The following is a 450,909-nucleotide window of genomic DNA, read 5'->3' as shown; positions in this document are numbered from 1 at the left end:
TTTGGTCGAGGCCCTTGAGCAGGCCGACGCGTTCGGTGAGCGCGCCTTCGAAATCGAGTTCGCCGTTCATGGCGCGGGCGGTGATGTCCTTGACGTGCTCACCCACGCCGGCCTCTTCGGCCAACTCGTCGATGCACTCCTGCTGGATCATGGTGCTGTCCATGTCGGCAAGCAGCATTTTCTTGCGGCGGTCCTTGGCGGGCAGAATGATCAGGTCGACACCCATGTTCTGGAGGTCGGCCCAGACCTCCCATTGATTGGAGGGCAGGGTTTCCAGCGGGAACTCGGCTGCCTCGTCCACGGCCAGCCAATCAGCATCCCCGCCACCCCATGCATTGCGAAGCGAGTCGACCAGAGCCGGATCAAGCGAAGGAGCGGTCGGGGAAGTGAGCAGAGTGGCGAAATACATGGGTCTCTCCTATGAGTCGCGAAGGCTCCTAGCAAAGCCGGAACGCCGTGGGAAGGGTTTCGCGGGAGGTTTCCCAAGTTTCCGATAGGCGTCATTTTGCGTCGGTTTTGTTTTTCGAAGGGTCGCAGTTGTTGCATTTTGCATGTTGTGCAGCCGCAGCAATGGCCCTATGTCCGTCCGTGGGACACCTCTCCCCAACGAGAGGCAGATATCTGGAAGGATAGCATTTATGGCTACTCAGCAACCGGCAGCGCGGCCGGCCAACCCGCGTTTTTCTTCTGGCCCCTGTGCCAAACCCCCCACATTCTCCCTGGACAAGCTGGCTGATGCCGCTCTTGGTCGTTCGCACCGTGCCGCCGTTGGCAAGGACAAGCTGAAGGCCGCGATTGAAGGCACCCGCGAAATCCTGGGCATCCCTGCTGACTACAAGATCGGCATCGTTCCCGCGTCGGACACCGGTGCGGTTGAAATGGCACTTTGGTCGCTCTTGGGCGAGCGCAAGGTCGAGATGCTGGCTTGGGAATCCTTCGGTTCGGGTTGGGTCACCGACGTGGTGAAACAGCTGAAGATCGATGCAGACGTGAAAACCGCCGACTATGGTCAGATTGTTGATCTCGCCTCGGTCGATTGCAACAATGACGTTGTCTTTACCTGGAACGGCACCACCGCTGGTGTCCGGGTTCCGAACGCTGATTGGATTGCAGACGACCGTGAAGGTCTGACCATCTGCGACGCCACCTCGGCCGCCTTTGCGATGGATCTGCCCTGGGACAAGCTGGATGTGACCACCTTCTCCTGGCAGAAGGTTCTGGGTGGTGAAGCCGCCCACGGCATGCTGATCCTGAGCCCGCGGGCCGTTGAACGTCTGGAGAGCTATACGCCTGCGTGGCCGCTGCCGAAAATCTTCCGCCTGACCAAAGGTGGCAAGCTGATCGACGGTATCTTTACCGGTGCGACGATCAACACGCCGTCGATGCTGGCGGTTGAAGACTACCTCTTCGCGCTGGACTGGGCGCGGTCGGTGGGTGGCCTCAAGGGTCTGATCGCCCGGGCCGATGCCAATGCGCAGGCGGTTTTCAACTTCTGTGCGGCCAATGACTGGATCGACAACCTCGCCGAGGACAAGGCGCTGCGGTCGAACACCAGTGTCTGCCTGAAGTTCACCGATGATCGCATTCAGGACGGTGCCGCCTTTGCCAAGGCTGTCGCCAAGCGTCTGGAAGCCGAGAACATCGCGCTGGACATCGGGGCCTATCGTGATGCGCCTGCCGGTCTGCGGATTTGGTGTGGTGGCACGGTCGAGACGTCGGATGTCGAAGCCATGCTGCCTTGGCTGGCATGGGCCTTCGAGGCCGAGATCGCAGCACAGACCGTCGCGGCATAAGCTATTTTCCGGGCCGGAGAGTGCAGAGTTTTCTAGAAAACTCTGCGTCCGTGAAATTCTTCCAGAAGAATTTCGTTCTTGGCCCGGCCCTTCAAATCTCTGAATTCAAGGACCAGACCCATGGCTCCCAAAGTACTCGTTTCTGACAAGCTCAGCGAAACCGCCGTTCAGATCTTCCGTGATCGCGGCATCGACGTCGATTTCCAGCCGGACCTCGGCAAGGACAAGGACAAGCTCGCCGAAGTGATCGGCCAGTATGACGGCCTCGCGATCCGTTCCGCCACCAAAGTGACCGAGAAGATTCTCGAGAATGCGACCAACCTGAAGGTGATCGCGCGCGCCGGGATCGGCACCGACAACATCGACAAGGAAGCCGCGTCGAAAAAGGGTGTGATCGTGATGAACACACCGTTCGGCAACATGATCACCACCGCCGAGCATGCCATCGCAATGATGTTCGCCGTGGCCCGCCAGATCCCGGAAGCCAGCGAATCGACCCACGCCGGCAAATGGGAAAAGTCGAAGTTCATGGGTGTTGAACTGACCAACAAGACCCTTGGTGTGATTGGTGCCGGCAACATCGGTGGCATCGTCTGTGACCGTGCCCGTGGCCTGAAGATGAAAGTCATCGCCTATGATCCCTTCCTGAGCGAAGAGAAGGCCGACACGATGGGTGTCGAGAAGGTCGAGCTGGACGACCTGCTGGCCCGTGCCGACTTTATCACGCTGCACGTGCCGTTCACCGAGGCCACTGCCAATATCCTGAGCCGTGAAAACCTCGCCAAGACCAAGAAAGGCGTGCGCATCATCAACTGTGCCCGCGGTGGTCTTGTTGACGAAGAGGCCCTGGCCGAAATGCTGCAATCGGGCCATGTGGCCGGTGCTGCCTTCGACGTGTTCAAGGTTGAGCCCGCCAAGGAAAACGCCCTGTTCAACCTGCCCAACGTTGTCTGCACCCCGCACCTGGGCGCGGCAACCACCGAAGCGCAGGAAAACGTGGCGCTGCAAGTGGCCGAGCAGATGTCGAATTACCTGCTGACCGGCGCGGTTGAAAATGCGCTGAACATGCCGAGCGTGACTGCGGAAGAAGCCAAGGTCATGGGGCCGTGGATCAAGCTGGCGGATCACCTGGGTGCATTCTCGGGTCAGATGACCGACGAGCCGGTCAAGGCCATCAACATCCTTTACGATGGTGTTGCTGCCGAGATGAACCTGAACGCGCTGAACTGTGCCGTTGTGGCCGGTATCATGAAGCGCGTGAACCCGGACGTGAACATGGTGTCCGCGCCGGTGATCGCCAAGGAACGCGGTATCCAGATCTCGACCACCAACCAGGACAAGTCGGGTGCCTTTGCCGGTTACATCAAGGTGACGATCGTGACCGATAAGCGTGAGCGTTCGATTGCGGGCACCGTATTCTCGGATGGCAAGCCGCGTTTCATCCAGATCAAGGGCATCAATATCGACGCCGAGATCGGTGCGCATATGCTCTATACCACCAACGAAGACGTGCCTGGCATCATCGGTGCGCTGGGTCAGACCATGGGCGAGAACGGCGTGAACATCGCGAACTTTACCCTTGGTCGGGCCGATGTGGGTGGTGAAGCGATCGCCCTTCTGTACGTGGACGAGCCGGTGCCCGCCGAAGCGCGTGCCAAGCTGGCCGAGACGGGTCTGTTTACCCAGATCAAGCCGCTGCAATTCGACGTGGCCTAATCCCGCCGAATTGACAAGAAAACCAACGCCGCCCCTGTTCCGGGCGGCGTTTTTGTTTTAGTTGTCTTGTTATGTAATTCCTGTGGGAGCAACCGATGACACGTCCGATCTATGCCGTTGGTGACATCCATGGCCAGAAGTCCATGCTCGAAGGCGCGTTGGAGCGGATCGAGAAGGATGGCGGCACGGATGCAGAGATCGTCTTTCTGGGGGATCTGGTGGACCGTGGGCCGGACAGTGCAGGCGTGATCGAACTGTTGCGTTCGGGAATCGAAGCGGGGCGCAACTGGACCGTGCTGCGGGGCAATCACGACCGGTTGTATTCCTATTTCCTCGAAGACCTGCCGCGCCCTGATCCGCAGATCCTTTTGGGCATGGACTGGTTCAGTGACCGGATTGGTGGGAGGGGAACGCTCGAATCTTACGGGATCGAGGTGGCGGACAACGCGCGATACTATCAAATCCATCCTGTCGCGCGTGAGGTCATTCCCCAGACGCATGTCGATTTCATGGCCAATCTGCCCGCTTACCATCTGCATGATAACCTCCTGTTCGTGCACGCAGGCATCCGGCCGGGTGTGCCCTTGGCGCAGCAGACCGAGGATGACATGTGCTGGATCCGGCATGATTTCCTGAATTTCGAAGAGCCGCATCCCTGGCTTGTGGTGCATGGTCACACGCCTGAGAAGCAGGCGGTGCACAAGGGAAACCGGGTCAACCTCGACAGCGGTGCGGGATACGGGCGGCCGATCACCGCTGCGGTGTTCGAGGGGCGTGACGTTGCAGTGCTCGGCGAAAACGGGCGGGTGGCGCTGCGGCCCGACGGCTGAGACTTTAACTTAGCATTAACCAAACTTCCCGGTTTTGCCGCAATTCCGGCACCTCCGAGCGCTGCTTTCCGGGCAGCGTGGATCGGGTGGGGGCGTGTTGAGTATAGGTGAAGCCATGCAAGTAGCACGTCAATCGCAGACTGCGGAACATACCTCGGGAGCCTTCTCGAAGTTTGTATCAGCTCAGAAAGAGCAGACCCCCAGCGTTGTCCGCCTCATGCGCGGGCTGGAGGATTCGGCGCTGTTCAAATCGTTCCAGTACTGAACGTACCAAGAAAGACGGCGGTTTTGGCCCGCCGTCTTTTTGATTCTACGACCAGAGATCGGTCGACAGGTACTTGAGGCCGCTGTCGCAGATGACCACGCCGATGGTGCCGCCCTTTTCCGGCCCAGCCAGCAGATCGAGGGCTGCCGCCACGTTGGCACCAGAGGAAAAACCGGCAAAGATCCCCTCTTCGCGGGCCAGCGCCTGTGCGGTTCTGCGGGCCATGTCTCCGTCCACCTGCAAGTGGCTGTCTGGCTTTATGCCGCGCAGGAACTCCAGATCCTCCATCACATAACCGCCGCCCTGGATCGGGTGATCGGGATTGGTGACGGTCTGTCCGGCAATGGCCGCGGCTCCGGCGGGCTCAACGACATAGCCGCGGATATCGGGGTTCAGGGCACGAAGACCGCGCAGTGTGCCACCGAAGGTGCCTCCCGATCCCGCGAAATCGGCAAAGGCGGTCAGGGTCTGGCCGCTGTCGGCCCAAAGCTCGGGGGCCGTGGTATCCGCGTGGGATTGCGCGTTTCCCGCGTGGTGAAACTGGTCGGCGCGAAAGGCCCCGCGCTCGGCAACGATCTGTTGTGCGACGCGGTCCACTTCGGCAAGATCGCCCCCCGACACCTGCCCGGGACGTGAGCCGGGAAGCTGGTCGACCAGAACCACTTCCGCCCCCAGCGCCTGCATCATGCGGGCGCGTTCAACCGAGTTGCCACGGCTCATCACCGCCACAAACGGGTAGCCCTTGAGGCCGCAGACGATAGCAAGGCCGGTGCCCATATTGCCGCTGGTCAACTCGACAACCGTCTGGCCGGGACACAGGCTTCCGTCGGCTTCGGCGGCCTCGATAATGCCCTTGGCGGCGCGGTCCTTCTTGGAAAACCCGGGGTTCATGTAGTCGAGTTTGGCAAGGATACGGCCCTCGAGACCGCGTGCTCTGACCATGCGGTCAAGCCATACCGCGGGCGTGTTGCCGATCACGTCGAGAAGCGAAGGTGCCGCCATGTCATCCTCTTCAATGCACACCAAAATACTCCGGGGTGAATGGCGCCGGAGGCGGCCAGAGGGGCTGGCCCCTTTTGCTACCGCCAGTTCAGCACCACCTTGCCCGATAGTCCGGATTTCATGGCGGCAAAGCCATCCTTGAAATCGTCGACGGGGAATTCGTGCGTTATAACGCGCGATACGTCCAGCCCGTTTTGTAGCATGGCGATCATTTTGTACCAGGTCTCGAACATCTCGCGGCCGTAGACGCCCTTGATGGTGATGGCCTTGAACACGATGCGGGACCAGTCGACCGGGGATTTGCCGGGGGGGATGCCCAGAAGCGCGATCTTGCCGCCCATGACCATGGCTTCGACCATCTGGTCGAGGGCGATCTGTGAGCCGGACATCTCGAGGCCAACGTCAAACCCCTGGGTCATGCCCAACTCATGGATGACATCGTTCAGGTCTTCCTTGGTGACATCCACGGCGCGGACGCTTGGGACAACGTGTTGAGCCAGCGTCAGGCGGTCGGGGTTGATATCTGTGATGACAACGTTCCGCGCACTGGCGTGACGGGCGACGGCCGCGGCCATGATACCGATCGGGCCGGCGCCGGTGATCAGCACGTCTTCGCCCAGAAGGTCGAAGCTGAGCGCGGTGTGCACGGCGTTGCCGAGTGGATCGAGGATGGCACCGATCTCGTCGGGGATGTCCGCGGGCAGTGGCACCACGTTGAAGGCAGGCAGGCGCAGGTATTCGGCAAAGGCCCCCTGTTCGTTGACGCCGATGCCACGCGTGCCGGGATCAAGGTGGAACTGGCCTGCGCGGCTTTGGCGGCTGTCCATTTCGACAAGGTGGCCTTCCCCCGAACACCTCTGGCCGATTTCCAGACCGGTCACGTTGCGGCCCAGTTCCACGATTTCGCCCGCGAACTCGTGGCCGGTGATCATCGGCACGGGCACGGTGTGGGCGGCCCATTCATCCCAGTTCCAGATGTGAATGTCGGTGCCGCAGATGCCGGTCTTGTTGATGCGGATCAGAACCTCGTCTGGCCCGATTTCCGGCACTGGCGCCTGCGTCATCCAGAGCCCTTCCTTGGGAAAGGACTTTTCGAGGGCTTTCATCGTGTTGGGACGGGACATCAGATCACTCCCAGCTCTTTGCCAACCTTGCCGAAGGCGGCAAGCGCGCGGTCAAGGTCGTCGCGGGTCAGGGCGGCGTTCATCTGGGTGCGGATGCGGGCCTGGCCACGCGGCACGACCGGAAAGAAAAAGCCCGAGACATAAACGCCCTCGTCGAACAGGCGGGCGGCCATGTCTTGCGCAAGCTGTGCCTCACCCAGCATCACGGGGATGATCGGATGTTCGCCGGGCAGGATGTCGAAGCCCAGGGCTTCGAGGCCGTCGCGCCAGTAGCGGGCGTTTTCGAACAGCTGTGCGCGCAGGTCTGCGCCTTCCTCGACAAGGCGGATGGCCTCGAGGCCCGCGGCCACGATCGAGGGCGGCAGCGAATTCGAGAACAAGTAGGGCCGCGCCCGCTGCCGCAGGAGGTCGATCACTGGCTGCGGCCCGGCGATATAACCGCCGATGGCCCCCCCAAGTGCTTTGCCCAGAGTTCCGGTGAGAATGTCGACGTCGACGCCGAAGTGATCGGGCGTGCCCGCGCCGTGTGGCCCCATGAAACCGGTGGCGTGGCAATCGTCGACCATGACAATGGCGTCGTATTGCTTGGCCAGTCGGGTGATCTCGGGCAGGTTGGCCAGGTATCCGTCCATCGAGAAAACGCCGTCGGTTGCGATCATGACGTGGCGCGCGCCTTCGTTGCGGGCGTGTTTCAGCATCTCTTCGAGATCACTCATGTCGTTGTTGGCATAACGATAGCGCTTGGCCTTGCACAGGCGCACGCCGTCGATGATCGACGCGTGGTTCAGGCTGTCGGAGATGATCGCGTCTTCCGGCCCGAGGAGCGGTTCGAACAGGCCGCCATTGGCATCGAAACAGGCCGCAAAGAGGATGGCATCATCCTTGTTCAGAAACTTCGCGAGTTTCTGTTCCAGATCGCGGTGGATGTCCTGTGTGCCGCAGATGAAGCGGACCGAGGCCATGCCAAACCCCTTGGGTTCCATCGCGTCGGTGGCGGCGCGGATCAGGTCGGGGTGGTCGGCCAACCCGAGGTAGTTGTTGGCGCAGAGGTTGATGACCTCCTTTTCGCCCACCGTGATCTCGCCCCCCTGAGGGGAGGTGATCATTCGCTCGCGCTTCATCAGGCCCTCGGCCTCGATCTGCTGAAGGGTTTGCGAAATGTGGGTCAGAAAGGATTCGGACATTGGTGCCTCCATGATTCTGGAGGCATATCTATCATAGCGGATTATTTTCCGGAATAGGGGAAATTCAGGATAGCGGAAAAATTTCCGTCATTCGGGAATTTGAAATTGGCTGCAAAAGGCTTGGTTTCTTTAGGAGGTAAATTGAATGGCTATTTTACAACGTGCTTGGCATATGCGGCCTCGAACCTCTTGCTCAAATCGAAACGCTTCGCTTTGCGTAAAACGATACCCACACGTGTTGCAAAATAGGGAGGCGGCCACGTTCCATATTGCCGCTGGTCTTCAAGAGCGCTTTCGACCACCTTCAACAAAACTCTAAGATCGTCCCTAATTCCATGAGGGAACGAGTCTCCCAATTCCTTCCTGAATTTACTGAAAGTGGTACCTTTGTAAGCCAATTCGATCTGGCGATGCGCCGCTTCTAATTGTTCAGGTGCATTTCTTGACCAGTCAGGTTTCCTCGTCCGCTTCTCAATCGTTTCCTTGCGATCCGGAGCACTTGTGCTTTCAAGTCTATCTAGGAGTTTTGACAGAAGCCGCAAATCATCCTCAGAGATGCTCGGCAAGTTTTTCACTTAGGCATCCTTCACGATCAGAAACACCCGCGCGGGTTCGACAGCTTCGATGCAATGGGCCACGTCGGCGGCGTAGCGCGCGGTGTCGCCGTCGCCCAGTTCCTGCGTTGCCGAGCCGCTCGTGATGCGCACCTTGCCCTCAAGCACCGTAAGCTGCTCGGTCGCGCCGCGTTTGTGCGGCTGGCTGTTGAGGCTGCCTGCCTCCTTGAAGCGGATGTCGTAGACCTCGTGGCCGCCCACATCTTCGGGCGGCGACAGGATACGGATGCGACAGCCTTCCCCGCGATTGTCGATGGTGGGCACCTGGGTGTCGCGCAAAACGTCGATCCGGTCAGCGGTTTCGCCATCTTCCAGAAGCCCCGCGAAATCCACCTGAAGGGCGCGGGTCAGGTTCCAGAGCGTGGCGATGGTGGGTGAGGATTCGCCGCGTTCGATCTGGCTGACCATTGAGCGAGACACGCCGGAAAGTTTGGCGACCGCGTCAAGCGACAGCCCCTGGGCACGGCGGGCTTCACGAAGTCGGGCGGGCAGGCGGTCGAGGATCTGGGTATCTGTGTTCATATGCTCATTCCTGCTGTTCCGCCGCGTCGGTGTCAATGCACGCAGCGTCATGCGTAGTTTTGCGGTCTTGAGACGTGTAGCGCTGCGGGTAGGCTATGAGCACTTGAGATACCCCCCGAGGAGGACACAATGACCGATATCGTAATTCTGGACGGCGCACGGACCGCCATTGGCACTTTTGGCGGATCGCTTGCGGGCACCGCCCCTATCGACCTTGGTGCAACGGCGGCGAAAGCGGCGATGGAACGCTCTGGCGTGGAAGGTGGCCAGATCGGTCACGTGGTCTTTGGCCATGTCATCAATACCGAACCGCGCGATATGTACCTGAGCCGCGTGGCGGCAATGGATGCCGGCATCCCGAACACCACCCCGGCGATGAACGTGAACCGCCTGTGTGGTTCCGGTGCGCAGGCAATTGTTTCGGCGACCCAGTCGCTGATGCTGGGGGATGCGGACTTTGCGCTGGCTGGCGGGGCCGAAAGCATGAGCCGGTCGCCCTATATCATGCAGGCGCAGCGCTGGGGCCAGAAAATGGGCGACGTGAAGACGCTGGACATGATGCTGGGCGCGCTGAACTGCCCGTTTGGCACCGGTCACATGGGGATCACCGCCGAGAACGTGGCGGACGAGCACGACATCACCCGTGAACAGATGGATGCCTTTGCGCTGGAAAGCCAGCAGCGCGCGGCGGCTGCGATCGAAGCAGGCCACTTCCAGAGCCAGATCGTGCCGGTCGAGGTCAAGAAGCGCCGCGAGATGGTTGCCTTTGACACCGACGAACACCCGACCCCGTCGACCGAAGAGTCGCTCGCCAAGCTGCGCGCCGTGTTCAAGAAAGACGGGCGTGTGACCGCGGGTAACGCCTCGGGCATCAACGATGGTGCGGCAGCGATTGTGCTGGCGCGGGCAGAGGCCGCCGAGAAAGCCGGTTTGAAACCGCGCGCGCGGGTTCTGGGCTATGCCCATGCCGGTGTACGCCCCGAAGTGATGGGCATTGGCCCGGTTCCGGCGGTCGAAAACCTGCTGGCCAAAACCGGATTGTCGATCACCGATTTCGACGTGATTGAATCGAACGAGGCCTTTGCCGCACAGGCGCTGGCCGTGAACAAGGGTTTGGGACTGGATGCGGCCAAGGTGAACCCGAATGGCGGTGCGATTGCGCTGGGCCACCCGGTGGGCGCGACTGGCTGCATCATCACCGTTAAGGCGCTCTATGAACTGGAGCGCATTGGCGGTTCAAAGGCGCTGATCACAATGTGTATCGGTGGTGGCCAGGGCATCGCGATTGCCATCGAGCGCATGTAAGCGTTTTTTAAAAAGTGTTTTGCAAAGGGGCTGGCCGTCGGGCTGGCCCTTTTCTGTTGGAGGCCTCCGGCGGGAGTATTTTCGGTGCATTGAAGCCGGGATCAGTCGATCCAGATCGCGCTGCGGGCGGAGCGGCCCTTGGCATCGATGACGGTGACGGTCGAGGCGCCCTTTTCGGTGAGAGGCAGCAGGATTTCGCGGCGATAGAGGCGCGTTGCGAGGGGGGCGCCATTGGCGAGGAGGGTGAAGGGGGCCGTGCCATCGCGCAGTTTCACGGTGACGCCGTCATCCATCGCCTGAAGGCGGGCACCGTCGGGCGGGAAGGCGAGTTTGGGGGCATCCGGTGCGGCGGTGAAGTGGGCATTGCGCCCCCGGAAGCGGCGCAGCGGTTCCGGCAGGTCGGCCGATCCGACGAGCAGCGTGTCCGGTGGCGGCGGGCCAAGCGGGGTAAGGTTGGGCTTCAGGCGCTGGAAGGCTTCGAACAGGATCGGGGCGGCGAGGTCTCCGCCGAACGCGCCGGGTACGGGGGTGCCATCGGGGCGGCCGATCCAGACGGCGGCCACATGGGTGCCGTCATAACCCACGGCCCAAGCGTCGCGGTGGCCATAACTCGTGCCGGTCTTGTAAGCGAGGCCCGCATTGGGCGCGCCGGGTGGCGGGGCAAGGGATGAGAGGATATGGCCCACCTGCCAGGCAGCACTGGGTGAGAGGACGCGGGGGCCGTTTTGCGCGTGCGCGGTGTCCTGTTGCCGCCAGAAGAGCGGGCGTGTCTGGCCGCGGTTGGCGAGCATGGCGTAGAGGTGGGTCAGGTCCTGGAGCGTGACGCCGACGCCCCCCAGTGAGATCGCAAGGCCGGGTTGGCCGGAGGGAATGACTGGGGAGGCGCCGGACTTGCGCAGGGCCGACATCACCCGCGCCGGGCCGATCTGGTCGGTGAGGCGGACGACGGGGATGTTGAGCGACAGGCGCAGGGCTTCGGCCACGCGCAGTTCGCCACGAAACTGGCCATCGAAGTTCTGTGGTGCGTAGGTGTCGAAGGCGACGGGGCTGTCGTCAATCAGGGTTTCGGGGTGAATCAGACCCTGATCGAAGCCCATTGCATAGACCAGGGGTTTGAGCGTGGAGCCGGGAGAGCGCAGGGCGCGGGTCATGTCGACAAAGCCCTGCCGGTGGGTTTGCCCGAGGCCCGCAGAGCCGACAGAGGCGAGGATTTCGCCGGTCTGGTGGTCGGCCACGAGGATGGCGATCGAGAGCCTTTCTCCTTTGCCACGTAGGGAGGTACGAGCCAGGGTTTCGAGGCTGGTTTGCAGGGCGCGGTCCAGTGTCAGATCGTGGCGCGGGCTGTCCGGGGCGGCGGCAAGCGCACGGTCGGCCATATGCGGCGCGAGCGATGGGAAGGGGCGGCGCGTGCGCGGCACGGGATCCCGTTTTGCAGACTGGCTGGTGTCTTCTCCAAGTGTCGCGGACAGGCGATCCAGAACGCGGTCGCGGGCTGCGCGGGCGGTTGGATAGTCGCGGTCGGGCCGACGGGTTTCGGGCGCTTGGGGCAGGGCGATCAGGAAGGCCGATTGGGCTGGCGTCAGCCGTGTCGGTTCCTTGCCAAACCATGCCAGAGTTGCGGCGCGGATGCCTTCGAGGTTGCCACCATAGGGGGCATGGGTGAGGTAGAGCGTGAGGATTTCGTCTTTGCCGAGATGGCGTTCGAGAGCGAGGGCGAGGCGGAGCTGGCGCAGTTTTCCCTGCCATCTGCCGGTGCCGCTGTTTTCCAGCAAGCGGGCGGTTTGCATGGTGAGGGTGGAGCCGCCGGACACCACCTTGCCGTTCCAGAGCGCTTGCCACGTGGCGCGGACAAGGGCGCGGGGATCAACGCCGGAATGGGAGCGAAACCGCTTGTCCTCGTAGGCGATGAGCATGTCGAGAAAGGCTGGATCGACCTGATCGGGCCGCGCGCCGAGACGCCAGAGGCCGTCTTCGACCGTGTAGGCGCGCAGGAGATCACCGTGGCGGTCGCGTACTTCGACCGAGGTTTCATGCAGCAGGTTGGGCAGCGGTGTGGCATCGACCCAATCGTCAAAGGCATCCCTGCCGGCGGCGCCTGCGAGGAGCGCCGCAACAAGCAGGAAGGGGGCCGCACGCCGCATGGGATCAGTCGGTGATCACGATACGGCCCGCAGCGGTATTGGCGCGGTATTGCGGGCGGTACATGTCTTCGACAGAGGCGGCGGGGTGGTGGAAGCTGCCGGGCGAGATGGCACGGACAACATAGGCCAGTTCGAAGGCGTTGCGCGAGGTCCAGTCGACTGCAGCAAGGAAGCGATCCGAGCGGAACTCGGCGTTCTGTGCGTTGGCCGGTTTGAGCCAGTCGAGCGATTTGATGTCGCCGCTGCTAAGGAGGTTGGGGTTGTCGATTTCGAACCCGGCGGGCAGGGGATCGTTGATCATCAGCCGTGCGCCGGTGTCGGAGATCGGGGAAATGCGCAGCACGGTGACAAGGCGGTCGCCGGTCTTGATGGTGGCCGGATCAACCTGAAGCCCATCGGTCGAGTAGTAGCTGCGGTCGATGCTGTAGCCGTAGCCGCCTTTTTCCACCGGGTAGTCCGGCACGCCAATCGAGGTGAGCGTGAGGCGGGTGGCGTCCTTGCCATCGTTGCGGATGGCGAGTGGTGCATCGGCGGTGTCATCGGCAAGCGCGCGGATCAGCGGGCCGGTTTGCGGGGTGCCGTTGACCGAGAGGGTGTTGCTGGTCTCGTCCGTCAGCAGCGCATGGGCCGCGAGGAGCGACCAGACCGACTCTTGTGTCGAGAGGGAGCGGTCGACGCTGCCAAGACGTGCCGAGAGGCGGTTGCGGTCAACCCGATTGGAACCGGCTTCGACGGCGAGCGTCAGAAGGCCGGCGGTATCGCGCAGGTGGGTGCCATAGTCGGCGCGCCAGTAGCTGCGGGGGGCATCCTGCCACTTGTCTTCCATCTGTGCGTAGGCCTTGGCGAACATGCGGTCGGCGCGGGTCTGATCGCCGTAGAAGGCCAGAGCGGCACCAAGTTGTGCGGCCGCCAGCGGCGTGGTGAAGGCGTCGGCCTTGACGTCGGCATAGTAGCGCAGATCGCCCATGTTGGCGGCGCCTTCGCGTGCCAGAACCATCAGCGCATAGGCGACATCGCCGCCGCCCTTTTCGAAGTCGGGGGCATAGTTGATGCGGTTGCGCAGGTTGTCGAGGGCGGTGCGGAATGCGGTTTGCGGCACCGCGTAGCCCTTGGCGCGGGCGCGCGAGAGGAAATCACTGACGTAGGCATCAAGCCACATATCGCCGGTGTCTGGATACCAGAGGCCAAAGGCCCCGTTCGAGGATTGCCGGGTCAGCACCTTGGCAATCGACTGGTCGATACGTTCCTGGATGCGATCCCGTTCACCAAGGCCCAGGGCCGAGGTGATGGTGTCGAAATAGAGCAGCGGCAGGGCCTTGGAGGTGATCTGCTCGGTGCAGCCATAGGGGTAGCGGTCGAGCGATTGCAGGAGACCGGGGGCATCGAAATGCGCGAGGGCGCCCGCCGAGAGAACCGCTGCGCCGGTGCCGGGGCGGAAGTTGGCGAAGAGGTTTTCATCCAGCGTGAAGGTTGCGCCCGCCGCCAGCGAGAGACGCTGTGTGACGCTGACTTCGGGGTCGTTGGCGCGGACGGGTAGTGTGAGGGATTTGACCAGTTGCTTGCCATCGGGCGTGGTGAGGGCAATGCGCAGGCTGTGATCGCCGATGGAGCTTGCGGTCAGCGGGATGGTGAGGCGGGTGGTTTCGCCGTCGCCCAGCGTCAGGCCGGAGGGAATTTGGCCGGCGAGGGTGATGCCGCCGCTGCTGACGTCGAGGCCCATGCGGCCAGAGGGGCCTTCGAGGTGGGCGACTTCGAGGAGCAGGCGGGTTTCATCGCCGGGGGCAATGAAACGTGGCAGGGTGGCAGTGACCACCACGGGGTCGCGGACCAGCACGTCAGCCTCGGCCTGTCCGACGCCGGTATCGCTCCAGGCGACGGCCATCAGGCGGACGGTGCCGTTGAATTCGGGAATGTCGAAGGTCACGCTGGCCTTGCCATCGGGGCCGATGGTGACCGGGCCCTGGAAGTAGGCGACCAGTTCCTCGGTCGGGGGTGGGGATTCGAAGGAACTGCTGCTGCCGGCATCGCCGCCAGAGCGCAGGGCGCCCATGTTGCCGTTCATACCGTCGATCAGGCGACCGTAGAGATCGCGGATGTCCATGCCGAGGCGGCGCTGGCCGAAATAGTGTTCGGAAGGATCGGGCGACTGGAAGCCGGTGATATTGAGGATGCCGACGTCGACCGCTGCGAGGGTGACGTGGGCGGTGTCGCCCTGGGTGACGCCGTCAACGGTGATCCCAACGGTCAGCGGGCCGCGCGGGGCGATCTGGTCTGGCGTGTCGAGCGAGACAGAAAGCTGTTTTGCGCCGGGATCAATCTTGGCGTAGCTGAGGCCAAGGGCGCGGGCCGGGTTCATGCCGGCGGGCGCGTCTGCGGGCCGGATGACCGAAGCGGTGACATAGGCGCCGGCCCCCCATTCATCGGTGACGTCCAGCGGGATCAGGTTTTCACCCTCGCTGACCTCAACCGCTTTCATGGCGATCAGGCGGTTGGACATCACCGAGATCAGCGCCGTTCCGGCATAACGCGGGACAAGGCGCAGGGTGGCGGTGTCGCCGCTGTGGTAGCCGGGTTTGTCGAGAGACACTTCGAGGGTGTCCGGGGTCTGGGTTGCATCGGCAGGGGCGTACCAGCCAGCATAGAAATCGGCGGCGCTGGCGACATAGTCGCCGTCGAGGCGCTCGACGACCAGTTCATAGCGTCCCCAGTCAACATTGGCACTGATCTCGGTGGGGGTGCCGTCAATCATGGTGTCGCCACTGGCCACGGTGGTGCGGCGGGTGATCGGCTCCCAGGCCCAGTTGCCGTACTGGTTGTACCATTGATAGTGGGTGCGGATGCGGTTGAGGCTCCAGCGCACTTTCATGGGCGCGCCATCAAGGGTGGGGGACAGGCCAACCAGATGGAAGGCGGCTTGGGTGCCTTCGCGGACCACGTCTTCGCCGAACAACGGGCGGATGCCGATCATCGGGCCAAGCGCCGTCGCGGGGTGCGAGACGCGGCGTTCAACCGGGCGGCCGGACCCTTCGTAGACGCGAGTGGTGATATCCGCCTGGAAGGGGCGGCCGCGCTGATCGGTGTCGGGCACGGGAAGGAAGATATCGGTCAGGCCATTCGCATCCGTATTGGTGGCCGAGAAATACTCGGTGCGCGGGCTGAAGCGTTCGTCGTAACGACCGAAGCGGTAGGCCTCGTATCCCTTGACGGTTTCACGCGCCCGCAGGGTGACCTGACCCTCGACGCGGAAGCCTGCGCCGGGGGCACCAAAGAGATAGCGGGCCTCCAGCGGCAGGACAGGTTCGCCCGATTGCAGATCAAACGGGGCGTCGGGCAGGGTGAGATCAAAGTCGATCCGTTCCGGCAGGAAATCTTCGACAAGGAGTTTCTGAGTGGCCAGCGGGGCGGCTTCGGTATCGGCCTTGATCGCCAGTTTCCAAGTGCCGCGTGGAACCGTACTGCCGAGAGGCAGGGCAAAGACGTGGCCGCCAGTGGCAGAGGCATTGGACAAGAGGCGTTTGTATTCCACGCCGTCGGGGCGGGTCAGGATTGCGGTGACCGGCAGGTCCGGCAAGGCCTGGGCAACGTCGCCGCGCACAAGCGCCGTGGCGTGGATGGTTTCACCCGCGCGATAGGCACCGCGATCGGTGGTCAGGAAGACATCGACGGGTGGTGCGGGCGGGCGACCTTCGACGCCGCGATCCGAGAGATCGAAGGCGGGATCGGTGAGGGACAGGAACGAGAAGTCATCCCCCTTTTGCAACAGAACCATTGCCGGGGCGGCGGCGTTGGAGCCGCGGGTCAGACCGGCATCGAAGCGCGCATATCCGCGTGTGTCGGTGGTGGAGGTGCCGAGCACACGGTTGGCACGCGACAGGAGGGTGATTTTGGTATCCGGTAGGGCAGAAGTGTCTGCGAGGCTGCGGACAAAGACGTGCAGGCCATCGGCCCCCGAAAAGGTGGTGGCGCCAAGATCGGACAGGACGAACCACTGTGTTGCGCCGGTTTCGTCGTATTTGTCGGCCCCCGGCAGATCGGCCGTGAGCGCATAGACCCCTGCGGGCAGGCCGGAGATGATGTCGCCCATCGGCAGGCGGGTGGTCATGTCGGCGTTGAGGGTGTTCTGAACCTCGCCTTCGCCGCGCCAGACGGATTCGGCCACTTCATTGGAGAAGCTTTCAAGCTGCCAGTAGGAGAGCGGCTGGCCGAAGTAGTTGTCCTGGATCGCGCGCAGGAGATTACGGTCACTGACCCGTTGCAGGTGCAGTTCGACAGTGTCGAGGTTGACGGTTTCAATGGGCAGGCCGGCATCGGCGGTGCGGGGCAGGACATAGGCGCGACCGGGGAAATTCACCGAGGCGGCGCGGTCGCGGACATAGAAGGTGAGGTCGGTGTCGCGGGCAAGGGTTTCGCCACTCGCGGCGGGCAGGCCTTTGCGGAAGGTCAGGGTATAGCGGTTGCCGTGTTCGACACCATCGATACAGATGCGGCGCTCTTCGGCTTCAACAGCCAGACGCTGATCGGGTAGGCGCAGGTAGGTTGTGTAATCCACGCCAGCCTTGACTAGCGGTTCGTTGAAGTCGGCGCAGATGCGGGGCTGGGCGAGATTGTTCTCGACCGTGTGTTCATTGATGCGGAAGCCGTATTTTGCCACGACATCATCAAGCGCGGCGATCACGTCATCACGGGGCTGAATGGACTCGGCCAGACGCAGCGCAGACAGGGCGCGGCGGCCTTGCCCGTCTTCGACGAACAGGTCGGACATCAGCATCAGGGCGGACACGCGGGCCGGATCGGTGGGCGCGCGCAGATAGGCATTGATGCTGGCTTGGAAGGCGCGGCGGGTGTGAAGGGATTTGTTTTCGCCGGTTGTCTTGAGCTCTTGGTTCAGGCGCGCGTATTCAAGCCAGAGGTCGCTGACATCGGATTTTCCGACGGCGGCACCGGTCCAGCGCATGGCGTTCAGCACATCACCGCCGGCACGGCGGTCCTGTGCGGTTTGCACCATGTCGAGAACGCTCCAAGGGCCACCGCCGTGCGTGCGCCCGATCGTCTGTGCCTGTTTCAGGGCGTTGGCAAAGTCATTCGGGCGGAGAAACGTCAGGTCGGCAGCACGGGATTGCGCGAGGGTCATCGTGGCGGCAGGGGTTTCGAAAACCTCGGCGGAATAGGCGCCCTCATAGGGTTGGCGATCGCTGATCTCGGTCTTGGGGAAACAGGCGTTGGCGCGGGAGTTGAAGGTGAAGGCCTTGCACTGGGTGTTGTCGGTACAGGCCTTGATGCAGGCGTCCAGTGTAGTGTCGAAAATCTGGGTCAGATCGGCGCCGTAGAAATCCACGTCAAAGCTCAGCACGGCACGTCGTTCGGGGACAACCTGTTCCTGTGCAATCGAAGAATGGGCAATGAAAAGGCCCGCCACGGCCATGAACAACCAACGCATTTGTCTCTCCCTGAAAATATACCCCCATGGTGCCATGTGGCAGGTCGCGCTGGCAACGGATTCGAAAAATTGTTGATTTAAGCGGATGTTCACGCGCCTTGCGGATGATCAGCGCAACACCAAGAGAATATGGCTCCTGTTCATGACCCTGACCCGCCAACTTGCCGAGGAACGGCGTGCCCGGCTTGCTGCTGAGCGTCTGCTTGAATTGAAGCAGGCCGAGTTGTTCAAGGCAAACCGCAAGCTGGGGCGGCACGCGCGGCAATTGTCAGATGAGATCGTGGAGACGCGGGCCGAAGTTGAGACGGTGCGCGGCGAAAACCAGCGTGTGAAGACCGACCTGGAGGTCGCTAATCAAAAGGTCGAAGTTGCAGAGCGGCGGTTGTGGCAATCCATCGAGACGATACGCGACGGATTTGCGTTCTTTGATGGAGAGGGGCGCATGATCGGGGCCAATCGCGCCTATCTCGCGGCCTTTGATGGGCTGGACGAAGTTGCCGTGGGTATTCGCTATGCGCGGATTCTGGAGCTTGTGACCGACGAGGGAATATTCGATCTGGATGGCGAGACCCCCAAGGGCTGGCGCAAAAAGATGATGGCGCGCTGGGGACATCCCAAACCCGACCCCATCGTCGTGAGGATGTGGAACGGCCAGTATCTCAAGCTGATCGATCAACGGGGATATGGTGGCGACATGGTTAGCCTTGCGCTCAACATCACCGAGACCGTGCGCCATGAAGAAGAGTTGCGCCTGGAGCGGGAAAAGGCGGAAGCTGCCACCCGCGCCAAATCAGCGTTTCTGGCAAACATGAGCCATGAAATTCGCACGCCCATTAATGGTGTGGTCGGGATGGCCGATCTTCTGCTGGGAACCGATCTTGAGGACGAACAGCGGTTGTTCGTCTCAACCATCAAGAACTCGGGCGAGGCGCTTCTGGCGATCATCAATGACGTGCTGGATTATTCCAAGATCGAAGCGGACAAGCTTGTTCTGCATCCGGATGTTTTTGATCTCGAGCGCTGTATTCACGAGGTGCTGACGCTGCTGCAACCCACAGCGCGCGAGAAGGGGATCGCTTTGATCGTCGATTATGATCTGTTCTTGCCGACGATGTTCATCGGAGATGTCGGGCGCATGCGACAGGTGCTTACCAACCTTGTCGGCAACGCCGTGAAATTCACCGAGGAAGGCCATGTTCTCGTGCGGGTCGTGGGGCGCAGCGTTGAGGAAACCGGGGCGTGCGATCTTCATGTGACGGTCGAGGACACGGGGATCGGTATCGCGCCCGACAAGACGCAGCACATTTTTGGCGAGTTCAACCAGGTTGAGGACGCGCGGAACCGGGCCTTCGAAGGGACGGGGCTGGGGCTTGCGATCACGCGCCAGCTCATCGGGTTGATGAACGGCGACATTTGGGTGGATTCCGCACCGGGTGAAGGGGCCAGTTTCGGGTTCAGGGTTTGTCTGGACGTCGATGAGGATATGAGCCTTGCACCGCCGTGTTTGCCAGAGAGCGTGCAGCACGTGTTGATTGTGGATGACCATGCTGTGAACCGGGCGCTGTTACAAAAGCAGATGGAACAGATGGGCGCGCAGGTCACTCTTTGCATGTCGGCTGAGGAGGCATTGGGCACGTTGCAGGGTGTCGATCTGGTGTTGTGCGACCATCATCTGGCGGCGCCGGAGGGCGGCACGTTTGAACAGCAGGCGCAAGCGGCGGGGTATGCGGTGCCTGTCGTGATGTTGAGTTCGGTGCAGGCTGGAGGGCGTGCCAAAGATGCCCAGAAGGTCGTGCGCAAACCGATTTCGCGGCGCGACCTGTTTCACAAGATCGCCGAGGCCGTGAACGGAGAAGGACAGGCTGGGCCAAGGCAAATGCGAGTTCTGGCGGCCGAGGACAACAAGACCAACCAGCTGATCCTTTCGAAGATGCTCAAGGATGCCGATCTGGAGCTGCGCTTTGCGGGCAATGGCCACGAGGCGGTGCAGGCGTTCGAAGTGTTCAGGCCCGATCTCGTGCTGATGGATATCTCGATGCCGCACATGGACGGCAAGGAGGCAACGGCGGTGATCCGGGGCTTGTCCGGCGGTGCCGAGGTGCCGATTGTGGCCCTGACCGCGCATGCGGTGGGCGGAGACCGGGAGAACATTCTGGCGGCCGGGCTGGATGACTACCTGTCAAAACCCTTGCGCAAAGCGGGTCTTGTCGACGTGCTTAATGCACATCTACCTGAAGGCGTGCTAGACCCGTTTGACCGGGATTAGGCCGTCTCTGCCGCGGTATCGCGCAGAAAAACCCAGCGGTCGCCTTCGGACATATCGGGCTGATAGGCATAGCCTCCAAGGTCGAACTCCTTGATGCCCTCTGCATCCGTCAGGCGGCGCTGGATGATGTAGCGGGCCATGGAACCGCGCGCCTTCTTGGCGAAGAAGCTGACGATCTTCGGGGTGTCGCCCTTCATTTCCATGAAGACAGGCGTGATCACCCGCAGCTTGAGCGCCTTGGGATCAACCGCGCCGAAGTATTCCTGGCTGGCGCAATTCACCAGCGTATCGGTGCCCATGGCTTCGGCCTGCGCGTTCAGGGATTTCGAGAGGCTGTCGCGCCAGAAATCATAGAGGTTCTTGCCGCGCCGTGTTTTCAGGCGGCTGCCCATTTCGAGGCGATAAGGCTGGATCGCATCCATCGGGCGCAGGACGCCATAGAGGCCCGAGAGAATGCGCAGGTGATCCTGTGCCCAGTCCATTTCGTCGTCGTCCAGCGAGGCGGCCTCGAGACCGATGTAGGTGTCACCGGCAAAGGCGTGCACTGCGGGGCGGGTGGCGAAGGTGTCGGGTTCGACCTCGTAGGCCTTGAAACGGTCGCGGTTCAGCTTGGCCAAATCGGGGCTTAGGGACATGAGTCTTTGCAGGTCACCCAGTGTCAGGTTGCGCGCGGTTTTCACCAGTTTCAGGGCCTCGTCCGAGAAATCCGGCGTGGTGGTCTGGCCCTTCACTGGATCCCAGTTCAGACGTTTGGCAGGGGAAACGACGATCAGCATGTCAAAGGCTCCTAGGTTCGCGCGTGACGAGAGATTTAGCTTGCCTCACGCAGCACGTCCAGAAAGGCGGCCCCGAAACGCTCGGCGCGCTTGTCGCCGAGCATCCGGTTGAGGGTGTTTTCATCGGTTGGTCGGGTGCTGGCGACCTTGGCCAGCAGGGAGGCAGAACAGCTAAGCGGTTTGTCGATGCCGTCGGACCCGCGTGCGAGATCGGCCTGCACTTCGAGCAACCGGTCATAGAGCGTGCCCGCTTCGCGACCGGCGAGCTTGCGGCGGCTGGGATGCAGCGCCTCGGCCTCGCCATTGATCACTTCGAGAAAGGCATCCCCGTAAGAGGCCAGTTTCTTGGCACCGACGCCGCCGATCCGCGAGAGATCATCGAGGGAATTGGGGCGTTTCTCGGCCATCTCGATCAGGGTGCGGTCGTTGAAGATGATGTAGGCGGGCACCTTGGCCGCTTCGGCGAGGGCACGGCGTTTGGCTTTGAGTGCAGAGAGGAGGGGCGCGTCTTCCTCGTTGACCAGCGCCTTGGCGGCGGGGCGTGAGGTGGCCTTGCGGATCGTATCCTTGCGCAACTCGATGCTGGCCTCGCCCTTGAGGATCGGCAGGGCGGCATCGGTCATGCGCAGGCCGCCATGTCGTTCGGGATCGGGGCGCATGAGGTCGTGGCCCATCATCTGGCGGAACACCGCCTGCCACTGGCGTTTGTCGTATTCCGTGCCCACGCCAAAGGTGGGCAGACCATCATGACCACGTTCGCGCACCCTGTCGGTTTCATTGCCCAGCAGGATGTCGATCAGATAGCCGGTGCCATAGCGTTCGCCGGTCCGCAGCGCCGCCGAGAGCGCCTTGCGCACGGCGGTGGTGGCGTCGAAAGTTTCGGCGGGTGTGTCGCAGAGATCGCAGTTGTCGCAGGTGACCTCGGTCTCGCCAAAGTACCCGAGAAGCGTGGAGCGGCGGCATTTCAGGGCCTCGGCCAGACCCAGAAGGGCATTGAGGCGGGCATGGTCGGCAAAGCGGCGTTCGGGAGGGGCGAGGCCCTCGTCAATCTGGCTGCGGCGCAGGCGGATATCATCGGGGCCGAAAAGTGTGAGGGTTTCGGCCGGCGCGCCATCGCGTCCCGCGCGGCCGATTTCCTGATAATAGGCTTCGATCGACTTGGGCAGGTCGGCATGGGCGACCCAGCGGATATCTGGTTTGTCGATCCCCATACCGAAAGCAACGGTAGCAACCACGATCAACCCGTCTTCGCGCTGAAAACGCATTTCGGTGTCGCGGCGTTCCTCAGGGTCCATGCCGCCGTGGTAATGCAGGGCAAGGTGCCCGGCCTCGCGCAGTGCCTTGGCAAGGGTTTCGGTCTTGGCGCGGGTGCCGCAGTAGACAATGCCGGACTGGCCCATGCGGGCGGCGGCAAAGTTCATGATCTGGGCGCGGGGATTGTCCTTGGCGGCAAAGGCAAGATGGATGTTCGGACGGTCAAAGCCATGCAGGAAGGTATTGGGCGCGGTGCCGTCAAAGAGACGGGTGATGATTTCTTCGCGGGTTTCGGCGTCGGCGGTGGCGGTGAAGGCCGCCAGGGGCACATCAAGCGCGCGGCGCAATTCGCCTATGCGAAGATAGTCGGGGCGGAAGTCGTGGCCCCATTGGCTGACGCAGTGAGCCTCGTCGACGGCAATCAGCGATACGCCGATGCGGCGCAGCATGTTCATCGCGCCCCCCGAGGCAAGGCGTTCGGGGGCGATGTACAGCAGCTTGAGGCGGCCTGTTTCGATCGCTTCCCAGACGGCGGCGGTTTCTTCCTCGGTATTGCCTGAGGTCAGCGCGCCGGCCTCGACCCCGGCTTCGCGCAGGGCGCGGACCTGATCGCGCATCAGGGCAATGAGGGGGGAAATGACCACTGTGATGCCGTCGCGCACAAGGGCGGGGAGCTGATAGCAAAGGGATTTACCGCCCCCGGTTGGCATGATGGCAAGCACGTTTTCGCCGCGCACAACGGCATCGACGATGTCCTCCTGCCCCGGACGGAAGGCGTCGAATCCGAAAACATCCCGCAAGAACGTGGCGGCGGCCATGAGAACCCTGTTGATTTGCTGTTACTGCTCGCGTGCCAGTGTTTCACAAGCAGACTCGCACCTCAAGCTAGGGCTGAGGAGATAATGGGCGGTAAACGCGGTTTTGAAGAGCCGGTCTCTAGAACAAGAGCGCGGGCAGGATGTAGTCGCGCAGCGAGATAATGATGATGAAGGCCACCAGCGGCGCAAGATCGAGCGGACGGGTGTCCGGCAGGAAATTGCGGATCGGCGTGTAGATCGGCTCGAGAAGACGGTTCAGGCCATACCAGATCTGGGCCACGAACTGCTGACCGAGGTTCAGGACCTGGAAGCTGATCAGCCAGCTCATGATGATGTGGATCAGCATGATGAAGAATGCCACATCGAGAATGAGCCGCAGCGGTCCGTAGATTGCCATCATGATCAGGGGTCTCCGTCTTTTCCTGCTTCACAGTTAAGCGCGGGCGGCGCAAAGGGCAAGAGTGGCGCGTGGTCATGGTTGACCTTTGCGGAAGCGGGGCACAGAAGGCAGGCAAAGGAGACGCCGATGTACCCCGTCATTCGCATGGTCAAGGAACTGGTCAAACATCGAAACGCCGCGCCGTTGCCGATCACGGGCACACATGTGTCACAGCATGTGTGCTGGCCGCATGACATTGATCTGTGGATGGAGTTGAACAACGGCCGCACGCTGACGCTGTATGACATGGGGCGTATACCGCTGGCGCATCGGATCGGGCTGATCTCGGTTCTGCGGCGCAAGAAGTGGAGCCTGACGATGGCGGGCGTGTCGGTGCGCTATCGCCGCCGTATTCGTACGTTTGAACGGTTCGAGATGCGCAGCAGGGCGGTGTTCTGGGATGACAAGTTTGTCTACCTTGAGCAATCCATGTGGAAGCAGGACGGCGAATGCGCCAACCATGCGCTGTATCGTTCGGCGGTTACGGATGCGAAGGGGATCGTCGCTCCGGCGCGTGTGCTGGATGCGATGGGTTTCGATGCGGCGCCACCAGAGGCACCGGAGTGGGTGCAGAAGTGGATTGACGCTGACGCCGTGCGGCCGTGGCCTCCAATGCAGGATTAACTTGCGTCATACCGCTTGCCCTGTTTTTAGTGAAACAAAGGCATGGGGGCAGGCATGGCAGATATTTCAGCACGCAAACGGATTTGGGGATGGTGGTTCTTTGATTGGGCCAGCCAGCCATACAACACGCTTCTTCTGACGTTCATCTTTGGCCCCTACTTTGCGAAAGTGGTGACAGAACTCCTGACCGAAAGCGGCATGAGTGCGGGCGAGGCCAAGGCGCAGGCTCAGGCATTCTGGGGCTATGGGCTGACTGTGTCGGGGATCTGCATTGCCCTCTTGGCACCGATCCTTGGCGCGGTGGCGGATAGCACTGGCAAACGGATGCCGTGGATCTGGGTGTTCTCGGTCATGTACGTGGTGGGCTCGTTTGCCCTTTGGTACACCGCGCCGGCGCAGTTCGACGTGACCCGTACGCTGATCTTCTTTGGGATTGGCCTGATCGGCATGGAGTTTGCCACGATCTTTACCAACGCGTTGTTGCCGTCGCTTGGCAGCAAGGAAGAGCTTGGGAAAATCTCCGGTTCGGGCTGGGCCTTTGGCTATATCGGCGGGGTGCTGGCGCTGGCGATCATGCTGCTTTTGTTTCAGGCGGGTGGCAGTGGCAAGACGATGGCCGGTATTGCTCCGTTGTTTGGCTTGGACCCGGCGACGGGGGCAGATACCCGGATCGTGGGGCCGTTGACGGCGGTTTGGTATGTTTTGGCGATGATCCCGTTTTTCCTGTGGGTTCGTGAAATGCCTGATCCGAACCACGAGCCCTACAAGGTGGGCAAGGCGCTGCGGGATCTTGGAAAGACGATCAAGGGGCTGCCCAAGCATGTCAGCCTTCTTAGCTATCTGACGTCGTCGATGTTCTACCGCGACGCCCTGAACGGGATGTACACCTTTGGTGGCATCTATGCGTTCGGGGTGCTCGAGTGGAACATCATGATGGTGGGCATCTTCGGCATCGTTGCGGCGCTGACCGGGGCGCTGTTTGCATGGATTGGCGGCAAGGCGGATACGGCGTTCGGGCCGAAACCGGTGATCGTGGTCTGTATTCTCGTGTTGCTGGGGACAGCGGTCTTTGTCGTGGGCCTGTCGCGCGATGCGGTGTTTGGTGTGCCGGTGGCCGAAGGGTCGGCGCTGCCGGATATCCTGTTCTTCGTGGCCGGTGGTCTGATCGGGGCCGCGGGTGGGGCGCTGCAGTCGGCCAGCCGCACGATGGTGGTGCGCCAGTCGAACCCGTCGCGGATGACCGAGGCTTTTGGGCTTTATGCGCTGTCGGGCAAGGCGACGACGTTTCTTGCACCGATGCTGATCGCCGTTGTGTCAGATCTGAGCGGAAACCAGCGCCTTGGCATCACGCCAATCGCCGGTCTCTTCCTTATCGGGTTGATCCTGCTAATCTGGGTGAAACCGCAAGGAGATCACAGCAAATGGTCCGAGCAGTCCTCGTAATTCCCCTTGTTCTGTTGGGGCTGGCGTCCTGTCGGGCCGAGCCACCGCAGGCCACGGTCTCGACGCAGACAGAGGTTCCGGTGTCGATGCAGGGCGTGGAGGCGCGGCAGTTGTTCGGGGCCCATGCCAACGGATCGCGGCAGGACCCGGTGCCGTTCGGGGGCTATGGAAAGGGCTGTCTTGCGGGCGGTGTCGAGCTTGAAGAAAGCGGGCCGACCTGGCAGGCGATGCGCCTGTCGCGCAACCGTAACTGGGGCCACCCCGATGTGATTTCCTTTATCAAGGACCTGTCCGTGAAGGCCGCGGCGCAGCCCGGCTGGGAAGGGCTTTATGTCGGTGACATCAGCCAGCCGCGCGGCGGGCCGATGCTGTCGGGGCATCGCAGTCACCAGATCGGGCTCGACGTGGATGTCTGGATGTTGCCGCCCAAGCGGCTGAACCTGAGTGTGCAGGAGCGCGAGAACCTGTCGTCGATCTCGACCCGTCGGGCCAGTGGGGCCTATGTGAACGAGAACTGGACCCGTGGGCACTATGAGGTGCTGAAGGCGGCCGCGAAAGACCCGCGGGTGGCGCGGATTTTCGTTTTTCCCGGTGCCAAGGTCGAGATGTGCAATGCCACCAAGGGCGAACGCAGCTGGCTTAGGAAAATCCGTCCCTGGTGGGGGCATCATTATCATTTCCACGTGCGCCTGAACTGTCCCAAGGGGGCGCGGGCCTGTGTGGATCAGGATGCGCCGCCGCCCGGAGATGGGTGCAAGGATGCCGAGGACTGGGTGCAGGACATCCTGTATCCGCCGCCGCCTGATCCGAACGCGCCCAAGCCCAAACCCTATCGTCAACCCGTCATGGCCGATCTGCCCCGTCAATGCATAAACGTCTTGCAGTCGCAGTAACCGCGGCCTGTCTCATTGCTTTTGCCGGCTGGAAAGCCGGGAGTGCGGACGCCGTGGGGCGGGCGCAGTTGAAGACGGTATTGCCGTGGCAGGTGGCCGAAGGGTGGTTTGGCGGGTTCTCGGCGATCGAGGTGGCTGCGGACGGGCGGGCGTTTACGGCGCTGTCGGATCGGGGGCATTTCGTTCAGGGCCTGCTGGTGCGGGAGGGCGGTGATATCGTCGGCGTCCTGCAGGGGCAGGATGAGGCGCTTCTGGATGCCAAGGGCAAGGTTCCACGCAGTTACCGGCGGGATTCAGAGGGGCTTGCGCAGTTGGGTGATGGGCCGATTTACGTGTCTTTTGAAGGGGTTCACCGGATTGACGCCTACCGCGAGCTGAACCAGGCCGCCCTGCCCATCGCGCGGTTTCCCAAGCACGAGGGCCTGCATGGCAACGGATCGCTTGAGGCCCTGGCGGTGGATCGTCGGGGGCGGCTGTTCGCGATCACCGAGGATGCGTTGGGGGCCGAGGGGGATGCGACGGTTTTTGTCTTTTCCAACGGCAGCTGGAGCACGCCTTACCGGATTTCACGTTCGGACGGGTTTCATCCGGTGGGGGCGGACTTTGGGCCGGATGGCCGATTCTATCTGCTGGAGCGGGGGTTCAATGGCTTCGGGTTCCGGTCGCGGGTGCGGCGGTTTGATTTAACGGCGGCCGGACTGGTGAACGAGGCCGAACTGTTTCGCACGCGCACGGGCACGCACGACAACCTCGAAGGGTTGTCGGTCTGGCAGGACAGTGCGGGCAACATGCGGCTCACGATGATCTCGGATGACAACTTCCGGTTCTTCCAGCGCACCGAGATCGTGGAATACGTGGTGCCACAAACCCCTTGATTTGTTGAACGCGGGCCGTTAGAGACCGCCCGTTCCGCAATGGTGCGGAACCGAGTTGCCGTCACCTTGCAAAAACGGAAAGTTACATGAAAACGATCCACCTTCCTGGCATTCTTGCCATGGCCACCATCGTGGTGGCGTCTAACATCCTTGTTCAGTTTCTCTATGGCCAGTGGCTGACCTGGGGTGCATTCACCTATCCTCTCGCCTTTCTCGTGACCGATGTCATGAACCGCGTCTATGGCGTGGCCGCTGCGCGCCGCGTGGTTGTTGCCGGTTTCGTCGTCGGCGTGATCTGTTCCGTCATCGGCACCCAGATCATGCTCCAGGGCGACGGGTTTACTTATCCCGCCGTGACCCTGCGCATTGCATTGGGCTCCGGACTGGCGTTTTTGACCGCCCAGCTTACCGACGTGGCGATCTTCAACCGCCTGCGGGAAGGCTCGTGGTGGCGTGCGCCGCTTGCGTCGACCCTGGTCGGTTCTTCGCTTGATACCGCGATCTTCTTTACGATTGCCTTTTCGGGCGCGCTGACCTTCCTGGAGCCTGCAAACGACGTGAGCTGGGCTGGCGACATGCTGCCGCTTCTGGGTGCTGGTCCGGTGGTTCCGTTGTGGGTGAGCCTTGGCTTTGCCGACTGGCTGGTCAAATTGAGCCTTGCGCTGCTCGCTCTTGTGCCCTTCCGCATCATCGTGGGGTATTTAATGCCTCGCACCACATGATTTTGTTTGACTTATCCACAGGCTGTGGCAACCTGATCATGCGAAACAGCTTGAAAGGAGGTGCCCATTGTCTAGAGAAGTCATGGAGATTGGTGTTGGAACAGTGTGGAGGAAATGCGGCTGAGGCAGCCCTTGGCTGACATGAAATCCAGATTGGTGCGAACCTAACCTACGCACCTCCTTACATCTCGAAGGGCTGTTTTCCGCTGCGGAGACAGCCCTTTTCGTTTGCCGTCTGACATGGACTTGGCAAACATGGTTAATGCCTAGAAAAGCGGCAATTTTGTACGTCGGTGCCACGTCGGTATCATGTCGGTATTGCGACGGTGCGATTTTGATGAAATTCCGGCGTTAACGCACCGTGCGACGGTTAAGTCGCCGCGCTTTGGAACAGGGAAACGGCAAGGGCCGGAACAGGGTATGCTGAGGATCGACGACACCATAAGCCTTGAGGACTGGGAGATCACGGAACAGTTCGTGCGCGCCTCTGGGCCGGGTGGCCAGAACGTCAACAAGGTGGCAACCGCGGTCGAGTTGCGCTTTGAGGCGGCGCGGTCGCCTTCGCTGCCCGGACCGGTGAAGGCGCGGCTCAAGCGGCTGGCTGGGCGGCGGTGGACCAAGGAAGGTGCTATCGTGATCCAGTGCGACGAGACCCGCAGCCAATCGCGCAACCGGGACATTGCGCGGGAACGTCTTGCCGAACTAGTGCGCAAGGCAACCGTGGTGCCCAAGCGCCGGATCAAGACCAAGCCGACCTATGGATCGCAACAGCGACGGCTGAAGGCCAAGAAGGAACGCGGCGAGGTCAAATCCCTGCGGGGACGTGTGCGTGGTGACGAGTAAACGTCTTGCCCCTACGGCAAGAAACGGGAAACATATCAGACAAACGATAATGGTTGGCTTATGGACGACTTAGCTTCCGCACATCGCGGTGCCACGAAACGCTTCATCTTTCTGCTTCTGCCGAATTATTCGGCCATGACATTCGCCATGGCGATGGAGACGTTGAAGACAGCCAACCGGATGGCGATGGGAACGCCGTTTTCCAGCGTCGTGTGTTCCGAGGGCGGTGTGCCTGTCACGGATTCACTTGGGGCGGAATATCCCATCGATCACGGGCTTGAGGATGTAAGCCGCGACGATATCGTCGTGATCTGCTCGGGTGCGGATGTGCGCAAGAACTGTACGCCGGCGGTGCTCCAGTGGTTGCGCAAATGCGCACGGCAGGGCTGTGAGATCGCGGGGCTTTATACCGGGGCTTGGGTGATGGCCGAAGCGGGGTTGATCGGCGAAGAGGCGATCACCATCCACTGGGAAAACCGCAACAGCTTTGCCGAGAAATTCCCCGACGTGGAGCTTTCGGACTATACCTATACGGTGCGCAACAAGCGATATTCGACGGCGGGTGGCACGGCGGTGATCGACTTGTTACTGACCCTGATCTCGGAAGCGGAAAGCCCCGAGCTGGCAAACCTCGTGGCGGACCAGCTGATGTACACCAACATCCGAGTGTTGCAGCATTCGGCGCGGGTGCAGGTGGCGGAACGGATCGGGATGCGGCATCCCAAGCTGTCAGAGATTCTTGCCCTGATGGAAACCAACCTGGAAGAGCCGCTTCGGCCGGGTGATCTTGCCAAGACGGTGAATATCTCGACCCGACAGTTGGAGCGGTTGTTTCGTCGGTATCTGAGTGCGACGCCGAAGAAGTATTACATGGACATGCGGTTGCAGCGGGCGCAGCATCTGTTGCTGCAGACCTCGATGTCGGTGACCGAAGTTTCCGTGGCCTGTGGCTTCAACTCGTCCTCGCATTTCTCGCGGCTGTTCCGGGCGCGTTACGGCATGTCGCCGCATCGTCTGCGGGGGGAGCCTGAGAAAGGCTAACTTGGGGTTGTATCCCAAATCCAATTTGGCAACAAAGGCGGCATGGACGTGAGGGAGTGACCATGACCACCGCATTGGATCGCCGTGCCCGGCTGTTGGGGCCGCAGATGACCACCTTTTACCGCGAACCCGTGCATGTGGCGCGCGGCGAGGGGGCCTATCTCTGGGACAAGGACGGGCGTCAGTATCTTGATTGCTATAACAACGTGCCGCATGTCGGGCATTGTCACCCGCGCGTGGTTGAGGCCATTGCCAGGCAGGCGGCCGAGTTGAACACTCACACGCGCTATGTGCATGACATGATCCTCGACTATGGCGAGGCGCTGACCGCGAAGTTTGGTCACGATCTGGAAAGCATGGTGATGGTCTGTTCCGGATCAGAGGCCAATGACGTGGCCCTGCGTATGGCGCAGGCGATAACGGGCAAGACGGGGATCATCGGCACGGACAACACCTATCACGGCAATACCACGGCTGTTTCGCAGCTGAATTCCTCGAAAGTGCCGGTTGGCGGTTATCAGGATCACGTGCGGCAGGTGCCCGCGCCGGACAACATGGAGCCGGTGGGCGGCAGCCGCGAGGCGCAGGCCGAGGCCTTTGCCAAGGGTGTTGCACAGGCGGTGGCCGAGCTTGAGGCGAACGGGCACGGGGTGTCGGCGCTGATTGTCTGCCCCTATTTCGCCAACGAAGGCTTTCCGACGCTCGAGGCGGGCTTCATGGACCGTGCCATCGAGGTCGTGCGCAAGGCGGGTGGCCTGATCATCGCGGACGAGGTGCAGCCGGGGTTTGGCCGGATCGGCAGCCACTGGTGGGGGCATGACAAGCTGGGCTTCCGTCCGGATATCGTGACGTTGGGCAAGCCGATGGCGAACGGGCATCCGGTGGCGGCCGTGGTGACACGGCATGAAATCCTCGCCTGCTTTCAGGATGCGTTCAAATATTTCAACACCTTTGGCGGCAACCCGGTGAGCGCGGCCGCGGCGATGGCGGTGCTGAACGTGATCGAGGACGAAAAGCTGGTCGAGAACGCGGCGGATGTCGGAGGCTATGCGCTTGGGCTGTTGCAGGAGGTGGCCACGCGCCATGACGTGATCGCGGATGTGCGCGGATCGGGGTTGTTCTTCGGGGCCGAGTTGTGGCGGGACGGCAAACCGGCGACCGAACTGTGCGCGAAGATGGTGGATGAGATGCGCGACCGTGGGGTGCTGCTGCATTCGGTGGGGCGCTATAGCAATACGCTCAAGGTGCGCCCGCCCTGTGTGTTCAGCCGCGCCAATGCCGATTACCTTGCCGAGGTGATGGATGCGGCGTTGGGGGCTGTGGCGTGAAGGACGTCGAGGCCCGGGACTTCGCGCGCGCGGCGATGCGGCACTGGGGTGTCGAGGATGAACCGCGCCTGATTAAGAACCGCGAGAATGCGGTGTTCGAAACCCGCACGTCAGAGGGCGCGCGGGCGGCCCTGCGGCTGCATCGTCCGGGCTATCAGAGCGATGACTCGATCCGTTCGGAACTATGGTGGTCCGAGGCGCTGGTGGCGGCAGGGATGGATGTGCCGGTGCCGGTGCGAACGCTGGCCAACGACGTGCTGGCCGAGGTGCCCGAGGCCGGGCGGATGGCCTCGTTGGTGACATGGGTTGACGGCGCGCCGATGGGCGAAGGGGATGTGCCGCTTGAGGGGACACCCGAGACGCAGGCGGCACTGCATTTCGCGCTGGGCGCAGAGCTGGCGCGGCTGCATCTGGCAAGTGACGCGGCGGATCTGCCCGAGGGGTTCACACGCCCCGTTCTGGACAAGGATGCGCTTGTCGGGGACGATCCGGCGTGGGGGCGGTTCTGGGAGAATGCGTCTCTAACACAGCCCGAAATCGAAATTCTTCAGGCGGCGCGGGCGCGGTTGGCGGAGATTCTGGACGGGCAGGCCGGGGCGGATTTCGGCCTGATCCATGCCGATGCGCTGCGCGAAAACGTGATGGTGAAAGACGGCGCTGTGCAGCTGATCGACTTTGACGACGGCGTGTTCGGCTTCCGCATGTACGAGCTGGGCGTGGCGATGTCGCAGAACTGGGACCAGCCCAACAAGGATGCGCTGGGCAAGGCACTGTTGGCGGGATACGCCAGCCTGCGCGATCTGCCCGACGGGGCCGAGGCGCTGCTGGAAGCCTTTACCGTGATGCGGGGGCTGGCAAGCTGTGGCTGGGTGATCGGGCGCTATGCAGACGACCACCCGTCGACCCGAACCTATGCAGTGCGGGCGGTGGAACTGTGCCGGGGGTGGCTGGGTTAATCCTTGTCGCCGGTGAACTCGGCCCAGACCGTGGAATAGGCGACTTCCTGACCGGTGTTTTCATCGATCACCTTTGGGGCAAGTGGCGTTCGGCACTCGCGCGAGACCATCGTGTAGGGCGGGGGCTTGTCGCTTGGAATATACGCGTTTGCCCATGAGATCAGAACCTGCATGACGGGCACGAAATCCTTGGCCGCGGCAGTTGGCCGGTATTCGTAGCGGGTGGGGCGTTCCTGATAGGGGCGGCGTTCAACGAGGTCGGCGGCTTCGAGTTTCTTGAGCCTGTCGGCCAGAACGTGCCGCGTAATCCCGAGATCCGCCTGAATCATGTCAAAGCGGCGCATCCCGAGAAGGATGTTGCGCAGGACCAGCAGCGTCCAGCGGTCGCCGATGACGGACAGCGCCCGGGCAACTGGGCAGGCTTCTTCTGAGAGATCGTTCCATTTCATGGGTGTCATATAGCACGCATTGACAAGTTCTAAAAGGGAACTCATATTAAGTTCTGTTTTAGAACTGACTTGAGTTTTGTCAGATTGGAAGGATCGGGATGATGACGGATACAAGCCAAGCCTCCCTTGCAGGGCGTGTTAAGCCACGTCGCACCAAGCCTGCGGTTGGGGTGTTGGCCCTGCGATTGGGCATGGCGGCCGTGTCACGGATTGCGCCGGATCGGGCGGCGGCGTGGTTGATGACGATTTTCACCACGCCGCATCGCCACAGGGTGCCTGACCGCGAGGTTTCATGGATGGCCGGAGCGACCCGCAAGTGGATGGCTTTTGACAGCAAGCGGCGCATACCGGTCTACGAATGGGGCGAAGGGCCAACCGTTCTGTTGGCGCACGGGTTTTCAGGGCGGGCGAGCCAGATGGGAGCCTTTGTTGCCCCCTTGGTGGACGCCGGTTTCAGAGTTGTCGCGTTTGACGCCCCCGCGCATGGGCAGGCCGAGGGCAAGCAGACGGCGTTGCCGGAGATGATTGACGCGATTGTCGACGTGGCCGGGGTAGAGGGGCCTTTGGAGGCCATTGTCGGGCATTCGCTTGGTGCGGCGTCAGCGGTGTTTGCCTTGCAAGCCGGCGTGGCGGCGAAAAAGACGGTGTTGATTGCGCCGCCGGATTATCCCGGAACCTATCTCAAGATGGTGGCGCGGTTTGTCGGGGCGTCGGACCGTGTCGAGGGGCGGGCGCAGGCGCGGATCGAACGGACCTATGGCCGTACTTTCGAGGACTTGCAGGTGGTGCCCGTGGCGCGCGGGATGGCGCAGGCCGCGCTGGTTCTGCACGATGCAGACGACAGCCAGGTGCCTTATGCGAGTGGCCGGGGCGTGGCCGAGGCCTGGCCGGATGCGGAACTGGTGACAACCGAAGGATTGGGCCACAACCGCATCCTGCGCGACCCGGAAGTCGCGGCGCGGATCGTGGCCTTTCTGACCCGTGATTAGACGATCACGTCCATTTCCTGTTGTTCGCCCACGCCGAAGACGCGCTTGTAGCGGTCGATCTGGTCGGTGGGGCCCATTGCCTTGTTGGGGTTGTCCGACAGTTTGACCGTTGGGGAGCCATTCGCCGCAACCGCCTTGCAGACCAGCGAGAAAGGCGCGAGCGCGTCGCCAGGGGTGAGGCCGCGGAAATCGTTGGTCAGCAGAGTGCCCCAGCCGAAGGAGATCTTGGCACGGCCCACGAATTGCTCGTGCAGCTCGATGATCTTGGTTTCATCGAGACCGTCGGAGAAGATGATCAGCTTGTCGCGCGGGTCTTCGCCGCGTTCTTTCCACCAGCGGATCGCGGTTTCGGCGCCGGCGGCAGGGTCGCCCGAGTCGATGCGGATACCCGTCCAGCCGGCAAGCCAGTCGGGCGCACGTTTCAGGAAGCCTTCGGTGCCATAGGTGTCTGGCAGGATGATGCGCAGGTTGCCCTCGTGTTCCTCGTGCCAGTCGGCCAGCACCTGATAGGGGGCCTGGGCCAGCGTGGCATCGTCCTGCGCGAGTGCGGAATAGACCATGGGCAGTTCGTGGGCGTTGGTGCCGATGGCCTCGAGATCGCGTTTCATGGCGATCAGGCAGTTCGAGGTGCCGACGAACTTGTGGCCCAGCCCTTCGGTCATGGCCTGAACGCACCAGTCCTGCCAGAGATAGGAGTGGCGGCGGCGGGTGCCGAAGTCGGCAATGCGCAGCCCGTCGACGCGGCGCAGCTGTTCGATCTTTTCCCAGAGCTTGGTCATGGCGCGGGCGTAAAGCACCTGAAGTTCGAATTTGCGCATGTCGTGCAGGACGGCGCGGCCGCGCAATTCCATCAGCACCGCCAGGGCCGGAATTTCCCAGAGCATGACCTCGTGCCACTTGCCTTCGAAGGTAAGCTCGTACTGGCCGTCGCGTTTCTCGAGGTGGTAATCGGGCAGGCGCAGGTTTTCGAACCAGTGCATGAAGTCGGGGCGGAACATCTGGCGTTTGCCATAGAAGGTGTTGCCGCGCAGGAAGGTGCTTTCACCGCGGGTGAGCGAGAGGGAGCGGATGTGATCGAGTTGTTCGCGTAGTTCGCCTTCGTCGATCAGTTCCGCCAGTCGCACGCTGTCGGAGCGGTTGATGAGCGAGAAGGTGACAGTGGCATTCGGCTTGTTGCGGAAGACCGACTGGCACATCAGGAGCTTGTAGAAGTCGTTGTCGATCAGCGAGCGCACGATCGGGTCGATCTTCCATTTGTGGTTCCAGACGCGGGTGGCGATATCGACCATGATCTGCGGCCCCAAGTTTTGTTTCGGAGATTTTGATACCCAATTCCCCGGAGAGGGCCAAGGCCCTTAAACCGCAGCGTCAGTTTCCGGTAAGAGGCGGGTCAGGAGGTCGGCCTTGCGCACGGGTTTTGACAGGAAGTCGTCCATGCCCGCCGAGAGACAGGCCTCGCGGTCGGTGTCGAAGGCGTTGGCCGTGAGGGCGATGATACGGGGCTGGGGCAGGGCGAGTGCGCGGATTTCCTTGGTGGCCTGAAGCCCGTCGATTTCGGGCATGGACATGTCCATGAGTACCACGTCGGGGCGGTAGGATTTGGTCTTGTCGACAGCCTGACGCCCGTCATGGGCGGTGATCAGGCTGATGGGGTAGTCCTGCAGCAGCTTGCGGATGACAAGGCGGTTGGTCTGGTTGTCCTCGGCCAGAAGGACGGTGAGGCCGGTGAACTGTTCCGGTGCGGGCAGGCGGGCGCTTTGCGGGATGCGGGTGGCCTTGTCGGCGGTGCCCATGCGCAGGGTGATGGTAAAGCACGAGCCCTTGCCCTGGGTGCTGGTGACCCGGATGCTGCCCTGCATCTTTTCGATCAGCAGTTTCGAGATGGCGAGGCCGAGGCCGGTGCCGCCGTATTTGCGGGTCGCGGCGGATTCGGACTGGGCGAACTGTTCGAAGATGTGATCGAGCTGGTCCTGCGCGATGCCAAGGCCGGTGTCGGTGACGCGGATGTTGAGGTGTTGCTGGCCCGCGATTTCGGTGGCGGCGATCACGACCGAAACGCCGCCTGTTTCGGTGAACTTGACGGCGTTGCCAATGATGTTGACGAGGATCTGGCGGAAGCGCCCCTCGTCGCCGATCACGAACTCGGGCAGGGTGCCATCGGGGGTGTACTCAAGGCTGAGGCCCTTCTGGCGGGCCTGCGGTTCCAGCAGGCGGACGATGCCGATCATGCAGTCGTGCAGGCGGAAGGGGACGGGGTGCATTGTCAGCTTGCCCGCGTTCAGCTTGGAGAAGTCGAGCACGTCGTTGATGATGGTCAGAAGCGCGTCGGCGGATTGCTTGATGGTATCGACGTAGAGTTGGTTTTCCTGTGACAGGCCCGCTTCGGAGAGCAGGTCGGCCATCCCGACGATGCCGTTCATCGGGGTGCGGATTTCGTGGCTCATGTTGGCAAGGAAGTCGCTCTTGGCCTGCTCGGCCTGTTCCGCGGCCCGCTTCGCGGCGTCCAGTTCGTCCTCGTATGCCTTGGCCTCGGTGATGTCGCGTTCAATGGCGATGACCATGTCCACCTCGCCCGCGTCGTTGAAGACGGGGGTGAGGTTGGTTTCGATCCAGATACGGCGGCCATCCTTGGTATAGTTGATGATCTCGGCGCGGAAGGGGCGCTGTTCGGCGATGGCGCGGGCGATGTCGTCGCTGACGTCGAGATCGGTGTCCGGTCCGTTCAGGAGATCGGCAGGCTGGCGTCCGATCGCCTCTTCTGCGGGGTAGCCGGTGATGCGGGTGAAGGAGTCGTTGACCCAGAGGATTGTCCCGTCAATGTCGGAGACTAGAACGCTGTCGGTGGCGCGTTCGGCGACTAGGGCAAGTTGCCGGAGCCTGTCCTGCTGTTCGTTGAGGGAGGCGTGGGCCTTGGCGATCTGGAGGCTTTGGGCAAGCAGGCTGCGGCTGTTCCTGAAGTGCCGCCGACGACCTGCGACCGCGTAGGAAATGAAGGCACCGACCATGTAGGTCATCATCATCGCGGCGAGCAGGTTGAAGAAGAAATCCTTGTTCACGCCGTGATCGTCGAAGAGGTGGATGGCGAAAAGCACCGGGCAGGTCAGACCGTAGACCAGCAGTTTGCCGATGGCGGCATGGCGGTGGAACGGCAGGATGATACCGCCGTTGATGGCCGCGCCGGTCAGGTAGGCCATGCAAAAGAAGGTGCTGGCGTGATCTTCGCTTGAGACCCATGCAAGACCAACACAGGCGGCGATGGTCAGGGCCTGAAACATCCCGGATACCGCGGTCAGCCGTTGGACCCGGGCAAAGCTGGCCCCCTTGGCGAACATGGCAGGGACGCGCCGCAGCAAGAGCACATCCAGCACTTCGCCGACCAGGGCAATGCACAGCGCGATCAGGCCGATCTCGAAAGAGACAAGCACGCCCAGCGTCAGCGCGCCGGAAAGCGTGACGATCTGGCGACCGGGAAAATGGCGAACACGACCAGCGGCATAGCGCTTTAGCAGCCCTTCCGGGCTATGCTCGGCATCGAACTCCGCCTGTCGGCGTTCAATGTCGCGAATCTCGTCGCTCATGCAGGTCTCGCTTTGAATTCAAGGTTCCTCACCCTAGCGTAAGAGCACGAAATATGGGTGAAAATTTCACCCCTGATCAGAGAATTCTGACGCCCGCGTCTTTCATGCCGGTGAGGGATGCGGTGAGCGAGCCGTCGAGGTCAATGGCGCGGCAGAGGTCGCTGCGGACGGTGACGTCAAAGCCAAGGCGGGCAGCATCCAGCGCGGAGAAGGCCACGCAGAAATCGGTGGCGAGGCCCACAAGCGTGAGGGCGGTGATGCCACGGGTGTTCAAATAGCCTTCGAGGCCGGTGGGGGTGGTCTGGTCGTTCTCAAAGAAGGCCGAGTAGCTGTCGATGGCGGGGTTGTAGCCCTTGCGGATGATCAGATCGGCGCGGGTGGTGTCGAGATCGGCGTGAAAGGCGGCACCTTCGCTGCCCTGAACGCAGTGGTTGGGCCAGAGCACCTGTGGGCCGTAGGGCATCTCGGTCATGTCGAAGGGGGCCTTGCCCGCGTGGGAGGTGGCAAAGGAGGAGTGGCCTTTGGGGTGCCAGTCCTGGGTCAGGATCACGGCGTCGAAATCCTGCATCAGGGCGTTGATGCCGGGCACAATCAAGTCGCCTTCGGGCACGGCCAGCGCACCGCCGGGGCAGAAATCGTTTTGCACGTCGATCACGATCAGGGCGTTGGACATCGGAAGCTCCTTGAAATGCTGCTCAGGGATAGCGCGTGGGGCATACATTTTTCTAGAAAAATGTGCGCGTGGGAAAACCTTCGAGAAGGTTTCCCGGGGGAGGTGCGGTGTGTTCAGGCAAAGAAAAACCCGCCGGGGAGAGACCGGCGGGTTTTCCTGTTTCGGGTGAAGTGCGGCTTAGCCGGTGAACTTCTTGCCTTTGACCGGCGCCCAGAGCTTCTTGTTCGTCAGGAACAGGAGCGAAGCCAGGACAACCATCATCAGAACGCCAACAAAGCCAGCCTGTTTGCGTGCCATCATCTTGGGCTCGGCGGCCCACATCAGGAAGGCAGACACGTCTTCGGCTTCGTGGTGCAGCTCGTTCGAGTGACCATCGGCAAATTCCACGTCCTCACCGTAGAGCGGCGGGGCCATGGCGATCCAGCCACCCGGGAAGGCGGTGTTTTCGTAGAAGGTGGTGCCCGCTTCTTCTTTTTCCTCGCCGGTGTAACCGGTCAGGATCGAGACGATGTACTCGGGGCCACCCATGCCTTTGAACAGCTGGTTCATGCCGGTGCCGGCCGGACCATGGAAGCCCGCGCGTGCCTTGGCCATCAGGCTGAGGTCGGGCGCGTTCGGATCACCACCTTCCGGGAAGTGATCGGTCGGGCGTGCGGGACGGAAATCATCCAGCTCGGCGTCGAACACTTCGAAGTTCTGTTCGGCGTAGGCACGAACCTGATCTTCCGGCAGGTGCGGACCACCTTCGTCGGCCAGGGTGCGCAGCGGCACATAGCGCATGCCGTGACATGCGGCGCAGACTTCGGTGTACACCTGAAGACCGCGTTGCAGCTGGTTCTGGTCGAACTTGCCAAAGGGGCCTTCGAAGGAGAAGTCGACGTCATGGACGTGACCTGCGCCACCGGCGGCCGATGCGGCGCCTGCCGAGAGGGACAGGGCAGCGATTGCAGCGATGCTAAGTTTCTTAAGCATTATCCTGTTTCCTCTTATTCAGCAGGTTTGCCGTAGTGGTTGTTGAAGTCTTCCTCGATGGTGGCCGGCGGAGTCGTCGGCTTTTCGATCACACCGAGGATCGGCAGGATCACGAGGAAGTAGCCAAACCAGTAAGTTGCACCGATCAGCGAGAGAGTCGCATAGGGCTCTTCCGCGGGCATGGCACCGAGCCACATCAGGAAGATGAAGTCGATGACGAGGATCAGGAACCACCATTTGAACTGGGGACGGAAACGACCCGAGCGCACGCGGCTGGTGTCGAGCCACGGCACGATCGCCATGACTGCGATGGCGCCGAACATGGCCAGAACGCCCACGAATTTCGCGTCAACGATGCCACCGGTGATCCAGCTCAGGAACTGAACCAGCCAGACTTCGGAGGTGAAGGCACGCAGGATCGCGTAGAACGGCAGGAAGTACCATTCGGGAACGATGTGTGCAGGCGTTACCAGCGGGTTGGCTTCGATGTAGTTGTCGGGGTGACCGAAGTAGTTCGGCATGAAGCCAACAACGGCGAAGAAGAACACCAGAACGATGGCCAGGCCAACAAGATCCTTGACCACGAAGTAGGGCCAGAAGGGCAGGGTGTCTTTCGCGGCTTCTTCTTTCGAACCACGGCGGACTTCAACACCGGTCGGGTTGTTGTTGCCGGTGGTGTGGAAGGCCCAGATGTGAACGATCACAAGCGCGGCGATCACGAAGGGCAGCAGGTAGTGCAGCGAGAAGAAACGGTTCAGGGTGTAATTGTCCACTGCCGGGCCGCCGAGCAGCCAGGTCTGGATCGGTTCACCGATGAACGGGATCGCGCCGAACAGGCCGGTGATCACGGTTGCGCCCCAGAAGGACATCTGACCCCAGGGCAGAACGTAGCCCATGAAGCCGGTGCCCATCATCAGCAGGAAGATCAGCATGCCGATGATCCAGGTGATTTCGCGGGGCGCCTTGTAGGAACCGTAGTACAGGCCGCGGAACATGTGGATGTAGACCGCGAAGAAGAACAGCGACGCGCCGTTCATGTGGATATAGCGGATCATGTGACCGCCGTTCACGTCACGCATGATGTGTTCGACCGACGCGAATGCGTGATCAACATGCGGGGTGTAGTGCATCACCATGACGACGCCGGTGGCGATCATAAGCGCCAGGCAGAAGGCAAGGACGATGCCCCAGATCCACCACCAGTTCAGGTTCTTGGGGGTAGGGATCATGATGGTGTCGTAGATCAGGCCAACGACGGGAAGACGCTTGTGCAGCCACTTCTCGGCGCCGGACTTCGGCTCGTAGTGATCGTGGGGGATGCCGGACATCTGGGTACTCCCTTAACCGAGTTTGATGGTGCTGTTGTCGACCCATTCCGCCGGCGGAACAGGAAGGTTTTCAGGCGCGGGGCCTTTGCGGATACGGCCGGACAGGTCGTAGTGCGAGCCGTGGCAGGGGCAGAACCAGCCGCCGAATTCACCCGCGTCACCGAGCGGAACGCAACCGAGGTGCGTACAGACGCCCATCTGGACGATCCAGGCCTGCGGTGCTTCGCCTTCCGGCGAGGGCATGGTGCGGTTGGCGTCGGAGGCCGGTGCCGCTTCGTCACCCAGGTTCACGTTGCGCGCAAACGGGTCGATGACCGAAACGCCAGCTTCGAACTCGGCGTCCTGTGCTGCGGCTTCCTGGATTTCCGCGCCGGTGCGGTGGCGGATGAAGACCGGTTTGCCGAGCCATTTGACGGTCAGCTGCGTGCCGGGCTCAACACCCGAAACGTCAACACGGATCGAGGCCAGTGCTCGAACATCTGCCGAGGGGTTCATTTGATCGACCAGAGGCCAGACGGCTGCACCTGCGGTCACTGCACCTGCGCCAGCGGTGGCGTAGTAGAGGAAGTCTCTGCGGGTGCCTTCGTGATCTTCTGCGTGGGACACGAGGTTCTCTCCATTTTTCAGCCGAATATCCGGCCAATATCGTTGGGGCCGCGCGTGGCGCAGCCTCTCCACGCCGCTATTTAGCCGAGGTGTTGCAACCCGTCCAGCGATGTTTCGCTTATATGAAGGCCTCGCGTCCCTCTGTCGCGCCAAATCCCCACATGCGTGATTTTCGATGTATTTCCGCTGGTTTTGGGCGATTCCGGAGGTGGACAAACAGTCCTTTGCAGGGGTGGGAAGGGCAAAGCTGTCCTTCCCGGGGCGCATGACGTGGCACGCGCTTTGAAAAGCGGGGCGACTCAGTCGTGCGGAACGGTGGCCTTCATGCTGTCGCGCTTGGAGAATTCGGTGTGCCAGGCGGCCAGCGAGTCGTTGTCGGCGGGCCAGTTTCGGTCTGCCTGGCGGAAATCGAGATAGTCGAGCGCACAGCCCACGGCGATCTGGCCCATGTCGAGCGGGCCGGCAAGGTGGCTCATCCAGCGGGCGTTGAGAACGGCAAGGGCGCGGGCGATCTTGTCCCATTGCGCTTCGAGCCACTCGGCCGAGCGTTTTTCCTCGGGGCGCAGCGCCTCTTCGTAGCGCATCAGAACCGCGGCCTCCATGATGCCGTCGGCGGTGGCCTCGATGGTCAGCACGTCCCAGAGCGAGGACTGCGGGTAGAGCGGGTTGCCAGCGCGGGCATCGAGGAAGCGGCAGATCACGCGGCTGTCGTAGATCGCGGGGCCGTCGGGGCGGATCAGGGCCGGGATCTTGCCGATGGGATTGGCGGTGAACACCTCGTCCGGGGTGGTGAGCGGGGTGGTTTTCACCGTGATCAGCTCGACATCGTCCTGTTGTCCGGTTTCCAGCAGCAGAACGCGGACCTTGCGCACGAAAGGCGAGGCGCTGGCATAGGTGAGTTTCATGGGGTGTCTCCTGTTGCGGCGTGCATGAGATCGGCCAGAAGATCGGTCTGGGTGCCGATTCCGTCACTGGCCACGTGGTTGGCGGCGCCCTGGCGGGCGGCATCGGGTTTGTTCTGGTTCAGTTTCCAGGTGCCCTGGATGTCGGTGATGGTCAGCCGGAAGGGGCGGATCATGCGCAACATGCGGGTCAGGGCCTCGTCCTGCATCTTGTCCATGGTCCAGACCGGTTTCGGGGCCAGCCGGGTTTCGAAGAAGGTGGAGAGCCGTTCAAGCAGCGGCGGCAGGTCCGTATCGGGCAGGGGCGCGAGGGTGCCGGTCAGGTGGACAGCGACATAGTTCCAGGTCGGGACCTGATCGTCGAGGGCGTACCAGTCGGGCGAGATATAGCTGTCGGGGCCTGTCACCGCGAGGGTGGCGGGCTGCGGGTCTTTCAGGCTGCGTGAGATCGGGTTCGACCGCACGAGGTGCAGGTCGGCGTGGCTGCCGTCTTCGGCAAGCAGGAACGGCACATGCGAGAGCATCGGGGTCTCTGCGCCGTTCAGCGCCAGGGTGCCGAAGGCGCGGTCGCGGGCGAAGGCGATGTTGGTGTCGGCGGGCGTGCCGCGAAAAGCGGGATTCGGGTGCATTTGGCCTCCTGATGGTCGCGAATGGATGTTGCAGGGGGGCGATGATCTTGGCAAGGTCGCCGTGTTCTCAGGGCGGGGTGAAATTCCCCACCGGCGGTGAGCGGGTGAACGCCTGCAAGCCCGCGAGCGGCTTTGGCCTGTGCCGAAGTGTCAGCAGATCTGGTGCGATTCCAGAGCCGACGGTGATAGTCCGGATGGAAGAGAACGTGCGAATGGGACGCCCCTTGGGGTGGGCCCCGTTCGTTCGTGATCGCCTTGGGTGACGTGTCTGTACCAAAAGGAGATCCGATATGACACACACCCGTTTCGCATTCATCAAGGCCCAGTGGCACGCCGATATCGTGGATCGTGCGCTGGAAGGGTTCTGCGAGATCATCCCCGACGCGCAGGTGGATGTGTTCGACGTGCCCGGCGCCTTCGAGATGCCGCTGTTGGCGCGCGACCTCGCAGAGAGTGGGCGTTTTGGCGCGGTGGCCTGTGCCGCCTTCGTGGTGGATGGGGGCATCTACCGGCATGACTTTGTCGCGCAGGCCGTGGTGGACGGGCTGATGAGGGCCGGACTGGATACCGGCGTGCCGGTGCTCTCGGTCAGCCTGACGCCGCACCAGTACCAGGAGACGGAGCATCACAACGCGATCTACCGCGCCCATTTTGTCGAGAAGGGCCGCGAGGCTGCGCGGGCGGCACTTGGGGTGCTGGCGGCACGGGCCAAGGTGGCAAAGGCCGCGTGAGGGTATCAGGGGCGGGTGATCCCGCCCCTGTTCCGCCTCCGGCGGGAGTATTTGGGGTGCATTGAAGCCCTAGGGAAACTGGGTCGGGGCGTCGCCCGCTTCCCATTTGGGATATTTGGCCATGATCGACATAAAGCGGGGCGAAGCGATGAAACCTTCGAGCCAGGCGTGCAGGTGGGGCCAGTCCTGGGCGTCGAACCAGGGTTTGTCGGTGAAGGCGAACTGGCGCACGAAGGGCAGGATGGCGAGATCAGCAAGGCGTGGGCCTGTGCCGAACAGCCAGGGGTGGCCGTTCAACTGGGCGTTCAGCGCCATCAGGTGCTCTGAGGCCATGGCGCGTTCGGCCTCGCGATCGGAGTCATAGCGGGTGTGGTACTTGTAGCGGTCGAGCGCGGTTTTGAACGGGCCGTCGGTGGTGGCGATCAGGTCGTGGCCGGATGCGGGCATGTCCGAGAGGCCCTCGGGATCGTTTTGCGCCAGCGCCCAGAGCATGATGTCGAGGCTTTCGTCGATCACCGTGGTGTCGGTTTGCAGACAGGGGACGGTGGCGCTGGGTGATGTTGCCAGAAACGCGGGGGCCTTGTCGCGCAGCAGGATTTCCCGCAGCTCTACGGTGATTCCGGCGCTGGCAAGGCCAAGACGCGCACGCATGGCATAGGGGCATCGGCGGAAGCTGTAGAGGATGGGGGTGGTCATGCCAGAAGCTGGCCGTTGCGGATGCCGGAAATCGGCGCGGTGACGATGGCGCCTTCGGTTTGCGGCGTGTCGAAATGCACTTCGGTGAACTGTTCGGTGCGTCCCATGTGCGGGTTTTCCATCAGGATGTGATGGGTTTTGCCCATCTGCGCGGCGAGGTGCTTGGCGACCTGCGCGTCACCGGCGGCCCGCAGGCGGGCGGCGCGATCCTTGATCACGTTGCCATTGACCTGATTGGGGATCTTGGCGGCGGGGGTGCCTTCGCGTTTGGAATAGGGGAAGACGTGCAGCCATGTCAGATCGCAGTCGGTGACCAGCTTGAGCGAGTTTTCGAAATGCGCATCGGTTTCCGTGGGGAAACCGGCGATGATGTCGGCGCCGAAGGTCATGTCGGGGCGCAGGCGGCGGGCCTCTTCGCAGAACGCGATGGCGTCGTCACGCAGGTGGCGACGGGCCATGCGCTTGAGGATCAGGTCGTCGCCGTGTTGCAGCGACAGGTGCAGGTGCGGCATCAGGCGGTGTTCGGTTGCGATGGCCTGCATCAGCGCGTCGTCGGCCTCGATAGAATCGATCGAGGAGATGCGCAGGCGGCGCAGGTCGGGCACGAGGCGCAGGATGCGCATGACCAGATCACCCAGACGCGGGGTCATCGGCAGGTCTGCCCCCCAGGAGGTGAGATCGACACCGGTGAGCACGACCTCGTTGAAGCCCTTGTCGACGAGGCGCTTGATCTGGTCGACCACCACGCCTGCGGGCACGGAGCGCGAGTTGCCGCGGCCGTAGGGGATGATGCAGAAGGTGCAGCGGTGATCGCAGCCGTTCTGGACCTGCACATAGGCGCGGCTGCGGGTGCCGAAACCGTCGATCAGGTGGCCTGCGGTTTCGGTGACGGACATGATGTCATCAACCTGCACCTTTTCGGTGTCGCCGATGAAATCGGGGCCGCGGGCGATGTCGTGCCATGTTTCGGGCTGCATCTTTTCGGTGTTGCCGATCACGCGGGTGACCTCGTCCATCTGGGCGAAGGTCTCGGGTTCGGTCTGGGCCGCGCAGCCGGTGACGATGATATTGGCGTCCGGGTGTTCGCGGCGCAGGCGGCGGATTTCCTGGCGGGCCTTGCGCACGGCCTCGGCGGTGACGGCGCAGGTGTTGACGATGACGGCGTTGTCCAGCCCCGCCTCTTGCGACATGGCTTTCATCGCCTCGGTTTCATAGGCGTTGAGGCGGCAGCCAAGCGTGGTGAACTTGGGCGGGGTTTTCAACGTGTCAGCCATCAGACGGAGTCCAGGAAGTCCTTGGTGAATTCACCGGAAAAGACGTGGGTGGTGCCGCCGGTCATCCAGACGCCATCCTCGGCCCAGTTGATCCAGAGGCTGCCACCGTCGAGATCGATCTGGACCTTGCGCCCGGTGAGGCCACGGCGGGCGGCGGCCACGGCGGTGGCGCAGGAGGACGAGCCGGAGGCCAGCGTGATGCCGACGCCGCGTTCCCAGACGCGCATGCGGATGTGGTCGGGGCCGATGATCTGGGCAACCTGCACGTTGGTGCGCTCGGGGTAAAGCGGGTGATGTTCGTGCGCGGCGCCAAAGGCGGCGAGGTCGACCGATTCGGCGTCTTCGACAAAGAAGGTGCAATGCGGGTTGCCCATGCCGGTGGCCGTGGGCGCGCCATCGATGGGCAACTCGAGCGTGTCCATCTCTTCGGCCAGCGGCACCTCGTGCCAGTCCAGCTGCGGGTGGCCCATGTTCACCGAGGTCAGCCCGCCCCCGGCATCGCGCGCCATCAGCAGGCCGCGGTCGGTTGTCAGGCGCAGGGTGGTCAGGCCCGATTCGTCCATCAATTTCCGTGCGATACAGCGTGTGGCGTTGCCACAGGCGGCGGAAAGCGAGCCGTCGCTGTTGTAGAAGGTGAGGTGCGCGTCATGGGCGCCCTTGGAAATCACCGCAAGCTGATCAAAACCGACGCCGCGATGGCGGTCTGCAATGGCTTCGACGAGCGCAGGCGGGAGGGGGATGTCACGCGTGCGTGCATCCACAACAACGAAATCGTTGCCAAGCCCATGCATCTTTTCGAAGGGCAGACCTTTGTTTTTATGAGCGATCATGGGCGCCATATACGCCTCTTGGGAAAAGGTTTCCAGCCATGTGCATTTTTTATGAAGAATCGACTTGACCCCCCCCGCGCACAACACTAGAACCCGCCCTCACAGAGTGGGCCGTTAGCTCAGTTGGTAGAGCAACTGACTTTTAATCAGTGGGTCGTAGGTTCGAATCCTACACGGCTCACCACTTCTTCCAAAACGGAAATGTTGGTGAAATTCAGGGCGGATGCCTTGCCTCTCTGTCGCGCGCAAGCGCGTCGACGCACCGGGGAGGTGCGCCGCGCTGATGTTCTCAGAAAATGAAATCCGAGCCTGAAAAGTTCCCGATCAGGGTATTTTCGATGATCACGCTGCCGGAACCACCGAGGGCGTCGAGGTCGAGCACCACGTCTCCTCCGGCTGATTGGAGGGCGAGGGCGGTCGAGATGTCCGAGAAGCCGCTGAGGCCGTAGGCGGAGAGGTTGATCTTGTCCGATCCGTCGACGAAGTCGGTGATCACGTCATTGCCCGCGTCGCGTTTGAAGACAAAGCGGTCTGCACCGCCGCCGCCGGTCAGGGTGTCGTCGCCACGGCCGCCGTTCAGCGTATCGTTGCCGCCACCGCCAAGCAGCGTATCATCGCCGAGGTTGCCAAGCAGGGTGTCCTTGCCGCTGCCGCCGTTCAAGTAGTCGTCGTCGCTGCCGCCCCAGATCTTGTCATTGCCATTGTCACCGCGCAGATCGTCGTCGCCGCCTGCACCGCGCAGGGTGTCATTGCCTGCCCCGCCAAGCATCGTGTCGGCCTGGCTGGCGCCGATCAGCTTGTCATTGCCGGCTTCGCCCTCGATGTCTCCGTCGACAAAACCGTCGCGACGACCGCGATAGGTATCGTTATCGTTGCCCATCTCGACATCGCCGACGATGATGCCGCTGTTGACGACGAGGTCGTTGCCCTGCTTGAGCAGGATGCGGCCGTGGATGTCACCGTGGTTGAAAACCGAGACATCGGTGGCCCAGGTCGTGGTGCCCGCACCGTCGATTGTATAGGTCGAGGATCTGTCTTCGATGGCGACGGCGGAGAGTTCCCCATAGTAGGAGTAGCTGACACCGCTCATGGAGCCGAAGTTGGTGACGGATGCCTTGTGGTTTTCGGTAGGGGCCGATGTGACCTCTGAGTCGATGTAGAAGACCAGGGCGGCGTTATAGTAGTAGTAGCCCTGACCGTGTCCTGTCATCGTGCCGTGATTGATGACCTGGGATTGCGTGCCACCGATCCATGCCCCGATTGTGCCCGATATCTCACCGGAGTTGGTCACCAAAGAGTGGTAGCCTGAGAGCACGAGAGCGGCATAATCGCCATAGTTGGAGTTCGTCAGTTTGCCGGTTTGTCCGACAAGAACGGAGCTGTAGTTGCCTTGCAGGCTCACGGCATTGCTCGTGCTCCAGACCGTGCCATGAACATTGACGTTCTGGTAGCCCGCATCGCCGATCACCGTGATGCCGCTGTCGTTGGCGATGGTGACATCCGTGTCAACAAACGTACGGGCGCTACCGTCCGTGCTCATGTCAAAGCTGGCCGAGCCGATGCTGTCGGCAAAGAAATGGAAATGGGGCATGGGTTCCTCCGATCAAATTGGGTCTTTAAAGGGCCGGCGCGGGGAACGTGGTAAAAGTTGCTCGGTATTCTTTTGGTTGGAAAATCGAAAAAGTCGCGCGGGGTTAATGAAACCTTAACAAAAAATGTGATTCTTTGCGACTTTCTGAGATCCGGCCCCGTGGAGCAAAGAGAAACGCCGTGGCGCGGGCCACGGCGTTTTCGGATTTGCAGGCTTTTGCAGGGATCAGAGGAAATCGAAATCGTCTGCGGTCAGCTTGTTCAGGGTTGCCCCTGTGATGGTGATCGTGTTCAGGCCATCGTTGTTGAAGTCGTAGACCACGTTGCCGCCGACCTCGGTCGAATTGGCGATGAAGTCTGCGAAGGTTTTCACCTCGACGGTGTCCGCGGCAAAGCGGATCACGTCATGCGCGGCGTTGAACTTGGCGTGGGTAAAGCCGGTGATGACATCGTTGCCGTGGGTCGCGCCCGAGAAGACAAAGACATCGGCGCCACCGTTGCCGGACAGCTGGTCATCGCCGTCGCCACCGTCGAGAACATCGTCGCCGGTGTTGCCGATCAGGGTGTCGTTGCCAAGATCGCCGAAGATGGTGTCGTTCGCGGCACCGCCGTCGATGCTGTCGTTGCCGAAGCCACCCTCGATGGTGTCGAGACCGCCGTTGCCCAGAAGGGTATCGCTGCCGGAGCCGCCTTTCATGATGTCGTTGCCGATGCCACCGTCAAGGAAGTCGTTGCCGTCGCCGCCGCTCATGTCGTCGTTTTCGGAGCCACCTTTCATGCTGTCGTTGCCAGTGCCGCCAAGCATGGTGTCGTTACCGGCACCGCCTTCGAGCGTGTCGTCCTCGGAGCCGCCGTGCAGGCTGTCGGCCCCGTTGTCGCCGAACAGCTGGTCGTTTTCCGAACCGCCCGTCAGGGTGTCGTTGCCGCCGCCGCCACGCAGGCTGTCAGCGCCGGCGTTGCCGATCAGGGTGTCAACTCCGTCGTGGCCAAAGAGGGTGTCGGCCCCGCCGCCGCCGTCCATGCTGTCGGCACCAAGGTTGCCTTGCATGGAGTCGTTGCCATTGCCGCCAAGCAGGGTGTCGTTGCCGTTGCCACCCAGCATGGTGTCGTTGCCACCGCTGCCAAACAGTTTGTCGTTGTCGGCCTCGCCTTTCATATTGTCGTTGCCGGCCTTGCCCTTGAGCACGTCGTTGCCGGCGCCACCGATAAGAATGTCAGCACCGCCCTGACCGTCAAGAACGTCGACCCCATCTCCACCAAGCAGGCTGTCGTTGTTCTGGCCGCCGAGGAGGGTGTCGTTGCCCGCACCGCCCGTCAGGGTGTCGTTGCCGCCACCACCGTTCAGCTTGTCCTTGCCGCCATCACCCTTGATCGAGTCGGCGCCGCCGCCGCCGATCAGCGTGTCGTTGTCATCGCCGCCGGACATGGAGTCGGCACCGGTGTCACCCTTGATCGAGTCGGCTCCCGCACCGCCGTTCAAGGTGTCGTTGCCCTTGCCGCCGAGGAGGGTGTCATTGCCATTGCCACCAAAGGCCTGGTCGTTGCCATCGCCACCCAGAAGGCTGTCGGTGCCGTCGTCGCCAAACAGGCGGTCGTTGCCAACGCCGCCGTTGACGGTGTCGTTGCCCGCGTCGCCGTTGATGGTGTCATGGCCGCCATCACCGGTGATCTGGTCGTCGTGGTCACCGCCAAACATGCTGTCCTGACCGGCGCCACCGTGCATGGTGTCATTCTCGGTGCCACCGTCCATATAGTCGCTGCCGTCGCCGCCGAACATGCTGTCCTTGCCGGCGTCACCGGACATGCGGTCGTCGCCGGCATCCCCTTTCATGGTGTCGTCACCCGACCAGCCGATCACGGTGTCATTGCCGTCGTTGCCTTCGAGGCTGTCGTGGCCCTGACCGCCCTTGACGTCGTCGTTGCCGCCGTTGCCAAGGATGGTGTCATTGCCGTAGCTGCCGAAGAGAACATCGTCGCCGTCCGGTAGGCCTAGGCTGGAGGGCAGCACGATATCATACCAAGAGCCAACGACGTTGGGGTCGTAGAAGGCGGGTTTGATGATCATGTTCTCGAGGTCGAAATAGCCGGACGAATGCACAAGCGGATCATAATCGTCGACCGAGGGCAGGTTGTAGTAGACGGTGATAACCCACTCGCGGAATTCCTCGAGCGAGAAGCTCTCGTCGCCGCGGATGTAGTCATCGCCGTGCGAGCCGTCGATCGCGTCGTTGCCCGAGCCGCCAACGATCTTGTCGTTGCCGAAGTCGCCGGTGATTGCGTCGTCGTCGGCACCGCCGTCGAGCCAGTCGTCGCCGTAAACGCCGCTGAACACGTCCATGCCCGCGCCGCCCCAGATCATGTCGTCGCCGCGGTTGCCGCCGCCTTCGTCGTTGCCGTCGCCGCCGTCGATGAAGTCGGGTTTGTCGTCGCCGAAGAAGGCATCGTCACCTTCGAACATCAGCATGATGTCGCGACCTGCACCCCCGGCGATCTCGTTGCCCTGAATGTTGTCGAAATAGATGTCGTCGCCGAAGGTCAGCGCCAGCGCGGTGCCGTTGAGGCCGAGCTGATCATCCATGTCATTGGCTGAGACGTACCAGATGTGGTCGTGTCCACGGGACTGGCCGATGTCTTCGAGGAAGGTTTCGTCAGCCAGAACAACGTTCACGTCCGGGCTTGGCGGGGTGTCGTCGATTTCGTGGGGCACGTCCGACTGGATGAAGAGATCCATGAAGGGCGTGATGCCGTCAGCGGCCATGCCGTCGAGGTTGAAGATTTCGACCGTCAGGTCGGTAAGCTGAACGTTCTTGAGGATCAGGGTGCCGCGTGCCGTGGTCAGGTTCACGTCGGTGCCGTCCTGAACCATCAGCGAGAAGAGGTAGTCGGCAGAGAAGCCGATGGCGCTCATGTCCAGCTTGTCGAGGAAGGGATCGAAATCCCAGATCACATCGGTGCCGTCCAGCGGGGCCGTCGAGATCGACGGGCCGGTCACTTCGTCGCCACCGTTGAACACGTGGTTCCGGCCTATCTGATAGATGTCGGCATAGGCGGTGACCGGGATGCTCATGTCGATCTCTCCGGTGACCAGCGAGCGATCGGTGTTGAACAGCCAGTCGACGTTGGCCAGCCATTCGGCGGTGAGATCATCTGCGCCAACAAGGCCTTCGAGGGCGAAGAGGTTGGCGTGCAGGCTGGCTTCGCGGTCACCGTAGAAGGTGTCGTCGTGGGCCGAGGACTTGAGAATGTCGTTGCCCGCACCACCCAGAAGGCGAGCGCCGCCGTCGAGGTAGAAGGAGCCGCCAAGGCTGTCCTGGATCGAAATCCGGGTGGTTGCGCCGTCGACAAAGTCGTTGCCGTCGCCACCGTTGACGAAGCCGACCATGCCGGTGCCGCGCACCACGTCATCGCCGCTGCCGCCGTGGGCGCCGTTGAAGCCCCAGACCGGGCCGCCATCGGTGACGGTGATCAGGTCGATGGTGAAGTCTGCCTTGGGCTGGTAGGCGAAGATGACAACGTCGTCGCCGGAGCCGCCGTCGGCATAGAAGTCCATGCCGTTGTTGGTTTCGATATAGTCGTCGCCGTCACCGCCAAAGACGGCGTCGTTGTCCACGTCGCCGAAGACGAAGTCGTCGCCCGCACCGCCGTGGGTGAAGTCGTGGCCGTGGTTGCCGCCGATGTGGTCATCATCGTCGCCGCCGAGGATCATATCGTTGCCGATATTGCCCGACAGGATGTCTTTACCGGCGTTGCCGAACAGCGTGTCGTTTTCTTCGTTGCCTTCGATCGAGTCAACGCCGTCGCCACCGACCAGAAGGTCGTTGCCGACGCCACCGATCATGGTGTCTTCGCCGTCGCCGCCATAAAGTTTGTCGTTGCCGTCGCCACCGTTCAGCGTGTCGTTGCCCGCTCCGCCAAAGATGGTGTCGTTGCCTTCGTTACCTTCGAGATAGTCGGCAAGATCGACGCCACCGGGCAGGGTGTCGCTACCGCCGAGGATGCGGTCGCCGCCGGTGCCACCGATGACAAAGTCGCTGCCGTCGCCGCCGATGATGGTGTCATACCCTTCGTTGCCAAGCAGAGTGTCGTTGCCGGCACCCCCGTCGACGAGGTCTTTGCCAAGACCGCCGGAAAGGTCATCGTCACCGCCATTGCCTTGAAGCGTGTCGGTGCCGTCTTCGCCAATCAGCGTGTCTTTTTGTGCGCCACCAACCAGCAAGTCATTGCCGGCGTTGCCGTTCATGATGTCGTTGCCGCCCTGACCCAGCAGGGTGTCGTTGCCGTCGCCACCAAACAGGCTGTCGTTGTCGTCGCCGCCTTCGATCGAGTCGTCGCCGGCACCGCCAAGCAGGGTGTCGTCGCCGGCTCCGCCAAGAAGTGTGTCGTTGGCGATGAACTCGTTGTCTTCGATATAGTCGTTGCCCGCGCCACCGATCAGCAGGTCGATGCCGTCACCGCCCTGGATCGAGTCGTCGCCGATACCGCCGTCAACGGTGTCGTTGCCGGTCCCTGCGAGAACAGTATCATTGCCGTCGCCGCCAAGCACGCTGTCGTTGCCGTCGCTGGTGTCGATGCTGTCATGACCGACGCCCGCATCGACGGTGTCGTCTTCGCTGCCTGCGAAAATCGAGTCGTTGCCTTCGCCCGCGTCGATGCTGTCTGCGCCGGCGTTGCCGTGCAATTCGTCGTCGCCTGCGTCACCAATGAGGCTGTCTGCGCCTTCGCCGCCCGAGAGGCTGTCGTTCAGCAGGCCGCCGATCAGGGTGTCGTCACCGTCTTCGCCGATCAGCGTGTCATTGCCGCCTTCGCCAAGGATGCTGTCGTTGCCGGCGTTGCCGTTCAGGGTGTCGCTGCCCGCGCCGCCCTTGAGGGTGTCGTCGCCATCACCGCCGAACAGGCTGTCGTCATCATCGCCCCCGTCGACCGAGTCGTCGCCCGCGCCGCCAAGCAGGGTGTCGTTGCCCGCGCCGCCCAAGAGGGTGTCGTTGGCGATGAAGTTGTTGTCCTCGATATAATCGTTGCCCGCGCCGCCGATCAGAAGGTCGATGCCGTCACCGCCCTGGATCGAGTCGTGGCCGACGCCGCCGTCAACTGTGTCGTCACCAGTGCCTGCGATGATGGTATCGTCGCCGTCATTGCCAAGGACGCTGTCGTTGCCGTCGCTGGCGTCGATGTTGTCGTTGCCAAGGCCGCCATCAACGGTGTCGTTTTCGCTGCCTGCGAAGACCGAGTCGTTGCCTTCGCCTGCGTCGATGTTGTCGGCACCGGCGTTGCCGTGGATTTCATCGTGGCCTGCATCGCCAACAAGGCTGTCAGCGCCTTCACCGCCCGAGAGGCTGTCGTCGTTGATGCCGCCGATCAGGGTGTCGTTGCCATTCTCGCCGATCAGGGTGTCGTTGCCGCCTTCGCCGAGGATGAGGTCATGGCCCGCGTTGCCGTTGAGGGTATCGTTGCCCGCGCCGCCCTTGAGGGTATCGCGGCCGTCACCGCCGAACATGCTGTCGGCTTCGGTGCCGCCTTCGATGGAGTCATCACCTGCGCCACCCAGCAGGGTGTCGCTGCCGGCGCCGCCAAGGAGGGTGTCATTGGCAAGCGAGTTGTTGTCCTGGATAAAGTCGTTGCCCGCGCCACCGATCAGAAGGTCGATGCCGTTGCCGCCCTGGATCGAGTCGTCGCCGATGCCGCCGTCAACGGTGTCATCGCCGGTGCCCGCGATGATCGTGTCATTGCCATCGTTGCCGAGAACGGAGTCATCGCCATCGCCCGCGTCGATGTTGTCGTGTCCGAGGCCGCCATCGACGGTGTCATTTGCGCCACCCGCGAAGACCGAGTCGTTGCCATCGCCCGCATCGACGATGTCGGCGCCCGCGTTGCCGTGGATTTCATCGTTGCCCGCGTCGCCGATCAGGCTGTCGGCACCTTCGCCGCCCGAGAGGCTGTCATCGTTGATGCCACCGATCAGGGTATCGTTGCCGTCTTCGCCGATCAGTGTGTCGTTGCCGCCTTCGCCAAGGATGCTGTCATTGCCCGCGTTGCCGTTCAGGGTGTCGTTGCCGCCACCGCCTTTGAGGGTGTCGCCACCGCCGCCGCCAAACAGGCTGTCGCCATCGTCGCCGCCGTCCAGCGAGTCGTTGCCGTTGCCGCCCTTGAGGGTGTCGCTGCCTGCACCGCCAAGGAGGGTGTCGGAGACAACATCGGTGGATTCCTCGATATAGTCATTGCCCGCGCCGCCATCGACATAGTCTGCGCCGGTGCCGCCGAACAGGGTATCGTTGCCGCCGTCGCCAAACAGACGGTCAAGGCCGGTGCCGCCGAGGATGCTGTCGTCGTTGTCGCCACCGCTGAGGCTGTCATTGCCCGCGTCGCCGCTGATGATGTCGTTGCCGGTGCCGCCGTCTGCGGTGTCGTTGCCTGCGCCGCCGATGATGCTGTCGAGGTCGGCATCGCCAAAGAGCGAGTCGGCCCCGCCACCGCCGGTCAGGGTGTCATTGCCCGCGCCGCCGCGCATGGTGTCGTTGTTGACCACTGCGGTTTCGAACAGGATGTCATTGCCTGCGCCGCCATCATAGCTGTCGGCGCCGTCGCCGCCGAGCATCGAGTCATTGCCGGTGCCGCCATCGAGGGTATCGTCGCCGGTGCCCGCCACGAGGGTGTCAGCATCGCCATCCCCCGCGACATAGTCATCGCCGCCACCAGCGGTGATGCTGTCGTTGCCCGCGCCGCCCATGAGCGAGTCGGCCTCGTTATCTGTCGTGTCGGTGATGGTGTCGTTGCCGGTGCCGCCTTCGACGGTGTCGAGGCCGGTGCCGCCAATGATGCTGTCGTCGCCTTCGTCGCCGCGGATGAGATCGTTGCCCGCGCCGCCAAGCAGCGTGTCATTGCGGTTGCCGTCTTCGGAGAGGGGGAGATCGGTGTCGAGTTGGGACTGGTCGCCAAAGATGATGTCGTTGCCGGCATCACCAGTGATGTAGTCGCCGCCGATGCCGCCGAAAATCTGGTCGTTGCCCGCGTTGCCGCTCAGGCTGTCGTCGTCCGCGCCGCCTTCGATGTGATCGTGGCCGCCGCCGCCGCCGATGGTGTCGTTGCCAAGGCCGCCCAGCAGGGTGTCGTTCTCAACATCAGTGGTTTCGATGATGCTGTCGTTGCCCGCGCCACCAAGCACGCTGTCGGTTCCGGTGCCGCCAAGCAGGGTGTCGTTGCCCGCGTCGCCTTCGAGCGTGTCGCTGCCGGTGCCGCCGAGCAGGCTGTCGCCGCCGTCACCACCAAGGAGGCTATCATCACCAACGGCGCCGACAAGCGTATCCGCGCCACCGAGGCCGGAGAGGGTATCGTTGCCACCGAACCCGGAAATCGAGTCATCCAGAGCCGTACCCGGCAGGTTATCGTTGTTTCCGTTGCCGTTGATAATATTCGCCATTTTACAATCCCGATCTCAATTACCGCACAGGGCATCCATTTACAGCGTTCCGCATCAGCGAGTAGCAATCGAAAACGGCGAAAATAGGACCGGGAATTGCCCGTGTGCCCCGATTTTCGCCACAAATAACACCGAGAATATGACCTTGCTGCGAAAGCTGCCTCATTTTAGACAAAAACCTAGAGCTTTTACACCCTGTTTCCAGATCGGAAACAGTTGGCGGCCGTTCGTGCAGAGGATTGCGAAGGTGCCGCGACAATAGCGCCTGCCGTGCGTGAATGGCCTTTTTTCGGGGATCGGTCTAAGACAGGTCAATTCGGGCGATGCCCGAAGCGGGATGAAGGAGACAGCCATGACCGGATCGCATCGTCACGGGTTTGACCGCGCGCGCCTGGACCGTTTGAAGGGCTGGATGGAGCGTTATGTCGATGAACGGAAGTATGCCGGATCGAGCCTCCTGATCCGTCAGGGCGGGCAGGAGGTGATGTTCCATGCCGCCGGGATGCGTGCGCTGGAAACCGGCCTGCCCTTTGAACGCGATTCCGTGGCGCGCATATATTCGATGACGAAACCCGTGACCAGCGTGGCGCTGATGATGCTTGTCGAGCGCGGGATGCTGCATCTGGACGCCCCGGTCAGCGCCTTCATTCCGGCGTTTGAAGAGATGACGGCGCTGGTGCCGGGTGCGGAGCGGATCGACCAGGTCGAAGCTGCGCCATCCCCGACTCTGCACCAGTTGCTGACGCACACTTCGGGGTTGAGTTATCCGTTCAACCCCGGCGTTCTGGCGCAGGCGATGGATGCGGAGGACCTGATCTTTCGCGCCAACCAGGGCGCGCTTGCCGATATGGTCGACAAGGTCGCCGCCCTACCGCTGGCGTTCCAACCGGGCAAGGCCTGGGAATACTCGGTAGGGATCGACGTGATTGGGCGGGTTGTCGAAGTGGTGTCCGGCAAAACACTGGACCGCTTTTTCGCCGATGAGATCTTTGCGCCACTCGGGATGGTTGAAACCGGGTTCTCGGTGCCCAAGGGAACCGAGGCGCGGTTTGCCTCGCTCTATACGCCGCTTGCAGGCAGTGCGATGGATTTGAACTCTGCCGAGACCGGGGGGGATAGCCTGCGGTTCGTGGATGGTGTCGAAGGCTCGCCCTTCCTGGCGGCGGACATGTTCTCGGGCGGTGGCGGGCTGGTGGGCACCATCGACGACTATATGGCTTTTGCAGAGATGCTGCGCTGCGGCGGCGCGCTGGGCGAGGCCCGGTTGCTGTCGCCCGCGACCGTGGATTTCATGATGTCGAACCACCTGCCCGGCGACATTGCCTCGATGGGGCCGCGGAGCTTTGCCGAGCAGCCGATGGAAGGCATGGGCTTTGGTATCGGGGGTGCCGTGGTGCTTGATCCGGCGCGGGCCCGCACACCGGGATCGGTGGGGGATTTCAGCTGGGGTGGTATGGCGTCGACCTTTTTCTGGATCGATCGGGCGCAGGAGATGAGCGTGGTGTTCTTCACCCAGCTTTCGCCATCGAGCAGCTATCCGTCGCGCGCTGAACTGAAGGCACTGGTGCACGGCGCCCTGGTCTGAACGGGGGCGCTGCCCCCGGACCCCCGGGGTATTTTCACCAAGAAGAAGATTAGCGCGGCGCGAAACGGGCGACGAGATTCGAGGCCGCGAAGATCGTTGCGGCGGTGCAGACAATGGTCGGGCCGCTGGGGGTATCGTAGAGGAACGAGATGCGCAGGCCCCCGAGCGCCGAGACCGCCCCGATCAGCGCGGCAATCACGGCCATGCCTTCGGGGGTGCGCGACAGGGGGCGAGCGCTGGCGGCGGGGATGATCAGCAGGGCCACGATCAGGAGCGCCCCGATGACCTTGATGGCAACGGCAACGACGATGGCGAGGCCGAGGGTCAGGACCAGCTGTTCGCGCTTCGGATTGATGCCGGAGGCATAGGCGAGATCGGGGTTCAGGGTCGAGGTCAGCAGGGCGGACCAGCGCCATGTTGTCAGGGCCAGCGTCAGGGCCGCACCGCCCCAGATGATGGCGAGGTCGCCGCGGGAGACGGCTAGGATATCGCCGAAGAGATAGGCCTGAAGATCAATGCGCACGCCCTGGACGAAGGAGACGGCGACAAGGCCGAAGGCGAGGGCGGAGTGGGCCAGCACGCCGAGGAGCGTATCCATCGCGTAGCCGCGTCCGGAAAGAGCGGTGACGGTGAGCGCCATAGCCAGTGCCACGGCAAGCGCTCCGGTGAAGACCGATGCGGAAAGCGCCAGCGACAGGGCGACGCCGAGGATGGCGGCATGGGCGGTGGCATCGCCGAAATAGGCCATGCGCCGCCAGACCACGAAACAACCCAGGGGCGCGGCAGCGATGGCCACGCCGACCCCGGCGATGATGGCGCGGATCAGGAAGTCATCAAGCATGGTCGCAGTTTCCATGTTCGTGGGAATCGGGCGCGTGGGCGTGGTGGTGATGGTCGTGGTCGTGCCGGTAGAGCGCGAGGGCGCCCTGGGTTCCGGAGCCGAAGAGGGCGCGATACTCGGGGGCGGTGGCGACAATGTCGGGGGTGCCGTGACAGCAGACGTGGCCGTTCAGGCAGATCACGCGATCCGAGGCGCTCATGACGACGTGGAGTTCGTGGCTGACCATGAGCACGGCGCTGCCGAGTTCGCGGCGCACCTGTTCGATCTGGCGGTAGAAGGCGGCCGAGCCGGGCTGGTCAAGGCCGGTGGTCGGTTCGTCGAGGATCAGGAGATCGGGTTTCCTGAGCAGGGCGCGGGCGAGCAGGACGCGCTGGAACTGGCCGCCGGAGAGGGCCGACATCTGGCGATCCAGAAGGCCGTCTGCGCCTGCGTCTGCAAGGGCTTCGAGCATCGTGGATTTCGAGTGACGGATCGGCAGGCAGAGGAAGCGGCGCACGGTCAAGGGCAGGGTGGCGTCGATCGAGAGCGACTGCGGCACGTAGCCGATGCGCAGGCCGGGTGTGCGGGAGATGGTGCCGGCAGTGGGTTTCACCGCGCCGATGATCGAGCGCATCAGGGTGGTCTTGCCGGAGCCGTTGGGACCGACAACCGTGACGATCTCGCCCTTGTCGATGGTGAAGTCGACATTCGACAGGGCGGAATGCCCGCCGAGGTGGACGGACAGGTTGTTGAGGGTGACGAGGCTCATCAGGCGGCTTCCGGCTGGCAGCCCGGGCAGAGGCCTTCGACCTCGATCACGGTGTTTTCGATGCGGAAGCCGTGTTTGCTGGCGGCGTCCTTGAGGCTGGCGGTGGGCATTGTGGCTTCGGCGATGGCGCCGCAGTCGCGGCAGATCATGAACAGGGGCGAATGGGAGCCACCGGGGTGGTTGCAGGCGAGATAGGCATTCAGGCGTTCGATCTTGTGTACGAATCCGTGGGTCGTGAGGAAATCGAGGGCGCGGTAGACCACGGGCGGTTGCGAGCCCATACCTTCGGAGGCGAGGACGGCGAGGATGTCATAGGCCCCCATGGCGCGGTGCTCTTCCAGCAGGATTTCGAGGACGCGTTTGCGGGCGGGGGTGAACTGCAACTTGTTGCTGGCGCAGAAGGTTTCGGCGTTTTCCATGGCGGAAGAAACGCAGATGTCATGGTCGTGCTGCCCGAAGCCGATGTCATGCATTTTCGTATCCTCGTGATGAGAGGGGTTGATATAGTATAACATATCAGGATATGCCAGCGTCCTGTGATATGACCACTTTCCAGGAGTGAAGCAAGTGAAACAGGGTGTAATCGGGGGCGTCTTGGCGCTTGGCCTCGGGCAGATGGCCTTGGCAGAGGCCCCAAAAGTTGTGGCGGACATTGCGCCGGTGCATTCGCTGGTGGCGCAGGTGATGAAAGGTGTCGGCGAGCCGTCGCTTTTGATCCAGCCGGAGGTGTCGCCGCATGATTATGCGATGCGTCCGAGTGAGGCGCGCAGCCTTCAGAACGCGGATGTTGTTTTCTGGATCGGTCACGAGCTGACTCCGCAGCTGGAAGACCCGATCGAAACCATTGCGTCGAAGGCGCGTTCCGAGGAGCTGGTGGATGCCAAGGGGCTGATCCAGATGGATTTCCGTGAGACCGCGGTGTTTGGAGACGATGATCACGATGACCATGGTCACGGTGAGCATGATGAGCACGACGATCACGAGGATCATGCCGATCATGACGACCACGATGACCATCATGATGAACATGATGATCACGCCAAGCATGACGAACACGACCATGATGAGCATGACCACGAGGGTCATGACGACCACGACGAGCATGCAGAAGAAGGCCATGATCATGATGCGCATGAAGAGCATGCGGATGAGGACGGTCACGATCATGAGGAACACGAAGAAGCAGGTCACGATGGACATGATCACCACGACCATGACCACGATGGTCTCGACCCGCATGTCTGGCTGGACCCGGAAAACGGCCGTGCCATGCTGGCGCACATTGCTGCGGTTCTAGCGGAGGTCGACCCTGACAATGCTGACACCTACCGTGCCAACGCCGCAGAGGCGCGTGTTCAGCTTGCCGTGCTGATCGAAGAGACGCAGGCGCGTCTGCTACCGCTTCAGGATCGCGGGTTTGTGGTGTTCCACGATGCCTATCACTACTTCGAAGAGCGTTTCGGCCTCGAGTCTGTTGGTGCGATCATGCTGGGTGATGCCTCGGCGGCAAGCGCGGCGCGGCTGGCGGAAATCCGTGAGGCGATGAAAGAGCGTGGTGTTGTTTGCGTCTTCACCGAGCCGCAGTTCAACCCGAAGATCGTGCGTGCCGTGACCGAAGGGGCGGATCTGGCTTCGGCGGAAATGGATCCGGTCGGTGTGTCGCTGGAACAGGGGCCGGGGCTTTACCCGGAACTGATCCGGGCCTTGGCCGCCAGCGCGGAAACCTGCCTTAAAGGCTAAGAAAGATCAGGTTGCCCAGACCCCACAGCGTGAGCTGAAAGTGGGTGTTCTGGGCACCCTCGTGGCAGAACCAGTATGAAAAATGGTTCCCCACCACGGTGAACATCGCCCAGATCGACGTGAACATGATTGCGCCAAGCATGGCGACTGTACGGGCGTTCTCCACCACCATCGATCCGAAAATCGACAGCAAGAGACAGGCGACACCTGCCCAGAGGACGAGGGTTGTCAGAAGCTCTGCCGCGACGACAAGGCCGAAGGCGGCCTTGTGCAGCTTACGGCTCTTGATGCTGCGGTGGGCGACGCGGGCGTATTCGTCGGGGTAGTCGGCTTCCATACGCTCCATCGTGAAGACTTGTGCGGTGTAGGTTTCATTCACGGAAGGGTAGAGGATGTTGTCACGGACGCCGAGGGTCAGCCATGCGGCGGGCAGCGTGAGGGATACGGTTTGTGCGAGCAACGTCATGTCCATGGGAACACCTATTGAAAAGTAGTTTGCATGAAAAAGGGCCGCCCGAGAGCGGCCCTTTTCGTGTCTGCGTAAGACTTAGGTCCAGTGCATTGCTGCCGGACGCAGTTCGAACGAGATGTGGTGATCGGCACCAGCCAGACCCTCGCGGGTGTGGTTGTAGAGCGAACGCCAGTAGGGCTGGATGGTGACGGCGTCTTCCTGAAGGATTGCCTCACCTTTGGCCATCAGGGCGCGGCGTGCTTCCACGTCGGCGGTTGCCAGGGCCTGTTCGAGAACGGCGTCAAACTCGGGGTTTGCATAGCCGAATTCGTTCCAGGCTTCACCCGACTTGTAGGCCAGTGCCCAGATTTGGACGCCCAGCGGACGGTGGTTCCAGTTGGTCGACGAGAACGGATACTTGGTCCAGTCGTTCCAGAAGGTCGAACCGGGCAGGATGGTGCGCTTGACGTTGAAGCCGGCGTCACGCAGCTGGGCTGCGACGGCGTCGGTGGTGTTCTTGCGCCATGCGTCGTCGATCGAGTGGATTTCCATCTCGAAGTCGGCCATGCCTGCTTCTTTCAGCAGTGCGAGAGCACCGGCCGGATCGTGCTTGGGCATACCGATGTCGGCATATTCCGGGTGTGCCGGGCCAACGTGGTGGTTTGCCGCCGCAACACCGCGGCTGTCGTAGCCCAGTTCCAGAAGCACGTTGTTGTCGACGGCCATCGCGATGGCCTGACGGACGCGCTTGTCGGCATAGGGCTTCTTGCCGTCAACTTCTGCCAGCTGGTTCGGGCGGATCACGATGGTTGCCATGGTGACAACTTCGTTTTGCTTCCAGCCGTCGAGCGAGCCGATGATGTCGATGAACTCACCGTCTACCGAGTAGAGCGCGTCAACTTCGTCGGATTCTGCCGCGGCCACCCAAGCTGCCGGGTCGGTGCCGTAGTCGACATACTCGATACGGTCGAGCCATGCGCCGTTGCCCGCGTTCCACCAGGTGTGGTTTTCGTTGCGGACCAGTGCCGATTGAACGCCCACTTCGAGCGATTCCGGCAGGTACGGGCCGGTGCCGATCGGGTTGGTCAGCATGTCGTCGGGGTTATGCGACGAGTGCACGATGGCAGCCGGGTAGTCAGCCATGCCCGGAACAAGCGAGATGTCCGGCTTGGGCAGGTTCAGGCGAACGGTGTGGCTGTCGACCACTTCGATTGCGCCGTCGATCGCCTTGTTGGTGTTCGGGTCGATCAGGGTGGCGAAACGACCGGCCATCGAGTTGCCCTCGACGTCCTTGTCACACCAGCCGGCGATGTTGCGTGCCACGTCTTCCGCGGTCAGATCGTCGCCGTTGTTCCACTTGACGCCTTTGCGGACGTTCAGAGTGTAGGTTTTAGCGTCTTCCGAGATGTCCCAGCTTTCCAGCAGCTGCGGCTGGAAGGTACCGTCGTTCTCGTAGGTGATCAGATATTCCAGCCAACCGCGCGAGAAGTTCGCGATCTGCGACCAGTCGTAGGTGCGCGGATCCTTGAGGGCGCGTACTTCCATCTGGATGCGGGCGGTGCCGCCCTGTTTCGCGTGGCCTGCGGCCTGGGCCGGAGCGGCCATGCCGAGCATCGAATATGCAGTTGCCGCGGTTGCACCGAACGCGCTGGCCATTGCCAGGAATTCGCGGCGGTTCACGGCGTCGTCACCTACCTTTGCCGCCTGATCGACGATCACTTTCGGCATCGGCTGTCCGTTACGCTTGAAAAATTCCATTGGTTTCCTCTCTGTTGGTTTTTTAGGGCTTTGGCCCCGTTTTCGCAGCGGTGCTGCATGGGTTAGACGGACCGAGTGGCCGGGCCGCCAATCTCTTATGGTTTTGCTCGCATCTCCTCGAAGCCGTCTTCGGGGCGCTGGTCTGCGCGGATGCTTGACGGATTGCAGGCCTTCCCGAAGGGCCGGGAGTTATTCCCGTGCGTTGCGGCCTGTCGATCCAAGATCAGGACGTTTTCCTCCTGCCAGTCGTGACTGTGCACATTCCGATCCAAAGTGCGAACCTTTCCTGTCTCCTCCAAAAGGTTCGTGCTTTCCAATTCCTTACAACCATCCACGGCATGGGCGCGGTATGCAACACATAAAGACTCTTTTTTATTAACTGGCGCGATCTGTGTCGGGTTCCAGTAACGGGTCCACTTTGTCATGCCCTGCTGGCGCTTGGCGCAGGCAGAGGCGAGTGTCGCAATGGTGTCGTTCAACACCTGCCAGATGATCTGGTTGAGGTGAAGAAACGGATGAGCGGAGGGGAGGGGCATTGCAGCAACATTTGCACGGGTCCTGCCGGTTCGGGAATGTCCCGGAACGGCCCAGGTGGACCGCTGCGCCGGAAGTGGCGAAATGAAATTGTTCGAATGCCCTCGCATAAGCAATTTTAGGTACAGCCGCCCTTGTTTGCTCTGGTCCGTTAACGACCCGTATGTGCGCAGATTCGACACGCAGCTACGAAATACCGTCGTTTTTGGACTTTTGAGAGCCGAAAGTGCCCTTTGTGAATCGCGCTTAAGTTGTGTTGTGTTCCGACCAATGGGAAGCCCCTGCGGATGATTCTGTTCCGCCGGGGGCAACCCTTTGTTCCGACAAGAAACTCTTTCGCTCATCGGCATCCTGTTCAGCCCGGGATCATTGCTTCGATGGCTTCGGGGTCCATGTCCTTTACGTTGACCCATTCGCGCGACTTTGCGGCGTTCAAAAGCCCCTTGGGATCCATGCGCTTTTTCCATGCCAGATGGCGGTAGTCGGCGTTCTTGAGACCACCGCCCTCGACCATGCAGATGTGGGCGTCGAAGATCGGGAAACCGTTGGCTTCATAGGTGGCTTCGATCTCGTGCAGCCGCTCTTCGGTCGAGTACCAGACGATGGGCAGATCAAAGGTCACGATCTCGCCGTCGAGAAGGGCGAATTCGTGGTGCTGCCAGACGTCATCGCCCAGTTTCGGGCGCAGGTCGGCAATGGCCTGCGGATCGGGAGGCGTGGGGCATCCGACTTGCAGGTAGGTTGCCGAGCGGTCGGCCTTGAGGACCTGAAGCGTGGTGTGGTTGTAGGCGAACTCATAGACCAGCGGGATCTTGGCCTCTTTCAGCTCGGCCTCGGACATGGCGAGATCGACCTGCCCACCCTGTTCCGCGATCAGGGCGCGGAAGGCGTCCATGTCCTCCTGCGGCACCAACGAGACCAGCAGGTGCTTGTTCTTGCGAATGCGGCTTTCCAGCCGCGGATAGAAGTCGCAGATGCGGGCGTCCTGCGTGCTGACCAGCTTGCGGGCGATGTTTTCGGCGCAGGACAGGGCATAGCCGGCGGCATAGGTGTCGCGGTAGCTGTCGAAGGTCGCCATGCAATGCACCCAGTTGCGATGCGGGACGGTGCGCAGGGTTACTTCGGTGATGACACCGTTGAGGCCCCATGCGTGGTGGATCTGGTTCACGGCGTCGCCTTCGAAGAGGCGCTCTTGGGGGGTGTCGGTCACCGACATGGCCTTGAGCGAGACGATGTTGCCGGGGTCGCGCAGCATGCCCTGGGCAACCGACCCGATGCCGGAGGAGCCGCCGGCGACAAAGCCACCGATGGTGGCGATGTCCTGCGTCGAGGGGAAGATGGCCAGTTCCCATCCCTGTTCGTGCAGGGCGGTGTTGATGTCTTCGATGATCGCCCCGGCCTCGGCGCGGACAAAGCCTTCGCCGATTTCAAGAATGCGGTTCATGCGGGTGGTTTCGATGATCAGACCACCATCGAGCGGAACGGCCTGTCCATAGTTGCCGGTGCCGCCGCCGCGCAGGGTGATCGGGGCATCATGGGCGTGCGCCGTGCGCAGGCAGTGGGCCAGTTCCTCGGTTGTGGAGGGCAGGGCCACAAGGTCACCGAAACTCTTGCGCAGCTGTGCGTTCAGGATCGGGGAGTACCAGAAGAAATCACGGCTGCGTTTCTTGACGAGCACGGGTTCGGAGATGGTTTCAACAGGGGCGAGTTCAGCTTCGAATGCGGCCCAGTCGAGGGCGGTTTTGCCGGAGATGGAGTGTGTCATATCAGTCTCTATTCTTGCGGAATTGGCGCCAATGGGGCGCCGGAAATCAGGGTTGAAAGATCGCCGGCCTTTGCGTGTAGAAGGCGGGAGATCGGGGTGTTGTCGACGTACATCGGCGCGTGGCCGAGGGCGCGGGCAGCGTCGGTGGTGATGGCGGGCAGCCATTGGTGGAATGGTGGATCGAGATGCCCGGCGAGCACGGCCAGTTCGAGGGTGCGCAGGGGATCGTGGCGTCCCACCGGGCAGAAGGCATCGCGCACGTTGTCGGCCCCGATCACGATGCGCACGCCTGCGCGGCGCAACTCGTGCAGCATGGTCAGGCCGCGTTGCCGGGGGGTGCCGTTCCTGCGGCCCTGAAGGTAAAGGTTGGTTGTGGGCAGGGTGGCAACCGTAATGTTGGCGCGGGCGAGTTTGTCGGCAATCCGCCTGACGTCGTCTGACGATTGGCTGGCGAGGCTGACCGCGTGCCCACAGAGGATTGGCCCTTGGTGGTGGGTGGCGATGGCCGTGTCGGCAATTTTCTCCAGCCCTCTGAGATCGGGGTCGAGGCCCTCGTCGACGTGGAAGTCGAGGGGCAGATTCAGTCTCTGTGCCTGCTGAAACGCCTGTTCGATGCCGATTTCATGATCGGGTTGGTTGAAGACGAAAACACCAAGGGCATGGCCGTCGGGGATGGCGTCTGACGCCGTTTTGGCGAAGGCCGGATCGGCCATCTGGATGGCGCTGGTCAGCGAGCACAGCTGCAGGCCAGGGGTATCGGCGGCGAGTTCGGTGAGAACCTGCCAGGAGAGGGGCGGTTCGGCCTCGTCCCCCCAATCCACATGGCTGCGGATCAGGCCGGTGCCGGCGCGGGTGTATTCTTCGATGCCACGCAGCGCGCGGTTGCGGATGTCGGCCTCGGTCCAGTTTGTCTTGTCGGCGCGCTGGGCTTCGATGGCGGCGGTCAGATCGCCGCCGATATCATCCATGCGGTCGATGGTGTGGCATTTGTCGAGGTGGCAATGCGGCTCGACAAGTGGCGGCAGCAGGGTGGTATCGCAGGGGCCTGAGGCGAGGCTTAGGGCGCTGAGACGCCCGTTTTCGAAGCGAGCGTCGCCGCAGAGAAATGCACCTTCGACCGTGCCGCCGAGGCGATCCGCATCACGCAGCAGGATGCGCGGAATTTTGATATTTGGCAGTGTTAGGGACATTTTTGCGGGTCGAAAGCAGCGAATTCGGGAAGGTAAGCCGCGAAAGAGCGGGCGGCTGTATCAAGGAGATGCGCGCCCTTTTCGGCGGTTGCGGCCGTGGCATCGCCACAGACGCCGGTGTCTGACACATCGTCGATGATCCAGCCGGGACGGGCGGGTTGCCCGGTCAGGCCAGCGGCGGTCCATTCGCGGCTATTGGGGGGCGTGTTGGGCGCGTGGGCCATATCGACAAGATCAGGAGCGGCGGCGAGCATGGCGGAGGTTTCGAGGTCTCCGGCATGGATGTCATGGATCTCGTCTTCGGGGGCCAAGAGGCCCTTGGTGTCGGTGAAGGCGAACCACGAGGCATGGGCGGTGATGAGGCCATGCGCGATGCGGATTTCGCGACAGGCCACCTCAAGAACTGCCGTGTTGCCACCGTGGCCGTTGATCATCAGCAGGCGGCGCACGGGGGTACGGGCCACGGAGGCCGCGATGTCGTCGAGCGTCGCCAGCAGGGTACGCGCCGAATAGGTCAGAGTGCCGGGGTGGTTGAGGTGTTCGTTCGACTTGGTCACCGTCAGCGTCGGCAGGATCAGCGCCGAGACACCAGCCGGCCAGAGCGGCAGGCTGCGGGCGAGAACGGTATCGGTCAGGGTGGTGTCGACCGAAAGCGGCAGGTGGGGCCCGTGCTGTTCCGTGGCCCCAAGCGGCAGGATCGCGACGGTGTCGGGATCAAGAGTCATGAAATCGGGGGCCTTGAGGTCGGCCCAATACCCCTGCTGGCGCATGGTTGTCTCCGGTCAGTGACGGGCGGACATGCGCAATCACCATGCGATGCCCATCCCGAGGGAATGAGTGCATGGCCCTTTGATCCGTCTGTGCCAGAGATAGGAAGAACCTAGGGCGGCTTGGGCGATCTGGCAAGGGGTGTGCCATTGCGGACCCAGTTTTGCGCCATTGGTGAATGGTCTTTGCGCGGGGTGGTGTGGGCGTGGTATCAAGGGGCAAGCCCATGAAAAGGGATCAAGAGCAGGTGCGTATTCTTTCGGTGACATCGGTCCGCAACGAGGGCCCCTATCTGCTTGAGTGGATTGCCCACCACAAGGCGGCGGGTGTGACCGATTTTCTTGTGTTCTCAAACGATTGCGAGGACGGCACCGAAGAGATGCTGGCGGCGTTGGACGCGACGGGGATCGTGACGCACGTGCCGCATGAGCGGGTCAGGGGCAAGTCGATCCAGTGGCAGGCGTTGAATGCGGCGTGGAAGCATCCCTTGCGCAAGGCGGCGGATTGGGTGCTGGTGTCGGACGTTGATGAATTTTTGAACATCCATACCGGGGACAGGACGCTTGGCGCGTTGTTGAAGACGGTGCCGGATGATGCCGACGGGGTGGTGATTCCCTGGCGGCTGTTCGGGAGCAATGACGTGCTGGGGGTCGAGGATCAGCCCGTCACGCAGCAGTTCACCCGCGCCATTCCCGGGGACGCGCAGTATCCTGTGGCGGCGAGTTTCTTCAAAACCCTGTTCCGCGCCAAGGGGCCTTTCAACCAGTTGGGGGTGCATCGTCCCAAGCAGAAGACGGCCGAAAAAGCCGGGCTGCCGGTGTTCGTGGACGGGTCTGGAAAGGTTCTGCCCGAGGGCATGGTGGCGAACCAGAACCGCCTATCGCTGTTCGGGATTTCGAGCGGGCGCAAGCTGGTGGAGATGAACCACTATTCCGTGCGTTCGGCGGCGGCCTTCCTGATCAAGAAGGTGCGTGGCTTGCCGAACCGGGCGAGCAAGCCGGTGGACCTTACGTATTGGGTGGAGCGCAATTTCAACACGGTCGAGGACCGGTCGATTGATGCGATGCGGGCGGCAACGGAAGCAGAGTTGACGCGGCTTTGGGCGGTGCCCGGTCTGGAGCGGTTGCACAAGCAGGCCGTGGCCTGGCATCAGGCGCGGTTCTCGGAACTGGTGCTGGACCTGGAGAACCACAGTCTTCTGGTGCAGATCCTGACGGCGGGAGGGTCGCAGGTGGTGCCGGAGTATTTGCAGCAACAATTGGTTCGGTGGTATCAGGTTGCCCATAAGAACAACACATAAGTGCCGGTTTAAAGGCCGGCCGAGCAGGTCTTGAGTGAGATGGCGACGCCAGAGTTTTTGACGCGTGAATTGAAGCACCAGCCGATCGGACGTGGTGTGGTGCTGGATGCGGTGCATCTGCCGGAAGGTGGGGCGCAGACGTTTTTCAAGGTGGGAACCCGTGGTGAAGAGATCACCGCCGGTGCAGGCACGACGATCACCATGATCCGCAGTGTTGGCGACGGTATGATCGTCACGACCGGGGAAAGCGCGCCGCGGCTTGTGGTGGATGGTGCCGAGGCCGAGGTTGCTGTTCACGCGCCCGAATTGGAATTGTTTGCCGGGTTGAACGTGGGCCTGTCGATCCGCAACGGCGAGAGTACCGAGGCGGCGGCAGAGTGGCTTCGTTATCATGTGGAAACGCAGGGCATGCAGGCGGCGCTGATCCTTGATCGTGCCATGCCGGGTGAGGGATTTGCCAAGGCGCTTGCGAAGGCTGCGAAGAAGATCAAGGGCTTGCAGCGGGTGGTCGTTGTGCAGTGGGATGTTGCGCTGGGCAATCCGGCTTTGCCCCCCGAGGCGCATCCTTTCAATGCGCCGGATGCGCCCGGCAAGGACCGGATGGAGATTCCGGAGGCCTCTCCGTGGGACAGCCCATTGGGCGAATTACAGCTGTTTGAATGGGCGCGGCAACGGTTTCTGGATCGGGCGCGGGCGGTGGCCTTTCTTGAGGTTTGCGAACTGGTGGAGGCGGGCGAAGACACGGTTTTCGACGCGGCCGTTAATTCAAGCAGCGGGGCCATCCAGCTTTTGGGGCGGCATTGCTATCCCTGGCGGACGCGCAAAGGCGATGCTGCGCGTTTTGCCGACCATATCTGTGTGCAATTTGATGCCACCAAGCTGCGGCGAAAGTGGTGCGTTGCGCCGGAACGTGTTGGGCCGCAGTCGGTGTGGCGGCTGGTGCGGATTGTCGGGGCCAACCCGACGCCGGAAGAGTGGAAGCCGTTCAACCGCTTCATGGCGCTGCGCCATCCGACCGAGACGGTTTCGCAGATTGTGCCGAAGACATCGCTTGTTGAAGATGACGGGCTGTTGCAGCTTTCGAAGGAACGGTTCGGCTACAAGCCTGTGCGGATGCCGGAGATTGCCGCGCCGGAGGTTGATCCCAAGGCCAACCGCGTCTGCATCATCACCTGTATGAAAAACGAAGGGCCGTTCATCCTTGAGTGGGTGGCCTATCACAGGGCAATCGGGGTGGAGGACTTTATCGTCTACACCAACGACTGCACCGACGGGACCGATGATTTCCTTGAACTGCTACAGTCGAAGGGCATCCTTCAACACCGCGACAACCCGTTCAAGGGCACCGGTCTCAAACCCCAGCACGCGGCGCTACATGCGGGGGAGAAGGAAGAGATCGTCAAGAATGCCAACTGGGTGATTTCGATGGACGTGGACGAGTTCATCAACGTGAAGGTGGGCAAGGGGACGTTGCCCGAGTTGTTCGAGGCCGTGGGCGACGCCAACATGATTTCCTGCACGTGGCGCTTGTTCGGGAATTCGGACATTCACGCGTTTGTCGATGAGCCGCTGATTGCGCAGTACACGCGCTGTGCCGAGGAGATGACGCGCAAGCCGCATCAGGCGTGGGGTTTCAAAACGCTGTTCCGCAATATCGGGTTGTTCAAGAAGCTGGGGGTGCATCGCCCCAAGGGTCTCAATCCGCAGCTTTGGGATCATATTCGCTGGGTGAACGGATCGGGCAAGCCGCTGCCCAAGGACATGTTCCGCAATGCCTGGCGGTCGACCACCGAGACGGTGGGCTATGACATGGTGCAGCTGAACCACTATGCGGTGCGGTCGGCGGAGAGCTTCCTTGTGAAGCGGGATCGGGGGCGCGTGAACCACGTGGATCGGGATCAGGGGCTGGCCTACTGGTTCCGGATGAACAACAACGCGACCGAGGACACCTCGATCCAGCGGATGATCCCGGCGCTTGAGGCGGAAATGGCGCGGCTTTTGGCGGACCCAGAGATTGCCGAGGCGCATGCCTATTGCGTCGACAAGCACCGGGCCAAGATCGATGCCCTCAAGGCGACCGAGAACTATGCCAAGTTCTATGGCGATCTGACCGGCGCGCGTATGGAAAAGCTGGCGCGGATTCACCGTATCTTTGGGGCCAACGTGTTCCTTGCCGGGCCGGATGTCATTCCGGACGAAGTTGTCGCGCAGGACCATCCTGAAGGGTTCTATTTTACCGTGGAAAAACAGGAAACAGCCCACTAGCTGCCGCAGCTTCGCCCCATTTTTCAAGGAAACTGGGGCAGATTGTGGTAGAGTTTAACGAATAACGAAGAGAGCAGTGTAACAATGGCGAAACTCCCGGAAATTGCGAGCCTTTGGATTGGTGGGCAACTGACCTGGCTGGAACAGCTGTGTCTGAAGTCCTTTGCGGACGCAGGGCATCACATCACGCTCTATAGCTATGAGAAAATCCCGAACATTCCCGAGGGGGTGCATGCGGGTGATGCGAACGAGATTTTCCCGGGCAACCCGATGTATCGCCACGCCCGCACCGGTAGCCCGGCGATCCATGCGGATCTGTGGCGTCTGAACCTCTTGAAGAAGACCGACAAGATCTGGGTGGATGCGGATATTTACTGTTATCGCCCCTTCAACTTTACCCGCCAGTCGGTGTTCGGCTGGGAGAAGGACGATCTCGTGTGCAACGCAGTTCTGGGGCTGCCTAAGAATTCCAAGGCGTTGAACATGATGCTTGAGTTCTTTGAAGATGAATACGCGATTGGCCCCTGGCTGAAGCCCTGGCAACAGGCCGAGTTGCAGGCCGAAAAGGATGCGGGCCGCCCGGTTCACATGACCGAGCAGAACTGGGGGTTTACCGGCCCTGCGGCGGTGACCTACTTCCTCAAGCAGAGCGGCGAAATCAAATACGCCGAGCCGGTCGAGGCCTTCTATCCGATCTCGTTCAAGCATCGGAACCACATGATCATGGGCAAGTTCAACATCGAGGATGAACTGACCGAGGACACCAAGGGTGTTCATTTCTGGGCGCGCCGGATGAAGCCGCGCCTGGAAGAAAAGGAAAACAACCGCCCGCGCCGTGGCTCGTTCATGCGCCAGCTGATCAAGAAGCACGGTATTGATGTGGATGCGGCGCTGATCCCGCCGAAGATCAACAAGCCCAAGGCACCGGTGGATGATCCGGAGTTCAAGGCAAAGCTGGCGATCGAAGCCCTGCGTGGCGAGGCGTCGATTGAAAAGCTGTCGCGCGATCACCTTGTCGAGCCGAGCTTTATCAAGGAGTGCCGGGCCAAGCTCGTCGAGGCGGCCCCGTCTTTGTTCGGGGCAAGCTGATCATGAGTTTGCGAGACGACATCCTTGCGAACTACCAGCACAAGCGGCACTTTCTTCAGACGGTGAACATCCCGGTTCTGGGCAAGCCGTTCCTCTACATGAAGAACCACAAGTCGGCCTGCACCACGGTGCTGGCGACGCTGATGGCGCAGCTTCTGGAGTTGCAGGGCGAAGGCACCGAAAGCATCGACATGGACAGCGTGCACACGCCGCCAAAGTCACTGTTGCTGACGGGACCGCGGGGTCTCAAGGTCTGGCAGGTGATGGAGGCGTTGCGTGATCCGGAGGTTTTCAGGTTCACCATCGTGCGCGAGCCTACCGCGCGGACGGTCTCGTCCTTTGCAGACAAGATCGTGAAGGGGGACAAGCAGAAAGCCAAGCTGATGCGCTATCTTGGTCGCCCCGACGACAGCGACATCACCCTGTCCGAGTTCCTCGATATCCTCGCGCAGGATGAAGGCGCGCAGGATGTGGATCGCCACTGGCGGCCGCAGCGCAAAGAAATCAGCTGGGACTATATCGATTATGACTTTGTCGGCGATATGGCCGATCTGAACGGGGCGCTGGCGCATATCGTGCGCACCCTGTTTGATGCGGAACGCCCCGAAGTACAGGACACGCGCAAGACGCTTGGACACAAGTCGCACAGTCGTGAATTGCTGGACGGCATGACCGCCGAGGACAAGCGCAATATCGAACGTGCTTTCGGGCCGGACCTTGAGATGTATGAAACCATACGCAAGCGTCTGGACGAGGCGGCCTGAGAGGATTTGCCATGAACGAGACCGTAGCAATCGACGCAAGCCAGGCGGAAACCCAGGCGGACTGGAAAGACAACCTGCGTGAGATCGGGGCCAAGGAAGGCTTCTACGAAGAGCTTGGCGCGCAGCACACCGCCCTGTTCGTAGAGCGCGGCAAGACGTTGATCGTGACGTTTGAAAACCTGGACCATGTTTACGGACGTGCGGCGGACCGGATGCCCTGGGGCTTTGGCTTTGTCGAGCAGCAGGGCTGGTCGATGCTGGGCATGATGGCCAGCGACTGGACCTGGTATCGCGATGATGCGGTGCATGACTTCTTTGACCGGCTGCGCGACGAAGGGTTCTTTGAGAAGTTCGACAAGGTTGTGTTCTATGGCGCGTCGATGGGGGCCTATGCGGCCTCGGTCTTTTCGGCGGCGGCCCCGGGATGCCAGGTGGTGGCGATTTCCCCGCAGGCGACACTCAACCGCGAGATCGCCCCTTGGGAACAACGCTATCGCAAGGCGTGGCGGCGTGACTATACGGGGCGGTATGGGTATGGGCCCGAAATGTCGGGTTCGGCCGAGAAGGTGCACCTGTTTTATGATCCGCGCAATACGATGGATTCGATGCACGCGGCGCTTTTCCAGGGCGACAACGTTGTCAAATACCGGTGCCGTTTCATGGGCCACCGGATCGCATCGCTCTGGATTCAGCTTGGGCTGTTGAAGCCGATCGTCACGGAATGCGTCAGCGGCGAGATGACCACAACCAAGTTCTATCAATGGATGCGGGCGCGGCGCGAGAATTCGCGGTTCCAGAAAGAGATGTTGCAGACCTTGCAGGAGATGCAGCGCCCGAGGCTGTTGATCCGCTACTGCGAGGCGGTTCTGGCACGCCGGCGGGCACCGCATTTCCGCAACGCCATGAAGGCGGCACGGGCCTCTCTCAAGGGAAAAAAGTAAGGCGCCCCATTGGGACGCCTGTTGCCTGATCAGCGGCGCTTGAGGGTGTCGCCGAAGGATATTTTCGGCGTCAGTTCGGTGATCATGTCGGTGTCTTCTCCGTTCACGCGGGCGGCGATGATCTCGGCGGCCTTGGTGCCGATCTCGCGACGGCAGGCATCCATCGTGGCAAGCTGACGGGGCAGACCCTGTAGCAGCTCGACGCCGTTAAAGCCCGCAAGACCGATCTCGCCGGGCACGTCATAGCCTTTTTCCAGCAGGTAAAGCAGGCCGCCGGCGCCGATCATGTCGTTGGAGTAGTAGAGGAAATCGAGTTCCGGATTGCGTTCCAGCATGGCCGCCGTCATCTCGCGACCCTTGGCCAGCGCAGAGCCGCCGGAATAGAACTCTTTCTCCTGGATTTCGACACCGTTCTTGGCAAGGGCCTCGGTGAAACCTTCAAACCGTTTGCGGGCGCGGTGGTCGAGCGGCATCTTGGTGCCGAGGAAACCGATGTTGCGATACCCCGCCTTGAGGATCGCCTGTGCCATTTCACGGCCCGCGCGCCGGTGCGAGATACCGACCATCGTGTCGACCGGCTTGCCATCAACATCCATGATCTCGACCACGGGGATGCCCGAGGCGTTGAGCATGGCGCGGGCGGCTTCGGTATGTTCGAGACCGGCGATGATGACGCCAGAGGGACGCCATGACAGCATCTCGTAGAGGACTTTCTCTTCCTTCTCAGGCAGGTAATCGGAGACGCCGACAACCGGTTGCAACTCGGTGTCTTCCAGAACCTGGCTGATGCCGCCAAGCACCTCGGGGAAGACCATGTTGGAGAGTGACGGGATGATCACCGCAACGAGGTTCACACGCTGGCTCGCCAATGCGCCGGCGATCTTGTTGGGCACGTAGCCCAATTCCTTTGCCGCCCGCAGCACCCGTTCACGGGTGGCGTTCGAAACGTCACCGCGGTTCCGCAGGACGCGGCTGACTGTCATTTCGGAAACTCCGGACGCCTCGGATACGTCGCGTAGGGTCAAAGAGCGTTTTTCGTCGTTGGTCAAAGGGAACATCCTGTTTGCAATGCAAAAATGTTATCGCGAACAGTTGGTGGTGTTCAAGAGTCACGATGGGTCTTGGACCGTTTAACGAGAGGCGCTTTCTGCCAGAGTTCCGCAATATCCGGGGCCGGAAGTTTGGGGATACTGCGCCAAAATCCTTAAAAACTTGATGTGTGGGCCATTCCACGGCATGCTTTCGGGACGAATATTTGAATGACCGCCTTTGCTAACGCGCTGAAAAAGCGAGGGCGTCCGGCCATGAGTGGCCTGATTTTGCGAACAGATACTGTGAGGAATAGAGAATGGCGATTTCGACAAGCCTGGCCCTTGGTTTCAACGATATCGGGCTGGGGAGCGGCCGCGTTTACCGTGTGGGTGACAACGGCGTTATCGTTTCCGGCAATCAGATTGCGGCCTTTGATGATGACGGGCTGGTGTTTTCCGCGGTCGAGTTCGAGCCCGCGCCCGGTGGATTTGGGCGGATCACGCCCTTTCACGTGCATGACAACCAAGATGGCACGATGAATGTCTATTTCCGCCTGACAGGGTCGAGCCTGCCTCTCACGCACAGGGACGTGTATGTCACGCTGAATGCCGAGACAGGCGCCGTCACGGGGCCGCTCACGGACTTGCCCTATGCCGGGGTCGACGGATTGGGGGGCATGGGGCACACGAACAGTTCCGGACAGGCCGACGGGCAGATGTTGCAGCAGGCTGTATCGCTTTCTGATGGCACGATTGCCCTGATTGATACGGCGACGACGTTGAACCAGTTCCTGTTCAAGATCGTGAACCCTGACGGCACGGTGGTGTCGCAAAGTGCCTCGCTTGGCACGATGGTCAGCAGTTATGCGCAGCAACTGTTGTTTGACATGACCGAGGTGGGTGACAAGATCGCTGTTGCCTGGACGAATACGTTCGGAACGGGGGCGCCTGCGCATCTGCGTCTGTTGAACAAGGACGGCAGCTTTGCCTCTGCCCAGATCGACCTTGGCAATGCTACGTCCACCGTGTTTGGCGCGACGCCTGCGGTGCAGGTCGAGACGCTTGAGAACGGGAAATTCGTGATTGTCTGGGTGGAGAGCGACACCACGTCGGGGCCGGATCAGGACCAGTCGTCGGTTTGGTTCTCGATCAGGAATGCGGATGGCAGCGAGGCCGTTGCGGCGACGCTCGTCAATACCGAGATCACCCTGAAGCGGCAGGACACGCCCTTGCTTGTGGCCACCGAGAGCGGCTTTGTTGTGGGGTATTCGGTGCTGGATCTTGCCGGCACGCAGGAAGGGCGGCTCAAGGAATATGACCTGACGGGCGCTTTGCTGGATACCGAGACAGGGGCTTATGCCTGGGGCTCGGATGATATTGTCAGGACGGACAATAACTCGGCCTTCGTTGTCGGCGGCAACGTGACAGAGATTGTCCTGCCAGGCACGGATACGCCGCTTGATCCGCCTGTGGTCAATGATGACGAGTTGCTGACCGGAACTGCTGGTGCGGACACGCTGAATGGCGGGGTGGGTGACGACACGCTTGTCGGGCTGTCGGGCAATGACCGGCTGAATGGTGGCACCGGTGCGGATGACCTGAAAGGCGGTCTTGGCGCTGACAAGCTGTTTGGTGGTGACGGGAGTGACACGATCGACGGCGGCAAGGGGCGCGATACGGTGCAGATGGGCCGTGGCAACGATCTCTATAATGGTCACCCGCAGGGCACCAATGCAGGGCGCGATACGGTCTATGGTGGTGGTGGCAAAGACACCATCGACGGTGGTGGCGGCAACGACGTGTTCTATGGCAACGATGGCCGGGACCACATCTTTGGCGGCACCGGCAACGACAGGCTGTTCGGCGGTGCCCAGGGGGATGTGCTGAACGGCGAGAAGGGCGCGGATACCCTCAACGGTGGCGCTGGCAATGACAAGCTGACGGGGGGCAACGGCAACGACGTCTTTGTTTTCGCGGATGGCTTTGGCCAGGATACGATCTTTGGGTTCAATGCTGCCGACGGAGAGGTGATCGACCTGCGCAATGTCACCCAGATCACCGATTTCACGGATCTCGTGAACAACCATCTGGTTGATGCAGGCGGGTTTGCCCGGATCGTGGACGGCACCGATACCATTCTTCTAAGGGGGGTGTCTTTTGCCGATGTGGGAACTGGGCTGGCCTATTCCGAGGCGGATTTCCTGTTTGTCTGAGACATGAAATGATCCTTGCCCCGAAACGAGGTTTTCGGGTTGCAAGGATCGCGATTGTTGGGCAAGCATGGCCCGACATGACGCACGCCCAGGATGCTTGGGCTGGGTGCATGCAGGCTGGTCCCGTGGCTCAACTGGATAGAGCAGCCCCCTCCTAAGGGGCAGGTTGCAGGTTCGAATCCTGCCGGGATCGCCAAGTTCAATTTTGCAGTGTGGGGAATGGGGGCTGGCCCTGATCGCGTGTCTGGCGATGTCCGGATAGTGCCGTGTCGGCAGGGGCCAGTGATGTCCGGGGGAGGGGGCGCCGGCAAATCCGGTTGGTGGATTTGCCGGGCCGGGTCTTGTTTAGCCGCCGAAGTCGTCGAGCATGATGTCTTCGCGGTCAACGCCGAGATCAAGCAGCATGTTGATCACCGACGAGTTCATGATCGGCGGACCACACATGTAGTATTCGCAGTCTTCCGGCGCGGCGTGGTTCTTGAGGTATTCTTCGTAAAGAACGTTGTGGATGAAGCCGGTATAGCCGCCCCAGTCGTCTTCGGGCAGGGCATCGGACAGCGCCACGTGCCAGGTGAAGTTCGGGAACTCCTTGGCGAGTTCGTCGAAGTCCTCGACAAAGAACATCTCTTTCTTGGAGCGGGCACCGTACCAGAAAGTGATCTTGCGATCGCGGTTCTCGAGGCGCTTGAGTTGGTCGAAGATGTGGCTGCGCATGGGGGCCATGCCGGCACCACCGCCGATGAAGACCATTTCCTTGTCGGTTTCGCGGGCGAAGAATTCGCCGAACGGACCCGAGATGGTTACCTTGTCACCCGGTTTCAGGTTGAAGATGTAGGACGACATCTGACCCGGAGGGATGCCTTGCGAGCCCGGAGGCGGCGAAGCCACACGGACGTTGAGCATGATCAGGCCCTTTTCATCCGGGTAGTTGGCCATCGAGTAGGCACGTTCGATCGGCTCGGACACGGTGGATTGGTACTGCCACAGGTTAAACTTGTCCCAGTCCTCGTGGTATTCCTCGCCGATGTCGAAGTCCTTGTAGCTCAGCGCGTGGGCCGGGGCTTCGATCTGGATGTAACCACCGGCGCGGAAGTTCACGTCTTCGCCTTCGGGCAGTTCCAGAACCAGGTTCTTGATGAAGGTTGCGACGTTGTCGTTGGAGCGCACGGTGCACTGCCATTTCTTGACGCCGAAGACCTCTTCGGGAACTTCGACTTCCATGTCCTGCTTGACGGCCACCTGACAGGACAGGCGGTCGCCACAGGCGGCCTCACGCTTGGTGATGTGGCTTTCCTCGGTCGGCAGGATCGAGCCGCCGCCAGAGTGGATTTTCACACGACACTGCGCACAGGTGCCACCGCCGCCACAGGCGGAGGGCACGAACAGTTTCTGCTCGGCCAGCGTTTGCAACAGCTTGCCACCGGCGGGAACGGAGATCGTCTTTTCACCGTTGATTGTGATGTTGACGTTGCCCGTAGACACCAACTTGGAGCGCGCGGCCAGAATGACCGCGACAAGCGCGAGAACGATCAGGGTAAAGAGGATGATGCCAAGACCAAAAGTTTCCATCGTTGCAGCCCCCTTACAGTTTCACGCCGGAGAAGGACATGAAGGCCATCGCCATCAGACCTGCGGTGATGAAGGTGATCCCTAGGCCCTGAAGGCCGTCGGGAATGTCGGAATACTTCAGCTTTTCACGCACACCTGCCATGGCGGTAATCGCCAGCGCCCAGCCGAAGCCGGAAGAGACGCCGTAGGTGACCGACTCGGCAAAGTCATAGCCACGTTCCACCATGAAGAGCGAACCACCGAGGATCGCGCAGTTCACGGTGATCAGCGGCAGGAACACGCCCAGTGCGTTGTAGAGCGGCGGGAAGTACTTATCGAGTACCATCTCGAGGATCTGAACCAGCGCGGCGATCACGCCGATATAGGAGATCAGGCCAAGGAAGGTGAGGTCGACTTCGGGGAACCCGGCCCAGGCCAGCGCACCGGGCGCCAGCAGGTAGGTCAGGATCAGGTTGTTGGCGGGAACGGTGATCGACTGAACGATCATCACCGAGATGCCAAGGCCAATCGCGGTCGAGATCTTCTTGGAGACGGCGATGAAGGTACACATGCCGAGGAAGAACGAGAGTGCGAGGTTTTCAACGAAGATCGCCTTAACGGCGAGGGAGATGAGCGCTTCCATCAGTGTGCCTCAACCGTCTGGATTTTGTATTCGCGTTCTTCCACCTGGTCCTTCTTCCAGGTGCGGAAGCCCCAGATGATCAGACCGATGATGAAGAAGGCCGAAGGCGGCAGCAGCAGCAGGCCGTTGGGCACGTACCAGCCACCGTTGTTGACCGTTTCAAGGATCGTGACGCCAAACAGGCTGCCGGAGCCGAAGAGTTCGCGGATCACACCGACCAGCATCAGGATCAGGCCATAGCCCAGGCCGTTGCCGATCCCGTCGATGAAGCTGTCGATCGGCGGGTTCTTCATGGCGAAGGCTTCGGCGCGGCCCATCACGATACAGTTGGTGATGATCAGGCCGACGAAGACCGAGAGGGTCTTGGAGATTTCGAAGGCGAAAGCCTTGAGCATCTGGTCGACGAGGATCACGAGCGAGGCGATGATCACCATCTGCACGATGATCCGGATCGATCCGGGGATCTGGTTGCGGATCATCGAGATGAACATCGACGAGAAGGCCGTCACCAAGGTCACGGCGATGGCCATCACGAAGGCAACCTGCAGCGAGGATGTCACCGCAAGGGCCGAACAGATGCCCAGCACCTGAAGGGTAATCGGGTTGTTGTCGACCAGCGGGTCGATCAGCATTTCTCTGCGTTTATGGGCCATTATACGTCCCCCGCTTTGAGTTTTTCGAGGAAGGGCTTGTAGCCGGCTTCACCCATCCAGAAGTTCACCAGGTTATGCACGCCAGCCGTGGTCAGCGTCGCGCCAGCCAGTGCGTCTACGTGGTATTCGGCGCCTGCGGCAGGCACAGCTTTGGTGACGCTGATTTGCAGCTCACCGCTTTCGTCTGCCAGTTTCTTGCCGTTCCAGAGGGCTTTCCAGCGCGGGTTGTCGACTTCGGCACCAAGACCGGGGGTCTCGGCGTGTTCGTAGAACTGAAGGCCGAAGATGTCGTTGCCGTTTTCTTCCAGCGCGATGAAGCCATAGAGCGTGGACCACAGACCATAGCCATGCAGCGGCAGGATCACCTTGTCGATTGCGCCTGCGTCGTCGCGCAGGAGGTAGACGGTGACGAACTTTCCCTGGCGACCGATGCCTGCCGGATCGTCGGTCAGGGCGACCGAGGTTTCCGGATCATCTGCTGCGGCGCGGTCATTGAAGCTGGCCGGGTCGAAACGGTCACTGAACGAACCGGTGGCCAGTTCGAGGACCTTCGGTTCGAAGGCGGCAAAGGCTTCGACGACGTTCTGATCGGGGTCGTAGATGCCTGCGACCTGCAGAATGTTGATCTGCTTGTCTTTCAGCGCGTTGATGGCCTGTGTCGGGCGCAGCGCCACGGCGGCGGCGGACACGATCATCGACGCGACGAGGCAGACTGCCACCGCGATGAAGATTGTCTTGGAGACCGAATCCGGCGGCTGTGCGAGGAAACGGCGGATGAAGCCCTGTGGCGGGTTTTGGGTTTTGTTTTCGTCAGCCATTGCGTTTTGCCCTGCGTTTGATGTTGGCTTGAACGACGAAGTAGTCGATCAGTGGCGCAAAGACGTTACCGAAGAGAATTGCGAGCATCATGCCTTCGGGGAAGGCCGGGTTGATCACGCGGATCATGACCACCATGAAGCCGATCAGCGCGCCATAGATGTAGCGGCCCATATTGGTGTGCGCGCCGGAAACCGGCTCGGTCACCATGAAGACCAGGCCAAAGGCGTAGCCACCAATGACAAGGTGCCAGTACCAGGGCATTGCGAACATCGGGTTGGTGTCGGAACCGATCCAGTTCAGGAGCAGCGAGAAACCGATCATGCCCGCCAGACAGCCGACAACCATGCGGTAGTTGGCGATCTTGGTGGCCAGAAGGAAGATCAGGCCGAGGATACAGGCAAGGGTCGAGGTTTCGCCCATCGACCCCGGAATGAAGCCATAGAAGCTGTCCCACCAGGTCATGCCGCGTGCGGCGAGTTCCTGGAAGCCGTCCGAGGCGGATACGGCCAGTGCGGTTGCACCGGTAAAGCCGTCAACGGGGACCCAGACGCTATCGCCCGAAAGCTGTGCAGGATATGCGAAGTAGAGGAACGCACGTCCGGTCAGCGCCGGGTTGAGGAAGTTCTTGCCGGTGCCGCCAAAGACTTCTTTGCCGATCACCACACCGAAGATGATGCCAAGTGCCACCTGCCAGAGCGGTGTCGTGGCGGGCACGATCAGCGCATAAAGCATGGAGGACACAAGGAAGCCTTCGTTGACTTCGTGTTTGCGCACGGTGGCGAAGATCACCTCGAAGATACCGCCAGCCACCAGCGTCACGATGTAGATCGGCAGGAAGTAGAGCAAGCCGTGCATCATGTTGGCAAAGGGGTTGGCCGGATTGAAGCCGATGCCCAGCATGTCAACGATGGCAGCCCGCCAGCCCGACGCGCCGAATTCGGCAATCGCGAGGTTGGTCTGGTATCCGGTGTTGTAAAGCGCCATCAGGATACAGGGGATCGTCGCGATCACCACGTAGGTCATGATGCGCTTCATATCCACGTAGGAGCGCGCGTGCGGCGCAACCGTGGTCACCGTTTTCGGGGTATAAAGGAAGCTTTCCACCATCTCGTAGATGGGGAAGTATTTTTCGTACTTGCCGCCTTTTTCAAAGTGCGGCTCGATCCGATCGAAGAAACTACGCAGGCCCACGGTTTACCCCTCTTTCTCGATCTTGGTCAGGCAGTCGCGGAGGGCGAGCCCGTATTCATACTTGGCCGGGCAAGCAAACCCGATAAGCCCGAGGTCTTCCTCGTCCAGTTCCAGCGCGCCCAGAAGCTGGGCCTGATCGGTGTCCATGACCAGAAGGGCACGCACCAGCTGGGTTGGCAGGAAATCCTGCGGCATCAGGGCTTCGAAGGTGCCAAGCGGCACCATCGCGCGGCGACCACCGTTCAGGTTGCTGGTCAGCGGGAATTTGCGGTTCGACAGGGCCGAGCCCAGAACCGGCTGAACCGCGTATTTCGCGAACATCGGACGAATCCAGCCCATCGGGATCTGTTTGCGGTCTTCCTCGATCAGCGTGATCTGGCGGGCATAGCGGCCGAGATAGCCGCTTTCGCCTTCGCCTGCGCGGCCGCTGAGGACCGAACCCGAGATCACGCGCACCGGCAGATCCTGCGGCAGGTCGTTCTGTGCCACATCCGCCATCGACGCACCTGCGATCGTGCGCACGAGGCGCGGGTCGGCGCAAACCGGGCCACCAATCGAAATGATGCGCGAGGCATCATAGGTGCCGGTCAGCAGAAGGCGGCCGATCATGACCACGTCCTGATAACCGATGGTCCAGACCGGCGTGTCTGCCGCGAGCGGTTCAAGGAAGTGGATGTGCGTGCCTGCAAGGCCAGCGGGGTGCGGGCCGGAGAAGGCGGCTGCCTCGATTTCGGGCAGATCGGCGCCGGGAATGGTCGCACCGTCAGCCTGACAGAGGTAGGTCTTGCCATCCGACAGGAGAGACACGGCCGCGAGACCCTTGGCAAAGGCCTCGGCATCTTCGGCAAGGATCACTGCCGGATCACCTGCCAATGGCTCGGTGTCCATCGCGGTGACGAAGATCGCCTTGGCGCGTGTGGCCGGGTCGGGCACCTTTGAATAGGGCCGGGTGCGGAACGAGGTCCACAGACCCGCAGCACACAGGCGCTCGGCCAGGCCATCCGCGGTGGTGGCATCGCCGATCGACGAAAAGTCCACGGGCTGGGCCGCGGTCTCGTCGACTTCGATCTCGATGCTCACCAGCTTGCGGCGTGCGCCACGGTTGATGGCCTTGACCCGTCCGGAAACGGGCGAGACGATCTGCACCTGGGGCAAGCTCTTGTCGATAAGCACGGCGGTGCCGGCTCCGACAACATCGCCCTCAGCAACAAGAACACGGGGTTTCAAACCGATATAGTCGTCGCCTAGGATGCCACAGGTTTGCACCTTTGGGCCGACTTCGATTTCGGATCTGGGGGCACCCTGAATGGGAACATCCAAACCTTTTCTTAGCGGGAAACGCTTCAACGTACTTCACCTCTGCCGAAAATTTATTGGCTTATGCGACAAGCAGGCGTTGGGTGAAAGTGGAAATTCCGCAATAGGTACATTTTACCGCGTTCAGCCTTTTAGCTGTTGAACTGCTGGGCAAACTCGGTGAAAAGCTGTCCCGATAATCCGCATTGGCCGCGTCGACCCACAAAGGGAGTGCTTTCTTGTCCGATCTCACCACGTTGTCCCGCCGTTCTTTCATCCTGATGTCCGTGGCGCTTGCCGCGTGTAAACCCGGTGAAAACATTCTGAAAATCACGGGTTTGACGATGGGAACCACATATAATGTGGTGGCTGTCGACAAATCGGGTTCCGTGACCGAAGCGGAAGCAAAAAAGCGAATCGATGCTGCCTTGGCGCTTGTGAACCAGCAGATGTCGAATTGGGACCCGACCTCCGAGATTTCGCGGTTTAACGCAAAAACCGGAACCGAATCGGTTTCGGTCTCTTCTGATCTGGCCACGGTGATGCAGGCCGCAGAATCGGTGAACGTTGCCAGCGAAGGCCGTTTCGACACCACCATGGGCGCTCTGATCGACCTGTGGGGCTTTGGCGCCAACGGCGAAACCCGGATGCCGGAAGCCGCAGAGATCGCGGAAGCCAAGGCACGCTCCGGCCATGCTGCGACGCTGAAGGTGGGCGCATCCAGCCTTCAGAAGAAACAGGGCGACGCACAGGTTTACCTGTCGGCCATTGGTAAAGGCTTTGGTGCCGACCAGGTTGGCCGCGCACTCGAGACGCTTGGCGTGACCGACTACATGGTCGAGATCGGTGGCGACCTCTATGCATCCGGCAAGAATGCAGATGGCCTGCCGTGGCAGATCGGTATCGAAAAGCCGGCGGCCCTTTCGGGTGGCGTCATGGGCGTCATCGGTGTTTCGGGTCTTGGCCTTGCCTCGTCCGGTGACTACCGCAACTACTTTGAAAAAGATGGTCAGCGTTATTCGCACCTGATTGATCCGGCGACCGGTCGTCCGATCACTCACAAGACCGCCTCGGCCACCGTTCTGGCGGAAAACGCCATGCTGGCGGACGCCTGGGCTACTGCGATGCTGATCCTGGGCCGTGAGCGTGGTCTGGAGATCGCCGAAGAGCAGAACCTCGCGGTATTGTTCGTTGAACGTGATGAAGATGCAGCTGATCTTCAGTTCAAATCGGTTGCCAGCGGCCGTTTCAACGCGCTGACAAGCTAAGGGCTACATCAAGGGACAGGGCGATATGACCACGTTTCTCTTTGCATTCGGATTGTTGCTTCTCATCATGCTGGGCATGGCCCTTGGCGTGATCCTGATGAACAAATCGATCAAGGGAAGCTGTGGTGGCCTGAATGCAATCAGCGGCGCAGACAAATGCGTTGTGTGCAGCAAGGATATCGACCCTGACAGCCCCCTGCGCGAGCGTCTGCAATGCCCGCGCGCGAAGAAGATGATGGACCAGATGCAGAGCGAGGCGTAACGCGCCTAGCTCACCGTGGACAGCGGAACAAATCCAAGCACCAGAAGGGCGATGGCCGTAAACAGGCCATAGAGCCAAAGCTGCCAGCGCGGCCCTTCGGTTTTCCACACCCGGCGATACTGGTAGCCGGACAGGCAGGCCAACACGAACAGCACCGTTGCGACAAGGGGGGGCAGGGTTATCCCGGTCACGCCAATCTCCACTTTACCTGAGTGGGGGTTATGCGGCAGGCTGAAAGAAATGACAATCGTGAAGGAATAGCCGTATGCCAGCATCTTACCAGGCACCGAAGCGCCAAGACCAAGCCAAGCAAAGCAGCCAGAGCCAGAGCGCCTCGTCCAACACCCAGTCCGGGATGGCGACTGTGGCGGCCATTCTGGCGGGAAAGGGCAACGCGGTGTTCACGATCAATCCTGACGAAACGCTGCATCAGGCGGTTGAACTGCTGCGCGACAAGGGGATTGGTGCCGTGCTGGCCACGGATGCGAGTGGGGCCTTGTGTGGCCTGCTGTCGGAACGTGACATCGTGCGCAAGCTGGCGGATACGCCTGGCCAGACCTTGCCGCAGCTTGTCAAGGACGTGATGACCCGGGAAGTCGAGACCTGTAGCCCTGACGAGGCGCTGATCTCGGTCTTGCAACGAATGACTGCCGGCCGTTTCCGCCACATGCCGGTGACGGATGACGGCAAACTGGTTGGCATGGTCACGATTGGCGACGTCGTCAATTTCCGGCTGACCGAACTGGAGCACGAAGCCCTTCAGTTGAAACAGTTGATCGTCGGCTGATTTCGCGGTTCTTGCGATGACGCAAACCGGCTATTGTTCTTGAACGGGAAGCCGCGACCAAATGGGCGCGGCTTCTGTGGTTTCGGGCGCAGAGGTGTGCAAGATGCAAACGATAGACGCGTTGAATGGTTGGCTGATCTCGGACGGGCGGCTGCTTGGCGATGAAATCCAGATTGTTTCGACCTATTGCGAGAGCCTCCAGCGCATGGGCATTCCCCTGTCGCGGGTGCGGATCGGGCAACGCTATTCCAACCCGCTGATCAGTGCGTGGGGGATCATCTGGGCACCCGAGGGCACGCAGACCTATACGGTTGACGCCGGAATTCTGGATACGCAGGCTTGGAGGGGAAGCCCGTTCGAGCATGTCGTCGCAACGCGTTCCAGCCTGCGAAAGCGATTGATGGATATGGATTTGTCCGATGCCCACAGCGTTTACGTCGAGTTGGCGGAAAATGGGGTGACGGATTTCCTTGCCATGCCGCTGGAGTACGGCGATGGCGCGGTGCAGGGTACCAGTTTTTCTACAACAGGCCCTGACGGTTTCACGGACGCGCAGGTGGCGATGATCGAAGACACGCGGCACGCGCTGGCCTCTGCGCTTGAGCCGATTGCCATGCGCAAGTCGCAGGTCAGCCTGTTGCAGACCTACCTTGGGGACGGTCCGGCGCGGGAGATCGGGCAGGGACATATCCGGCGTGGCGAGCACAAGACGGTGTCCGCGGCGATACTGTTTGCGGATTTGCGGGGCTTTACGGCCAAGTCGGAAACCTGGACGGAAGCGCGACTGCTTGAAGTGATGGGCGACTATTTCGAGATGGTTGTTGGCCCTGTGCAGGATGCAGGCGGCGATGTCCTGAAGTTCATGGGCGATGGTGTGCTGGCTGTTTTCGAGGAAAAAACAGGGGCTGCACAGGCCTGCGAAGCGGCGGTTTCGGCCGCGTCGCGGTCAATGGGCAACTTGCAGGAGTATAACGCGGCCCGCCGCCGTGACGGGGGCGAAGAGATCGCCTTTGTGATTGGCGTGGACTTTGGCGAGGTGACATTTGGCAACATCGGAAGCTCGGGCCGGCTGGATTTCACGGTTGTCGGCCCGGCGGTGAATGTCGCGGCGCGGGTTCAGGGGCTTTGCAAGGAGAAAGACGAGACCTGCCTGTTGACGGCGGATGTTGCCCGCCATGTCTCGGCGCAGGTCGAGGCGCTTGGGGACCATGCGATCCGCGGTCTCGACCACGAGATCGGAATTTTCCGATTGCCTTTTCCCGACGGCTAGGTCTCCTCTTTCCGTCGGGGCCGGATGTCAGAGACATCGGTCTGCTTTGGGCAACGGAATATCGGAAGAGGTTGGGATGGTCGCGCTTTCCAAAGATCAGATGTCGGCGTTGATCGCGCTGCGCCATGAGTTGCATCGACATCCGGAGGTTTCGGGAGAGGAGGCCTGGACCGCCGAGCGTATCGCACAGGAGCTTGAGGCGCTGGGGGCGGATCGTATCTGGCGGGGTCTGGGGGGCCATGGCGTCGCGGCCGAGTTTGCCGGGCGGGAGGATGGCCCGACGGTTTTGCTACGGTGCGAACTTGACGGGTTGCCGATCCGTGAGATCAGTGACCTGCCCTATGTGTCCGAGATCGAGGGCAAGGGGCATCTGTGTGGGCATGACGGGCACATGGTGTCGATCCTTGGCGTGGCGATGCATCTTGCCAAGCGGCCAGCGAAAGGGCGCGTTGTCCTGTTGTTCCAGCCGGCCGAAGAAACCGGGGCCGGGGCCAAGGCGGTGATCGAAGATCCGCGCTGGCCGGAAATCCGGCCGGATTATGCCTTTGCCTATCACAACGTGCCCGGGCGTCCGCTGGGCGAGGTCGGGCTACGAACCGGGGCAGGGAATTGTGCCTCTCGGGGAATGCAGATCCTGTTCGAAGGCCGCAGCTCTCATGCGGCCGCGCCCGAGGATGGGCTGTCTCCGGCTCCGGCGATGGCGTCGCTGATGGCACGTCTGCCTGCCCTGAGCCAAGGCGTGATCGGGGAGGAGGATTTTGCGCTTGCGACGCTGACCCATGCCGCTTTGGGAGAGCCGACGTTTGGCATTGCGCCCGCGGATGGAGAGCTGCGGGTCACGCTGCGCACCATGTCGAACGCGCGGATGGATACGGTTATTGCCGATGCGCTGGCCGAGGTCGAACGGGTGCGTGGCGACCTGCGGGTCGCGGTTCACTGGCATGATGTGTTCCGCTCCGTGGTCAACGACACCCGAGCCACCGAGATTGCCCGCACCGCGGCCAGGTCTTTTGGGCTTGCGACGCTTGAGATGGACGTACCGATGCGTTGGTCAGAGGACTTTGGTCGGTTCGGCGATGACGGAGCCCTTGCGGCAATGGTCTATGTCGGGTCGGGAGAAGGGCAGCCGCAGTTGCACAATCCGGACTATGATTTTCCTGATGACCTGTTGCCGGAGGTGATCGGTTTGTTCCGGAGAATCGTTGATGACCTTCTGGGAACGTCGGCTGAATAAACTCCCTTCATCCGCTGAAAGAATGGCTGCGAATCCCCGTGGATCCGGGCGTGGGCATCACGTTGTTGGTGGACCGTTTTTTCTGTAGCGTCAGAAACTCACGTCTCGCAGGATGCGATCCATCATGTCGTCGCAGGCCTGTAGCTGTGACAGGGCCAGGTATTCGTCGGGCTTGTGCCCCTGACCCGCCATCGAGCCCGGGCCGCAGACAACGGTGGGAATGCCTAGTTCGCTAAAGAAGCCGGCCTCTGTGCCGAAGGCCACCTTGGTGGTTTCATTGGTTTGGGCCAGTTTCTGCGCGAGGCCGATCACGCAGTCTGTGTCGGGCACATCAAGACCGGGGTAGGCGTTGTATTGTTCGATCTCGATCCGCGCACCGTCCCATTGGCTGCGGTAGGCGGCCGCTGCGCGCTCGCCTGCCTCTTCGATGGCACGCAGAATGGCCGGGGCGGGATCGGCGGCGAGAAACCGGTATTCGAAGGTGATCGTGGCCTGATCCGGTACGATGTTGAGGGCGGTGCCGCCGTTCAAAACGCCAGCGTGGATGGTGGTGTAGGGCAAGGAATAGGCCGGATCTCGGTGCCCGTTGGTGGCGTAGTGCCGTTGCAGATCGCGCAGTTCGACAATGAAGTCAGCGGCAAGGTGCAGGGCGTTGACGAAGGTCGGGGCAAGCGCCGAATGACCGCTTTGGCCAAAGCAGGTGGCGCGCAGGGCGGCCTTGCCCTTGTGGCCCACCGCGACCTGCATCTCGGTGGGTTCGCCAACGAAACAGGCGCGCGGCTGGCCGACCAGAGGGGCAACACGGTCCAGCATTTCCTGAATGCCGACACAGCCGATTTCCTCGTCGTAGGACAGGACAAGTTTCAGGGGCTCGCGCAGGTTGGCCTTGGCGGCGCGTTCTGCGACCGACAGCATGGAGGCGACATAGCCTTTCATGTCGGTGGTGCCACGACCATAAAGACGATCCTGTTCGCGGGTGAGGCAGTAGGGATCGCGGGTCCAGTCCTGACCGTCGACGGGCACCACATCGGTATGGGCGGAGAGCATGACACCGTCCCCGGCGGGGCCGAGCTCCGCATAGAGGCCGGTTTTCTCGCCATTGGGGCTTGGGATGCGGGTGACGGCAAACCCGCAGTTTTTCAGGAGATCTTCGGCATAGGCGGCCAGTTCGAGATTGGAAATGCGGCTGACGGTGTCGAAGCTGATGAGGCGGTCGAGAATTTCGAGAGTGCGTGACATGGGGGATCAGTTGAAAGTGAAAAGGGGGGATGTCCTCTAACCGGTCAGGCCGGGAATGATCTCGCTGGCAAGGAGATCGGGGCCGATCATCTCGCGGCAGTGATCGGCGAAGGCTTGCAGGGTGTTGGTCGGGGTTTCATTCCGTGGGCGCAGCAAGCCGATCAGCATCGGGCGCGCGTCAGCGGGCAGCGGAATGAAGCGCAGAACCTTGCCGTCCGGCGACAGGTTGTTGAGCGGCAGTACGTTGGCAATGGAAAAGCCAAAGCCATTGGCCACGAGACTGCGCATGATCGACATGTCCTTGGTCCGTTCGGTCACGTTTGGCTTGAAACCGGACTCGTGGAAGAATGACATGAAGTATTCACTGCTGTGCGGCAGATCGAGCAGGACCATGGGTTCGCCGCGCAGCGCATCAATGGTGATTTCCTTGAACTTGGCTAGCGGGTGATCTTCGGCCACCGCGATATAGGGCGGCAACGAGACCAGCGGGCTGAAATCGAGATCAGGGGGAATGTCGAGGTCATAGGTCAGGGCAACATCGAGTTCCCCTTTGCGCAGCTGGCTGAAGATGTCGGCCTGATTGAGTTCGCGCTGTTCGATGCGTGCGGTAGGGTGGGCATCTTCGAACTTACGCCGCAGGGATGGCAGGACGATCTGGGCAAAGGTCACAAGGCACCCGACCGAGAGGGTGCCCTGGATGTTTCCGGTGATCTCTCCGGCAAGATCGGAAAGGTTCTCGGCGTCTTTCAGGATCACTTCGGTGCGTTGCAGAAAGCGTTCGCCGCCCTTTGTCAGCGTCAGCCCCTTGGCATGTTCGCGCACGAACAGGGGCAGGGCGAACTCGGCTTCCAGCTGGGCAATCGACGCCGAGATTGTCGGCGACGATACGTTCAGTTTTTCGCTTGCCGCCGCGATGCTGCCCGTCTTTCCCACGGCCACGAAGTATTCGAGTTGGCGAAGTGTGAATCTGAAGGGCATTGCGCTGTCTCCCGGTGAAGTGGTCCGCTCAGGACTTGTACTTTATCCAAGTTGTCTTGAGAGCGGTGTATTTTTCGAGAGAATGCAAGGAGAGATCGCGACCAAAGCCCGATATCTCTTTGCCACCAAAGAGGGCGGAAAGCGCGTTGGTATGGGGAATCCGGTCGCTGAAATAAGGTTTCTCCCGTTTCGTTTCTTTGCGCCTTACTCGTCGCCGGGCACGCCGTAGGAAGGGGCTTCGCGGGGGTCGAGCGCGCGTTGCACGTAGGCCTCCAGTTGCGGTTTGTAGACGTCCCACGCCGTTGCGATGGCTTCGATCGGACAGTCTTCGGTCCAGTCACAGCGCAGGTCGGCGACGGGCCAGCTTACCTTGTCGACGATTTTCATTCCGGCCGAGTGTACGGGGCCAGCTTCGCCGCCCGCCGCGAGACCGGCGCGCATTGCGGCGATCAGGCGGTCGCCGATGTGACCGGATGCGCCGACAAAGCCGTCGACGATGGCCTGACAGATGCCGTCATTGGCAAGAAGGTTGCCGCCCGACGCGACATTGTCGCCCTGGGCCTGCGTCCAGATCCCCAGCGAGTTGGGGCCGGAATGGATGGCCGTTGCGCCGTTCCGGTCAACCGCGAGGACCTGACGGTATTCGATGAACTTGCCGCGTGCCTGAACTTCGGCGATGGCGTCGGCGGCGCTCAATCCGCTTTCCATGAGGTCGAGTGCCATCGGGCCGAGGCTTGGGTCGGTGACGTTCTGCGAGGCCACCGCGCCGACACCGGCACGGGCAAAGGCACAGCGGGCGGCCACTGCGGGGGAGGAAGATGAAATCGCCATACCGAACATGCCGGTTTCGGCGCAGCGGGCCACCAGGGAGAATGTCACGTCGAGGTCCTCTTTGGGTTGCTTTGGGGAGGCTTTCAACGGGGCGCGTGGCCCCTTTGCGGATCAGTCGGGGATGACGGCGGTTCCGTCGATTTCCACCAGCCATTCGGGGCGTGCCAGCGCCTGGACAACAAGGCCCGTCGACACCGGGTGAACCCCTTTGATGTATTCGCCCATGGTGCGGTAGACGGCCTCGCGGTGGCGCACGTCGGTGATGTAGACGACCACCTTGACGAGGTGTTCCATCGAGCCGCCGCATTCTTCGATCAGCTGCTTGATGTTCTGCATCACCTTGTGGGTCTGTTCGACCGGGTCGTGGCTTTCGATATTGACCGCGTCATCAAGGTTTTGCGGACACTGGCCGCGCAGGTAGACGGTTTTGCCGCCCTGCGTCACCACCGCCTGACAGAGATCGTTGTCGAGGTTCTGTTCAGGATAGGTTTCCTTGGTGTTGAACTTGCGAATGCGTGTGTGGGCCATGTTTGAGCCTTTGTTGAAGAAGTGTGTCTGGTGAGGGGGCCATCAGCGCTGTGACGGCGCCTTGTAGGCCATGTAGGCATGTTTGATAGCGATCTGGTCGGCAACGTGTTTGGCATCGTGCCAGACGCCCCAGATGAATGTCGAGCCACGACGCGATTGCCAGGGTAGGCCGAGGAAATAGATGCCCGGCTCTTTCGAGACGCCGCGCTGGTGGATCGGCGCGCCACGGTCGTTGAAGGCGTCAACCTTGAGCCAGCTGAAATCCTGACGGAAACCGGTGGCCCAGATGATCGAGGTGATGCCTTCCTTGGCGAGGTCGAGTTCGCGGATCGGGTTGGTCAGGCAGTCGGGATCGGGAAAGGCCTTGCGGGCCTCGGGTTCCTCGGGAAGGTCAATCCCGGTGCGTGCGACATAGGCATCGGCCAGATCGAGCATTTCCTTGTAGTTGGCGTCGCCACCGGCGACGTTGGCCTGAAGGTCGTCCTTGAAGGTCAGTTTTCCGTTCTCATAGCTGTCGGTCAGACCGACCAGCGTGACGCCTTCACCGGCAAGGCGGCGGAAATCCATCGTCTGCCCGCCATAGGCACCGCTGACCGAGATGGTTACGTGTTCGGTGCCGGGCTTCATGGCCGGAGCATCCCAGAGGCCGAGGACACCCAGCCACCAGACGAAATCGCGTTCGCGATAGGCGCGCGGCGGGCGGTCGTGCGGACCAACCGAGAGGAAGACCTTGCGGCCTGCACGGTTCAACTCGTCGGCGATCTGGGCACCGGACGAGCCCGCACCCACTACCATGACCGCGCCTTCGGGCAGTTGCTCGGGGTTGCGGTAGTGGAAGGAGTGCACCTGTTCGAGCGCGGCTTCTGCCGGAACGATGGGCGGGATCACCGGGGTCTGGAAGGCGCCGGTTGCTGCGACGATGTGCTTGGCCTCGATCTGTCCTTCCGAGGTGTCGACCAGAAAGGCGCTTCCATCTGCGGTTCGGGCCGCGTTCGTGACCTCTACGCCGGTGCGGATGGGGGCGTTCACCTTGCCCGCATATTCGACCAGATAGTCTGCAACACGCTCTTTGCCGGGGAATTCGTCGGGTCCGCAATCGCTGAATTCGAGATTGGGGAAACGGTCGTGCCAGGCCGGGCCATTGGCCACGAGGGAATCCCAGCGGCCCGAGCGCCACGCTTCGGCAATGCGGTTTTTTTCAAGGACGAGGTGTTCGATACCGTTCTTGCCGAGATGTTCGCTCATGGCGATTCCGGCCTGACCGCCTCCGACCACAAGGGTGTCTACTTTTTCAATCGCCATATGCTGCATCCCTTTTCACAGGTTCATAGTGGTAGAGCGGGCTTTGAAACGGAAAAGCATCTCGGCATTTGGCACATGGACCAAGCGGCCGGGTGGCGCGCCAAAGCGGCCTGTCTTTCCAATTCTGAGCCTGAAGATGCCTTCCGGCGTCCCTTGCGCGTCTTTCCGAAAACGTCCCACACGATCTTGTTTTGTTAAATTACCGTCTTTCTCATCCTTGCTTTACATTTCTCAAAGCCATTCGAAATTCCGGCAAATACGGGGCCGGTGAGATGAGCAAGCAAAGCGGCCTAAAACTGGGTCACAACCGTTGCGCCGACGGATTGGAAACTGTCCATATCGGTCAAGGCGTCGATGGATTGCTCAAGGGTGATCTGATTGCCGACCATCGCAGCGGGGTTCAGCTTGCCGGACAGGATCATGGCCATCATCGCATCATAGCGATGGGCCTGCATGCCGTGGCTGCCAAGGATTTCCAGTTCATGGGCAATGACGCGGGCCATCGGGATCGGGGGGGCGGTGTGATCGCCCAACAGCAGGCCGACCTGTACGTGTTTGCCACGCCTGCGCAGGTTCAGGACCGAGTTGAAACAGGTTGTCGGGCTGCCAAGCGCGTCGATCGAGACATGTGTGCCGCCCTTGCTGATGTCCCGCACCGCTTCGGGCACATCGGCGGTTTCCGAGGCGTTGATGGTTGCGACGGCGCCCAAGTCGCGGGCGAGTGCCAGCTTGTCATCAGCAATGTCGATTGCGACGACATTCGCGCCAAGGGCATTGGCGATCATGATCGCCGACAGGCCGACACCGCCACAGCCGTGCACTGCAACCCATTGGCCACCTGATACGCGACCCTGATCGACAACCGCGCGAAAGGACGTGGCAAAGCGGCAGCCAAGGCTGGCGGCCGTGGCGAAATCAAGCTGTTCGGGAAGGGCGACAAGGTTCAGATCGGCGTGGTGCAGAGACACATATTCCGCGAAAGACCCCCAATGGGTGAACCCCGGCTGGAACTGGTTGTGGCAGACCTGTTGATGGCCTGCATGGCATTCCGGACAGGCCCCGCATCCACCGACGAAGGGGACTGTGACGCGGTCACCGACGTTCCAGTTCTGCACGTCCTTGCCGACGGCTTCGACGATGCCTGCCAGTTCGTGACCGGGGACATGCGGCAGGGTGATGTCGCTGTCGTGGCCCATCCAGCCATGCCAGTCGCTGCGGCAGACGCCTGTTGCCTCTACCTTTAGAACGACACCATGATCTTCGGGTGTCGGGTCGGGCAGATTGGCGATCTTGGGGCGATCTTTGAAACTCTCGATCAATACCGCTTTCATGGCATGTCCTTGGTGATCCTGTTGTCGGTGCAGATTAGACAACAGGGGCTAAAAGGCTACCGAAGAAATTGCAGGCTCACTCAGAACAGCAAAGGTCGGCCGAGACGGCGATGCAGGTCACAGGCGCAGGCACGTTGTGCAGGATCACATCCCCCAGCGCCTTGGTGGCGTTTTCCGGGGCGTCGAAATCGGCGGTTGCTACGATACGGTGGCCACAGGTTTTGCCGTGATCTCCAAGACGGGCGGCGACGTTTGCGGCGTGGCCGATCACGGTGAAATCCAGACGCTCCTGCGAGCCGACATTGCCATAGGTCACGCGGCCATAGGCCAGACCGATGGCGCATTCGACCGGAAAGGCGACATCCTCAAGCTTGGACAGGCGGGAGACGATCTCGCGGGCGGCGGCAAGGGATTCATCGCGCGCGCGATCGGGATCGCCGTCTGCCGGAAACACGGCCAGAACCGCGTCACCGATGAACTTCAGGACCTCGCCACCATGTTCGTGCACGGCATCCGTGGCGGTTTCGAAGAAGCGGTTGAGGGTGTCGATATAGCTGCCCTGACCGATTTCCGTGACCAGCCGGCTGGAGCCGCGCAGATCGCAGAACATGATGGCGGCATCGATTTCGTCCCCATCGCCGCGACGGATTTCGCCACCCAGAACGCGGGCGCCGGTGCGTTTACCGATATAGGTTTCAAGCAGGCTTTGCGAATTTTCGCGCAGGGTGAACACCTCGAACAAGCGGCTGATGATGGAGCTGCACTCGAAGATCAGGCCGAGATTGGCCGTGGTGAAACCGTCCGGGTGATCGCAGGTCAGTGTCAGGACATTGGTTTGCCCGTCCGAGAACTGCAACGGCATGGCAACATAGTCGGTTGCCCCCTGTTCACGCAGGTCGGCGATGATTCCATAGTGATCGTCCTTGGCGTCGGGACCGATGCGCTGTCGCACGCCACCAAGACCCCGCGAGACGTGATCAAGCGGGCTGTCGACAAACGCGGGGTGATCATGGATTTCGTAGGACGGTGCAAACGTCGAAAGCTCTTCCACGCCCTTGTTCCAGATGTAGTGACGGCCCGCGATCATCGGGTGCAGGGACCAGATCATGATCGAAAGGCGGGAAATGGCGACGCCGTGTTCAAGAAGCTTTTCCGCCAGTGCGCGGGTCAGGTCTTCGGGGGTCTTGTGGCTTGAGGCCCCGCGCATCAGCCAGTCAACGATCGGGCCGCTGATGTTGCCCTCTTTCGGCGGGTTCAGCGCGTTGCTGCCCAGATCGATGCGCAATTCGGTGTCTGACATAAAGCCGACATGGCCTGCGATCTGGAAGCTCTCAGGCATCGGGGAGTCGTAGCTCCAGACGCCGTTTGGCTTGGCCTTCTCTGCAAACAGGATATCGCGGTAGGTCGCCGTTCCCTTGAAGGGACAGAAGGTTTGCAGGCGGCTGGGGTCGGAGAGGTCGATGCAAACATCTTCGCGCGGGAAATAGATCGTCGGGCTGAGCCGCGTTTCATACATCACCTTGGCGTTCACGCTTTCGGCAAGGAGCGTTTCCCCATGCCATGCCCGAACAACCCCGTTTAGGGGCTCAATGCGAATGGCATAGTCCTGATTGGTATCCCGGAGTGGAGCGTTCATGACCTGTCTCACTTTCGCAAGGGTGCCTGGGAACTTCAAAGATGAGGATCGCAAGCCTGTTTGCCAAGGGAGAGGATGTCAAAAGATCGTGCGGCGGCGTGATCCTAGAGGACGCGGATCACCTCTTTGTCGATCGAGAGCATGTACCCCTTGCGGGCGATGTTTTTCACGAGAAGTTCGCTTACGAGCTGATTGCCGAGCCCGTCCCGCAGGCGTTTGATGCGGGTGGCACCGGCGGCTTCTTCGCAATCGGCGGCCGATTTCCCCGAAATGATCGCCTCGATCTCGGCCCCGCTCAGAACGTCGTCATCCATCCGCGCCTCGGCCAGGATCGACAGGGTCTCCATCGCGGCTTCGGTCAGCTTGAAACCCATGTTGTTGAGGTAGACGGTTTTCTCTTCGCGGCTGATCAGGAGAGAACTGACCTGAATACCGGACCGTTCGATGGTGGCCATGCGACGATTCATGACGATCAGCATCACGAGAAAGACCAGCGCGGCAATCAGCATGGCGGTGGAGAAGACCAGAAGGACGAAGATCACCACGCGGTAGGACATCAACACGTCAGAGAAGGCGGTGCCGGAGCGCGCAAGTATTTCCAGAAGCTTGATCTCGGCCTCCGAGGTCAGGTTGTCATTCTCGACAAAAATCTGTTCGACACGCGTATTGAAGGCGTTGGCGTCGGGCAGGTTGAAGAACAGCAGGATCGCCGCGATGCCGAGGATCGCAACGATGGCCGCAAGCCCGCCAATCACGAGACGGTTGCCGGAGCGGCGGGAATCGGCGGCTAGGATTGTCTGGTCGGCCAAGGCCTTCTCCCTTGTCTTGGTCAGCGTTCGGTGACGGACAGCACCTTGAGCAGGGTCAGGCCCTGCGAGGCAAGCTGGGCCTGCAATTTGGCCTTGGCGGCCTTCTTGGTGCAGGGGCCGTTCACCTGGGCCACATCATAGACCAGGGTAAAGGGCGTGTCGCGCTTGGCCTTGTATTCGACGTAGCAGGCGGCCGATGCGACTGCGGGAAGAAGGGCCGAGAGGGCGACGGCAAGGGTTATGAGGCGGATCTGTTTCATGTCTGCAAACCTGCGCGGAAACGGCGGGTTATTCAATAACAATAGGGGCTTCAGGGGCGTGTTATCGGATAACAGGGCGCTGTTATTGCCTGTCTGGAGGGGGTGAGCGCAGGTTGGATGCACAAGCTGCTGGCACGACACGCCAGCCCCACCTGATCCGTACCTGAAAGGACATAACAATGTTTCGCTCGATCTCTGGAAAGTTCATCGCCGCCGTTCTCGCAACCTCAATCGCCGTCACCGGCTTTAGCCCCGCCCCGGCCCGCGCGGATTCGGATGATGCCGCCAAGATCGCGGTTGGTCTGGCCACTCTGTTTATCATCGGCAAGGCGCTGAGTGACAACGACAAGAACACCGTGCATCGCCATCACCACTACAAACCGCACCCGAAACCGCACAAGACGCGCAACCGCCATCACCTGCCGGCCAAGTGCCATTTCGTACACAAGACATGGTCCGGCAAGGTCGAGATGGTGAACCGCAAATGTCTGAACCGGTACTACAGCTATAACGCAAGCCTGCCGCAGGTGTGCCGCACCCAGGCCAACACGCCGAAAGGCTTCCGCAGCGGCTACGATCCGCGCTGCCTGCGCAACAAGGGCTACCGCATCGTACGTTTCTAAGGTCGAGCAGAAGGGACAATCCCTCGTCCCTGGAACCCGGATGGCAGGCGCCGTCCGGGTTTTTTGTTGCGGTCGGCGCGGTGATCCTGTTTGTCGGACCGCATGACATCTCCTGATTTTTCCCTTGAACAGCTCGCCCTGACGAATGGGGCAACCCGTGTTGCGGGCGTCGACGAAGTGGGGCGCGGCCCCTTGGCCGGACCGGTGACCGCGGCGGCGGTGGTTCTCGATCCGCAGAACATCCCAGAGGGGCTGAATGATTCCAAGGCGCTGAGCGCGAAGAAGCGGGAAGCCCTCTATGACGTGATCTTCGAGGCGGCAGATGTTTCGATCGCCCATGCCAGCGTGGCAGAGATTGATGAATTGAACATCCTACGCGCCAGCCACCTTGCGATGGAGCGGGCCGTGGCAGGGTTGACGGTTGCGCCGGATCACCTGTTGATCGACGGCAATATGATTCCCAGAGGCCTGACGGGATCATGCGAGGCAGTGGTGAAAGGGGATGCGAAATCGCTTTCGATTTCGGCCGCGTCCATTGTTGCAAAAATCTGCCGTGATCGGATCATGTGGGATTTGGCGCAACAGTTTCCCGGCTATGGATGGGAAACAAATGCCGGATATCCCTCGAAAAAACACAAGGATGCGCTGGTAGAACTGGGTGTGACACCACACCATAGGCGTTCTTTCAAGCCGGTACACAATATCTTGTATCAAGAGTAAATTGTAAGGTGCTGATTCAAAAAACAATTTGACGGCGAATCCGCTTTGACTCATCCTAGAGGCAACCAAAGAGCGCAAAAAATTGCGCCGGTTAATGAGGCAGAGCATGAATACCAAACCCAAAGCGAAGGGCGCATCCGCGCTCCCGTTGAATAAGATATTATCGGGTGACTGCATCGATGTGATGAACAGTCTTCCGGAAAATTCGGTCGATCTGATCTTTGCGGATCCGCCGTATAACCTCCAGCTCAAGGGCGATTTGCACCGCCCCGACAATTCCAAGGTCGACGCCGTCGATGACGAATGGGATCAGTTCGCGAGCTTTGCGGCCTATGACAAGTTCAGCCGTGAATGGCTCAAGGCGGCGCGCCGCCTGCTCAAGCCGAACGGCGCGATCTGGGTGATCGGCAGCTACCACAACATCTTCCGTCTTGGGGCGGAACTTCAGAACCAGGGCTTCTGGATCCTGAACGATGTGGTGTGGCGCAAGTCGAACCCGATGCCGAACTTCCGTGGCAAGCGGTTCACCAACGCGCATGAAACCATGATCTGGGCGTCGAAGGACGAGGGATCGAAATACACCTTCAACTATGAGGCGCTGAAGGCGCTGAATGAAGGTATTCAAATGCGTTCCGACTGGGTTCTGCCGATCTGCACCGGGCATGAGCGCCTGAAGGATGAAAACGGCGACAAGGCACACCCGACCCAGAAGCCCGAGAGCCTTCTGCATCGTGTGCTGGTTGGGGCCACCAATCCGGGTGATGTCGTTCTGGACCCGTTCTTTGGCACCGGCACCACGGGTGCGGTTGCCAAGATGCTGGGCCGTGATTTCATCGGTATCGAGCGCGAAGAGGCCTACCGCAAGGTTGCCGAGAAACGCATCAAGAACATCCGCAAGTTTGACCGTGAAGCCCTTGAGGTTTCAACGAGCAAGCGGGCGGCGCCGCGTGTTCCCTTTGGCCAACTGGTCGAGCGGGGCATGCTGCGACCCGGCGAAAATCTCTATTCGATCAATGGCCGCCACAAGGCCAAGGTGCGGGCCGATGGCACGCTGATTGGAGATGACGTCAAAGGGTCGATCCACCAGGTCGGAGCCCACCTTGAGGGGGCGCCGAGCTGCAATGGCTGGACCTACTGGTCCTACCAGCAGGATGGCAAAAAAGTTTCTATCGATGTTCTGCGTCAGCAGATTCGAGAGGAAATGGCCGAAAGGCCGAACTGATCTACAGATAACATATACCGCCGGTGCCAGTGGACTGACTTACACGTGGCACCATGACTTGCCCCGCCGGTTCACGGCGGGGTTTTTTGACTCTTCAAAAGCGGTAGTTGCGTCCTATATTCGCAAGAACAACCGGCGAGGCCTACGCGATGGCGCGATCCCCACTTATGAGATTTTTCCAGGACCAGTCTTACGAACTGCCGGAAGAAGGAACGCCGGAATACGAATACACCGAAAACGTGATCGCCCATCACAAACGCGAAGGGCTTGTGATGGCCGTGCGGGCGCGCTGGTTCGCGATGTTCGTTGTCGGCATTCTGATGTTGTTCATGGTGCCCTGGCCAGAGGTTCTGTTCTACGAGTTCATCCTGCTGCTGATCGCCTTGAACGGTTTCCTGATGCTGCGTTACGCGAAGGTGGGCCTGTCACGTGTCGAACTGCTTTTGATCTTCTTCGATCTTGCGATCATGACGATTGGTATGGTTGTGCCGAACCCGTTGAGTGTGCACGACTGGCCACAGGCGATGCAGTTCCAGTTCGACAACTTCAAGTACTTCTTCATTATCCTGGCGCTGGGCACCATGGCCTATTCCTGGCGCACGGTGATTGCGATCGGCACCTGGACGTCCGGTATGTGGGCCTTTGCGACCTTCGTGTCGTGGTGGTTCGCTGCCCCGCAGGAAGAGCTGAGCGCGGCCGTGCGCGCGGCATATGGCGAACGCGAGGCCATGGCCTTTATCATGGATCCGACCAGCTTTCAGTTTGACCGCCGTATTCAGGAAATCGTGCTGTTCCTCCTTGTTGCCCTGACGCTTGCCGTTTCGGTGCGCCGGTCCAATCGTCTATTGCGTTCGAACGCGGCGCTTGAACGCGAGCGCACCAACCTGTCCCGCTACTTCTCGCCCAACGTGGTTGAGGAGCTTTCGACCAACGATGAACCGCTCAAGCAAATTCGCAGCCACGATATTGCGGTGCTGTTTGTCGACATCGTGCATTTCACCGAATACGCGGCAGCTCGAGATCCGGAAGAGGTGATCAAGACGCTGCGGGAATTCCACGGCTTGATGGAAAAGTCCGTGTTTGCCCACAACGGCACCTTGGACAAGTACCTTGGCGATGGGCTTATGGTGACCTTCGGCACGCCCAAGCCGACCGACAATGATGCCATCAATGCGCTGCGCTGCGTGCACGACATGATGGATGCGCTGGACGAGTGGAACAACAACCGCATTGCCCGTGGCCAGACGCCGCTGCGTGTCGGGTTCGGGGTGCACTATGGTCCGGCGGTTCTTGCGGATATTGGCGCGCACCGCCTTGAGTTCGCGGTCGTCGGCAATACCGTCAATATTGCGAGCCGTCTTGAGGCCCTGACCCGCGGGCTGAATGCACGGGTGGTGATTTCGGATGGAATGCGGGCCGAGGTGATCCGCGAAGGCGGCCACGAATGCCTGGCGGGCCTGCGCAGGTTCGAAGAACAGGACATTCGCGGGGTCGAGCAGAAGCTGACGGTTTGGGCGCTGGGCCGGCCCAGCGACCACGAGGTTTAACGCGGCATCGGCGTCTTTGCCTTGTTGTAGGCGTGCCAGTCCGTGATTTCCGGATAGTACATGCCCCGCCATTTGCGCACGCGCGGGTTCATCACACGTTTCCAGATCGGCGGCACCATCGCCGCCATGGTCATGATCGGATAGCCATAGGGCAACTGTGGTGCGTCGGCCTCGGTATAGTTCTGCAACAGCGGGAAGCGACGGTCTGGCTTGTAGTGGTGATCCGAGTGGCGCTGAAGGTTGATCAACAGCCAGTTCGAGGCCTTGTGCGCGGCATTCCACGAATGGTGCGGCAGGACGTGTTCGTATTTTCCCTCGCCCAGGTGTTTGCGGGTCAGGCCGTAGTGTTCGACGTAGTTGACCAGCTCGAGCTGCCAGATCGCGATGTAGGCCTGCCAGAGGAACAGCAGAAGCCCGACCCAACCGCCAACGACAAGGGCAAGCACCAGCATCACGCCCTGTAGGGCCCAATAGCGGAAGAAGGGGTTGGACAGGTCGGTCCAGGGCAGGCCCTTGCGGGCGAGTTTCTGTTTTTCAAGTGCGAAGGCCGATGCCGGCACCTGCCAGAGAACCCTTGGGAAATAGCGGTGAAAGCCTTCGTTGTAACGGGCCGTGACCGGATCGCGCGGGGTGCCGACATAAACGTGGTGCCCGTGCAGGTGTTCGGTGCGGAAATGGGAATAAAGCACCATCGACAACAGGATGTCAGCCAGCCAGCGTTCACGCTTGTCTTTCTGGTGCATCAACTCGTGTGAGTAGTTGATGCCGATGGTCCCGGTCACGACACCGACGCCAAAGAACAGGCCTATCTTGGCGGCAACCGACAGGTGATCGGTGTGCGTGGCATACCAGATCAGGCCGAACAGCGTGAAGAACTGGAGAAACGGCCAGATCATCGTGACAGCGCGATACCAGAACAGATCTTCCTCCGAGGTATCGAGGTCGGCATTTTCAAGGTTCAGGCCGGTGACCTGATCCAGCGCCGAGAAGAGATACCAGGTGGCGGCGGGCACAAGCAGCACCCACCATGTCCCAAGCGAGGCGGCAATCCAGATCAGCGGGATCAGGAGCAGCGACATCCAGAAGGGCAGGGCATTCTGGAACTTGGCGACTTGGGCAGACGGGATCATAACTCTCTCCAACTTGGCACGCGCGGGCACATAATGATTTGGCCCAAGGGCCTGTGCAATGCGTTTCCTCAAACTTTGGTCAGATCAAAGGCTTTGCGCATCACCGTGGGCAGGTCGGATGGGCGAAAATCCGCAAGGTCCACGAATTCCCCGATATTCGGGGTGCGGTCCATCGGGACAAGCGCGGTCTTGACGGTCAGGCGTAGGTGGAAGTGGGTAAAGGTGTGGCGGGCCTCGGTAGGAAGTGTTTTCCACTCGGCCCGGATCGGTTGCCTGTGGTCCGGCGTGGCCCCTTCGATCCATTCCGACCCCGGCCAGCCAAGCATACCGCCCAATAGCCCCTTTTCGGGTCGACGTTCCAAAAGAAAGGCGCCATCTACGCGGCGCGCGATGTAGGCTGTTCCGAACCGGATGGGTTTGGGCTTTTTCGGGGTTTTCTTGGGCAGATCTGCCGCGGTGCCGTTCACGCGGGCAGTACAGTTGTCGCGCCACGGGCAGATGCCGCAGGCCGGATTGCGCGGGGTGCAGATCGTTGCGCCAAGGTCCATCACGGCCTGAGCGTGGTCTCCGGCACGCAGGTGCGGCGTAAGGGCGGTCGCGTGTTCGGTAAGTTCGGGCTTGGCAGCAGGCAGGGGCGTGTGCACATCGAACAGGCGCGCCATGACACGCTCGACGTTGCCGTCCACCACGACCGCGGGGCGATCAAAGGCGATGGCGGCAATGGCACCGGCGGTATAGGGACCAACCCCCGGCAGGGTCAGCAATTCCTCGACAGTATCAGGAAAAACGCCCCCGCGTTCGTTCGCAACAACGCGCGCGCATTTCAACAGGTTGCGCGCGCGGGCATAGTATCCAAGGCCCGCCCATTCCCCCATGACCTGCGCATCTTCGGCGGCGGCAAGGTCGCCGACGGTGGGCCAAAGCGCGGTGAAACGTTCGAAATAGTCCTTAACGGCGGCAACGGTTGTCTGTTGCAACATGATCTCGGACAGCCAGATGCGATAGGGATCGGGGGTGATGCCGGCACGGCGATCCGCGGGGCCAACACGCCACGGCATTTTGCGGGCGTGGCGGTCATACCAGTTCAGCAGATCCGAAGATTGCGGATGTTCACGCAAGATTTATCTCTCCACTTGGTCGGTTTCGCTGGCACCGCGCCGCGTGGACACTAAAATAGCGCCAAACCAAGGGATGCAAGATCATATGCGCCGCCCCACGACCAAAGGCTTTGCCCGAACGTCTTCACTGCTTCGCGAAACCATTCGCAAGGCAGGCGAAAGCCGTGGTTTCGCGGTGACGCGGGTTCTGACCCATTGGGCGGAAATCGTGGGGGATGACACTGCCGCGATCTGCAAGCCGGTGGATGTGAAATACAATCGTCAGGGCCTTGGGGCGACGTTGACGGTGCTGACCACCGGTGCCCAGGCCCCGATGCTGGAGATGCAGAAGGAAAAGCTGCGCGACAAGGTGAACGCCGTCTATGGCTATAACGCGATTGCACGGTTGCGCATCACGCAGACGGCCGCGACAGGCTTTGCAGAGGGGCAGGCCCAGTTTGCCCATAGGCCGAAAGCGGCGAAGAAAGAGATCAAGCCAGAAATCCAGAAAGAAGCCAGCGACATGGCGGCTTCGGTGCAGGACGAGGGGCTGCGCCAGGCGCTTGAGCGGCTGGCTGGAAATTACCTAACGAAAACGAACCGCTAGAAAGGTTTTGCGATGACCCGCATCATTCCCGTAGTTGTTGTTGCGCTGGCCGTTGTGGCCGGTGGCGCCTGGTGGCTGACACAGGGCAAAGAGACTGCCGACACCGTGGGGCAGACCCAGATCGCGCAGTCGAGCCAAACTGCAAGTGACGCAACCGATGCAACCGACACCTCGGGCGTGACCGAGATGGTGATGGGGGCCGAAGATGCGCCGATCACACTTGTTGAATACGCGTCGTTCACCTGTCCGCACTGCGCGACTTTCCACGAGCGTGTGCTCAAGTCGCTGAAAGCTGACTATGTGGACACCGGCAAGGTCAAGTTCATCTTCCGCGACGTGTATTTCGATCGCATTGGCCTCTGGGCCTCGATGGTAGCCCGTTGTGGTGGCCAAGAGCGTTTCTTTGGCATGACCGATCTGATGATGTCCAGCCAGAGCGATTGGGTGCGTTCGGGCGACCCTGTGACCATCGCGGGTGAACTGCGCAAGATTGGCCGTTTGGCTGGCCTGAGCGATGATGCCCTGACTGCCTGCATGCAGGACGAAGCCAAGGCCAAGGCGCTGGTGGCATGGTCGGAGAAGAACACCAATGCCGACAATATCTCGGGCACCCCGTCGTTGATCATCGACGGCGAGAAGCACTCGAACATGAGCTATGCGGATCTCAAGAAGATCCTCGACGCCAAGCTGGGCGGCTAAGCGAAAAGGGCGGGGCGTTCAGCCCCGCACCTCCAGAATGCGGTTGAGACAGTCATCAATCGCGGACCAATCCGAAATCTGAAGACGGACCGGTAGGGTCAGCACCTTGCGGCGAAAGTCCTCGGGAAGGCGCACGGCGTCTTTTTCGGTGGTCACCATTTGCGCACCGTGGCGGCGTGCATCCGCTTCGAGACGCGCCAGCAGGGCCGGGGTAAAGGGCTGGTGGTCGGTTAGGGCTTCGCCGTGGATCAACGTCGCGCCAAGGCCGCGCAGCGTGTTGAAGAATTTCTCCGGATGCCCGATGCCGGCAAAGGCGAGATAGGGCATGTCGGTCCAGTCCATCCCCATTTGCAATGGCTCAAGCGCGCCGGTGGTATGCGGCAGCTGAATGGCGTCTGCCCAGATGTCAGCGAATTTCGTCTGCGCTTCGGGGGCACCGATGGACAGCAGCACGTCGGCACGGGCGAGCCCAACCTCAACCGGTTCGCGCAGCGGCCCGGCGGGCAGGCAGCGGCCATTGCCGAACCCCTTGTGCGCGTCCACCACGATGATCGACATATCCTTGTGCAGGGCGGGGTTCTGAAAGCCGTCGTCCATCAGGATCACGTCGGCACCGGCAGCCTCGGCCTGTTTTGCGCCTTCCGCGCGGTCCTTGGCGACCCATGTCGGTGTGAATGCCGCCAGAAGCAGCGGCTCGTCCCCGACCTCGGCCGCGCTGTGGGTGCGTTCAACAACCTGAACCGGCCCTTCCAGGCTACCGCCATACCCTCGTGAAACGACATGGGGCGTCAGGCCGCACGCTTGCAGGTGCTGCGCGATCGCGATGGTGGTCGGCGTCTTGCCGGTGCCGCCAGCGTTCAGGTTGCCGATGCAGATAACCGGCACCTTGGCCCGATAGGCGGTGCCTGTGCCACGTGCGAGTCGTTTGGCCGTCTGGCTGGCATAGAGCTGGCCCAGCGGGGTGAGCAGCCTTGCGGGCAGGGCGGGCTTGTCTGGCGTGGTGTCCCAGAAGGAAGGCGCGCGCATCACGACAGCCCCTTTTCGTCCAGCGTGTCCTGCACAAGCGTGATGATCTGGTCAGACACTTCGGCCCCCTCTGAAACGGTTTCCCAACCCGCATGGGCCATTGTCGCAGCCTGATCGGGCGCTGTCAGGTGGCTTAGGGCGGTGGCAAGGCTGTCGGTGTCGCGCACAATACGGGCCGCCCCGGCTTTGGCCAAGCGGGTATAGCTGCCAAGATGGCGGCGCACCCCCGGTCCATAGAGCACGGCCGAGCCAAGCGCGGCAGGTTCAAACGGGTTTCGGCCTCCGTGGCCCGGGGCCAGCGAACTGCCCAGGAATGTGACGGGGGCAACGCGATACCAAAGCCCGCGTTCACGGGGATCACCGCTCAGGACAACCTGTGTATTGGTGTCGGGGAACTCACCATCATCCCAGCAGGCCACGCGCCAGCCATCTTCGCGGATGGCCTCAAGGAACCTTGGCGCGTCGGCGGCGTTGTCGGGGATGACGACGAGCAACATCCGGTGCGTCAGGCGTCCGACCGCCCGGTGTGCCGAAAGGATGCTGCGCAGCTCGGTCAGCTGAAGCCGCGATGCCAGCCAGAGTGGACGACCCGACAGTGTTTCCGAGAGGTCTTCAAGATCGGTTTCAGAATGGGGCAACGCCGGGCAGTCTTCGAGCAACGGCCCGCTTTCTTGAACCTTGTCGCCGGTCGGAAACAGGCGGCGCAGCCTGCCATAGGCCTCGGAAGAGCCTGCGAGGATCGTCTTGAAATGCGCCAGCGTTGCCTTGACCGGATCGGGAATGACCCGCCAGCGGCTGTTTTCGATCATCACCTGATAGGTATCGGCGAGAATGATGGGAATGTCGCGCCGATGGGCTGCATCAATCAGCGCCGGCCGCAGGTAGGGACCAAGCCAGAGGCTTGCATCCGGTTTCCAGTGATCCAGAAACAGACGGATGTCGGCGGGGTTCTCGGACGGTCCTTCCTGCCAGATTACCTTATCCGGCAGATTGGCAGGGCGTTTTGTGCCGGGCGAGGTGCTGAGCATCAGGGAAAGCCCGCCGCGCAGGCCGATCAACCGCAACCCAAGTTGGGCCAGCGCGGTGATACGTTCCGGCTCGGAGCAGTGCAGCCACAACAAGCCGCCATCCGGGCGTTGTTCTGATATCGCCTCGAGCGTGCTTGCCTGACGGCGCGCAAAGGCCAGGTAGGCGGAGAGACCAAGAGACCGCGTCATGCCGCGCCCACCATACATCTGCCCCTGCAGCAAAATGAGGTGTCGGAAAAGCGAATGTGCATTGATGTCTCCGGTCGGGCCTTGAGGCAAACTAGGGGTTTCGCCTGTGGGCTACAAGAGAGGGGGATGCGGCAATTTTCGGCAAGCTGCAGGCGGTGTGCACGGTTGACGCACGCCATGCGATACGGCACTTCGACGGGAAGCGAATTGCCACGAGGCCACGACGATGAAACCATTCCTGATCCTGCAACTGCGCCCGGAAACCGAAGCTTCGGATGACGAGTTTCAGGCCTTTCTGCGCAAGGGGGATCTGAAGGAAGAAAACGTGGTGCGCATCCGTCTGGATCAGGAGGCATTACCCGATGACCTGTCGCTGGATGACTATTCGGGCGTGATCGTCGGTGGCGGGCCGGGTTGTGTGAGTGATCCGCTCGACAAGAAATCCCCTGTCGAGAAGCAGATCGAAGACGCGGTGCTAAGCCTGATGCCAGAGATCACCGAACGGGATTTCCCTTTCATGGGATGTTGTTACGGGATCGGTATCCTTGGCCATCACCTGTCGAAGGTGGTGAACAAGGACAACTATGGCGAGGAAGTCGGAACTGCGGATTGCAGCCTGACAGACGATGGGCGCAACGATCCCCTGATGCAGGGCATTCCAGAGAATTTTCAGGCCTTTGTTGGCCACAAGGAAGCGGTGCAGCGTCTGCCGGAAGGCTGTGTGCACCTTGTCAGTTCACCGACCTGCCCCTACCAGATGATCCGCTTTGGCGAGAACGTCTATGCCACCCAGTTTCACCCAGAGGCAGACAGCGACGGCTTCGAGGTGCGGATCGGGATCTACAAGCATCGCGGTTACTTCCCGCCCGAGGACGCCGACAAGCTGGTGGCGATGTGCCGTGCCGCCGATGTTCATGCGCCAGAGGTGATTCTGCGCAACTTCGTGCAGCGGTATGCCACGGCCTAAATGCGCGGAACCGCGTCTTCCGGCACGAGGGCTTCGGTGATCTTGGGATGAATGCCCTGACCTGCCGCGACCATGCCTTTCTGGCGCGGGTCGCGGTTGTTGAAAACCAGAGGCGCCCCGAAACGATCCGAGGTTCTGGCCCCTGCTTCGCGCAGGATTAGGTCGCCTGCGGCAATGTCCCATTCCCATGTCGGGCGCAGCGTGAACATCGCGTCATAGCGCCCCTGCGCCACAAGGGCGGTGCGATAGGCAAGCGACGGGCGATGACTGCGGTCCATCGCTGGGGGCGCGTTGCGCCAATGCTGGCGGTCCATCGTCGGGCGGGCGGCAAGCACGCTGGCCCCCGTGATGTCGGCTCGTGTGGTGGGATGGATGCGTTCATAGTTGAGGAACGCCCCCATGCCGCGCGCAGCCGTATAAAGCTTGTCGCGCATCGGCAGGAAAATCGCTGCCGCGATCACCTCGCCCTTTTCGGCGATGGCGAGAGAGTGCGCCCAGGTGTTCGACCCTTCGATAAACGAGCGGGTGCCGTCGATCGGATCGATGATGAAAACGCGCTCTGCCGAGAGCCGGTCCTGGTTATCGACGGATTCTTCGCTGAGCCAGCCATAGTCGGGGCGTGCGGCCCGCAACTCGTGTTCGAGCATTTCGTTGACGGCAAGATCGGCCTCGGTCACCGGACCCGCGCCATCGGGTTTGTCCCAGCTTTGCGCGACAGGCCCCGAGAAGCGGCGGGCGATACGCCCCGCTTCCTCGGCGGCCTCGATCAGGAGTTTGAGGTCAGTTTCCGGCAAGGGTCAGACCTTCTACCAGAAGCGAGGGCACAACGCGCGACAGGTAACTTCTCGCGTCGTTGGCCGGGGTGATGCCGCGCAGCATCTCAAGCAGGTTGCCGGCAATGGTGCATTCGTTCACCGCGTGGGCAATCTCGCCGTTTTCGACCCAGAACCCGGCCGCCCCGCGCGAATAATCGCCCGTGTTGGGGTTGATCGTGGAGCCGATCAGGGAGGTCACCAGAAGACCGGTGCCCATGTCGCGCAGAAGCTCTTCGCGGGATTTGTCGCCCTGCGTCAAGGCAATGTTCCAGGTTGAGGGTGACGGGGGCGAAGAGACACCCCGCGCCGCGTTGCCAGTCGGGTCCAGTCCGAGCTTGCGGGCGTTTGCCAGATCGAGGGTCCAGCCCTGCAACACGCCATCCTCGACAATGGCGCGCTTGCGGGTCGCAAGACCTTCAGCATCGAACGGGCGCGAGCCGCTGATGCGTGGGCGGTGCGGATCTTCCAGAATGCTCAGGCCCTTGGGAAGGACTTGTTCCCCCAGCGAGTCGCGCAGCCATGACGCGCCACGCGCAATGCTGGCCCCGTTGGCAGCCCCCAGAAGGTGGCCGACCAGAGAGGCCGAGATGCGCTCGTCAAACAGAACCGGATAGGCACCGGTGGGCGGTTGCACGGCGTCAAGACGGGCCACTGCCCGTTCACCTGCGGCGCGGCCAATCTCGGTGGCATCGCGCATGTCGGACTGAAAGGTGCGCCCATCGCCATCATGATCGCGTTCCATGCGGTCCCCTTCGCCGGCGATGGCGACACAGGAAAGACCGCGGCTTGTTCTGGCATAGCCGCCCGCGAACCCGTTGGTGGCCGCAAGGAAGACTTCGCTGCTGCTATAGCCCGCATTGGCGGCCTGCACCTGCGTGACGCCTTCGACGGCCTGCGCGGCGGCCTCGGCCTCTACGGCGTCTTGCTGAAGCGCTTCGGCTGCGGGTTCCGGGGTGGGGTCATAAAGTTCGAGAGCCTCCAGATCCCAACCCGTGGCAAGCTGGTCCGGATCGGCAAGTCCGATGTGGGGATCTTCCGGCGCGAACTTTGCCATTGCCACGGCGCGTTCCGCCATTGTGGCGATGGTCTCTGCGCTTGTGTCCGAGACGGAAACATTGGCCTGACGTTGCCCGAGGAAAACCCGCAAACCAAGATCGGTCCCTTCTGAGCGTTCGGCCTGTTCAAGAGCCCCGCCGCGCACATCGATCGAAACAGAGGTGCCGCGAATGGCGATGGCGTCGGCCGCGTCTGCACCGGCCTTTTTCGCCGCCTCAAGCATCGCCTGCGCCAGGTTTTCCAAGTGTCCGCTCATGAGTGCCCCATCTTTTGTTGCTTAATCAGGTAGACCGTGCATGCCAGTGGCGCAAGTGCGCGGGTATGAAAAGGGCGGCTCCGCGATGGTGCCGCCCCGATCGGTCCAAGTCGTGTGGCGCTTACTGGATGCGCTGGCCGTTGGCGAGAATGTGGCCCTCGGCGTTGATCTCCAGCGTCGATTCAAGCTGGTCGTCGCCAGTCGGGATCGCGAAGAGGCCCATCATCATGCGTGCGCCCATTGCCTGATCTTCGGGGACAAGACCCATACCGACCAGCGTGTCGAGCAGCTTGTTGCCGCCAACCAGTTTGAGCGAGAGGCTGCCTTCGGGACGGGGCATGCCGTCAAAGGTGGTCAGGTCCGTGTTGTCGAGCGTCGCCGCACCCGCGCCTGTCAGTTCCGCACCGGCGATGCGCAGCAGCAGGTTTTCGACGGTGACGGTGTTGACCTCGCCCGGAATGTCATCGCTTTCCATCACGTCCTCGGAGAGCAGATCGCCGAACAACGTGGCCGTGCCACCGATGTTGATCGACACGGTAGCCGGATCATGCGGCAACTGGCCGGTCGGATCGACCATGCCCCAGAGCATTTCGGGAACGGAAAGGTCTGCAAAGGTCACGCCAAGCGCGAAGGGGGCGGGGGTTTCGGTCCGCGACAGCGGCATTTCGAAATTGGTGCTGGTGCTTGCCATCTCGAATGAGAGTGGGAAGGGGATGCCGCCGCCGAACATGGTCATGGCGATACCTTCGGCACCGGTGTCATAGCGAATGTGATCGCTGTCCATATCGAATTCCAGCGCGTTTGACGCGGCGCTGACGTCCATCTGGAAGGGTCCGTCGTTGTCCTGCCCCGACAGCGATACGGTCGAGACGCCCGAGGTGAACTTGGTGGTGCCCTGCATGCCACCATAGAACATGGCAAGGGGATCCGAGCTTGGCTCTTCGGTGATCGGAAGGCTGGCACTCGTGGACAGCATCGTATCGGCAAAGTTGCCGCTGACGTTCATGCTGCCTTCGCCCGGCTCGGAAAAGGCACCGGTAAAGGTGATGGCGCCGGACGTCATAGCCTGCATGGTTTCGATCATGTCACCTGCAATGGCGAGGCTGCTTGTGCCCTTGGAGCCAGCGAAATCCATGCTGAAGCTTGCGTTTTCAACGGCTTCGCCATCCACGACCACTTCGGTCAGGGCGAGTTTCATGTTGTCGGCGGTAAAGTCGTATTTCTGGTTGGTCGGTTCGCCCGAAGCCACCATGTCGAGACCGATGTAGGACACCACCATCGCGAGATCGAGCGGCTCTTCCCCGTCGGTCATGCTCATGGTGAGGGGCATGTTGTCGGCAAAGCCGATCTGCACGGTGCCGTCCTTGTTGTCGCTGAAGGTCATGGTGCCCATCTGGGCACTGAAGCCCCCCATGTCCTCGCCGTGATCCATCGACAGGGTCAGGTTGTCGACAATCAGAACGTTGCCGGAGGTCGAGGTGTCGGCCGACACCTCGTAACCGGAGGAGGTGAGGTAATCCTGCCAGAGGGCCCAGACATCCTCGGGCGTGACATCTGCAAAAGCGGTGGTGCTGGAAATGGCGAGCGTGGCCGGAACCGTCCAGCCCATGTTTTTCAAGAAATTCATGAGTCTCTTCCCTGATGAAAGTTTCCCTAAGCTTCGGACTCCAGAAGGACGGGGTCAAGGGGCAACCTCTGGACGACCGGGGGATCGCGGTTTACCAGAGGGAGAGAATTTTGGGAGGGAGGTTACGATATGGTGGATTTGACTGGAAAAACGGTTTTGATCACGGGCGCCAGCCGCGGGATCGGTGAAAGTGCTGCGCATGTTTTCGCCGATGCGGGGGCCAATGTCGTGCTGCTGGCGCGTGGCGCCGAGGCAATCGAGCGGATCGCAGCAGAAATTGGTGACAAGGCGATGGCCGTCACCTGTGATGTCGCGGACTATGGGCAGGTCGAGGCAGCCGTACAAGCGGCCGTCGCCCGCTTTGGCGGTGCAGATATCCTGATCAACAACGCAGGCGTGATCGAGCCGATTTCGCACCTTGATGCGTCTGATCCCGAAGGCTGGGGGCAGGTGATCGACATCAACCTCAAGGGTGTCTACCACGGGATGCGTGCCGTGATGCCGGTCATGGAGAAGGCCGGCGGGGGCAGTATCCTCACCATCAGTTCAGGCGCTGCGCACGGACCGGTTGAAGCCTGGAGCCACTATTGTGCCTCGAAGGCGGCGGTGAACATGCTGACCCGCTGTGTCGACAAGGAAGCCCGCGACAAGGGCATTCGCGCCATTGGCCTGAGCCCGGGAACCGTGGCCACCGAGATGCAGCGCGAGATCAAGGCCAGCGGGATCAACCCGGTCAGCCAGCTGGACTGGTCCGACCACATCCCGCCGGAATGGCCCGCCAAGTGCCTGTTGTGGATGTGCGGACCCGAGGCCGATGCCTGGCTTGGTGACGAGATCTCGCTGCGGGATGAGGATATTCGCAAACAAGTTGGACTGACATGATCGAACTGACCAAGGAAGAAAACGGGCTGTGGATTGCCACAATCAACCGCCCGGACAAGGCAAATTCACTGACCCATGCGATGCTTTCGGAACTGGCCGACATCGCCGAGGCCGCGCAGGAGGCACGCGGTTTGATCCTGACGGGGCAAGGTAAGGTGTTCTCGGCAGGGGCCGACCTTGACGAGGCGCGTGCCGGTCTGGCGACGTCGGATGTTTGGGAACGGCTCTCGGGCAATATCGCGGCGCTTCCGGGGCTGACGATTGCCGCGCTGAACGGCACGCTGGCAGGCGGCGCGATGGGCATGGCGCTGGCCTGTGACCTGCGTCTGTCGGTGCCGACGGCCAAGTTCTTCTACCCGGTGATGAAGCTGGGTTTCCTGCCCCAGCCGTCGGACCCGAAACGCATGGCGGCGCTGATTGGGCCAAGCCGTGCCAAGCTGATCCTGATGGGCGGGCAGAAGATCCTTGCCGAGGAAGCGCTGCAATTCGGTCTTGTGGACCGGCTGGTTGCGCCCGAGGCGCTTTTGGAGACCGCACGTGACATCGCCGCTGATACGCTAGCGGCCAAACCCGAGATCGCGCGCGGCATCAAGGCATTGTGCTGCTGATGCAACGGCATGAGGGGCGCTGCCCCTCTTGCCCCGTTCGGGGCAATTCACCCCGGGGATATTTGGACCAAGAAGAAGCCATCATCGTCTGCGCCGCGGCCCGGGCGTTTTGGAATGAAAGCCCGGCGGACGTTTGGCGACCCAGCGGATGAACTTGGCCAGCCGCGGATGGGCGCGCAGGGCATCGATTGTGTGATAGGCGCGCGCAAGGTCTGCTTCGCTCAAGGTCGCGTGGATTTCATTGTGACAGATCTGGTGCAAGAGCACCGTTGGCCCGCCTTTGCCGCCTTTGAGACGCGGCACCAGGTGGTGCATGCTTTGGCGTGCATCCGGGGGGATCGGACGCCCGCATAGGGGGCAAATCGGGTCTGACACGGGGTTTTTCTTGTGTCCTTCGGAGTGGTCGGGCATGAGAATGACCCAAGTATTGGTCAGTTCAAAGGGTTAGTTAGCGTGGATCAGACAAAAATCCTTGAGAAGGCGCAGGGTTACGCGGTGCAGGGATGGGACGTGGCCAAGGAATGGTTGCTGAGCCCCCAGGCCTGGACGCAGTTCGGCCTGTTGGTGGCGGCTTACCTACTGGCGCTGTTCCTGACGCGCAGGTTGCAGCCGGTGCTGGACCGCCTGCTGACCCCGCCGGATGAAAAAACCAATGTCATCGCCAAGACGCGCCGGTTCATCCTGACCTTTCTGCCGCTGATGCTGCCCCTATTGGCCTATGGCCTCACCGGGATCGGCGAGACCGTGACCCGCTCGATCTTTGATGCCGGGGCGGTGATTGCCTTTGGCAAGCGGGTTTTCATGTTCCTCGCGGCGCGCATCCTGGTGAACGAGGTCATCAAGGACCCGCTTCTGAAGGTACTGGGCAAGTATTTCTTGTTGCCGGTCGCTGCGCTCTACGCGGTGGGCTTTCTGGACGAGGTGATGACGCGCCTTGACCAGACGGTTGTGCCTTTGGGTAACCTGTCCTTCTCGCTCTTGTTCCTGATCCGCTTTGTTCTGGTTGGCGGCGCGATCTTCTGGCTGGGCCGGTGGTCGAATGACCAGACCGCGGCGGCGATCAAGCGACAGGAAGAGATGCGACCAGCGATGCGCGAACTGACGGCCAAGGCTGCAGAGATCGCGATCTTCGGCCTGGCCTTCCTCTTGGTCATGAACATCATGGGCATCTCGCTGACATCGCTTGCGGTTCTGGGGGGCGCGATTGGTGTGGGTCTTGGTTTTGGCCTGCAAAAGATTGCCTCGAACTTTATCTCCGGCGTGATCCTTCTTCTGGAGGGGCAGGCGACGGTTGGCGATTATGTCGAACTGGACGGCGGCGAGGCGGGGACCATCGTCAAGATGACCGCGCGGGCGGCGATCCTCGAGACATATGACGGCAAGTGGATTGTTGTTCCGAACGAGGATTTCATCACGACGCGGGTGGTGAACTATTCCGACAGCGGATCGGCCAATCGCTACGAGGCGCCGTTCTCGGTGAGCTATGACACGGATATCAACCTGGTGCCCGATATCGTAGAAAGCGCGGTGGCGGCGATGCCGGACGTTTTGAGCGAGCCCTTTCCGCCGGATTGCGAGCTGCGGGCCTTTGGCGACAGCGGCATCGAGTTCGCGGTCGAGTTCTGGGTGAACGGGATCGACGACGGGCGGCACAAGTATACTTCGGACGTCCTGTTCTGCATCTGGAATGCCCTCAAGGCGCATAATATCGAGATCCCGTTCCCGCAGCGTGTGGTGCAGGTGAAGGGCGAAATCCGAACCCGTGTGAAATGAAAACAGCGCTTGTGATCGGGGCCGGACCTGCGGGTCTGATGGCGGCGGACGAGATGTCTGCGGCAGGATTGCGCGTTGTTGTGGCCGAGGCGAAACCTTCGGTTGCGCGCAAGTTCCTCATGGCGGGTAAGTCGGGTCTGAATCTCACGAAAGACGAGCCTTTTGAACGGTTTATGTCCGCTTTCGAGGAGGCGGGGCCGGTGCTGCGGCCAATGCTGGAAGCCTTTGGGCCCAAGGAGACCGTTGCCTGGGCCGAAGGGCTTGGGCAGGAGATGTTCACTGGTTCCACCGGACGGGTGTTTCCGAAGATGATGAAAGCCTCGCCCCTTTTGCGGGCCTGGCTGGCGCGACTGGCGGGGCAGGGTGTGGAAATCCGCACCCGTTGGCGCTGGGTTGGGGGCGCGTATCGCTTCGAGACACCCGAGGGCGTGCAAGAGATAGCGCCGGATGTGACCGTGCTGGCCTGTGGCGGGGCGAGTTGGGCGCGGTTGGGGTCGGATGGGGCCTGGGCGGGGTTTCTGGACGTTCCAAAAGCGCCGTTTCAGCCCGCGAACATGGGCTTTGTTGTCGACTGGTCTCCGCATATGGCGAAACACTTTGGTGCGCCGGTCAAGGGCGTTGCCCTGATGGCTGGTGATCAGAGGGTTCGTGGTGAATTTGTCGTTTCCGAACAGGGGCTTGAAGGGGGCGGTATCTATGCGGTGTCGCGCCGGATGCGGGAGGGGGAAACGCTTTATCTCGATTTGCTCCCGGATCTTGACGAAGAGGCTCTGCGCCAGAGGCTGAACCGGCCGAGGGGCAAGGCAAGCATGGCGAACTTCCTGCGCAAGACGTTGAAGCTGGATCCGGTCAAACAGGCGCTCTTGATGGAGTTTGCACGGCCCTTGCCAAAGGATTTGGCCCCCGTTCTCAAGGCGTTACCGATCAAGCATGCCGGTCCGCGACCGATGGATCAGGCGATTTCGACAGCCGGTGGCATCCGGCTTGAGGCGCTGGACAAGGGATTGATGCTCTCTGCGAAACCGGGGGTTTTTGCCGCCGGAGAGATGCTGGACTGGGAGGCCCCGACCGGTGGCTATCTGCTGACGGCCTGCCTTGCGACGGGCAGATGGGCGGGGCAGAACGCGGCGCATTTTAGCGGCGTTTGAGGCTATCTGTATTACGTCGGTATTGCGTCGGTATTGCGGAGGTGCCCCAAACGGGGCGCCCCCGGCTGTTTCAGGCGACTACTTGTAGCCCTTTTTCTTATATTCATCGACCAGCTTGAGATAATTCTCGCGGCCGCCGTCGTGTTTTTCCTTCTTCCACTTGCCGCCCTTTTCCTTGGTCTGAACAAGACAGCCGCTGTTCTTGCAATTGATGCGAAGCTTGTTGCCGTTGCCATCCTTCATGCTGGTGTTGCCAGCCAGAGCGGGAGTAGTAGCAAGAGCGAGGGAGACAAGAGACAGTGCAATGACGCGTTTCATTCGGAACTCCTTTGGGAAATCATACATTCAATACCCACACTCTGGTGAGTGATCCGAGGCGCGTCAATGGCGGGTTCGCCTACTTGCCTGTCAGCTTTCGAAAGACCGGGCGGCTTCGGCAGTTGCGCATGTAGGTTGCAAATGCTTCGTTGTCGGTTGGAAAGCCCGCAACCTTGGCCCAGCTTCCGCAATGGGTGAGAATTATGTCGGCAATCGTGAAGGTGTCGCCCATCAGGTAGGGGCCTTCGAGGCGGTTCATCAAACGTTCGATGTTGTGGGCGTATTCCCACATCAGCGATGGCTTCACATCAGCAACGCGATGCTCTTTGGGCAGGATGAAACTGTGGCGCGCCGCGGTCCACAAGACAGCGTCAATCTCATCGAGAATGCAATGCGTCAGCGCATCCTGACGCGCGCGGTCAGGCGTGCCGGCGGTGTGGGTCAGGCCGCCGTGTTTATCCGCGAGATAGGTCATGATGGCGGTGGAATCGGTCAGGACAAGATCACCATCCTTGAACACCGGAACCTTGCCCGACGGGTTCAGCGTCAGCACCGCTTCAGAATGGGGGCCTTCTTTGACGAGGGTGTAGGGTTGGCCGAGCTCTTCCAGAGCCCACAAGACGCGAAAGGCGCGTGTGGTGGGGCTGCCAATGACTTCATACATGATGTGATCTCCCAAAGTTTGCGCGCAGGTTTGCAGGCTTTCCCCAGGGGAACAAGAGAAGGGTCGTGTGACCTGCCGTCACTTATGGTTCAGCGGCGCGAGAGCATCGCGAGGCGCAGAAGCATCCGTTCGACAAGTGCCATTGCGGGGGCGCTTTGCCCTGCCGAGCGCAGTTGCAGGTCAGTATCGGTGAGAATGGTCAGTGCCTGTTCGAGCTTGGCCGCTCCCCAGCCCTGCGCCTGTCGCAACATGCGATCCCGGCGCGGGCCGAAGATCGGCGGGCGCATCCGGGCAATGCCGGCTGCTGCGCCGCCGGGATCGGATGCGGCAGTATAGAGCGCACGGAAATGACGAGTGGCGCTGATACAGAGGGTGACAGGGTTCATGCCCTGCGCTTCGAGCTTGCGCAGCACCGGGCCAAGTTCGGGAGCGCGGCCTTCGGCGGTGATATTCAGGACGTCATCCAGGGCGGCCTCGGTCGAGGTCGGGGCGCAGGCGACAATGTCATCGCTGCTGACGGGGGTGCTGTCGTTCAGCTTGTAGAGCGACAGTTTCTCGAGGGTCTGGCGGAAATCTCCGGGATCAAGTTCCTTGGCGAGATTAGAGAGATCGGTCATCGCGTCACGATCGACTTCGCGCAGGCCGGAGCGGGCCAGTTCGGCCTCGATCTCTTCGCGTGAAGGCGGATCGTTGTAGATGCCGACGGCATAGGCGTTGGGATGGTTTTCAAACGCCTTGCGGATTTTCGAAGAGGCCTTGAGCTGGCCAGCGGTGACAATGATCTGCGCGTCGCCCGGCGCCCAGTCTTCGAGCGCGGCCAGAACGGCGGGAGCGGCGGTGTCATTGGCATCTTCGACAAAGGCCACGCGGGGGCCGGGAAAGAAGCTAACCGCCTTGATGGCATCGACAAGGCGGGCGGGATCCTTGCGCAGATCACCACCGGGCATCCGCGACAGGCGCATTTCCTCTTCGCCTTGTGGGCCGATCAGCGATGCGACCAGTTCCTGGCGGCGCAGGGCAACGCGCATGGCGTCGGCCCCGTAGATCAGAACCCCGGTACGATCTGTTTCAGGCTTGGTCACATAGCGCGCGATGTCCCGCGCGTTCAGCTTCATGACGGGTTTTGGGCCGCATAGGCCATCAGGTTGGCCACGATCTGATCGGTCAGGATCACCATCAGCCGTTCATAGGCATCGGTTTCGGCGGCCAGCGTGGCCACCGTGGTGCCCGAGGCCGAATAGCTGACAAAGTTCTGTGTCTTGCCGCTGGTGAGCACTTCGCCCGAAGCGATGTCGCGCAGGGCAAAGGTGGCCTCGCCGGTGATGTCAAAACGGGTGATCACGCCGCGGATGTTCTTGGCGGCGGTTTCTTCCGTGGTTTTCACGGCGACGCTCAGGCCGTATGCCCCCTGCGATACGCGGCCAAGGCGGTCTTCGAGTTCGCGCACCAGAACATAGGTGTTCTGATCCGTTGGCGCGTCGACGGCGATGTTGTTCAGGAACCGTGTTGCGGTGCCCTTTTGCCCATAGGTGGGTGTGAAACCACAGCCCGCGAGGGTGACCCCGGAGGCTGCGGCAAACAACAGGAAGCTGCGGCGGTTAAATGACGACATTCACGATCCGGCCGGGGACAACGATGAGTTTCTTGGGCTGGGCCCCATCCAGCGCACGAGTGACAGCTTCGTGTGCGAGGACAAGTTTTTCAACCTCTTCCTTCGCCATATCCTTGGGAACGCTGATTTCCGCGCGACGTTTGCCGTTGATCTGGATCGGCAGGGTCACGTTGGCCTCGACCAGCATGGCCTCATCGGCGACGGGCCAGGCGGCATCGATGACCAGACCTTCGCCACCCAGCATGGTCCAGACTTCCTCGGAGAGGTGCGGGGTCATCGGCGACATCAGCTGGGCAAGGGTCTTGGCGGCTTCGCGCTTGGCGTCGCCACCGGCCTTGGATTTGGCCAGCGTGTTGGTAAAGCCGTAAAGCTTGGCGATGGAGGCGTTGAAGCCGAAGCTTTCGACACCCAGGGTCACGTCGCGGATGGCCTTGTGCATTTCGCGAAGCAGGTCTTCATCCCCATTGCCGGTGCCGGCAGGCATTTCGGCGATCTCGGATGCGATGCGGTGGACGCGGGCAAGGTGCTTGGCGGCGGCTTCGGCCCCCGATGCGGTCCATTCCACGTCGCGTTCAGGCGGCGAATCGGAGAGGACGAACCAGCGGGCAGTGTCTGCGCCATAGCTGCTGATGATGTTCAGCGGGTCGACCACGTTGTTTTTCGACTTCGACATCTTGGCCGAGGGGATGACCTCGATCTTTTCGCCGGTTTCCTTGACGAAGGTGCCGCCATCACGTTCCTCGACCTCGGCCGGGTAGTGATAGACCGCGCGGCCGTTTTCATCGGTGCGCTCGGCGTTCTTGTAGATCGCGTGGGTCACCATGCCCTGCGTGAACAGCGCGTCGAAGGGTTCTTTGGACTTTTCGGGCAGGTGGCCGGTGATGTTCATCGCGCGGGCAAAGAAGCGCGAATACAAGAGGTGCAGGATCGCGTGCTCGATGCCGCCGATGTACTGGTCGACGTTCATCCAGTATTCGGCTTCGGCCAGATCGGTCGGGGTGTCGGCGCGCGGTGCGGTGAAGCGGGCGAAATACCACGACGAATCGACGAAAGTGTCCATCGTGTCGGTTTCGCGCTGCGCAGGGGCACCACATTTCGGGCAGGTGCAATCCCGCCAGTTCGGGTGACGGTCCAGCGGGTTGCCGGGGATCGAGAAATCAATCGCCTTGCCGTCCTCGTCATAGGGGAGTTCGACCGGCAGGTTCTCTTTCTTTTCGGGCACCACGCCGCAGCTGTCGCAGTGGACAACGGGGATCGGGCAGCCCCAATACCGCTGTCGGGACAGGCCCCAGTCGCGCAGACGGTATTTGGTGACGCCTTCGCCCCAACCTGCCTTCTCGGCAAAATCGACGGTAGCGTTGATGGCCTCTTCGCCGGTGGCTTCATCCAGACCGGCGAAGTGGTCGACCCATTTCACCTTTTCGGTTTTCGGCGGCACAAAGGCTTCGTTCTCCACCGGCGTGGCATCGTCCAGCGCAAAGAAGGTGTCGATCACCGGCAGGTCGTACTTGCGGCAGAAATCAAGGTCGCGCTGGTCATGCGCCGGGCAGGCAAAGATCGCGCCGGTGCCGTAATCCATCAGGATGAAGTTGGCGATCCAGACCGGCAGTTCCCAATCGGGGTTCAGCGGGTGCTTGACCTTGATACCCGTGTCATAGCCCAGCTTTTCAGCGGTCTCGATGGCTTCCTCGGTGGTGCCCCCCTTGCGGCATTCGGCAACAAAGGCCGCGACATCGGGGTTTTCGGCTTCCATCGCCTTGGCGATCGGGTGATCGGGCGAGATGCCGACAAAGGACGCGCCGTTCAGCGTGTCCGGACGGGTGGTGTAGACGGTGATCGGCTCTTCACCATCGGTGCGTTCGAACGAGAATTGCAGGCCGCGCGATTTGCCGATCCAGTTTTCCTGCATCAGGCGCACCTTGGCGGGCCAGTTTTCAAGCGTATCCAGCGCCGACAGCAGTTCTTCGGACATCGAGGAGATGTTGAAGAACCACTGGGTCAGTTCGCGGCGTTCCACATCCGCGCCCGAACGCCAGCCCTTGCCGTCGATGACCTGTTCGTTGGCAAGAACGGTCATGTCGACCGGATCCCAGTTCACCACCGCGTTCTTGCGGTAAACAAGGCCCTTTTCCAGCATGTCGAGGAAAAGCGCCTGCTGCTGGCCATAATATTCCACGTCACAGGTGGCGAACATGCGCGACCAGTCGAGCGAGAGACCAAGCGGCTTCATCTGGTCGACCATCGTGTCGATGTTGGCGTAAGTCCAGTCCTTGGGGTGCCCGCCAGAGGCCATCGCGGCGTTTTCCGCGGGCATGCCGAAGGCGTCAAAGCCCATCGGGTGCAGCACGTTATGGCCGGTCGACATCTTGTAGCGCGCGATCACGTCGCCCATCGTGTAGTTGCGCACGTGCCCCATGTGCAGCTTGCCCGAAGGGTAGGGGAACATCTCGAGGACGTAATACTTGGGCTTGGATTCGTCCCGGACGGCCTTGAAGGTATCGGACTTGGCCCAGGCTTCTTGCCATTTGGCTTCGATTTCGGCGGCAGAATAGCGCGACATAAACAGTCACCTTTCCTTAGAATTCAGGCAGTGCAGCGTTTTCAGCGGTGATATGCGCCCAAAAGCGCGTGGTCTAGGGCTTGGGGGCCTCAATTTGAAAAAATGACACGCTAGGCACGGGAATTTTTCGGTTATACAAGGGCTCACCGGGTTTTCAGAAAGTATTCCCAATGAACATTCTCTTCATTCACCAAAATTTTCCGGGCCAGTACAAGCATCTGGCTCCGGCGCTGGCTGCGCGTGGGCATCGGTGTGTTGCTCTCACTCTGCGCGTGAAACAGCCTGGCGCCTGGCAGGGCGTTCAGCTTCTGCCCTACGAGATTCGCCGCAATCCCAGCCAGAACCTGCACCCCTGGCTGGTGGACTTCGAAACCAAGCTGTTGCGCGGTGAGTCCTGCTATCTCGCGGCCAAACAGCTCAAGCAGCAGGGATTCGAGCCGGACCTGATCGTTGCCCACCCCGGATGGGGGGAATCGATGTTCCTTCGGGATCTCTGGCCCAAGGCGCGAATCGGGCTCTACTACGAGCTCTATTACACCACCCGCGATGGTGACATGGGCTTTGATCCCGAGTTCCCGCAGAAGATGCCCGAAGTCGAGGCGATGCGCCTGCGGCTGAAGAACCTCAACAACCTCATGCATCTGGAGGTCGGCGACATGGGCGTCAGCCCGACCGAGTTCCAGGCGGGTACCTTCCCCCAACAGTTCCGCGACAAGATCACGGTCATTCATGACGGGATCGACACCAACCACGTGATGCCAAGCCCCGATGTGGCGATGAAGGTGAACGACGATCTGGTGGTGACGCGCAAGGACGAGGTGATCACCTTTGTGAACCGCAACCTCGAACCCTATCGCGGGTATCACGTCTTTATGCGGGCGCTGCCGCGGCTGTTGAAGGAACGCCCGAATGCGCGGGTTCTGATGGTCGGGGGCGACGAGGTCAGCTATGGTGCCAAGCCGCCGGACGGCCGGACCTGGAAGCAGATCTATATCGACGAGGTACGCGGCAAGATTTCAACGCCCGATTGGGAGCGCGTGCATTTCCTTGGCCGGATTCCCTATGACCAGTTCCTGCGCCTGCTTCAGGTCTCGAGCGCGCATGTCTATCTGACCTACCCGTTTGTCCTGAGCTGGTCGCTGATCGAGTCGATGAGCGCGGGGGCTCCGATTGTCGCCAGTGATACCGCGCCCCTGAAAGAGGCGATCAAACACGGTGAAACCGGACGCCTGTTCCCGTTCTTCGATCAGGACAAAATGGTCGAGGAAATCTGCACGGTTCTCGAGAATCGCGAGATGGCGGACGAGCTTGGCCGCGCTGCGCGAAAATTCGCCCAGGAGAAATACGATCTGCAATCCGTTTGCCTACCGCGGCAGATGGAATGGATCGATCAACTGGCCGCCATGGAGCCAGGCAAGTTCACACTTTGAGTAATGTGAAAGACGGCAGGCTTAAAGCTTGCCGTCTGCAACGCGCAGCTGACGGGCGCGGGTGAGAATCGCATCTTCAACTGCACGAACCGTGCCTGCGGAAACCGCACGGCCGCCACGGGTTTGCATGGCCACGTGCAGCGAGCGCGCATCAAGCGAGGGGTCGCGTACATAAACGGTGGCACGGTAGGAACGGCCACCACCCGGAGGGGTGCCATAACCTGTCACGATGACGCCCGAGAAGGGGTCAACCGATTGAACCGGAAGGAAATCAAGGACTTCCAGAGATGCATTCCAGATATATTTGTTCACGCGAACGGTTACGTCCGAGTTGTCCGACCTAAAGATATCCCAGATTGTCTGCCCATCTTCTGACCGCGAACGCTCGTCCGGGCGCCCTGTTGTCGCGCCAATCTCGGCGCCGGTGGGGTGCAGACGCTCAACCTCTTCACCCGAATTGCGATTGCCGCAGGATGCAAGGCTCGCCACGGCGGCAACGAGCGCGATAATCTTAAGACTACCAGTCAGTTTCATACTTCATGCCCAAATCTCAGCTACGCTACTCTCCTATCTACCAAGAGCAGTTTGAGCAAGGATATAGTCGTAAACCTTAACGTGGCTGCGAGGTGGGGTGTCTGCGAGGTGTGGCATCCGTGCACCACACCAGAGTGCAAAGTGCAGTGTTCCGACTCGTTCACTTGCAACGAAGCCCCGAAAGGAGTGAAAGACGGTGGCATACCCACTTCGGATTCCCCGGATTGGGCGCATGAATTGGAAAACCGAGGGAAAAACTATGAAAAAAGTTCTCTTCGCTACGACTGCTCTGGTTGCAACCGCTGGTGTTGCTGCTGCAGACGTAACCTTCGGCGGTTTCGGCCGCTTTGGTATCGACTATCAAGAAAGCCGCGGCACCGAGGAAACTCGTCTGGAAAGCCGTTTCCGCCTGATCATCACCGGCACCGCAGAATCGGACAACGGTCTGTCGTTCGGCGCACAAGTTCGCTTCCAGTCGAACGAAGCCGCTGACACCCCGCGCTCGGGCGCAGGTATGAACACCCCGCGTTTCTGGGTTTCGACCGGCGGTCTGACCGTTTCGGTTGGTAACATCCTCGGCGCAATCGACAGCCTGCCGGGTGTTTACACCGGTGGTGTTGGCCTCACCGGCCTGGGCTTCAACGAATTTGCGGCTGACTCGGCAGCAAACGGCGTAAGCGCTGACCAATACTCGTCGGGCGGCTCGGCTCGCTTTGGTGTTGACGTGATCTACACCATGGGTGGTCTGAACCTGCACCTGTCGCACACCCCGGGTGACGCGTACCTCGCGGGTGTTAACGGCGGTACCGAGCGCACCGCTCTGGGCGCAGCATACTCGTTCGGCAACTACACCGTTGCAGCAGCTGTTCAAGATTCGGACAACGCGGCTGACACCGAGTGGGTTGTTTCGGCAAGCGGCACCGTTGGTGCTCTGACCGCAGCTCTGACCTATGCTGACAACGGCACCGCAGGCGACAAAGTTGTTCTGGGTCTGGACTACGCTGTTAGCGACTCGACCAACATCGCTGGCTTCATCGCCGACGATGAGAGCGCAGTTGACAGCACCGCAGCTGGCATCGGCGTTCGTCACAGCCTGGGCGGCGGCGTTTCGCTGCGCGCTGGTATCGTTGACGACCACGGCGACACCCGCGCCGACATGGGTGTAATCTTCAACTTCTAATTCTTAGAAGCTGAAAGCTACGCTTTCGAGGGCAGGTCTTTGGACCTGCCCTTTTCTTTTGCCCTCTGGTTTTCCCGAGGGCTTTTCTTTTTGCAGGTGATGGTGTTCTAGTGCGGCCAATTGGACCGCAACGGGGAACCGCCATGTCGCTTGCCGAAATCACCGCACGAATCCACAAGGCCGAGGAGCTGGCCGGGCGCCCTGTCGGGGCGACCGAACTGATCGCGGTGAGCAAGGTGCAGCCCAATGAGCGCGTCGAAGCCGTTCTTGAAGAGGGGCATCGGGTGTTCGGTGAAAACAAGGTTCAGGAAGCAGCCGGGAAATGGCCCGCCTTTCGCGAGCGTTTTGACGGCGTGAAGGTGCATCTTCTTGGGCCGTTGCAGACCAACAAGGCGCGTCAGGCCATGGAGCTGTTCGAGGTGATCCATTCCGTCGATCGCCCCAAGTTGGCAAAGACGCTGGCGCGGCTGGCGCAGGAGCTGGGTCACTGCCCCGATCTTTTCATCCAGGTGAACACGGGCGAGGAAGAGCAGAAGGCCGGGGTCATGCCGGCGGATGCGGATGCCTTCATTGCCGAGTGTCGCGCGCTTGATCTGCCCGTGGTCGGGCTGATGTGTATCCCGCCGGTGGACGAAGAACCGGCGTTGCACTTTGCCCTTCTGGCAAAAATCGCCGCGCGAAACGGTCTTGAGGGGCTGTCGATGGGCATGAGCGGCGACTTCGAGAGAGCCGTGGCGCTTGGGGCGACTCATGTGCGCGTTGGCTCGGCGATTTTCGGGGCACGCGACTACGGCTGAACGCCGATCTAGGGCACGATCACTCGTGTGCCGGGTACTGCATGGCAGGCAATCCAGTACATGTGGTCACGGCGAAAGGCGATGCAGCCTTCCGTGGGAAAGCCTTTGCGCCGGTACTGGTGCAGGAAAATGGCCGATCCCCTGCCTGCAATCGCATTGGGCCAGTTCCAGTCGGTCAGCAGAACCAGATCATAGAGCGGATCGGAACGGCGCAGCTTCTCGTGGCTTGGGCCATAGGGGGCCTGAACAAGTGTGTTGTAGGCCGGATCATCGCTGGCATCTGACCAGAGATCGCCGTTGTAAATCGGTTCCGCCCAAGGCGTTGGCTGCGCCATCCGGTCAGGCCGATACAGCAGGCCGGTGATGGTGTGGATGCCGCGCGGCGTGGCGCCGTCGCCCTCGCGTTTGTCGGTGCGGATACCGCCTTTGCCGATGGTGCAGGGAAACCGACGCCCCATGAACCGCAGGCCCGTCGGGGTGAGCACCATGTCAGAGGGTGTCACAGCAGGTGCCCCGACTTGGCCGCCTTGGTTGCAAGATAGGCGGTGTTATGGGCGTTCTCGCCAACTTTCAGGGCGACACGTTCGGCCACCGTGATGCCGGTGCTTTCCATCATGGAAATCTTGCGGGGGTTGTTGGTGAGAAGCCTCACCGACGAGAACCCCATTTCGCGCAGAATCTTGGCGCCGATGCGGAAATCACGCTCGTCATCCTCGAACCCAAGGCGGTGATTGGCCTCGACCGTGTCAAAACCCTGATCCTGCAGCGAGTAGGCACGCATCTTGTTGGCAAGGCCGATACCGCGGCCTTCCTGGTTGAGGTAGAGCAGAACGCCTGCGCCCTCGTTGCCCATCTGGGCAAGGGTACCATTCAGCTGCGGGCCGCAATCACATTTCAGGCTGCCAAGGACATCGCCGGTGAAACAGGCCGAGTGCAGCCGTGCCAGAACCGGTTCGTCCCGCGAGGGGCGGCCGATCTCGATGGCATAGTGTTCCTCGCCGCCGTCCTCGGGTCGGAAGATATGCAAACGGCCAGCCTCGGCTGCTTCCATCGGCAGGCGTGCATGTACGACCGAGTTCAGGGGGCTGGTGGTTTCAAGATGCGGCGCGGCAAGGTCGGCGGGAATGACCGTCAGGCCGTTTGCCATGGCAAAGGCGGCGGCATTGTCGAGCTCGACCACCAGCGCCGAGGGCAGAAGGCGCGCGGACTTTACCAGCTTGATCGCCGTGCGGTGCAGATCGGCCGATCCGTCGCGCAGGGATTTCAGCGGCCCCTTCATCGGCTTGTTGAGATCATCCTGCGGGTCGGCGACGCCCTTGATCCAGTCGATACCGGCATCCGCCGGCAGAGCGAGGCGCGCCAGATCGCCATCATAGGCACGGGCCTTGAGGGTTTCGGCACGGCGGGACGTGATCGTCAGAACCAGTTCATGCCCGAGACCGCGCACATCTTCCAGACGGTCCGCCTTGAGGGTTTCCGCCGACAGGACAAGGACGGCCTGTCCTTCCTTGATCAGAAGAATCGGAACACCCATGCGCAGATCAGAGCGGGCGCGGGCGAGGCGTTCAAGGATGTCGGGAGCGAAACTCATCGAGGGACCGGGGTGCAGTGTTACAGATGCAGGCCAAACATGTAGCCGCTTTTGCAACGAGATGAAACATATCGCACGAGATTTACACGAGGCCGTGAGAGAATTGCAGCAAATCTTGCCGTTGACGTCGATGCGCCTCACATGTTCGTACAGATGAACACGAAAACGGGAGGCCCGCATGGCTCAGCTCAAGAAAATCCTGCTGGTGGACGACGATGACGATCTGCGCGAGGCGCTGTCGGAACAGCTTATCATGACCGAGGATTTTGATGTCTTCGAAGCCGGCAACGGTGCCGAGGCGATGGTGAAAGCCAAGGAAGGCCTTTACGACCTGATGATCCTTGATGTGGGTCTGCCGGATACCGATGGCCGCGAGCTGTGCCGTCTGCTGCGCAAGCAGGGTGTGAAATGCCCGGTGATCATGCTGACCGGCCATGACAGCGATGCCGATACGATCCTTGGTCTGGATGCGGGTGCCAATGACTATGTCACCAAGCCCTTCAAGTTCCCGGTGCTTCTGGCGCGTATCCGTGCCCAGCTGCGCCAGCATGAACAGTCGGAAGACGCGGTGTTCCAGCTTGGGCCATATACCTTCAAGCCGGCGATGAAGATGCTGATCACCGAGGACGAACGCAAGATCCGCCTGACCGAGAAAGAGACCAATATCCTGAAGTTCCTGTACCGTTCGAACGATGGTGTGGTGGCGCGGGATGTGCTGTTGCATGAGGTCTGGGGCTACAATGCGGGGGTGACCACCCACACGCTTGAGACCCACATCTATCGCCTGCGTCAGAAGATCGAGCCCGATCCGTCGAACGCCCGCCTGTTGATCACCGAGTCCGGAGGCTATCGACTGGTCGCCTGATACGTGCAAGGATGGGAAATATTCTGGAAACAGTTGTGGCCCATATTCGTTGACATGGATCAAAGAAACATGCTGGCCGTACCTTTAAACATGTTGTCAGCCGCATGATTTCCATGTTGCACAGTCACCCGCGCATATCCGGGTATTGATATGCACCTCCCTGTTGGACTGGCCCGGACTTGTTCCGGGCCTTTTTTTGTCTGGGTCACAGGCTGGCGCTTGGGCGGGCCTTGATCGCCTCGTACCAGCGCAGCAGGTGAGGATGGGTATCGCTCACCTTGATCTTCACGACGCGGGCAAAATCGATCAGCACGAAGGCGGTGATATCGGCAAGGGTGAAGCGATCGGTTGCCACGAAGTCACGCCCTTCCAGATGCGCGTTCATCTTGTCGAAGAACAGGCCGATGCGAGTCATGCCCCGTTCGGCAAGTTCGGGAATCTGGTCAAAGTTCGCGGGGCCGGGAATGGCGCGGCCTTTCATGTGCGGGTTGGAATTGCGCAGGGCCTCGGCCACTGGCAGGCCGCCCTGCATCTCGGCAATCGCCGTCCACATCAGGATTTCGCCCTTTTCCTGTGGCGTCGTGCCCATCAGCGGCGGTTCGGGAAAGGCCGCTTCGAGATAGGCGGCGATCCCGAGGTTCTCCGTCAGCGTGGTTCCGTCATCCGTGACCAGCACCGGCACCGTGGCCGATGGGTTGATGGCAAGGAACTCGGGAGAGAGCTGTTCGCCCTTCAGAAGGGAGACCTCGCGGGTGTCGATCTCCAGCCCTTTCTCGGCAATGAACATACGGGCGCGCCGGGGGCTGGGGGCGGTGGAACAATCGTAGAAAATCATATCTCTCTCCGGTGTGGTTTCGGCAAGTCTTGGAGGGATCGCCGCAAAAGTCGAGGGTGCCGTTGCGGCGCGGAGGCGGGTGCCTCCGGCGGGAGTATTTCGGCGTGCATTGAAGCAGACGGTTTTCGCAATGGTAACCGGAGACAGGCGCGGTTAGGGTGGCGCGAGAGACGAGACACGGGAGCGCGCGCATGTCCTTTACCCTGGCCACCTGGAACATTAATTCGGTTCGCCTTCGTGAACCCATCGTTCTGAAGCTGATGGAGGAAGAGGCGCCTGACGTGTTGTGCCTTCAGGAATGCAAGAGCCCGGTCGACAAGATCCCGCTCGAGGGGTTCAAGGCGCTTGGTTACACCCACATGGTGGCACGCGGACAGAAGGGCTATAACGGCGTGGCGATCCTGTCGAAAATCCCGATGGAGGAAGCCGGCAGCGAGGACTTCGCCTCGCTTGGTCACGCGCGTCATATTGCGGGGCGGCTCGAGAATGGTGTTACGGTGCACAACTTCTATGTGCCGGCAGGCGGCGACAAGCCGGATCGCGAGATCAACGAGAAGTTTGGCCAGAAGCTCGATTACCTGACCGAAATGCGGGACTGGTTTCATGCCAACACACCCGAGAAGGCGATCCTTGTCGGGGATCTGAACATTGCCCCGCGCGAGGATGATGTCTGGGATCACAAGAAGCTGTTGAAGATTGTCAGCCACACGCCGATCGAGGTTGAACATCTTGCCCAGACGCAGGAGGCGGGAAGCTGGGTGGATATCACCCGGCAGGATATTCCCGAGGGGCTTTTGTATAGCTGGTGGTCGTACCGTGCGCGGGATTGGGACGCCGCCGACAAGGGCCGCCGTCTCGATCACGTCTGGGCGACGCCGGACATTTCCAACGCGGGCCACGGCAGCCGCATCCTGCGCGATGCGCGGGGATGGGAAAAGCCGAGCGACCACGCGCCGGTGTTTGCAACCTTCGATCTATAAGGCCCGGCCCCTTGCGCCGATGCCTTCCATACGCCATCTAGGCGGCAAGCTGATATACAAACGGGAAACGAACCATGCTGGAACTTGGACAAGGCACTGCGGCCCCAGCGGGCGATCTGATCAAGGACGTCTCGGAAGCGGATTTCATGGTGGAGGTTGTCGAAGCCTCGCAGACCGTTCCCGTGATCGTCGATTTCTGGGCACCCTGGTGCGGCCCCTGCAAGACGCTTGGCCCGGCGCTGGAAGCGGCAGTGACGGCGGCAGGTGGGGCCGTGAAGATGGCCAAGGTCAATGTTGACGAGAACCAGATGATTGCCGGCCAGATGCGGGTGCAGTCGATCCCGACGGTCTATGCCTTCTGGCAGGGACAACCGGTAGACGGGTTCCAGGGAGCGGTGCCGCCGAGCGAGATCGAAGCCTTCGTCAAGCGCGTGATCGAGGCAGGCGGTGGCGAGGCCGACGGTGGCCTTGGTGATGCGCTGGCCGCGGCGGAAGAAATGCTTGAGGCCGGTGATGCACAGGGCGCAGGCGAGACCTTTGTGGCAATCATCCAGCAGGACCCGACGATGGCAGCGGCCTTTGGTGGTCTTGTGCGGGCCAATATCGCGCTGAACGCGCTGGACCAGGCGGATGCGGTTCTGGACGGGGTGCCCGCCGACATGGCCGATGCCCCCGAGATCGAGGCGGCACGGGCGCAGCTTGAACTGGCGCGTCAGGCCGAGAACGCAGGCCCTGTGGCAGAATTGCGGGCGGCGGTTGAAGCCAACCCGACCGACCATCAGGCCCGTTTCGACCTTGCGCAGGCATTGCATGCCGCTGGCGATGCCGAAGGTGCAGTGGGGGAGTTGCTCGAGCTGTTCCGCCGGGATCGCGAATGGAACGACGGGGCCGCCAAGGCGCAGCTGTTCACCATCTTCGACGCGCTTCAGCCGAATGATCCTGTTGTGCTGAACGGGCGTCGCAAGCTGAGTTCGCTGATATTTGCCTGATCGGAAAAGCGCGCTAAGCTCTTAGCCATGTTCAAGGCCTCCGATCTGCCCGAAACCATTGCGGTTTTTCCCCTGCCGGGGGCGTTGCTTTTGCCGCGCTCGCGACTGCCCCTGCATATCTTTGAGCCGCGCTATCTTACTATGCTGGACGACGCCCTGAAGACGCCGGGGCGGCTGATCGGGATGGTGCAGCCGAACGAGGTGCCGGGCCGCGAAGGGACCGGTTTACAGACCATTGGCTGTGCCGGGCGGATCACGCAGTTTTCCGAGACCGAAGACCACCGCTATCTCATCACCCTCACGGGGATTTCCCGATTTCGGGTGCAGAAAGAGGTGGAGGGTTTTCAGCCCTACCGGCGCTGCGAGGTGAGCTGGGACGGGTTTGCCCGCGATCTTGGTCCGAAGGAACACGACGCTTGCTTTGATCGGCCCGGTTTTATGGGGTTGTTGAAGCGCTATTTCACCGCCTTGGATCTTTCGACGGATTGGGAAACGCTTCAGGACGCGGATGACGAGTTGCTGATCAACTCGTTGTCGATGCTTCTCGAGTTCGAGCCGGAAGACAAACAGGCGCTTTTGGAAGCGCCCTCATTGGCAACCCGGCGCGAAACGCTTATCACGCTGATCGAGTTCGCGCTGCGCGGCGGCGCCGGAGAGGATTTGATGCAATGAGTGAAACAACCCCGGAATTCGATCGTCGCATGCTTGAGGCGCTGATCTGCCCGCAGACACGTTCGACCCTGCGCTATGACGCGGAGAAGCAGGAGCTGGTCTCGGATGCGGCGAAACTGGCGTTTCCCATTCGCGCGGGCATTCCGGTCATGCTGATCGACGAAGCGCGCGTGATCGACTAGCGCATCAACTCTGGCAATTCACCGGTCAGGCCTGCGGCTTCGCGCATGAAGGTGCGGCGCAGGCGCGGTGAGGCGTTGACCAATCCCATGCCGATGTCGCGCCCGATCCGCAGCAGCGGGTTGTCGTTGGAGAACAGCTTGTTGGTGAGGTCGGTGGCCGCCACAAGCGCGTGGGTGTCGAAGCGCCGCCATTCCTGATAACGCCCCAGCACGAGGATCGAGGCAAAGTCTTCGCCGCGACGCTGCGCTTCGCTGAGGATCTGAACAAGCGCGCCGACATCGCGCAGACCGGCATTCAGGCCCTGTCCGGCGATCGGGTGCATCCCGTGAGCGGCGTCGCCCACCAGGGCGATGCGCTCGGCGACGAATTCGTTGGCGACGGTCAGGTTCAGGGGATAGGTAAAGCGGGCTCCGGCCAGTTCGATCTTGCCAAGGAAATCACCAAAGCGCGGGCGCAGGACGGCCATATAGTCTTCGTCGGACAAGGCATTGATGCGCTTGGCATTTTCGTCGGTCTCGCTCCAGACGATGGACGACATGTTGCCGGGAAGGGGCAGAATGGCCAGCGGGCCGGGCGGCATGAAGAATTGGTGCGCGATGCCGTCGTGGGGCTTTTCATGCGCGATGGCACAGACCAGCGCGGTCTGGCCATATCCCCAGCCACTGCGCTTGATGCCAGCACGTTGGGCCACGCCACTTTGGCGGCCATCGCAGCCCACCAAGAGCCGCGCACGGATGGTTTTGCCAGAGGCAAGCGTCGCGGTGACGCCGGTGGCATCCACCGCCTGATCGACAACGCTATCTTCGGTGATCTTGGTGATCGCCTCTTCCTCGCGCATGGCGTCAAGGAAGGCACGGTAGAGGAAACGGTCTTCGAGCATATAGCCCATCGGACCTTCTTCCAGTTCGGCCTTATCGAAGTGCAGGAAAAAAGGTGATGGGCCTTCACCGGCGCGCCCGTCCGAAACCTTGATTTCGTTCATGGACTGCGCGTTGTCACCGACGCGTTTCCAGACACCGATTGCATCCAGCAGCCGCTTGGAGGCCAATGCCAGCGCATAGCCGCGCCCGTCGAAATTGTCATCGGCGCGGGCCGTTTCCGGGCGGGCGTCGACGACGGTGACGGCAAAGCCCGCCTGTGCGAGACCAAGGGCCAGGGCAGGGCCATTCAGGCCACCGCCAGCGATCAGGATATCGGTGTCATAGCTCATGCGCTCAATATGCGCGTGGAAACGGGATTGTCCATGCTGCGCGGGGTCGCTACCGTCGGTTGCGAGGAATTTTTCCGGGGGTGGAGCATGTTCGACTGGCTTGAGATGAGCGCGGCAGATTTGGGGCGCGGTATTGGCAATGGATCGATTGATCCGGTGGCGCTGACGCAGGCCTTTCTTGGGGCGATTGACAGCCACGATGCCCGCGACCGCATTTTCAGTGCAGTGACACACGACAGGGCATTGGCCGAAGCCGAAGCCGCCGCTGAACGGGCGCGGGCGGGGCATCGCCTGTCGTTGCTGGACGGTGTGCCGATCAGTTGGAAAGACCTGTTTGACAGTGCCGGTGTGGCGACCGAGGCGGGATCAAAGCTTTTGGAAGGGCGGGTGCCTACGCGGGATGCCGAGGTTCTTGCCAATGCCACGGCGCTGGGGCTGGTGTGCCTTGGCAAGACGCATATGTCGGAACTGGCTTTCTCTGGTCTTGGCCTTAACCCGATGACGGCGACGCCGCCCTGTGTGAATGATCCAAAGGCGGTGCCGGGGGGATCATCCTCGGGCGCGGCGGCATCGGTGGCCTTTGGATTGTCTGCGGTTGGCGTGGGATCGGATACCGGTGGGTCGGTGCGTATCCCGTCGGCCTGGAATGACCTCGTGGGCTTGAAAACCACCGAGGGACGGGTGTCGGCAAAGGGGGTTGTGCCGCTCTGCGAGAAGTTTGACACCGTCGGGCCGTTGTGCCGGACAGTGGAAGATGCCGCGCTGATGCTGGCCGTTCTCGAAGGCGGGCAGGCGGCAGACCTGCGGGGCGCAACCCTGAAAGGCATGCGGTTTGCGGTTCTCGAAACCGGCGCAATGGACGATGTGCGCGAGGCCCCGCTGGCGGGCTTTACGCAGGCGGTGGATCGTCTCGAGGCCATGGGGACCAAGGTGGAACGGATCGCGGCCCCAGAAGTGGCCCGCGCTCTGGCGCTGTCGGGGCCGCTGTTCACGGCCGAGGCCTATGGAACGTGGCGCGATGTCATCGAATCGCAGCCCGATCTGATGTTCGATCAGGTCCTTGAACGGTTCCGGTCTGGTGCCGGGTTTGACGGGCCAACCTATGTTTCCGCCTGGCAGGAGCTCGAATCTCTGCGCGCCACCTGGCACGCGCGCGTAGCCGGGTTCGATGCGGTTCTTTTGCCGACTTCGCCGATTCTGCCGCCGGATGCAGAGCGTCTCATGCAGGATCAGGACTACTATGTCACCGAGAACCTGCTGGCGCTGCGCAACACGCGGATTGGCAACCTGATGGGCGTCTGCGGCATGTCGCTGCCCACTGGCGTGCCAAGTTGTGGCTTGATGATGCTTGGGGCGCCAATGGCCGAGGAACGCCTGTTGCGCGTGGCCGCGGCTGCCGAAACAGCGCTCAGGGCCTGACGTCCCTAGCGGGCTGGCGCAAAAGCAACAACCGCCGTTCAAAAGGGCATTTTTCTGGACGAAGCGGCCTGCCTTGGGTAGTTTAGGGGCAAACGGGGCGCCAATGATCCCGAACCTTGAGGCAGTTGAATATGTTTCCCGAGCGGTTTTCGAACCTTCCGGCTTATGCGTTTCCGCGCTTGCGCGCGCTATTGGACCATCACGCGCCGGGTGGTGATATTGTGCACATGACGATCGGTGAGCCGAAACACGCGTTTCCGGCCTGGGTGACCGACGTGATCGCGGACAATGCGGCGGGCTTCAACAAATACCCCCCGAATGACGGCTGCCCCGAGTTGCTGACGGCGATTTCCGGCTGGATCAACCGCCGCTATGGCGTGGCGGTGCCCGAGACGCAGATCATGGCGCTGAACGGCACGCGCGAGGGGCTTTACAATGCCGCGATGGCACTGATCCCCGAGGAAAAGAACGGTCGGCAGCCCGTGGTGCTGATGCCGAACCCCTTCTATCAGGTCTATGCCGTGGCGACGGTCTCGGTGAACGCCGAGCCGGTTTTCGTGAACGCCGTGGCCGAGAATGGCTTTATGCCCGATTACACCACGCTGGCGCCCGAGGTGCTTGAGCGCGTGGCGGTGGCCTATATCTGTTCGCCTGCCAATCCGCAGGGCGCGGTGGCGACGCGGCAATACTGGCGCGACCTGATCGCGCTGGCCGAACAGTATGATTTCCGCATCTTCGCAGACGAGTGTTACTCGGAAATCTATCGCAATGAGGCCCCTTCGGGGGCATTGGAAGTGGCGCGTGAAGTGGGGGCTGATCCCGAGCGCGTGGTGATTTTTCATTCGCTGTCGAAACGGTCGAACCTGCCGGGGCTGCGTTCGGGGTTCGTTGCAGGCGGGCCAGAGTGCATCCGTCGCATCCGTCAGTTGCGTGCCTATTCCGGTGCGCCGCTGCCCCTGCCGCTGCAACTGGCGGCAGCAAAGGTCTGGGATGACGAGGCGCATGTGGAAGAGAACCGCCGCCTTTACCAGGAAAAATTCGCCATCGCCGACGAGGTGTTTGCCGATGTGCCCGGATACCAGAGCCCCGAGGCGGGGTTCTTCCTGTGGCTGCCGGTGGACGATGGTGAAGCGGCGGCCATGAAGGCCTGGACCGAGACCGGCATTCGGGTGCTGCCCGGTGCCTATCTCAGCCGTGATACAGAGGCCGGCAACCCCGGCAAAGGATATATTCGGGTCGCCTTGGTGGCCCCAAAAACCGAGGTGCGGGACGCGCTGATCACGTTGCGCGACTGCATCTACGGATAAGAAGAACGAGGGAACGAGTATGGCATATCAGGCGCGTGGACGAGACCCGCTCTTTGACAGCACAACACAGGCCGCGATTGAAAAACGCGGAAAGGAACTGATCGGCATCGCGCTCATCATCCTCGGGTTGATGGCTGCGGCGATGGTGTTCTCCTATTCGCCAAACGACCCAAGCTGGCTTTCGGCCACCGATGCGCCGGTTGAAAACTGGATGGGGGCGCTGGGCGCGTCGATTGCGGCTCCGCTCTACATGATTGTCGGTGGCGGCAGCTGGGGGATCGCGCTGGTCCTGATCGCCTGGGGGCTGCGCTTCTCGCTTCATATCGGTGAAGAACGCGCGATGAACCGCGCGATCTTTGCCCCGATCGTTCTGGCCCTTGGCTCGGTCTATGCCTCGACTCTTGTTCCCGGAGACGGCTGGACCCACAGCTTTGGCCTTGGCGGTCTGTTCGGCGATACCGTGCTTGGTGCGATCCTGACTATCCTGCCGATTGGCGTGGGCTTTGGCGTCAAGATGATGTCGTTGGTGATGGGGCTTGGCTTTGTGGCATTGGCCCTGTTCGTGCTGGGCTTTACCCGAGAGGAATTGCGCAAGGTGGCGCGGTTCATGGTTGTGGGCGTGATCCTGTCCTATGCCTCGCTGATGACGCTTCTTGGCAAGGGCATGGGCGGAGCGGCACAGGCGGCGCAACGTGCGCAGGCCCGCCGCCAGGAGCGCAAGGCCGAGGCAGAGGCGCAGGCACAGACCGTTGCCGCGTCCGCTGCGCCCGAGGTCGTGGCAGCCGAACCCACTGGTGAAGAGGTGATCGAAAAGCCGGGTATCCTCAAGCGGATGCCTGCCCTGATCAAGCGCGCGCCGGAACCGATGCCCGAGCCGGAACTGGTGGAAAACATCTTTGTCGAGGATATCGCAGACGCGCCGGGGGATGATCGTATCCGCGCCAAGATTGCCGATGTCATTCGCCACCGCAAAGCGCAGGAACAGGCCGCGCAGGATGTCGAGATCGAAATCGAGGATGCCACGCCGCTGACCCGTGGCCGTGGTCGCGGCCCCGATCCGTTGATCCTTGACCCGATGCCGCACGGAGAACTGCCGCCCGAGCCGCCGCTGACCGCCGCCTTCGCTGCGCCGATGGCCGAGGATGTGCCGCTGGTTGAGGATTTCATCGACAGCGAACCGGAACAGGCCCTGCCGCTCGAGCCGGTGGTGACATCGCCCGTGACAAGCGCCGCGATCCCGATGCAGGAACCCAAGAAGGTTGTGCAACCGCGCAGCCAGAAGCCCGTGCAGCCGTCGACCCGCGCCAAGGCCGAGGCGCAACCGTCGCTGAACTTTGACGAGAACAGCGTTGAATACGAACTGCCGCCACTGAACCTGCTGGCGAACCCGATGGACATTCAGCGCCATCACCTGAGTGACGAGGCGCTCGAAGAAAACGCCCGTATGCTTGAGACCGTTCTCGATGACTATGGCGTCAAGGGCGAGATCGTCAGCGTGCGTCCCGGCCCTGTTGTCACCATGTACGAACTCGAACCCGCGCCGGGCCTCAAGGCAAGCCGCGTGATTGGTCTGGCTGACGATATTGCCCGCTCGATGAGCGCCCTGTCGGCGCGTGTTTCCACCGTGCCGGGCCGCAGCGTGATCGGGATCGAACTGCCGAACGAGAACCGCGAGAAGGTCGTGCTGCGCGAGATCCTCTCGGCGCGTGACTTTGGCGACACCAACATGAAACTGCCGCTGGCGCTGGGCAAGGACATTGGCGGTGACCCGGTTGTGGCCAACCTTGCCAAGATGCCTCACCTGCTGATTGCCGGGACCACCGGCTCGGGCAAGTCGGTTGCGATCAACACCATGATCCTGTCGCTGCTTTATCGCCTGACACCGGAAGAATGCCGGATGATCATGATCGACCCGAAGATGCTCGAACTGAGTGTCTATGATGGCATTCCGCACCTGCTTTCGCCGGTTGTGACCGACCCCAAGAAGGCGGTTGTCGCCCTCAAATGGGTCGTCGGCGAGATGGAAGAACGCTATCGCAAGATGTCCAAGATGGGCGTGCGGAACATCGACGGCTATAACAGCCGAGTGAAAGACGCGCTCGACAAGGGCGACATGTTCTCGCGGACGGTGCAGACCGGCTTTGATGACGAGACCGGTGAACCGGTGTTCGAGACCGAGGAATTCGCCCCCGAGAAGATGCCCTATATCGTCGTGATCGTGGACGAGATGGCCGACCTGATGATGGTCGCGGGCAAGGAAATCGAGGCCTGCATTCAGCGTCTGGCCCAGATGGCCCGTGCCTCGGGTATCCACATCATCATGGCCACTCAGCGCCCCTCGGTCGACGTGATCACCGGCACGATCAAGGCCAACTTCCCGACCCGGATTTCCTTCCAGGTGACGTCGAAAGTGGACAGCCGCACGATCCTTGGCGAAATGGGCGCCGAACAGCTTCTGGGCATGGGTGACATGCTCTACATGGCGGGCGGTGCCAAGATCACCCGCTGCCACGGCCCCTTTGTCAGCGACGAAGAAGTCGAAGAGATCGTCAACCATCTCAAGAGCTTTGGCGCGCCGGACTACGTTGGTGGCGTGGTCGAAGGGCCGGATGATGACAAGGCCAGCAACATTGATGCGGTTCTGGGGCTGTCGACCGGTGGCAACACCGATGCCGAGGATGCGCTTTATGACACGGCGGTTGCCATCGTCATCAAGGATCGCAAATGTTCGACCTCCTACATCCAGCGCAAGCTGTCGATCGGCTATAACAAGGCGGCGCGTCTTGTGGAGCAGATGGAAGAAGAGGGGCTGGTCAGCCCAGCCAACCACGTTGGCAAACGCGAAATCCTGGTGCCCGAGCAATAAGGTGCCGACACACGAGACAGTGAGCGCCGCCGGGGTGTATTTCCGGCGGCGATTGCATATCTAGGGGGTATGAAAATGTTGCGATTTCTGAGCGTACCCGTGCTGAGCCTTGCATTGGCGATGCCTGCCTTTGCAGACAAGCTGCCCTTGTCCGAGGTCTCTGACTATCTGAACGACCTGAAGACGGCCGAGGCCAAGTTCACCCAGATCAACGACGATGGGTCGGTCTCGACAGGGCGGGTGTTTATCAAGCGTCCCGGCCGTGTCCGTTTCGAATACGACCCGCCGGAAAAGGCGATGGTTCTGGCCAGCGCCAATACGGTTGCGATCTTTGATGGCCGGTCCAACCAACCGCCCGAAACCTATCCTTTGGGGCGCACGCCGCTGTCTGTGATCCTTGCCCGGAACGTTGATCTGGCGCGCGCCAATATGGTTGTCGGGCACGCCTATGATGGCACCGCCACGGTGGTGACCGCGCAAGACCCCGAGCATCCGGAATATGGCAGCATCGAAATGGTCTTTACCGGTGATCCGGTCGAGTTGCGCCAGTGGGTGATCAACGACAATTCCGGCGGTCGGACGACGGTGATCCTTGGCGAGATGCACACCGGCATGTCTTTGAAAAATTCGCTGTTCAACATCGATTTGCACCTGCCTCACAACAACTAGGCCCTGTCATGACCGCCACGTTGCATATCCTTGTCGGCAAGATTGCATCAGGGAAGTCGACACTTGCGGCCGAACTGGCGCAGGCACCGGCGACGGTTGTCCTGAGCGAAGATGAATGGCTTGCAGCGCTCTATGGGCCAGAGATGCGCAGCATCGAAGATTTCGTGCGCAACTCGCGTCGTCTGCGGAGCGTGATGGGGCCACATATCCTGCGGCTCTTGCACTCTGGTGTCTCGGTTGTGCTGGATTTTCAGGCCAATACCCTGCCCGCAAGGGCATGGATGAAGGGCCTTGTCGACGATGCCGGGGTGGCGCATTTGCTGCACTATCTGGATGTGCCGGACGACATCTGCCGGGCGCGTATGCATGCCCGCAACGCGAGCGGGGACCATCCATTTGCGCCGAACGATGCGCAGTTCGATGCGATCACCCGCCACTTTGTTGCGCCAAAGCCCGAAGAGGGCTTTGACATCAAGACGTATAAAGGCAACTGGGATTAGAGCTTGCGGCAGTTGCGAAGCTGCGCGCGGTACATCTGCGAGCGGTTTTCCACCTCTTGCGAGACACGCACCAGCCAGGATTTGCGACGCCAGGTCCCACGGCTATAGCCGGTATGGCCTTCGTGATAGGCAAGGTACTGGTGACGCGCATTGGTCAGCGAGATGCCGTTGCGATTGCGGGTTTCCGTCATGTACCAGCCGATGAAATCCGACGCGTCGCGAATGTTGTTGCGCTTGGCACTGCGGCTACGGGTTTCCTTCTGGTACTGCTTCCAAGTGGCATCCAGTGCCTGGGCGTACCCGTAGGCGCTTGACTGGCGTCCCATCGGCAGCACGCCCAGAACGTATTTGTAGGGCGTCCGGGCGTCGGACTTGAATTTGCTTTCCTGGTAAATGAACGCCATCTGCACGTTGATCGGCACACCCCACTTGCGCTGGGTCGCCTTGAAGGCACGCTCGTAGGTGGGACGCTGCCGCAGGATCGAACAAGCATCATTCAGATTGCGCGGCGCGCTGTCGTATCCGCCGCCGCAAGCTGCAAGCAACAGAAGAAGTGTCAGGGCGCGAAAGTGTCTGCTCATGGCCTCTCGCCTTATAGGTGTATTCTTTGTTTGCCTGCATTCTACCGGATCAGACCGAGAGGGCAAATCACATTCCTGCGGTTCAGAGCAGGAGGCCCAGCAAAAGCGGCAGACCTGCCACGGATACCAGCGTTGAAACGACGACGAAGCCCGCGACTGATTGAGAGTCGGCGCCATATTTCTCGGCCAGAAGGTAAGCGGTGACGGCAACGGGTGTTGCGATTTGCAGGACAAGCACACCAAAAGAGATGTCGTCGAGATTGAAGGCAAGGCCAATGCCCCAGGCAATCGCCGCACAGACAACCAGCTTGATGATCGACAGCACGATCGCCGTCGACACCCGCCCCGGGCTGAGGCGGCCAACAGCCACACCAAGGGTAATCAGCATCATCGGAATCGCCATCTGCCCCGCCAGGTCCAGCGTGTTGGTCAGGAAACGCGGGGTTTCCCAGCCCTGCCAAAGGAAAAGCGCCCCCAGAAGCGTCGCGCCGATCATCGGTTCCTTGAGGATTTTTAGAAACGATCCGCGCCCCGCGACCAGCCAGATGCCAAAGGTGAAGGACAGAACCGCGCTGACCGCGAGAAGCACCACCGCGCGTTCGAGGCCCGGCTGCCCAAAGGCAAAAAGCGCAAGGGGAATGCCAAGGTTTCCGGTGTTGCCGAAGATGAAGGGCGCAAGGTAGGTGCGCAGGTTCATGCCAAGCGCCTTGAACAGGACCCAGCCCGCCACGCCCACCGCAGCATAGGCACAGATCGAGGCCAGCGTCAGGTTGAACAGGGCCCCCAGATCGGCCTCGGTTTTCATCAGTGCGGTGAAGATCAGACAGGGGACAGCCAGCGTCATGGCAAGGCGTGTCACGAACTCGATCCGGTATTCGAATCCGGCCCGAACCCAGACGAAACCCACCCCCGCGAGCAGGAAAACCGGCGACACGATTTCCAAGACTGTCAAAGCAAGGTTCACAGACTGTTTCCTCGAAAATTGTGCCTAGAGTTGGACAAGTCCCCCTTGAAAGGGATACCGTTGAGGGGTAGGGGCTGCAAGCTATGTTGAAGACACGCGCAAAATATCACCTTGGCCAGATCGTTCGCCACCGGAAGCATCCGTTCCGCGGCGTGGTGTTCGATGTCGATCCGGAATTCTCGAATACCGACGAGTGGTATGACGCGATTCCCGAGGACAGCCGGCCGCGCAAGGAACAGCCGTTCTATCATCTGCTGGCCGAGAATGATCACACCTATTATGTGGCCTATGTGTCCGAGCAGAACCTGATCGCCGACTATTCGGGCGAACCGGTGGATCACCCCGACATCGGGGATCTGTTTGGTCCGTTCGAAGACGGGCAATATCCGCTGCACTTCCAGCTGAATTGACGAAAGGCGGCCCGGAGCCGCCTTTTTTGTTGGTCTACTCGACAGAGCGCCCCTGTTTCTTCCACGATCCAAAGCCGCCTTCCATCTCGGCGATGTTCTCAACACCGATGTCCTGAAGCGCCTTCACGGCGAGTGCCGACCGCCATGCGCCGGCGCAGAACAGGATCAGAGTCTTGTCGGTATCAAAGACCGGCTTGTGATAGGGGCTTTCCGGGTCGATCCAGAATTCCAGCATGCCCCGAGGGCCGTGAACGGCGCCGGGCATCCGGCCTTCCCGCTCAAGTTCGCGAATGTCGCGAATGTCGACAAACATCGCTTCTCCGGCGTCGACCATCGCCTGCGCCTTGTCCTGATCCAAGGTCGTGATTTCTTTCTTTGCCTCTTCGACGAGGGTCTTCACGGGGGTAATTGCCATGTCTCAATATCCTATTGCGCAGCCATCTTTGCGGGGGTCCGACGCGCCGACAAGCACGCCGTTGTCATCAATGCGGATCGCCTGTGCGCCGCCAATCGGGCCGTCGGGAATGCTCACCTTGTGGCCCATGTCGGCCAGTTCCTGACGCACTGAATTGGAATAGCCTTTCTCGACTTTCATGTCGCCCGAGTCCGAAAAGGCGCGTGGGGCGTCGATGGCGGCCTGCGGGTCCATGTCGAAATCAACAAGGTTCGAAACAAACCGGGCATGACCGTTGGGCTGATAGGCGCCGCCCATCACCCCAAAGGGCATGGTCACGCGGCCATTTTGGCGCAGCATTCCGGGAATAATGGTGTGCATCGGGCGCTTGCCGCCTGCCATCTCGTTCGGGTGTCCCTCTTCAAGGGTAAAGCCCGCGCCGCGGTTTTGCAGCAGGATGCCGAACTTTTCCGAGGCGATGCCGGAGCCGAAGCCATGAAAGATCGAGTAGATCAGCGAAACGGCCATGCGGTCGCGATCGACCACGGTAATATAGATCGTATCCTTGTGCACCGCTTCCGTGAGCTTTGCCGGGTTGGGCATGGCCTGTTTGAGGTCAATCAACGTGGCGAGCTTTGCAGCGGTTTCCGGCGCAAGCATATACTCCAGCCGTGCGGTCGCATCCGGATCGGCAAGGAACCTGTTGCGCGCATCATAGGCAAGTTTTGCCGCTTCGGCCTCGACATGGGCACGCATCGTGCCGAATGGCGCCATGCCAGCGATGTCGAAATGGCGAAGGATGTTGAGCATCAGGATCGCCGTTGCCCCCTGTCCGTTCGGAGGATGCTCAACCAGTTCGGTATCCCCGTAGACGCCAGAGACGGGGGTGGTTTCCATGCCCTTGGTTGCCGCGAAATCCCCGGCGGTGTGGACGCCACCAAGGGCGTTCAGGGCCGCGATCATGTCTTCAGCGATCTCACCCTCGTAAAAGGCATCGCGCCCCTTGGCGGCGATCCGGCGCAGCACTTCGGCCTGTCCGGGGCTGCGGAACATCTGGCCAATTTGTGGAACCTTGCCGTCGACCAGATAATGCTGTCGCGCGGCCCCCTGAAGGGTCGCTTCGGCAGCGTTCCAGTCAAAGGCAACGCGCGGCGCAACCGGAACGCCCTCCTCGGCATAGTGGATCGCAGGGGCGAGGATGGCCTCAAGCCCCAGTTTGCCGTGCGCCTCGGACAGTTGGCAAAAAGCGTCAATTGCACCGGGGATCGTCACCGCTTCGGGGCCCGTCAGCGGCACAGTGGTTTCGCCGCGCGCACGCAGGTCAGCGGCGCTTGCCTTGGCAGGGGCGCGCCCTGATCCGTTGAACGCCTTGATGTCGTTGCTTCCGGGCGGCGCGAACAGGACAAAACAGTCGCCCCCGATGCCGGTCATCTGTGGTTCGCAAATGCCAAGCAGCACCGCGCCGGCAATGGCCGCGTCCATCGCGTTGCCACCGCGTTTCAGAATGTCGATGGCGGTCTGGGCCGCCAATGGGTGCGATGTTGCGCACATCCCGTTGGCGGCGAATACGGCCGACCGTCCGGGCAAATGGAAATCCCTCATGAAGTCTCCCCTTCTCTCCACGAAGGGACATTAGGGCGCGGTCCCGGGTTTGCCAATCACGTCGGTTGTGACGTCGCGACCGAGAAGTAGAGGATGTTGTTGGTCGCGATCCTTTCATAGTGCAGATCACGGGCCAGCATATGCACCAACGCCCAGCCGAAGCCACCTTCGGGGAGATCGTGGAACGCGGTGTTGAGGCATGGCAAGCGCGGGCCGGGCACCCTGCCATCGGGCATCGCATCACCGTTGTCGCACACTGCAAAGCGCAGCATGTCCTCCCGCGGTTCACAGTTGAGCTGTATCATTCCTTCACCGGCTTCCTGTAGGGCGTGCTCGACAACATTGTTGAGGATTTCCGCCAGAACGATTTCGATCTGGCCCGCCGTATCCCCGGTGATGCCGATGTGACCAAGGTAGCCACGCATCTTCAGCAGCGCCCCGCGCACATCCTTGGCGGAACTTGGAAACTGAAGCGAGAATTCAGGGGCAAAACTTTCCATCGTGTCCTGTTGGATCGCGCTAGTCTGCGAGGGCGTCTCCTAATGTGTCGTGAATGCGAAACACCGTGTCCATCCGCGTCAGGCGGAACACCTTGTCGACGTTCGGGTTGAGGCAGGACAGATCAAGGCGGCGCTGCTGCCCGAGTTGTTTCATCGCGGCAACGATCGCACCAAGGCCGCTGGAATCGATGAAATCCACCTTGGCAAGGTTGAGAACCACCCGCGCCTTGCCCTGTTCCGTGGCACTGCGCATCCTGTCCTTGAACTGGATCGCGATGGCGGCATCGATGCGCGGCTCATCCACCGTCACCACCAGAGTGCCGTTTTGCATGTCACTTGAAAGCTGCATGAAGCCCGTCCTTGTTGCCCATATCCGCAACGTTACGGCCAATCCCTTACCAATCCGTTGCCCCGTATTTTCGCGGGATGGACCTTGCTGCCGCTGGTAGGGATGATGTCGCCTGAAACATCCATGCAAGGATTGTCCTTCATCTGGAAGGCAGTCAGATGAATCGCCAGAGGAGGGCGACGATGAAAAACGTAGTGATCGCAGGCGCAGCACGGACCCCGATGGGAGGGTTCCAGGGCATGTTCGACGGTGTCGAGGCCGCGAAACTGGGTGGTGTCGCCATCAAGGCCGCGCTGGAAAACGCCAAGACGGACACCGTGGACGAGGTGGTTATGGGCTGTGTTCTGCCCGCTGGTCAGGGCCAGGCGCCCGCACGTCAGGCCGGGTTTGCCGGTGGTCTTGGCGAAGAGGTTCCCGCGACCACGCTCAACAAGATGTGCGGCTCGGGCATGAAGGCGGCGATGGTCGGCTTTGACCAGATCGCGCTGGGCAATACCGACGTGATGATCGCCGGTGGCATGGAGAGCATGACCAATGCCCCGTATGTGCTTCCCAAGATGCGGGGTGGGGCGCGGATCGGCCACCAGCAGGTGCAGGACCACATGTTCCTCGACGGTCTGGAAGACGCCTATGACAAGGGCCGCCTGATGGGCACCTTTGCCGAAGACTGCGCCGAAAGCTTTCAGTTCACCCGCGAAGCCCAGGACGAATATGCGCTGAAGTCGCTTTCAAACGCGCTTGAAGCGCAGCAGTCGGGCGCTTTCGAAGGCGAGATTGCACCGGTCGTGATCCAGACGCGCAAGGGCGACGTGACCTTTGCTGAGGACGAACAGCCTGGCAATGCCCGCCCCGAGAAGATCCCGCAGCTGAAGCCCGCCTTCCGCAAGGACGGCACGGTGACACCGGCCAACTCCTCTTCGATTTCCGATGGCGCGGCGGCTTTGGTTCTGGCCTCGGAAGAGGCCGCGAAAGAGCGTGGCATGAACATCCGCGCCCGCGTCGTTGGGCACGCAAGCCATGCGCAGGCACCGGGCCTGTTCACGACCGCGCCCGTTCCGGCCGCGCAAAAGCTTCTGGAAAACATCGGCTGGTCCAAGGACGACGTGGATCTTTGGGAAGTGAACGAAGCCTTCGCCGTGGTGCCGATGGCCTTCATGCACGAAATGGGCCTGCCGCGCGACAAGGTGAACGTGAACGGCGGTGCCTGTGCGCTGGGCCACCCAATCGGTGCCTCGGGTGCTCGCATCATGGTCACTCTGCTGAATGCGCTTGAAAAGCGTGGGCTCAAGCGCGGAGTTGCCGCAATCTGCATCGGTGGTGGCGAAGGCACGGCCATCGCGATTGAGCGCGTCTAAAGTCGCCCGCAAATCTGACGAGGCCCGCCCCCAAGTTTCATTTGTGGGGGCGGGTCTTGTTTCATTCGCTTTCCGATTTGCCTGACGGGGCGCGTTTGCGCAGCGTCTCCTGCGCTACGATCCGCGCGGCATCGCCCTCAAGATATGAGTAGACCCAATCGACCAGACGGTGGGCAAGCTCTTTGCGTTTGAGCAGCTGAGAGCTGTCTGCCGTAGGAATTTGGGGCTGGTCCTGGAAAAACGTCTCGTTGGCCCAGCGGATCTCGTCATCCATCTGGGCGCGGATGTGCGATTTGATGGCTTCATCCGTCAGCTCAAAGCGCGGCAACTCCATGATGCTGGGCAATTCGCGAAGACGGCGGATCAGGTTACGGCGCCGTGCGACAAGCGGACGATCCGAGGCATCCTTATTGTGTGTCCAGTATTCGTTCATCATCAGCAGTGCGGCAACAGCCGCCCCCGGCAAGCTTTCGTTCGCCGTGGCTTCGCTTTCAACGAGCGTGATGTCTTCGCCCATCAGAGATGAAATGATCCCAGCAAAATCCTTTTCGAGCGACCCGTCAGGAAAGTTTGCCCGATCGAAATGCCGCACGATCATGGCCTCTTGGCCAAAGGCCTCGACGTACTGCATCAGGTTTGGTTTGAACTCAGGGACAAGCTTGCGCCGCTGGAGAATACCCGACAACGACTTTCCCCCGCGGATTTTCTGGTTAAATCCGGATGGAAAGCGGGCAACCGGATCACGCAGGTAGGCAACCACCGAGATAGAATCGAACATGGTTTCCAAGCGCGCGCGCAGGGCGTTCTTGTCCGGAACTGAAAAGAGGAACTCTTCCGAGATGATCGTCAGTTTCGGCTGCTTTTCCTTGATCTCTTTCTCAAGATTTTTCCAGTTCTCGGCACTCCATTCCCGCGCCTCTTTCGCAGAACCGAACTTCAGGATGACCGCTGCCTTCGTCATCTGTTCCTGTTCCATGAGATCCAGAGAAAGCGCCTGATTCATGAGGGATTTTTCGCAAACAGCAAAAATACCTTTTTGTGCAAGTTCGTCTTTCGATTGCTGCAAGCAGCTTTGGATCGCGGAGGTGCCGGACTTCGGGGGGCCAACATGGAGGAGAAGTTTCATAATTGTCTCAATTGATTTCAGAGTGAGAGGGATGAAATAGAAAACCGTTACGGTGGCATATTTAACATGCGGCTTTCGCATGCAGCAAGTTTCCGTACTGGGTGTTTTTTGTCTCGGCATCGCTTTTGCCGCAAGACCGAGTCCTTGGTTGCCTTTTTCAGGCAATTGCAAATTTGGATTGCAATCGGCGAACGAGTGTGTCCCTTTCGACCGGATTTTGCAGGAGGGATGAATGCGGGTGAACTACGAAGAACTGGGGCGTGTCATCTCCGCGCTTACCGAGAACGAAACCGACACCGTGTCGCTGATGGCAACGGTCGCCTGCGAGGTGCATCATAGCGATGACCGGTTCGACTGGACCGGGTTTTACCGCGTGGTTGGCCCCGAGCTTCTCAAGATCGGTCCCTATCAGGGCGGGCACGGGTGTCTGGTGATTCCCTTCTCCCGCGGGGTCTGCGGCGCGGCGGCGCGTACCGGGGACGTGCAGTTGGTGGCCGATGTCGAGGCCTTTCCCGGCCATATTGCCTGTTCTTCGAGCACACGGTCGGAATTGGTTCTGCCTGTGCGCGATAGCGCGGGCAAGCTGCTTGGCGTCTTCGATATCGACAGTGATCAACCGGATGCCTTTACGCAGGAAGATGCTGAAAAAATTACAGAAATTATCGACAGAACCTTCGCGCAAGCGGTGTGATCAAAGGAGGCTTCGGCCTCCTTTTTCTTTGCAACGAAACCTCTCAATTGGCGCCGTCACTTCCGTGGCGTCATTTTTGCTGCGCTGCGTCGTGAAAAAACTCTTGGAAATTTCACGAACTTGAGGCACCGTGAAATTCATCGAGAAAATTTCACGAGATATCGCTTCACATGCTACACAAGACGCCCACCGATCTGGAAACCCTTGGCGCGGATATTCGCGCGCTGCGCAAGTCGCGCGGGTTGACCCTCGTCGAGATGGCCGAGCGTCTTGGCCGATCAGTTGGCTGGCTCAGCCAGGTGGAGCGCGACAAATCCGAACCGACGATTTCCGACCTGCGCCAGATCGGCGAGGTTCTGGGTGTGCCGATGTCGATGTTGTTCGGCCATTCCAGCGTACCTGCGGGTGAGCAGGGATATGTTGTACGTGCCGGCGCACGACGCCCGATGGGGGGCAGCACCGAGGGGCTCGTGGAAGAACTGCTTTCACCCGATCTCACGGACGATTTCGAAATGGTGCATTCCACCTTCCAGCCGCTCTCGAAGATGCAATTGCCAGCCTGCCGTCCGACACAGGAGGTCGGCTACATCATCTCTGGCCGCCTTGATCTGCGTATTGGTGGCCGTGATTTCACCGTCGGTCCCGGCGACAGTTTTCGTATCCGCAATGAAGAGTACCAGTGGTCGAACCCCTATGAAGACCCCTGCGTTGCGATCTGGGTGATCGCACCACCGGTGTATTAATCATGCCGGTCTGGGTCAAAATTGCCACTGTCTTGGCGTTCATGTCTTTCTGGTTGTTTGGGATGACCACTGCCTTAGCGTCCGGTGGATGCCGCAAAGGCTTGAGTACTGCGGAGCGAACGAACAAAGCTTGCTTAGTCAGTATGACTGGACTTTTTGGGTTTAAGAAAATTGGCCAGCCTGACAAAGCGTCGGACGCGCCGTTGTATGCCGGATATGCAATCGCAACATTGGCCAGTGGTGACGCAAGTTCAGCTCGTGATTTGTTTAGGCAGTCCTTTCATTTCGGGTATGCGAGTTCCGAAAGCGTCGAACTCAAAAATGGCCTGAAGGTATCTGCTCCTCTGTTTACTACGGTTCTGCGAGTGCATCACGATCAAACGCCCCCTGAAGCGCGGGCTTTGTGGTGGGAGGTCTTTCAGGAGGCTGATGCTGATCTCTTTAAGGAACTGCTGACTGCAATCGAAGCAAAGCAGGATGATACAGGCGCACAGATTTACGCAGAAGGGGTGCAGTATGTTTAGAGGCTCCTGCCTGTGTGGCGACATCACCTATGAAACGGCGGCCCAGCCGCAGGGCGCGTCGATGTGCCATTGCAGCCAGTGTCGCAAACAATCCGGTGGCGTATGGTCTTCGGCCTATGTCGCCGAAACCGACCTGAAGATTTCCGGCCCCGTGCAATGGTTCGAGGCCAGCAAGACCGCCAAGCGCGGCCTGTGCCCGCGGTGCGGGTCATTCCTGTTCTGGAAGGCCCACGTCGAAGACACGATCAGCTTTTCTCTTGGATCGGTGGACGGCCCGACCGGCCTGACACTCACCAAGCACATCTTTGTCGCCGACAAGGGCGACTACTACGAGATTGCGGACGGCGTTCCGCAAACAGACTAACTAGGGAGTTCTCATGTCTGATTTTCCATCCAAGGCCCGTGTGGTCATCATCGGCGGCGGCGTTATCGGTGCCTCGACGTTGTATCACCTTGGCAAGAAAGGCTGGACCGATTGCGTGCTGCTCGAAAAGAACGAGCTGACCGCCGGTTCGACCTGGCACGCGGCAGGCAACGTGCCGACGTTTTCGACCTCCTGGGCGATCATGAACATGCAGCGCTACTCGACCGAGCTCTATGCACGTCTCGGCGAAGAGGTCGACTATCCGATGAACTATCACCAGTCGGGCTCTATCCGTCTGGCGCATACCAAAGAGCGGATGCAGGAATTCGAACGCGCCAAGTCGATGGGGCGCTACCAGGGCATCGAGATGGAGATCTGGACCCCGGAAGAGACCAAGGAGCATTACCCGTTCCTTGAAACCCATGACCTTGAAGGCGTGCTGTGGGATCCGACCGATGGTGACATCGACCCGGCACAGGTGACCCAGGCGCTTGCCAAGGGTGCGCGCGACATGGGCCAGAAAATCATCCGTTTCTGCCCCGCCACCGGCGTGACCCAGAAGGAAGACAAAACCTGGATCGTGCACACCGACAAGGGTGACATCGAATGTGACTATGTCGTGAACGCGGCTGGCTACTATGCCCAGCGCGTTGGCGAATGGTTCCTGCCCTATGGCGGCCGCACCGTGCCGATGATGGTCATGGAGCACCAGTACCTGCTGACCGAGCAGATCCCCGAAGTCGAAGCCTGGTCCAAAGAACACGGCAAGAAGCTTCCGCTGATCCGTGACGTGGATGTGTCCTACTATCTGCGACAGGAAAAGAACGGCTACAACCTTGGCCCCTACGAGCCGAACTGCAAAGGCCACTGGCTGTCGTCGACCGATGACAAGATGCCCGAGGACTTCTCGTTCCAGCTTTGGCAGGAAGACCTTGACCGGATCGAAGACATCGTCACCGATGCAATGGAACGTGTACCGCTGATGGCAACCTCGGGCGTCTCGAGCGTCATCAACGGCCCGATCCCCTATGCCCCTGACGGCCTGCCGCTGATCGGCCCGATGCCGGGCGTCGAGAACGCGTTTGAGGCTTGCGTCTTTACCTTCGGCATCGCGCAGGGCGGTGGCGCCGGTAAGGTCATGGCCGAATGGATCGTCGATGGTGCCACCGAGTGGGACATGTGGGCGGTCGATCCGCGCCGCTATACCGACTACACCGATCAGGACTACTGCGATCAGAAAGGCATGGAAGTCTACGGCAACGAATACGCCATGCACTATCCGCACCACGAATGGCCCGCGGCCCGCGACAAGAAACTGTCGCCGGTGCACGACAAGGTCAAGGCGCTGGGCGGCCAGATGGGGGCCTACAACGGTTGGGAACGCGCCAACTGGTTCGCCAAGGACGGTGACGACACTTCGGAAGAAGCAACGCACACCTGGGGCCGTTCTGGTCCTTGGGAGCAGCGCATCAAGGAAGAGGTCGAGAACGTCCGCGACAACTGTGGTGTGCTGGATCTTCCGGGTTTCTCGCGCTTTATGGTCAAGGGCGAAGGTGCCGCCGAGGCGCTGCGCGGGTTGGTTGCCGGCGGCCTTCCGAAAGTGGGCCGTATCAACCTTGTCTACATCTCCGATCCGCGTGGCCGTATCCTGACGGAAATGTCCTGTCTGCGTCTGGGCGAGGACGAGTTCGTGATGATCACTGCCGCCACCGCGCAGTGGCACGACCGTGACATTCTGGTTCAGGCAATGCCCGCTGGTGTGACTGTCGAAGACGTCACCACCACCCGCGACACGCTGATCGTGACCGGTCCAAAATCGCGCGAGATCATTGGTGGCCTCAGCGACGATGCCGACCTTTCGCTGGGTTGGCTGACCCATCAGGCCGCCACCGTGGCAGGCAAGCCCGCCTATCTGGTGCGTGTGTCCTTTGCCGGTGAACTGGGCTGGGAAGTCCACGCGCTGAACGAAGACATGCCCGCCATCTATGACGCGATCCTCGATGCCGGGGCCAAGCCGTTTGGCATGTATGCGCTCAACTCGATGCGCCTCGAAAAAGGCTATCGTGCGTGGAAGGGCGATCTGTCGACCGACTACTCGCTGCTGGAAGGTGGTCTTGGCCGCTTTGTCAAACTCGACAAGCCGCAGGACTTCCCGGGCAAGGCCGCGATCCTTTCGGAAAAGCAACAGGGCGTGAAGAAGACTTTCGTGACCTTGATCGTGGACGCAGGAGATGCGGATGCACCTTACATGTCCTGTGTCTGGAAGGACGGCGAGATCATCGGCGAGACCACCTCGGGTGGCTACGGTCACCGCATCGGCGCATCCATCGCGCTGGGCATGATCAAGCCCGAACACGCCGAGCCGGGCACGGAACTTGAGGTCGAGATCTATGGCGAGAAGTATCGCGCCGTGGTTCAGAAAGACGAACCTCTCTGGGATCCGGCCAACGAAAGGCTGCGTGCGTAACCTTGGGTTAGCCTTGTCGGCAGGCGGAAAACTCCGTCTGCTGGCAGGGGCATCCAGGGCACAAGAAAGGACCTCTCCATGATACCAGAGCTGATGAAAGGCGTTTACCTGACCGGGCATGGCGGCCCGGAGGTGCTGGAATGGAGAGAGGACATCCCTGTCCCGCGACCCGTGTCGGGGCAGGTTCTGGTGCGGGTGTTGGCCGCCGGTGTGAACAACACCGACATCAACACCCGTATCGGCTGGTATTCCTCTGACGTGACCGGAGCGACCGATGATGTCGACCAGGAGGTCGAGGCCGGTGGCCATGCCGGAGCGCTTCAGTTTCCACGTATTCAGGGCGGCGATCTCTGTGGCATCGTTGTGGCCATCGGCGAAGGTGTCGATCTTCAGATCGGGGCACGTGTGACAGGGCCGATCAACCTGCCACGCCCCACGTCTGAAAACCCGACCGCCTATATCGCGCTGGGCTCCGAGGTTGATGGCGCATTCGCGCAATACTGTCTTGTCGAGGCGGCGGACATCTACGATGTATCCGCGTCCCCTCTGTCAGACATCGAAATCGCCGCGATCCCCTGTGCCTTTGGCACGGCTGAAAACCTGCTGACCCGCGCCGGGGTGCGCGACGGGCAATCGGTGCTGATCACCGGTGCATCTGGTGGTGTCGGTCTTGCGGCGGTTCAACTCGCGGCCTTGCGTGGCGCGCGTGTGACCGGTCAGACCTCGGCCGCGAAGGCCGATGTCGTGCGCAATGCCGGGGCGGCTGACATTCTGGAACGCGGGCAAACGCCTGCGCTTTCCACCTACGATGTGGTCATCGACGTTGTTGGCGGGCCTGTCTTCCCCGACCTGATCCGCAGTCTCAAACAGGGCGGGCACTATGCCGTGTCCGGTGCCATTGCCGGCCCGATCGTCGAAGCCGATCTGCGGGAAATCTATCTGCCGGACATCACGATCCACGGCTGTACTTACCAACCGCCCGAAGTGTTCGAACGTCTTGTCATGCTCATGAACGCAGGCCGAATTCGCCCATTGGTGTCGCAAACCTACGATTTGCGCATGATCGGGCAGGCTCAGGAGGATTTCATGGCAAAAACTCTTCCGGGCAAACTTGTCCTTATTCCGCCACAGGAGGCCACATGACCCAGATTACTCTGCTTGACGGCTCTATTGGTCAGGAACTCGTGAAACGGGCGGGTGACCGTCCCACTCCTCTCTGGTCGACCTCGGTTATGCTTGAATATCCGCACCTGGTGCGCGAGGTGCATGGCGAATATTTCGATGTGGGCGCAACCATCGCCACGACAAACACATATGCGGTGCATCGCGACCGCCTGCCGATGGGTGGCATTGAAGACAAATTCGACGAGCTGGTCGAAATGGCGCTGCAAGAGGCCGAGGCGGCAGTTGCCAAACACGGTTCGGGACGCATTGCCGCGTCGCTCGGGCCTTTGGGCGCGTCCTATCGCCCGGACATCTGCCCTCCGCCTGACGAAGCCGAAGTGCCTTATGCCGAGTTGGTCGGGATGATGGATGCCCGTGTTGACCTGTTCCTGATCGAGACGGCCTCGTCCGTTGCCCAGGCGGAAGGCGCCTTGCGCGGTTGTCGCGCCGCAAGCAAACCGGTCTGGCTTTCCGTCACGGTCAATGATGACGACGGGTCCTTGCTGCGGTCTGGCGAGGGCGTAGGCGATCTGGCTGGTATCGTAGAAACCTATGCGCCGGATGCGGTTCTCGTGAACTGTTCGCGCCCGGAGGCGATTGCTGCGGCGCTCGATATCATCAAGGGGTTTGGGAAACCTTTCGGGGCCTATGGCAACGGGTTCACCCGCATCTCCGACGGCTTTCTTCAGGACAGCCCGACGGTGGATGCCCTTCAGGCCCGGGTCGATCTGACGCCCAAGGCCTACACGGCTTTTGCAATGCAGTGGGTGGAACAGGGCGCGACCATTGTCGGGGGCTGCTGCGAAGTGGGGCCCGATCACATCGCCGAACTGGCGCGTACATTGCGTGCCGCAGGACATGAGGTGGTTTGAGATATGACGGCATCGGCACGTAAACGCGATTTCGAATCCGCGACACGCACCTTCCATTTTGACATCCTCTTGGCCGAGGAGTTCGTGCTGATCGAACTCGCGGGCATCGTGGATGTTCTCATGATCGCCAACCGGGTCAGTGTACAGCCGGTGTTCAGCTGGACCTTCCGGTCTCTGCACGGGGGGCTGGTGCGCAGCCGCACTGGCGTTCTGGTTGAAACCAAACCGGTCGAGCCACGCCCGACGGCAGACTATCTCTTCGTGCTTGGCAACTCTGACCCCAGCAACCCGGCGCTCTCGGTTGGGCAACAGGTGGATCGCTATACATTCCGCAATGCCCAGGTCTACCTGCTGGCCGAAGCCGCAGCGCGTTACATCAGCGAACGCGGCGGCAAACATGCGGCGCTGACCACCCATTGGGAAAACTCCGCCTTCATGCGAGAGAAGCAGGGCACCTTTGATGCCTACTCGCTCTTGGCCATTGAAGACGGACAGGTTGTCACCTGTGCCGGAATGGAAGCCACAATCGATGTGGCCCTTGCCGTGGCAGGTCGCCATATCTCGGCCGCCGCAAAGATGACGGTCGCCGACATCCTGCTGCACGAACGCATCCGCGACTTCTCGACCCCGCAGCCCTACAGCGGCGTGAAGGGCACCAACACAGGCGACAAAGAGCTGGATGACTGTATCGAACTCATGACGGCCAATATCGAGGAACCGCTGCCGATCCACGAGTTGGTGCGTCTACTGGGAATTTCCAACCGCTCGCTCGAGCGCAAGTTCCGCACCTTCCTGGATACCACGCCCAACACCTATTACCGCGAACTTCGCCTGAGCAAGGCCAACAACCTGCTCTTGAACACCACCCTCAGCGTGCGCGAGATCGGCCTTGCCTGCGGCTTTGGCAGCGGCTTTTCCGGCCTCTACAAAAGCTTTTTCGGCGTGACCCCCCTGGCGATGCGCAAACAGCGCAGAATGAACGGGAAATAGCGACAAGGTGTAGAATGCGTCACATTTCGTGGCGTTTTTGGTGGATTTCCCGCCGCAACTCCGTGTCAGATTTTATCAGATTCTGAATTTCGGAGAGCATGATGGCTGATCTTCCTACCAAGGCCCGCGTGGTCATTATCGGCGGTGGCGTCGTAGGCTGTTCGGTGGCCTATCACCTGACCAAACTCGGCTGGGAGGATGTTGTGCTGCTTGAACGCAAGCAGTTGACGTCCGGCACCACCTGGCACGCGGCTGGCCTGATCGCGCAGCTGCGCGCAACGGCCAACATGACCAAGCTGGCAAAGTACAGCCAGGAACTCTATGGCTCGCTGGAAGAGGAAACCGGTGTGGCGACCGGCTTCAAGCGTGTTGGCTCGATCACCGTGGCGCTGACCGAGGAGCGCAAGGAAGAGATTTACCGCCAGGCCGCGATGGCCCGTGCCTTCGGCGTCGAAGTCGAGGAAATCTCGAACGAACGCGTGCAGGAAATGTACCCGCACCTGAACCTCGACGGCGTTGTCGGGGCTGTCTACCTGCCGCTTGACGGGCAGGGCGACCCGGCGAACATCGCCCTGGCGCTGGCCAAGGGGGCCCGCCAGCGAGGCGGCATCGTGAAGGAACGCATCAAGGTCACCGATATCGTCAAGGAGGGCCGCAAGGTCACCGGTGTCGACTGGGTTGCCGACGATGGTTCGGCGTCCGGCCATATCGAGTGCGACATGATCGTGAACTGTGCTGGCATGTGGGGGCATGAAGTGGGCCGCATGGCCGGTGTCAACGTACCGCTGCACGCCTGTGAACACTTCTACATCGTCTCCGAGCCGATCGAAGGCCTGACCCAGCTTCCGGTTCTGCGCGTTCCCGATGAATGCGCCTACTACAAGGAAGATGCTGGCAAGATGATGCTTGGCGCCTTCGAGCCGAATGCAAAACCCTGGGCGATGAACGGCATTCCCGACAGCTTTGAATTCGACCAGCTGCCGGAAGACTTCGACCATTTCGAACCGATCCTCGAAGACGCGATCAACCGGATGCCGATGCTGGCCGAGGCGGGCATTCACACCTTCTTCAACGGTCCTGAATCCTTTACCCCCGATGACGCCTACCACCTTGGCCTTGCACCCGAGATGGACAACGTCTGGGTTGCTGCGGGTTTCAACTCGATCGGCATCCAGTCGGCGGGTGGCGCAGGCATGGCGCTGGCGGAATGGATGGATACGGGCGAAAAGCCGTTTGACCTTGGCGATGTTGACATCAGCCGGATGCAGCCGTTCCAGGGCAACAAGCAGTACCTCTTCGAACGCTCCAAGGAAACGCTTGGCCTGCTTTATGCCGATCACTTCCCCTATCGCCAGAAGGCCACGGCGCGCGGTGTCCGCCGCACGCCGTTCCATCACCACCTGAAAGAACAGGGCGCCGTGATGGGCGAACTGGCCGGGTGGGAACGGGCAAACTGGTTCGCCAGCGAGGGTCAGGAACGCGAATACCAGTACAGCTGGAAGCGCCAGAACTGGTTCGAGAACTCGGCCGCCGAGCACCGTGCCGTGCGCGAGAACGTCGGCATGTATGACATGTCGTCCTTCGGCAAAATTCGTGTCGAAGGCCCGGATGCCGAAGCTTTCATGAACTATGTCGGGGGCGGCGACTACTCGGTGCCCAATTGCAAGATCGTCTATACCCAGTTCCTGAACAACCGCGGCGGCATCGAAGCGGATGTGACCGTGACCCGACTGACCGAGACGTCCTACCTCGTGGTGACGCCGGCGGCGACCCGTCTGGCCGACCAGACCTGGATGATGCGCAACAAGGGCACCTTCAACGTGGTGATCACTGATGTGACCGCGGGCGAGGGTGTTCTGGCCGTGATGGGGCCGAATTCGCGCAAACTGCTGGAAGCCGTGTCCCCGGCTGATTTCTCGAACGCCGCGAACCCCTTCGGCACCGCGCAGGAGATCGAGCTGGGCATGGGCCTCGCCCGAGCGCACCGCGTGACCTATGTCGGCGAGCTGGGCTGGGAAATCTATGTCTCTTCGGACATGGCGGGGCATGCCTTCGAAACCCTGTTCGAGGCCGGTCAGGACATGGGCCTGAAACTCTGCGGTATGCACATGATGGACAGCTGCCGGATCGAGAAGGGCTTCCGCCACTTCGGTCACGACATCACCTGCGAAGACCACGTCGTGGATGCCGGTCTGGGCTTTGCCGTGAAGGCGACCAAAGACTGCGACTTCATCGGCAAGCAGGCGGTGATCGAGCGCAAGGAAAGCGGACCCAAGAACCGTCTGGTCCAGTTCAAACTGACTGACAGCGAACCCTTGCTGTTCCACAATGAACCAATCATCCGTGACGGTGAATACGTGGGCTACCTGTCGTCGGGTAACTACGGCCACACGCTGGGTGCCGCAGTTGGCCTGGGCTACGTGCCGTGCGAAGGCGAGAAGGCCGCGGATGTGCTGGCGTCGACCTACGAGATCGACGTCTGTGGCGTGAAGGTCAAAGCCGAGGCCTCGCTCAAGCCGATGTACGATCCCAAGTCGGAACGCGTGAAGGTCTGAGGCCGTTCCAAACACAGGGGCAAGGCTTTTGCAAAAGCCTTGCCGAGGCCATTTCGAAATGGCCTGGTCAAGCGCCTTTCAAGGCGCTTTTCCCGTCTCAGGCCCAGCGCACTAGGCCCAGGACAGCGGAACCGATGTAAAACCCCTGCAAGAGCAGGAAGGCCCAGCGGCGGTCGATCACAGCCCAGGCGGCAAATAAGCTGGCCGAGATCAGGAGCAGGGTGAAGCCGAGGATTTCCATGCCGGTGTTCGAGGCGATGGCGACTGCGTAGATGATGGCCAGCGCCGATCCGGTAACTTCAAACAGTTTGGTGAGGCCGTGACGATCCAGCTGCAGGGTCATGGTATAGATCCTTTTTTATCTTGGGTTCGCAATGGATGTGCCATTCCGCTTGCTGTGACGCAAATGGCATGATTGAGTGTCTTCATGACAATCTGTCATGGAGTGACCTATGACCCAAAGACTGGACATCGATGCGCTGCGCATGTTGTGCGCCGTTCAGGACAATGGCGGCATCACCCGCGCGTCTGAACATCTTGCGCTGACCCAATCTGCCGTCAGCCACCGCATTCGACGGCTGGAGCAAAGCATCGGCTGCGCGCTGTTGACCCGACGACCGGGTGGTCCGATCATGACTGCCGAGGGGCAGCGTCTCTTGGACTATGCCCGCCGCATCGTGGCGCTGCATGACGAGGCCCTTGGCAGTATCAGCAAACAGCCACTATCCGGCCGCATTCGCCTTGGCATGACAGAAGACGTCACCAGCAGTGATCTGTCCCGCATCCTCGGGCGGTTCACGCGGCTGCATCCCGAGGTGACGGTCCGCACCCAGGTGCGCCAGAGCCTGACGCTTCAGGACGCATTGAAAGCTGGCGAGATCGACCTTGGAATCATGCAGGTCTTCTCGCATCAGGTGATGCCGGGCGATGAGGTGGTCTATACCGATACCCTGCACTGGGTGAAGGCACAGGATCTCGTGATCGAGGAGGGAGGGACGCTGCCCTTCCTTGCCTATGACGATGCCTGTTTCTTCTATCAATGGGCAATGCAGCTGCCGGACCTGCCGCTTGAAACGGTTCTGCAATGTGCAAGCTCGGCTGGGATTGCCTCGGCCGTGCAGGCGGGGCTTGGGGTGTCACTCTTGCCGGGGCGCTACGTGACGGGCGAGATGGCGATCCTCGACGACATGTTCCCGAAAGTGCCCGGCCTCAGCTATGTCGTGCGAACAGGTCCACGCTCGCGCACCCGCCACGTCAGGGCGCTGGCCCGCGAGGTGGTGGCAGGCGTGTCGCAGTTCGCCTCGCTTCGGGTGGCCTGATCCCACCCATCACGAAACGCGATCACCCGCATCACAGAATTCCGGTTCTGGGTTTCGGTAAGGTGTCGTAGGGTCCGCAGGTTGATTTGGAGCACCAACATGGCCAACACCCCACAGACCCGGAACGAAGATACGCCGCAGGGCCTTGCCTTTGCCGTGACGGCCTATGTGCTTTGGGGCTTCCTGCCGCTTTACATGAAAGCCGTGGCCCATGTGCCAGCGGTCGAGATCGTGGCGCATCGGGTGATCTGGTCGGTGCCTCTGGCCGGGCTGGTTCTGATCATCCTGCGCCGCACCAAGGATCTGCGGGCCGCGTTGCTCAATCCGCGCATGCTCATGATGGCCTGCGTGACGGCTGCGCTGATCTCCCTGAACTGGGCCACCTATGTCTGGGCGGTCACCAGCGGGAACGCGCTGGATGCCGCGCTGGGCTATTACATCAACCCGCTGTTCAGCATTGCGCTGGGGGCCATCCTGCTGCGCGAGCCGCTGACGCGGATGCAACTGGTCGCGGTCGGCCTTGCGGCGCTTGGGGTTGCGGTGCTGATCTACGAGGCCGGATCACTGCCCTGGGCGGCGCTTGGAATGATGGTCACCTGGGGCTTCTATGCTTTTTTCAAGCGCTCGCTGCCGATTGGCCCGAACCAGGGCTTCCTTCTCGAGGTGCTGATCCTGCTGATCCCTGCGCTGGGATACGTGCTGTGGCTGGGTGCGACGGGAACCGGGCATTTCGGTGTGACCGCCTATGACACGGCCTTCCTGGCCGGGGCTGGCATTGTCACGGCGGTGCCGCTGTTGATCTACGCAAACGGGGCCAAGCTGGTGCGCCTGTCGACCATGGGCATTCTGCAATATATCGCGCCGACGATGATCTTCCTGATTGCCATCTTCCTGTTCGGCGAAGAAATCGATCGCGGTCGGATGATCGCCTTTCCGCTGATCTGGGCCGGGCTTGTGGTCTATTCCGTGCCGATGGTGCGTCAGCTGCGGCGCCCGGCCTGATCCAGCACAACATCGGCCAGCATCTCTGCCCAGACCGCATAGGCGGCCTCAGAGGGGTGGAACCCGTCGATGGCCGTGAAACGCGGCTCGTAGGGCAGGGTCAGCGGCAGGTGCGTGACGCCGTCGTCAGCGCGAGCGATGTCTGCAAGCACGGCATCAAGACGGTCGGCGTGTTTCCCAAGCACCCAACGCAGGGGCTGTGGCACCAGCGGGAAATGCCGCAGCGGGGGCACGCCTGACAGCACAAAATTCCGGACACCGTGACGCTCGTGCAGGGCGCGGATCAGCGCGGACTGGCGGGCGTGGAACTTTTTTTGCGGCGTAAAGCGGGTGGTGTCGTTCACGCCATGGATCAGGATGGCGATGTCAAAGCGCTGATCGGGCAATCGGCTCAGCTTGGCCAAAGAGGTCTTGGTGGTGGCGCTGGTTTCGCCCTCAAGGTGCCAGTCAAGGTGGACATGTTCCGCCAGCAAGCGGGTCAACTGTCCGCTAAGCGCGGTATCCTGCGACATTGCCCCAACCCCGGCCGCCGAGGAATCCCCGAGGATCAGCAGACGCAGGGCAGGGCCCTTGCCAACCATGCCCGCACGCGGGCCGGGGGGCTCGGGCAGTTTCATCGCCCGGGCCCCGAGCCAGACGCCTTGTGCCACCAACACAGGCAGCAGCAGGACACGGGCGACTTGGTCCAGGGCAATGGCCATGTCAGCTCAGGGCATCTTTGAACTTGAGAAAGCGCGGGTCTTTCATCACCCGGGCCATGATCGCATCACGCAGCGCGCCAACCGTCTTGTAGGGGCGCATGACCACTTCGAACTTTGCGATCTTGCCCTCGTCGTTCAGCGTGATCAGGTCCACGCCAACCGCATCCAGATCGCCCACCTTGCATTGGAACTCGAGCGCCCAGTCGTTGCCCTCGCCCATGATGCGACGATAGGTGAAGTCCTCGAAAATCTGCCCGACGTGGCCAAGGATCGCGGCGGCGGGTTCCGCGCCGGTCCATGTCTTGTAGTAGGTCGGTGGCAGGAACTGCACGTCATCGGCAAGGATTTCAATTATCTTCGTATCGTCCCCCGAGGCAACAATCTCTTTCATGCGGTCAATCGTTGGGTGCATCGTCTTTTCCTCCAATTTCCCCCAAGCCTGCCAGATGTGCGCCCTTGGGCAAGCATGACGTCGGGTTGCCCATATCCGCAACTGGCACTAAAGCGGGCGCATGGATACGTCAGCCGCATACAACCCGCCCCATGACCCGCTTGAGGTGCTGCACGAGGATCACGAGATCGTTGTGGTGAACAAGCCCTCGGGCCTGTTGTCGGTTCCGGGTAAGGGGGAGCATCTGGCCGATTGCCTTCTGACCCGCGTTCAGGTGGCATTTCCGACGGCGCTTCTGGTGCATCGGCTCGATCGCGATACGTCGGGCGTGATGATCTTCGGACTAACCCCCCATGCGCAGCGCCATCTGTCGATGCAGTTCGAAAAGCGGACCACCAAGAAAACCTATGTTGCGCGGGTTGCAGGGAGGCTTGAGCCAAAGTCCGGCACGGTCGATCTGCCCCTGATCGTCGACTGGCCGAACCGTCCCAAGCAGATGGTCGACCACGAGAATGGCAAGCCTGCCGTCACCGACTGGCGGGTGATGAAATACGGTGAAGACGAAACCCGCGTGCGCATGTTCCCCAAGACCGGGCGCAGCCACCAACTGCGCGTGCACATGCAGGCGCTTGGGCATCCGGTCCTGGGTGATCCCTTCTATGCCGAAGGCGAAGCGCGGGACAGTCATGACCGGCTGATGCTGCACTCCGAGGAACTGCGCGTGCGCCACCCTGACGGAGGGCGGGGCATGAGTTTCCGCGCCAAGGTGCCTTTCTAGGAAACACTGCGGCAAATCGCGATCCCGTGCCATCTTGCGCTCACCGCGTGAAACGCGTCTTCTTGGGCGGAACCAAGGAGAACGACATGCAAGAGGGCGGGGTTTTTCAAAATCTGTGGCGTTGGGTGACGGACGCGGGCTATCGCGCCTACCGCTCTGATCTGCGCGCCTATCGCGCCGCCCATGGTCAGGACACCCCCGAGGGGTTCACCGGTCTTTTGCCCGGCGACATGGTTTGGGACATCGGCGCCGAAACCGGCGACTGGGCCGACGCCATGACCGCGCGCTATGCGGTGACGGTGCATGTCTTTCCCAACACCCGGGACAACGCGTCTCGCCTGTCGCAAAAGTTCGAGGGGCGCTCGGACGTGGTGGTGCACGACTTTGGCCTTGGTAGCGCGTCGGACCAGTTCCTGAAAGATGTGGGCGAGGTATTTGAAACGCTGGGTACGCCGCGCGTGGCGCTGGCCAAGGTGCATACGCATGGCGGCGAATACGATCTGCTACCCGCGATGGTGGATCGCGGACTGATCGCGCAGGTGGATCGGATCACCGTCAAATTCCACAAGCTGAGCGAGGGTGACAGGGCGCGTCGTGATGCCATACGTTCACGTATGGCGCAGACTCATGACTGCGTCTGGAGCTATCCCTTCATCTGGGAGGAATGGCATCGACAGGGTTTGGGGGTCTGAAAAGGAAAACGCCGGGGACATGCCCCGGCATTTCCTGATCTGTCAGTTTGGCTGGATCACTCCATCGGGCAGCCCGAGATCGCCTTGACCTCGCAGAATTCCCCGATGCCCCAGACACCGCCTTCGCGCCCGTTGCCCGACTGCTTGTAGCCGCCAAAAGGCGAGCCATTCTGGCGGCCGATACCATTGGTTTCCACCATGCCGGAGCGCACCCGACGCGCCACGCGCAGGCGTTTGTCGTCGTCCTGCGTCTGGATATAGTTGGTCAGGCCATAGACCGTGTCATTGGCCATTTCCACGGCGTGCTCTTCGCTGTCGAACGGCATGATCGACAGGACCGGACCAAAGATTTCCTCGCGGTAGATCGTCATCTCCGGGGTCACGTCGGCAAAGACGGTGGGGCGCACGAAGTAGCCCTTGTTCATGCCCTCTGGCCGGCCCAGACCACCTGCCAGAAGCGTCGCGCCTTCCTTGATGCCGGTTTCGATCAGGCCCTGGATCTTGTTGTACTGCAGTTCCGACACCACCGGCCCGATGTGGCGGCCGGATTCCGTGGTTGGGCCAACCGAGGTGGCCTCTGCCGCCGCCTTGGCAATTTCGAGAGCCTGCGGATAAAGCGAACGTTCGACCATCATGCGGGTCGGTGCGTTGCACGACTGGCCCGAGTTCTGCATGCAGTGGATCACGCCGCGTTTGACGGCGTTCTCGTCGGCGTCTGCAAAGATGATGTTCGCACCTTTGCCACCCAGCTCGAGGCTCACGCGCTTGAGCGTATCGGCGGCGGCCTTCGAGATCGCGATGCCGGCGCGGGTCGACCCGGTGAAGGAGATCATATCGACGTCTGGATGCGACGAAAGCTGCGAACCAACGCCCATGCCATCGCCGTTGACGAGGTTGAACACACCCGCCGGGAAACCCGCCTGATCGACCATCTCGGCAAACAGGAGCGACGACAGCGGCGAAATCTCGGAGGGTTTCAGGACCATGGTGCAGCCCACGGCCATCGCCGGGATCGCCTTGAGCACAACCTGGTTCATCGGCCAGTTCCATGGCGTGATCAGGCCGCACACACCGATGGGTTCCATGCGCATCCGGTCTGCGCCCTTATAGGGTTTTTCGAACTCGAAGTTCTCGAGCGCGTCAAGGAACCCGTCAAGGTGCCAGCTGCCCGCGCCCCACTGGTTGTTGCGCGCAAGATCAATCGGCGCGCCCATTTCCATGCGGATCGCCTCGCCCATCTCGTCGCGGCGTTCCTTGTAAATCTCACCCAGTCGGCGGATCAGGGCAACGCGCTCTTCCAGTGGGGTTTCAGCCCACGACGGGAAGGCGGCCTTGGCAGCGGCAACGGCTGCGTCGGTATCGGCCTGATCACCCAGCGAGATCACGGCGCAAACCTCTTCGGTGGCCGGATCGATCACGTCGAAATCGCGGGCGGCGGCCGGTGAGACCCATTGCCCGTTGATATAGAATTGGCGTTTCTCAATCATGGTATTCCTCCCAGAATTTGCTGCACTGTGTCAGGCGGTCGTGGCTCTCGCAACCCCCCGTGCCGCACCGTCACAAGAAATTTGATCAAATTTTCCCGGAAGTCCAGAGCGCCAAGTTTCCCTGAGTTGCGAAGAAAGTTCTACTGCCCCCTATGCAGGCTCTTTCCATCACTTATGTTCATCTCAGTATGAAACGCATTTTCAAGGAGAGACACATGGGTTTGCGCATCAACGATACCGTCCCCGATTTCACGGCTGAAACCGATCAGGGGAGCATTTCGTTCCACGACTGGATCGGCGACAGCTGGGCCATCCTGTTTTCGCACCCCAAGGATTTCACCCCGGTCTGCACCACCGAATTCGGGGCAGTGGCACAGCTTGCCGACGAATGGGACAAGCGCGGTTGCAAGGTGATCGGCGTGTCTGTCGATGGGGTTGAAGACCACAAGGGTTGGAAAACGGACATCGAAGGTTTTGCCGGTACCAAAGCCGGTTTCCCGATCATCGCCGACGAGGGTCTCGCCGTGTCCAAGGCCTTCGACATGCTGCCGGCAGAAGCCTACCTGCCCGATGGCCGCACCCCCGCCGACAGCGCCACCGTGCGCTCGGTCTTTATCATCGGCCCGGACAAACAGCTCAAACTGTCGATGACCTACCCGATGAACGTCGGCCGCAACTTTGCCGAGGTTCTGCGCGCCCTTGACGGTCTTCAGACCGCCGCCAAAGAGAACGTCGCGACCCCGGCCAACTGGACCCCGGGTGGAGACGTAGTAATCCCGGTCGCCGTCAGTGACGAGGACGCCAAGGCCAAGTACGGCGAGTTCACCACCCACTTCCCGTACCTGCGGATGACGAAGCTGCCGGATTGATACATTTGGCAATCAGGGCAGTGATTCACCATGTCGCTGCCCACAAGCACATCCCTTTTTCAAAGACTCTTTAGAGTAGTTGACCTTGGTTCGAATACCCTAGGGTTCGGCAACGATTTCTAGCAAGCTCGGAAAAGCATACATTCCCGGCGCTCGACCCGAAGGTGGAATTAACACGCGCAACAGTCCCGCTTCGACGAGTTTGTTGGTAAAGGCGTTTGCCGTTTGCGCCGGAATTCCAGCGTTCCGTTTGAAGCGGTTGTTCCTGAAAATTGGATTCGCAAAAATGTAGTCAAGCGCATCGGTAGACCACCGCGAACGCAGCAGATCGCGGAAAACTTCTCGCATGTGTTCGTAGTGCACCCTGACCTGGCCAACGGTCTCGATGTTGGCTTTGGCTTGGCTCTCGATGGCCTTGCAAAAGAATACACACCATTCTGTCCACTCTGCATTTTCCGACACCCTTCGAAGCCGCTCGATGTATTCATCCTTGTTCTTTTCAAAGTAGTCGCTGACGAAGAAATGGGGCGCACTCAATAAGCCTTGTCTCCACAAAAGTAGCGGAATCAGCATCCTGCCTAGCCTTCCGTTGCCATCTTCGAAAGGATGCAGGGCTTCAAATTCAGCGTGCACGAGAGCGACACGCAGTAAAGGTAGAAGGCCGTCTTCATCGCGTGTTGTGTTGCCGAATTTGAAAAGCGCTTCTAAACCGCCCAAAAGTTGCTCCGGGGCAATTGGGATATAATCTATACGGCGTGCTCTTCGGTTGCCGATGTAGTTTTGTTCGATTTTATATTCGCCTGGGCGACTTCGTGCGCCACGCCCAGTGTAAAGTAACGTTCTATGGGCGTTTTGGATGATGTGTCCGGAAAACGGGTATCCATCACGCAGTGCGTGTTCTGCCTGTCGCAGAGCCCGTGCATAGAGGGCCACTTCCAAATCAGCCTCACGCGCGTTGGACGGAAGACTATCTTCGTCGGAATCCGCCTCAAGACGAAGAACTTCCTCCAAAGTAGAGATGGTACCTTCCATTCTGGAAGATACTACGGCGTCCCGTGCTCTAAGGGGGGCCAAGAGTAATTCGCTACGTGGGAGCTGTCGAAGTTCGGTGTCGTATTGTACCAAAGCCATGACAGCGTCTGTTTGCGGCCCTATCAGAGCAGATGGATCAAGGGGGCCAGGCGGAAACCCCTTTATGTGGTAGGATACAGCGTCTGTTGCGTCATATTGTGTGTTGTTAATGCTAATGAGGTGTTTTTCAGCCATAAAAGGATTTGTGGATATTCTGTCATCCATTGTCAAGTTTGAGGATTGGTTTTTTCTAAATACTAATCACAAAATGAGTAGATTATAGTGTGGTATCCGCTTGAACATTTGTTGATGCTATACTCCTGTTTGTTATTCAAAAAAGCCCCGGTGTTTCCACCGGGGCTTTCGTATTCAATCAAAGAAGTGAGGATCAGTCCTCTTTCTTTTCTTTCTTCTCGAGAACAACCTCTTCGCCGGTCTCCTGGTCGACAACTTTCATCGACAGGCGCACCTTGCCGCGGTCGTCGAAGCCAAGCAGTTTGACTTTGACTTCCTGACCTTCCTTCAGAACGTCCGAAGGGTGGTTCAGGCGGCGGTTTTCGATCTGGCTGACGTGTACGAGACCGTCGCGCTTGCCGAAGAAGTTCACAAAGGCACCGAAGTCGACGATCTTCACAACCTTGCCGTTGTAGATCTCGCCCACTTCCGGCTCTGCCACGATCGCATAGATCATGTCATAGGCCTTCTGGATCGAGTCACCGTTCGGCGAAGCGATCTTGATCACGCCGTCGTCGTTGATGTCGACCTTGGCGCCCGAAACTTCCACGATCTCGCGGATGACCTTGCCGCCCGAACCGATCACTTCACGGATCTTGTCGGTGGGAACGGTCATGGTTTCGATGCGCGGTGCGTGGACCGAGAAGTCAGCCGCGCCCGAAAGCGCCTTGTTCATCTCGCCCAGGATGTGCATCCGGCCGTCCTTGGCTTGCGCCAGGGCTTTCTCCATGATTTCCGGGGTGATGCCGGCAACCTTGATGTCCATCTGCAGCGAGGTGATGCCGTTTTCGGTACCTGCCACTTTGAAGTCCATGTCGCCAAGGTGATCTTCGTCACCCAGGATGTCGGTCAGGATCGCGTAGGAACCGTCGTCTTCCAGGATCAGGCCCATGGCCACACCGGCAACCGCCGATTTCAGCGGAACACCTGCGTCCATCATCGACAGCGAGCCACCGCAGACCGACGCCATCGACGACGAGCCGTTCGATTCGGTGATCTCGGAAACAACGCGGATGGTGTAGGGGAAGTCGGTGGCTGCGGGCAGAACGGCCTGAAGGGCGCGCCATGCCAGCTTGCCGTGGCCGATTTCGCGACGACCGGGCGAACCAACGCGGCCCACTTCACCAACCGAGTAGGGCGGGAAGTTGTAGTGCAGCAGGAAGTTCGAACGGAAGTTGCCGTGCAGCGCGTCGATGATCTGTTCGTCGTCGCCGGTGCCGAGGGTGGTCACAACCAGGCCCTGGGTCTCGCCACGGGTGAACAGCGCCGAACCGTGGGTCCGCGGCAGCATGCCGGTTTCCGCAACGATCTGGCGAACGGTCGCGGTGTCACGGCCGTCGATACGCTTGCCGCCTTTGACGACGTCGCCGCGCAGGATGCCCGCTTCCAGCTTTTTCATGGCTGCGCCAAGGTTGGAATCTTCCAACTGCTCTTCGCTCAGCGCTTCCTTGATCGCGTCACGTGCTGCGGCAACAGCGGCGGTGCGCTCTTGCTTGTCGGTCAGGGCAAACGCGGCGCGCATTTGCTCTTCGCCGGCGGCTTTCACGGCTTCAAACAGCTCGGTGTATTCCGGCGGGGTAAAGTCGAACGGCTCTTTCGCCGCCTCTTCCGCGAGGTCGATGATCAGGTCGATGACCGGCTGGATAGCGTCGTGGGCAAAGGTCACGGCGCCCAGCATTTCGGCTTCGGTCAGCTCGTAAGCTTCCGATTCCACCATCATCACGGCGTCTTTGGTGCCCGCGACAACCAGGTCCAGACGCTGGTCGGGGTTGTTGCGCAGGTCCTGCATGTCATCAACGGTCGGGTTCAGAACGTATTCACCGTCTTCGAAACCAACGCGCGCACCGGCGATCGGGCCCATGAACGGCGCACCCGAAATGGTCAGCGCGGCCGAGGCGGCGATCATCGCAACGATGTCGGGGTCGTTTACGAGGTCGTGGCTCAGAACGGTGCACATCACCAGAACTTCGTTCTTGAAGCCTTCAACGAACAGCGGGCGGATCGGACGGTCGATCAGACGCGCGGTGAGGGTTTCTTTCTCGGTCGGACGAGCTTCACGCTTGAAGAAACCGCCGGGTACTTTACCCGCGGCATAGTATTTCTCTTGGTAGTGAACGGTCAGCGGGAAAAAGTCCTGACCGGGTTTCGGTGCCTTCGCAAAGGTCACGTTGGCCATGACCGAGGTCTCGCCCAGAGTGGCGATCACGGTGCCGTCGGCCTGACGGGCAACCTTGCCCGTTTCCAGTGTGAGCGTCTCTTCGCCCCACTGCATGGATTTCTTGGTTACATCAAACATCATGTTATCCTAGTTGGGAGCACTCCCGGCCCTCCGGGTCTCCCGTTTCATATAGCGGCCCCATTGCCGCCGACCCCTTCCTTCTTCTGTCCGAGTGCCAGGGTCCAAGCACAACGTGTCGGATGCAAGGCCCTTACATGAGATTGAAGCGTTTTGAAAGCAGGGAGTTTGCATCGGCACAGAGTCGCCCTTGCTTTCCCTGCGCCGAACTCCCCATATGTTGGTTCGTGCTTGATGACCCATGAATAGAGCCCCTGAATTGATGCGCCTGCCCTTTTTGATCCTGACCCTGACAGCTTTGGTTTTGTCCGCCTGCGCGACGACGGCCCCCGCTCCGGATGGGGCCGAGGTGTCCCGCTCGGAAGGCCCGCGTATCCTAGCCATGGGCGACAGTCTCATGGCGTGGCACGGGATCAGCGGGCGATCGATTGCCCATTCCGTTGCGAGCGAACTCCAGGAACCCGTGGTCAACCGGTCGGTCGGTGGGGCACGTATCCTCTACAAGCTCCCGATTTCCGGCGCGGCCGGGTTTCGTATCGAAAGCCAGTTCTCCGGCGATGGCTGGGATTGGGTTGTCCTGAACGGTGGCGGCAACGATCTTTGGCTGGGCTGTGGCTGCAAGGCCTGTGAACGCAAGCTGGACAAGCTGATTTCCCAGAATGGCCGCGGCGGGGCAATTGCCAAGCTGGTCACCGACATCCGCAAGACCGGCGCCCGCGTGGTCTGGGTCGGCTATCTGCGCAGCCCCGGCGTTGGCTCGATGATCGATGAATGCCGTTCGGAGGGGGATGTTCTCGAAGCTCGCATCGCGCGCCTGGCCGATCAGGTCGAGGGCGTCTATTTCCTGTCGAATGCCGAACTGGTGCCGCACGGGGACAGGTCGTTCCACGGCGTCGACATGATCCACCCTTCGGTCAAGGCCAGCACGATCATCGGTCAGCGGGTGGCGGAACTGATCAAAGCCGAAGACAAAGACAGGTAGAGCGTTTCAAGCCGCGAACGACACGCGCGAGGGGCATCAATCTTGGTGCACCCCAACCGCCCCATAGTCCTCCAACCGGTCCTTCAAGAACGTATAATCGCGCCGTGCCGCCTCTAGCTTGGCGCGGTCCAGCGTGATCAGACGGAAGGTCTCGGAGGTGTTGTCAAAACGGACTGGGGCGATGGTTTCATCCATCCACGGCCAGCAAAACAGCGAATTGCCATAAGTCTGCCCCGCCCGGTTCAGCGAGAGAAAGAACACCTGGTTCTCAAGCGCCCGCGTGGTCGCGAAAGGGTGCCATGTAGCGAAGGATTCGTCGCGATAGTAGGCACCGCAATGCAGGATCACCTCGACACCATGATCCACGGCCAGCGTGCGCGACAATTCCGGAATTCGGATGTCGTAGCAGATGATCGGGGCCAGCCGGAAACCGTTGACCTCAAAGACCAGCAGGTGATCGCCCCGATTGAAATACTCTTTCTCCATCGACGCGCCATATTGCGCGAGGTGCAGTTTGTCGTAGCTGCCGATCAGGTCACCGTCGGGGCCGACCACACCAACACTGATGAACGGCCCGCCGTCCCCCTTGCGGGCAAACCCAAAGGACACGTGGCATCCGAACTCCTGCGCCACCGCCCGCCATGTTTGAAACGAAGCGCCATCGACAGGCTCTGCCATTTCATCCAGTCTGGAAAACGTGCCGCGCGCATAATCGATGCTGGAAAGTTCCGGCAGCACCACCAGATCGACCTGTCTGTCGGCGGCGGCAAGTTCGGCCCGCACCTTCGCCGCGGATCGGGCAAGGTGTGCGTCCCTCTCGGCGGCCGTGGTCATCGGGGGGATGTCAATCTGGCAGGCCAGAAAGGTCAGGGTGTCGGCGCTGGTCATTGGCGGGGGTCCTGTCGTCGCAATCTCCGCCCAATTCACCCCGACGCCCGCCATTGCGCAAGGCTTTCCGGTGGCCACAAACGAAAACACCCGCTCCAAAGAGGAGCGGGTGCTTCTGGATCGGATGATCCGGAATGCTTAGCGACGGATGCCGAGACGCTTGATCAGGTCTTGGTAACGTGCTTCTTCCTTGCCCTTCAGGTAGTCCAGCAGCTTACGGCGCTGAGCAACCATTTTCAGAAGGCCACGACGACCGTGGTTGTCCTTCTTGTGGGTTTTGAAGTGCTCGGTCAGGGTGTTGATGCGCGAGGTCAGGATAGCAACCTGTACTTCCGGCGAACCGGTGTCGCCTTCTTTGGTTGCGAATTCGGCCAGAACGCGGGCTTTTTCTTCAACAGTAATCGACATCGGGGTCTCCCATGATTAAGGGTTGCGGGCACAAGCCGGGATGTCGTCCAGCAAGGTCCAGGAAAGTGTCCGACACACGGATTCGTCCACCGGATGCGCGCGTATAAGAGATATTTCTCCAAAAGGGAAGGGCGAAACCCCTCAAACGCGCAGCAACTCGGTTGCACCCGGTCCGCCCTGTGGCAAAAGCGTGATGTCTGCCGCAGACAGGCCCCCCCCTCCCATCACGACGGCGACGGGAATGCCATCCACCAGAACCTCGGTTCGGTTCGGGACATTGGCGTCCTGGCGAATATCAACCTCTGGATCGCCACTCCCGCTATCTTCATACATCAGGACGAGGCTGTCTTCCGAGTCGTTGAAATCGACAATCGTGACCGGACCGCCCACCTGATCCCATTCACTGAGCAGGAAGGTGTCGAGCCCGTCACCGCCATGCGCCATGTCGCCGGCGCCCGCAGCGATTGTATCATCACCCTGACCACCATTGAGAAAGTCCATTGCACCATCGGCGTCGCGCCCGTCGACAAGATCATTGCCGTCCCCGCCGAACAGGGTGTCGCTGCCATCACCCCCTGTCAGGGTGTCGTCGCCTTCGTTGCCATGCAGCGCGTCATCATCGTTGCCGCCCAGCAAAAGATCATCGCCCCCGCCGCCAAGGAGCGAGTCCGCACCATCGCCGCCGGAAAGATGGTCATCACCAAGGTATCCGGCCAGAGTGTCATCCCCTGCCTCGCCAAACAGGGTGTCAGAACCGTCCTGTCCATGAAGGCGGTCGTTGTCGTCTCCGCCGAAAAGCGCGTCTTCGCCTTCGGCACCGAACAGGTGATCCTGACCGGTGTCGCCATACAGGGTATCGTCACCCTCATATCCGTTGATCTGATCGTCGCCGGCAAGGCCATCAAGGTGGTCGTCCGTGTTCAGGCCAATCAAGGTATCTGCGCCCTCAGTGGCCTGAGACGTGTCTTGTGGCGTGTCGACATCGACAGGCTGTGCCGGCGTGCCTGCAATTTCCAGAAGGTCGGTTGTGTCTTGCGCTGCGGCCTCTGCGTTTTCTTCCTCGGGCAGGTCGTTGTTTTCGCTCTCCGCCTCGTCTTTGTCCGTGTCAAAACTGAAAACCGCCGCGGATCCGGCCGCCATCACACCAATTATTCCCGCAAGTAACCACATCGCACCAACCCCGTTTGCCCGGAACACAGGCCCCCGCCAAAGTAGGCCACAGGGCATCGAGCCGGTAAACGTCAAACAGGGAAACTGGTTAACGGGTCGTCTCTGGCTGGGTCCAGATTTCCGGCTGCTGGGCGTAGGCGATGTAAAGCGGGTGGCGAGGGTGGCCGGCTTTGGTCAGGCCAAGACAATGGATCGTCCGCCCCGTGCCGCGCAGCACCTCGCGCATGGCGTCGCCTTGTCCAAGGTGCTCTCCATGTGCGCCCCATCCGGCGAGGATCACATCTGCCCAAAGGCACGCTTGGGCCACGGCGTCGTCATTTTCTGGCCCCTGCGGCTCGGGGTGGGTGCGCAGCAGTTTCGGATCGGTTTCGCGCAGGGCAAAGATGTTCACCGCGCGAAATCCGCCGAACCCCAGCGCCCGCGCCCTGCGTTCGCAGCGTTCGATCGTCGGGTCGTTCTGCGCTTCCGTCGCCTTGGACGGGTTGAGCATGATGAAAGCCACCTTGCGGCCCGCATCATCCCAAACGCGCGTCAGGGAATAGCGATAGGTTTCGCAATCCGAATAGGTCGCGCTTGAGGCGGCATCGCCCTTTTGAAACTCGCGTGTGATCATCCCGCGTTTGTGCCGTGCCTAGGAACAAGAGGCAAGCGTCCGGAAAGAGAGGGCAACCTCGGATCAGTCGACAAAAACCCGGCTGGGATGCAACTCGCCCGCCTTGAAAACACCCACGGCCACGGCCTTGCCCTCGAACGAGGCCCAGCACTCTTCGCCATAGTCGACGTCACTGGCCAGCACCATGCCGGGATTGCCGTGTTTCAGGCGCGTGGCACCCTCGGCGGTGCATTTCACTTCCGGCAGGACAGCCAGCACCTCTTCCAGCGGCCGCAGGTAGGCGTCCAGCTCGGTGGTCTTGGCCTTGGCGTCGATCTCTTCGATGCTGATCCCCTCCGCGGCGGTGAACGGCCCCGACCAGATGCGGCGCAACTCGCGTACGTGGCCGAAACAGCCCAGTGCCGCACCAAGGTCCCGCGCGATCGAACGCACATAACCACCCTTGCCACAGGTCAGCTCAAGCAACACGTGGTCTTCGTCTTCGCGATCCAGCATCACCAGCGACTCGACCCACAGCGGCCTTGCGGCGATCTCGACATCTTCGCCGTCGCGGGCAAGCTTATAGGCGCGCTCTCCGTCGATCTTGACCGCGCTGAACTTGGGCGGCACCTGCATGATGTCGCCGATGAACTGGCCAAGCGCGCCCTTGATCTCGTCATCGCTCGGACGCGAGTCAGACTGGGCAATCACCTCGCCCTCAGCATCGTCGGTATTGGTGGCCTGCCCAAGGCGCACGGTGAACTCGTAGCACTTCAAGTCATCGGTCAGATAGGGCACCGTTTTGGTCGCCTCACCCAGCGCCACAGCGAGAACGCCCGTGGCCTCAGGATCGAGGGTGCCCGCATGGCCGGCCTTCTTGGCCTCCATCGCCCAACGCACCTTGTTGACAACCGAAGTCGAGGTCATGCCCGCCGGTTTATCAACCACCAGCCAGCCGGAAATGTCACGTCCCTTGCGTTTGCGTCCCATGATGCGATCCATTCTTGAGATGAGGCGGCGGCGTAGCGGATGCCATTCGGCTTGTCAATTTCAGTTGCCACGAACGTGGGTCTGACTCTAGCCTGAGAGACAATTGCAGCAGGAGCATTTCATGAAACTCATTCCCATTTTGGTCGCCGGTATTCTGGCCGTCTCATGCGCGGGCGACGCCATCGCCAAGGAAAAACCAATCCGCAACTCGGTCCTCAAGAAGGTCAAGATCGAGGCACTGTCGCACAAGAGCAAATACCGCTTTGCCATGGTCAGGGATTTCGCCCGCCGGGGGAGCAAGTCACAGCGTTTCGAAATCCGGCACGGTGATTGCGGAAAGTCGTCCGGTTGGAATGATTGCGACACCGATCGCGGTCGGGTCGAAATGAAGGAAAAGCCCAAGAACGCCATGTCCAAACCCGGGCAGGGCGTCTGGTACGGCTATTCGATGTTCATCCCGAAAAGCTTTCAAAGTCTCGGACGCGCAAACACCCTGCTGGGGCAGGTGAAAGCCGAAGGTTGGCTTACACCGATGTGGTGGCTTACCTTCAATGACCGCCCCTACCTGAAGTTCGCCGACGGTCAGGAGTGCAAGCTCGGTTCGCTCTCGTCTTGGAAGGGGCGCTGGATCGACATCACGATCTATGCCCATTACGGCCACTCCGGTCAGAAAACCTATTTCCAGCTCTACAAGGACGGTCGGGTGATCTGCGAGAAACGCTCTCCCTTTATGCCGGCCGAGTACCGAAAGAAGAAACCGAAGCTGGGTTTGAAATACGGCATCTATAACAGTTTCGTTAGCCGCTATCTTGCGGCGCGCGGCAAGACACCGGCCGAAGCAAAGGCCTATAAGCAGAGCCACGAATCCGGAAAATCGAAAAGCCCGTCCCCGACGCCGTTCAAGTTTGATTGGGGTGTCGAATTGCCCACGCACGTCGTGTTCTACGATGAGATGCGCTATGGCTCGCGGCGCGAAGACGTGGATGTGAAGATGCTGGAAGCGCGTGGTGTGCCGCCGGTGGATTGAGCGTCAGCGCGGGGTTCGAAGAAGACAGCTGACTTGCGACTTAGCGGGTGGGAACTGCCCGGCGGCACCGCCGGGCTGCGCCTGCCTGCCTGGGCAGGCGCATTTGCGCCCGCCCAGGCAGGCACAGCCCTTGAAAGGGCGTGCGATCAATCTGGATAAAATCTAAACTCTGAGGCCCTAAAGGATCGTCGTTTCGGAGCAGCCGAAAACCGGTGTCCTATTCCACAACCCCAACGATCGGCCCCATTGGAAACCCAGCATCAGAGCGGTCCAACGTCGGAGCGTGCAGGCGTGAGATGCGACCATCGAAATAGAGCGCGTTGGATGTCTGCAAGACGTCCCGGAACAGGCGGGCGAATGCGTGAAATGTCACTTCGTTGTTCGAGATGACAAAGACGGCGCGTTGCCCGTCAAACCGCGTGCCAACGCCATTGCGAATGCGTTTCGAGGTACTGTCGGGGAGGAAACGCGGATGCAGCGCCCCGTCGATGACGAGCATCGGTCCGGATTGGCTGGCGTGGCGGCAATCCGGCTGGGTCGCCGCGAAATCCAGTGTTTCGAAGACGTCTGCGCGATCCTCGCCCACGCAGAAAACCCCGTTCGGCAACAGCCCGAAGTTCCCGTCGCTTGCGCCGGTCAAAAGGCGCATCTCTTCCTGCCCGTCCTCGACATAGTGACCGACAGGGCGGCGGTCGGGATGGTACATGCCGGCGTTCATGGCAAAGCTCAGGGTCTTGCCATCGCTCAGGCTGTTTTCGATATTCTTGAAGGTGCCATAAGGCTGCCCCGCCCCGTCACGCAGGAACAGGCGTAGGTCTTCCTCTGCGGGCGCAACCTCGCAGAGGGAATAGCGATTTCCTTCGTGGGAAAGATCCCGACATTCGACCGCTGCCGCTTCCGTGGCCATCAGGGCAACGAAAAGGGCGGCCCAACGGATCATTCGTCGGGCTCGATGTCCTGACGCACGTGATCCTGGTTCAGCATCCGGCGGGTCTCGTCCATCTGATCAAAGGTCTGATCCAGCTGGAAGCGCAGGTCGGGTGTGAACTTGAGGCCGGTCTTCTTGCCGATTGCGCGGCGCAGCTCGCTTTTGTTGCGGGCCAGCAGCTTGAGCACGTCATCCTGCCCCTTGCCGCCCAGCGGCAGGACATAGGCCGTCGCGATCTTGAGGTCAGGCGAGGTGCGGACCTCGCCAACGGTGATGGACATGCGGTTCAGGTCGGGGTCATGCACGTCGCCACGCGCCAGCACGTCAGAGAGCGTGCGGCGGATCAATTCACCTACGCGCAGCTGTCGCTGCGATGGGCCGGGGCCGTCATGGAACTTGTTCTTTGCCATGGACCCCACTTATGCCTTTCACGAGGCTTTGCCAAGCGCCTGCGCTTTGGTTAAACGGGGCCTCGAACAATCGGAAATGCGCACCTCCGCAATACCGACGTAATACCGACGCGTTACAGACACGCCAAAACAAGGGAATTTCACCATGGAAGATCTTCCGGGAATCGTCATCACCGGGGCCTCGGGCCGGATGGGTCAGATGCTTATCAAGACCGTGGTGGACAGCGACAAGGCGCGCCTTGTCGGGGCGGTTGAGCGCGAAGGTCATCCCTGGGTCGGCATGGATATTGGCGAGGCGATGGGCGGTCAGGCGCTGGGCGTTGCCGTCACCGATCAGCCGCTGGAAGCCTTTGCCAAGGCGCAGGCCGTGATCGACTTTACCGCTCCGGCGGCCACGTTGCAGTTTGCCAAGCTGGCGGCGCAGGCCCGTGCGGTGCATGTGATCGGCACAACCGGCATGACGGACGAAGACATTGCCAAGCTCGAACCCTGCGGCCGCCATGCCGTGATCGTGCGTGCCGGCAATATGTCTTTGGGCGTCAACCTGTTGGTTCAATTGACGAAAAAGGTGGCTGCGGCGCTTGACGAAGACTTTGATATCGAAGTGATCGAAAGCCACCACAACCAGAAAGTCGACGCGCCGTCCGGCACGGCCCTGATGTTGGGCGAGGCCGCAGCCGAGGGCCGTGGCGTGTCTTTGGCCGATGTTGAGGACCGCGGCCGTGACGGCATTACCGGTGCGCGCAAGAAAGGTGATATCGGGTTCGTGGCCATTCGTGGCGGTGACATCGTGGGTGAACACGACGTGATGTTTGCCGCCCCCGGCGAACGCATCGTCCTGCGCCACCTCGCCAGCGACCGCGCCATCTTTGCCCGTGGCGCCCTCAAGGCGGCCCTTTGGGGGCAGGACAAGAAGCCCGGTGAATACGACATGATCGACGTCCTGGGCCTCTGACCTCGACACCCTCACCACGATCAAATCCCCGCTTCCAAAACGTAGAGGCGGGGATATTCGATTCTCCCCCACCGCCTTCCCCCATGTCGAATGCCCTCGGTGCCGACGTTTTGATGTGCTTTTTTGCCGGGTTCGGCCAAAAAAGTTCAACCACAGGCGAAATCGTGCAATTACCCCATAAGGTCGCGATTACACTGGTTTTTTGATGCTGGCCCTGTCGCGGATGAAAAATGCCGCTACAGTGAGAGCAGAAATAAACCTTGGTCGTTCAGGCAACACGTGCCTTAATGCTGGGTATAAAAAACTAAATGGCCGTTCAAAATTTCGGCTGCAACAAGGGAGTTCAACATGAAAACGAAAGTTCTTTCGAGCCTTTCGGTCTTGGCGCTGTGCGCTGCCGGTGCCGCGCATGCTGCAGACATGGGGGCCGTGGATGAACCGATCAAGCTCGCCATCAACGAATGGACCGGCCAGCACATTTCGACCCATATCGCGGGTGAAATGCTGAAGGCGGCCGGCTACAAAGTCGAATACGTCACTGCAGGTTACATGAACATGTATCAAGCCATGGCGGACGGTGAACTGCATGGCGCCATGGAAATCTGGTCGTCGAACGTGTCAGACCAGTACGGCGCGCTGAAGGGTGAAGGCAAGCTTGAAGAGCTGTCGGACCTTGGGCTGGCCGCGAAGGAAGGCATTGCCTATCCTGCGCATGTCGCCGAGATGTGCCCGGGCCTGCCGGCATGGGAAGCCCTGCAAGAATGCGCTATGAACTTTGCCACCGCCGAAACCCTGCCGATGGGGCGTCTTGTGGACTACCCTGCCGACTGGGGCACGCCGGGCGCAGACCGGATGGTTGGTCTTGAATTGCCGTTCAAGGCGGTTCCTGCCGGATCCGAAGGTGCCCTGATCGCAGAACTGCGTGCTTCGACCGAGAAGAAGTCTCCTCTGCTGATCACTTTCTGGCAACCGCACTGGGCGATGTCAGCCTATGACGTGCAGTTTGTCGAACTGCCGCCGGGCGAAGATGCCTGCTTCAATGATCCGGCATGGGGCCCGAACCCGAATGCCATCAACGACTGTGACTTCTCCGCGTCGCGTATCTTCAAAGCTGGCTGGGCTGGCATGAAAGACAAGTGGCCGGCAGCGCACGAAATCCTCGTGAACTACAAGCTCGACGTGGCCGACCAGCAGCCAATGATGGGTATGGTAGATGTTGACGGCAAACCGGTCGAAGAGGTTGTCGCTGCTTGGATGTCGTCGAACGAAGCCAAGTGGAAGCCGGTCGTGGACGCGGCAACCCAATAAGCCGATGAACGTTTCAAACGGCGCCGCTCCGGCGATTGAGGTCGAAGGCCTGTGGCAGGTCTTCGGCGCTCATGCTCAGGAGGCCCTGCGGGAACACCGCGGGGCCGGAGATCATCATGCGATTGCAGATCAGCTCAAGGCCAAGGGACTTATCCCGGCTGTCCGCGAGGCCAATTTCAAGGTCAACGCGGGCGGGCTGTTTGTAATCATGGGGTTGTCCGGGTCCGGAAAATCGACCCTGATCCGCTGTATTTCGCGTCTGATCGAGCCAACTGCCGGTGCGGTGCGCATTGACGGAGAGGATATTCTTCAGGCCAATGAGAAGCGCCTGATAGAATTGCGCCGTCACAAGCTGGGCATGGTGTTCCAGCACTTTGGCCTTTTCCCGCACATGACGGTTACGGACAACGTGGCCTTTCCTCTCAAGATGCAGGGGGCGGGGCGAAGCGAACGCAGGAACCGCGCGCTTGAGGTTCTCAAGATGGTCGGCCTTGAGGGGCGGGAAGACAGCTATCCGCGCCAGCTTTCGGGCGGGCAACGCCAACGTGTCGGGATAGCGCGATCTTTGGCCGTGAACCCTGATATCTGGTTTCTGGACGAGCCGTTCTCGGCACTTGATCCATTGATCCGGCGCCAGTTGCAGGACGAATTCCTGAACATTCAGGCGACGCTGCGCAAATCCATTGTCTTTATCACGCATGACATTGCCGAAGCCCTGAAACTGGCCGACCGCATTGCAATCATGCGCGATGGCGAGATCGTTCAGATCGGCACGCCAACTCAGATCGTTTTGAACCCAGTGGATGACTATGTGCGCGAATTCGCGCGCGACATTCCAAAGGGACGCCACATGACGCTGGGCGAAGTGATGGAGCCCCTGGATGGCAGCCCGCTCGCGGGAGATTGGCCCGAGCTGCGCACAGGAATGTCGCTTGAGGCGGCATTGACGCAATGTGCGTCGACTTTTGAATCGGTGCCCGTCAAGGATGGCGATGGCAAGGTGGTGGGCATGGTACGCCCTGACAGCTTTGTCAAAGCACTCGGGGCGGAAAGCGGATGACCCTGACACGAGGCGCGCAGGCCGCTTTGGCGGTGTTGGTGGTCGGTCTGATCTGTCGGTTGTTCGGCGGGTCGGTCGAATGGCTTCAAAGCTGGCCCTCTGTTTTTGTTCTGCCGGTAACAGACTGGATCAACAGCGGCGTCGGGTGGCTTCTGGACGTGTTCAAGCCGATCGCGCGGGGCATGTCCTGGCTGCTTGGTTTCCCGATGTCTTGGGTGGGGACGATTTTGGGGCAGACACCCTGGCCGCTTGTCATTGGACTAACAACCGCGCTTGGATGGCACCTGGGTGGCCTGCGCATGGCGGCGCTCGGAGGCATTGGCCTCGGGTTTGTTCTGTTGTCGGGGTACTGGGCCGAGGGAATGAACACGCTCGCCCTCGTCGCTGTTTCTGTGCCGCTGGCCCTTTTGACGGGATTGGCGATTGGTATCTTCGCTTTCGAGTATCCACGCGTCAAAGGCGCGGTAAACGCGGTTTTGGACGTCATGCAGACGGTCCCCACCTTCGCTTATCTGACACCACTGCTTGTGCTCTTCGGCTTTGGGCCCGTTGTGGGGCTTATCGCATCGGCAATCTATGCCGCCCCGCCGATGGCCCGCAATGTACTGCTTGGTTTGGAACGCGTGGAAAGCGAAATTCGGGAAGCGGCCGTCATGTCGGGTGGCACCCGTCTCCAGCGCCTGTTTCTCGTGGAACTGCCCGCAGGAGCCTCGCAGATCATGGTGGGGGTGAATCAAAGCCTTATGGCTGCACTGTCGATGGTCATCATCGCGGCGGTGATCGGCGGGTTTCAGGATATCGGCTGGGAAGTGCTTTTGACGATGCGCAAGGCGCAGTTCGGGCAGTCTTTCATGGCCGGGCTTGTGATCGTGATCTTCGCCATCGTGATCGACCGCTATTCGGCCACTCTGGCTGGCCCGCGCCAGAAGCGGGATCGTCGCGTGACTTGGGGCATCGTCGGTGTGGGGGTGGTCTTGGCCGTCATGGCGACACTGGTTGGCTCGAACGCCGCGGAAATTTCGGCCTTCGACAAGGTGGCCGAGGTGGTGGACACATCGGTTGGGGCGTTTACGGCCGCCAACGGTGCGGCGCTGGATAGCCTCAAGAACGGCACGATGTTCTTTGGCCTCCTACCTCTGCGGATCGGTCTGAGCGATGCTGTTTTGCCCTTTACCTGGGGCTTTAAATGGACGGTGACCCATAGCCTTGTGCTGTATGGCATTGCTATTGCGCTCGCCTGTGTCATGGCCATGCGCGGGCGCCTTGCTGCGGGGGTGGTTTTGGTGATCCTCGTCGGCATGGTCGAAGTCGGTATTGCGCAGCTACCCTGGCCGTTTGTTCTGGCGGGTGCTGCCGCCCTGGGTTGGGTCTCAAGCGGCTGGAAACTTGCGCGGCTGGTTGTGGTTCTGCTGCTCCTGATCCTGCTTTCCGGGCTTTGGGATCGGGCGTTGCTGTCCCTTTACCTTTCGGGGGCATCCGTTTTTGCATGCGCGCTGGTGGGCGGACTTCTGGGGCTTTGGTCAGCGGTCAGCCGCACGGCCTGGATGATCATTCAGCCGATTTGCGACCTTTTGCAGACCATTCCCTTGTTCGTTTTCCTGATCCCGGTGTTGATGTTCTTCCAGATCGGCGAGTTTTCGGCCTTTCTGGCGATCTGCATGTACGCGATCGTGCCGATGATCCGCTATACGCGTCACGGCCTGACCTCGACGCCGGAAGAGATGATTGAAGCGGCACGCTCGTCGGGGGCGGGAAAATGGCAGGAGATGTTTGAGGTGCGCGCGCCTTACGCTGCACCGACGATCCTGCTGGGGCTGAACCAGACGATTCTATATGCCTTTGCAATGCTGGTGATTGCCGCCCTGATCGGCACGACCGGGCTGGGACAATCCATCTACCTGGCGCTTGGCAAGGCGGATGTGGGACTGGGCCTGACGGCAGGGGCCGCGATGGCCATTCTGGCGCTGGTTGCAGACCGGCTGGTGCAGGGCTTTGCCGAAGAACGGCGCAAGGCGCTTGGCCTCTAAGTCAAACTGAAGAGGGGCGTGCGATCAGAAATCGATTGCGATGCCCTTCTTCTCCCAGTCGCCGTAACGGACCGGTTCGGGGCCGTCGCGGCCGCCAAGCTCGGTGGGCATCTCTGGGTTCTTGGCGTTCTTGCGGCGTTCTTCCGCTTCGGCAAGGGCGCGCAGTGCTGCGGGCGGCAGATCGCGCTTTTCAGGGGGATTCTGGGTTTCGTCGCTCATGGCGGGTTCCTTTCCGGATTGCCTCTTGATATACGCGCCCGTCCCTGTTGGACAAGAGAGCGAAGGAGCGTCCACATGTCCCAGACCGGAGTTCAGGCCCGCCGCAGTGCCGTTTACCTTTTGGACAAGGTCATCGGTGAAGGGCGGTTGCTTTCCGAATTGATTGGGGCCGGGGCCTTGGAACGGCTTGAGCCGGAGGATCGCGCACGGGCGCAGCGCCTTGCGCTCGAGACACTGCGCGGCATGGAGCGCGCGGATCGTATTCTTCAGAAACACCTTGCAAAGTACCCGCCGCTGACGGTGCGCAACACGCTGCGCCTCGCGACGATTGAGCTTTGTGCAGGTGGTGCGGCGCACGGTGTGGTGAATGCCGCGGTCGAGATCGTGGCGCGCAACAAGCGGACCGCTTCGATGAAGGGGCTGGTCAATGCCGTGTTGCGCAAGGTGGCGGCGAATGGCGAAGAGGTGTGGCCGACTTTGCGTGTGCCGCGCCTGCCAAAATGGCTGCGTGGCCCCCTGGTCGAGGCCTATGGCAGTGATGTTGTCGGGGCGATGGAGGCCGCCCATTTTGCGGGTGCGTCTCTTGATCTGACGGCCAAGGGCGATCAGGGCGCTTTGCAACGTTCCTTGGGCGGCGAGCTTCTGGAAACCGGCACCGTTCGGCTGACGGATGCGGGACAGGTTTCGGTTTTGCCGGGGTACAAAAAAGGTAGCTGGTGGGTGCAGGACGCTGCGGCGGCGCTGCCGGTGAAAGTGCTCGCGCCGAAAGCGGGCGAGACAGTTCTTGACCTCTGTGCAGCACCGGGCGGCAAGACGATGCAGATCGCCGCGTCGGGCGCAACGGTGACGGCTGTGGATGATTCTGAAAGCCGCATGGGGCGTCTCAAGGAAAACCTCAAACGTACGCGGCTTGAGGCAGAGCTGATCGTTGGCGACGTGATGGATCAGGAAGGTCAGTGGGACGCTGTCATCCTTGATGCCCCGTGTTCCGCGACCGGTACGATCCGTCGTCACCCGGACCTGCCCTTTGCAAAAGACGGCAGCGAAATTGGTGGGCTGATCGAGTTGCAGGCAAAAATGCTGAACCACGCACTCTCTTTGGTGAAGCCTGGCGGGCGGATTGTTTTCTGTACCTGCTCGCTGCTGCCCGATGAGGGGGAATGCCAGGTCGAAGACCTTATTGAGGCGCGCGATGATGTCACCGTGGACCGAGAGGCATTGAATGTGCCGGGAATCGATCCCGAGTGGATCACCGAGGAAGGCGGCCTTCGCCTGCGCCCTGACTATTGGGCGGACAAGGGCGGCATGGACGGCTTCTACGTGGCGTGTCTGCGCAAGGCGTGATGCGTTTGCAGGTCTTTGCCGGTCTTGCCTATCGCGCCGATTCAATCGGTGACTCCTTAGCGGGTTGAGGCTATCATGCGCTGCAAAACGCCAACATGGCGTAGAGGCAGTACGACATGAGCAATCCCGACGGTGTTTCGGCGCGCTGGACGCGCTTCATGCATCGCGTGCATGCACGCAGGAGCACCCGTGCCCGTGCGGCCACTGCCTTTACCTCGACGCCTGAGCCACGCACGATCGGCAGCTTTGCCAAGGGGCGGCAGTTGGTGGCCGGCAACTACCTGTTCGCGGGTCATCTGGTCGCTGCGCCAGAGGCGGATCTTTGGTCGTTGAACGAAACCGATCCGGTGTTCTGGCAGGACGTGCATGGCTTTGCTTGGCTGGATGATCTGGCCGCGGTCGGCGACATGGCTGCAAGAGAAAAGGCGCAGACGTGGTTGTGGCAGTGGATTGCCACCTATGGACGCGGCCGTGGCCCCGGATGGACACCGGAACTGACGGGTCGTCGCCTGATCCGCTGGATCAACCACGCGATTTTCCTTTTGCGGGGGCGAGAGCCCGAGCAGTCGGAGGCGTTCTACCGTTCTTTGGGGCAACAGACGATTTTCCTGTCGAAGCGTTGGCATACAACCCCAGCCGGCCTGCCGCGGTTCGAGGCGCTCACGGGTTTGATCTATGCCGGTTTGGCGCTGGAAGGCATGGAAATGCACGTTTCGCCGGCGTGCAAGGCGCTCGACAAAGAGTGCAGGGCGCAGGTGACGGAACAGGGCGGCATCCCGACCCGAAACCCCGAAGAACTTTTGGAAGTCTTCACCTTGCTGACCTGGGCCGCAGCAGCACTGGGGGACAAGGGCCACGATTTATCGCCAGCACACCTTGAGGCGATTGAACGGATTGCGCCAACGCTTCGCACGTTGCGGCACGCAGACGGTGGTCTGGCGCGGTTTCATGGGGGTGGTCGGGGTCTCGAAGGACGGTTGGATCATGCGCTTGCAGAAAGCCAGGTGAAGACGCGGCAGGCTGATGGTCTGGCAATGGGATTTGCTCGCCTTTCGGCCGGGCGCACCAGTGTGATCGTGGATGCCAGCCCACCGCCGACAGGTCCGGCGTCGATCAATGCACATGCCTCAACTCTGGCGTTTGAACTGACCAGCGGCCGACGTCCCGTGATCGTGAATTGCGGTTCCGGATCGAGCTTTGGCGGAGACTGGCGAAGGGCAGGGCGCGCGACCCCGAGCCATTCCACGCTTTCGCTGGACGGGTTTTCAAGTGCACGGCTGGGGGAAGCCGGTCGCGGCAAAGGGTGGCGCAACGAAGAGTTGGAAGACGCACCCGTAAACGTGCCGATCCAAATGGGGCAGGCCCCCGACGGGGTGCGATTTCAAGGCGGGCATGACGGGTATTCTCAGACCCACGGGCTGACCCATGCGCGTACTCTGGAGCTTACATTTGATGGTCGGGGTATGGTTGGCGAAGACCTTCTGGTTGCCCTCGACGATGCGTCCAAGAGACGATTTGATGCGGCTTTTGACGCGACAAGCCTTCAGGGTGTCCCCTACCAGATCCGATTCCATTTGCATCCAGAGGCCGATGCGGCGCTGGATATGGGGGCCACGGCCGTGTCGATTGCTCTTAAAAGTGGGGAAATCTGGGTGTTCCGGCATGACGGAACCGCCAATTTGACGCTTGAAGCCAGTGTTTACTTAGAAAAAACGCGTTTGAAGCCCCGCGCGACAAAACAGGTCGTTCTATCCGGCGTCGCAATGGAGTATGCGACGCGCATCCGGTGGTCCATGGCCAAGGCGCAGGAATCTGCAGTTGCCATCCGAGACCTCAACCGGGATGAGCTGGATATGACAACCTGACCCTACGGGACCCCTATACGATATGACCGATCTGACACCCATCCGCCGCGCACTGATTTCCGTTTCCGACAAGACCGGACTGATCGAGCTGGGCACCGCGCTTTCCGAGCGTGGCGTCGAACTGCTCTCGACCGGTGGCAGCGCCAAGGCAATGCGCGATGCAGGTCTGGACGTAAAAGACGTTTCGGAAGTGACCGGGTTCCCCGAGATGATGGATGGACGCGTGAAAACGCTGCACCCCAAAGTGCACGGTGGTCTCTTGGCGCTGCGCGACAACGACGAACACGTTGCGGCGATGGATGAGCATGGCATCGGCGGCATCGACCTTCTGGTGGTGAACCTCTACCCCTTTGAGGCGACCGTTGCCGCGGGTGCGGATTATGACACCTGCATCGAGAACATCGACATTGGTGGTCCTGCAATGATCCGAGCCGCCGCCAAGAACGCGGCCTTCGTCAACGTGATCGTGGACGTGGAAGACTACGAGAAGCTGTTGGGCGACATGGACCAGCACGGCGGTGCGACCTGTCCGAAGTTCCGCAAGAAGCTGGCGCAGAAGGCCTATGCCCGCACCGCCGCATATGACTCGGCTGTATCGAACTGGATGGCGGGTCAGCTCGAGCTGGAAGCACCCAAGCGCCGTGCCTTTGCCGGTGAGTTGAAACAGACCCTTCGTTACGGCGAAAACAGCCACCAAAAGGCCGCCTTCTATACCGATGGTTCGAACCGTCCGGGTGTAGCGACCGCAGTTCAGCTTCAGGGCAAAGAGCTGAGCTATAACAACATCAACGACACCGACGCGGCCTATGAGCTGGTGGCAGAGTTCGATCCGGCCAACGGCCCGGCCTGTGCGATCATCAAACACGCGAACCCCTGTGGCGTTGCGGTGGGTGAAAGCCTTGTCGACGCGTATCAGAAGGCATTCGACTGCGACCGCACCTCGGCCTTTGGCGGTATTGTTGCCCTGAACCAGCCACTGGACGCCGAGACAGCCACCAAGATCGTCGAGATCTTTACCGAGGTCGTGATTGCACCCGGTGCATCTGAAGAAGCCAAGGAAATCTTTGCCGCCAAGAAGAACCTTCGCCTGCTGCTGACCGAGGGCCTGCCGAATACCTGCGAGCCGATCGTTGCCTACAAACAGGTGGCCGGCGGCATGCTGGTTCAGGACAAGGACGTGGGCTATGTCGGCCTGGAAGATCTGAAAGTCGTGACCAAGAAAGCGCCGACTGAGCAAGAAATGGCCGATCTCTTGTTTGCCTGGAAAGTGGCGAAACACGTGAAGTCGAATGCGATTGTCTACGTCAAGGACGGTGCGACTGTCGGCGTTGGTGCCGGTCAGATGTCGCGCCTCGACAGTGCCAATGTCGCGGCGGCCAAAGCCGAGCGTATGGCCGCCGAAATTGGTCTGGACGAAGTGCCGACAAAGGGCTGCGCCGTTGCGTCGGATGCGTTCTTCCCGTTCCCTGATGGACTGCTCGAAGCCGCCGCGGCGGGTGGCAAGTGCGTCATTCAACCCGGTGGCTCCATGCGTGACGAAGAAGTCATCAAGGCTGCAGATGAGGCTGGTATCGCGATGGTCTTCACGGGCATGCGCCACTTCCGTCACTAAGACATGGTTTCTCCGCTCCGGTGCGATCTGCGCGCGCTGGGGCGGAGACTTCAGGCAAGGCCCTGAAACATAAAACAAACGCAGAAAGGCAGAAGGGGCGATCCATGCGTCTGGTGTTCTGGGCCGGTTTTTGGGCATTTCTGACCGATCAGGCCAGCAAGTACTTCGTAGTTCACTACTTGAACTTGATCGAAGTGGGCAGGATGGATGTCTTCCCGCCGTTCCTGCGCTTTGCGATGGCGTGGAACGAAGGTGTGAACTTTGGCCTGTTTTCCAACGGATCTGACGCCGCCCGCTGGGCTCTGATCGCAATTGCGGTGGTGATTGTTGGTTTTGTGCTGTTCTGGGTGCGACGTGACCCACCGGGACAAATCGGGCTGTTTGCTGCTGGATTGTTGATCGGTGGGGCCATCGGAAACGTGATTGATCGCCTGATCTATGGCGCGGTCGCCGATTTCCTGAACATGTCCTGTTGCGGCATTCAAAACCCCTTTGCCTTTAATCTCGCCGATGTCTGGATCTTTGCTGGCGCTATTGGCTTGGCATTTTTTGGTGGCTCGAAAAAAGCCTAGGTGACGCCGCCGAAGCAATCGGATAAAAGCGGGCAAGGTTAGAGGAGTAGACTCATGCGATTGTCGCAGGTTGTGATTTTCGGTTTGGCCCTTGCGGTTGCCGGGTGTACCGGGAGTGACAAAGGTATCCGCATCCTGAGCTCGAACGGCGAAGGGCCGGACGAGTTTCGCATCGTGCCCGCCAAACCGCTTTCTGCTCCTGCCAATTATGCGGAACTCCCGGAGCCTACACCTGGCGGTGAAAATCTGACAGATGTTGATCCCGCAGGGGATGCGGTTGCGGCGTTGGGAGGCAAACGTTCGGCTGTCCGTGGTACAAATGTTGCAAGCTCAGACGCGGCGATGGTAACCTATGCCGCTCGTAAGGGACGCCAAGCTGATATCCGAACAGTTACTGCTGCCGAAGATGAAGAGTTTCGCAAGCGACGCGGTCGTTTTTCTAATATCCGCATCATTGCTTCAGATCGCTACAATCAGATCTACGACGAACAACACTTGGATCAATATCGCGAACAACGGCGTTGGCGTTCTGGAGGCGCTCAGACACCTGCTGCTCCTCCCAAGAACTAAACGTTTTCGTTACACTGCTGGCTTGACCCTTGAAGCGCCCGGTTACGGGCGTAACTATTATTTGTGACGTGTGAAATTTTCGGGGAGAACTCTGATGAAGCGTTTGTTCGCTTTGGCCGGTGCGATTGTATTGGCGGCCGCGCCTCTGAAAGCTGAAGACACCGTAACTGACTTTGTCCTCGACAACGGTATGCAGGTGGTTGTCATCGAAGACCACCGCGCACCCGTGGTGACGCACATGGTCTGGTATCGTGCAGGATCAGCGGACGAGCCTGCCGGATCATCCGGAATTGCTCACTTTCTCGAACACCTGCTTTTCAAGGGTACAAAGACCCTTGAGCCGGGAGAGTTCTCGGCCACGGTGGCAGCAAACGGCGGTCGCGACAACGCCTTCACGAGTTATGATTACACGGCCTACTTTCAACGCGTGGCGGCTGACCGGCTCGAGTTGATGATGCAGATGGAAAGCGATCGCATGGTCAATCTTCAGCTTGGTGAGGCTGAAATCCTGACCGAGCGGGATGTCATCATCGAAGAGCGGAACCAGCGTACCGAGAACAGCCCGGGGGCACTGATGCGCGAGCAGCTCAATGCCGCGCAGTACCTGAACCATCGGTATGGCGTGCCGATCATCGGCTGGCGGCACGAAATGGTAAACCTGTCGCTTGAGGATGCGCTGTCGTTCTACGAGACGTACTATGCGCCGAACAATGCCGTGCTTGTTGTCGCGGGCGATGTCCAGCCTAGCGAGGTTCTGGAATTGGCAAACACCTACTATGGAAAAATCCCGCCCAATCCCGAGCTTGAGCCGCGCGCGCGTTCGCAAGAGCCGCCGCAAACCTCTGCTCGTCGGATGGTGTTCGAAGACCCGCGCGTGGCCCAGCCTTATGTGACACGGTCCTACCTTGCGCCTGAACGGGACCCCGGAAACCAAGAAACCGCTGCGGCCCTGACGATCCTCGCCGAAGTTCTTGGCGGGGGAACCACATCAGTCCTGACGGAAAAGTTGCAGTTTGAACAACAGGTCGCGGTCTATACCGGCGCTTGGTATCGCGGGACATCCCTGGATGATACGACCTTCGATCTGACCATCGTTCCCTCCCAGGGCGTCAGCCTTCAGGACGCAGAAGATGCCATGGACGCGGCAATTGCAGAGTTCCTCGAAGAGGGTGTGGATCGGGACCACCTTGAGCGGATCAAGATGCAGCTGCGGGCCTCGCAGATCTATGCGCGCGACAGCGTCGATAGCTTGGCCAATCGCTATGGTGCGGCGTTGACGTCCGGTCTAACGATCTCGGATGTGCAGGCATGGCCAGACATTCTGCAAGCCGTGACGGAAGACGACATAATTTCCGCTGCCAAGCAGGTGTTCAATCGCAAAACTTCGGTCACTGGTTGGCTGAAAGCGCCTGAAAACGTGGAGGTGAGCCAATGATCCGTTTCCTATCTGCAATCCTTGTGATCGTCTTCGCGCTGCCGGTTCAGGCGGGCGTGGAAATCAAAGAAGTTACCTCGCCAGGCGGAATCAAGGCATGGTTGGTGGAAGAGCCGTCGATCCCGTTTGTTGCTCTGGAAGTGCGCTTCAAGGGCGGGGCCTCTCTCGATGCTCCGGGCAAGCGAGGGGCGACGAACCTGATGGTCGGCCTTCTGGAAGAAGGGGCGGGCGATCTTGACAGTCAGGGCTTTGCCGAGGCCGCCGAAGCGCTTGCTGCGCAGTTCAGCTATGATGTCGGCGACGATACCCTGTCGGTATCCGCGCGTTTCCTGACAGAGAACCGCGACGCCGCTGTTCAACTGCTGCGGTCGTCCATTATTGAGCCGCGCTTTGATCCTCAGGCGGTTGAACGGGTGCGTGCTCAGGTTCTGGCGTCCATCCGATCAAGCGAAAAAGACCCCGACGAAATCGCAAGTCGGTCGTTTGACGCTCTGGCCTTTGGTGAACATCCCTATGGATCGCAATACGCAGGCACCCAGGAAAGCGTTGCCGCGTTAACGCGGGAAGATATCATTGCTGCACATGATGGGGCCATGGCGCGTGATCGTTTGTTTGTTTCGGCGGTCGGCGATATCACCGCCGAGGAACTTGGGTTTCTGCTTGACGATCTTCTGGGCGAACTGCCCGCAGAGGGTGCCAAAATGCCGGTTCAGGCAGAGTTGATGCTGGAAGGTGGGACAACTGTCGTTGAGTTCGACACCCCCCAATCGGTGGCGCTGTTCGGTCATGAAGGCATTGACCGTCACGATGATGATTTCTTCGCCGCCTATGTCCTGAATGTCATTCTGGGAGGCGGAGGGTTTGAAAGTCGCCTGATGGAAGAAGTTCGTGTGAAACGCGGCCTGACCTATGGGGTCTATTCCTATCTCGCTCCCAAAGACCATGCGGCGCTCTACATCGGTTCGGTGTCTTCAGCCAATGACCGCATCGCCGAAGCGGTAGACGTAATCCGGTCAGAATGGGCCCATATCGCCAAGGACGGCGTGACCGAGGAAGAGCTTGCCAAGGCCAAAGCGTTGCTGACCGGCGCGTATCCGCTGCGTTTTGACGGCAATGAGTCGATTGCGCGGATCATGGTGGGAATGCAGATGGACGATCTGCCGATCGACTACATCGCAACCCGCAATGACAAGGTGAACGCCGTGACCCTGGAAGATGTCAATCGCGTGGCGTCAGAGTTGCTGAGGCCGGAAGACCTGCATTTCGTGATCGTGGGTAAGCCGGAAGGCGTCTGAGGTTACAGGTATCTGGAAAGAAAAGGCGCTCCAGTTGGAGCGCCTTTTTGTTTATTCGCCGTAGGGCACCCAGATGTTCTTGATCTCGGTGCTGGCCTCCAGAAGGGCCCGGGAGTTGTCTTCGAACCAGTCCAGTGTCTGTCCGTTATTGACCCATGTTCGTTTGAGGTTACCTGCGCTGCCGCGCTCGATCTCGGCGGACAGGTTGGTGGACGAGAAGGACCAGACCGCATCGACGTCCAGATGGCTTGCAAACGTCGAAGCGAGTTCCGAATGGGGGCCGGTTAGGATGTTGACGACGCCCGCAGGCACATCAGAGGTATCAAGCACTTGGTAGAAATCCGTGGCGGCCAGCGGGAAGGGCTCTGATGCTGCAAGGATCACGCGGTTACCCATCGCGATTGCCGGCGCCATCACCGAAACCAGCCCCAGCAATGGTGCATCGTCCGGGCATAGGGCACCGATCACGCCGGTGGGTTCGCGCATCGCGAGGGCCACACCGCGGATCGGAACATTGTGAACCTGACCGTCGTATTTGTCGGCCCAGGCCGCAGCCGAAAACAGGCGCTGGATTGACGCCTCGACTTCCCGCGCGCCATTGCGTGCGTTGGTCAGGGCATTGACACGCGACGCGAATTCTTCGGCGCGGGCCGAGAGGTTTTCCGCGATGTAGTAGAGGATCTGTGCCCGCAGGTGGCCCGTCGTACCGGCCCAGCCCTTGGCCGCCTGTGCGGCTTCCACCGCGTTGCGAATGTCTTTGCGATTGGCGATGGGCGCCTGGCCAAGCAGGTTTCCGGACTTGCCGTAGATTGGTCGTGAATAGCCGCCGTCAGGACGTGCCTGTTTGCCGCCGATATAGAGTTTCGGAGTACGATCCAGCGGGTCGGATGGCCCCTTGTCGCCCTTGAAGCCCGCGATGGGGGCAAGCGCTTTGGTGGCCTTTCGGGGTTTGGTATAGGCCGCCAGCCCTTCCCAGCCGCCTTCGCGCCCGAACCCACTCTCGCGTTTGCCGCCAAACCCTGCGGCAGCGTCGAACAGGTTGGTCGCGTTCACCCAGACGACGCCGGCCACGAGTTTGGGCGCGATGTCGAGTGCAAGGTTCACGTTCTCCGTCCAGAGGGACGCGGCCAGCCCGTAACGCGTGTTATTGGCCAGGGCGACGGCTTCGTCCGGGGTCCGGAAGGTTGTCGACACCAGTACGGGGCCAAAGATTTCCTCTTGCATCAGAGTCGACGAAGGCGCGAGCCCGGTGATCAGGGTCGGGGGATAGAAACAGCCTTCGACTGGCATCTCGACGGCCGCATGGTAGGTTTCGCCTTCGCTATTGGTGTTGACCATGTCCGTGATGGTTTGCAGCTGGACCGGATCGACCACCGCGCCCACGTCGATGCACTTGTCCAGCGGGTTTCCAAGGCGCAACCCGTCCATGCGCGCCTTGAGCTTGCTGTGGAACTTTTCAGCGATGCCTTCCTGCACCAAGAGGCGCGAACCGGCGCAGCATACCTGACCCTGATTGAACCAGATTGCATCGACAAGACCTTCGATTGCGCTGTCGATATCCGCATCGTCGAACACGACGTAGGGGGATTTTCCGCCCAGTTCGAGCGTCAGGGACTTGCCGCTTCCGGCGGTCGCTTCGCGGATCTTGCGGCCCACGTCGGTCGAGCCGGTAAAGGCGATCTTGTTGATGTCTTCGTGGGCGGTGATCATCTCGCCCACGGCACCATCGCCCGTCACGATGTTGACAACACCATCCGGCAGGCCGGCCTGGCGGCAGATGTCGGCAAATAGCAGGGCCGTCAGCGAGGTGTATTCGGCGGGTTTCAGTACCACTGTGTTGCCCATCGCAAGCGCTGGCGCGATTTTCCATGCCAGCATCAGAAGCGGGAAGTTCCAGGGAATGATCTGGCCGCAGACACCAAGGGCGACGCGGTCTGGCAGTTCGCTGTCCATCAGCTGTGCCATGCCTGCGTGATAATAGAAATGCCGCTGCGCCAGCGGAATGTCGATGTCACGGCTTTCGCGGATCGGCTTTCCGTTGTCGAGGGTTTCGAGCACCGCGAAAAGGCGGGCGTGTTTTTGCAGGAGGCGGGAAATGGCATAGAGGTACTTTGCCCGGCCATGCCCGCCGAGTTTCTCCCATTTTGCCTGCGCCTTGCGTGCGGCCGTAACGGCGGCGTTCACGTCCTCCTGCGAGGCTTGGGAAAGCGTTGCCAAGGTTTCGCCATTCGCCGGGTTGCGGCTTTGGAAATCGTCCGTGGCTTTGGTGAAGCTGCCGTTGATGAAGTGGCCGAACTTGGCCCCCTGATCGACAATCCACGCGAGTGCATCTCCGGCGCTTTCGGGGGCAGGGCCATAGTCCATGCTGTCAAAGATCTCTTTTACGGTCATTGTCTGTGTCCTGTCAGGCCATTGCGTGGCGATATCCGGCGGAATAGGCACCGGTGACGTGGTGTTCCAGCTGGCGTTCGATGTCGCCGAGCAGCGACGAGGCCCCAAAGCGGAACAGGTCGGGTTGGAGCCAGCGGTCGCCGAGTTCGTCTTTCATCAGAGACAGATAGGTGATCGCGTCCTTGGCCTTGGAAATACCGCCAGCAGGTTTGTAGCCGACACGGAAGCCGGTCCGGTCATAGTAGTCGCGGATCGCGCGGATCATCACCAGCGACACGGGCAGGGTGGCGTTCACGCTTTCCTTGCCGGTGGATGTCTTGATGAAATCGGCACCGGCCATCATACAGACAAGGGAGGCCCGCGCGACGTTGCGCAGGGTGCCAAGTTCTCCGGTGGCAAGGATCGCCTTGACGTGTGCATCTCCACAGGCTTCGCGGAAGGCTTTCATCTCGTCATAGAGTGCCTGCCAGTTTCCTTGCAGAACATGGCGGCGGGTAATGACGATGTCGATTTCCTCGGCGCCTGCCTTTACGCTTTCTCCGATCTCGGCCACCCGAAGGTGGAATGGCGACAGGCCCGCAGGAAAGCCCGTGGACACAGCGGCGACGGGAATGCCGGAGTCTTGCAGAGCGGTCACCGCGGTCGGGATCATGTCGTGGTAGACACAGATCGCTCCGGTGGTCAGACCCCGCATGCCAAGCGCATCAAGGATGTCTTCGCGGACGGGCTGTTTAGCCTTGGCGCAGAGGCGCTGAACGCGGCCTTCGGTGTCATCGCCAGACAAGGTCGTCAGATCGATGCAGCTAATGGCGCGGCATAGCCATGCGGCCTGGTAGTCTTTCTTGACAGAGCGGCGACCGGGCAGCGTTTTGGCCCGGCGTTCGATCGCCGAGGTGTTGGCCTGCGCGCGGCGGACCCAGTCAAGATCGAGTTCCATGCCCGGATTGCGGGGTTCAACCGCTTGAGGCAACTGGTGTTCCATGGAGGTGGCTGTCGGGGTGTGCATGTCTCATCCCTGTTCAGATCAGACCCCACCGTGTCATGCTGCCGCAGCCTTGGCAAGATTGCCGCGACGCCCGTTGCATAAATTTTGCCCATTTGGTCAAAAGTTATTTGAGAATAATTCTCAATTGCGTTGACTTTGTTGCGAATGGCTCTCATATTCATTGTCAGAACAAGGAAGGACCGACGATGCGATTCTCTCGCCGTGGATTTCTGGCAGCCAGCGCAGCAGGGGCAGTGACCCTTGCCAGCCCTGCGTTTGCGCTCGAAAAGCTGACGGTTGTTGCGACGACTGGCATGATTGCCGACGCCGCGCGGCAGGTGGGTGGCGATCTGGTCGAGGTGCAGAGCTTGATGGGCCCCGGCGTGGATCCCCATTCCTATCGTCAGACCCGTTCAGATATCGTTGCCATGACGCGCGCGGATGTCGTGCTGTGGCACGGTCTGTATCTCGAAGCGCAGATGGAAGAGTTTCTTCACAAGCTCGAAAAGCGTGGCACTGTCTATGCCGTCACGGATGGCCTTGATCGCGCCAAACTCCGCAGCCACCCGGACTATGATGGCAAGTTCGATCCTCACGTTTGGATGGTGCCCGATCTCTGGACGGGAGTCGTTGATCAGGTCCGTGATGTGCTGAGCGACGTACGTCCGGATATGAAGGACGCCTTCCATGCGAATGCCGCTGCATTCCAGAAGGAACTGGGTGACTTGCAGGCCTATGCCGAGCGTGTGATCGCGACCGTTCCGCAGGAATCCCGCGTGCTGGTAACGGCGCATGACGCCTTTAGCTATTTCGGTCGCGATTTCGGGTTCGAGGTCATGGGTATTCAAGGCATCTCGACCCAATCCGAAGCCGGGCTCAACCGGATCGGCGCGTTGGTCGATATCCTTGTCGAGCGCAACATCGGTGCGGTTTTTGTCGAAAGCTCGGTTTCGGATCGCAGTATTCGCGCGCTGACCGAGGGCGCTGCTGCACGTGGCCATGAAGTGATCATCGGTGGCGAGTTGTTTTCGGATGCGATGGGCCGGGAGGGCACATATGAAGGCACCTACCTTGGCATGATCGATCACAACGCTACCGTTATTGCGCAGGCGTTGGGCGGCGAAGCCCCGGCGCGTGGCATGGCCGGCAAGTTGTCGGCAGGGTTTTGAAGCGGGTTAGGTAGACGATGACACTCGAACTTGCAGCCAATCAGGGCGTTGCCCCCAATCTCGACCAGGTCGAAGCAAGCCCGTTTGCCGTACGTGGCATGACGGTGTCTTATGGTCAAAAGCCGGTGGTTTTCTCAGTGGACATGACCGTTTCGGAAGGCTCCATGACAGCGATCATCGGTCCGAACGGCGCGGGTAAATCCACCTTGCTCAAGGCCGCTCTGGGCATCGTGAAACCGCTTTCCGGACGGGTGATGGTTTTTGGAAAGCCTCTGAAAGGCCAGCGCAATCGCATTGCCTATGTGCCCCAGCGGGCGAGCGTTGACTGGGATTTTCCGACCCGTGTTATCGACGTCGTATTGATGGGTTTGCACCGCGAACTTGGTTTGCTGCGTCGCGTGCGCCAGCATCACGTGGACAAGGCGCGGGCCTGTCTGGATCGCGTCGGTATGGCGGATTTTGCCAACCGCCAGATCGGTCAGCTGTCTGGTGGACAGCAACAGCGCGTGTTCCTTGCGCGTGCGCTTGCACAGGGGGCCGATCTCTACCTCCTGGACGAGCCCTTTGCCGGGGTGGATGCCGCGACTGAAAAGGCGATCATTGATGTTCTGAAAGGGCTCAAGGCCGAGGGAAAAACCGTTGTGGCCGTGCATCATGACCTTTCAACCGTGAGCGAGTATTTCGATCGCGTGTTCATGATCAACACCCGCAGAATTGCCGAAGGCTCGGTGGCAGAGGCCTTTACCGCAGAGAACCTCGACAAGACGTATGGCGGCCGTCTGGCCACCGCGCATGTAGATCAACTCGACCTCGCCGCAGGCTGATCATGCTCTGGGACGCGCTGTTTCTACAGATGGGCTACAACGCCACTCTGGTGGCAATTGGTGCCTGTTTTCTGGGTGTCGCTGCCGGAGTGACTGGCACATTTCTGTTCCTGCGCAAGCGGGCCCTTGTGAGCGACGCCATCAGCCACGCAACCCTGCCGGGGGTCGGCCTTGCCTTTATTGTCATGGTTTTGCTGGGCGGCGATGGCCGTAGCCTGCCGGGGTTGCTGTTCGGCTCGGCCGTGTCCGCATGGATCGGCCTGTTGGGGGTAAGCTGGCTCACCCGGCGCACCCGCCTTGCCGAAGACGCCGCGATTGGCGCCGTTCTGTCGGTGTTCTTTGGGTTTGGCATCGTCATCCTGACCGTGATCCAGACCATGTCTGTTGGGCGGCAAGCCGGATTGGAAGGGTTCCTCCTCGGGTCTACCGCCGGCATGTTGTGGAACGACGCCGTGGTGATCGCGGCCGGTGGGGCGTTGACGCTGGCCGTTGTCCTGTTGCTGCGTCGCTCGATGGCGCTGGTGTCCTTTGATCCCGAGTTTGCGGCAGCGAGCGGCATCAACGTGTCACGCATCGACCTTGCGATCATGGCGCTGGCCATGGCGGTGACGGTTGTTGGTCTCAAGATCGTGGGGCTGATCCTGATCGTGGCAATGCTGATCATCCCGCCTGTGACTGCGCGTTTCTGGACCGATCGCACCGACAGGGTGACATTGATCTCCGGCATCGTTGGGGGCGTTTCCGGCTATGTCGGGGCCGCGCTTTCGGCGGCCATCCCGCATCTGCCAACCGGTCCGATTATTGTTCTCACGAGCTTTGGGATGTTCGTTCTCTCCCTGCTTCTGGCCCCGAACCGCGGCGTGTTGGCTGCCTTGCTGCGGCACCTGAGTTTTCAGAGGCGGGTTCATATGCGGCAGGGTTTGCTGGCGCTGGCACAGGGGCAGCCGATCTATGAAAAGCTGACACTTCGTCTGTTGGAGCGCGCGGGTCTTGCGCGGGCGGATGGTGTGGCGACCGAAGAGGGGCGGGCCCGCGCGGCCAAGGCGCTGCGCGACGAAAAACGCTGGGAATTGGTTCGGGCGGATCAGGCCTTTGAGAGCGCGGCCGCCTTGTACGACGGGTTGCGCGAGATCGAAACGGTGCTCACCACGGATCAGATCGAGGAAATTGACCGCCGGATCGGTGGACCAATGGGAGTTCCAGCATGAGTGGAGCCGAGTTTGTCCCCCTGTCTCTGACGCCCTTGTTGATCGGGATGTTTGCCGCGGTGGCCTGCGCATTGCCCGGCAACTTCCTTGTGTTGCGGCGTCAGGCGTTGATCGGTGATGCGATTTCACATGTAGTTTTGCCGGGTATTGTCGTGGCGTTCCTGATTACGGGAACGGTGGCCGCGTGGCCCATGATGTTCGGCGCTGCGGGGGCCTCGGTTGTGGCCGTGGCCTTGATTGAGGCAATCCGGCGTCTGGGCAAGATCGAACCCGGGGCGGCAATGGGTGTGACCTTCACCTCCATGTTCGCCGGTGGCGTGTTGTTGCTTGAACAATCGGACACGTCGTCTGTGCACCTTGATGTGGAACACGCGCTTTATGGCAATCTCGAAAGCCTGATCTGGCTGGATGCCGTGGGGTGGGAAAGCCTCTGGGATCCTGTTGCACTGGCGGGGTTGCCGGACGAACTGATCAGGATCGCATTGACCCTTATCGGGGTGGTGGCTTTCACCTGGATCATGTGGCGACCGCTCAAGCTCTCGACCTTTGACGAAGGGTTCGCCCGCACGCTTGGTGTGCGCACAGGGGTGATCGGATTTGCCCTTGTGATCGTGGCCGCGATTGCAGCGGTGGCGGCGTTTGATGCGGTCGGCTCGATCATCGTGATCGCGATGTTCATCTGCCCGCCAGCGGCCGCGCGTTTGATGACCAATCGCCTTGAAGTGCAGATTGTGTGGAGTGTTGTCTTTGCCCTGGTTTCGGCCGTTCTGGGGTACGTTTTGGCGGGCTTCGGGCCGATGTGGTTTGGTGCGAACAACGCGGTCAGCGCGGCGGGTATGATTGCCACGGTTTCCGGTGTGATCCTTGTCGTGACTGCGCTTTTCGGGCCCTGCCGTTCCCGCACCGGCGCCCCTGTAGAATAGACGACTATGCGGCGCTGGCCGGGGATGTCTTTGGGGTCAGGGCCTTCATCGCATCGTATTGTGAAAGGTACACACGACCGGTGAGGTCTTCCAGAAAGTGGCTGCGTTGCAGGCGGTCCATGACCGGGCCTTTTACCTCGGAGAGATGCAGGGAAATCCCCATCTCATCGAGACGTCGGTTTATCTCCTCCAAACTCTCCAAAGCGCTCATGTCGATTTCGTTCACGGCCGAGCACATCAGCACGACATTTTTGATCGGTTCATCACATACCACGCGATCGTAAAGATAATCCTCAAGGAACCGTGCGTTGGCAAAGTAGAGGCTCTCGTCGATCCGCAGCGTCACGATGCTCGGGTGCGTTTCGACCTTGTGGCGCAGGATGTTTCGGAAGTGTTGGGTGCCGGGAACAAGGCCGACTTCGGCCACGTGGGGGCGGGATGTCTTGTAGAGGAAGAGGCCCAGCGACAAGAGAACCCCTGCGGAGACCCCGACTTCGACACCAAAGCCGAGGGTAAGGAAGATGGTGGCGGCCACCGCCATGAAATCGACCTTCGAGTAGTTCCAGGTTTTGGGAAGGATCGAAAAATCGACGAGGCTCAGCACCGCCACGATGATGGTCGCGGCCAGAGTGGCCTTGGGCAGGAAGAACAGCAGGGGGGTAAGGAGCAGGGCCGCCAGGGCAATACCGATGGCGGTGAATGCTCCTGCGGCTGGCGTCTCGGCGCCGGCATCGAAATTCACAACGGATCGCGCAAACCCGCCTGTTACCGGGTAACCCCCTGAAATCGCAGCGGCAATGTTCGAGGTGCCAAGGCCGATCAATTCCTGATTTGGAACGATGCGTTGGCGTTTCTTGGCGGCAAGTGTCTGTGCGACCGAAACGGATTCAACGAAGCCGATGATCGAGATCAGCAGTGCCGAAACAAAGAGGGAGGACCAGATGTCGGCGGAAAAGCTGGGCAGGGCGAAAGGGGGAAGGCCCTTGGGGACGTCGCCCACGATGCGCACCCCTGCGTCGGAAAGGTTGAACCCCCAGGCGACAAGCGTGGTTGCGGCCACTGCGGCGACGGGGCCTGCCTTGGCTAGGATGTCGGCCAGTCGCGCCTTAAGGCCAAGAGACATAAGAGCGGGTTTCAGGCCCTTGCGGACCCAGAACAAAAAGGCGGTGGCCGTTGTGCCGATGGCCAGCGTCGCAAGATTGGTTTCCGGTAGGTGGGCGATCAGAGAACCGATCAAGTCGATCAGATTGTGCCCGCGCGCATCGACGCCCAAGATGTGTTTCAGCTGTGACGTGGCGATCAAAACACCCGACGCCGTAATGAAGCCGGCGATCACCGGATGAGACAGGAAGTTCGCCAGAAAACCCAATCGAAACAATCCCATAACGGTAAGCATCAGGCCCGAGATGAACGCCAGTGCAATGGCTGCCGCGGCATATTCAGCCGTGCCCTGCAAGGCGAGGTTGCCGACGGCGGCGGCGGTCATGAGGGAAATGACGGCGACGGGGCCGACGGCGAGGGCGCGGGAGGTGCCGAAGATCGCATAGGCGACGAGGGGCAGGATCGAGGCATAGAGGCCCATTTCTGCCGGCAGGCCAGCGAGCAGCGCGTAGGCCAGAGACTGCGGAATCAGCATGATGGTCACAATTACAGCCGCGACGAGATCGGATGTAAGTGCTTCTTTATTATACTCTTTTGACCACTGGAGGATCGGGAAGTAGCGGGCAATAGGGGACATCGGGTCCGGGCTCCATCAGCTGTGTAGTGTCTTATATATTCAAAACTGAGAATTTGTGAAGAGGGTAGGCCGCGAGATGAAAATCAGCGGATTAAGGCTTTGCAGGCATGTTGGTACGCGGGTCTGTATTGCGTCGGTATTACGTCGGTATTGCGGAGGTGGTGAAATCCGGATTTGCCTAGTTAACGGACAGTGCGTGGTTAACCCAACGTAAGCGAGGGGGCGAAATCGGGATTTGACGCCAATTAGGGTCATTGGGTGCTTGATTTGCTGAGGCAAGTGATTCATGTAGGGCCCGCGAATTTAGCGAGGATTTCAGGTGTGAGTTTGATTGACGAATTTCTGGGGCAGAGCATTGCCTCGCTGCGGGCAAAGCGCGGCCTGTCGAGAATGGGTCTGGCGATGCAGCTGGGCGTGGCGGAAAAGCACGTGGCCGATCTGGAAGCAGGCAGGATTCGCGCCTCGGTAACGCAGCTGTTCAAAATTGCCGACATCCTCGGCGTGGCGATCGAAACCTTCTTTGCGAGTAAACAGGAAAGCCGCGGTGTGGCGGGCACATGCCCCGAATTTCTGAACAGAGAGGCGCGTGAAATCGTAGATCACTATAATGCGCTTTCAAAACCCCACAGAAGTGCGTTATTTGACTTCTTGGTAGAGTCCAAGCTTGACGGCAGGGGGACGCCTACCCAACTGCACTAGGAAGACCCGAAGACGGGCGAGCGAAGAGGCGTTACTTGTCCGTTGTCGATCTGAGCAAACTTCCGTTTCAGGGAAACAACCTGCGTTCCTTTCTGGACGAGGTGTGCGAAACGCATGAGCTGGACTATGCGGCATATGCGGGCATGAATCCCATTGCCGGATCGGTGCATGGCTTCGTGAACTATCCTGACGAATGGCAGAAGGTGTACGTGGACGAGGGGTTTCAAAACCGCGACCCCGCATTGATTGCCGCAAGCAAGAGCATCGCGCCTGTGGATTGGCAGCGCCTGCGGGGCGAGGATACCTTCAATACGATTTTTCGCGCGGCCCATGATTTCGGCATTGCCGATCAGGGGCTGACGATCCCGGTGCGCGGACCGTTCGGCGATGTCGGGCTGTTCAGTGTGACGCGCAAGTGTTCGGATGCGGAATGGGCGCTTTTGAAAAAGCAGATCATTGGCGATTTGCAGAATGCAGCGGTGCATTTGCATGACACGGTCGTTCAGTCGCATGCGCTTACTCAGAAGTTGACGCACCCGGCGCTTTCTGAGAGAGAAGTCGAAATCCTGCAATGGACGGCCGCGGGCAAGACCCAGCAGGATGTGGCGGATATCCTGTCGATTTCGAGCCGGACCGTGGAAGTTCACCTGCGGTCGAGTCGTAGTAAACTTGGTGCTTTGACAACATCTCAGGCCGTCGGGCGCGCAATCGGGCTCGGGCTGATCTACCCACTGTGATACCCACTACGGGATTTCCCCAATAGAGGTTCTGAACTGAAAAGTTCACATTCCCCGCAGCGTGTAAGTGCAGCGGAGAAGAATCATGATCATCGTAGTCGACGGTATGAACCGGGACCGCTATCGCGGCCTCCTGGACCAGATGTTTGAACTCCGAGCGCGTGTTTTTGGCGGGCGTCTCGGTTGGGAAGTAGAAGTCGTAGATGGTAAAGAGGTTGATCAGTTTGATGCTTTGAACCCCGCGTATGTTATTGGCGTGAACGAAGAGGGGCGTGTTGTGTCCTGTGTTCGTGCGCTTCAGACCACGGGGCCGCATATGCTGTCCGATGTGTTTTCCTCAATTCTCGACGGCCAGCCGCCGTTGCGCAGTCCGACGATCTGGGAATCGACCCGGTTCTGCGTGGACACAGAGCTTTTGGGGCGTGGTAAGTGTCGTAACTCGGTAAGTTATGCCACCTGCGAGTTGATGGCAGGATCGCTGGAGTACGCCCAGAATTCGGGTATCAGCGATATCGTGACCGTGATCGATCCGGTGATGAACCGGGTGCTGAAACGGTCGGATTGTGCGCCCTATGACTATCTGGGCAAGACGGTTCCGATGGGCAAGGTGCCTGCGATGGCGGCGTTGCTGGATTGCAGTGACGAGCGCATCGAGAAGATCCGGGCGTTTGCCGGTATCGAAGGCGATGTTTTTGTCGATGAGGAGACGGCAGCCTCGTTAGCGGACAAGATGCCTGCGCCGAAAGCACCGGAAGTCCTGTTTGATGGCATGGTGCCTGCGGCTTCGGAAATTCGTGTGACGCAATCGATGTTGGAAGAGTACTGCCTGGACCAGTTTCATGCGGCCTCTGACATGGGTGAACTGGAAGCGGCCAAGAAGCTTACCGGTATTCTGCGCAAGGCGGGCATGATCCGCGACAGCGAAGTCGATCTGATCGCCGGCTGAGGAGGGCCGCGTGTCAGCGATTGCGGGCGTCCCGGTTGGGGCGCCCGTTTTTCTTGAGGGTTCAGAACCCGTGCATCCGCTTGGCCCATTGGTAGGCAACCACGAGGCCCTTCATGCGTGGCAGCATGAACAGGGACGCAGATACCGTAATCACCGACAGGGTGAGCGCGAGTGTCCAGGGATCAGGGCGGAAGTGCACATAGAGGATGTGCAGGGCAAAGCCCAGGATGTGACCGACGATCAGGATGGTCAGGTAAGCGGGGCCGTCATCGGCGCGCTGGTGGCTGAGATCCTGTCCGCATTCGCTGCATTCCGTGTTCACCTTGAGGTAGGAGTGCAGGAGTTTGCCTTCGCCGCAGTTCGGGCAGCGCAGGCGCAGACCTTTCACGATGGCGGGTTTCAGGGGGCGATCCTGTGTTTCGGCGAGGGTGTCCTGGGTCATGTGTCATGCTCCGAAGTTTGGTTCGGCTTAGGGCGATTCTAAATTGATTGCAATCAATATCGATCAATTTACCTTGAATGTTTCATATTGTATCGCTATGCACGGGGCGCGCGACAGATGTGATGGCTGAATAACGTCAAGGAGACGGGTCGTGAAGGATTGGAATCCTGTCCTGGGGGACACGGACAAGCCCCGCTATATCGAGATTGCCGAAGCAATCCATGCGGATGTGATGCGTGGACTGTTGGCGCCGGGGGACCGGTTGCCGCCGCAAAGGGCGGTTGCCCAGAGGCTTGGGGTGGATTTCTCGACCGTGTCGCGCGGCTATGCCGAGGCGGTGCGGCGCGGCTATATCGAGAGTTTTGTCGGGCGTGGGTCGTTCGTGAAGGCGCTTGAGGAACCGACCGAGGGGCCGGATCCGAAACGGGCTGCGGAAGAAGATCCGATGATGAACATGCCGCCGGAGCCGGATGATCCGGAGCTTGTGGCGCGGATGCAGGGCGGGTTGGCGCATGTGGCGGCCAATCTGTTGCCGGTGCTGCGGTACCAATCGGTGACCGGAAGCGTGGCGGATCGGGAGGTTGCGGCCGGATGGCTGGCGGCCAACGGGATTGCGGCGGAGGCGGCGGATCTGGCGATTACCCCGGGTGCTCATGCGGCGATCCATGCGATCCTTTCGGTGCTGGGCGAGCCGGGGATGGCGGTCTTGTGCGAGGACGTGACCTATCCGGGATTGCGCGCGATTGCGGCGCGGCTGGGGCTGCGGTTGATCGGGGTGGCCTGTGACGAGGACGGCATGGTGCCCGAGGCGCTTGAGGAAGCCATCACCAGCCAGTGGCCGGTGGCGGTCTACCTGAACCCGACCTTGCAGAACCCGACGACGCGGACGGTGCCGGAGGGGCGGCGCGAGGCGATTGCGGCGGTGCTGCGGGAGCATGACATGCCGCTGATCGAGGATGATGCCTATGTCTTTGTGGCGTCCGATGCGCCGCGGCCGATCTCGGACCGGGTGCCGGGGCTGGGCTGGCATGTGGCGGGGGTGTCCAAGTGTTTCGGGGCGGGATTGCGGCTGGCCTATGTGCGGGTGCCGAAGCCCGAGATGATGGGGGCGTTTTCACAGAGTTTGCGGGCGATGCACGTGATGGCCTCGCCGATGTCGCTGGCGCTGATGGGGCGCTGGATCGAGGATGGCACGGCAGAGGCGGTGCAGGCTTTCGTCCGTGGCGCGGCGCGGGAGCGGCAGGCGCTGGCGGCCAAGGTGCTGGCGGGCTGTGATGTGCTGGGTGCGCCGGAAGCGTTCAACCTGTGGCTGGCGCTGCCCGAAGGCACAAGCCGGGCCGAGATCATGGTGCGGATGGCGGGGCGTCAGATCGGTATCATGCCGAGCGATGCCTTTACCGTTGCGGGCGCGCCGCAAGAGGCGGTGCGGGTCTGTCTGGGTGGTCCGATCGGGATGGAGCAGCTTGCCAGTGACCTGCGTGCTCTGCGGGATGCGGTGACGCGGAAGGACTGGCTGGGCTAGAGCGAAAAAAGCCCCGGAGCCTTTGACGGGTCCGAGGCTTGAGAGGTTATTTGGCCGAGACTTTCTCGGGCTTGGCAAGCCATTCCTTGCCGCGCAGCATGGCCTTCCAGTAGACCGGCGGCAGGATCTGTTCCTTGAGAATCCAGGCCAGTGCCGAGGGGCGTTCGCCATTGATCAGCCACTTTGGCAGGGTCGGCAGCAGGGTGCCGCCATAGCCGAATTCCGCCAGAACGATCTTGCCGCGTTCAACGGTGAGCGGGCAGGAGCCGTAGCCGTTGTAAATCGCGGTTGGGGATTTTCCGGCGATGTCGTCGACCACGTTTTCCGCCACGATGGGGGCCTGCACGCGGGCCGCAGCGGCGGTTTTGGCATTCGGGGCGTTCATCACGTCGCCCAGCGACCAGATGTTATCGAATTCCTTGTGGCGCAGGGTGGATTGATCCACGTCGACCCAGCCTGCCGCGTCGGCCAGCGGCGAGACGCGGATAAAGTCGGGTGCGATCTGCGGCGGGCAGACGTGCATCATGTCGAATTCGCGGGTGATCGTCGTGGTTTCGGTGTCCGGTGCGGTGACTTCGAAGGTGGCGGTTTTGGCCGCGCCATCCACGGCGATCAGGTTGTGATGAAAGTTCAGCTTTGCATTGTAGCGCTGGATGTAGTCCATCAGCGCCGGGACATAATCCTTGATGCCGAACAGGGTGGGGTTGGCATTCATGAATTCGATGTCGATCTGCGGCAGGGTGCCCATGCGTTCCCAGTTGTTGGCCGAGAGATAGAGCGCCTTTTGCGGGGCGCCGGCGCATTTGATCGGCATCGGCGGCTGGGTAAAGAGGGCGCGGCCCTCTTTCAGGCCCTTGACCAGCTCCCAAGTGTAGGGCGCGAGGTCATAGCGATAGTTCGAGGTGACGCCGTTCTTGCCGAGGGTTTCGACAAGGCCCTCGACGCCATGCCAGTTCAGCTTGAGGCCGGGGCAGACAATCAGGCGATTGTATTTCACCACGCGACAGCCATCGAGGACGACGGCGTCGTCTTTCGGCTCGAACGCGGCAACGGCGGACTTGATCCAATGCACGCCTTTGGGGATCAGGCTGCCCATGGTCTTGGCGGTGGTTTCGGCATCGAAAATGCCGCCGCCGACCATTGTCCAGCCGGGCTGGTAGTAGTGGGTGCCGGCCGGATCAATGACCGCGATGTCGAGGCCCGGCTTGCGCGATGTCAGCGAGGCGGCCACGGCGATACCGGCCGCACCGCCACCGACGATCACCACGTCAAAGGCGGCGTCTGCGGTGTCGGTCGGGGTTTTGCCGCCGTTCACGATGCGGCGCACCACGCCGGCCATATCGTAGCCGGCGGCCTGCGTTGCCTCGAGGATTTCGGCGGGCTTCATAGTGGCGGCCTGCGCCAGTGACCAGAGCGTTGCCGAGCGTGTACCGGTGCGGCAATAGGCGAAAACCGGGCCGGGAAGCTCCATCAGGGCGGTACCAAATTCAGCCGCGCTTTCATCAGTGACCTTGCCAGAGATGACCGGCATGTGACGGCAGGTGAGACCGGCCTTTACGGCTTCGGCTTCGATCTCGTCAAAGGAGGGCTGGTCGGGGCCTTCACCGTCGGGGCGGTTGCAGATGATCGAACGGAACCCTTGCGCGGCGATGGTCTTTACATCGGCGGCGGTGATCTGCGGGGACACGGAAATCTGTTCGGAAATCTTCTTGGCGTCCATCGGTCATTCCTTTTGGTTTGGCCGGAAAGAGGCCGGTGATAGCGCGCGTTCTGGTCTCTTTAAGATGATGCCCGAATTTTGGGAAGGGTCCAAGGGTCGCAGGGGGCGTTGACATTGGCCGTCGAGGGGGTGAAGCCTTGGCCGGTAATTTGGGAGGCACGCTATGAGCGGACGTTGGGAATTCTGGATCGACCGGGGTGGCACATTTACCGATATCGTGGCGCGTCAGCCGGATGGCGGGGTTGTGACGCACAAGCTGTTGTCGGAGAACCCCGAACGCTATCGTGATGCGGCGGTGCAGGGCATTCGCGAGCTGATGGGCGCAGGCGCGACCTTTCCCGATGGCGGCATTCGCGCGGTCAAGATGGGCACCACGGTGGCCACGAATGCCCTCTTGGAGCGCAAGGGCGAGCGGGTGCTTCTGGTGATCACCAAGGGGTTCAAAGACCTGCTCAAGATCGGGTACCAGACCCGCCCGCGCCTGTTTGATCTCGAGATCAAGCGTCCGGACCTGTTGTATGAAGATGTGATCGAAATGGACGAGCGTCTTGATGCCGATGGCGGTGTTGTGAAGGCGTTGGACGAAGCGGGGTTGCGGGCTGCGATGCAGGCCGGATTTGACGGCGGTATCCGCGCGATCGCGATTGCCGGGCTGCACGGGTATCTGAACCCCGCCCATGAGGAGCGCGCCGCCGAGATGGCGCGGGAGATCGGCTTTACGCAGGTCTCGGTGAGTTCGGAAGTGAGCCGTCTGGCCAAGCTGGTGGGGCGGGGGGATACCACGGTTGTGGATGCCTATCTCTCGCCGATCCTGCGCCGTTATGTCGAACAGGTGGCGGGGGCGCTGGATATGGGGCGGGCCTGCGAGCGGCTGTTGTTCATGCAGTCCAATGGCGGCCTGACCGATGCCAGCCTGTTCCACGGGCGCGACGCGATCCTTTCGGGGCCGGCGGGTGGTATCGTGGGCATGGTCAAGACCGGCGAGGCGGCCGGTTTCGACAAGCTGATCGGGTTTGATATGGGCGGCACTTCGACCGACGTCAGCCACTATGCCGGAGACTACGAACGGTCGTTCGAGACCGAGGTGGCCGGGGTGCGGATGCGCGCGCCGATGATGGATATTCACACGGTTGCGGCGGGGGGCGGATCGATCTGTTCGTTCCGTGATGGCCGGTACCAGGTGGGGCCGGAAAGCGCAGGTGCCGATCCGGGGCCGGCCTGTTACCGTCGTGGCGGGCCGCTGACGGTGACCGATTGCAACGTGATGCTGGGCAAGTTGAACCCGGATCATTTCCCGCATGTCTTTGGCCTCAATGGCGATTTGCCGCTGGATGCGGAGGTCGTGCGCGAGAAGTTCACGGCGCTGGCGGCCGAGATTGCCGGGGCGACGGGCCAGCCGGAGCAGGCGCCGGAGGTGGTGGCCGAAGGGTTCCTGCGGATCGCGGTCGACAACATGGCCAATGCGATCAAGAAGATCTCCGTGCAGCGTGGCCATGACGTGACGCAGTATACGTTGCAGTGTTTTGGCGGCGCGGGCGGGCAGCATGCCTGTCTGGTGGCGGATGCGCTGGGCATGAAGCGGGTGTTCATCCATCCGCACGCGGGCGTGCTGTCGGCCTATGGCATGGGTTTGGCAGAGATCCGGGCGATGCGCGAGGTGCAGCTGGACGCGCCGGTGGCGGATGCCGCGGCGGCGGCTGCGGCGCTGGCGGGGATCGAGGCAGAGGCCCGCGACGAGGTGGTTGCGCAGGGGGTGGAGCAGGTCCGGATCGAGGCGCGGGCGCATCTGCGCTATGACGGGTCCCACCAGGCGCTTGAGGTGCCGTTTGGTCCGGAGGCAGAGATGCGGGTGGCCTTTGAAGAGGCGCACAAGCAGCGGTTCGGTTTTGTCTCGCCAGAGCGGGGTCTGTTGTTCGAGATGATCTCGGTCGAGGCAATCGGCGAAACCGGCGAGGCGCCTTCGGCGGTCGTGTCCGAGGGCGATGGTGCGGCCAAAGCGATGATCGGTGTCCATGTCGGCGACGCGTGGCAGGAGGTGCCGCTGTTTGATCGCGACACCCTTGGCGGGGCGGCCGTGGTCAAGGGGCCGGCGGTGATCACCGAGGCGACGGGCACCAACGTGATCGAACCCGGCTGGGAAGCGCGGGTGGATGGCCTTGGCAACCTCGTGGTGGAGCGCGTCGAAGACATGGCGCGCGCCAAGGCGGCGGGGACCGAGGCGGACCCTGTGTTGCTGGAGGTGTTCAACAACCTGTTCATGAGCGTGGCCGACCAGATGGGGGCAACGCTGGCCAATACGTCGTGGTCGGTGAACATCAAGGAACGGCTGGATTTCTCTTGTGCGATCTTTGACACCAATGGCGATCTCGTGGCGAACGCGCCGCACGTGCCGGTGCACCTTGGGTCGATGGCCGAGTCGATCCGGACCGTGATGCGGCAGAACCCGGATGTGGCCGAGGGCGATGCCTTTATGCTGAATTCACCCTACAACGGCGGCACGCACCTTCCGGATGTGACGGTGGTGACGCCCGTGTTCCACGGTGGCGAGGTGGTGTTCTGGCTGGGCTCGCGCGGGCACCATGCCGATATTGGCGGCCGGACCCCGGGATCGGGGCCGCCGGATAGTACGCATATCGACCACGAGGGCGTGTTGATCGACAACGTGCGCCTTGTTGAACGGGGCGAATTGCAAGAGGCGCGGGCGCGGGATGTGCTGGCGTCAGGCACCTATCCGGCGCGTAATCCCGATCAGAACATGGCCGACCTCAAGGCGCAGGTTGCCGCGAACGAGACCGGGCGACGCGAGTTGTTGAAGGTGGTGGCGCAATACGGTCTGGACGTGGTGCAGGCCTATATGGGCCACGTTCAGGACAATGCCGAGGAAAGCGTGCGCCGCGTGATCGACCGTCTGAGCGACGGGGCGTTCAGCTATCCGATGGATAGCGGCGCACAGATCGAGGTGAAGGTCTCGGTTGATCGCGAGGCGCGTGAAGCGGTGATTGATTTCACCGGAACCAGCGCGCAACACGCGGGCAACTATAATGCGCCGCTGTCGATTTGCCGTGCGGTGGTTCTTTATGTTTTCCGGACAATGGTCGGGGCGGAAATTCCGCTGAACGAAGGCTGTCTGAAACCCCTCAGGATCGTTGTGCCGGATGGGTCCATGTTGAATCCGGTCTATCCGGCGGCCGTGATCGCGGGGAATACCGAGGTCAGCCAGGCCACCTGTAACGCGCTTTATGGCGCGCTGGGCGTGATTGCCTGTTCGCAGGCGACGATGAACAACTTTATCTGGGGCAACGCGGACTTCCAGAACTACGAGACCATCGCCGGAGGCACGGGAGCCGGGCCGGGCTTTAACGGGTGTGACGCGGTGCAGAGCCACATGACCAACACCCGCATGACCGATCCGGAAATCCTTGAGAAACGGTTCCCTGTGCGGCTTGAGGAGTTCGGGATTCGCGCTGATTCCGGAGGCGCCGGAGAGTGGCGTGGCGGCGAAGGATCGTGGCGCCGGATGCGGTTCCTTGTGCCTGTGACGGTGACGACGCTGACCTCGCACCGCATCGTTCCGCCCTATGGTGTGGACGGTGGTGCAGCCGGGGGCGTCGGTGTGAACTGGGCCGAAATGCCGGATGGGCAACGTGTTGATCTCAAAGGAAACGACGAGATCGAACTGCCCGCAGGTGGCGTGTTCGGAATGGCCACGCCGGGCGGTGGCGGATGGGGCAAGGCAGGGTGACATCCCTGCCTGTTCCGGGTCTGATTTCGGGTCTGAATTCGGGCCGAATTTGACAGAAATGCAAAAAAGGCGCAGCCTTGAGGTGGGTGTTTCGTATCGGGAGACGCGCCATGTGGCTGCGCAAACTGATCATCTATCTGATCGCCATCGGCCTCTGTGGGGCCGGTCTTGGGTTCTTTGCCGGACAGGCGTCGTTGGGGTATCGCACCGGCGATGCAGAGGCGATTTTCGCAGGGCTTTTCGTGGGCGGATTGCTGGGGTTTGCGGGCATTGCCCTGATCGTTCTGGCGCGCCGCAAACCATTGCAATCGGTTGACCCCGACGCGGTTGTCGCGACCTCGCTTGCGATGGTGATCGGCAGTGAGAGCGGTACCGACGGCGGCGACTGAGCGGGTCCGAAACAGCGTTTGACAACCCCCTTTCCGACGTGGGATGAGCGGCGCAGCGGTTACAATTTCCGCCGCCATTGCCTGTGGCAGAATCAAGCGTGACTATGCTAGGTTTTGCGGTATGTCCCAGCCTGACCCCAAAATAAGCCAAAATCGGCCGGTTATCCGGCAGCTTGACGATGCCGCGATCAACCGGATTGCCGCCGGTGAAGTGGTGGAACGTCCAGCCTCGGCGGTGAAGGAACTTGTCGAAAACGCGCTGGATGCCGGTGCGCGGCGGATCGAGGTGGCCTATGCCGATGGTGGCAAGACCCTGATCCGGGTGACGGATGATGGGTGCGGGATTGCCGAAGAGGATTTGCCGCTGGCCCTGTCACGTCATGCGACTTCGAAGATCGACGGGTCGGATCTGCTGGATATTCACACCTTCGGGTTTCGGGGAGAGGCGCTGCCGTCACTGGGGGCGGTGGGCCGGCTGTCGATTACGTCGCGGGTGCCGGGGGCGGATGCGGCGGTGATCACGGTGGATGGCGGCAAGATGGCGGCGGTGAAACCGGCGGCCCTGTCGAATGGCACCATCGTCGAGTTGCGCGACCTGTTCTTTGCCACGCCGGCGCGGTTGAAATTCATGCGCTCGGATCGAGCCGAGGCACAGGCGATCACCGATGTGGTGAAGCGGCTGGCGATGGCCGAACCTTTCGTGGGGTTCGTGCTGCGCGATGTGTCGGGCGGGGGCGAAGGGCGGATCACCTTTCGGGCCGAAGCCGAAAGCGGCGACCTGTTCGATGCGCTGCACGGGCGGCTGGCGCGGATCATCGGGGCCGAGTTCGCCGAGAACGCATTGCGCATTGATGCCAGCCGCGAGGGGCTGCACCTGACGGGGTATGCGGCGTTGCCGACCTATTCGCGTGGGTCGAACGTGGCGCAGTACCTGTTCGTGAACGGGCGGCCGGTTAAGGACAAGTTGCTGGTGGGGGCGCTGCGGGCGGCCTATTTCGACTTCCTGAGCCGCGACCGGCATCCGGCGGCGGCGCTGTTCATCGAATGCGACCCGCATCTTGTGGACGTAAACGTGCATCCGGCGAAATCCGAAGTGCGGTTCCGAGATCCGGGGACGGCGCGGGGCTTGATCGTGAGTGGTTTGCGCCATGCGCTGGCCGAGGCGGGGCATCGGGCCTCGACGACGGTGGCGGGCGCGACGCTTGGCGCGATGCGGCCAGAGCCGATGGGCGGTCCGGCGCGGGTGTACCAGATGGATCGGCCTTCTCTGACTACCCGTACGGTAGCGTATGGAATGCAGGCACCTGCTCCGGTGGTTGAGCCGGGGTTTGCCGATCTGTCGGAAAGCTATAGCGCGCGGGTGGAGCCGGTGGTTGATGTGGCCGCGCCCGAGGCGCAGGAAGCCCCGACCGAGGCCCTGCCGCTTGGGGCGGCGCGGGCGCAGGTGCATGAGAACTATATCATCGCCCAGACCGAGACGGGCATGGTGATTGTCGATCAGCACGCGGCGCACGAGCGGCTTGTCTATGAGCGGCTCAAGACCCAGATGGCCGAAAACGGTGTCGCCGCGCAGGCGTTGCTGATTCCCGAGATCGTAGAGCTTTCGGATGGCGATTGTGCGCGCTTGCTGGCGGTGGCGGATGAGCTGTCCAAGCTGGGTCTGACCATCGAGGCCTTTGGTGGCGGGGCCGTTGCGGTGCGCGAGACGCCTGCGATCCTTGGCGAGGTGAATGCGCGGGCGATGGTGCTGGATATCCTCGACGAGCTGGATGACCAGGGCGAGAGCTTTCTTGTGCAGGCACGGATCGAGGCGATCCTGAGCCGTGTGGCCTGTCACGGGTCGATACGGTCGGGTCGGCGGATGCGGGCGGACGAGATGAATGCCCTGCTGCGCGAGATGGAAGCGACGCCGCATTCCGGGCAATGCAACCACGGGCGGCCGACCTACGTGGAATTGAAACTGAGCGATATTGAAAGGCTGTTCGGGCGGACATGATTGATTTTGCGGATCCCCAGACGCAGGAATACCTGTTGATCGGTGCCGGTGTGGGCGTGGCGCTTATCCTGCTGATGCTGTGGGCGATGTTGCGCCGGGCGCGGCAGTCGGCGGCGGCGACCCAAGGGGTGCTGAACCAGCTGTCGGGCATGGGGCAGCGGGTGGATCAGCTTGCGCTTGGGCAAGAGCAGCTGGGCGGCAGCCTGAGCACGGTGGCGCAATCACAGGCGCAGGCGCAATCGCAGATCACCAACCTGATGGAACAGCGACTGGGCGAGGTGCAGTTGAACCTGCACGAGAACCTTGCCAAGGCACAGCGCAGCACGGGCGAGAACCTCGCGCATATGCAGCAGAGCATGGCGGACACGCTGGCGGCGCAGCAGCTCAAGCTGTCGGAGACGCTTGGCCAGAGCCAGATGCGGTTGCAGGAGAACATGGCTGATCTTCAGTTGAAGACGAACCGCGCGCTGAACGATATGCAGGCCAAGATGAACGAAAGCCTGATGGGCAACGCCAAGCGCACCGCGACCTCGCTGACGGCGTTGCAGGAGCGGCTGTCGACCATCGACAAGGCGCAGGAAAATATTACCAAGCTGTCGGGCGATGTGCTGTCGTTGCAGGATATCCTGTCGAACAAACAGACGCGCGGGGCCTTTGGGGAAATCCAGTTGAACGACATCGTGTCCAAGGCGTTGCCGAAAGACAGTTATTCGCTGCAACATACGCTGCCGAATGGTAAGCGGGCCGACTGTCTGATCCACCTGCCGAACCCGCCGGGGCCCATCGTGATCGACTCGAAGTTTCCGCTGGAAGCCTACGAGGTGATGGTAGGGGCCGAGACCGAGGCGGAGCTCAAGGCCGGTATCCAGATGTTCCGCACATCGGTGCGCAAGCACGTGAAGGACATTTCGGAAAAGTACATCCTTGAAGGGGCCACGGCGGATGGTGCGTTGATGTTCCTGCCGTCGGAGGCGATCTATGCCGAGTTGCACGCCAAGTTTCCGGAGCTGGTGCAGGAAGGGTTTGCAGCGCGGGTCTGGATCGTGTCGCCGACCACCTGCATGGCGACGTTGAACACCATGCGGGCCATTCTGAAAGACGCGCGGATGCGGGAACAGGCCGGTGCGATCCGTCGCGAGCTTGGGTTGCTTTATTCGGATGTGGAACGGCTTGGGACGCGGGTCGAGAACCTTGACCGGCATTTCGGGCAGGCGGCTAAGGATATTTCCGAGATCAAGATCAGTGCCGACAAGGCGGGCCGCCGGGCGCGTCGTCTGGACAATTTCGACTTTGAGGAACTGGCCCCCGAGGAGACCAAGGTGGTGCCGCTGGCCAAGCCGGACGCGTGATGATCGCACGCGAGAGCGGCCCCAAAGTGCAGCTGTTGGCCCCCTCGCGGCATGGCAAGATTAAAGATGCGAACCACGAATTGATTTGCGAAAGATCAAGGACGGGGGGCATATTTATCTGTGCAATAGGGGCACAGAACTAATGGAGGCCTAAGACTATGCTTGAAATTTCGCCGTGGAAGGTTGCGCAGGTGGTGCTGATGTCCCGCGAGCTTAACCGCGCCGAGGGCGAGCTCAGGGGCTTCATCGAACGCTTGAATGAAGACGAGCAGGCGAGCCTTGTCGCCGTGATGTGGATCGGCCGTGACAGCTTTATGGCTGACGAGCTGGCGGAGGCGATCGAAACCGCGAAGGCGGAAGCGACGGCCCCGACTGCCGACTATCTTCTGGGATCGCCGCATCTGTCGGACCACCTTGAAAACGGGATGGATGCCCTTGGCATCAACCTTGCCGACGAAGAGGATGAACTTGTCCGTCGCGGATGAGGGACCTTCGGCGTGATGCGCCGGAAAATATGAATGATTTCAAGCCCGTGTCAGGAAATGACGCGGGCCTTTTACGTTGCCTTTCCCGCTGCAGATGGCAGCAGCCAGGCCTTGAGGTAAGTCTCCAGCCGGTCGCGTACCGTGACCGCGTTGTGCAGGGAACAGAACATCAGGGAAATCGCCTGAATGGCAAAGGCCTGCACGCCTTCGGCCTGAAGTTCGGGCGAGATGTCCTGCCGGAAGGGTGTGTTGGAGAGCCACTTGGTCACGACCTCGGCATGGCGGCCGAAGGTCATGGCAATCGGGCCGATTTCTTCGTTGGCGGCGGCGCCGGAGTAGCGGATGATCACGTCGAAGACATAGCGTTCGCAGCTCATGAAATCCGCAAGCGGCATCAGCGCGTCGACCATCTCGGAAATGGATTCCGGCGCGGAAAGGGATTCGATTTGGTCGAGGTGACGGTCGATCTCGGCCCCGATCAGTTGATCCATCAGGGCATCCTTGTCCTTGAAATGCGCAAAGAAGGTGCCCTTGGCGACACCGGCGCGCAGGACAACTTCTTCCACGCGTAAAGCTTCGTAACCGCTTTCGGAAACGACGGCGGTGGCCGCGTCCAGAAGTTTGGCGCGGGTCTTGAGGGTGCGTTGTTGGATTGCTCTGGCCATGGGGTGTCATCGCATGATTTGTGACCGTGGTCAAATTTTATATTGACCACGGTCAATTTTGAAGGAAATAAAAATGACCATGGTCAATTTAATAGAATCATGGAGAGCCTCATGACTGTGAAACGGATTTTTGTTCTGGACGGACACCCTGCGGAAACCTCGCTGACGGGAAGTCTTGCCGAGAGCTATGCCAAGGCGGCGCAGGATGCCGGCCACGAGGTGCGGATGACGCGTCTGCACGACCTCGACTTTGACCCGGACTATGGGTTCGGCGGCTATGTGAACCAGAAGCCGCTGGAGCCGGGGTTGGAGAAGGTGTTGCAGGATATCGAATGGTCAGAGCACGTGGTGCTGGCGACGCCAGTCTGGTGGGGCGGTTTGCCGGCCAAGTTGAAGGGGCTGGTAGATCGGGCGTTCCTGCCGGGGCGGACGTTTGATACGCGCAACCCGACCAAGCTGGGATTGCCGGGGCCGATGCTGAGCGGGCGCACGGGGCGGGTTCTGATGCTGTCGGATACGCCGAACTGGGTGTTCCGCCTGTTGTATCGCAATGCTCTGATGGTGCAGCTGCGAGGTCAGATCCTTGGCTTTGTGGGCATTCGTCCGCTGAAGATCACGCAGTTCAGTGGCACAAGCCATCCCGAGCGGCGGGTGATCGGCAAGTGGTTGCAAAAAGCCGCTGCCATGGGGGCGGCAGCGGCTTGAGGTTTTTGCGAGGGGAGTGCCCCTTTGGCGGGGCACTCTTTGGCGATCAGGCGGTGTGATCGACGATTTGCAGGTGCTGTGCGAGGGTGTCGATTTCCTCGAGCCAGCGGGTAAACAGCTTGGGATCGCTGGGAGCGGCATGTACGCCGGCAGTGATTTCGCGGTTCAGGACGGATTCGACGGCCAGTGATACCGGGATCGATACGAGGCGGGCCATCGCGGTGCCGCGTTCGTCGCCCCAGGCGTCCATGACGTAGGTTTTGTTCCAGACCTCTTTGCCGTCGTTTTCGGCCTTGAGGCCAACGCAGAGCACGACGCGATCCGGTTCGCCCTCGTCATAGGCGTTCTCGTTCCAGAACTGATCGGACATTTCCTTGAGACGGGCGTCGCCTTCGGGGCCGGAGAGGGTTTCGATTTCCTTGAAGACCTCATCCCAGGCTTCGGCCCAGCCGTTGAGGCGCAGGGTGCCACGGACGAATTCCTTGACGCTCCAATCCGCGTCGAAGTTGTAGTCTTCCATGAAGGGGATGGAATCGCGGTTCGGGTAGACTTCGAAGCTTTCCGGTGCGGGCAGCGGGGCGATGTAGGAGGAGATCGCATCCCACGGGCGGGCCACGTCGAGCGGGGCGAAATCGCGGATCGAGCGGGAGGGCGAGCGCAGGGCCTTGAGCACACCGAGCGGCGACCAGCTGAATTTATAGCGGAACGGGTTGGGGTGTTTCGGGATGCCGCCGCAGTAGGAAATGAACGAAATCGCGTTGCTGACGTCATAGGCGGAAGAGGCCTTGTAGTCGGCGACAAGGGCGTGGGCCATCAGGTGGTCGATGCCCGGATCAAGGCCGACCTCGTTCACGCAGGCAACACCGGCGGCGCGGGCTTTCTCGTCCAGCGCCTTCATCTCGGGGGCGATGTAGGAGGAGGAGACGAAATTCGCGCCCTTGGCGATGCAGAGTTCGGCCAGCGGCACGTGCCAATCGCCCGGCAGCATGGAGACAACCACGTCGTCTGCGGCCAGTTCGCCGCCAAGCACGTCGATGTCGAAGGCCTTGATCTTGTCGGTCAGATCGCCGACCGCCTCTTGGGCCTTGTCGACGGTCCGGTTCCAGACGGTCACGTCCTGGCCTGCCTCGATCAGGCGGCGCAGGCCGGGGATGGCCGACAGGCCGGTGCCACACCAGTGAATGGTCATGAGTTTCGCTCCCTAAAGCGTTTCGATCTTTGAACTGGAACGCAGCTTGAGCGTGAAACGCGGACGACTTCAATAGGTTCCATGAAAAACGGCACGACGGTCACAGGGGTGTCGCGCCGATTTGTGGGATTATTTGTACTTCAGCTTGGCCGCAACGATGGTGAAAACGGCGGTCACGGCAAAGATGTTGGCCACGATGATGGGCCAGTCGACGACCATCAGCCCGTAGACCAGCCACAAGGACACGGTGATCAGGAACATCAGGTTCGACGGCAGCGACAGCCCCGAGGTGTCACGAGTGGACCAGGCCTTCCACGCTTGGGGGATCCAGCAGATCGTGCCAAGGGTTGCGGCGAGGTAGCCGATGATCTCGGGGCGCATGTCTCAGAGATCCTTGCTGTGGGTTTCGAAGTCTGCTTCGGCGCGGGTCCAGACGCCGTCGGACAGATCGTCAACCTTGAGCAGAGTGGCGAGCAGCTGTTCGGCGTAGTCTTCCGAGGATTCGACCGGCAGCATCGAGGGCAGGTTGTCGATGGCCATGACATCGAGCACCGGTGCCTCGTGGACGCGCAGGGCCGGGGCCTCCCAGGTGGTCGCCTTGTCGTAGACAGGCACCGGGTTGTAATCGCTGTCGGGATCGCAGGCGACATCGCCGATCGCGGTGAGCTGGCGGTCTGCTGATTTGGCATCCTGCGGGACGAACACCGGAGTGCCGGGACGTGCGAAAATGCAGTTCATGAAGATGTCGTGCTGCAGGATCTCGGGGAACGGGCCGCCGCTGGCGGTTTCGGCCATGTCCCATTTGGTCACGGCGACACCCATGGTTTCGAGAAGATCGGCGGCACCGGTGCCAACGCGGCCCAGGGCCCCGATCACGATGGCAGTGGGCAGGTCCGTATCCAGCGCGTCGAGTTCGCTGCCGAGATCGTCGAGCAGCGTGTCCTTGTTGGCATAGACGCCCACCGGCCCGCAGAGCGTGCCGCGTTGCTGCGCGGCCCAGGACTTGAGGGTGACAGCAGCGCCGGCATAGCCCGCCCAGTAGCCAAAGGCCGCGACGCGGCGGCCGGTGTCATCAACGAGATATTCGAGATCGTAGAGCGTGCCGCCCCCGGCCTTGAAACGCTTGAGCAGGGCAACACCGGAATGCTGGCCCTTGTAGGCGTGGCCGAACATGATGTGCTTGTGGGGCAAGGGCGTGCCGTCTTCGGGCAGTTCCTTGAGGCCGAAGATGATTGCGTCGCGCGGGGCTTCGGGCCAGGTGTTTTCCGGCGCGATGTCGCAGCCCGCATCGCGGTAGCCGTCAATCGGGATGGCGCGTACCGAGCTTTCCTCGACGGTGACGCGGATGCCCTTGGCAATCAGCTGTTTGGCACCTTCGGGGGTGAGCCCGACACGTTCTTCGTTCGGCCGTTGTTCGGCGCGTACCCATAGATGAGTCATCTGCGATCCCTCTCAATTGCGGGCATGGTAAATCAGCCCTTCGAGAGCTTGGCAAGGGGGGCGCTGCCCCCCTTGGACCCCCTGGAGTATTTTGGGTGCATTGAAGCGGGCAGGAGGTGGCAATGCGCAAGATTGCGGCTGGCACCTTGGGGGAGAGCATGGCAGAACGGGACAGGAACAGGTTACAGGAGGCGCGACATGGAAACCGGTTTTGGCAAAGGGTGCCATCTGCATCTGATTGATGGCTCGGCGTTCATCTTTCGCGCCTATCACGCCCTGCCGCCGCTGACGCGCAAGTCGGATGGCCTGCCGATTGGCGCGGTTGCGGGGTTTTGCAACATGCTGCACCGCTATGTCGAGGGCAACACCGGGCCTGATGCCCCCACCCACGTGGCGGTGATCTTCGACTATTCCGGCAAGTCGTTCCGCAACGAGATTTATGATCTCTACAAGGCCAATCGCCCGCCCGCGCCGGAAGATCTTGTTCCGCAGTTCCCGCTGACCCGCGAGGCGACCAAGGCCTTCAATATCGCCTGCAAGGAGATCGAAGGTTTCGAGGCAGATGACATCATTGCCACGCTGGCCTGTCAGGCGCGTGAGGCCGGGGGGCGGTGTACGATCATCAGTTCGGACAAGGACCTGATGCAGCTTGTGGGCGGTGGCGTCGAGATGCTGGACGCGATGAAGAACAAGCGGATCGACAGCGACGGCGTGCACGAGAAGTTTGGCGTCGGGCCGGAGCGCGTGGTGGATGTGCAGGCGCTTGCCGGCGACAGTGTCGATAACGTGCCCGGTGCGCCGGGGATCGGGATCAAGACTGCGGCGCTGTTGATCAATGAATACGGGTCTCTGGAAGAGCTGCTGGATCGGGCGGAAGAGATCAAGCAGCCGAAGCGCCGTCAGACGTTGATCGAGAAGCGCGACCAGATCGAGATGTCGAAACGGCTGGTGCAGCTGGATTGTGATATGGAGCTGGATTTCACGCTGGAAGACCTTGAGGTCAGAGAACCCGAGCCGGAAGTCCTCATGCATTTCCTGGCGGATATGGAATTCCGCACCCTGAGCAAGCGGATTGCCGAACAGATCGGGGTTGAAGCGCCGGTGATCGCGGAAGCTACTGCGGGGGCTACGCCTGCGGGCGGGGCGGATGCGCCGGAGGACAAGCCGTTTGACGCCGAGGCCTATGAGTGGGTCAAGGACCGGGCCGCGCTTGAGACCTGGGTCGCGAAGGCGCGGGCGCGGGGGTATGTGGCGGTGGATACCGAGACCACCGGCCTTGACGAGATGGTGGCCGAGCTGGTGGGGGTCTGCCTGTCGGTGGAGCCGGGTGAAGCCTGTTATATCCCTGTTGGCCACGTAAAGGGCTCGAGTGACGATCTGTTTGGCAGTGATGAGTTGGCCGAGGGGCAGATGCCGCTGGACGAGGTGCTGGAGGTTCTGAAGCCTGTGTTGGAGGATGAAAGCATCCTCAAGATTTTCCAGAACGCCAAGTATGACTGCAAGATCCTGAAACGCTATGGGGTGCAGGTCGCGCCGATTGATGACACGATGCTCTTGAGCTACGCGCTGCACGCGGGGATGCACGGGCACGGTATGGACCAGTTGGCGGAACGCTATCTCGGGCATCAGCCGATCTCGATCAAGACGCTGTTGGGGACGGGGAAATCCGCGATCACCTTTGACAAGGTGCCGATTGAGGATGCGGTGAAATATGCCGCCGAAGATGCCGACGTGACCCTGCGCCTGTGGCAGATGTTCAAGTCGAAGCTGCATCAGGAACAGGTGACCACGGTGTATGAGACGCTGGAGCGACCACTGTCGCCGGTGCTGGCGCAGATGGAGATGCATGGCATCAAGGTGGATCGCGATACGCTGAGCCGGATGTCGAATGCCTTTGCCCAGAAGATGGCCGGGTATGAGGCCGAGCTCTACGAGTTGGCAGGCCATGAGTTCAACGTGCAGTCGCCGGCGCAGGTGGGGGCGATCCTGTTCGAGGAAATGGGGCTTGAAGGCGGCAAGAAGACCAAGACCGGGCAATGGTCGACCCCGGCGGATGTGCTTGAGGAACTGGCCGCGACCCATGACTTCGCGGCGCGGGTTCTGGACTATCGCCAGTTGCAGAAGCTGAAGTCGACCTACACGGATGCGCTTCAGGATCACATCAACCCGGAGACGGGTCGTGTGCATACATCCTATGTGCAGACCGGCGCCAACACCGGGCGGTTGGCCTCGTCCGATCCGAACCTGCAGAACATACCGATCCGTACGGAAGAAGGGCGGCGCATTCGCGAGGCGTTTGTGGCGGATGAGGGCAAGGTTCTTATCGCGCTGGACTATAGCCAGATCGAATTGCGTATCCTTGCCCATATGGCGGGGATTGATGCGCTGAAACAGGCGTTCCGGGACGGGCACGACATTCACGCGATGACCGCGAGCGAGATGTTCAACGTGCCGCTGGACGAGATGACGCCTGATATCCGGCGGCAGGCGAAGGCGATCAACTTTGGTGTGATCTATGGCATTTCTGCCTTTGGTCTGGCGCGCAACCTGCGGATTCCGCGCGGCGAGGCGCAGGACTTTATCAGCCGTTATTTCGAACGCTTTCCCGGCATTCGGACCTACATGGACGAGACCAAGGCCTTTGCGAAAGAAAACCTGCATGTGCAGACGCTGTTCGGTCGCAAGATCCACATGCCGGAGATCAATGCCAAGGGGCCGCGGGCCGGGTTTGCGCAGCGGGCGGCGATCAACGCGCCCATTCAGGGGACGGCGGCGGATATCATTCGCCGGGCGATGATCCGGATGCCTGAGGCGATTGCGGATCTGCCTGCGAAGATGCTGTTGCAGGTGCACGATGAACTTGTCTTCGAGGTGGACGAAGGCGCGGTTGAAGAGACCATCGCAACCGCCAAGGCGGTGATGGAAGCGGCGGCGGAACCGGCGGTCAAGCTGGACGTGCCGTTGATCGTGGATGCCGGAACCGGCGCGAACTGGGCGGAGGCGCACTGATGCCACATGCAGACCTGAAATACTCGTCGGACCTCGACTTTGATGCGCAGGAGGTATTGCGCGCAATCGAGGCCACCATCAATGCCCATGACTCGGGCGCTGGCGTGTGCAAGGGGCGGGCCTATCCTGCTGCCGTCTTCCATCACACGCATCTGTTGGTCGAAGTCTCGCTGTTGACCAAGCCGCATCGCGATGCCGCCTTTACGCGGGCACTGCGGGATGATCTTGAGGCGGCGGTGAAGGCGCATCTGCGGCAGCGGTGCTATTTCTCGATGGCCATCCACTATAGCGACGACTTCTACCTGACCAACGTGTTCGAACCCTCAGCGGGCTGAGTTCAGCCAGGCGAGGCCCTTGGTTGTCTCGGCGGCGGGAAAGTATTCGGCGCTGACAAAACCGGAGTAGCCGGTTTCATCCAAGTGGGTGAAGAAGGCCGGATAGTCGATGTCTCCCCCAGCGGGTTCATGACGTCCGGGGACGCCCGCGATCTGGATGTGCGTGGCGCGGTGGCCGTGTCGCGCCCATGTGGCGGGCATGTCCCCGGTGATGCGGTGGGCGTGGTAGGCATCGAATTGCAGGGCGAGATTGGGGGCGGCCACGGCGTCGAGAATGTCGCCGGCCAGATCGAAATCGTCGAGGAAATAGCCCGGAATGTCGTGGGTGTTGATCGGTTCGATTGTCAGCGGTTGTTCGGGCACGCGGCCTGTTGCCCATTTCAGGTTGTCGATCAGGGTTTGCTTTGCCTCGGAGCCGGAGGCGAGGCCGGACATGATGTGGATGATAGGCGTGCCAAGGCCCTCTGCATAAGTGAGGGCTTGTTCGAACCCCTCGCGAAACCGGGTTTCGGCACCGGGAATGGCCGCGCAGCCGCGACCGCCGGTGTCCCAGTCGGGGACGGGTGTGTTGATCAGGATCAGGGGCAGGTTGGCGGTTTCGAGGGCTGATTTCAGATCGCCTATCGCGGCGGCGTAGGGGAACAGCATTTCAACACCGTCAAAGCCGGCATCGCGCGCCGCGGCAATCCGGTCAAGCAGCGGCACCTCGGTAAAGAGGAGGGTCAGGTTGGCGGCAAATCGGGGCATGAGGCTGTCCTTTTCGGCGGTATTTGGGCCGGAGCGGCGGATCGGTGCAAGGTCTGAAACCGACATGCTGTCGAAAATGAGACAGAAGTGACAGGGGATTAAAGGCATTTTTTGACTTAACGGTCGCATTTTCGACCGCCTTCTGATTCGACAGTTCGAGGTGCGGGTATGTCCATGACAAACCCTGGCTCTGCGCGGGTGCAAACCGCCGGCGCAAGCAGCGTGTTTTCCGGCAATGCGCTTGGCGTGGCGTCCATGTTTACATGGGCCTGCGGGTTTCCTGCTGCCGAGATTTTGTTGGAGAACTGGCCACCTTTGGCGTTGATCGCAGCGCGTTTCGCCCTTGCTGTAACACTTCTTTTGCCGGTCTGGATCCTGATGGACGGCCCGAGGGCGGTGCTGTCGGCGCGCTGGGGCAAGGGGGCGATCATCGGAGGGCTGACCTTTGGCGCCGGGGCCTATCTATTGCTGCTGGCACAGGCTTTGACCGATCCGGTGACGGTGGCGATCATCGCCTCGACCTCGCCAATCTCGGCGGCTCTGATCGAGGTGATATCCCGGACCCGCAAGATCAACAGGGCGTTTCTCGTCGGGCTTGCGGCCTCGGTTGTGGGCGGCATCGTGGCGACGGCGAATGGTGATCTTGGCGATATCGGGATCGGTGCCGCGGCGGTGGTCGTGTCCTGCACGTTGTTCGCCATCGGCAGCCACGCAACCGTCACCGCCTTTCCGACCCTCTCGCAGATCGGGCGCACGACAATCACCCTTGCGGGCGGCCTGATGTTCAACGCTGTGGCCCTGTTGGCCACCCACGCGGCCGGGTTTGATGTGCTGCCCAAAGCGGCGGTGGATGGCACGCAGATGGGGTTGATGGCCATTTACGCGATTGCGGGCATGGCGTTAAGTCAGTTGATGTGGATTGCCACTGTGGGCCGCCTTGGTGTGGCTGTGGCCTCGTTCCACATCAATGTTGCGCCGTTCTACGTCATGCTTCTGATGCTGGGTCTGGGCGCGACCTGGGACTGGCAACAGGCCGCCGGAGCGGCCATCGTGATTGCCGGCGTGGTGGTCGCGCAGAAGCGGCCACGGCGCTAGGCCTTACCACGCGATTTCACGGCGATCCCGGAAGAAGCCGCCGCTTGGCCCGGTTTCAGGCAGGGTGGCAAGCCAGATGGCGGTGTCTGCGCCCTCTTCGGGGGTGCGGGGCGCTGCGCTGCCGCCCATGCGGGTGTGAACCCAGCCCGGACACATGGCGTTGACCTTCACCCCTCGTGGCAGGTGATGATTGGCGGCAACGGTGAGGGCGTTCAGGGCCGCCTTGGCGACACCGTAGGCACCGGGACCGGCCACCCCGTCCGAGAACGCGCCCCAGCCCGAAGACAGGTTCACGATACGGCCATAGCCCGCCGCACCCATCTGGGGCACGACATGGCGCATGAGGTGGTAGGGGCCGTTCACCATGACGGCCATGCAATCGGCAAAATCCTGTGGGTCGTCCAGAACGCCGCCGCTGTTGAGGATACCAGCGTTGTTGACCAGAACGTCGATCGGGCCGATCTGGGCGAGGGCGGCCGTGATGCTCTGGGGATCGGACACGTCGAGAACAACATGGTTCGCGCCGATCTCCTGCGCCGCTGCCTTGCCATCAGACGCCTGGCGCGCGCCGATGATAACGTCGAGCCCCTGATCCTTGAGACCCTTGGCGATGGCAAGGCCAATGCCCCTGTTGCCGCCGGTGACAAGTGCTTTGCGTGGCATCTTCGCGCCCCCTTATTGGTTCCTGTTGCGGTTCCAATGTCGGGAGGGCGGGGGCGCGATACAAGGCCCTAGCGCGCGTCGCGCCGCCAAAGACCGGTCAGAACGACGAGATAGGCGCCGATCAGGATGGTTTGAAGCCAGTAGGGCAGGGTGCTTTGCCCCTCGGTAAGAACGCTGGCCAGGGCATCGGACATGTTGACCGAGGCAAGACCAAGGACGGTCAGGGCCATGACGATCAGGGCGGCGGGCACGGCCTCGCGGCTTTTGGACGCCAGCCAGAACAGCGCGATATAGGCGGTCACGGCAAAGGAGATGATCTTGTCCTGATAGGCGTGAAAGGGCGTGTCGTAGTAGACGAACAACAGCGGCTGTTTGATGCCGAAGAAATGGGCCAGCGCCATGCAGCAGAAATAGGCCACTCCGGCAAGGAAGGCATAGCGGGTGAGGGGAGAGTTCATGGGCGCGTTTCCTGTGTGAGGGGGCAGGCCCCTTGGTGTCAGGGCTGGGGAACGATGAGGACGAGGCCGTCAAGGGCGTCGCTTGCCTCGATCTGGCAGGACAGGCGCGAGGCGTCGGTGCGCTCGGCCTCGGCCACGTCGAGCATGGCGTCTTCGAAATCGTCGGCGCTGCCGGTTTTGTCGAGCCAGGCCCCGTCGACATAGACGTGGCAGGTGGCGCAGGAGAGGCAGCCGCCGCATTCGCCGATCACGCCGGGAATGTTGTTGTCGAGGGCGGCCTGCATCATGTTGGTGCCATTGGCGATCTCTGCGGAGATTTCAGTGCCGTCGGCGAGTTTCCAGGTGGCTTTCATTGGGTGGCTCCTTGGGGATGAGGGGGGCGGGCAAAACCTTGGGAAAGGTTTTGCGAGGGGCAGGATTTTCGAGAAAATCCTGCCTGCCGAAGTGTTGGGATCAGACGAAGTAGACGTAGAAGTCGCGCAGGGCGTCGCCCTCGAGATCGCGGGTTTTCTTGACCTCTTTCTCTTTCATGTAGACGTGGTTATCGACCAGCGTCCGGCCCAATGCGTCGGCCAGAACCGTGTCGGCCTTGAGGTCTGCCGTGGCGCCCTTGAGGTCCATCGCGCAGCTTTCCTTGGCGTCGTTCTTTTCGAACCCGTCCCCGGTTTCGATCGGCTGTAGGTCATAGCCGTTTTCCACGCCCAGACGTGCGGCGGTCAGGACTGCGGCAGTGGCCGTGTAGGGGTTCGATGTGGCATCGGCCATGCGGTGTTCAAGGCGTGATTTTGGGCCGCCTTCCGAGCTGATGCGGGTGGTGACATTACGGTGGTCGCCGCCCCAGTTTTTCCAGAACCCCGAGAGCGAGCCCGGTTGCAGGCGCTGGTAGCTGTTTGCGGTGGGGGCGATGAGACCGGCGAGGCCCTTGTGGTGATGCAGAAGGCCCGCGAGGCATCCGCGCGACAGATCGTTCAGGGTTTCCGGCAGGTTGCGCGGCCCTGACGACAGAGCATTGCCGCCCGACACATCGGAGAAGGAGAAGTTGATGTGCATGCCCGAGCCGCCCGCTTCGGCGATGGGTTTGGGCATGAACGACAGGATGATGCCGTGTTCCAGCGCGATCTCGCGCGCCATCAGGCGGAACAGGACGATATCGTCCACGGCCTGAACCGCGTTGTCAAAGGTGAGGGTGTATTCGAACTGCGGCGCGTCGAATTCCGAGGTGATCATGTCGAGGCGGAAGCCCAGTTGATCGGCCTTTTCCCAGATCGCATCGTTGAAGCGCATCGGATCAGACAGGGGGCCGGTGCCATAGACCACGCCGCCGGGCGTGTCGTAGGGGCGCAGGTTGCCATCTTCGTCGGCTTGCAGGGCGTAGGCCTCGAGTTCGATGCCGACCTTGGGGGTGAGCCCCTTGTCTTCCCAGGCGGCCACGGCGCGCTTCAGGGTGCCGCGCGGACAAAGCGGAAGCGGCGCACCTTCGTGGTCATAGAGGTCGCCCAGCACGATCTTGGTGTGCGGGTCCCAGCTGTCGCGGATGTCGTCATGTTTCCACCGCAGCTCCATGTCGGGAAGGCCCTGCATCATCATCGCACCCGGTGCGTCAAGCAGATCCTTGTCATAGTGGACACCAAAGGTGGAGCGGCAGAAACGTGTTTCGGAGTCGGCCAGCTTGGAATGCGGCAGGTACTTGCCGCGCATGATGGACAGGTGGTCACAGAAAACGGCGCGCAGACGGTCTTTCATCCTTGGCCTCCCTTATTGCAGTTGGATGCGGACGGGGAGTTCCTTGATCCCGCCGACAAAGTTGGAGCGCAGGAATTTGTGCTCTCCGTTAGGTTCTATTGTTTTGAGACGCTTGCATAGTTCCTGGAACAGAACACGGACCTCGAGGCGGGCCAGCCACATGCCAAGACAGACATGCGGACCGGACTGGCCGAAGGACATGTGTTTGTTCGGGCTGCGCAGGAGGTTAACGCGGAAAGGGTCGTCGAAGACGGTGTCATCACGGTTGGCGGATGACCACCAGAACAGCACCTTGTCGCCTTCTTTCATCTGCTTGCCGTGCGCCTCGAAATCCTGCGTGAGCGTGCGGCGGAAGTAGAGTGCGGGTGTGGCCCAGCGGATGATTTCGTCAGGCGCGAGGTCCCAGAGATCATCGCCGCCCTGCTGCATCTGTGCGAGCAGTTCAGGTTGGTGGGCGAGGGCCTGGATTCCGGCGGCGATGGAGTAGCGGGTGGTGTCGTTGCCGGCGGCGACCAGCAGGCAGAAGAAGTTGCGGAACTCTTCTTCCGAGATCACGTTGCCATCCTTGTCGGGTTGCAGGATCAGGTGCAGGATGCCGTTGGTGTCGCCGGTGGCGTTCTTATGGGCCATCAACTCCTTGGCGTATTGGAACAACTCGGCGCCGGCGGGCGAGTTGAAGGGCATCATGCGGAAATCATCCGTGGTCATCTTGTCGAGGACGTGGTCGGTGAAATCCGGGTCGGTGTTGGCAATGAGGGCGTCCCCTTTTTCGACCAGCCACGGCAGGTCTTTCTCTGGCGTGCCGAGAATGCGGCCGAGCATGAGCATGGGCAGTTGGCGGGCGATGGCCTTGGTGGCGTCGAATTCGGTTTCCGAAAGTGCGACGTCGAGGATCTGGTTCGAGAGGTCACGCAGGTCCTGTTCGAAACCTGCCACAACCGGTTTTGAAAACGCCTTGGCCACCTTGATGCGGGTCAGCATGTGTTCGGGCGGGTCGATCTCCTGAAAGGTGCGCCGTGCGAGGTATTCCTCATACGACTGGTCTTCCATGCGGATGCCGCGGGCCGAGGAGAAAACCGCGAAATTGCGGTTCATCTCGGTGATGTCCTGATGGCGGGTGATCGACCAGAAGCCCTGACCGTCGGCATAGTCGGTCCAGCTGACCGGATCTTCGTCGCGCAGGCGCTTGAAGGTATTGTGCGGTGTGCCACTGGCAAACGTGTCGTGGCTGGTCAGATCGGCGTGGCCGTCATCGGTGGGTGTCCAGACAGTCATACAAGCTGCCTCCCTTGCTGGCTTGTTTACTTGCTTTGTTATGTATATATATGGAGTTCATAAATATGCAAAATGAAAAATTCGGAGTGCCCGGAAATGCGACTTGCGATCCTCATGACCAATACCGACGAAAGCGATTTTGCGCAGGCGCGACCCAAGGATGGTGAAAAATTCGCCACCCTCGTGAAAGAGCAGCGCCCGGCGTGGGACTGCGAGGTGTTCGCGGTCAAGGATGGGGAATTTCCCGAGGATATTCAGGCCTTTGACGGGGCGATGATCACCGGTAGCCCGGCCTCGGTGCATGACGATGCGGTCTGGGTGTCACGGCTTTTCGATCTGATCCGCGAGATGGATGCGGCACAGCTGCCCGTTTTCGGGGCATGTTTCGGCCACCAGGCGATCGCGCTGGCATTGGGCGGAGCCGTGGGGCGCAATCCGGAGGGTTGGGTGCATGGATTTGCCCTGACCGATTCGGTGGGCGCGCTGCCGTTCGGGGATAGGCCCGCGCAGGTGGGGCTTTATGCCAGCCATATCGAGCAGGTGACCGAGCTACCCGAAGGCGCGGAGGTCGTGGCCTCGGGGCCGGGGTGTCGCGTGGGGGGCTACCTCAAGGGGCGGCACATCTTTACCACGCAGTATCACCCGGAGATGAAGGACGATTTCATTGCCGATCTCGTGGAGTTCACGGCGGATTATGTCGGGGAAGAGGTCACGGCGGCAGCGCGCGAGTCGCTTAAGAACACCGCAGACCGGGATGTGTTCGGGCGGCAGATCGTGCAGTTTTTCGAATGGGCGCGGGATGGCAAATCCTTCTAGAAGGATTTTCGGGGGCGAGAATTTTCGAGAAAATTCTCTTAGCTGAGCACCGCGAGCAAATCCATCGCGGTGACCTGATCGAACTGGACGTGGCGAGCCATACGGTATTCGGCGGCCTCGGCGTCGCGGGCGGTGATCAGGGTGGCGATTTCGCGGTGTTCGCGGGCGGAATCGGCGATGGCACCGACGTATTGATAGCGGGCGCGGTAGTAGGCCATTAGCTTGCGGGCGTTGGTCTTGATCATCTCGAGCAGGAAGGGATTGCCCGCTGCGACGGCGACGATTTCGTGGAACCGCATGTTCAGCTGGTAATAGGCGTCCGGATCGGCATCGCCCTTTTCGGCGGCGTGTTTTTCGCAGGAACGCACGATGTCTTCGAGCTGTTCTGCATGATCACGTGACAGGCGGCGGGCCGCGAGGCCGGCGGCTTGCCCTTCCAGCTTGGCGTGCACTTCGAGGATGGCGAGGAATTCTTCCAGCGTCGGTTTGAAGACCACCGCCCCCTTGCGGGGCAGGCGGGCAATCAGGCCTGCGGTTTCAAGCTGGATCATGGCTTCCCGCATGGGCGTGCGGGACACGCCCAGACGATTGGCCAGCGCGGTTTCGTCAATCCCGTCGCCGGGATTGAGGGTGCCGGATTCGATGTCGCCAAGGATGGCGTTGATGATGGTGTCTGTCTGGCCTGCCATGTGGTCTTTATCGACGTTCGGCCGCGCCTTTGTCCAGCCTCAGAGCAAGTCTTTGGCGTCGCTCGACAATTTGCGAAGGCCCTTGGCAAGGAAAACCGTGTCGATGCCGACGGCGACGAAGGTTGCGCCGAGGTCGAGATAGGTTTTGGCCGAAGCAAGATCCTGAGTCAGGATGCCAGCGGCCTTGTCGCTGGCAGCGATCTTCTGGATGGCGGCGGCGATGGCCTCCTGCACTTCGGGGGCGTTGGCGTTGCCGGGATAGCCCATGTCCGCCGACAGATCGGCCGGACCAATGAAGACACCATGCACCCCCTCTACGGCGAGGATCTCATCGAGATTGTCCAGCGCGGCGCGGCTTTCGGCCTGCACGATCAGGCAGACCTCGTCATTTGCGGTGGCGACATAGTCGGCGATGGCGGCAAATCGCGAGACCCGCGCGCCCGACGCGCCCATGCCCCGGATGCCCTTGGGCGGGTAGTACATGGCGGCGGCCATCTTGCGGGCCTGTTCGGCGGTATCGACCATCGGCACCAGAACCGTCTGCGCGCCGGCATCGAGAACCTGTTTCACCATCCATGCCTCACCAAAGGGGATGCGCACGACCGGGTGGCTGTCGGACCCGTTCAGCGCCATCAAGGAGTCGCGCAGGCTGCGGATGTCGTTGGGGGCGTGTTCGCTGTCGACAACCAGCCAGTCAAAGCCGGTGGTGCCGATCAGTTCGGTGATCCCCGCGTCGGCGGCGGTGACCCAGAGGCCGATCTGCGGCTGTTTGGCGGCGATGGCGTCTTTGAAGAGGTTCTTGGGCGCGGGCATGGCTGGCTCCTTGAGGGCACGGGTTTGGCCACATCTGACTGTGGGTTTGGCGGATTGTCCAGAGGGTCAGGGGGCGATGATCGGCTGGGCCTTGAGGGCGCTTTCGGTTGTTTCCGCGCCTTCGAAGGTGGAGCCGTGTTCGAACCACGAGCGCGGGGCTGCGGCGCCCCAGAGGGTCTGGCGTTGCGGGTCTTTCAGATCCCATCTGATCGGTTCAAGGTCCGGGTCGACGGTCTGGTAGTCGGAGCAGTAGATCTCGATCCGGTGGCCGTCCGGGTCCAGCACGTAGAGGAAGAAAGCGTTCGAGATGCCGTGCCGCCCCGGCCCGCGTTCGATGTTGTCCACCCAGCCCGTGGTCGACATCAGGTCGAGGAGGTCGATTATGTTGAGCGGGGTCGGTACCCAGAAGGCCGTGTGATGCAGGCGCGGGCCGGTGCCGTTGGTAAAGGCCACGTCATGCACGCCGCCCTTGCGGTGCATCCATGCCGCCCAGACGCGGCCGCTTTCGGCATGTTCGGTGTATTCCGTCGTGCGGAAGCCGATCTCGTTGTAGAAGGCAACCGAGGCATCAACGTCTGCCGAGAACATGTTGAAATGGTCGATGCGCAGGGGTTTTACGCCGTTGTAGAGCCTGTATTTCTGATGGATCGGGGCAAGACGATCCATCTTGACGTAGAATTCCAGCGGGATGCCCCAGGGATCGCGGGTGCGCAGGGTGCGGCCCATGTGGGGGCGTTCCACCCACTCCACGGGCAGGCCCTTGTTGGCAAAGAATGCGGCGGCCTTGTCGAGATCAGGCTCATCATAAAGCTTGAAACCCAGCACCCCGACATCGGCTTTGTCCGCCTTAACGAGAATGATGCAGTGATGCCCGCGTTCTTCCATCGCCCGCAGGTAGATGTGGCTGTCGTCTTCATAGGTCACCTGAAGGCCGAGAGTGTCGACATAGAAGGCACGCGACTTGGCCAGATCGGTGACGCGGTATTCGACATGTGACAGGCGCACGATGTTGAACGGCGGATAAAGATTGGGGGCGGGTACGGGCATCGGTCACTCTCCTCCTGAATAACAATTCACATGTTAAGTAAACTGACTGGCGGCTGTCAACCCGCCCCATACGCAAAAGGCGGCCCCTAAGGACCGCCTTCCGCTAGCGAAACATTTGCCCCAGTGGAGGCCCCTAGCCCAGAAGTTTGGCTTCGTGCCGCTTCAGAGTCAGGCGAGCCGCGGAGAAGTTCTCGAGCGTCTCGCGATCTTGCAGTTCCGGGAACAGTTCGTAAATTTCCGCGCGCTGTTCCTGGCCGATGCCACCCATCGAGAATTCGCCGGGCTGGAAGCTTTCGCTCCACGCGCCGTTGGCAAGAACAACCTCGTGGTGGTCACACAGGAAGTGGATGTACTCCACGCCGGCGGTGTCGACCTGGTGAACCCCGTCCATGTGGACCAGGTGCTTGGCAGCCACGAGCACTTCGCTCTCTTCAAAGAGCAGCTGTGCCTGCTGGCTGACGAGCAGCATACGGTGGTTCGGCGAAACCATCATGTCGCGGTCGGGCAGGTTCGGACCGAGCGAGCCCTTGCGGATCATGATCGGACGCAGCTTCGGACGCGACAGCAGATCGCGGCCCGTGAGCGGCTTGCGGCCAATCCAGCGGATGGTTTGCAGACCGTTGTCGCGGGTGACCACGCGGTCGCCGACCTTCAGCTCTTCCACGGCAATCTCGCCCGACGGGGTGAGGATCGCGGTGCCCGGGGTAAAGCAGATTACGTTCTCGATGTTGTAGAACTCTGCCGTGCCGGTCAGGGTGCCGCCTGCGTCGAAGAACTTGACGATACCGTCTTCGGGGTTCAGTGCGCTGTATTCAACCGAGTAGGAACCACCCGGGTTGTTGGCTTCGCCTGCGCCGGTCAGATCGAGCGTATCGTAGTCAACGCCGCCTTCGTTACCGTCGATGGTGTCGCCAGCGCCGATATTGGTGAAGGTATCCTGATCGTCGCCACCAGCCGCATAGTCGCCAGCGCCGTCGCCGCCACCGAGGGTGAAGCTGTCGTCGCCTTCGCCACCGGTCAGCGAGTCCGCGCCAATGCCACCGTGGATGGTATCGTCGCCTTCGTTGCCGTGGATGGTGTCGTCACCGTGGCCACCAGTCAGAGCGTCGTTGCCTTCGCCGCCGGTGATGGAGTCTTCGTCCACACCGCCGTCAATCACGTCGTTACCGGTGCCACCCGAGATGGTGTCGTCGTCGTCCTGGCCGAAGATGGTGTCGTTGCCGGCACCGCCGTCGATCAGGTCGCGGCCGTTGTCGGTTTCGGGATCGGGAATGACACCGCCATGTCCGTCATCCGGGATGTTGAGATAATCCGGGAAGGACGGGTCAAGGCCGCCATAGATGACGTCGTCATCGTCGCCGCCGTCGATGGTGTCGTTGCCTTCGCCACCGATGATGGTGTCTTCGCCGCTGCCGCCTTCGATAGAGTCGGTGTCGACGCCCGCGTCGATCGAGTCATCGCCCGAACCGCCGAGAATAGTGTCGGCATCGTCGCCAGTGACAACGGTGTCGTTGCCCGAGCCAGCGTCAACGAAGTCGCGGTCGTTTTCCGGATCCGGGTCGGCCGGGACTGCGGGGTAGGGACCGTAGGCCGGGAAGCCGAGGTCAGGCAGATCAATCGCGTCGTCAGAAGACGCGTCGATGCTGTCGTTGCCGGTGCCGCCGTCGATGTTGTCCTGGCCGTCGCCACCGGTGATGGTGTCGTCGCCGCCCTGACCGAAGATGTGGTCATCCCCGTCGCCGCCGATCAGCGAGTCGCCCGCGTTATCGTCGTCGACGATGGTCGAGGGAACGTCGAAGGTAATGTCGGTTACATTGATACCCGAGTTGTACGAGCCATCCTGTTCGTGAAGGATTTCCCAGCGGCTGACCGGGCCTTCGATATTGACCAGAACCGAGTGCTCGGGGTTGCTGTCCGACGTGTAGTTGTTGTCGATGCTGGTTGCGGTGTCATTGCCCGGCACGCTGTCGCTGTTTGACAGGGCAAGACCCGAACCTGCGTCGGACAGGGTGACTTCGATCGGATCGCCGTTTTCGTCCCAGGCGCGGACCACAATGCGGCCGTCACCGTCGATGTCGTTCACGCGGAACTCGACGTTTTCAAGCGGCGTGTCCGATTCCCACTGGTACTTGGCCGAGTTCGGATCGCCGTTCAGGATCGAGGACAGCGAAGAGTTCGAGCCCACTTCGGCATCGAGCTCACTGACATCCTGGGTCGAGGTTTCATACTCGGTTTCCACACCGCTGCTTTGCGAAACGGTGGTGAAGGTGATGTTGGCGTTACCCGTATCCTGAGTGAAGTTCGGGGTGTTCGCGTTGTTGGCAAAACCCGGGCCTTCGGACCACTTGAAAATCTCGTGGGTCGAGGTGGTTTCCGGGCCACCGCCATAAATGGTGTCGTCGCCGGCTTCACCGTCGATGGTGTCGCTGCCGCCCTGACCGAAGATCAGGTCGTTGCCTTCGCCACCAAGGATCGAGTCGCCTTCGTCGAGACCGTTCAGATCGGTCGCGGACGGGGTGTCGAAGAAGACATCGGTGATATTGACGTTGCTGTTGTCGCCACCGTCGTTCGAGTGGGTCACTTCGATACGCGCCACCGGACCGGCGACTTCGACGAGGATCGAGTTGTCGTCGGCGGTGTTCGAACCGGAATTGCCGGTTGCGCTGGCGGTGTCGATGCCAGCAACCGAGTCAGTGTCGCTCAGGCTCAGGTCGGTGCCTGCGCTGGCGGTCAGCGTGACCGGAATCTGGTTTCCGCTGGCGTCGTAGGCCACGACATTCACAACCGAGTCATGGTCGATGTCGTTGACGCGGAAGTCGACGTTGCTTACCGGCGACGAGAAATCGAGGCGATAGGTGGCGAACTCGTTGTCGTGGTCGGTTTTGGATTCCAGCGAGCTTTCGTCATTGACGGTTTCGCTGCCACCGTCGATGCCGCCGATATTCTGATCGTCGGTTTCGAACTTGGTGTAGGTGCCGTCCTTGTCGACAATGGTGAAGGTCACGTCGACGCTGCCGGTGTTCTGAACCTGGCCCGAGTCGATGTGCTTACCGTCGGTGATCGGATCGCCGTTATACTCGAGTTCGCTCCAGTTGAAGCTCTCGCGGGCACCGGTGGCGCTGTCGGGGCCGTAGCCACCGTAGATGGTGTCATCGCCATCTTCGCCGTCGATGGTGTCGCTGCCGGCTTCACCGAAGATCAGGTCGTTGCCTTCGCCGCCGAGGATCGAGTCATCGCCGGTTGCGGCGAAGGGGTTCACGTAGTTGAACTCCTGACCGCTGAGCGATGCGAAGTTGGTGCCGGAGTTCACATCACGCGAAGTGAGTGTGAATTCGATCGAACTGGTTTCGCCGAAGACGGTCGCGACCTGCGAGTCAAGATCGTTGGGATCAATGTTGTCCTCGGTGCCGGAGGCCGTGAGCACACCGCCTGCATAGCTGACATCCAGCGAGCTGTCGGTCGGGACGCCGACGTTCAGCAGGTTGCTGTCGTTGATGGTGAGGATTTCATCGCCCTTGTTTTCGTCGATGTCCGCGAAAACGAGCCCGGGGTTCAATTCGACGGGGTCGCCGGTGGCGGTGTCGAAGAACTCCATGCGGAAGGTCGCGGTTTCGCCACCCACGCTGCTGTCGTTGTTGGCGTTCAGCAGGATTTCGTAGTCCGCGCTGCTTGCCATATCAATTTGCAAGCTGTTGTCGGAGGTGCTGACAAGTACCAGACGCGCAGACACCTGAGTGCCGTCGGACAGGGTTGCCACATTGTCATAGATAACGCTGTCGCCTACCGAGGCATTGTTCGGAGACGCGGTTTCGGAACCCGCACGCACGGAGGCGAAGTCGATGCTGACGGCATCGATGTCCGATTCCTCAAGGCCGACTACACCGCTTGTGTTGTCGCCGTGGATCGTGTCGTTCCCATCAAGACCATCAATGGTGTCATCGCCACCATTGCCAAAAACAAGGTCGCCGCTGTTGGAAACGGAATCGCCGTCTCCATCGCTGTAGCCACCGTTAATCAGGTCGTCGTTGTCGGTGCCTTCTACCACACCGGGGCCAGTCGGATCAGCCATAGTAACCTCATTCATTCGCACGCGAGCGTCCAGCAGCGCGCAGCAGCAAACACAGGTCGGACGACAGTCCGACGAATGCCCGATACGTGCTTCGCCGTACGCATCACGAAGATGCCTCAAATTGTCGGTTGGCCGCCCCTAGCCACTTTGCGCCCCCCAGTCGGACGTGCCTTATTTATGCTGCAATCGGGCGGGTGAAGAAACAAAAATCCTTGGAAAACGTAGATTTCCGGGGGGTTCGCCCTAAAAATGCCCAGATTCAATTGTGCCGCGAGCGGGACTTGCTGCGCACATTGTTTCCGGGATTTGGGGTGAAATTCGCCGAAAATTCCGATCAATTTCTAAGAATGCGGGATCAATAGGGCTCGGGATTCGTCAATGGCGAGAATTCGGAAACGGTATTGTGGTTGAGTGTTTCCAGTTGGGAACCAATCGGGGTGTGCTTCCCCAGGGGAAGGCGTGTCGCCGTGACAACAGTTGATCGTTTCCGTTGCCTGAAAAAAGGGGCGGAAACCGGACTATTGTCCACAGTTTCCGCCGAAATGATTCGACAAAGATGGCAAGTCTGTGCCGAATCAGGGGGATTTGACTGCTTTAGTACGTGAGCAGAAGACGGTCTCTCACGATCTCCTTTTCCATCGTCTGACCGTCCATCTGAAAACGCCGGAGCATGCTTCTACCAATATTCACAAAATGCTCGTTCTCAAACAGATCATCGGGATAGGCGATGTCACAATAGGTATTACCCGACTTCTTCGTTCCGTCTATCGACAGCGCCACATGGACACCGCGCCCCTTCGCATCGGCTATGGCTTCCATCAGGTCTTCCAGCCGAAAGGCCTGTGCGCCGTAGAGGATGCTTTGCGAATGCGCATAGGGCGGATCACAGTAAACCAGATCACCGGGGGCGGCGCGGGCCATCGCCTCGAGATAGTCCAGCCGTTCGAAACGGGCCCCGGCGGTTCGGGGCACCCACATGTCGACGCGTTTATTGAATTTCTCGGGCTTGATCACCGGATGCGCGCCCAGCGGGGTGGACATCAGGCCGTCTTTCTTGCGGAACCGCACGACGCCGCCATAGCAGGCACGACAGAGGAACAGGAGGTCGGGGCCGTTGGGTGCGGCGTTATAGCGGGCGCGGATCATGTCGTAGCGATCCTTGGGGTCGCCTGCGTGAAACTCGTGATAGCGTTTGGCGTACCAGTGCTTGAGGCGGTCCGGATCGTCGGACAGGCATTGCCAGATTTCGATCAGCGGGCCGAAGATATCCGACCCAAGAGCGCGGTCGGGCACAAGATTGGCCATGACGCCGCCCGAGCCGATGAAAGGTTCGAAATAGGTGCCGTAGGTCTTGGGGAAATGCGCGATGATCTGTTCCGCGTATCGCTGTTTGTTGCCGATCCATTTGATCAGCTGGGTGCGGAACGGGGGCACGTCATCTGCCGTGTCACGCAGGTCCTGAAGATCGGCGAACAGCGAGGGTTGCATGTGCAGGCGTGCTCCGGCGTTTGAAGGTTTGCCTAACATCGCGTGCGCGGGCAGGGGCGGCAAGCAGGTTTTGATCCTGCGCCGAGCTGTCGTCGTGACCTTTGGTCTGGCTGTGTTATGACGTGGGTAAGGGGTCTAACAGGGCAAAGAAGATGCAAGACGGGCTGAGCTTCAAGGACATTCTGCGCGATCTGCGCGGGCCACATGTGATCGACGAATTCCGGACCTCCTGGGCGATTGCGCTTTTGTACCGGATGACGAGCCCGCCGTTTGTCTGGATCTGTGCGCGGCTTGGCCTGACGCCGATGGCGGTGACGGCGCTGGGGTTCCTGCTGGCCCTGTCGATGCCGTTGCAGGCGATGTTCCTGCCTGTGCCCGTGGCGGTTTGGGCGCTGTTCATCAGTGGCGCCCTGTTCCAGATCCTGGATTGTGTGGACGGGACGCTGGCGCGGCTGACGGGGCGGACCTCGTTGATCGGGGCCGATCTGGATTACCTGTCGGATATGCACCAGCACGCGATGTTCTATGGCTCACTCGGTCTGTTGGCGGATCGGCTTTTGGGGACGGGGTTTTTCTGGACAACCTTGGGGTTGGTGGCGGTGGTGGCGCGTCTGCTTGCGCGGCTGGTGCGTGAACAGGTCAGCAGTCGGCAGGAAGCGGGCGAACCAAGCCCCTGGTCGTGGAAGGAACTGCCGGTGGCCTTTGTGGCCGGACTTTCGGGCCTGATCCCCTTTGGTGCGCTGGCGGGGCCTTGGATGGGGCATGTCATCGTGGCGCTGATTATTTACGGCCTGCTGGACATCGTTGATGCGATGGCGCCGATGCGACGCCCTCCCTATCGCGACTAGATCTCTGGACCACGACCCGCGCGATTCTGGTGCTTGCCAGAACCTTTCCCGTGTCTAAGGTGGCACAATCGTCCCTTGGTTCAGGAGAGAATGATGAGCGATCCCTTCTTTCAGCCGGTCTCCGGCTTTGACTTGCCGCGGTTTGCCGGTGTGCCAACCTTCATGCGCCTGCCGCATGTCGGGCTGGAGGATGCACGGCTTGGCGACGTGCAGGTTGGGCTGATCGGGACACCCTGGGACAGTGGCACCACCAACCGCCCCGGCCCGCGCCATGGTCCGCGCCAGTTGCGGGACATGTCGACGATGATCCGCGCGCAGAACGGGGCCACCAACGTGCGGCCATTTGAATTGGTGAACTGCGCCGATTTGGGGGACGTCTCGCCCAATCCGGCGGATGTGATCGACAGCATGGAGCGGATCACGGCCTTTTATGACAAGGTGATCGAGGCGGGGATCATGCCGCTGACCGGCGGTGGGGACCACCTGTGTTCGCTGCCGATCCTGCGGGCCGTTGCCAAGAAGGGGCCGGTGGGGATGATCCACTTCGATAGCCACACCGACCTGTTCCACAGCTATTTCGGCGGCACGATGTATACCCACGGCACCCCGTTCCGGAGGGCGATTGAGGAGGGCCTGCTTGATCCCAAGCGGGTTGTGCAGATCGGTATTCGCGGCACCGCCTATGACATGGAAGACCGCGAGTTCGCGGCCGAGGTCGGGGTGCGGATCATTCCGATCGAAGAGTATTTTGCGCGTGGCCTTGCCGATGTGATGGCCGAGGCGCGTGAGATCGTGGGCGATCAGGAGACCTATGTTTCCTATGACATCGACTTTGTGGACCCTGCCTTTGCGCCGGGCACCGGAACGCCGGAAGTGGGCGGGCCGAATTCGTTCGAGGCCCTTCAGGTGGTGCGCGAGCTGGATGGGGTGAACATTGTCGGTGCCGACCTTGTCGAGGTGTCGCCGCCCTTTGACCAAAGTGCCGGGACCGCGTTCCTTGGTGTGTCGATCATGTTCGAACTGCTCTGCGTGATGGCAAAGCGGATCGCTGGCTGAAGGAATAAGGCCCGCCCCACGAGAGGGCGGGCCTTTTGATTTGCTTAGATCAGCAGGATGTCTGTTCCGCCGAGCGAGAAGTCGGAGGTTGCGAAGGTGCCGTCGAGTTGTACGGCAAAATCGTATCCTGCGGTGGCGTCCAGCCCGACATAGAGGGTGGTCACCCCGCCTGCCGTTGCCAGCTGGACATCGCCCTGTCCCACGTTTGCGCCGCTGCCAGCCGTGACCCCGCCAGTCAGCGAGCTGCCCGCGATACGAAGCATGTCGCCGGCGGCCCCGTCGGTGATCCGGTCGATGCCGTCCGACGTGGGGGTCTTGAACAGGAACATGTCGGCTCCGTTTCCACCGGTCAGGACGTCGTTGCCGCCCTTGCCTTCGAGGATGTCGCGGCCATTGCCACCAACAAGCGTGTCGGTGTCGCCAAAACCATAGAGCCGGTCATTGCGGTTGCCGCCAGTCAGGTTGACGTGTTCGAAGTTCACGAAATCCAGGACATAACTGCCGTTTCTGGCTTCGACCTTTTCCCATCCATAACCAGCATAGGACATGCGCAGGCCCGAGGTGGCATCGGACATGTCGGCGATAAGCGTGTCGGTGCCAAGGCCGCCATTGGCTTCGTCGTCGGTGCCACGCCCGAGGTTGACCACATCGTCTCCGTCGCCGGTGTTGACAATGTCATTGCCCGACATGCGCGAGAGGTCGATGCTGTCGTTGGCCTGACCGGTGGTGATCTGGACGTTCTCGACGCCGAAGACCTTGGTTCCGATATGTGTCAGGGTGCCGTTGCCCAGGGTGCTGAGCGTGAAGGCCATGCCCGTTGTCTCGGTTCCGTAGTTGGCGATCCAAGTGTCGTTGCCGGTGCCGCCGCTGATGTAGTCCTGACCTGCCCCGCCATTCAGAACGTCATTGCCGCCCTTGCCGATCAAACGGTCGATGTCGTCGCCGCCAACAAGTGCGTCATTGCCCTTGCCGCCAGTGATGTTGAAACGCTCGAAGTTGATATAGTCGGCGTGCGTTGTGCCGTCTGCATCTCCGTATCGGTTCCAGTTGTACCCGAGGTAGGTGGTCGAAATGTCAGACGTCAGCCCGTCGTAGTTCAGGATCAGCGTGTCGACACCATCCTGTCCATTGAGCGTGTCAAACCCGAGGCCCGAGTTGATCTTGTCGCGGCCTGCACCGGATTCGATCACGTCGGACAGGGAGAAACCAGCGGTGTTGATGGTATCCGCCCCGGCCCCTGTCTTGAGGTTCACGGCTTCGATCTTGGTGACGTTCATGCCGCGATTGGCAAGCTGGGCCGTGGTTTGGCTTTTCGCCGCCGAGAAGAACATGTTGGCCGATTTCGCGGTTGTGTCAGCGATCCAGAGATCGTTGCCCGCGCCACCGTTTACGGTGTCGTTGCCGGTGCCCCCGTTCAGGGTGTCGTTGCCGCCATTGCCTTTCAGCTTGTCGCCAAGGGCGCCCCCGATGAGGTTGTCATGTCCTGCACCGCCGGTCAGGTCAAAGCGTTCGAAGCCGTAGTAATCGAGCATGTCGCCCGAGGCGGCCTTGAAGCGGTTCCAGCCATAGCCTTCGTAGCTTTGGAAGATGTCATGGGCCGGATCGGTGATGCCGCTCCAGTTCATGACCAGCAAGTCCTTGTCGCCGTTGCCGCCGTTGGCGCTGTCGACACCAAGGCCGGTGACCACCGTGTCGTTGCCTTCGCCGGTTGAGAACCAATCGTTGAAGCGGCCTGACTTGGCCTTGGCATAGTCTTCGGCCGCGCCGCCGGTAAGGTGCAGGGCTTCCACACCTTTCAGCGTCGCGCCGACATTGGTGGACTGGTTCTGAAGGTTGACGTTGGTTTTGACCGTACGGTCGCTGAGGTCTACCTGCCAGGTGTCGATCCCCGTACCGCCTTCGATGTTGTCGCCGCCTTTGCCGCCATTCAGCCAGTCGTTGCCACCACGGCCAACGAGGGTGTCGTTCAACTCGCCCCCAAGCAGCGTGTCGTTGCGGGTGCCGCCCGTGAGGTTAAACCGCTCGACACTGTAGTAGTCGACCGAGTTGACGCCGGCCTTGTCTGCAAGGCGGTTCCAGCCGTAGCCGGTGTAAGTCGTGCTGACCGCAGTGGTGGCAGCGGAAAAGTCCACGACCAGAAGGTCGGTTCCGTTGCCAGCGTTGAACGAGTCATGGCCAGAGCGGGACATGAAGGTGTCGTTGCCGTCACCGGTTTCAAGGATGTCATTGCCCTGTCCGAGGCGGCTGTCGATGAGGTCGTTGCCGATGTCCGTCCAGATCTGGAGGTTTTCGATCCCGGCAAGGGTGGTGCCGTTTCCGCCAACAGTGACGGTCGACGTGGGATCGAGGGTGAGGGAATGGGATACGCCCGATCCCCGAAAATCGAGAATCGCACGGTCGATCCCCGTGCCGCCGCGCAGAACGTCGACGCCGCCCCCGGCTTCGAGAATGTCATCGCCAGCCCCTGCCGTGAGGGTGTCATTGCCGGTCCAGCCGCGAATATAGTCGTCGCCGCTGCCGGATGTGACGTCGAGCGCCTCGAAGTTGATGAAATCGACAGCCGAGCTGAACTCATCGGTCACGCGCCACCAGCCGTAGCCGGTGTAATACATGTCAACGTCACCTGTGAGCGCGCCATATTGCACCCGCAAGGTGTCTGACCCGTCCTTGCCGTCGACTGTGTGCCAGCCGGTCGGGCTGACGGTTACGAGATCGTTCCCAGTACCTGTGGGTGTACCTGAAATAGCCATGTCGTGCCTCCCTAAGATGTGAGGTCCGCGCGCCACTATTATACTTCCTGCGCAGGAAGGTTTCCGTGATATGTATCAAAATCGGAATGTGTGGCGCGGCGGCAAGTCGATATGGCGATTGGCTTCAGGTTTCCGACGGTGATTTGCCCTCCATTTCCCGGACAAGTGCGCGGGCCTCGTCTCGTTAGGGAATGGTGTGCTGTCTTTGCGCTATGCCGATATTGGTCTGGTCCTGATCGATTCGAAGAGTCTTGAATCCGGGCATTTTGGTCTCCTCCTTGCAGCAAGAAGCGCATGTCGGGGAGTGTTGCGTCAAACCAAAGGGAGCGTGACGTGACGTATCGGCGGATGCAGTTGCACCATGCCCGATCCAAGCAAATTCAAGATGTTGGGGAGATGGTGCTGCTGGGGAGGATTGAACTCCCGACCTCACCCTTACCAAGGGTGCGCTCTACCACTGAGCTACAGCAGCGTTACCGTGGCGCGGGATTTAGACTTAAAGTTCAGAGGGCGCAACCCCATCTGGACGGTTTTTTTTACCTAATGTATGGAAAGGGCATGGAACGTGACGCATCCCCCAATAAACAAAAGCCCAAGCAGCTTTCGCGCGAAGATCGCCTCAAGGCGGCCTTGAAGGCCAATATGGGCCGTAGAAAGGCCCAGGCGCGTGCCCGGGCGGTACAAGCCGACGAAAACAGCACCGGCGAGAACGAAGAAGGTTAGAGCAGATGGATTCGATTATTGTACGCGGCAACGGGCCGCTGAGCGGGCAAATTCCGATTGCCGGGGCCAAGAATGCCTGTCTGACCCTGATGCCGGCGACGCTTCTGAGCGAAGATCCGCTGACGCTGACCAATGCGCCGCGCCTGAGCGATATCAAGACGATGACCGAGCTTCTAGGCTCGCTCGGGGCCGAAGTTTCGAGCCTGCAGGACGGCAAGGTGCTGGCCATGTCGAGCCATGACCTCGACAACCACGTGGCCGACTATGACATCGTGCGCAAGATGCGGGCCTCGAACCTTGTTCTTGGACCGATGCTGGCGCGGCTGGGGCAGGCGGTTGTTTCGCTGCCGGGCGGCTGTGCGATCGGGGCGCGGCCGATGGATTTGCACATTCACGGGCTTGAGGCCCTGGGTGCGGAGATTGAACTCAAAGATGGTTACCTTCACGCCAAGGCACCGTCCGGTGGTCTGAAGGGCGCCGAGATCACCCTTGCTTTTGCTTCGGTGGGGGCGACCGAAAACATCCTCATGGCGGCGACGTTGGCCAAGGGCACCACGGTGCTGCACAACGCGGCGCGTGAGCCGGAGATCGTGGACCTTGCCAAATGCCTGCGGGCGATGGGGGCGCAGATCGAGGGCGACGGCACCAGCCGGATCGAAATTCAGGGCGTTGACCGTCTGCATGGTGCGACTCATGAGGTGGTGACGGACCGTATCGAACTGGGCACCTACATGCTGGCCCCAGCGATCTGTGGCGGCGAGGTGGAATGCCTTGGTGGACGGATCGAGCTGGTGGGATCGTTCTGCGAGAAACTCGATGAGGCGGGCATCTCGGTGGAGGAAACCGCACGAGGGTTGAAGGTGAGCCGCAAGAACGGGCGGGTCAAGGCGGTCGACGTCACGACCGAGCCGTTCCCGGGCTTCCCGACCGACCTTCAGGCGCAGATGATGGCGTTGATGTGCACCGCCGAGGGAACCTCGGTCCTTGAGGAAAAAATCTTTGAAAACAGGTTCATGCACGCCCCCGAGCTGACGCGGATGGGAGCCAATATCGAGGTGCATGGCGGTACGGCGACGGTGCATGGTGTCGAACGTCTGAAGGGCGCGCCGGTGATGGCGACGGACCTGCGGGCCAGTGTTTCGCTGATCCTTGCGGCGATGGCGGCGGAGGGCGAGACCATCGTCAACCGTGTCTATCACCTCGACCGTGGCTATGAGCGCGTGGAAGAGAAACTGGGTGCGCTGGGCGCCCATATCGAACGGGTAAAGGCCTGATGAGCCAGGATGCAAAATTCGAAGATGGTGGTGAAGCGCCCTTGAACCTTGGGGCGCTGGACGGGGACGACCTGCAGGTGATTTCGTCGCTGGTGCAGGATGCGGTTTTCCCCGTGACCGAGATGCGCTGGATCGCGGCAGAGCGGAAATTCGCCTTGCTTCTCAATCGGTTCCGCTGGGAGGACAAGCCGGTTGCCGAGCAGCGCGGACGTCCGGTCGAGCGCGTGCAATCGGTGCTGGTGGTCGACAACGTGATGCGCGTGGCAAGCCAGGGCGTGGACCGCAGCGAGAAGGACATGATCCTGTCGTTGCTGTCGATGGCGTTTGAGGCCGGTGAGGATGCCGACGGTGAGGTCATCCTTACGTTGGCCGGAGACGGTGCGATCCGCTTGTCGGTCGAGGCGCTGGAGGTTACGCTGAAGGATGTGACGCGTCCGTATCTTGCCCCGTCGGGCAAGGCACCGACGCACGAATAGGCAATTTCGAATCAATAGGTTAATAGCGGGTATCGGCGGTTTTTCAACGTCGGTGCCACGTCGGTATTATGTCGGTATTGCGGAGGTGCGGGGTCCGGATTTCGGGGGGTAAAAGTATCGCGCGATAGGGGGGCGATGTGTTTACGCTGTCCTCTGTCCCGCGGCGGTCGAAGGTGCCACTGACACGCAATCAGCCAGCCTGCGGGCGCGGGCCGGTAGGGCCTTGCGACGCGGCCTTGCCGGAAAGACTTGAGAGCGGGGCTGTGCGCGGGTAAGGAGCGCAGTCAAAGGAGACCCCGTCATGCCCGTATTCCTCGATGCGACCGCAGCCGATTTCGAAGCCAGCTTCCAGACCCTTCTGGGGGCCAAGCGGGAAGACAGCCCGGACGTGGACGCGGTGGTGGCCGAGATCATCGCCGATGTGCGTGACCGTGGCGATGCGGCGGTGATCGAGCTGACCTCGAAGTTTGACCGGCTTGATCTGACGCCCGAAACGCTGCGGTTTTCCGAGGCCGAGATCGACGCCTATTGTGCGGATGTTTCTGAGGCGGATCGCGCGGCGCTGGAATTGGCGGCAGAGCGTATCCGGGCCTATCACGAGCGCCAGATGCCGGAAGATGCGAGCTGGACCGACGAGAGCGGGGCGACGCTTGGCTGGCGCTGGACGCCGGTGTCGGCGGCGGGGCTTTATGTGCCGGGTGGTCTTGCGTCTTATCCGTCTTCGGTTCTGATGAATGCGATCCCGGCCAAGGTGGCGGGTGTTGCGCGTCTGGCCATCGTGGTGCCGACGCCGGATGGTGTGGCAAATCCGCTGGTGTTGCTGGCGGCGCGGCTCGCGGGTGTTGACGAGGTCTATCGCATTGGCGGGGCGCAGGCAGTGGCGGCACTGGCCTATGGCACCGAGACCATTCAGCCGGTCGACAAGATCACCGGACCGGGCAACGCCTTTGTGGCGGCGGCCAAGCGGCGGGTGTTCGGCAAGGTCGGGATCGACATGATCGCCGGGCCGTCGGAGATCCTGGTGATTGCTGACAAGGACAACAACCCCGACTGGATTGCGCTGGACCTGCTAAGCCAGGCGGAACACGACGAAAGCGCGCAGTCGATCCTGATCACCGATGATGCGGGCTTTGGCCGTGCCGTGGCCGATGCGGTGGACAAACGCCTCGAGACGCTGGAACGGCGGGCCATTGCCGGGGCAAGCTGGCGCGATTTCGGCGCGGTGATCACCGTGCCGGACCTGTCGACGGCGGCAGAGCTTTCGAACCGGGTGGCGCCCGAGCACCTTGAACTCTGCGTGGCCGATCCGGACGGGCTGGCGGAAGAGATCACCCATGCAGGTGCGATCTTCCTTGGCCAGTACACGCCGGAAGCGATTGGTGACTATGTCGGCGGGCCGAACCACGTCTTGCCGACCGCCCGCTCTGCGCGGTTCTCATCGGGTTTGAGCGTGATGGATTTCATCAAGCGCACCACGCTGTCGAAGATGACACTGGAAAGCCTGCGCGCGATTGGCCCGTCGGCCGAGACCCTGGCGATCAGCGAGAGCCTCGAAGCGCACGGCCTGTCGGTGCGCGCACGTTTGGATGCGTTGAACGAGTAAGCCCAGTTACAGGACAAAAGAGTGCCCCGCTGTCGCAGGCAGCGGGGTTTCGTGACTCCTGCGTTGCCCAGATGCGTTGCATCCGTTAGTCATGCAGGTCAACGGAGCGAGTAGAAACCTTAGAAAACCATGTCCCGCATCAGCCAAATCGAAATTGACGACCGTAACCTGCCCCCGCCGACGCCCGAGATCGAGCAGGAGCGCAAGGTGGCTGTCTTCGATCTTCTGGAAGAAAATACCTTTGACCTGCCCAAGCGCGATGATCGCCTGGTGCCCGATGGCCCCTACAAGGTCGAGCTGTCGATCCGCGAGAAACGCCTTGTGTTCGACGTGCACACCGAAAGCGGCGAGAAGGCCGTGGAGTTCCATCTCTCGCTCTCGCCGTTCCGTCAGGTGGTCAAGGATTACTGGGCGATCTGCGAAAGCTATTACGATGCGGTGAAGAACATGCCGCCGAGCCAGATCGAGACCATCGACATGGCCCGCCGCGGTATCCACAACGAGGGAGCGCGTATCCTGACCGAACGGCTGGAAGGCAAGGCAGAGGTGGATCATGACACCTCGCGGCGCCTGTTCACGCTGATCTGCGTGTTGCATTTCGGGGGCTGACGCGCGTGCCTGTGGAGCTGCCCCAATCGGTATTGTTCTGCTGCGATCATAACGCGGTGCGCTCTCCGATGGCGGAAGGCATCATGAAAAAGTTCTACGGCACGGACACCTATGTGCAGTCGGCCGGGATCAAGAACGACCTCGAGATCGACGGCTTTGCCATTTCGGTGTGCCAGGAAATCGGGGTCGAACTGTCGCGCCACCGGTCGCGCAGCTTTGAAGAGATGGAGAAATGGGGCGATCCGATTTCTTCCTTCGATCTGGTGGTGGCGCTGACGCCGGCAAGCCGGCGCGAGGTAAAAGACCTGACGCGCTACAGCCATTGCGAGCTGGAATACTGGCCGATCATGGACCCCTGCGGCATGGGCGAGACCCGCGATGCTCGGCTTGAGGCCTACCGGCAGGCGCGCGACGAGATCATCGCCCGTCTGACCGAACGCTGGGGCGATCCGATCGCCTGACAGCAAGGCGGTTTTTGTTCTGAAACCTGTCGCAAACCGGCGGCAGAATCGCGACGATCCTCCCTAGGGTTCCGGAAAGTTTGAACAGACGGGGACGCGAGATGAGCATCGACACCATTCGCAACTATTACGAGGCTTTCAACGCGGGTGATATCGCGGGCATGGTGGCCTGCCTTTCGGATGATTTCGTGCATGACGTGAACGAGGGCAGCCGCCGGGATGGCAAGGAAGCCTTTGGCGAATTCTGTGCCCATATGTCCGAGTGCTACAAGGAAGAGCTGACCGACATGGTGTTCTTCGTCAGTGAGGATGGCACCCGCGGGGCGGCCGAGTTCATCGTGAACGGCACCTATCTCAAGACCGATGGCGACCTGCCGGACGCACATGGCCAGACCTATCGCCTGCCCGGTGGCGGGTTCCTGAGCCTGAAGGATGGCAAGATCACCCGTGTCACCACCTATTACAACCTCAACGACTGGATTGCGCAGGTCTCATGATCGAGACGCGGGTTCTGACGGGAGAGGCCCTCGAGGCGGCGCTGGATGATGTGGCGCGGCTGCGAATCGCGGTGTTCCGCGCCTTTCCCTATCTCTACGATGGCGATTTCGACTATGAGCGCGGCTATCTGAACACCTATCGCGAAAGCGATCTTGCGGTTCTTGTGGGGGCGTTCGATGGCAGTAGGCTGGTGGGGGCCTCGACAGGCACGCCGCTGGCCGATCACGCGGATGACTTTGCCGCCGCCTTTGCCCATACCGGTCTGGACCTTGGCGAAATCTTCTACTGTGCCGAGTCGGTGCTGTTGCCGGAGTACCGTGGACATGGGATCGGCCACGCGTTTTTTGATGCGCGCGAGGCCCATGCCCGCAAGCACGGGTTCCAAAAGACCGCCTTCTGCGGTGTCGTGCGCCCCAAGGATCACCCGGCGCGTCCCGCCGACTATGCGCCGCTGGATCCGTTCTGGCTGAAGCGTGGCTATGCCCCGCTTAAGGGCGCGATTGCCGAGTTCGCGTGGAAGGATCTGGGCGATGCGGAGGAAAGCCGCAAGCCGTTGCAGTTCTGGATTCGCGATCTCTGAAAAAGGGGCGCTGCCCCTCGACCGGCGCTGGCGCGCCGACCTCACCCCGGAGTATTTCCGGTGCATTGAAGGCGGGCTTTCAATGCACGCAAAATACTCCCGCCGGAGGCATCCGGCAGCGCGGTCGGGGCGGTCGGTGGATGACAGGATATTCGTGGCAGGTATAGGATTGTCGGCGAACAGGTGGAGATGGACATGAAGATTGCAACAGCTGCCTACCCGCTGGATTTCTTTGACAGCTGGGCCGGCTACGAAGACAAGGTTTTCCGCTGGGTGGACGAGGCCGCGAGCCACGGGGCCGAGCTTCTCGTGTTTCCCGAGTATGCCGCGATGGAACTGGCGACGCTGGATGGGGCCGAGGTGGCGGCGGATCTTGAAAAATCGCTGCATGCGGTCTCGGATCGCATGGCGGATGCCAACGCGCTGCATGCCCACCTGGCAAGGGAATTCGGGGTGCATATCCTGGGCGGGTCGGCGCCCGTCTTCGACGGTGGCGCGCGCCCGGTGAACCGTGCGCATTTCTTTGCCCCGAACGGCAAGGCGGATCATCAGGACAAGCAGATCATGACCCGTTTCGAGCGCGAGACATGGGGCGTGGTGGGTGGCGGGCCGCTCAAGGTGTTTGACACCGCGCTGGGCAAGATAGGCGTGTTGATCTGCTATGACAGCGAATACCCGCTCTTGGGACGTGCCATATCGGAATGCGACCTGATTCTCGTGCCCAGCTGCACCGAGGCGCTGTCCGGCTATTGGCGGGTGCGGATCGGGGCCATGGCGCGGGCGCTTGAACAGCAGTGTGTCACGGTGATGGCCTCGCTTGTCGGTACGGCGGACTGGTCGGAGGCGGTGGACGTCAATACCGGCATGGGCGGACTGTTCGGGCCACCGGATACCGGCTTTCCGGCGACCGGCGTGATTGCCGAAGGGGCGCTCAACGAGGCGGGCTGGACCTATGGCGAGGTGGACGTCGAAGCGATTGCCCATGTGCGGGCGGATGGGGTGGTGCTGAACCGCACCCATTGGCAGGAACAGAGCCCGCGTGACGGTGACGTGACATATATGTCGATGCAGTGAGAATCGGCCTTGAAAATCAGGCCGTTTGCCCCCATTTAGGGGCAGCCCGCGAAAAGCCGGGTGTTTTGTGAAGGAGATAACATGGCCAAGGAAGAACTGCTCGAATTTCCCGGTGTCGTGAAGGAACTCCTGCCCAATGCGACGTTTCGGGTCGAGCTTGAGAACGGCCATGAGATCATCGCACATACGGCAGGCAAGATGCGCAAGAACCGCATCCGTGTTCTGGCTGGCGACCGGGTTCAGGTGGAAATGACCCCCTACGATCTGACCAAGGGTCGGATCAACTACCGCTTCAAGTAAGCGCAGACTGCCCTCGTGGCGCGGCATCAAGACAGGACCGCTGGCATGAAACTGATCCTCGGCTCCGGCAGCCCGCGCCGCAAGGACCTCTTGTTGCAGATCGGTGTGGTGGCGGATGATATCCGCCCGCCCGATATCGACGAAGACCCCCGAAAAAGTGAGTTGCCCCGCCCGTACTGCGCGCGGATCGCGCGCGAGAAGGCGATGGCCGTTCAGGCCGACGCCGGCGACATTGTGCTTTGCGCCGACACCACGGTTGCGCTGGGCCGTCGCATCATGGGCAAGCCCGCGGATGCCGGACAGGCCGCAGAGTTCCTGTTGTCGCTGGCCGGCCGGCGCCATCAGGTGATCACCAGCGTGGCCCTGCGCCGGGGTGATCGCCTTTGGGAAAGGACCGTGGTGAGCGCGGTCAAGATGAAACGCCTGAGCGATGACGAACTGAACGCTTATCTTGCCACCGGTGACTGGCAGGGCAAGGCGGGGGGGTATGCGATCCAGGGCCCGGCCGGGGCCTTCATTCCGTGGATCAGCGGATCGTTCACAGGTATCATGGGCCTGCCGGTGGCCGAGACGGCCACGCTTTTGCAGGCGGCCGGATACCCGCTTTACAAGGAAACATCATGAAGGGCAGCCAGATCATTCTCGACCACATCGGAGAGCGCGAGGCCGCGGCCCTGATGGTGGATGGCAAGCTGAGCGATTTCCTGATCGACGGGGATGCGCCGCGTCCCGGCACGATCTATCGCGCCATTGCCGATCGTCCGGTGAAAGGGCAGGGCGGCATGTTCCTGCGCACCCCCGATGGCAACGTGTTCCTGCGCCAGGTCAAGGGGCTCTCGCCTGGTCAGCCGTTGTTGGTGCAGGTGACGGGCTATGCCGAGGAAGGCAAGGCGATCCCGGTGACGCAGAAGCTCTTGTTCAAGAGCCGCTATGCCATCGTCACCCCAGAGGCGCCTGGGTTGAACATCAGTCGCTCGATCCGCGACGACGATCTGCGCGACACGCTTCTGGGGATTGCCCACGAGGTGATGGACGGCGAGGAGATGGGGCTGATCATGCGCTCGTCCTGTGCCGAGGCCGACCCCGAGGAGATCGCCGAGGACATTGTCGCCATGGTCGATATGGCGCGTGCGGTGATGGCGGATGCCGAGGGCGGCATGGAAAAGCTCACCGAAGGCGACGGCCCGCATGTCGAAGCCTGGCGCGAGTGGGTGGAGCCGGCCGAGATCGTGTCGGAGCCAGGGGGATTCGAGACCCACGGCGTGCTGGATGCCCTGGAAGACGTGAAGGGCGCGCGCGTGCCGCTCGAGGGCGGTGCCTATGCCTTTGTCGAGCCGACCCGCGCTCTGGTGGCGGTTGATGTGAACACCGGCGGCGATACCTCGCCCGCGGCGGGTGCCAAGGCGAACTTTGCCCTGGCGCGTGCCCTGCCCGCGGCCCTGCGTGTGCGCGGCCTTGGCGGTCAGATTACGCTCGACCTCGCCCCGATGGCCAAGAAAGACCGGCGCGGTTTCGAAGGCGCTCTGAGGGCGGCCTTCAAGGCGGATTCGGTGGATACGGTGCTGGCCGGCTGGACGCCGCTTGGCCACTATGAACTGCAGCGTAAACGCGCCCGTGTGGCGGTGCGGGGGCTGATCTGATGGCCTGTCCGATCTGTCGGAAAGACACGGTTCAGGCCTACCGTCCGTTCTGTTCGAAACGCTGCGCGGATGTCGATCTGGGGCGCTGGTTCGGCGAGGAATACGCGGTCGCCTCGCAGGATCCGGAAGAGCAGATCGAGGCGCTGGAAGAGATCGCCAAACAAAACGACCGGCTGCACTGATTTTTTTGCAAAACCCTCTGGACAGCCCCCCAAAGCTGACATAGAACGCCGCAACCCGAACAGAGATGTTCACCCGTGCCCGGGTAGCTCAGGGGTAGAGCAGTGGATTGAAAATCCTCGTGTCGGTGGTTCGATTCCGCCCCCGGGCACCATTTTTCTTCAGAAAAATCAATGCGTTGGCGGTGCAGGTGTTATTGCACCTCGTTGGTTGAATGCCCGGGACTGAACCGGGACTGCGTTTGCCGTTACACTTTGCAAGCACTCAAAAGGGCTGGCAACCGTTTCCTTCAACCAGCCCTTTCGAAGATTGTCAGGGATATTGAGACACCTGTCTACGCGGCGGCGTTTACCTGGGCGCTGTATTCCTGAGTGATGCTCGAAGTCGGGTTCTCATCAAGCCATTCTCCGAATGCCTCCAAAAGGAACTTGTGAAGATACTCGTTGGCCAAAGGTTTCTGCCCTGCCTCAGCTATCAGGTGTTGAAGTATCTTGCGTGCCGCAAAGAGCAGCGGCTTTCCGTAGACATCACGCGCCACATCCCAGTTAGTCGGGCGCTGTGTCAGCCTAAAGCCTCCCACCGCTGACTTTTTCTCGCTCAAATGTCCACGCAAGCGCGGCAGGTCAATCTGAGGAAGCGCTGTGCCTCTTCTGACATTCACAAAGAAAGCACCCTCTTGCTTCCGGCAAAAGAAGGACTGGTTTGCCGCGACAAGAACAACGTCCGCAAAATAGAAGGGACGAAGTTGTTTGATAGGCCTTGGACTTGGTGCTCTGTTACCCAACCTTGGACTGCCCTTCGCGGGGCTTTTCCAAGGCGCCCTTCTGGGCCTTCGTAGCGACTTTGCCGTCACGCACCAAAGCCGCGCTGTCGTTCACTCAGCGGCTTGAGATGTGATGCTTGCCTGATCGCGAACCCAATCGCAGAAAGTGGCCGCGTCTTTCCGGTTTTCCGTGGCATCAATGAGGTAGAAGAAATCCCGTTCGATTTCCGGGAACCCTTCCAGTTTTCTGAGTGATCCATCTGAAAGGTAAGGGTCCACCAGTGGGTTGCCGGCCAGGGCGATGCCCTGTCCTGCGATCGCAGCCTGAAGCATGTTGATATAGGTGTTCAAAACCACGCCGCTGGACTCTGGCGGAGGCGGGATTTCGCAATTGCGGAACCAGTTCGGCCATCGTGCGCCCGGGCGGTAAATCCCTGAGAGGTGCAGCAGGTTCTCATTGAGCAGGTCTTCCGGAGTTTCCATACCTGTACGGGCCCTGTAGATCGGGCTGTAAACGGGAAAGACGCGTTCCTGCAATAGAGGCGTTACGTTTTCCCAGTTTGGTGGCGTCTTGGAATATCGAATGGCAACATCGATCCCTTCGGCTTCGAGATCGAGCTTTCGATCGGACACCACGAGGTTCAATTCGATGTCGGGGTGCTGGTTGCTGAAATCGACCAGGCGCGGCATCAACCAGTAGGTGGCGAAGGCCGAGGTCGTGGTGACAGTCAAACGCGTATCACTTGCGCGCGCCGCCGCGTTCAGAAGGGCTTCGGCAATTTGGTGCAGTGCTGGAGACACCTCGGTTTCCAAAGCACGCCCGGCCTGGGTCAGGGTTACCTTGCGATGATCCCGATAGAACAGTTTTGTTCCAAGTGCCTCTTCCAACTCGGCAATTTGGCGACTGACGGATACACGCGTAACCCCGAGATATTCGGCGGCTCTTGTAAAGTTATTGTGTCGGCATGCCGCCTCAAAAGTGATCAAATGAGGCAGCTTGGTAAGGGTTTTTCGTAAGTTTGCCATAACGCTATGGTTAACATTTTGCTTCGGATTTTGGAACTTCACAATGCGCATTTTCTGACAAACCATGACATCAAAGATTAGCTGCGGCACCGATCAGGGCCCGCATTCATGGGAGGACATCATGAAACACTTCAAGAAAATCGCGCTGGCGACAGCCCTGTCGGCAACACTTTACATTCCAGCTGCGGCGGCCGATATGCCCGGAAAGGGCGTGTCAGTGTCCCCCATCAAGGGCTCGCCCGCGAACGCCTGGTTTCAGCACATGGTCGTGCAACTGGGGCTGGAGGCGCTGGGCTATGAAATGGAAGAAACGCTTGAAGCGGATTTTCCGGCTGTACACCTCGCCGTTGCCTCGGGCGATGCGGACTACACGTTCAATCACTGGAAACCACTGCACAATGGTTTCTTTGACAAATCCGGGGGCGAAAGCGTCATGACTCGCGTGAACCCGGCGATCAAGGGCGCGGGGCAGGGGTTCTTCATGGACAAGAAAACCGCCGAGGCCAATGGCATTACCAGCATTCAACAACTGGGTGATCCGGCGGTGGCTGCATTGTTTGACGCAGATGGTGACGGTCGCGCCAACCTTTCCGGCTGCAACCCCGGATGGGGGTGCGAGATCGCGATCGAGGATCATCTCGACAACCTAAAACTGCGTGACACGGTGCAGCATGATCAGGGGAGCTATTTTGCGATCATGGCGGACACGATTACCCGCTACAACGAGGGCGGCTCGATCCTCTACTACACCTGGACCCCGAACTGGATCAGCGACGTGTTGGTGCCCGGAACAGATGTGGTGCAGATCGGTGTTCAGGCTGAAGGAGACATCGATACCGGGTTTGCAGTGAACGATGTCTACATTGTCGCAAACAACGACTTCCTGAAGGACAACCCTGCTGCCGCGAAGTTCTTTGAACTCGTCGACATCCCGATCGGTGCCGTGAATGCCGCACAGGTCAAACTGCGCGATGGCGAGAATACTTTGGACGATTTCCGCCGGCACGCCGAGGATTGGGTTTCCGCGAACCAAGCAACCTTTGACGGTTGGGTCGCCGAGGCGGCCAAAGCCAACTGATCCCTCCCTGCAACTCCCGGGCGTGGAAAATTCCGCGCCCGTTTTTTCCGAAGGGAACAGCGCCATGAGTGAAGCGCAAATCGAATGCCGTGATCTGTGGAAGATTTATGGACGCCGCGCCGACGAGGCCATGAAAGCCGTTTTGGCCGAGGGCCTTAGCAAGGAAGAGGTGCGCGATCGGTACGACTGTGTTCTGGGTGTCCGGGATGCCAGCTTCAGCGTCCGGAAGGGGGAGATTTTCTGCATCATGGGTCTTTCGGGATCAGGAAAGTCCACGCTGGTGCGCCATGTGAACAGGCTGATTGAACCGACGTCAGGCGAAATCCATGTCGCGGGTCAGCGCGTCGACACGATGAACGAAGGGGAACTTCGTCAACTGCGCGCCGAAACCATCGGAATGGTGTTTCAGCACATGGCGCTCTGGCCGCACCGTACACTGGGCGACAACGTTGGCTTTGGTCTGGAGGTGCGAGGTGTCGCGCCTGAGAAACGCCGGGAGGCTTCGGTAAAGGCGCTTGAGGCGATGGATTTGGGCGGGTGGATTGATCACTACCCCGACCAACTGTCTGGCGGGATGCAGCAGCGGGTGGGTCTGGCACGCGCCTTGGCGGCTGATCCGGAGATCCTTTTGATGGACGAGCCCTTTTCCGCACTCGATCCCCTGATCCGGCGACAGTTGCAAGACCAGTTCCTCGACCTGTCTGCCCACATGGACAAGACCACGCTCTTCATCACCCATGACCTCGACGAAGCGATCCGCATGGGGGATCACATTGCCATCATGAACGATGGTGAAATCGTCCAGATCGGCACACCCGAGGAAATCGTCACCAACCCGAAAGACGACTACGTCGCAGAATTCGTCAAGGGCATCAGCCGCGTCGGTCTCGTGCGCGCGGAAACCATCATGGACAAGCTCGACGGGCGTGATCCGACTGCCAAACAGGTTGGGCTCAACGCTGAACTTGGCGAGATCATCGAGCACTTCATGGAAGATCAGTCCCCCGTCACCGTGATGAGCCCGGATGGGCCCGCAGTGGGACAGATCACCATCAAATCCGCCCTTCAGGCCTTGCGCGGATAAGGAGACGACTATGGAACTCTGGAACATTTTCGATACCGAATGGGTCCCGGTCGGCGCATGGGTGGAAAGCGCCCTGCAATGGGTCGTGGCCAACTTCCGTTTCATTTTTCAGGCGATCAAAGTTCCCTTTGATATCGTTCTAACCGGACTTGAAGACGGGCTGACCCAAGCGCCGGATCTCTTGATCCTGACGCTCATTGTTCTGGTTGCCTGGCAGGCAGGTGGCCGTAGGCTGGGGTTGATTTCACTTGCGTGCATGACGGCCATCGGTCTCATGGGCGCTTGGGAAGAGAGTATGACCACGCTCTCCATTGTCATGACCTGCGTGGTGTTCTGCTCGCTGATCGGCATACCGCTGGGGGTGATTGCAGCGAAGAACAACCGGTTCTGGATGATCCTGCAACCGCTTCTCGACTTGATGCAGACCATCCCGTCGTTTGTTTACCTCGTGCCGATCGTGATGTTGTTCTCCATCGGAAATGTGTCGGGCGTGATCGTGACCTTCATCTATGCGCTTCCACCTGTCGTGCGCCTGACCAATCTTGGTATTCGACAGGTGCGTGCCGACATGGTTGAGGCCGCGCGCGCTTTTGGGGCCTCGAACCAGCAGACCCTTTTCAAGGTGGAACTGCCGCTTGCTATGCCCACGATCATGGCAGGGGTCAACCAGACCATCATGATGGCACTTTCGATGGTTGTGGTCTCGTCCATGATCTCGGTGACGGGCTTGGGTCAGATGGTTCTGCGCGGCATCGGCCGCCTCGACATGGGGCTGGCGACCGTGGGCGGGCTTGGCATCGTTTTCCTTGCCATTGTGATCGACAGAACCTCGCAGAGCTTTGGCATCTCGGCGCGCGATCGCGGGCATAAGAAGTGGTACGAGACCGGGCCCGTCGGGGCAATTCGCAGCCTTGTGAAGAAGGGATAGGTCATGACGGATCGTCCAAACATCCTGTTCATTCAGGTCGACCAGCTCACCGCCGGAGCCCTGCGGTCCTATGGTGACAAGATTTGCCATGCGCCGACGCTGGATGCCCTGGCTGAGAATGGCGTCGTGTTCGAAAACGCCTATTGCAACTTTCCGCTCTGCGCGCCGTCGCGGTTTTCAATGGCCACGGGACAGTTGGCAAGCAAAGTCGGCGCCTATGACAACGCCGCGGAGTTCTCTGCTGAAATCCCGACCTATGCCCACTACCTGCGTGCAGCCGGATACCAGACAGCGCTGTCCGGCAAGATGCACTTTATTGGGCCGGATCAATTTCACGGATTTGAAAAGCGCCTGACGGCTGATCTCTATCCGGCGGACTTTGCCTGGGTTCCAAACTGGGGGAACGAAGGCAAACGCGATACCAACGATCCAAGGGCTGTGCGTATTGCCGGCATCTGCGAGCGTTCGGTTCAAATCGACTATGACGAAGAAGTCACGTTCAAAGCGGTGCAACACATTTTTGACATGGCGCGCTCAGGCGATGAGCGCCCCTTCTTCCTTCAGGTATCCTATACGCATCCACACGAGCCTTATCTGTGCCGCAAGGAATTCTGGGACCTCTACGATGGCAAGGACATTCCCATGCCACATGTCGGGGCATTGCCAGAACAGGAGCACGATCCGCATTCAGCGCGCCTGTTGAAGGACTTTGGCATGCTTGGCATCCAGTTCAGCGACGAGGACATTCAACGGGCCATTCGGGCCTACTATGGCTCCATCAGCTTCATCGACTCCTTGGTGGCTCGGGTTCTGGATGCTCTGCGGGCGACTGGTGCAGACAAGAATACGGTCATTCTCTTCACGTCGGACCACGGCGAGATGTTGGGCGAACGCGGCATGTGGTTCAAGAAGCACTTCTTCGAGAAATCCCTGCGTATCCCCCTGATCATGTCTGGCCACGGTATCACCCCTCAGAGGGTGCAGGAACTGACGTCACTCGTCGATCTTGTGCCGACCTTCAACGCAATTGCTGGAGTGGAAGAGGAAGGCGAACCCCTTGAAGGAGTCGATCTTGCGACATTGACCGATCGTGGCGATCCGGAACCGGCGCGGGCTGTCTATGCAGAGTATCTCGCCGAAGCCACGCCCGTGCCAATTTTCATGATCCGTCGTGGGCCGTACAAGTTTATCAGCTCCTCGCATGATGGAGAGCTTCTGTTTGATCTCGGGAACGATCCGAACGAGCGCGTCAACCTTGTCGCGGATGCCGACCATCAAGAGATGGTCTCACGTTTCCGGCAGGAGGTCGCGGAGAAATGGAACGAAGAAGACCTGACGCGTGACATTTTGTTGAGCCAGAAACGTCGCGCCATCGTCCGTGACGCCATGAGCAAAGGGGAAAAGCAACGCTGGAACCACGGGGAAAGCAGCAAGGATCAGGTTATCTGGTACCGAGGTGAACAGGGCTATAACGAGTGGGCGTTTGACTATATCTGAGCGGGGAAATTCGGAAAGAAGACGGGGGCAAAATCGCTTATCACAATGCCTTTTCGCACCAAGCAGAAACAGATCGTCGGATATTGTGAAGAGCAAGTTGTGCAGGCGACAGCTGCGTAAGATTTGTGAGTCCGCCGTCTGCTGCGCCTATCAGTGTTTCCCCCCAAAGTGGTAAGCCCTCTATGCTTCACCGCGTTTGATCAGTGCCAGACCAAGGCCCAAAGCGACCAACAATCCACCGCACACGCGGTCGATCCAAAATGCGCCTCGGCCATTCAGGAACTTCACGGCCTTGACGCCCAGTGCTGCGTATAAAGTCATCGTGGCCACGTCGATAAGTATGAAAACGACTGCAAGCATGACGTATTGCAAAAGCATCGGATCGGTAGGGGTCACGAATTGAGGTAAGAACGCCGAAAAGAAGAGATACCCTTTGGGATTTGTGACGGCCGCCAGGAAGCTCTTGCGGAAGATTGCGCCTTTTTGGCTTCGCGTTTCATGTTGTTGGTCGTGTCGCAGGCCAATTTCGACGCCAGGTTCGGCTGACGAGCGTAGCATTTGAAAGCCCAGCCAGATGAGATAGGCAACGCCAGCCCACTTCACGACGTTAAACAAGGTTGCCGAGGTTGCGAGTATTGCGCCCAACCCCAAGCCGGCTGCCGTGATGAGAAAAGCATCAGAGATTGCGGCGCCCGCGATTCCGTATCCTGCGAGGACGATTCCGAAGCGCGAACCGTTGGACAAAGCGAGCAATACGGTGGGGCCGGGCGTCATGACAACGACCAATGCCAGAAACGCGAATGTCAAAAGTGAAAGCTCCACTAGGCCACGTCCTTCTCGATCAGATAGATGGCTAGGCCAGTCAACAGGAGCGAAGCCCCGCTGACCAAGGTTCTCAGGGTGTTCCAGAACTGCCAAGAGCGTGAATAGTCTTGCCAGATGGCTCGTGCGACATCGATGTCGGTCGGAACGGCGACCTCTGCGAGGGCTTGGTTCATCGGCACATTGACGGTGGCGGTGACTAGGAGTGCTCCCACAAAATATGCGCTGGCAGCCATCCCAAACAGAACGGTTGAACGTCTTCGCTGTTGCGTAAAGGCGATGTATGACGTCGCTGCCAGAATTATTGGTGTCAGAAAGAACGCGGGGAAGAAAACAGGGTTTCGGACGGAAGCATTCATCGCCTGCATTGCTGTGATCGCGATACGCGGGTCAGTGGCATCCAGTCCCCACATGGTCGAGCAGATCCAAGCATAGAAGAAGCCAAAGATGGCGCCGATGCTCAAAAGCGAGAGCATCGACATTGGCAATAGAAGGCGAGACATCAGACCCGCACCTGTTTGCCCGAGATCTGCGAAGTGGCGTCTTCGCCGTTTCGGGTCGCACTGAAAACCCTCAGAAGGATCAAGAACGCGGCAATCTGGCCGAGGATAACCGCAGGGTAGATCAGCCCGAATTGCGCATCAAAGTACTTCTGCGGGCCAAACGAAACGAGTGCCAAAAGGGCTGCGAGAACGCTCAGTATACGCCCGCCCCGGTCGCCAAGTGGCCCGATGATGATGGCGGCAAGGGCCACAGATACGGACGCGCCAAGAAATGGGGCGATGCCGAAGAGAGGTGTCGCGACCGGAGGATGTGGCGGAATCCCGGCGTAGAGCGCCGACAGCATAATCAATTGCAGCAGGATGAGCGTGGCCAAGGCGGCCGTTGTTTGGCGGGTGTGCAGGGTCATTTGTTTATCTCCAAAAGTGTAATTGTTATTACGGTTGTGTTTATCCGTAATGTTGGTTACGGTTTCTGTCAACAGGCTCTGGAGAAAGATTTTGCGAGAAGAAAAGCGATCCCTACGTCAGCAACAGATCGAAGCAGCGGCTTACGAAGTGCTTGAGGCGAAAGGGTATGGAGGGACGTCCATGCAGGGCATTGCCAAACAAGCGCGGGCCTCAAATGAGACTTTATACAAATGGTATGGGGATAAGCAGGGACTGTTCCGTGCCCTCGTTACCCGCAACGCGGAAGAAGTTAAGTCCCACCTGGAAGTCGAATTGAAAACCGACCACGATGCGCTTTCGATCCTGAGCACGCTCGGTCCAAAACTTCTGGATCTGCTGACGGGTGATCGCGCAGTTGCGCTCAATCGGGCAGCGGCGGCCGATACCAGCGGTGAACTTGGCGCGACCCTTTCAAAGGCCGGACGAGACTCCGTATTCCCTTTGCTCGAACAGGTTCTTCTTCGAGCAAAGGAAGAAGGCCAGCTTCGCTTTGAACACTCTGGAGAGGCCGTCGGCCTCTATCTTGATCTATTGATTGGTGATCAACAAATCCGGCGCGTGATCGGCCGCCTTCCTGCCCCTACCGCAGAGTTCCGCGAAGCCCGCGCACAAAGGGCTGTAGAGCTCCTTCGACACATTCTTGTCGTCCCTACTCATTCGAGAGTGACCTAGGGCCGCCTGAGACATACGGAACCATGATTAAGCTTCGGGCGCAGATCGGCGCGATTGGAGGGTCTGCTCAGACGCTGATTATTTTGGCGTCTTTCTCAAGGCGTTGATCAGGGCCTTGACGGTTGATGTCTCCGCGTGTGTGGCACGCCGCAAAAGTCCGATGCTACGCATAAGGCGTGTGTCATTCAGGGGGACGTAGCTGACGTCATTGCCCCCGGTCGCCGACTCCGGCACCAAGGCGGCGCCCAGGCCGTCTTTCACCATCTCCAAAGCGGTTGACGTGCGTCCGACTTCATAGGTCCAGAAAAACTGTTGTCGTGCACGAGCCATCGCTTCGTCGATTAACAAACGATTGCCAGTGCCGCGTGAAGGCAGGATCAGGGGAAGAGATTTTAGGTTGGCCCATTCAACAGCTCTTTGCCCAGCCATTGGGTGATTGATTGGAAGGGCCAGTACAATCCGTTCTTCCAGCAGAGGTTCAAATCGTGTCGTTGCTTCGAGCGCAGGTATCGATGAAACCCCGAAGTCTGCCTCGCCCTCGGCAACGGCTTCAGCGACCTCATTCGTTGCGAGATCCAGAATGCGTACTCGGGCGGAGTGACCTTCTTCACGAAACCGACGCAGGGCAGGCAGAACCAACGTCCCAATACTTGTAGGCAATACAGCAATTGTAATGAGCGCGTTGCGCTGATGGGCGAAGGCGACACTTTCATCGCGCATGGCCTGGGACGTCTCGCGTGCATCTTGCAGCATGACTTCGGCGCGGCTCTGCAAGCGTTTGGCCGCCAGAGTAGGCTTCACCGCGCGTGTTGTGCGCAAAAACAATTGGCTGTCGAGAGCCTCTTCTAGTTTCCGAATACGGCGTGTGATGGCGGACTGGGACAGGTTCAGTTTGGCGGCGGCCTTGTGAAAGGATCCCGTTTCTTTCACGGCCAAGAAGGCTTCCAGGTCGCCAAAATCATAATTGATGCTCATATCGCATTAATCCGGACAATTTTGAGATTTGTCAAATCAACGAGTGCGCGGTAGCCCGGGAGGCATCAAGGGATAGGGACCATGACACAGTACGACATCGCAGTGATTGGTGGAGGAAATGCCGCGCTTTGTGCTGCCATGACTGCGGCTGAGGCCGGCGCCAAGGTGCTTGTTCTCGAGATTGCACCCAAAGCCTATCGCGGTGGCAACTCACGTCATACACGCAATTTCCGCTGTATGCACAGAGGACCGCTTGGTCCGCTTGTTGAGGACTACAGCGAGGATGAGTATTTCGACGACCTCATGAAGGTAACCAAGGGCAAAACAGATGAAAAGTTGGCCCGGCTAGCTATCCGCACTTCGGAGGAATGTTTGCCTTGGATGGAGGAGCGCGGCGTGCGGTTTCAGCCTTCGCTTTCTGGCACCTTGTCCTTGGCGCGGACCAACGCGTTTTTTATGGGTGGCGGCAAGGGGCTGGTAAATGCCTATTACCGTACGGCGGCAAAGCTTGGCGTGGATGTGCTTTATGAAGCGGCCGTCACGCACCTTGAGCTGAATGGCGATCTCGTTGATTGGGTTGACTACACACATGAAGGTCAATCCCATCGTATCACTCCGAAGGCGGTTGTCGTTGCTTCTGGTGGATTTCAGGCGGACACGGATTGGCTTACGCGCGCATGGGGGCCAGCCGCGAAGAACTTTCTGATCCGCGGCACACCGTATAATCGCGGCGTGGTTCTGGCGGATCTGTTGGACCAAGGTGTCAATCAGGTGGGCGATGCCGATCAATGTCACGCTGTGGCCATCGATGGGCGCGCGCCCAAGTTTGACGGTGGGATTGTGACCCGTCTTGATTGTGTGCCGTTTTCCATTGTTGTGAACAGGAACGCTGAACGGTTCTATAACGAAGGGGAAGATGTCTGGCCAAAGCGATATGCAATTTGGGGGCGCCTTGTCGCTGCACAGCCAGATCAGGTTGGGCATGTCGTGATCGACAGTAAATCCATTAACCTCTTCATGCCTTCGGTCTTTCCGCCGCTCAAAGCGGAGACCTTGGAAGAACTGGCGGGAATGATGGGCATCAACGGTGCAAAACTCACGGCCACGGTTGAAGCGTTCAACGCGGCTTGCGGAGACACATCGGACTTCCATCCAACTGAGCTTGATGGCGTTGCGACCACAGGATTGACACCGGCCAAAACCAATTGGGCGCGACCGATCAACGAGCCGCCGTATTATGGCTATTCGCTGCGTACCGGTGTGACTTTCACCTACCTTGGCCTGAAGGTTGACAAGAACGCGCAGTGCAGCACCGCAGATGGCCCCATCAAGAACCTCTGGGCCGCGGGGGAAACGATGGCCGGGTCGATTTTGGGGCAAGGCTATCTCGCCGGCTACGGCATGACCATCGGAACTGTCTTTGGACGCATCGCGGGACGGGAGGCCGCTGCATATGCAAGCTGATCTGATTCAAGAAGCGCGCCGGCAGGTGGAAATCTGCAATGCCTGCCGCTATTGCGAAGGCTATTGTTCGGTTTTTCCGTCGCTGCACGCCAATCGCGCGTTCACAGATGGCAGCATCATTCAACTTGCCAATCTTTGCCACAATTGCCGGGGATGTTTCTATGCGTGCCAGTATACGGCGCCACATGAGTTTGACCTGAACCTGCCTGCTGTGTTGGCTGAGGTGCGTCGCGAGAGTTGGGAGAGTTTTGCCTGGCCACAGGCGGTTGCACGAAGGTTCAACACCCACGGTGGTGCCATTGTTTTGGCGTTGGTGGTAGGCTTTGCAGTGCTTTTTGCCGCGATAAAGGCGGTTGGCTCTGCTGGTGGTGAAGGTTTTCATGCGGTGCTGTCGCACAATGCGATGGTCGCGATTTTTGCACCGGCGTTTCTGCTGCCTCTGCTAATCCTTGGCATCGGGATCAAACGCTATTGGCACGAGGTCGAGGGTCAAAGCGTGACATTTTCCGACATCGTCGGCGCTTTGGGGCGCGCTGCCAATATGCAAGATTTGGCGGCGGGACATGGCGAAGGTTGTAACTTTGAGGATGAAGATCGCTTTAGCCAAGGTCGCCGCCATATCCATCAGGCGATCATGTACGGATTTTTACTGTGCTTTGCCTCGACGTCCTCTGCAACTGTCCTGCACTATATCTTCGATCATCACGCCCCCTATGCTTTCTGGTCGCTTCCCAAGCTGCTTGGTATGACTGGCGGCCTCATTATGACCCTAGGGTGTATTGGCATGGTGGCCTTGAAGCTTAGGTCCGATCGACATGTCGGAGATGCGCAAGCCTGGAGCGGAGACATAGCCTTTGTCGGGCTGCTTGGTTTCGTCGGGTTTTCTGGCCTGCTGCTCTATGGCTTCGGCGCGACTGCACTCATGCCTGCATTGCTGGCAATCCACCTGGGGGCGGTTCTGACGTTCTTTCTTCTGACGCCGTTCACCAAGATGGCTCATGGGTTCTATCGTTTGGCTGCGTTGATCCGAGATGCACAACGCAAAAGGTTGGCCCGGCGATAGAGTTGACAATTGCTCCCTGGCGCCTGGCCATACTCCGCAGGGCTCGATCTGCTCTGCGTTGGATCAGCCGTGGTTCAATCCCTGACCGGTAGCTGGCGAATGGTGCGTGGCATTTCGGAGAGGAACTCGACGCCATCGGGATGCAGAAATGCGACGTCTTCCAAGCGGATGCCAAACTCGTTCTGCAGGTAAATACCCGGTTCGATCGAAAAAACGTTTCCAGCTCGCAGTGGTTCAGGGTAGTTGGCGGCGATATAGGGCGGTTCGTGGACGTCAACACCGAGGCCGTGGCCGGTGCGGTGCAGGAACTCCGGCCCATAGCCTGCGTCCTCGATCATCGTGCGAGCGGCTTTGTCCACGTCGCTGCACGGAGTGCCGGGCACGGCGGCTGATTTGGCAGATTTTACGGCATGTTCAACGATTTCAGCCACTTCGCTGAAGCGGGCATTCGGTGTATCGCCGTACCATGCGCAGCGGGTCATGTCGGAGGGATAGCCTTGCAAGCGGCATCCGGCGTCAATCAGAACGGCCATGTCGGGTTGCAGGGTGTCCTGGCTGGTGTGGTGGTGCGGATAGGCGCTGTTTTTGCCAAAGGCAACGATGCAGAATTCGGGCGTCGCGCCGTTCGACAGGTAGTGATCGACGATGATGTCGCGCACCTCGCGTTCGGTCATGCCGGTGCGCAAGGCGTCGAACGCCCGTTCGAAGGCCGCATCGTTCAAGAGGGCGCTTTCCTTGAGGAGGCGGCGTTCCTCGGGGTCTTTCTCGGCGCGCAGAAGGCCGATGGTGTCCTGTGTGAAGCGGTGGGTCGGAGTGTCGATCTGGTCAAGCAGCAGAAAGGCAAAATCGGCGCGCATCGCTTCGTCTAGCACGACGCTCAGGCCTGGGCGTTTTGCGTTTGCGGCGGTCAGGAGATGGGTAAGGGCGTCCAGTGGCCCATCTGCGTCGCTCCATTCGAAAAAGGGCACATGGGCGCATTGGGCGCGTGACGCATCGGCATTCAGAAGGGGCATCAGGACGCCAGCGTGGTCGGCCGTGACAATCGCCATGACCGGGCGCTCATCGCCGTGCGGGTTCAGCCCCAGAAGCCATTGCATGTGGCTGCCCGGTCCAAGCGCGACCAGATCCGTGTTAGTCTCAGCCATGCGGTGGCGCAGTCGGGCCAATCTGTTTTCCACGATGTCAGACATGAAACTCTCCTGAAGGGCACAGCAAGGGAAGGGTTATCCGCGATGTCCGGGAAGCCGGTTTTTCTGATCTCCCTGCAAGACGACAAGGGTGCCTGTCCACAACATGCGGGCGGGGGTCTCGCCCAGCGTTTTCCACGCGTGCGGGGTCATGCCGTTGTAGTGCAGGCTGTCGCCCTCATGCAGGGTGAAGGTTTCGCCATCGAGGCTCTTTTCGATCGACCCGCTCAGGACGTAGATGAATTCTTCGCCCTCGTGCTGAAAGGTTTCTGATTGAAACCCCGGCGGGCAGTTCATGATGAAGGCCGACAGTTCGTGGCCGGGAAACTCGGTGCTGAGCGCCTCGTAGGTAACACCTGACTCGGTGATCGAGAACTTGCGCCGCTGATCTGCGTACGACACCGCATCGCCCGGTTTGGGCCGGGTGACGAAGTAGTCCAGACCAAGATCAAGCGCTCGGGCGATCTGGGCCAGAGTGCCAAGCGACGGTGTCGCATTGCCCCGTTCAACCTGCGACAGATAGCCGACGGATACGCCGGCCTTGTCGCAGAGCTCCTTGAGCGTCAGCTTGCGCTTCTGGCGACATTTGCGGATCAAATTGCCGAGTTTGGCCGGTTCGAGCTGATCGGATGCCATAAAGTTATCTTTCCTCCAGATTGGCCAAACTAAAGCCTGTGTCCGTGGCCGGGAGTATGAAAAAACGACGCATTCTGTCAGCCCGACAACTGTGCCAGTCGGGGCATGAGTTCAAGCAACTGGGCGGTGTACTCCTGCTTGGGGTTGGCAAAGAGCGTTTCGGTATCCTGTACCTCGACCAGTTGTCCTTGTTTCATCACGCCCACGCGGTCACACATCTGGCGCACGACGGGTAGGTCGTGGCTGATGAAGAGCATGGTCAGCCCGAGGTGTTCCTGCAGGTCCTTGAGAATGTTGAGGATCTGCGCCTGAATCGACACGTCCAGCGCGCTGGTGGGTTCGTCGCAGATCAGGAACCGTGGTTGTGTCGCGAGGGCGCGGGCGATCGAAATCCTCTGGCGCTGACCGCCCGAGAATTCGTGGGGATACTTGCTTGCCGCTGCTCGAGTCAGGCCGACGCGGTCCAGCAGTTCGTGCACGCGGGCGCTGATTTGGTCGTGCGGCAGGAGTTTGTGGTGGATCAGCGGTTCGGCAACAATGCTTTCCACCTTCATGCGCGGGTTCAGGCTCGAGAACGGATCCTGGAAGATCATCTGGATCTGTTTGCGGTAGTTCGCGATGCCCTCGGCCGACATCGTGGTGACATCATCGCCGTCGAATTCGATATGGCCGCCGTCGACGGGCAGGAGGGTGCCGATCATGCGGGCGACGGTGGATTTGCCCGATCCGCTTTCGCCGACAAGGCCGAAGACTTCACCGTCCTTGATGTCGAACGAGACATCGTCAACGGCGGTGAAATAGGTGCGTCGCGAGGGCAGGAGGGCGGATTTTTCCAGGAACTTCTTGGTGATGCCTTTGACTTCGACCAGCTTGCCGGATTTGGAGGGTTCCGGTTTGTGCCAGTTGCGGGCCAGATCTTCGATCTTGAAGGTGGTTTCACGGCCGCCATAGCTGACTTGCGGGAAGCGGTGCAGCTTGACCTGCGGGCGGGGCACGGCCGAGATCAGCGACTTGGTATATTCATGCTCGGGCGTGCTCAGGACCTTGTCGGTTGGTCCGTTCTCGACCACCTCGCCGGAATACATCACCGTGACCTGTTCCGTGGTGTCGGCGATCACGCCCATGTCGTGGGTCACGAGGATCACCCCGACCTGCGTTTCCGAGGCGAGTTCCTTGATCAGGTCAAGCACCTGCGCCTGAATGGAGACGTCCAGAGCGGTGGTCGGTTCGTCCGCGACGATGACCGAGGGTTCCGAGCACAGGGCCAGCGCGATCACAACCCGCTGGCGCATACCGCCGGAAAACTGGTGCGGATACTGGTTGAAGCGGGTCTTGGGGTCGGGGATCGACACGCGATCAAGCAGGGCCAGTGCGCGTTCCTTTGCCTCGGCGGCAGAGACCTTGAGGTGCAGCTGGATGGTTTCGACCAGTTGCTCGCCGATGGTGAACAGCGGGTTGAGCGAGGTCAGGGGATCCTGAAAGATCATGCCGATCTCGCGGCCGCGAATGGCGCGTTGCTCTTCGGGGCTGAGGTTGTCGATACGACGCCCCTTGAGCCAGATTTCACCCGACGCAATGCGCGCGGGATCGTCGAGCAGGCCGATCACGGCGTTGCCGGTCATCGACTTGCCCGCGCCACTTTCGCCGACAACACCACGGATTTCGCCGGGGTAGATGTCATAGCTGACATTCTGGACGGGTTTGAACAGGCCGTGACGTGTCGGGATTTCGACGGTCAGGTTGCGGATGGAGAGTACGGGTTCGGTCATTTCAGCCTCGGGTTCAAGACATCACGCAGCCAGTCGCCCAGCATGTTTACACTCAGCGCCAGCGCCAGAAGGGTGCAGGCGGGGAAGAAGAGAATCCACCATTCGCCCGAGAACAGGTAGCCCTGGCCGATCCGGATCAGCGTTCCCAAGGAGGGTTGCGTCGGCGGTGCACCAACGCCGAGGAAGCTCAGCGTGGCTTCGGCGATGATTGCCAGTGCCAGCGAGATGGTGGCGATCACCAGAACCGGCGAGAGGATGTTGGGCAGGATGTGCCGCAGCATGATGGTAAAGGGGCGGCGTCCGATCAGGCGGGCGGCCGAGACGTAATCCTTGTTCTTTTCCACCAGCGTTGCACCCCGCACGACGCGGGCAAACTGGACCCAGTCACTCAGGCCGATGGCGAGGATCAGCACCCAGATGGCCATCTGGTCGCGGTGTTCCACGGGGGTGATCCCCTTGGCGATGCCGAAGATCAGCATGGCGACAAGGATCGAGGGGAAGGTCAGCTGCACATCTGCGGCGCGCATGATGAAGCTGTCGGTCCAGCCCCCGAAGTATCCGGCCAGGAGGCCTAGGAAGATGCCCAGAACCACGGCGAAAAGGACGGCGGCAAATCCGACGAACAGCGAGATTCGCATCCCGTAGAGGATGGTCGAGAACACATCGCGCCCCTGGTCATCGGTGCCCATCAGGAAGGTTTCGCCAGTAAAGGCATTGGGCGACATCGGCGGTGTGAAGCCGTTCATCAGGTTCAGCGAGGTTGGGTCGAACGGATTGGTCGTCGCAACGAGAGGGGCGAAGACGGCCGACAGGATCAGCAGGATCGAGACGGCGGCGGACACCATCGCAACCGGCGAGCGGCGGAAAGCGTAGAAGAAATCGCTGTCCAGCGCGCGGCGCAGTCGGGTGGGTGCGGCGGAATTGGTTTGGTCGGTCACTTTGCACTCACCCTTAGACGTGGATCAATGAAGGCATAGAGGATATCAACCAGCAGGTTGATTACGACGAACATCACCGAAATCATCATCAGATATGCGGCCATGACGGGAATATCGACGAACTGGATTGCGTTGATGAACAGGAGCCCGAGACCGGGCCATTGAAAGACAGTTTCGGTGATGATCGCGAAGGCGATGATCGCGCCCAGTTGCAGGCCGATCACGGTGATCACTGGAACCATGGTGTTCTTGAGCGCGTGGCGGAAGTTGATCACGCGTTCGCTCAGGCCGCGGGCGCGGGCAAAGCGGATGTAATCCTGACGCAGGACTTCGAGCATCTCGGAGCGCACGAGGCGCATGATCAGGGTCATCTGGTAGAGGCCCAGCGTGATCGCCGGCAGGATGAGAGCCTTGAGGCCGGATTCGGTCAGGAAGCCTGTGGTCCAGCCGCCGATCTGCACGACATCGCCGCGACCGAAGCTGGGTAGCCAGCCCAGCTCGACGGAAAACAGGTAGATCAGCAGGATACCGATCAGGAAGGTCGGCAGGGACACCCCGATTAGGGACGCCGACATGATGAAGTTGGCGGCAAACCCGTCGCGGCGGATGGCGGTGAACACCCCCAGCGCAATGCCCATCAGAACGGCGAAGACTGCAGACAAGGCGGCCAGCTCCAGTGTGGCGGGCGCGCGTTCCATGATGATCTCGGAGACTTCGCGGCCCTGACGGTAGCTGACGCCAAAGTTGCCCTTGGCGGCTTCGTTGAGGAATTTGAAGTATTGCACGGGAACCGGTTGATCCAGACCCAGCTGCGCACGCAGACGTTCGACGTCTTCCATGGTGCGCTCTTGGCCGAGCATGTTGTCAATCGGGTCACCGACGAAGGTGAACATGGAAAACGCAATGGCGCCGGTAATGACAAGAACCAGAAGCGACTGGAACACGCGTTTGAGGATGAAAGGCAACATCGCAGGGGCTTTCTTGGGCCGATGGGCGCGGAGGCCAGGTGTTGGTTTGACGGGTCACGGATAAGGGCCGGGGCAGGCGGCGTGCGACCACCCGGCAGGAGCGGGCCGCCCGTATCAGACAGGCGGCCCGGATTGGTTTACTTCATGGTGAAGAACTTGACGCGGGGCTGATCTTCGGGATCAACCTCGATGCCGACGTTGTCAGCCATGCCCCAGTTCAGCACCTGGTGGTGGATCGGGATGTACAGCTGTTCGTCCTGAACCATGCGCCAGATCGCGGCGATATCCGCGTTACGGGCGTCCAGATCGGTGTTGGATGCCAGCGACTTGATCTTGGCGTTCAGGTCCGCGTTGTTGAAGCCGGTACCGTTCCAAGTGCCGATGTCGCTTTCGCGGCCGTGGACCAGGAAGTTGAAGATGTACTCGGAGTCATAGGTCGGAACACCCCAGCCCAGCATGTAGAAGTCGGTCTTGCCGTCGGTGATCTTGGGGAAGTGCTGTGCCTTCGGAATGGCGTCGAGGTTCACCTTGATGCCGATCTGGCCCAGCATGCCGACCGCGGCCTGACAGATGGGTTCGTCGTTGATGTAGCGGTCGTTCGGGCAGTCCAGACGGATCGAGAAACCATCGGCGTAACCGGCTTCGGCCATCAGCGCCTTGGCGCCTTCCACATCGGTCGAGCTTTCGCCGTCCATTGCGGCGGTCCAGCCGTTCACGAAGGGCGGAGCGATCATGCCTGCGGGCTGGGACTGGCCACGCATCACAACCTGACGGATTGCGTCGCGGTTGATCGCCATGGACATCGCCTTGCGCACGCGCACGTCTGCCAGCGGGTTTTTGCCTTCGATGTTGTCGGCTTCGATGTCATCCGCGCCCTGGTTCATACCAAAGAAGATCACGCGGTTCTGCGGGGCCTGCTTGACCATCAGGCCGTTCGCGCTGTCGACGCGCGCCAGATCCTGTACCGGCATGTCCTGAAGGAAGTTCACTTCACCCGACAGGAGGGCTGCGACGCGGGTCGCGGCGTTCTGGATCGGGGTGTAGATGATTTCGCTGACTTCCATCGGGAAATCGTTGCGGCCCCAGTATTCTTCGTTGCGCACCATGACGGTTTTCACGTCGGGCTCGCGGCTGACCAGCTTGTAGGCGCCGGTGCCGTTCACGTTGGTGGTGGCAAAGGTGATCTCGCCACCTTCAAAGTCCTGCACGTTGACGGTGTTGTTCGCCTCGGTCCAGCCCTTGTCCATCATGAACAGGTTGGTCAGGTTCGACGGCAGGATCGGGTTCGGGCCATCGGTTTCGATTTCGACGGTGTGGTCGTCAACAGCGCGGACGGCGACGATCGAACCGATCAGTTCTTTCATGTCCGAGTTCGGCTGTTTCGCGCGCTCGAAGCTGAAAACCACGTCCTCGGCGGTGAAATCGGCGCCGTCGTGGAATTTCACGCCCTTGCGCAGGTTGAACACCCATACGTTGGGGTTGTCGGCGCTGGGGGCCCAGTCGGTCGCCAGTGTCGGCACGAAGGCGCCGCTGGTGTCGCGGATGATCAGCGGCTCATACATCTGGTGACGCATGGTGTGGCTGGGGCCTTCGTTCTGCGAATGCGGGTCCAGAGTCAGGGCATCGCCTGCACGCGCCCATCGCAGGGTTTCGGCGTTGACCATGGCCGCTGACGACATCAGTGCCGCAACCGCCAGGATTGTTGATGTTCTTTTCATGATTTCCTCGCTGTCAGTAAAGGTTATCCGCAAGCATGTGTGTGTTTGTCAGATCGTGAATTTCGGCAAATGTTCTTTCTTTGATTCCCGGGCAATTTGCTCGGGTGAGCAATCTGGGCCCCTTTCCGTTTTTGCCGCCGGTGTCGCAGACTTGCGGGTACCGCTCCGCCGTTTTGAGGCCGAGCATGGACTGGACGCTAAAAAAATTTTTTACTTTCTACAATAAAAATTTTTCTAACCAGCCGGCGCTGGGCTTGACTGGCATTGGCATCAAGCATCGTACCGAGGCACTGGATACTTCAGGGAGCGCCCTTCGAAAGGCAAATACGCTGTGGGGTAAGCTTTAGATAATATTTGTTTTTTATCTGGAGTGTTGGCACCTGCGGTCCTCGTTTCTGTTCATCCCTCAGATCGAAAGCGGGCATATGGCGCTGGCGAAATAGCTGCTAGGGCAAAGCAAAACGCCTGCTCAGAGGTACAGAAAGGTCTTCTAAAAACGTGTTCCCGAGCTAGTTGGAGCCGCCGAACTCTGAAAGAACATTGCGGGTGATGCGTTCGACCTGTGGGTCCTTGCGGATCAAACCCATGACCCATTCACAGGTGGCCGCGTTGAAGACGGCTCCCTTTCCGCGTTGCCAGAACAGGACGACCCCGTTTCCGCGCGAACTGCGATCCAGAGTATCGTCATTTACAGAGCCAAACATTGCCTGCGCCTTAAAGCGGGCGTCACCGTCGCCGATGTACGCCGTCTCTCCCCAAATTCCCGTTTCGGGTTCGGTATTGGTCGCCAATCCCATAGCCACGATTTCGATGGCAGGATCGGCGCCGTCCGCGCCTGTGGCAAAAGGCAAACCATCTTCCATCTGGTAGTCGACGCCATCAACCTCGTAGCCAAAGATACGTGCCCTTGCGCCCAGTTGGTCGCCGTAGCCAAGTTCCGTGCCTTCAAGGGACCAGTGGTCCGGACGGTAGACTGTGTAACCCCCGCTGGCCTGACCAGCACAGCGGCCCAACCCGGCATAAATTCCCTTGAGCCCGTTTGCACCGAATGTCGCGGCACCGGGCCAGTTCACGGGTGCCACTTCCCAGGCCGCCGTAACGAGATGGTCCTTGTCGCTGCCCGACAGCGGGTCCTGTTCGGCTGTGTACTTGTAGCAAACCTGGGTCCGACCTTCGTTTTCGATCCGGGTTTGCCAGAGGAAGTTTCCGGCAAACCGCGCGACCTTGCCCCCGTTGGTGGTAAACCGATCAACGGAATGGCGCATGTTGGCCGTCCAATACTCGTCGTGTCCCACGAAGATCGCGCATTTGTAGCGCTCCAGCACATCTGGGTCGGCTTCGAGGTCATGTTGCGTCACAATGTCGAGGTCGAACCCCTCTGCTTCGGCCCAGCGGGTAAAATGGCGTTCGTAACTGGCCCATCCGGCGGAGGCGTATTTCTTGGAATAGCCATAGGCATAAGCCCATTCCATATAGGGGTAGCGCACCATTTTTCCGGGACTGTGGGGGACGTCCGGGACGGCGCGTGGCGCACCAGCGGGCAGTTTGCAGAAACCGCGACTCCACGGTCTCTGGGTCGAGACGACTGGTGAGAAAGCATTGCCATCCGGGCCGGTGATGCCTTCGTAGTGGTTTGATCCTCCCCAGCAGTTATAGGCCAGCCAAGTACCCGTGGCGCAAACCAGCACAAAGGGGGGTGGTGGGACGTTGGTCGAGCGGCGGACAAGGATCAAATGGTGTTCTTCCACTCGGTCACCATCCCGCTCAGCACTAAATGTGATGAGATAACCGCCCGGGCGCCAGCTGGAGGGGATTGTGAACCTGTGGCTCACCTCCCAGGAGCACCCCTGAACCGAGCAGTCAGCAGGGGTTGCCTGATGCGTGCCGACCAAGCCGGTTTCCCGCAAAACGGGCTCATAGGTGACGCCGTCACGGCCAATTTCCAGATCCCAGGACGCTGCAGTTGTTGAAACGTGCAATGTCACCGTATCGCCGGGGACATAGGTCATGCGCGGGGTGTAGCCCCAGATTTCCAGCACGTCGTCGTTTCGCGAGGGACCGATATAATAGTGGTCAATGATGTGGCGGGCTTTCGCACGGGTGCGTGGTGTGGCTGTTGGGTCAGGGCCTTCTGAAGTCGTCATGGCGCTCCTACTCCGGCAAGTAGTTCTTGGACCAACGTTCGGCAGCTGCACCGGTGTCGATCATGGCGTCGATCCGGCTTTCGGAAAAGCCCAAGCCTGAAAGTACGCGCCGGGTGTCGGCACCATATTTGGGCATCGGTCCGGGGATGGTTATCGCGGCCCGGGCTGGGCGTACGGCATTTGGGGCAACGAGATCGCACCAACGACCCATCGGATGAGAGTCATGGCGGATAACCCTGAAAGTGGCCTCGGTAAGGTCAATGTCGCCCTGACTTTCCGGCTGCAAGGCCGCATCGCGTGTTTCGTGCAACGATCCAAGCGGAATGACGGTGGAGGATGACCCGGCCAAGGCCGCGGCCCAGGTGGCTGCGGGTTGCGTCTGGAAGCGGGCGCTCAGGGCGTTGGCCAACTCGGATTCGGGCGTGTCTGCCAGATCGCTCAGAGCCGGAGTGCGACGTAGCGCTTGGCGTTGATCTGTTGGGGCCGCAAAGAACATCCAGCCGTCCTGTGCCCGGTAGCAATGATAATATGGTCCCCAGCCGATGGCGTCGCGCCCTGCGGGCTCGTCAAAACCTGGTCGGCCGTCAAAATCATACATCAACTGGGCCTGGATAAGGTTCCCCGCGGCGGCCAGAGCCGCGCGGGCAATGCCCCCCTTGCCCGTTCTTTCCCGTCGCAGCAGGGCCGCGCCCAATGCGACACAGGCGCAGTATCCAGTGAGCACGTCGATGGTGCCAAAATGCGCGTGTTCCTCGGGGGTTGCCATCCCTCCGCCAAACCGCACCATGACGCCTGTCGCTGCCTGTGCGAGGTCGTCATAGCCAAGATGGTTCGACTTGGGGCCTTGGGCGGGGCCGCCGAAGGCGTCGAGTTGTACGAGGATCAGGCGCGGATTGATCGCGTTAAGGTTGGTGGCATCCAATCCCAATGAGTTGCGCTGCTCGTCGGTGCCATTCATTGTGATGACGTCTGTTTCGCGGATCAGACGTTGCAGGGCCTCTTGTCCTGTTTCGGTGGAGAGATCGAGCAGTATGCTTTTCTTGCCGCGATGGGCGTGCAGCCCGAAGACGATCGTATTCCAGGGGTCGACCGAAGGATTGACGGGTTGAACCGATGTGATGTCGGCTCCGAAGCGCGCAAGTGTCGAGCCAATCGTTGGCCCGGCGATTACATTCGTCAGGTCCAGCACTTTCAGGCCATCAAGCCAGCCCTTGCTTTTTGTCCCGACCGCCCCCGCACGAGGTGGTTCCGCGAGAATTCGGGCAATGTCGGCGTTGTTCGAACTGGGGCCGGGGTGTTTGACAAGTGCTGCTTTGTCGTCAGCCAGCCAGGCCACATTGCCCATTTGGCGCATCTTGCCATGGCGTGGGTCGTCGACCTCAAGTACCAAGCCGGAAGCCAGCGCGTGCGGATCGGATAGCCATTCGCGACTAAAGCGCTGAGCAGTGGCTGGGGCCTTGGCTGTGCCGAAAAGCGTTTCCCATTCATCCGAGGGTTTGGTCAGGAAGGCCGCTTTCATGGCAGAGGACACGCGTTCTCGGTCGCCTGCGCCTACAGGGTAGTTGCGCAACGACCAGTCTGCGGGCCAGTCCTTGGTATCCAGGTAGGCATCGAAATCTGGCAGTTCGTCAGCCAGAGCTTTCAGGCCGAGAGTTTCCAGCACACGTCTCGGATGTGTCTTTACGCTGCCAGCTACCACGTAGAAGCCACGCCCGTCGGCACAGGTATAGGTGCGATAAAACGGGTCGAGAAACTCTTCCAGTTCATCAAAGCTCAGGTCCATTGGCAGTCGTTCTGCGGCACGTCTGTCCAGTTCAACTTCACGCGGGGACTTGTATCTCTCCGGGTAGTCCTCGATCTGTTCGCAATTGTAGACGAGTCCTTCGAGCAAGGCCGAAGCAAGTGGCACCTCAATATGTTCGGCACCATTCTGATCGCGTGCCAGCAAGGCAAATTGCACGGCCATGGCGCCGAAGGATGCGCCGTAGGCCGACGCAAGGGTCAGAGGTGTGAAGGACGGATTGATCCCCATCAGGCGGCGGTTCAATCCCATATCCGTGAACTGTCCGGTGCGCGCGGCGATCACCGCTTCCCAAGCGGGCAGGTCTGCCAGAACCGCGTCGGTCGAGGCAAAGCCGGGCAAGGACAGCGAGATGATGCGAGGGTTGATCTTGCGCAACGCATCGGGGCCCAACCCCAACCTTTCCATTACTCCGGGGCGAAAGTTCTCGACCACCACGTCGGAGCGGGCCACCAGATCACGCGCGGTGGCAAGCCCCTCCGGAGACTTCAGATCCAGTGTGACAGCTGTCTTTCCGCGAGACAGCATGTCTGTCGCGGGTTCCTTCAAACGAGGACCGCCGGGGGGATCGACGCGGATAACCTCAGCCCCCATGTCTGCCAGCATCATGCCGACAAGCGGGCCGGCAAGGTATTGGCCGAAGTCGAGAACCCGGATGTGCTCCAAGGGGCGCGTGGTCATGTCTGTCTCTCCTGTGGCAGGGGGCTTCAGCCGCCATTTTCTAGGTAGCTTAGGATTGCTTTTGGCATCCAAACCGCGCCAATCTGGCTAAAAATCGTGCGGATACTGCCAAAATGCCTGACCTGACTGTTTCCATCCTGTTGTCCGAGGCTTTTTCGAACATGGTGCTGGCTTGCCTTTTGGAGCCTTTGCGCGTGGTGCGCGACAGTGGCCAGGCAGACGTTCATTGGGCGATTTTGACTGGAGACAACGGCCCGGTGACAAGCTCTAGCGGCATACGTGTCGAACCCGACAGGGCGATACGGGACATCGAAAAGAGTGATCTGGTCCTGGTCGTTGGGGGAGACAATTTCCGGGCTGAAGCCCAACGGCGCGACATGCTGCGCCGCGTGACGCCGCTGTTTCGATCAGGCGTTGTAATCGGGGCCGCAAGTGCGCCTTGGCTGCTTGCCTCGCTTGGATTGTTGGATGGTCGGCGGGCCACTGTGCATTGGCAAATGACCGAGGAGTTCGCCGAAACCTTCCTTGGTGTCGAGGTCAGCAATGCGCGATTCGAGCGGGACGATCGGTTCTGGACCTGTGGCAGTGCAGCAACTGCGCTGGATCTTGTCCTGCTGTTCATCGAGGAACGCTTTGGCCCGGCAGTGGCCTATGACGCATCGGCCATGTTTCTGCACGCGGATACAAAGGCAGTATCAGGCGCACCGTTGCCCCATCTGAACAGCAGAAAATCGGAAGCTGTAGAGCGCCTGGTCTCGCATATGGCCGAGACGCTGGAGACACCGCTGAAACTGGCCGATCTTGCCCATGTGGCGAATATGTCAGAGCGCAGCCTGTCTCGGGTTTTCCGGCGCGAACTGGGGGTTTCTCCTGGCAGATACTACCAGATACTGCGCCTGGCGCGCGCCCGAGACCTCGCGGCGAATACCCGTTTGAGCATCGAAGAGATCGCGCTGCGTTGCGGGTTCGGTTCGTCTTCTGGGCTGCGAAAAGCCTTTTTTCGTTTCTATGGTGTTTCGGTTCGAAGTTTCAGGCGGTTGAACTAGGGTGCAGTGCCGTCCCCGGGAAACGGAAGCCGGATTGCGTGCCATGGACAGGTTGCCAATCTCGTCGTGCTAGACGGTGAATTCCTGCAGATCCTCGACAACCGATGCTTCGCCGCGAAAGAGTTCGGCAAGTTCCCGTTTGGTCAGGGCATGTCCTTCTTCGCTATCCATGTGTATCCGGAAATGTGACAGCAAAAGCTTTTTTACATTAGACGCCTGAGCGGACTTGGCAATGTCGGCGGGGGTCGGAGAAAACTGGGCGATGGCGGGATGCACGTCGTCCGATGACAGTCGGTAGCACCAGTGCAGCAGCAGGTCTGCATCGCCTTGGAGTTCGCTTAGTGCGGGGCAGATGCCTGCGTCACCGGAATAGACGAATTTCTTACCTTCGGCCTCGACCGAGAAGGCCATGCAATCGAAGGCGGGCTGCGCATGGGGGACCTCGCAGCTGGTAAGTTGCCAGGTGCCGCCGTCGTAGGAGAACCCTGGTGCAATCTCGGTCACTTCGGGAGCGGGCCAGGGGCGGGGGAGTTCGCCGCCGCGTGCCACCCAGACTTGTTGTGAAGGGGCTAGTTCCGTTCGGGCAATCAGGTCAGGCGAGAGAACCCCGTCTTTGCCAAACAGCAATTCGGTCTGGCGTGCGATTGGCTTGGGGCCCCAAACCTTCAAAGGGGGAGCGCCTTCGTCCCAGGCAGCGTGCACCAGGCGGGCATAGTCCATCATGTGATCGGTATGCAGGTGCGTGAAGAACAGGTGCGTGATGTCGCTGGGCAGGCGACCCGAGCGCACGAGATTGTCGAACACCCCGCCGCCGCAATCGAAAAGGATCTTGTCTTCGCCGATTTCCAGCAGGTAGCCGGAGGATGCACGGCGCACATAGGCCTCGGGCGAACCCGATCCAAGAATAGTCAGTTTCATGAGCTAGGACTCCAATTTGGGTGGAGGTGTGGCCCCGGGCGCACCGAGTGTGAGGGCGCGGTCGCGGCCACCGTGGGATTCAATCAAGGCCGCCTGATCCGCGAAGGCCATGCGATCCGTTTCATCGGGATCGCAGATCTTGAGGAGTTCGGTGTGCATCGCCTGAAGGGTACCCGTATGGGCCGGGTTTTCGGCAAGGTTCGTGCATTCCTCCGGGTCTGTCTGCAGGTCAAACAGTTCGGGTGGGAAGCCCACGTAGTAGTGGTATTTCCATCGCCCCTTGCGCAGCATGAAGGCACCGGACACCGCGCCCGCGGCGTGATATTCCGAGAATACGATGCGCTCGGGATCATCAGGCGCGGCCATGAGGTCTGTAAGGGACTTCGTGCCGTCGGCGGCTTCGATATCCTGTCCGAAGTGGGTGGCAATCGTGCGTGACAGATCGAGGAGCGTTACCGGTGTTTCGCAGATACCTTTCGGGACGTCCGGCCCTGTCACGATCATCGGTATCGCGGTGCTTTCCTCGTAGAGGTTCGATTTGCCCCAAAGACCGCGTGCACCGACGTTGTCGCCGTGGTCGGATGTGTAGACGACGGTGGTGTTGTCAGCGAAGCCGCTGTCTTCGAGCGCATTCAGGATTTGACCGACATTGTCGTCCAGCCACGAGCACAATCCCAGGTAGCTCGCTATGGCGGCCTTGCGTTCGGTTTCGTCTTTGAACTTGGCTTCGCTGTCCATGAAGGCGTTCTGCTTTTCTGCCCAAGGGTGGCGGACATAGCCATCGCGCGGGTTTAGCTTGGGGTTGGGGAGTACGTCCTCGGGATACAGGTCGTAGAACTCTTGCGGAACCACCAGCGGGAAGTGCGGCGCGACAAGCCCCACGTAGAGACACCACGGGCGCTTATCGCCCGAGGCCGCACGTTCCGAGAACCATTGCTTGGTCCTTTGTGTGACGGCGGCATCGTACTCAGTGTACTTGGATTGACCGGGGCCGATGTAGTCGCCGAGCATCCGGCCCTTGGCGTCTATCCGTTCGTCTTCTTTGCGGATCGACGCCCAGACCATGCCAACGCCGTCGACCACCATCATGGGCAGGTGTTCCACGTCAAAACCTGCGGGGTCTTCTTCTGCGCGGTAGTGCAGTTTGCCGATGCTTTCGACCGGAGTGCCTGCAGTTTGCAGCGCATGGCCCCACCCCGGAATGGCACCAGTGTAGGGCATGGCATTGTCCCATAGCCGGGTTTGGTGGGGGTATTTTCCGGTGGCAAAGCTGGCGCGGGCGGGCACGCAGATCGGGCTTGGCGTGTAGGCATTTTCAAAGCGTGTTCCGCGTGCGGCCATTGCGTCCAGATTGGGCGTCTTGACCACGGGGTGCCCGGCACAGCCCATAGCGCGGGCCTGGTGTTCGTCGGACATGATCACAAGAAGATTGGACGTCATAGTTCTGCCTCCAAGTCATCAGCGACGGCATCGAGCTTTTGGAACGCGGCAAACAGAGCCTCCCTTTCTTGCGCGCTTAGTGCGTTCAAGAGGCGGGCTTGCCTGTCGCGCATATAGGGGCGCGCCTGTTCAAAGACCTCGAGGCCCTTGGATGTGAAAGCAAGGCTATGAGCGCGCTGGTCTGATTCGCGGGTTTCACTGGTGATCAGACCGCGTTCGACCATTGATTTCACCGCCCGGCTCAACTGGCTTTTGTCGAGGTCGGTCTGGCGTACGATTTCGGCGGGTGTGATGGTTCCACGGCTTTCAATCATTACGAAAACACGCCACTGCATCAGTGAAATTCCCGCCGATTCTTTAAGGATTTTAGTGGCTTGCGCAGTCAGGCGGGCGTGCAGGCGAGACAAGCGAAAGGTCACCATATGTTGCAGGTCGGGCTGTGTGTCCGGGGTCTCTTCTTGGTCCTTGGCCATGGCATCCACTCTCTTATTCACCATAAGATTGTCGGCATTAAGTTGATCTGTCAACTTTTTTGTTGACGGATCAACCTTTGATGCGCCAAGCTTTTGAAAACGGCATGAACAGGGAGGAACTCATGAAACGTTTTCTCAAAGCAGGGGCCGTCGCGTTGAGCGCGGCATTGGTGGCCACATCCGCGGTGGCGGCAGACTGGACACCGCCGGGCCCCATCAAGCTGATGATCGGTTTCCGGGCCGGCGGTGGTGCTGATACGCAGGCGCGTCTTATTGCGGAAGAGCTGGAAGCGCGCATGGGTTGGAAGTTCATTCCCGAGCAAGTTACCGGAAAGGGCGGTCTGAACCTGGCAAATGCACTCAAGGATCAACCCGCTGACGGCACGGCCATTGGCATGGTGGTGACGGAAACTCTTGGATACAACATGGCTGCTGCCAATGCTGGCATGAGCCCAGAGAATTTTACGGGTCTGAGCACCACGGCTGGCTTCCAAATGGGGGTTGTGGCCCGCACCGACAAAGGCTGGGCCAGCTTTGATGAGATGATCGCGGCGGCAAAGGGCGGGCAGGACATCCGCTTTGGTGCGATGAGCCCGAGACTTGCTGATCTCGCCTATCTTCTTGGAAAGGCGCAGGGGGTTGAGTTCAACATCGTGAACGTCAAGGGTGGCAAGGGTGTCATGAACGGCGTGAATGCAGGTGACCTTGACGTTGGCTTCATGGCTGGCATCCAGTCGAAGGGCGTCGCTGCCGGTGATCTGATCAACCTGGCGTCGGCCCTCTCGCAACCTCTTGTGCAGACACCGGACGCACCGACCTTTGCCGACCTTGGGGTCGACTTCAATTCGGATGGCTATTTCGTCTTCGTTGGACCGGCAGGCATGCCCGAAGAGGCGCGAGAGGCCTTGGCCAACGCGATTGCGAGTGTCGCTTCGGATGAAGGCACAAAGGCAGGTGGGCTGATCAAGAAAGCCTTCGGCGGTGCTGTGACAATCACCGGTGACGACCTGACCGAACTTCTGGCAAACGATTATGCCAACGCAGGCGCCCTGATGGACGCTGCGTCCGAGTAATCACTCCTCTGGCCGGGCTATTGTGCCTTTGGCACAGGCCCGGTTTTTTTGTACCAGATCGGAGGCCAGCATGGGGCGTACTTCCAGAAACAACCTGTATCTCGGGATAGCGATCCTGGTGTTTGCAGCAGTCCTGCTTGTGATCTGGATTCCCCTGGATGTTCAGACGGGCCTTATTGAGAAAATACGGCGACAGGTGGTGATAGGGGACGCGCTTGCCCCAACTGTCGCGGCCTTTTTCCTGGTCATCGGCGGTGGGCTTCTTGTTCTGACCGAGCGAAATTCTCCGGACCAGGCCAACCCCTCGTTATCTGCCATTGCCTTCACCGCGCTGCTCGTGGCCGTGATCTGTGTGAGTCTGGTTGTCATGCGGTACGCGGGCCCTGCAGCGGTCTACCTCGTGAACACAGTGCAGGGTGGTGAACTGGAATACCGACTGCTGCGTGACACGGCACCCTGGAAATACATCGGCTTTTTCCTCGGAGGCACGATGATGATCTCGGGCATAATCATGTTGGTTGAGGGGCGCGTGAGCACAAAGGCGCTGGCGGCCGCAATTCTGGCCGTCATAGTCATGATTATTATCTACGACGTGCCTTTTGACGATCTTCTCTTGCCGCCAAACGGGGATGTGTAATGGGAACGATTGAGTATATCTGGCTGGGAATTCTTGCGGTTTTTCAAGGGCCGGAATTGTTCTCGATTTTCGGGCTGCCAATCTCGGTCACGATCGTGATGATCCTTGCCGGATTCTTGACTGGTATTGCGGTTGGGGCAACCCCCGGGCTTGCGGGGCCCGTTGCCATGGCGATTGCCCTGCCGATCCTGATCTCGGTGTTTGGCTACACTCCAGACGCCCTGTTGCCGGTTATGGGGTTCCTTATCGGCGTGATGAAAGGGGCCACGATTGGTGGGGCTGTTCCAGCGATCCTGTTCAATACTCCGGGGACGCCAGACGCATATATGACAACGCTTGATGGCCACCCGATGACCAAGCGGGGCAAGGCCAAGAAGGCGCTGCGCGTGGCGCATTTTTCTTCTGCATCCGGCGACACGTTTTCCGACGTGGTCTTGATCATTTGTGCACCGTTCCTTGCGATTGTCGTTGAGGCCTATCTTGATCTGCCGGAAAAAACCGCGCTGCTGATCCTTTCCCTCAGTTTCATCGCAGCGGTCATCGGAGGATCGCCTGCCAAGGGCCTGATTTCGACGGGGTTGGGTCTGCTCGCGGCGTATGTTGGCACAGGCGAAGACTTTTATCCGAGGCTTTCGTTGGGATCGCCTTCGCTCAGCCAGGGCTTTCCGATTGCCACCGCTGTGCTTGGTGTGCTGATCATCGGGGCCGTGCTGAAAGAGCTTGAGGACCTCTGGCGCCACAAGCGTAATAAGGGGACTGTTCCCGTTTACAGGGACGAGGGTGATCAACGGTTACATGCCGCCGACATTCGTCGGCTTCTACCCTACATTGGGCGTTCGGCCGTGATCGGTACATCTATCGGTGCCTTGCCTGGTATCGGGTCCACTTTGGCGGCCACGCTTGGCTATACTGTTGGTCGCAACCGGTACAAGAAAGTTAAGCGCCCGAACGCGCCGGAGTTCGGTCAGGGTGCCGCCGAAGGCATTGCGTCGACCGAGGCGGCGAACTCCTCGGTATCTGGTGCCAACCTGATTCCCGTTCTCAGCCTGGGCATTCCCGGTAATGCCGCAGCCGTGTTTCTGATACTCGCTGCCGAAAGCATCGGTGGTTTCAATCCTGGTCCTTCCGTTTTCCGGTTTACCACTGACAGCGTAAACCCTGAACTCGTGATCGCTTTTGGACTGTTCACTGCCATGATGATTGCGAACTTGCTGAACTGGACCATCGGCGGCGTTTTCATGCGGTCCATGGGTATCATGATACGCATCCCCAAACATATCCTGCTACCCAGTGTGCTACTGCTTACCCTTGCCGCGATCTACGTTCAGGAAACCCGCATGGAGGCGATCTGGTTCGCCCTGGCGTTTGGGGGTCTCGGCTATGCTATGCGGGTGCTTGAAATTTCGCCGCTTCCCTTCGTGATTGCCTTCATCCTCGGGGGCAAGCTTGAAGAAAGCGCACGTCAGGCTTTTGCGGCAACTGGGGGTGATCCCTGGTTCCTGTTCACCAATCCGGGTGCGGCTCTGCTGATGGTGGCCGCGGTTGGTGTGATCCTGTTCACAGCACGAAAAAAGAAAGAAAACGCATGACCCGGCCCAACATTCTCTTGATTTCAGCTGACCAGCAACGGGCCGATTGTTTCGGATTCATGGGGCGCAAGGTAAAGACCCCGCATCTTGACCAACTGGCCGCCGACGGCACCCATTTCACGGCCTGTATGACACCATCAGCCGTCTGTCAGCCGGCGCGCGCTTCGATCCTGACGGGCCAACTGTGCCGCACGCATGGTGTGCATGACAACGGGATCGACCTTGATCCTGAAATCGGGGAAAAGGGATGGGCCGGAGCAATGGCTGCTGCGGGTTACCAGACTTCCTATTTCGGCAAAGCTCACTTCTCGACCTATCATACCTATGAAGCCACGGGCACGCCAGAGTGCCTGCGTTCTGCGCATCTTTATGATGAGGACTGGCACGGTCCGTACATGGGGTTCGAACACCTCGAGCTGATGCTTGTCGGGCACAACTGGTGGGCACCGGAGAAGCCGCCCGGTGGCCAGCACTATGAACGGTTTTACCATTCCGACGGGCGTGGGGATGAGCGCACGAAGCTGATGTGGGAGAACGCGGGCGACACGAAAGGCGCTGCCCAGACGTGGCATTCGAAGCTGCCGACCGCCTATCACAACACCTCATGGACGTCAGATCGGTTCATAGAGTGGGTCAAGCATGGTCGTGACACCGAAAAGCCTTTTGCGACCTGGGTGAGTTTCCCCGACCCCCATCACCCTTTCGATTGTCCAGAGCCCTGGTCGCGCCTGCATGATCCGGCCGACGTTGATCTACCCGAACACCGGACAAGGGATTTCGAAGGCAAGCCGTGGTGGCACAAGGCGGCGATTGAAGGGGAGCCAGCGGACCCGAAGTTCGCTGACATCCGCAAAGCCTATAGCCGGATTCCGCCTCAAACCGACGCACAGTTGCGCGAGATCATCGCCAATACCTATGGGCAAATCGCGTATATCGACCATGAGGTCGGGCGTATGCTGATTGCGCTGGAACAGGCAGGTTTGCATGAAAACACCATCGTCATCTACATCTCTGATCACGGTGACTGGCTGGGGGATCACGGCCTGATCCTCAAGGGGCCGATGCACTATGAGGGTCTGATCCGCGTGCCATTGATCGTAAGGGGGCCCGGTGTCCCTGCGGGCAAAGCGATCGACCAACCTGTCTCGACACTGGATCTTGGCCCTACTTTCTTTGATTACGGTGAGGCGGACGCCCTTCAGACCCAACACGGCGAAAGCCTGCGCCCCCTGCTGGAACACGATGGCACACGCGCCTTTTCGCGAAGCGAGTGGGGGCTTCTGCCGGGGCGCGTTGGCGTGGCGCTGGAATTGCGCACCGTTCGCACGCGTACTCACAAGATGACGGTAGATCTCAATTCCGGTGATGGAGAGTTGTATGACCTGGAGGCTGATCCGCATGAACTTGTCAACCTGTTCAATGATCCTGCTGCCGCGGATAGGCGTGCGGAACTGATGGGTTACATCGAGAGCAGGCCAGATGACACGGTCCCGGACAGAGCGCCGGTCGGCACAGCCTAGCCAGTTGCGGGCTGTTGCCCGGCATCTGCAAGAGGGCAAGTCGGTCAAAGGACGGCGTGAGAACGGGGGCCTTTGATTGTGATCCATTGATGACGTTCGTGCGTAGTGAAGGAAAGGCCCTTCATTCGTTTCCTGAACAACATCAAGTGACCGACAACATGCAGACCCCAGAGCCGATTTCCACATCCGCCCCCAACGCCGACGACGTGTTCTTTCCCGATGTTTTCGAACAGCCAATGCCGCAGACAAGTGCGGTTCTGGTGACCGGGGCGGCAAAGCGGTTGGGGCGGGCGTTTGCCCGGGATCTGGCGGCCTCGGGGTGGCCCGTGGTCATTCACTACAACGGATCGCAAGCCGAAGCGTTGGACCTGAGGGATGAGATCGTCAACGGTGGGGGGCGTGCGGAAATCGTTCAGGCCGATCTTTCCCAGTCGCAGGAAGCCGAAAAGCTGATCGAGCGTGCGGAGAACCTGCTTGGGCCGATTGGCGTGTTGGTCAACAATGCGTCGGTCTTTGAGTGGGATGATCTGTCGACGGCGACGGCGCGGTCGTTCGGGCATCATATGGATGTTCACCTCAAGTCACCGCTGATCTTGTGCCAGCATTTTGCAGACCGGCTGCCCAAGGGGGCGGGGGGCGCGATTGTGAATGTGATTGATTCACGGGTCCTGCACCCAACGCCGCGCCACCTGACCTATACCCTGTCGAAGACGGGTCTGTGGACGCTGACACAGGTTCTGGCCGAAGAGTTCGCGCCGAAGATCAGGGTCAACGCGATTGGGCCGGGGCCGATCCTGCCGGAAGCTGGCCAGACCGAAGAGGAATTCCGCGCCCGTTGTGCGCGTCTGCCGCTTCAGCGACCGGCATCGTTGCGTGAGGCCTGCGATACGGTGAAGTTCCTGATCACGCAAAGAGCGATCACCGGTCAGATGATCGCTCTGGATGGGGGGTATCATATCAGCGCGCATTAAGCGCGCTGCGAAGGGGGGCGGTGTGCCCTAGCCGACGTGATAGAGCGAGGCGAACATCCGGTGGTCATAGCTGACCTGCTGGAAGGTTTCGCCCTTGGCCAGAATGGAAACCGCGTCGTGGCTGTGCAGGGATTCCTGGTGGCTGGCAATCACGCGGAAGTCGCCGATGCGCCCTTCGTTTTCAAGGGCTTGGTACATCAGGCGCACCGCGTCTTCGACAAAGATCGGGTTGGCCCCGTTCAACTCGGCAAAGGCCTGTTCGTCTTCGCGTTTCACCATGACCTGGGTTTCTGTCGGGATCGCAGCAAGGCACAGGTCGACAAGGTCTTCGATCCACAGTGTCTGTCCCTGATGGACCACAACAGAAAGCCGCGCGACCGAGCGTTGCGAGTGTGGCGTTGCAATCTGTCCGCGCGTGTTGCGGGCGTGTTCGGAGAGTTCGAGCGAGCACGGGCACGTGGACGAGTAGACATAGTCGAAGTGCATCAGCCGCGTGACCTGCTGGCCGTTGCGGATGACCTCGTAGGCGACGTCGTAATATTGATAGCCTTCGAGATTGCTGCGCAGTGACCGTTTGAGGACGGGGTAGCGGAAAGAGAGTTGCAGGCGGGCATCAAGGCTTTCGAGATCGTCGAGGTAGGTCCGCAGGATGCGGTCTGTGGTGTCGAGATCGAATGGCGCGTCCGCGTGTTTGTAGAACGAGCGCATGATGCGACTCATGTTGATGCCTTTTTTCGAAGCCTCGAGCGAGACCGAGCCCGTTACCGAGGTTTCAAGCACCAGGGGGTCACCGTCACGGGTCTGCCATTTCAGGGGCAGGCGGAAATTCGAGATGCCGACGTGCTGGATGTCTGTCTTGGCGCCCTTGATCAGACTGGAGGGGCCGTTCTGGAGATCCGGCATGGTTGCCTTGTAGGCGGCGTCGGCCACGAAATCCGCGGGGTAGACGCGATTCAGCTCTGGCATGTCGAAAGGAAACGCGCCTTCGAAATCGTGATCCGACCGCAGCGCCCTATGGCGTTTGATAATTTCAAGCGCGCCTTCGACTTCGGCAAGCGTGGGCGCTGTGAAACTTTCCACCTCGGTCAGCTGTTTCGGTGTCACGATCTCGTTCATGGTGCCTAACTCCTCAAAGAACAAAGGAATTACGCACGGGCGAGGCGAGCGGATCAGTTTTTCGCGAAGAGTTTTGTGCCGGACAGGTTGTGAAGGTCTGGATGGGCGTATTGGCCGCGCGGACCGTGCCGGACCGACAAGGGTGACACGGGTGCAGGGCGCAAAGGTTTTGCCCGGTATCAGTGTCATTTCCTGAGGAAGTTTGGTGGAGCCTAGGAGGATCGAACTCCTGACCTCTACAATGCCATTGTAGCGCTCTCCCAGCTGAGCTAAGGCCCCAAACCATCAGGCCTCTCAGCCTGTGCGCGCCTAATTAGGCGTATGTCGGAGCGGGTTCAAGCGAAAAAAGCCCGCTCCGTAAAATTAATTTTCTTCGTCGTCCGAAGCAACGTCTGCGATCTCGTCGAGCGAGACGTTTTCGTCATCATCGTCATCCAGAATATCGTCCTCGAGCTCGATGTCGACGGAATCGTCGTCGTCCAGCACGTCATCGGAATCATCCAGATTGGCCGCTTTTGCTTTGAGCGTTGCCGCGTCTTCGGCATCCGCTTCGATCATCCGGCTTTTGCCGGCATCGATTTCTACCACTTCACCGGTGTAGGGCGAAACGATCGGGTTCTTGTTCAGGTCGTAGAAGCGTTTACCAGTGGTCGGGCAAACGCGCTTGACGCCCCATTCTTCCTTGGGCATGGGTTATCCCCTTCAGATTCTATGAGTCATGTCGACGGTTGGGGCGGACTGCCATATCATCGGCGGCGTGTCAAAGGGTATAATGCGCATTGGTGAACAGGAGCGCGCATGGAGCAACATTTCCTTCCCGGTGAGCCGAGAATCGGCGTTGTTCTGCGGCGATCGTCGAGGGCGCGACGGATCAGCCTGCGGGTGTCCCGTCTGGATGGCCGCGTGACGCTGACCCTGCCCAATGGTGTGCGCGAGGGTGAGGCGCTGGCCTTTGCCGATGAAAAGGCGGACTGGATCCGCAAACAGCTTGAGCGGCAGCCGGATCAGGTTGCGGTTGGGCTGGGGGTGGATCTGCCTTTTGAAGGGCGTCCCTTGCGGCTTGTGGCGGGTGGCGGACGATCGGTGCAGGTATCGGGGGGCGAGATTCGCGTGCCGGGACAGCCGGAGCAGGCGGCGACGCGCGTGCAGGCCTTTCTCAATACTATGGCGCGCGACCGGCTGGTAGCGGCCTCGGATCGCTATGCGGCGCGGCTGGGGCGGACCTATAGCCGGATTACCATCCGCGACACGCGCTCGCGCTGGGGGTCTTGTTCGTCGAAGGGCGCGCTGATGTATAGCTGGCGGCTGGTGATGGCGCCGTCGGCGGTGCTGGAATATGTGGCCGCGCATGAGGTGGCGCATCTGGCCGAGATGAACCATTCGGCAGCCTTCTGGAAGGTGGTCGAAGATATTCACGGCCCCTACGATCCGTTGCGCCGGTGGCTGCGTGACAACAGCGAACTTCTGCACCGCTACAGATTTGGCGATTGACCTTCCCTGGCTTTGTGATCACATTTGACGCATGCTCAGCCAGACAAAGCCCTTGGACCCCTCCAGTTCCGCCCATGACCGTGTGTACCGCCGTTTGCGTACGCGCATCATGCATGGCGAGATCGAGCCGGGTCAGGCGCTGACGCTGCGCGGGATCGGCAAAGAATACGACGTGTCGATGACCCCTGCGCGCGAGGCGGTTCGGCGGCTGGTGGCAGAGGGGGCCTTGTTCCTGTCGTCGTCAGGCCGTGTGTCGACGCCGGAGCTGACCAGCGAGCGCATTGAGGAGCTTGCGGCGTTGCGGGCGCTGATCGAGGTGGAGCTTGCCAGCCGGGCGCTGCCACGGGCGCATATCGCGCTGATCGACCGTTTGCAGGCGATCAATGGGACCGTGGCGCAGGCGGTCGCGCGGCGTGATGCGGTGAGCTACATCCGGTCAAACCTCGAGTTTCACAGAACCTTGTACCTGCGGGCGCAGGCGCCGGCGATGCTGGCGATGGCCGAAACCGTGTGGTTGCAACTGGGGCCGACGATGCGCGCGCTTTACGGTAAACTGCGCAAAACCGAGCCGCCGCATTTCCATCGCCTGATCATCGCGGCGTTGAAGGCGGGGGATGAGCCGGGGTTGCGGCTGGCGGTGCGGTCGGATGTGACGCAGGGCCTCAAGATGCTGGCGGGTTAACGCACCGTCCTAGCGGTGCTGCGGCCAGCGGCGGTGGTTGTCATCAATAATGATCGGGTGGACGTGCTGGCCCGCGTTGCCATGTTCCATCAGGTGCGGGTGATCGTCGGGCAGGTCCGGGTGGTCATGCGACAGCGTGCCTTCCTGCCCTGTCCAGAGGCGCAGGCCGAGGGTTGCGGAAACCAGGCCGAGTGCGCCGAGGATGGCCATTGCGGCAGGCAGCGAGACCAGCGTCGCGACCCAGCCAGCGGTCGGGTAGGTGATGAGCCAGCAGGCGTGGCTTAGGGCGAATTGCGCGGTGAAGATGGCGGTGCGGTCTTCGGGATGAGCCGAGCGGCGCAAAAGGCGGCCCGAGGGTGTCAGGATGGCGCTGTAAAGGATGCCGGTGAGGGCCCATGCCAGAAGGAACACGCCCCAGGGCGGTGCGCCGAAGGTGGCAAACAGCGAGGCATGGCCGAGGGTGAAGAAGCCAAGCGCCAGAGCCGCTGTCGACATCAGCTTGCGGTCGTCGATGCTGTCGAGAAGGCGCGGGATGGTCAGCGCGGCGAGCATGGAACCGGCCCCGAAGGCGGCCAGCGCCTGTGCCAGCGCGGTTTCATCAAAGCCATAGGTGCTGCGGACCATGACGACGGTGTTGACGATCACAAAGGCCCCGGCGGTGGTGGCGGTGAAGTTGAAGGCCAAGAGGCCGCGCAGGCGGGGTGTGGACAGGTAGATCCAGCTGCCGCGCGTGACGCGTTCGCGGAACGGGCGCTGAACGGCGGGTTCGGTTTTCGGGAAGGTGGTGCGCTGTACCAGCAGGGCCGACAGCACGAAGCCCGCAAAGGTTCCGGCGAACAGCCAGTGGAAATCCATCACCAGAAGCAGCAGGCCCGCGAGGGTGGGGGAAATCAGGTTCTCGATGTCATAGGCCAGCCGCGACAGCGAGAGCGCGCGGGTGTATTCGGCCTCGTCCGGCAGGATGTCCGGGATCGTCGCCTGAAACGCCGGTGTGAAGGTGGCCGAGGCCGATTGCAGCAGGAAGATCAGCACGTAGATCTGCCAGATCTCGGTCACGAAAGGCAGGCAGAGGGCCACGGCGGCGCGCAGGACGTCCATGACGATCAGCACGGCCTTGCGGGGCAGGCGGGCGGTTATGGCGGCCGTGATCGGCGACAGGCCGACATAGGCGATCATCTTGATGGTATAGGCCGTTCCCAGCACGGCCCCCGCAGCAGGGCCTGCGAGGTCGAAGGCAAGAAGCCCGAGGGCGACGGTCAGGAGGCCGGTGCCAAGAAGCGCGATGACCTGCGCCGAGAATAGCCTTGCGTAGGTCCGGTTTTTCAGGATGGCCAGCATGGCGAGCGCCCTGTTGCGTTGCGCGGCCGGGGCAGCGGGATCAGGCCGCGAGGCCCTTGCTGCCCATGCCGATGAATTTCTGACGGCGGGCTTTGACAAGCGCCTTGGCATCCTGACCCTCAAGGTCTTTCAGCATGCCGCGGATCGCGTTGCCGACCGATGTGATGGCGGCTTTGGCGTCGCGGTGGGCACCGCCCAGCGGTTCTTCGACAATCCGGTCGGCCACACCCAGTTTGATCAGGTCCTGTGCGGTCAGGCGCAGGGCCTCGGCCGCTTCGCGCATCTTTTCGGAATCCTTCCACAGGATCGAGGCGCAGCCTTCGGGCGAGATCACCGAGTAGACCGAGTGTTCGAGCATCGCGACACGGTTGGCGGTGGCGAAGGCCACGGCGCCGCCGGAGCCACCTTCGCCAATCACGACCGAGACCAGAGGTACGCCGATCTGGAGGCATTTTTCGGTCGAGCGGGCGATGGCTTCGGACTGGCCGCGTTCCTCGGCCCCTTTGCCGGGGTATGCACCGGGAGTGTCGACAAGGGTGATGACCGGCAGGCCGAACTTGTCGGCCATCTCCATCAGGCGAATCGCCTTGCGATAGCCTTCGGGGCGAGCCATGCCGAAGTTGCGTTCGATGCGGCTCTTGGTGTCGTTGCCCTTTTCGTGGCCGATTACCATGACGGGCTTGTCGTCGAAACGGGCGAGGCCACCCATGACCGCGTGGTCATCGGCGAAGTTGCGGTCGCCTGCCAGCGGTGTGTATTCGGTGAACAGCGCGTCGATGTAATCTTTGCAGTGCGGACGTTCAGGATGACGCGCGACCTGGCATTTGCGCCAGGGGGTCAGCTCCTTGTAGAGATCCTTGAGCAGTTCCTCGGCCTTGCGGTCCAGGGCCTCGGCCTCGTCCGAGACGTCCATTTCCTCGTTCTGACGCGCCATTGCACGCAATTCTTCGGCTTTGCCTTCAATTTCGGCCAGCGGTTTTTCGAAGTCGAGGTAGTTGGTCATAAGGGTCTCCGAGGCATGTCTGCGTCTCGCTATATGACCCTGAGTAAGACGAATTGCAACTGATCCTGCGCATTGCTGCATTCAGCAAGATTTGTACCATGCGCCCGTGGCAAGCATCGGACAGGATTTCCGAAGGGATCGGGCATGAGCCAGAGTTACGAAAAGCGCATGTTGCGCGTGTTGCAATACATCCATGACAATCCGGCGGGTGACATGTCGCTGGACCGTCTGGCGGATGAGGCGGCGATGTCGCGCTTTCATTGGCACAGGGTGTTCCGGGCGATGACCGGCGAGACCTGTGCGCAGGCGGTGCGGCGGGTGCGGTTGCATCGCGCGGCAACGATGTTGCTGGACAGCAGCACGGATCCCGCGCGGATCGCACGGGACGTGGGCTATGACAATGCCCGCAGTTTCGCCCGTGCTTTTCAGGGACACTATGGTCTGAGCCCTTCGGAGTTCCGGAAACGGGGGTCATTTCCGGCCCCTTTGTTAACACGGCGCAAAGGAGAGTTTGCCATGTATCCGGTTACCATTCGTGAAGAAGGCGTTCGCAAGGCCGCGGGGCTTTTGCACAAGGGGAATTATTCCGAGATCGGAAAGAGCTTTGAGGCTTTTGGCGCGGTTTGCCAGTCCCGCAACCTGTGGGCCCAGTGCGGGCCGATGTTGGGGGTCTATTTCGACAATCCCGATGACAAGGCCGAGGCCGACCTGCGCAGTATTGCCGGGGCGACGTGGCATGGCGAGGTGCCTGAAGATTTCGAGAGCTGCGAAATTCCGGCAGGGCGGTACGCGGTTCTGACCTACACCGGCCCGTACGCGGGGATTCACGGGGCTTACGAAGCCCTGTTCGGAGAGTGGTTGCCGAAGTCCGGTGAAATGCCGGCGGATACGCCGTGTCTTGAAGTGTATCTCAACAACCCGCGCGACACGGCGCCGGATGATCTGGTGACGGAAATCTGCCTGGCGCTTGCCTGAGCGGGTGGCTGTTCAGGTGGCAAAGACCACCGGATAGAGCGAGGCCACCAGCAGCCCTGCCATGAGCCAGTTGAAGGCGGTCAGGTGGGCGGGGCTGCGCAGGATACGACGCATTTGCTGGCCAAGGACGGTCCAGGAACTGACGCAGGGCAGGTTGATGGCCCCGAAGATGGCGGCGACCAGAAGGATCGCCGTCAGCGATCGGTCCGGTGCGTAGAGCGTGATGGCGGTCAGGGCCATGGTCCACGCCTTGGGGTTCACCCATTGGAACAGCGCGGCCTGAATGAAGGTCATGGGGCGGGCGTCTGACTGGGCGCCTTCCGGGGCGCCGGCGTTGGCGATTTTCCATGCGAGATAGAGCAGATAGCCGATGCTGGCGACCTTGAGGATGGTGTGGGTGATCGGGAAGGTGTCGAAGACCTGCATCAGGCCGATGCCGACAAGGATGACCATCACCACAAAGCCGATGCCGATCCCGAGCATGTGGGGGATCGAGCGGGCAAAGCCGAAGTTTGCCCCGGACGCCATCAGCATGAGGTTGTTCGGGCCCGGTGTGATCGAGGACACGAAGGCGAAAGCGGTCAGGGCGGTGAGGATGTCATATGTCATGGCACAATGATGCGTTGAAAAGCGCGCGATTGAGTTGCGTTTTTGTGCGTCATGTGTGAAATTTCACAACAAATGACGAAGCTTGATCAAATCAACGAAAAGATATTGCGTGAGTTGGGCCGCGATGGGCGGGTCAGCAATCTTGAGCTGGCCGAACGTGTCGGCCTGTCGCCCTCTGCCTGTCTGCGGCGGGTGCAAGACCTTGAGAAGGCAGGGATCATCAAGGGCTATAGGGCGGTTCTGAACCGGGCGGCGCTGGGCGGGGGATTCGTGGCCTATGTGACCGTGGGCCTGAACGAACACACCAAGGTGGCGCAGGAAACCTTTGAGCGGGCCATCGCGCTGGCGCCGGAGGTGCGCGAGTGCCACAACATCACCGGCGCGGTGGAATACCTGCTGCGGATCGAGGCGGCGGATCTTGAGGATTACAAGCGGTTCCACACCGACGTTCTTGGCACGGTGCCGCATGTGAATGCGATCACGTCCTATGTGGTCATGGGGTCGCCCAAGGACGAGCGGGCCTGAGGCCGGCGTTTACCAAGGTTAAGAGCGAAAACCGCTGTCGGTGCAGCGTCGGTATCATGTCGGTATTGCGACAGTATCGACCTGTGAGATCCGCAGGTTAACGGCGCGGACGCGGTTGCCGCGCGGTTAACGAGGGGAAGCGGTGGATCAGGCGTCCAGCGCGGCGCGGAAGGCCATTTCGGGCGAGGTCAGGACCGGAATGCCGAGGTCGGTCAGGCGCTCGGCGGCGGGGGCCATGCTGGCTTGCGCCAGGGTCACGCAGGCGATGTCGTGATCGGCCACGGCATGGCGCACGGCGGTGGTGATGCAGGCGATGAACGCCTCGGTTTCCCCGGCCTCGAACAGGGGCCAGAATTCGCCAAGGAACAGCGGCACGACCTCGGCCTCCTGATCGGCGGCAAGGAGCGCGCTGTTCATCAGTTCCATCGTCGGCTTGCGAGTGGATTCCAACGCAAAGACCACGAGGATCGGGCCGCCGATGCGCGAGGCTTCCTGCATCATGGGGCCGTCAATCCGGATGGCACCCGCGGATTCGGCAGCAGGGCAGAGCGAGGTGCAGGTGCAGATCACGGTGCCCTTGGATTTCTGGACCGTCGCGGCGACCTCTTCCATCAGGCTTTGGCGCAGCCCATGTTTACGTGCCTGTTTCAGCCAGTCTTCGCGGACGACTTGAATCAATTCGACCTCGGGCGCAATACGCTTGGCCAGTACCTTGAACGGGGCAATGTGGACGGGAGAGGTGTGCAGCAGGGTGATGGTCTTCTTCATGCGGGCTTTATGCCACCTCTAATAGAAAACGCAACGGGCGAGACCGCTGGTCCCGCCCGAAAAATCTTGGTTCGCTAAGTGCCCTAGGGTCAGCCGTTCTGGGCGATCAGTTCTGCCTGTGCCACGATGACTTCGGCCTGCTTGATCGAAGCGATGTCGACGAGGCGGCCCTTGTAGACGGTGGCGCCTTCGCCGTTGGCCTTGGCCTGTTCCATGGCCGCAAGGATTTCGCGGGCTTCGGTGACAGCTTCGTCCGAGGGGGTGAACACCTGGTTCGAGAGGGCGATCTGTTTCGGGTGGATGGCCCATTTGCCGACCATGCCGAGGGTTGCCGAGCGTTTTGCCTGGGCGATGAAGCCCTCATCGTCCGAGAAGTCGCCGAAGGGGCCGTCAACCGGCAGGATGCCGTGGGTGCGGCAGGCGGCGACGATCTTGGCCTGCGCCCAGTGCCACGGGTCGGACCAGTGCTGAACGCCTTCGCGCAGCATGTAGTAGTTTTCCTGTGTGCCGCCGATGCCGGTGGTCTGCATCCCCATCGAGGCCGCGAAGTCGGCCGCGCCGAGGCTCATGGCCTGCATACGGGGCGAGGAGGCGGCGATTTCTTCGGCATGGGCGATGCCGGCGGCGGATTCGATGATGACCTCGAAAGAGATCGGCTTGGTGCGGCCCTTGGCGCGTTCGATAGCGGTGACCAGCGCATCCACGGCATAAACGTCTTCGGCGCAGCCCACCTTGGGGATCATGATCTGGTCGAGACGGTCGCCGGCCTGTTCCATCAGGTCCACGACGTCACGGTACCAGTAAGGGGTGTCGAGGCCGTTGATGCGTACCGACACGTATTTGTTGCCCCAGTCGATCGTGTTGATCGCCTCGATGGCGTTGGCGCGGGCCAAGTCCTTGTCGGTGGGGGCCACCGAATCCTCGAGGTCGATGTTGATGACGTCGGCGGCCGAGGCAGCCATCTTCGCAAACAGCTTGGTGTTCGAGGCCGGGCCGAACAGCTGGCAGCGGTTCGGGCGGGCCGGGGCGGCGGGTTGGATGCGGAAGCTCATGTCGATCCTCTCGGTAAGGAAATTTCGTCAAAGTCGAGTGGAGTGTTATTAAGTTGCGCTGCGCTGCGCAAGGAAATTTTGCGCCCGCAGAAATACTGACGCTGCGATGCGGCGGCGTTTTTGTTGCCGCAAACAGACGCGAAGGCCGTGGTGGCGATATGCGAAGGCGGAGTCATGAAACGAGCATTCCTTGAAAACTGGGCCCTGTTCCTGGGCATGATGATGTTGATGATCGCCAACGGCTTGTTGGTGACCTTGCTGACCATTCGCGGATCGGGGCTGGGATTTTCCGAGTTCACGATCTCGATCATGCAGGCGGCCTATCCGCTTGGGGCGCTTGCCGGGACGGCGATTGCGCCCAAGATGGTCGAGAAAGTGGGACATATCCGGGCGTTTTCGGCGCTGGCCTCGCTGGTGTCGATCTCGGCGATCGTGCACCTTTTGACCTCTGATCCGGCATCGTGGTCGGCAATGCGGTTCCTGGCCGGGTTCTGTTATCCCGGCATGTATGTGATCACCGAGAGCTGGTTGCAGGCGAAATCGGAGAACCACAACCGCGCGCAGATCCTGTCGCTGTATTTCATGATCTGGATGGCGGGGCCGGCCATCGGGACCGCGCTTGTGGCGGCGCCTGATCCGACGGGCAACATGCTGTTCGGGGTGGTGTCGATCCTGATTTCGCTGGCGATCGTGCCGCTTTTGCTGTCGGGCAACAAGGCGCCGGATTACGAGGTGCCGGACCGGATGCCGGTGATGAAACTGTATCGTGTGTCGCCGACTGCGGTGGCGGGCAACCTGATCAGCGCCACGGCGGTGGCCGGTTGGTTTATCGCCTTGCCGCTGTTTGCACTGGCGCAGGGTATGTCGGCAGCGCAGGCTTCGGGGGCGCTGGTGGTGGCGATGATCGTTGGAGCCGTGGTGCAATATCCTGTCGGCTGGATCAGCGACAAGACAGACCGTCGACTGGTGTTGCTGGGGCTTGGGGTGATTGGGGGGGTGGCCTGCCTGTGGATGCTGGTGACGCCCGGACCGCGAGCCATGGTGATTGGTTTCGCATTGCTCGCCGGGGCCAGCTTGCCGATGTATGCGGTCTGTTCGGCCCATGCCAATGACCAGTTGAAACCCTCGCAAATCGTACCTGCCAGTGGCACCATGGCCTTTGTTCTGAACGTTGGGCAGTTCGTGGGTATCCTGATCATTCCTAATACGGTCAGCATTGCTGACGGAAATGGGTTCCTGATGGTGCTGGCGGCCCTGTGTTTCATGGTCTCTGCGGTGTCCCTGATGCGTCGCGTTCAGGAGGCCGCGCCGGAGGAAACGGGGTCGTTGCAGGCCATGGCCGTGCTTGGCGCGCCCCAAACGGGGGTGTTGCAGGCGGAATCCTGGATTGCAGAGGAAGAAAGTGGCAATCATTCTGACATAGCGGGAGGATCTTCGTCAAATTGATGAGTATGTCGTGATTTCTTGCGCGTCGGTTTGTGCGTTCGGCGAATTAGGTATGAACTTGCGCTGAACTCCGTGGAAACTCTTTCACAAGAGAGAGAAGGATTCCCGCGATGATCAAGACACCCTACCTGCTTTTCCTGGGCGATGCCCCCGACCAGCTTGCCGCGAAAGTGGCGCAAGGCATCAAGGACTGGCGTCCCGAGAACGCCGTTGGCCAGTTCCGCATGGAAGGCTGCAAGGCAGATGTCGGCCTGACCGACATGACGCTTGAAGAGGCCAAGGCCGCGGGTGCCAAGACGCTTGTGATCGGCGTGGCCAACCGTGGCGGCGTGATCAGTCAGGAGTGGAAGAAGGTTCTGGTGATGGCGCTTGAAGAAGGGTTCGACCTGGCCTCCGGCCTGCACAACCTGCTGCGCGACGAGCCCGACCTTGTGGCCGTGGCCGAGGCGACCGGCCAGGAACTGCACGACGTGCGTATCCCGGAAGTGGAATACCCGATTGCAAACGGCAAGAAGCGCAGCGGCAAGCGCGTGCTGGCGGTTGGCACCGACTGTTCGGTTGGCAAGATGTACACCGCCCTGTGCATGGACGCCGAAATGCGCAAGCGCGGCATGAAGTCGACCTTCCGTGCCACCGGCCAGACCGGCATCCTGATCACCGGTGACGGTGTGCCGCTGGACGCGGTGATTGCCGACTTCATGGCCGGTTCGGTGGAATACCTGACCCCGGACAATGATGCGGATCACTGGGATCACATCGAAGGCCAGGGGTCGTTGTTCCACGTATCCTATTCGGGTGTAACCATGGCGCTGATCCACGGCGGCCAGCCGGACGCGCTGATCCTTGCGCATGAGCCGACCCGCGCACACATGCGCGGCCTGCCCGAATACCAGCAACCATCGCTGCAAGCCCTGCGCGACACCGCCCTGACCCTGGGCAAGGTGGCGAACCCGGATTGCCAGGTTGTTGGCATCTCGGTGAACACCCAGCACATGTCGGATGAGGACGCCAAGGCCTACCTCGCCGAGGTCGAAGCCGAAATGGGCCTGCCGACCACCGATCCGTTCCGTTATGGTGCGGGCAAGCTGGTGGACGCGCTGGCGGCGATCTAAATCGCTGGCGGTGACGGTTTCGGGGGCGTTGCCCCCGGACCCCCGGGTATTTGAACCAAGAAGAAGAGGGCAGGGTTTTGCAGATTTCAGTCACGCGCGACGTGTTCAAGCTGGCGCAGGTGTTCACCATCAGCCGGGGATCGCGCACCGAGGCGAAGGTGCTGACGGTGCGGGTGTCGAAGGACGGGGTGACCGGATGGGGCGAATGTGTGCCCTATGCGCGCTATGACGAGACGCTGGAGAGTGTGACGGCGGAAATCGAGGCCCTTCCGGGCGCCTTTGATCGCGAGGCGCTGTATGATCTGCTGCCTGCGGGGGCGGCGCGCAACGCGGTGGATTGTGCCCTTTGGGATCTTGAAGCCAAGACCGCGGGCAAGCGGGTCTGGGAGCTGGCCGGACTGGCCGCGCCAGGGCCGGAGATCACGGCCTATACGCTCTCGCTGGATACGCCGGAAAAGATGCGGGAACAGGCGGCCAAGAATGCCTTTCGCCCGCTGTTGAAGATCAAGCTTGGCACGCCGGATGACATGCCGCGCCTTGAGGCGGTGCGTGCCGGTGCGCCTGCGTCGAAGATCATCGTGGATGCCAACGAGGGCTGGAGCGCCGGGGTTTATGCCGATCTGGCGCCGCATCTCGTGCGCCTTGGGGTGGCCCTTGTGGAACAGCCTTTGCCGGCGGGAGAAGACGAGGCGCTGATCGGGATGGAGCGGCCGGTGCCGGTTTGTGCTGACGAGAGCTGTCATGATCGCACCAGTCTGCCCAAGCTGAAGGGCAAGTATGACGTGGTGAACATCAAGCTGGACAAGACCGGTGGTCTGACCGAGGCGCTGCGTCTGCGCGAGGCGGCTTTGGCGGAAGGTTATAAGGTCATGGTGGGCTGCATGGTGGGCTCGTCGCTGGCGATGGCGCCGGCCACATTGGTGGCGCAGGGGGCGATGGTGACCGATCTGGACGGGCCGCTTTTGCTGGCCGAGGACCGTGACCAGCCTTTGGTGTTCGATGATGCGGGCGTGCATCCGCCGGTTGCCGCGCTCTGGGGCTGAGGCTGCGGATGACCGTTTACTTGGGGCCACTGACTGCGTCACATTGGGGCGTATCGTTTTGGAGGGTCTCATGTTTGTAAAACGCGTTCTGGCGCTTGTGGTTGGGCTGGCGGTTCTGGGGCCGCTGCCATTGCTGGCGGATGGTGGTCCCTGGAAGGTCGCGTTGAACAAGCGGCAGGCTGACAAGTTCGCGGCTCTGAAAGAACGACCGGGGATCACGGCATTTGCTATTTCACCGGATGGGGCCTGGGGGCATTCCTGGGGTTACAACACCACAAAGGCGGCGAGTGCGCGGGCTCTTGCCGGATGTCGGGGGTTCCTGAAGCCGGGGCGGCGGGATTGCATCCTGTTCGCGGTGGACGGGGTGATCGTGGCGGAGCCGGTGGTCAAGACCCGCGTGGTGTCGAAGGTTTACAAGCCGATCAATGGCAAGACGGCGCCGGCGTTCTTTGGCCGTGCGGCGGTGGATTTCACCGGCAACAAGGCGGCTGCGGTGGCCGATTACAAGGCGCTTGAGAAGGCTCCTTCGCATCGCAGCCGGTTGGCACGGGACAAGAGGCTTGAGGCGGCGCTGATGAAGCGCAGTTTCATGAACACACAGCATCGGGCGTTTGCGATCTGGTTCGAGGCGGGGCATGGCGCACAGCACAGCAAGGCCAATAGCGGTATTCTGCGTACGGATTTTGGCGAGTGGGTGGCCACGAAGGACGGGTTGGTTTGCATGTTCGACAGTGTTTCGGACAGTGGCAAGCGGTACGGAACGCGGTGTTTGATCATTCACGAGATTGAAAACGGTGCGGCACGGTTCTCGTGGGCCGACCATCCCGGCACCAAGTACAAAGGTCAGATTATCGCCGGTGATGCCCGCTATGGGGCGGCAAAGTGAGCCTTGGGGGATCACAAGACTTGACCGGCGCAGCGGCTTGGCCGATGAGCGAGGCAACAGATCCCCGCGCGGGACATGACAACGGGGTAAGCCCCACCGAATAACGCCTTGTCCGGTGCGATACCGGAGGGGGACAGCAAGTTGAGAAGGACTGTGAAAGACATGACGCGTACCGTTTATGTGAATGGCGACTACCTGCCGGAAACCGAAGCCAAGGTTTCGATCTTTGACCGTGGGTTCCTGATGGCGGACGCGGTTTACGAGGTGACCTCGGTTCTGGATGGCAAACTGATCGATTTCGAAGGTCACGCGGTGCGCCTGAAGCGATCGCTGGACGAGCTGGACATGGCCGAGCCCTGCACGAAAGAGGAACTGCTGGAGATCCACCGCAAGCTGGTTGAATTGAACGGGATCGACGAGGGGCTTGTGTATCTGCAAGTGACCCGTGGGTCGGATGGCGACCGCGATTTCGTGTTCCCGGGCGATGATGTGAAGCCGACCATCGTGCTGTTCACCCAGAACAAGCCCGGCCTGGCCGACAGCCCGGCGGCGCAGAAGGGGGCCAAGATCATCTCGATCGAGGACATCCGCTGGGGCCGTCGTGATATCAAGACCGTGCAGCTTCTCTACCCCTCGATGGGCAAGATGATGGCCAAGAAGGCCGGTTGCGATGATGCGTGGATGATCGAGGACGGCTATGTCACCGAGGGCACATCGAACAACGCCTATTTCGTGAAGAACGGCAAGATCGTGACCCGTCCGCTGTCGAACGACATCCTGCATGGCATTACCCGCGCGGCGGTGCTGCGTCTGGCTCAGGAAGCGCAGATGGAGATCGAAGAGCGCCTGTTCACCATCGATGAGGCGAAAGAAGCGGATGAGGCCTTTACCACCTCGGCGTCGGCCTTCGTGATGCCGGTTGTCGAGATCGACGGTGTGACCCTTGGCGACGGCACCCCCGGCCCGATCGCAAAGCGTCTGCGCGAGATCTATCTGGATGAAGGTCGCAAGGCCGCGATCTGATCCACGGTTTCAGGACAAGACCATGAGGCGTTGGGGGACACCCCTGCGCCTTTTTCTTTGCCGGATCGCGATCTGAATGTTGGGGGGTAGGGTGACAGGGCGGGGCGTGGCCGCCCTGTCGGAGATCTGTTTCACCCACCGACCCACATGGGGATGCAAGCGGAGCCAGCGGGTAAAAGTGTCCTCCCTCGCCAAGGACAGTTCTTTTGTAATTCAAGTCCTCAACCAAAGGCAGAGGGGTTTCGGGATAATGCCCTATCCGAAAGGATAGGTCAGCCGAAGCGGAAGCCGGATGCGGTGACGCCGCCGAAGATATCCTTCTGGTGATAGATGCGGGTGGCGGGGTCGTTTTCCGCCGCGCCGAGGGCGGTGAACAGCGGGACGAAGTGGTCTTCCTTGGCGTGGCAGGTGCGGGCGTGGGGGGCCTGTTCCCAGTTTTCCAGTGCCTTGGTTCTGTCTTCGGCGGGAAGTGCCAGCGCGGAGTTGAGCCAGCCGTCGAAGGCTTCCGAGGGTTCGCGGGCGGTTTCGTTCATCAGGCGCAGGTTGTGGTAGCTGAGGCCGGAGCCGATGATCACCACGCCCTGATCGCGCAGGGGGGCGAGGGCGCGGCCAAGGGCCATGTGCTGGGCCGGATCGTAATTGTGGCGCATGGAGACCTGGAACACGGGAACGTCGGCCTCTGGGTACATCACGGCAAGCGGGGCGAAGGTGCCGTGGTCAAAGCCGATCTCGGGATCGAGACGTGCGGGCAGGCCGGCGGCGGTGATCAGGTCGAGGGTTTGTCGCGCAAGATCGGGCGCGCCGGGGGCGGGGTAGGTGACCTCGTAGGTTTCGGGGGGAAAGCCGAAGTAGTCATAGACCATCGGTGGATTGGCAGAGGACATCACCGCGAAGTCATCGGTTTCCCAGTGGCCGGAGATCATCAGGATGGCGCGGGGGCGTTCGGGGAGCTGGTTGGGCATCTCCTTGAGAGAGGCCTCGAGCGGGGCGAATTGCGCGCGCCAGTCGGGCATCCAGGGCCAGGGGCCGCCACCGTGGGAGATGAAAAAGGTGGGCATACGGGTCATGAAAGCCTCCGGGGTTGGCAGGGATCGGTATGCCATAGGTAATCGGAGAGGCTTGGTACTGACAGGCCCGCAGGCGCACAGGGGTTGTGCGCCTGTGGATGGTGGGGGTCAGGCTTTGTCTTCGCCGACGTTCTCGGCAAAGGCGACCTTGAAGGCGGCCTGTTTCTCGGCGCTGGCCTCGGTCTGGTAGTTGGCTTTCCACTCGTCCATGGTCATGCCGTAGTAGATTTCGCGGGCTTCGTTCTTGTCCATCTCGATGCCGCGTTCGTTGGCGGCCTCCTGGTACCAGCGCGAGAGGCAGTTGCGGCAGAAACCGGCGAGGTTCATCATGTCGATGTTCTGCACGTCGGTGCGCTTTTCCATCAGGTGTTCACGCAGGGCGCGGAAGGCAGCGGCCTCGATTTCGATCTGGGTTTGCTTGTCCATTGCGGTGCTCCGGGTGGGAAGGGTGTTTCCGTCAAAGTAGTATGCGCGGGGCCCGCTATCCACAAGAGAGCGGATTGGCGCGATGTGTCCCGTCAGGCGCAGGCCTGACAGGATGAGTCAGAGACCGGTGGTGTCCAGAACGTCGGTCAGGATCGGGGCGAGACGTTCGGCCCAGGCAGATTGCTTGGTCTCGGTGTCGATCTCGTCGTGGCGCAGTTCGATCAGCGCGTTCAGGCGACCGTGGGCGAAGGCGTGTTTGTCGACCGAGTCGCCCGGCAGGTGGCCGGCGTAGGGTTCATTGTCGCCAACGGTCAGATCGCCTTCTTGCTCCAGTCGCTTGATGAAGGGGATGCCGAAGCGGTCTTCCTGCGGGGCGTGCAGGATGCCGATCTCCCACGGGCGCGGGGCGCGACCGTTCAGTTTCGGCGAGAAGCTGTGCATGGCGATGATGATGACATCGTCGCGGGCGGCGGCCAGATCGGCCAGCGCGTTGTGATAGGGCCGGTAGTAGGCCTGTTTGCGGCGCTCGATCTCGGCCTCGTCGATGTTGCGGTTGGCGGGGATGATGGTGCCGTCATAGAGGTGCATGACAAGCGTGGGGTCGTCTTCGCCGCGGTTCGGGTCGATCACGAGGCGGGAAAAGTTGCTTGCGATAACCGGGGCGTCCAGCAGTTCGCCAAGGCGTAGCGAGGTCCCGAGTGCGCCGACGTCATAGGCGATGTGGCGCTGCATGTCTTCGGGGGCCAGCCCCAGATCGCCGCCGTCGATTTCGACGGGAACGTGGTTCGATGCGTGGTCAACGGTGATCAGCCAGCGCGATTTGCGCTCGGCCCCATAGATGTGAAAAGGTTGGTATGTCATGTGCCTGTCATTTCCTTCGACGAACTACTTAGGACAGTTGCCAGCGGAATGGAATTGCGTGATAAGCACGGTGACTGGAGTTAGCGGTAACAGTGCCGCTTTTTTAGAAGAATGACGGGCAGATGAGACGACTGAGAAATGTGAAGATCGTGGCCACGCTGGGGCCGGCAAGCGAAACCTATGACATGATCCGCGCTTTGCACGAAGCGGGGGCGGATGTGTTTCGTCTCAACATGAGCCACGGCAGCCACGAGGAAATCCGCGAGAAGCACCGGATCATCCGCCAGATCGAGAAAGAGCTGAGCAGCCCTATCGCGATTCTTGCCGATCTTCAGGGGCCGAAGCTGCGGGTTGGCGTGTTTGCCAACGAGGCCGAAGAGCTTGTTGACGGGGCGGCGTTCCGGTTGGACCTGAACGAGGCCGCGGGCGATGTGACCCGCGTGTGCCTGCCGCATCCCGAGATTTTCGCCGCCCTTGAGCCGGGATCGACGCTGTTGGTGAATGACGGCAAGATCCGCCTGCGGGTGGAAGACTGTGGCGCGGATTTTGCCAATTGCGTGGTGGTGAACGGCGGGACGATTTCGAACCGCAAGGGCGTGAACGTGCCGGACGTGGTTCTGCCGCTGGCGGCGCTGTCCGAGAAGGACCGTGACGATCTCGAGTTCGTATGCGGCCTTGGCGTCGACTGGCTGGCGCTGTCTTTCGTGCAGCGGCCCGAGGACGTGCATGAAGCGCGGGAGCTGGCGCAGGGGCGGGCGGCGATCCTGTCGAAGATCGAGAAACCGGCGGCCGTCGAGGCGTTTGACGATATTCTTGAGGTGTCGGACGGTATCATGGTGGCGCGCGGTGATCTGGGTGTGGAGCTGCCGGTCAGCCATGTGCCGCCGATCCAGAAGCGCCTTGTGCGCAAATGCCGTTTCGCGGCCAAGCCGGTGATCGTGGCGACCCAGATGCTCGAGAGCATGATCGAAAGCCCGATGCCGACCCGTGCCGAGGTGTCCGACGTTTCGAACGCCATTTACGAGGGTGCGGACGCGATCATGCTGTCGGCGGAATCGGCGGCGGGGCATTTCCCGATCGAGGCGGTGGGCACGATGAACGCGGTGGCCGAAGAGGTCGAGAGCGATCCAACCTATCGCCAGATCATCGAGGCCTCGCGCAGTGCGCCGCGCTCGAGCGTGGCGGATGCCATCGTGGCGGCGGCACGCGAGGTGGCGGAAACCACCGAGGTGCAGGCGATCTGTTCCTTTACCGAATCCGGGACCACGGCGCTCAAGATCGCGCGGGAACGGCCACGGGTTCCGATCATCGCCATGACCAGCCTGCGGGGCACCGCGCGGCGGCTGGCGCTGAGCTGGGGCACCAATTGCGTGATGACCGACGAGTTGAGCCGCTTCAAAGGCGCGGTGGTGGCCGCGGCGCGGGCGGCGACGTCGCATGGCTATGCCGGGCCGGAAGACCAGATCGTGGTGACAGCGGGCCTGCCGTTCAACGTGCCGGGGACAACCAACATCCTGCGGGTGACCTCGTGTGATGAGCGTTTGATTTACAACACGGAAACGGAGTAGGTTCTTCCTCAGGAATTTGAGGAACCGGGTGGATGAACGCCGACTATTTGATGACCATCGGGCTTGTCCTGGGACTGTTTTCCATCCCGGCGATGCTGTCGTCCTATGCCGAAGCGCGGGTGCCGCGTGGATCAATGGCGGCTTTCATCCTGGCCGGGGCGCTGATCGTCTATGCCTATAGTCAGAACCCGCAGCGTTACGCGGTGGCGCAGCTGCCCAACGTGGTGGTTACGGTGATCGCCGATATCATCAAATAAGCCCTTGCAGAAAAGGGATTCGGGACGTATACGGCGCCTCTATGCGCGCGACCGGCCCGAGAGGCATGCCGAGTCGCGTCTATAACCGACCATCTAAGGAGTACGGAAATGCCCAAGATGAAAACGAAGTCGAGCGCCAAAAAGCGCTTCAAAGTGACTGCCACCGGCAAAGTCAAAGCTGGCCAAGCTGGTAAGCGTCACGGCATGATCAAGCGGACCACCAAGTTCATCCGCGATGCCCGTGGCACCACCACCCTGTCCGCCCCCGACGCAAAGATCGTCAAGGGCTACATGCCCTACGACCGCTAAGAGGAGTTTTGAGAGATGTCCCGAGTTAAAGGTGGTACCGTCACTCACGCCCGTCACAAGAAAATCATCAAAGCCGCGAAGGGCTATTATGGCCGCCGCAAGAACACCTTCAAGGTGGCGTCGCAGGCAGTTGACAAGGCGAACCAATACGCAACCCGCGACCGTAAGAACCGCAAGCGCAATTTCCGCGCGCTGTGGATCCAGCGTATCAACGCTGCTGTTCGCGCACATGACGCAGAGCTGAGCTACTCGCGCTTCATCAACGGCCTGAACCTGGCCGGTATCGAAGTCGACCGTAAGGTTCTGGCTGACCTGGCCGTACACGAGCCGGAAGCATTTGCCGCGATCGTTGATCAGGCAAAAGGCGCGCTGGCCGCGTAAGCAGATTTCCCCAAGGGGATTTCAGAACGCCGCTGACCATCAGGTCGGCGGCGTTTTTCGTTGTAGGGCTCGGGGCTGCAAGAGGGCCGAAAAGACACGAATCTTGTGTTTTTCTCAAAAAATGGGACAATTGCCGCCATTGATTTATCAATTAGGAGAATGTGGCATGTCTATTTTTGAGACAGAAGTTCTTAAGGTCACGGCCGGTGGTGCCGTGTCTGTTGTTGACCTGGAAATCCATGACGATGACTTCAAGATGCAGTCTGAGGAGGTCGGAGCAGAGTGGATCGTGGAGGGGGTTTCGCTTGGGCCGGATGCACCGGTTCTCAACATCGGCCGGCTGGAACGTACTGAGTATAATGGCCAGACGTGGGAACTTGGGACGATCCATTTTTCGGACGGCACCAATGATTATTACATGTCTTTGGTGGGACAGGACCCCAACCACATCGAGAGTTTCGTCAGCTTTACGAGCACCGGAACTGCCGGGAGTATTCAATACGCTTTCTATGGCGCGACGCCCAAGGACTCTGACACCTATTCCGGCGATGCCCTGATGCTGCGCTATGACAGCGGTGGTGTCTTGCAAAGCTTTGAGGCCAACGTGTTCCGCGCCCTAGACGATGATGGCACGATCGAGTTTGCCAGCGAGACGGGAGAACAGCCGATCGGGCTTGGGGCCGACAGCCTTTTCCGCCTCGATATTTACGAGACGGATGCCGGGGCGGGTGACACTCTGATGGTCAAGGTTCGGGTCGAGTATACGACGGCATCAGGCAACGGCACGATGGATGCGATCAAGGTGACCGAGAAGCATGGGCCGAGTACCTATGTGTTCTATGTGCCGGAAAACGGCCATGTGGACCTTTCGACGATCACCGGATTTGTTTCGGAAACTGTGCTGGCAGGCAGTCTGGAAGGGGACAGCTGGGCGGATTATGGCCTGACGACGGACCTTATCACCGTAAATGGCACCTCCGGGAATGACAGTCTCGAGGGCGGACATGATCACGACAAGCTGAAGGGCAATGCGGGGGATGATTTCCTGTTTGGCTATGTCGGTGATGACGAACTGCGCGGCGGGGCGGGTGATGATGTCCTGTTTGGCGGTCAGGGAGAAGACGACATGGAGGGCGGCAGCGAGGCTGACGTGCTTTATGGCGGGATGCACAAGGATCTACTGAAGGGCGGCAAGAACGGAGACGAGCTGTTCGGCGGCGCTGGTGGTGATACGCTGGAAGGCGGCACCGGGCTTGATACCCTTGAAGGCGGCCGCGGTTATGACAGCCTACTGGGCGGTGATCATGCTGACTCGCTCAAGGGGGACGATGGCTATGACACGCTGAAAGGCGGCAAGGGCAACGACACGCTGAAGGGTGGCAAGGGTAATGACGAGCTGTTGGGCGGCAACGGTGCTGACCGGCTCGAAGGCGGCAAAGGGCTTGATGACTTGTCTGGCGGCGGCGGCAACGACGAGTTGCTTGGTCAGAAGGGTAAGGACACCCTGAACGGTGGGGCCGGGGCGGATACGCTGACCGGCGGAGAGGCCGCCGACACCTTTGTGTTCACCGCCGATGGCGCGACGGATACGATCACGGATTTCGAGGATGGCACCGACCTGATCGACCTGGACGTGGGCTTTGGATCGCTGACAATTGCCGACGTGGCACCGGGCGAGGTGCATATCACCCATAGTGGCGAGACGCTGATCGTGATGGACAGCGGCGGCACGCTTACTGCGGCGGATTTCTCGGCGGCGGATTTCATTTAAGCGCCTGACAGAAAAACCAAAACCGAAAACATATATGATTGAGGCAGCAATTGCCTCAATTGTTCCTTCTTGTCGCCGATTCGGATGTTTAGCCAAACCATACGGACATGGATGGCTTGGGGATGGGCCGCCGTGTTGCTTATAGCGACGGGGAGCCAGAATGGCGCGTATCAGTGAACTGCATTATTCGAATGCCTATGCCCGGAATTCCGGGGTCGACGAGTTTCTGGAAGTGGCACTTTCACCGGGAGAAGACCCGGCGGATTTCGTTGTTTCCTTCTACGAAGCGGATGGATCGGTCGGGATCGAGATCCCGCTGACCCATACCGATGTCCAGGTCACCTTTGACCCGATAAGCGGCGAAACCGCCTATGTGATCTCGGCTGCAAACTTTCCAATTCTGCTGACCGATCCGAATGGCGGTGGTACCGGAAACTATGAAGCCTATGCGCTGACCAATGTGGACAGCGACGAAGTGATCGACTTTTACGATATTGGTGGCGGTACAACGAACATACTGGCGCTGGATGGGGCTGCGGCGGGAGAGACGTCGGAGAACCTCGCGGTGCTTGTCGGGCCTGAGTCGACGACCACCACCTTGCAGTTCAACCTGCCCAATCCCGATACGCTGACCTATGGCACGGTCGATCCCGGTGCGACCGGGATTGCCTGTTTCGTGGAGGGTGCGCTGATTGAAACGGCAGAGGGACCCAAGCGGATCGAGACCTTGCTGGAGGGCGACCTTGTTCTGACGCGGGACAACGGGATGCAGCCGTTGCGCTGGATCGGCAGCCGCAAGGTATCGGGGCAGGGCGAGTTTGCGCCGGTGCGGTTTCCCAAGGGGGTGCTTGGGGCAGAGCGTGATCACTACCTGTCGCAACAGCATCGGGTGCTGGTCACCGGCTGGATGGCCGAGTTGCTGTGTGGCGAGCTGGAAGTGCTGGTGCCGGCCAAGGCGCTGGCACGCGGTGGTCCCGGCATCATCGAGCCGCGGGACGAGGTGACCTATTTCCACCTCTTGTTCGACACGCACCAGATTGTTGTGGCCGACGGCGTGGAGAGCGAGAGCTTTTTCCCCGGTGAATACGGCGTGGCCGGGTTCGACAGCGAGACCCGCGAAGAGGTTCTGGCGCTGTTCCCGGAATTGTCGATGGCCGGCACCTATGGCAGCACCGCACGGCAGGCCGTGTCGATGCGCGAAGGTGTGGCGCTCGCGGCGATGATCTGAGGCGGGCTGCCTTCAATTCAGCTTTGTTCGACTGCACGTCCAATGGCCGCGCCCTAGCGGGTTGCGAAACCGTGCTGATGTCGGTAGCAGGGGGCAACGGAATTGGAGGGTCGGATGGACGATCTGAGAGACAAGTATATCGGTCTGATTTCTGAAGCGGGCGACGAGGCTGCGCTGGAAGATCTGCGTGTGCAGGCCGTGGGCAAGAAGGGCGAGATCAGCCTGAAGATGCGCGAACTGGGCAAGATGACCCCGGAAGAGCGCCAGGTGATGGGCCCCAAGCTGAACGCGCTGAAAGACGAGATCAACTCGGCGCTGGCGGGCAAGAAGGCTGCGCTGGCCGATGCGGCGCTGGAAGAGCGCCTGAAGGCCGAGTGGCTTGACGTGACCCTGCCGTCGCGTGGCCGCCGCCAAGGCACGATCCACCCGATCAGCCAGGTGACCGAGGAAGTGACCGCGATCTTTGCCGATATGGGCTTTGCGGTGGCCGAAGGTCCGCAGGTCGAGAGCGATTGGTTCAACTTTGATGCGCTGAACATTCCGGGCCACCACCCGGCGCGTGCCGAAATGGACACCTTCTATATGCACCGCGCCGAGGGCGACGAACGTCCGCCGCATGTGCTTCGCACGCATACGTCGCCGGTGCAGATCCGCTCGATGGAGCAGAAGGGCGCGCCGATCCGCGTGATCTGTCCGGGTCGCGTGTACCGCGCCGACTATGACCAGACCCACACGCCGATGTTCCACCAAATCGAGGGCCTTGCGCTGGACAAGGACATCTCGATGGCCAACCTGAAGTGGGTTCTCGAGGAATTCGTGAAGTCCTTCTTCGAGGTGGACGACGTGGAACTGCGTTTCCGCGCCTCGCACTTCCCCTTCACCGAGCCGTCGGCCGAGGTCGATATCCGCTGCTCGTGGGAAGGTGGCACGCTGAAAGTGGGTGAAGGCGATGACTGGCTCGAGATTCTCGGGTCGGGCATGGTGCATCCGAAAGTGCTTCAGGCCGGCGGGATCGACCCCAACGAGTATCAAGGCTTTGCCTTTGGTCTGGGGATCGACCGGATCGCGATGCTGAAATACGGCATTCCGGACCTGCGCGCCTTCTTTGACAGCGACCTGCGCTGGCTGCGCCACTATGGTTTTGCCTCGCTGGACCAGCCGACGCTGCACGGCGGTCTGAGCCGGTAAGCAATCAGGTTTGATTGGAATGAAACGGGGTGCCCTGGCACCCCGTTTTGCATTTCAGGAGGGTGCCAAAGCGACACGGCATGTCGCGGATGGCGGTTTTCGAGGGGTGGGTGTGCGGTTAGCCTGTGGGGGAAGGAGACCACCAATGACCACCATTTTGATCCTTGAAGGCAACTCGACCGCCATGGTGCAGCAGGGCAAGGCGGATGCGCTGCCCTTCGTGAAGAGCTTTATGGCGCTTGATCCGTCGGTGCGGGTGCGGGTGGATGCGCCCTATGCGCGGCCGCTTGAGGCGGCGGACCTTGAGGGGGTGGATGGTGTTGTCTTTACCGGATCGGGTGTCGAGTGGTCGACGGCGGAACCGGAGGCCGAGCCCCTGCGGGCGGCGATGCGGCAGGTGTTCGAGGCGGGGCTTCCTTCGTGGGGGTCGTGCAACGGGATGCAGCTGGCGGCGGTTGTTCTGGGGGGCGATGTTGGGGCCTCGCCGAAGGGTGTGGAGCTTGGCATTGCGCAGGACATCACGCTGACCGAGGCGGCCGGGGCACATCCGATGATGGCGGGCAAGGCCAGTGGTTTCGGCTCACCCTGCGTGCATCGTGACGAGGTTCAAAGACTGCCCGAGGGGGCGGTGTTGATGGCCGGAAACGCCCATTCGCCTGTTCAGGCCTTTGTCTACGAGCAGGACGGCGTGGATTTCTGGGGGGTGCAGTATCACCCGGAATGCGATGCGCTGGACCTTGCGTCCTGGCTGCGGCCCAAGGGGGCGCATGGCGAGATGGTGGCCGATCTCGAGACCATGGATGCGGCGGCGGCTGCGCGGCTTGGGACGACAGCCGAGGAAATGTCGGGGCCGGTGAGGATGAAAGAACTGGCGAACTGGCTGGATCACGTGAAGGCACGTGCCGGGAATGCTTGACAGGATGTGCACCTTGGCCTGAGCCTGACGGGAACAGCGAGGGAGCATGACATGAGCGAACAGGGGTTTTCATTGCGCGCGCGGCGCGACGGGGGCGGAACGCCGATCCTGAACAACTGGGGGGCCAATAGCGACTATGGCACGCTGCGGTCCGTGTTGTTGGGGCCGATCGAGAACTACAAGTGGTTGCAGACCTCGAGCCTGTCCAAGAAATCCCTGCGCCGTGGGGTGCCGTTTGATCCGAAGGTCGCTCAGGCGCAACATGCCGAGATGGTGGATGCCTATCGCAGTGCTGATGTCGATGTGCATTTCCACAAGGGCGATCCGCACCTGCCCTATCAGGTTTATGCGCGCGACAGTTCGGTGATGACGCCGATGGGGGCGATCATCACCCATATGGCACAGCCCTGGCGGCGGGGAGAGAACTTTCGTGCCATCGAGACCTACCATGATCTTGGCATCCCGATTTACGATTATGTGACCGCCGGAACCTTTGAAGGGGGCGATTTCAACGTGATCGAGCCGGGGGCGGTTCTGATCGGGTGGGAAGGGCCGGAGGGGCGGTCTTCGGAAGAGGGTGCCCGCCAGATCGCCGGCTGGATGGAGGCCGAGGGCTGGGAAGTGATGTTGATGGACATCGACCCCTACTATGTTCACATCGACCTGATGGTGGTGATGCTGGCGCCCAAGCTGGCGGCAGTCTGCATCGAATGCACCGACCCCAAGGTTGTGGACTGGCTGAAGGCGAAACAGATCGAGATCATCGAGGTGCCGTTCCAGGAGACCATTGCGCTGGGCTGTAACGTGGTGGCGCTGGGCGAGGATCGGGTGTTGCTGCCGGCGGCGTCGAAGACGCTCAAGGAAAAGCTGAAGGCGCGCGGCTTTACGATCTATGATCCCGAACTCGACATGATCACGCAGGGCGGCGGTGGCGTTCACTGCATGTGCCAGAGCCTGATCCGCGATCCCGTCTAGGGGCGGGGTATCTGTGGCAAAAGCGCGGAAGGGCGGGGCGGAAACGCCTATGCGCCCTTTCCCCTTTGGGACATATCCGCTAAAGCCCTCATGACCCGAATTCTGACCGATGGAATCTGACGATGAAATTCACGCTGTCCTGGCTGAAAGATCACCTCGAGACCGAGGCGAGCCTTGATGAAATCCTTTATGCGCTGACCGATCTTGGTCTGGAAGTGGAAGAGGTTTCCAACCCGGCGGAGCGTCTGAAGGACTTTACCATCGGCAAGGTGAAGCACGCCGAGAAGCATCCGGACGCCGACAAGCTGAAGGTGTGCAAGGTGGACACCGACGAAGGCGAATTGCAGATCATCTGTGGCGCGCCGAATGCCCGCGAGGGGATTACCGTGGTTGTGGCCAAGCCGGGCGTCTATGTGCCGGGCATCGACATCACCATCGGTGTCGGCAAGATCCGTGGTATCGAGAGCTTTGGCATGATGGCCTCGGAGCGCGAGATGGAGCTGTCGGACGAGCATGACGGCATCATCGAGCTGCCTTCGGGCGAGGTGGGCGACCGTTTCGTGGACTGGCTGGCCGAGAATGATCCGGCCAAGGTGGACGCGGTGATCGAGATTGCCATCACGCCGAACCGCCCCGATGCGCTTGGTGTGCGCGGTATCGCGCTGGACCTTGCGGCGCGTGGCCTTGGCACCATGAAACCGGCGCCGACCGCAGATGTGAAGGGCGGTTTCCCGAGCCCGATCTCCATCACCATCGACGAGGATACCCGCGAGAAGGGCTGCGAGGTTTTTGCCGGTCGTCTGATCAAGGGCGTGAAGAACGGCCCCTCGCCGAAGTGGCTGCAGGACCGCCTGCGCGCCATCGGCCTGCGTCCGATCTCGGCGCTGGTGGATGTGACCAACTTCTTCACCTTTGACCGTAACCGTCCGCTGCACGTGTTCGACGCCGACAAGGTGAATGGCAACCTGCGTGTGCACCGCGCCAAGGGTGGCGAGACGCTGATGGGGCTGGACGAGAAGGAATACACCTTTGCCGAGGGCATGGTGGTGATTTCGGACGACGAAGGCATCGAATCGATTGGTGGCATCATGGGCGGCCTGCCGACCGGATGCACCGAGGACACCGTGAACGTGTTCCTTGAGGCGGCTGTCTGGGACAACGTGCAGATCGCCTATACGGGCCGTGGTCTGAAGATCAATTCGGACGCGCGTTACCGCAACGAACGTGGCATCGACCCCGCTTTCAACATGGAAGCGATCGACCTTGCTACCCAGATGATCATCGACCTGTGTGGCGGTGAGCCGTCGGAGGTTGTGGTTGCGGGTGAGGTGCCGGACGTGAGCCGCGCTTACAAGCTTGATACCGACCGCGTGCAATCGCTGGTTGGCATGGAAATCCCGGCCGAGGAACAGCGCGCGACCCTTGAGGCGCTGGGTTTTGTTCTGGAAGGCGACATGGCGCATGTGCCGAGCTGGCGCCCCGACGTTCTGGGCGAAGCGGACCTCGTGGAAGAGGTGGCGCGGGTGGCCTCGTTGACCAAGCTGAAGGGCAAGCCGATGGCGCGTGCCGTGGCCGGTGTGCCCGGTATGGTTCTGACGCCGCTGCAAAAGCGCGAACAGATCGCGCGCCGGACCTCGGCGGCGCTGGGTTACAACGAATGCGTGACTTATTCCTTTATCGACCAGAAATCGGCGGCGCTGTTTGGTGGCGGTGATGATGCGGCGATGCTGGAAAACCCGATCTCGACCGAGATGAGCCACATGCGCCCGTCGCTGCTGCCGGGTCTGTTGCAGGCGGCGGCACGCAACCAGGCGCGCGGTTTCATGGATCAGGCGCTGTTCGAATGCGGCCCCGTCTTCCACGGCGGCGAGCCGGGTGAGCAGGAGAACCTCGTGACCGGTATCCTGGTCGGGCGCACCATGAGCAAGGACATCCACGGCGAGAGCCGTGCGGTGGACGTTTATGACGCCAAGGCCGACATGGAAGCGGTTCTGTCGGCGCTGGGCGCGCCGGCCAAGCTGACCTACAACCGTGGCACCAATGGCTGGTGGCATCCGGGCCGCAGCGCCAAGGTGGGTCTGGGGCCGAAGAAGGTTCTGGGTGCCTTTGGCGAATTGCACCCCAAGGTGCTTGAGGCGATGGACGTGAAGGGGCCTGTTGTGGCCTTTGCCATCCACTTTGCCGAGATCCCGATGCCGCGTAAGAAAGGTGCCTCGAAAGGGGCGCTGGAGCTGCGCGATCTTCAGGCGGTCGAGCGTGACTTTGCCTTTGTGGTGGATGCTGATGTCGAGGCGATCACCCTTGTGAATGCCGCGGCCGGTGCCGACAAGGCATTAATCGAAGAGGTGCGCGTGTTCGACGAGTTCATCGGCGGATCGCTGGGCGAGGGCAAGAAATCCATCGCCGTGACCGTGCGTTTGCAGCCCACCGAGAAGACGCTGAAAGAAGCCGATATCGAAGCGGTGGCAGGCAAGATCGTCGAGAAGGTATCAAAGGCCACCGGCGGTACGCTGCGCGGCTGATCCCCGACCCGCATCAGAGTTTGAAAAGGCGCCCCATCGGGCGCCTTTTTTCTGTCTGGGAGGTATGGCCGATACTTAGCCTTCGGACGATTGCACCGCCCGTTGGTAGAGGTGCCAGGTGGTGTGGCCGAGGATGGGTAGGGTGACGATCAGGCCGAGGAAGGCGGGGAGCATCGACAGGAGCATCGTGGCCGAGATGATGGCCGCCCAGATCAGCATGACCACAGGGTTTTCGGTGACGACGCGAATGGAGGTGAGCATGGCCGAGACGAAGTTGGTCTCGCGGTCCAGCAGCATCGGCATGGCGACCACGGTGACCGTGAACAGGGCGGCGGAAAGGACCGCGCCTGCCAGCGTACCGATGGCGAGGAAGGTCCAGCCTTCGGGGGTGTAGAGGACGATGTTCAAGAAGCCTTCGAAATCCGAGAAGGAGGCGTTCTGGAGGATGATCGCCAGCCAGAGGCGGACCTGGTACATCCAGACCCAGAAGATGAAGAGGGTGACAAAGGCCATCCAGCCCATCTCGCGCTGGCGCTGGCGGGCCATGACGGAGAGGATGTCGGACCAGCCGAAGTTTTCGCCCTTCTGGCGGCGGCGGGACATCTCGTAGAGGCCGGCGGCTGCGAAGGGTGCGACCAGCGGAAAGCCGACGACGGCGGGAATGATCATCCAGATCTTGCCAAGCCAGACGAGGCACCAGACCAGGAGAATGCCGAACACCGCGTAAAACAGGCCGAAGAAGCCGCTCATCACGGGGCGGGCGAGGAAATCCGACAGCCCGGCCCTGAGAGAGGCGGCGATGTCGCCGGATGTCACCTTGTTGACCACCAGCATGTCATCAGACTGTGGTGCGGGGTTTTCGGGTGATGTGGACCCTGTGGCGTTGGACGTCATGTCATACTCCTCCCTAAGCATGGCATCCCGCGGGTCCGTTTTTCAACGCACCGCGGCGAAACTGTCGCGCGTCCTCCTGATGCCAGTCTGCAATAGGTTGGGACGTTGGGGCAAGATGGTTGGGGTTTGGATGCCTCGCTGCCCTTGCGGCCTTGCATGAACTCTTTTTGGCTGACGCGGGGGCAGGGAGATTGAGTGCGGCGGGCGCTGTGCCTATCTAGGGGCGAAGAGACTTCTGGAGTGGTGGTGATGTCAAAGAGTGTGCGGTTCTGGAACCGGATTGCCGAGAAATATGCGCAATCCCCGATCAAGGACATGAAGGGGTACGAGGCGACGCTGGCGCGGGTGCGGGCGCATCTGACACCGGACGACCACCTTTTGGAACTGGGCTGTGGCACAGGGTCGACGGCGATCTTGCTGGCAGGCGATGCGGCGCGGATCACGGCGACGGATTATGCCGGTGAAATGGTGGCGATCGGCCAGCGCAAGGCGGCAGAGGCTGGCGTGGAAAACGTGATCTTCCTTCAGGCTGATCCTTTTGATCCTGTGTTGGAGCCGGGGGCCTATGACGTGGTGATGGGGATGAACTTTTATCACCTGCTGGATGACATGTCGGCGGGGCTGGCGCGCAGTGTCGAACTGGTGAAGCCCGGTGGATACGTGATTGCCAAGACCCCCTGTCTTGGCGATGCGCCGTTTTTCAAACGCCTGATGCTGAAGACCATCGTTGGTGTTCTTCAGCTTGTCGGCAAAGCGCCGAGCGTGGGCTTCGTGACCGGTGACACGGTGGAAGCGCAGATGAAAGCGGCGGGGCTTGAGATTGTCGAGCGCTCGGTGACCGACGGTATGGTGCCGCGGGATTTCATCATTGCGCGGCGACCGTCTTAAGGCCTTTCAAGCAGGATTTGTAGTTATCTGCCCCTTGGCGGCCGGGCATCGGCCCTGTAGGCCTTGGGAAAGTTGTTCAGGGAGCGCAGCATGACACTCAAGGTTTATCTTTCCGGCGAAATTCACACCGATTGGCGCGAGCAGATCATTGAGGGGGCAAAAGACCTTGATGTGCGCTTTGCCAGCCCGGTGACCGATCACGCGGCCAGTGATGATTGCGGTGTGGCGATCCTTGGCGCCGAGGACAACAAGTTCTGGCATGACCACAAGGGGGCCAAGCTGAACGCGATCCGGACCCGCAAAGGGATCGAGGATGCCGACGTGGTGGTGGTGCGTTTTGGCGAGAAATACAAACAGTGGAACGCGGCCTTTGATGCGGGCTATGCAGCGGCGCTTGGCAAGTCGATCATCGTGCTGAGCATGCCCGAGCACCAGCACGCGCTGAAAGAGGTACACGCGGCGGCGCTGGCGGTGGCAGACGAACCCAAGCAGGTTGTCGAGATGCTGCGCTATGTATTGGGTGGCACGCTGCCAGCCTGAGCGTTGCGCTGCGTCACCCTTGCCGGATCAGGTTGAGGCTGCCTAGGCTCCTTTCCCAAAGGGGAGGGGTGTTATGGAATTTGATTATGTGATTGTCGGGGGCGGCTCGGCGGGCTGTGTGATGGCGGCGCGTCTGAGCGAAGACCCGGAGGTATCCGTCTGTCTGCTCGAAGCTGGCGGCAAGGGCGAAGACCTCGTGATCCGCGCACCGGCGCTGGTGGCGGCGATGATCTCGGGGCGGCCAAAGATCAACAACTGGGCGTTTCATACGGAACCGCAGCCCGAATTGAACGGGCGGCGCGGGTTCCAGCCGCGTGGCAAGACGCTTGGGGGATCGTCTGCCATCAACGCGATGCTGTATGTACGCGGGCACCAGTCGGACTATGACGATTGGGCCAATCTTGGCTGCGACGGCTGGGATTGGCAGAGCGTCCTGCCTTATTTCCGCAAGGCCGAAGGCAATGTGCGCGGAGGCGATGATCTGCATGGCGCGGACGGGCCGTTGCAGGTGCGGGACCAATCGGCCCCGCGGGCGATTTCCGAGGCCTTCGTGGATGCGGCCGGAGAGATGCAGATCCGCGCGAATGATGACTTCAATGGGCCGGAGCAGGAAGGGGCGGGCCTTTACCAAGTGACGCAGTTCCACAAGGGCAAGCGCGAAGGACAGCGGTGTTCGGCTTCGGCGGCCTATCTACGCAACATTCGTGAGCGGGCGAACCTGAGCATCGTGACCCGCGCCCACGCGCAGCGGGTGGTGTTCGAGGGCACCCGGGCGAGTGGCGTTGAGTTTCGCCAGAGCGGCAAGATGCAGGTGGCCAAGGCGCGGCGGGAAGTGATCCTGTCGGGCGGGGCCTTTGGCTCGCCGCAGCTTTTGATGCTGTCGGGCGTTGGTCCGAGGGATGAGTTGGCGGCGCAGGGGATCGAGGTTGTGCACGAGTTGCCCGGCGTGGGGCAGAACCTTCAGGATCACCTCGACTATGTGATGAGCTATCATTCCAAGCGCAAGGACGTGGTGGGGCTTAATCCGCGTGGGCTGTGGGATCTTGGCAAGGCCGGGATCAAATGGTGGCGCGAGAAGGGGGGCGAATTCTCGACATCTTTTGCCGAGGGCGGGGCGTTTTTCAAATCCGATCCGGGCATTGCGCGGCCTGATCTGCAACTGCATTTCGTGGTGGGGATCGTTGATGATCACATGCGCAAGATCCATCTGGCGCACGGGTTCTCCTGCCATGTATGCGTATTGCGGCCGCATAGCCGGGGGCATGTCGGGTTGGCCTCGGACCGGGCCGGGGATGCGCCCCGGATTGATCCGCAGTTCCTGAGCGACGAGCGCGATCTGACGCTGTTGAAGAAGGGCGCGCGGATGATGGAGGGCATTCTGGAGGCAGAGCCGCTGTCACCGTGGCGCGGCAAACGTCTCTATGCCCATGACGGCAGTGACGCGGCGCTTGAAGCGGATATCCGGGCGCGGGCGGATACGATCTATCACCCGGTGGGGACCTGCAAGATGGGCACGGACGAAATGGCCGTTGTGGACACAGAGGCGCGGGTTCATGGAGTCGAGGGGCTGCGTGTTGTCGATGCCTCGGTGATGCCGACGCTGGTGGGCGGGAACACCAATGCGCCGACCATCATGATTGCCGAGAAGATCGCAGACCAGATGCGCCAAGTGGCCTGAGCCGTCGGCGCATCCGGAATTGTAGCGCGGGTCAGGGCCGCGGCGGTGTATTGCGGCCTTTCTGGACGGCGGGGCGTGCCATGAAGCGTTCGATGTAGGCCGTCACATTGGGGAACTCGGACAGGCCGACGACTTCGGTTGCGCCGTAGAAATCCAGCGCACCGAGCCACGGGGCCAGCGCGATGTCGGCGATGGAATAGTCTCCGGCGATCCAGTCTTGGCCTTCAAGTTGCTGGTTCACCACGTTCAGCAGGCGTTTGGCTTCGTTGATGTAGCGCTCGCGGGGGCGCGGGTCTTCGATGTCTGCACCGGCGAACTTGTAGAAGAAACCAAGCTGGCCGAACATCGGGCCGACGCCGCCCATCTGGAACATCAGCCACTGGATCACCTGCGCCTTTTCGGCGGCGGTCTTGCCGATCAGTTGGCCGGATTTCTCGGCGAGGTAGATCAGGATGGCGCCGCTTTCGAACAGGGCGACCGGTTCGCCGTCGGAGCCGTTGGGATCGAGGATCGCGGGGATCTTGTTGTTGGGGTTCAGGGCCAGAAACTCGGGGCTTTTGACCTCGGCATCCGAGAGGCCCACCAGATGGGCCTCGTAGGGAAGGCCGATCTCTTCGAGCATGATCGACACCTTCACGCCGTTGGGTGTGGGGAAGGCATAGAGTTGCAGGATGTCGGGGTTCTCGGCCGGATATTTCCCGTTGATCGGGTGATCGGTCACAAAGCTCATGTCGCGTCTCCTCGTTGGCTTTGTGGGAAAGATAAGTGCTTTTTCCCATCATACCACGCCCATATCCGTGCGATGAGCAACATGGTACTCTGCGTCAGCGCAGAGACAAAGCGCGCGCGGGACAGGAAAAGGGAGAGTATCGTGCTTCAGGAATTCAAGGATTTCATTGCCAAGGGCAATGTGATGGACATGGCCGTCGGGATCATCATCGGCGCGGCCTTTACGGCGATCGTCAAGTCGATGGTCGGGGATCTGATCAACCCGTTTGTCGGGCTGTTCCTTGGCGGGGTGGATTTCACCAACCTTTACGTGGTTCTGTCGGGTGAGGTGGCCGCTGGTGCCAGCCTTGACGCGGCGCGCGAAGCGGGGGCTGCGGTCTTTGCCTATGGGGCCTTTATCATGGCGGTCATCAATTTCCTGATCATCGCCTTCGTGGTCTTCATGCTTGTGCGTTACGTGAACAAGGTGAAGGAAGCCGCGGCCAAGAAGGAAGAGGAGGCCCCGGCAGAGGAGGCCCCCGCCGGGCCGAGCGAGTTGGATGTGCTTCTCGAAATTCGGGATGCGCTGAACAAGTAACTGTGCAAAATGGCATGGTGATGGGTCCTTGCGGAGACGCGAGGGCCCAAATTTTTGGGAGGAACAGTTTTTGTTTCAAGGAGCGACTGAATGGAACAGTTGATTGAACAGGCCAACGGGTATGCCCCGCTGGTTGTTGCGGCCGCAAAGGCGCTGGTTGTTATCTTCATCGGCTGGATGGTGTCTGGGCTGGTGAGCGGGTTTATCCGCCGCAAGGTGAACGCCAACCCCGAGATTGACGATACGCTGGGCAATTTCGCGGCGTCGATCATCCGCTGGGTGATCTTGCTGATGGTTCTGGTGGCCGTGCTTGGCCTGTTCGGGATCGAGGCGACCTCGCTTGTGGCGATGATGGGCGCGGCGACGCTGGCCATTGGTCTGGCGCTGCAGGGCACGCTGAGCGATCTGGCGGCGGGGTTCATGCTGATCCTGTTCCGGCCCTACAAGATCGGCCAATACGTGGACATCGGCGGGACGTCGGGCACGGTGAAGGAATTGAACCTCTTCGTGACCGAACTGGTGACCCCGGACAACATCCAGATCATCGTGCCGAACGGGCAGGCCTGGGGCGCGATCATCACCAACTATTCGGCGCATGACACCCGTCGTGTCGATCTTGTGTTCGGCATCGACTATGGCGATGACGCGGACAAGGCGATGGAGATCATCCGTGCCCAGGTGGATGCCGATACGCGCGTGTCGGGTGATCCCGAGCCGTGGATGCGTGTCACCAACCTTGGCGACAGTTCGGTGGATATCACCGTCCGCGTCTGGTGCGCGGCGGCGGATTACTGGGATGTGAAGTTTGCTCTGACCAAGACGGTGAAAGAGGCCTTTGACCGTGGCGGCATTTCGATCCCTTATCCGCATACGGTGGAGATCAAGAAGGCCGGGTGAACGCACGGCTTTCTGACGGAACAAAAAAGCGCCCCCGGTTGGGGGCGCTTTCTTTTTCGGCGGAGAGAGAGGAGGAAGTCCGCCGAAGATGGCCGAGCGCGGTTACTTGATAACCAGGCTGGGCGAGATCACGTCGAGCCCGAGTGCTTCGCCAACGGCGTAGTAGGTCAGCTTGCCAGCGTGGACGTTCAGACCGTTCAGCAGGTGCGGATCGTCGGCGCAGGCCTGTTTCCAGCCCTTGTTGGCGAGGTTCAGCATGAACGGCAGGGTCGCGTTGCCGAGGGCCTGGGTCGAGGTGCGGGCCACAGCGCCGGGCATGTTGGCAACGCAGTAGTGCATGATGCCGTCGACTTCGTAGATCGGATCCGCGTGCGTGGTGGCCTTCGAGGTTTCAAAGCAGCCACCCTGGTCGATGGCGACGTCTACCAGCACTGCGCCGGGTTTCATGTCGGACAGTTGCGCGCGCGAGACCAGTTTCGGGGCGGCGGCGCCGGGGATCAGCACCGCGCCGATCACCATGTCGGCCTCGCGGACCAGCTCTGCGGTGGCACCGGCGGTCGAGTACTGGTTCTTGAACTCGCGGCCGAAGACGTCGTCGAGATACTTCAGACGCGCCAGCGAGCGGTCGAGGATGGTGACATCTGCGCCCATGCCTGCGGCAACCTTGGCGGCGTGGGTGCCGACAACACCGCCACCGATGACAACCACCTTGGCCGGGGCCACGCCGGGCACGCCGCCCATCAGGACGCCACGGCCGCCATTGGCTTTTTGCAGGGTCCAGCTGCCGACCTGGGGTGCCAGGCGACCGGCAACTTCGGACATTGGCGCCAGCAGTGGCAGGCCGCCGCGATCATCGGTCACGGTTTCATAGGCGATTGCGGTACAGCCGGACTCGAGCAGGTCGTGGGTCTGGTCCGGATCGGGGGCGAGGTGCAGGTAGGTGAACAGCAGCTGGTCTTCGCGCAGCATCTTGCGTTCGACGGCCTGCGGTTCCTTGACCTTCACGATCATGTCGGCGGTGGCGAAGATTTCCTCGGCGGTGTCGATGATCACGGCACCGGCGGCGACATAGTCTTCGTCGGTAAAGCCGGCACCCATGCCGGCGCCTTTCTGAATCACCACGTCATGACCGTTGTTGACGGCCTCGCGGGCGGCGTCGGGGGTCATCCCGACACGGAATTCCTGGGGTTTGATTTCGGTTGGGCATCCGATTTTCATTTGCGCGTCCTCCACATCTGCACTTTCCATCAGTGTGGGGAGAGTCGTTTGAAATGTGCTGCATATTTGAGCAGTTTATAAACGTGCATTTCGAAGAATCTTCGACTATAGGAGAAAAAAGCGCAAAAAGGTGTCGTCAAATGTCTCTTGATCAAACGGATCGTCGGATTCTCGGGGTGCTTCAGAAACGCGGCCGCATTTCGAACGCGGAGCTTTCGGACGAGGTGAACCTGTCGCAATCTGCCTGTCACCGACGGGTGCAGCGGCTTGAGACCGAGGGGTACATTCGCGATTATGTGGCCCTGCTGGATGCGCGCAAGATGAACGTGCCCGCGACGGTGTTTGTCGAGATCACGCTGTCCGGGCAAGCGGACGAGGTTCTGGATGCTTTCGAGAAGGCGGTGTCGCGTATTCCGGACGTGCTGGAGTGTCACCTGATGGCGGGATCGGCGGATTACATTCTCAAGGTCGTAGCCGAGAACACGGATGATTTTGCGCGTATCCACCGCCAGTATCTTGCCCGGTTGCCCGGCGTGGCACAGATGCAATCCTCGTTTGCCTTGCGGACGGTGTTCAAGACGACGGCCCTGCCGGTCTAACGGTAGCAGGGCAGCGTATCGCCCGGGTGCGGCGTTGCGTGATAGACGGCCCGCGCGATGGCACGGGCGAGGCAGGTGGCGGCGGCATGGCCGAGCCACAGTGTCTCCTCGACCGGGTTGGCCAGCGGCTTTTCAGACGTCGAGACCGCGAAGACGAGATCGCCATCCATCGGGGTGTGCGACGGGACAAGGGCGCGGGCCATCCCGTCGTGGGCGGCGGTGGCCATGCGGGTGCACTGGCTTTGGTCCAGCGTGGCATCGGTGGCGACAATGGCAATGGTCGTGTTGGTGTTGTGGCTGGCCAGTTTGGTGGGCGGCAGGTGCGCCAGCGCAGAGGGCGCGGGACCGTGGCCGCCGAATTCGTCTCCGATTTCGAAAGGGGCGGCCCAGAAATGGGTGTCATCCACGGTGGCGTCTCCAAGCGCGTTCACCGCCACGAGCGCGCCGACGGTATGACCGGAGGGCAGCACCATCGAGGCCGAGCCCAGCCCGCCCTTGCGCGTGGCGAGCGTTGCGCCAAAGCCCGCGCCCTCGGTGCCGATGTCGAAATCGACCCGGGCCGAAGCAAGCGCCGCTGCACCAAGGTCTTTGTAGGGGTTCTCCGCCCAGCTTTTGTCGCCACCGTTTAGGAGATCGAAGAGGATCGCGCCGGGCACGATGGGCACGGTCTGATCGCCAACGGCAAAGCCGCGGCCCTGTGTGCGCAGCGCATCGGCGACGCCGGAGGCGGCATCCAACCCAAAGGCGGAGCCGCCGGAGAGGACAAGGGCATCCACCTGTTGCACGGTCTTGTCCGGCGCGAGGAGATCGGATTCGCGGGTTCCCGGTGCCCCGCCCATGACGTGAAGGCCTGCCGTGAACGGCTGATCTGCGACAAGCACGGTGACACCTGTCTTGACGGTTGCGTCCGAGGCATTGCCGACCCTGAGGCCGGACACATCGGTGATGAGATTGCGCGGTCCTGTCTGCATGTCGCCTCTCCCCTTGGCATGGGGCCGACCCTAGCGGCTGGGTTGGCTGGTGCAAGGGAGATGGTTCAAATGCGACCTGCCTTTGGCGGGAATGAGCTTGAGGGGAGGCTCTGGTTCTGAGAGGATCATCTGCAAGCAAATGGCGATGGCGTCGCCACGTTTGCCGGCCAAGGTGCCCAGGCAAGCGCGCTTATCCATCCAGTCCTGAACGCCGGGACCTCTTTTGAAAGCACGCGCGTCAAAAGAGGGCCTGATGCCCGACGCGCTCTGAACTGGAGGTCAAAATGACTGCTATTCCTCGTTACCAAGATCTTGATGCGGCGGCTGCACGCCCGGATTTCTATCGTTTCCACAACGGTGAAAAGGCCGGTTTGCAGTTTTCCGATGACGAATACGCCGCGCGTGTCGCGGGCCTGCGCAAGATCATGGCCGAACAGGGTGTCGACGCGGCGGTGTTTTCGTCGATGCACAACATTTCCTATTACTCGGGCTTTACCTATTGCGCCTTTGGGCGGCCCTATGCGCTGGTTGTGACCGAAAGCGCCTGTGCTACCATCTCGGCGGGGATTGATGCCGGTCAGCCGTGGCGCCGTTGCTACGGGGACAACATCACCTATACCGACTGGCAGCGCGACAACTACTGGCGGGCGATCGAGAGCGTTTCCGGCTCGGGGCGTGTAATCGGCTATGAGAGTGACCACCTGAGCCTGATGCAGAAAGCCAAGCTCGACGCCTTCCTGTCGCCGTCGAAGACCGTGGATCTGTATGAAGACACCATGCGGCAGCGTATGCACAAGTCGACGGCCGAGATCGAGATGATCCGCGCAGGCGCGGCGGTGGCCGACGTGGGCGGCTATGCGATCCGCGATGCCGTCAAGGAAGGTGCGCGCGAGATCGACGTGGCGATGGCGGGCCGTGATGCGATGGAGCTGGAGATCGCCAAGCGGTTCCCGGATGCCGAATATCGCGACACCTGGGTCTGGTTCCAGTCGGGCATCAACACCGACGGGGCGCACAACCCTGTGACCGGGCGTGTTCTTGAGCGCGGCGATATCCTGTCGCTGAATACCTTCCCGATGATCTCGGGCTATTACACCGCACTGGAGCGGACCATGTTCGTGAAAGAGGTGGACGCGGCGAGCCTGCGCTACTGGGAAGCCAATGTGGGCGCGCACGAGCTGGGCATTTCCCTGCTGAAGCCGGGCGCGAGCTGTGCCGAGATCACCCACAAGATCAACGCGTTCTTTGCCGAGCGTGACATGCTTCAGTATCGCACCTTTGGCTATGGCCACTCGTTTGGTGTGCTGTCGCACTACTACGGACGCGAGGCCGGTCTGGAACTGCGTGAAGACATCGACACGGTGCTTGAGCCGGGCATGGTGATCTCGATGGAGCCGATGCTGACCATTGCCGACGGCAAACCGGGGGCGGGTGGCTACCGCGAGCATGACATCCTGGTGATCAACGAAGACGGCAACGAGAACATCACCGGATACCCTTACGGGCCAGCGTTCAACGTGGTCGGCTGACGGAACGGGCCAAGGGTTTTCGAAAACCCTTGGCAAGAAAATTCGAATTTTCTTGCGCGCCATGCGTTGAGGGGATCGAAAAAGCCGCGTCCGGAGGGGCGCGGCTTTTGTGTGTTTCTGACTGTCCGTGGCTTACTGCTTGGGGAAGTAATCCTCGCAGTCGCCGTCGCGGTAGACATCGGCGGTACAGCAGTGCAGGCCGCCGCCAAAGGCATAGGCGTCGCGCAGGTCGACTTCGACCACTTCCATGCCAAGTTTGTCCATCTGTTCGGCCTGATAGACCTCGGACTTTTCAACACAGACGGTTTTCGGATCAAGCACCAGCACGTTCATCGACAACCAGGTCGAGGAATAGCACAGCGGCGGCGGGGTGTTGTGGGCGGGCTGGGCCGAGTCGACGATTTCCCAGCCGTTCCTGTTGAACATCTCGCGCTGTTCTTCCGGCAGGCGGCGTTGCGGGTTGTTCAGGATCAGGCCCGGGCGCAGCGGGGTAAAGGTGGCGTCGATGTGGATCGGGTAGGGATCGCCTGGGAAGTTCACGGTGTGCACGCGGTGCTCCGGGAAGTGACGGCGCAGCCATTCGATGCCCTTGAGGTTGGTGGTAAAGCCGTGTTGCACCACCAGGTCCTTGCCGAAACGCAGCACGTCGGCAGCGTCAAAAAGGGGCTCTTCCTCGGTGGTGACAAAGAATTTCTCTTCGGCCCATTTCAGGCGCTGCGCCACGCCGATTTTCTCGGACAGGTAGTCGGGGTGGTAATCCGCGTCGGTCAGGCGCGGCTTGGGGGCGGCCTCGTGGCGGAAGTTCGGGTCTTCGTCCCAGTATTGCTGCATGAGGGGGCGGTAGTTCAGGTATTCGAACCAGCGGCAGCGATAGGACATGGTGGCTTCGAGGATCTCGTGGCCGACGGTCAGTAGCACGTCGCGCGGCGGCATGCAGCCGAACTGGCTATCGGTGTGGAAATCCGGGGTGGTGGCGGGCAGCGAATGGTCGATCGGTGTCGGGCGGTCGACACGGATGCCGCGTTTGCGGAGCTGATCGGCAAAGCCGTCGAGCAGTTCGTTGGCGCGGTCGATGGTTTCCTGCGGGCGGCGGCCCCATTGGCCGCGCATGTCGCTGTCTTCCGGCACTTTTGCATCGAGTGCGGGTTCTTCCGGCGGGATGTGGCAATCATCGGCACGTCCCACGATCACGTGGCGCAGCGTGTCCCATTCGTTCCAGCTTTTGACTTCGGTTTTGTCCGGCGACCAGGCCATGAACCCTCTCCTGTTCTGCGGGAGAGGGCAGCGGGGCCTTCAATCTCCCGATTGAAAGTCCCGGCGTACAGGAACATGAAATGCGGCAAGAGCAAACGCGCTCTCCGGCGACGCCATCGCCGTGTGCTCGAGGCGTAGATATAGCATCGACGGGGGAGGCGGGGAAGATGATTCAGGGCGCGGGTGGCTCTCTGTCGGAACAATGCCCATCCGCTATGCAGTTGCGCGCGGCATGATCGGGCGATTGCGGCCTGCGCGATCGGTCGCGCCCCAGTGAAATCAACAATCCCTTTCCTTTGCAGTGCGCATTTGCAACACTTTTGGCAAATGCGGATCGGGGTGGATGTAAATCTGATTAACACTCCCCATATCCGTCTCAACTAATTGAGAACAAGGGAGAGTTTCATGGCAAATTTTGAATCACAAGTGCGCGAATCCCAGGAGCAGGTGGCGGCGGCGCAGGCCAAGATCGCCGAGTTGACCAGCCGGATCGAAACCGCGCGGGCGAAGATGAAAACCGGTGACGACGTTTCCATCGACATCGAGAATGCGACGCTGGATGACGTGCACGCCCATACCGACGTGATGAATGCCAACATCGCAGAGCTGATCATGGGGCTGGATGACGTGACCGCGGCCTTTTCCAAGGATTTTGACGCGATGCGCGACAAGACCGGATGGGAGAGCTTTGTCGGCATCTTCAGCCGTGGCAAATCCGAGAGCATGCGTCAGGAGCGGATGAAGACTGCCAATATCGACGACAAGCTGCAGGACCTGATTGCCAAGTCGGACGTGATCACCAACCTTCTGGAAGGCCAGCTGAACGTGCTGACCGAGCAAAAGGAAAAGGTGGAGGCGAACCTGACCGAGACGCTGGACGAGCGCGAGATGACGGTGGGCGAGCTGGAGAGCCTGCGGGCCGAGATCCTTGGCATGGACCCGAAGATCATCGAGGTCGAGAACAAGATCGCGGTGGAACAGGATGCGGCGGCCCGTACCAAGCTGGAGACCGAGCTGGCGGACCTGAACAAAGCCTATAACGAGCTGGTGCAGCAGGAGCAGGTGAAGCTGGCCAAGAGCCAGACGCTGGAACGTTATATCGAGAAGGGCAAGACCTGGGTCGACTCGTTGCAGAACCAGGCGGCGACGCAGATGGTGCTGATCAACAAGTTGCAGACTGACACCAAGCAGCGGGTTGTGCTCTATGATGCGCTGACCAAGTCATTGAAGACGGCGCAGCAGCAGGATGTGGCGCACAGGATCAACGAGATCGGCGTGGAGACCGACAAGGAGGCGCAGGCCTCGATGGCGGCGATTGGCACGGCGACGAACCAGCGGATGGCGGACATGCTCGAGGCGCACGAGGGCCACATGGTCTTTGCCCGTGACGTGCTGGAGGCCAAGGCCAAGGCGGATGAACGCTTTGCCCGCCGGTTCCAGAAGATCGTCGAGAAGCACGACAAGAACCTTTACGGGGCGTGAGTTTGGACCTGTGGGACGCACTTTCCGTCATCGTGTGGCCGATGAACTGGTTCTGGTGGTGGGTGCTTGGAGCCGTCTGGCTATCGATGGCGCTTTTCCTTGTCCCGGTTCTGGGGCCGTCTGCATGGCTTCTCGTCGTTTTCGTCGTCGGGGGCTTGATAGTGTCAGCGCATGATCTCCGGATGAAGTCCGGTGAAGAGTGACAAGATCAACACAGGTTCGCACCGGACCCGAGAGGGGCGGGAAGCTAAGGCGAGTGCGGTACGAGTTTTTGTTCCTAAATCGGGAACGGTTTGGCTCAATGCTTAGGTTTCTGGAGATGGATCAAGATCGTGGATGAATGGCAAAGAGAGATTATTCGACTTTATCTCTGGTTGTTTTTCAAAGCTGCCTTTGTGGCCTCAGTGACAGTGCTTTTCTGTGTGTGGGTCTTGCACTCAGCTATTGTTCCAAGGGCATTTGGGGAGTTTTTGTTTGTTGTTGCGAGTTGTGCGCTTCTTTTATGGTTTTTCTCTTTCCATCAGGGGTTTTCGCAGAAAATGAAAGACATGGATCGTAAGCATAGGCCGTGGAAGTATCATGACTGAACCTGCAACAGGGTGTGAGTGAGAATGCGGTTTGTTGCGGGTGAGAGAGGCCGGAAGGGGCCGGCGCGTATCTTTTCGGTGCGCCAGCTTGACCCGGGCTTCAGGCCGCGCTGGCACACGTTGGAAATTCGTTTGTTTAAGCTGATGATCCTGCTGATTGCCTTGTTGCTCATCGGAGGATTTTCCGGAACGGCGTGGCTTGCGATGTTTGGGTTTTACGGTCTCGGATGTGCCTTCGTTTCTGTTTTTGCGCTGAGGTACGGATCGAACGTGATGGCGGCGCTAGGCTATTGGTTTCCGCCCTTGGCGTTGAGGGCCACGCAACTGGACACTTGGCTTGAGCGGGACTTGGAATGGAAAGAGTGACAGTGATCCACAAAGCAACACAGGTTCGCACCGGACCCGAGGGTGGGGGCGTCTTCGCCCCCGCCCTGGGGGGCGGGTCGGGGGCGAACCGGTTCGCAAGCGAACCGGGGGAAATAAATGACTCAGACCCAAACCGCGGACCATAAGGCCCTGCGCGACACCTATGCGTCGCGGCGGTATTTCAAGAAGTTCGAGAAGATCACCGGGCACCTGACGCAGGTGGCGGCGGCGCAGGCGGCGGAGGGGCGCTTGGGCGGGACCGAGGTCAAGGTTCTGACCCGTTATCTCGTGAAACTGTCCTTTACCTTCAAGGCGCTGGCCATGAAGTACCTGCTGGTTGGGCGCGAGACCGGGCGTTTCTTTGGCTCGTTGCAGATGGATGAGGTCGAAAGCGGCTTTCCGGTGTTCAACGAGTTGCTGGTCATGGCCAATGACGCACAGCAGGCCGACAGCCATCTGCGCAACATGCCGGATGATGCGGCGCTGAAGGACCAGATGCTGCGCAAGATCATTGGCGAACGCGAGATTCCGACCAAGCTGCAATTCGCGCTGTCGCAGCGGCTCTACTATGAAGAGTTGATGCGCGGCGAGCTGTTCTGGGCGCAGAACCATCCGGAGGCGCTTTGGCTCGAAACCATGGGCGAACGGCGGCGTCGCTTTCTGGTACATTGGGCGGTCTATGACAGCCAGATCAACCTGCCGACGCTCTATCTCATGGAGGTCGAGGACAGCGGCCGCACGGCGCTGCCCAAGGACGAGCGGCGCTGGCCCGAGGCGCAGGCGCACCTGATGGGGCAGAGCCTAGGGGGATTGAAGCTGGTGACGATTGCCAAGGGGTTTGACGAGAGTTTCGACGATCTCCATCCCAAGCGGCTCAGGCGGTATCACGTGGGGCCGATGTATTCCTCGGCCTTTACCCGCCAGAAGGGGCCGATCCGGGATGTTCTCGAGACGGCGCGGGCCCCGGCGGGCGAGGACTGGACCCTGGCCTGGACGGTGGAGGATCTGGAAAGCGAAAGCGTGCGCGAAGAGCGGGCGGGATGGTTTTCGACCGTGGAGCGCGAGGTTTTCGCGCTTGATCCCTTCTCGGGGCGCGGGGTGGACACCGGCGCGACCCGCACCGAGCGCAGCATCATCATGCCGCAGCGCCCGTTCCAGGTGCTGGAAGAGCTGAACCCGCCGGGGTTCGGGGCGGTGACGAAATATGTGGTGAGCCCGCAAGGGCGGGTGCTGCGCTATTGAGGGGCGGCTGCGCCGCCTTGCCTGCGGCGCGAGTATTTTTGGTGCATTGAAGAGATGCCGAGCGGAATTTTGTGGAGTGAGAGATGAGCCTGACTAGTGACCTGATGGAACTGCGCGAGGAGGATATTCGCAAGCATTACGATGCGGCGGTGGGGATGCTGGACGGGTTTGACCACACGCCGCGGATTGCCAAGGGGCGCGAGATGGCGGCGCCGGAACGGTCAAGCGGGCTGGCGACGCGGCGCCGGTTCCGGTCGACCACGCCGGGGCTGGTGACGCGCTCGACTGCGCGGCCCGAGGGGGTGCATCTGATCAACCGGATCGAGGCGGCGGACGGGGAAGACCCGCTGGTGTCGCCGGTGCAGGCCAATGTGATGAGCGGGTTGCGCCGGGCGCTGGCCATTGCGCTGGCCGTGGGAGAGAACGTGTCGGAGGCCTCGGGGCTGGATGACATGAAACGCGACAACCTTGCCGGCGCGCTGGGCGCGGATCGCAAGGCGGCGTTTTCGGAGTTGCTGACCGCCGAGGCGCTGGTGGTGGCGCATGTCTTTGCCAATGCCACGGCCTTTCTTCTGGCCCCCTACCTTGGTGAGGTCTCGGTCGAGGTGGGCGAGGTCGAGGAGGTTCTGACCGACAATGCCCAGCTGGCGTTGCACGGGCTGTTGTGGGAGCTGGATCAGGATATCGCGGCATTGGTGACGGATGAGGACCGGCTGGTGGCCTGTGTCTGTGCCTTTGCCGAACAGGTGATGGAAAAGGTGACCCTGCGGGCGCAGAATGCCGGGGGGCTTGGGGCCTTCGAAGGGGCGAGCTGGCGGGTGGAGGCGGATGACCTCACGCTGAACGGGTTCACACCGGCGCGGGCGGGCAAGGGATCGACCCTGACCATGAGTTTCAAAAAGCCCAACGAGGTGGTGGGCAACCATATCGCCAAGTACCAGGCGATGAAACTGGCCAAGATGCTGATGGCCTATGATTTCGATCGCCGCCTCAACCCCTTTGCCGAGATGGGTGGTTTCATCTTTACCTTCATGGGGGATGGCGCGCCGGGCACGGGCAAGACGACGCTGATCCAGATGATGGCCGGGTTGATCAACGACTATTGTGGTGTGGCGGGCTATCCGTTCCGCTATCAGAACTTTGGCATCGACAATATCGACAGCTATCAGGGCAAGTCGGGACAGAATGCCAAGGCCTTTGTCCAGAACGTGCTTGACCCGCAGGTGATCGGATTTGGCACCATCGACGACATCGACCAGATTGCCGGCAAGCGCGGGGACAGACAGTCTTCGGCGGGGCAGCAGGAGGTGACCGCGGTCTTCATGGAGGCCTTTGCCGGGGCCAATACGGTGGTGCGCGGCAACTGTACCTTTGGCATGTTCTCGAACTATCCCGAGAACGTGGACGATGCCCTGCGCCAGCGGGCCGGGGCGCGGTTTCTCGTGGATGGTCCGCAGACACGCGAGGACTATATCGACATCCTCGCGCTTTTGATGGGCAAGAACCATGACATCCCGCTGGGGGCGCATGACCTGTTCGAGGCGCAGGCGATCCAGAAGGCGGTTGCGAAATCCTTCGAGGCGCATGGGCGGCCGCAGGAGGCGGGGCTGATGAACGTCTTTGACAGGGTGTCGGGCGAGGTGGGTGAACTGGACACGATTGCCAAGCTGGGTACCTATCTCAAGGGCATTCAGGAGGCCGATCCGCGTTTTACCGGGCGGGCGATCAAGAACATCACCGATGCGGTGAAAGTGCGGGCGATGGACTTTGAGCTGCCGGATGAGTGGATGGAGAACCCGGAGCTGTTCCTGTTCCAGCCCTATGAGCGCAAGAAGGACATGATCGGGGCGCTGCGGGTGCCGATCACGGTGGAGATGGTGGTGCAGGAGATCAACCGCTACGCGGATTCCGAGTTCCGCTATGCGGACAAGTCGGACGAGGTGGCGATTGAAGACGCCGTACGAGACATGCGCCGGATGGCGGAAGCGAAGAAGCGGTATTTGGGAGGCGAGGGGTGAAACGGCTTTGGAAGTGGCTAAGAGTCTATCCGCGGTATCGCTGGACCAGATACGATGTCCTCGTCCGACGTGGAGCGGCAGCAACGGGTATCTTCTTCGTTTTTGTAGTGATTTACGGATGGTCAGTTAGTTGTGTCACAGCTTCTGAGGCAAGCGAGTGCCGATCGCGTTTCTATTGGTTTTGGAATGCTTCACCGAATGAATTTGGAGATACCCTTGCAGGCATTGCAGGGGCACTTGCCTTTCTTTGGATTATTGTAACCGTGATGTTGCAAAGCAAGGAGCTTACGGCTCAAAGGCAGGAGCTGAAGTTGGCTCGAAAGGAGTCCGAAAAAATGGCACATGCTTTGCAGGCTCAAGCAGATATTTTCCGTGACGAGCAAAGGCAAAGACAGGAGACCGAAGCTAAAGACTACTTGGAGAAACTTCTTGATGGTCTTGTAAGTAGTTTTGTTTGGGTTTCGTTGCCCTATGAGGTGTCTTGGCTTGTTCGCAGGAACAAGCCTGAAGGAGAAATCCAGGAATTCTATGTGAAGATAGAAGGCCATGGAGATGATCGCAATTCGTGTATCCAACGTTTTACGAGATCCGTGACCTTTGCTTGGGCGATATTTGTTGCGGAAAATGAAGAGCAGGAAGTGGTTCGAACAACCAAGTTTCTTGCCCAACGCATGAGAATTTCCAGGTTTCTGACCGAAATTGACGAACTGATGCCGTCTCTCTCGCGGGCAGAGAAAATTGTACTCGAGGATTTGGGGCTATTGCACACTAAACACGAATGGCTTGATTTGCTGGATTGCGAGGAAATCTGGGATGAGGAAAGCTGATGCACCGACTGATTGAACGCGGCCTGATGTTTGGGAACCTGATCGAGGTGTCTTCGCCGGTGCTGGTGGAACGCTATAACCGGGCGCTGGAGCATTTGACGGGCAAGCGCACGGGGCTGGAGGATTTCCACATCGACATCTCGGGCTATAGTCCCGAGATCGGTGACGAGCTGGAAGATCATCTCTACCTCAACCATGGGGGCTGTAACCGGCAGTTCATCCTGCTGACCACGGAACAGCGACATGCGCCGTTGCTGAATGCCAAGTTCTCGACCAGTCGCGAGATTCTAAAGCAGTTCATCACCGACAACGAGCCGCAATTGTTTGCCCTGACCGCGCGGGATGCAGTGGCGGGGGAGCTGGTGAACTCGGTCTTTTCGGTCAGCGCGCCAGAGCGGCTGTTTGATATCCGCAAGGTGGTGGTCGAGGCCGATACCACCGAGGGCACGCTGCGCGATGCCGAACAGCTTGGCCGGATGGTCGACCGGTTCAAGGATGAGGAGGACGCCTGGTTCGATGATGTGCTGATCGCCGAGATGATCGGTCTGGCCAAGCGTACCGGAGACGTGACCCGCAATCCGGTGCGGCTGCGTCATGCGGAATTCGGGCAGGATGATTTCTGGACGGCGCATTTCGGCGGGCTCTACCTGTTTCGCGGGGTCGAGCATCCGGCGCTGATTGCCCGGCAGGACACGGCGGCGCTTGGATCGCTGCCGATCAAGCACCAGTTCGACTTTTCCGAGCGCAACCGGATTGCCCGGTTCCTTGAGCTGAACGATCTTGTCGAGCCGATCGTGAAGGCGCGGGGCATCGATGCAGGCGCAATCCTGCGGCAGAAGATGGATTTCATCGTGGTTGATGCGGCGCAGGAGGCGGGTGTGGACCTGACCGGGGCGACCCGTCGCGACATACGCGCGCTGGCGCGTCAGCACGCCGACCAGTTGCCGGCCGAGTATCACGGGCTGCGGCAGTTGTTGAATTGGGCCGAGAGCGGTGGGCCGTGGCCGCGCATCACCTCGGATCATCCGGCCTATTTCTATACGCTGCGCGCCGCAGACAGGCCGCAGCAGGATCTGGTGAACATGCTGTTGTCGGAGCTTGCGCCCAAGGACGTGCGGCAGCTGTTCATCTGTCACAAGGAGGTCTTCTACCGTCTCTATGCGACGTGGAGTGAGACCAAGAAATCCTATGTGGCGGATTTTCTCGACCGCGAGTATCAAGCGGACAAGGCCGGTGCGCGGGCGGCGCTTTTCGGGCATGATGCCCCGATGGACACCCCGCCACAGCCACCGCGCGAGGACCTGATCCAGCGGGTTGGTCCCTGGGGCGCGGTAAGGAGGTAGAAGATGTTTGCACTGCTGCGCCTGAGCGTGATCGGTTTCATCGTCCTGACGGTGATCTATGTCTGCCTGTCGTTCTATTCCCGCGCCGTGCGGAGGGGAAAGCTCGAGGCGGAATGGGAGGAAGAGGGCATGACCGGCGACCGGGATGCCTTTGTCCGGGCCGGTCTTGAGGACTATGACGGGTCTTTGCGCCGCAAGCTGATCCTTGGCGTCTATGTGGTGCCGGTCTGCATTGTGATTGCCTTGATCTATTTCACGAATTTCCACTAAGGGGGCCGAGGGTATGGTCTATGTAAAATGGGTTTTCTGGGGGCTGTTCTGGGTCTTCGTGGCGGGGTTCTTCCACTATACGCTGCCGCAGAACGATATTGTCCGGATCGCCGACACCTATGAAAAGCGGATCGACTTTGGCGAGAACTCGATCTTCTGGTCCTCGCCGGATGCCGGCAATGCTACGGGCACGGTGAACCGCGATGTGTTCTTCGTGCAAGCGTTCTATGAGAACGAGCGCCCGATGGTCTATCGCAACGAGGATACTGGCTGGAGCTGGCCGCCGTATTTCAAGTTCGACACCGCGAACCTTCAGGCCGAGGCGACCGATCTGAAATCCACCAAGGAGGCGCCGAACTGGGTGGCGATCAAGCACTATGGCTGGCGCAACGAGTTCCTGTCGATCTATCCCAATGCGGTGGGCGTAAAGGCCGTCGCGGGGCCGGATGTGCGGATCATTCCCTGGCTCAACATCATTATCCTGACCCTGTTTGCCGCGGTGGCCTGGGCGGTTTACGTGCGCTGGCGCAGGTTCCGCGAGGCGCGGATCGATCCGGTGCTGGAGGATGTGAACGAGAGCCTGGAAGCGGCGGGCGACAACCTTGCCGAAAAGCGGGGCCGCCTGCGCCGCTGGCTCGACACCTGGAAGAGCAAGCCGCGCAGGTAAGTTTGCCCCTGTCGGGATCAGCTTAGCAGCTTGATCCCGGCGAGGATGAAGAGGGCGATAAAGAGCGTTTCAAAACTCAGGAGCGCGATGGCCGCGCCGCCCACTTTCAGAAGTTGCCGGATGTCCGTCTTCATGCCGACCGCTGCAATCGCCGTCAGCAGGAGCCAGCGGGAGGCGGTGGAGAGGATATCCACGACGAAGGCGGGAACGAGGTGCAGGGTGTTGAGACACGCCAGCACAAGGAACCCGATCACGAACCCCGGCAGGATCGGCGGCGAGTTTTCACCGCTTGGCAGGGTCGCGAAGCGCCGGATGAGGAGCGATGCGACAAGCACGACCGGGGCAAGCATGGCAACCCGGATCAGTTTGACCAGCGTGGCCGTGTCACCGGTGGTTTCCGAAATGGTGAAACCGGCGCCGACCACCTGCGCGACGTCATGAATGGTGCCGCCAAGGAAAATCCCGCCCTGTACTTCGGAAAGGTCCAGCGCGCTGACTGCGATGGGATAGAGGATCATGGCGAGGGTCGACAGGATCGTGACGCCCATCACGGTGAAGATCAGGCGTTCCTCTGAGCGCTCGTCCCGCGGCAGGATCGCGGAGATGGCCATGGCTGCGGAAGCACCGCAGATGGCAACTGATCCGGCGGTCAGGAAGGCAAAGCGCCATGCGTGACCAAAGAAACGCGAGACCGCGAGACCGAAGGCAATAGTGGCCACGACCCCGGCAACAACGAGAAGGATAACGCTTGGACCAAGGCCCATCATCAGATCAAAGCTGATGCGTGCGCCCAGAAAGGCGACCCCGAGGCGCAACAGTGACCGTGCGCCAAAGGCAACGCCGGGCACAGTACGGCCTTCCTGGCCCAGGAAATTCACGGCGATCCCAAGCAGCAACGCCAGCAGCATCGCGGGCGTCCCATAGTGTTCTGCAAGAAATTTGGCCGTGATCGCGACGATCACGGCCATGGTTACCCCTGGCGCTAACTCTTTGGATTGAGCGCGCCAGTGGTCGATGGATATGTTCACCTTAGCCTACCTGTTGCGGACGCATGTCGTCTTTGGAGATGCCTGCAACCTTGACCGGGTTTTTCATCGCATCGCGACGGAAGGGTTCACCCAGTTCCTGGTTGATCATGGCTTCAATCAGGGTGGTGATACCGTTCTTCTGGTCTTCCACGGCCTGGCTCAGGGCGGCGGTGAGTTCGTCCATGGTGCGGGCGACAACACCCTTGAGGCCGCAGGCCTGCGCGATGCCGGCATAGGACACCTGGGTGTCCAGTTCGGTGCCTACGAAGTTGTCGTCAAACCAGAGGGTCGAGTTACGCTTTTCGGCACCCCATTGGTAGTTGCGGAAGACAACCTGGGTCACGGCGGGCCATTCTTCACGGCCGATGGCGGTGAGTTCAGTCACGGCAATGCCGAATGCGCCGTCACCCGAGAAACCGACAACCGGAACATCAGGGCAGCCGATTTTCGCGCCGACAACCGACGGCAGACCATAGCCACAGGGGCCGAACAGGCCGGGGGCGAGGTATTTGCGGCCTTCTTCGAAGGACGGATAGGCGTTGCCGATGGCGCAGTTGTTGCCGATGTCGGAGGAGATGATCGCCTCTTTCGGCAGGGCAGACTGGATCGCGCGCCACGCCATGCGGGGGCTCATCCAGTCGGGTTTGTCAGCGCGGGCGCGTTCGTTCCAGGTGGTGCCCGGATCGTCGTCTTCGTGGTCCATCGAGCTCAGTTGCTGGGCCCACGCGGACTTGGTGGTCGAGATCAGGTTGAGACGATCATCGCGACCTTCGTCACCGGCGGTGTCCGACAGCTTTTCGAGGATCGAGGTGGCCACTTTCTTGGCGTCGCCGACGATGCCGACGGTGACCGGCTTGGTCAGGCCGATGCGGTCGGGGTTGATGTCGACCTGAATGATCTTCGCGTCGGTCGGCCAGTAGTCGATGCCATAGCCCGGCAGGGTCGAGAAGGGGTTCAGGCGGGTGCCGAGAGCGAGAACAACGTCGGCCTTGGAGATCAGTTCCATGCCGGCCTTGGAGCCGTTGTAGCCGAGGGGGCCTGCGAAGAGCGGGTGCGAGCCGGGGAAGGCATCGTTGTGCTGGTAGCCGCAGCAGACCGGGGCGGAGAGGCGTTCGGCCAGGGCCTTGGAGGCTTCGATTGCGCCACCGATGACAACGCCCGCACCGTTGAGGATGACCGGGAACTTGGCGCTGGAGAGCAGGGCTGCTGCCTCGTCGAGGGCATCTTCGCCGCCGGAGGGGCGCTCGAAGTCGACGATGGCGGGCAGGTTGATGTCGACAACCTGGGTAAAGTAGTCACGCGGCACGTTGATCTGGGCCGGGGCCGAGTTGCGCTTGGCCTGCATGATGACGCGGTTCAGAACTTCTGCCATGCGCGACGGATCACGCACTTCTTCCTGGTAGCAGACGCAGTCGGCGAACATGCGCATCTGTTCCATTTCCTGGAAACCGCCCTGACCCATGGTCTTGTTGGCCGCCTGCGGAGTGACCAGCAAGAGCGGGGTGTGGTTCCAGTAGGCGGTTTTGACGGCGGTCACGAAGTTGGTGATGCCGGGGCCGTTCTGAGCAACCATCATCGACATCTTGCCGGTGGCGCGGGTGTAGCCGTCAGCCATCATGCCGCCCGACCCTTCGTGCGCACAGTCCCAGAAGGTGATCCCGGCTTCGCCGAAAATGTCGGAAATAGGCATCATCGCAGAGCCGATGATCCCGAAGGCATGCTCGATGCCGTGCATTTGAAGGACTTTTACAAAGGCCTCTTCGGTGGTCATTTTCATGGGGAATCACTCCTTGTTCGCGCGCGGCGGAATTGGCTGTTGTTGAACCCGAATTTACGATTCACTGGCCTTACTCGATAGGGCCAGAGTTTTTTGCAAAATAGGTCCAGTTGTTTTTATCCTTTGATGGCCTCGGCAATCAGGCTCACACCCTTGTGGATACGTTCGTTCGGAATGGATGAGTAGGCGAGGCGATAGAAGTTGCGGGGCCGTCCGCGGCCGTGGAAAAACGGGCGTCCGGGTTCGATCAGCACGCCGTTGGCCTGAAGTTTGAGGGCAAGTTTTTCGGTGTCGACGCCTTCGGGCGCGCGCATCCAGAAAGATGAGCCGCCATGTACCCCTTGTCCGGCAATTGTCAGGCCGTGTTCCTCGATGGCGTCGCGCATGGTTGTGCGGCGGACGCGCAGGGCCTCGCGAAGGCGCCGGATCAGGGCGTCGTAGTGGCCAAGTGACAGGAAGTACGCGGTGGTGCGTTGGATATGGCCGGGTGGGTGGCGCAGGATCGAGGCCCGTAGGGCGCGGGCCTCGCGGATGAAGGCTTCGGACCCGACGAGATAGCCGAGCCGCAGCCCCGGAAACAGGGATTTCGAGAAGCTGCCGACGTAGATCACCCGCCCGTCGGTATCGAGCGATTTCAGCGCCGGAGACGGGGCATCAAGGAAGGACATCTCGAACTCGTAGTCATCCTCGACGATCAACGCATCCAGTTCGCGGGCCCGTTCCAGAAGGGCATGACGGCGTGACATCGGCATGGTTGCCGCTGTCGGACACTGGTGGCTTGGCGTCGTGAAGATCACGTCGGTATCCGGCGGGATGTGATCCGGTTGAAGGCCGTCACGATCAACAGGCAAAGGGGCAACATGGCAGCGCGACTGGTTCAGGATGTCCCGCATGGCGTGGTAGCAGGGGTCTTCGATCGCGGCCATGCGACGTTGGGTGAGGAGAATCTGAACCGTCATCCAGAGGGCGTTTTGCGCACCGACGGTGATGAGGATTTCCTCGGGCCGCGCGATGATCCCCCGGCGCGGCAGGGTGTTGCGGGCGATGAACTCGATCAGGCGCGGATCGTCGTGATCGTAGTAGTCGGTGGTCAGTGCCGTGAAGTCTTTCTGACCCAGGGCCTGAAGCGCACACAGGCGCCAGTTGGCATGGTCGAAAAGGGACGGGTCGGTCTGGCCATAGATGAACGGGTATTTGAACGAGGCCCAGTTCTGCGGCTTTTCGGGGGTGTCGCCACCGGTGAAGCGTTTGCCGATGGCGCGGGTCCAGTCGACCTGGTCTTCGCCGCGCACAACGGGGGTGAAGTTTGGAGGGACCGGCGCGTTTTCAGAGACGAAATAGCCGGACCGCCCACGCGACGTAAGATAATCGTTCGCCAGCAGTTCGGTATAGGCCAGTGTCACGGTGATCCGGCTGATTCCGAGGTGGGTGGCGAGTTTGCGGGTTGATGGCAGTCGTTCTCCCACGCGAAAGCGCCCCGAGAGAATGCCCTCGGCGATCATCTGCTGGATCTGGGCCTGCAGGGTTCCCTGGAATTGGGGGTTGAGGAAGAAGGTTTCGACAGAGATGGCCATGAGCGTAGGTTAGTTTGGACTTACGGGTGGCGCAATCTGGTCTGACTGCGCCGCGAATTCACTTTTAGCTGCGTGGCTTCTGCAGCTGCCAGATCAGGTTGGCTTTTACTGTTGGCCACTCATTAGGCAGCACAGAGTAGACAGCGGTGTCACGTAGGGTGCCATTTGCCATGACGATGTGATTGCGGATCACCCCATCCAGTTTTGCGCCCAGTCTCTCGATCGCGCGGCGGGATTGGACATTGATGAAGTGCGTGCGGAACTCGACGGCGATGCAATCGAGTGTTTCAAAGGCATGTTGCAGCATAAGCAGTTTGCATTCGGTATTCATCGGGCCGCGTTGCACGGATTTGCGATACCAGGTCGAACCTATCTCGACGCGGCGGTTGGAGCTGTCGATGTTCATGTAGGTGGTCATGCCTACGGCTTTGCCTTCTGGGGTGAGAACCGCGAACGGCAGCATCGAGCCATTGCTCTGCAGGTTAAGGCGACGGTCAATTTCGGCCGACACATCATCCGGGGCGGGGATCATCGTGTACCACAGGCGATGGAGGTCACCGTCGGCCGAAGCTTCGGCCAGATCAGTGGCGTGACTGTGATCCAGTGCCGCAAGAGCAACGTGTTGACCTTGCAGAGAAACGGGGGCGGGCCACATCTTTGGGTATCCTTCTTGTTGAGTTCTGGATGCCAGATGTAGAAAAGACGGCCCATTGGAAAGGGCCGACTCTGTGACTTTTAACCAGACCAATTAGCCGTTAGCCAAAGACCTTGGTCAGGGCTTTGTCGACGGCGTCGGTGATCGCGTCGATGTCGTCCGCAGTGGCAATCAGCGCCGGCGAGAAGCACAGCACGTTGTTGCGACCCGGGATCGAGCGGTTGGCCGCGCCGATGATGACACCCTGAGCGCCACAATCGCCAACCACGGCCATCACGTCTTTTTCATCGACGGGTTCCTTGGTTTCGCGGTCTTTGACCAGCTCCATGCCAAGGAACAGACCCTTGCCGCGCACGTCACCGACGATTTCGTGCTTCTCCATTAGCGCCTGAAGGTTGCCCATCATGCGCTCGCCCATCTTGGTGCAGTTCTCGAGGAGGTTTTCCTCTTCGATGATCGCCATGTTTTCCAGTGCTGCTGCCGGGCCGGCGGTGCAGCCGCCGAAGGTCGAGATGTCACGGAAGTGGTTGAGCTTGTCGTCCGGGTTGTCCTTGAAGACGTTGAACACCTCTTCGGTGGTGACCATGCAGGCAATCGCTGCGTAACCCGAGGCGACACCTTTCGCCATGGTCACGAAGTCGGGCTTGATGCCGTAGTGCTGGTAGCCGAACCATTCGGTGCCGGTACGGCCAATGCCGCAGACAACTTCGTCGATGTGCAGCAGCACGTCGTACTGTTTGCAGATCTCCTGAACGCGCTCCCAGTAGCCTTCCGGCGGGGTGATGACGCCACCCCCGGCGGTGACCGGTTCGAGGCAGAGGGCGCCAACGGTTTCCGGACCTTCGCGCAGGATGACTTCCTCGATCAGGTTTGCGGCTGCGATGCCGAACTCGCGGCCCGACAGGTGCTCGAGGCCCAGTTCGTGCTTGCGGTATTCCATGCAGTGGGGGACGCGCACGAAGTCAGGCGCGAAGGGGCCATATTGCATGGTGCGCTCGTCCTGGCCGCCTGCCGACATGGTGGCGAGGGTCGAGCCGTGGTAGTCGCGGTCGCGGTAGAGGATCTTGGTTTTCTTGCCGCCGTATTTCTTGTGTGCGATCTGGCGCACCATCTTGAAGGCCTTCTCGTTCGCTTCCGAACCCGAGTTGGTGTAGTAGACGCGGCTCATGCCGGGCATTTTCTCGATCAGCTTTTCGGCAAACAATGCGCCGGGGATCGAGCCGCCGGAGTTGGCGAAGTAGCAGACCTTCATCAGCTGGGCGTGTACCGCGTCAGCAATGCGGGCGCGGCCATAGCCGACGTTTACTGTCCAGACGGCACCGGAAACGGCGTCGATGTATTCCTTGCCGTTCTGGTCCCAGACGCGCATGTCCTTGCCTTCGATGATGATCCGGGGATCGCTGGTTTCGAAGGGCTTGTGCTGAGTCAGGTGGTGCCACACGTGGGCTTTGTCTGCAGAGACGACCCGTTCCAGATCGTTTTCGTTGAAGTTGCCGTCCATAGGGACACCTCGCTGTATTTATAGGCTTCGTTTCGAGTACATGGGAAAGAACCGGGAGAATCCGGTCTGTTCTTGGGATCATCCTCGCCAATATTTCCGGCACATCAATAGGTCCAGTGACTTAGTTGATGTATGGCCAATTTGAGTTTCGGATGTTGCGCGAATTTTCCTTTCTGAAAGCTAAGCTATTGCAAATTTGAAACTTTTTACCCTGTGACCCGTCACGAAATCTCGTGGAAGCGACAACAGTTTCGCAGATGCGTGCAAAAAAACATTTGCTCGGAAGCTATGTTTCGCATCGAATTGGCATTGCGCAGGGTCAAGCACCTTTGCGCTCCTGCAAAGAGACGGAACGTCCTGCGGGAATTTCTGCAAAGCAATTCGCAGTTCAACACGGGAGAACTAAATATGACTATGAAGCGCAAGCTGACTGGTGCCGTTGCAGCCATGGCTCTGTTGGCCGGTACCCAGGCGATGGCCGAAGAGATCACCGTCGCCTACTTCCTCGAATGGCCGATGCCGTTCCAGTATGCCAAGGAACAAGGCACTTATGACGAAGCCATGGGCGTCAAGATCAACTGGGTCAGCTTTGACACCGGCACCGCGATGAGCGCGGCAATGGCATCGGGCGACGTGCAGCTTTCGGTAAGCCAGGGTGTGCCGCCGTTCGTTGTGGCAACCAGCGCGGGCCAGGACCTGCAGATCCTCGACGTGGCCGTGAGCTATGCGGACAACGACAACTGTGTCGTGGCCGAGGCGCTTGAGATCGACAAGGATTCGGCAGGTGAACTGGCTGGCAAGAAAGTCGCCGTTCCGCTGGGGACTGCCGCGCACTATGGCTTCCTGAGCCAGATGAACCACTTTGGTGTGGACGTCGGTTCAATGGAAATCGTTGACATGGCACCGGCAGAAGGCGCGGTTGCGCTTGAGCAGGGCTCGGTCGACATGTTCTGCGGCTGGGGTGGTGCGCTGCGTCGTGCCAACGAGTTCGGTAACAACCTGTTGTCCGGCGCGGAAAAAACCGAGCTTGGCATCCTGGTGTTCGACGTGACTTCCGGGCCGGCGGGCTGGGTCGCCGAGAACGGTGAGCTTGTCTCGAAGTTCCTGAAAGTGACCGCTGATGCCAACGCGATGTGGGCCGACGAGGCAAACCACGCCAAGATGCTGCCGGTGATCGCCAAGGACGCGGGTATGGATGAAGAGGCCACCATGGCCACCATCTCGACCTTCACCTTCCCGACCGTGGATGACCAGCTGAGCGGTGCCTGGCTGGGTGGTAATGCGCAGACCTTCATGAAGGGTGTTGCGGATGTGTTTGTGGGTGCAGGCTCGATCGACTCGGCGCTTGATACCTATGAAAACGCTGTGAACACCGGGCCGCTGACCGCCGCCCAGGGCATGTAATTCTCCCGGGGGTTCGCCCGCCTTGCCGCATCCCCTGCGGCATGGGCGGACCCTTGGAGCAAGCCCTCTCCAGGCTGACCCGCCTTTGAATCGGGTTGGCCAGAATCTCAAACATGTGAAAGGCGGACCATGTCGGGACTGTCGATCGAAAGTATTTCGATGCGCTTTGACCTGCCTAATGGCAGCTCGGTTCAGGCGCTCAAGGATGTGAGCCTGCATCTCAAAGAAGGCGAATTGCTCAGTGTTCTGGGGCCATCTGGCTGCGGCAAGACCACTTTGCTCAATATTCTTGCGGGGTTCCTTGCCCCGACCGAAGGCCAGATCGTGATGAACGGCCACAACGTTGAAGGGCCGGATGCCGAGCGCGGCATGGTGTTCCAGCAGGGCGCGCTGTTCGAATGGATGAGCGTGCGGGACAACGTGAGTTTCGGGCCGCGGATGAAGGGCCAGAAAGAGGCCGACTGGGGTGAGCATGTTGACCACCTTCTTGATGTGGTCGGCCTGCAGGACTTCAAGGAAAAGGCGATCTATGAATTGTCCGGCGGTATGCAGCAGCGTGTGGCGCTGGCGCGGTGCTTGGCCAATGACCCGGACGTGATCCTGATGGATGAACCGCTGGGGGCACTTGACGCGCTGACGCGTGAGAAGATGCAGTCGCTGGTTCTGAAGCTCTGGAAGGAAACCGGCAAGACCATCATCCTCATCACCCACTCGGTGGAAGAGGCGCTGTTGCTGGGCGAACGCCTGATCGTGATGGCACCGCGTCCGGGACGCATCCACAAGGAATACCGCCTGCCATTTGCCGATCTGGGCGTGGGTGAAGATCTTCGCGAAGTGAAGAAACACCCCGACTTTGCGGTCAAGCGCGAGGAAATCCTCGGGATGATCTGGGACATGGAAGAAGAAATCATGGGACGTACGGAGGATGCACAATGACCGGACTTCTGATCCTGCTCGTTTATGTCGCGATCTTTGCGGGTGCATTTTTCTTGGTGAAATTCCTCGTGCATCGCGCGACCAGCGACTTCACGTCACTCAAGACAGTGACCTTTGGCGACGAAAGCGCCGTTGTCTCTGACCGTTGGGCCAGTGTGGTTTCGGTTCTGACGATCTTCCTGATCTGGGGCTCGTTCACCGGATCGAACATGTTGCCGGGGTTCCTCAAGGCGCCGGGGCCGTTCGTGGGGGAGACCTCGTTCGAGTATACCCTTGAAGATGCGGACGGAAATCGCGACGACGCAACCGTGACCGTGCGCGTGTTCGACTTTGGTGAAGACGCGCCGCGGTTCGATGTGGAGCCCGGTGAGGGCATGGCCAAGAACGACGCGGTGGCGATGAATGCCTCGCGTTCGAAAACCATCCTGTTTGACAAGAACGACGAGACCAACCGCAAGAATGGTGCCAAGGTTGTTGCCATCGATGGTGCGCCGATTTCCAAGACCGCGCCACTTGATAGCGACAAGGGCCGCTTTGCGCTCACCGACAAGGGGGCCATCAGCTATACCCCGCCGCAGGGGCTTCAGATGGACCCGGTCTATCTGCCGCCGCCCGAGGCCGTGGTCAGCCGGTTCTGGGAGATCAGCTCGGAAGGTTATCGCGGGTTTACCCTGTGGGAACACCTTGGATACTCGCTGTTCCGTGTGATCGGTGGCTTCCTGTTCGGCGCCATTGTCGGCATCCCGCTGGGCTATGCGATGGGTCTGAACGGTTGGTTCCGTGGCTGGTTTGATCCGATTGTCGAATTCATGCGCCCGGTTCCGCCGCTGGCCCTGATCCCGCTGATCATCATCTGGTTCGGGATTGGTGAGGTCGGCAAGATCATTCTGCTGTTCCTCGCGGCGCTTTGGATCATGGCGATTGCGGCCCGTTCCGGTGTGTCGGGGGTGCGTATCACCAAGGTGCACGCGGCCTATTCTCTGGGGGCTTCGAAGTGGCAGATCATGCGCCATGTGATCATTCCCAACTCGCTGCCGGATATCTTTACCGGTGCACGGGTTGCGATGGGCGTCTGTTGGGGCACGGTTGTTGCCGCGGAACTGGTGGCCGCGTCGCAGGGTGCGGGCATGATGATCATGGTGGCCTCGAAGTTCACGCTGACCGATATCGTGATCATGGGCATCATCCTGATCGGTGGCATCGGCTTCGGCATCGACATGCTGATGCGCTGGATCGAACGCCAGCTGGTGCCCTGGAAAGGCAAGGGCTGATCCGGATAAATCACTGATTGGAAAGGGCGGTCTTCGGATCGCCCTTTTGTTTTTCGGGAAAAGACTCGAAAAAGAACAAAACGTGAATATACTTGTAGATCGTCATGATCGCCGAGTTCTGTATCACTTCGAATTTCACCTTTCTCACCGGAGCGTCGCACCCGGAGGAGTACATGCGCCGTGCCGCCTTGGGCGGGCTGGGGGCGATTGCGATTGCCGATGACAACACGGTGGCGGGCATCGTGCGGGCGCATACGGAAGCGCGGGAGATTGCGCGCAAGGTGCGCGAACGCGAGAGGTTTGATGCCGAGCATGGGCTGATTGGCCCGCCTGCGCCGGAGGGGGTGGTGGCAGGGCCATCGGCGGCGATCTACGCAGTACCGCGCCTGTTGCCGGCGGCGCGGCTGGTGTTTTCTGACGGGCCGCCGGTGACGGTTCTGGCGGCGGATCGACAGGGGTGGGCCAACCTCTGCCGGATATTGTCGAAGGGGCGGCTCAGGGCAGAGAAGGGGCAGTGCCTGGTGCATTTGCAGGACCTGATGGACCACTCCGAAGGGCTGCAATTGATCCTGCATCCGGTGGCGCAGGAGGACCGTCGGGCCAAGGGCGTGGCGGGCTGGGGCGATCTCATGCCGCGTCTGCGCAAGCGGTTCGAGGGCCGTTTGCAGATGCTGCTGTCGCCCCACTATGACGGGCGGGATAAGGTGCGTTTTCAATGGGTTGCGGCGCAGGCCAAGGGGCTGGGCCTGCCGATTGTGGCCAGCGCCGCACCGATGATGCACCACGGGCGGCGGCGCAAGTTGGCCGATGTGGTGACGGCGATCCGCACCGGGCGGCGGGTCAATGCGCTTGGGCGGGCGGCACTGGCCAATGCCGAGAGCCGGCTGCGGGATGCGCGCGAGATGGAAATCCTGTTTCGCGACTATCCAGAGGCGCTGGCGCGGGGGGCGGAACTGGTGGAGGGATTGCAGTTCTCGCTGGACAGTCTGCGGTATGAATATCCAAGCGAGGTGCGGGGGAGCGAGACCGCGGCGGAGCGGTTGCGGCGGCTGTCTTACGAGGGGTTGCGGTGGCGGTATCCGGACGGGGCACCCGAGCGGGTGCGGGATATGCTGGAGCATGAACTCGACCTGATCGGGCGTCTGAATTACGAGCCCTATTTCCTGACCGTGCGCGATATCGTGGATTTCGCCCGCAGCCGGGACATCCTGTGTCAGGGGCGGGGAAGTGCTGCAAATTCAGTGGTTTGCTTTTGCCTTGGCGTGACAAGCGTCAGTCCGGAAATCGGCACGATGGTGTTTGAACGCTTTGTCAGCGAAGCGCGGGACGAGCCGCCTGATATTGACGTGGATTTCGAACATGAACGCCGCGAAGAGGTGATCCAGCATATCTATGAACGCTATGGCCGGCATCGGGCGGGGCTGTGTGCGACGGTGATCCATTACCGGGGCAAACGGGCGATTCGCGAGGTGGGGCGGGCGATGGGGCTGAGCGAAGACACCATCACGGCGCTGTCTTCGCAGCTTTGGGGGTTCTTTTCGGTCGACGCTGTGCAGGACGAACGGATGCGCGAAATCGGGTTGGACCCGAGCGACCGCCACCTGCGTCAGACGATGGCGCTGGTGCATGAGATCATCGGCTTTCCCCGCCACCTGTCGCAACACGTGGGCGGCTTTATCATCACCGAGGGGCGGCTGGACGAGTTGGTGCCCATCGAGAATGCCACGATGGAAGATCGCACGGTGATCTGTTGGGACAAGGACGACATCGACAGCCTTGGCATTCTCAAGGTGGATGTTCTGAGCCTTGGCATGCTGACCTGTATCCGCAAGGCCTTTGATCTGATGAAAACCCATTATGGACAGAGGTTTAGCCTTGCTACGCTGCCGCAGGAAGACCCCAAGGTGTATGACATGCTGTGCAGGGCGGACAGTATCGGGGTGTTTCAGGTCGAGAGCCGCGCACAGATGAATTTCCTGCCACGGATGCGGCCGCGCAACTTTTATGATCTGGTGATCGAGGTCGCGATTATCCGGCCGGGACCGATCCAGGGGGACATGGTTCACCCCTATATCCGGCGGCGAAATGGCGAGGAGCCGGTGTCGTTTCCCTCGGATGAACTGGGGGCGGTTCTGGGCAAGACACTGGGGGTTCCGCTGTTTCAGGAACAGGCGATGCAGATCGCGATGATCGGGGCGGGGTTCACGCCGGAGGAGGCGGATCGGTTGCGGCGGTCGCTGGCGACGTTCAAGAAACATGGGAACGTGAGCGAATTTCATGATCGTTTTATGCGGGGGATGCGGCAGAACGGATATGACGAGGAGTTTGCCGCCCGTTGCTTCAGCCAGATCGAGGGGTTCGGGTCATACGGGTTTCCGGAAAGCCACGCGGCATCCTTTGCGCTGCTGGTCTATGCCAGCGCGTGGATCAAGTGCCACTATCCGGGGCTGTTTGCCTGTGCCCTGCTGAATTCCCAGCCGATGGGGTTCTATGCCCCGGCCCAGATCGTGCGGGATGCCCGCGAGCACGGGGTTGAGGTGCGGCCGGTTTCGGTGAACGAAAGCTATTGGGACAACGTGATGGAGCCGGACGGGCGTGGCGGGCTGGCGCTGCGGCTTGGGTTTAGACAAATCAAGGGGTTACGCGAAGATGACGCGGTCTGGATCGCGGCGGCGCGGGGCAATGGATACCTCTCGGTCGAGGATGTCTGGCGGCGGGCGGGGATCACGCCACCGGTGCTGATGCGGCTGGCCGAGGCGGATGCCTTTCTTGATCTCGGGCTGAACCGGCGCGAGGCCCTGTGGGAGGCCAAGGCGATCCGGTCGATCGACCCCTTGCCGCTTTTTGCGCAGGATATGGACGGCGAGGGCATTCAGGAGCCGCAGGCGATGTTACCGGACATGAGCGAGGGAGAGCAGGTGGTGGAGGACTATGTGGCGATGCGCCTGACCCTGCGCAGCCACCCCGTTGCCCTGTTGCGGCACCTGCTGACGCCGGAAATGGGGGGCAAGGGTTAACTGGCTCGAGGGGGCAAAACGGGGGCTTCGGTTTTCCGGCGGTATCGTGTCGGTATTACGTCGGTATTGCAGTGCGGCAAATCGGCAAAAGCGGGATGGTATCGGCGGCGCACGGCGATTACATCTGAAGGTAACAAAAGGCGCGAAGGACAAAACCGGTGGCGGACAACGCAGTGATTCTGTTCCTGTGGTGGCTGGGGCTTATCAACGTGATGAGCTTCATCGCCTTTGGCTGGGACAAGCTGTGCGCGCGGGCCGGCTGGTGGCGGGTGCCGGAGCCGACCCTTTTGTTGATTGCCATGCTGGGCGGAAGCCCCGCGGCGCGGCTGGGGCAGACCCTGTTTCGGCACAAGACCCGCAAGCAGCCCTTTGCCCGGACCCTCAAGGCGATCCTGATCGTGCATGGTGTGGCGCTGGTGCTTATCCTTGCCGGTGCGCTCGGCGGGGCCCTGCCGACGTAAGGCGGCCCCGGTCGAGATCCAGAACCCTGTCACAGAGGCCAAGCGCGAGGTCGCCATCTTCAAAACCCGCGATCACGGTCTGGCCGGACTGGCGCAGGTGATCGAACAGCGCAAAGAGGGCGAAATCGTCGAGGCCGGATGGTGTCTCGCTCAGAACGATCAGGTCCGGTTCCTGCACCATCGCGCGGGCGAGCATCACCCGCAAGGCGATTGCCGGGGACAGGCCGTCCAGTGTCGAGAAGGCAAGGCGGCGCAGGTTCAGGCGATCCATGACCCCTGAGACGACTTCGCCGTCGCGCGGGTTGGGGGTGTGAAACCCAAGCCGGTGCAGGGCACGCCTGTCGCGCAGGATGTCGATGACGCAGCGCGGATCGTTGTGCCAGTCGTCCATCGCGACGAAGGCCAGTTTTCGCGCCAGCCGCCGGGGCGGCATGGTAGAGGTGGGATCTCCGTCGATGAGAAGTTGACCGCAACTTGGGGGCATCATGCCGCCCAGAAGGTGCATCAGCGCGGCCTGTTCGAAGGCACAGCCGGATGTGATGCCAACAACCGACCGGGCCGCGACCGAGATCGTGATCTCGCGCAGCACAGGCGTCGTTCCGTTGGCAGGCACCCAGCCGAGATTTCGTGTCTCGAGCCGGGCCGGGGTCATGACAGCGCCCGGGCCTGTGTGTCGAAGGCAACGACGGCGGCGGGGATCGGCCCTGTGCCATCCTGCGGCCAGTCGCCGTGACCGCGGGCCGCGGTGCGGGCGTCACACAGGAGCGCGTCGACATCGGCGTCCTGTTCGACATCGCCGAACATGTGACAGGCCGACTTGGTAGCGTGAAAGACGCCGACGCAGGGGCGCGAGCAGCCGACCATCTCGACGTGGCCCGACATTTCGAAATCGTCGGCGATCAGGTCGCCGCTGGCGCTGATCGACTGGCACAGTTTGCGCGCCATTTCAAAGCCGGGACGGCAGGTTTGGCCCGTGTGGGGACACATCGAGCAAAAGGTGATTTTATGGGGAAATGGCCGGTTCATGACGCCCTCCGCGCTTGTGCGGGGGCTGGAAAGGGCCAGATTGTGTTGCGCGCTGCGCTGTCATGCTCTGTCTCCCTCCGGGGCACCCCGCCCGGTAGTAGGTTACGGTTCATGATGGCAGGTCTCCTGACTTGCGGGTCGTCGCGTCTCCTGAACCTTCCCGGCCATGTGGCCAGTGGCGTATCTCAGGATGGCTCGCCGCTTACAGTTGCGGGGGCAGTCTCGGACTTGGCCCTTGCGGGCCGCACCGTGTTCCCTTTTCCCGTCACGATATGAGAGTCGATCCGGGAACCATCACGTCATGTGTAGGGGAGGAGCGGGGGACTTGTAAAGCGCAGTGTGCAGGCGCAGCGTCAGACCGCTTCGCGCAGCAGGAAGAGCTGATGGAGTTCGGAGGCCTTGTGGATGGCATTGGCCGTGGTTTCGGCATTGAGGGCCTGACGGGCGAGGCGCAGGTGCTTTTCGACGGTGGCTCTGCTGAGGCCCATCTTGCTGGCCAGGTCCTGGGTCGAAAGACCGTCGGCGATGCCGTTCAGCACCTCGCGCTGGCGGGATGTCAGCAGATTGCGGTGATCGGGGCTGGGCAAGGACAGCGCCTTGAGGTGCAGGATGTTGCAAAGCGCGTGGATTTCGTGGCCGTGTTCCAGCCAGGTGCGATCCACGTCGGCCTGTGACAGCCCGACCTTGGCACAGAGGCCCATGACCCCCTTGCGGCGCTGACGCAGGTCGCTGAACCAGATGGTATATCCCGCCGTGATCTTCCACTTGTTGCACAGGGCCATATGGGCGCGTTCGGCGCGGGTTGGCGGGGCATCGTTGGCGATGCGGCTCTTGCGCCAGCTGTAGGCACCGGGCCCTTCGGCCGGGCTCGGGATCTTGGCGGTGGTGCGGTGCAGGCCTTGGCCGATGAAGGTGTCGATCACCGGGGCGGGATAGTTGGTGAGAACCAGCCGGTCGGCAGGGTCGCCCCAGTTGCCGGGTTGTGACAAGGTGGTCGCCACGTAGAGGAGCCTGTCAAACCCGAAACCCGCCATGTTTTCGACGTGACATTCCCAGAGCGATTCGATGCTCTTGCATTGGATCAGGCGCTCGGCCCGTTCATGAAACGGCGACAGGGTGGACAGGGGAATCTCCTTATTTCCCGAGAATGTAGGGCAAACTGGCAGAAAACCCACGCGAGGTGAATATCCGTTTGTCCTGACTTGAGGTCATGGACACCCCGTACGCGTCGGGGTAATCAGTGCCGATCATGGCCAAGAACAAGCAAAAGACCGATCCGAACTATAAGGTGATCGCCGAGAACCGGCGGGCACGGTTCGACTATGCCATCGAGGAAGATATCGAATGCGGTATCGTTCTGAGCGGATCGGAAGTGAAATCCCTGCGTGAGAACAGCGCCAATGTCGCCGAAAGCTATGCGGCGGTCGAGGATGGGGAGCTTTGGCTGGTGAACTCCTATATCGCGCCCTATGACCGGGCGATGTTCAGCCATGAAGAGCGCCGCCGCCGCAAGCTATTGGTGAGCAAGAAGGAGTTGGCGAACCTGTGGAGCGCGACCCAGCGCAAGGGCATGACCCTTGTGCCGCTGGTGATGTACTTCAACCACAAGGGCCTTGTTAAAATGAAGCTGGGCATCGCCAAGGGTAAGAAGAACCACGACAAGCGGGCGAGCGAAGCCAAGCGTGACTGGGGCCGTCAGAAGCAACGTCTGCTGCGTCACGGCGAGTGATCTGTTTCCATCGAAAAACGGCGCTATTTTGTTCTGCGGCCTTCTCGCTACAAAGATACTTGCACTCGTTGAGACAAACAGAATTGCAGTTTATCGAGCTTTTACCTTCGTAATAGTGAGGTTGAGGCCAAACGGAGAAGACGCTTTGAAAGAAGTATTTTAGGGGATTGGATTGGCTGTTGGCTTCAAATTTCGCCCACGCCAACTTTATTGAAGTTCAGGACTTAGGTGCCCATGCGCGTTTTCTTTGCATTCTTCTCTGCATCATTCCTCTTGATGGGTTGCAATACTGAGCATCACGCGTCCGCCAATCTTGAAGGCGACGTGCGAGTGTCGATGGTTGTCAGTGGGATGTTCAGCCTCCAGAGAGATTGGAAGCGGACACTGATTGTTGAACATCGAAGAGAGAAAATATCACGAGAGCTTTTGGAAGACACAGGCTGGTGGCGAGGGTCCAACCTTTACCTCGCAGAAGCAGACCTCGTTATTCTCGACGAGGGACAGGGTGGGTGCGTTGCATTCAGATTGAATCCCGTTCGGTTCGACGACCAGGCCTCAAGGTGTCCTGAGAGACTCGAAAAGCTGACCAATGAAGAAGTTTCGGGCGGAAATACCAACGCAAAATCTGATGTGTATTCTGGCATGCGCTATTTGGGGCGTTTCAATGAGGCCTTGGACAAAGGTGCGCCTGTCGAGCTCCTTACCCAAGAAGAGGCCCCGGAAATCAGGTTGCCCGCCCCGATCTAGTCATCGCCCAATGCACAGGGAGCCAAAGCTTGGGATGCTGATAGCAGCAGTCTTGCCAAATGCCTGCTCCTTTTGTTCTGACCTGCCGATAAACCAGACTCATTGTTTGCCAGCACGGCGGCGGGGCATGGAATTTTTCCTCAAGTAACGTCCCGTATGTTGCGCAGTGCTGCGGGGAAGGATGTTGGTGTTTTCCCGTATCTGGGGAGGAGGGCACCAGCCTAGGGTCGAGGTGCGGACGGGGCGCGGGGCACCTCGGTGCGCATGGACCCAAAAAGCCCCGATGCGAGGGGAATACTCATGGAACTTCTGATTTCGCTGATTTCCGGTGCCATCGGCGGCAACCTGTCGGGACGCCTGATCAACAAGATCGACCAGGGTGTGGTGATCAACTCGATTGCCGGGATCGTGGGCGGTGGCCTTGGCGGTCAGCTTCTGAGCATGGTCGGGGCCGGTGCGCTGGCGGGGGGTGGTGTCGACCTGATGGGCATCATCGGCCAGATCGCCAGCGGTGGTGTTGGCGGTGGCGTGGTGCTGGCCATCGTGAGCGTCATCCGCAACGCGCTGGGCAAGTAAGCCTAGCTGTCCTGTTGCTCCTGAAGGGCCTCGGACCAGGTGGTGGACCAGGCCCCGAAGGGATGCAGCATTTCAAACAGCTCCCGCCCGAGCGGGGTCAGGTGGTAGCCGGACCCGTCGTGATCGACCAGCGCGCAGGCGCGCAGTTCCTTGAGGCGTTTGTTCAACACGGTGGGCGAGACGGTTTCGCAGCGGTCCTGAAGCTGGCGAAAGGTGGCGGGGGTGCCGTCTGACAGTTGCCAGATGATCCCCAGCGACCAGCTGCGCCCCAGAAGATCAAACAGTGCCATGATCGGTTTGCCGGACTTCGAGCCGCGCACGGGCAGTCCGGGCATGGGATGGGTGGTGGTCATGGCTTGCCTCTTGCTATCTTTTGTGTAGCATCCTATCTGCTACGGAAACCGTAGCTAATGTAGGATGGGTGGATCGTGGTCGCAATTCCAATTCTTGCCGCCGTTGGGGCCTCGACGGGCTGGGCGACGGGCATCGTGCTGGCGCAGGCCCCGGCGCGGCGGCTTGGGGCGTTTGAGTTCACCCGCATTCAACTGGTGGCCTGCGCCGCCATTGTCAGCCTGCTTTGTTCGGTGTTGGGGTTGTGGCCCAGCGTGACCTGGGAGCATTGGCCGGCCTTCGTGGCCAGCACGGTGGTCGGCATTTTTCTTGGCAATCTTGCAATGATCGAATGCCTGCGGCTGGGCGGGCCGCGGCGGACCGAGCTGTTGCTGTCGTTCAAGGGGCCGCTGGTGGCGCTGATGGCCTTTGTCTGGCTGGGCGAACGGGTGTCGGTGATGGATATGGTGGGTGCGCTGGTGGTTCTGGCCAGCGTGATGGTCACGATTCAGTTCGGAGGGGATGCCCGATCCGAGAGCGACCGTCTGCGAGGCAGCCTTTGGCGGGTGGTGCTTTTGGGGTTGGTGGCGACGGCCTGTCAGGGCTTAGGGTTCCTGCTGATGAAGCCCGCGATGCTGGCGGGCACCGATCCGCTTGCGGCCTCGTCCGTGCGGTTGCTGGGGGCGGCGTTCCTGATCTCCTGTGTGGCGCTGTGGCCGGCGCGGGTGTTCCGGAGTGACGCCGAGATGACGCCGGGCCTGCTTGGGCGGGTGGTGCTGCCGGGGGTGATTGGCTACGTGGTCTCTTCGTCGCTGCTGCTCTATGCCTTTGCGCATTTCCATGCCGGGCTGGCGGCGGTGTTCGGGTCTTTGTCGCCGGTTCTAGTGCTGCCGATTCTCTGGCTGAAGGACGGGCGTCCGCCAAAGCCCGCTGCGGTTCTGGGCGCGATTGGGGCCATTGTCGGGGCCGGGATCGTGGTTCTGTTCTGACAGGGCGGATTGCGGGGCGTATTCTGTGGAAAACCGGTGGCGTAGGGCCGTGATAAGCATGGCCTCGCCCTTGCCTGTTGAGTGTGCGGGTTGTAGTCAGGAGTCTGACTGAAAGGGGGCTTCGCTCATGGACGATCCAAGGACGCTCGTATCTACCGACTGGCTTGCCGCGCATATGAAAGATCCGGACCTGCGGATCATCGATGCATCCTGGCACATGCCCGCGGAAAACCGCGACCCGAAGGCGGAATATGACGCGGCGCATATTCCCGGCGCGCGGTTCTTTGATATCGACGAGATTGCCGACCTGCGCAGCGACCTGCCGCACATGGCACCGACGGTCGAGAAATTCATGAGCCGGATGCGGGCGATGGGTGTTGGCGATGGCCACCAGGTGGTTGTTTATGACACCAACGGCGTGAATTCGGCCTGCCGCGTGTGGTGGCTGTTCAAGCTGATGGGGCAGAACGACGTGGCGGTGCTGGATGGTGGTCTGCCCAAGTGGCAGGCAGAGGGCCGCGAGATCGAGGACCTGCCGCCGGTGATCCGCGACCGCCACATGACGGTGCGCCGCCAGAACCACCTTGTGAAAGACGTGACGCAGGTGTCGAGCGCGTCGAAGCTTGGTGACTACGAGATCATCGATGCCCGTTCGGCCGCCCGGTTCAAGGGCGAGGCCGAGGAGCCGCGTGCCGGGCTGCGCTCGGGCCATATTCCGAATTCCAAGAACGTGCCGTTCCCCGAGTTGATGAACGACAATGGTACGTTGAAATCCCCCGAAGAGTGCCGCGCCGTGTTCGAGGCGGCGGGTGTGGACCTGTCCAAACCCGCGATCACCAGCTGCGGTTCGGGTGTGACTGCCTGTATTCTTGCCCTCGCGATGGAGCGGTTCGGCAAGAGCGACTATTCCGTCTATGACGGATCATGGACCGAGTGGGGCGCTTTCCCCACTCTCCCGATTGCCACCGGAGAAGCGTAATGCTCACAAAACTCAAAGCTCAACCCGCAGACAAAATCCTCGCCCTGATGGCGATGTACCGTGAAGACCCGCGCCCGACCAAGATCGACCTCGGCGTTGGTGTGTACAAGAATGCCGAGGGCGTGACCCCGGTCATGCGCGCCGTGAAAGAAGCGGAGCGCCGTCTGGTGGAAGAGCAGACCACCAAGGCCTATGTGGCCCTGGCGGGCGATCCGGCCTATTCGGATGCGATGATTGGTCTGGTTCTGGGCGAAACGGTTGCACGCGATCGTATTGCCGCCGTGGCCACCCCCGGCGGGACGGGTGCCGTGCGTCAGGCGTTCGAGCTGATCAAGAACACCAGCCCCGATGCCACTGTCTGGGTGTCCAACCCGACCTGGCCGAACCACGTGTCGATCCTGAACTACCTTGGCATGAATCACACGGCCTATCGCTATTTCGATGGCGAAACCCGTGGTGTCGACTTTGACGGCATGATGGAAGACCTGTCGGAGGCCAAGGCGGGCGATGTGGTTCTGCTGCATGGTTGCTGTCACAACCCGACCGGCGCCAACCTGAACCTGACCCAGTGGCAGGCGGTTGTGGACCTGCTGAACGAGAAGGGCCTCGTGCCGATGATCGACATTGCCTACCAGGGCTTTGGCGATGGTCTGGAAGAAGACGCGGCGGCCACCCGCCTTGTGGCGTCGTCGGTGCCGGAACTTCTGATTGCGGGCAGTTGTTCGAAGAACTTTGGTGTGTACCGCGAGCGGACCGGTATCCTGATGGCGATTTCGGAGCAGGCGGACAACACCGCGGTGACGCAGGGCAACCTGAACCACCTGAACCGCCAGAACTATTCCTTCCCGCCGGATCACGGGGCGCGTGTGGTGACCACGATCCTGACCGATGACGCGCTGCGCGCCGATTGGGCGGCCGAGCTGGAAGAGACCCGTCTGGGCATGTTGTCCCTGCGCGAAGGTCTCGCAAGCGAGTTGCAGCGCCTTTCGGGGTCGGATCGTTTCGGTTTCCTTGCCCAGCACCGTGGCATGTTCTCGCAACTGGGCACCACGCCTGACATGGTCGAGCGCCTGCGCGCCGAGCACGGCATCTACATGGTGTCGGACAGCCGTCTGAACATTGCCGGCCTGAATGCGCACACGGTGCCGATCCTTGCCAAGGCGATTGTTGAAACCGGCATCTGATCCGGGGTTTCGAGAGTGTTCGAGTGGGCCGCCTGCATCACCGCAGGCGGCCCATTTCGTTGGTGTCTTTCACCTGTCGTGGAAAGGCGGGTAGACTGCGGCCGAGTGTAGAAGGAACGCGTGATGCGGGCGAAGGTCTGGGCAATTGTCTTTTCGGTGCTGCTTGTGGCCGGGTGCGACGTGGCACGCCACAACCGCGAGGCAGAAGCGCCGCCTGCGGATCGGTACGAGGACTTTCAGCCGGTTGGTGCCGAGTGGTGGATGCGGATCTACGAGGATGCCAGCGACGAGGATTTCCGCGAGCTTATCAAATACTACGAGGCAAAGTCCGGGCAGTGGCCAAATGGCCGGGACGGGTTGAATATTCTTGCGCTGTCGGGCGGCGGGCAGGACGGGGCCTTTGGCGCGGGGGTGCTGCACGGGTGGTCACAGAGCGGCAAGCGGCCCGAGTTCGATATGGTCACCGGCATTTCGACCGGGGCCCTGATCGCGCCCTTTGCCTTCCTTGGACCCGAGTATGATGATCGGCTGAAAGAGCTTTATACCGAGACCTCGACGCAGGATATCGCCAATTTTGATGTTGCGGGGGCGGTGTTCGGATCGGGGTATCTGGCATCGACCAAGCCGATGGCAAATGCGATCCGCGAACATCTGACGCCGGAGGTGTTGCGGGCGGTTGCAGAGGAATCGCGTAAAGGTCGGTCGCTGTTGATCGGGACCACCAATATTGACGCGGAACGGCCTGTTTTGTGGGATATTGGGGCGATTGCCGAGCAGGAAACGCCGGAGGCCTATCAACTGATCCGTCGTGTCGTGCAGGCCTCGGCGTCGATCCCGATTGCGTTTGAGCCCGTGCGTATCCCGGTTCGGTTGGGTGACATCGAACGCACCGAACTGCATGTGGATGGCGGGCTGACGCGCGAGATATTTGTCTATCCTGCCGCGCTCGACATGCGGCGGGTGCTGCGACGGGTCGGGGCGAGCGGACATAACAACACGATCTGGCTGTTGCACAACAAGCGGTTGGAAAAGCGTTATGCCGCGCAGGATACGCGGTTGTTGAAGATGGGAGAGCGCACCTTTGAGATGCTGATCCGATCCCAGAGTCTTGGCAATATCGACACCATCCTGTCGCTGGCGGCACGCGACGGGTTCCGGGCGCATCTGTTGTCCATCCCCGCCAGTTTCGAGGCCAAGCCGCGCGAGGCTTTTGATCGCGTCTATATGGGCGAGCTTTTCGATCTTGGCGCTAAGTATGGGCGCGATCCGGGCAGTTGGCGCAGGGATCAGCAGAAGGCGTTTCAGTGAGGGAGATTGAAACTTGCCGGGGTGGCCCCCTCTGATCGGGGAAACCTGTCAGGCGCGGGGCTGTGGGTTTTGTGAAAAATGGACAAAAAGGAAAAAAACGTCTTTTTGTTAAAGTATGACGACGGAAACCCAAAGGTGGTGCGTTCTAGGGGTAACTTTGGACATCATTGAAAGGACGTCGCCATGAAGATCGCCAATTTCGTCATTGTTATCGTGTCCCTTGGCCTGCTTGTGGTTGCGGCCAGTGCCGCCAATGCGGGGTGTCGTGCCGATCTTGTCGAGGATCGCCGTGACCGGATCGAGAACATTATCGACGAGGCCTATGATCGCGGGCCGCTGGATGTGATCGAGGACAAGCTGGACCGCGCCGAGGATCGTCACGATCGTCGCCATCTGGACTGCACCCCCTATGGTCACAAACGCCCGCATGTGCCGGAGCGGCCGGTGCGTATCCAGGGGTAACTGGCGCCAGACAGCAGAAAGCCCGGACGATTGTCCGGGCTTTCGTGTTTTTTGCGGGTTTGCCAGCGGGCTTAGCCGTTGGTGAACTCCGGGTAGGCTTCCATGCCGAGCTCTGCCATGTCGAGGCCGTTGATCTCGGTCTCTTCGTCCACACGCAGACCCATGGTGGCCTTGAGGATGAACCAGACGACGCCCGAGACAACCACGGTGAAGATACCGACAACAGCGATCGAGTAGAGCTGAACCATCAGCGAGGCATCAGCGTTGGTGAAGACAACCGCGATGGTGCCCCAGATGCCGCAGATCAGGTGAACCGGGATCGCGCCAACAACGTCGTCGATCTTCAGCTTGTCCATGAAGGGGATGGCGAAGACAACGATCACGCCGCCGACCATACCGATCAGGGTTGCTGCGCCCAGCGACGGGGTCAGCGGTTCTGCGGTGATCGAAACCAGACCGGCCAGAGCGCCGTTGAGGGTCATGGTGAGGTCAGGCTTTTTGAACATCAGCTGCGAGACGATCATGGCTGCGATGGCGCCACCGGCTGCTGCGGTGTTGGTGTTGGCGAAGATGCGCGATACGTCTGCAACGTCACCCACGGTGCCCATGGCCAGCTGCGAGCCGCCGTTGAAGCCGAACCAACCGAGCCACAGGATGAACGTACCCAGGGTTGCGAGGGTCAGGTTCGAACCGGGGATCGGAACGGTTTTGCCTTCTTTGTTGTACTTGCCGATACGCGGACCAAGGATCAGCGCGCCGGTCAGAGCGGCCCAGCCACCTACGGAGTGCACAACGGTCGAGCCAGCGAAGTCGAGGAAGCCCATTGCGTCCAGGAAGCCACCGCCCCATTTCCACGATGCCTGCAGCGGGTAGATGATGCCGGTCAGGACAATCACGAAGATCAGGAAGGGCCACAGTTTGATACGCTCAGCCAGGGTACCCGATACGATCGAGGCCGTGGTGGCGCAGAACATCAGCTGGAAGAAGAAGTCCGAGCCGGTAGACGCGTAGCCATAGTCGTCGGCTGCGTCGGCGGTCACGCCAACAGCTTCGAGAACACCCGGGCCCCAGACGCCGGACAGGATGCCGTCAACCGACCAGGTGCCGAGCGGGTACATCAGGTTGTAGCCGATCAGGTAGTAGAAGATGGCGGCCAGCGAGAAGAGGGCGATGTTCTTCATCAGCTGCATGGTGACGTTCTTGGAACGCACGAGGCCGGCTTCGAGCATGGCAAAGCCTGCGGCCATCCAGAACACCAGGAAGCCACCGATCAGGAACAGGAGCGAGTTGAAGATGAAGACCGAGTCGGTCGAGGCGTTGACGCCCGGCACGGGGCCTTCTTCGGCAAAGCCCATGGCCGGCATCGCGGCGAGCGCGACAGGCAGGGCGTATTTCGTGAATTTGGTCATTGTAGTGTGTCCTCCTGCAACGCTTAGAGCGCGTCTGCGTCAGTTTCGCCGGTGCGCACGCGGATTGCCTGCTGCACGTCGAGCACGAAGATTTTGCCGTCGCCGATCTTGCCGGTCTGGGCGGTTTTGGTGATTGTCTCGACCACTTGGTCCGCCATCGAGGCCGGAACGACGAGTTCCAGTTTGACCTTGGGTACGAAGTTCACGGCGTATTCCGCGCCGCGGTAAATTTCAGTGTGGCCGGATTGCGAGCCGAAGCCCTTGATCTCGGTTACCATCATGCCGCGCACGCCCATGGAGGTGAGCGCTTCGCGAACCTCTTCGAGCTTGAACGGTTTGATTGTTGCAATAATCAGTTTCACCGTTTTCCCCTTTCCTCTAGCAGGTGCGTCCCTGCGTGTTTGCACCTGCAGAAAAACGCTGCTGTGGGGGAAAACGAAGGCAAATGCCCAATTTCGCACCGTCAAAACATGTGAAAGTGCACAAAATTTGCACAGATTGCGTTGCGTGATTAAAAAATGCGCAACACAAAAAGGCGTTTGGGATGTCTCTTTGCCTCTACATTGTATGCAAAGGAAGTTAAAATACCGTCAAAGTAGAAGGCCGGGCAGGGCAAGGTATGGGTGATTCAGGGCGTAAGAAGCCGCCATTGGTGGCGGAGAATCGGTATGGGGCGAAATCCAAGCCCGCACCGAAGAAGAAGGCTGCACCGAAAAAAGCGGTTAAGCGCAAACCCGCGCCTTCAAGAAAACCGGCCAAGAAGCGGCATCCGGTTGTGGCCTTTGTCTTGGGGATCTTTCGTTGGATCTGGCGGATCATCTGGGGCTTCACCTGGCGTGTGAGCCTTGTCAGCGTGCTGATCATCGGGCTGGCCGTGGGCTATGTCTATTCCACGCTGCCGGACGTGCGCACCCTTTTGGATGGGCGTGCGCGCGGGTCAGTAACCCTTCTGGATCGCGACAACCAGGTGTTTGCCTGGCGCGGTGACCAGTTCGGCGGGGTGGTGACGGCGGATGGCGTGTCTCCCGATCTGAAGAACGCGGTGGTGGCGACCGAGGACAAGCGGTTCTACTGGCATTTCGGGGTGAGCCCGCGTGGTGTGGCCAGTGCGGTGCGCATCAACCTGCGCGAAGGGCGCGGGCCGCTGAGCGGGCATGGCGGATCGACAATCACGCAGCAGACCGCGAAACTGTTGTGTCTTGGGGTCGAGTACGATCAGGACGCCTGGGAAAGCGAAGCGGCCTATGTGCAGGACTGTCGGCGCGGATCGCTTTGGCGCAAGGCCAAGGAAGCGGTCTATGCGGTGGCGATGGAGTTCAAGTACAGCAAGGATGACATCCTCTCGATCTATATGAACCGGGCCTATATGGGCGGCGGGGCCTATGGTGCCGAGGCGGCGGCGCAGCGGTATTTCGGAAAACATGCGGCGGTTCTGAACCCGGCGGAAGGTGCGATGCTGGCCGGGTTGCTGACGGCGCCCTCGTCGCTGGCGCCGACCTCGAACCTCAAACGTTCGCAGGATCGCGCGGCGACGGTGCTGCGCCTGATGAACGAGCAGGGCTATCTGACGGATGAGGAGACCGCATACTGGCAGGACAACCCCGCGACCCTGTCGCAGGCGGCCAAGGCCAATGCGGGCGGGTATTTTGCCGACTGGGTCATGGCCTCGGGGCCGGAGTTCTTTACCCGCAACACCACCGAGGACGTGATCCTCAAGACCACCTTTGACTCGCGTATCCAGAAGGCGGCGGAAGAGGGGCTGCAATGGGTGTTCGACAACAAGGTGCGGGAAGGATCAAAGGCGCAGGCGGCGATTGTCGTGATGTCGGCGGATGGCGCGGTGCGCGGCATGGTCGGCGGGCGCGATACCACCGCGATCGGGGCGTTCAACCGGGCGGTTCATGCAAAGCGGCAGACCGGCTCGGCATTCAAGCCCTTTGTCTATGGCACGGCGCTGGACCTTGGGTATCACTATGATGACCTTGTGAACGACGCGCCCTATTGCCTGGACATTCCGGGATCGGGCGAGTGGTGTCCGAAGAACTATACCAACAAGCATTACGGTGAAGTGACCCTGACCTGGGCGCTGAAGAATTCGCTGAACATTCCGGCGGTGAAGATATCCGAGGCCGCGGGGCGCGAGAACGTGCGCAAGGTGGCCAGCGGTTTTGGCATCGAGAGCAACCTTGCCGATGGTCCGGCGCTGGCGCTGGGGGCTTCGGAGAGTTCGTTGCTGGAGATGACCGGCGCCTATGCGGGTATTCTGAACGGCGGGTCGTCGGTGACACCCTATGGTCTGGTCGAGCTGCGCCTGCAGGGGGATAACAACCCGCTGATGGGCACGGGCGGCGGCATTGGTGAGCGGGTGATTACCGAAAGTGCAGCGCGGACGCTGATCTATATGATGGAGAAGGTGGTGAGCGAAGGCACCGGTGGGCGCGCGGCGCTGCCGGGCTGGGAGGTGGCGGGCAAGACCGGCACCACGCAGGCGGCGCGGGATGCCTGGTTCATCGGGTTCACGGCGGATTACGTGGTTGGGGTCTGGATGGGCTATGACGACAACACGCCGCTGACCGGGGTGACGGGGGGCGGTTTGCCGGCCGAGATTTTCCACGAGGTGATGATGCGGGTCAACGAGGGCGCGACGCCCAAGGCGCTGCCGGCGTTCGTGCCGCAGCCGAAACCCAAGCCGAAGACCAAGCCCAAGCGCCGAACCAGCGACGACATTGGCGAGGCCATCGACAACGCGATCGACAATGCCATCGACAATATCATTCAGGACCTGTTCGGGCGGAATTGAGGGGGCGCGGGGGACTGATACCTGTTAGCCCATGCGCCAAAAGCAAAAGCGCCCGCCTTTGCAGGCGAGCGCAGAATTCCCAGGATGTCGAGGGGATCAGCCGGCCTTTTTGAGGTCCGCGATCATCTGGTCGAGGTTGCCTTTGCGCTTGTCGAGCATGGCACCGATTTCTTCCTTTTCGGTGAAGCGCAGGGAGATGCCTTCGATGATCATGTCGAAGAACAGCGGTTTGCCGGACTTGTCGGAGACCAGGAAGCTGACTTCGAAGGGTGACTGGCCCTTGAGGATGGCGCGGGCCTTGACCTCGTGGAAGCTCTTGACCTTGCGGGCGCCCTGAACCTCGATGCGGCCGCCTACGAATTCCTCGAACCGCTTGCCGTACTTGCGGGCCATGTAGCCCTGAAACGCCTTGGTGTAGGCGCGCAGTTGCGACGACGACGCGCGGCGGGCATCCACCCCAAGCGCCGAACGGGCGATGATCGAGACATCGGCGTATTTCGCGAAGATGCGTTCGAAATCACGGATCATGCCGGACAGCGGTTTGCCCGAGACGATGACCTTGTTGATTTCGGCCACGGCCTTGTCGACCAGCGTCTTGGCCTGTGCATCCGACAGGGCAAACGCGCCTGTGGGCAGGGTGGCAACAAGGGCGGTTGCGGAAGCGGCGGCAATGAAGTCGCGACGGTTCAGGTGATGCGTCATCTGGGTCTCCCCTTACTCGGCGTATGGATCATCATAGGGGTCGAGATAGAGATCCTCGGCCGTCATTCCAAGCTCGAAGCGGCGGTTTTGCAGGTAGATGCTGCGGGCCTGGGCATAGGAGTCGGCGCTTTCGTAGAGCAGCGCATCGATGGTCGAATCGAATTTGTAGCGATCCCCGAAGGCGTTAAGCACATAGGCGACGCCGCCGACATAGCGGGACGGGTCACGCAGCAGGATGAAGAACGGATCGATCACGATGTCGACAACAAAGCCCGCGGTATCGCGCGAGGTTGACGGGCCGAAGAAGGGTTCTTCGACATAGGGGCCTTCTGCTGCGCCCCATTTGTGCAGGGTTTCGCCAAAGTCGGTATCGACGCGCTGAACGCCAATCGCGGTGGCCGGGTCGAAAATGCCGGCGATGCCGAACACGGTGTTGAAGGCGAAACGGAAGGTGTTGTGCATCGCGCCGCCGACATCACCCTGAAGCACGTTGTTTACAACGTCATTGGGCACCGAGAGGTGATCGGAGAAGTTGCTGACGCCGTTGCGCACAGGTTCGGGCACGATGGTGCCGTAGCCATCGGACAAGGGCGACACGACATAGGTGTCGAGGTTCTTGTTGAACTGGTGCGTGAAGCGGTTGTTTTCTTCATAGGGGTCGTAAATTCCGCGCGACACATCCGCATTCTCGCTCGTACCGCAAGCAGACAGGAACGCTGCGCAGACCAGGGCAGCAACAGGGGCGATTTTTGTGCGGATGTTCATGGCATACCAAATTGGCGATAGAATTACGGGACTAAACTGCGTATCAGGTCATCTAGACTATTCAGTGAGCAAGCTGAAACTCAAGGTCTCCTTTTAACCGCAATCTGTGGCAGATGGGAGACATTTGTTTGTGAGCGGGCTTCGTGTAATTGATGTGTTAGAGAATTTGACAGCGGGAATGCGGGATTATGCGCCAAAAAGCAAACCAGGCAGGTTTGGATGAACTGAGGGCAGCGCGGCGGGAAAGCCGTGGTCTTTACTGGGCCGTCGGGATTTTCAGTTTCTTTGCGAATCTGCTGATGCTGACCGGACCCATGTACATGTTGCAGGTTTACGACCGCGTTCTCGGAAGCCGGTCGGAAGAGACGCTGATCGCGCTGTCGATGCTGGTTGCGTTCCTTTACGGGATGATGGGTCTGCTGGATTTCTCGCGCGGGCGGATCATGGGCCGGGTTGGCGCACGGTTCCAGGCGCGGCTTGACCGTCGCGTGTTCGACGCGGTGGTGCGCAAGTCGGCGGTGGCGCCGGATGCCAAGGCACAGACTGGTCTGCGCGATCTTGAATCGGTCCAGCGGTTGATGTCTTCGCCGGTTTTGATGGCGGCGTTTGATATTCCGTGGACCCCGTTTTTCCTTGCCGGGATCGCGATCTTCCACCCGTGGCTGGGGATGCTGGCGGTTGTGGGCGGCACGTTGCTGGTGATTGCGACCTTCCTGAACCAGAGCGTGAGCCGCACCCCGATGCTCAAGGCGAACATGGCGCAGCATCAGTCGGAGCTGCTGGGCGAACAGATCCGTACCGAGGCCGAGATGGTTTCGGCGATGGGGATGCGTACGGCGGCCTTTGACCGTTGGCAGGTGGCGCGGGACAAGTCGCTTGAGGCGCAGGTGAAGGCGGCGGATATTGGCGGTGGTTTCACCTCGTCGACCAAGACGTTCCGCCTGTTCCTGCAGTCGGCGATGCTGGGTCTTGGGGCCTATCTGGTGCTGTTAAACGAATTGACGCCGGGCGCGATGATCGCCGGTTCGATCCTGCTGGGTCGTGCGCTGGCACCGATCGAAATGGCGATTGGCCAGTGGCCTGCGGTTCAGCGTGCACGTCAGGGCTGGGGCACGCTTTCGGAACTGTTGAGTGAAGTGCCGCCGGAGCAGCCGCGCACGGAACTGCCGGCGCCCAAGGCGAACCTTGAGGTTTACCAGCTTTCGGTGGTGCCGCCGGGCGAACAGCAGGCGGCGCTGCGCATGGTGTCGTTTGGCCTGAAACCCGGTCAGGCGCTGGGTGTGATCGGTCCGTCGGGTGCGGGCAAGTCGACGCTGGCGCGGGCATTGACCGGCGTGTGGCGTCCCGCAGGTGGCAAGGTGCGCCTCGATGGGGCGACGCTGGATCAGTATGATCCCGACAGGCTTGGGGAATACATCGGGTATCTGCCGCAGCGGGTGCAGCTGTTCGAAGGCACGATTGCCGAGAATATCTCGCGGCTGAGCAATGCGCCGGATGCGGCGAAGGTTGTGGCGGCGGCCAAGAAGGCGGCGGCGCATGACATGATCGTCAAGCTGCCGGATGGCTATGACACGCGGATCAGCCCGAATGGCGGCCGCCTGTCGGGTGGACAGATCCAGCGGATTGGCCTTGCACGTGCGATGTATGCCGATCCGGTGATCCTCGTTCTGGACGAGCCGAACTCGAACCTCGACAACGACGGGTCGATGGCGCTGAACGGGGCGATCCGGGCGATGAAGTCCGAAGGCAAATCGGTGCTGATCATGGCGCACCGTCCGGCGGCAATTCAGGAGTGTGACATGCTTCTGGTGCTGGATGGCGGGATGCGCACGGCCTTTGGTCCGAAAGATGACGTGCTGCGCGAAATGGTGGCGAACCACCAGCAGATCAAACAAAGCACCGGTGGCGGAGGCGTACAATGAGCGACACCAAGAAGAACTGGTCGGCGCGGACGCCGCTGACAATCGGCTTTCTTGCCATGCTTGTGCTGGTGGGCGGGTTCGGCTCGTGGTCGGCCCTGTCCAAGATTTCCGGCGCGGTGATTGCCTCGGGTCGGATCGAGGTGGATCGCAACCGGCAGATCGTTCAGCATCTCGATGGCGGCCTTGTGCAGGATATCCTTGTGGACGAGGGCGACTCGGTAGAAGCCGGTCAGACCCTGATCCGCCTGGATGCCACTTTGCTGGCGTCGAACCTCGCGATCACGGAGGGGCAACTTTTCGAACTGATGTCGCGCCGTGGACGGCTTGAGGCTGAGCGCGACGATGCCGAGGAGGTGGTCTTTGAAGACGAACTTCTGGCAGAGGCCGCCGCCAATCCGGACATTGCGGAAATCGTGCAGGGGCAGGAGCGTCTGTTCCATGCGCGGGTGGATTCGCTGCGCCACGAGATCGAACAGCTGGGCAAGCGCCGCAGCCAGATTGCCGACCAGGTGCGCGGGATCGAAGCGCAGGAAGAATCCCTGACGGTTCAGCTTGAGTTGATCCGCAAGGAACTGGTGGACCAGCAGGGTCTGCTTGAGAAGGGGCTTGCGCAGGCCAGCCGGGTGCTGGCGTTGCAGCGCGAGGAAGCGAGCCTGAGCGGGCGCGTGGGGGAACTTGCCGCCACCAAGGCGCAGGCCGCGGGCCGGATTACCGAGATCGACATCGAAGTGATCAAGCTGTCGTCGCGCCGCCGCGAAGAGGCGATCACCCGTCTGCGTGATTTGCAGTACCGCGAGCTGGAACTGGCCGAACAGCGCCGCGCCCTTGAGGAGCAGCTGTCGCGTCTGGAGATCAAGGCCCCGGTGTCGGGCATCGTCTATGGTCTTCAGGTCTATACGCCGCGCTCGGTCATCCGTCCGGCCGATCCGGTGCTGTTCCTGGTGCCACAGGATCGCCCGCTGATCATCGCGGCGCAGGTGCCTGTTATCCATATCGACCAGATCTATGCCGACCAGGAGGTGAGCCTGCGGTTCTCGGCGCTGGATCAGCGGAATACGCCGGAACTGTTCGGTCGGGTTCTGGTGGTTTCGGCGGATGCCTTCCAGGACGAGGCCACCGGTGTCAGCTATTACCGTGCCGAGATCGTGCTGTCGGAGGGTGAACAGGCCAAGCTGCCGGAGAATGTGCGGCTGGTGCCGGGGATGCCGGTCGAGGCGTTTCTGCGCACGGCGGACCGCACCCCGATTGCCTATCTCGTGAAGCCGCTGACCGACTATTTCACCAAGGCTTTCCGCGAAGGATAAGGCAGAGGTCGGTTTTGGACTTTCCAGTCGGGGCGGCGCAGTCTAGCGTCGCCCCGAAACCTTTAGGGAGACGCAGCAATGAGCGCATTCGAAGCAAAACTCGCAGAACTGGGTGTGACCCTGTCCGAAGCCCCGGCCCCGGCGGCCAACTATGTGCCTTTCGTGCAGGTGGGGGACCTCGTGCATGTATCCGGCCAGATCTCGATGGATGCCGACGGCATGATCAAGGGCAAGCTGGGCGACGACATGGATGTCGAGGCCGGTGCCGCGGCGGCGCGGACCTGCGCGATCAGCCTGCTGAGCCAGGTGAAGGCGGCATGTGGTGGCGATCTTGACCGTCTGGTGCGGGTTGTGAAGCTGGTGGGTTTCGTGAACTCGACCGCTGATTTCGGGGACCAGCCTAAGGTGATCAACGGCGCGTCGGATTTCATGGTCGAGGCGCTGGGCGATGCCGGTCGTCATTCCCGTTCCGCCGTGTCGGCAGCATCGCTGCCGTTTGGTGTGGCGGTCGAGATCGAAGGCATCTTCCAGATCAAATGACCAAGCTTGACCCGGCCTTTTTGACGGTGCCGCTGGCGCATCGTGCCCTGCATGATGTGGCGGACGGACGCCCCGAAAACAGCCGCGCGGCGATCCGCGCGGCGATGGCGGCCGGGTACGGCATCGAGATCGACCTGCAGCTTTCGGCGGACGGGCGGGCGATGGTCTTTCATGACTATCAGCTTGAGCGCCTGACCGGTGAGAGTGGGGCCATACGGCAACGTACGGCCGAGCAGCTGGGCGAGATCGGTCTGACAGGTGGGGATGAGGGCATTCCCACCTTTGCCGAAGTTCTTGAGATCGTTGACGGGCAGGTGCCTTTATTGGTCGAGTTGAAGGATCAGGACGGCATTCTTGGCCCCAACATCGGCGCGCTGGAGCAGGCGACCGCAGAATACGCGGCGGGCTATGGTGGGCCGATTGCCTTTATGTCGTTCAATCCCCATAGCGTGGCCGAGATGGGCCGTTTGTTGCCGCAGGTGCCGCGCGGGATCGTGACCGATGGCTATGGTGCGGATGACTGGCCATTGATTCCGGCAGCGCGGCGCGACGGCTTGCGCGAGATACCGGATTATGACCGTGTCGGGGCCTGTTTCATCAGCCATCAGGCAAGTGACCTTGGCCGCGCGCGGGTGGCAGAGCTGAAGGCCGGGGGGACGCATGTTTTGTGCTGGACCATCCGGTCGCCCGAGGCCGAGGCAGAGGCCCGAAAGGTTGCCGAGAACGTGACCTTTGAACAGTACCTGGCACCATTCCCCGCTTGATCCTTTTTCGCCCGGGGCCAAATATGTGAGGGCGAACAGGAGAATGGCATGGACGGCGCACGCATCGAAATCGAACTGCATGGTTCGCTGGACAGCATCGGGGCGGAGGACTGGGACGCCTGCGCCGGAGCGGGCGAAGGCCGGCCGGAAGATCCCTTTACCACTTACCGGTTTCTGAAGGCCGTTGAAGACAGTGGGTCGGTCGGGCCCGGCACCGGATGGCAGCCGCGTTACCTGACGGCGAAGGCGGATGGCGAGATCATTGCCTGTGCGCCGATGTACGCGAAATCGCACAGTCAGGGCGAATATGTCTTCGATCACAACTGGGCCCATGCCTATGAGCGGGCCGGTGGGCGGTACTATCCGAAATTGCAGATCGCGGTGCCCTTCACGCCGGTGACGGGGCGGCGGTTGCTCGTGCGGGCGGGATACGAGACGCTTGGCATGTCGGCCCTTGTGCAGGGGGCGGTGCAGGTGGCGGCCGAGAACCAGCTTTCGTCGATGCACATGACCTTTTGCAGCGAGGACGAGGCGATTGCCGGACGTGAAATGGGGCTGCTGCATCGCACGGGCCAGCAGTTTCACTGGGTCAATGACGGCTATGGTAGTTTCGATGCCTTTCTGGCGACGCTGTCGTCGCGCAAGCGCAAGAACATCCGCAAGGAGCGCGAGAAGGCGCAGGGGTTCGGCGGGGAGATCATGTGTCTGACCGGTGATCAGATCCGGCCCGAACACTGGGACGCCATGTGGATGTTCTATCAGGACACCGGAGCGCGGAAATGGGGTACGCCCTATCTGACGCGGGCCTTTTTCGACATCGCCCACGAGGTGCTGCGCGATGACATCCTGCTGGTGCTGGCGATGCGCGAGGGGCAGGCGATTGCGGGGGCGATGAACATGATCGGGCGCGATGCGCTTTATGGCCGGTATTGGGGCTGTATCGAGGATCATGCCTGCCTGCACTTTGAACTGTGCTATTATCAGGCGATCGACTGGGCCATTTCACAGGGGCTGGCGCGGGTCGAGGCCGGGGCGCAGGGCGAACACAAGCTGGCGCGGGGATACCTTCCGGTCGAGACCCATTCGCTGCACTGGATTGCCGATGACGGGTTTTCCGATGCGGTGGCACGCTATCTTGTGGCGGAACGCGAGGCCGTGGCCGAGGAGATCGAGGTGATGACGGCCTGGGGGCCGTTTCGCAAGGAGACACGGGAGGACCACGAATGACCGAGAAGCTTAGTATGGCGGCACGGGATGCGGTGCTGGGCCCGCTGTTGGAGGCGGGATGGGAGATGGACCCGGCCCGCGACGCGATCCGCAAGAGTTACGTGTTTCACAGTTTCATCGACGCGATGGGCTGGATGATGCGGGCGGCGATCTGGGCCGAGAAATGGAACCATCATCCGGAGTGGTTCAATGTCTATAATCGCGTTGACGTGGTGCTGACCACGCATGACGTGGACGGCCTGAGCGCGCTTGACGTGAAGCTGGCGCGGAAGCTGGATACGCTCTGAGAGGGTTTTTCCACGGGGATGGCCCGGAGATCCGCTGGACCTCCGGACGCAGGGATATCAGAGGTTTTCCAGCAGGGTGTTGCCGGCGGTCAGGTTGCAGGTGCCGGCCTCTTCTTCTTCGGAAATCCAGGTGACGGTGCCGTCTTCGACGATGGCGGCAAAGCGGCGGGCGCGGTTGGTGAAGCCGATGGCCGGCACCGAGAAATCAAGGCCCATGGCCACGGTCAGATCACCGCTGGGATCGGCCAGCATGGAGATGCCGGCATCGGCTGCGCCGGAAGACTGGCCCCAGGCATCCATGACCCATGCGTCGTTGACCGAGAGACAGACGATCTCGTCCACGCCCTTGGCGCGGATGGCATCGGCGTTCTGCATGAAGGACGGCAGGTGGGCCGAGGAACAGGTCGGGGTGAAGGCGCCGGGGACGCCGAAAAGCGCGACTTTGCGGCCTTTGGTCAGGGCTTCGACCGAGACGGGTTCGGGGCCTGCATCGCCCACACGCATCAGTTGGCCCTCGGGCAGGCGTTCACCAGCAGAAATCGTCATTACATGTCCTTTGTTCGTTTGCGTTTTCCTTCCCCGTAGATATAGGCTCGCCAGCACAAAAGGAAACACTGACTCAGGGAGAGGGCATGACCCACGTAGTTGTGATCGGAGCGGGGCAGGCAGGCTCTTCGCTTGTGGCGAAGCTGCGCAATGGAGGGTTCACCGGACAGGTGACTTTGATCGGCGAGGAATCGGTGCCGCCCTATCAGCGCCCGCCGCTGTCGAAGAAGTATCTTTTGGGCGAAATGGAGCTGGAGCGGCTGTTCCTGCGGCCCGAGGCCTTCTATGCGGAAAATGACATCGACATGCACCTGAACGAGACGGTGGAGTCGATTGATGCCGCGGCCAAGACCCTGCGTGCGGGTGGCAAGGACATTGCCTATGACGAGTTGGTTCTGACCACCGGATCGGTGCCGCGCCGGTTGCCGGCGGCGATTGGTGGCGCGCTTGAGGGGGTGCATGTGGTGCGCGACCTCAAGGACGTGGACGCGATGGCGCCCGAGTTCACCGAAGGCAAGCGCGTGCTGATCGTGGGCGGCGGCTATATCGGTCTTGAGGCGGCGGCGGTTGCGGCCTCGCGCGGGCTTCAGGTGACGCTGGTCGAGATGGCGGACCGTATCCTGCAACGTGTCGCGGCGCCCGAGACCTCGGATTATTTCCGGTCCCTGCACGAAGGGCATGGCGTGAAGATCATCGAAGGCGTTGGCCTTGATCATCTGACCGGCGAGGGCCGTGTCAGTGGTGCCAAGCTGACCGACGGCAGCGAGCTGGACCTTGATTTCGTGATCGTGGGTGTCGGGATCACCCCGGCGAGTGCGCTGGCGGAAGCGGCCGGTGTCGAGATCGACAACGGTATCAAGACCGATGAACAGGGCCGGACCTCGGTGCCGAACATCTGGGCGGCAGGCGATTGTGCCTCGTTTCCCTACAAGGGCAACCGTATCCGTCTGGAGAGCGTGCCGAACGCGATTGATCAGGCGGAAGTGGTGGCCGAGAATATCATGGGGGCGGGCAAGGACTATGTCGCCAAGCCGTGGTTCTGGTCGGATCAGTATGACGTGAAGCTTCAGATCGCGGGTCTGAACACCGGCTATGACACTGTCGTCACCCGCGCAGGCGAAGGCAATTCGGTGTCGTTCTGGTACTACAAGGGCGAGGAACTGCTGGCGGTGGACGCGATGAACGCGCCGCGCGACTACATGATCGGCAAGCGTCTGATCGAAGGTGGCAAATCGCCGGCTCCGGCGATGATTGCCGATCCCGAAACCGACATGAAAGCCCTGATGAAACTGTGAGGATCATCGCGGGAGACTTTCGCGGCGTTGCCCTTGCCAGTGTTGGCAAGGGCGATGCAGGCGCGCATCTGAGGCCCACGACCGACCGCGTGCGCGAGAGCCTTTTCAACGTGTTGATGGGCGGCAAGTTCGGCGATCCGATAACCGGCGCGCGGGTGCTTGACCTGTTTGCCGGGACCGGGGCGCTGGGCCTTGAGGCCCTGTCGCGCGGGGCCGAGACGGTGTGTTTCGTGGATGACGGGCGTAAGGCGCAGAGCCTGATCCGAGAGAACATCCGCATCACGCGCTCCAAGGCAGCGACCAAAATGGTTGCACGGGATGCGACACGGCTGCCGGCGAATGACGGGGCGGGCTATGACCTGATCTTTCTGGACCCGCCTTATGGCAAGGGCATGGGGGACAAGGCGCTGGCTGCGGCGATGGCGGGGGGCTGGATTGCCGAGGGTGCGCTGATCGTCTGGGAAGAAAGTGCGCCGCAGGTTGCCCCGGAGGGGTTCGGCCTGCTGGATCAGCGCAAGTATGGCGACACCCATGTGACCTTTCTCGAGGTGCATGTTTCAGAGTGACATCTGAAAGGCGCGGTTTCGCCGACATGCCATTTGCCGACCGGAGAAGCAGTGCCTAGGGTCTGCGCAGGCAGGCAAGGAGGCGACATGCGACCCGATCTCGTGATTTTTGATTGTGATGGCGTGCTGGTTGACAGCGAGCCGGTCACGAACCGGGCGATCTCGGAGAACCTTGCGGGCTATGGGCTGCACCTGACGGTCGAAGAGTGCATGGCGCAGTTCGTCGGCGGCACGCTGAGCGGGGTGCGGGACAAGGCGCGGCGGATGGGTGCGGACCTGCCCGAGGACTGGGTGGCGGAAATCCACGAGGCCACCTATGCGGCGCTGCGCAGGGGGGTATCGCTGATCGCCGGGGTGCGGGATCTGATTGACGCGCTGGAGGCGGCGGGCGTGGCCTATTGCGTGGCGTCGAACGGGAGCCGCGAGAAGATGCGGATCACGCTTGGCCAGACCGGACTTTGGGACCGTTTCGAGGCCGCCATGTTTTCGGCGCGGGAGCTGGGCGTGGCCAAGCCGGAGCCGGGGTTGTTCCTCGCGGCGGCCAAGGCGCATGGCGTGGCGCCTGCGGCCTGTGTTGTGATCGAGGATAGCGCCAGCGGGGCCGAGGCCGCTGCGCGGGCCGGGATGCGCTGTATCGGCTATGTGCCCGAGGGCGCGGGGGCTGCCCTGCGCGGACAGGGTGCGGAGATTGTCACGCGGATGCAGGACGTGGTGGGGCGCTTGGGACTGGACGGATAGGGGCGGCATTCGGCGATTTGCCGGAGTTTGTGCTATAGTGGACAGATCATGGCAGGCCGCCAACAGGGTTGGCCCTGCGGATCAAGGGGATCGGCCCTGCCTTGGAACGGTTTGGCCTGCCTTCAGAAATGGAGGAGGTTGGAATGGTTCAGACAATTGGAAATCCGGCAAGCTGGGGAGCGAAGGCGGTGCACGATGGTGCGCGCGCCCTTGGCGATGCGGCGCAGCACATGCGCAGCGACATGGATGTGCACCCGAGGGTGCATTCGATCGGGGTCGAGGATCTGTGGAAGGCGCTGTTGCTGGGGGTGCGGGACTTTTCGCGCTTTCGCAGTGACGTGATTGCGCTGGTGGTGATCTATCCGATGATCGGGGTCTTTCTGGCCGCGATGGCGTTTGAGCGGGCGATGGTGCCGTTCCTGTTCCCGATGGTGTCCGGCTTTGCGCTGATCGGGCCGGTGGCGGCGGTGGGCCTTTATGCAATGAGCGCGCTGCACGAGGATGGTCAGGAGGCAAGCTGGGCGGATGCGCTGGCGATGCTGCGGGCGCGGGCGCTTGGGCCGGTGTTGGTGCTGGGCCTCTACCTGTTTGCGATGTTCTTTCTTTGGATGGCCGCGGCCTACTGGGTTTACAACGTGACACTGGGGCCGGCGATGCCCGAGAGCGTGGCGGGGTTCATGCGGGATGTGTTCACCACGTCTGACGGCTGGACAATGATCTGGATGGGCTGCGGGATTGGTGCGGTCTTTGCCTTCGTGGTGCTGACAACCGCGCTGACCAGTTTTCCGATGCTTCTGGACCGTCCTGTCGGGCTGCCGACGGCGGTTGTGACATCCCTGCGGGTGGCATCCAAGAACCCGCTGCCGGTGGTGGTCTGGGGGATGATCGTGGCCGGAATGCTGGTGCTTGGCGCGATGCCTGCGTTCCTTGGAATGATCTTTGTCCTGCCGATCCTTGGCCATGCGACATGGCACCTGTACCGGATGGCGGTGAGTTTTGATTAAGCCATGAAAAAGGCCGCCCCGAGAGGCGGCCTTTTCCGGATCAGTTCGTGGCGGCCGTGTCACTGCGGGTTTCGGCGACGGCGGCGCGGGCGTCTTCGATCAGCTGGGCGCCATCAAGGCCTTTGCGGGTGATGTCGGCGATCCAGTCGGCGATCACCTCGTCGCCAAGGGTAGTGATGCGCGCGGTTTCGGCTTCGCTTAAGCTGGCGATCTCGTTGCCGTCGGCCTGCATCAGGCCCTTGCCGTCGACGTCACCGGTGTCATGGGCGCGACCGGCCCAGGCCGAGGCAAACATGCCGGAGTTGGCGTCGATCACCGCCTTGAGATCATCCGGCAGACTTTCGTACTTGGCCTTGTTCATCGCCCAGATGAAATAGAGGTTGTAGAGGGATTTGTCGCCCGCCACGTCTGTGTGGCTGTCGGTCAGCTCGTTCAGCTTGAGCGAGGGTGACATTTCCCAGGTGATCACGCCGCCATCAACCACGCCCTTGGAGAGGGCTTCGGGGAAGGCGGGCACGGGCATGCCGATCGGGGTGGCGCCGAGTTTCTTCAACAAGAGCGTCGCCGGGCGCGAGGGGCCGCGCAGCTTGAGGCCTTTGAAGTCTTCGACTGCCGCGATGCTCTGGCCCTTTTTGTGAACGATGCCGGGGCCGTGCATGTGCGCGGCGATAACGTGGACATCGCGGAAATCATCCATCAGGTGTTTCTGGGTAAAGACCCATGCGGCCCTGGAGGCGTCTTCTGCCGACTTGGTGACCATGAAGGGCATTTCCATTGCTTCGGCTTCGGGGAAGCGGCCCGGCTGGTAGCCCGGGATCACCCAGCCGCCATCAATCGCGCCGTCGCGGATCAGGTCGTACTGGCTCGGGGCTTTGCCGCCCAGTTGCATGAAGGGATAGATTTCGACCTTGATGCGGCCATTGCTTTCGTGTTCGACCTTTTCGGCCCAGGGTTCGATGAAGTATTTCGGGTTCGCCGATTTGGGCGAGACGAAATGCTGGAACCGCAGGGTGACCTCCTGCGCGAAACTTTGGGTTGCGGTCAGCCCGAGAAGGGCGGCGAGGGCTGCGGATTTGAACGTAGAGATCACGCGGGCCTCCTATGCTGGGATTTCACCAACCGGCCACATGGTGCGGCGCGGCATGAGCAGAGATAGGGCGAAAGACCGGTAGTTGCAAATGGTTCGCAATGCCGCATCCGAGTGGAAAATGTGTAAGGGTTTGAGTTGTTTGGCGAATAGCTGACGCAGGGGAAATTTTGGGAAATTTCCCCTTAAAAGTGTGCGTTCGGATTTCGGTTCAAGCAAACAGAAAGTGGTCTTCACCCAGGTCGGCCAGGGCCACGCCGCGCAATTCGATGAAAATCGAGGAGACCTCGAAATCGCCGGATTGCCAGGAGATGAGGGTGTCACCATCCGAGGCCTCGGACAGGGTGAGGCCGGCAAAGGTGAGGGATTTGATCTCGGAGAAATCCAGCCTGTCCTCTGTGGGGTCGAAGTCCATCACGATGTCATTGACCGAACCGCCGCCGACGAAGTTGCGGTCGAGGTCATAATACAGCTGGGGATCGGACTCCTTGTAGATCAGCGTATCGGCCCCACCGCCAAGCCAGATGAAGTTGGTGCCGCTGTCGCCGAACACCTGATTGTCGTCATCGTTGCCGAAGATCAACTCGTGCTTTTCGCCGCCGACGCCAAGGCGATCCCGGCGATCATCGCCGATATCGTCATTTTCGGCGTCGAGGATCTGGAATTCGATGGCCGGCCAGTAGCCGCCGTCAAAGACCAGTTGTTCGATGGACGAGCGACCATTGAGCAGGAACTGATCCTTGACGGTGATGGTCGATGTGCCGTCGCCGATGGAGATGATCATGTCGGCGCCCGCGCGATCAAAGCCGACAGCGGCGTAGGCTTCGGAGGAACTGCCGGATGAGGCGCCGTAAAGGCCGACGAGGTCGATGATGTCGAGATCGTTGTAGAGTGGCTTTCTTTGGCCAATGTCGCGGATCACGTCGTGGCCGGTGGCGTCCGGTGCGGTGACGCGGAACTGGTAGATGTCGCCGTTGCTGCCGCCCTTGAGCGTGTCGTTGCCTGCGCCGCCAACCATCATGTCGCGACCCGAACCGCCGAACAGCCTGTCATGGCCGTCTTGCCCAAGGAGCCAGTCTGCGCCAGTGCCGCCGCGCCCGAGGTCGTTGCCCTTGCCCAGATCGACCCAATCGTTGCCAGCGCCGGATTTCACGGTGTCATTGTGATCGCCGGAATAGACGCGATCATTGTCGGCGCGGGTTTCGATCCGGTCGCGTCCTGCGCCAGAAAAGACGGTGTCGTTTCCTGCTCCTGACATGATGCGGTCGGCCCCGCCGTTTGAGAACAGGATGTCGTTGCCAGCGCCGCTCTTGATGGTGTCGCGCGCGCTGTCGCCGGCAATCAGGGCGTTCTCGGGGCCGGAAAAGAGGTTGGACGTGGAGAGGACAAAGGTGAAGTCACCGGCTTGCAGGGTTTCAACCGTGCCATCGCCGAAGTGATCGATGATGTCGATGGTCAGGGCCCCGTAGCCGGGTTTGCGGAAGCGGCTGGGTTTGCCCGGAATTTCGATATGCAGGTCGTCGCCCTGGCGTTCGGCACTTCCCCAGGCGGAATAGCCCAGCGAGGCAGAGGCATAGAAGAAGCGGGCCTGCGTGATGCTGTCGGCTGCTCCGTCGGTGGCGTTGTCGTCGATGGTGACGGCGTGCAGGCCGCCGCTTTGGTACATCTGGTATTCATCGCCGCCGTTGCCGCCGGAGAGAAAATCCACGCCGCCGCGGGATTGCAGGATGTCCGCGTCATCCGTCCCGATCAGCGTGTCGCTGCCGGAGGTTCCAGTAAAAGTTGCCATCGAAATACACCTTATACATGCTGTTTTTAGCATGTATTGGAATGGTGATTCCGTAAAGGGCCGCGTCGTCGCAGCGCAGTTTCAGCCGTTTCTTGCTGTTAACGGCCTAGCCCCAGGTCGGGTGGAACTTATCCGCAGGCGACAGGGTGAAGATCTCGACACCGTTTGCCGTGACGCCGACCGAGTGTTCGAACTGGGCCGAGAGGGATTTGTCGCGGGTGACGGCGGTCCAGTCGTCGGCCAGCACCTTGGTCTCGGGGCGGCCTAGGTTCACCATGGGTTCGATGGTGAAGAACATGCCTTCTTCGAGAACCGCGCCAGTGCCGGGGCGGCCATAGTGCAGGACGTTGGGCGGGGCGTGGAAGACCTGGCCCAGACCGTGACCGCAGAAATCGCGGACAACCGACATGCGGTGGCCTTCGACATAGGATTGAATGGCGTGGCCGATGTCCCCGAAGGTGTTGCCCGGTTTCACCGCCTCGATGCCCTTCATCAGGCTGTCGTGGGTGACCTGGATCAGGCGCTCGGCCTTGCGGTTCAGTTTGCCCGCGACATACATGCGCGAGGTGTCACCAAACCAGCCATCCACGATGACGGTCACGTCGATGTTGAGGATGTCGCCATCCTTGAGCTTCTTGTCGCCGGGGATGCCGTGGCAGACCACGTGGTTGACCGAGATGCAGGAGGCGTGCTGGTAGCCGCGATAGCCGATGGTGGCCGAGGTGGCGCCGGCGTCGTTTACCTTCTGTTCGATGAGGCGATCAATTTCACCAGTGCTCTGGCCCGGGAAAACGTGTTCGGCGATTTCGTCAAGGATGCGTGCGGCCAGTGCGCCGGCCTTGTGCATGCCTGCGAAGTCCGCGTCCTGATAAATCCTGATCCCGTCACGGGTCTGGCGGCCCTTACCGATCATAAGCCTCTTGCTCCATCGCAAATTCTTTCCCGTTACTTATGACGGATTGGCGACAGATGCCAGAGGGCTTGGGCGCGCGCGTGTTGCCACGTCGCCGTTGTTGGTGTTGGGTGAGAGGGCGCGGGCATGGTTAGGCGTTTGCGCCTGCCGCGCGGTGAATGCCGGTGGTTTTCCTGGGAGGTGTGACATGCATTCAGAAACCTATCCTCGTGCGACATTGGTGAGCGGGGAGACCCCGCTGACGCATCTGCCGTCATTGTCCGAGAACCTTGGCATCAACCTGTTCATCAAGCGCGATGACGTGGCCGGATCACCGCTTGGGGGCAACAAGGCGCGGCAGTTGGAGTTCTATCTTGGCGCGGCGCGGGCGCAGGGGGCGGATACCATCCTGATCACCGGTGCGGTGCAGTCGAATTTCGTGCGTACGGCGGCCTATGCGGCGGCGTCATTGGGGATGAAATCGGTTGTGCAGTTGGAAGAGCGGGTGCCGGAGCGGGATGGGACCTATCACACGTCTGGCAATGTCCTGTTGTTGCGGATGCTGGGCGCGGAGATCATGCACTATCCGGAGGGCGAAGACGAGGCGGGGGCGGATGCGGCGCTCAGGGCGCGGGCCGAGACGCTGCGGAGTGAGGGGCGGGTGCCCTATGTCATTCCGCTTGGACTTGAAAACCCGCCGCTTGGGGCGCTGGGCTATGTGCGGGCTGGGCGCGAGATCGTGGCGTCGGGTCAGGCGTTCGACGTAGTTGTCGTGGCCTCTGGCAGCGGGGCGACCCATGCGGGTTTGCTAACCGGGTTGCGGGCGGCAGGCAGCACGGCGCGGGTGATCGGCAGTTGCGTGCGCCGCCCCAAGGCACAGCAGGAGGCGCGTATTCGGCGGGTGCTGGAGCTGTTTTCGGAGTTGACGGAGGACACGCGGGCGGTTGCGGCAGAAGACGTGCAGATCTGGGACGGGGCGCTGGCACCGGGGTATGGGCAGGTTGGAGAGGCCGCCTCAGAGGCGATGGCGATGATGGCGGGGCGTGAGGGGATTCTCCTTGATCCCGTCTATACCGCCAAATCCTTTGCCGCGGTCCCGGCGCTGTGCAGTGCCGGTGAAATCGCAAAAGGGGCGCGGGTGCTGTTCGTGCATACCGGTGGCCTGGCGGCGCTGTTTGGCTACCAGTCCGATCTTGAAGGCGGCCTGCCTGTGCTTGGCTAGGCTACGTCGGCTTCGAAGGGCAGGCGGGACCCGATGGTGATCTCCTGCGGGGTGATCTTGCAGTCGTAGGCCAGAACCTCGACGCCGGCCTTGCGGGCGGCTGCGAATGTCTGGGCGTAGGTCGGGTCGATATCCGCGGCCAGCGTGACCTTTTGTGCGTCCGTGCGTTGCACGAGATAGAGCATCATGGCGCGGTGACCTTCGGCGATCATCTCTTGCAGCTCGGCAAGGTGTTTTGCGCCACGGGCGGTGACGCTGTCGGGAAATTCAGCGAGGCCTGCCTTGCGCGAGAGGGTGACGCTTTTTACCTCGACATAGAGGTCGGGGCGGTCTGCGCCGGACAGGAGGAAATCAATGCGGCTGTTCTGGCCGTATTTCACCTCGGGGCGGATCATCGGGTAGTCGGCGAGTTCGGGGATTTCATGCGCCAGAAGCGCGGCCTTGAGGGCGCGGTTGGGGACCGAGGTGTCGACGCCGGTGAAATGGCCGTTGTCATGTTCGACAAGACGCCAGCCGTATTTGAGTTTCTTCTTGGGATCGTCGTTCGGTTCGAGCCAGATGCGGCTGCCGGGTTCGGCCAGTCCCATCATCGAGCCGGGGTTGGCGCAATGGGCGGTGATCTCGGTGCCATCGGCGAGCGTGGCATCGGCAAGGAAACGCTTGTAGCGGCGGATCAGCACGGCGGGAACAAGAGGGGTTTGAAAGCGCATGATCACGGGCCTATACCTCTGGGGACAATCTGACAAGGAGCGAGCCGCCATGTCCAACCCCACTGCCGCGATGCTGGTGATCGGTGACGAGATTCTCTCGGGCCGGACCCGCGATGCCAACATGCACTATCTTGCCGGTGAGCTGACCAAACACGGCGTCGACCTGCGCGAGGTGCGGGTGGTTGGCGACGAGAAGGCCGATATCATCGCGGCGCTGCAACATCTTGCAGGACGCTATGACACGGTGTTCACCAGCGGCGGGATTGGCCCTACGCATGATGACATCACCGCCGATTGCGTGGCCGAGGCCTTTGGCCAGAGCATCGACATTCGTGATGATGCGCGGGCCCTGCTGGCGGCGCATTACGAGAATTCGGGGCTGGAGTTCAACGCGGCGCGTCAGCGGATGGCGCGGATTCCTGCGGAGGCCACTTTGATCGACAATCCCGTCTCGGTTGCGCCGGGGTTCACGGTTGAAAACGTGCATGTCATGGCCGGTGTGCCAAGCGTGTTCCAGGCGATGGTGGCAAGCGTGATGCCGACCCTGACCGGGGGCAAACCGCTGTTGTCGCAGTCGCTGCGGATTGATCGCGGCGAGGGGGATATTGCCGGGCCGCTGGCGGCGCTGGCCGAGGAATTCAGTGACCTGTCGATCGGGTCCTATCCGTTCCAGCGGGACGGGGCCTTTGGCGCGAATATCGTGATCCGTGGCACGGATGGGGCGCGGATTGATGCGGCGATGACCAAACTGGCGGAGACCTTCGCATGAGCCTTCCCGATGCACAGATGATGTATGACGTGGTCGAGGCGACCTGGCCGGCGGCGGCTGTTGCCGAGTGTGGGCCTTTCCTTGTGCGGGATGGTCAGGGCGGCGGCAAACGGGTGTCGGCGGCCACTGCACGAGGCGCGTTCGAAGAGGCCGACATTGCCAAGGCGGAAGAGGCGATGCGGGACCTTGGGCAGACGCCCCTGTTCATGATCCGCGAGGGCGATGACGCGTTGGATGCGGCGCTTGCGGCACGCGGCTATGAGGTGATCGACCCTGTCACGATGTATGCGATCCCGGCGCAGGAGTTGGCGCAGGAACGCCCGCCGCGTACCGCCGCGATCGAGACCACCGGGCCGATGCAGATCATGCGTGAAATCTGGGCCGCGGGCGGGATCGGACCGGCGCGTGTCGAGGTGATGCAGCGGGCCTGCAAGCCCAAGGCCGGTTTCGTGAGCCGCTGGCAGGACAAGCCGGCGGGAGCCAGCTTTATCGGCATGCACGAGGGGATCGCGATGGTGCATGCGCTTGAGATCATCCCGTTCCAGCGCCGGATGGGTGTTGGCCGCTGGCTGATGCAGCGCGCGGCCTTCTGGACCTTGGACAACGGCGGGCATACGCTTGCCGTGATCTGCACCACGGCCAACGAGGCTGCGAACGGGCTTTATTCTTCGCTCGGGATGACGGTGGTGGGGCAGTATCACTACAGGATTTTGTCAGACTGAGAGGGAGATAGATGAGCCAGTCAGACCAACCCACGGCGCTTGATTTGCCGATGGCCGACCCGTTGCCGGAAGCGACGCAGAAGTATTTCGATATTTGCCAGGAAAAGCTGGGCATGGTGCCCAACGTGTTGAAGGCCTATGCCTTTGACGTTGAAAAGCTGAATGGCTTTACGGCGATGTATAACGACCTGATGCTGGGCGACAGCGGGCTGAGCAAGCTTGAGCGCGAGATGATCGCGGTTGTCGTGTCTTCGATCAACAAGTGTTTCTACTGTCTAACCGCCCACGGCGCGGCGGTGCGCCAGCTTTCGGGGGATCCGAAGCTGGGCGAGTTGATGGTGATGAACTGGAAGGCGGCCGATCTGGACGCACGCCAGACGGCCATGTTGCATTTCGCCGAGCAGATCACCAAGGAAAGCAGCGCAACCACCGAAGCAGATCGTCAGGCATTGCGCGATGTCGGGTTCAGTGATCGTGACATCTGGGACATTGCCAATGTGACCGGCTTTTTCAACATGTCGAACCGCGTGGCATCGGCCACCAACATGCGCCCCAACGACGAATACCACGCCCAGTTCCGATGATCCGTTTCGCCGCCATATGTCTTGCGCTGTTGCCCTCGTTGGCGGCGGCGTTCGAACCGTCCCTGCCGGACGGTGCCGAGGCGCTTGGCGGTGAGGAAAGCAACGGGCAATACGCTTTGCCGGTGGGAACCTTCGATGGTGAGGGTGTGCCGGCAGAGCTTTTTGACGGGCGGGTTGTCAAACGCAGTTGGCGGGTGCCCGGCCTGACGGGATCGGTCTCGCGCATGGCATCGCAGATCGTCACGCAGTTGAGCGAACAGGGGTATGATGTCCTGTTTGCCTGTGAAACCGATGTCTGTGGCGGGTTCGATTTCCGGTTCAATACCGAGGTGCTGCCGCCGCCGGACATGTTTGTCGATCTGTCGGAGTTCCGGTTCATCTCGGCCGAAAAGCAGGGCGAGCGGGGATATGAGGGGGTTGGCGTTCTGGTCAGCGAAACCGCGATTTCGGGCATGGTGCAGGTGATCCATGTGGCCCCGTCTGAGACCGAAGAGCTTGAGGTTATGCCGCCACCCGTCGAGGAGATTGCCGCGACGCCGGGGGAGATCGACGGGTCTGCCGTGGCAACGGCGCTGGACGAGACCGGACGGGCGGTGCTGGGCGACTTGACCTTCGAGACGGGATCATCGCGGCTGGGAGATGGGCCGTTTGCCTCGCTCGTGGCGCTGGCGGACTGGTTGAAGGCAGATGAGACACGCCGGGTTGTGCTGGTGGGGCACACTGACAACGAAGGGGCGCTGGATCGCAATATCGCATTGTCCGAGGCCCGGGCCGGGGCGGTGCGCAGCCAGCTTGTGGATGCGCTGGGCGTGGCGGATGCGCAGGTGGACTCTCGCGGGATTGGTTATCTTGCGCCGATTGCCAGCAATGCCACCAAGGAAGGCCGTGAAACCAATCGCCGGGTCGAGGTGGTGGTTCTGCCTTGAGAACAATCGCCGATGCGGTGCCTGTCGATTGTTTCCATTTAGGTCAAATCGGCGCTGATTTTCCCTGAAAACCCATGAAATTGTTCAGCTCCGGGCCGAATTCCATTTTTGTGCCCCATTCCAGCCACGTTTATTTGTGACGTTTGGGAAACGATCGGGAGACGCAGAAGCTGCCCGTCGGTTTCGAGTGTGTGGGTTGAAGGATGCAGTATCGTGATCTGAACAAAGAGTTCGCGAGTGACCTGAAGGTGGCTTTCGAAGTGGCCATGTCCGAGCGGGAAAAGGACGTGGTTGAGCGGATGCTGGGACGCGGTGCCGTCAAGGCAAAGCTGGCCCCAAGCGGGATGCGCATGTTGTTCGAAGCGTTGAATGCCGAAGGCCGGACGGCCAGCAAGGTCGAGTAGGGCAGGGCGATGGCGCAGTATACTGCCGAGGTCTTTCGCTGGACGGGGACCTATTACAATTCTCAGTACAATACCTCCTACACTGCCGTCTTTGACGACAATGATGGCTCGTATCAGGGCAGCGGTGACAGCAGCGAAACCATCAGCATTGATGGCGGCAGCTTTGCTGGTACCACCGGATCGCCTTATGCGATTGACGTGAGCTTTACGGCGACCGACGGACAATCGCACGTCGAAACCTTTTATTTCTTCAACACGACAGGTGGCTGGCATTTCGCGCCGGGGCCGGGATCGGAATTCACGGTCGGGGCGACGCTTGGATCGTATCAGAGCCACACTGTTGGCTGGGATTATACCGACGTGACCTGTTTCGTGCGGGGCACGATGATCACGACGGACGCCGGCCCGGTGCCGGTGGAAGGCCTGTCTGAAGGGCAGCGTGTCCTGACGGTTGACGGGCGGTTTGCCGAATTGCGGATGCTGACCAGCCGGACCCTTGAGGCCTATGAGCTGGCCCTGTCGGACAAGCTGCGTCCGGTGCGGATCGAGGCGGGGGCCTTGGGGCAGGGGCTTCCGATGCGGGATCTTTATGTGTCGCGCCAACATCGGATGCTGGTGAGTTCCAAGATCGTGGCGCGGATGTTCGGGCAGGATGAGGCGCTGATTGCGGCGGTCAAGCTGACCGAACTGCCGGGGATTGATGTGGTCGAAGAGGTGACGGAGGTCGAGTATTTCCACCTGATCTTTGATCAGCACGAGACGGTCTTTGCCGAAGGCGCGCCGAGCGAGAGCCTGTATCTTGGGGCTGAGGCGATGAAGACCATGCCGGACGAGGCGCTTGAGGAGATGCGGTTGCTGTTTCCCGACCTCGTGGCAGAGGCCGAGGCGCCGGAGCCGTCGCGATACGTGCCGGTTGGCCGGGCGCAGAAACAGTTGGTGGCGCGCCATGCCAAGAACGGCAAAGCGCTGTTGGACGGGTTTGCCGGAGGGATGCTGCGGGCGGCCTGAGATCAGGGCCTGTCGCGGCGCACCAGTTTCCAGCCGGTGATCATGGGCAGAACAAGGTTCTCGCCCTTGTAGCGCTTGTAGAAAGCGATGGCTGCCAGATGCAGAACCACCAAAACCAGGATGACGGGCGCGAGGCGGTTGTGCAGTGACGTGGCGCTGCGCACGGTTTCGGAACTGACCATGTCAGCCAATGGACCGACGTTCACATAGTCGTCGGGATCGGACACGAGGCCGGTTTTGACCTGAAGGACCAGCACGATCAGGAGCGCAAAGACAGATAGCGCGCCGAGCGGGTTGTGGCCGGGCCAGTAGGACGGCTTGCGTTCGAACAGCTGCGAGAGATACCTACCGGTTGTCGCGGGACCGTAGATGAAATGCACAAAACGAGCGGGGGCCGGACCAGCCAACCCCCAGACCACGCGGAACACCAAAAGGGCGATGACCGCGTAGCCGAAGTAGAAATGCAGCGTCATGACGTTCGGGCCGAATTTGCCCAAACCCCAGGCTGCGCCGACGCAGATTGCCAAGGCCCAATGGAACAGGCGCAGGGCCGGGTCCCACAGTTTTTCGCGGGTGACTCCCCGGGGAAGCTGGTCGGACATGGGGAGGCCCCTTACTTGGCGCGGTATTCTTTGTGGCAGCCCTTGCAGGTGCCGCCGAGAGCGCCAAGCGCGCCTGCCATTTCGGCTTTGCCCTGACCGGCGACGGTCTGCATGTCCATCAGCGCCTTGACGAAATCACCGCCCTTGGCCTGAACGCCAGCGAAATCGTTCCAGATTTTCGGCAAGGCGCGCGAGCCTTCAACGTCGTCCGACGAGGTGCCAAGGATGTAGAGGTGACCGAGGTTGTATTTGGTCAGGGTGACCATGTTGTCCGCAGCAGTTTGTGCGGCGGCGGCGTCATAGTCGCGTTCGCCTTTGGCCATGGTGGCAAAGACGTCCATGTTGGCGCCCAGCAGTTTGTAATAGCCCTGACGGGCGGCGACGGTGTCTTCGGCAGATCCCGCCAGCGACAGGGTCGGGGCGGCGATGAGGGCGGCGATAAGCGCGATGCGCATTGCGTGGCTCCTTGAACAGGTTTTTTACAATGAGACTTGTACGATGAGGGACCGGACTTCTGTCGCGGAAAATCCTCAAGAAAAGAAATATATTTAGTTTGGAATATATTCGCTGCGACGGATTGTCATCTGCGCGGTAAGTTGCTGGTTCCAAAAGAAAAGACCCGGGCGCTTGGGAGGCCCGGGCAGTTTTGCTTTCTCGAGGAAAGCCTGGGGAAAACACGAGGTGTGTTGAATTCTATTTTACCAGTCCGAGGGGCCTTTTTCGGCAAAGGCGTGCACCAGGAAATCGATGAAGGCGCGGACCTTGGGCTGGGTGAAACGGCCCGGCGGATAAACCGCGTAGATGCCTTGGGTTTCCATCGGCAGATCCGGGATCGCATCCTCGACCAGACCCTGTTCCATCGCTTCGGCGTAGAGGTAAGAGGGCAGGTAGGCGATGCCGAGACCGGCAACCGCAGCGTTGAGCAGCGATTGGCCATCGTTGACGCTCAGCCAGCCGGCGGTACGGACCTGACGCTTTTCGCCCGAGGGGGCGGTGATTTTCCAGACTGCGCCGTTCGACTGGTTCGAATAGTGCAGCAGCTTGTGTTCGTTCAGATCGTCGATCTTTTCCGGGCGACCGTAGCGCTCGAAATAGGCCGGGCTTGCGATCATGCGTTTCGTGGTTTCGGTCAGCTTGCGGGCGCGCAGGGTGCTGTCTTCCAGCTCGCCGATGCGGATCGCCATGTCGAAGCCTTCGGAAATCAGTTCAACGTAGCGGTTGTTGAGCACCATGTTGACGTTGATTTCCGGGAACTCTGCGAGGAATTCGCCCAGAACCGGCGAGAGGTGATTGACCCCGAAGTCGGTTGCCACGCTGATCCGAAGGAGGCCCGAGGGCGCCGATTGCATCGACGTGACCAGCGCGTCAGCTTCGCCTGCATCGTTCAGCACGCGGCGGGCGCGGTCGTAATAGGCCAGGCCGATCTCGGTGGGCGAGACGCGGCGGGTGGTGCGGTTGAGAAGGCGCGCGCCGAGGCGGGCCTCAAGTGAAGAGACGTGCTTGGACACAGCGGATTTCGAAATGCCCATCTTCTTGGCAGCGTCTGTGAAGCCACCTTGATCCACCACTGTGGCGAAGGCTTCCATTTCCGTTAGTCGGTCCATGTTTCCCTACCTCGATAAACTTTTTACAGCGTCGTTTATCGGCCTCAAATCGGGCAGAAGCTGGGCAGGGCTCAGACAATATCGGGGTTTTGTCTGGGATCGTTTGCGGCACGGAAACAGAGAAACAATTGCGATTGTCTGTTTCCGGGGCGTGTCAGAAGACCAGTGTGATGGCGGTGATCCAGAGGGGCAGCGTGGCCGCAGAGAGCAATGTGGATTGGGCCACGAGGGTTGCCGAGAGTTCGCGATCAGCCCCGAAGCCAGCGGCCAGAACATGCGAGGCGGAGGCGGTGGGCAGGGCGGCGAACAGGGTCAGGGTGCGGGCCAGCACTGGATCGGTATCGAGAACAATGCAGGCGATCATGGTGAGCGTCGGCAGGGCGATAAGCTTGGTTGCGCAGATAATGCCGCTGAACATGTCGAGGCGGGCAAGCGCCCCCCAGTTCATTGTTGCGCCCACGGAAATCAGCGCCACGGGGATGGCGGCCTGTGCGAGCATATCGAGCGGGGCCATGATGGGCGCGGGGATGGTGATGCCCGAAAGGCCAACGATCACGCCGGAGACAGAGGCGATGAGAAAGGGGTTGGTGGCCACCTTCTTGAGGGTCTGGGCTAGGCTGCCGCTGCCGCGCGACAGGGAGGAGACGGCGAAGACATTGGCCATCGGAATGGCCATGCCGACGGCAACAGCCAGCATGCCCACCGGCGGTTCGGCCAGCGTGGCAACGGCGACAAAGGCCATGGCCGTGTTGAACCGCCATGCGGTCTGCCATGCGCCGGCAAAATCAAGAAACCTGTCGGGGCCGAAGCGGCGGGCAAGATAGCCCAGGGCGAGGCCCGCCAGCAGGATGGCCCAGACGGCGGGGCCAACGGTCAGGATGTCACGCGGATCAATCGGGCGGCTTGAGGCGGCGACGAAGATCAGGGTCGGGAACAGGATTTCGAAGTTCAGCTTGTCCAGCCCCTGCCACGCATTCACCGAAAGGCGGCTGCGGACAAGGCCGCCAAGGGCGACCATCAGGAAGCTGGGCAGCAGGCCCATGAGGATTGCGAAAAACACCATGAAGGAGGTCTAGGCCCATGTCGTCGCGGTCTCAATGGCCAAACCGACATGGCATGTCGCTTGTGGGCGATTGGGCCTGTGCCACCCCAGGTGACGGCACAGGCGTTGGGATCAGAAGGTGGCGGCGAGGCGCGTGCCCTGGTTGATGGCGCGCTTGGCATCGAGTTCGGCAGCCACATCGGCACCGCCGATCACGTGGCAGGAGACGCCCTTTTCCTCAAGCGCGTCTGCCAGGGAGCGGTCCGAAAGCTGGCCCGCGCAGATCACCACGTTGTCAACTTTGATCACCTGCGGGTTTTCGCGGGTCTCGCCAAAGGAGATGTGCAACCCGGCGTCGTCGATCTTTTCGTAGTTCACGCCGCCAAGCATCTTGACGTTCTTCATCTTGAGCGCGGCGCGGTGAATCCAGCCGGTGGTTTTGCCCAGCCCCTTGCCAAGCGCCTTGGCCTTGCGCTGCATCAGCGTGACCTCGCGGGCGGCGGCGTGGGGTTGCGGGCCTTCCGGGGCAAGGCCACCACGGGTTTCTTCCGGATCGCCGACGCCCCATTCCTTCATCCATTCGGGCAGGTTCTCGGTCAGGCTTTCGCCTTCGTGCACAAGGAATTCGGTCACATCGAAACCGATGCCACCCGCGCCGATCACGGCGACGCGTTTGCCAACCGGTTTCTTTTCGCGCAGCACGTCGAGATAGCTCAGAACTTCGGGGCGGTCGCTGCCGGGGATGCCCGGATCACGCGGCACGATGCCGGTTGCGATGACCACCTCGTCGAAGTCGGCCAGCGTGTCCGAAGTTGCCTCGGTGCCAAGGCGCAGTTCAATACCTTCGGCCTCGACCATGGTTTCGTACCAGTCGACAAGGCCCCAGAATTCCTCTTTGCCGGGGATCTGCTTGGCGACGTTGAGCTGTCCGCCCACCTTGTCGGCGCGATCAAAGAGCGTGACCTTGTGGCCGCGCTGGGCCGCGGTGATTGCGGTCGAGAGGCCCGCAGGACCGGCGCCGACAACGGCGACCGATTTCACGCTGTCCGCCGCAGGGATCGGCAGTTCGGTTTCGTGGCAGGCGCGCGGGTTCACGAGGCAGGAGGTCAGCTTGCCCGAGAAGGTGTGATCAAGGCAGGCCTGGTTGCAGCCGATACAGGGCGCGATCTGGTCGGCCTTGCCGGCGGCCGCCTTGTTGACGAAATCGGCGTCGGCCAGGAAGGGGCGGGCCATCGACACCATGTCGGCGCAGCCCTCGGCCAGCACCTCTTCGGCCACGTCGGGCATGTTGATGCGGTTCGAGGTGATCACCGGGATCGAGACCTTGCCCATCAGCTTCTTGGTGACCCATGCAAAGGCACGACGCGGCACCGAGGTGGCAATCGTCGGGATGCGGGCCTCGTGCCAGCCGATACCGGTGTTGATGATGGTGGCACCCGCCTTTTCGATCTCCTTGGCCAGCATCACCACTTCTTCGTGGGTCGAGCCGTTGGGGATCAGGTCGATCATCGACAGGCGGTAGATGATGATAAAGTCCTCGCCCACGGCTTCGCGGCAGCGGCGGACAACCTCGATCGGCAGACGCATCCGGTTTTCATAGGACCCGCCCCAGCGATCTTCGCGCTTGTTGACATGGGTGACGAGGAACTGGTTCAGGAAATACCCCTCGGAGCCCATGATCTCGACCCCGTCATACCCGGCTTCGCGGGCGCGCACGGTGGCGGTGACGAAATCCTGAATCTGTTTCTCGATGCCTTCTTCATCAAGCTCTTTCGGCGGGAAGGGCGAGATCGGGGATTTCACGGCAGAGGCCGAGACGCATTCGGGACCATAGGCATAGCGGCCGGCGTGCAGGATCTGCATGGCGATCTTGCCACCCGCGTCGTGCACACGGTCGGTGACGATCTTGTGGTTGGCGATGTCCTCGGCGGTGAACAGGCCCGCCGCCCCCGGGAACACACCGCCTTCCTTGGAGGGGGCCATGCCGCCGGTCACGATGAGCGCCACGCCGCCACGGGCGCGTTCGGCGTAGAATTCCGCGACGCGGTTCCAATCCTTGGTCTCTTCCAGACCGGTGTGCATCGAGCCCATCAGAACGCGGTTCTTGAGGGTGGTGAAGCCGAGATCGAGCGGTGCCAACAGATGCGGATAGTCTGCCATGGGTTCCTCCGTGGTGCCTTTGCAGGTTTGCTTTACCAGAACGTAAAGTGCGCGATTCGTCATTCGAAACGCCGCGTCAGGTGAGGTGTTTCTACGCCGCGTCAATCGGGGCTGGTCGCCCTCTCCCAGTCTTGGCAAAATGGCGGTGCAGTCAACGAGGAGAACAGCAATGGCCGACTATGGCGTCTTTTCCCTGGCCGGGCGCAATGCACTGGTGACCGGATCGAACAGCGGGCTCGGGTTTGCGGCGGCGCGGCTTCTGGCCGAAGCAGGGGCCATGGTCTGGGTGAACGGGCGCGATGCAGCAGCCACCGAAGACGCGGCGGCAAAGATCCGCGCGGCCGGAGGGCAGGCGCGGGCGCTGGCCTTTGACGTTGCCGATGAGGCGGCGGTCGAGGCGGCCTTCAAGGAGATCGCGGCAGAGGGGCTGAATATCCTTGTGAACAACGTCGGTATGCGCGACCGACGGGGCCTTCAGGACTTTGAGCGCGAGGACGTGACACGGCTGATGGATGTGGATCTGGTCTCGCCCTTCATGCTGTGCCAGCGGGCGGCGGCCCTGATGGAAGCAGGCGGGCGGATCGTGAATATCTCCTCCATCGCGGGGATCATCGCGCAGGGCGGCGACGCGGCCTATACCACCGCCAAGGCGGGGATCAACGGCATGACGCGGGCGCTGGCGGCGGAACTGGGGCCGCAGGGTATCAACGTGAACGCCATCGCGCCGGGGTTCTTCAAGACCGAGCCGAACCGCGAGGCCGCCAAGGACCCGGCGATTGCCGCGCGTCTCGAAGCGGCCACCTCCCTTGGGCGCTGGGGTGAACCAGAAGAACTGGCTCCGGCGATCCTGTTCCTTGCCTCCCCTGCGGCCAGCTATGTCACCGGGCAGGTTCTGGCCGTGGACGGCGGCTATACCGCGCATTACTAGGGTTTCTTCTTGGCCCGAATACCCCGGGGGAAAGCGCGGCCCGAAGGGCAGCGTTTGGGGGCTGGCCCCCATTCTGCCCTGTCGGACCTAGCCCAAGGGTGAGGGGCGGATCGCGTGGGTCAGGGTGGCGCCGAACTCGTAATAGGCCTGTTTCAGCCCGGTCAGGGTTTCCGAATGTGCCGCCTGTGGTGGCAGGGGCAGGGCCTCGGGGCGCTCCTGCAATAGGGCCTCGGCGGCAGCGGTGCCAAAGACCGTACCCGGGGAGATGCCGCGCCCGGAATAGCCAAAGACGGCAAAGGCCCTCGGGCCAATCGACAGTACCTTGGGGATGTGGTCCGAGGTCATGGCGATGCGGCCGCTCCAGGCGTGCTCAAACGGGACATCGGCAAGTTCGGGATAAAGCGCGCGCAGTTTGCGGCGGGCCCATGCCGCGTGCACCGGCCTGCCGGGGCCGTCGCTGTCACCCATGCCGCCAACGATCAGGCGGCCTGCCGCGTCGATGCGGATCGAGGACATGACAAGCGCGGTGTCCCAGCAGCCCTCGCCACCCGGCAGGATGCGGGCGCGCAGGTCTTCGGGCAGGGGGGCGGTTGCGAACTGGCTGTAATGCACCGGCACATAGGCGGGGCGGAAGGGGGCCGACAGGGCGGCGTGATAGGCATTGGTGGCCAACAGAAGACGTCTGGCCCGCAGTGTGTGCCCGTTGCAGGACAGGTGCCATGTGTCGTCCTGATGCCTGATGGCGGTGACGGCGCTTTGGTCGTGCAAGGTTGCGCCCGAGGCAATCGCCGCGCGGGCAAGGCCGTGACAGTAGGCAAGCGGCTGGATCGTGCCTGCGCGCGGGTCGAAGAGGGCACCGTGAAAGGCCTCTGACCCCGTGCGGCGGCGGGCTTCGGTGGCATCCAAAAGCTGGATGGGCGCGCCGAGCTGGTTGCCCTGCCGGAACCGGTTTTTAAGGTCTTTCAGACCGGAGGGGGCGTGGGCAAGATGCAGGGTGCCGCTGCGGGTGGCCTCGCAGTCGATGCCTTCGCGGGCAATGATGTCGAAGACCCTGGCCGGACCGTCGGCCAGCGTGTCGATCAACCGGCGGCCCACGTCTTCGCCAAGGGCCTCGGTGATTTCGTTCGGGGGAAGCCAGAGACCGGCGTTTACCAGGCCGACGTTGCGCCCCGAGCCGCCGTGGCCGATGGTTTCGGCCTCAAGCACGGTCACAGAGGCGCCAAGGCGGGCGGCCTCGAGCGCGGCGGCGCAGCCGGTAAAGCCGCCGCCGATGATGGCGAGGTCGACGGTCTGGTCCTTCGAAAAGGGTTTCGTTTCAGCCCGTTGCGCGATGCTGACTTGCCAGAGGTTTGAAACCGGGGTCGATGTCAAAGCGGCCTCCCTTGCCCGTAACGAGGGTACTCTAGGGCAAAGTCAGGCCGGTGCAATCGCGATTTTCAGGCCTACATGGTTTCGACGCAGTGGCGGCGGAACGCGCGTTTCAGCATGTCGAGTTCGGCCCGCAGGAGATCGAGTTCGGCGCGGATGTCATCCGCCAGAACCTCGCCCGAGATCAGTGTGATCGTGTCCAGCATCTCATCGCTGTCGGCGTCGGTGATCAGGAAGGTCTGCACACCGTCGGCGATGGCTTCGCTGGGGATCGGGATGCGCAGAACCCAGCGGTTGTTCTCGGCGTCTTCCTTGATCTCGACCCCGTCGACGGGGATGTTCAGGAGCGTGACCTTGATGTTCGGTTCGCCGCTGCCGCCATTGGTTCGGGTCAGGGCACCTTCCCAGGTACCTTCGAAGAGGCGGGTCTTGGTGAGGGTCCAGTCGCTCATCTTGTTGTTCTCCTGGGAAAAGTCAGAATTCGGCACGCGGACGGCGGCTCAGGGTGACATCGCGCAGCGTGACTTGGTTCATTTCGGGGCCTTCAAAAATCAGGTCCAGCCAGGCCTTTTCAACGCGTTTTTCGTTGAGCTTGGAATAGGCGAGGTCAAACTCGACGTTGATCTCTTCCCGATCCAGCGGCAGTTCGCGCACGATCTGTTCGGTGTTGGGGCCGTGTTTGATGTTGAGGCGGGCGAAGATTTCGAGGGGCTTTTCCACCTCGATGATGGTGTCGACGCGGATCAGGTGGTTGCGTTTCAGACCGTCAACGGCGTCAAACGGCAGATCGACCACAAGCGACAGGAAGGAGCCGTCAAAGCGGAACACGTCCATGCGCACGCCAAAGGGGGCAAGGTCGGCCGAGCGCGAATTGCGGATCTGGCGCAGGGTGAGTTCCGAGACCTGACAGTCGTGGAATAGGGTGACCTGTTCACCGAGCATTTCCTTGGACTGAACCGAGGAGATACCGGTTTTCGGCAAGGGTTCGCGCCAGAGTGCCGGGCGCCACGACCATTCGGTGCCATGCGGCAGCGGAAAGGCGTTGGAGCCGATCATCGGCAGGGCAAGGCGGTTTTCGGCAATTGAAATCAGCGTGTTGAGATGCTGGCGCAGGCGATAGGCGCGGTTGCGTTGCGCGCGCAGTGTGGACAGATCGGTTTTGGCAGCCTTGCGGGCGTTGCGGGCCCAATACCGTGCCAAGGCCTTCTGAAATCCTCTTTGAAGGATACTGCCCTTACCTTCACTCATGCTCACACCACTCCGCCTTGCGCTAACTTCGGCGCTGTTTCCGGATGGGAAACAATGCCCGCCCGGTTTTTTCATTATCTATCTGAATGCACTACACGAAACAAACCTCCTTTGAGGGTTCGGATGCATTTTCTGCAATTCGTTGCAGGAAGGTGCACGGGGTTGTCGGATGGCGGGAAAACGGGCATCACCGCAGCATGAGAGCGTATCGTTTACATGAGGTTCACGTCGCCCCGGCGCGGCCATCCAACGAGATCTGGCGGTTGTTGGTCGGGGTGGTGGCGATCGTGTTCGGTTTCCTGATTCTGAATCTCGGGTACATTGAAATCCTTCAGGGCCTGCCCGACTGGGCGGCGCTGAACCGCGAATTGCACCACGGCACCAGTGCCCGCGCGCTTTGGGTGATGCTTTTGAACTTCCTGCCGCTTCTGATGATGCTCTGGGTGGTTCTGACCCTGCTGCACCGGCGGAGCCTGCGGCGGATGGCGGGGCCGTGGACACTTGTGCGGCTGGATTTCAAACGCACGGCGCGGTTGCTCGTCGTTCTTTATGCCGTTGTGCTGATCCTGCCCGCCCCGGCCGATATGTCGCCGATGCAGAACATGCCGTTCGGGGATTGGATCTGGCTGTTGCCGGTCAGCCTGCCGCTGATCCTTTTGCAGACCTCGACCGAGGAATTCCTGTTTCGCGGCTACCTGCAAAGCCAGTTGGCAGCACGGTTTTCTTCGCCTTTGGTCTGGATGGTGCTGCCGTCGCTCCTCTTCGGGTTCCTGCATTATGATCCGGCGACCTATGGGCCAAATGCCTTGCCGCTGGCGGCCTGGTCGGCGGTGTTCGGGCTTGCCGCCGCTGATCTCACGGCGCGGGCAGGCAACCTTGGGCCGGCGTTGGCGCTGCATTTCCTGAACAACGTGGTGGCCATGAATTTCACCGCGATGGAGGGACACTGGGACGGGCTGGCGCTTTTCGTGCTTCCGTTTGGTCCCGAGAATGTCGAGGCCCTGCGCGCCACCATGCCGATTGAGCTCTTGTTGATCCTGTGTGGATGGCTCACGGTGAGGATCGCGATACGGCGCTGATTGCATTTCCTGACGCAGCGTCTTATCTGACTGTGACTGAAATAAGCCGCCTTGGACCGCAAGAAGGACCCTGTGTATGAACTGGATCACCAACTATGTCCGCCCCCGGATCAATTCGATCTTTTCCCGTCGTGAGACGCCGGACAATCTGTGGTCGAAATGTGATGAGTGCGGCACGATGTTGTTCCACCGCGAACTTTCGGGAAACCAGAACGTCTGTACCCAGTGCGGCCACCACATGGCGATCACGCCGCGTGCGCGTTTCGAGGCGCTGTTTGACGGTGGTATCTTTGTCGAGGTCGACGTGCCTGCGCCGATCACCGATCCGTTGCAGTTCAAGGATCAGAAGAAATATCCCGAACGCATGAAGGGCGCCCAGAAGAAGACCGGCGAGGCGGAAGCGATGCTGGTTGCGGAAGGCGAGATCGGGCGTACGCCGATCGTTGCGGCCTGTCAGGACTTTACCTTTATGGGCGGTTCGATGGGCATGTATGTCGGCAATGCGATCATCGCGGCCGCCGAACGTGCCGTGGAACTGAAACGCCCGTTGATCCTGTTCTCGGCTGCCGGTGGCGCGCGGATGCAGGAAGGTATCCTGTCGCTGATGCAGATGCCGCGCACGACCGTGGCGGTGCAGATGCTGAAAGAGGCGGGGCTGCCTTATATCGTCGTGCTAACCCACCCGACCACCGGTGGTGTGACAGCGTCTTATGCGATGCTTGGTGATGTTCAGATCGCCGAGCCGAATGCCCTGATCTGTTTTGCTGGTCCGCGCGTGATTGAACAGACGATCCGCGAGAAGCTGCCCGAAGGGTTCCAGCGCGCCGAGTACCTGCTGGACCACGGCATGCTGGACCGCGTGATTGCCCGCACCGAGATGCGCGACGAGTTGATCACCATCGTGCGGATGCTGATGGACATGCCGCCCGCGGTGAAAGGCGATCTCCCGGCCCCTGCGGAGGAGACCATCGCGGTTGCGCCGGTTGAGGCTTCCGAAGAGGCCACTGAAGAGGCGAAATAACAATCCGTCGTTTTTGATGGATCAGACGGGGCTTCTGGCGATGTGCAGGAGCCCCGTTTCTGATGAAAGCGTATCGAACTTTTGCCAGGCGATAGACAATGACCCAGACTTCTGACGCGATTCTCCAGCGCATGATGGCGCTGCATCCCAAGATCATCGACCTGACCCTTGATCGGGTCTGGCGTCTGCTTGAGGCGCTGGACAATCCGCAGGCCAAGTTGCCGCCGGTGATCCATATCGCGGGCACAAACGGCAAGGGATCGACCCAGGCCATGATCCGGGCGGGTCTTGAGGGCATGGGCAAGGCGGTTCACGCCTATACCTCGCCCCACCTGGCGCGGTTTCACGAGCGTATCCGGCTGGCGGGTGAGCTGATCAGCGAGGCGCATCTGACCGAAATTCTTGATGAATGCTACGAGAAGAACGGCGGCATCGACATCACCTATTTCGAGATCACCACCTGTGCCGGGCTGCTGGCCTTTGCCCGGACGCCGGCGGATTACACGCTGCTGGAAGTGGGGCTTGGCGGGCGTCTGGATGCAACCAACGTGATCGATACGCCTGCGCTGACGATCATCACGCCGGTGTCGATCGACCACGAGCAGTTTCTTGGGGACACGCTGGCCAAGATCGCCGCCGAGAAGGCCGGGATCATCAAGCGGGGCGTGCCTTGCGTGGTTGGTCCGCAGGAGGACGAGGCAATGGAGGTCATCGAATCCACCGCCGCACGTCTGGGCGCACCGGTGATTGCCTATGGCCAGCACTGGCACGTCTGGCAGGAGCGCGGGCGGTTGATCTATCAGGACGAGGCCGGGCTTCTTGATCTGCCGATGCCTGCGTTGCTGGGCGATCACCAAGTGATGAACGCGGGCGCGGCAATCGCGGCTCTGCGCCACCTTGGTGCAGACGAGGCCGCCTGCGAGGCGGCGATGGTCGATGCAAGCTGGCCCGCGCGGATGCAGCGCCTGCGGCATGGTCCGCTGGTCGGGAGTGCGCCCGAGGTCGAACTGTGGCTTGACGGCGGGCACAACGCGGCGGCGGGTGTGGCCTTGGGCAAGGTGCTGGCGGACCTGCCGGAGCGTCCGACGCATATGATCTGCGGGATGCTGAACACCAAGGATGTGTCGGGTTATCTGCGGCCTCTTGCGGCGCAAGCGGACAGCCTGATTGCCGTGTCGATCCCGGGCGAGGCCAATACCCTGCCGGCAGAAGAGACCGCGGCGGCGGCGGCCGGTGTCGGGATGACGGCACGGACGGCCGAAAGCGTCGAGGCGGCACTGGCCGAGATCGTGGCCGAAACACCTTCGGCGCGGGTGCTGATCTGTGGCTCGCTGTATCTGGCGGGGAATGTTCTGCAAGAAAATGGCTAACCGATTCGCGATTTTGCGAATCACCCCGTTGACTGATTCGAATCACTGCGGCATAGTCGGAAAATATTCGGCGGCCCCGCGGAACAGAAGCAAATAAACGGGTCGTCCTTGCAGGCTTACGGGACAGGCAGGCGAAAAGGGGGAGCGCGAGACGCTCCCCTAATAATTTCTACAACAGTCTGGATTCATTGGGGAAATCTGAGCGCGTCAATCGCGTTCCTGGCCCCAGGACTCATCCTGCATCTCGCGCAGGCGTGATGCGGTGCGTTCGAACTCGAAGGTGCCTTCGCCTTCGACATAAAGCATCTCGGGCTCTGCCGCCGCCGAGCAGATCAGGCGCACCTTGGCCTCGTAAAGCGCGTCGATGAGGGTCACGAATCGCTTGGCCTCGTTGAAGTTGTGGCGCGACAGGCGGGGGATGTCTTCGAGGATCAGCACCTTCACCGCATCGGCGATGGCGAGGTAATCCCCCGGCCCCAGCATCTTGCCGCAGAGATCAAAGAATGAGGCGCGCGCGACGCCGTTGCGGAAGGCGGGCAAGGTGACTTCGCGGCCCTTCACGGTCAGGACCAGCGGCTCGGACGGGCCGCCGCTCAGGTCTTTCCAGATCGCGCGCATGGTGTCGCGCGCCTCGGTGTTGGCCTGCACGAAATAGACCTGGCTGCCCTTCAGGCGGTTCTGGCGATAGTCGCGGGGGCTGACCAGTTCCCAGACGTTCAGCTGTTCCTTGATCAACTCGATGAAGGGCAGGAAAAGCTGGCGGTTGAGGCCGTCCTTGTAAAGCTCGTCGGGCAGGCGGTTGGAGGTGGTGACCACCACGACACCGGCGGCAAAAAGCTGTTCGAAGAGGCGGCCCACGATCATCGCGTCGGTGATGTCGGTGATCTGCATCTCGTCGAAGGCAAGCACCCGAACGCTTTCGGCCACGTCCTTGGCGACCGGTTCGATGGCATCCTCGACACCGCGCTGGCGGGCGGAGTGCATGCCGCTGTGGATTTCCTGCATGAAGGCGTGGAAGTGAACCCGGCGCACCGGCACGTCGAGCGCGTCGACAAAAAGATCCATCAGCATGGATTTGCCGCGCCCGACGCCGCCCCAGAGGTAGAGGCCCTGGACCGGTTCGGGGGTTGCCTTGCGGAACCACGTTTTCTTGACGGGGCGCGAGACGGCTTCGCGGATACGTTCGAATTCGGGCAGGACAGCTTCCTGCGCGTCGTCCGCGTGAATGTCGCCGCTTGCGATCCTGTCGGCGTAGATCTCGAGTACTGTTCGCATGAAACCCGAATATCGCGCCTTGGCCTGCGTGAAAAGACAGAAGCGCCGCGTTGGGACGTCGCGGCATGTTTCATTCAAAGGATTTAACTGACAGATAAAAAATGCTGATTTGACGGAGGATGCTTAGCTGGTCAATGTGGCTGAGCTAACAGGAGAGCCCCATGGACCAGAGCCGTACCCCCCTGATGACGCCCGTTCTGATCGTCGGGTGCATCATTATCCTCGTGAGTTTCGCCATCCGGGCGAGCTTTGGGGTGTTCCAGATTCCGATTGCGGACGAGTTCGGCTGGGCGCGGGCAGAGTTCTCGCTGGCGATTGCGATCCAGAACCTTGCCTGGGGTATCGGGCAGCCGATTTTTGGCGCGATTGCCGAGAAGATCGGCGACCGCAAGGCGATCATCATGGGGGCCGTGACCTATGCCATCGGCCTTGTCCTGTCGTCCTATGCCGTGACTCCGGGGGCGCACCAAGTCTATGAAATTCTTGTGGGTTTCGGGATTGCGGGCACGGGGTTCGGCGTCATTCTTGCCGTGGTCGGGCGGGCAAGTTCGGATGAGAACCGCTCCATGTCGCTGGCCATTGCCACGGCGGCTGGGTCTGCCGGGCAGGTGTTCGGGGCGCCGCTGGCGGAATGGATGCTGGGCTTCATGACCTGGCAGAGCACCTTCCTTGTCTTTGCGGCGGCGATCCTTGCGGTGCTGTTGATGTTGCCGATGATGCGCGCGCCGGTGGCGGCTAGCAAGGCCGAGCTGGAAGAGAGTATGGGGGAGATTCTTCTCAAGGCGTTCAAGGATCCGTCTTATACTTTCATCTTCCTCGGGTTCTTTTCCTGCGGCTATCAGCTGGCCTTTGTAACGGCCCATTTCCCGGCCATGATCACCGAGATGTGTGCGGCGATCGATCCTTCGGGCACCCTGGCGGCGGTGGGGATTTCGACCACGTCGGCCCTTGGCGCTATTGCGATTTCGCTGATTGGTCTTGCCAATATCGCGGGCACGCTTCTGGCCGGATACCTGGGCAAGCGCTATTCGAAAAAGTACCTGCTTGCTACGGTTTACCTCTTGCGGACCATCGCGGCGGGTACGTTCATCATCCTGCCGATCACCCCGACCAGCGTGATCATCTTCTCGATTGTCATGGGGTCGCTGTGGCTCGCCACCGTGCCGCTGACCTCGGGGCTCGTGGCGCATATCTACGGGCTGCGCTATATGGGCACGCTTTACGGCATCGTGTTCTTCAGCCACCAATTGGGCAGCTTCCTGGGCGTCTGGCTGGGTGGGCGTATGTATGACGCCTTTGGCGATTACACGATGGTGTGGTGGATCGGTGTTGGCGTTGGGGCGTTCTCGGCCATCGTTCACCTGCCGATCAAGGAGCGGCCCCTTGTGGGGGCCGCGGCCTGAGGTTAACGGCGAAAACCCGGGTAAAATCCACGTCGGTGCCGCGTCGGTATTACGTCGGTATTGCGACGGTGCGTTTTGTGAAAAGGCGCGGGTTACACGAAAGGTCGGTCGGGAGGGAAATTCTTAGCTAAGAATTTCCCGGGGCAAAACCTTCGAGAAGGTTTTGCGGTCTTAGCGCGTGGACCACTTGTTAAGGATATAGCGGCTTGTCATCAGGTCGAGGTGCGCGCCACCGCCGTTCTTGAAGAGGGTGATCTCCTCGTCCGATTGTCGACTGAAGGCGGCAAGGTCGTAGTAGTCGGCCAGAACATCCTCGCGGCGGATCGTGCCGTTGGCGAGGGGGAATTTCAACTCGCCGATATGTTCGATGGTGGTGTCGAAGCTGTCGACGAAGATGCGGGACCGGGCCATGCCGGTGTCGTCGATCTCGCGCATGTCGGGGCGGTAGGCACCGATAAGGTCGACGTGCTGGCCCGGTTGCAGCCAGTCACCGCGCAGGGTGGGGTCTGTCGACATGGTGGCAGAGGTGATGATGTCGGCTTCGCCCACGGCGGTTTCGAGATCGGTGGCCACCTTGAGACCGTCGATGTCCTCGGCCATCTTCTCGGCGTTGGCCTGCGTGCGGTTCCAGACGGTAAAGCTCGCCTCTGGGAAGGCGGCGGAATAGGCCGCGTGCAGGTTGCGGCCCACGGTGCCGGCCCCCACGATCAGGATGTTCCTGCTGTCGGGACGGGCGAGGCGGCGGGCGGCGAGCAGGCTGTCGCCGGCGGTTTTCCACTTGGTCACGAGATGAAAATCGATCAGCGCCTCGAGGATGCCGTGGGCGTCGTCATAGAGGGTGACAGCCCCGTGGATCATCGGTACGCCCTGTGCCGGGTTGCCGGGAAAGACGGTGGCGGATTTCACGCCGATGCCCATGCCGTCAATCCAGGCTTGACGCTGCAGGAGTGTGTCCTTGCCGCGATAGAGGAAGCTGTCGGAGATTTCCGCCTTGGGGAGGTCGTGGCCGGCGGCGAAGGCGTCTGTCAGCTCGATCCAGTCCAGCAGGGGATCGCCGTTGTCGAAATCAATAATGGTGGTCATGCGGCGTCTTCCTTGCTGAGCAGGCCTTCTGCGACCAGTCGGTCGGCCCAGCCCTGCGGATCGGTGAAAAGGTGGGTTTGCCAGCCGCGTGCGGCGGCGGCCTTGATATTGTCGGCGCGGTCGTCTGCAAACAAGAGCCGATCAGGCGCGATGCCGCAATCCTGTTCCACGTGTTCGTAGATCCTTGGGTCCGGCTTGATCATCTGCAGGCGGCCCGAGACGTATTCGCGGGCAAAGGTCTTGAGGAAGGGGAAGGCCTGTTGCGAGGTCGGGAAGTTGTCCCAGCCGAAGTTGGTGAGCGCGAAAACCGGTACGTTGTTGCGGTTCAGGGCGTCGAGCAGGCGCACGGAATGCGGAATGGCCGGGGCGGCGAGGTCGTTCCAGTTGTCGTGCCACATGCGGATCTCTGCCTCCCAGTCGGGATGCAGGGCGACCACGGTCTCGACCATCTCGAGCAGGGGTACGCCGGCGTCGACCTGTTCGTGGTGTTTGTGCATGTCGGTTGCGGCGAAAAACGCCTTGCGCCGGTCCGCGCCGATGGTGCGGTCATAGAAGTTTTCCGGCTGCCATTCGATCAGCACGTTGCCGATGTCGAAGATCACTGCGTCGATGGGCATGGGTCTGCTTTCGTGGTGTGTTTCGGGGCGACCCTAGCGGCGCAGCGGGGCTTTTCCTACCCTGTTTTGTATCCAATTTACGTTGGAGATTCCGGTTTGGAAAAAAGAAACCCGGTTGAGCGTTTTTCAACTCAACCGGGATATTCAGCGGGGAGCTGAAGAAGGTCACGATGACACTGGTAAGGTGTCAACAAGGTGGGTCGTGAGTGGTTGCAATAACTGCTTGGGATGCACCTTGTCCGGCGTTTAAAGCACGTTGCGAATCCGGCATCTATATTGAGAAATGCAACGTGGGGATTGCGAAATTAGACGTTGATCCCGGTCTCGACTGGGAAGCTGCATTTGCCGCACATGCAGGCGGTTGGACCGGCGAAGCAGTTTTCGATCCAGGACTTAACTGCTTGGAGTCGCGTGTCATTTCGGCGGGTCTCGTGGTAGATCAGGTGAATGGGCTTGACCGAGATGAGCCGCGGGTCATCGATCAGTTCGAGTTTTCCGTGGCCGTTGACCGCGCAGGACAGCTGTGGGCCGGCCATCTTGGAATTCAGGAGTGTCTGTTCGATTTCCGACAGTGATCCGAGGCGGGCGACGGGATCACATTCGAAGTAGGCAAGTCCCTGTTTCATCATGGGCAGATCATCGAATTCGCGGGCCAGTCCGACCCAGTCCTTGCCGGGGGTGTTTCCCTTGCGCGTGTAATAGGCGCTGACGCGGGAGCCCACGCGCTTGGACATCAGACGGCCTTCCTTGGGCAGGTCGAGGCGGATGGCGAGGTCGATCTCGCCACGGGCGAGGCTGCGGTTGGGGCGGTACTCGATATCGAGGTTGAGATTGGGAAAGCGCTCGTGAAACGCCGCGAGGTTGGGGGCGAGTGTCAGGATGCTGATGCCCTGGTAGCAGCTTATCGAAATGGTGCCGCTCAGTTCGCTTGCGGGTTTGGCAAGCAGGTTGTCGAACTGGTCGAGATCGGCCTCGATGCGCATGGCGAGTTCGACCAGCGCCTGGGTCTCGCGGGTAGGGCGCCAGCCGTCCGTGTCCATTGTAAAAAGCTGCTTGCCGACTTCGTTGGTCAGTTTGTCGAGACGTCGTGAAACGGTGGCGGCATTGGTGCCAAGCATCTCGGCAGCGGCTTTCATTGTTTTTGCGCGGGACAGCGCCAAAACGAATTTCAAGTCACTCCAGTCTTTCATGGGGCACTCTCGCTTCCTGTTTTGCGACCGGGGAAATGGGCCCGGTTCGTGCGGTTTGCGGTCTTGAGGCCTTGAAACAATTGTAGGCTTCGGAGGGGGCAAAACAAGAATTGGAGTGTAAAGGCAGGGTTTCGCGCAGCGATGGGATTGGAAAATAGGCGAAGTTTTCAGGGTTTGCCAGCGCGGGCGGCGGCGCGTAGTTCGCGTTCGAGGGCGTCTAGGAAGCGGGAGCGATCGGCCTTGGTGAAGCCCTTGCCGCCGCCCTGTCGGAAGGGATCGGCGGCGCGCAGGTCGGCCATGAGATCGCGGGTGGCCAGCACATTGCCGATATTTGCCTGTGTCAGGGCCTCGCCGTTGTGCTTGAGGACACGTGCGCCGGCTTCGACGCATTTCGCGGCGAGGGGGATGTCGCCGGTGATGACCACGTCGCCGGTGGTGGCGCGGTCGGCGATCCACATATCCGCCACGTCCGGGCCTTCGGGGACGATGACATTTTCCACCAGCGGGTTCTGCGAGGGGCGCAGGCCGCCGTTGGAAACGATGTAGATCGGCACCTTGTGGCGGGTGCCGACCCGTTCGGCTTCGGCCTTTACGGGACAGGCGTCAGCGTCGACGAAGATGCGCATCGCGTGCCCCCAACCGTTACTTTTTCTTCTTGGCCGCCGGAGCGTCCTTGGTGGCTTCGGCAGGGGGTTCGTCCTTGCCGCGCTTGACCTTGAACTCTTCCGGGATCGGCATGCGGTTGAAGGCATCCAGACCGGCGATGCGGTAGGCTTCGGCCAGTGTCGGGTAGTTGAAGGTGTTTTCGACGAAGTAGTCGACCGTGCCCTTGAGGTTCATCACCGCCTGGCCGATGTGGATCAGTTCGGTGGCACCTTCGCCGACGATCTGAACGCCGAGAACGCGGCGGGTCTTGAGGCTGAGCAGCATTTTCAGCATGCCGTGTTCAAGGCCCATGATGTGGCCGCGCGAGGTTTCGCGGAAGCGGGCGATGCCGACCTCATAAGGGATGCCGCGTTCCTGGAGCTCCTCTTCGGACATGCCGCAAGTGGACATTTCCGGCACCGAGTAGATGCCGTAGGGATACCAGGGGCTTTCCGGAAGGGTCGGGGTGTCGAGGGCGTGGCAGCCCGCGACGCGGCCCTGTTGCAGTGAGGTTGACGCCAGCGAGGGGTGGCCGATCACGTCGCCGGCGGCGTAGATGTGAGGCACTTTGGTCTGGTAGGTCTTGCGGTCCACCTCGAGACGGCCGCGGTGATCGGTTTCAAGGCCGACGGCTTCGAGGTTCAGCTTGCTTGTGGCGCCCATGCGGCCGGCGGCGAACAAAAGCATCTCGGCGCGGACATGGCGGCCGTTGGCGAGGCTGACTTCAACGTGGTTGTCAGCGTCCTCGATCTTTTCGATGGCAGAGCCGAGACGCAGATCGACGCCGTTGTCGCGGATCTGGTGGGTGAACTCGTGGATCAGCGTACGATCGATGAAATCGAGGAAGCTGTCGCGGGGTTCGATCAGGGTGACGCGTACATCCAGCGTCGAGAACATGGTGGCGTATTCGACCCCGATCACGCCCGCGCCGACCACGATCAGCGAACGGGGAATGCGGGCGAGTTCGAGGAATTCGTCACTGTCGACCACGGTCTTGCCGTTGAAGGGCACGTATTCCGGGCGATAGGTGACGGTGCCTGTCGAGATCAGGAACTTGTCGGCGGTCAGGCGGATGGTCTCGCCTGCCTCGGTGGCGACTTCGACCTCGTTTGCGCCCACGAATTTGGCCAGCCCCATGAGGGTGTCAACGTGGTTGCGGTTGAACTGGTGTTCGAGAATGTCGACCTCGTCCTCGAGGGTCATGTGCAGACGGGTCTTGAGGTCTTCGGCGTGAATGTCGTCTTTCACGCGGTAGGACCGGCCGTAGAAGCTGCGCTCGCGCCAGCCCGAGAGGTTGAGAACGGTCTCGCGCAGGGTTTTGGAGGGGATGGTGCCGGTGTGGACCGACACGCCCCCGAGTTGGTCGCGGCGGTCGATGACCAGCACGCGGCGTTTGAGTTTGCCAGCCTGGATGGCTGCGGCTTTGCCCGCAGGGCCAGAGCCGATGATGATAAGGTCGTAGTGACTCACCGATTATTCTCCGTATAGGGCCTCGGCGTGGAAGGCGACGTGGTCTTCCATGAAGGTGGAAACAAAGAAGTAGCTATGGTCATAGCCCTTCTGCATGCGGTGGGTGATTTCCTGGCGGCGCGCGGCGGCGGCCGATGCCAGCGTCTCGGGGCGAAGCAGGTCGAGGAACTGGTCCTCGGCGCCCTGGTCGATCAGGACGGGGCCGTCAAAGCCCTTTTCGCACATCAGGAGCGAGGCGTCGTGGGCGGCCCATTTGCTTTCGTCATCGCCGAGGTAGGCAGAGAGTTGTTTGCGGCCCCAGTCGCCCCCGGTGGGGTTCGAGATCGGGGCGAAGGCCGAGACCGAGCGGAAGCGGCCGGGCAGCGACATGGCCAGCGTCAGGGCGCCGTGACCGCCCATCGAGTGGCCGGTGATGGCCTGGCGGTTCATGTCGAGGGGGAATTCTTCCTGAACGAGGGAGGGCAGGTCTTCGGCGATGTAGTCCCACATCTGGAAGTGCTTGGCCCAGGGGCCTTGGGTCGCGTTCACGTAGAAGCCCGCGCCCTTGCCAAGGTCGTAGGCGTCATCGTCGGCGACGTCATCGCCGCGGGGGCTGGTGTCGGGGAAGATCAGCGCGATGCCCTGTTCGGCGGCCCAGGCCTGGGCGCCGGCCTTGGTCATGGCGTTTTCGTGGGTGCAGGTCAGGCCCGAGAGATACCAGAGAACCGGCACCGGGGTGTAGGCCGCTTCTTCGGGTAGGAACAGGCCGAAGGTCATGTCACAGTGGCAGGTTTGCGAGTGATGTTTGTAGACGCCCTGAACGCCGCCAAATGCCTTGTTTTCCGATACGATTTCCATCCTGAGTCTCCTGCCGTTCTGTATTTGTTACAAGGGCTATCGCAAGGGCAAGGCGGGGGGCAAGGGGAACAGCGACGGAACAGTGCGGAATTGCGCCGTTCCGTCGGTATGGTGGGTCAATCCTTGGGGCCTTGCAGCACGCGGTTGCGGTAATATTCGCTAATTTCGGCCTTGCGGGCGGCGATCGTGGCCGCGTCTGGTTCGTCGTGCAGGCGGTCGAGAACGGCGTAGGCCTGCATCGGGTTGGCCTTGCCTTCGCTCTTGCCCTGCCACTTGCTGTGGTCGTGCCAGGTGGGGCCGTAGATGTTGTCGTCGCGTTCGGAGGGCAGCAGCATCAGGATGAGGAACCAGATACCGCCGACAAAGGGGGCAAAGAGGATCAGGTACCAGAAGCCCGAGCGCCCGGAATCGTGCAGGCGGCGGATGGTGACGGTGAAGTTGGGGACGATGGTTACGAGGATGAAGATCAGCGAGGTGTAGTGCAGCGGGTTCAGTGACGGGGGTAGGCCCAGAGCTTGGGCGTTGGTAAAGGCGCGGATGTCGCTGAACAGCAGAACCATCAGAAGGGTGAACTGGATCAGGCCCCACCACCAGTATTCGGCGCGGGTCGCGCGGCCACTGACTTGAAAATATTTGAAGACGACGGATTCAACGGCGGCAAGGGGGCCCATCATGGGAAATCTCCGGAACTGAAAATACAGCTCCAGAGATCGCTTTGAATCTGGGCGAATTTAGGGCGCGAGTAGAGGTATTCCGCGGCGTCTTTGCCGGATGGTTTACAGTCTTGCGCCGTGGCGCGGATCGTCGCCAAATCGGTTGCTACCGAGGGTGCCTTCCCTGACCGCCCAGACCAGCCAGACGATGAGGCCGACCAGCGGGACGAGGATGATCAGGAACCACCAGCCCGAACGGTCGATGTCATGTAGGCGGCGCACCTGAACGGCGAGGGATGGCAAGAAGGTTCCGAGGGCAAACAGCGTCGAGAAAATACCGCTGCCGGCGAAGTCGGGGAACAGGCCGCGGTCGACCCATGTCAGCAGGCCGTTGACGACGAAACAGAACAGCCAGAACCACCAGAACTCAGAGCGTGATGCGCGGCCTGAAAAGGTGACGTACTTGGCGAGGCAGGTTTCGATGGATTGGTTGAATGTCATTGGTGGAAACTCTTTAAGGGTTTGAAACTGTTATTTTTTGCCGATCTTGGGCTCGGTGCCCGCCCGCAGGCGCTGGATGTTTTCGCGGTGACGCCAGAACACGAGAAGCGTGACGAGGATGCCGAGGAAATAGGCGTGGCCGTAGCCGAGGATCAGCATCCACGCCGAAGAGGTCGCGGCGGCGACGAGGGCCGAGAGCGACGAGATGCGCGAGATGGCGGCGGTAGCGAGCCATGTCAGGCAGCAGGCGATGCCGACGGGCCATGCCAGTGCCAGCAACAGGCCAAGGAAGGTGGCGACGCCCTTGCCGCCCTTGAACCGGAGCCAGACCGGATAGCAGTGGCCGACAAAGGCCATGAGACCGGCGATCTGGGCGGCATCTTCGGAGGCGAGCGCGCGGGCGATCAGTACGGCGATGGCGCCTTTACCGCCGTCGAGGATCAGGGTGGCGGCGGCGGCGGGTTTGGAACCGGTGCGCAGCACGTTGGTGGCGCCGATGTTGCCCGATCCGATCTCGCGCAGGTTGCCGAGTCCGAGGAGTTTGGTGATGACCATGCCAAAGGGGATCGACCCCAGCAGATAGCCAAGCGCCGCCCAGACAAGAAGGGCGGTGGGGCTGAGGATGATCTCGGGCATCAGTCTCTCCGGTACACAGATTTGCCAGCAACGTAGGTCGCGAGCACCTTACCCTGCATGCGCTGGCCGTCAAACGGCGTGTTCTTGGACTTTGATTGCAGCGCGAAACGGTCCATCACGAAGGGCGCGTCGGGGTCGAACAGGACGAGGTCGGCAGGCGCGCCTTCGTCAAGGCGGCCACCGGGCAGGCCAAGTCGCTGGGCCGGGTTGAGGGCCATGGCGCGGAACAGTTCGGGCAGGGTGAGCTGTTCGGCGTGGTAGAGGCGCAGGGCAGCGGGCAGCAGGGTTTCCAGCGCCACGGCACCGGAGGCGGCCTCTTCGAAGGGCAGGCGTTTGGATTCTTCGTCCTGCGGGGTGTGCATCGAGGAAATGATGTCGATCAGGCCGGTTTTCACCGCTTCGATCACGGCGAGGCGGTCGTCTTCCGAGCGCAGCGGCGGCTTGATCTTGAAGAAGGTGCGGTAGTCGGCCACGTCGAGTTCGTTGAGGGTCAGGTGGTGGACCGAGGTGCCTGCGGTGATGTCGAGGCCGTTGTTCTTGGCGCGTTGCAGGGCGGGCAGGGCGCGGGCGGTGGTGATCTGGTCGGCGTGGTATTTCACGCCGGTCATCTCGACCAGGGCGATGTCGCGATCAAGGCCAATGCGCTCGGCCATCGGCGAGACGGCGGGCAGGCCACGCAGCGAGGCGAATTTGCCGGAGGTGGCAGCGGCACCCTTGGACAGGCCCGGCTCTTGCGGGTGGGCGATGACCAGCGCGCCAAGGCTGCGGGCGTAGGTCAGGGCGCGCGAGAAGACCTTGGTGTTGGTGACCACGTGGTCACAATCGGTGAAGGCCACGGCACCGGCGTCGATCAGGAAGCCGAACTCGGTCATTTCGCGGCCTTCGCGGCCCTTGGTGAGCGCCGCCATCGGCACCACGTTGACCGGCGCGGCCTCGTTGGCGCGGCGGGTGACGAACTCGAGGGTTTCGGGGCTGTCGATGGCCGGGATGGTGTCGGGGCGGGTGACCATGGTGGTGACACCGCCCGCCGCCGCGGCAAGGCCCGCGGTCTTGTAGCTTTCCTTGTGGCGTTCGCCGGGTTCGCAGACCTTCACGCCGATGTCGACGATGCCGGGGGCAAGGCATTTGCCGCCACAGTCGATGACCTCTGCGTCTTCGGGAACGGCGACTTCGGCGCCCAGTGCCGCGATCGTCCCGTTCTGCACCAGCAGGCTGCCGAGGGTGTCTTCGCCGGTGGCGGGATTGATCAGGCGAGCGTTGGTGAAGAGCGTGGTCATGCGAGGGATCTTTCTATGGCGGTACGGAAGGCGCGTGCGTTCTGCATATTCCCTATTGTCATGCCGTCCGCAAGCTTTTGCCCTTCGAGAATGGTGGCAGAGAAACGGGTGCGGACAGAGGAAATCCGGGAGAGGGGCATGCTATGGCCGTTGGGGGCGATAACGCGGTGCGTCGTGAGTAATGCTGGGCGTGCTTTTTTGGGGGTGGGTCGTGTGCTTTGAAACAGGCGATTGAGAAAGCCCATGGCGGATATGCCCAAGAGAAAGAGGAGCAGCGCTATCTGCAGTTTACTGTCTGGTTCGAGCGCGGCCATAAATGGCCAATTGTCCAACAATCGCCAAAGAGTCGGAGCCATAATGAAGACCATTGCCCCCCAAATGGCGGCTTCCCTCACTGGTTCTGGCGACGTGGGTCCGACAAAGACCACCTTCTCATCTGCTTCCAGATCGTGACCATAGAGATCGTCGTTCATTGTACCTGCTCGAGCTGTGCTTTCTGGATGTCGCGGATCAGGCGATAGACCTCGCGACCGTCGGGGATGCGTTCAAAGCCGATGGGGGAGAGGCGTTTCTTGCCGCCGCGATAGCGCATGCCTTCGGCGAAATGGATGTTTGACAGCCCGCCTTCTTCAAAGGAAATCCGTGTGTCCCTTGTGATCGGGTAGCTGTCGAGAGTCTTGCCCTTGATCGGCACGTCGGTAGCGACAAAGGCGCGTCGGTCGGTGAGGGTGTACCAGGTATGGCGTCGGATGAAGGCACCGCCGACAATCGGGCCAAAGGCGATGCCGATGCCGACCGAGAAGTGCAGCAGGCCGAACATCCAGAAGACGCCCCCTGCCTGTGAGGCCATGATCATCCAGAACAGGGCGAAGCCTGCGAAGAAAAGGCCAAAGGCACCGCTGGCGATATTTGCGACACTGATGACGATGCCGCCGTCGGGGCGGCCTTGCCAGAGGATGCGCTCTTCCGGATCGAGGATGCCCTCCCAGCCGTCTGTCACAAGCTGCCACCGAGTTTGGCCGCGTTGATCTGCCGGATGGTTTCGTTCGGGTCGGCCTGATACTTGACCAGATGCTTGTCGCCGGTGGTGGTGACGACCTGCACGACATTGCCGAGCTTGTTCAACTCTTTCACCTCGCCAAGGCGGATGGTGCGGGTCATCGGGCCAAGCAGGCGCTGGTTGGTGAGATCCCAGCGCACCGACATTTCTTCGCTCATCAGGTAGAAGGCGCGGATCGCCACCGCGAGCAGGCCACCGACGGCCCCTGTCCAGACGTGGGGATTTTCAAGGAACCAGAGGATCGCCATGCCGGCCGCCATCGCGATCACCGCCATCCACGTGTTGGTGCGGATATAGGTGGCGCGGTCGGCGCGGAAGGAGGTCAGAACCTCTTCGCCGTCACCGAGAGGCGTTGTCGGTGTCATCTCGGGCATCGGAGGGGTCCTTTGCGTCTTCTTCGGGTGACAGGGGCGGCTCGTCGCGATCATCGTCCAGCGGGCGTGCCTCGGGGGCGGCGGGGCCGCGTTTCTCGGACAGGGTGTCGACGGCGGCGCTGGCGGTGCGCAGGAACGACGGCACGATGTCATCCTCGGCGGCGGGTGTCGGGGTGGCCGTGGGTTCGATGCGCTCAGGCGGGGTTTCCGGGGCTGGCTGTGTGTCCGGCGTTTCACCGGCCTGCACCTGTTTCAGCAGGTCGAGAACCTCTTCGCCGTCGGCAATGGCCCAGAACTGGAAGTAACGGTCGCCCGCCTTGCGTTTGGCGAATTGCAGGCCGGGGCGGCGCTGGGCGATCAGGATGTTGGAGCGCTTGCGGCCGATGCGGGCGCGGATGTGGGTCTGCGGGCCGATCTCTTCAAAGCGGGAATAGCGCCAGAGGCCGTTGCCGCCGGAATAGCGGATGAAGGCGCGTTGGCTGGTGACAGCGTAATAGGTGCGGCGGCGTTGCAGCATGATAAGCGCGGCCATGACCGCGACGATCACGGCGGGGATCGCCAGAAGGCCGATGTGAAAGGCCGCATCCAGCCCGGTCTTGGGGGTCAGGAACAGGCCGATGCTGCCAAGGAGCACGAAACCGGGAATGAGCAGGAACATGACCGGAAAGACCAGCCATTCCATGGGACGGTTGGGCAGAAGCCCCTGTCGCGGGCGTCCTTCCCAGAGGATTTCCTCGTCCTTGCGTAGACGGCGTTTCAATGCTCGGCGTGACATGGCCTTCGCCCCGGTGGGCGCCCTTGTTTCACCGGACCCGCGTGTCCGGCCCGAAGATCAATGAGGGGTCGCGGCCAAAGTGGCAAGTCGCGCGGTGCGCGCCGCGTCAATTTTATCGCGCACTGTGGCGGAATTGGGAAGGAACAGCATGACGGTGGCGGTGCGGTTGGCGAAGTGCAGTTTCACGCCCCACCACATCCAGCGGCTCACGCGGGTGATCTCTTCCAGCGGGGCGATGCCGGGATCGTCGGGTGCGTCACCGCGACAGAAGATCAGGCGCTGGTCGGTAAGAACCCAAGCGTCCCCGCGCCGGTCCTGCCATTCGGCGTAATCATCCAGCACGAGGAAATAGACCAGAGAGCCCAGGAGTGACGCGGCCAGCCAGGCGATCACGCCGAAGAACACGATGACCGGCAACAGTGCGATCGTGGTGAGGGCGGCGACGAAAAGCAGCTTGCGCAGGAAGATGCGGAAGGCCGGGCGCCATGTCTCAAGCCGGGTTTCGTGGTCGAGGATCAGGTCGTCCTGCATTTCGCGCCCCTATGTCAGCAGAAGGAACAGGATCGCGCCAATCAGCAGGGCGGCAACGGGCAGGGCGAGGATGGCCCACAACAGGGTGAGATGCGGGTTGGATTTGGCGGGGCCGGGCGTTTCGACCACGCCCCTGGCGGCATCAGAGGGCAGCGGCGCAAAGGTGACGGGGGCGGTTTCTTCCTTGTAGGTCCCAATCCAGCGCAGCGGCGCGCGGGGGGCAAGGGGCTGGGCGAACCCGTCAAAGGCGTTCGACAGGATCACCAGCACCCAGCCATCAATCGCGTCGAGCCGAAGGGCGTCTTCACTCACATCCGCCTCGGAGATGCCAAGGCCCTGCACCATGTAGCCGCGCAGGCCCAGCTCTTCGAGGTCCCTGACCGGGAAGAGTTCGATGAAGTCTTCGTCGAGATAGGAGGCACCAAGTGCCGCTTTGAGAGGCCAGGCGACAAGATCACCGTCCTCGTTGGTGTCCGGGGTGCGGAAGGTCTCGATCTCTTCGGCAGGAAGGTCCACCGCGAACAGGCGCACGAGGCCGCGTTCGGTGGCAGAGACCTCCATCCGGCTCATCCGCCGATCCAGACCATCAGACCGACCATCGCGAACATGACGATCAGGGCAACAGTGGCCACGCGGCCGCTCATTTTCGGGTCTTTGGGGTCTTCCATCGATCAGGCCTCGACCGGTTGCGCGGCGCGGCTGGCGCGCAGGTTGCGGGCCAGGAGGTCCATGGCGGCCATGCGCACGGCGACGCCCATCTCGACCTGTTCCTGGATCACCGAGCGGTTGATGTCATCGGCGATTTCGCCGTCGATCTCGACGCCGCGGTTCATCGGACCGGGGTGCATGACGATGGCGTCGTCCTTAGCGTTCGAGAGTTTCGCGGCATCAAGGCCATAGCGGTGGTAGTATTCGCGTTCGGACGGGATGAAACCGCCGTCCATGCGCTCGCGTTGCAGGCGCAGCATCATCACCACGTCCACGTCTTTCAGGCCCTCGTTCATGTCCTCGTAGACCTCGACGCCGAACTCGCCGATCTGGCTTGGCATCAGGGTCGGCGGGCCGATCAGGCGGACACGGTTTTCCATCTTGCCCAGAAGGATCAGGTTCGAGCGTGCCACGCGGCTGTGGGCGATGTCGCCGCAGATCGCGATGTTGAGGCGATGCAGGCGGCCCTTGGCGCGGCGGATGGTCAGCGCATCCAGAAGCGCCTGCGTGGGGTGCTCGTGCTTGCCGTCACCGGCGTTCAGAACAGCGCAGTTCACCTTTTGCGCCAGCAGGTCGACCGCGCCGGAATGCGGGTGGCGGACCACCAGAAGATCAGGGTGCATGGCATTGAGCGTCAGGGCGGTGTCGATCAGGGTTTCGCCCTTCTTGATCGACGAGGCCTGCATCGCCATGTTCATCACATCCGCACCAAGGCGTTTGCCGGCCAGTTCGAACGAGGCCTGCGTGCGGGTCGAGTTCTCGAAGAACATGTTGATCTGGGTGAGGCCGGTCAGCGCATCGGAATGCTTCATCTCGCGGCGGTTCAGATCGACATACTGATCGGCCAGATCAAGGATCGCGGTGATCTCTTCGGGACGCAGATGCTCGATCCCCAGAAGATGCTTCTGACTGAACCCCATAGACTTGCTCCTGTGCAGATGTTCATCCGCTTATAGAAAGGTGGCGTTTGGGGGGCAAGGTGGGTTGAGGCTAAGACGTTTCCTTGATGTAGCGCACCGACGCGACATAGCTGTTTCGAAGCTCTTCGAAGAGCGTTTCGAATTCCGTGATGGACATGCCAAACTGGGTTTGGAAAGCCTCTCGAGGCGATTGACCCGCTCCAATGATCTTCCAGTAGTCCAGCACCGTTTCGAGACCAAAGCGTTTCACCAGAAGGAATGTCGCATATCTGGATATCAGGTATTCTTCGTCGCTTCGAACTTCCTTGATGTTTTTCAGTTTGAGGTCCGTCCCGTAGACTCCGGAAAGCAATTTAAGGATGCCCCCAAACCCGGTGTCGTCGAGATCGAAACGGCTGAGGTCCAGTTCAACCATCATGGCGGCGCCTTCTATCAACCAGGCAGGTCCTACCAGATTGACGTTCTTTCGAAACCGGTGGGGGTGGGTCGATGCCAGCGAATACTCGAGTTGATAGATATGAACGAACTCGTGAATCATGATCCGGTTGAGACTTTTGCTGATATTCTTCCATGCCTCCTCATGGGGTAGCGCGGCATCTGTGCAAATCACGATGATCCCGTAAAGCGCGAAGGCGGCATAGGGGTCAGCTGACTTGCAATGTTCCTTGACGAAGCTCGTCATGCCGTTGGTTGGCCCGCCCCGTTTGCGCATGGCTTTCCTGAGGTTGTCGCTGAGTTGACGGATGTCTGAGCCGGCGATGACCGTCGTGAGGCCGGCGGGATCAATACGGTAGAAGGTGCGCAGCTCATTCCTGGCGCGCCTTGCATTTGAACGGATACGGCTCTTTTCAAAGAGTGTCATATCGTCGTCGAACAGCATGTCCGGTGGCAATTCATCAACCGGTCGATACTGGCGCGCCTTCGAGAACTGAATGCCGACCTCGCGACACCACGAAATGGCCGAGATCCGCCGGGGATTGTCCAGCATATCGATGTTCTGCAACCGTGGTTCGGTTTCACGCAGGTCGATGGCAGCGGCCTTTGTTCGCTTGCCCCAAAGCCCGTCGACGGGGCCGGGGTCATAGCCCAGCTCGGTCAGTTGGTTTTGCAGGCAGCGAACGTATTCGTCGGCACGCGCTGTGGGGCTGGTCAGGAGAAATCCGGCGGTCAGGGTGAAAACAAGGAGGCGGATGATCATATAAGGGCAAGAATCTGGAATGTCGTTGACAATGAAACCTAAGGTGGTTGCGCGGTGATGCCAAGGAGAGTCAGCGCGGAGTGCTTTTCCCTCTTTGACCAACGCGATAGGGTGGCGGCATGGAATCGGCCCTCGACTATTTCACGGCGCGTGCCCTGCTGGAGTGGCAGGTAGACCTTGGGGTGACCGAGGCGATGCTGGATGCGCCGCTGAACCGATACGAGGCGCCGAAGAAACAGCCCAAGCCGGTCAAGACACCCGAGGCGGAAGCGCCGATTGTGGCGGCCCCGAAGATCGATCCCGTGGTCGAGGCAAAGGCTGCGGTGGAGCGGGTCAAGACGCTGGACGAGCTGAAGGCGGCAATGGCGGCGTTTGATCACTGCGAGCTGAAGAAAGGCGCGCGCAACCTTGTGTTCTCGGACGGCAGTCCGGCGGCGCGGGTGATGATCATCGGCGAGGCGCCGGGGCGGGATGAAGATCGTCAGGGCAAGCCGTTTGTCGGCCGTGCGGGGCAGTTGCTGGACCGGATGTTCGAGGCGATCGAGATGGGACGCGAGGCCCCCCTGTCGGCGCAGTCGATCTATATCACCAACGTCTTGCCGTGGCGGCCACCGCAGAATCGCGATCCGCTGCCCGAGGAAATCGCCATGCTGGGGCCGTTCCTGCAACGGCATGTCGAGATCGTCGCGCCGGATGTGATTGTTCTGATGGGCAATATCTCCTGTCAGGCGGTGCTTGGTCGGCGCGGGATCACCCGTTTGCGCGGCAACTGGCAGGAGGCCTTTGGCAAGCCGGTGATGCCGATGTTCCATCCGGCCTATCTCTTGCGGCAGCCGGGGGCGAAACGCGAGGCCTGGGCGGATTTGCTGAGCTTGCAGGCCAAGCTGCGAGAGCTTGCATGAAGCTTCTGGCCTTTTCCGATCTGCATCTGAGTGCCGCCCATGCGGCGGGGCTGGTGGAGGCGAGCGGCGAGGTGGATCTGGTGCTGGCGGCAGGGGATTTCTGCAATGCACGGCACGGGCTGAATAGCGCGATGGAGATGCTGGCGGACCTGCAAGCGCCGGTGATTGCCGTACCGGGAAACTGCGAGAGTTTTGAGGAACTGCAAAGTGTCGCGCCGGAGGGGTGGTATGTGCTGCATGGGTCGGGTGTCGAGATCGGCGGGATTTCGGTGTTCGGTCTGGGCTATGGCGTGCCGGTGACTCCCTTTGGCAGCTGGTCCTGCGATCTGGACGAGGCGCAGGCGGCCGCGCTGCTGGATGGCTGCGAAGAGGCCGATGTGGTGATGACCCATTCACCGCCCAAGGGGATCGCGGACCGGACCTCGACTGGGCTTTCGGTGGGCTCAACCGTCATTCGCGACGCCATTGCCCGGGTGCAGCCGCAGCTGGCGGTCTGTGGCCATGTGCATGATTGCTGGGGCGAAGAGGGGCGGATCGGTGCGAGCCGCGTTGTGAACCTTGGCCCCGCTGGACGTGTGTTCGAGGTTGCCCCAGCTGGGGCGGCCTTGTGATTTCGTGGTCGGGGCAAGCCCGGCCTGCCTATTGACTGTCCCCGTCCTGTGGCGGGGTTATCTGGAGCAAGGTGATGCCCCGTTTCGATGAAAACAAAGAGTTTATCCCCGTGCGTATCGCGGTTCTGACCGTGTCGGACACGCGGGGGCTTGATCAGGACAAGTCTGGCGACACGCTGGTGGGGCGGATCGAAGGGGCGGGGCACCTGCTGGCGGATCGCAAGATCATCCGCGACGAACGTGACGAGATCGCGGCGCAGTTGCGCGATTGGTGTGCCAATCCGGATGTGGATGTGATCATCTCGACAGGCGGCACGGGCCTGACCGGGCGCGATGTGACCGTCGAGGCGCACCGCGATGTCTATGAGAAAGAAATCGAGGCATTCGGTACGGTCTTTACCATGGTTTCGATGCAGAAGATCGGCACCAGCGCGGTGCAGTCGCGGGCGACGGGCGGGGTGGCAAATGGCACCTATCTGTTTGCGCTGCCGGGATCGACCGGGGCCTGCAAGGACGCCTGGGACGAGATTTTGCAGTACCAGCTGGATTACCGGCATCTGCCCTGCAACTTCGTGGAAATTTTTCCGCGTCTTGACGAACATTTGCGACGGAAGTGATCCGTTCCTACGTAAAGACACGTAATACTTGGCAAAACCGCCTGTAAGGCGGATGATGTCGTGCGACTGACGCCAGCGATGAAAGGCCAGCATGCGTTTCTTGAGACAAAGCCTTGTGGGGATGTTCCTTTTGGCCGTGACCATCGGCCTTCTCGTCTATGCCGGGCAGATGGTCTGGGGCGCGGTATCCGAGCGGATGGCGCGGGAAAACCGGCCGCCGCAGGCGCGCGAGCGGCTGTTTGCGGTGAACGTGGTCGAGGCGCGCGCTGACCGGATTGCGCCGGAACTGGTGGCCTTTGGCGAGATCGAGAGCCGCCGCAGCCTTGAGTTGCGGGCCAAGGCTTCGGGGACGATCGTGCGGCTGGATGATGCGGTGATCGAAGGCGGACAGGTCGCCCAGGGGCAGTTGCTTTTGCAGATCGACCCGACGGTTGCGCAGTTCGCGCTGGATCGGGTTAACAGCGACCTGCTGGATGCCGAGGCCGAAGGGCGTGAGGCCGCGCGTGCGCTGGAACTGGCGCAGGCAGAACTTTTGGCGGCACAGGAACAGGCCCGCTTGCGCACGCAGGCGCTTGGCCGGCAGCAGGATTTGCAGGCGCGTGACGTAGGCACGGCGGCGGCGGTCGAGGCGGCGGAACTGTCGCTTGCATCGGCCAATCAGGCGGTTGTGGCCCGGCGGCAGGCGGTGGCGCAGGCCGAAGCGCGCATTGATCAGGCGGCGACCCGTCTGGAGCGCACCCGGATTGCGCAGGCCGAGGCCCAGCGGGTGTTGGCGGAAACAAGCCTGTTCGCGGAATTCAGCGGCACGCTATCGGATGTGTCGGTGGTGAAGGGCGGCTTGGTCACCCCCAACGAGCGGCTGGCGACATTGATTGATGCGACGGCGCTTGAGGTGTCGTTCCGGGTGTCGACGCCACAGTACGTGCGGCTTTTGGATGAACGTGGTGCCCTGCATCCGGCGGAAGTGCGGGTGATGTTGGACGTGATGGGCGAAGACCTGACGGCGACCGGGGTGATCTCGCGCGAGGGGGCCATCGTGGGGGATGGCCAGACCGGGCGCCAGATCTTTGCCCGGCTGGATGCGCCGCGTGGCCTGAAACCGGGTGATTTCGTGACGGTGCGTGTGCGCGAGGCGGAAATTGACGGGATCATCGAACTGCCGGCAAGTGCGCTGGATGCGCGGGGTCGCGTGATGGTGGTGGGTGACCAGGATCGCCTTGAGGCGGTCGAGGTGGACCTGCTGCGCCGTCAGGCCGACATCATCCTGGTGCGCAACAGCGGGCTTGAGGGCAAGATGGTGGTGGCGCGTCTGACGCCGCTGCTTGGGCCGGGTATCCGGGTGAAGCCGCTTGTGGATGGGTTGCCTGTCGCCGAGGCTAAGCCGGATGTCGTGTCCCTAAGTGATGCGCGGCGGGCCGAGTTGATTGCCTTTGTCGAGGGCAACAAGCGCATGCCTGCCGAGATGAAAGAGCGTTTGCTGGGCGCCTTGGCGCAGCCGCAGGTGCCGGCGCAGGTGATTGAACGGCTTGAAAGCCGGATGGGAGGCTAAGCTGATGCGCCGCCTGTCCCAGCCCACCAGCGGATTGCTGTCGTATTTCACACGCCACGGGACGGCGGCGAACCTGTTGCTTGTGGTGCTCGTGGTGGCCGGCCTGATGGCCTTTCCGAAGATGCGGGCGCAGTTCTTTCCCGATGTGGTTGTTGACTATGTACGCGTGAGTGTCGACTGGGAAGGAGCCGGGGCCTCGGACGTGGACAACGCCATCGTGCAGGTCATGGAGCCCGCGCTTTTGGCGGTGGAAGGCGTGGAAAGCACCGAGTCCCGCTCGGTTGAAGGCAACGCGCGGATCACGCTGAACTTTGAGCCGGGCTGGGACATGGCGCGGGCCGAGGATTCGGTTGAGGCGGTGGTGGATTCCATCGACACCCTGCCGGAAGAGGCCGAAGAGCCGACAGTGCGGCGCGGGGGCTGGCGGGACCGGGTGACGGATGTGGTGATCACCGGGCCCTTGGACCCGGAGCAGCTTGGCCAGTATACCGATGAATTCGTGGCGCGGCTGTTTGCCGAAGGGGTGACGCGCACAACGATCCGTGGCTTTGCCTCGCCCGAGACGCTGATCGAAGTGTCGATGGTCGACCTGATGACTCATGATCTGAGCATTGCCCAGATCGCGGCGGCGATTGCGCAAGAGGTGAATGCCGATCCGGCGGGGGCGGTGGATGGAGCCAATGCGCGGGTACGTACGGGGATCGAGAAACGTGCACCGGACCAGATCGCGGCGATTGTGCTGCGCTCGAATTCGGATGGCAGCAAGTTGACGATTGGCGATGTGGCCACGGTGAGGGTCGAGGCGGCGACGCGCAAGCGGGCCTATTTCGTGGGCAATGATCCCGCGATCTCGATCCGGATCGACCGCAGCGACAAGGGCGATGCCATCGGCATTCAGGAGACCGTGGAAGAGGTGGCCGCCGAGATGCAGGCAACCCTGCCGCAGGGTACGACGATCGAGTTGATCCGCACCCGTGCCGAGGCGATCACGGGGCGTTTGAATATCCTGCTGGACAACGGGGCTATGGGGCTGGTGCTGGTATTGTGCCTGCTGTTCCTGTTCCTGAACGCGCGTATCGCCTTTTGGGTGGCAGCGGGTATTCCGACAGCGATGCTGGCCACTGTGGCGATGATGTTTGCCTTCGGGTTCACCATCAACATGATCTCGCTGTTTGCGCTGATCATCACGCTGGGCATCGTGGTGGATGATGCGATCGTGGTGGGCGAACATGCAGATGCGCGGGCGAGACGGTTGGGCGAGGCACCCTTTGTCGCCGCAGAGAACGCGGCGCGGCGTATGGCGATGCCGGTGTTTTCATCGACCCTGACAACGGTGATCGCCTTCTTTGGCCTGACGGTGATCAGCGGGCGTTTCGGCGAGTTGATCGCGGATGTGCCCTTCACGGTGATCGTGGTTCTGCTGGCATCGCTGGTGGAATGCTTCCTGATCCTGCCGAACCACATGGCGCATGCGTTGAAACATACGGTGAAGGACCATTGGTACGACTGGCCGTCGCGCAAGGTGAACCAGGGATTCCGTTGGGTTCGCGAAGTGTTGTTCCGCCCCTTCATCCGTTTCGTGATTTGGGCACGCTACCCCGTGCTTGGGTTGGCGATTGTGGCGCTGGCGTCACAGCTGGCGTTGTTCATCCAGGGGGACGTGAAGTGGCGGTTCTTCAACGCGCCGGAGCGGTCTTCGGTGACGGGCAATTTCATCATGCTGCCCAGTGCGACCCGCCAGGACGCCGAGGAAATGCGCCGCGAGATGCAGCGGGCGACCGAGGCGCTGGCCAAGGAATACGAAGAGAAATACGGCACCAACCCGCTTGATTACGTGCTGACCCAGCTGGGGGGCACGGCGGGCTATGTGGTTGGCGGCTCGGATATGCTGGACCCCGACCTGTTGGGCGGGATCGCGATCGAGCTGATTGATCCCGACCTGCGTCCCTATTCGAGTTTCAAGTTCGTGGCGGACCTACAGGGGGCCGTGGTCAAGCATCCGCTGGTTGATACGCTGAGTTTCCGGGGCTTCCGCTCGGGGCCGGGCGGGGATTCACTGGACGTGCAGTTTTATGGCGCGGATGCCCAGACGCTCAAGCAGGCGTCGGAAACCCTCAAGACGGCGCTTCTGGAATACCCCGAAGTTTCGGCGGTGGAGGACAATCTTGCCTATGACAAGGAAGAGCTGATCCTTGAGCTGACGCCGCAGGGGCGGGCGCTGGGCTTTGCGATTGACGATCTGGGGCGGGTGTTGCGGCATCGGCTCAATGGGCTGGAGGCGGCGACCTATCCGGACGGGCCGCGCAGCGCGGCGATCCGGGTGGAACTGCCTGCGGGCGAGTTGACCGCCAACTTTATCGAGGCGACGCGGATGCGCACGCCAGGTGGTGAATACGTGCCGCTGGCCGATCTTGTGACGGTGGAGCGGCAGACCGGGTTTTCGACGGTGCGGCGTGAGAACGGCATTCGCCTGATCAACGTAACCGGCGACATCTCGCAGGATGATCCGGCGCGCGCGGTCGAAATCGAGCGGGTTCTGGAAGAGGTGATCCTGCCGGGCATTGCCTCGGAGCTTCAGGTGGACTGGGATCTGGCGGGTCTGTCCGAGCAGGAAGATACCTTTCTTCAGGATGCGCGGTTTGGCCTGATCATCTGTCTGATGGGGATCTACCTCGTACTGGCCTGGGTGTTCTCGAGCTGGGTGCGGCCCGTGGTCGTGATGGCGATCATTCCCTTTGGCCTCGTCGGGACGATCTATGGCCACTATTACCACGAGGTGCCGCTGTCGATGTTCACGGTGGTGGGGCTGTTGGGGATGACGGGGATCATCATCAACGATTCCATCGTTCTGGTGTCGACGATTGACGAATATGCCGAGGAGCGGGGGCTATTCCCCTCGATCATTGATGGCGCGGCAGACCGGTTGCGGCCGGTGTTCCTGACAACGGCGACGACGGTTCTTGGGCTGGCACCGCTGCTGAGTGAAAAGTCGCAGCAGGCGCAGTTCCTCAAGCCAACGGTGATCACGCTGGTTTACGGGCTTGGGTTTGGGATGGTGCTGGTGCTGCTGGTGGTGCCGTCGCTCTTGGCGGTTCAGGCGGATATCCAGCGGCAGGTGACGGCCCTGCGCCGGGCGGCTGTCTCGAAGGCGCTGGGCGGCGGTCTCTGGGCGCTGGGTGCGCTGTTGCTGGCCTGGGCCGGTGTGACCGTGGGTGCGCAGGCCGTGACCGGCGCGCCGTTGCCGTTTGTAAGCCAGCTTCTCCCGATGCTGGTCGGGGCGGAGGCTGTCGTGGTGCTTGGGGTCTTTATCCTTGGCGCGGCGCTGGCCTGTGTGCTGGCCTATTTCCTTGCGCGGATCACCTTTGAGCTGCGTCAGAGGATGAACGCGGGCTGAGAGAGGATCAGCCCGGTTTGCAGCCGGAAATGTCGACCGCGTGTTTCTTGCCCAGAACCGTGAAGCGCAAGGCGGAGCGATCCACCATGAAGGGCTCTGCGTTGCCGTGCAGCACTTCAGTCTGGGTGACCAGCGTGTTGCCTTCGCGGTGGGTCTTGCCCTCGGCCACCCAGAGACGCGGGTTGCCGGTTTCCATGACCGCGATTTCGGGCGCACCGGCGCTTGGCATCTTGATCCGCGCGGTCACGCGCAGCCCGTCTTCGATGGGAGAAATGCGGCAGGTGACGTCCTTGACGCCGGCCTCATCCGCCGAGAAGGGGCGATTGGCGATGGCGGCTGTGATCTTGGGATCGCGCTTGACGAGGTCCGGTGTCAGCTTGGCCGAGACGCGCAGGCGCTGCGGCACGCAGATGTCGCGGCAGACGCCGATGTCGAGCGTGGCCTTGAGGCGCACGGCCTTGCCATCGCGGCGCGGATCGATGCGCACCGGCAGGACCAGTTCTTCGGTATAGCCGATCGAGCGCATGCCGTTCTGCGAGAAGACCTCGGGGGTGGGCCATGTCACCTCGGCACTTTCGAGGTTGCCTGACCCGCTCCAGTCCAGAATCGGGGGGATGCCCGCATCGCCCGGCGCGCGCCAGTAGGTTTTCCACCCCGGATTGAGGGTGATGCGCAGGGCGGCCATGTGGTCTCCGCTTTCGGTGCGCCAGCCGGGCAGCACTTCGGCCTGCACGACGCGGTCGAAGGATTGCGCCTGAGCGGTGACGGCAGCAAGGGAGGTTCCCAGGGCGAGGAAAAGGGCAGGTAGTTTCATGACTCATTACTTGGGGGATGACGGGGCGGTTGCCAACTCACATTCGGGCGAGGAAATACGTGATCTCTGTAACATCCGGGTGGATTTTATGCACGCGGGGCTTGCAGAGACGGGGGGAGAGGCGCATCTTGGAAGGGAAAGGGAGAGGCGCACCTTGAGCGAAAAACCTGAAGCACAGATGGACCTTACGGGAAAAATCCTGATCGCCATGCCGGGCATGGGAGATCCGCGTTTCATGAATTCTGTGGTTTTGTTATGCGCCTACAGTTCGGATGGGGCGATGGGCCTGATCGTCAACAAACCGCTGGCGCAGATGGGTCTCAAGGACCTGATGGAGCAGCTTTCGATCAAGATGGCGGCGGATGACGGGGATGCTGGGCTGTATTTTGGCGGTCCGGTCGAGACGGGCCGGGGATTCGTGCTGCATACACCGGACTATAATTCCGAGATTTCGACCTTGAAGGTGAATGACGCCTTTTCGATGACGGCCACGCTGGACGTGCTGGAGGATATTGCCAGTGGGGATGGTCCCGAGGCGGCGCTGGTGGCGCTGGGCTATAGCGGCTGGGGGCCGGGGCAGCTTGAGGGGGAGATCGCGGCCAATGGCTGGCTGATTGGTGATCCCTCGCAGCAGTTGATTTTCGGGGCCGCCGATGGCGAGATCTGGAGCGATGCGATGAAGGATCTCGGGATTGATCCGATGCTGTTGTCGGATACGGCGGGACACGCCTGAGACGGGTTTTAGGGGGCGTTGCCCCCTCTCGGGCCTGTGGCCCGTTCACCCCCAGAGTATTTTTCGTGCGATGAAGATCAGGGTCGTGGCGCAGCGGCGCGGCGCAGGCGATCGTTGATGGCGCGGCCGAGGCCGTGATCCGGGATTGGCGAGACGGCGATGGTCTCGGGGCCAAGCGCATCCATGGCATGCAGATGGTGGAACAGGTTGGCGGCGGCTTCGGTCAGGTCGCCCGCCGGGGAGAGGTTCATCGTGGCCTCGACTGGTTCGACTGGGCCGAAGCCGAGCAGCATTTCGCCTGCGTTCAACGTGGTGGCATTGAGACGTATCGAGGCGCCGGGCGCATAGTGCGAGGTCATCTGGCCGGGTGCGGTGAGGGGATCGCCGGACTGGTGGATCGCAAGCTCTGCGCCGAGGGCCTGTTCCAGGGCTTCGACCGGCAGGCCGCCGGGGCGCAGCAGGGTCGGGGTGCCGGCAAGGCCGAGGATGGTGGATTCGAGGCCAACGCCGCAGGCACCGCCATCAAGGATGGCTTCGATCCGGCCGGAGAGGCCCTTGTCGACATGTTCGGCCGTGGTCGGGCTGATCTTGCCGGAAGGGTTGGCCGACGGGGCGGCGACGGGGCCGTCGAACTCTGCCAGCAGGGCGCGGGCGACCGGGTGTTCGGGCACGCGAATGGCCAGCGTGGGCAGTTCGGCGGTGACCAGCGGTGACAGGCCAGTGTCGTGGCGGATCGGCAGCACCATGGTGAGTGGGCCGGGCCAGAAGGCCGAGGCCATGCGGTCGGCGGTTTCGCTCCATTCGACATAGCGTTTGGCGGTCTCCACCGAGTCGACATGCACGATCAGCGGGTTGAAGCGGGGGCGTCCCTTGGCCTCGAAGATACGGGCGACGGCCATGTCGTTGCGGGCATCACCCCCGAGGCCATAGACCGTCTCGGTCGGGAAGGCGACGAGGCCGCCCTCGGCAAGGATGGCGCTGGCGCGGGTGTATCCGCTTGCATCGGGCAAGAGTTTTGCTGTTTCCAAGGCGGGTATCCCGTGACGCTGCGTTCTTCTTTGATAGGACAATTGGTACCCTGTACCGTAGGGCGCAAACCTGCATACAAGCGCCGAAACTTAAAGCCAAGCCGCAACTTTTGGAGAGTGCCATGCCCTATCGCGCCCCCGTCCCGGACTATCAATTCCTGTTCGAGCATGTCGTCGACCTTGGTCAGGTGACAGCCACCGAGCGTTTTGCCGAAGCTGACAGTGACGTGGTTGATGCGATCCTGATCGAAGCCGGGCGCATGTGTGAAGAGGTCATGCATCCGGTGCAGCGCAGCGGCGACGAACAGGGCGCGGTTCTGGAAAACGGTGTCGTGCGCACCTCGCCGGGCTTTGCCGAAGCCTATGGCCAGATCGCGGAAGGCGGCTGGATCTCGACCAGCGCAGACCCCGAGTACGGTGGCATGGGGCTACCGCATACCATTACGACGGCGGTCAACGAGATGATGTCGGCGGCCTGCCTGTCGTTGCAGCTGAACCCGCTGATGACGCAGGGCCAGATCGAGGCGCTGGAGCACCATGCAAGCGACGAGATCAAGGCGATCTACCTGCCCAAGCTGGTGTCGGGGGAATGGTCGGGCACGATGAACCTGACCGAGCCGTCGGCCGGGTCTGACGTGGGGGCGTTGCGCTCGAAAGCCGAGCCGAATGGCGATGGGTCTTACGCGGTGACGGGGCAGAAGATTTTCATCTCCTGGGGTGACAATGACTTTACCGGCAATGTCTGCCATCTGGTTCTGGCGCGCCTGCCGGACGGGGTGCCGGGCACCAAGGGGATCAGCCTGTTCATCGTGCCGAAGTACATTCCGGACGAGAACGGTGAACCCGGTGTGGCCAACACCCTCAAGGTGGTGAGCCTTGAGGAGAAGATGGGCCTGCATGGTTCGCCGACTGCCGTGATGCAGTTCGACGGTGCGCAGGGCTGGTTGATTGGTGAGGCGCACGACGGGATGCGCGCCATGTTCACCATGATGAACAACGCGCGCCTCGGCGTTGGCTGTCAGGGCATCGGGGCCGCGGAAGGAGCGTTCCAGCACGCCTTGGCCTACGCCCAGGAGCGCAAGCAGGGGCGGTCGCCGATTGCTGATGGCACCGGCACGATCATGGATCATGCCGACGTGCGCCGGATGCTGACCACGATGAAAGCGGATATCTTCGCGGCGCGGGCGATTGCGCTGTCCTGTGCGGTTGCGATCGACATGGGCACGGCGACCGGTGACAAGGACTGGAAGGCGCGCGCGGCGTTCCTGACACCGATCACCAAGGCCTTTGGCACCGACACGGGCATTTCGGTTTCGGAGATGGGTGTTCAGGTGCATGGTGGCATGGGGTTCATCGAGGAAACCGGTGCGGCGCAGTATTCCAAGGATGTACGTGTGACCGCGATCTACGAAGGCACCAACGGCATTCAGGCGATGGACCTTGTGGCGCGCAAGCTGATGGATGGCGGCGAGGCGGCCTATGCCATCCTCGAAGAGATCGAGGCCAATGCGGAAGCGGCGCGGTCGACGCTGCCGGAGCTGGCCGAGCCGGTCTGGGAAGCCACTGAAACCCTGCGCGAAACCACCGAGTGGCTGGTGGCGCAGGAGAACCTGAATGACCGTTTTGCCGGTGCGGTGCCGTTCCTCAAGGGGTTTGCCCGCGTGCTGGGCGCACATTTCCATCTGAAGGCGGCCATGGGTGAGGGCGCATACGGCGCGCGCACCAAGCTGGCGCGGTTCTATATCACCCGCCTGCTGCCGGAACATGCGGGTCTGCTGGCACATGCTGTGCGCGGGGCGGAAGACCTTTATGCGCTGAGCGCTGACGAGCTGGTGGCGTGAAGGACGCCGTGGTGAACGGTATCCGCTATCCGTGGGAGACGCCCCCGGCAGAAGGTGAGGCCATCGAGGTGGCCGAGGGGGTGCTGTGGATGCGCCTCCCGCTGCCGATGGCGCTGGATCATGTGAACATCTATGCGCTGGATGACGGCGATGGCTGGACCATCGTCGACACCGGTTTTGCCTCGAAACGCAGCAAGGCGATCTGGGGCAAGCTGTTGGCGGGGCCATTGGCTGGCAAGCCGGTGACGCGGGTGATCGTGACGCATCACCATCCCGACCATGTCGGCCTTGCCGGATGGTTCCAGACCGAACACGGCGCGTCGCTTTGGACATCGCGCACCGCGTGGTTGTTCGCGCGGATGTTGCAGTTGGACGAACAGGCGGTGCCGACGCAGGAAACCATGGCCTTTTACAGGGCCTGTGGCATGGACGAGGACTATTACCGGGAGCGTGCCAGCGAGCGGCCTTTCAACTTTGCGGATGTTGTCGACCCCATGCCGGTGGGGTTCAAGCGTCTCAAGGAAGGCGACGTGGTGCGAATCGGTGGCCGTGACTGGGACGTGCATGTGGGCAATGGGCATGCGCCCGAGCATCTCACGTTCTGGAGCCGGGATGACAATCTCGTGATGGCGGGCGACCAGATCCTGCCTTCGATCAGCTCGAATATCGGGGTTTATGCCACGGAGCCGGATGCCGATCCAGTCGGCGACTGGATGGAATCCTGTGAGCGCCTGTCGCAATACGCGCGGGACGACCATCTTGTTCTGGGCGGTCACAAAGTGCCTTTTACAGGGCTGCCGATGCGGATGCGCCAGTTGATCGAGAACCATCATGGCGCGCTGGACCGGCTGCGGGATCACCTTGAGACGCCGAAGACGGGGGGCGAGTGTTTCCTGCCGATCTTCAAGCGCAACATCGAGGGCGCGGCCTATGGGCTGGCGCTTGTCGAAGCGATTGCCCACCTTAATCATCTGTATCATGTTGGGGAGGTAACGCGCACCAAACGCGAAGACGGTGCGTGGCTCTGGCAACGAAAAGGGTGAGTGACCATGGGTGACGAGATCGAAACGTCGGCGGAAGCGGCCGAAGCTGCTGCGCTGCCGCGACGCCACGAGGTACATGCAGATCCGAATGTGGAGCCCTGCAAGGATGTGCCCGAGGCGGTGGCCAAGACACCGGTGGCCCAGAAGAGCCCTGCGGAATGGGCCTATGAACGCCTGATCCTCTATATCCAGAATTTCGAGGAGCAGCTCGACAACGAGCACGAAGTCGCGATGGGGTTCACCGGCGGGGATGCCGGTGTTCTGCGGATCGAGGGCATGGGCTTTTTCGATCCGGACATGGTGACGTTTTACGGCACTGATTCCTCGGGCATCAAAACCCAGCTGGTGCAGCACGTCAGCCAGCTTTCGGTGATGCTGCGCGCCCTGCCGAAACAGGTGGAACGGGACCAGCCGAACCGCATCGGGTTCCGTCTGGCGGCCGATTTGGGCAAGGTCGGGAACTGAGCCTTTCTGGCACGGGGTGGCTGGTGCCGCCTTGTGTGGCTTTGCCTTTCAACGGGACGACGACAATGGAAGAAGCTGCGATTGCGCGGGCCTTGCATGTGCTGGGTGTGGTGCTCTGGATCGGGGGCGTGGGGTTTGTGACTACGGTTCTTTTGCCGTCGGTGCGGCGCATGAAAGATCCGGCTGAACGGGTGGCGTTCTTTGAGGCGATCGAGGGGCGGTTTGCCTGGCAGGCGCGGGGGACGACCCTGCTTGTGGGGCTGTCGGGGTTTTTCCTCGTGCATCACTGGGGGCTTTGGTACCGGTTCATTGATCTGGCGTATTTCTGGATGCACCTGATGGTGCTGGTCTGGCTGGTGTTTTCGGTGATGCTGTTCGTGGCCGAGCCCCTGTTCCTGCATCGCTGGTTTCACGAACGGGCCAAGTCCGATCCGGAAGGCACGTTCCGCATCATCCAGCGCATGCATTGGGTGCTTTTGACCCTGAGCCTCGTCACCGTGCTGGTTGCGACGGCAGGAAGTCACGGTGGGCTGGCGTTCTGACAGCCTGCGCCGCATTGACGTGGTGACAGGGCGGATCGAATCCGCTATCCAGCTAAAAAACACGATTTGCTGAGGAAACGCGAAATGGCTGATCACAAACACGGCTCGATGAACATCGACGTTCAGGAAAAAACCTTTGCCGGCTTCATCAAGGCTTCGACCTGGGTGGCAGGCGTGTCGATCGGGATCCTGATCTTCATGGCGCTGGTCAACGGCTGATCTGATCCGTTTTTTCCCTTTCCGGGGGTATCTCATGTTTCGAGTGGTTCGCCTTTGTATGGCGTTGGCGGCGGTCGGGTTTCTGGCCGCCTGCGCAGTTAACGAAGACTCCGGTGTGGATCTGAACGTGGCCGACGTGGCCTATGTACACGACGGCCCCACGCGCCTGACCCTTTACACCATGGTGTCGAATGACACCGGGGCGGGCGCACATACTTCTCTTCTCATCAACGCATCGCAGCGTGTTGCCTGGGACCCCGCGGGGAGTTTCCGGGCCGATACCATCGTGTCGCGCGGGGATGTGGTTTATGGCATGACGCCCGCGATGGTGGATGTCTACACGCGCTTTCATGCGCGCGAGACCTATCACGTGATCATTCAGGAACTGGATGTGTCGCCCGAGGTGGCCGAGATCGCGTTGCGCCGGGCGCAGGCTATGGGTGCGCAGCCGCAGGCGACCTGCGCCCTGAGCACGGCCGAGTTGTTGCGCGGTGTGCCGGGGTTCGAGGATATGCCCTCGTCCTATTATCCCCGCAAACTTGAGGAAGCCTTTGCCCGCAAGGGGCCGGTGACGCGCGAGTTGTTTGAATACGACGGCGACGACAAGTCGAAGGTGCTTGAGGCTTATAATGCGCAGCGCGTGGCCGAGACCCGCGCGCGTCGCAAGGCAGAGGCCGAAGCGGCCGAGTAATCAGCCCAGCAGGTAGAGCAGTCCGTAAAGCGTTGCCGCGCCGCCGGTGATGCTGAGGATGACGTTCTTTGTGAAGTATCCCAGACCCAGCGTGACAAAGGCCGCGGCCATGCGGGCGGGATCAGTTTCGCCACCGGTGGCCGCGGGCCACATGACGGCGGGCGCCACGAGACCGGGCAGGACCGCGACAGCGGTATAGCGCAGGTGGCGCAGGATCCACGGCGGCATATCCCTGTCGCCGATGATGCCGGTAAAGACAAAGCGCAGCCCGAAGCTGCCGAGGCCAAGGCCGATGATCACGATCCAGAGGGTTGTGGAGTCGATCATTTCGCGGCCCTCCGTTCCGTCCAGAGTTCAACCTGTGCACCGGTGATCATGCCGCCGATGCCAGCGACCATAAGGCCGAGGTTGTAGGGCACCCATGCAAAGGCGATGGACAGGGCGACCGAAACAAAGGCAGCCGCGATATGGGCCGGTGTGCGCAGCATCGGGCCGATCATCGCGAGGAAGGTGATCGGGACCGCAAAGTCGATGGCGAATTCCGGCGGGATCGACTGGCCGACAAGGGCGCCGATCAGCGTGAAGAGATACCAGTTCGGGCAGATCGCCGTGACCACGCCAAAGAAGTAGGCGAGGCGGTCGGGCACTGTCATTTCGGGGCGGGTTTCATATTGGACGATCGACAGGGCGTAGGACTGATCGACGGTGAAATAGGCGGCGAAGGCGCGTTTCCAGAGAGGCGCGGCCCCGATGTAGGGCGTTAGAGACGCCGAATACATCGCCATGCGCAGGTTCACGGCCAGCGCCGAGGCGAGCACGATGATGGTTGGTGCGTTCTCGGACATCAGTTGCAAGGCGGTGAACTGGGCCGCGCCGGCGATCACCACGATCGAGAAGGCCATTGTCTCGTAGACATTTAGTCCCGCTTCGGTGGCGATCACCCCGAAAAGCAGGGCAAAAGGACCGACCACGATGGTGAACGGCAGCCCGTCGCGAAAACCTTTCCAATAGGCGGATTTGGTGCTGGAGGATGCCATCTCGGGACCATAGATTGATGAAGTGCGTCCGAACCGACGTAATACGATGGGAGCGGAGTTTCAATTGGCCACGCGTGATGATGTTTCCGACTATGTGATTGCCCCCGACCCAGAGCGGGCGGGGCTGACGCGCGCCGTCGAGGGCGTGGACCAGAACGGCGAGGCGATGGGTATTGCCGTGGTCGAGGAGCGGCCCCTGACGATCTACCTCAACAGTCAGGAGATCGTGACGGCGATGACCATCGGGGATTACCCCGAGTACCTAGCGCTCGGGTTCCTGCGCAATCAGGGCATGTTGAGCGAGACCGACGTTGTGACACGCGTGGATTTCGACGAAGAGCTGGAGACCGTCGTGGTGCGCACCGAGGTCGAGACCAGCCACGAAGAAAAGCTGAAGAAGAAGACGCGGACCTCGGGCTGTGCCGTGGGGACGGTGTTCGGCGACATGATGGAGGGGCTTGAGGGGGTGACCCTGCCGCAGACGCAGGTGAAGACCTCGGACCTTTACGCGCTGGCGCACCGGATCAACCGCACACCGTCGCTTTATCTTGAGGCGGGTGCCATTCATGGCTCGGTTCTGTGCGAAGGGGCGCGGCCCTTGGTCTATATGGAGGACGTGGGCCGCCACAACGCGGTGGACAAGATCGCTGGCTGGATGTTCGACGAGGGCGTATCGGGCGCGGACAAGGTGCTTTACACCACCGGGCGGCTGACGTCGGAGATGGTGATCAAGACCGCGCTGATGGGCATTCCGGTGCTGGCGTCCCGTTCCGGGTTTACCGCCTGGGGCGTGGACATCGCGCGGCAGGTCGGCCTGACCTGCATCGGCCGGATGCGGGGGCAGCGGTTTGTCTGCCTGTCGGGGAACGAACGCCTTGTGCGGGATGTGGACCCGTCGACGGTGCCGGACGAAGGCAAGAAGCATCGCCGGAAGAGTGCTGAATGATCTGTACAGGGCAGGGGACGTCCTCGGGCGGAAGCGAAGCGCCCGCCCATGGGGGCGGACGGGCGCTGCCCGGTCTGGCGACCGGGCTTGGTAAATTTGATGGAGACCTCACATGACAGATCCCTTCGGCGTTATCCTTGCAGGTGGTCTCTCGTCCCGGATGGGCGGGGGGGACAAGGGGCTGCTTGATCTGGACGGGCGGTCGATCCTTGGCCATGTGGTGGACCGGCTCGCGCCGCAGTGTGGGGCGATGGCGCTGAATGCCAATGGCGATCCGGCGCGGTTTGCGGATCTGGGCCTGCCGGTTTTGGCCGACAGTATTGATGGCTTTGTCGGGCCACTGGCCGGTGTGCTGGCGGGTCTCGACTGGGCCGCGGGTGAAGGGGCCGAGATGATTGTGACCGCCGCCGCGGACACGCCGTTTTTCCCCGAGACGCTGGTGGCCGACCTGATGCAGGCCGCGGACGGGATGGCGGCACCGCTGGCGCTGGCGGCGACGCGGGACCCCGAAAGTGGCAAGTTGTGGCGGCAGCCGACCTTTGGCCTTTGGCCGGTGGCCTTGCGCGATGATCTGCGTGCCGCCCTTGAGGGGGGATTGCGCAAGGTGGTGATCTGGACCGACCAGCACGGGGCGAGGACCGTGGAATTCCCGATGGGACAGGTTGATCCCTTCTTCAACGTGAACACGCCGGAAGACCTCGACACGGCCCGGCAACTTGCCCAAGGTTGAGCGATGAAGATTTACGGAGTGACCGGCTGGAAGAATGCCGGAAAGACCGGGTTGATGGAGCGTCTGGTGAGCGAGATCACTGGGCGCGGGTTCACCGTGTCGACGCTGAAGCACGCCCATCACGCCACCGACGTGGACCAGAAAGGCACCGACAGCTATCGCCACCGCGATGCCGGGGCGCAGGAGGTTCTTTTGGCTTCGGGCAAACGCTGGGCGCTGATGCACGAGTTGCGCGGTGCCGAGGAGCCTTCGCTGGAGGCGCTGTTGGCGCGGATGTCGCCGGTTGATCTTGTGCTCATCGAGGGGTTCAAGCGCGAACCGCATCCCAAGGTCGAAGCCTACCGCGAAGCCGCCGGAAACCCGTTGATCGCGCGTGAGAACGATACGGTGCGCGCCATTGCCACCGATACGCCGCTCGATATCGATCGGGTGCAGTTCGATCTGGATGACACCAGCGCAGTGGCCGATTTCATTTTGCAGGAGGTTGGCCTGTGACCCTGACCCCCCCGCCACTCAAGAACGATTGTTTTGCCCTGCCGCCGGGTACGCACTGGACGCCGGTGGATGAGGCGCTGGCAGAGTTGCAGGCGCGGTTGCATGCGGTGACGGGTATGGAAACCGTGTCTCTGGATGCGGCGCTGGATCGGGTGCTGGCCGAAGACGTGGTGGCCGCGCGGTCGAACCCGCCGCAGCCGAACACGGCGGTGGATGGCTATGGTTTGCGCCATGCCGATATTGTCGAGGGACCGCAGGTTCTGCCGCTGGTCGACGGGCGGTCGGCGGCGGGTGCGCCATTTGACGGTGTCTTGCCCGCGGGTCACGCGGTGCGCGTGTTGACCGGGGCGACCCTGCCGGAGGGCGTGGACACGGTGATCCTTCAGGAGGATGTGACGACCAACGGGGCCGAGATTGCCTTTCACGGGCCGTTGAAGAATGGCGCGAACACCCGCAAGGCGGGTGAGGATGTGGCGGCAGGCGATGTGATCCTGTCGATGGGGCGGGTCCTGACACCGGCCGATCTGGCGCTTTTGTCGGCCACGGGCACGGCCGAGGTGCAGGTACGCAAGCGGTTGCGGGTGGCGGTTGTCTCGACCGGCGATGAACTGGCCGAACCGGGTAGCGTGGCACGGGCGGACCAGATTTACGATGCCAACCGTCCAATGCTTTGTGCGATGATCCGGCGGTTCGGGTTCGAGGCCGTGGACATGGGCCGCGCGCCCGATGATCGCGCGAAACTGTCGGCGTTTCTGGACGGGGCGGCAGCGCGGGCGGATGTGATCCTGACGTCGGGCGGCGCTTCGGCGGGGGATGAAGATCACCTTTCGGCGCTGCTGAACGAGACCGGATCAATGACCCTGTGGCGGATTGCGATCAAGCCGGGGCGGCCGCTGGCGCTTGGTCTCTGGCAGGGAACGCCGGTTTTCGGCCTGCCGGGCAACCCCGTGGCGGCGATGGTCTGCACCTTGGTTTTCGCGCGGCCCGCAATGGGCCTTTTGGCGGGGCAGGGCTGGCAAGAGCCGATGCGCCTTTTGTTGCCGGCGGCGTTCTCGAAGAACAAGAAACCGGGGCGGCGCGAGTATCTGCGCGCACGTCTTGTGGATGGGGCGGTCGAGGTGTTCCAGTCGGAAGGGTCTGGCCGGATTTCGGGGCTGTCCTGGGCGACGGGATTGGTGGAATTGCCGGACGAGGCGGCTGTGATTGCGCCGGGCACGCCGGTCACGTTCATTCCTTACGAGGGGTTTGGTCTTTAGTCGAAAATCCCCGCGACCCGGCCCAGCAGCATGAAGGCACGGGCGGTGCGGGTGTCGGAAAGGGCGACGATTTCGGCGTCCGAGGCGGCCTCTTCGAATTCCACGAACGTCTTGTCGAAGCGGCGCATGAAGTGGTGCGCGGCGTCGCGGAAAATCGGATCCTGTTTCATGCGGCCTGCGGTCAGGGCAAGGGACGAGCGATCCCGCACGCCACCCAGTTGGGCGATGATGCGACCACGTTCGCCGCTGGCAAAGCGCCGCCAGATTTCCGGACGGGCCGGATCGGGGCGCAGATCGTCCATGTAGATGCCATCCTGGCTCAGGAGGGTCAGCACGTCCTGGCTTGCCTGGATCAGCTGCGAAGCCTGACGATCCTTGAGGGCGCGGCGCAGGGCGGCAAAGCCGTCCTTGTCCTCGGCGTTTTCCGGGAAGTTCAGGGCGCGGATGAAATCCTCGCGTTCCAGCGGCGGGGTCAGGTCTTCGGCGGGGGTGCCAAGGGCGAGAAGCCCCTGATCTTCGGCGATCTGTTCCACGACGGGCGTTTCCACCGGCTTGCGGATGCCGCGATCGCGGTCGTTGCTGCGCGAGGTGGTGAAGGTGGCGAGTGCAGTTTCGGTTTTGCGCTGCGCGGCGGCGATCTCGTCAAGCTTGCGCTGAACGGTGGGTTCGTGCGCCTGCGAGAACCCCTGTTGCTGGCTCACGTAGGTGCGGCGCATCCCGTCGATGGCGGCCTGAAGGCGCTGGCTTTCCTCGCGCATGACACGGCTTGAGCGGGCGGCGGTGGCCGCCACCCAGATCATCGCGACCGGCATGAAGATCGCAACCAACGTCATGACAAAACGCAGGGCATCGGGTTCTGCCGTGCCTGAGCCAAGGGTCAGAAAGAAGGCGGCGGACCCGCCAAGCCAGACAAGGCTGAGCACCAGCGCGATCACCTCGACACCGGTGACCGACTTGGGTGCCGGCTGCCGGTTGATGTCGAGATGTGTCTCGGTCTGTTTGCCGGTGCTGTCGCTCATGCCGGTTTCTGTCACCTCGCTTGTGCCGATCCCCTATTTATAGGCGATCTCAAGCACCTCGTAGCTTTTTTCTCCGCCGGGGGTACGGACCTCGACGCTGTCGCCTTCTTCCTTGCCAATCAGCGCGCGCGCGATGGGCGACTTGATGTTGAGGAGGCCCTTTTCAACGTTGGCTTCCATTTCGCCGACGATCTGCCAGGTTTTTTCCTCGTCGGTGTCTTCGTCGACAAGGGTGACGGTGGCGCCGAACTTGATCGAGCCGGAGAGCGTGGTCGGGTCGATGACATCGGCCAGCGAAATCGCGCCTTCGAGTTCCTTGATGCGGCCCTCGATAAAGCCCTGCTTTTCGCGGGCAGAGTGATACTCGGCGTTTTCCTTGAGGTCGCCAAGTTCACGCGCCGAGGCGATGGCCTCGATGATGGCGGGGCGTTCGACCGACTTCAGATGTTTCAGTTCCGCTTCCAGCGCCGTGAAACCGGCGCGCGTCATCGGGAGTTTTTCCATGAGTTGCTATCACACTTTCTTGTTCTTGCGTCCGTGGCGCGCAGACCTCGGAATTCAGCGGTGCAAATACCTGACCCAAACGCGAATGTGAATGCAAGTAAAAGCGGACTTTCTGCGTCGCGGCATCCGGGTTTCGGTGCGGGGCTGCTCAAAAGGCGGGAGACCGTAAAAATACGGTGATTCACGCAATTTGGAGCGTTTTCACGTGCAGCAGGAGCTTCCCTGAGCCGGACGGAGGAAAAAACTGTCGAATTCCCCAGCGTTCTGTCCGTTAAACGGCACTTTCCTGTCGCGTTCCGATTGACGTTTTGTTCCCAGACGCGCTAGCAACTGCGAAACAATATTTCTCCAGCCACTCGAGGAAGGAAGCCGGATGTCCGAGATCGAACGCGAAGCAATGGAATATGACGTTGTCATCGTCGGTGCAGGCCCTGCGGGTCTGTCGGCGGCGATCCGTCTGAAGCAACTGGATGCCGACCTGAACGTCGTGGTCCTTGAAAAGGGCTCGGAAGTGGGCGCGCACATCCTGTCGGGTGCGGTTCTCGACACCTGCGGTCTCGACAAGCTGATTCCGGACTGGAAGGACAAGGGTGCCCCGATCACGGTGCCGGTGAAAGAAGACAACTTCTACATGCTGGGTGAAGCCGGCGAAGTGCGCATCCCGAACTTCCCGATGCCGCCGCTGATGAACAACCACGGCAACTACATCGTGTCGATGGGCAACGTCTGCCGCTGGATGGCGGAGCAGGCGGAAGAGCTGGGCGTGGAAATCTTCCCCGGCATGGCGTGTTCGGAACTGGTCTACGGTGACAACGGTGAAGTCAAAGGCGTTGTTGCCGGTGTCTTCGGTTTGGAAGAAGACGGCTCGATCGGCCCGAACACCGAACCGGGCATGGAGCTGCACGGCAAGTACGTGTTCATCTCGGAAGGTGTGCGCGGGTCGCTGGCCAAGGAAATCATCGGCAAATACGACCTTCAGGCGGGTAAAGAGCCGCAGAAGTTCGGTGTAGGCATGAAAGAGATCTGGGAGATCGACCCGGCCAAGCACAAGGAAGGCACCGTTACCCACACCATGGGCTGGCCGCTGGGTTCGAATGCTGGTGGTGGCTCGTTCATCTACCACCTCGACAACAACCAGGTTTACATCGGTTTCGTGGTTCACCTGAACTACAAGAACCCGCACCTCTTCCCCTACATGGAATTCCAGCGCCTCAAGCATCACCCGATGATTGCCGAGCTGCTGGAAGGCGGCAAGCGCGTGGCCTATGGCGCGCGTGCGATCTCGGAAGGTGGCTATCAGTCGATGCCGAAGATGGTGGCTCCGGGTGCGGCTCTGCTGGGCTGTTCGGTGGGCATGGTCAACGTGCCGCGCATCAAGGGCAACCACAACGCGATGCTGTCTGGTATCGCGGCGGCGGAAGCGGCTGTTGAAGCGATCAAGGCTGACCGTTCGGGTGATGAGCTGACCGCCTACGAAGAAGAAGTTCGTACCGGCGCCATCGGCAAAGACCTCAAGAAAGTGCGCAACGTGAAGCCGATCTGGTCGAAGTGGGGCCTGATGGCATCGCTGACGCTGGGTGGTCTGGACATGTGGACCAACACGCTTGGTTTCTCGCTGTTCGGCACGTTGGGTCACGGCAAGAACGACGCGGATTCGACCGAAGCCGCCGACAAGCACAAGCCGATCGATTATCCCAAGCCCGATGGCAAGCTGTCGTTTGACCGCCTGACCAACGTGTCCTTCGCGATGACCAACCACGAGGAAAGCCAGCCGTGCCACCTGCGCCTGGCGGATGCCTCGGTGCCGATCAACGTGAACCTTGCGAAATTCGACGAACCGGCGCAGCGCTATTGCCCGGCGGGCGTTTACGAGGTCGTCGAGAAAGACGGCCAGCCCGAGTTCGTGGTGAACTTCCAGAACTGTGTTCACTGCAAGACCTGTGACATCAAGGACCCGAGCCAGAACATCACCTGGGTCACCCCGCAGGGTGGCGACGGCCCGAACTATCCGAACATGTGATCCGATTTGGATCTTGGGGGAAGGGCTGCTTTTGGGCGGCCCTTTTTCTTTGCCCTGATGGCGGTGACATTCTGCTTGCGTCGACTCGGGGCGCGGGGCAACGCTTTGGCCGATGAACATGCGTGCCTTTCTTTTCGAGAATGCCCCCTATCTGACGGTCGGGGTGCTTCTGACCTTCCTGTCGAGTTTCGGGCAGACCTTCTTCATTTCGATCTTCGCCGGTGAAATCCGTGAGGCCTTTGATCTGAGCCACGGGGAGTGGGGCGGCCTCTATATGATCGGGACGTCGCTCTCGGCGCTGGTCATGGTCTGGGCCGGTAGCCTGACCGATGTGTTCCGGGTGCGCAGCCTTGGGCCGGTGATCCTTGTCGGGCTTGCGCTGGCCTGTGTGGCGATGGCCGTGAACCCCTATGCGGCGCTGCTGCCCGTGGTGATCTTTGCCCTGCGGTTCTTCGGGCAGGGGATGAGCAGTCATATCGCGGTGGTGGCGATGGCGCGCTGGTTCGTGGCGCAGAGGGGGCGGGCGCTGTCGATTGCCACCTTGGGGTTCTCGATGGGCGAGGCGCTGTTGCCGCTGATCTTCGTGGCACTGATGGCGCTGTTCGACTGGCGGCTTCTGTGGCTGATCGGGGCGGTGCTGTGCCTGATGGGCGGGCCGATCCTGTTCTGGCTTCTGGGTAAGGAACGCACGCCGCAGATGCTTGCCAAGGGGGACAGCAATACCGGCATGGAGGGGCGGCATTGGCGGCGGCGCGAGGCGTTGCGCCATCCCCTGTTCTGGACCCTTGTGCCTTCGGTTCTGGGGCCATCGGCCTTTGTCACGGCGTTCTTCTTTCACCAGGTGCATTTTGCCGAGATCAAGGGCTGGAGCCACGTGCAGCTTGTGGCCTTCTTTCCGCTTTATACGCTGGTGTCGATTGCGGCGATGATTGCCTCGGGCTGGGCGCTGGACAAGGTGGGGACGGGGCGGCTGATGCCGTATTTCCAACTGCCGATGGTCGCGGCCTTCCTCGTGTTTGCAGTGGCCTATGGACCGGGGGCAATGGCGGTTGGCTTTGTTCTGTTCGCGATGACCACCGGCGCGAATGCCACATTGCCCGCGGCCTTCTGGGCCGAGTTCTATGGCACGGCCCATATCGGGGCGATCAAGGCGCTTGCGGCGGCTGTCATGGTGCTTGGGTCGGCCATCGGGCCGGGGCTGACCGGGTGGCTGATCGACATTGGCGTGGGGCTTGAGGTGCAGTTTTTCGGTGTTGCCGGATATTTCCTTCTGGCCTCGGGGGTGATGGCCATGGGCATTGCCAGGGCGCGCACATCCCTGGGGTGAGCGTGGATGTGCCGAAACTGGCATCGCAAGAGGTGAAACCCGCGTGATCTGCGGCTTTGTGCCATTGCACAGCCTTGGTCGGGTGAGTACCTTTTGCGGGACGTGCCTTTGAAGGAGCCGCCCGTGTCCAGTACCCTGATCCGCAAACTTACCCTTTCCCTGCTGTTGGCCACCACGGCCATTCCGGTGGCTGCCGACGGGTTGTCGGGCAGTTACCTTGCAGCGCGGCAAGCGGCCTTTGCGAGCGACTACGAGGCGGCGGCGCGCTATTATGCGCGGGCCCTGGCGCGTGATCCTTCGAACCCGAAAATCCTTGAGAGTGCGGTGCTGGCCTACCTGTCGCTTGGGCGGCTGGACGGGGCGATGCCGATTGCGCGCAAACTTGTGGCCGAGGAGCAGGAGAGCCAGTTGGCCAATCTTGTTCTGGCAACGGGGCAGGCACAGCGGGGCGAGTTTTCGAACCTTCTGGCGGCGATCGAGGATGGCAAGAGCATCGGCCCGCTGGCGGATGGGTTGATCAAGGCCTGGGCGCATCTTGGTGATGGCGATATCTCCAAGGCGCTAGCCGCGTTCGATCAGGTTGGCGAAGAGCCGGGTCTTGCGGGGTTTGCGGCCTACCAGAAGGCCCTCGCGCTGGCATCGGTCGGGGATTACGAGGGCGCGAACGAGATTTTTTCAAACGAAGGGCAGGGGGCGGTTCAACTGACGCGCCGCGCGGTGATGGCGATGGCGGAAGTTCTGAGCCAGCTTGACCGGAATGCCGACGCGATCCAGTTGCTTGACGACATGTTCGGCGGCGATCTGGACCCGAGCCTGCGGGCGACACATGATGCGCTGACCTCGGGCAAGATGATCCCCTTTACCTATATCCGCAGTGCCACGGACGGGATTGCCGAGGTGTTCTACAGCATCGGCAACGCGCTCCAGCATGAGGCCTCGCCGGATTATACGCTGCTTTATGCGCGGGCGGCCGAATACCTGCGCCCGGATCATTTCGAGGCGCTTTTGCTGACCGCAGGATTGCTTGAGGAACTGGGCCGGTACGAGCTGGCGACAGAGACCTACAAGAAAGTGCCTGCGGATCACCCGTCGTATCACGCGGCGGAACTTGGGCGGGCGGATGCCTTGCGGCGGTCCGGCAAGGACGAGGCCGCGATCGAGGTGCTGGAGCAACTGGCCCGCAGCCACGGAGAGTTGTCGATCGTGCATTCCTCGCTTGGCGATCTGTTCCGCCAGCAGCGCGACTATGAGGCGGCAACCCAAGCCTATGACCGGGCGCTGGACCTTGCGGACGAGGCCGACAATTCAAAGTGGTTCCTGCTCTATGCCCGTGGCATCTGCCATGAGCGCACGGGCGCGTGGGACAAGGCCGAAGCAGATTTCCGCGCGGCGCTTGAGCTGCGCCCGGAGCAGCCGCAGGTTCTGAACTATCTTGGTTATTCGCTGGTCGAGAAGCAGATCAAGCTGGACGAGGCGCTGGACATGATCGAGCGTGCCGTGGCGGCGCGGCCGGACAGTGGCTATATCGTCGATAGTCTCGGTTGGGTGCTGTATCGCCTTGGCCGCTATGAAGAGGCGGTTGAGCACATGGAGCGGGCGGCCGAGTTGATGCCGGTGGACCCGGTGGTGAACGATCACCTTGGCGATGTGTACTGGGCTGTTGGCCGGGTGCTGGAAGCCGAGTTCCAGTGGCGGCGCGCGCTGTCTTTCGTGGATGAAGAAACCGAGGAAGAGGCCAAGCCGGACCGCATCCGCCGCAAGCTGGAAGTGGGGCTTGATTTGGTGCTCGAGGAAGAGGGCGCAGCGCCCCTGAAGGTGGCCGATGGCGACTGAGGCATTTGCGCCCGCCAAGATCAACCTGACCCTGCATGTGACCGGCCAGCGCGAAGATGGCTATCACCTTCTGGATTCGCTGGTGGTGTTTGCCGATGTCGGTGATCGGGTGACCTGTGCGCCCGGTGAGATGTCTTTGCATGTGACCGGCCCCCTGTCCGAAGGGGTGCCGACGGATGGCCGCAACCTTGTTTGGCGTGCGGTCGAGGCGCTGGGGACAGAGGCGCGTATCACGCTTGACAAGCACCTGCCTGCGGCGGCGGGAATTGGTGGTGGATCGTCCGATGCGGCCGCGGTGATGTGGGCGGTCTGCGAGATGCTTGGTGCGGAGATGCCCGCAGATCGCGGCCTTTCCCTTGGGGCGGATGTGCCGGTTTGTACGCTGGCGCGGGCTGCCACGATGCGCGGGATCGGAGAAGAGATTGCGCCGGTGGCGGATGTGCCGGAGTTGCCTGCGGTTCTGGTCAATCCGCGCGTGGAGGTTCCCACGCCAGCCGTTTTCAAGGCGCTGGCAACAAAGGACAATCCGCCGATGGGGGCGATCCCTGCCGGATTGGATGTGGCATCGTTCTGCGACTGGCTGGCGACACAGCGCAATGACCTTGAGCCGCCCGCGCGGGTGGTAGAGCCGGTGATCGACAGGGTTTTTGAGGCGCTGGACGGCGCGCTGCTGGCGCGGATGTCCGGATCGGGCGCGACATGTTTCGGGATCTATGAAACGCAAAACGCCGCCCGTGAGGCGGCGCTGCGTATTGCCGAGGACAACCCCGATTGGTGGGTTGTGGCGACCAAACTTAGTTGACGCGGGCCACCACGTAATCGGCCAGATCAATCAGCAGGCTGCGGATTTCGTGCTCGGGCAGGGTGGCGATGGCGTCTTTTGCCTTGGCCGCCCAGGCCAGCGCGTCTTCGCGGGTGGCGGACAGGGTGTCGTGCTTGTTGAGCAGTGACAGCGCGTGTTCGAGATCGCCGTCGTCCTGTTTGCCCTTTTCGATGGTCTTGACCCAGAAGGCGCGCTCGGCGTCGTCCGCCTTGGCCACGGCCTTGATGACTGGCAGGGTCAGTTTGCGTTCGCGGAAATCGTCGCCCACGTTCTTGCCGGTGGCCTTGGTGTCACCCTGATAGTCGAGCAGGTCGTCGACGATCTGGAAGGCAATGCCAAGCGCGTCGCCGTAATCAAACAGCGCCTGAACATGGGCCGGATCGGCATCGGCAATGACGCCGCCGACTTCGGTTGCGGCCGAGAACAGGGCGGCGGTCTTGCCGCGCACCACCTGCAGGTAGATGCTTTCGTCGGTGCGCAGGTCCTGTGCGGCGGTGAGTTGCAGCACCTCGCCTTCGGCAATGGTGGCCGAGGCGTTCGACAGGATGCGCAGCACGTCGATCGAACCGGTTTCCGTCATCAGCTGGAACGAGCGCGAGAACAGGTAGTCACCGACCAGAACCGAGGACTTGTTATCCCACAAGAGGTTTGCGGTGGGGCGGCCGCGGCGCTGTGCGCTTTCGTCGACCACGTCATCGTGCAGCAGGGTTGCCGTGTGGATGAATTCCACGGTGGCGGCGAGGTGGATGTGGTAGGGGCCGTCATAGCCGCAGAGGCGGGCGGCCGCGAGGGTCAGCATCGGGCGCAGGCGCTTGCCACCGGCCCCGACAAGGTGGGCTGTCACTTCGGGAATTCGGGGGGCGTGTTCGCTGGCCATCCGTTCCGTGATGAGTGTGTTCACAGCCTCAAGTTCAGAGGCCAAAAGGGCGCTGAGCGCCTCATGCGGTTTTGTGGCAGCTTGATCCAAACCCATCACTTCCCTGTCACAGGTCTCGACATTGGGTCGGACCTGCCCTTACATCCCCAGATATGAAAGAGCTTCTGCGTAGCAACGACCCGACGATCATCGCCTTTGCCCAAGCACTCCTTCGAGGGGAGGGTATAGACTGCTTTGAAATGGACGTAAATATGAGCGTTCTGGAAGGCGGGATCGGGGTTTTCCAGCGTCGGCTGATGGTGCGGACGGACGACCTTGCCGCCGCCGAACGGGCGATGCGCGACAACGATATTCCCCTGGGGCGCTGAGGCGATGGAGACCACCGAGAATGCCTATCTCGATGGACGGGTGACGATCCGCCAGCCCGCGCGGGGATATCGGGCCGGCGTTGATCCGGTGTTGCTCGCGGCGTCGGTCCCTGCGCGGGCCGGACAATCGGTGCTGGAGCTGGGGTGCGGGGTTGGTACGGCATCCTTGTGTCTTGGATGGCGGGTGGCTGATCTTTCGATTCTCGGTGTGGAAGTGCAGGCGGCTTATGCCGATCTGGCGCGCGAGAACGCACAGGCGAACGGGCAGCAGATGGACGTGGTGACGTGTGATTTGTCGGATATGCCAGCGGATTTGCGGCAGAGGCAGTTTGATCACGTGATTGCCAACCCGCCCTATTTTGACCGGAAGGCCAGCACCGCGGCCACGGATGCCGGGCGCGAGGTGGCGATGGGCGAGGATACGCCGCTTGAGGTGTGGGTGGATGTGGCGGCGCGGCGGTTGGCGCCGAAGGGATTTGCCACCTTCATCCATCGGGCCGAGCGGCTGCCCGATCTGCTTGGGGCCATGCAGGGGCGGTTGGGATCGCTTCAGGTACTGCCCATGCAGGCGCGCGCGGGGCGAGAGGCCAACCTTGTTCTGGTGCGCGGGCGCAAGGGCGGGCGGGCTGCGTTTCGTCTGCATGCGCCCTTGATGTTGCACGAGGGCGCGGCGCATTTGCAGGATGGCGAGGACTATTCCAAACCCGTCCGGGCCGTTTTGCGGGATGGTGCGGCGCTGGCTTTCCCGCTTTGAGGGCAGGATTGCACTGTTTTGAAAGCCGGTATTCTGTGGCTTAATGGCTCGGCTTCGCGTCAGAAGAAGTTGTGCGAATCCCCAAGGAAACAAGGCTATTTGCGGCAGGTTTCTACGAAAGATTCATGACGGCGGCAGGTTTTTCGGCACAAATCCACTTAGTGTCGCCAAATTGATGCGCTTGCCGCGTGACAGACCGGAAAAAGTGTGCTGCACTGGTCTGGCTGATAAAAAACTCAATTGAGAGGAGGACTCCTATGAGCGTGAGCTCGCATCTGGAAGAATTGAAACGCAAACACGAAGCCCTCTCGGAACAAGTCGAAAATGAACAACGCTCGCCCGGTTCGAGCGATCTCGACATTGTTGAAATGAAGAAACAGAAACTCAAGCTCAAGGAAGAGATCGAGCGTCTTTCGGTCTCGGCTTAAGCCTTCAGGCTGGCGCGCGCGGCAATGACCGCGCCGCCAGTGATCAGGACGGTCGCCGCCAATAGCATCCAGGTTGGCTCGGCGATCCCAACCCCCACCAGAACCAATGTCGACAAGAGCGGAGCCGCATAGGACGCGGTGCCGAGAAGCTGAATGTCGCCGCGTTTCACGCCGATGTCCCAGACATAGAAGGCCAGGCCAACAGGGCCAAGGCCAAGGGCGATTGCGGAGGCCCAGCCAAGGGTTCCTGCGGGCCAGACGGTGTCTTCCAGTGCGATGTGCATAAGGGCCGAGAGGATGGCGGTTGCCACGCAGAAGACGGCGACAGTGTAGGTGGGTGCGTCGCCGATGCGGCGCGACAGGACGGAATAGCCGGACCATGTGAGGGCGCAGAGCAGGGCGAGCAGGTAACCGGGCAGGGCCTCGGCGTTGAAGCCGCCGCTGCCGCCTTGAATGATCAGGGCCGCGCCGAGAAAGCCGCAAACCGCCCCGAGCAGGTGGCCCTTGCGCAGGCTTTCACCGGGCAGGAGGCCCGAAAACAGCACGATCAGGAGCGGCCAGAGGTAGGCGATCAGCCCGGCTTCGGCGGCGGGGGCAAGGCGCAGCGCGCTGAAATAGAGGGCGTGGTAGCCGAACAGGCCCAGTGTTCCGAAGGCGTAGATTTTCCAGCTGACCTGCCGCAGTTTGGCGAATCCGCCGGTGCGCCATGTCCAGATCAGGCCAATGGTGCCGCCGATGCTGAAGCAGATCGCATTGAGCAGAAGCGCCGGGGCCGGTGCCGTGCCCACGGTGAACAGGGCCAGAAGCGACCAGAGAAGGACGGCAACGAAACCAATGGCAGTTGCGCGGGTGCGGGTCATGGCGGGGGGATGTCCTCGATCGGGGTGATGGTCAGTGCCTCGGTAACTGGCGTCAGCTTGGCGATTTCGTCAAGCATCCATTCGCGGAAGGCCGCGATATGCGGGCGGTTTTCCGTCCCCTCGCGGCAGAGGAAGCGGAAACGGGCCTGTAGGCCGATGGCATGGGGAAATGGCGCGACAAGGCGGCCTTCGTCGATGTCCTTGACCACGAGCGCACGACGACCGAGGGCCACTCCCGCGCCGGCAAGGGCCGCGTCGATGGAGTGATCTGCGCCGTTGAAGCGTGGGCCGTGTGCGGCGTCTATGTCGAGGTTCATCAAGCGGAACCATGCCGCCCAATCCACCTGTGGGCGCAGGAAGGCGATGGATTCGTCGTGGATCAAGGTTGCGTTGCGCAGGGACTCGGGCGTCGGGAAACGCTCTGCCATGTCCGGTGTCATCACGGGCACCACCCATTCGCCAGCCAGCGGGTGCATCCACAGGCCCGGGTCCTGTTGGTCGAGACCGAAGCGGATGGCGACATCAACTTCGTCACGGGCAAAGTCGAGATTGCGCAGCGTGGCCGAGAAACGCAGGTCGATGTCGGGATGCGCGCGGGCAAATTCATAGAAACGGGGTGCCAGCCATTTCGCGGTGAACGCAGGGCCGGCGGTGACCATCAGCGTGACCTCGTTTGTCAGGCGCTGGGCACTGCGCCAGGCGGTGTTGAGGGACTGGAACCCATCGGTAACGCCAGGGGCAAGGGCGCGGCCAGCCTCGGTCAGTTCCACGGCGCGGTTCAGGCGGTGGAAAACCGGCGCGCCAAGGTGATCCTCAAGTGACTTGATCTGGAAGGACAGCGCTGCCGGGGTGACGTGCAATTCCTCGGCGGCCTTGGCGAACGACATGTGACGCGCGGCGGCCTCGAAGGCGCGCAGGGCTGTCAGGGGAGGGAGACGATCGGACATATTCACTTAAGTACAGCTTAACTGAATGCCTGAAAAGTCTCGTTTGTGGGTTTTTCTGCTAAGGCTCATATTGGTTTCAGTTCAATGATGCTTGCCCAAGGAGGCCTGGAAATGACTGAAGCGACCGCAAATCCCCGCATTCACGCTGCCATGCAGGCGGCCCATGAGGAACGTGCCAAGGTGTTTGGCCAGATCCTGGCCTGGGTGTTCCGATCCCGCAATGTTCCGCTGAACCAGCCGGTTCTTACGGAGCCGTGCCGCTGAGTTCGGATTGCCGAACACTTACGGTGCAAAAGGAAAGGGCCGGTCGCTGGACCGGCCCTTTGCGTTTTCGTGTCTGATGCGGATCAGACGAAGAACTGGGCACCGTTGGCCGAAATGGTCGAGCCGTTGATGAAGCCCGCATCGTCAGAGGCGAGGAACGCCACGCAACGTGCGATTTCTTCCGGCTCGCCGAGGCGACCTGCCGGGATCTGCGGGATGATGTGCTCGTTCAGAACCTTCTCGGGAATGGCGCGAACCATCTCGGTGCCGATGTAGCCGGGGCAGACTGCGTTGGCGGTGATGCCTTTGCGCGCGCCTTCCTGGGCCAGCGATTTCACGATGCCGAGGTCACCCGCTTTGGTGGCGGCATAGTTGACCTGGCCGGCCTGGCCTTTCTGGCCGTTGATCGACGAGATCACGATGATGCGGCCAAAGCCACGCTCGCGCATGCCGGGCCATACGGGGTGAACGGTGTTGAACACGCCGGTCAGGTTGGTATCGATCACCTGCTGCCACATTTCCGGGGTCATCTTGTGGAAGGCTGCGTCACGGGTGATGCCCGCGTTGGCGACGACAACGTCGATCGCGCCCAGCTCTTCTTCGACCTTGGCGATGCCTGCGGCCGAGCTTTCATAGTCGCCGACGTTCCACTTGTAGGTCTTGATACCGGTCTCTGCGGTGAACTTGGCCGCGGCCTCGTCGTTACCCGCGTAAGTGGCGGCAACAGTGTAACCGTCGGCTTGCAGTTTTTTCGAAATCGCTTCACCGATGCCGCGCGAACCGCCGGTTACGAGTGCTACTCTTGCCATGGTCTTCCTCCAGTCTGGCGTATGTCTTCAAGTAATTCTGTTACGCAGAAATTGCTGTGTGTGCAACATTGTTGCGTGCGCTTTTTGCCGCAACGCAGCTATTTCTGGCGATTGGATGCAATAAAAGGATGTCACTGGTACGAAAAAGGGCGCCTTTTTAGGCGCCCTTATGAGAATCATCGTTGCAGGGCGCGCAACTTAGGGGCGCTCAAGGCACATTGCCACGCCCATGCCGCCGCCGATGCAGAGGGTTGCGAGGCCTTTCTTGGCGTCGCGACGCTTCATTTCGAACAGCAGGGTGTTGAGGATACGTGCACCCGATGCGCCGATCGGGTGACCGATGGCGATGGCGCCGCCGTTCACGTTCACGATGGCCGGATCCCAGCCCATGTCCTTGTTCACTGCGCAGGCCTGTGCGGCGAAGGCTTCGTTGGCTTCAACGAGGTCCAGATCGCCAACGGCCCAGCCGGCTTTGTCCAGAGCTTTGCGCGATGCGTAGATCGGGCCAACGCCCATGATCGACGGGTCGAGACCGGCGGTGGCGTAAGAGGCGATGCGGGCCAGAGGTTCGATGCCGCGCTTCTCGGCTTCTTCGGCAGTCATCAGCAGGGCGCCAGCGGCACCATCGTTGAGGCCCGATGCGTTCGCCGCGGTAACGGTGCCGTCCTTGGTGAAGGCCGGGCGCATCTTGGCCATGGCTTCGAGGTTGGCGCCGTGGCGGATGTATTCGTCGCTGTCGACCACGATGTCGCCCTTGCGGGTCTTGACGGTGTGGGCAACGATTTCGTCGGCGAACTTGCCGGCCTTCTGGGCGGCTTCGGCTTTGTTTTGCGAGCCAACGGCGAATTCGTCCTGTGCGTCGCGGCTGATCTGCCACTGTTCAGCAACGTTTTCGGCGGTTTGGCCCATGTGGTAGCCGTTGAAGGCATCCCACAGACCGTCGCGGATCATCGAGTCGATGTATTTCACGTCACCCATCTTGGTGCCCGCGCGCAGGTGCGCAACGTGGGGCGAGAGGGTCATGTTTTCCTGACCACCGGCGGCTACGATCGAGGCGTCGCCCAGTTGGATGTGCTGTGCGGCAAGGGCAACGGCGCGCAGGCCCGAACCACATACCTGGTTGATGCCCCATGCGGCGCTTTCCTTGGCGAAGCCGGCGTTGATGTGGGCCTGACGGGCCGGGTTTTGACCCTGACCCCCGGTCAGAACCTGACCAAGGATGGTTTCGGAAACCTCGGATGCGTCGACTCCGGCGCGTTCCACCAGTGCCTTGAGCATGGTGGCACCCAGATCGTGTGCGGGAGTGTTGGCGAACGAGCCGCCAAAGCTGCCGACAGCGGTACGGGCTGCCGAGGCGATAACTACGTTGGTCATGTGTTTGTCCTCTACCAAATGACAAGGTCAAAGGTGTTGGGTCGCGCCCATTAAAACAAGCGGTCTTCCGTGCCTTTGTCGCGTTCCATAGCGGATTCGCCGCATTGCGGCAACGGACACTCTGTCTCAGGCGCAAGAATGTTTCATCTTTTGACGCTTTTTGATCATTTCTTTGATTTCCAGGAGGGCGAAACAGTCGGTGCTCCAAAGAGAAATCCCTGGAGGCAGTCGAACCCGAGAGCCGCGAGCGTCTGTGCGTCCTCGGGGTGTTCAACCCGGCTGGCGACGGTGAACATGTCGAGCTTTCTGGCCATTGAGGCCAGTGCACCAGCAATGGCCTGATTCTCGGTATCCGCGTGGATGTTGCGGGTGAATTGGCCGTCGAGTTTGAGAATATCGAAAAAGAACTCGCGAAAATAGCGGAAATTGGTAAAGCCCGATGCGAAGTCGTCAAGCGCGAAGGAGATGCCCCTGGCCTTGAGGTCATCCATGAAGTCGATCACCAGTTCCGGCACCTGCATGGCGGAGGGTTCCGAGATTTCGAGGATCAGCCGCTCGGCAACATCTGGGCGGGTTTTCGTTCTTGAATTCAGTGTCTTGAGCCATTGGCCATAGCCGATGGACCGCGCGGACATGTTGATGGACAGCTTGAGATCGGGATGGGCGGCCAGCGTGTCGAGACCGAACTCGAGCGACAGGCAATCCAGCTGGCGACCAAGTTCATTGTCTTCGACCGTACCCATGAATTCACGGGCGGGGATGATGCGGCCGGTTTCGTCGAGGACGCGGAGGAGGGCCTCGTGGAAAACCGGGGTGCGCATGTCGGTGGCGCGGACGACGGGTTGATAGGCCAGAAGCACCTGTTTGTGGTGGATCGCCTCTCGCACCATGTCGAGCGTGCGGGCGTCACGGCGGGCGAGGGCGAAAGAGAGGGGATCTTCCTGTCCCGGAGGGATGTCGGAGGTTTTGCGCGGCTGTCCCATGTGCCTTCCCATGTTGCGGTTTGCGCGAGAATGCCGCCTAATCCGTAAACAAGCGCCTAAAGGCGTGATTTGAGACGAATTGAGCGGGGATGCGGGATGAGCGAGAGATGTGGCTGGGCCGGGCCGGAAGAAATCTACATCCACTATCACGACACGGACTGGGGCGTGCCGGAGTATGACAGCCGTGCGCTATGGGAAAAGCTGATCCTCGACGGGTTTCAGGCGGGGTTGAGCTGGATCACCATCCTGAAGAAGCGCGAGAACTTTCGCGAGGCTTTTCAGGGGTTTGATCCCAATGTGATTGCCGAATGGGGCGAGGGTGAGGTGCTGCGCCTGCTGGAGAACCCCGGCATCATCCGGCATCGGGGCAAGATCGAGGCCACCATCGCAAATGCCCGCGTCTGGCAGGAGATCGAGGCCGAGGAGGGCTTTGACCACTACCTCTGGAAACACGTCGATTTTGCCCCCCTTCAGAACCGCTGGGTGACGCAGGCGGATGTGCCGACGCAGACACCGCTTTCACAGGCGATATCCAAGGATCTCAAGAAGCGCGGGTTCAAGTTTTGCGGGCCGACGATTGTCTATGCCTTCATGGAGGCGGTGGGGATGGTGAATGACCACCTTGTGGGCTGTCCCTGCCATGAAAAAGTGGCGGCTTTTGCGCGGGAAAACCCCTTTCCGCGACTCAAAAGTTAAGGCGGAAAACAGGCAAAAACGGCGTGTCGGTGCCACGTCGGTATTACGTCGGTATTGCGACGGTGCAGCCTGCCACCCGAGCGGCGTTAAGGCCGCGCACGGCCGGGCTTATCGAAAACCCGGCGTGCCCGCGTCTTCGGGGTGGCGTTTGAGGTGGTTGGCTTTCATCTTTTCCGCGTTGATGCGCTTGCCGTCGTGGCTCCAGCCCGGAGGGGCGACGGCATAGAGCAGGCGTTCGCGCAGGGTGAGGCCCTTGCGGGACATGTCCTTGAAGATGGCGACCCATTCATGGAAGGCGACGCGCAGCGGGTTGAAGGTGCCGAGGTTGTGGACGAGGCCGTAGTCGACCTTGTCGTGGTCCTGTTCGGGCACGAAGGTGCCGAAGATCTTGTCCCAGATAATGAAAACGCCGGCGTAGTTGCAATCGAGGTAGCGCGGATTGCGACCGTGGTGCACACGGTGATGCGAGGGGGTGTTCATGATGGCTTCGAACCAGCGGGGCATCTTCGTGATCGCTTCGGTGTGAATCCAGAACTGGTAGATCAGGTTGAGACCGCCGCAGAACAGCACCATGGCCGGATGGAAGCCGACGAGGATCAGCGGCGCGCGTACTATCATCATGAAGGTGAAGGTATAGGTCCAGGTCTGGCGCAGCGCGGTGGTCAGGTTGTAGTGCTGCGACGAATGGTGATTGACGTGGCTGGCCCAGACCCAGCGGACGCGGTGGCCAAAGCGGTGCACCCAGTAGTAGCGCAGGTCATCGAGGACGAAGCAGATCAGCACCACCCACCAGCTTGTGCCGAGGTCGAGGGGGGTGATTTCCCAAAGGACCATGAAGAAGCCCCAGGCGATGAAGCCCAGAAGGATACCCGATGCCACGTTGCCCGCGCCCATGATGAGCGAGGTGATGGCATCGCGGGTCTCGTAGCGGCCGCCCTTGCCGGTGCTGCGAATCCAGATCAGTTCGAACAGGATGGCGGCGATGAAGAAGGGTACGGCGAGGCTGACGACATCGGGGTATGTGAGGGTATCTGTCATAGGCTGTTCATGGCCTCCTGCCATTTTGCGAGGTCTGCCGTGGTCAGGGTGATCTCTACCTGTGGCGCGCCGAAATCGGGAAGCTCTATGCGCAGGCCGGAGGGGGTGATGGTGGTCTCGTGATCCCGCAGCAGGCGCGAGACGGTATCGTCACCAAAGCACCAGGTGAGGCCCGCGCGGTTGCCGAGAAGAATCAGCGCCGCCTTGGCGTCGCTCGACATGAGGATGTCTTGCGGCGGGGTGTTGGGAAATTCCCGCGCCCAGGCCCTGCGGACGTCGTCTTCGGAGCGGAAGTGGCGCGGGGCGGTGAGGCCAAGCCGGTGCAGGAGCAACGCGATTCCCGCGATGCCCAGAACAACCAGTGGTCCCAATATCTCCAATGGCATGTGTCTCTCTCCCTTGCCCAAGTAAGTGGCAGGCATAGGGGGCTGTCAAAGGTGGCGTGGCGTCAACGCAGCGGCGTTTATCTGTCTGCCTTGCTGGCCCGGAACAGGATCAGGAAGACGAAGGCCGAGCCAAGCGAGGTTGTGACGATGCCGACGGGCAGTTCCTGTGGTGCAAGCAGGAGGCGGCTCAGGATATCGGAGGCGGTGAGCAGCATGGCACCGATCAGGGCGGCGGCCGGCACGAGGTGGCGGTGCAGCGGGCCGACGATGCCGCGCGCGATGTGGGGTACCATCAGGCCGACAAACCCGATGACCCCGGCGACCGAGACAAAGACGGCGGTGGCGAGGGCCGCGACAAAGAACATGCGAAAGCGCAGGCCCTGAACCGGGACGCCAAGGGTTGCCGCGGTCAGGTCTCCGGTCAGCAGCGCATCGAGCCAGCGGTTGCGGTAGAGGGCATAGGCGAGGATGAGCGCAAGGCCGGTGCAGACGAGGGGGAAGGATTCCCAGCGGGCAAGGCCGAGGCCGCCCAGCATCCAGAAGATCACCGAATGTGCGGCGCGGCTGTCGCCGGCGAAGATCAGGTAGTTGGTGATAGCCGAGAACAGGAAGGAGACCGCAAGCCCTGCGAGGATGAGCTTTTCGGGGGCGCTCATGCGCAGGCTGTGGACAAGGGCGAGAACGATGCCGGAGGCGATCAGGCCACCGCAGAAGGCGGCAAGCGGCAGGGTCCAGAGGCCAAGGATATCGCCGGTCACGGTGATGACAAAGACGGCTCCGGCGGCGGCACCGGAGGAGAGGCCGAAGAGGAATGGATCGGCGAGGTCATTGCGGGTCGTGGTTTGCAGGACAACGCCGACGATCCCGAGGCCCGCGCCGATGACGGCGGCAAACAGGGCGCGCGGCAGGCGCAGGTCAAAGACGATGCGGTGCAGGGGCGACATGTCGGCTTCGGTGAGGCCGGTGCCAAGCGCGATTGCGGCGATGGTCTCGGACAGGGGGATGGATGTCGTGCCATAGGCGGCCGACAGCAGGACGAGGGCGATCAGGATGACCGCCCCCGCGAAGGTTATGAGGCCGAAGCGGCCCATATCAGTTCAGGCCCGGGTGCAAGGCCTTGGCCATTTTCGAGATCGCGGCGATGTTTGCCGGCCCCGGGGTCAGTTCTTCGTAGCGCAGACCGATCCAGCGGGCGTTCTTGACGGCGTCGGTTTGCGACATCACCGGATGTTCCTGAAGGAACTTGAAGGTGTCTTCGGCGCCGTTGCCTGTCTGGTAGTCGAGCAGAACGAGGAATTCCGGATTGGCGGCGGCAACGGTTTCCCACGAAGTGCGGCCCCAGCTGGTGTCCATGCCGTGGGTGATGTTCTCGCCACCGGCGGCGGCGATCATCGCGTCGGGGATGGCGAATTTGCCGGCGGTGAAGGGGGCATCGGCCGGACCATCCAGCAGGAAGACGCGCGGTTTGGCGAGGTCGGCGGTTTTCGCTTCGATCGCGGCCAACTCGTCTTGCCAGCCGGTGACCAGCGCGGCGGCCTTGTCTTCGACCTGCATCACCTTGCCGAGGCGCAGGACGTCGTTGAACAGGAGGTCCATGCTGGCCTGGGGGCGGTTCTTGTCGAGGTGGACGCAGCTTTCGGTCAGGATCATGGTCTTGATGCCGAAGGGGGCGAGGGTGTCGGGGGTGACGTCGCCGCCGGGTTTCATGCCGTAGTACCAGCCCGCGAAGAACAGGTCGGGTTGGGCGGCCAGGAGGTTTTCGACGGTGGGATACTTCGGCGCGAGTTCCGGAATGTCACCGCGCAGGGTGTCGAATTCCGGGCTGGTCTTGTACCAGCCGGTGATGCCGGTGAGGCCGACGATCTTGTCCTGAAGATCAAGCGCGAAGGCCATGTCGGTCATGTTCATGTCATGCACGACAAGGCGTTCCGGTGCCGTCTCGAAAGTCAGCGGTTCGCCGCAGTTGTCGACGGTGACACTGCCGGCGGTCGCGCTGGTGGCCAGTGCGGCGATCATTGCGGCGGGCCAGAGTTTGTGGATCATGGGGATTTCCTTTTAGGTTTTGGTGTTCGTTTTGCGGATGTCGAGGGCCGGAATGGTGCGGCCTTGATGCGGGAGTTGCAGGTAATCGACGCCGAAGGTTGCGAGGACGTTTTCCGGTGTCAGCACGTCCCCTGTGGGGCCGAAGGCGGCGAGGCGGGTCGACTTCATCAACGCGACATGGGTGGCGAACTCGGGGATCAGCACGAGGTCGTGCAGGATCATCACCACGGTGATGCCGAGATCGGCCACGAGGGACAGCATCCGGCCCTTGGCATCGGGGTCGAGGTGGTTGGTGGGTTCATCCAGAAACAGCAGCGACGGGTTCTGGGCCAGCGCGCGGGCGATATGTGCGCGTTGCCGTTCGCCGCCCGACAGCCGCCCCATTTTCTGCGAGGCGAGGCCCCTGAGGCGGGTCAGGTCGAGAATGCGGTCAAGATCCTGGGCGTTGTCGTCCTGCGAGGCATCCGCGCGGATCGGGATCTGGCCCAGTGCCACGTAGTCGCGCAAGGCGAGGCGGCCGTCGGGGGCTTCTTGCTGGCTGACCACGGCGATGGTGCGGGCGCGTTCCATTGCCGATAGCTGTTTCAGGTTCTGCCCCTTGATCCAGATGTCGCCGTCGGAGGCGGGCTCGAGACCGCAGAGGAGTTTGAGCAGCGTGGTTTTGCCGGCACCGTTGGGGCCGGCGATGGCAAGGATCGCCCCTTCGTCGACGTCAAAAGAGACGTCGTGCAGCAGGGTGTTGCCGTTCGGGGTGCGGAAGCTGACGTTCTGGACAGAGAGAAAGGCCGTGTCTGTCATGAGGTGCCCCCCGACGGAAGGGCGGGCATGCGTGACAGGGTTTTCCTGAACAGGGCGCGTGGCCGGTTGGTGGCATTGGTCCAGCCGTCCGGCGTGTCGCGGTATTGGCGCGCGAACGCTGCCAAAGCGTCGAAATCTTCGCGGGTTTCAATCTCGCCGAACAGGTATTGCGCCTTGTCGGGGGCTTGAAACCCGACGGTCTGGCCGTGGTCACAGCCTGCCATGAAGGAGACCAGCCGAATGGCAAACCCGTCGGGCAGGGTGCCGGACAGACGGTCGGACAGTGCTTGTGCGTGGGCCTGGCTTTTGCAGGTGTCGCAGATCAGAAGAAAGTGGTCAGGATGATCGCTCATGTCCCGCTCCGCCTGTCGCCATGCGGGGAGGGAAGGTGCCAGTCATGTCAAAACGCAAGGAACGCGTCATCTTAGCCTCCTTCCAGGACACCCCGTCCCGGGTTGGTTGAACAGATGATGGCAGGTCTCCTGACTTGCGGGTCATGGCGCGGCCACCCTTCCCAGCCTGTCGGCCAGTGGATCGTGGCGTTGCTCACCGCTTACAGTTGCGGGGGCAGTTGCGGATTTGGCCGTGGTTGGCCGCACCGCATTCCCTTTTCATCCCCTTGGCGTACCTTGGGGAACCATCGTCGCAAACTGGTGCCTGAGAATGCGGATTGCGTCAATGAGAATTGTCGCAGGGCTTGCACGTTCGTTTGTGGCGCGCGCGGTGGACGACAGGGGGGGATGCTCTAAATTTTGGGAAGAGAGGGCGTGATTTGGCCCTGCCATCGGGAGAAATTTCCAAATGACACTTTTCAAGAACACGGTTTTCGCTGGTGCGGCCCTTGGTGTGGGGCTGACTGTTGGCATGGCGCGGGCCGAGACGCTGGATGCGCGGCAATCGGATCCGCAGGTGATGGGGTGGATGCAGGGGTTTCCACCGCCTGCGGACAAGATGATCACGCAGCCTGATTCGAACTATTTCAGTTTTCCCAAGCTGCGCTGGTCGGTGTGCCATCTGCGCGAGTTCCTTCCCACGGAAGAGATCAGCCGCGGGATCGGGGCGCCGGTGTCGCTTGATTACCCGTCGCCTGCAGCTTTTGCCGAGATGCGGGCCGAGATCGACGCGCTGAACTTTGTGCCGATGAACAGTGATGCCGAGATGACCTGGGACGAGTCGCTGTATGCCAATTACACCGACGGGATGCTGATCCTGCACAAGGGGCAGGTGGTCTACGAGCGGTATTTCGGCTGTCTGGAGGAAGACGGCAAACACGCGATCATGTCGATGACCAAGTCTATCACGGGCCTTCTGGGGGAAATTCTCGTGGCCGAGGGGGTTCTGGACGAGACCCTGCTGGTGCGTGATGTCATTCCCGAGATCGAAGGGAGCGCCTTTGCCAGCGCCACGGTGCGCGAGGTGATGGATATGACGACGGGGGTGAAAAACTCGGAGGATTATTCGGACCCGGAGGCCGATATCTGGCTTTATTCCCGCGCGGCCAGCCCGCTGCCGAAACCCGAAGGCTACGAGGGGCCGGACGGGTATTGGGAATACCTGCAACAGGTGCAGCCCGAGGGGGCGCATGGGGATGCGTTTAATTACAAGACGATCAATTCGGATATGCTTGGCTGGATCATCAGCCGCGTCACGGGGCAGTCGGTGACCGAGCTTGCATCCGAGCGTCTGTGGCGGCGCATGGGGGCCGAGCAGGACGCTTATCAGACGGTGGATGGCAAGGGGGTGCCCTTTGCGGGTGGCGGTGTGACGGCGGGGCTGCGGGATCTGGGCCGGTTGGGGATGCTGATGCTGAACCAGGGCGAGATCAATGGCACGCGGCTGTTCCCTGCCGAGGTGGTGCGCAGGATTGCTGCCGGGGGTGATCCGGGCAAGTTCGCGGGCTTTCCGACCCTTGAGGGCGGCAGTTACACAAGCCAGTGGTGGGTGTTCCACAACCCGCATGGGGCCTTTGCGGCGCGGGGGGTGCATGGCCAGACGATCTATGTCGATCCCACGGCCGAGATGGTACTGGTGCGGTTGGCTTCTTACCCCAAGGCGCAGAACGGGTTCATCGATCCGACATCGCTGCCGGCCTATCAGGCGGTGGCCGAATACCTGATGGCCCGCTAGGGCGACAGGGTGATGCGGGGGGCCGCGATGCGGCTGAGGGCGAGGCCGGTGTTGATCGGGCTGTAGAGCGGTCTCGGTGGGCGCGACGCGGTGCTGACGTCGCGCAGGACCCATTCGTGATCTTCCATGATCCTGAGCGATTGCGACAGGGCGCGGTCGGTGATGCGGCCGAGGTGCCTGCCGATGTCGTTGAAGTGGCGGGGGGCTTGCAGGGTGCTGAGGATCGGAAGAACCCATGTGCGGCGCAGGAGGGGGAGACCGGCAGGGGTGGTCGCCTGATGCACCGCGTGGGCCAGGGCGGCGGCCTCAATTCCTTGAGCTGTCAGGCGGAACTCGGGGCGCAGCGGGTGGCCGTGGCCGGGGTTGCGCTCGATGAGGTCGATGTCGATCAGGTGTTGCAGGCTTTGGGCAAAGGCGGTGCGGCCTGCCCCCGTGGCCGCAAGCAGAGGCGCCTGTCTGGCCTGTGTCCCCTCGTGGAGTTTGGCAAGGATGGGCAGGGTCCAGGCGCGGGAGGTGATGTTGACAAGGGCTGCAATGTCCATAAAATATAGTTAATACATTTTCAGACAGAGGAAAAGACGATGTCGCTG

General features: G+C 61.1%; 434 protein-coding genes, 5 tRNA genes, 1 pseudogene and 3 riboswitches (2 of these 443 running past the window's edge). Of the genes and pseudogenes, 231 read left to right on the top strand and 209 right to left on the bottom strand.

Annotated features, from left to right (window positions below; genetic code table 11):
• Window positions 1-409, bottom strand: partial view of a phosphoserine phosphatase SerB gene (gene serB, locus ABWV42_RS12025; protein ID WP_353340312.1) — the 5' end (the start) only. 467 nt of this gene lie to the left of the window's left edge; only the first 409 of its 876 coding nucleotides appear in the window; its start codon is at window positions 407-409; the stop codon falls past the left edge of the window.
• Window positions 410-638: 229 nt separating this feature from the next.
• Between serB and ABWV42_RS12020 the strand changes: the two genes are divergently transcribed.
• The 4 genes from ABWV42_RS12020 (at window position 639) to ABWV42_RS12005 (ending at window position 4,604) form a co-directional block, all read left to right on the top strand.
• A complete protein-coding gene (locus ABWV42_RS12020; RefSeq protein WP_353340311.1) occupies window positions 639-1,793 on the top strand; it encodes a phosphoserine transaminase in 1,155 nt (384 codons plus the stop codon).
• 120 nt (window positions 1,794-1,913) lie between these two features.
• Entirely contained in the window at window positions 1,914-3,509 is a 1,596-nt protein-coding gene (gene serA / locus ABWV42_RS12015; RefSeq protein ID WP_255104240.1) for a phosphoglycerate dehydrogenase, read from the top strand.
• Window positions 3,510-3,604: 95 nt separating this feature from the next.
• Complete coding sequence (locus tag ABWV42_RS12010) at window positions 3,605-4,339, top strand: metallophosphoesterase family protein (RefSeq protein WP_353340310.1); 735 nt, start codon at window positions 3,605-3,607, stop codon at window positions 4,337-4,339.
• Between the two features lie 115 nt (window positions 4,340-4,454).
• Entirely contained in the window at window positions 4,455-4,604 is a 150-nt protein-coding gene (locus ABWV42_RS12005; RefSeq protein ID WP_255104236.1) for a hypothetical protein, read from the top strand.
• Between the two features lie 45 nt (window positions 4,605-4,649).
• On the opposite strand, the gene ABWV42_RS12000 is transcribed toward ABWV42_RS12005, so the two are convergent.
• The 5 genes from ABWV42_RS12000 to ABWV42_RS11980 form a co-directional block, all read right to left on the bottom strand.
• Window positions 4,650-5,606, bottom strand: coding sequence for a PLP-dependent cysteine synthase family protein (locus tag ABWV42_RS12000; protein WP_353340309.1), 957 nt, complete (start codon window positions 5,604-5,606; stop codon window positions 4,650-4,652).
• Window positions 5,607-5,683: 77 nt separating this feature from the next.
• The gene (tdh, locus tag ABWV42_RS11995; RefSeq protein ID WP_353340388.1) at window positions 5,684-6,712 is read right to left on the bottom strand and encodes an L-threonine 3-dehydrogenase; all 1,029 of its coding nucleotides are present in this window, start codon (window positions 6,710-6,712) and stop codon (window positions 5,684-5,686) included.
• Between the two features lie 17 nt (window positions 6,713-6,729).
• Window positions 6,730-7,914, bottom strand: coding sequence for a glycine C-acetyltransferase (locus ABWV42_RS11990; RefSeq protein WP_353340308.1), 1,185 nt, complete (start codon window positions 7,912-7,914; stop codon window positions 6,730-6,732).
• 149 nt (window positions 7,915-8,063) lie between these two features.
• Window positions 8,064-8,489 (bottom strand): hypothetical protein, encoded by a 426-nt coding sequence (locus ABWV42_RS11985; protein WP_353340307.1) that lies wholly within the window; start codon window positions 8,487-8,489, stop codon window positions 8,064-8,066.
• Window positions 8,490-9,050 (bottom strand): helix-turn-helix domain-containing protein, encoded by a 561-nt coding sequence (locus ABWV42_RS11980; RefSeq protein ID WP_255104230.1) that lies wholly within the window; start codon window positions 9,048-9,050, stop codon window positions 8,490-8,492.
• A 129-nt stretch (window positions 9,051-9,179) separates the two neighbouring features.
• On the opposite strand from ABWV42_RS11980, the gene ABWV42_RS11975 reads away from it, so the two are divergent.
• Complete coding sequence (locus ABWV42_RS11975; protein ID WP_255104228.1) at window positions 9,180-10,355, top strand: acetyl-CoA C-acyltransferase family protein; 1,176 nt, start codon at window positions 9,180-9,182, stop codon at window positions 10,353-10,355.
• A gap of 101 nt (window positions 10,356-10,456) precedes the next feature.
• Here ABWV42_RS11975 and pbpC read toward each other — a convergent pair whose 3' ends face one another.
• Both pbpC and ABWV42_RS11965 read right to left on the bottom strand, forming a co-directional pair.
• Window positions 10,457-12,496 carry a penicillin-binding protein 1C gene (pbpC, locus tag ABWV42_RS11970; RefSeq protein ID WP_353340305.1) on the bottom strand — a complete coding sequence of 680 codons (2,040 nt, stop codon included), beginning with the start codon at window positions 12,494-12,496 and terminating at the stop codon, window positions 10,457-10,459.
• 4 nt (window positions 12,497-12,500) lie between these two features.
• Window positions 12,501-17,933 (bottom strand): alpha-2-macroglobulin family protein, encoded by a 5,433-nt coding sequence (locus ABWV42_RS11965; protein WP_353340303.1) that lies wholly within the window; start codon window positions 17,931-17,933, stop codon window positions 12,501-12,503.
• A gap of 85 nt (window positions 17,934-18,018) precedes the next feature.
• Between ABWV42_RS11965 and ABWV42_RS11960 the strand changes: the two genes are divergently transcribed.
• Window positions 18,019-20,199 (top strand): response regulator, encoded by a 2,181-nt coding sequence (locus tag ABWV42_RS11960; RefSeq protein WP_502930959.1) that lies wholly within the window; start codon window positions 18,019-18,021, stop codon window positions 20,197-20,199.
• On the opposite strand, the gene yaaA is transcribed toward ABWV42_RS11960, so the two are convergent.
• The 3 genes from yaaA to ABWV42_RS11945 form a co-directional block, all read right to left on the bottom strand.
• A complete protein-coding gene (gene yaaA / locus ABWV42_RS11955) occupies window positions 20,196-20,975 on the bottom strand; it encodes a peroxide stress protein YaaA (protein ID WP_353340302.1) in 780 nt (259 codons plus the stop codon). The genes ABWV42_RS11960 and yaaA overlap by 4 nt on opposite strands.
• 35 nt (window positions 20,976-21,010) lie before the next feature.
• Window positions 21,011-23,047, bottom strand: coding sequence for a DNA helicase RecQ (gene recQ / locus ABWV42_RS11950; protein WP_353340301.1), 2,037 nt, complete (start codon window positions 23,045-23,047; stop codon window positions 21,011-21,013).
• A 118-nt stretch (window positions 23,048-23,165) separates the two neighbouring features.
• Window positions 23,166-23,447 carry a YggT family protein gene (locus tag ABWV42_RS11945; protein ID WP_255104223.1) on the bottom strand — a complete coding sequence of 94 codons (282 nt, stop codon included), beginning with the start codon at window positions 23,445-23,447 and terminating at the stop codon, window positions 23,166-23,168.
• Window positions 23,448-23,573: 126 nt separating this feature from the next.
• Here ABWV42_RS11945 and ABWV42_RS11940 point away from each other — a divergent pair, with 126 nt between their 5' ends.
• From ABWV42_RS11940 to ABWV42_RS11900, 9 genes are all read left to right on the top strand, one after another.
• Entirely contained in the window at window positions 23,574-24,110 is a 537-nt protein-coding gene (locus tag ABWV42_RS11940; RefSeq protein ID WP_353340300.1) for an acyl-CoA thioesterase, read from the top strand.
• Between the two features lie 54 nt (window positions 24,111-24,164).
• The gene (locus ABWV42_RS11935; RefSeq protein ID WP_353340299.1) at window positions 24,165-25,553 is read left to right on the top strand and encodes an MFS transporter; all 1,389 of its coding nucleotides are present in this window, start codon (window positions 24,165-24,167) and stop codon (window positions 25,551-25,553) included.
• The gene (gene mepA / locus ABWV42_RS11930; protein WP_353340298.1) at window positions 25,532-26,446 is read left to right on the top strand and encodes a penicillin-insensitive murein endopeptidase; all 915 of its coding nucleotides are present in this window, start codon (window positions 25,532-25,534) and stop codon (window positions 26,444-26,446) included. The genes ABWV42_RS11935 and mepA overlap by 22 nt, the downstream gene beginning before the upstream one ends.
• Window positions 26,419-27,321 (top strand): esterase-like activity of phytase family protein, encoded by a 903-nt coding sequence (locus tag ABWV42_RS11925; RefSeq protein ID WP_353340297.1) that lies wholly within the window; start codon window positions 26,419-26,421, stop codon window positions 27,319-27,321. Before mepA ends, ABWV42_RS11925 begins: the two co-directional genes overlap by 28 nt.
• A gap of 86 nt (window positions 27,322-27,407) precedes the next feature.
• On the top strand, window positions 27,408-28,043 hold the full coding sequence (locus tag ABWV42_RS11920) for a queuosine precursor transporter (protein WP_353340296.1): 636 nt from the start codon (window positions 27,408-27,410) through the stop codon (window positions 28,041-28,043).
• 420 nt (window positions 28,044-28,463) lie between these two features.
• A complete protein-coding gene (gene arfB, locus ABWV42_RS11915) occupies window positions 28,464-28,886 on the top strand; it encodes an alternative ribosome rescue aminoacyl-tRNA hydrolase ArfB (RefSeq protein WP_353340295.1) in 423 nt (140 codons plus the stop codon).
• Between the two features lie 135 nt (window positions 28,887-29,021).
• Window positions 29,022-29,927, top strand: coding sequence for a GlxA family transcriptional regulator (locus ABWV42_RS11910; protein ID WP_353340293.1), 906 nt, complete (start codon window positions 29,022-29,024; stop codon window positions 29,925-29,927).
• 62 nt (window positions 29,928-29,989) lie between these two features.
• The gene (locus ABWV42_RS11905) at window positions 29,990-31,255 is read left to right on the top strand and encodes an aspartate aminotransferase family protein (protein WP_353340291.1); all 1,266 of its coding nucleotides are present in this window, start codon (window positions 29,990-29,992) and stop codon (window positions 31,253-31,255) included.
• Entirely contained in the window at window positions 31,252-32,211 is a 960-nt protein-coding gene (locus tag ABWV42_RS11900) for a phosphotransferase enzyme family protein (RefSeq protein ID WP_353340289.1), read from the top strand. Before ABWV42_RS11905 ends, ABWV42_RS11900 begins: the two co-directional genes overlap by 4 nt.
• Here ABWV42_RS11900 and ABWV42_RS11895 read toward each other — a convergent pair.
• Window positions 32,208-32,669, bottom strand: a complete 462-nt coding sequence (locus ABWV42_RS11895; RefSeq protein WP_353340288.1) for a winged helix-turn-helix transcriptional regulator — start codon at window positions 32,667-32,669, stop codon at window positions 32,208-32,210. The two genes, ABWV42_RS11900 and ABWV42_RS11895, sit on opposite strands and share 4 nt — an antisense overlap.
• 92 nt (window positions 32,670-32,761) lie before the next feature.
• On the opposite strand from ABWV42_RS11895, the gene ABWV42_RS11890 reads away from it, so the two are divergent.
• The gene (locus ABWV42_RS11890; RefSeq protein WP_353340286.1) at window positions 32,762-33,649 is read left to right on the top strand and encodes an alpha/beta hydrolase; all 888 of its coding nucleotides are present in this window, start codon (window positions 32,762-32,764) and stop codon (window positions 33,647-33,649) included.
• Here the strand turns inward: ABWV42_RS11890 and pncB are convergent.
• From pncB to ABWV42_RS11850, 8 genes are all read right to left on the bottom strand, one after another.
• On the bottom strand, window positions 33,646-34,938 hold the full coding sequence (pncB, locus tag ABWV42_RS11885) for a nicotinate phosphoribosyltransferase (RefSeq protein ID WP_255104203.1): 1,293 nt from the start codon (window positions 34,936-34,938) through the stop codon (window positions 33,646-33,648). The two genes, ABWV42_RS11890 and pncB, sit on opposite strands and share 4 nt — an antisense overlap.
• 66 nt (window positions 34,939-35,004) lie before the next feature.
• The gene (locus tag ABWV42_RS11880) at window positions 35,005-37,227 is read right to left on the bottom strand and encodes a PAS domain-containing hybrid sensor histidine kinase/response regulator (protein ID WP_353340284.1); all 2,223 of its coding nucleotides are present in this window, start codon (window positions 37,225-37,227) and stop codon (window positions 35,005-35,007) included.
• A 76-nt stretch (window positions 37,228-37,303) separates the two neighbouring features.
• Complete coding sequence (gene pncA, locus ABWV42_RS11875) at window positions 37,304-37,900, bottom strand: bifunctional nicotinamidase/pyrazinamidase (protein WP_353340283.1); 597 nt, start codon at window positions 37,898-37,900, stop codon at window positions 37,304-37,306.
• 177 nt (window positions 37,901-38,077) lie between these two features.
• Window positions 38,078-38,872: a cytochrome c1 gene (locus tag ABWV42_RS11870; protein ID WP_255104199.1), complete on the bottom strand. Its 795-nt coding sequence runs from the start codon at window positions 38,870-38,872 to the stop codon at window positions 38,078-38,080.
• Between the two features lie 14 nt (window positions 38,873-38,886).
• Window positions 38,887-40,200, bottom strand: a complete 1,314-nt coding sequence (locus ABWV42_RS11865; RefSeq protein ID WP_255104197.1) for a cytochrome b — start codon at window positions 40,198-40,200, stop codon at window positions 38,887-38,889.
• Window positions 40,201-40,212: 12 nt separating this feature from the next.
• The gene (petA, locus tag ABWV42_RS11860; protein ID WP_255104196.1) at window positions 40,213-40,806 is read right to left on the bottom strand and encodes a ubiquinol-cytochrome c reductase iron-sulfur subunit; all 594 of its coding nucleotides are present in this window, start codon (window positions 40,804-40,806) and stop codon (window positions 40,213-40,215) included.
• A gap of 299 nt (window positions 40,807-41,105) precedes the next feature.
• The gene (locus ABWV42_RS11855; protein ID WP_353340281.1) at window positions 41,106-41,711 is read right to left on the bottom strand and encodes a glutathione S-transferase; all 606 of its coding nucleotides are present in this window, start codon (window positions 41,709-41,711) and stop codon (window positions 41,106-41,108) included.
• A complete protein-coding gene (locus ABWV42_RS11850; protein WP_353340279.1) occupies window positions 41,708-42,337 on the bottom strand; it encodes an FMN-binding negative transcriptional regulator in 630 nt (209 codons plus the stop codon). The genes ABWV42_RS11855 and ABWV42_RS11850 overlap by 4 nt, the downstream gene beginning before the upstream one ends.
• A 59-nt stretch (window positions 42,338-42,396) precedes the next feature.
• A riboswitch (FMN riboswitch) is annotated at window positions 42,397-42,547 on the top strand.
• Window positions 42,548-42,624: 77 nt separating this feature from the next.
• Here ABWV42_RS11850 and ABWV42_RS11845 point away from each other — a divergent pair.
• A pseudogene (locus ABWV42_RS11845) lies at window positions 42,625-43,068 on the top strand (6,7-dimethyl-8-ribityllumazine synthase); the annotation flags it as partial.
• Between the two features lie 69 nt (window positions 43,069-43,137).
• Here the strand turns inward: ABWV42_RS11845 and ABWV42_RS11840 are convergent.
• From ABWV42_RS11840 to dapF, 3 genes are read right to left on the bottom strand one after another with little or no spacing between them, the layout of a single operon-like run.
• Entirely contained in the window at window positions 43,138-43,764 is a 627-nt protein-coding gene (locus ABWV42_RS11840; RefSeq protein ID WP_353340277.1) for a glutathione S-transferase, read from the bottom strand.
• Window positions 43,761-45,038 carry a tRNA (N(6)-L-threonylcarbamoyladenosine(37)-C(2))-methylthiotransferase MtaB gene (mtaB, locus tag ABWV42_RS11835; RefSeq protein WP_502930958.1) on the bottom strand — a complete coding sequence of 426 codons (1,278 nt, stop codon included), beginning with the start codon at window positions 45,036-45,038 and terminating at the stop codon, window positions 43,761-43,763. Before mtaB ends, ABWV42_RS11840 begins: the two co-directional genes overlap by 4 nt.
• On the bottom strand, window positions 45,038-45,868 hold the full coding sequence (dapF, locus tag ABWV42_RS11830; RefSeq protein WP_353340275.1) for a diaminopimelate epimerase: 831 nt from the start codon (window positions 45,866-45,868) through the stop codon (window positions 45,038-45,040). The genes mtaB and dapF overlap by 1 nt, the downstream gene beginning before the upstream one ends.
• A gap of 108 nt (window positions 45,869-45,976) precedes the next feature.
• Between dapF and ABWV42_RS11825 the strand changes: the two genes are divergently transcribed.
• A tRNA-Lys gene (locus tag ABWV42_RS11825) sits at window positions 45,977-46,052 on the top strand.
• A gap of 105 nt (window positions 46,053-46,157) precedes the next feature.
• Here the strand turns inward: ABWV42_RS11825 and ABWV42_RS11820 are convergent.
• Both ABWV42_RS11820 and ABWV42_RS11815 read right to left on the bottom strand, forming a co-directional pair.
• Window positions 46,158-47,459: a calcium-binding protein gene (locus ABWV42_RS11820; protein WP_353340274.1), complete on the bottom strand. Its 1,302-nt coding sequence runs from the start codon at window positions 47,457-47,459 to the stop codon at window positions 46,158-46,160.
• 225 nt (window positions 47,460-47,684) lie between these two features.
• Entirely contained in the window at window positions 47,685-54,872 is a 7,188-nt protein-coding gene (locus tag ABWV42_RS11815; RefSeq protein WP_353340273.1) for a calcium-binding protein, read from the bottom strand.
• Window positions 54,873-55,224: 352 nt separating this feature from the next.
• Between ABWV42_RS11815 and ABWV42_RS11810 the strand changes: the two genes are divergently transcribed.
• Window positions 55,225-56,457, top strand: coding sequence for a serine hydrolase domain-containing protein (locus ABWV42_RS11810; RefSeq protein WP_353340272.1), 1,233 nt, complete (start codon window positions 55,225-55,227; stop codon window positions 56,455-56,457).
• Between the two features lie 49 nt (window positions 56,458-56,506).
• Here ABWV42_RS11810 and ABWV42_RS11805 read toward each other — a convergent pair whose 3' ends face one another.
• From ABWV42_RS11805 to ABWV42_RS11795, 3 genes are read right to left on the bottom strand one after another with little or no spacing between them, the layout of a single operon-like run.
• Window positions 56,507-57,298 carry a metal ABC transporter permease gene (locus ABWV42_RS11805; RefSeq protein WP_255104176.1) on the bottom strand — a complete coding sequence of 264 codons (792 nt, stop codon included), beginning with the start codon at window positions 57,296-57,298 and terminating at the stop codon, window positions 56,507-56,509.
• Window positions 57,291-58,046: a metal ABC transporter ATP-binding protein gene (locus ABWV42_RS11800; protein WP_353340271.1), complete on the bottom strand. Its 756-nt coding sequence runs from the start codon at window positions 58,044-58,046 to the stop codon at window positions 57,291-57,293. The genes ABWV42_RS11805 and ABWV42_RS11800 overlap by 8 nt, the downstream gene beginning before the upstream one ends.
• Window positions 58,046-58,519 (bottom strand): Fur family transcriptional regulator, encoded by a 474-nt coding sequence (locus ABWV42_RS11795; protein ID WP_353340270.1) that lies wholly within the window; start codon window positions 58,517-58,519, stop codon window positions 58,046-58,048. The genes ABWV42_RS11800 and ABWV42_RS11795 overlap by 1 nt, the downstream gene beginning before the upstream one ends.
• A 94-nt stretch (window positions 58,520-58,613) precedes the next feature.
• Between ABWV42_RS11795 and ABWV42_RS11790 the strand changes: the two genes are divergently transcribed.
• Window positions 58,614-59,786: a zinc ABC transporter substrate-binding protein gene (locus ABWV42_RS11790; protein ID WP_353340269.1), complete on the top strand. Its 1,173-nt coding sequence runs from the start codon at window positions 58,614-58,616 to the stop codon at window positions 59,784-59,786.
• On the opposite strand, the gene ABWV42_RS11785 is transcribed toward ABWV42_RS11790, so the two are convergent.
• The 6 genes from ABWV42_RS11785 to ABWV42_RS11760 form a co-directional block, all read right to left on the bottom strand.
• Complete coding sequence (locus ABWV42_RS11785; RefSeq protein ID WP_353340268.1) at window positions 59,776-60,252, bottom strand: DUF2165 family protein; 477 nt, start codon at window positions 60,250-60,252, stop codon at window positions 59,776-59,778. The two genes, ABWV42_RS11790 and ABWV42_RS11785, sit on opposite strands and share 11 nt — an antisense overlap.
• Before the next feature lie 81 nt (window positions 60,253-60,333).
• Window positions 60,334-61,995 (bottom strand): ABC transporter substrate-binding protein, encoded by a 1,662-nt coding sequence (locus ABWV42_RS11780; RefSeq protein WP_255104171.1) that lies wholly within the window; start codon window positions 61,993-61,995, stop codon window positions 60,334-60,336.
• A 95-nt stretch (window positions 61,996-62,090) separates the two neighbouring features.
• The gene (locus ABWV42_RS11775; protein WP_353340266.1) at window positions 62,091-62,531 is read right to left on the bottom strand and encodes a hypothetical protein; all 441 of its coding nucleotides are present in this window, start codon (window positions 62,529-62,531) and stop codon (window positions 62,091-62,093) included.
• Window positions 62,532-62,884: 353 nt separating this feature from the next.
• Complete coding sequence (locus ABWV42_RS11770) at window positions 62,885-64,294, bottom strand: FAD-binding oxidoreductase (protein ID WP_353340264.1); 1,410 nt, start codon at window positions 64,292-64,294, stop codon at window positions 62,885-62,887.
• A gap of 8 nt (window positions 64,295-64,302) precedes the next feature.
• The gene (locus ABWV42_RS11765) at window positions 64,303-65,484 is read right to left on the bottom strand and encodes an amidohydrolase family protein (RefSeq protein WP_353340262.1); all 1,182 of its coding nucleotides are present in this window, start codon (window positions 65,482-65,484) and stop codon (window positions 64,303-64,305) included.
• Entirely contained in the window at window positions 65,475-66,254 is a 780-nt protein-coding gene (locus ABWV42_RS11760; protein WP_353340260.1) for a creatininase family protein, read from the bottom strand. The genes ABWV42_RS11765 and ABWV42_RS11760 overlap by 10 nt, the downstream gene beginning before the upstream one ends.
• Window positions 66,255-66,478: 224 nt before the next feature.
• Here ABWV42_RS11760 and ABWV42_RS11755 point away from each other — a divergent pair, with 224 nt between their 5' ends.
• The 5 genes from ABWV42_RS11755 (at window position 66,479) to ABWV42_RS11735 (ending at window position 72,611) form a co-directional block, all read left to right on the top strand.
• Complete coding sequence (locus tag ABWV42_RS11755) at window positions 66,479-67,552, top strand: glycosyltransferase family 2 protein (protein ID WP_353340258.1); 1,074 nt, start codon at window positions 66,479-66,481, stop codon at window positions 67,550-67,552.
• A gap of 39 nt (window positions 67,553-67,591) precedes the next feature.
• A complete protein-coding gene (locus ABWV42_RS11750) occupies window positions 67,592-69,817 on the top strand; it encodes a glycosyltransferase family 92 protein (RefSeq protein WP_353340257.1) in 2,226 nt (741 codons plus the stop codon).
• An 84-nt stretch (window positions 69,818-69,901) separates the two neighbouring features.
• Window positions 69,902-70,906, top strand: a complete 1,005-nt coding sequence (locus ABWV42_RS11745) for a hypothetical protein (protein ID WP_353340256.1) — start codon at window positions 69,902-69,904, stop codon at window positions 70,904-70,906.
• Window positions 70,907-70,908: 2 nt separating this feature from the next.
• On the top strand, window positions 70,909-71,670 hold the full coding sequence (locus tag ABWV42_RS11740) for a sulfotransferase family 2 domain-containing protein (protein ID WP_353340255.1): 762 nt from the start codon (window positions 70,909-70,911) through the stop codon (window positions 71,668-71,670).
• 11 nt (window positions 71,671-71,681) lie between these two features.
• Window positions 71,682-72,611, top strand: a complete 930-nt coding sequence (locus ABWV42_RS11735) for a phosphoadenosine phosphosulfate reductase (protein ID WP_353340254.1) — start codon at window positions 71,682-71,684, stop codon at window positions 72,609-72,611.
• A gap of 29 nt (window positions 72,612-72,640) precedes the next feature.
• On the opposite strand, the gene ABWV42_RS11730 is transcribed toward ABWV42_RS11735, so the two are convergent.
• Complete coding sequence (locus ABWV42_RS11730; RefSeq protein WP_353340385.1) at window positions 72,641-73,660, bottom strand: LacI family DNA-binding transcriptional regulator; 1,020 nt, start codon at window positions 73,658-73,660, stop codon at window positions 72,641-72,643.
• A 299-nt stretch (window positions 73,661-73,959) separates the two neighbouring features.
• Here ABWV42_RS11730 and ABWV42_RS11725 point away from each other — a divergent pair, with 299 nt between their 5' ends.
• Window positions 73,960-75,855, top strand: coding sequence for a calcium-binding protein (locus ABWV42_RS11725; protein ID WP_353340253.1), 1,896 nt, complete (start codon window positions 73,960-73,962; stop codon window positions 75,853-75,855).
• Window positions 75,856-75,974: 119 nt separating this feature from the next.
• Window positions 75,975-76,051, top strand: a tRNA-Arg gene (locus ABWV42_RS11720).
• Window positions 76,052-76,200: 149 nt separating this feature from the next.
• Here ABWV42_RS11720 and nqrF read toward each other — a convergent pair.
• The 6 genes from nqrF to ABWV42_RS11690 are packed head-to-tail and all read right to left on the bottom strand — an operon-like array spanning window position 76,201 to window position 82,056.
• A complete protein-coding gene (gene nqrF, locus ABWV42_RS11715) occupies window positions 76,201-77,424 on the bottom strand; it encodes an NADH:ubiquinone reductase (Na(+)-transporting) subunit F (RefSeq protein WP_353340252.1) in 1,224 nt (407 codons plus the stop codon).
• Between the two features lie 13 nt (window positions 77,425-77,437).
• Window positions 77,438-78,046, bottom strand: a complete 609-nt coding sequence (gene nqrE, locus ABWV42_RS11710; protein WP_255104150.1) for an NADH:ubiquinone reductase (Na(+)-transporting) subunit E — start codon at window positions 78,044-78,046, stop codon at window positions 77,438-77,440.
• Window positions 78,046-78,699, bottom strand: a complete 654-nt coding sequence (locus tag ABWV42_RS11705; protein WP_255104148.1) for an NADH:ubiquinone reductase (Na(+)-transporting) subunit D — start codon at window positions 78,697-78,699, stop codon at window positions 78,046-78,048. The genes nqrE and ABWV42_RS11705 overlap by 1 nt, the downstream gene beginning before the upstream one ends.
• Window positions 78,699-79,517, bottom strand: coding sequence for a Na(+)-translocating NADH-quinone reductase subunit C (locus ABWV42_RS11700; protein WP_353340251.1), 819 nt, complete (start codon window positions 79,515-79,517; stop codon window positions 78,699-78,701). Before ABWV42_RS11700 ends, ABWV42_RS11705 begins: the two co-directional genes overlap by 1 nt.
• Complete coding sequence (locus ABWV42_RS11695; protein ID WP_255104145.1) at window positions 79,510-80,709, bottom strand: NADH:ubiquinone reductase (Na(+)-transporting) subunit B; 1,200 nt, start codon at window positions 80,707-80,709, stop codon at window positions 79,510-79,512. Before ABWV42_RS11695 ends, ABWV42_RS11700 begins: the two co-directional genes overlap by 8 nt.
• A 3-nt stretch (window positions 80,710-80,712) precedes the next feature.
• Entirely contained in the window at window positions 80,713-82,056 is a 1,344-nt protein-coding gene (locus ABWV42_RS11690) for a Na(+)-translocating NADH-quinone reductase subunit A (protein WP_353340250.1), read from the bottom strand.
• Window positions 82,057-82,244: 188 nt separating this feature from the next.
• Between ABWV42_RS11690 and ABWV42_RS11685 the strand changes: the two genes are divergently transcribed.
• Both ABWV42_RS11685 and nqrM read left to right on the top strand, forming a co-directional pair.
• Window positions 82,245-83,273 (top strand): FAD:protein FMN transferase, encoded by a 1,029-nt coding sequence (locus ABWV42_RS11685; RefSeq protein ID WP_353340249.1) that lies wholly within the window; start codon window positions 82,245-82,247, stop codon window positions 83,271-83,273.
• A 25-nt stretch (window positions 83,274-83,298) separates the two neighbouring features.
• Window positions 83,299-83,535 (top strand): (Na+)-NQR maturation NqrM, encoded by a 237-nt coding sequence (nqrM, locus tag ABWV42_RS11680; protein WP_255104142.1) that lies wholly within the window; start codon window positions 83,299-83,301, stop codon window positions 83,533-83,535.
• Between the two features lie 5 nt (window positions 83,536-83,540).
• On the opposite strand, the gene ABWV42_RS11675 is transcribed toward nqrM, so the two are convergent.
• Window positions 83,541-83,726 carry a hypothetical protein gene (locus tag ABWV42_RS11675; protein WP_255104141.1) on the bottom strand — a complete coding sequence of 62 codons (186 nt, stop codon included), beginning with the start codon at window positions 83,724-83,726 and terminating at the stop codon, window positions 83,541-83,543.
• A 74-nt stretch (window positions 83,727-83,800) separates the two neighbouring features.
• On the opposite strand from ABWV42_RS11675, the gene ABWV42_RS11670 reads away from it, so the two are divergent.
• The 3 genes from ABWV42_RS11670 to ABWV42_RS11660 all read left to right on the top strand — a co-directional run bounded on the left by ABWV42_RS11670 (window position 83,801) and on the right by ABWV42_RS11660 (window position 86,826).
• Window positions 83,801-84,322 carry a CBS domain-containing protein gene (locus tag ABWV42_RS11670; RefSeq protein ID WP_255104140.1) on the top strand — a complete coding sequence of 174 codons (522 nt, stop codon included), beginning with the start codon at window positions 83,801-83,803 and terminating at the stop codon, window positions 84,320-84,322.
• A gap of 103 nt (window positions 84,323-84,425) precedes the next feature.
• Entirely contained in the window at window positions 84,426-85,592 is a 1,167-nt protein-coding gene (locus ABWV42_RS11665; protein ID WP_353340248.1) for an adenylate/guanylate cyclase domain-containing protein, read from the top strand.
• Window positions 85,593-85,692: 100 nt separating this feature from the next.
• The gene (locus tag ABWV42_RS11660; protein ID WP_353340247.1) at window positions 85,693-86,826 is read left to right on the top strand and encodes an amidohydrolase; all 1,134 of its coding nucleotides are present in this window, start codon (window positions 85,693-85,695) and stop codon (window positions 86,824-86,826) included.
• Between the two features lie 90 nt (window positions 86,827-86,916).
• Here the strand turns inward: ABWV42_RS11660 and argE are convergent, their stop codons facing one another.
• From argE to ABWV42_RS11615, 9 genes are all read right to left on the bottom strand, one after another.
• Window positions 86,917-88,065, bottom strand: coding sequence for an acetylornithine deacetylase (gene argE / locus ABWV42_RS11655; RefSeq protein ID WP_353340246.1), 1,149 nt, complete (start codon window positions 88,063-88,065; stop codon window positions 86,917-86,919).
• Window positions 88,066-88,101: 36 nt separating this feature from the next.
• Entirely contained in the window at window positions 88,102-89,043 is a 942-nt protein-coding gene (locus tag ABWV42_RS11650; protein WP_353340245.1) for a LysR substrate-binding domain-containing protein, read from the bottom strand.
• A gap of 204 nt (window positions 89,044-89,247) precedes the next feature.
• Window positions 89,248-89,922, bottom strand: a complete 675-nt coding sequence (locus ABWV42_RS11645; RefSeq protein ID WP_353340244.1) for a DUF1028 domain-containing protein — start codon at window positions 89,920-89,922, stop codon at window positions 89,248-89,250.
• 63 nt (window positions 89,923-89,985) lie between these two features.
• Entirely contained in the window at window positions 89,986-90,402 is a 417-nt protein-coding gene (locus tag ABWV42_RS11640; RefSeq protein WP_255104124.1) for a RidA family protein, read from the bottom strand.
• Window positions 90,403-90,444: 42 nt separating this feature from the next.
• A complete protein-coding gene (locus tag ABWV42_RS11635) occupies window positions 90,445-91,704 on the bottom strand; it encodes a flavin-containing monooxygenase (RefSeq protein WP_353340243.1) in 1,260 nt (419 codons plus the stop codon).
• Between the two features lie 290 nt (window positions 91,705-91,994).
• Window positions 91,995-93,035, bottom strand: coding sequence for a zinc-dependent alcohol dehydrogenase family protein (locus ABWV42_RS11630; RefSeq protein WP_353340242.1), 1,041 nt, complete (start codon window positions 93,033-93,035; stop codon window positions 91,995-91,997).
• A gap of 76 nt (window positions 93,036-93,111) precedes the next feature.
• Entirely contained in the window at window positions 93,112-94,671 is a 1,560-nt protein-coding gene (locus ABWV42_RS11625; RefSeq protein WP_353340241.1) for a DUF427 domain-containing protein, read from the bottom strand.
• Between the two features lie 104 nt (window positions 94,672-94,775).
• Window positions 94,776-95,480 (bottom strand): winged helix-turn-helix domain-containing protein, encoded by a 705-nt coding sequence (locus ABWV42_RS11620; protein ID WP_353340240.1) that lies wholly within the window; start codon window positions 95,478-95,480, stop codon window positions 94,776-94,778.
• A gap of 20 nt (window positions 95,481-95,500) precedes the next feature.
• Window positions 95,501-95,740: a hypothetical protein gene (locus ABWV42_RS11615; RefSeq protein ID WP_255104117.1), complete on the bottom strand. Its 240-nt coding sequence runs from the start codon at window positions 95,738-95,740 to the stop codon at window positions 95,501-95,503.
• A 179-nt stretch (window positions 95,741-95,919) separates the two neighbouring features.
• On the opposite strand from ABWV42_RS11615, the gene ABWV42_RS11610 reads away from it, so the two are divergent.
• From ABWV42_RS11610 to ABWV42_RS11595, 4 genes are all read left to right on the top strand, one after another.
• On the top strand, window positions 95,920-96,363 hold the full coding sequence (locus tag ABWV42_RS11610) for a hypothetical protein (protein ID WP_353340239.1): 444 nt from the start codon (window positions 95,920-95,922) through the stop codon (window positions 96,361-96,363).
• A gap of 102 nt (window positions 96,364-96,465) precedes the next feature.
• A complete protein-coding gene (gene rnhB, locus ABWV42_RS11605) occupies window positions 96,466-97,083 on the top strand; it encodes a ribonuclease HII (protein ID WP_353340238.1) in 618 nt (205 codons plus the stop codon).
• Window positions 97,084-97,189: 106 nt separating this feature from the next.
• Complete coding sequence (locus ABWV42_RS11600; RefSeq protein WP_255104110.1) at window positions 97,190-98,305, top strand: site-specific DNA-methyltransferase; 1,116 nt, start codon at window positions 97,190-97,192, stop codon at window positions 98,303-98,305.
• Window positions 98,306-98,472: 167 nt separating this feature from the next.
• Entirely contained in the window at window positions 98,473-99,852 is a 1,380-nt protein-coding gene (locus tag ABWV42_RS11595; protein WP_353340237.1) for an adenylate/guanylate cyclase domain-containing protein, read from the top strand.
• Here the strand turns inward: ABWV42_RS11595 and ABWV42_RS11590 are convergent.
• Together ABWV42_RS11590 and mutY are read right to left on the bottom strand one after the other, a co-directional pair.
• Complete coding sequence (locus ABWV42_RS11590; RefSeq protein WP_353340236.1) at window positions 99,849-100,982, bottom strand: alkane 1-monooxygenase; 1,134 nt, start codon at window positions 100,980-100,982, stop codon at window positions 99,849-99,851. The two genes, ABWV42_RS11595 and ABWV42_RS11590, sit on opposite strands and share 4 nt — an antisense overlap.
• Window positions 100,983-101,050: 68 nt before the next feature.
• A complete protein-coding gene (mutY, locus tag ABWV42_RS11585) occupies window positions 101,051-102,100 on the bottom strand; it encodes an A/G-specific adenine glycosylase (RefSeq protein WP_353340235.1) in 1,050 nt (349 codons plus the stop codon).
• Window positions 102,101-102,185: 85 nt separating this feature from the next.
• On the opposite strand from mutY, the gene ABWV42_RS11580 reads away from it, so the two are divergent.
• Window positions 102,186-102,686 (top strand): DUF721 domain-containing protein, encoded by a 501-nt coding sequence (locus ABWV42_RS11580; protein WP_255104102.1) that lies wholly within the window; start codon window positions 102,186-102,188, stop codon window positions 102,684-102,686.
• 12 nt (window positions 102,687-102,698) lie between these two features.
• Entirely contained in the window at window positions 102,699-103,385 is a 687-nt protein-coding gene (locus ABWV42_RS11575) for a DsbA family protein (protein WP_353340234.1), read from the top strand.
• An 18-nt stretch (window positions 103,386-103,403) separates the two neighbouring features.
• Here ABWV42_RS11575 and lpxK read toward each other — a convergent pair whose 3' ends face one another.
• Window positions 103,404-104,411 (bottom strand): tetraacyldisaccharide 4'-kinase, encoded by a 1,008-nt coding sequence (gene lpxK / locus ABWV42_RS11570; RefSeq protein WP_353340233.1) that lies wholly within the window; start codon window positions 104,409-104,411, stop codon window positions 103,404-103,406.
• On the bottom strand, window positions 104,411-105,628 hold the full coding sequence (locus tag ABWV42_RS11565; RefSeq protein ID WP_353340232.1) for a 3-deoxy-D-manno-octulosonic acid transferase: 1,218 nt from the start codon (window positions 105,626-105,628) through the stop codon (window positions 104,411-104,413). Before ABWV42_RS11565 ends, lpxK begins: the two co-directional genes overlap by 1 nt.
• Window positions 105,629-105,854: 226 nt before the next feature.
• On the opposite strand from ABWV42_RS11565, the gene ABWV42_RS11560 reads away from it, so the two are divergent.
• Window positions 105,855-106,595 carry a glutamine amidotransferase gene (locus ABWV42_RS11560; protein ID WP_353340231.1) on the top strand — a complete coding sequence of 247 codons (741 nt, stop codon included), beginning with the start codon at window positions 105,855-105,857 and terminating at the stop codon, window positions 106,593-106,595.
• Here the strand turns inward: ABWV42_RS11560 and ABWV42_RS11555 are convergent.
• From ABWV42_RS11555 to ABWV42_RS11545, 3 genes are all read right to left on the bottom strand, one after another.
• On the bottom strand, window positions 106,592-107,389 hold the full coding sequence (locus tag ABWV42_RS11555; RefSeq protein ID WP_353340230.1) for a 3'(2'),5'-bisphosphate nucleotidase CysQ: 798 nt from the start codon (window positions 107,387-107,389) through the stop codon (window positions 106,592-106,594). The genes ABWV42_RS11560 and ABWV42_RS11555 overlap by 4 nt on opposite strands.
• A complete protein-coding gene (locus ABWV42_RS11550; protein WP_353340229.1) occupies window positions 107,376-108,722 on the bottom strand; it encodes a TldD/PmbA family protein in 1,347 nt (448 codons plus the stop codon). Before ABWV42_RS11550 ends, ABWV42_RS11555 begins: the two co-directional genes overlap by 14 nt.
• A gap of 121 nt (window positions 108,723-108,843) precedes the next feature.
• Window positions 108,844-110,349 carry a DUF2125 domain-containing protein gene (locus tag ABWV42_RS11545; RefSeq protein ID WP_353340228.1) on the bottom strand — a complete coding sequence of 502 codons (1,506 nt, stop codon included), beginning with the start codon at window positions 110,347-110,349 and terminating at the stop codon, window positions 108,844-108,846.
• A 129-nt stretch (window positions 110,350-110,478) separates the two neighbouring features.
• On the opposite strand from ABWV42_RS11545, the gene ABWV42_RS11540 reads away from it, so the two are divergent.
• Window positions 110,479-111,231, top strand: coding sequence for an SDR family oxidoreductase (locus tag ABWV42_RS11540; protein WP_353340227.1), 753 nt, complete (start codon window positions 110,479-110,481; stop codon window positions 111,229-111,231).
• Window positions 111,228-111,839, top strand: a complete 612-nt coding sequence (locus ABWV42_RS11535) for an enoyl-CoA hydratase/isomerase family protein (RefSeq protein ID WP_353340226.1) — start codon at window positions 111,228-111,230, stop codon at window positions 111,837-111,839. Before ABWV42_RS11540 ends, ABWV42_RS11535 begins: the two co-directional genes overlap by 4 nt.
• 81 nt (window positions 111,840-111,920) lie before the next feature.
• Here the strand turns inward: ABWV42_RS11535 and ABWV42_RS11530 are convergent, their stop codons facing one another.
• On the bottom strand, window positions 111,921-112,214 hold the full coding sequence (locus ABWV42_RS11530; RefSeq protein WP_353340225.1) for an HNH endonuclease: 294 nt from the start codon (window positions 112,212-112,214) through the stop codon (window positions 111,921-111,923).
• 78 nt (window positions 112,215-112,292) lie between these two features.
• Between ABWV42_RS11530 and ABWV42_RS11525 the strand changes: the two genes are divergently transcribed.
• Together ABWV42_RS11525 and ABWV42_RS11520 are read left to right on the top strand one after the other, a co-directional pair.
• Complete coding sequence (locus ABWV42_RS11525) at window positions 112,293-113,612, top strand: mechanosensitive ion channel family protein (protein WP_353340224.1); 1,320 nt, start codon at window positions 112,293-112,295, stop codon at window positions 113,610-113,612.
• Entirely contained in the window at window positions 113,609-114,760 is a 1,152-nt protein-coding gene (locus ABWV42_RS11520; RefSeq protein WP_353340223.1) for a TIGR03862 family flavoprotein, read from the top strand. Before ABWV42_RS11525 ends, ABWV42_RS11520 begins: the two co-directional genes overlap by 4 nt.
• Before the next feature lie 78 nt (window positions 114,761-114,838).
• Here ABWV42_RS11520 and ABWV42_RS11515 read toward each other — a convergent pair whose 3' ends face one another.
• The 5 genes from ABWV42_RS11515 to leuS all read right to left on the bottom strand — a co-directional run bounded on the left by ABWV42_RS11515 (window position 114,839) and on the right by leuS (window position 119,914).
• Window positions 114,839-115,078 carry a hypothetical protein gene (locus ABWV42_RS11515; protein ID WP_255104078.1) on the bottom strand — a complete coding sequence of 80 codons (240 nt, stop codon included), beginning with the start codon at window positions 115,076-115,078 and terminating at the stop codon, window positions 114,839-114,841.
• A gap of 79 nt (window positions 115,079-115,157) precedes the next feature.
• Window positions 115,158-115,742 (bottom strand): glutathione S-transferase family protein, encoded by a 585-nt coding sequence (locus ABWV42_RS11510; protein WP_353340222.1) that lies wholly within the window; start codon window positions 115,740-115,742, stop codon window positions 115,158-115,160.
• Between the two features lie 89 nt (window positions 115,743-115,831).
• Window positions 115,832-116,857 carry a DNA polymerase III subunit delta gene (gene holA / locus ABWV42_RS11505; RefSeq protein ID WP_255104075.1) on the bottom strand — a complete coding sequence of 342 codons (1,026 nt, stop codon included), beginning with the start codon at window positions 116,855-116,857 and terminating at the stop codon, window positions 115,832-115,834.
• Entirely contained in the window at window positions 116,854-117,354 is a 501-nt protein-coding gene (gene lptE / locus ABWV42_RS11500; protein WP_353340221.1) for an LPS assembly lipoprotein LptE, read from the bottom strand. Before lptE ends, holA begins: the two co-directional genes overlap by 4 nt.
• The gene (gene leuS / locus ABWV42_RS11495) at window positions 117,341-119,914 is read right to left on the bottom strand and encodes a leucine--tRNA ligase (protein WP_353340220.1); all 2,574 of its coding nucleotides are present in this window, start codon (window positions 119,912-119,914) and stop codon (window positions 117,341-117,343) included. The genes lptE and leuS overlap by 14 nt, the downstream gene beginning before the upstream one ends.
• Window positions 119,915-120,084: 170 nt before the next feature.
• Here leuS and ABWV42_RS11490 point away from each other — a divergent pair, with 170 nt between their 5' ends.
• Complete coding sequence (locus tag ABWV42_RS11490) at window positions 120,085-121,344, top strand: glycosyltransferase family 4 protein (RefSeq protein ID WP_255104069.1); 1,260 nt, start codon at window positions 120,085-120,087, stop codon at window positions 121,342-121,344.
• A gap of 21 nt (window positions 121,345-121,365) precedes the next feature.
• Here ABWV42_RS11490 and ABWV42_RS11485 read toward each other — a convergent pair whose 3' ends face one another.
• Window positions 121,366-121,878 (bottom strand): DUF3576 domain-containing protein, encoded by a 513-nt coding sequence (locus ABWV42_RS11485; protein ID WP_353340219.1) that lies wholly within the window; start codon window positions 121,876-121,878, stop codon window positions 121,366-121,368.
• Window positions 121,879-122,137: 259 nt separating this feature from the next.
• Here ABWV42_RS11485 and ABWV42_RS11480 point away from each other — a divergent pair, with 259 nt between their 5' ends.
• Both ABWV42_RS11480 and ABWV42_RS11475 read left to right on the top strand, forming a co-directional pair.
• Window positions 122,138-123,058, top strand: coding sequence for a porin (locus ABWV42_RS11480; RefSeq protein ID WP_353340218.1), 921 nt, complete (start codon window positions 122,138-122,140; stop codon window positions 123,056-123,058).
• Between the two features lie 143 nt (window positions 123,059-123,201).
• A complete protein-coding gene (locus ABWV42_RS11475; protein ID WP_353340217.1) occupies window positions 123,202-123,855 on the top strand; it encodes a YggS family pyridoxal phosphate-dependent enzyme in 654 nt (217 codons plus the stop codon).
• A gap of 8 nt (window positions 123,856-123,863) precedes the next feature.
• Here ABWV42_RS11475 and ABWV42_RS11470 read toward each other — a convergent pair whose 3' ends face one another.
• Both ABWV42_RS11470 and ribA read right to left on the bottom strand, forming a co-directional pair.
• Window positions 123,864-124,358 carry a L,D-transpeptidase family protein gene (locus ABWV42_RS11470; protein ID WP_353340216.1) on the bottom strand — a complete coding sequence of 165 codons (495 nt, stop codon included), beginning with the start codon at window positions 124,356-124,358 and terminating at the stop codon, window positions 123,864-123,866.
• Window positions 124,355-125,446 carry a GTP cyclohydrolase II gene (gene ribA, locus ABWV42_RS11465; RefSeq protein ID WP_353340215.1) on the bottom strand — a complete coding sequence of 364 codons (1,092 nt, stop codon included), beginning with the start codon at window positions 125,444-125,446 and terminating at the stop codon, window positions 124,355-124,357. Before ribA ends, ABWV42_RS11470 begins: the two co-directional genes overlap by 4 nt.
• A gap of 178 nt (window positions 125,447-125,624) precedes the next feature.
• On the opposite strand from ribA, the gene ABWV42_RS11460 reads away from it, so the two are divergent.
• Window positions 125,625-126,311: a response regulator transcription factor gene (locus ABWV42_RS11460; protein WP_255104057.1), complete on the top strand. Its 687-nt coding sequence runs from the start codon at window positions 125,625-125,627 to the stop codon at window positions 126,309-126,311.
• Between the two features lie 205 nt (window positions 126,312-126,516).
• Here the strand turns inward: ABWV42_RS11460 and ABWV42_RS11455 are convergent, their stop codons facing one another.
• On the bottom strand, window positions 126,517-127,146 hold the full coding sequence (locus ABWV42_RS11455) for a glutathione S-transferase family protein (RefSeq protein WP_353340214.1): 630 nt from the start codon (window positions 127,144-127,146) through the stop codon (window positions 126,517-126,519).
• 191 nt (window positions 127,147-127,337) lie between these two features.
• Here ABWV42_RS11455 and ABWV42_RS11450 point away from each other — a divergent pair, with 191 nt between their 5' ends.
• The 4 genes from ABWV42_RS11450 to ABWV42_RS11435 all read left to right on the top strand — a co-directional run bounded on the left by ABWV42_RS11450 (window position 127,338) and on the right by ABWV42_RS11435 (window position 129,969).
• A complete protein-coding gene (locus ABWV42_RS11450) occupies window positions 127,338-128,126 on the top strand; it encodes an exodeoxyribonuclease III (protein ID WP_353340213.1) in 789 nt (262 codons plus the stop codon).
• A gap of 74 nt (window positions 128,127-128,200) precedes the next feature.
• Complete coding sequence (locus ABWV42_RS11445; RefSeq protein WP_353340212.1) at window positions 128,201-129,115, top strand: tetratricopeptide repeat protein; 915 nt, start codon at window positions 128,201-128,203, stop codon at window positions 129,113-129,115.
• Window positions 129,116-129,142: 27 nt separating this feature from the next.
• On the top strand, window positions 129,143-129,787 hold the full coding sequence (locus ABWV42_RS11440) for an LON peptidase substrate-binding domain-containing protein (protein WP_353340211.1): 645 nt from the start codon (window positions 129,143-129,145) through the stop codon (window positions 129,785-129,787).
• The gene (locus ABWV42_RS11435) at window positions 129,784-129,969 is read left to right on the top strand and encodes a Trm112 family protein (protein WP_255104047.1); all 186 of its coding nucleotides are present in this window, start codon (window positions 129,784-129,786) and stop codon (window positions 129,967-129,969) included. Before ABWV42_RS11440 ends, ABWV42_RS11435 begins: the two co-directional genes overlap by 4 nt.
• On the opposite strand, the gene ABWV42_RS11430 is transcribed toward ABWV42_RS11435, so the two are convergent.
• Window positions 129,966-131,180 (bottom strand): UbiH/UbiF/VisC/COQ6 family ubiquinone biosynthesis hydroxylase, encoded by a 1,215-nt coding sequence (locus ABWV42_RS11430; RefSeq protein ID WP_353340210.1) that lies wholly within the window; start codon window positions 131,178-131,180, stop codon window positions 129,966-129,968. The two genes, ABWV42_RS11435 and ABWV42_RS11430, sit on opposite strands and share 4 nt — an antisense overlap.
• Window positions 131,181-131,267: 87 nt before the next feature.
• On the opposite strand from ABWV42_RS11430, the gene ABWV42_RS11425 reads away from it, so the two are divergent.
• The 5 genes from ABWV42_RS11425 (at window position 131,268) to ABWV42_RS11405 (ending at window position 137,941) form a co-directional block, all read left to right on the top strand.
• Complete coding sequence (locus ABWV42_RS11425; protein WP_353340209.1) at window positions 131,268-132,599, top strand: amidase; 1,332 nt, start codon at window positions 131,268-131,270, stop codon at window positions 132,597-132,599.
• A 131-nt stretch (window positions 132,600-132,730) separates the two neighbouring features.
• Window positions 132,731-133,906, top strand: coding sequence for an aminotransferase class I/II-fold pyridoxal phosphate-dependent enzyme (locus ABWV42_RS11420; protein ID WP_353340384.1), 1,176 nt, complete (start codon window positions 132,731-132,733; stop codon window positions 133,904-133,906).
• Between the two features lie 19 nt (window positions 133,907-133,925).
• A complete protein-coding gene (locus tag ABWV42_RS11415) occupies window positions 133,926-136,772 on the top strand; it encodes a DNA translocase FtsK (RefSeq protein WP_353340208.1) in 2,847 nt (948 codons plus the stop codon).
• A gap of 69 nt (window positions 136,773-136,841) precedes the next feature.
• Window positions 136,842-137,441 carry a LolA family protein gene (locus ABWV42_RS11410; RefSeq protein ID WP_255104037.1) on the top strand — a complete coding sequence of 200 codons (600 nt, stop codon included), beginning with the start codon at window positions 136,842-136,844 and terminating at the stop codon, window positions 137,439-137,441.
• Between the two features lie 8 nt (window positions 137,442-137,449).
• Complete coding sequence (locus tag ABWV42_RS11405) at window positions 137,450-137,941, top strand: P-loop nucleotide/nucleoside kinase family protein (protein WP_353340207.1); 492 nt, start codon at window positions 137,450-137,452, stop codon at window positions 137,939-137,941.
• Here the strand turns inward: ABWV42_RS11405 and ABWV42_RS11400 are convergent.
• Window positions 137,938-138,522, bottom strand: a complete 585-nt coding sequence (locus ABWV42_RS11400; protein WP_255104033.1) for a transglycosylase SLT domain-containing protein — start codon at window positions 138,520-138,522, stop codon at window positions 137,938-137,940. The genes ABWV42_RS11405 and ABWV42_RS11400 overlap by 4 nt on opposite strands.
• 82 nt (window positions 138,523-138,604) lie before the next feature.
• Complete coding sequence (locus ABWV42_RS11395; protein ID WP_353340206.1) at window positions 138,605-139,486, bottom strand: AEC family transporter; 882 nt, start codon at window positions 139,484-139,486, stop codon at window positions 138,605-138,607.
• Window positions 139,487-139,569: 83 nt separating this feature from the next.
• On the opposite strand from ABWV42_RS11395, the gene hspQ reads away from it, so the two are divergent.
• Window positions 139,570-139,896, top strand: coding sequence for a heat shock protein HspQ (hspQ, locus tag ABWV42_RS11390; protein ID WP_353340205.1), 327 nt, complete (start codon window positions 139,570-139,572; stop codon window positions 139,894-139,896).
• Window positions 139,897-139,930: 34 nt separating this feature from the next.
• On the opposite strand, the gene ABWV42_RS11385 is transcribed toward hspQ, so the two are convergent.
• Genes ABWV42_RS11385 through ABWV42_RS11370 form a run of 4 tightly spaced genes read right to left on the bottom strand, consistent with a single transcriptional unit; the run spans window position 139,931 to window position 142,741 of the window.
• Entirely contained in the window at window positions 139,931-140,311 is a 381-nt protein-coding gene (locus ABWV42_RS11385; protein ID WP_353340204.1) for a rhodanese-like domain-containing protein, read from the bottom strand.
• A gap of 3 nt (window positions 140,312-140,314) precedes the next feature.
• Window positions 140,315-141,892 (bottom strand): gamma-glutamyltransferase family protein, encoded by a 1,578-nt coding sequence (locus tag ABWV42_RS11380; protein WP_353340203.1) that lies wholly within the window; start codon window positions 141,890-141,892, stop codon window positions 140,315-140,317.
• Window positions 141,893-141,948: 56 nt separating this feature from the next.
• Complete coding sequence (locus tag ABWV42_RS11375) at window positions 141,949-142,392, bottom strand: ATP-binding protein (protein WP_353340202.1); 444 nt, start codon at window positions 142,390-142,392, stop codon at window positions 141,949-141,951.
• Window positions 142,393-142,411: 19 nt separating this feature from the next.
• A complete protein-coding gene (locus ABWV42_RS11370; RefSeq protein WP_255104021.1) occupies window positions 142,412-142,741 on the bottom strand; it encodes an STAS domain-containing protein in 330 nt (109 codons plus the stop codon).
• A 182-nt stretch (window positions 142,742-142,923) separates the two neighbouring features.
• On the opposite strand from ABWV42_RS11370, the gene ABWV42_RS11365 reads away from it, so the two are divergent.
• Window positions 142,924-144,096 carry a thiolase family protein gene (locus tag ABWV42_RS11365; protein ID WP_353340201.1) on the top strand — a complete coding sequence of 391 codons (1,173 nt, stop codon included), beginning with the start codon at window positions 142,924-142,926 and terminating at the stop codon, window positions 144,094-144,096.
• A 61-nt stretch (window positions 144,097-144,157) separates the two neighbouring features.
• Here ABWV42_RS11365 and ABWV42_RS11360 read toward each other — a convergent pair whose 3' ends face one another.
• Complete coding sequence (locus tag ABWV42_RS11360) at window positions 144,158-145,393, bottom strand: hypothetical protein (RefSeq protein ID WP_353340200.1); 1,236 nt, start codon at window positions 145,391-145,393, stop codon at window positions 144,158-144,160.
• A gap of 61 nt (window positions 145,394-145,454) precedes the next feature.
• Between ABWV42_RS11360 and msrC the strand changes: the two genes are divergently transcribed.
• The 9 genes from msrC (at window position 145,455) to ABWV42_RS11315 (ending at window position 155,592) form a co-directional block, all read left to right on the top strand.
• The gene (gene msrC, locus ABWV42_RS11355; protein ID WP_353340199.1) at window positions 145,455-145,913 is read left to right on the top strand and encodes a free L-methionine (R)-S-oxide reductase MsrC; all 459 of its coding nucleotides are present in this window, start codon (window positions 145,455-145,457) and stop codon (window positions 145,911-145,913) included.
• A gap of 170 nt (window positions 145,914-146,083) precedes the next feature.
• Window positions 146,084-146,656, top strand: coding sequence for a helix-turn-helix domain-containing protein (locus tag ABWV42_RS11350; RefSeq protein ID WP_255104017.1), 573 nt, complete (start codon window positions 146,084-146,086; stop codon window positions 146,654-146,656).
• Window positions 146,657-146,799: 143 nt separating this feature from the next.
• Window positions 146,800-147,180, top strand: a complete 381-nt coding sequence (locus tag ABWV42_RS11345; protein ID WP_353340198.1) for a hypothetical protein — start codon at window positions 146,800-146,802, stop codon at window positions 147,178-147,180.
• Complete coding sequence (locus ABWV42_RS11340) at window positions 147,173-147,544, top strand: GFA family protein (protein WP_353340197.1); 372 nt, start codon at window positions 147,173-147,175, stop codon at window positions 147,542-147,544. Before ABWV42_RS11345 ends, ABWV42_RS11340 begins: the two co-directional genes overlap by 8 nt.
• A gap of 13 nt (window positions 147,545-147,557) precedes the next feature.
• The gene (locus ABWV42_RS11335) at window positions 147,558-150,011 is read left to right on the top strand and encodes a GcvT family protein (protein WP_353340196.1); all 2,454 of its coding nucleotides are present in this window, start codon (window positions 147,558-147,560) and stop codon (window positions 150,009-150,011) included.
• Window positions 150,012-150,089: 78 nt separating this feature from the next.
• Window positions 150,090-151,154, top strand: a complete 1,065-nt coding sequence (locus ABWV42_RS11330) for an alcohol dehydrogenase family protein (RefSeq protein WP_303623610.1) — start codon at window positions 150,090-150,092, stop codon at window positions 151,152-151,154.
• Entirely contained in the window at window positions 151,151-152,047 is an 897-nt protein-coding gene (locus ABWV42_RS11325; RefSeq protein WP_255104014.1) for a homocysteine S-methyltransferase family protein, read from the top strand. The genes ABWV42_RS11330 and ABWV42_RS11325 overlap by 4 nt, the downstream gene beginning before the upstream one ends.
• A 3-nt stretch (window positions 152,048-152,050) precedes the next feature.
• A complete protein-coding gene (locus ABWV42_RS11320; protein ID WP_255104013.1) occupies window positions 152,051-153,037 on the top strand; it encodes a GlxA family transcriptional regulator in 987 nt (328 codons plus the stop codon).
• 101 nt (window positions 153,038-153,138) lie between these two features.
• The gene (locus ABWV42_RS11315; RefSeq protein WP_353340195.1) at window positions 153,139-155,592 is read left to right on the top strand and encodes a GcvT family protein; all 2,454 of its coding nucleotides are present in this window, start codon (window positions 153,139-153,141) and stop codon (window positions 155,590-155,592) included.
• Window positions 155,593-155,689: 97 nt separating this feature from the next.
• On the opposite strand, the gene ABWV42_RS11310 is transcribed toward ABWV42_RS11315, so the two are convergent.
• Window positions 155,690-155,935, bottom strand: coding sequence for a hypothetical protein (locus ABWV42_RS11310; protein WP_255104009.1), 246 nt, complete (start codon window positions 155,933-155,935; stop codon window positions 155,690-155,692).
• 109 nt (window positions 155,936-156,044) lie between these two features.
• Here ABWV42_RS11310 and ABWV42_RS11305 point away from each other — a divergent pair, with 109 nt between their 5' ends.
• Both ABWV42_RS11305 and rarD read left to right on the top strand, forming a co-directional pair.
• Complete coding sequence (locus tag ABWV42_RS11305; protein WP_353340194.1) at window positions 156,045-156,911, top strand: LysR family transcriptional regulator; 867 nt, start codon at window positions 156,045-156,047, stop codon at window positions 156,909-156,911.
• A gap of 99 nt (window positions 156,912-157,010) precedes the next feature.
• Window positions 157,011-157,913: an EamA family transporter RarD gene (gene rarD / locus ABWV42_RS11300; protein ID WP_353340193.1), complete on the top strand. Its 903-nt coding sequence runs from the start codon at window positions 157,011-157,013 to the stop codon at window positions 157,911-157,913.
• Here the strand turns inward: rarD and ABWV42_RS11295 are convergent.
• The gene (locus ABWV42_RS11295; RefSeq protein WP_353340192.1) at window positions 157,892-158,614 is read right to left on the bottom strand and encodes an SGNH/GDSL hydrolase family protein; all 723 of its coding nucleotides are present in this window, start codon (window positions 158,612-158,614) and stop codon (window positions 157,892-157,894) included. The genes rarD and ABWV42_RS11295 overlap by 22 nt on opposite strands.
• A gap of 1 nt (window position 158,615) precedes the next feature.
• Entirely contained in the window at window positions 158,616-159,026 is a 411-nt protein-coding gene (locus ABWV42_RS11290; protein WP_353340191.1) for a nuclear transport factor 2 family protein, read from the bottom strand.
• Between the two features lie 100 nt (window positions 159,027-159,126).
• Between ABWV42_RS11290 and ABWV42_RS11285 the strand changes: the two genes are divergently transcribed.
• Together ABWV42_RS11285 and ABWV42_RS11280 are read left to right on the top strand one after the other, a co-directional pair.
• Entirely contained in the window at window positions 159,127-159,783 is a 657-nt protein-coding gene (locus ABWV42_RS11285) for an RluA family pseudouridine synthase (RefSeq protein WP_353340190.1), read from the top strand.
• 47 nt (window positions 159,784-159,830) lie between these two features.
• Window positions 159,831-160,475 carry a hypothetical protein gene (locus ABWV42_RS11280; RefSeq protein WP_353340189.1) on the top strand — a complete coding sequence of 215 codons (645 nt, stop codon included), beginning with the start codon at window positions 159,831-159,833 and terminating at the stop codon, window positions 160,473-160,475.
• A 56-nt stretch (window positions 160,476-160,531) separates the two neighbouring features.
• Here the strand turns inward: ABWV42_RS11280 and ABWV42_RS11275 are convergent, their stop codons facing one another.
• Window positions 160,532-161,962, bottom strand: coding sequence for an aldehyde dehydrogenase family protein (locus ABWV42_RS11275; RefSeq protein ID WP_353340188.1), 1,431 nt, complete (start codon window positions 161,960-161,962; stop codon window positions 160,532-160,534).
• Window positions 161,963-162,177: 215 nt separating this feature from the next.
• Here ABWV42_RS11275 and ABWV42_RS11270 point away from each other — a divergent pair, with 215 nt between their 5' ends.
• The gene (locus tag ABWV42_RS11270; RefSeq protein ID WP_353340187.1) at window positions 162,178-162,831 is read left to right on the top strand and encodes a peroxiredoxin; all 654 of its coding nucleotides are present in this window, start codon (window positions 162,178-162,180) and stop codon (window positions 162,829-162,831) included.
• Window positions 162,832-162,930: 99 nt separating this feature from the next.
• On the opposite strand, the gene ABWV42_RS11265 is transcribed toward ABWV42_RS11270, so the two are convergent.
• Window positions 162,931-164,097 (bottom strand): Fic family protein, encoded by a 1,167-nt coding sequence (locus tag ABWV42_RS11265; RefSeq protein WP_353340186.1) that lies wholly within the window; start codon window positions 164,095-164,097, stop codon window positions 162,931-162,933.
• 193 nt (window positions 164,098-164,290) lie between these two features.
• On the bottom strand, window positions 164,291-166,432 hold the full coding sequence (gene pnp, locus ABWV42_RS11260) for a polyribonucleotide nucleotidyltransferase (RefSeq protein WP_353340185.1): 2,142 nt from the start codon (window positions 166,430-166,432) through the stop codon (window positions 164,291-164,293).
• Window positions 166,433-166,694: 262 nt separating this feature from the next.
• On the opposite strand from pnp, the gene ABWV42_RS11255 reads away from it, so the two are divergent.
• The gene (locus ABWV42_RS11255; RefSeq protein ID WP_353340184.1) at window positions 166,695-167,414 is read left to right on the top strand and encodes an SGNH/GDSL hydrolase family protein; all 720 of its coding nucleotides are present in this window, start codon (window positions 166,695-166,697) and stop codon (window positions 167,412-167,414) included.
• A gap of 36 nt (window positions 167,415-167,450) precedes the next feature.
• On the opposite strand, the gene ABWV42_RS11250 is transcribed toward ABWV42_RS11255, so the two are convergent.
• The 5 genes from ABWV42_RS11250 to truB form a co-directional block, all read right to left on the bottom strand.
• The gene (locus ABWV42_RS11250) at window positions 167,451-168,302 is read right to left on the bottom strand and encodes a carbon-nitrogen hydrolase family protein (RefSeq protein WP_353340183.1); all 852 of its coding nucleotides are present in this window, start codon (window positions 168,300-168,302) and stop codon (window positions 167,451-167,453) included.
• Window positions 168,303-168,440: 138 nt separating this feature from the next.
• The gene (gene rpsO / locus ABWV42_RS11245) at window positions 168,441-168,710 is read right to left on the bottom strand and encodes a 30S ribosomal protein S15 (protein ID WP_255103979.1); all 270 of its coding nucleotides are present in this window, start codon (window positions 168,708-168,710) and stop codon (window positions 168,441-168,443) included.
• A gap of 141 nt (window positions 168,711-168,851) precedes the next feature.
• Entirely contained in the window at window positions 168,852-169,850 is a 999-nt protein-coding gene (locus ABWV42_RS11240) for a calcium-binding protein (protein ID WP_353340182.1), read from the bottom strand.
• A 118-nt stretch (window positions 169,851-169,968) separates the two neighbouring features.
• Window positions 169,969-170,493 carry a DUF1643 domain-containing protein gene (locus ABWV42_RS11235; RefSeq protein WP_353340181.1) on the bottom strand — a complete coding sequence of 175 codons (525 nt, stop codon included), beginning with the start codon at window positions 170,491-170,493 and terminating at the stop codon, window positions 169,969-169,971.
• Window positions 170,494-170,556: 63 nt separating this feature from the next.
• On the bottom strand, window positions 170,557-171,462 hold the full coding sequence (truB, locus tag ABWV42_RS11230) for a tRNA pseudouridine(55) synthase TruB (protein ID WP_353340180.1): 906 nt from the start codon (window positions 171,460-171,462) through the stop codon (window positions 170,557-170,559).
• Between the two features lie 121 nt (window positions 171,463-171,583).
• Here truB and ABWV42_RS11225 point away from each other — a divergent pair, with 121 nt between their 5' ends.
• Window positions 171,584-172,489 carry a heparin lyase I family protein gene (locus tag ABWV42_RS11225; protein ID WP_353340179.1) on the top strand — a complete coding sequence of 302 codons (906 nt, stop codon included), beginning with the start codon at window positions 171,584-171,586 and terminating at the stop codon, window positions 172,487-172,489.
• A gap of 217 nt (window positions 172,490-172,706) precedes the next feature.
• Here the strand turns inward: ABWV42_RS11225 and ABWV42_RS11220 are convergent, their stop codons facing one another.
• Complete coding sequence (locus ABWV42_RS11220) at window positions 172,707-173,429, bottom strand: phosphodiester glycosidase family protein (RefSeq protein ID WP_353340178.1); 723 nt, start codon at window positions 173,427-173,429, stop codon at window positions 172,707-172,709.
• A complete protein-coding gene (gene rbfA / locus ABWV42_RS11215; protein ID WP_255103969.1) occupies window positions 173,426-173,827 on the bottom strand; it encodes a 30S ribosome-binding factor RbfA in 402 nt (133 codons plus the stop codon). Before rbfA ends, ABWV42_RS11220 begins: the two co-directional genes overlap by 4 nt.
• Before the next feature lie 145 nt (window positions 173,828-173,972).
• On the opposite strand from rbfA, the gene dapB reads away from it, so the two are divergent.
• The 4 genes from dapB to ABWV42_RS11195 all read left to right on the top strand — a co-directional run bounded on the left by dapB (window position 173,973) and on the right by ABWV42_RS11195 (window position 179,177).
• Complete coding sequence (gene dapB / locus ABWV42_RS11210) at window positions 173,973-174,782, top strand: 4-hydroxy-tetrahydrodipicolinate reductase (RefSeq protein ID WP_353340177.1); 810 nt, start codon at window positions 173,973-173,975, stop codon at window positions 174,780-174,782.
• Window positions 174,783-175,130: 348 nt separating this feature from the next.
• On the top strand, window positions 175,131-176,090 hold the full coding sequence (locus ABWV42_RS11205; protein WP_353340176.1) for an ABC transporter substrate-binding protein: 960 nt from the start codon (window positions 175,131-175,133) through the stop codon (window positions 176,088-176,090).
• Between the two features lie 4 nt (window positions 176,091-176,094).
• Window positions 176,095-177,150: a quaternary amine ABC transporter ATP-binding protein gene (locus ABWV42_RS11200; RefSeq protein WP_353340175.1), complete on the top strand. Its 1,056-nt coding sequence runs from the start codon at window positions 176,095-176,097 to the stop codon at window positions 177,148-177,150.
• On the top strand, window positions 177,147-179,177 hold the full coding sequence (locus ABWV42_RS11195; protein ID WP_353340174.1) for an ABC transporter permease: 2,031 nt from the start codon (window positions 177,147-177,149) through the stop codon (window positions 179,175-179,177). Before ABWV42_RS11200 ends, ABWV42_RS11195 begins: the two co-directional genes overlap by 4 nt.
• A gap of 24 nt (window positions 179,178-179,201) precedes the next feature.
• Here the strand turns inward: ABWV42_RS11195 and ABWV42_RS11190 are convergent, their stop codons facing one another.
• Window positions 179,202-179,396 carry a DUF1674 domain-containing protein gene (locus ABWV42_RS11190; protein WP_353340173.1) on the bottom strand — a complete coding sequence of 65 codons (195 nt, stop codon included), beginning with the start codon at window positions 179,394-179,396 and terminating at the stop codon, window positions 179,202-179,204.
• A gap of 75 nt (window positions 179,397-179,471) precedes the next feature.
• Here ABWV42_RS11190 and ABWV42_RS11185 point away from each other — a divergent pair, with 75 nt between their 5' ends.
• The 7 genes from ABWV42_RS11185 (at window position 179,472) to ABWV42_RS11155 (ending at window position 188,089) form a co-directional block, all read left to right on the top strand.
• The gene (locus ABWV42_RS11185; protein WP_353340172.1) at window positions 179,472-180,740 is read left to right on the top strand and encodes an RsmB/NOP family class I SAM-dependent RNA methyltransferase; all 1,269 of its coding nucleotides are present in this window, start codon (window positions 179,472-179,474) and stop codon (window positions 180,738-180,740) included.
• Window positions 180,741-180,856: 116 nt separating this feature from the next.
• Window positions 180,857-182,605: a heparinase II/III family protein gene (locus tag ABWV42_RS11180; RefSeq protein ID WP_353340171.1), complete on the top strand. Its 1,749-nt coding sequence runs from the start codon at window positions 180,857-180,859 to the stop codon at window positions 182,603-182,605.
• A 22-nt stretch (window positions 182,606-182,627) separates the two neighbouring features.
• Window positions 182,628-184,217 carry a bifunctional phosphoribosylaminoimidazolecarboxamide formyltransferase/IMP cyclohydrolase gene (gene purH / locus ABWV42_RS11175; protein WP_353340170.1) on the top strand — a complete coding sequence of 530 codons (1,590 nt, stop codon included), beginning with the start codon at window positions 182,628-182,630 and terminating at the stop codon, window positions 184,215-184,217.
• A 104-nt stretch (window positions 184,218-184,321) separates the two neighbouring features.
• On the top strand, window positions 184,322-184,789 hold the full coding sequence (lspA, locus tag ABWV42_RS11170) for a signal peptidase II (RefSeq protein ID WP_353340169.1): 468 nt from the start codon (window positions 184,322-184,324) through the stop codon (window positions 184,787-184,789).
• Between the two features lie 54 nt (window positions 184,790-184,843).
• Complete coding sequence (locus tag ABWV42_RS11165) at window positions 184,844-185,359, top strand: DUF3035 domain-containing protein (protein ID WP_353340168.1); 516 nt, start codon at window positions 184,844-184,846, stop codon at window positions 185,357-185,359.
• Between the two features lie 94 nt (window positions 185,360-185,453).
• On the top strand, window positions 185,454-186,794 hold the full coding sequence (locus tag ABWV42_RS11160) for a M16 family metallopeptidase (RefSeq protein ID WP_353340167.1): 1,341 nt from the start codon (window positions 185,454-185,456) through the stop codon (window positions 186,792-186,794).
• The gene (locus tag ABWV42_RS11155) at window positions 186,791-188,089 is read left to right on the top strand and encodes a M16 family metallopeptidase (protein WP_353340166.1); all 1,299 of its coding nucleotides are present in this window, start codon (window positions 186,791-186,793) and stop codon (window positions 188,087-188,089) included. The genes ABWV42_RS11160 and ABWV42_RS11155 overlap by 4 nt, the downstream gene beginning before the upstream one ends.
• A gap of 51 nt (window positions 188,090-188,140) precedes the next feature.
• Here ABWV42_RS11155 and ABWV42_RS11150 read toward each other — a convergent pair whose 3' ends face one another.
• Window positions 188,141-190,480, bottom strand: a complete 2,340-nt coding sequence (locus ABWV42_RS11150; protein WP_353340165.1) for an aldehyde dehydrogenase family protein — start codon at window positions 190,478-190,480, stop codon at window positions 188,141-188,143.
• A gap of 13 nt (window positions 190,481-190,493) precedes the next feature.
• Window positions 190,494-191,486 (bottom strand): deoxyribose-phosphate aldolase, encoded by a 993-nt coding sequence (gene deoC, locus ABWV42_RS11145; RefSeq protein ID WP_353340164.1) that lies wholly within the window; start codon window positions 191,484-191,486, stop codon window positions 190,494-190,496.
• Between the two features lie 185 nt (window positions 191,487-191,671).
• Between deoC and ABWV42_RS11140 the strand changes: the two genes are divergently transcribed.
• The 4 genes from ABWV42_RS11140 to ABWV42_RS11125 are packed head-to-tail and all read left to right on the top strand — an operon-like array spanning window position 191,672 to window position 195,589.
• Entirely contained in the window at window positions 191,672-192,634 is a 963-nt protein-coding gene (locus ABWV42_RS11140) for a metal ABC transporter solute-binding protein, Zn/Mn family (protein ID WP_353340163.1), read from the top strand.
• A 17-nt stretch (window positions 192,635-192,651) separates the two neighbouring features.
• Window positions 192,652-193,458, top strand: coding sequence for a metal ABC transporter ATP-binding protein (locus tag ABWV42_RS11135; protein ID WP_353340162.1), 807 nt, complete (start codon window positions 192,652-192,654; stop codon window positions 193,456-193,458).
• A gap of 2 nt (window positions 193,459-193,460) precedes the next feature.
• Entirely contained in the window at window positions 193,461-194,666 is a 1,206-nt protein-coding gene (locus ABWV42_RS11130) for a metal ABC transporter permease (RefSeq protein ID WP_353340161.1), read from the top strand.
• On the top strand, window positions 194,663-195,589 hold the full coding sequence (locus tag ABWV42_RS11125) for a metal ABC transporter permease (protein ID WP_353340160.1): 927 nt from the start codon (window positions 194,663-194,665) through the stop codon (window positions 195,587-195,589). Before ABWV42_RS11130 ends, ABWV42_RS11125 begins: the two co-directional genes overlap by 4 nt.
• Window positions 195,590-195,593: 4 nt before the next feature.
• Here ABWV42_RS11125 and ABWV42_RS11120 read toward each other — a convergent pair whose 3' ends face one another.
• Window positions 195,594-197,327 (bottom strand): SulP family inorganic anion transporter, encoded by a 1,734-nt coding sequence (locus tag ABWV42_RS11120; protein WP_353340159.1) that lies wholly within the window; start codon window positions 197,325-197,327, stop codon window positions 195,594-195,596.
• A 321-nt stretch (window positions 197,328-197,648) separates the two neighbouring features.
• On the opposite strand from ABWV42_RS11120, the gene ABWV42_RS11115 reads away from it, so the two are divergent.
• The 3 genes from ABWV42_RS11115 to ABWV42_RS11105 all read left to right on the top strand — a co-directional run bounded on the left by ABWV42_RS11115 (window position 197,649) and on the right by ABWV42_RS11105 (window position 199,709).
• Complete coding sequence (locus ABWV42_RS11115) at window positions 197,649-198,026, top strand: helix-turn-helix domain-containing protein (protein ID WP_353340158.1); 378 nt, start codon at window positions 197,649-197,651, stop codon at window positions 198,024-198,026.
• Between the two features lie 35 nt (window positions 198,027-198,061).
• A complete protein-coding gene (locus ABWV42_RS11110) occupies window positions 198,062-198,763 on the top strand; it encodes an autoinducer binding domain-containing protein (RefSeq protein WP_353340157.1) in 702 nt (233 codons plus the stop codon).
• An 85-nt stretch (window positions 198,764-198,848) separates the two neighbouring features.
• Entirely contained in the window at window positions 198,849-199,709 is an 861-nt protein-coding gene (locus ABWV42_RS11105; protein WP_353340156.1) for an acyl-homoserine-lactone synthase, read from the top strand.
• Between the two features lie 61 nt (window positions 199,710-199,770).
• Here the strand turns inward: ABWV42_RS11105 and ABWV42_RS11100 are convergent, their stop codons facing one another.
• Window positions 199,771-200,151: a DUF983 domain-containing protein gene (locus ABWV42_RS11100; RefSeq protein WP_353340155.1), complete on the bottom strand. Its 381-nt coding sequence runs from the start codon at window positions 200,149-200,151 to the stop codon at window positions 199,771-199,773.
• Window positions 200,152-200,302: 151 nt separating this feature from the next.
• On the opposite strand from ABWV42_RS11100, the gene ABWV42_RS11095 reads away from it, so the two are divergent.
• Window positions 200,303-201,673, top strand: coding sequence for an aminotransferase-like domain-containing protein (locus tag ABWV42_RS11095; RefSeq protein WP_353340154.1), 1,371 nt, complete (start codon window positions 200,303-200,305; stop codon window positions 201,671-201,673).
• 46 nt (window positions 201,674-201,719) lie between these two features.
• On the opposite strand, the gene ABWV42_RS11090 is transcribed toward ABWV42_RS11095, so the two are convergent.
• Entirely contained in the window at window positions 201,720-203,393 is a 1,674-nt protein-coding gene (locus ABWV42_RS11090) for a bifunctional protein tyrosine phosphatase family protein/NAD(P)/FAD-dependent oxidoreductase (RefSeq protein ID WP_353340153.1), read from the bottom strand.
• A 163-nt stretch (window positions 203,394-203,556) separates the two neighbouring features.
• Here ABWV42_RS11090 and ABWV42_RS11085 point away from each other — a divergent pair, with 163 nt between their 5' ends.
• The 5 genes from ABWV42_RS11085 (at window position 203,557) to ABWV42_RS11065 (ending at window position 211,354) form a co-directional block, all read left to right on the top strand.
• Window positions 203,557-207,135 (top strand): hydantoinase B/oxoprolinase family protein, encoded by a 3,579-nt coding sequence (locus ABWV42_RS11085; protein WP_353340152.1) that lies wholly within the window; start codon window positions 203,557-203,559, stop codon window positions 207,133-207,135.
• 110 nt (window positions 207,136-207,245) lie between these two features.
• Entirely contained in the window at window positions 207,246-207,524 is a 279-nt protein-coding gene (locus ABWV42_RS11080) for a hypothetical protein (protein WP_353340151.1), read from the top strand.
• Window positions 207,525-207,645: 121 nt separating this feature from the next.
• Complete coding sequence (gene mutL / locus ABWV42_RS11075; RefSeq protein WP_353340150.1) at window positions 207,646-209,520, top strand: DNA mismatch repair endonuclease MutL; 1,875 nt, start codon at window positions 207,646-207,648, stop codon at window positions 209,518-209,520.
• The gene (locus ABWV42_RS11070; RefSeq protein WP_353340149.1) at window positions 209,517-210,869 is read left to right on the top strand and encodes a DNA recombination protein RmuC; all 1,353 of its coding nucleotides are present in this window, start codon (window positions 209,517-209,519) and stop codon (window positions 210,867-210,869) included. Before mutL ends, ABWV42_RS11070 begins: the two co-directional genes overlap by 4 nt.
• Before the next feature lie 158 nt (window positions 210,870-211,027).
• Window positions 211,028-211,354 carry a DUF3775 domain-containing protein gene (locus ABWV42_RS11065; protein WP_353340148.1) on the top strand — a complete coding sequence of 109 codons (327 nt, stop codon included), beginning with the start codon at window positions 211,028-211,030 and terminating at the stop codon, window positions 211,352-211,354.
• 71 nt (window positions 211,355-211,425) lie between these two features.
• Here the strand turns inward: ABWV42_RS11065 and ABWV42_RS11060 are convergent, their stop codons facing one another.
• Window positions 211,426-212,019: a TetR/AcrR family transcriptional regulator gene (locus ABWV42_RS11060; protein WP_353340147.1), complete on the bottom strand. Its 594-nt coding sequence runs from the start codon at window positions 212,017-212,019 to the stop codon at window positions 211,426-211,428.
• Between the two features lie 111 nt (window positions 212,020-212,130).
• Here ABWV42_RS11060 and ABWV42_RS11055 point away from each other — a divergent pair, with 111 nt between their 5' ends.
• Entirely contained in the window at window positions 212,131-212,724 is a 594-nt protein-coding gene (locus ABWV42_RS11055; RefSeq protein WP_353340146.1) for an NAD(P)H-dependent oxidoreductase, read from the top strand.
• A 46-nt stretch (window positions 212,725-212,770) separates the two neighbouring features.
• Here the strand turns inward: ABWV42_RS11055 and ABWV42_RS11050 are convergent, their stop codons facing one another.
• The 3 genes from ABWV42_RS11050 to ABWV42_RS11040 form a co-directional block, all read right to left on the bottom strand.
• A complete protein-coding gene (locus ABWV42_RS11050) occupies window positions 212,771-213,913 on the bottom strand; it encodes a saccharopine dehydrogenase family protein (RefSeq protein ID WP_353340145.1) in 1,143 nt (380 codons plus the stop codon).
• A 129-nt stretch (window positions 213,914-214,042) separates the two neighbouring features.
• Window positions 214,043-214,294 carry a SemiSWEET family sugar transporter gene (locus ABWV42_RS11045; protein WP_353340144.1) on the bottom strand — a complete coding sequence of 84 codons (252 nt, stop codon included), beginning with the start codon at window positions 214,292-214,294 and terminating at the stop codon, window positions 214,043-214,045.
• A 3-nt stretch (window positions 214,295-214,297) separates the two neighbouring features.
• Complete coding sequence (locus tag ABWV42_RS11040; RefSeq protein ID WP_353340143.1) at window positions 214,298-215,353, bottom strand: saccharopine dehydrogenase; 1,056 nt, start codon at window positions 215,351-215,353, stop codon at window positions 214,298-214,300.
• 198 nt (window positions 215,354-215,551) lie between these two features.
• Here ABWV42_RS11040 and polA point away from each other — a divergent pair, with 198 nt between their 5' ends.
• Both polA and ABWV42_RS11030 read left to right on the top strand, forming a co-directional pair.
• Window positions 215,552-218,362 (top strand): DNA polymerase I, encoded by a 2,811-nt coding sequence (polA, locus tag ABWV42_RS11035; protein WP_353340142.1) that lies wholly within the window; start codon window positions 215,552-215,554, stop codon window positions 218,360-218,362.
• Window positions 218,362-218,697 carry a hypothetical protein gene (locus ABWV42_RS11030; protein ID WP_353340141.1) on the top strand — a complete coding sequence of 112 codons (336 nt, stop codon included), beginning with the start codon at window positions 218,362-218,364 and terminating at the stop codon, window positions 218,695-218,697. Before polA ends, ABWV42_RS11030 begins: the two co-directional genes overlap by 1 nt.
• On the opposite strand, the gene ABWV42_RS11025 is transcribed toward ABWV42_RS11030, so the two are convergent.
• Window positions 218,686-219,510, bottom strand: a complete 825-nt coding sequence (locus tag ABWV42_RS11025; RefSeq protein ID WP_353340140.1) for a hydroxypyruvate isomerase family protein — start codon at window positions 219,508-219,510, stop codon at window positions 218,686-218,688. The genes ABWV42_RS11030 and ABWV42_RS11025 overlap by 12 nt on opposite strands.
• Window positions 219,511-219,612: 102 nt before the next feature.
• Between ABWV42_RS11025 and ABWV42_RS11020 the strand changes: the two genes are divergently transcribed.
• Complete coding sequence (locus ABWV42_RS11020) at window positions 219,613-220,539, top strand: DMT family transporter (protein ID WP_353340139.1); 927 nt, start codon at window positions 219,613-219,615, stop codon at window positions 220,537-220,539.
• A gap of 3 nt (window positions 220,540-220,542) precedes the next feature.
• Here ABWV42_RS11020 and ABWV42_RS11015 read toward each other — a convergent pair whose 3' ends face one another.
• The 5 genes from ABWV42_RS11015 to ABWV42_RS10995 all read right to left on the bottom strand — a co-directional run bounded on the left by ABWV42_RS11015 (window position 220,543) and on the right by ABWV42_RS10995 (window position 224,678).
• Window positions 220,543-221,202: an SDR family NAD(P)-dependent oxidoreductase gene (locus ABWV42_RS11015; protein ID WP_353340138.1), complete on the bottom strand. Its 660-nt coding sequence runs from the start codon at window positions 221,200-221,202 to the stop codon at window positions 220,543-220,545.
• Window positions 221,203-221,270: 68 nt separating this feature from the next.
• Window positions 221,271-221,660, bottom strand: a complete 390-nt coding sequence (locus ABWV42_RS11010; RefSeq protein ID WP_353340137.1) for a hypothetical protein — start codon at window positions 221,658-221,660, stop codon at window positions 221,271-221,273.
• A 38-nt stretch (window positions 221,661-221,698) separates the two neighbouring features.
• Window positions 221,699-222,013, bottom strand: coding sequence for a 2Fe-2S iron-sulfur cluster-binding protein (locus tag ABWV42_RS11005; protein WP_353340136.1), 315 nt, complete (start codon window positions 222,011-222,013; stop codon window positions 221,699-221,701).
• A 100-nt stretch (window positions 222,014-222,113) separates the two neighbouring features.
• Window positions 222,114-223,403: a type I glutamate--ammonia ligase gene (locus tag ABWV42_RS11000; RefSeq protein WP_353340135.1), complete on the bottom strand. Its 1,290-nt coding sequence runs from the start codon at window positions 223,401-223,403 to the stop codon at window positions 222,114-222,116.
• 12 nt (window positions 223,404-223,415) lie between these two features.
• Entirely contained in the window at window positions 223,416-224,678 is a 1,263-nt protein-coding gene (locus ABWV42_RS10995) for a cytochrome P450 (RefSeq protein WP_353340134.1), read from the bottom strand.
• Window positions 224,679-224,792: 114 nt separating this feature from the next.
• Between ABWV42_RS10995 and ABWV42_RS10990 the strand changes: the two genes are divergently transcribed.
• Window positions 224,793-225,494 (top strand): type 1 glutamine amidotransferase, encoded by a 702-nt coding sequence (locus ABWV42_RS10990; protein WP_353340133.1) that lies wholly within the window; start codon window positions 224,793-224,795, stop codon window positions 225,492-225,494.
• A 38-nt stretch (window positions 225,495-225,532) separates the two neighbouring features.
• Here the strand turns inward: ABWV42_RS10990 and ABWV42_RS10985 are convergent, their stop codons facing one another.
• From ABWV42_RS10985 to ABWV42_RS10965, 5 genes are all read right to left on the bottom strand, one after another.
• Window positions 225,533-226,183 (bottom strand): GntR family transcriptional regulator, encoded by a 651-nt coding sequence (locus ABWV42_RS10985; RefSeq protein WP_255103902.1) that lies wholly within the window; start codon window positions 226,181-226,183, stop codon window positions 225,533-225,535.
• A 39-nt stretch (window positions 226,184-226,222) separates the two neighbouring features.
• Window positions 226,223-226,996 (bottom strand): HpcH/HpaI aldolase family protein, encoded by a 774-nt coding sequence (locus ABWV42_RS10980; RefSeq protein WP_353340132.1) that lies wholly within the window; start codon window positions 226,994-226,996, stop codon window positions 226,223-226,225.
• A gap of 66 nt (window positions 226,997-227,062) precedes the next feature.
• A complete protein-coding gene (hpaD, locus tag ABWV42_RS10975; RefSeq protein ID WP_353340131.1) occupies window positions 227,063-228,043 on the bottom strand; it encodes a 3,4-dihydroxyphenylacetate 2,3-dioxygenase in 981 nt (326 codons plus the stop codon).
• A 133-nt stretch (window positions 228,044-228,176) separates the two neighbouring features.
• Window positions 228,177-232,112, bottom strand: coding sequence for a Hint domain-containing protein (locus ABWV42_RS10970; protein WP_353340130.1), 3,936 nt, complete (start codon window positions 232,110-232,112; stop codon window positions 228,177-228,179).
• A 594-nt stretch (window positions 232,113-232,706) separates the two neighbouring features.
• Window positions 232,707-233,600 (bottom strand): DNA adenine methylase, encoded by an 894-nt coding sequence (locus ABWV42_RS10965; protein ID WP_353340129.1) that lies wholly within the window; start codon window positions 233,598-233,600, stop codon window positions 232,707-232,709.
• A gap of 152 nt (window positions 233,601-233,752) precedes the next feature.
• Between ABWV42_RS10965 and ABWV42_RS10960 the strand changes: the two genes are divergently transcribed.
• Complete coding sequence (locus tag ABWV42_RS10960; protein ID WP_353340128.1) at window positions 233,753-234,448, top strand: CDP-alcohol phosphatidyltransferase family protein; 696 nt, start codon at window positions 233,753-233,755, stop codon at window positions 234,446-234,448.
• Between the two features lie 93 nt (window positions 234,449-234,541).
• Window positions 234,542-235,504, top strand: a complete 963-nt coding sequence (gene speB / locus ABWV42_RS10955) for an agmatinase (protein WP_255103893.1) — start codon at window positions 234,542-234,544, stop codon at window positions 235,502-235,504.
• A gap of 44 nt (window positions 235,505-235,548) precedes the next feature.
• Here speB and ABWV42_RS10950 read toward each other — a convergent pair whose 3' ends face one another.
• Together ABWV42_RS10950 and ABWV42_RS10945 are read right to left on the bottom strand one after the other, a co-directional pair.
• On the bottom strand, window positions 235,549-238,254 hold the full coding sequence (locus ABWV42_RS10950) for a beta strand repeat-containing protein (protein WP_353340127.1): 2,706 nt from the start codon (window positions 238,252-238,254) through the stop codon (window positions 235,549-235,551).
• Window positions 238,255-238,651: 397 nt separating this feature from the next.
• A tRNA-Thr gene (locus ABWV42_RS10945) sits at window positions 238,652-238,726 on the bottom strand.
• 86 nt (window positions 238,727-238,812) lie between these two features.
• On the opposite strand from ABWV42_RS10945, the gene ABWV42_RS10940 reads away from it, so the two are divergent.
• The 14 genes from ABWV42_RS10940 to ABWV42_RS10875 all read left to right on the top strand — a co-directional run bounded on the left by ABWV42_RS10940 (window position 238,813) and on the right by ABWV42_RS10875 (window position 247,826).
• Complete coding sequence (locus ABWV42_RS10940; protein WP_353340126.1) at window positions 238,813-238,977, top strand: hypothetical protein; 165 nt, start codon at window positions 238,813-238,815, stop codon at window positions 238,975-238,977.
• Window positions 238,978-238,982: 5 nt separating this feature from the next.
• On the top strand, window positions 238,983-240,251 hold the full coding sequence (gene murA, locus ABWV42_RS10935; protein ID WP_353340125.1) for a UDP-N-acetylglucosamine 1-carboxyvinyltransferase: 1,269 nt from the start codon (window positions 238,983-238,985) through the stop codon (window positions 240,249-240,251).
• Window positions 240,251-240,727 (top strand): DUF2948 family protein, encoded by a 477-nt coding sequence (locus ABWV42_RS10930; protein WP_353340124.1) that lies wholly within the window; start codon window positions 240,251-240,253, stop codon window positions 240,725-240,727. The genes murA and ABWV42_RS10930 overlap by 1 nt, the downstream gene beginning before the upstream one ends.
• A gap of 301 nt (window positions 240,728-241,028) precedes the next feature.
• Complete coding sequence (gene hisD, locus ABWV42_RS10925; RefSeq protein ID WP_353340123.1) at window positions 241,029-242,330, top strand: histidinol dehydrogenase; 1,302 nt, start codon at window positions 241,029-241,031, stop codon at window positions 242,328-242,330.
• 129 nt (window positions 242,331-242,459) lie between these two features.
• A complete protein-coding gene (locus ABWV42_RS10920) occupies window positions 242,460-242,939 on the top strand; it encodes a UPF0262 family protein (RefSeq protein ID WP_255103880.1) in 480 nt (159 codons plus the stop codon).
• 5 nt (window positions 242,940-242,944) lie between these two features.
• The gene (locus tag ABWV42_RS10915; protein ID WP_255103879.1) at window positions 242,945-243,400 is read left to right on the top strand and encodes an arsenate-mycothiol transferase ArsC; all 456 of its coding nucleotides are present in this window, start codon (window positions 242,945-242,947) and stop codon (window positions 243,398-243,400) included.
• Window positions 243,401-243,501: 101 nt separating this feature from the next.
• A complete protein-coding gene (locus ABWV42_RS10910) occupies window positions 243,502-243,897 on the top strand; it encodes a ketosteroid isomerase-related protein (protein WP_353340122.1) in 396 nt (131 codons plus the stop codon).
• Window positions 243,894-244,478 carry a GNAT family N-acetyltransferase gene (locus ABWV42_RS10905; protein ID WP_353340121.1) on the top strand — a complete coding sequence of 195 codons (585 nt, stop codon included), beginning with the start codon at window positions 243,894-243,896 and terminating at the stop codon, window positions 244,476-244,478. Before ABWV42_RS10910 ends, ABWV42_RS10905 begins: the two co-directional genes overlap by 4 nt.
• A gap of 195 nt (window positions 244,479-244,673) precedes the next feature.
• A complete protein-coding gene (locus ABWV42_RS10900) occupies window positions 244,674-245,552 on the top strand; it encodes a carbon-nitrogen hydrolase family protein (protein ID WP_353340120.1) in 879 nt (292 codons plus the stop codon).
• An 81-nt stretch (window positions 245,553-245,633) separates the two neighbouring features.
• Window positions 245,634-245,852: a translation initiation factor IF-1 gene (gene infA / locus ABWV42_RS10895; protein ID WP_021097168.1), complete on the top strand. Its 219-nt coding sequence runs from the start codon at window positions 245,634-245,636 to the stop codon at window positions 245,850-245,852.
• 45 nt (window positions 245,853-245,897) lie between these two features.
• Window positions 245,898-246,476, top strand: coding sequence for a Maf family protein (locus ABWV42_RS10890; RefSeq protein ID WP_353340119.1), 579 nt, complete (start codon window positions 245,898-245,900; stop codon window positions 246,474-246,476).
• Window positions 246,473-247,492, top strand: coding sequence for a ribonuclease E/G (locus ABWV42_RS10885; RefSeq protein ID WP_353340118.1), 1,020 nt, complete (start codon window positions 246,473-246,475; stop codon window positions 247,490-247,492). The genes ABWV42_RS10890 and ABWV42_RS10885 overlap by 4 nt, the downstream gene beginning before the upstream one ends.
• A complete protein-coding gene (locus ABWV42_RS10880; protein WP_255103868.1) occupies window positions 247,492-247,674 on the top strand; it encodes a DNA gyrase inhibitor YacG in 183 nt (60 codons plus the stop codon). The genes ABWV42_RS10885 and ABWV42_RS10880 overlap by 1 nt, the downstream gene beginning before the upstream one ends.
• A gap of 77 nt (window positions 247,675-247,751) precedes the next feature.
• A tRNA-Phe gene (locus ABWV42_RS10875) sits at window positions 247,752-247,826 on the top strand.
• A 180-nt stretch (window positions 247,827-248,006) separates the two neighbouring features.
• On the opposite strand, the gene ABWV42_RS10870 is transcribed toward ABWV42_RS10875, so the two are convergent.
• Both ABWV42_RS10870 and ABWV42_RS10865 read right to left on the bottom strand, forming a co-directional pair.
• Complete coding sequence (locus ABWV42_RS10870) at window positions 248,007-248,456, bottom strand: hypothetical protein (protein WP_353340117.1); 450 nt, start codon at window positions 248,454-248,456, stop codon at window positions 248,007-248,009.
• Window positions 248,457-248,546: 90 nt separating this feature from the next.
• Window positions 248,547-249,512: a LysR substrate-binding domain-containing protein gene (locus ABWV42_RS10865; RefSeq protein ID WP_353340116.1), complete on the bottom strand. Its 966-nt coding sequence runs from the start codon at window positions 249,510-249,512 to the stop codon at window positions 248,547-248,549.
• Between the two features lie 13 nt (window positions 249,513-249,525).
• Here ABWV42_RS10865 and proX point away from each other — a divergent pair, with 13 nt between their 5' ends.
• The 4 genes from proX (at window position 249,526) to betC (ending at window position 254,048) form a co-directional block, all read left to right on the top strand.
• On the top strand, window positions 249,526-250,539 hold the full coding sequence (gene proX / locus ABWV42_RS10860; protein WP_353340115.1) for a glycine betaine/L-proline ABC transporter substrate-binding protein ProX: 1,014 nt from the start codon (window positions 249,526-249,528) through the stop codon (window positions 250,537-250,539).
• Window positions 250,540-250,603: 64 nt separating this feature from the next.
• A complete protein-coding gene (locus ABWV42_RS10855; protein ID WP_255108807.1) occupies window positions 250,604-251,623 on the top strand; it encodes a quaternary amine ABC transporter ATP-binding protein in 1,020 nt (339 codons plus the stop codon).
• A gap of 10 nt (window positions 251,624-251,633) precedes the next feature.
• Complete coding sequence (locus ABWV42_RS10850; protein WP_353340114.1) at window positions 251,634-252,551, top strand: ABC transporter permease subunit; 918 nt, start codon at window positions 251,634-251,636, stop codon at window positions 252,549-252,551.
• Between the two features lie 3 nt (window positions 252,552-252,554).
• Window positions 252,555-254,048 (top strand): choline-sulfatase, encoded by a 1,494-nt coding sequence (gene betC / locus ABWV42_RS10845; protein WP_353340113.1) that lies wholly within the window; start codon window positions 252,555-252,557, stop codon window positions 254,046-254,048.
• A 180-nt stretch (window positions 254,049-254,228) separates the two neighbouring features.
• Here the strand turns inward: betC and ABWV42_RS10840 are convergent, their stop codons facing one another.
• Genes ABWV42_RS10840 through ABWV42_RS10830 form a run of 3 tightly spaced genes read right to left on the bottom strand, consistent with a single transcriptional unit; the run spans window position 254,229 to window position 255,852 of the window.
• Entirely contained in the window at window positions 254,229-254,870 is a 642-nt protein-coding gene (locus ABWV42_RS10840; protein WP_353340112.1) for a LysE family translocator, read from the bottom strand.
• Complete coding sequence (locus tag ABWV42_RS10835) at window positions 254,870-255,346, bottom strand: anthrone oxygenase family protein (RefSeq protein ID WP_353340111.1); 477 nt, start codon at window positions 255,344-255,346, stop codon at window positions 254,870-254,872. Before ABWV42_RS10835 ends, ABWV42_RS10840 begins: the two co-directional genes overlap by 1 nt.
• Window positions 255,347-255,372: 26 nt before the next feature.
• Complete coding sequence (locus tag ABWV42_RS10830; RefSeq protein WP_353340110.1) at window positions 255,373-255,852, bottom strand: hypothetical protein; 480 nt, start codon at window positions 255,850-255,852, stop codon at window positions 255,373-255,375.
• Here ABWV42_RS10830 and ABWV42_RS10825 point away from each other — a divergent pair.
• Entirely contained in the window at window positions 255,830-256,492 is a 663-nt protein-coding gene (locus ABWV42_RS10825; protein WP_353340109.1) for a TetR/AcrR family transcriptional regulator, read from the top strand. The two genes, ABWV42_RS10830 and ABWV42_RS10825, sit on opposite strands and share 23 nt — an antisense overlap.
• A 78-nt stretch (window positions 256,493-256,570) precedes the next feature.
• Here ABWV42_RS10825 and ABWV42_RS10820 read toward each other — a convergent pair whose 3' ends face one another.
• Entirely contained in the window at window positions 256,571-257,467 is an 897-nt protein-coding gene (locus ABWV42_RS10820) for a LysR family transcriptional regulator (protein WP_353340108.1), read from the bottom strand.
• An 81-nt stretch (window positions 257,468-257,548) separates the two neighbouring features.
• On the opposite strand from ABWV42_RS10820, the gene tcuA reads away from it, so the two are divergent.
• Window positions 257,549-258,931 carry an FAD-dependent tricarballylate dehydrogenase TcuA gene (tcuA, locus tag ABWV42_RS10815; RefSeq protein WP_353340107.1) on the top strand — a complete coding sequence of 461 codons (1,383 nt, stop codon included), beginning with the start codon at window positions 257,549-257,551 and terminating at the stop codon, window positions 258,929-258,931.
• Window positions 258,921-259,994, top strand: coding sequence for a tricarballylate utilization 4Fe-4S protein TcuB (tcuB, locus tag ABWV42_RS10810; RefSeq protein ID WP_353340106.1), 1,074 nt, complete (start codon window positions 258,921-258,923; stop codon window positions 259,992-259,994). The genes tcuA and tcuB overlap by 11 nt, the downstream gene beginning before the upstream one ends.
• Before the next feature lie 74 nt (window positions 259,995-260,068).
• Here the strand turns inward: tcuB and ABWV42_RS10805 are convergent, their stop codons facing one another.
• From ABWV42_RS10805 to ABWV42_RS10780, 6 genes are all read right to left on the bottom strand, one after another.
• Entirely contained in the window at window positions 260,069-261,184 is a 1,116-nt protein-coding gene (locus ABWV42_RS10805; RefSeq protein ID WP_353340105.1) for a M24 family metallopeptidase, read from the bottom strand.
• Between the two features lie 33 nt (window positions 261,185-261,217).
• Window positions 261,218-261,817, bottom strand: a complete 600-nt coding sequence (locus ABWV42_RS10800; protein ID WP_353340104.1) for a helix-turn-helix domain-containing protein — start codon at window positions 261,815-261,817, stop codon at window positions 261,218-261,220.
• 77 nt (window positions 261,818-261,894) lie between these two features.
• Window positions 261,895-263,586, bottom strand: coding sequence for an ABC transporter ATP-binding protein (locus ABWV42_RS10795; RefSeq protein ID WP_353340103.1), 1,692 nt, complete (start codon window positions 263,584-263,586; stop codon window positions 261,895-261,897).
• Window positions 263,583-264,524, bottom strand: a complete 942-nt coding sequence (locus ABWV42_RS10790) for an ABC transporter permease (RefSeq protein WP_353340102.1) — start codon at window positions 264,522-264,524, stop codon at window positions 263,583-263,585. Before ABWV42_RS10790 ends, ABWV42_RS10795 begins: the two co-directional genes overlap by 4 nt.
• On the bottom strand, window positions 264,521-265,492 hold the full coding sequence (locus ABWV42_RS10785; RefSeq protein WP_353340101.1) for an ABC transporter permease: 972 nt from the start codon (window positions 265,490-265,492) through the stop codon (window positions 264,521-264,523). Before ABWV42_RS10785 ends, ABWV42_RS10790 begins: the two co-directional genes overlap by 4 nt.
• A 137-nt stretch (window positions 265,493-265,629) precedes the next feature.
• On the bottom strand, window positions 265,630-267,210 hold the full coding sequence (locus tag ABWV42_RS10780; RefSeq protein WP_353340100.1) for an ABC transporter substrate-binding protein: 1,581 nt from the start codon (window positions 267,208-267,210) through the stop codon (window positions 265,630-265,632).
• Between ABWV42_RS10780 and ABWV42_RS10775 the strand changes: the two genes are divergently transcribed.
• Both ABWV42_RS10775 and ABWV42_RS10770 read left to right on the top strand, forming a co-directional pair.
• Window positions 267,155-267,436, top strand: coding sequence for a hypothetical protein (locus ABWV42_RS10775; protein WP_353340393.1), 282 nt, complete (start codon window positions 267,155-267,157; stop codon window positions 267,434-267,436). The genes ABWV42_RS10780 and ABWV42_RS10775 overlap by 56 nt on opposite strands.
• A complete protein-coding gene (locus ABWV42_RS10770) occupies window positions 267,396-267,557 on the top strand; it encodes a hypothetical protein (RefSeq protein WP_353340099.1) in 162 nt (53 codons plus the stop codon). The genes ABWV42_RS10775 and ABWV42_RS10770 overlap by 41 nt, the downstream gene beginning before the upstream one ends.
• 162 nt (window positions 267,558-267,719) lie before the next feature.
• Here ABWV42_RS10770 and ABWV42_RS10765 read toward each other — a convergent pair whose 3' ends face one another.
• Window positions 267,720-269,354: a N,N-dimethylformamidase beta subunit family domain-containing protein gene (locus ABWV42_RS10765; protein WP_353340098.1), complete on the bottom strand. Its 1,635-nt coding sequence runs from the start codon at window positions 269,352-269,354 to the stop codon at window positions 267,720-267,722.
• A gap of 7 nt (window positions 269,355-269,361) precedes the next feature.
• A complete protein-coding gene (locus ABWV42_RS10760; protein WP_353340097.1) occupies window positions 269,362-271,836 on the bottom strand; it encodes a CoA transferase in 2,475 nt (824 codons plus the stop codon).
• Window positions 271,837-271,949: 113 nt separating this feature from the next.
• Between ABWV42_RS10760 and ABWV42_RS10755 the strand changes: the two genes are divergently transcribed.
• Window positions 271,950-272,882: a GlxA family transcriptional regulator gene (locus ABWV42_RS10755; protein ID WP_353340096.1), complete on the top strand. Its 933-nt coding sequence runs from the start codon at window positions 271,950-271,952 to the stop codon at window positions 272,880-272,882.
• Between the two features lie 69 nt (window positions 272,883-272,951).
• Here the strand turns inward: ABWV42_RS10755 and ABWV42_RS10750 are convergent, their stop codons facing one another.
• From ABWV42_RS10750 to ABWV42_RS10740, 3 genes are read right to left on the bottom strand one after another with little or no spacing between them, the layout of a single operon-like run.
• Window positions 272,952-273,800: an MBL fold metallo-hydrolase gene (locus tag ABWV42_RS10750; protein ID WP_353340095.1), complete on the bottom strand. Its 849-nt coding sequence runs from the start codon at window positions 273,798-273,800 to the stop codon at window positions 272,952-272,954.
• Between the two features lie 3 nt (window positions 273,801-273,803).
• Window positions 273,804-275,240 carry a sulfatase family protein gene (locus tag ABWV42_RS10745; protein WP_353340094.1) on the bottom strand — a complete coding sequence of 479 codons (1,437 nt, stop codon included), beginning with the start codon at window positions 275,238-275,240 and terminating at the stop codon, window positions 273,804-273,806.
• A complete protein-coding gene (locus ABWV42_RS10740; protein WP_353340093.1) occupies window positions 275,237-275,767 on the bottom strand; it encodes a MarR family winged helix-turn-helix transcriptional regulator in 531 nt (176 codons plus the stop codon). Before ABWV42_RS10740 ends, ABWV42_RS10745 begins: the two co-directional genes overlap by 4 nt.
• Before the next feature lie 68 nt (window positions 275,768-275,835).
• Between ABWV42_RS10740 and ABWV42_RS10735 the strand changes: the two genes are divergently transcribed.
• The 5 genes from ABWV42_RS10735 (at window position 275,836) to ABWV42_RS10715 (ending at window position 281,503) form a co-directional block, all read left to right on the top strand.
• On the top strand, window positions 275,836-276,786 hold the full coding sequence (locus ABWV42_RS10735) for a tripartite tricarboxylate transporter substrate-binding protein (RefSeq protein WP_353340092.1): 951 nt from the start codon (window positions 275,836-275,838) through the stop codon (window positions 276,784-276,786).
• A gap of 70 nt (window positions 276,787-276,856) precedes the next feature.
• The gene (locus tag ABWV42_RS10730; RefSeq protein WP_353340091.1) at window positions 276,857-277,423 is read left to right on the top strand and encodes a hypothetical protein; all 567 of its coding nucleotides are present in this window, start codon (window positions 276,857-276,859) and stop codon (window positions 277,421-277,423) included.
• Window positions 277,423-279,012, top strand: a complete 1,590-nt coding sequence (locus tag ABWV42_RS10725; RefSeq protein WP_353340090.1) for a tripartite tricarboxylate transporter permease — start codon at window positions 277,423-277,425, stop codon at window positions 279,010-279,012. Before ABWV42_RS10730 ends, ABWV42_RS10725 begins: the two co-directional genes overlap by 1 nt.
• Entirely contained in the window at window positions 279,009-280,532 is a 1,524-nt protein-coding gene (locus tag ABWV42_RS10720; protein ID WP_353340089.1) for a sulfatase-like hydrolase/transferase, read from the top strand. Before ABWV42_RS10725 ends, ABWV42_RS10720 begins: the two co-directional genes overlap by 4 nt.
• A 146-nt stretch (window positions 280,533-280,678) precedes the next feature.
• Window positions 280,679-281,503 (top strand): SDR family oxidoreductase, encoded by an 825-nt coding sequence (locus tag ABWV42_RS10715; RefSeq protein ID WP_353340088.1) that lies wholly within the window; start codon window positions 280,679-280,681, stop codon window positions 281,501-281,503.
• A 27-nt stretch (window positions 281,504-281,530) separates the two neighbouring features.
• Here the strand turns inward: ABWV42_RS10715 and folE2 are convergent, their stop codons facing one another.
• The 3 genes from folE2 to ABWV42_RS10700 all read right to left on the bottom strand — a co-directional run bounded on the left by folE2 (window position 281,531) and on the right by ABWV42_RS10700 (window position 283,309).
• Window positions 281,531-282,619 (bottom strand): GTP cyclohydrolase FolE2, encoded by a 1,089-nt coding sequence (gene folE2, locus ABWV42_RS10710; protein WP_353340087.1) that lies wholly within the window; start codon window positions 282,617-282,619, stop codon window positions 281,531-281,533.
• Between the two features lie 203 nt (window positions 282,620-282,822).
• Window positions 282,823-282,898 (bottom strand) — tRNA-Ala (locus ABWV42_RS10705).
• A gap of 84 nt (window positions 282,899-282,982) precedes the next feature.
• A complete protein-coding gene (locus ABWV42_RS10700) occupies window positions 282,983-283,309 on the bottom strand; it encodes a TIGR02300 family protein (protein ID WP_255103830.1) in 327 nt (108 codons plus the stop codon).
• Between the two features lie 108 nt (window positions 283,310-283,417).
• Here ABWV42_RS10700 and ABWV42_RS10695 point away from each other — a divergent pair, with 108 nt between their 5' ends.
• Together ABWV42_RS10695 and ABWV42_RS10690 are read left to right on the top strand one after the other, a co-directional pair.
• On the top strand, window positions 283,418-284,110 hold the full coding sequence (locus ABWV42_RS10695) for a M48 family metallopeptidase (RefSeq protein WP_353340086.1): 693 nt from the start codon (window positions 283,418-283,420) through the stop codon (window positions 284,108-284,110).
• Window positions 284,111-284,141: 31 nt separating this feature from the next.
• Window positions 284,142-284,792: a GntR family transcriptional regulator gene (locus tag ABWV42_RS10690; protein ID WP_255103827.1), complete on the top strand. Its 651-nt coding sequence runs from the start codon at window positions 284,142-284,144 to the stop codon at window positions 284,790-284,792.
• A 9-nt stretch (window positions 284,793-284,801) separates the two neighbouring features.
• Here the strand turns inward: ABWV42_RS10690 and ABWV42_RS10685 are convergent, their stop codons facing one another.
• Together ABWV42_RS10685 and ABWV42_RS10680 are read right to left on the bottom strand one after the other, a co-directional pair.
• Window positions 284,802-286,130 carry an MFS transporter gene (locus ABWV42_RS10685; protein ID WP_353340085.1) on the bottom strand — a complete coding sequence of 443 codons (1,329 nt, stop codon included), beginning with the start codon at window positions 286,128-286,130 and terminating at the stop codon, window positions 284,802-284,804.
• Between the two features lie 40 nt (window positions 286,131-286,170).
• Window positions 286,171-287,133 (bottom strand): acetyl-CoA carboxylase carboxyltransferase subunit alpha, encoded by a 963-nt coding sequence (locus tag ABWV42_RS10680; RefSeq protein WP_255103824.1) that lies wholly within the window; start codon window positions 287,131-287,133, stop codon window positions 286,171-286,173.
• Window positions 287,134-287,277: 144 nt separating this feature from the next.
• Here ABWV42_RS10680 and ABWV42_RS10675 point away from each other — a divergent pair, with 144 nt between their 5' ends.
• Window positions 287,278-288,108: an AraC family transcriptional regulator gene (locus ABWV42_RS10675; RefSeq protein WP_353340084.1), complete on the top strand. Its 831-nt coding sequence runs from the start codon at window positions 287,278-287,280 to the stop codon at window positions 288,106-288,108.
• 12 nt (window positions 288,109-288,120) lie between these two features.
• Here the strand turns inward: ABWV42_RS10675 and ABWV42_RS10670 are convergent, their stop codons facing one another.
• Window positions 288,121-288,717 (bottom strand): LysE family translocator, encoded by a 597-nt coding sequence (locus ABWV42_RS10670; RefSeq protein WP_353340083.1) that lies wholly within the window; start codon window positions 288,715-288,717, stop codon window positions 288,121-288,123.
• A gap of 72 nt (window positions 288,718-288,789) precedes the next feature.
• Between ABWV42_RS10670 and ABWV42_RS10665 the strand changes: the two genes are divergently transcribed.
• Window positions 288,790-289,242, top strand: coding sequence for an Lrp/AsnC family transcriptional regulator (locus ABWV42_RS10665; RefSeq protein ID WP_255103818.1), 453 nt, complete (start codon window positions 288,790-288,792; stop codon window positions 289,240-289,242).
• A 147-nt stretch (window positions 289,243-289,389) separates the two neighbouring features.
• Here ABWV42_RS10665 and ABWV42_RS10660 read toward each other — a convergent pair whose 3' ends face one another.
• Window positions 289,390-290,010 (bottom strand): hypothetical protein, encoded by a 621-nt coding sequence (locus tag ABWV42_RS10660; protein ID WP_353340082.1) that lies wholly within the window; start codon window positions 290,008-290,010, stop codon window positions 289,390-289,392.
• An 89-nt stretch (window positions 290,011-290,099) separates the two neighbouring features.
• Window positions 290,100-291,062, bottom strand: coding sequence for an L-malyl-CoA/beta-methylmalyl-CoA lyase (locus ABWV42_RS10655; protein ID WP_353340081.1), 963 nt, complete (start codon window positions 291,060-291,062; stop codon window positions 290,100-290,102).
• A 174-nt stretch (window positions 291,063-291,236) separates the two neighbouring features.
• On the opposite strand from ABWV42_RS10655, the gene ABWV42_RS10650 reads away from it, so the two are divergent.
• The 5 genes from ABWV42_RS10650 to ABWV42_RS10630 all read left to right on the top strand — a co-directional run bounded on the left by ABWV42_RS10650 (window position 291,237) and on the right by ABWV42_RS10630 (window position 296,572).
• The gene (locus ABWV42_RS10650) at window positions 291,237-292,508 is read left to right on the top strand and encodes an MFS transporter (protein WP_353340080.1); all 1,272 of its coding nucleotides are present in this window, start codon (window positions 291,237-291,239) and stop codon (window positions 292,506-292,508) included.
• 110 nt (window positions 292,509-292,618) lie between these two features.
• Window positions 292,619-293,620: an N-acetyltransferase DgcN gene (gene dgcN / locus ABWV42_RS10645; RefSeq protein ID WP_353340079.1), complete on the top strand. Its 1,002-nt coding sequence runs from the start codon at window positions 292,619-292,621 to the stop codon at window positions 293,618-293,620.
• A 77-nt stretch (window positions 293,621-293,697) separates the two neighbouring features.
• On the top strand, window positions 293,698-294,663 hold the full coding sequence (gene dgcA / locus ABWV42_RS10640) for an N-acetyl-D-Glu racemase DgcA (protein ID WP_353340078.1): 966 nt from the start codon (window positions 293,698-293,700) through the stop codon (window positions 294,661-294,663).
• A gap of 70 nt (window positions 294,664-294,733) precedes the next feature.
• The gene (locus ABWV42_RS10635; protein WP_353340077.1) at window positions 294,734-295,549 is read left to right on the top strand and encodes a hypothetical protein; all 816 of its coding nucleotides are present in this window, start codon (window positions 294,734-294,736) and stop codon (window positions 295,547-295,549) included.
• A gap of 162 nt (window positions 295,550-295,711) precedes the next feature.
• A complete protein-coding gene (locus ABWV42_RS10630; protein ID WP_255103805.1) occupies window positions 295,712-296,572 on the top strand; it encodes a D-amino-acid transaminase in 861 nt (286 codons plus the stop codon).
• Between the two features lie 272 nt (window positions 296,573-296,844).
• On the opposite strand, the gene ABWV42_RS10625 is transcribed toward ABWV42_RS10630, so the two are convergent.
• The 3 genes from ABWV42_RS10625 to ABWV42_RS10615 form a co-directional block, all read right to left on the bottom strand.
• Window positions 296,845-297,639, bottom strand: coding sequence for a DODA-type extradiol aromatic ring-opening family dioxygenase (locus ABWV42_RS10625; RefSeq protein WP_353340076.1), 795 nt, complete (start codon window positions 297,637-297,639; stop codon window positions 296,845-296,847).
• A gap of 108 nt (window positions 297,640-297,747) precedes the next feature.
• Window positions 297,748-298,065 carry a DUF1244 domain-containing protein gene (locus tag ABWV42_RS10620; protein ID WP_255103802.1) on the bottom strand — a complete coding sequence of 106 codons (318 nt, stop codon included), beginning with the start codon at window positions 298,063-298,065 and terminating at the stop codon, window positions 297,748-297,750.
• A gap of 117 nt (window positions 298,066-298,182) precedes the next feature.
• Window positions 298,183-298,926, bottom strand: a complete 744-nt coding sequence (locus ABWV42_RS10615) for an N-formylglutamate amidohydrolase (RefSeq protein ID WP_353340075.1) — start codon at window positions 298,924-298,926, stop codon at window positions 298,183-298,185.
• A 122-nt stretch (window positions 298,927-299,048) separates the two neighbouring features.
• Between ABWV42_RS10615 and pyk the strand changes: the two genes are divergently transcribed.
• The 10 genes from pyk to pheT all read left to right on the top strand — a co-directional run bounded on the left by pyk (window position 299,049) and on the right by pheT (window position 310,041).
• On the top strand, window positions 299,049-300,494 hold the full coding sequence (gene pyk / locus ABWV42_RS10610; protein ID WP_353340074.1) for a pyruvate kinase: 1,446 nt from the start codon (window positions 299,049-299,051) through the stop codon (window positions 300,492-300,494).
• A gap of 32 nt (window positions 300,495-300,526) precedes the next feature.
• The gene (locus ABWV42_RS10605) at window positions 300,527-300,751 is read left to right on the top strand and encodes a hypothetical protein (RefSeq protein ID WP_255103796.1); all 225 of its coding nucleotides are present in this window, start codon (window positions 300,527-300,529) and stop codon (window positions 300,749-300,751) included.
• Between the two features lie 108 nt (window positions 300,752-300,859).
• A complete protein-coding gene (rpmI, locus tag ABWV42_RS10600) occupies window positions 300,860-301,060 on the top strand; it encodes a 50S ribosomal protein L35 (protein WP_234138760.1) in 201 nt (66 codons plus the stop codon).
• A gap of 15 nt (window positions 301,061-301,075) precedes the next feature.
• Complete coding sequence (rplT, locus tag ABWV42_RS10595) at window positions 301,076-301,441, top strand: 50S ribosomal protein L20 (RefSeq protein ID WP_255103794.1); 366 nt, start codon at window positions 301,076-301,078, stop codon at window positions 301,439-301,441.
• Window positions 301,442-301,607: 166 nt separating this feature from the next.
• Window positions 301,608-303,212 carry a calcium-binding protein gene (locus ABWV42_RS10590; protein ID WP_353340073.1) on the top strand — a complete coding sequence of 535 codons (1,605 nt, stop codon included), beginning with the start codon at window positions 301,608-301,610 and terminating at the stop codon, window positions 303,210-303,212.
• Window positions 303,213-303,372: 160 nt separating this feature from the next.
• Window positions 303,373-304,440, top strand: a complete 1,068-nt coding sequence (locus tag ABWV42_RS10585) for a Hint domain-containing protein (protein ID WP_255103790.1) — start codon at window positions 303,373-303,375, stop codon at window positions 304,438-304,440.
• A gap of 114 nt (window positions 304,441-304,554) precedes the next feature.
• The gene (gene pheS / locus ABWV42_RS10580) at window positions 304,555-305,628 is read left to right on the top strand and encodes a phenylalanine--tRNA ligase subunit alpha (protein WP_255103789.1); all 1,074 of its coding nucleotides are present in this window, start codon (window positions 304,555-304,557) and stop codon (window positions 305,626-305,628) included.
• 145 nt (window positions 305,629-305,773) lie between these two features.
• On the top strand, window positions 305,774-306,544 hold the full coding sequence (locus ABWV42_RS10575; RefSeq protein WP_353340072.1) for a type 1 glutamine amidotransferase: 771 nt from the start codon (window positions 305,774-305,776) through the stop codon (window positions 306,542-306,544).
• Window positions 306,545-306,595: 51 nt separating this feature from the next.
• Complete coding sequence (locus ABWV42_RS10570; RefSeq protein ID WP_353340071.1) at window positions 306,596-307,519, top strand: dimethylarginine dimethylaminohydrolase family protein; 924 nt, start codon at window positions 306,596-306,598, stop codon at window positions 307,517-307,519.
• Between the two features lie 122 nt (window positions 307,520-307,641).
• Window positions 307,642-310,041 carry a phenylalanine--tRNA ligase subunit beta gene (gene pheT, locus ABWV42_RS10565; protein WP_353340070.1) on the top strand — a complete coding sequence of 800 codons (2,400 nt, stop codon included), beginning with the start codon at window positions 307,642-307,644 and terminating at the stop codon, window positions 310,039-310,041.
• A 75-nt stretch (window positions 310,042-310,116) separates the two neighbouring features.
• Here the strand turns inward: pheT and ABWV42_RS10560 are convergent, their stop codons facing one another.
• Complete coding sequence (locus tag ABWV42_RS10560) at window positions 310,117-310,935, bottom strand: DUF2189 domain-containing protein (RefSeq protein ID WP_353340069.1); 819 nt, start codon at window positions 310,933-310,935, stop codon at window positions 310,117-310,119.
• 249 nt (window positions 310,936-311,184) lie between these two features.
• Here ABWV42_RS10560 and ABWV42_RS10555 point away from each other — a divergent pair, with 249 nt between their 5' ends.
• The 3 genes from ABWV42_RS10555 to ABWV42_RS10545 all read left to right on the top strand — a co-directional run bounded on the left by ABWV42_RS10555 (window position 311,185) and on the right by ABWV42_RS10545 (window position 314,041).
• Complete coding sequence (locus ABWV42_RS10555) at window positions 311,185-311,823, top strand: class I SAM-dependent methyltransferase (RefSeq protein ID WP_353340068.1); 639 nt, start codon at window positions 311,185-311,187, stop codon at window positions 311,821-311,823.
• A gap of 90 nt (window positions 311,824-311,913) precedes the next feature.
• Window positions 311,914-312,363: a YtoQ family protein gene (locus ABWV42_RS10550; RefSeq protein ID WP_353340067.1), complete on the top strand. Its 450-nt coding sequence runs from the start codon at window positions 311,914-311,916 to the stop codon at window positions 312,361-312,363.
• A 73-nt stretch (window positions 312,364-312,436) separates the two neighbouring features.
• Window positions 312,437-314,041 carry a GMC family oxidoreductase gene (locus tag ABWV42_RS10545; RefSeq protein WP_353340066.1) on the top strand — a complete coding sequence of 535 codons (1,605 nt, stop codon included), beginning with the start codon at window positions 312,437-312,439 and terminating at the stop codon, window positions 314,039-314,041.
• A 31-nt stretch (window positions 314,042-314,072) separates the two neighbouring features.
• Here ABWV42_RS10545 and ABWV42_RS10540 read toward each other — a convergent pair whose 3' ends face one another.
• On the bottom strand, window positions 314,073-314,771 hold the full coding sequence (locus tag ABWV42_RS10540; RefSeq protein WP_353340065.1) for a glutathione S-transferase family protein: 699 nt from the start codon (window positions 314,769-314,771) through the stop codon (window positions 314,073-314,075).
• Between the two features lie 141 nt (window positions 314,772-314,912).
• Between ABWV42_RS10540 and mscL the strand changes: the two genes are divergently transcribed.
• Window positions 314,913-315,347, top strand: a complete 435-nt coding sequence (gene mscL, locus ABWV42_RS10535; RefSeq protein ID WP_255103772.1) for a large conductance mechanosensitive channel protein MscL — start codon at window positions 314,913-314,915, stop codon at window positions 315,345-315,347.
• 90 nt (window positions 315,348-315,437) lie between these two features.
• Window positions 315,438-316,244, top strand: a complete 807-nt coding sequence (locus tag ABWV42_RS10530) for a mechanosensitive ion channel family protein (RefSeq protein ID WP_353340064.1) — start codon at window positions 315,438-315,440, stop codon at window positions 316,242-316,244.
• Between the two features lie 102 nt (window positions 316,245-316,346).
• On the opposite strand, the gene ald is transcribed toward ABWV42_RS10530, so the two are convergent.
• A complete protein-coding gene (gene ald / locus ABWV42_RS10525; protein WP_255103769.1) occupies window positions 316,347-317,462 on the bottom strand; it encodes an alanine dehydrogenase in 1,116 nt (371 codons plus the stop codon).
• A gap of 140 nt (window positions 317,463-317,602) precedes the next feature.
• On the opposite strand from ald, the gene ABWV42_RS10520 reads away from it, so the two are divergent.
• Window positions 317,603-318,061, top strand: a complete 459-nt coding sequence (locus tag ABWV42_RS10520; protein ID WP_353340063.1) for an Lrp/AsnC family transcriptional regulator — start codon at window positions 317,603-317,605, stop codon at window positions 318,059-318,061.
• Here ABWV42_RS10520 and ABWV42_RS10515 read toward each other — a convergent pair.
• Complete coding sequence (locus tag ABWV42_RS10515; protein ID WP_353340062.1) at window positions 318,058-319,032, bottom strand: P1 family peptidase; 975 nt, start codon at window positions 319,030-319,032, stop codon at window positions 318,058-318,060. The two genes, ABWV42_RS10520 and ABWV42_RS10515, sit on opposite strands and share 4 nt — an antisense overlap.
• A 284-nt stretch (window positions 319,033-319,316) precedes the next feature.
• Between ABWV42_RS10515 and ABWV42_RS10510 the strand changes: the two genes are divergently transcribed.
• Window positions 319,317-320,561, top strand: coding sequence for an aminopeptidase P family protein (locus ABWV42_RS10510; RefSeq protein ID WP_353340061.1), 1,245 nt, complete (start codon window positions 319,317-319,319; stop codon window positions 320,559-320,561).
• Between the two features lie 132 nt (window positions 320,562-320,693).
• Here ABWV42_RS10510 and ABWV42_RS10505 read toward each other — a convergent pair whose 3' ends face one another.
• Window positions 320,694-321,815: a serine/threonine protein kinase gene (locus ABWV42_RS10505; RefSeq protein ID WP_255103763.1), complete on the bottom strand. Its 1,122-nt coding sequence runs from the start codon at window positions 321,813-321,815 to the stop codon at window positions 320,694-320,696.
• A gap of 405 nt (window positions 321,816-322,220) precedes the next feature.
• On the opposite strand from ABWV42_RS10505, the gene ABWV42_RS10500 reads away from it, so the two are divergent.
• From ABWV42_RS10500 to ABWV42_RS10465, 8 genes are all read left to right on the top strand, one after another.
• On the top strand, window positions 322,221-323,297 hold the full coding sequence (locus tag ABWV42_RS10500; protein ID WP_353340060.1) for a coiled-coil domain-containing protein: 1,077 nt from the start codon (window positions 322,221-322,223) through the stop codon (window positions 323,295-323,297).
• Window positions 323,298-323,908: 611 nt separating this feature from the next.
• Entirely contained in the window at window positions 323,909-324,250 is a 342-nt protein-coding gene (locus tag ABWV42_RS10495; protein WP_353340059.1) for a hypothetical protein, read from the top strand.
• Between the two features lie 117 nt (window positions 324,251-324,367).
• Entirely contained in the window at window positions 324,368-325,492 is a 1,125-nt protein-coding gene (locus ABWV42_RS10490; RefSeq protein ID WP_353340058.1) for a hypothetical protein, read from the top strand.
• A gap of 83 nt (window positions 325,493-325,575) precedes the next feature.
• Window positions 325,576-327,510 (top strand): AAA family ATPase, encoded by a 1,935-nt coding sequence (locus ABWV42_RS10485; RefSeq protein WP_353340057.1) that lies wholly within the window; start codon window positions 325,576-325,578, stop codon window positions 327,508-327,510.
• The gene (locus tag ABWV42_RS10480) at window positions 327,507-328,337 is read left to right on the top strand and encodes a hypothetical protein (RefSeq protein WP_353340056.1); all 831 of its coding nucleotides are present in this window, start codon (window positions 327,507-327,509) and stop codon (window positions 328,335-328,337) included. The genes ABWV42_RS10485 and ABWV42_RS10480 overlap by 4 nt, the downstream gene beginning before the upstream one ends.
• Window positions 328,337-329,680 (top strand): DUF6638 family protein, encoded by a 1,344-nt coding sequence (locus tag ABWV42_RS10475; RefSeq protein ID WP_353340055.1) that lies wholly within the window; start codon window positions 328,337-328,339, stop codon window positions 329,678-329,680. The genes ABWV42_RS10480 and ABWV42_RS10475 overlap by 1 nt, the downstream gene beginning before the upstream one ends.
• 3 nt (window positions 329,681-329,683) lie before the next feature.
• Entirely contained in the window at window positions 329,684-329,950 is a 267-nt protein-coding gene (locus tag ABWV42_RS10470; RefSeq protein WP_255103749.1) for a hypothetical protein, read from the top strand.
• A gap of 13 nt (window positions 329,951-329,963) precedes the next feature.
• On the top strand, window positions 329,964-330,617 hold the full coding sequence (locus tag ABWV42_RS10465) for a DUF1523 family protein (RefSeq protein ID WP_353340054.1): 654 nt from the start codon (window positions 329,964-329,966) through the stop codon (window positions 330,615-330,617).
• A 17-nt stretch (window positions 330,618-330,634) separates the two neighbouring features.
• On the opposite strand, the gene ABWV42_RS10460 is transcribed toward ABWV42_RS10465, so the two are convergent.
• The 5 genes from ABWV42_RS10460 to ABWV42_RS10440 form a co-directional block, all read right to left on the bottom strand.
• Complete coding sequence (locus ABWV42_RS10460; RefSeq protein ID WP_353340053.1) at window positions 330,635-331,585, bottom strand: YeiH family protein; 951 nt, start codon at window positions 331,583-331,585, stop codon at window positions 330,635-330,637.
• Window positions 331,586-331,646: 61 nt separating this feature from the next.
• Complete coding sequence (gene xsc, locus ABWV42_RS10455) at window positions 331,647-333,422, bottom strand: sulfoacetaldehyde acetyltransferase (protein ID WP_353340052.1); 1,776 nt, start codon at window positions 333,420-333,422, stop codon at window positions 331,647-331,649.
• 116 nt (window positions 333,423-333,538) lie between these two features.
• On the bottom strand, window positions 333,539-334,996 hold the full coding sequence (gene pdxR, locus ABWV42_RS10450) for a MocR-like pyridoxine biosynthesis transcription factor PdxR (protein ID WP_353340051.1): 1,458 nt from the start codon (window positions 334,994-334,996) through the stop codon (window positions 333,539-333,541).
• A 64-nt stretch (window positions 334,997-335,060) separates the two neighbouring features.
• Window positions 335,061-335,651, bottom strand: coding sequence for a GNAT family N-acetyltransferase (locus ABWV42_RS10445; protein WP_353340050.1), 591 nt, complete (start codon window positions 335,649-335,651; stop codon window positions 335,061-335,063).
• 100 nt (window positions 335,652-335,751) lie between these two features.
• Entirely contained in the window at window positions 335,752-337,152 is a 1,401-nt protein-coding gene (locus ABWV42_RS10440; RefSeq protein ID WP_255103740.1) for an aminotransferase family protein, read from the bottom strand.
• Window positions 337,153-337,560: 408 nt separating this feature from the next.
• Here ABWV42_RS10440 and ABWV42_RS10435 point away from each other — a divergent pair, with 408 nt between their 5' ends.
• The 5 genes from ABWV42_RS10435 to ABWV42_RS10415 all read left to right on the top strand — a co-directional run bounded on the left by ABWV42_RS10435 (window position 337,561) and on the right by ABWV42_RS10415 (window position 344,241).
• On the top strand, window positions 337,561-338,556 hold the full coding sequence (locus ABWV42_RS10435; protein ID WP_353340049.1) for a taurine ABC transporter substrate-binding protein: 996 nt from the start codon (window positions 337,561-337,563) through the stop codon (window positions 338,554-338,556).
• Window positions 338,557-338,685: 129 nt separating this feature from the next.
• Window positions 338,686-339,492, top strand: a complete 807-nt coding sequence (locus ABWV42_RS10430; RefSeq protein ID WP_255103737.1) for a taurine ABC transporter ATP-binding protein — start codon at window positions 338,686-338,688, stop codon at window positions 339,490-339,492.
• Window positions 339,489-340,763, top strand: a complete 1,275-nt coding sequence (locus tag ABWV42_RS10425; RefSeq protein ID WP_255103735.1) for an ABC transporter permease — start codon at window positions 339,489-339,491, stop codon at window positions 340,761-340,763. Before ABWV42_RS10430 ends, ABWV42_RS10425 begins: the two co-directional genes overlap by 4 nt.
• A gap of 104 nt (window positions 340,764-340,867) precedes the next feature.
• Window positions 340,868-343,780: an error-prone DNA polymerase gene (locus ABWV42_RS10420; protein WP_353340048.1), complete on the top strand. Its 2,913-nt coding sequence runs from the start codon at window positions 340,868-340,870 to the stop codon at window positions 343,778-343,780.
• A gap of 158 nt (window positions 343,781-343,938) precedes the next feature.
• Window positions 343,939-344,241 (top strand): DUF1294 domain-containing protein, encoded by a 303-nt coding sequence (locus ABWV42_RS10415; protein ID WP_255103731.1) that lies wholly within the window; start codon window positions 343,939-343,941, stop codon window positions 344,239-344,241.
• On the opposite strand, the gene ABWV42_RS10410 is transcribed toward ABWV42_RS10415, so the two are convergent.
• The 3 genes from ABWV42_RS10410 to ABWV42_RS10400 all read right to left on the bottom strand — a co-directional run bounded on the left by ABWV42_RS10410 (window position 344,201) and on the right by ABWV42_RS10400 (window position 346,442).
• Window positions 344,201-344,893 carry an ATP-binding cassette domain-containing protein gene (locus ABWV42_RS10410; protein WP_353340047.1) on the bottom strand — a complete coding sequence of 231 codons (693 nt, stop codon included), beginning with the start codon at window positions 344,891-344,893 and terminating at the stop codon, window positions 344,201-344,203. The genes ABWV42_RS10415 and ABWV42_RS10410 overlap by 41 nt on opposite strands.
• Complete coding sequence (locus ABWV42_RS10405) at window positions 344,890-345,186, bottom strand: hypothetical protein (RefSeq protein ID WP_353340046.1); 297 nt, start codon at window positions 345,184-345,186, stop codon at window positions 344,890-344,892. The genes ABWV42_RS10410 and ABWV42_RS10405 overlap by 4 nt, the downstream gene beginning before the upstream one ends.
• Before the next feature lie 180 nt (window positions 345,187-345,366).
• A riboswitch (cobalamin riboswitch) is annotated at window positions 345,367-345,578 on the bottom strand.
• Between the two features lie 42 nt (window positions 345,579-345,620).
• Entirely contained in the window at window positions 345,621-346,442 is an 822-nt protein-coding gene (locus tag ABWV42_RS10400; RefSeq protein ID WP_353340045.1) for a helix-turn-helix transcriptional regulator, read from the bottom strand.
• 74 nt (window positions 346,443-346,516) lie between these two features.
• On the opposite strand from ABWV42_RS10400, the gene smpB reads away from it, so the two are divergent.
• The 3 genes from smpB (at window position 346,517) to ABWV42_RS10385 (ending at window position 348,319) form a co-directional block, all read left to right on the top strand.
• Window positions 346,517-346,996 carry an SsrA-binding protein SmpB gene (gene smpB, locus ABWV42_RS10395; protein WP_353340044.1) on the top strand — a complete coding sequence of 160 codons (480 nt, stop codon included), beginning with the start codon at window positions 346,517-346,519 and terminating at the stop codon, window positions 346,994-346,996.
• A 234-nt stretch (window positions 346,997-347,230) separates the two neighbouring features.
• The gene (locus tag ABWV42_RS10390; RefSeq protein WP_353340043.1) at window positions 347,231-347,743 is read left to right on the top strand and encodes a hypothetical protein; all 513 of its coding nucleotides are present in this window, start codon (window positions 347,231-347,233) and stop codon (window positions 347,741-347,743) included.
• A 300-nt stretch (window positions 347,744-348,043) separates the two neighbouring features.
• Window positions 348,044-348,319 carry a hypothetical protein gene (locus ABWV42_RS10385; RefSeq protein ID WP_353340042.1) on the top strand — a complete coding sequence of 92 codons (276 nt, stop codon included), beginning with the start codon at window positions 348,044-348,046 and terminating at the stop codon, window positions 348,317-348,319.
• A 2-nt stretch (window positions 348,320-348,321) separates the two neighbouring features.
• Here the strand turns inward: ABWV42_RS10385 and ABWV42_RS10380 are convergent, their stop codons facing one another.
• Window positions 348,322-348,672, bottom strand: coding sequence for a winged helix-turn-helix transcriptional regulator (locus ABWV42_RS10380; RefSeq protein ID WP_353340041.1), 351 nt, complete (start codon window positions 348,670-348,672; stop codon window positions 348,322-348,324).
• Window positions 348,673-348,747: 75 nt separating this feature from the next.
• Between ABWV42_RS10380 and ABWV42_RS10375 the strand changes: the two genes are divergently transcribed.
• From ABWV42_RS10375 to ABWV42_RS10355, 5 genes are all read left to right on the top strand, one after another.
• Window positions 348,748-349,638, top strand: a complete 891-nt coding sequence (locus ABWV42_RS10375) for a DMT family transporter (RefSeq protein ID WP_353340040.1) — start codon at window positions 348,748-348,750, stop codon at window positions 349,636-349,638.
• 127 nt (window positions 349,639-349,765) lie between these two features.
• Window positions 349,766-350,617, top strand: coding sequence for a 3-mercaptopyruvate sulfurtransferase (gene sseA, locus ABWV42_RS10370; protein WP_353340039.1), 852 nt, complete (start codon window positions 349,766-349,768; stop codon window positions 350,615-350,617).
• On the top strand, window positions 350,617-351,801 hold the full coding sequence (locus ABWV42_RS10365; RefSeq protein ID WP_353340038.1) for an amino acid aminotransferase: 1,185 nt from the start codon (window positions 350,617-350,619) through the stop codon (window positions 351,799-351,801). The genes sseA and ABWV42_RS10365 overlap by 1 nt, the downstream gene beginning before the upstream one ends.
• A 123-nt stretch (window positions 351,802-351,924) precedes the next feature.
• Complete coding sequence (locus ABWV42_RS10360; RefSeq protein ID WP_255103712.1) at window positions 351,925-353,109, top strand: patatin-like phospholipase family protein; 1,185 nt, start codon at window positions 351,925-351,927, stop codon at window positions 353,107-353,109.
• Window positions 353,110-353,292: 183 nt separating this feature from the next.
• On the top strand, window positions 353,293-353,571 hold the full coding sequence (locus ABWV42_RS10355) for a hypothetical protein (RefSeq protein WP_353340037.1): 279 nt from the start codon (window positions 353,293-353,295) through the stop codon (window positions 353,569-353,571).
• 71 nt (window positions 353,572-353,642) lie between these two features.
• On the opposite strand, the gene ABWV42_RS10350 is transcribed toward ABWV42_RS10355, so the two are convergent.
• On the bottom strand, window positions 353,643-354,980 hold the full coding sequence (locus ABWV42_RS10350) for an ammonium transporter (RefSeq protein WP_502930957.1): 1,338 nt from the start codon (window positions 354,978-354,980) through the stop codon (window positions 353,643-353,645).
• A 23-nt stretch (window positions 354,981-355,003) separates the two neighbouring features.
• Complete coding sequence (locus ABWV42_RS10345; protein ID WP_255103707.1) at window positions 355,004-355,342, bottom strand: P-II family nitrogen regulator; 339 nt, start codon at window positions 355,340-355,342, stop codon at window positions 355,004-355,006.
• Window positions 355,343-355,599: 257 nt separating this feature from the next.
• Between ABWV42_RS10345 and ABWV42_RS10340 the strand changes: the two genes are divergently transcribed.
• Window positions 355,600-357,780 carry a transglycosylase domain-containing protein gene (locus ABWV42_RS10340; protein ID WP_353340036.1) on the top strand — a complete coding sequence of 727 codons (2,181 nt, stop codon included), beginning with the start codon at window positions 355,600-355,602 and terminating at the stop codon, window positions 357,778-357,780.
• 96 nt (window positions 357,781-357,876) lie between these two features.
• Here ABWV42_RS10340 and ABWV42_RS10335 read toward each other — a convergent pair whose 3' ends face one another.
• Together ABWV42_RS10335 and ABWV42_RS10330 are read right to left on the bottom strand one after the other, a co-directional pair.
• Complete coding sequence (locus ABWV42_RS10335; RefSeq protein ID WP_353340035.1) at window positions 357,877-358,482, bottom strand: MlaC/ttg2D family ABC transporter substrate-binding protein; 606 nt, start codon at window positions 358,480-358,482, stop codon at window positions 357,877-357,879.
• Between the two features lie 12 nt (window positions 358,483-358,494).
• On the bottom strand, window positions 358,495-359,247 hold the full coding sequence (locus ABWV42_RS10330; RefSeq protein WP_255103701.1) for an MlaA family lipoprotein: 753 nt from the start codon (window positions 359,245-359,247) through the stop codon (window positions 358,495-358,497).
• Between the two features lie 188 nt (window positions 359,248-359,435).
• On the opposite strand from ABWV42_RS10330, the gene ABWV42_RS10325 reads away from it, so the two are divergent.
• The 6 genes from ABWV42_RS10325 (at window position 359,436) to ABWV42_RS10300 (ending at window position 365,291) form a co-directional block, all read left to right on the top strand.
• Window positions 359,436-361,169 carry a type I secretion system permease/ATPase gene (locus tag ABWV42_RS10325; protein WP_255103699.1) on the top strand — a complete coding sequence of 578 codons (1,734 nt, stop codon included), beginning with the start codon at window positions 359,436-359,438 and terminating at the stop codon, window positions 361,167-361,169.
• The gene (locus ABWV42_RS10320; RefSeq protein ID WP_353340034.1) at window positions 361,166-362,473 is read left to right on the top strand and encodes an HlyD family type I secretion periplasmic adaptor subunit; all 1,308 of its coding nucleotides are present in this window, start codon (window positions 361,166-361,168) and stop codon (window positions 362,471-362,473) included. The genes ABWV42_RS10325 and ABWV42_RS10320 overlap by 4 nt, the downstream gene beginning before the upstream one ends.
• A gap of 78 nt (window positions 362,474-362,551) precedes the next feature.
• Window positions 362,552-363,013: a RidA family protein gene (locus ABWV42_RS10315; protein WP_353340033.1), complete on the top strand. Its 462-nt coding sequence runs from the start codon at window positions 362,552-362,554 to the stop codon at window positions 363,011-363,013.
• The gene (locus ABWV42_RS10310) at window positions 363,010-363,777 is read left to right on the top strand and encodes a glycerophosphodiester phosphodiesterase family protein (RefSeq protein WP_353340032.1); all 768 of its coding nucleotides are present in this window, start codon (window positions 363,010-363,012) and stop codon (window positions 363,775-363,777) included. Before ABWV42_RS10315 ends, ABWV42_RS10310 begins: the two co-directional genes overlap by 4 nt.
• Window positions 363,778-363,825: 48 nt before the next feature.
• A complete protein-coding gene (locus tag ABWV42_RS10305) occupies window positions 363,826-365,004 on the top strand; it encodes a GNAT family N-acetyltransferase (protein WP_353340031.1) in 1,179 nt (392 codons plus the stop codon).
• Complete coding sequence (locus ABWV42_RS10300) at window positions 365,001-365,291, top strand: 4a-hydroxytetrahydrobiopterin dehydratase (protein WP_353340030.1); 291 nt, start codon at window positions 365,001-365,003, stop codon at window positions 365,289-365,291. Before ABWV42_RS10305 ends, ABWV42_RS10300 begins: the two co-directional genes overlap by 4 nt.
• A 57-nt stretch (window positions 365,292-365,348) precedes the next feature.
• Here ABWV42_RS10300 and ABWV42_RS10295 read toward each other — a convergent pair whose 3' ends face one another.
• Window positions 365,349-365,837, bottom strand: a complete 489-nt coding sequence (locus tag ABWV42_RS10295) for a peroxiredoxin (protein WP_353340029.1) — start codon at window positions 365,835-365,837, stop codon at window positions 365,349-365,351.
• A gap of 86 nt (window positions 365,838-365,923) precedes the next feature.
• On the opposite strand from ABWV42_RS10295, the gene ABWV42_RS10290 reads away from it, so the two are divergent.
• The 4 genes from ABWV42_RS10290 to ABWV42_RS10275 all read left to right on the top strand — a co-directional run bounded on the left by ABWV42_RS10290 (window position 365,924) and on the right by ABWV42_RS10275 (window position 369,440).
• Window positions 365,924-367,132, top strand: a complete 1,209-nt coding sequence (locus ABWV42_RS10290) for an NAD(P)/FAD-dependent oxidoreductase (RefSeq protein WP_353340028.1) — start codon at window positions 365,924-365,926, stop codon at window positions 367,130-367,132.
• Window positions 367,129-367,698 carry a 16S rRNA (guanine(966)-N(2))-methyltransferase RsmD gene (rsmD, locus tag ABWV42_RS10285; RefSeq protein ID WP_353340027.1) on the top strand — a complete coding sequence of 190 codons (570 nt, stop codon included), beginning with the start codon at window positions 367,129-367,131 and terminating at the stop codon, window positions 367,696-367,698. The genes ABWV42_RS10290 and rsmD overlap by 4 nt, the downstream gene beginning before the upstream one ends.
• An 87-nt stretch (window positions 367,699-367,785) precedes the next feature.
• On the top strand, window positions 367,786-368,436 hold the full coding sequence (locus tag ABWV42_RS10280) for an HAD family hydrolase (protein ID WP_353340026.1): 651 nt from the start codon (window positions 367,786-367,788) through the stop codon (window positions 368,434-368,436).
• Window positions 368,437-368,579: 143 nt separating this feature from the next.
• Window positions 368,580-369,440 carry a DUF2189 domain-containing protein gene (locus ABWV42_RS10275; protein ID WP_353340025.1) on the top strand — a complete coding sequence of 287 codons (861 nt, stop codon included), beginning with the start codon at window positions 368,580-368,582 and terminating at the stop codon, window positions 369,438-369,440.
• 40 nt (window positions 369,441-369,480) lie between these two features.
• Here ABWV42_RS10275 and ABWV42_RS10270 read toward each other — a convergent pair whose 3' ends face one another.
• The 3 genes from ABWV42_RS10270 to map form a co-directional block, all read right to left on the bottom strand.
• Window positions 369,481-370,530 carry a TRAP transporter substrate-binding protein gene (locus tag ABWV42_RS10270; RefSeq protein ID WP_353340024.1) on the bottom strand — a complete coding sequence of 350 codons (1,050 nt, stop codon included), beginning with the start codon at window positions 370,528-370,530 and terminating at the stop codon, window positions 369,481-369,483.
• Between the two features lie 208 nt (window positions 370,531-370,738).
• Complete coding sequence (locus ABWV42_RS10265) at window positions 370,739-372,316, bottom strand: calcium-binding protein (protein ID WP_353340023.1); 1,578 nt, start codon at window positions 372,314-372,316, stop codon at window positions 370,739-370,741.
• Window positions 372,317-372,422: 106 nt separating this feature from the next.
• Entirely contained in the window at window positions 372,423-373,229 is an 807-nt protein-coding gene (gene map, locus ABWV42_RS10260; RefSeq protein ID WP_353340022.1) for a type I methionyl aminopeptidase, read from the bottom strand.
• Between the two features lie 187 nt (window positions 373,230-373,416).
• Between map and ABWV42_RS10255 the strand changes: the two genes are divergently transcribed.
• Complete coding sequence (locus ABWV42_RS10255; protein WP_353340021.1) at window positions 373,417-374,430, top strand: D-cysteine desulfhydrase family protein; 1,014 nt, start codon at window positions 373,417-373,419, stop codon at window positions 374,428-374,430.
• Here ABWV42_RS10255 and sfsA read toward each other — a convergent pair.
• The gene (gene sfsA, locus ABWV42_RS10250; protein WP_353340020.1) at window positions 374,427-375,140 is read right to left on the bottom strand and encodes a DNA/RNA nuclease SfsA; all 714 of its coding nucleotides are present in this window, start codon (window positions 375,138-375,140) and stop codon (window positions 374,427-374,429) included. The two genes, ABWV42_RS10255 and sfsA, sit on opposite strands and share 4 nt — an antisense overlap.
• A gap of 49 nt (window positions 375,141-375,189) precedes the next feature.
• Between sfsA and ABWV42_RS10245 the strand changes: the two genes are divergently transcribed.
• The 6 genes from ABWV42_RS10245 to ABWV42_RS10220 all read left to right on the top strand — a co-directional run bounded on the left by ABWV42_RS10245 (window position 375,190) and on the right by ABWV42_RS10220 (window position 379,553).
• Window positions 375,190-375,909, top strand: coding sequence for a competence/damage-inducible protein A (locus ABWV42_RS10245; RefSeq protein ID WP_353340019.1), 720 nt, complete (start codon window positions 375,190-375,192; stop codon window positions 375,907-375,909).
• On the top strand, window positions 375,906-376,631 hold the full coding sequence (locus tag ABWV42_RS10240) for a GNAT family N-acetyltransferase (RefSeq protein ID WP_353340018.1): 726 nt from the start codon (window positions 375,906-375,908) through the stop codon (window positions 376,629-376,631). Before ABWV42_RS10245 ends, ABWV42_RS10240 begins: the two co-directional genes overlap by 4 nt.
• Window positions 376,632-376,642: 11 nt before the next feature.
• Complete coding sequence (locus tag ABWV42_RS10235; RefSeq protein ID WP_353340017.1) at window positions 376,643-377,215, top strand: peroxidase-related enzyme; 573 nt, start codon at window positions 376,643-376,645, stop codon at window positions 377,213-377,215.
• Complete coding sequence (locus ABWV42_RS10230) at window positions 377,212-378,141, top strand: OmpA family protein (RefSeq protein ID WP_353340016.1); 930 nt, start codon at window positions 377,212-377,214, stop codon at window positions 378,139-378,141. The genes ABWV42_RS10235 and ABWV42_RS10230 overlap by 4 nt, the downstream gene beginning before the upstream one ends.
• A 203-nt stretch (window positions 378,142-378,344) precedes the next feature.
• Window positions 378,345-378,545 (top strand): hypothetical protein, encoded by a 201-nt coding sequence (locus ABWV42_RS10225; RefSeq protein ID WP_353340015.1) that lies wholly within the window; start codon window positions 378,345-378,347, stop codon window positions 378,543-378,545.
• Window positions 378,546-378,554: 9 nt separating this feature from the next.
• A complete protein-coding gene (locus ABWV42_RS10220) occupies window positions 378,555-379,553 on the top strand; it encodes a Hint domain-containing protein (protein WP_353340014.1) in 999 nt (332 codons plus the stop codon).
• A gap of 2 nt (window positions 379,554-379,555) precedes the next feature.
• Here the strand turns inward: ABWV42_RS10220 and ABWV42_RS10215 are convergent, their stop codons facing one another.
• From ABWV42_RS10215 to ABWV42_RS10195, 5 genes are all read right to left on the bottom strand, one after another.
• Window positions 379,556-380,155, bottom strand: coding sequence for a cytochrome b/b6 domain-containing protein (locus tag ABWV42_RS10215; protein ID WP_353340013.1), 600 nt, complete (start codon window positions 380,153-380,155; stop codon window positions 379,556-379,558).
• An 11-nt stretch (window positions 380,156-380,166) separates the two neighbouring features.
• Window positions 380,167-380,610 (bottom strand): c-type cytochrome, encoded by a 444-nt coding sequence (locus tag ABWV42_RS10210; protein ID WP_255103662.1) that lies wholly within the window; start codon window positions 380,608-380,610, stop codon window positions 380,167-380,169.
• Window positions 380,611-380,853: 243 nt separating this feature from the next.
• Window positions 380,854-381,759 (bottom strand): LysR family transcriptional regulator, encoded by a 906-nt coding sequence (locus ABWV42_RS10205; RefSeq protein ID WP_255103660.1) that lies wholly within the window; start codon window positions 381,757-381,759, stop codon window positions 380,854-380,856.
• A gap of 154 nt (window positions 381,760-381,913) precedes the next feature.
• The gene (locus ABWV42_RS10200; protein ID WP_353340012.1) at window positions 381,914-382,822 is read right to left on the bottom strand and encodes an AEC family transporter; all 909 of its coding nucleotides are present in this window, start codon (window positions 382,820-382,822) and stop codon (window positions 381,914-381,916) included.
• Between the two features lie 111 nt (window positions 382,823-382,933).
• Window positions 382,934-384,961 (bottom strand): FAD-dependent oxidoreductase, encoded by a 2,028-nt coding sequence (locus ABWV42_RS10195; protein WP_353340011.1) that lies wholly within the window; start codon window positions 384,959-384,961, stop codon window positions 382,934-382,936.
• A gap of 169 nt (window positions 384,962-385,130) precedes the next feature.
• On the opposite strand from ABWV42_RS10195, the gene ABWV42_RS10190 reads away from it, so the two are divergent.
• Window positions 385,131-385,889: an SDR family oxidoreductase gene (locus tag ABWV42_RS10190; RefSeq protein ID WP_353340010.1), complete on the top strand. Its 759-nt coding sequence runs from the start codon at window positions 385,131-385,133 to the stop codon at window positions 385,887-385,889.
• An 87-nt stretch (window positions 385,890-385,976) separates the two neighbouring features.
• Here the strand turns inward: ABWV42_RS10190 and ABWV42_RS10185 are convergent, their stop codons facing one another.
• The 3 genes from ABWV42_RS10185 to ABWV42_RS10175 form a co-directional block, all read right to left on the bottom strand.
• Window positions 385,977-387,260: an NAD(P)/FAD-dependent oxidoreductase gene (locus ABWV42_RS10185; RefSeq protein WP_353340009.1), complete on the bottom strand. Its 1,284-nt coding sequence runs from the start codon at window positions 387,258-387,260 to the stop codon at window positions 385,977-385,979.
• A 71-nt stretch (window positions 387,261-387,331) separates the two neighbouring features.
• On the bottom strand, window positions 387,332-387,709 hold the full coding sequence (locus ABWV42_RS10180; RefSeq protein ID WP_353340008.1) for a hypothetical protein: 378 nt from the start codon (window positions 387,707-387,709) through the stop codon (window positions 387,332-387,334).
• 22 nt (window positions 387,710-387,731) lie between these two features.
• Window positions 387,732-388,505 (bottom strand): DUF6478 family protein, encoded by a 774-nt coding sequence (locus ABWV42_RS10175; RefSeq protein ID WP_255104385.1) that lies wholly within the window; start codon window positions 388,503-388,505, stop codon window positions 387,732-387,734.
• 197 nt (window positions 388,506-388,702) lie between these two features.
• Here ABWV42_RS10175 and ABWV42_RS10170 point away from each other — a divergent pair, with 197 nt between their 5' ends.
• The 3 genes from ABWV42_RS10170 to ABWV42_RS10160 all read left to right on the top strand — a co-directional run bounded on the left by ABWV42_RS10170 (window position 388,703) and on the right by ABWV42_RS10160 (window position 391,975).
• On the top strand, window positions 388,703-389,584 hold the full coding sequence (locus ABWV42_RS10170; protein WP_353340007.1) for a CPBP family intramembrane glutamic endopeptidase: 882 nt from the start codon (window positions 388,703-388,705) through the stop codon (window positions 389,582-389,584).
• A 76-nt stretch (window positions 389,585-389,660) separates the two neighbouring features.
• A complete protein-coding gene (gene accD / locus ABWV42_RS10165; RefSeq protein WP_353340006.1) occupies window positions 389,661-390,605 on the top strand; it encodes an acetyl-CoA carboxylase, carboxyltransferase subunit beta in 945 nt (314 codons plus the stop codon).
• Window positions 390,606-390,703: 98 nt separating this feature from the next.
• Window positions 390,704-391,975, top strand: coding sequence for a bifunctional folylpolyglutamate synthase/dihydrofolate synthase (locus tag ABWV42_RS10160; RefSeq protein WP_353340005.1), 1,272 nt, complete (start codon window positions 390,704-390,706; stop codon window positions 391,973-391,975).
• Window positions 391,976-392,182: 207 nt separating this feature from the next.
• Here ABWV42_RS10160 and zapE read toward each other — a convergent pair whose 3' ends face one another.
• Entirely contained in the window at window positions 392,183-393,250 is a 1,068-nt protein-coding gene (gene zapE / locus ABWV42_RS10155; protein WP_353340004.1) for a cell division protein ZapE, read from the bottom strand.
• Window positions 393,251-393,411: 161 nt separating this feature from the next.
• On the opposite strand from zapE, the gene ABWV42_RS10150 reads away from it, so the two are divergent.
• Entirely contained in the window at window positions 393,412-394,653 is a 1,242-nt protein-coding gene (locus ABWV42_RS10150) for an MFS transporter (protein ID WP_353340003.1), read from the top strand.
• A 171-nt stretch (window positions 394,654-394,824) separates the two neighbouring features.
• Here the strand turns inward: ABWV42_RS10150 and ABWV42_RS10145 are convergent, their stop codons facing one another.
• The 18 genes from ABWV42_RS10145 to ABWV42_RS10060 all read right to left on the bottom strand — a co-directional run bounded on the left by ABWV42_RS10145 (window position 394,825) and on the right by ABWV42_RS10060 (window position 409,128).
• Entirely contained in the window at window positions 394,825-395,736 is a 912-nt protein-coding gene (locus ABWV42_RS10145; protein WP_353340002.1) for an ornithine cyclodeaminase family protein, read from the bottom strand.
• Window positions 395,733-396,353, bottom strand: a complete 621-nt coding sequence (locus ABWV42_RS10140) for an HAD family hydrolase (RefSeq protein WP_353340001.1) — start codon at window positions 396,351-396,353, stop codon at window positions 395,733-395,735. Before ABWV42_RS10140 ends, ABWV42_RS10145 begins: the two co-directional genes overlap by 4 nt.
• Before the next feature lie 305 nt (window positions 396,354-396,658).
• Window positions 396,659-397,543: a LysR family transcriptional regulator gene (locus ABWV42_RS10135; protein WP_353340000.1), complete on the bottom strand. Its 885-nt coding sequence runs from the start codon at window positions 397,541-397,543 to the stop codon at window positions 396,659-396,661.
• Window positions 397,544-397,710: 167 nt separating this feature from the next.
• Window positions 397,711-398,169 carry a YaiI/YqxD family protein gene (locus ABWV42_RS10130; RefSeq protein ID WP_255103640.1) on the bottom strand — a complete coding sequence of 153 codons (459 nt, stop codon included), beginning with the start codon at window positions 398,167-398,169 and terminating at the stop codon, window positions 397,711-397,713.
• Between the two features lie 16 nt (window positions 398,170-398,185).
• Entirely contained in the window at window positions 398,186-399,658 is a 1,473-nt protein-coding gene (gene sthA / locus ABWV42_RS10125; protein ID WP_353339999.1) for a Si-specific NAD(P)(+) transhydrogenase, read from the bottom strand.
• Window positions 399,659-399,661: 3 nt separating this feature from the next.
• Window positions 399,662-400,495: an S-formylglutathione hydrolase gene (gene fghA / locus ABWV42_RS10120; protein WP_353339998.1), complete on the bottom strand. Its 834-nt coding sequence runs from the start codon at window positions 400,493-400,495 to the stop codon at window positions 399,662-399,664.
• A 116-nt stretch (window positions 400,496-400,611) separates the two neighbouring features.
• Complete coding sequence (locus ABWV42_RS10115) at window positions 400,612-401,169, bottom strand: DUF805 domain-containing protein (protein WP_353339997.1); 558 nt, start codon at window positions 401,167-401,169, stop codon at window positions 400,612-400,614.
• Window positions 401,170-401,271: 102 nt separating this feature from the next.
• The gene (locus ABWV42_RS10110) at window positions 401,272-401,649 is read right to left on the bottom strand and encodes a DUF805 domain-containing protein (protein WP_353339996.1); all 378 of its coding nucleotides are present in this window, start codon (window positions 401,647-401,649) and stop codon (window positions 401,272-401,274) included.
• Between the two features lie 30 nt (window positions 401,650-401,679).
• Window positions 401,680-402,285, bottom strand: a complete 606-nt coding sequence (gene plsY, locus ABWV42_RS10105; protein ID WP_353339995.1) for a glycerol-3-phosphate 1-O-acyltransferase PlsY — start codon at window positions 402,283-402,285, stop codon at window positions 401,680-401,682.
• Window positions 402,285-403,562 carry a dihydroorotase gene (gene pyrC, locus ABWV42_RS10100; protein ID WP_353339994.1) on the bottom strand — a complete coding sequence of 426 codons (1,278 nt, stop codon included), beginning with the start codon at window positions 403,560-403,562 and terminating at the stop codon, window positions 402,285-402,287. The genes plsY and pyrC overlap by 1 nt, the downstream gene beginning before the upstream one ends.
• Window positions 403,559-404,035: a hypothetical protein gene (locus ABWV42_RS10095; protein ID WP_353339993.1), complete on the bottom strand. Its 477-nt coding sequence runs from the start codon at window positions 404,033-404,035 to the stop codon at window positions 403,559-403,561. Before ABWV42_RS10095 ends, pyrC begins: the two co-directional genes overlap by 4 nt.
• Window positions 404,032-404,562 (bottom strand): aspartate carbamoyltransferase catalytic subunit, encoded by a 531-nt coding sequence (locus ABWV42_RS10090; protein WP_353339992.1) that lies wholly within the window; start codon window positions 404,560-404,562, stop codon window positions 404,032-404,034. Before ABWV42_RS10090 ends, ABWV42_RS10095 begins: the two co-directional genes overlap by 4 nt.
• The gene (locus tag ABWV42_RS10085; protein WP_353339991.1) at window positions 404,559-404,996 is read right to left on the bottom strand and encodes a hypothetical protein; all 438 of its coding nucleotides are present in this window, start codon (window positions 404,994-404,996) and stop codon (window positions 404,559-404,561) included. The genes ABWV42_RS10090 and ABWV42_RS10085 overlap by 4 nt, the downstream gene beginning before the upstream one ends.
• A complete protein-coding gene (locus tag ABWV42_RS10080; protein WP_353339990.1) occupies window positions 404,962-405,771 on the bottom strand; it encodes a hypothetical protein in 810 nt (269 codons plus the stop codon). The genes ABWV42_RS10085 and ABWV42_RS10080 overlap by 35 nt, the downstream gene beginning before the upstream one ends.
• Window positions 405,772-405,828: 57 nt before the next feature.
• Window positions 405,829-406,302 carry a hypothetical protein gene (locus tag ABWV42_RS10075; protein ID WP_353339989.1) on the bottom strand — a complete coding sequence of 158 codons (474 nt, stop codon included), beginning with the start codon at window positions 406,300-406,302 and terminating at the stop codon, window positions 405,829-405,831.
• Window positions 406,303-406,311: 9 nt separating this feature from the next.
• Window positions 406,312-406,872, bottom strand: coding sequence for a hypothetical protein (locus tag ABWV42_RS10070; RefSeq protein ID WP_353339988.1), 561 nt, complete (start codon window positions 406,870-406,872; stop codon window positions 406,312-406,314).
• A 101-nt stretch (window positions 406,873-406,973) separates the two neighbouring features.
• A complete protein-coding gene (locus ABWV42_RS10065; protein WP_353339987.1) occupies window positions 406,974-407,930 on the bottom strand; it encodes an aspartate carbamoyltransferase catalytic subunit in 957 nt (318 codons plus the stop codon).
• A 70-nt stretch (window positions 407,931-408,000) separates the two neighbouring features.
• Window positions 408,001-409,128 carry a peptidoglycan-binding domain-containing protein gene (locus ABWV42_RS10060; protein ID WP_353339986.1) on the bottom strand — a complete coding sequence of 376 codons (1,128 nt, stop codon included), beginning with the start codon at window positions 409,126-409,128 and terminating at the stop codon, window positions 408,001-408,003.
• Between the two features lie 119 nt (window positions 409,129-409,247).
• Here ABWV42_RS10060 and ABWV42_RS10055 point away from each other — a divergent pair, with 119 nt between their 5' ends.
• From ABWV42_RS10055 to ABWV42_RS10035, 5 genes are all read left to right on the top strand, one after another.
• Window positions 409,248-410,030, top strand: a complete 783-nt coding sequence (locus ABWV42_RS10055; RefSeq protein WP_353339985.1) for a uracil-DNA glycosylase — start codon at window positions 409,248-409,250, stop codon at window positions 410,028-410,030.
• Window positions 410,027-410,641, top strand: coding sequence for a metallophosphoesterase family protein (locus tag ABWV42_RS10050; RefSeq protein ID WP_353339984.1), 615 nt, complete (start codon window positions 410,027-410,029; stop codon window positions 410,639-410,641). The genes ABWV42_RS10055 and ABWV42_RS10050 overlap by 4 nt, the downstream gene beginning before the upstream one ends.
• A 74-nt stretch (window positions 410,642-410,715) precedes the next feature.
• A complete protein-coding gene (moaB, locus tag ABWV42_RS10045; RefSeq protein WP_353339983.1) occupies window positions 410,716-411,258 on the top strand; it encodes a molybdenum cofactor biosynthesis protein B in 543 nt (180 codons plus the stop codon).
• Between the two features lie 91 nt (window positions 411,259-411,349).
• Window positions 411,350-412,807 carry an efflux RND transporter periplasmic adaptor subunit gene (locus ABWV42_RS10040; RefSeq protein ID WP_353339982.1) on the top strand — a complete coding sequence of 486 codons (1,458 nt, stop codon included), beginning with the start codon at window positions 411,350-411,352 and terminating at the stop codon, window positions 412,805-412,807.
• 1 nt (window position 412,808) lies between these two features.
• Window positions 412,809-416,201 (top strand): efflux RND transporter permease subunit, encoded by a 3,393-nt coding sequence (locus tag ABWV42_RS10035; RefSeq protein ID WP_502930962.1) that lies wholly within the window; start codon window positions 412,809-412,811, stop codon window positions 416,199-416,201.
• 7 nt (window positions 416,202-416,208) lie between these two features.
• On the opposite strand, the gene ABWV42_RS10030 is transcribed toward ABWV42_RS10035, so the two are convergent.
• Window positions 416,209-417,015, bottom strand: a complete 807-nt coding sequence (locus ABWV42_RS10030; RefSeq protein ID WP_353339981.1) for a protein-disulfide reductase DsbD domain-containing protein — start codon at window positions 417,013-417,015, stop codon at window positions 416,209-416,211.
• 178 nt (window positions 417,016-417,193) lie between these two features.
• Here ABWV42_RS10030 and ABWV42_RS10025 point away from each other — a divergent pair, with 178 nt between their 5' ends.
• Complete coding sequence (locus ABWV42_RS10025; protein WP_353340381.1) at window positions 417,194-417,748, top strand: YqgE/AlgH family protein; 555 nt, start codon at window positions 417,194-417,196, stop codon at window positions 417,746-417,748.
• A gap of 77 nt (window positions 417,749-417,825) precedes the next feature.
• On the opposite strand, the gene ABWV42_RS10020 is transcribed toward ABWV42_RS10025, so the two are convergent.
• On the bottom strand, window positions 417,826-418,785 hold the full coding sequence (locus tag ABWV42_RS10020) for an L-threonylcarbamoyladenylate synthase (protein WP_502930961.1): 960 nt from the start codon (window positions 418,783-418,785) through the stop codon (window positions 417,826-417,828).
• Window positions 418,786-418,898: 113 nt separating this feature from the next.
• On the opposite strand from ABWV42_RS10020, the gene ABWV42_RS10015 reads away from it, so the two are divergent.
• The 6 genes from ABWV42_RS10015 (at window position 418,899) to ABWV42_RS09990 (ending at window position 423,577) form a co-directional block, all read left to right on the top strand.
• On the top strand, window positions 418,899-420,617 hold the full coding sequence (locus tag ABWV42_RS10015) for an acyl-CoA dehydrogenase (protein WP_255103600.1): 1,719 nt from the start codon (window positions 418,899-418,901) through the stop codon (window positions 420,615-420,617).
• Entirely contained in the window at window positions 420,614-421,660 is a 1,047-nt protein-coding gene (locus tag ABWV42_RS10010) for an MBL fold metallo-hydrolase (protein WP_500151080.1), read from the top strand. The genes ABWV42_RS10015 and ABWV42_RS10010 overlap by 4 nt, the downstream gene beginning before the upstream one ends.
• Window positions 421,661-421,666: 6 nt before the next feature.
• Window positions 421,667-422,125 carry a DUF6173 family protein gene (locus ABWV42_RS10005; protein WP_255103598.1) on the top strand — a complete coding sequence of 153 codons (459 nt, stop codon included), beginning with the start codon at window positions 421,667-421,669 and terminating at the stop codon, window positions 422,123-422,125.
• Window positions 422,126-422,190: 65 nt separating this feature from the next.
• Complete coding sequence (locus tag ABWV42_RS10000) at window positions 422,191-422,667, top strand: hypothetical protein (protein ID WP_353339979.1); 477 nt, start codon at window positions 422,191-422,193, stop codon at window positions 422,665-422,667.
• 84 nt (window positions 422,668-422,751) lie between these two features.
• A complete protein-coding gene (locus tag ABWV42_RS09995; protein WP_255103596.1) occupies window positions 422,752-422,886 on the top strand; it encodes an aa3-type cytochrome c oxidase subunit IV in 135 nt (44 codons plus the stop codon).
• Between the two features lie 34 nt (window positions 422,887-422,920).
• The gene (locus ABWV42_RS09990) at window positions 422,921-423,577 is read left to right on the top strand and encodes a hypothetical protein (RefSeq protein ID WP_255103595.1); all 657 of its coding nucleotides are present in this window, start codon (window positions 422,921-422,923) and stop codon (window positions 423,575-423,577) included.
• Here the strand turns inward: ABWV42_RS09990 and ABWV42_RS09985 are convergent, their stop codons facing one another.
• Both ABWV42_RS09985 and ABWV42_RS09980 read right to left on the bottom strand, forming a co-directional pair.
• A complete protein-coding gene (locus tag ABWV42_RS09985) occupies window positions 423,578-423,904 on the bottom strand; it encodes an AzlD domain-containing protein (RefSeq protein ID WP_255103594.1) in 327 nt (108 codons plus the stop codon). It lies immediately after the preceding gene.
• Entirely contained in the window at window positions 423,901-424,614 is a 714-nt protein-coding gene (locus ABWV42_RS09980) for an AzlC family ABC transporter permease (RefSeq protein WP_255103593.1), read from the bottom strand. The genes ABWV42_RS09985 and ABWV42_RS09980 overlap by 4 nt, the downstream gene beginning before the upstream one ends.
• Before the next feature lie 46 nt (window positions 424,615-424,660).
• Between ABWV42_RS09980 and ABWV42_RS09975 the strand changes: the two genes are divergently transcribed.
• The 4 genes from ABWV42_RS09975 (at window position 424,661) to ABWV42_RS09960 (ending at window position 428,041) form a co-directional block, all read left to right on the top strand.
• On the top strand, window positions 424,661-425,560 hold the full coding sequence (locus tag ABWV42_RS09975) for a formate dehydrogenase accessory sulfurtransferase FdhD (RefSeq protein ID WP_353339978.1): 900 nt from the start codon (window positions 424,661-424,663) through the stop codon (window positions 425,558-425,560).
• Between the two features lie 112 nt (window positions 425,561-425,672).
• Window positions 425,673-426,290 carry a molybdenum cofactor guanylyltransferase MobA gene (gene mobA / locus ABWV42_RS09970; protein ID WP_353339977.1) on the top strand — a complete coding sequence of 206 codons (618 nt, stop codon included), beginning with the start codon at window positions 425,673-425,675 and terminating at the stop codon, window positions 426,288-426,290.
• Between the two features lie 3 nt (window positions 426,291-426,293).
• Entirely contained in the window at window positions 426,294-426,785 is a 492-nt protein-coding gene (gene mobB / locus ABWV42_RS09965) for a molybdopterin-guanine dinucleotide biosynthesis protein B (RefSeq protein WP_353339976.1), read from the top strand.
• Entirely contained in the window at window positions 426,782-428,041 is a 1,260-nt protein-coding gene (locus tag ABWV42_RS09960) for a molybdenum cofactor synthesis domain-containing protein (RefSeq protein WP_353339975.1), read from the top strand. The genes mobB and ABWV42_RS09960 overlap by 4 nt, the downstream gene beginning before the upstream one ends.
• Here ABWV42_RS09960 and ABWV42_RS09955 read toward each other — a convergent pair.
• Both ABWV42_RS09955 and greA read right to left on the bottom strand, forming a co-directional pair.
• Window positions 428,038-429,060, bottom strand: a complete 1,023-nt coding sequence (locus tag ABWV42_RS09955; RefSeq protein ID WP_353339974.1) for a hypothetical protein — start codon at window positions 429,058-429,060, stop codon at window positions 428,038-428,040. The genes ABWV42_RS09960 and ABWV42_RS09955 overlap by 4 nt on opposite strands.
• Window positions 429,061-429,093: 33 nt before the next feature.
• Window positions 429,094-429,564, bottom strand: a complete 471-nt coding sequence (gene greA, locus ABWV42_RS09950) for a transcription elongation factor GreA (RefSeq protein ID WP_255103585.1) — start codon at window positions 429,562-429,564, stop codon at window positions 429,094-429,096.
• A gap of 373 nt (window positions 429,565-429,937) precedes the next feature.
• Between greA and ABWV42_RS09945 the strand changes: the two genes are divergently transcribed.
• From ABWV42_RS09945 to ABWV42_RS09930, 4 genes are all read left to right on the top strand, one after another.
• A complete protein-coding gene (locus ABWV42_RS09945; RefSeq protein WP_255103582.1) occupies window positions 429,938-431,584 on the top strand; it encodes an electron transfer flavoprotein-ubiquinone oxidoreductase in 1,647 nt (548 codons plus the stop codon).
• Between the two features lie 112 nt (window positions 431,585-431,696).
• Window positions 431,697-432,911, top strand: a complete 1,215-nt coding sequence (locus ABWV42_RS09940; protein ID WP_353339973.1) for an MFS transporter — start codon at window positions 431,697-431,699, stop codon at window positions 432,909-432,911.
• 123 nt (window positions 432,912-433,034) lie between these two features.
• Window positions 433,035-434,744: a tetratricopeptide repeat protein gene (locus ABWV42_RS09935; RefSeq protein WP_353339972.1), complete on the top strand. Its 1,710-nt coding sequence runs from the start codon at window positions 433,035-433,037 to the stop codon at window positions 434,742-434,744.
• Window positions 434,734-435,546, top strand: coding sequence for a 4-(cytidine 5'-diphospho)-2-C-methyl-D-erythritol kinase (locus ABWV42_RS09930; protein ID WP_353339971.1), 813 nt, complete (start codon window positions 434,734-434,736; stop codon window positions 435,544-435,546). The genes ABWV42_RS09935 and ABWV42_RS09930 overlap by 11 nt, the downstream gene beginning before the upstream one ends.
• Here the strand turns inward: ABWV42_RS09930 and ABWV42_RS09925 are convergent.
• Window positions 435,539-436,540 carry a polyprenyl synthetase family protein gene (locus tag ABWV42_RS09925; protein ID WP_353339970.1) on the bottom strand — a complete coding sequence of 334 codons (1,002 nt, stop codon included), beginning with the start codon at window positions 436,538-436,540 and terminating at the stop codon, window positions 435,539-435,541. The genes ABWV42_RS09930 and ABWV42_RS09925 overlap by 8 nt on opposite strands.
• 56 nt (window positions 436,541-436,596) lie before the next feature.
• Between ABWV42_RS09925 and ABWV42_RS09920 the strand changes: the two genes are divergently transcribed.
• The 3 genes from ABWV42_RS09920 (at window position 436,597) to ABWV42_RS09910 (ending at window position 437,994) form a co-directional block, all read left to right on the top strand.
• Window positions 436,597-436,812, top strand: coding sequence for a putative signal transducing protein (locus tag ABWV42_RS09920; protein WP_255103573.1), 216 nt, complete (start codon window positions 436,597-436,599; stop codon window positions 436,810-436,812).
• A gap of 4 nt (window positions 436,813-436,816) precedes the next feature.
• Window positions 436,817-437,566, top strand: a complete 750-nt coding sequence (locus ABWV42_RS09915) for a tRNA1(Val) (adenine(37)-N6)-methyltransferase (RefSeq protein WP_353339969.1) — start codon at window positions 436,817-436,819, stop codon at window positions 437,564-437,566.
• Window positions 437,567-437,823: 257 nt separating this feature from the next.
• Window positions 437,824-437,994, top strand: a complete 171-nt coding sequence (locus tag ABWV42_RS09910; RefSeq protein WP_255103568.1) for a YdcH family protein — start codon at window positions 437,824-437,826, stop codon at window positions 437,992-437,994.
• Here ABWV42_RS09910 and yddG read toward each other — a convergent pair.
• The gene (gene yddG, locus ABWV42_RS09905; protein ID WP_353339968.1) at window positions 437,991-438,854 is read right to left on the bottom strand and encodes an aromatic amino acid exporter YddG; all 864 of its coding nucleotides are present in this window, start codon (window positions 438,852-438,854) and stop codon (window positions 437,991-437,993) included. The genes ABWV42_RS09910 and yddG overlap by 4 nt on opposite strands.
• On the bottom strand, window positions 438,851-439,801 hold the full coding sequence (gene gcvA, locus ABWV42_RS09900) for a transcriptional regulator GcvA (protein WP_255103565.1): 951 nt from the start codon (window positions 439,799-439,801) through the stop codon (window positions 438,851-438,853). Before gcvA ends, yddG begins: the two co-directional genes overlap by 4 nt.
• 111 nt (window positions 439,802-439,912) lie before the next feature.
• Here gcvA and ABWV42_RS09895 point away from each other — a divergent pair, with 111 nt between their 5' ends.
• Window positions 439,913-440,065 (top strand): hypothetical protein, encoded by a 153-nt coding sequence (locus tag ABWV42_RS09895; protein WP_255103564.1) that lies wholly within the window; start codon window positions 439,913-439,915, stop codon window positions 440,063-440,065.
• Window positions 440,066-440,148: 83 nt separating this feature from the next.
• Here ABWV42_RS09895 and phbB read toward each other — a convergent pair whose 3' ends face one another.
• The 3 genes from phbB to ABWV42_RS09880 all read right to left on the bottom strand — a co-directional run bounded on the left by phbB (window position 440,149) and on the right by ABWV42_RS09880 (window position 443,231).
• Complete coding sequence (phbB, locus tag ABWV42_RS09890) at window positions 440,149-440,874, bottom strand: acetoacetyl-CoA reductase (RefSeq protein WP_255103563.1); 726 nt, start codon at window positions 440,872-440,874, stop codon at window positions 440,149-440,151.
• A gap of 198 nt (window positions 440,875-441,072) precedes the next feature.
• On the bottom strand, window positions 441,073-442,248 hold the full coding sequence (locus tag ABWV42_RS09885; RefSeq protein ID WP_255103562.1) for an acetyl-CoA C-acetyltransferase: 1,176 nt from the start codon (window positions 442,246-442,248) through the stop codon (window positions 441,073-441,075).
• 164 nt (window positions 442,249-442,412) lie between these two features.
• The gene (locus ABWV42_RS09880) at window positions 442,413-443,231 is read right to left on the bottom strand and encodes an EAL domain-containing protein (protein WP_353339967.1); all 819 of its coding nucleotides are present in this window, start codon (window positions 443,229-443,231) and stop codon (window positions 442,413-442,415) included.
• A gap of 96 nt (window positions 443,232-443,327) precedes the next feature.
• Between ABWV42_RS09880 and ABWV42_RS09875 the strand changes: the two genes are divergently transcribed.
• Entirely contained in the window at window positions 443,328-443,927 is a 600-nt protein-coding gene (locus ABWV42_RS09875) for a DNA-3-methyladenine glycosylase I (RefSeq protein WP_353339966.1), read from the top strand.
• A 108-nt stretch (window positions 443,928-444,035) separates the two neighbouring features.
• Here the strand turns inward: ABWV42_RS09875 and ABWV42_RS09870 are convergent, their stop codons facing one another.
• From ABWV42_RS09870 to ABWV42_RS09845, 6 genes are all read right to left on the bottom strand, one after another.
• Window positions 444,036-444,965: a sterol desaturase family protein gene (locus tag ABWV42_RS09870; protein WP_353339965.1), complete on the bottom strand. Its 930-nt coding sequence runs from the start codon at window positions 444,963-444,965 to the stop codon at window positions 444,036-444,038.
• Window positions 444,962-445,351 carry a hypothetical protein gene (locus ABWV42_RS09865; protein WP_353339964.1) on the bottom strand — a complete coding sequence of 130 codons (390 nt, stop codon included), beginning with the start codon at window positions 445,349-445,351 and terminating at the stop codon, window positions 444,962-444,964. Before ABWV42_RS09865 ends, ABWV42_RS09870 begins: the two co-directional genes overlap by 4 nt.
• A gap of 77 nt (window positions 445,352-445,428) precedes the next feature.
• Window positions 445,429-446,442, bottom strand: coding sequence for a FecCD family ABC transporter permease (locus tag ABWV42_RS09860; RefSeq protein ID WP_353339963.1), 1,014 nt, complete (start codon window positions 446,440-446,442; stop codon window positions 445,429-445,431).
• Between the two features lies 1 nt (window position 446,443).
• Window positions 446,444-447,394, bottom strand: coding sequence for an ABC transporter substrate-binding protein (locus ABWV42_RS09855; protein WP_353339962.1), 951 nt, complete (start codon window positions 447,392-447,394; stop codon window positions 446,444-446,446).
• A gap of 12 nt (window positions 447,395-447,406) precedes the next feature.
• On the bottom strand, window positions 447,407-448,192 hold the full coding sequence (locus tag ABWV42_RS09850; protein WP_353339961.1) for an ABC transporter ATP-binding protein: 786 nt from the start codon (window positions 448,190-448,192) through the stop codon (window positions 447,407-447,409).
• The gene (locus tag ABWV42_RS09845; RefSeq protein ID WP_353339960.1) at window positions 448,189-448,545 is read right to left on the bottom strand and encodes a DUF1636 family protein; all 357 of its coding nucleotides are present in this window, start codon (window positions 448,543-448,545) and stop codon (window positions 448,189-448,191) included. Before ABWV42_RS09845 ends, ABWV42_RS09850 begins: the two co-directional genes overlap by 4 nt.
• A gap of 102 nt (window positions 448,546-448,647) precedes the next feature.
• Window positions 448,648-448,849: riboswitch (cobalamin riboswitch) on the bottom strand.
• Between the two features lie 144 nt (window positions 448,850-448,993).
• Between ABWV42_RS09845 and ABWV42_RS09840 the strand changes: the two genes are divergently transcribed.
• Window positions 448,994-450,319, top strand: a complete 1,326-nt coding sequence (locus ABWV42_RS09840) for a serine hydrolase domain-containing protein (protein WP_353339959.1) — start codon at window positions 448,994-448,996, stop codon at window positions 450,317-450,319.
• On the opposite strand, the gene ABWV42_RS09835 is transcribed toward ABWV42_RS09840, so the two are convergent.
• A complete protein-coding gene (locus tag ABWV42_RS09835; RefSeq protein WP_353339958.1) occupies window positions 450,316-450,861 on the bottom strand; it encodes a winged helix-turn-helix transcriptional regulator in 546 nt (181 codons plus the stop codon). The genes ABWV42_RS09840 and ABWV42_RS09835 overlap by 4 nt on opposite strands.
• A 39-nt stretch (window positions 450,862-450,900) precedes the next feature.
• Between ABWV42_RS09835 and ABWV42_RS09830 the strand changes: the two genes are divergently transcribed.
• A protein-coding gene (locus tag ABWV42_RS09830; RefSeq protein WP_255103545.1) for a VOC family protein crosses the window boundary here: on the top strand, window positions 450,901-450,909 show its 5' portion. Its footprint extends 369 nt past the window's final position; only the first 9 of its 378 coding nucleotides appear in the window; its start codon is at window positions 450,901-450,903; the stop codon falls past the right edge of the window.

Source organism: Pelagimonas sp. KU-00592-HH (assembly GCF_040369695.1).
GTDB lineage: Bacteria > Pseudomonadota > Alphaproteobacteria > Rhodobacterales > Rhodobacteraceae > Shimia.
Note: the sequence above shows the minus strand (reverse complement) of the source record. Positions and strands in the feature narration are given on the sequence as shown.

Coding starts and splice junctions, on each gene's coding strand:
- ABWV42_RS12020 (WP_353340311.1), top strand. CDS start 639: ATGGCTACTCAGCAACCGGCAGCGCGGCCGGCCAACCCGCGTTTTTCT.
- serA (WP_255104240.1), top strand. CDS start 1,914: ATGGCTCCCAAAGTACTCGTTTCTGACAAGCTCAGCGAAACCGCCGTT.
- ABWV42_RS12010 (WP_353340310.1), top strand. CDS start 3,605: ATGACACGTCCGATCTATGCCGTTGGTGACATCCATGGCCAGAAGTCC.
- ABWV42_RS12005 (WP_255104236.1), top strand. CDS start 4,455: ATGCAAGTAGCACGTCAATCGCAGACTGCGGAACATACCTCGGGAGCC.
- ABWV42_RS12000 (WP_353340309.1), bottom strand. CDS start 5,606: ATGGCGGCACCTTCGCTTCTCGACGTGATCGGCAACACGCCCGCGGTA.
- tdh (WP_353340388.1), bottom strand. CDS start 6,712: ATGAAAGCCCTCGAAAAGTCCTTTCCCAAGGAAGGGCTCTGGATGACG.
- ABWV42_RS11990 (WP_353340308.1), bottom strand. CDS start 7,914: ATGTCCGAATCCTTTCTGACCCACATTTCGCAAACCCTTCAGCAGATC.
- ABWV42_RS11980 (WP_255104230.1), bottom strand. CDS start 9,050: ATGAACACAGATACCCAGATCCTCGACCGCCTGCCCGCCCGACTTCGT.
- ABWV42_RS11975 (WP_255104228.1), top strand. CDS start 9,180: ATGACCGATATCGTAATTCTGGACGGCGCACGGACCGCCATTGGCACT.
- pbpC (WP_353340305.1), bottom strand. CDS start 12,496: ATGCGGCGTGCGGCCCCCTTCCTGCTTGTTGCGGCGCTCCTCGCAGGC.
- ABWV42_RS11965 (WP_353340303.1), bottom strand. CDS start 17,933: ATGCGTTGGTTGTTCATGGCCGTGGCGGGCCTTTTCATTGCCCATTCT.
- ABWV42_RS11960 (WP_502930959.1), top strand. CDS start 18,019: ATGTTCACGCGCCTTGCGGATGATCAGCGCAACACCAAGAGAATATGG.
- yaaA (WP_353340302.1), bottom strand. CDS start 20,975: ATGCTGATCGTCGTTTCCCCTGCCAAACGTCTGAACTGGGATCCAGTG.
- recQ (WP_353340301.1), bottom strand. CDS start 23,047: ATGGCCGCCGCCACGTTCTTGCGGGATGTTTTCGGATTCGACGCCTTC.
- ABWV42_RS11945 (WP_255104223.1), bottom strand. CDS start 23,447: ATGATGGCAATCTACGGACCGCTGCGGCTCATTCTCGATGTGGCATTC.
- ABWV42_RS11940 (WP_353340300.1), top strand. CDS start 23,574: ATGTACCCCGTCATTCGCATGGTCAAGGAACTGGTCAAACATCGAAAC.
- ABWV42_RS11935 (WP_353340299.1), top strand. CDS start 24,165: ATGGCAGATATTTCAGCACGCAAACGGATTTGGGGATGGTGGTTCTTT.
- mepA (WP_353340298.1), top strand. CDS start 25,532: ATGGTCCGAGCAGTCCTCGTAATTCCCCTTGTTCTGTTGGGGCTGGCG.
- ABWV42_RS11925 (WP_353340297.1), top strand. CDS start 26,419: ATGCATAAACGTCTTGCAGTCGCAGTAACCGCGGCCTGTCTCATTGCT.
- ABWV42_RS11920 (WP_353340296.1), top strand. CDS start 27,408: ATGAAAACGATCCACCTTCCTGGCATTCTTGCCATGGCCACCATCGTG.
- arfB (WP_353340295.1), top strand. CDS start 28,464: ATGCTGAGGATCGACGACACCATAAGCCTTGAGGACTGGGAGATCACG.
- ABWV42_RS11910 (WP_353340293.1), top strand. CDS start 29,022: ATGACATTCGCCATGGCGATGGAGACGTTGAAGACAGCCAACCGGATG.
- ABWV42_RS11905 (WP_353340291.1), top strand. CDS start 29,990: ATGACCACCGCATTGGATCGCCGTGCCCGGCTGTTGGGGCCGCAGATG.
- ABWV42_RS11895 (WP_353340288.1), bottom strand. CDS start 32,669: ATGACACCCATGAAATGGAACGATCTCTCAGAAGAAGCCTGCCCAGTT.
- ABWV42_RS11890 (WP_353340286.1), top strand. CDS start 32,762: ATGACGGATACAAGCCAAGCCTCCCTTGCAGGGCGTGTTAAGCCACGT.
- pncB (WP_255104203.1), bottom strand. CDS start 34,938: ATGGTCGATATCGCCACCCGCGTCTGGAACCACAAATGGAAGATCGAC.
- ABWV42_RS11880 (WP_353340284.1), bottom strand. CDS start 37,227: ATGAGCGACGAGATTCGCGACATTGAACGCCGACAGGCGGAGTTCGAT.
- pncA (WP_353340283.1), bottom strand. CDS start 37,900: ATGTCCAACGCCCTGATCGTGATCGACGTGCAAAACGATTTCTGCCCC.
- ABWV42_RS11870 (WP_255104199.1), bottom strand. CDS start 38,872: ATGCTTAAGAAACTTAGCATCGCTGCAATCGCTGCCCTGTCCCTCTCG.
- ABWV42_RS11865 (WP_255104197.1), bottom strand. CDS start 40,200: ATGTCCGGCATCCCCCACGATCACTACGAGCCGAAGTCCGGCGCCGAG.
- ABWV42_RS11855 (WP_353340281.1), bottom strand. CDS start 41,711: ATGAAACTCACCTATGCCAGCGCCTCGCCTTTCGTGCGCAAGGTCCGC.
- ABWV42_RS11850 (WP_353340279.1), bottom strand. CDS start 42,337: ATGCACCCGAATCCCGCTTTTCGCGGCACGCCCGCCGACACCAACATC.
- ABWV42_RS11840 (WP_353340277.1), bottom strand. CDS start 43,764: ATGACCACCCCCATCCTCTACAGCTTCCGCCGATGCCCCTATGCCATG.
- mtaB (WP_502930958.1), bottom strand. CDS start 45,038: ATGGCTGACACGTTGAAAACCCCGCCCAAGTTCACCACGCTTGGCTGC.
- dapF (WP_353340275.1), bottom strand. CDS start 45,868: ATGATCGCTCATAAAAACAAAGGTCTGCCCTTCGAAAAGATGCATGGG.
- ABWV42_RS11820 (WP_353340274.1), bottom strand. CDS start 47,459: ATGCCCCATTTCCATTTCTTTGCCGACAGCATCGGCTCGGCCAGCTTT.
- ABWV42_RS11815 (WP_353340273.1), bottom strand. CDS start 54,872: ATGGCGAATATTATCAACGGCAACGGAAACAACGATAACCTGCCGGGT.
- ABWV42_RS11810 (WP_353340272.1), top strand. CDS start 55,225: ATGACCGGATCGCATCGTCACGGGTTTGACCGCGCGCGCCTGGACCGT.
- ABWV42_RS11805 (WP_255104176.1), bottom strand. CDS start 57,298: ATGCTTGATGACTTCCTGATCCGCGCCATCATCGCCGGGGTCGGCGTG.
- ABWV42_RS11800 (WP_353340271.1), bottom strand. CDS start 58,046: ATGAGCCTCGTCACCCTCAACAACCTGTCCGTCCACCTCGGCGGGCAT.
- ABWV42_RS11795 (WP_353340270.1), bottom strand. CDS start 58,519: ATGCATGACATCGGCTTCGGGCAGCACGACCATGACATCTGCGTTTCT.
- ABWV42_RS11785 (WP_353340268.1), bottom strand. CDS start 60,252: ATGACGTTGCTCGCACAAACCGTATCCCTCACGCTGCCCGCCGCATGG.
- ABWV42_RS11780 (WP_255104171.1), bottom strand. CDS start 61,995: ATGGAATTTTTCAAGCGTAACGGACAGCCGATGCCGAAAGTGATCGTC.
- ABWV42_RS11775 (WP_353340266.1), bottom strand. CDS start 62,531: ATGCCCCTCCCCTCCGCTCATCCGTTTCTTCACCTCAACCAGATCATC.
- ABWV42_RS11770 (WP_353340264.1), bottom strand. CDS start 64,294: ATGACACACTCCATCTCCGGCAAAACCGCCCTCGACTGGGCCGCATTC.
- ABWV42_RS11765 (WP_353340262.1), bottom strand. CDS start 65,484: ATGTCCCTAACACTGCCAAATATCAAAATTCCGCGCATCCTGCTGCGT.
- ABWV42_RS11760 (WP_353340260.1), bottom strand. CDS start 66,254: ATGCGCCAGCAGGGGTATTGGGCCGACCTCAAGGCCCCCGATTTCATG.
- ABWV42_RS11755 (WP_353340258.1), top strand. CDS start 66,479: ATGAAAAGGGATCAAGAGCAGGTGCGTATTCTTTCGGTGACATCGGTC.
- ABWV42_RS11750 (WP_353340257.1), top strand. CDS start 67,592: ATGGCGACGCCAGAGTTTTTGACGCGTGAATTGAAGCACCAGCCGATC.
- ABWV42_RS11745 (WP_353340256.1), top strand. CDS start 69,902: ATGGCGAAACTCCCGGAAATTGCGAGCCTTTGGATTGGTGGGCAACTG.
- ABWV42_RS11740 (WP_353340255.1), top strand. CDS start 70,909: ATGAGTTTGCGAGACGACATCCTTGCGAACTACCAGCACAAGCGGCAC.
- ABWV42_RS11735 (WP_353340254.1), top strand. CDS start 71,682: ATGAACGAGACCGTAGCAATCGACGCAAGCCAGGCGGAAACCCAGGCG.
- ABWV42_RS11725 (WP_353340253.1), top strand. CDS start 73,960: ATGGCGATTTCGACAAGCCTGGCCCTTGGTTTCAACGATATCGGGCTG.
- nqrF (WP_353340252.1), bottom strand. CDS start 77,424: ATGGAAACTTTTGGTCTTGGCATCATCCTCTTTACCCTGATCGTTCTC.
- nqrE (WP_255104150.1), bottom strand. CDS start 78,046: ATGGAAGCGCTCATCTCCCTCGCCGTTAAGGCGATCTTCGTTGAAAAC.
- ABWV42_RS11705 (WP_255104148.1), bottom strand. CDS start 78,699: ATGGCCCATAAACGCAGAGAAATGCTGATCGACCCGCTGGTCGACAAC.
- ABWV42_RS11700 (WP_353340251.1), bottom strand. CDS start 79,517: ATGGCTGACGAAAACAAAACCCAAAACCCGCCACAGGGCTTCATCCGC.
- nqrM (WP_255104142.1), top strand. CDS start 83,299: ATGACCACGTTTCTCTTTGCATTCGGATTGTTGCTTCTCATCATGCTG.
- ABWV42_RS11670 (WP_255104140.1), top strand. CDS start 83,801: ATGCCAGCATCTTACCAGGCACCGAAGCGCCAAGACCAAGCCAAGCAA.
- ABWV42_RS11665 (WP_353340248.1), top strand. CDS start 84,426: ATGCAAACGATAGACGCGTTGAATGGTTGGCTGATCTCGGACGGGCGG.
- ABWV42_RS11660 (WP_353340247.1), top strand. CDS start 85,693: ATGTCGGCGTTGATCGCGCTGCGCCATGAGTTGCATCGACATCCGGAG.
- argE (WP_353340246.1), bottom strand. CDS start 88,065: ATGTCACGCACTCTCGAAATTCTCGACCGCCTCATCAGCTTCGACACC.
- ABWV42_RS11650 (WP_353340245.1), bottom strand. CDS start 89,043: ATGCCCTTCAGATTCACACTTCGCCAACTCGAATACTTCGTGGCCGTG.
- ABWV42_RS11640 (WP_255104124.1), bottom strand. CDS start 90,402: ATGGCCCACACACGCATTCGCAAGTTCAACACCAAGGAAACCTATCCT.
- ABWV42_RS11635 (WP_353340243.1), bottom strand. CDS start 91,704: ATGGCGATTGAAAAAGTAGACACCCTTGTGGTCGGAGGCGGTCAGGCC.
- ABWV42_RS11630 (WP_353340242.1), bottom strand. CDS start 93,035: ATGAAAGCGGTATTGATCGAGAGTTTCAAAGATCGCCCCAAGATCGCC.
- ABWV42_RS11625 (WP_353340241.1), bottom strand. CDS start 94,671: ATGAACGCTCCACTCCGGGATACCAATCAGGACTATGCCATTCGCATT.
- ABWV42_RS11615 (WP_255104117.1), bottom strand. CDS start 95,740: ATGAAACAGATCCGCCTCATAACCCTTGCCGTCGCCCTCTCGGCCCTT.
- ABWV42_RS11610 (WP_353340239.1), top strand. CDS start 95,920: ATGTTTCGCTCGATCTCTGGAAAGTTCATCGCCGCCGTTCTCGCAACC.
- rnhB (WP_353340238.1), top strand. CDS start 96,466: ATGACATCTCCTGATTTTTCCCTTGAACAGCTCGCCCTGACGAATGGG.
- ABWV42_RS11600 (WP_255104110.1), top strand. CDS start 97,190: ATGAATACCAAACCCAAAGCGAAGGGCGCATCCGCGCTCCCGTTGAAT.
- ABWV42_RS11595 (WP_353340237.1), top strand. CDS start 98,473: ATGAGATTTTTCCAGGACCAGTCTTACGAACTGCCGGAAGAAGGAACG.
- ABWV42_RS11590 (WP_353340236.1), bottom strand. CDS start 100,982: ATGATCCCGTCTGCCCAAGTCGCCAAGTTCCAGAATGCCCTGCCCTTC.
- ABWV42_RS11580 (WP_255104102.1), top strand. CDS start 102,186: ATGCGCCGCCCCACGACCAAAGGCTTTGCCCGAACGTCTTCACTGCTT.
- ABWV42_RS11575 (WP_353340234.1), top strand. CDS start 102,699: ATGACCCGCATCATTCCCGTAGTTGTTGTTGCGCTGGCCGTTGTGGCC.
- lpxK (WP_353340233.1), bottom strand. CDS start 104,411: ATGCGCGCGCCTTCCTTCTGGGACACCACGCCAGACAAGCCCGCCCTG.
- ABWV42_RS11565 (WP_353340232.1), bottom strand. CDS start 105,628: ATGACGCGGTCTCTTGGTCTCTCCGCCTACCTGGCCTTTGCGCGCCGT.
- ABWV42_RS11560 (WP_353340231.1), top strand. CDS start 105,855: ATGAAACCATTCCTGATCCTGCAACTGCGCCCGGAAACCGAAGCTTCG.
- ABWV42_RS11550 (WP_353340229.1), bottom strand. CDS start 108,722: ATGAGCGGACACTTGGAAAACCTGGCGCAGGCGATGCTTGAGGCGGCG.
- ABWV42_RS11545 (WP_353340228.1), bottom strand. CDS start 110,349: ATGAATTTCTTGAAAAACATGGGCTGGACGGTTCCGGCCACGCTCGCC.
- ABWV42_RS11540 (WP_353340227.1), top strand. CDS start 110,479: ATGGTGGATTTGACTGGAAAAACGGTTTTGATCACGGGCGCCAGCCGC.
- ABWV42_RS11535 (WP_353340226.1), top strand. CDS start 111,228: ATGATCGAACTGACCAAGGAAGAAAACGGGCTGTGGATTGCCACAATC.
- ABWV42_RS11520 (WP_353340223.1), top strand. CDS start 113,609: ATGAAAACAGCGCTTGTGATCGGGGCCGGACCTGCGGGTCTGATGGCG.
- ABWV42_RS11515 (WP_255104078.1), bottom strand. CDS start 115,078: ATGAAACGCGTCATTGCACTGTCTCTTGTCTCCCTCGCTCTTGCTACT.
- ABWV42_RS11510 (WP_353340222.1), bottom strand. CDS start 115,742: ATGTATGAAGTCATTGGCAGCCCCACCACACGCGCCTTTCGCGTCTTG.
- holA (WP_255104075.1), bottom strand. CDS start 116,857: ATGAAGCTGAACGCGCGGGACATCGCGCGCTATGTGACCAAGCCTGAA.
- lptE (WP_353340221.1), bottom strand. CDS start 117,354: ATGTCGTCATTTAACCGCCGCAGCTTCCTGTTGTTTGCCGCAGCCTCC.
- leuS (WP_353340220.1), bottom strand. CDS start 119,914: ATGTCGCGCTATTCTGCCGCCGAAATCGAAGCCAAATGGCAAGAAGCC.
- ABWV42_RS11490 (WP_255104069.1), top strand. CDS start 120,085: ATGAACATTCTCTTCATTCACCAAAATTTTCCGGGCCAGTACAAGCAT.
- ABWV42_RS11485 (WP_353340219.1), bottom strand. CDS start 121,878: ATGAAACTGACTGGTAGTCTTAAGATTATCGCGCTCGTTGCCGCCGTG.
- ABWV42_RS11480 (WP_353340218.1), top strand. CDS start 122,138: ATGAAAAAAGTTCTCTTCGCTACGACTGCTCTGGTTGCAACCGCTGGT.
- ABWV42_RS11475 (WP_353340217.1), top strand. CDS start 123,202: ATGTCGCTTGCCGAAATCACCGCACGAATCCACAAGGCCGAGGAGCTG.
- ribA (WP_353340215.1), bottom strand. CDS start 125,446: ATGAGTTTCGCTCCCGACATCCTTGAACGCCTCGCCCGCGCCCGCTCT.
- ABWV42_RS11460 (WP_255104057.1), top strand. CDS start 125,625: ATGGCTCAGCTCAAGAAAATCCTGCTGGTGGACGACGATGACGATCTG.
- ABWV42_RS11455 (WP_353340214.1), bottom strand. CDS start 127,146: ATGATTTTCTACGATTGTTCCACCGCCCCCAGCCCCCGGCGCGCCCGT.
- ABWV42_RS11450 (WP_353340213.1), top strand. CDS start 127,338: ATGTCCTTTACCCTGGCCACCTGGAACATTAATTCGGTTCGCCTTCGT.
- ABWV42_RS11445 (WP_353340212.1), top strand. CDS start 128,201: ATGCTGGAACTTGGACAAGGCACTGCGGCCCCAGCGGGCGATCTGATC.
- ABWV42_RS11440 (WP_353340211.1), top strand. CDS start 129,143: ATGTTCAAGGCCTCCGATCTGCCCGAAACCATTGCGGTTTTTCCCCTG.
- ABWV42_RS11435 (WP_255104047.1), top strand. CDS start 129,784: ATGAGTGAAACAACCCCGGAATTCGATCGTCGCATGCTTGAGGCGCTG.
- ABWV42_RS11430 (WP_353340210.1), bottom strand. CDS start 131,180: ATGAGCTATGACACCGATATCCTGATCGCTGGCGGTGGCCTGAATGGC.
- ABWV42_RS11425 (WP_353340209.1), top strand. CDS start 131,268: ATGTTCGACTGGCTTGAGATGAGCGCGGCAGATTTGGGGCGCGGTATT.
- ABWV42_RS11420 (WP_353340384.1), top strand. CDS start 132,731: ATGTTTCCCGAGCGGTTTTCGAACCTTCCGGCTTATGCGTTTCCGCGC.
- ABWV42_RS11415 (WP_353340208.1), top strand. CDS start 133,926: ATGGCATATCAGGCGCGTGGACGAGACCCGCTCTTTGACAGCACAACA.
- ABWV42_RS11410 (WP_255104037.1), top strand. CDS start 136,842: ATGAAAATGTTGCGATTTCTGAGCGTACCCGTGCTGAGCCTTGCATTG.
- ABWV42_RS11405 (WP_353340207.1), top strand. CDS start 137,450: ATGACCGCCACGTTGCATATCCTTGTCGGCAAGATTGCATCAGGGAAG.
- ABWV42_RS11400 (WP_255104033.1), bottom strand. CDS start 138,522: ATGAGCAGACACTTTCGCGCCCTGACACTTCTTCTGTTGCTTGCAGCT.
- hspQ (WP_353340205.1), top strand. CDS start 139,570: ATGTTGAAGACACGCGCAAAATATCACCTTGGCCAGATCGTTCGCCAC.
- ABWV42_RS11385 (WP_353340204.1), bottom strand. CDS start 140,311: ATGGCAATTACCCCCGTGAAGACCCTCGTCGAAGAGGCAAAGAAAGAA.
- ABWV42_RS11380 (WP_353340203.1), bottom strand. CDS start 141,892: ATGAGGGATTTCCATTTGCCCGGACGGTCGGCCGTATTCGCCGCCAAC.
- ABWV42_RS11375 (WP_353340202.1), bottom strand. CDS start 142,392: ATGGAAAGTTTTGCCCCTGAATTCTCGCTTCAGTTTCCAAGTTCCGCC.
- ABWV42_RS11370 (WP_255104021.1), bottom strand. CDS start 142,741: ATGCAGCTTTCAAGTGACATGCAAAACGGCACTCTGGTGGTGACGGTG.
- ABWV42_RS11365 (WP_353340201.1), top strand. CDS start 142,924: ATGAAAAACGTAGTGATCGCAGGCGCAGCACGGACCCCGATGGGAGGG.
- msrC (WP_353340199.1), top strand. CDS start 145,455: ATGCGGGTGAACTACGAAGAACTGGGGCGTGTCATCTCCGCGCTTACC.
- ABWV42_RS11350 (WP_255104017.1), top strand. CDS start 146,084: ATGCTACACAAGACGCCCACCGATCTGGAAACCCTTGGCGCGGATATT.
- ABWV42_RS11345 (WP_353340198.1), top strand. CDS start 146,800: ATGACTGGACTTTTTGGGTTTAAGAAAATTGGCCAGCCTGACAAAGCG.
- ABWV42_RS11340 (WP_353340197.1), top strand. CDS start 147,173: ATGTTTAGAGGCTCCTGCCTGTGTGGCGACATCACCTATGAAACGGCG.
- ABWV42_RS11335 (WP_353340196.1), top strand. CDS start 147,558: ATGTCTGATTTTCCATCCAAGGCCCGTGTGGTCATCATCGGCGGCGGC.
- ABWV42_RS11330 (WP_303623610.1), top strand. CDS start 150,090: ATGATACCAGAGCTGATGAAAGGCGTTTACCTGACCGGGCATGGCGGC.
- ABWV42_RS11325 (WP_255104014.1), top strand. CDS start 151,151: ATGACCCAGATTACTCTGCTTGACGGCTCTATTGGTCAGGAACTCGTG.
- ABWV42_RS11320 (WP_255104013.1), top strand. CDS start 152,051: ATGACGGCATCGGCACGTAAACGCGATTTCGAATCCGCGACACGCACC.
- ABWV42_RS11315 (WP_353340195.1), top strand. CDS start 153,139: ATGGCTGATCTTCCTACCAAGGCCCGCGTGGTCATTATCGGCGGTGGC.
- ABWV42_RS11310 (WP_255104009.1), bottom strand. CDS start 155,935: ATGACCCTGCAGCTGGATCGTCACGGCCTCACCAAACTGTTTGAAGTT.
- ABWV42_RS11305 (WP_353340194.1), top strand. CDS start 156,045: ATGACCCAAAGACTGGACATCGATGCGCTGCGCATGTTGTGCGCCGTT.
- rarD (WP_353340193.1), top strand. CDS start 157,011: ATGGCCAACACCCCACAGACCCGGAACGAAGATACGCCGCAGGGCCTT.
- ABWV42_RS11295 (WP_353340192.1), bottom strand. CDS start 158,614: ATGGCCATTGCCCTGGACCAAGTCGCCCGTGTCCTGCTGCTGCCTGTG.
- ABWV42_RS11290 (WP_353340191.1), bottom strand. CDS start 159,026: ATGCACCCAACGATTGACCGCATGAAAGAGATTGTTGCCTCGGGGGAC.
- ABWV42_RS11285 (WP_353340190.1), top strand. CDS start 159,127: ATGGATACGTCAGCCGCATACAACCCGCCCCATGACCCGCTTGAGGTG.
- ABWV42_RS11275 (WP_353340188.1), bottom strand. CDS start 161,962: ATGATTGAGAAACGCCAATTCTATATCAACGGGCAATGGGTCTCACCG.
- ABWV42_RS11270 (WP_353340187.1), top strand. CDS start 162,178: ATGGGTTTGCGCATCAACGATACCGTCCCCGATTTCACGGCTGAAACC.
- ABWV42_RS11265 (WP_353340186.1), bottom strand. CDS start 164,097: ATGGCTGAAAAACACCTCATTAGCATTAACAACACACAATATGACGCA.
- pnp (WP_353340185.1), bottom strand. CDS start 166,432: ATGTTTGATGTAACCAAGAAATCCATGCAGTGGGGCGAAGAGACGCTC.
- ABWV42_RS11255 (WP_353340184.1), top strand. CDS start 166,695: ATGCGCCTGCCCTTTTTGATCCTGACCCTGACAGCTTTGGTTTTGTCC.
- ABWV42_RS11250 (WP_353340183.1), bottom strand. CDS start 168,302: ATGACCAGCGCCGACACCCTGACCTTTCTGGCCTGCCAGATTGACATC.
- rpsO (WP_255103979.1), bottom strand. CDS start 168,710: ATGTCGATTACTGTTGAAGAAAAAGCCCGCGTTCTGGCCGAATTCGCA.
- ABWV42_RS11240 (WP_353340182.1), bottom strand. CDS start 169,850: ATGGCGGCCGGATCCGCGGCGGTTTTCAGTTTTGACACGGACAAAGAC.
- ABWV42_RS11235 (WP_353340181.1), bottom strand. CDS start 170,493: ATGATCACACGCGAGTTTCAAAAGGGCGATGCCGCCTCAAGCGCGACC.
- truB (WP_353340180.1), bottom strand. CDS start 171,462: ATGGGACGCAAACGCAAGGGACGTGACATTTCCGGCTGGCTGGTGGTT.
- ABWV42_RS11225 (WP_353340179.1), top strand. CDS start 171,584: ATGAAACTCATTCCCATTTTGGTCGCCGGTATTCTGGCCGTCTCATGC.
- ABWV42_RS11220 (WP_353340178.1), bottom strand. CDS start 173,429: ATGATCCGTTGGGCCGCCCTTTTCGTTGCCCTGATGGCCACGGAAGCG.
- rbfA (WP_255103969.1), bottom strand. CDS start 173,827: ATGGCAAAGAACAAGTTCCATGACGGCCCCGGCCCATCGCAGCGACAG.
- dapB (WP_353340177.1), top strand. CDS start 173,973: ATGGAAGATCTTCCGGGAATCGTCATCACCGGGGCCTCGGGCCGGATG.
- ABWV42_RS11205 (WP_353340176.1), top strand. CDS start 175,131: ATGAAAACGAAAGTTCTTTCGAGCCTTTCGGTCTTGGCGCTGTGCGCT.
- ABWV42_RS11200 (WP_353340175.1), top strand. CDS start 176,095: ATGAACGTTTCAAACGGCGCCGCTCCGGCGATTGAGGTCGAAGGCCTG.
- ABWV42_RS11195 (WP_353340174.1), top strand. CDS start 177,147: ATGACCCTGACACGAGGCGCGCAGGCCGCTTTGGCGGTGTTGGTGGTC.
- ABWV42_RS11190 (WP_353340173.1), bottom strand. CDS start 179,396: ATGAGCGACGAAACCCAGAATCCCCCTGAAAAGCGCGATCTGCCGCCC.
- ABWV42_RS11185 (WP_353340172.1), top strand. CDS start 179,472: ATGTCCCAGACCGGAGTTCAGGCCCGCCGCAGTGCCGTTTACCTTTTG.
- ABWV42_RS11180 (WP_353340171.1), top strand. CDS start 180,857: ATGAGCAATCCCGACGGTGTTTCGGCGCGCTGGACGCGCTTCATGCAT.
- purH (WP_353340170.1), top strand. CDS start 182,628: ATGACCGATCTGACACCCATCCGCCGCGCACTGATTTCCGTTTCCGAC.
- lspA (WP_353340169.1), top strand. CDS start 184,322: ATGCGTCTGGTGTTCTGGGCCGGTTTTTGGGCATTTCTGACCGATCAG.
- ABWV42_RS11165 (WP_353340168.1), top strand. CDS start 184,844: ATGCGATTGTCGCAGGTTGTGATTTTCGGTTTGGCCCTTGCGGTTGCC.
- ABWV42_RS11160 (WP_353340167.1), top strand. CDS start 185,454: ATGAAGCGTTTGTTCGCTTTGGCCGGTGCGATTGTATTGGCGGCCGCG.
- ABWV42_RS11155 (WP_353340166.1), top strand. CDS start 186,791: ATGATCCGTTTCCTATCTGCAATCCTTGTGATCGTCTTCGCGCTGCCG.
- ABWV42_RS11150 (WP_353340165.1), bottom strand. CDS start 190,480: ATGACCGTAAAAGAGATCTTTGACAGCATGGACTATGGCCCTGCCCCC.
- deoC (WP_353340164.1), bottom strand. CDS start 191,486: ATGCACACCCCGACAGCCACCTCCATGGAACACCAGTTGCCTCAAGCG.
- ABWV42_RS11140 (WP_353340163.1), top strand. CDS start 191,672: ATGCGATTCTCTCGCCGTGGATTTCTGGCAGCCAGCGCAGCAGGGGCA.
- ABWV42_RS11135 (WP_353340162.1), top strand. CDS start 192,652: ATGACACTCGAACTTGCAGCCAATCAGGGCGTTGCCCCCAATCTCGAC.
- ABWV42_RS11130 (WP_353340161.1), top strand. CDS start 193,461: ATGCTCTGGGACGCGCTGTTTCTACAGATGGGCTACAACGCCACTCTG.
- ABWV42_RS11125 (WP_353340160.1), top strand. CDS start 194,663: ATGAGTGGAGCCGAGTTTGTCCCCCTGTCTCTGACGCCCTTGTTGATC.
- ABWV42_RS11120 (WP_353340159.1), bottom strand. CDS start 197,327: ATGTCCCCTATTGCCCGCTACTTCCCGATCCTCCAGTGGTCAAAAGAG.
- ABWV42_RS11105 (WP_353340156.1), top strand. CDS start 198,849: ATGATCATCGTAGTCGACGGTATGAACCGGGACCGCTATCGCGGCCTC.
- ABWV42_RS11100 (WP_353340155.1), bottom strand. CDS start 200,151: ATGACCCAGGACACCCTCGCCGAAACACAGGATCGCCCCCTGAAACCC.
- ABWV42_RS11090 (WP_353340153.1), bottom strand. CDS start 203,393: ATGGACGCCAAGAAGATTTCCGAACAGATTTCCGTGTCCCCGCAGATC.
- ABWV42_RS11085 (WP_353340152.1), top strand. CDS start 203,557: ATGAGCGGACGTTGGGAATTCTGGATCGACCGGGGTGGCACATTTACC.
- ABWV42_RS11080 (WP_353340151.1), top strand. CDS start 207,246: ATGTGGCTGCGCAAACTGATCATCTATCTGATCGCCATCGGCCTCTGT.
- mutL (WP_353340150.1), top strand. CDS start 207,646: ATGTCCCAGCCTGACCCCAAAATAAGCCAAAATCGGCCGGTTATCCGG.
- ABWV42_RS11070 (WP_353340149.1), top strand. CDS start 209,517: ATGATTGATTTTGCGGATCCCCAGACGCAGGAATACCTGTTGATCGGT.
- ABWV42_RS11065 (WP_353340148.1), top strand. CDS start 211,028: ATGCTTGAAATTTCGCCGTGGAAGGTTGCGCAGGTGGTGCTGATGTCC.
- ABWV42_RS11060 (WP_353340147.1), bottom strand. CDS start 212,019: ATGGCCAGAGCAATCCAACAACGCACCCTCAAGACCCGCGCCAAACTT.
- ABWV42_RS11055 (WP_353340146.1), top strand. CDS start 212,131: ATGACTGTGAAACGGATTTTTGTTCTGGACGGACACCCTGCGGAAACC.
- ABWV42_RS11050 (WP_353340145.1), bottom strand. CDS start 213,913: ATGACCATTCACTGGTGTGGCACCGGCCTGTCGGCCATCCCCGGCCTG.
- ABWV42_RS11045 (WP_353340144.1), bottom strand. CDS start 214,294: ATGCGCCCCGAGATCATCGGCTACCTCGCCGCAACCCTTGGCACGATC.
- ABWV42_RS11040 (WP_353340143.1), bottom strand. CDS start 215,353: ATGACTCATCTATGGGTACGCGCCGAACAACGGCCGAACGAAGAACGT.
- polA (WP_353340142.1), top strand. CDS start 215,552: ATGGAAACCGGTTTTGGCAAAGGGTGCCATCTGCATCTGATTGATGGC.
- ABWV42_RS11030 (WP_353340141.1), top strand. CDS start 218,362: ATGCCACATGCAGACCTGAAATACTCGTCGGACCTCGACTTTGATGCG.
- ABWV42_RS11025 (WP_353340140.1), bottom strand. CDS start 219,510: ATGTCGGTTTCAGACCTTGCACCGATCCGCCGCTCCGGCCCAAATACC.
- ABWV42_RS11020 (WP_353340139.1), top strand. CDS start 219,613: ATGTCCATGACAAACCCTGGCTCTGCGCGGGTGCAAACCGCCGGCGCA.
- ABWV42_RS11015 (WP_353340138.1), bottom strand. CDS start 221,202: ATGCCACGCAAAGCACTTGTCACCGGCGGCAACAGGGGCATTGGCCTT.
- ABWV42_RS11010 (WP_353340137.1), bottom strand. CDS start 221,660: ATGAACTCTCCCCTCACCCGCTATGCCTTCCTTGCCGGAGTGGCCTAT.
- ABWV42_RS11005 (WP_353340136.1), bottom strand. CDS start 222,013: ATGAAAGCCACCTGGAAACTCGCCGACGGCACTGAAATCTCCGCAGAG.
- ABWV42_RS11000 (WP_353340135.1), bottom strand. CDS start 223,403: ATGAAAGACCGTCTGCGCGCCGTTTTCTGTGACCACCTGTCCATCATG.
- ABWV42_RS10995 (WP_353340134.1), bottom strand. CDS start 224,678: ATGACTGTCTGGACACCCACCGATGACGGCCACGCCGATCTGACCAGC.
- ABWV42_RS10990 (WP_353340133.1), top strand. CDS start 224,793: ATGACCAATACCGACGAAAGCGATTTTGCGCAGGCGCGACCCAAGGAT.
- ABWV42_RS10985 (WP_255103902.1), bottom strand. CDS start 226,183: ATGGCAGGCCAGACAGACACCATCATCAACGCCATCCTTGGCGACATC.
- ABWV42_RS10980 (WP_353340132.1), bottom strand. CDS start 226,996: ATGCCCGCGCCCAAGAACCTCTTCAAAGACGCCATCGCCGCCAAACAG.
- hpaD (WP_353340131.1), bottom strand. CDS start 228,043: ATGCCCGTACCCGCCCCCAATCTTTATCCGCCGTTCAACATCGTGCGC.
- ABWV42_RS10970 (WP_353340130.1), bottom strand. CDS start 232,112: ATGGCTGATCCGACTGGCCCCGGTGTGGTAGAAGGCACCGACAACGAC.
- ABWV42_RS10965 (WP_353340129.1), bottom strand. CDS start 233,600: ATGCAACCCTCGCTGTTCGCCGATCTTCAGGACCTGCGTGACACGGCA.
- ABWV42_RS10960 (WP_353340128.1), top strand. CDS start 233,753: ATGCAAGACGGGCTGAGCTTCAAGGACATTCTGCGCGATCTGCGCGGG.
- speB (WP_255103893.1), top strand. CDS start 234,542: ATGAGCGATCCCTTCTTTCAGCCGGTCTCCGGCTTTGACTTGCCGCGG.
- ABWV42_RS10950 (WP_353340127.1), bottom strand. CDS start 238,254: ATGGCTATTTCAGGTACACCCACAGGTACTGGGAACGATCTCGTAACC.
- ABWV42_RS10940 (WP_353340126.1), top strand. CDS start 238,813: ATGGAACGTGACGCATCCCCCAATAAACAAAAGCCCAAGCAGCTTTCG.
- murA (WP_353340125.1), top strand. CDS start 238,983: ATGGATTCGATTATTGTACGCGGCAACGGGCCGCTGAGCGGGCAAATT.
- ABWV42_RS10930 (WP_353340124.1), top strand. CDS start 240,251: ATGAGCCAGGATGCAAAATTCGAAGATGGTGGTGAAGCGCCCTTGAAC.
- hisD (WP_353340123.1), top strand. CDS start 241,029: ATGCCCGTATTCCTCGATGCGACCGCAGCCGATTTCGAAGCCAGCTTC.
- ABWV42_RS10920 (WP_255103880.1), top strand. CDS start 242,460: ATGTCCCGCATCAGCCAAATCGAAATTGACGACCGTAACCTGCCCCCG.
- ABWV42_RS10910 (WP_353340122.1), top strand. CDS start 243,502: ATGAGCATCGACACCATTCGCAACTATTACGAGGCTTTCAACGCGGGT.
- ABWV42_RS10905 (WP_353340121.1), top strand. CDS start 243,894: ATGATCGAGACGCGGGTTCTGACGGGAGAGGCCCTCGAGGCGGCGCTG.
- ABWV42_RS10900 (WP_353340120.1), top strand. CDS start 244,674: ATGAAGATTGCAACAGCTGCCTACCCGCTGGATTTCTTTGACAGCTGG.
- infA (WP_021097168.1), top strand. CDS start 245,634: ATGGCCAAGGAAGAACTGCTCGAATTTCCCGGTGTCGTGAAGGAACTC.
- ABWV42_RS10890 (WP_353340119.1), top strand. CDS start 245,898: ATGAAACTGATCCTCGGCTCCGGCAGCCCGCGCCGCAAGGACCTCTTG.
- ABWV42_RS10885 (WP_353340118.1), top strand. CDS start 246,473: ATGAAGGGCAGCCAGATCATTCTCGACCACATCGGAGAGCGCGAGGCC.
- ABWV42_RS10880 (WP_255103868.1), top strand. CDS start 247,492: ATGGCCTGTCCGATCTGTCGGAAAGACACGGTTCAGGCCTACCGTCCG.
- ABWV42_RS10865 (WP_353340116.1), bottom strand. CDS start 249,512: ATGCGCATTGTGAAGTTCCAAAATCCGAAGCAAAATGTTAACCATAGC.
- proX (WP_353340115.1), top strand. CDS start 249,526: ATGACATCAAAGATTAGCTGCGGCACCGATCAGGGCCCGCATTCATGG.
- ABWV42_RS10855 (WP_255108807.1), top strand. CDS start 250,604: ATGAGTGAAGCGCAAATCGAATGCCGTGATCTGTGGAAGATTTATGGA.
- ABWV42_RS10850 (WP_353340114.1), top strand. CDS start 251,634: ATGGAACTCTGGAACATTTTCGATACCGAATGGGTCCCGGTCGGCGCA.
- betC (WP_353340113.1), top strand. CDS start 252,555: ATGACGGATCGTCCAAACATCCTGTTCATTCAGGTCGACCAGCTCACC.
- ABWV42_RS10835 (WP_353340111.1), bottom strand. CDS start 255,346: ATGCTCTCGCTTTTGAGCATCGGCGCCATCTTTGGCTTCTTCTATGCT.
- ABWV42_RS10825 (WP_353340109.1), top strand. CDS start 255,830: ATGTTGGTTACGGTTTCTGTCAACAGGCTCTGGAGAAAGATTTTGCGA.
- ABWV42_RS10820 (WP_353340108.1), bottom strand. CDS start 257,467: ATGAGCATCAATTATGATTTTGGCGACCTGGAAGCCTTCTTGGCCGTG.
- tcuA (WP_353340107.1), top strand. CDS start 257,549: ATGACACAGTACGACATCGCAGTGATTGGTGGAGGAAATGCCGCGCTT.
- tcuB (WP_353340106.1), top strand. CDS start 258,921: ATGCAAGCTGATCTGATTCAAGAAGCGCGCCGGCAGGTGGAAATCTGC.
- ABWV42_RS10805 (WP_353340105.1), bottom strand. CDS start 261,184: ATGTCTGACATCGTGGAAAACAGATTGGCCCGACTGCGCCACCGCATG.
- ABWV42_RS10800 (WP_353340104.1), bottom strand. CDS start 261,817: ATGGCATCCGATCAGCTCGAACCGGCCAAACTCGGCAATTTGATCCGC.
- ABWV42_RS10795 (WP_353340103.1), bottom strand. CDS start 263,586: ATGACCGAACCCGTACTCTCCATCCGCAACCTGACCGTCGAAATCCCG.
- ABWV42_RS10785 (WP_353340101.1), bottom strand. CDS start 265,492: ATGTTGCCTTTCATCCTCAAACGCGTGTTCCAGTCGCTTCTGGTTCTT.
- ABWV42_RS10775 (WP_353340393.1), top strand. CDS start 267,155: ATGGCCGCTGACGACATCAGTGCCGCAACCGCCAGGATTGTTGATGTT.
- ABWV42_RS10780 (WP_353340100.1), bottom strand. CDS start 267,210: ATGAAAAGAACATCAACAATCCTGGCGGTTGCGGCACTGATGTCGTCA.
- ABWV42_RS10770 (WP_353340099.1), top strand. CDS start 267,396: ATGGACTGGACGCTAAAAAAATTTTTTACTTTCTACAATAAAAATTTT.
- ABWV42_RS10765 (WP_353340098.1), bottom strand. CDS start 269,354: ATGACGACTTCAGAAGGCCCTGACCCAACAGCCACACCACGCACCCGT.
- ABWV42_RS10760 (WP_353340097.1), bottom strand. CDS start 271,836: ATGACCACGCGCCCCTTGGAGCACATCCGGGTTCTCGACTTCGGCCAA.
- ABWV42_RS10755 (WP_353340096.1), top strand. CDS start 271,950: ATGCCTGACCTGACTGTTTCCATCCTGTTGTCCGAGGCTTTTTCGAAC.
- ABWV42_RS10750 (WP_353340095.1), bottom strand. CDS start 273,800: ATGAAACTGACTATTCTTGGATCGGGTTCGCCCGAGGCCTATGTGCGC.
- ABWV42_RS10745 (WP_353340094.1), bottom strand. CDS start 275,240: ATGACGTCCAATCTTCTTGTGATCATGTCCGACGAACACCAGGCCCGC.
- ABWV42_RS10735 (WP_353340092.1), top strand. CDS start 275,836: ATGAAACGTTTTCTCAAAGCAGGGGCCGTCGCGTTGAGCGCGGCATTG.
- ABWV42_RS10730 (WP_353340091.1), top strand. CDS start 276,857: ATGGGGCGTACTTCCAGAAACAACCTGTATCTCGGGATAGCGATCCTG.
- ABWV42_RS10725 (WP_353340090.1), top strand. CDS start 277,423: ATGGGAACGATTGAGTATATCTGGCTGGGAATTCTTGCGGTTTTTCAA.
- ABWV42_RS10720 (WP_353340089.1), top strand. CDS start 279,009: ATGACCCGGCCCAACATTCTCTTGATTTCAGCTGACCAGCAACGGGCC.
- folE2 (WP_353340087.1), bottom strand. CDS start 282,619: ATGAACGAGATCGTGACACCGAAACAGCTGACCGAGGTGGAAAGTTTC.
- ABWV42_RS10700 (WP_255103830.1), bottom strand. CDS start 283,309: ATGCCCAAGGAAGAATGGGGCGTCAAGCGCGTTTGCCCGACCACTGGT.
- ABWV42_RS10695 (WP_353340086.1), top strand. CDS start 283,418: ATGGAGCAACATTTCCTTCCCGGTGAGCCGAGAATCGGCGTTGTTCTG.
- ABWV42_RS10690 (WP_255103827.1), top strand. CDS start 284,142: ATGCTCAGCCAGACAAAGCCCTTGGACCCCTCCAGTTCCGCCCATGAC.
- ABWV42_RS10685 (WP_353340085.1), bottom strand. CDS start 286,130: ATGCTGGCCATCCTGAAAAACCGGACCTACGCAAGGCTATTCTCGGCG.
- ABWV42_RS10680 (WP_255103824.1), bottom strand. CDS start 287,133: ATGACCAACTACCTCGACTTCGAAAAACCGCTGGCCGAAATTGAAGGC.
- ABWV42_RS10675 (WP_353340084.1), top strand. CDS start 287,278: ATGAGCCAGAGTTACGAAAAGCGCATGTTGCGCGTGTTGCAATACATC.
- ABWV42_RS10670 (WP_353340083.1), bottom strand. CDS start 288,717: ATGACATATGACATCCTCACCGCCCTGACCGCTTTCGCCTTCGTGTCC.
- ABWV42_RS10665 (WP_255103818.1), top strand. CDS start 288,790: ATGACGAAGCTTGATCAAATCAACGAAAAGATATTGCGTGAGTTGGGC.
- ABWV42_RS10660 (WP_353340082.1), bottom strand. CDS start 290,010: ATGAAGAAGACCATCACCCTGCTGCACACCTCTCCCGTCCACATTGCC.
- ABWV42_RS10655 (WP_353340081.1), bottom strand. CDS start 291,062: ATGAGCTTCCGCATCCAACCCGCCGCCCCGGCCCGCCCGAACCGCTGC.
- ABWV42_RS10650 (WP_353340080.1), top strand. CDS start 291,237: ATGAAACGAGCATTCCTTGAAAACTGGGCCCTGTTCCTGGGCATGATG.
- dgcN (WP_353340079.1), top strand. CDS start 292,619: ATGATCAAGACACCCTACCTGCTTTTCCTGGGCGATGCCCCCGACCAG.
- ABWV42_RS10635 (WP_353340077.1), top strand. CDS start 294,734: ATGTTTGTAAAACGCGTTCTGGCGCTTGTGGTTGGGCTGGCGGTTCTG.
- ABWV42_RS10630 (WP_255103805.1), top strand. CDS start 295,712: ATGACGCGTACCGTTTATGTGAATGGCGACTACCTGCCGGAAACCGAA.
- ABWV42_RS10625 (WP_353340076.1), bottom strand. CDS start 297,639: ATGACCCGTATGCCCACCTTTTTCATCTCCCACGGTGGCGGCCCCTGG.
- ABWV42_RS10620 (WP_255103802.1), bottom strand. CDS start 298,065: ATGGACAAGCAAACCCAGATCGAAATCGAGGCCGCTGCCTTCCGCGCC.
- ABWV42_RS10615 (WP_353340075.1), bottom strand. CDS start 298,926: ATGACATACCAACCTTTTCACATCTATGGGGCCGAGCGCAAATCGCGC.
- pyk (WP_353340074.1), top strand. CDS start 299,049: ATGAGACGACTGAGAAATGTGAAGATCGTGGCCACGCTGGGGCCGGCA.
- ABWV42_RS10605 (WP_255103796.1), top strand. CDS start 300,527: ATGAACGCCGACTATTTGATGACCATCGGGCTTGTCCTGGGACTGTTT.
- rpmI (WP_234138760.1), top strand. CDS start 300,860: ATGCCCAAGATGAAAACGAAGTCGAGCGCCAAAAAGCGCTTCAAAGTG.
- rplT (WP_255103794.1), top strand. CDS start 301,076: ATGTCCCGAGTTAAAGGTGGTACCGTCACTCACGCCCGTCACAAGAAA.
- ABWV42_RS10590 (WP_353340073.1), top strand. CDS start 301,608: ATGTCTATTTTTGAGACAGAAGTTCTTAAGGTCACGGCCGGTGGTGCC.
- ABWV42_RS10585 (WP_255103790.1), top strand. CDS start 303,373: ATGGCGCGTATCAGTGAACTGCATTATTCGAATGCCTATGCCCGGAAT.
- pheS (WP_255103789.1), top strand. CDS start 304,555: ATGGACGATCTGAGAGACAAGTATATCGGTCTGATTTCTGAAGCGGGC.
- ABWV42_RS10575 (WP_353340072.1), top strand. CDS start 305,774: ATGACCACCATTTTGATCCTTGAAGGCAACTCGACCGCCATGGTGCAG.
- ABWV42_RS10570 (WP_353340071.1), top strand. CDS start 306,596: ATGAGCGAACAGGGGTTTTCATTGCGCGCGCGGCGCGACGGGGGCGGA.
- pheT (WP_353340070.1), top strand. CDS start 307,642: ATGAAATTCACGCTGTCCTGGCTGAAAGATCACCTCGAGACCGAGGCG.
- ABWV42_RS10560 (WP_353340069.1), bottom strand. CDS start 310,935: ATGACGTCCAACGCCACAGGGTCCACATCACCCGAAAACCCCGCACCA.
- ABWV42_RS10555 (WP_353340068.1), top strand. CDS start 311,185: ATGTCAAAGAGTGTGCGGTTCTGGAACCGGATTGCCGAGAAATATGCG.
- ABWV42_RS10550 (WP_353340067.1), top strand. CDS start 311,914: ATGACACTCAAGGTTTATCTTTCCGGCGAAATTCACACCGATTGGCGC.
- ABWV42_RS10545 (WP_353340066.1), top strand. CDS start 312,437: ATGGAATTTGATTATGTGATTGTCGGGGGCGGCTCGGCGGGCTGTGTG.
- ABWV42_RS10540 (WP_353340065.1), bottom strand. CDS start 314,771: ATGAGCTTTGTGACCGATCACCCGATCAACGGGAAATATCCGGCCGAG.
- ABWV42_RS10530 (WP_353340064.1), top strand. CDS start 315,438: ATGGAACAGTTGATTGAACAGGCCAACGGGTATGCCCCGCTGGTTGTT.
- ald (WP_255103769.1), bottom strand. CDS start 317,462: ATGAAAATCGGATGCCCAACCGAAATCAAACCCCAGGAATTCCGTGTC.
- ABWV42_RS10520 (WP_353340063.1), top strand. CDS start 317,603: ATGTCTCTTGATCAAACGGATCGTCGGATTCTCGGGGTGCTTCAGAAA.
- ABWV42_RS10515 (WP_353340062.1), bottom strand. CDS start 319,032: ATGCAGACAGGACCGCGCAATCTCATCACCGATGTGTCCGGCCTCAGG.
- ABWV42_RS10510 (WP_353340061.1), top strand. CDS start 319,317: ATGACTGCTATTCCTCGTTACCAAGATCTTGATGCGGCGGCTGCACGC.
- ABWV42_RS10505 (WP_255103763.1), bottom strand. CDS start 321,815: ATGGCCTGGTCGCCGGACAAAACCGAAGTCAAAAGCTGGAACGAATGG.
- ABWV42_RS10500 (WP_353340060.1), top strand. CDS start 322,221: ATGGCAAATTTTGAATCACAAGTGCGCGAATCCCAGGAGCAGGTGGCG.
- ABWV42_RS10495 (WP_353340059.1), top strand. CDS start 323,909: ATGCGGTTTGTTGCGGGTGAGAGAGGCCGGAAGGGGCCGGCGCGTATC.
- ABWV42_RS10490 (WP_353340058.1), top strand. CDS start 324,368: ATGACTCAGACCCAAACCGCGGACCATAAGGCCCTGCGCGACACCTAT.
- ABWV42_RS10485 (WP_353340057.1), top strand. CDS start 325,576: ATGAGCCTGACTAGTGACCTGATGGAACTGCGCGAGGAGGATATTCGC.
- ABWV42_RS10475 (WP_353340055.1), top strand. CDS start 328,337: ATGCACCGACTGATTGAACGCGGCCTGATGTTTGGGAACCTGATCGAG.
- ABWV42_RS10470 (WP_255103749.1), top strand. CDS start 329,684: ATGTTTGCACTGCTGCGCCTGAGCGTGATCGGTTTCATCGTCCTGACG.
- ABWV42_RS10465 (WP_353340054.1), top strand. CDS start 329,964: ATGGTCTATGTAAAATGGGTTTTCTGGGGGCTGTTCTGGGTCTTCGTG.
- ABWV42_RS10460 (WP_353340053.1), bottom strand. CDS start 331,585: ATGGCCGTGATCGTCGCGATCACGGCCAAATTTCTTGCAGAACACTAT.
- xsc (WP_353340052.1), bottom strand. CDS start 333,422: ATGAAAATGACCACCGAAGAGGCCTTTGTAAAAGTCCTTCAAATGCAC.
- pdxR (WP_353340051.1), bottom strand. CDS start 334,996: ATGGCCATCTCTGTCGAAACCTTCTTCCTCAACCCCCAATTCCAGGGA.
- ABWV42_RS10445 (WP_353340050.1), bottom strand. CDS start 335,651: ATGTGGCCCGCCCCCGTTTCTCTGCAAGGTCAACACGTTGCTCTTGCG.
- ABWV42_RS10440 (WP_255103740.1), bottom strand. CDS start 337,152: ATGGACGGCAACTTCAACGAAAACGATCTGGAACGGGTCGTCTCTGCA.
- ABWV42_RS10435 (WP_353340049.1), top strand. CDS start 337,561: ATGACTATGAAGCGCAAGCTGACTGGTGCCGTTGCAGCCATGGCTCTG.
- ABWV42_RS10430 (WP_255103737.1), top strand. CDS start 338,686: ATGTCGGGACTGTCGATCGAAAGTATTTCGATGCGCTTTGACCTGCCT.
- ABWV42_RS10425 (WP_255103735.1), top strand. CDS start 339,489: ATGACCGGACTTCTGATCCTGCTCGTTTATGTCGCGATCTTTGCGGGT.
- ABWV42_RS10420 (WP_353340048.1), top strand. CDS start 340,868: ATGATCGCCGAGTTCTGTATCACTTCGAATTTCACCTTTCTCACCGGA.
- ABWV42_RS10410 (WP_353340047.1), bottom strand. CDS start 344,893: ATGACCCCGGCCCGGCTCGAGACACGAAATCTCGGCTGGGTGCCTGCC.
- ABWV42_RS10405 (WP_353340046.1), bottom strand. CDS start 345,186: ATGGCGCGCAAACTGTGCCAGTCGATCAGCGCCAGCGGCGACCTGATC.
- smpB (WP_353340044.1), top strand. CDS start 346,517: ATGGCCAAGAACAAGCAAAAGACCGATCCGAACTATAAGGTGATCGCC.
- ABWV42_RS10390 (WP_353340043.1), top strand. CDS start 347,231: ATGCGCGTTTTCTTTGCATTCTTCTCTGCATCATTCCTCTTGATGGGT.
- ABWV42_RS10385 (WP_353340042.1), top strand. CDS start 348,044: ATGGAACTTCTGATTTCGCTGATTTCCGGTGCCATCGGCGGCAACCTG.
- ABWV42_RS10380 (WP_353340041.1), bottom strand. CDS start 348,672: ATGACCACCACCCATCCCATGCCCGGACTGCCCGTGCGCGGCTCGAAG.
- sseA (WP_353340039.1), top strand. CDS start 349,766: ATGGACGATCCAAGGACGCTCGTATCTACCGACTGGCTTGCCGCGCAT.
- ABWV42_RS10365 (WP_353340038.1), top strand. CDS start 350,617: ATGCTCACAAAACTCAAAGCTCAACCCGCAGACAAAATCCTCGCCCTG.
- ABWV42_RS10360 (WP_255103712.1), top strand. CDS start 351,925: ATGCGGGCGAAGGTCTGGGCAATTGTCTTTTCGGTGCTGCTTGTGGCC.
- ABWV42_RS10355 (WP_353340037.1), top strand. CDS start 353,293: ATGAAGATCGCCAATTTCGTCATTGTTATCGTGTCCCTTGGCCTGCTT.
- ABWV42_RS10350 (WP_502930957.1), bottom strand. CDS start 354,980: ATGACCAAATTCACGAAATACGCCCTGCCTGTCGCGCTCGCCGCGATG.
- ABWV42_RS10340 (WP_353340036.1), top strand. CDS start 355,600: ATGGGTGATTCAGGGCGTAAGAAGCCGCCATTGGTGGCGGAGAATCGG.
- ABWV42_RS10335 (WP_353340035.1), bottom strand. CDS start 358,482: ATGACGCATCACCTGAACCGTCGCGACTTCATTGCCGCCGCTTCCGCA.
- ABWV42_RS10330 (WP_255103701.1), bottom strand. CDS start 359,247: ATGAACATCCGCACAAAAATCGCCCCTGTTGCTGCCCTGGTCTGCGCA.
- ABWV42_RS10325 (WP_255103699.1), top strand. CDS start 359,436: ATGCGCCAAAAAGCAAACCAGGCAGGTTTGGATGAACTGAGGGCAGCG.
- ABWV42_RS10320 (WP_353340034.1), top strand. CDS start 361,166: ATGAGCGACACCAAGAAGAACTGGTCGGCGCGGACGCCGCTGACAATC.
- ABWV42_RS10315 (WP_353340033.1), top strand. CDS start 362,552: ATGAGCGCATTCGAAGCAAAACTCGCAGAACTGGGTGTGACCCTGTCC.
- ABWV42_RS10310 (WP_353340032.1), top strand. CDS start 363,010: ATGACCAAGCTTGACCCGGCCTTTTTGACGGTGCCGCTGGCGCATCGT.
- ABWV42_RS10305 (WP_353340031.1), top strand. CDS start 363,826: ATGGACGGCGCACGCATCGAAATCGAACTGCATGGTTCGCTGGACAGC.
- ABWV42_RS10300 (WP_353340030.1), top strand. CDS start 365,001: ATGACCGAGAAGCTTAGTATGGCGGCACGGGATGCGGTGCTGGGCCCG.
- ABWV42_RS10295 (WP_353340029.1), bottom strand. CDS start 365,837: ATGACGATTTCTGCTGGTGAACGCCTGCCCGAGGGCCAACTGATGCGT.
- ABWV42_RS10290 (WP_353340028.1), top strand. CDS start 365,924: ATGACCCACGTAGTTGTGATCGGAGCGGGGCAGGCAGGCTCTTCGCTT.
- ABWV42_RS10280 (WP_353340026.1), top strand. CDS start 367,786: ATGCGACCCGATCTCGTGATTTTTGATTGTGATGGCGTGCTGGTTGAC.
- ABWV42_RS10275 (WP_353340025.1), top strand. CDS start 368,580: ATGGTTCAGACAATTGGAAATCCGGCAAGCTGGGGAGCGAAGGCGGTG.
- ABWV42_RS10265 (WP_353340023.1), bottom strand. CDS start 372,316: ATGGCAACTTTTACTGGAACCTCCGGCAGCGACACGCTGATCGGGACG.
- map (WP_353340022.1), bottom strand. CDS start 373,229: ATGATCGGTAAGGGCCGCCAGACCCGTGACGGGATCAGGATTTATCAG.
- ABWV42_RS10255 (WP_353340021.1), top strand. CDS start 373,417: ATGCATTCAGAAACCTATCCTCGTGCGACATTGGTGAGCGGGGAGACC.
- sfsA (WP_353340020.1), bottom strand. CDS start 375,140: ATGCGCTTTCAAACCCCTCTTGTTCCCGCCGTGCTGATCCGCCGCTAC.
- ABWV42_RS10245 (WP_353340019.1), top strand. CDS start 375,190: ATGTCCAACCCCACTGCCGCGATGCTGGTGATCGGTGACGAGATTCTC.
- ABWV42_RS10240 (WP_353340018.1), top strand. CDS start 375,906: ATGAGCCTTCCCGATGCACAGATGATGTATGACGTGGTCGAGGCGACC.
- ABWV42_RS10235 (WP_353340017.1), top strand. CDS start 376,643: ATGAGCCAGTCAGACCAACCCACGGCGCTTGATTTGCCGATGGCCGAC.
- ABWV42_RS10230 (WP_353340016.1), top strand. CDS start 377,212: ATGATCCGTTTCGCCGCCATATGTCTTGCGCTGTTGCCCTCGTTGGCG.
- ABWV42_RS10225 (WP_353340015.1), top strand. CDS start 378,345: ATGCAGTATCGTGATCTGAACAAAGAGTTCGCGAGTGACCTGAAGGTG.
- ABWV42_RS10220 (WP_353340014.1), top strand. CDS start 378,555: ATGGCGCAGTATACTGCCGAGGTCTTTCGCTGGACGGGGACCTATTAC.
- ABWV42_RS10215 (WP_353340013.1), bottom strand. CDS start 380,155: ATGTCCGACCAGCTTCCCCGGGGAGTCACCCGCGAAAAACTGTGGGAC.
- ABWV42_RS10210 (WP_255103662.1), bottom strand. CDS start 380,610: ATGCGCATCGCGCTTATCGCCGCCCTCATCGCCGCCCCGACCCTGTCG.
- ABWV42_RS10205 (WP_255103660.1), bottom strand. CDS start 381,759: ATGGACCGACTAACGGAAATGGAAGCCTTCGCCACAGTGGTGGATCAA.
- ABWV42_RS10200 (WP_353340012.1), bottom strand. CDS start 382,822: ATGGTGTTTTTCGCAATCCTCATGGGCCTGCTGCCCAGCTTCCTGATG.
- ABWV42_RS10195 (WP_353340011.1), bottom strand. CDS start 384,961: ATGGCAGACTATCCGCATCTGTTGGCACCGCTCGATCTCGGCTTCACC.
- ABWV42_RS10190 (WP_353340010.1), top strand. CDS start 385,131: ATGGCCGACTATGGCGTCTTTTCCCTGGCCGGGCGCAATGCACTGGTG.
- ABWV42_RS10180 (WP_353340008.1), bottom strand. CDS start 387,709: ATGAGCGACTGGACCCTCACCAAGACCCGCCTCTTCGAAGGTACCTGG.
- ABWV42_RS10175 (WP_255104385.1), bottom strand. CDS start 388,505: ATGAGTGAAGGTAAGGGCAGTATCCTTCAAAGAGGATTTCAGAAGGCC.
- ABWV42_RS10170 (WP_353340007.1), top strand. CDS start 388,703: ATGAGAGCGTATCGTTTACATGAGGTTCACGTCGCCCCGGCGCGGCCA.
- accD (WP_353340006.1), top strand. CDS start 389,661: ATGAACTGGATCACCAACTATGTCCGCCCCCGGATCAATTCGATCTTT.
- ABWV42_RS10160 (WP_353340005.1), top strand. CDS start 390,704: ATGACCCAGACTTCTGACGCGATTCTCCAGCGCATGATGGCGCTGCAT.
- zapE (WP_353340004.1), bottom strand. CDS start 393,250: ATGCGAACAGTACTCGAGATCTACGCCGACAGGATCGCAAGCGGCGAC.
- ABWV42_RS10150 (WP_353340003.1), top strand. CDS start 393,412: ATGGACCAGAGCCGTACCCCCCTGATGACGCCCGTTCTGATCGTCGGG.
- ABWV42_RS10145 (WP_353340002.1), bottom strand. CDS start 395,736: ATGACCACCATTATTGATTTCGACAACGGCGATCCCCTGCTGGACTGG.
- ABWV42_RS10140 (WP_353340001.1), bottom strand. CDS start 396,353: ATGCCCATCGACGCAGTGATCTTCGACATCGGCAACGTGCTGATCGAA.
- ABWV42_RS10135 (WP_353340000.1), bottom strand. CDS start 397,543: ATGAAAGACTGGAGTGACTTGAAATTCGTTTTGGCGCTGTCCCGCGCA.
- ABWV42_RS10130 (WP_255103640.1), bottom strand. CDS start 398,169: ATGCGCATCTTCGTCGACGCTGACGCCTGTCCCGTAAAGGCCGAAGCC.
- fghA (WP_353339998.1), bottom strand. CDS start 400,495: ATGGAAATCGTATCGGAAAACAAGGCATTTGGCGGCGTTCAGGGCGTC.
- ABWV42_RS10115 (WP_353339997.1), bottom strand. CDS start 401,169: ATGATGGGCCCCCTTGCCGCCGTTGAATCCGTCGTCTTCAAATATTTT.
- ABWV42_RS10110 (WP_353339996.1), bottom strand. CDS start 401,649: ATGACATTCAACCAATCCATCGAAACCTGCCTCGCCAAGTACGTCACC.
- plsY (WP_353339995.1), bottom strand. CDS start 402,285: ATGCCCGAGATCATCCTCAGCCCCACCGCCCTTCTTGTCTGGGCGGCG.
- pyrC (WP_353339994.1), bottom strand. CDS start 403,562: ATGACCACGCTCTTCACCAACGCTCGCCTGATCAATCCCGCCACCGGC.
- ABWV42_RS10095 (WP_353339993.1), bottom strand. CDS start 404,035: ATGAACGACGATCTCTATGGTCACGATCTGGAAGCAGATGAGAAGGTG.
- ABWV42_RS10085 (WP_353339991.1), bottom strand. CDS start 404,996: ATGCCCGAGATGACACCGACAACGCCTCTCGGTGACGGCGAAGAGGTT.
- ABWV42_RS10080 (WP_353339990.1), bottom strand. CDS start 405,771: ATGTCACGCCGAGCATTGAAACGCCGTCTACGCAAGGACGAGGAAATC.
- ABWV42_RS10075 (WP_353339989.1), bottom strand. CDS start 406,302: ATGCAGGACGACCTGATCCTCGACCACGAAACCCGGCTTGAGACATGG.
- ABWV42_RS10070 (WP_353339988.1), bottom strand. CDS start 406,872: ATGAGCCGGATGGAGGTCTCTGCCACCGAACGCGGCCTCGTGCGCCTG.
- ABWV42_RS10065 (WP_353339987.1), bottom strand. CDS start 407,930: ATGGGGTTCAGTCAGAAGCATCTTCTGGGGATCGAGCATCTGCGTCCC.
- ABWV42_RS10060 (WP_353339986.1), bottom strand. CDS start 409,128: ATGATCATCCGCCTCCTTGTTTTCACCCTGACCGCCGGATTTCTCCTG.
- ABWV42_RS10055 (WP_353339985.1), top strand. CDS start 409,248: ATGGAATCGGCCCTCGACTATTTCACGGCGCGTGCCCTGCTGGAGTGG.
- ABWV42_RS10050 (WP_353339984.1), top strand. CDS start 410,027: ATGAAGCTTCTGGCCTTTTCCGATCTGCATCTGAGTGCCGCCCATGCG.
- moaB (WP_353339983.1), top strand. CDS start 410,716: ATGCCCCGTTTCGATGAAAACAAAGAGTTTATCCCCGTGCGTATCGCG.
- ABWV42_RS10040 (WP_353339982.1), top strand. CDS start 411,350: ATGCGTTTCTTGAGACAAAGCCTTGTGGGGATGTTCCTTTTGGCCGTG.
- ABWV42_RS10030 (WP_353339981.1), bottom strand. CDS start 417,015: ATGAAACTACCTGCCCTTTTCCTCGCCCTGGGAACCTCCCTTGCTGCC.
- ABWV42_RS10025 (WP_353340381.1), top strand. CDS start 417,194: ATGGACCTTACGGGAAAAATCCTGATCGCCATGCCGGGCATGGGAGAT.
- ABWV42_RS10015 (WP_255103600.1), top strand. CDS start 418,899: ATGCCCTATCGCGCCCCCGTCCCGGACTATCAATTCCTGTTCGAGCAT.
- ABWV42_RS10005 (WP_255103598.1), top strand. CDS start 421,667: ATGGGTGACGAGATCGAAACGTCGGCGGAAGCGGCCGAAGCTGCTGCG.
- ABWV42_RS10000 (WP_353339979.1), top strand. CDS start 422,191: ATGGAAGAAGCTGCGATTGCGCGGGCCTTGCATGTGCTGGGTGTGGTG.
- ABWV42_RS09995 (WP_255103596.1), top strand. CDS start 422,752: ATGGCTGATCACAAACACGGCTCGATGAACATCGACGTTCAGGAAAAA.
- ABWV42_RS09990 (WP_255103595.1), top strand. CDS start 422,921: ATGTTTCGAGTGGTTCGCCTTTGTATGGCGTTGGCGGCGGTCGGGTTT.
- ABWV42_RS09985 (WP_255103594.1), bottom strand. CDS start 423,904: ATGATCGACTCCACAACCCTCTGGATCGTGATCATCGGCCTTGGCCTC.
- ABWV42_RS09980 (WP_255103593.1), bottom strand. CDS start 424,614: ATGGCATCCTCCAGCACCAAATCCGCCTATTGGAAAGGTTTTCGCGAC.
- ABWV42_RS09975 (WP_353339978.1), top strand. CDS start 424,661: ATGGGAGCGGAGTTTCAATTGGCCACGCGTGATGATGTTTCCGACTAT.
- mobA (WP_353339977.1), top strand. CDS start 425,673: ATGACAGATCCCTTCGGCGTTATCCTTGCAGGTGGTCTCTCGTCCCGG.
- mobB (WP_353339976.1), top strand. CDS start 426,294: ATGAAGATTTACGGAGTGACCGGCTGGAAGAATGCCGGAAAGACCGGG.
- ABWV42_RS09955 (WP_353339974.1), bottom strand. CDS start 429,060: ATGAGCGACAGCACCGGCAAACAGACCGAGACACATCTCGACATCAAC.
- greA (WP_255103585.1), bottom strand. CDS start 429,564: ATGGAAAAACTCCCGATGACGCGCGCCGGTTTCACGGCGCTGGAAGCG.
- ABWV42_RS09945 (WP_255103582.1), top strand. CDS start 429,938: ATGTCCGAGATCGAACGCGAAGCAATGGAATATGACGTTGTCATCGTC.
- ABWV42_RS09940 (WP_353339973.1), top strand. CDS start 431,697: ATGAACATGCGTGCCTTTCTTTTCGAGAATGCCCCCTATCTGACGGTC.
- ABWV42_RS09930 (WP_353339971.1), top strand. CDS start 434,734: ATGGCGACTGAGGCATTTGCGCCCGCCAAGATCAACCTGACCCTGCAT.
- ABWV42_RS09925 (WP_353339970.1), bottom strand. CDS start 436,540: ATGGGTTTGGATCAAGCTGCCACAAAACCGCATGAGGCGCTCAGCGCC.
- ABWV42_RS09920 (WP_255103573.1), top strand. CDS start 436,597: ATGAAAGAGCTTCTGCGTAGCAACGACCCGACGATCATCGCCTTTGCC.
- ABWV42_RS09915 (WP_353339969.1), top strand. CDS start 436,817: ATGGAGACCACCGAGAATGCCTATCTCGATGGACGGGTGACGATCCGC.
- ABWV42_RS09910 (WP_255103568.1), top strand. CDS start 437,824: ATGAGCGTGAGCTCGCATCTGGAAGAATTGAAACGCAAACACGAAGCC.
- yddG (WP_353339968.1), bottom strand. CDS start 438,854: ATGACCCGCACCCGCGCAACTGCCATTGGTTTCGTTGCCGTCCTTCTC.
- gcvA (WP_255103565.1), bottom strand. CDS start 439,801: ATGTCCGATCGTCTCCCTCCCCTGACAGCCCTGCGCGCCTTCGAGGCC.
- ABWV42_RS09895 (WP_255103564.1), top strand. CDS start 439,913: ATGACTGAAGCGACCGCAAATCCCCGCATTCACGCTGCCATGCAGGCG.
- phbB (WP_255103563.1), bottom strand. CDS start 440,874: ATGGCAAGAGTAGCACTCGTAACCGGCGGTTCGCGCGGCATCGGTGAA.
- ABWV42_RS09885 (WP_255103562.1), bottom strand. CDS start 442,248: ATGACCAACGTAGTTATCGCCTCGGCAGCCCGTACCGCTGTCGGCAGC.
- ABWV42_RS09880 (WP_353339967.1), bottom strand. CDS start 443,231: ATGGGACAGCCGCGCAAAACCTCCGACATCCCTCCGGGACAGGAAGAT.
- ABWV42_RS09875 (WP_353339966.1), top strand. CDS start 443,328: ATGAGCGAGAGATGTGGCTGGGCCGGGCCGGAAGAAATCTACATCCAC.
- ABWV42_RS09870 (WP_353339965.1), bottom strand. CDS start 444,965: ATGACAGATACCCTCACATACCCCGATGTCGTCAGCCTCGCCGTACCC.
- ABWV42_RS09865 (WP_353339964.1), bottom strand. CDS start 445,351: ATGCCATTGGAGATATTGGGACCACTGGTTGTTCTGGGCATCGCGGGA.
- ABWV42_RS09860 (WP_353339963.1), bottom strand. CDS start 446,442: ATGGGCCGCTTCGGCCTCATAACCTTCGCGGGGGCGGTCATCCTGATC.
- ABWV42_RS09855 (WP_353339962.1), bottom strand. CDS start 447,394: ATGATCCACAAACTCTGGCCCGCCGCAATGATCGCCGCACTGGCCACC.
- ABWV42_RS09850 (WP_353339961.1), bottom strand. CDS start 448,192: ATGACAGACACGGCCTTTCTCTCTGTCCAGAACGTCAGCTTCCGCACC.
- ABWV42_RS09845 (WP_353339960.1), bottom strand. CDS start 448,545: ATGAGCGATCATCCTGACCACTTTCTTCTGATCTGCGACACCTGCAAA.
- ABWV42_RS09840 (WP_353339959.1), top strand. CDS start 448,994: ATGACACTTTTCAAGAACACGGTTTTCGCTGGTGCGGCCCTTGGTGTG.
- ABWV42_RS09835 (WP_353339958.1), bottom strand. CDS start 450,861: ATGGACATTGCAGCCCTTGTCAACATCACCTCCCGCGCCTGGACCCTG.